Origin of the sequence: Pseudomonas sp. B111 (genome assembly GCF_026428275.1) — a bacterium.
GTDB lineage: Bacteria > Pseudomonadota > Gammaproteobacteria > Pseudomonadales > Pseudomonadaceae > Pseudomonas > Pseudomonas aeruginosa.
Map to the genome: position 1 here is coordinate 2,869,104 of NZ_CP097857.1, position 450,823 is coordinate 3,319,926.

Annotated in this window: 418 protein-coding genes, 5 tRNA genes, 1 other RNA gene and 2 pseudogenes (2 of these 426 only partly in view); 199 read left to right on the forward strand and 227 right to left on the reverse strand. The window is 66.2% G+C overall.

Annotated features, from left to right (window positions below):
• On the reverse strand, positions 1–782 hold the 5' portion of the coding sequence (locus tag M6E97_RS13240; protein WP_023112486.1) for a TonB-dependent receptor domain-containing protein. Its footprint begins 1,180 nt before the window's first position; only the first 782 of its 1,962 coding nucleotides appear in the window; its start codon is at positions 780–782; its stop codon lies off the left edge, out of view.
• A gap of 167 nt (positions 783–949) precedes the next feature.
• Between M6E97_RS13240 and M6E97_RS13245 the strand changes: the two genes are divergently transcribed.
• The 19 genes from M6E97_RS13245 to M6E97_RS13335 all read left to right on the forward strand — a co-directional run bounded on the left by M6E97_RS13245 (position 950) and on the right by M6E97_RS13335 (position 21,225).
• Positions 950–1,759 (forward strand): class I SAM-dependent methyltransferase, encoded by an 810-nt coding sequence (locus tag M6E97_RS13245; protein ID WP_015503071.1) that lies wholly within the window; start codon positions 950–952, stop codon positions 1,757–1,759.
• A 157-nt stretch (positions 1,760–1,916) separates the two neighbouring features.
• Positions 1,917–3,944: a ribonucleoside triphosphate reductase gene (locus tag M6E97_RS13250; protein WP_023112487.1), complete on the forward strand. Its 2,028-nt coding sequence runs from the start codon at positions 1,917–1,919 to the stop codon at positions 3,942–3,944.
• Between the two features lie 43 nt (positions 3,945–3,987).
• Positions 3,988–4,134: an anaerobic ribonucleoside-triphosphate reductase gene (gene nrdD, locus M6E97_RS13255; protein WP_003111560.1), complete on the forward strand. Its 147-nt coding sequence runs from the start codon at positions 3,988–3,990 to the stop codon at positions 4,132–4,134.
• Complete coding sequence (locus M6E97_RS13260) at positions 4,131–4,829, forward strand: anaerobic ribonucleoside-triphosphate reductase activating protein (RefSeq protein WP_023112488.1); 699 nt, start codon at positions 4,131–4,133, stop codon at positions 4,827–4,829. The genes nrdD and M6E97_RS13260 overlap by 4 nt, the downstream gene beginning before the upstream one ends.
• 193 nt (positions 4,830–5,022) lie before the next feature.
• Positions 5,023–6,423 (forward strand): NAD(P)/FAD-dependent oxidoreductase, encoded by a 1,401-nt coding sequence (locus tag M6E97_RS13265; protein ID WP_003160106.1) that lies wholly within the window; start codon positions 5,023–5,025, stop codon positions 6,421–6,423.
• A 12-nt stretch (positions 6,424–6,435) separates the two neighbouring features.
• Complete coding sequence (locus M6E97_RS13270) at positions 6,436–6,783, forward strand: cupin domain-containing protein (protein WP_021264670.1); 348 nt, start codon at positions 6,436–6,438, stop codon at positions 6,781–6,783.
• A 44-nt stretch (positions 6,784–6,827) separates the two neighbouring features.
• A complete protein-coding gene (locus M6E97_RS13275; protein WP_003088197.1) occupies positions 6,828–8,060 on the forward strand; it encodes an aromatic amino acid transport family protein in 1,233 nt (410 codons plus the stop codon).
• Between the two features lie 63 nt (positions 8,061–8,123).
• Complete coding sequence (locus M6E97_RS13280; protein ID WP_009315578.1) at positions 8,124–9,671, forward strand: PucR family transcriptional regulator; 1,548 nt, start codon at positions 8,124–8,126, stop codon at positions 9,669–9,671.
• Between the two features lie 245 nt (positions 9,672–9,916).
• Positions 9,917–10,108: a hypothetical protein gene (locus tag M6E97_RS13285; RefSeq protein ID WP_023097729.1), complete on the forward strand. Its 192-nt coding sequence runs from the start codon at positions 9,917–9,919 to the stop codon at positions 10,106–10,108.
• A 130-nt stretch (positions 10,109–10,238) separates the two neighbouring features.
• A complete protein-coding gene (locus tag M6E97_RS13290; protein ID WP_003112111.1) occupies positions 10,239–11,465 on the forward strand; it encodes a DUF2599 domain-containing protein in 1,227 nt (408 codons plus the stop codon).
• Positions 11,466–11,571: 106 nt separating this feature from the next.
• Positions 11,572–12,252: a hypothetical protein gene (locus M6E97_RS13295; RefSeq protein ID WP_023097730.1), complete on the forward strand. Its 681-nt coding sequence runs from the start codon at positions 11,572–11,574 to the stop codon at positions 12,250–12,252.
• A gap of 91 nt (positions 12,253–12,343) precedes the next feature.
• Positions 12,344–12,850: a sigma-70 family RNA polymerase sigma factor gene (locus tag M6E97_RS13300; protein ID WP_003088185.1), complete on the forward strand. Its 507-nt coding sequence runs from the start codon at positions 12,344–12,346 to the stop codon at positions 12,848–12,850.
• A complete protein-coding gene (locus M6E97_RS13305) occupies positions 12,847–13,797 on the forward strand; it encodes a FecR domain-containing protein (RefSeq protein WP_023097731.1) in 951 nt (316 codons plus the stop codon). Before M6E97_RS13300 ends, M6E97_RS13305 begins: the two co-directional genes overlap by 4 nt.
• A 207-nt stretch (positions 13,798–14,004) precedes the next feature.
• A complete protein-coding gene (locus M6E97_RS13310) occupies positions 14,005–16,419 on the forward strand; it encodes a TonB-dependent receptor (RefSeq protein WP_034005623.1) in 2,415 nt (804 codons plus the stop codon).
• Between the two features lie 40 nt (positions 16,420–16,459).
• Positions 16,460–17,611 (forward strand): PepSY-associated TM helix domain-containing protein, encoded by a 1,152-nt coding sequence (locus tag M6E97_RS13315; protein WP_003088170.1) that lies wholly within the window; start codon positions 16,460–16,462, stop codon positions 17,609–17,611.
• Complete coding sequence (locus M6E97_RS13320; protein WP_003088166.1) at positions 17,608–17,796, forward strand: hypothetical protein; 189 nt, start codon at positions 17,608–17,610, stop codon at positions 17,794–17,796. Before M6E97_RS13315 ends, M6E97_RS13320 begins: the two co-directional genes overlap by 4 nt.
• 1 nt (position 17,797) lies before the next feature.
• A complete protein-coding gene (locus M6E97_RS13325; RefSeq protein ID WP_011666695.1) occupies positions 17,798–19,009 on the forward strand; it encodes an MFS transporter in 1,212 nt (403 codons plus the stop codon).
• Entirely contained in the window at positions 19,006–20,646 is a 1,641-nt protein-coding gene (locus tag M6E97_RS13330) for an alpha/beta hydrolase family protein (protein ID WP_034005624.1), read from the forward strand. Before M6E97_RS13325 ends, M6E97_RS13330 begins: the two co-directional genes overlap by 4 nt.
• Positions 20,647–20,688: 42 nt before the next feature.
• Complete coding sequence (locus M6E97_RS13335; RefSeq protein WP_034005626.1) at positions 20,689–21,225, forward strand: HIT family protein; 537 nt, start codon at positions 20,689–20,691, stop codon at positions 21,223–21,225.
• Between the two features lie 232 nt (positions 21,226–21,457).
• On the opposite strand, the gene phzG is transcribed toward M6E97_RS13335, so the two are convergent.
• The 8 genes from phzG to qscR form a co-directional block, all read right to left on the reverse strand.
• Positions 21,458–22,102 (reverse strand): phenazine biosynthesis FMN-dependent oxidase PhzG, encoded by a 645-nt coding sequence (phzG, locus tag M6E97_RS13340; protein ID WP_003112073.1) that lies wholly within the window; start codon positions 22,100–22,102, stop codon positions 21,458–21,460.
• Between the two features lie 25 nt (positions 22,103–22,127).
• Positions 22,128–22,964 carry a phenazine biosynthesis protein PhzF gene (phzF, locus tag M6E97_RS13345; protein ID WP_003093628.1) on the reverse strand — a complete coding sequence of 279 codons (837 nt, stop codon included), beginning with the start codon at positions 22,962–22,964 and terminating at the stop codon, positions 22,128–22,130.
• Positions 22,965–22,977: 13 nt separating this feature from the next.
• Positions 22,978–24,861: a phenazine biosynthesis protein PhzE gene (phzE, locus tag M6E97_RS13350; protein WP_023097734.1), complete on the reverse strand. Its 1,884-nt coding sequence runs from the start codon at positions 24,859–24,861 to the stop codon at positions 22,978–22,980.
• Positions 24,858–25,481: a phenazine biosynthesis protein PhzD gene (gene phzD / locus M6E97_RS13355; RefSeq protein ID WP_003093625.1), complete on the reverse strand. Its 624-nt coding sequence runs from the start codon at positions 25,479–25,481 to the stop codon at positions 24,858–24,860. Before phzD ends, phzE begins: the two co-directional genes overlap by 4 nt.
• Positions 25,478–26,695 carry a phenazine biosynthesis protein PhzC gene (gene phzC / locus M6E97_RS13360; protein WP_003093621.1) on the reverse strand — a complete coding sequence of 406 codons (1,218 nt, stop codon included), beginning with the start codon at positions 26,693–26,695 and terminating at the stop codon, positions 25,478–25,480. Before phzC ends, phzD begins: the two co-directional genes overlap by 4 nt.
• A gap of 23 nt (positions 26,696–26,718) precedes the next feature.
• Positions 26,719–27,207, reverse strand: coding sequence for a phenazine biosynthesis protein PhzB (gene phzB / locus M6E97_RS13365; RefSeq protein WP_003115119.1), 489 nt, complete (start codon positions 27,205–27,207; stop codon positions 26,719–26,721).
• Positions 27,208–27,242: 35 nt separating this feature from the next.
• Positions 27,243–27,731, reverse strand: coding sequence for a phenazine biosynthesis protein PhzA (gene phzA, locus M6E97_RS13370; RefSeq protein WP_009877875.1), 489 nt, complete (start codon positions 27,729–27,731; stop codon positions 27,243–27,245).
• Positions 27,732–28,212: 481 nt separating this feature from the next.
• Complete coding sequence (gene qscR, locus M6E97_RS13375) at positions 28,213–28,926, reverse strand: quorum-sensing transcriptional repressor QscR (RefSeq protein WP_003118960.1); 714 nt, start codon at positions 28,924–28,926, stop codon at positions 28,213–28,215.
• Between the two features lie 761 nt (positions 28,927–29,687).
• Between qscR and M6E97_RS13380 the strand changes: the two genes are divergently transcribed.
• The 8 genes from M6E97_RS13380 (at position 29,688) to M6E97_RS13415 (ending at position 37,850) form a co-directional block, all read left to right on the forward strand.
• Positions 29,688–30,455 carry a sterol desaturase family protein gene (locus M6E97_RS13380; protein WP_003102692.1) on the forward strand — a complete coding sequence of 256 codons (768 nt, stop codon included), beginning with the start codon at positions 29,688–29,690 and terminating at the stop codon, positions 30,453–30,455.
• A 5-nt stretch (positions 30,456–30,460) separates the two neighbouring features.
• Positions 30,461–31,630, forward strand: coding sequence for a hypothetical protein (locus tag M6E97_RS13385; RefSeq protein ID WP_003088150.1), 1,170 nt, complete (start codon positions 30,461–30,463; stop codon positions 31,628–31,630).
• Positions 31,631–31,648: 18 nt separating this feature from the next.
• Complete coding sequence (locus tag M6E97_RS13390) at positions 31,649–32,923, forward strand: fatty acid desaturase (protein ID WP_003102695.1); 1,275 nt, start codon at positions 31,649–31,651, stop codon at positions 32,921–32,923.
• Positions 32,924–32,939: 16 nt separating this feature from the next.
• Entirely contained in the window at positions 32,940–33,563 is a 624-nt protein-coding gene (locus M6E97_RS13395) for a 2OG-Fe(II) oxygenase (RefSeq protein ID WP_009314568.1), read from the forward strand.
• A gap of 25 nt (positions 33,564–33,588) precedes the next feature.
• On the forward strand, positions 33,589–36,018 hold the full coding sequence (locus M6E97_RS13400; RefSeq protein WP_034005907.1) for a penicillin acylase family protein: 2,430 nt from the start codon (positions 33,589–33,591) through the stop codon (positions 36,016–36,018).
• The gene (locus tag M6E97_RS13405) at positions 36,015–36,752 is read left to right on the forward strand and encodes a hypothetical protein (RefSeq protein WP_003088145.1); all 738 of its coding nucleotides are present in this window, start codon (positions 36,015–36,017) and stop codon (positions 36,750–36,752) included. Before M6E97_RS13400 ends, M6E97_RS13405 begins: the two co-directional genes overlap by 4 nt.
• Positions 36,749–37,138, forward strand: coding sequence for a hypothetical protein (locus M6E97_RS13410; protein WP_003088144.1), 390 nt, complete (start codon positions 36,749–36,751; stop codon positions 37,136–37,138). Before M6E97_RS13405 ends, M6E97_RS13410 begins: the two co-directional genes overlap by 4 nt.
• 88 nt (positions 37,139–37,226) lie before the next feature.
• Complete coding sequence (locus M6E97_RS13415) at positions 37,227–37,850, forward strand: glutathione S-transferase family protein (protein WP_033938083.1); 624 nt, start codon at positions 37,227–37,229, stop codon at positions 37,848–37,850.
• Between the two features lie 13 nt (positions 37,851–37,863).
• On the opposite strand, the gene M6E97_RS31130 is transcribed toward M6E97_RS13415, so the two are convergent.
• Entirely contained in the window at positions 37,864–38,250 is a 387-nt protein-coding gene (locus M6E97_RS31130; protein WP_003115740.1) for a hypothetical protein, read from the reverse strand.
• A 165-nt stretch (positions 38,251–38,415) separates the two neighbouring features.
• On the opposite strand from M6E97_RS31130, the gene M6E97_RS31135 reads away from it, so the two are divergent.
• The 3 genes from M6E97_RS31135 (at position 38,416) to M6E97_RS13430 (ending at position 41,138) form a co-directional block, all read left to right on the forward strand.
• Positions 38,416–38,703 carry a hypothetical protein gene (locus M6E97_RS31135; protein ID WP_003088136.1) on the forward strand — a complete coding sequence of 96 codons (288 nt, stop codon included), beginning with the start codon at positions 38,416–38,418 and terminating at the stop codon, positions 38,701–38,703.
• Between the two features lie 373 nt (positions 38,704–39,076).
• The gene (locus M6E97_RS13425; protein ID WP_003132715.1) at positions 39,077–40,486 is read left to right on the forward strand and encodes an alpha/beta fold hydrolase; all 1,410 of its coding nucleotides are present in this window, start codon (positions 39,077–39,079) and stop codon (positions 40,484–40,486) included.
• Positions 40,470–41,138 carry a hypothetical protein gene (locus tag M6E97_RS13430; protein WP_003114946.1) on the forward strand — a complete coding sequence of 223 codons (669 nt, stop codon included), beginning with the start codon at positions 40,470–40,472 and terminating at the stop codon, positions 41,136–41,138. The genes M6E97_RS13425 and M6E97_RS13430 overlap by 17 nt, the downstream gene beginning before the upstream one ends.
• A 3-nt stretch (positions 41,139–41,141) precedes the next feature.
• Here M6E97_RS13430 and M6E97_RS13435 read toward each other — a convergent pair whose 3' ends face one another.
• Positions 41,142–43,505, reverse strand: a complete 2,364-nt coding sequence (locus M6E97_RS13435) for a DNA polymerase II (RefSeq protein WP_003122806.1) — start codon at positions 43,503–43,505, stop codon at positions 41,142–41,144.
• Between the two features lie 68 nt (positions 43,506–43,573).
• The gene (locus tag M6E97_RS13440) at positions 43,574–44,107 is read right to left on the reverse strand and encodes a GNAT family N-acetyltransferase (protein ID WP_003110485.1); all 534 of its coding nucleotides are present in this window, start codon (positions 44,105–44,107) and stop codon (positions 43,574–43,576) included.
• An 85-nt stretch (positions 44,108–44,192) separates the two neighbouring features.
• Between M6E97_RS13440 and M6E97_RS13445 the strand changes: the two genes are divergently transcribed.
• Positions 44,193–44,744: a helix-turn-helix domain-containing protein gene (locus M6E97_RS13445; RefSeq protein ID WP_003132721.1), complete on the forward strand. Its 552-nt coding sequence runs from the start codon at positions 44,193–44,195 to the stop codon at positions 44,742–44,744.
• Here the strand turns inward: M6E97_RS13445 and ndhC are convergent.
• The gene (gene ndhC, locus M6E97_RS13450; RefSeq protein WP_033990114.1) at positions 44,741–45,139 is read right to left on the reverse strand and encodes an NADH-quinone oxidoreductase subunit A; all 399 of its coding nucleotides are present in this window, start codon (positions 45,137–45,139) and stop codon (positions 44,741–44,743) included. The two genes, M6E97_RS13445 and ndhC, sit on opposite strands and share 4 nt — an antisense overlap.
• A 12-nt stretch (positions 45,140–45,151) precedes the next feature.
• Positions 45,152–45,475 (reverse strand): DMT family transporter, encoded by a 324-nt coding sequence (locus M6E97_RS13455; RefSeq protein WP_003102734.1) that lies wholly within the window; start codon positions 45,473–45,475, stop codon positions 45,152–45,154.
• A gap of 330 nt (positions 45,476–45,805) precedes the next feature.
• Here M6E97_RS13455 and M6E97_RS13460 point away from each other — a divergent pair, with 330 nt between their 5' ends.
• The 4 genes from M6E97_RS13460 (at position 45,806) to M6E97_RS13475 (ending at position 49,842) form a co-directional block, all read left to right on the forward strand.
• The gene (locus M6E97_RS13460) at positions 45,806–46,267 is read left to right on the forward strand and encodes a (2Fe-2S)-binding protein (protein ID WP_003102736.1); all 462 of its coding nucleotides are present in this window, start codon (positions 45,806–45,808) and stop codon (positions 46,265–46,267) included.
• A gap of 4 nt (positions 46,268–46,271) precedes the next feature.
• Positions 46,272–48,467, forward strand: a complete 2,196-nt coding sequence (locus tag M6E97_RS13465; RefSeq protein WP_023875495.1) for a xanthine dehydrogenase family protein molybdopterin-binding subunit — start codon at positions 46,272–46,274, stop codon at positions 48,465–48,467.
• A 153-nt stretch (positions 48,468–48,620) separates the two neighbouring features.
• Positions 48,621–49,175, forward strand: a complete 555-nt coding sequence (locus tag M6E97_RS13470) for a helix-turn-helix domain-containing protein (protein ID WP_003117666.1) — start codon at positions 48,621–48,623, stop codon at positions 49,173–49,175.
• Between the two features lie 88 nt (positions 49,176–49,263).
• Positions 49,264–49,842 (forward strand): HD domain-containing protein, encoded by a 579-nt coding sequence (locus M6E97_RS13475; RefSeq protein WP_003110488.1) that lies wholly within the window; start codon positions 49,264–49,266, stop codon positions 49,840–49,842.
• 109 nt (positions 49,843–49,951) lie between these two features.
• On the opposite strand, the gene M6E97_RS13480 is transcribed toward M6E97_RS13475, so the two are convergent.
• The 4 genes from M6E97_RS13480 to M6E97_RS13495 are packed head-to-tail and all read right to left on the reverse strand — an operon-like array spanning position 49,952 to position 60,719.
• A complete protein-coding gene (locus M6E97_RS13480; protein WP_003139884.1) occupies positions 49,952–51,139 on the reverse strand; it encodes an HlyD family efflux transporter periplasmic adaptor subunit in 1,188 nt (395 codons plus the stop codon).
• Positions 51,129–53,300 (reverse strand): type I secretion system permease/ATPase, encoded by a 2,172-nt coding sequence (locus M6E97_RS13485; RefSeq protein WP_003088105.1) that lies wholly within the window; start codon positions 53,298–53,300, stop codon positions 51,129–51,131. The genes M6E97_RS13480 and M6E97_RS13485 overlap by 11 nt, the downstream gene beginning before the upstream one ends.
• On the reverse strand, positions 53,290–54,567 hold the full coding sequence (locus M6E97_RS13490; RefSeq protein WP_003088104.1) for a TolC family protein: 1,278 nt from the start codon (positions 54,565–54,567) through the stop codon (positions 53,290–53,292). Before M6E97_RS13490 ends, M6E97_RS13485 begins: the two co-directional genes overlap by 11 nt.
• Positions 54,567–60,719, reverse strand: a complete 6,153-nt coding sequence (locus tag M6E97_RS13495; RefSeq protein WP_174217742.1) for an Ig-like domain-containing protein — start codon at positions 60,717–60,719, stop codon at positions 54,567–54,569. The genes M6E97_RS13490 and M6E97_RS13495 overlap by 1 nt, the downstream gene beginning before the upstream one ends.
• 500 nt (positions 60,720–61,219) lie before the next feature.
• Between M6E97_RS13495 and M6E97_RS13500 the strand changes: the two genes are divergently transcribed.
• Positions 61,220–62,242: a transporter gene (locus tag M6E97_RS13500; protein ID WP_003088098.1), complete on the forward strand. Its 1,023-nt coding sequence runs from the start codon at positions 61,220–61,222 to the stop codon at positions 62,240–62,242.
• Between the two features lie 60 nt (positions 62,243–62,302).
• Positions 62,303–63,094 (forward strand): EcsC family protein, encoded by a 792-nt coding sequence (locus tag M6E97_RS13505; protein ID WP_003106675.1) that lies wholly within the window; start codon positions 62,303–62,305, stop codon positions 63,092–63,094.
• Between the two features lie 126 nt (positions 63,095–63,220).
• Here the strand turns inward: M6E97_RS13505 and lasA are convergent, their stop codons facing one another.
• From lasA to fan1, 8 genes are all read right to left on the reverse strand, one after another.
• Positions 63,221–64,477, reverse strand: coding sequence for an elastinolytic metalloprotease LasA (gene lasA / locus M6E97_RS13510; RefSeq protein WP_034005401.1), 1,257 nt, complete (start codon positions 64,475–64,477; stop codon positions 63,221–63,223).
• A 283-nt stretch (positions 64,478–64,760) separates the two neighbouring features.
• Positions 64,761–65,186 carry a hypothetical protein gene (locus M6E97_RS13515; RefSeq protein WP_003088094.1) on the reverse strand — a complete coding sequence of 142 codons (426 nt, stop codon included), beginning with the start codon at positions 65,184–65,186 and terminating at the stop codon, positions 64,761–64,763.
• A gap of 282 nt (positions 65,187–65,468) precedes the next feature.
• Positions 65,469–65,708, reverse strand: a complete 240-nt coding sequence (gene acpP, locus M6E97_RS13520; RefSeq protein ID WP_003132735.1) for an acyl carrier protein — start codon at positions 65,706–65,708, stop codon at positions 65,469–65,471.
• 167 nt (positions 65,709–65,875) lie between these two features.
• On the reverse strand, positions 65,876–68,206 hold the full coding sequence (gspD, locus tag M6E97_RS13525; protein ID WP_034005402.1) for a type II secretion system secretin GspD: 2,331 nt from the start codon (positions 68,204–68,206) through the stop codon (positions 65,876–65,878).
• Positions 68,193–68,720 carry a type II secretion system protein N gene (locus tag M6E97_RS13530; RefSeq protein ID WP_023095790.1) on the reverse strand — a complete coding sequence of 176 codons (528 nt, stop codon included), beginning with the start codon at positions 68,718–68,720 and terminating at the stop codon, positions 68,193–68,195. Before M6E97_RS13530 ends, gspD begins: the two co-directional genes overlap by 14 nt.
• Before the next feature lie 141 nt (positions 68,721–68,861).
• The gene (locus tag M6E97_RS13535; protein WP_003088087.1) at positions 68,862–69,071 is read right to left on the reverse strand and encodes a hypothetical protein; all 210 of its coding nucleotides are present in this window, start codon (positions 69,069–69,071) and stop codon (positions 68,862–68,864) included.
• An 89-nt stretch (positions 69,072–69,160) separates the two neighbouring features.
• Positions 69,161–71,437, reverse strand: coding sequence for an ATP-dependent DNA helicase (locus tag M6E97_RS13540; protein WP_034005462.1), 2,277 nt, complete (start codon positions 71,435–71,437; stop codon positions 69,161–69,163).
• Complete coding sequence (gene fan1, locus M6E97_RS13545; protein WP_034005409.1) at positions 71,430–73,109, reverse strand: nuclease Fan1; 1,680 nt, start codon at positions 73,107–73,109, stop codon at positions 71,430–71,432. The genes M6E97_RS13540 and fan1 overlap by 8 nt, the downstream gene beginning before the upstream one ends.
• 133 nt (positions 73,110–73,242) lie before the next feature.
• Here fan1 and M6E97_RS13550 point away from each other — a divergent pair, with 133 nt between their 5' ends.
• From M6E97_RS13550 to modC, 4 genes are all read left to right on the forward strand, one after another.
• Positions 73,243–73,893: a TetR/AcrR family transcriptional regulator gene (locus M6E97_RS13550; protein WP_003108711.1), complete on the forward strand. Its 651-nt coding sequence runs from the start codon at positions 73,243–73,245 to the stop codon at positions 73,891–73,893.
• 116 nt (positions 73,894–74,009) lie between these two features.
• Positions 74,010–74,765, forward strand: a complete 756-nt coding sequence (gene modA / locus M6E97_RS13555) for a molybdate ABC transporter substrate-binding protein (protein ID WP_034005410.1) — start codon at positions 74,010–74,012, stop codon at positions 74,763–74,765.
• Between the two features lie 12 nt (positions 74,766–74,777).
• Complete coding sequence (gene modB, locus M6E97_RS13560; RefSeq protein ID WP_003088068.1) at positions 74,778–75,464, forward strand: molybdate ABC transporter permease subunit; 687 nt, start codon at positions 74,778–74,780, stop codon at positions 75,462–75,464.
• Between the two features lies 1 nt (position 75,465).
• Positions 75,466–76,551 carry a molybdenum ABC transporter ATP-binding protein gene (gene modC / locus M6E97_RS13565; RefSeq protein ID WP_003098212.1) on the forward strand — a complete coding sequence of 362 codons (1,086 nt, stop codon included), beginning with the start codon at positions 75,466–75,468 and terminating at the stop codon, positions 76,549–76,551.
• A gap of 21 nt (positions 76,552–76,572) precedes the next feature.
• On the opposite strand, the gene M6E97_RS13570 is transcribed toward modC, so the two are convergent.
• Positions 76,573–77,400, reverse strand: coding sequence for a class I SAM-dependent methyltransferase (locus M6E97_RS13570; protein ID WP_034005412.1), 828 nt, complete (start codon positions 77,398–77,400; stop codon positions 76,573–76,575).
• A gap of 85 nt (positions 77,401–77,485) precedes the next feature.
• On the opposite strand from M6E97_RS13570, the gene M6E97_RS13575 reads away from it, so the two are divergent.
• Both M6E97_RS13575 and M6E97_RS13580 read left to right on the forward strand, forming a co-directional pair.
• On the forward strand, positions 77,486–78,373 hold the full coding sequence (locus M6E97_RS13575) for a LysR family transcriptional regulator (RefSeq protein ID WP_003088060.1): 888 nt from the start codon (positions 77,486–77,488) through the stop codon (positions 78,371–78,373).
• 8 nt (positions 78,374–78,381) lie between these two features.
• Positions 78,382–79,203, forward strand: a complete 822-nt coding sequence (locus tag M6E97_RS13580) for an aminoglycoside phosphotransferase family protein (RefSeq protein ID WP_034005414.1) — start codon at positions 78,382–78,384, stop codon at positions 79,201–79,203.
• On the opposite strand, the gene M6E97_RS13585 is transcribed toward M6E97_RS13580, so the two are convergent.
• A complete protein-coding gene (locus M6E97_RS13585) occupies positions 79,204–80,658 on the reverse strand; it encodes a TrkH family potassium uptake protein (RefSeq protein ID WP_003088056.1) in 1,455 nt (484 codons plus the stop codon).
• Between the two features lie 177 nt (positions 80,659–80,835).
• On the opposite strand from M6E97_RS13585, the gene M6E97_RS13590 reads away from it, so the two are divergent.
• From M6E97_RS13590 to M6E97_RS13605, 4 genes are all read left to right on the forward strand, one after another.
• On the forward strand, positions 80,836–81,759 hold the full coding sequence (locus tag M6E97_RS13590; protein WP_003088054.1) for a DUF808 domain-containing protein: 924 nt from the start codon (positions 80,836–80,838) through the stop codon (positions 81,757–81,759).
• 346 nt (positions 81,760–82,105) lie between these two features.
• On the forward strand, positions 82,106–83,548 hold the full coding sequence (ccoN, locus tag M6E97_RS13595; protein ID WP_003139901.1) for a cytochrome-c oxidase, cbb3-type subunit I: 1,443 nt from the start codon (positions 82,106–82,108) through the stop codon (positions 83,546–83,548).
• 2 nt (positions 83,549–83,550) lie between these two features.
• The gene (locus M6E97_RS13600) at positions 83,551–83,772 is read left to right on the forward strand and encodes a hypothetical protein (RefSeq protein ID WP_003108719.1); all 222 of its coding nucleotides are present in this window, start codon (positions 83,551–83,553) and stop codon (positions 83,770–83,772) included.
• A 91-nt stretch (positions 83,773–83,863) separates the two neighbouring features.
• Complete coding sequence (locus M6E97_RS13605; protein WP_034005415.1) at positions 83,864–85,021, forward strand: HPP family protein; 1,158 nt, start codon at positions 83,864–83,866, stop codon at positions 85,019–85,021.
• On the opposite strand, the gene M6E97_RS13610 is transcribed toward M6E97_RS13605, so the two are convergent.
• Complete coding sequence (locus tag M6E97_RS13610; protein ID WP_003108721.1) at positions 85,009–85,872, reverse strand: LysR family transcriptional regulator; 864 nt, start codon at positions 85,870–85,872, stop codon at positions 85,009–85,011. The genes M6E97_RS13605 and M6E97_RS13610 overlap by 13 nt on opposite strands.
• Before the next feature lie 284 nt (positions 85,873–86,156).
• Between M6E97_RS13610 and M6E97_RS13615 the strand changes: the two genes are divergently transcribed.
• On the forward strand, positions 86,157–86,432 hold the full coding sequence (locus M6E97_RS13615) for a hypothetical protein (protein ID WP_003098204.1): 276 nt from the start codon (positions 86,157–86,159) through the stop codon (positions 86,430–86,432).
• 48 nt (positions 86,433–86,480) lie between these two features.
• Here the strand turns inward: M6E97_RS13615 and M6E97_RS13620 are convergent, their stop codons facing one another.
• Positions 86,481–87,686: a sensor domain-containing diguanylate cyclase gene (locus M6E97_RS13620; protein ID WP_003132751.1), complete on the reverse strand. Its 1,206-nt coding sequence runs from the start codon at positions 87,684–87,686 to the stop codon at positions 86,481–86,483.
• 248 nt (positions 87,687–87,934) lie between these two features.
• Here M6E97_RS13620 and M6E97_RS13625 point away from each other — a divergent pair, with 248 nt between their 5' ends.
• The 3 genes from M6E97_RS13625 to M6E97_RS13635 are packed head-to-tail and all read left to right on the forward strand — an operon-like array spanning position 87,935 to position 90,378.
• Positions 87,935–88,939: a GlxA family transcriptional regulator gene (locus M6E97_RS13625; RefSeq protein WP_003088040.1), complete on the forward strand. Its 1,005-nt coding sequence runs from the start codon at positions 87,935–87,937 to the stop codon at positions 88,937–88,939.
• Positions 88,940–88,961: 22 nt separating this feature from the next.
• Entirely contained in the window at positions 88,962–89,204 is a 243-nt protein-coding gene (locus tag M6E97_RS13630; RefSeq protein ID WP_003088038.1) for a DUF1272 domain-containing protein, read from the forward strand.
• 4 nt (positions 89,205–89,208) lie between these two features.
• Complete coding sequence (locus M6E97_RS13635) at positions 89,209–90,378, forward strand: MFS transporter (RefSeq protein ID WP_033938144.1); 1,170 nt, start codon at positions 89,209–89,211, stop codon at positions 90,376–90,378.
• Between the two features lie 58 nt (positions 90,379–90,436).
• Here M6E97_RS13635 and nfuA read toward each other — a convergent pair whose 3' ends face one another.
• The gene (nfuA, locus tag M6E97_RS13640; protein ID WP_003088034.1) at positions 90,437–91,021 is read right to left on the reverse strand and encodes a Fe-S biogenesis protein NfuA; all 585 of its coding nucleotides are present in this window, start codon (positions 91,019–91,021) and stop codon (positions 90,437–90,439) included.
• A 122-nt stretch (positions 91,022–91,143) separates the two neighbouring features.
• On the reverse strand, positions 91,144–93,432 hold the full coding sequence (locus tag M6E97_RS13645; protein WP_003088032.1) for a fatty acid cis/trans isomerase: 2,289 nt from the start codon (positions 93,430–93,432) through the stop codon (positions 91,144–91,146).
• A 361-nt stretch (positions 93,433–93,793) separates the two neighbouring features.
• Here M6E97_RS13645 and tsi1 point away from each other — a divergent pair, with 361 nt between their 5' ends.
• From tsi1 to M6E97_RS13665, 4 genes are all read left to right on the forward strand, one after another.
• Positions 93,794–94,312, forward strand: coding sequence for a type IV secretion system immunity protein Tsi1 (tsi1, locus tag M6E97_RS13650; RefSeq protein WP_003088030.1), 519 nt, complete (start codon positions 93,794–93,796; stop codon positions 94,310–94,312).
• Between the two features lie 41 nt (positions 94,313–94,353).
• Complete coding sequence (gene tse1 / locus M6E97_RS13655; protein WP_003088027.1) at positions 94,354–94,818, forward strand: type VI secretion system effector peptidoglycanhydrolase Tse1; 465 nt, start codon at positions 94,354–94,356, stop codon at positions 94,816–94,818.
• A 274-nt stretch (positions 94,819–95,092) separates the two neighbouring features.
• Entirely contained in the window at positions 95,093–98,797 is a 3,705-nt protein-coding gene (gene metH / locus M6E97_RS13660) for a methionine synthase (RefSeq protein WP_003088025.1), read from the forward strand.
• A gap of 14 nt (positions 98,798–98,811) precedes the next feature.
• The gene (locus M6E97_RS13665; RefSeq protein WP_003108731.1) at positions 98,812–99,174 is read left to right on the forward strand and encodes a YggL family protein; all 363 of its coding nucleotides are present in this window, start codon (positions 98,812–98,814) and stop codon (positions 99,172–99,174) included.
• A gap of 56 nt (positions 99,175–99,230) precedes the next feature.
• On the opposite strand, the gene M6E97_RS13670 is transcribed toward M6E97_RS13665, so the two are convergent.
• A complete protein-coding gene (locus M6E97_RS13670) occupies positions 99,231–99,728 on the reverse strand; it encodes a prolyl-tRNA synthetase associated domain-containing protein (RefSeq protein ID WP_003120234.1) in 498 nt (165 codons plus the stop codon).
• Positions 99,729–99,741: 13 nt separating this feature from the next.
• On the reverse strand, positions 99,742–100,104 hold the full coding sequence (locus M6E97_RS13675) for a DUF1883 domain-containing protein (RefSeq protein WP_003122824.1): 363 nt from the start codon (positions 100,102–100,104) through the stop codon (positions 99,742–99,744).
• A gap of 37 nt (positions 100,105–100,141) precedes the next feature.
• Here M6E97_RS13675 and M6E97_RS13680 point away from each other — a divergent pair, with 37 nt between their 5' ends.
• From M6E97_RS13680 to M6E97_RS13695, 4 genes are all read left to right on the forward strand, one after another.
• The gene (locus M6E97_RS13680) at positions 100,142–101,182 is read left to right on the forward strand and encodes an RNA methyltransferase (protein ID WP_015503100.1); all 1,041 of its coding nucleotides are present in this window, start codon (positions 100,142–100,144) and stop codon (positions 101,180–101,182) included.
• Between the two features lie 64 nt (positions 101,183–101,246).
• Entirely contained in the window at positions 101,247–101,474 is a 228-nt protein-coding gene (locus M6E97_RS13685) for a DUF2970 domain-containing protein (RefSeq protein WP_003088007.1), read from the forward strand.
• 410 nt (positions 101,475–101,884) lie between these two features.
• Positions 101,885–103,543, forward strand: coding sequence for a nitrite/sulfite reductase (locus M6E97_RS13690; protein WP_003098180.1), 1,659 nt, complete (start codon positions 101,885–101,887; stop codon positions 103,541–103,543).
• Positions 103,527–104,024 carry a DUF934 domain-containing protein gene (locus tag M6E97_RS13695; protein ID WP_003088003.1) on the forward strand — a complete coding sequence of 166 codons (498 nt, stop codon included), beginning with the start codon at positions 103,527–103,529 and terminating at the stop codon, positions 104,022–104,024. The genes M6E97_RS13690 and M6E97_RS13695 overlap by 17 nt, the downstream gene beginning before the upstream one ends.
• Before the next feature lie 64 nt (positions 104,025–104,088).
• On the opposite strand, the gene M6E97_RS13700 is transcribed toward M6E97_RS13695, so the two are convergent.
• Positions 104,089–104,670 (reverse strand): TetR/AcrR family transcriptional regulator, encoded by a 582-nt coding sequence (locus tag M6E97_RS13700; RefSeq protein ID WP_024947219.1) that lies wholly within the window; start codon positions 104,668–104,670, stop codon positions 104,089–104,091.
• Positions 104,671–104,792: 122 nt separating this feature from the next.
• Between M6E97_RS13700 and M6E97_RS13705 the strand changes: the two genes are divergently transcribed.
• Positions 104,793–105,230, forward strand: a complete 438-nt coding sequence (locus M6E97_RS13705; protein ID WP_024947218.1) for a hotdog fold domain-containing protein — start codon at positions 104,793–104,795, stop codon at positions 105,228–105,230.
• Between the two features lie 94 nt (positions 105,231–105,324).
• Positions 105,325–106,200, forward strand: coding sequence for an alpha/beta fold hydrolase (locus M6E97_RS13710; protein ID WP_003087999.1), 876 nt, complete (start codon positions 105,325–105,327; stop codon positions 106,198–106,200).
• On the opposite strand, the gene M6E97_RS13715 is transcribed toward M6E97_RS13710, so the two are convergent.
• Both M6E97_RS13715 and sohB read right to left on the reverse strand, forming a co-directional pair.
• The gene (locus M6E97_RS13715) at positions 106,187–107,179 is read right to left on the reverse strand and encodes a YhdH/YhfP family quinone oxidoreductase (protein ID WP_003087998.1); all 993 of its coding nucleotides are present in this window, start codon (positions 107,177–107,179) and stop codon (positions 106,187–106,189) included. The two genes, M6E97_RS13710 and M6E97_RS13715, sit on opposite strands and share 14 nt — an antisense overlap.
• Positions 107,180–107,237: 58 nt before the next feature.
• On the reverse strand, positions 107,238–108,263 hold the full coding sequence (gene sohB, locus M6E97_RS13720; RefSeq protein ID WP_003087997.1) for a protease SohB: 1,026 nt from the start codon (positions 108,261–108,263) through the stop codon (positions 107,238–107,240).
• Between the two features lie 233 nt (positions 108,264–108,496).
• Between sohB and M6E97_RS13725 the strand changes: the two genes are divergently transcribed.
• The 4 genes from M6E97_RS13725 to M6E97_RS13740 all read left to right on the forward strand — a co-directional run bounded on the left by M6E97_RS13725 (position 108,497) and on the right by M6E97_RS13740 (position 111,702).
• A complete protein-coding gene (locus M6E97_RS13725) occupies positions 108,497–109,207 on the forward strand; it encodes a histidine phosphatase family protein (protein ID WP_004349259.1) in 711 nt (236 codons plus the stop codon).
• Between the two features lie 60 nt (positions 109,208–109,267).
• Entirely contained in the window at positions 109,268–109,582 is a 315-nt protein-coding gene (locus tag M6E97_RS13730) for an SCP2 sterol-binding domain-containing protein (protein WP_003087993.1), read from the forward strand.
• A 257-nt stretch (positions 109,583–109,839) separates the two neighbouring features.
• Entirely contained in the window at positions 109,840–110,910 is a 1,071-nt protein-coding gene (locus M6E97_RS13735; RefSeq protein WP_003087989.1) for a phosphotransferase family protein, read from the forward strand.
• Positions 110,911–110,934: 24 nt separating this feature from the next.
• Positions 110,935–111,702, forward strand: coding sequence for an SDR family oxidoreductase (locus M6E97_RS13740; RefSeq protein ID WP_003087987.1), 768 nt, complete (start codon positions 110,935–110,937; stop codon positions 111,700–111,702).
• A 160-nt stretch (positions 111,703–111,862) separates the two neighbouring features.
• Here M6E97_RS13740 and M6E97_RS13745 read toward each other — a convergent pair whose 3' ends face one another.
• Positions 111,863–112,624: an SDR family NAD(P)-dependent oxidoreductase gene (locus M6E97_RS13745; protein WP_034005416.1), complete on the reverse strand. Its 762-nt coding sequence runs from the start codon at positions 112,622–112,624 to the stop codon at positions 111,863–111,865.
• Between the two features lie 131 nt (positions 112,625–112,755).
• Here M6E97_RS13745 and M6E97_RS13750 point away from each other — a divergent pair, with 131 nt between their 5' ends.
• Positions 112,756–113,661 carry a LysR family transcriptional regulator gene (locus tag M6E97_RS13750; RefSeq protein ID WP_003098166.1) on the forward strand — a complete coding sequence of 302 codons (906 nt, stop codon included), beginning with the start codon at positions 112,756–112,758 and terminating at the stop codon, positions 113,659–113,661.
• On the opposite strand, the gene M6E97_RS13755 is transcribed toward M6E97_RS13750, so the two are convergent.
• Positions 113,658–114,302 (reverse strand): hypothetical protein, encoded by a 645-nt coding sequence (locus tag M6E97_RS13755; protein WP_021264648.1) that lies wholly within the window; start codon positions 114,300–114,302, stop codon positions 113,658–113,660. The two genes, M6E97_RS13750 and M6E97_RS13755, sit on opposite strands and share 4 nt — an antisense overlap.
• A 100-nt stretch (positions 114,303–114,402) precedes the next feature.
• Here M6E97_RS13755 and M6E97_RS13760 point away from each other — a divergent pair, with 100 nt between their 5' ends.
• Positions 114,403–115,182, forward strand: a complete 780-nt coding sequence (locus tag M6E97_RS13760; protein WP_015503102.1) for a TSUP family transporter — start codon at positions 114,403–114,405, stop codon at positions 115,180–115,182.
• On the opposite strand, the gene nudC is transcribed toward M6E97_RS13760, so the two are convergent.
• From nudC to M6E97_RS13775, 3 genes are read right to left on the reverse strand one after another with little or no spacing between them, the layout of a single operon-like run.
• A complete protein-coding gene (nudC, locus tag M6E97_RS13765; protein ID WP_003139928.1) occupies positions 115,150–115,986 on the reverse strand; it encodes an NAD(+) diphosphatase in 837 nt (278 codons plus the stop codon). The two genes, M6E97_RS13760 and nudC, sit on opposite strands and share 33 nt — an antisense overlap.
• The gene (fimL, locus tag M6E97_RS13770) at positions 115,986–117,674 is read right to left on the reverse strand and encodes a type IV pilus/biofilm regulator FimL (RefSeq protein WP_003087974.1); all 1,689 of its coding nucleotides are present in this window, start codon (positions 117,672–117,674) and stop codon (positions 115,986–115,988) included. The genes nudC and fimL overlap by 1 nt, the downstream gene beginning before the upstream one ends.
• Before the next feature lie 39 nt (positions 117,675–117,713).
• On the reverse strand, positions 117,714–118,526 hold the full coding sequence (locus tag M6E97_RS13775) for a crotonase/enoyl-CoA hydratase family protein (protein ID WP_003087972.1): 813 nt from the start codon (positions 118,524–118,526) through the stop codon (positions 117,714–117,716).
• Between the two features lie 223 nt (positions 118,527–118,749).
• Here M6E97_RS13775 and nhaB point away from each other — a divergent pair, with 223 nt between their 5' ends.
• Positions 118,750–120,252 (forward strand): sodium/proton antiporter NhaB, encoded by a 1,503-nt coding sequence (gene nhaB, locus M6E97_RS13780; protein ID WP_003087967.1) that lies wholly within the window; start codon positions 118,750–118,752, stop codon positions 120,250–120,252.
• Here nhaB and M6E97_RS13785 read toward each other — a convergent pair.
• Entirely contained in the window at positions 120,236–121,591 is a 1,356-nt protein-coding gene (locus M6E97_RS13785) for an amino acid permease (RefSeq protein WP_003087965.1), read from the reverse strand. The two genes, nhaB and M6E97_RS13785, sit on opposite strands and share 17 nt — an antisense overlap.
• 23 nt (positions 121,592–121,614) lie before the next feature.
• Complete coding sequence (gene ldcA / locus M6E97_RS13790; RefSeq protein ID WP_033990382.1) at positions 121,615–123,870, reverse strand: lysine-specific pyridoxal 5'-phosphate-dependent carboxylase LdcA; 2,256 nt, start codon at positions 123,868–123,870, stop codon at positions 121,615–121,617.
• A 193-nt stretch (positions 123,871–124,063) separates the two neighbouring features.
• Between ldcA and M6E97_RS13795 the strand changes: the two genes are divergently transcribed.
• Entirely contained in the window at positions 124,064–124,453 is a 390-nt protein-coding gene (locus M6E97_RS13795) for a nuclear transport factor 2 family protein (RefSeq protein ID WP_003132809.1), read from the forward strand.
• Between the two features lie 27 nt (positions 124,454–124,480).
• On the opposite strand, the gene dnaQ is transcribed toward M6E97_RS13795, so the two are convergent.
• From dnaQ to M6E97_RS13810, 3 genes are all read right to left on the reverse strand, one after another.
• Entirely contained in the window at positions 124,481–125,221 is a 741-nt protein-coding gene (dnaQ, locus tag M6E97_RS13800; protein ID WP_003087958.1) for a DNA polymerase III subunit epsilon, read from the reverse strand.
• Between the two features lie 64 nt (positions 125,222–125,285).
• Positions 125,286–125,732, reverse strand: a complete 447-nt coding sequence (rnhA, locus tag M6E97_RS13805; protein WP_003087954.1) for a ribonuclease HI — start codon at positions 125,730–125,732, stop codon at positions 125,286–125,288.
• A gap of 2 nt (positions 125,733–125,734) precedes the next feature.
• Positions 125,735–126,496, reverse strand: coding sequence for a methyltransferase domain-containing protein (locus M6E97_RS13810; RefSeq protein WP_003087952.1), 762 nt, complete (start codon positions 126,494–126,496; stop codon positions 125,735–125,737).
• A 101-nt stretch (positions 126,497–126,597) separates the two neighbouring features.
• Here M6E97_RS13810 and gloB point away from each other — a divergent pair, with 101 nt between their 5' ends.
• The 8 genes from gloB (at position 126,598) to fabI (ending at position 137,464) form a co-directional block, all read left to right on the forward strand.
• The gene (gloB, locus tag M6E97_RS13815; RefSeq protein WP_003087949.1) at positions 126,598–127,374 is read left to right on the forward strand and encodes a hydroxyacylglutathione hydrolase; all 777 of its coding nucleotides are present in this window, start codon (positions 126,598–126,600) and stop codon (positions 127,372–127,374) included.
• A gap of 77 nt (positions 127,375–127,451) precedes the next feature.
• Positions 127,452–129,056 carry a lytic transglycosylase domain-containing protein gene (locus tag M6E97_RS13820; protein ID WP_034005417.1) on the forward strand — a complete coding sequence of 535 codons (1,605 nt, stop codon included), beginning with the start codon at positions 127,452–127,454 and terminating at the stop codon, positions 129,054–129,056.
• A gap of 190 nt (positions 129,057–129,246) precedes the next feature.
• Positions 129,247–131,076 (forward strand): extracellular solute-binding protein, encoded by a 1,830-nt coding sequence (locus tag M6E97_RS13825; RefSeq protein ID WP_034005418.1) that lies wholly within the window; start codon positions 129,247–129,249, stop codon positions 131,074–131,076.
• The gene (locus tag M6E97_RS13830) at positions 131,073–132,920 is read left to right on the forward strand and encodes an extracellular solute-binding protein (protein ID WP_003087944.1); all 1,848 of its coding nucleotides are present in this window, start codon (positions 131,073–131,075) and stop codon (positions 132,918–132,920) included. Before M6E97_RS13825 ends, M6E97_RS13830 begins: the two co-directional genes overlap by 4 nt.
• Before the next feature lie 6 nt (positions 132,921–132,926).
• Positions 132,927–134,009, forward strand: a complete 1,083-nt coding sequence (locus tag M6E97_RS13835; protein WP_034005420.1) for a microcin C ABC transporter permease YejB — start codon at positions 132,927–132,929, stop codon at positions 134,007–134,009.
• A 4-nt stretch (positions 134,010–134,013) separates the two neighbouring features.
• Positions 134,014–135,033, forward strand: coding sequence for an ABC transporter permease (locus tag M6E97_RS13840; RefSeq protein WP_003087942.1), 1,020 nt, complete (start codon positions 134,014–134,016; stop codon positions 135,031–135,033).
• A gap of 1 nt (position 135,034) precedes the next feature.
• Positions 135,035–136,645 (forward strand): ABC transporter ATP-binding protein, encoded by a 1,611-nt coding sequence (locus M6E97_RS13845; protein ID WP_003087940.1) that lies wholly within the window; start codon positions 135,035–135,037, stop codon positions 136,643–136,645.
• 21 nt (positions 136,646–136,666) lie between these two features.
• On the forward strand, positions 136,667–137,464 hold the full coding sequence (gene fabI / locus M6E97_RS13850) for an enoyl-ACP reductase FabI (RefSeq protein ID WP_003087936.1): 798 nt from the start codon (positions 136,667–136,669) through the stop codon (positions 137,462–137,464).
• Positions 137,465–137,561: 97 nt separating this feature from the next.
• On the opposite strand, the gene M6E97_RS13855 is transcribed toward fabI, so the two are convergent.
• The 7 genes from M6E97_RS13855 to tig form a co-directional block, all read right to left on the reverse strand.
• Positions 137,562–139,427 carry a SurA N-terminal domain-containing protein gene (locus tag M6E97_RS13855; RefSeq protein ID WP_003087933.1) on the reverse strand — a complete coding sequence of 622 codons (1,866 nt, stop codon included), beginning with the start codon at positions 139,425–139,427 and terminating at the stop codon, positions 137,562–137,564.
• Between the two features lie 103 nt (positions 139,428–139,530).
• A tRNA-Asp gene (locus M6E97_RS13860) sits at positions 139,531–139,607 on the reverse strand.
• A 51-nt stretch (positions 139,608–139,658) separates the two neighbouring features.
• Positions 139,659–139,931, reverse strand: coding sequence for a nucleoid-associated protein HU-beta (gene hupB, locus M6E97_RS13865; RefSeq protein ID WP_003087931.1), 273 nt, complete (start codon positions 139,929–139,931; stop codon positions 139,659–139,661).
• Between the two features lie 135 nt (positions 139,932–140,066).
• Positions 140,067–142,463: an endopeptidase La gene (gene lon / locus M6E97_RS13870; RefSeq protein ID WP_003124759.1), complete on the reverse strand. Its 2,397-nt coding sequence runs from the start codon at positions 142,461–142,463 to the stop codon at positions 140,067–140,069.
• Positions 142,464–142,594: 131 nt separating this feature from the next.
• Entirely contained in the window at positions 142,595–143,875 is a 1,281-nt protein-coding gene (gene clpX / locus M6E97_RS13875) for an ATP-dependent Clp protease ATP-binding subunit ClpX (protein WP_003087924.1), read from the reverse strand.
• A 104-nt stretch (positions 143,876–143,979) separates the two neighbouring features.
• A complete protein-coding gene (gene clpP / locus M6E97_RS13880; protein WP_003098129.1) occupies positions 143,980–144,621 on the reverse strand; it encodes an ATP-dependent Clp endopeptidase proteolytic subunit ClpP in 642 nt (213 codons plus the stop codon).
• A gap of 93 nt (positions 144,622–144,714) precedes the next feature.
• Positions 144,715–146,025: a trigger factor gene (gene tig, locus M6E97_RS13885; RefSeq protein WP_003087920.1), complete on the reverse strand. Its 1,311-nt coding sequence runs from the start codon at positions 146,023–146,025 to the stop codon at positions 144,715–144,717.
• 231 nt (positions 146,026–146,256) lie between these two features.
• Between tig and parR the strand changes: the two genes are divergently transcribed.
• The 3 genes from parR (at position 146,257) to M6E97_RS13900 (ending at position 150,188) form a co-directional block, all read left to right on the forward strand.
• Positions 146,257–146,964, forward strand: coding sequence for a response regulator transcription factor ParR (parR, locus tag M6E97_RS13890; RefSeq protein ID WP_003087915.1), 708 nt, complete (start codon positions 146,257–146,259; stop codon positions 146,962–146,964).
• The gene (gene parS, locus M6E97_RS13895; protein WP_034005421.1) at positions 146,965–148,251 is read left to right on the forward strand and encodes a sensor histidine kinase ParS; all 1,287 of its coding nucleotides are present in this window, start codon (positions 146,965–146,967) and stop codon (positions 148,249–148,251) included. It begins immediately after the preceding gene.
• 104 nt (positions 148,252–148,355) lie between these two features.
• Positions 148,356–150,188 carry a serine hydrolase domain-containing protein gene (locus M6E97_RS13900; RefSeq protein ID WP_034005422.1) on the forward strand — a complete coding sequence of 611 codons (1,833 nt, stop codon included), beginning with the start codon at positions 148,356–148,358 and terminating at the stop codon, positions 150,186–150,188.
• A 286-nt stretch (positions 150,189–150,474) separates the two neighbouring features.
• Here M6E97_RS13900 and M6E97_RS13905 read toward each other — a convergent pair whose 3' ends face one another.
• From M6E97_RS13905 to M6E97_RS13925, 5 genes are all read right to left on the reverse strand, one after another.
• The gene (locus M6E97_RS13905) at positions 150,475–150,696 is read right to left on the reverse strand and encodes a hypothetical protein (protein WP_003087901.1); all 222 of its coding nucleotides are present in this window, start codon (positions 150,694–150,696) and stop codon (positions 150,475–150,477) included.
• A gap of 188 nt (positions 150,697–150,884) precedes the next feature.
• Positions 150,885–150,960: transfer RNA gene (locus tag M6E97_RS13910), tRNA-His, on the reverse strand.
• Positions 150,961–151,026: 66 nt separating this feature from the next.
• Positions 151,027–151,111: transfer RNA gene (locus M6E97_RS13915), tRNA-Leu, on the reverse strand.
• Positions 151,112–151,165: 54 nt separating this feature from the next.
• Positions 151,166–151,241 (reverse strand) — tRNA-His (locus tag M6E97_RS13920).
• A 51-nt stretch (positions 151,242–151,292) separates the two neighbouring features.
• Positions 151,293–151,369 (reverse strand) — tRNA-Arg (locus M6E97_RS13925).
• Positions 151,370–151,647: 278 nt separating this feature from the next.
• Here M6E97_RS13925 and folD point away from each other — a divergent pair.
• Positions 151,648–152,502, forward strand: a complete 855-nt coding sequence (folD, locus tag M6E97_RS13930) for a bifunctional methylenetetrahydrofolate dehydrogenase/methenyltetrahydrofolate cyclohydrolase FolD (protein ID WP_009876250.1) — start codon at positions 151,648–151,650, stop codon at positions 152,500–152,502.
• Between the two features lie 57 nt (positions 152,503–152,559).
• Here the strand turns inward: folD and cysS are convergent, their stop codons facing one another.
• Complete coding sequence (gene cysS, locus M6E97_RS13935; RefSeq protein ID WP_003113587.1) at positions 152,560–153,942, reverse strand: cysteine--tRNA ligase; 1,383 nt, start codon at positions 153,940–153,942, stop codon at positions 152,560–152,562.
• Between the two features lie 9 nt (positions 153,943–153,951).
• Positions 153,952–155,622 carry a glutamine--tRNA ligase/YqeY domain fusion protein gene (locus M6E97_RS13940; RefSeq protein WP_003117695.1) on the reverse strand — a complete coding sequence of 557 codons (1,671 nt, stop codon included), beginning with the start codon at positions 155,620–155,622 and terminating at the stop codon, positions 153,952–153,954.
• A gap of 122 nt (positions 155,623–155,744) precedes the next feature.
• Here M6E97_RS13940 and M6E97_RS13945 point away from each other — a divergent pair, with 122 nt between their 5' ends.
• From M6E97_RS13945 to M6E97_RS13955, 3 genes are all read left to right on the forward strand, one after another.
• Positions 155,745–156,242, forward strand: a complete 498-nt coding sequence (locus M6E97_RS13945; protein WP_003087890.1) for a peptidylprolyl isomerase — start codon at positions 155,745–155,747, stop codon at positions 156,240–156,242.
• A gap of 4 nt (positions 156,243–156,246) precedes the next feature.
• A complete protein-coding gene (lpxH, locus tag M6E97_RS13950; protein ID WP_009314628.1) occupies positions 156,247–156,969 on the forward strand; it encodes a UDP-2,3-diacylglucosamine diphosphatase in 723 nt (240 codons plus the stop codon).
• A gap of 133 nt (positions 156,970–157,102) precedes the next feature.
• The gene (locus tag M6E97_RS13955; RefSeq protein WP_003087885.1) at positions 157,103–158,434 is read left to right on the forward strand and encodes an SPFH domain-containing protein; all 1,332 of its coding nucleotides are present in this window, start codon (positions 157,103–157,105) and stop codon (positions 158,432–158,434) included.
• A 49-nt stretch (positions 158,435–158,483) separates the two neighbouring features.
• On the opposite strand, the gene M6E97_RS13960 is transcribed toward M6E97_RS13955, so the two are convergent.
• Positions 158,484–159,107, reverse strand: coding sequence for a tRNA isopentenyl-2-thiomethyl-A-37 hydroxylase MiaE (locus tag M6E97_RS13960; RefSeq protein ID WP_004342965.1), 624 nt, complete (start codon positions 159,105–159,107; stop codon positions 158,484–158,486).
• Positions 159,108–159,277: 170 nt separating this feature from the next.
• Between M6E97_RS13960 and M6E97_RS13965 the strand changes: the two genes are divergently transcribed.
• A complete protein-coding gene (locus M6E97_RS13965) occupies positions 159,278–160,141 on the forward strand; it encodes a universal stress protein (RefSeq protein ID WP_034005160.1) in 864 nt (287 codons plus the stop codon).
• A 55-nt stretch (positions 160,142–160,196) separates the two neighbouring features.
• Here the strand turns inward: M6E97_RS13965 and M6E97_RS13970 are convergent, their stop codons facing one another.
• Entirely contained in the window at positions 160,197–160,664 is a 468-nt protein-coding gene (locus M6E97_RS13970; RefSeq protein WP_003098041.1) for a DUF1289 domain-containing protein, read from the reverse strand.
• A 381-nt stretch (positions 160,665–161,045) separates the two neighbouring features.
• Between M6E97_RS13970 and acnB the strand changes: the two genes are divergently transcribed.
• The 10 genes from acnB to cobA all read left to right on the forward strand — a co-directional run bounded on the left by acnB (position 161,046) and on the right by cobA (position 176,395).
• The gene (acnB, locus tag M6E97_RS13975) at positions 161,046–163,655 is read left to right on the forward strand and encodes a bifunctional aconitate hydratase 2/2-methylisocitrate dehydratase (RefSeq protein WP_034005162.1); all 2,610 of its coding nucleotides are present in this window, start codon (positions 161,046–161,048) and stop codon (positions 163,653–163,655) included.
• Between the two features lie 177 nt (positions 163,656–163,832).
• Entirely contained in the window at positions 163,833–165,041 is a 1,209-nt protein-coding gene (locus M6E97_RS13980; RefSeq protein WP_003098042.1) for a CmpA/NrtA family ABC transporter substrate-binding protein, read from the forward strand.
• Positions 165,042–165,057: 16 nt separating this feature from the next.
• On the forward strand, positions 165,058–165,636 hold the full coding sequence (locus M6E97_RS13985; protein WP_003087868.1) for an ANTAR domain-containing response regulator: 579 nt from the start codon (positions 165,058–165,060) through the stop codon (positions 165,634–165,636).
• Between the two features lie 229 nt (positions 165,637–165,865).
• Positions 165,866–166,561 carry a polysaccharide lyase family 7 protein gene (locus tag M6E97_RS13990; RefSeq protein ID WP_003087865.1) on the forward strand — a complete coding sequence of 232 codons (696 nt, stop codon included), beginning with the start codon at positions 165,866–165,868 and terminating at the stop codon, positions 166,559–166,561.
• A gap of 353 nt (positions 166,562–166,914) precedes the next feature.
• Positions 166,915–168,126 carry an MFS transporter gene (locus tag M6E97_RS13995; RefSeq protein ID WP_003450070.1) on the forward strand — a complete coding sequence of 404 codons (1,212 nt, stop codon included), beginning with the start codon at positions 166,915–166,917 and terminating at the stop codon, positions 168,124–168,126.
• A gap of 74 nt (positions 168,127–168,200) precedes the next feature.
• Positions 168,201–169,796 carry a bifunctional protein-serine/threonine kinase/phosphatase gene (locus M6E97_RS14000; protein ID WP_012614286.1) on the forward strand — a complete coding sequence of 532 codons (1,596 nt, stop codon included), beginning with the start codon at positions 168,201–168,203 and terminating at the stop codon, positions 169,794–169,796.
• Between the two features lie 267 nt (positions 169,797–170,063).
• Entirely contained in the window at positions 170,064–172,514 is a 2,451-nt protein-coding gene (nirB, locus tag M6E97_RS14005) for a nitrite reductase large subunit NirB (protein ID WP_003098052.1), read from the forward strand.
• Positions 172,515–172,566: 52 nt separating this feature from the next.
• Positions 172,567–172,893, forward strand: a complete 327-nt coding sequence (gene nirD, locus M6E97_RS14010; RefSeq protein WP_003098054.1) for a nitrite reductase small subunit NirD — start codon at positions 172,567–172,569, stop codon at positions 172,891–172,893.
• A 26-nt stretch (positions 172,894–172,919) separates the two neighbouring features.
• Entirely contained in the window at positions 172,920–175,646 is a 2,727-nt protein-coding gene (locus M6E97_RS14015; RefSeq protein ID WP_034005163.1) for a nitrate reductase, read from the forward strand.
• 11 nt (positions 175,647–175,657) lie between these two features.
• Positions 175,658–176,395 carry a uroporphyrinogen-III C-methyltransferase gene (cobA, locus tag M6E97_RS14020; RefSeq protein ID WP_003087845.1) on the forward strand — a complete coding sequence of 246 codons (738 nt, stop codon included), beginning with the start codon at positions 175,658–175,660 and terminating at the stop codon, positions 176,393–176,395.
• 68 nt (positions 176,396–176,463) lie between these two features.
• Here cobA and oprF read toward each other — a convergent pair whose 3' ends face one another.
• The 8 genes from oprF to ppsA form a co-directional block, all read right to left on the reverse strand.
• On the reverse strand, positions 176,464–177,516 hold the full coding sequence (gene oprF / locus M6E97_RS14025) for an outer membrane porin OprF (protein WP_003087843.1): 1,053 nt from the start codon (positions 177,514–177,516) through the stop codon (positions 176,464–176,466).
• Between the two features lie 108 nt (positions 177,517–177,624).
• Positions 177,625–178,215 carry an RNA polymerase sigma factor SigX gene (gene sigX / locus M6E97_RS14030; protein ID WP_003098059.1) on the reverse strand — a complete coding sequence of 197 codons (591 nt, stop codon included), beginning with the start codon at positions 178,213–178,215 and terminating at the stop codon, positions 177,625–177,627.
• A 71-nt stretch (positions 178,216–178,286) separates the two neighbouring features.
• On the reverse strand, positions 178,287–179,111 hold the full coding sequence (locus tag M6E97_RS14035; RefSeq protein WP_003087830.1) for a mechanosensitive ion channel family protein: 825 nt from the start codon (positions 179,109–179,111) through the stop codon (positions 178,287–178,289).
• 2 nt (positions 179,112–179,113) lie between these two features.
• Positions 179,114–179,368, reverse strand: coding sequence for a CrfX protein (locus M6E97_RS14040; RefSeq protein WP_079385780.1), 255 nt, complete (start codon positions 179,366–179,368; stop codon positions 179,114–179,116).
• A gap of 48 nt (positions 179,369–179,416) precedes the next feature.
• The gene (locus M6E97_RS14045; protein WP_003098062.1) at positions 179,417–180,415 is read right to left on the reverse strand and encodes a zinc transporter ZntB; all 999 of its coding nucleotides are present in this window, start codon (positions 180,413–180,415) and stop codon (positions 179,417–179,419) included.
• Positions 180,416–180,602: 187 nt separating this feature from the next.
• Entirely contained in the window at positions 180,603–181,091 is a 489-nt protein-coding gene (gene rraA, locus M6E97_RS14050; RefSeq protein WP_003087823.1) for a ribonuclease E activity regulator RraA, read from the reverse strand.
• 106 nt (positions 181,092–181,197) lie between these two features.
• Entirely contained in the window at positions 181,198–182,208 is a 1,011-nt protein-coding gene (locus M6E97_RS14055; protein WP_003087820.1) for an alpha/beta fold hydrolase, read from the reverse strand.
• Positions 182,209–182,277: 69 nt separating this feature from the next.
• Positions 182,278–184,653, reverse strand: coding sequence for a phosphoenolpyruvate synthase (ppsA, locus tag M6E97_RS14060; protein ID WP_034005166.1), 2,376 nt, complete (start codon positions 184,651–184,653; stop codon positions 182,278–182,280).
• 171 nt (positions 184,654–184,824) lie between these two features.
• Here ppsA and M6E97_RS14065 point away from each other — a divergent pair, with 171 nt between their 5' ends.
• The 4 genes from M6E97_RS14065 (at position 184,825) to M6E97_RS14080 (ending at position 188,992) form a co-directional block, all read left to right on the forward strand.
• On the forward strand, positions 184,825–185,643 hold the full coding sequence (locus tag M6E97_RS14065; RefSeq protein ID WP_003087813.1) for a pyruvate, water dikinase regulatory protein: 819 nt from the start codon (positions 184,825–184,827) through the stop codon (positions 185,641–185,643).
• A 290-nt stretch (positions 185,644–185,933) separates the two neighbouring features.
• Positions 185,934–186,473: an ATP-dependent zinc protease gene (locus M6E97_RS14070; RefSeq protein WP_003087811.1), complete on the forward strand. Its 540-nt coding sequence runs from the start codon at positions 185,934–185,936 to the stop codon at positions 186,471–186,473.
• A gap of 5 nt (positions 186,474–186,478) precedes the next feature.
• Positions 186,479–188,005: an inactive transglutaminase family protein gene (locus tag M6E97_RS14075; protein ID WP_003087809.1), complete on the forward strand. Its 1,527-nt coding sequence runs from the start codon at positions 186,479–186,481 to the stop codon at positions 188,003–188,005.
• Positions 188,006–188,008: 3 nt separating this feature from the next.
• Complete coding sequence (locus M6E97_RS14080; protein WP_003087807.1) at positions 188,009–188,992, forward strand: alpha-L-glutamate ligase-like protein; 984 nt, start codon at positions 188,009–188,011, stop codon at positions 188,990–188,992.
• A gap of 56 nt (positions 188,993–189,048) precedes the next feature.
• Here M6E97_RS14080 and M6E97_RS14085 read toward each other — a convergent pair whose 3' ends face one another.
• The 7 genes from M6E97_RS14085 to M6E97_RS14115 form a co-directional block, all read right to left on the reverse strand.
• Entirely contained in the window at positions 189,049–190,236 is a 1,188-nt protein-coding gene (locus tag M6E97_RS14085; protein ID WP_003087803.1) for a MalM family protein, read from the reverse strand.
• A gap of 13 nt (positions 190,237–190,249) precedes the next feature.
• A complete protein-coding gene (locus M6E97_RS14090) occupies positions 190,250–191,848 on the reverse strand; it encodes an outer membrane protein transport protein (RefSeq protein WP_003132834.1) in 1,599 nt (532 codons plus the stop codon).
• A gap of 19 nt (positions 191,849–191,867) precedes the next feature.
• The gene (locus M6E97_RS14095) at positions 191,868–192,893 is read right to left on the reverse strand and encodes a transporter (protein ID WP_003120313.1); all 1,026 of its coding nucleotides are present in this window, start codon (positions 192,891–192,893) and stop codon (positions 191,868–191,870) included.
• Positions 192,894–192,933: 40 nt separating this feature from the next.
• Entirely contained in the window at positions 192,934–193,695 is a 762-nt protein-coding gene (locus tag M6E97_RS14100; protein ID WP_003098072.1) for a C39 family peptidase, read from the reverse strand.
• Between the two features lie 78 nt (positions 193,696–193,773).
• Positions 193,774–194,211 (reverse strand): DUF6160 family protein, encoded by a 438-nt coding sequence (locus M6E97_RS14105; protein ID WP_003098074.1) that lies wholly within the window; start codon positions 194,209–194,211, stop codon positions 193,774–193,776.
• Positions 194,212–194,442: 231 nt separating this feature from the next.
• Positions 194,443–197,166 (reverse strand): helix-turn-helix transcriptional regulator, encoded by a 2,724-nt coding sequence (locus tag M6E97_RS14110; protein ID WP_003087788.1) that lies wholly within the window; start codon positions 197,164–197,166, stop codon positions 194,443–194,445.
• Positions 197,167–197,168: 2 nt separating this feature from the next.
• A complete protein-coding gene (locus tag M6E97_RS14115) occupies positions 197,169–199,874 on the reverse strand; it encodes a helix-turn-helix transcriptional regulator (RefSeq protein ID WP_063890502.1) in 2,706 nt (901 codons plus the stop codon).
• Positions 199,875–200,038: 164 nt separating this feature from the next.
• Here M6E97_RS14115 and pabB point away from each other — a divergent pair, with 164 nt between their 5' ends.
• A complete protein-coding gene (pabB, locus tag M6E97_RS14120) occupies positions 200,039–201,400 on the forward strand; it encodes an aminodeoxychorismate synthase component I (protein ID WP_023089034.1) in 1,362 nt (453 codons plus the stop codon).
• 42 nt (positions 201,401–201,442) lie between these two features.
• Here the strand turns inward: pabB and thrH are convergent, their stop codons facing one another.
• Positions 201,443–202,060 (reverse strand): bifunctional phosphoserine phosphatase/homoserine phosphotransferase ThrH, encoded by a 618-nt coding sequence (gene thrH, locus M6E97_RS14125; protein ID WP_003098078.1) that lies wholly within the window; start codon positions 202,058–202,060, stop codon positions 201,443–201,445.
• 134 nt (positions 202,061–202,194) lie between these two features.
• Here thrH and M6E97_RS14130 point away from each other — a divergent pair, with 134 nt between their 5' ends.
• Positions 202,195–202,998 carry a phosphoadenylyl-sulfate reductase gene (locus tag M6E97_RS14130; RefSeq protein WP_003120317.1) on the forward strand — a complete coding sequence of 268 codons (804 nt, stop codon included), beginning with the start codon at positions 202,195–202,197 and terminating at the stop codon, positions 202,996–202,998.
• A gap of 64 nt (positions 202,999–203,062) precedes the next feature.
• The gene (locus M6E97_RS14135) at positions 203,063–203,410 is read left to right on the forward strand and encodes a hypothetical protein (RefSeq protein WP_003140016.1); all 348 of its coding nucleotides are present in this window, start codon (positions 203,063–203,065) and stop codon (positions 203,408–203,410) included.
• Between the two features lie 56 nt (positions 203,411–203,466).
• Here M6E97_RS14135 and cysB read toward each other — a convergent pair whose 3' ends face one another.
• From cysB to M6E97_RS14155, 4 genes are all read right to left on the reverse strand, one after another.
• Complete coding sequence (gene cysB, locus M6E97_RS14140; protein ID WP_003087775.1) at positions 203,467–204,441, reverse strand: HTH-type transcriptional regulator CysB; 975 nt, start codon at positions 204,439–204,441, stop codon at positions 203,467–203,469.
• 131 nt (positions 204,442–204,572) lie between these two features.
• Positions 204,573–205,070 (reverse strand): universal stress protein, encoded by a 498-nt coding sequence (locus M6E97_RS14145; RefSeq protein ID WP_003087770.1) that lies wholly within the window; start codon positions 205,068–205,070, stop codon positions 204,573–204,575.
• A gap of 162 nt (positions 205,071–205,232) precedes the next feature.
• On the reverse strand, positions 205,233–206,180 hold the full coding sequence (locus M6E97_RS14150) for a putative 2-dehydropantoate 2-reductase (RefSeq protein ID WP_003113573.1): 948 nt from the start codon (positions 206,178–206,180) through the stop codon (positions 205,233–205,235).
• A complete protein-coding gene (locus tag M6E97_RS14155; RefSeq protein ID WP_003120319.1) occupies positions 206,180–206,557 on the reverse strand; it encodes a thioredoxin family protein in 378 nt (125 codons plus the stop codon). Before M6E97_RS14155 ends, M6E97_RS14150 begins: the two co-directional genes overlap by 1 nt.
• Before the next feature lie 317 nt (positions 206,558–206,874).
• Here M6E97_RS14155 and M6E97_RS14160 point away from each other — a divergent pair, with 317 nt between their 5' ends.
• Positions 206,875–207,951 carry a 3-deoxy-7-phosphoheptulonate synthase gene (locus tag M6E97_RS14160; RefSeq protein ID WP_003087765.1) on the forward strand — a complete coding sequence of 359 codons (1,077 nt, stop codon included), beginning with the start codon at positions 206,875–206,877 and terminating at the stop codon, positions 207,949–207,951.
• A 57-nt stretch (positions 207,952–208,008) separates the two neighbouring features.
• Here the strand turns inward: M6E97_RS14160 and M6E97_RS14165 are convergent, their stop codons facing one another.
• Positions 208,009–208,293, reverse strand: coding sequence for a GNAT family N-acetyltransferase (locus M6E97_RS14165; protein ID WP_003087762.1), 285 nt, complete (start codon positions 208,291–208,293; stop codon positions 208,009–208,011).
• A 384-nt stretch (positions 208,294–208,677) separates the two neighbouring features.
• Here M6E97_RS14165 and M6E97_RS14170 point away from each other — a divergent pair, with 384 nt between their 5' ends.
• Together M6E97_RS14170 and M6E97_RS14175 are read left to right on the forward strand one after the other, a co-directional pair.
• Entirely contained in the window at positions 208,678–209,367 is a 690-nt protein-coding gene (locus tag M6E97_RS14170) for a crotonase/enoyl-CoA hydratase family protein (RefSeq protein ID WP_003087759.1), read from the forward strand.
• A gap of 149 nt (positions 209,368–209,516) precedes the next feature.
• Positions 209,517–209,705 carry a hypothetical protein gene (locus M6E97_RS14175; protein ID WP_003087758.1) on the forward strand — a complete coding sequence of 63 codons (189 nt, stop codon included), beginning with the start codon at positions 209,517–209,519 and terminating at the stop codon, positions 209,703–209,705.
• Between the two features lie 71 nt (positions 209,706–209,776).
• On the opposite strand, the gene M6E97_RS14180 is transcribed toward M6E97_RS14175, so the two are convergent.
• Positions 209,777–210,283, reverse strand: coding sequence for a macro domain-containing protein (locus M6E97_RS14180; RefSeq protein ID WP_003087757.1), 507 nt, complete (start codon positions 210,281–210,283; stop codon positions 209,777–209,779).
• A 220-nt stretch (positions 210,284–210,503) separates the two neighbouring features.
• Between M6E97_RS14180 and M6E97_RS14185 the strand changes: the two genes are divergently transcribed.
• From M6E97_RS14185 to M6E97_RS14195, 3 genes are all read left to right on the forward strand, one after another.
• Positions 210,504–210,992, forward strand: coding sequence for a hypothetical protein (locus M6E97_RS14185; protein WP_003087756.1), 489 nt, complete (start codon positions 210,504–210,506; stop codon positions 210,990–210,992).
• Between the two features lie 154 nt (positions 210,993–211,146).
• Positions 211,147–211,365: a hypothetical protein gene (locus M6E97_RS14190; protein WP_003098091.1), complete on the forward strand. Its 219-nt coding sequence runs from the start codon at positions 211,147–211,149 to the stop codon at positions 211,363–211,365.
• 27 nt (positions 211,366–211,392) lie between these two features.
• Positions 211,393–211,632 carry a hypothetical protein gene (locus M6E97_RS14195; protein WP_003087754.1) on the forward strand — a complete coding sequence of 80 codons (240 nt, stop codon included), beginning with the start codon at positions 211,393–211,395 and terminating at the stop codon, positions 211,630–211,632.
• Between the two features lie 57 nt (positions 211,633–211,689).
• Here the strand turns inward: M6E97_RS14195 and M6E97_RS14200 are convergent, their stop codons facing one another.
• Positions 211,690–212,412, reverse strand: a complete 723-nt coding sequence (locus tag M6E97_RS14200; protein ID WP_003087753.1) for an amidotransferase — start codon at positions 212,410–212,412, stop codon at positions 211,690–211,692.
• A gap of 244 nt (positions 212,413–212,656) precedes the next feature.
• Here M6E97_RS14200 and M6E97_RS14205 point away from each other — a divergent pair, with 244 nt between their 5' ends.
• Positions 212,657–213,028 (forward strand): glutaredoxin family protein, encoded by a 372-nt coding sequence (locus M6E97_RS14205; RefSeq protein ID WP_023097768.1) that lies wholly within the window; start codon positions 212,657–212,659, stop codon positions 213,026–213,028.
• Between the two features lie 8 nt (positions 213,029–213,036).
• Here M6E97_RS14205 and M6E97_RS14210 read toward each other — a convergent pair whose 3' ends face one another.
• Both M6E97_RS14210 and M6E97_RS14215 read right to left on the reverse strand, forming a co-directional pair.
• A complete protein-coding gene (locus tag M6E97_RS14210) occupies positions 213,037–214,035 on the reverse strand; it encodes a hypothetical protein (protein ID WP_023097769.1) in 999 nt (332 codons plus the stop codon).
• A gap of 22 nt (positions 214,036–214,057) precedes the next feature.
• The gene (locus tag M6E97_RS14215) at positions 214,058–215,029 is read right to left on the reverse strand and encodes an aldo/keto reductase (protein ID WP_003113567.1); all 972 of its coding nucleotides are present in this window, start codon (positions 215,027–215,029) and stop codon (positions 214,058–214,060) included.
• A gap of 150 nt (positions 215,030–215,179) precedes the next feature.
• On the opposite strand from M6E97_RS14215, the gene M6E97_RS14220 reads away from it, so the two are divergent.
• Entirely contained in the window at positions 215,180–216,094 is a 915-nt protein-coding gene (locus M6E97_RS14220; protein ID WP_003087749.1) for a LysR family transcriptional regulator, read from the forward strand.
• A gap of 384 nt (positions 216,095–216,478) precedes the next feature.
• Here the strand turns inward: M6E97_RS14220 and M6E97_RS14225 are convergent, their stop codons facing one another.
• The 3 genes from M6E97_RS14225 to M6E97_RS14235 form a co-directional block, all read right to left on the reverse strand.
• Positions 216,479–218,623, reverse strand: a complete 2,145-nt coding sequence (locus tag M6E97_RS14225) for a 3-hydroxyacyl-CoA dehydrogenase NAD-binding domain-containing protein (RefSeq protein ID WP_033938176.1) — start codon at positions 218,621–218,623, stop codon at positions 216,479–216,481.
• A 13-nt stretch (positions 218,624–218,636) separates the two neighbouring features.
• Complete coding sequence (locus tag M6E97_RS14230) at positions 218,637–219,842, reverse strand: acetyl-CoA C-acetyltransferase (protein WP_003087747.1); 1,206 nt, start codon at positions 219,840–219,842, stop codon at positions 218,637–218,639.
• Positions 219,843–220,413: 571 nt separating this feature from the next.
• Positions 220,414–221,301 carry an AEC family transporter gene (locus M6E97_RS14235; RefSeq protein WP_003087746.1) on the reverse strand — a complete coding sequence of 296 codons (888 nt, stop codon included), beginning with the start codon at positions 221,299–221,301 and terminating at the stop codon, positions 220,414–220,416.
• A 112-nt stretch (positions 221,302–221,413) separates the two neighbouring features.
• Here M6E97_RS14235 and M6E97_RS14240 point away from each other — a divergent pair, with 112 nt between their 5' ends.
• On the forward strand, positions 221,414–222,235 hold the full coding sequence (locus tag M6E97_RS14240; RefSeq protein ID WP_003100707.1) for a cytochrome c: 822 nt from the start codon (positions 221,414–221,416) through the stop codon (positions 222,233–222,235).
• Positions 222,236–222,242: 7 nt separating this feature from the next.
• On the opposite strand, the gene M6E97_RS14245 is transcribed toward M6E97_RS14240, so the two are convergent.
• The 6 genes from M6E97_RS14245 to M6E97_RS14270 form a co-directional block, all read right to left on the reverse strand.
• Entirely contained in the window at positions 222,243–222,974 is a 732-nt protein-coding gene (locus tag M6E97_RS14245) for a peptidase (RefSeq protein WP_003100716.1), read from the reverse strand.
• A gap of 81 nt (positions 222,975–223,055) precedes the next feature.
• Positions 223,056–223,856: a transglutaminase family protein gene (locus M6E97_RS14250; protein ID WP_019484634.1), complete on the reverse strand. Its 801-nt coding sequence runs from the start codon at positions 223,854–223,856 to the stop codon at positions 223,056–223,058.
• On the reverse strand, positions 223,853–224,806 hold the full coding sequence (locus M6E97_RS14255; protein ID WP_003087742.1) for an alpha-E domain-containing protein: 954 nt from the start codon (positions 224,804–224,806) through the stop codon (positions 223,853–223,855). The genes M6E97_RS14250 and M6E97_RS14255 overlap by 4 nt, the downstream gene beginning before the upstream one ends.
• A 2-nt stretch (positions 224,807–224,808) precedes the next feature.
• Positions 224,809–226,221 carry a circularly permuted type 2 ATP-grasp protein gene (locus tag M6E97_RS14260; protein ID WP_003087741.1) on the reverse strand — a complete coding sequence of 471 codons (1,413 nt, stop codon included), beginning with the start codon at positions 226,219–226,221 and terminating at the stop codon, positions 224,809–224,811.
• A gap of 349 nt (positions 226,222–226,570) precedes the next feature.
• Positions 226,571–227,269 (reverse strand): type 1 glutamine amidotransferase, encoded by a 699-nt coding sequence (locus tag M6E97_RS14265; protein WP_174217698.1) that lies wholly within the window; start codon positions 227,267–227,269, stop codon positions 226,571–226,573.
• A gap of 97 nt (positions 227,270–227,366) precedes the next feature.
• Positions 227,367–227,708, reverse strand: coding sequence for a ribonuclease E inhibitor RraB (locus M6E97_RS14270; RefSeq protein ID WP_003087738.1), 342 nt, complete (start codon positions 227,706–227,708; stop codon positions 227,367–227,369).
• A 352-nt stretch (positions 227,709–228,060) separates the two neighbouring features.
• On the opposite strand from M6E97_RS14270, the gene M6E97_RS14275 reads away from it, so the two are divergent.
• Together M6E97_RS14275 and bglX are read left to right on the forward strand one after the other, a co-directional pair.
• Positions 228,061–230,118 (forward strand): putative bifunctional diguanylate cyclase/phosphodiesterase, encoded by a 2,058-nt coding sequence (locus tag M6E97_RS14275; RefSeq protein ID WP_003087737.1) that lies wholly within the window; start codon positions 228,061–228,063, stop codon positions 230,116–230,118.
• A 170-nt stretch (positions 230,119–230,288) separates the two neighbouring features.
• Entirely contained in the window at positions 230,289–232,583 is a 2,295-nt protein-coding gene (bglX, locus tag M6E97_RS14280) for a beta-glucosidase BglX (protein WP_003087736.1), read from the forward strand.
• A 102-nt stretch (positions 232,584–232,685) separates the two neighbouring features.
• Here the strand turns inward: bglX and pscL are convergent, their stop codons facing one another.
• The 28 genes from pscL to popN all read right to left on the reverse strand — a co-directional run bounded on the left by pscL (position 232,686) and on the right by popN (position 251,594).
• Positions 232,686–233,330: a SctL family type III secretion system stator protein PscL gene (pscL, locus tag M6E97_RS14285; protein ID WP_003087735.1), complete on the reverse strand. Its 645-nt coding sequence runs from the start codon at positions 233,328–233,330 to the stop codon at positions 232,686–232,688.
• The gene (gene pscK / locus M6E97_RS14290; protein ID WP_003087734.1) at positions 233,309–233,929 is read right to left on the reverse strand and encodes a SctK family type III secretion system sorting platform protein PscK; all 621 of its coding nucleotides are present in this window, start codon (positions 233,927–233,929) and stop codon (positions 233,309–233,311) included. The genes pscL and pscK overlap by 22 nt, the downstream gene beginning before the upstream one ends.
• A gap of 8 nt (positions 233,930–233,937) precedes the next feature.
• Positions 233,938–234,684, reverse strand: coding sequence for a SctJ family type III secretion inner membrane ring lipoprotein Psc (pscJ, locus tag M6E97_RS14295; protein WP_003120329.1), 747 nt, complete (start codon positions 234,682–234,684; stop codon positions 233,938–233,940).
• On the reverse strand, positions 234,681–235,019 hold the full coding sequence (pscI, locus tag M6E97_RS14300; RefSeq protein WP_003120330.1) for a SctI family type III secretion system inner rod subunit PscI: 339 nt from the start codon (positions 235,017–235,019) through the stop codon (positions 234,681–234,683). The genes pscJ and pscI overlap by 4 nt, the downstream gene beginning before the upstream one ends.
• Positions 235,019–235,450, reverse strand: coding sequence for a YopR family T3SS polymerization control protein PscH (gene pscH / locus M6E97_RS14305; RefSeq protein WP_003100725.1), 432 nt, complete (start codon positions 235,448–235,450; stop codon positions 235,019–235,021). The genes pscI and pscH overlap by 1 nt, the downstream gene beginning before the upstream one ends.
• Positions 235,447–235,794, reverse strand: coding sequence for a YscG family type III secretion system chaperone PscG (gene pscG, locus M6E97_RS14310; protein ID WP_003109513.1), 348 nt, complete (start codon positions 235,792–235,794; stop codon positions 235,447–235,449). Before pscG ends, pscH begins: the two co-directional genes overlap by 4 nt.
• Positions 235,795–235,796: 2 nt before the next feature.
• Entirely contained in the window at positions 235,797–236,054 is a 258-nt protein-coding gene (gene pscF, locus M6E97_RS14315) for a type III secretion system needle filament protein PscF (RefSeq protein WP_003087729.1), read from the reverse strand.
• Between the two features lie 2 nt (positions 236,055–236,056).
• A complete protein-coding gene (pscE, locus tag M6E97_RS14320) occupies positions 236,057–236,260 on the reverse strand; it encodes a YscE family type III secretion system co-chaperone PscE (protein WP_003100751.1) in 204 nt (67 codons plus the stop codon).
• Positions 236,223–237,521 (reverse strand): SctD family type III secretion system inner membrane ring subunit PscD, encoded by a 1,299-nt coding sequence (pscD, locus tag M6E97_RS14325; RefSeq protein ID WP_024947634.1) that lies wholly within the window; start codon positions 237,519–237,521, stop codon positions 236,223–236,225. The genes pscE and pscD overlap by 38 nt, the downstream gene beginning before the upstream one ends.
• A gap of 1 nt (position 237,522) precedes the next feature.
• On the reverse strand, positions 237,523–239,325 hold the full coding sequence (gene pscC, locus M6E97_RS14330) for a SctC family type III secretion system outer membrane ring subunit PscC (RefSeq protein WP_003109511.1): 1,803 nt from the start codon (positions 239,323–239,325) through the stop codon (positions 237,523–237,525).
• Positions 239,325–239,747, reverse strand: coding sequence for a YscB family type III secretion system chaperone PscB (pscB, locus tag M6E97_RS14335; protein WP_003109510.1), 423 nt, complete (start codon positions 239,745–239,747; stop codon positions 239,325–239,327). Before pscB ends, pscC begins: the two co-directional genes overlap by 1 nt.
• A gap of 33 nt (positions 239,748–239,780) precedes the next feature.
• Positions 239,781–240,611 (reverse strand): T3SS regulon anti-activator ExsD, encoded by an 831-nt coding sequence (gene exsD / locus M6E97_RS14340; protein WP_003109509.1) that lies wholly within the window; start codon positions 240,609–240,611, stop codon positions 239,781–239,783.
• A 97-nt stretch (positions 240,612–240,708) separates the two neighbouring features.
• Positions 240,709–241,545, reverse strand: a complete 837-nt coding sequence (gene exsA, locus M6E97_RS14345) for a T3SS regulon transcriptional activator ExsA (RefSeq protein ID WP_003120334.1) — start codon at positions 241,543–241,545, stop codon at positions 240,709–240,711.
• 297 nt (positions 241,546–241,842) lie between these two features.
• Positions 241,843–242,256 (reverse strand): YscW family type III secretion system pilotin ExsB, encoded by a 414-nt coding sequence (exsB, locus tag M6E97_RS14350; protein WP_003109507.1) that lies wholly within the window; start codon positions 242,254–242,256, stop codon positions 241,843–241,845.
• A gap of 8 nt (positions 242,257–242,264) precedes the next feature.
• The gene (gene exsE / locus M6E97_RS14355; RefSeq protein ID WP_003117722.1) at positions 242,265–242,510 is read right to left on the reverse strand and encodes a T3SS regulon translocated regulator ExsE; all 246 of its coding nucleotides are present in this window, start codon (positions 242,508–242,510) and stop codon (positions 242,265–242,267) included.
• A gap of 8 nt (positions 242,511–242,518) precedes the next feature.
• Positions 242,519–242,956, reverse strand: coding sequence for a type III secretion system regulatory chaperone ExsC (gene exsC / locus M6E97_RS14360; RefSeq protein ID WP_003100769.1), 438 nt, complete (start codon positions 242,954–242,956; stop codon positions 242,519–242,521).
• Between the two features lie 125 nt (positions 242,957–243,081).
• Entirely contained in the window at positions 243,082–243,969 is an 888-nt protein-coding gene (gene popD, locus M6E97_RS14365; protein WP_023095814.1) for a type III secretion system translocon subunit PopD, read from the reverse strand.
• A gap of 11 nt (positions 243,970–243,980) precedes the next feature.
• The gene (gene popB / locus M6E97_RS14370) at positions 243,981–245,153 is read right to left on the reverse strand and encodes a type III secretion system translocon subunit PopB (RefSeq protein WP_003087710.1); all 1,173 of its coding nucleotides are present in this window, start codon (positions 245,151–245,153) and stop codon (positions 243,981–243,983) included.
• Positions 245,134–245,640, reverse strand: a complete 507-nt coding sequence (gene pcrH, locus M6E97_RS14375; RefSeq protein ID WP_003100779.1) for a SycD/LcrH family type III secretion system chaperone PcrH — start codon at positions 245,638–245,640, stop codon at positions 245,134–245,136. Before pcrH ends, popB begins: the two co-directional genes overlap by 20 nt.
• An 8-nt stretch (positions 245,641–245,648) precedes the next feature.
• Positions 245,649–246,533, reverse strand: a complete 885-nt coding sequence (pcrV, locus tag M6E97_RS14380) for a type III secretion system needle tip protein PcrV (RefSeq protein WP_015503126.1) — start codon at positions 246,531–246,533, stop codon at positions 245,649–245,651.
• 9 nt (positions 246,534–246,542) lie between these two features.
• The gene (pcrG, locus tag M6E97_RS14385) at positions 246,543–246,839 is read right to left on the reverse strand and encodes an LcrG family type III secretion system chaperone PcrG (RefSeq protein WP_003100790.1); all 297 of its coding nucleotides are present in this window, start codon (positions 246,837–246,839) and stop codon (positions 246,543–246,545) included.
• A 27-nt stretch (positions 246,840–246,866) separates the two neighbouring features.
• Positions 246,867–247,301: an LcrR family type III secretion system chaperone PcrR gene (gene pcrR / locus M6E97_RS14390; RefSeq protein ID WP_003100791.1), complete on the reverse strand. Its 435-nt coding sequence runs from the start codon at positions 247,299–247,301 to the stop codon at positions 246,867–246,869.
• Positions 247,298–249,418 (reverse strand): SctV family type III secretion system export apparatus subunit PcrD, encoded by a 2,121-nt coding sequence (gene pcrD / locus M6E97_RS14395; RefSeq protein WP_003087696.1) that lies wholly within the window; start codon positions 249,416–249,418, stop codon positions 247,298–247,300. The genes pcrR and pcrD overlap by 4 nt, the downstream gene beginning before the upstream one ends.
• Positions 249,415–249,744 (reverse strand): type III secretion system chaperone PscY, encoded by a 330-nt coding sequence (pscY, locus tag M6E97_RS14400; RefSeq protein WP_003113547.1) that lies wholly within the window; start codon positions 249,742–249,744, stop codon positions 249,415–249,417. Before pscY ends, pcrD begins: the two co-directional genes overlap by 4 nt.
• A gap of 4 nt (positions 249,745–249,748) precedes the next feature.
• Positions 249,749–250,114 carry a type III secretion system protein PscX gene (gene pscX, locus M6E97_RS14405; RefSeq protein ID WP_003140044.1) on the reverse strand — a complete coding sequence of 122 codons (366 nt, stop codon included), beginning with the start codon at positions 250,112–250,114 and terminating at the stop codon, positions 249,749–249,751.
• Positions 250,111–250,482 carry a type III secretion chaperone SycN gene (gene sycN, locus M6E97_RS14410; protein ID WP_003087694.1) on the reverse strand — a complete coding sequence of 124 codons (372 nt, stop codon included), beginning with the start codon at positions 250,480–250,482 and terminating at the stop codon, positions 250,111–250,113. The genes pscX and sycN overlap by 4 nt, the downstream gene beginning before the upstream one ends.
• On the reverse strand, positions 250,469–250,747 hold the full coding sequence (pcr1, locus tag M6E97_RS14415) for an Acr1 family type III secretion system gatekeeper subunit Pcr1 (protein WP_003087693.1): 279 nt from the start codon (positions 250,745–250,747) through the stop codon (positions 250,469–250,471). Before pcr1 ends, sycN begins: the two co-directional genes overlap by 14 nt.
• Positions 250,728–251,594, reverse strand: coding sequence for a SctW family type III secretion system gatekeeper subunit PopN (popN, locus tag M6E97_RS14420; protein ID WP_033938185.1), 867 nt, complete (start codon positions 251,592–251,594; stop codon positions 250,728–250,730). Before popN ends, pcr1 begins: the two co-directional genes overlap by 20 nt.
• A 190-nt stretch (positions 251,595–251,784) precedes the next feature.
• Here popN and pscN point away from each other — a divergent pair, with 190 nt between their 5' ends.
• From pscN to pscU, 8 genes are read left to right on the forward strand one after another with little or no spacing between them, the layout of a single operon-like run.
• Entirely contained in the window at positions 251,785–253,107 is a 1,323-nt protein-coding gene (gene pscN / locus M6E97_RS14425; RefSeq protein ID WP_019371912.1) for a SctN family type III secretion system ATPase PscN, read from the forward strand.
• The gene (gene pscO, locus M6E97_RS14430) at positions 253,104–253,580 is read left to right on the forward strand and encodes a type III secretion system central stalk protein PscO (RefSeq protein ID WP_003109497.1); all 477 of its coding nucleotides are present in this window, start codon (positions 253,104–253,106) and stop codon (positions 253,578–253,580) included. Before pscN ends, pscO begins: the two co-directional genes overlap by 4 nt.
• Positions 253,568–254,680 (forward strand): type III secretion system needle length determinant PscP, encoded by a 1,113-nt coding sequence (gene pscP / locus M6E97_RS14435; protein WP_023443620.1) that lies wholly within the window; start codon positions 253,568–253,570, stop codon positions 254,678–254,680. The genes pscO and pscP overlap by 13 nt, the downstream gene beginning before the upstream one ends.
• Positions 254,677–255,606 carry a SctQ family type III secretion system cytoplasmic ring protein PscQ gene (gene pscQ / locus M6E97_RS14440; RefSeq protein ID WP_033938187.1) on the forward strand — a complete coding sequence of 310 codons (930 nt, stop codon included), beginning with the start codon at positions 254,677–254,679 and terminating at the stop codon, positions 255,604–255,606. The genes pscP and pscQ overlap by 4 nt, the downstream gene beginning before the upstream one ends.
• Positions 255,603–256,256, forward strand: coding sequence for a SctR family type III secretion system export apparatus subunit PscR (gene pscR / locus M6E97_RS14445; protein WP_003087674.1), 654 nt, complete (start codon positions 255,603–255,605; stop codon positions 256,254–256,256). Before pscQ ends, pscR begins: the two co-directional genes overlap by 4 nt.
• A gap of 2 nt (positions 256,257–256,258) precedes the next feature.
• Entirely contained in the window at positions 256,259–256,525 is a 267-nt protein-coding gene (gene pscS / locus M6E97_RS14450) for a SctS family type III secretion system export apparatus subunit PscS (protein ID WP_003087672.1), read from the forward strand.
• Positions 256,522–257,310: a SctT family type III secretion system export apparatus subunit PscT gene (pscT, locus tag M6E97_RS14455; RefSeq protein WP_033938190.1), complete on the forward strand. Its 789-nt coding sequence runs from the start codon at positions 256,522–256,524 to the stop codon at positions 257,308–257,310. Before pscS ends, pscT begins: the two co-directional genes overlap by 4 nt.
• On the forward strand, positions 257,307–258,356 hold the full coding sequence (gene pscU, locus M6E97_RS14460; protein ID WP_033938191.1) for a SctU family type III secretion system export apparatus subunit PscU: 1,050 nt from the start codon (positions 257,307–257,309) through the stop codon (positions 258,354–258,356). Before pscT ends, pscU begins: the two co-directional genes overlap by 4 nt.
• Positions 258,357–258,461: 105 nt before the next feature.
• Here pscU and M6E97_RS14465 read toward each other — a convergent pair whose 3' ends face one another.
• The 3 genes from M6E97_RS14465 to speE all read right to left on the reverse strand — a co-directional run bounded on the left by M6E97_RS14465 (position 258,462) and on the right by speE (position 262,457).
• Entirely contained in the window at positions 258,462–260,564 is a 2,103-nt protein-coding gene (locus M6E97_RS14465; protein WP_033938192.1) for an LTA synthase family protein, read from the reverse strand.
• Between the two features lie 2 nt (positions 260,565–260,566).
• Positions 260,567–261,436, reverse strand: coding sequence for a YncE family protein (locus M6E97_RS14470; RefSeq protein WP_034005168.1), 870 nt, complete (start codon positions 261,434–261,436; stop codon positions 260,567–260,569).
• 160 nt (positions 261,437–261,596) lie between these two features.
• Entirely contained in the window at positions 261,597–262,457 is an 861-nt protein-coding gene (gene speE / locus M6E97_RS14475; RefSeq protein WP_003103196.1) for a polyamine aminopropyltransferase, read from the reverse strand.
• A 148-nt stretch (positions 262,458–262,605) separates the two neighbouring features.
• Between speE and M6E97_RS14480 the strand changes: the two genes are divergently transcribed.
• Complete coding sequence (locus tag M6E97_RS14480; protein ID WP_003087659.1) at positions 262,606–263,499, forward strand: DNA-3-methyladenine glycosylase family protein; 894 nt, start codon at positions 262,606–262,608, stop codon at positions 263,497–263,499.
• A 15-nt stretch (positions 263,500–263,514) separates the two neighbouring features.
• Here the strand turns inward: M6E97_RS14480 and M6E97_RS14485 are convergent, their stop codons facing one another.
• From M6E97_RS14485 to aroC, 6 genes are all read right to left on the reverse strand, one after another.
• Positions 263,515–263,706: a PLDc N-terminal domain-containing protein gene (locus tag M6E97_RS14485; protein ID WP_003103184.1), complete on the reverse strand. Its 192-nt coding sequence runs from the start codon at positions 263,704–263,706 to the stop codon at positions 263,515–263,517.
• Positions 263,707–263,754: 48 nt separating this feature from the next.
• The gene (gene mtnC, locus M6E97_RS14490; RefSeq protein ID WP_003087657.1) at positions 263,755–264,432 is read right to left on the reverse strand and encodes an acireductone synthase; all 678 of its coding nucleotides are present in this window, start codon (positions 264,430–264,432) and stop codon (positions 263,755–263,757) included.
• Positions 264,433–264,503: 71 nt separating this feature from the next.
• On the reverse strand, positions 264,504–265,049 hold the full coding sequence (locus M6E97_RS14495) for a 1,2-dihydroxy-3-keto-5-methylthiopentene dioxygenase (RefSeq protein WP_033938194.1): 546 nt from the start codon (positions 265,047–265,049) through the stop codon (positions 264,504–264,506).
• Entirely contained in the window at positions 265,046–265,663 is a 618-nt protein-coding gene (locus M6E97_RS14500) for a methylthioribulose 1-phosphate dehydratase (RefSeq protein ID WP_003087655.1), read from the reverse strand. Before M6E97_RS14500 ends, M6E97_RS14495 begins: the two co-directional genes overlap by 4 nt.
• The gene (locus M6E97_RS14505) at positions 265,660–266,811 is read right to left on the reverse strand and encodes an MFS transporter (protein ID WP_003087654.1); all 1,152 of its coding nucleotides are present in this window, start codon (positions 266,809–266,811) and stop codon (positions 265,660–265,662) included. The genes M6E97_RS14500 and M6E97_RS14505 overlap by 4 nt, the downstream gene beginning before the upstream one ends.
• Positions 266,812–266,854: 43 nt before the next feature.
• The gene (aroC, locus tag M6E97_RS14510; protein ID WP_003087653.1) at positions 266,855–267,946 is read right to left on the reverse strand and encodes a chorismate synthase; all 1,092 of its coding nucleotides are present in this window, start codon (positions 267,944–267,946) and stop codon (positions 266,855–266,857) included.
• Positions 267,947–268,053: 107 nt separating this feature from the next.
• Between aroC and M6E97_RS14515 the strand changes: the two genes are divergently transcribed.
• Together M6E97_RS14515 and M6E97_RS14520 are read left to right on the forward strand one after the other, a co-directional pair.
• The gene (locus M6E97_RS14515) at positions 268,054–269,037 is read left to right on the forward strand and encodes an alpha/beta hydrolase (RefSeq protein WP_003132885.1); all 984 of its coding nucleotides are present in this window, start codon (positions 268,054–268,056) and stop codon (positions 269,035–269,037) included.
• 77 nt (positions 269,038–269,114) lie between these two features.
• Complete coding sequence (locus M6E97_RS14520) at positions 269,115–269,894, forward strand: hypothetical protein (RefSeq protein ID WP_003087649.1); 780 nt, start codon at positions 269,115–269,117, stop codon at positions 269,892–269,894.
• Positions 269,895–269,918: 24 nt separating this feature from the next.
• Here the strand turns inward: M6E97_RS14520 and prmB are convergent, their stop codons facing one another.
• Positions 269,919–270,833 carry a 50S ribosomal protein L3 N(5)-glutamine methyltransferase gene (prmB, locus tag M6E97_RS14525; protein WP_003087648.1) on the reverse strand — a complete coding sequence of 305 codons (915 nt, stop codon included), beginning with the start codon at positions 270,831–270,833 and terminating at the stop codon, positions 269,919–269,921.
• A gap of 170 nt (positions 270,834–271,003) precedes the next feature.
• Between prmB and M6E97_RS14530 the strand changes: the two genes are divergently transcribed.
• The 4 genes from M6E97_RS14530 (at position 271,004) to folE (ending at position 273,330) form a co-directional block, all read left to right on the forward strand.
• On the forward strand, positions 271,004–271,600 hold the full coding sequence (locus M6E97_RS14530) for a cysteine hydrolase family protein (RefSeq protein WP_003110433.1): 597 nt from the start codon (positions 271,004–271,006) through the stop codon (positions 271,598–271,600).
• A gap of 172 nt (positions 271,601–271,772) precedes the next feature.
• On the forward strand, positions 271,773–272,093 hold the full coding sequence (locus tag M6E97_RS14535; RefSeq protein ID WP_003087644.1) for a hypothetical protein: 321 nt from the start codon (positions 271,773–271,775) through the stop codon (positions 272,091–272,093).
• Positions 272,094–272,149: 56 nt separating this feature from the next.
• Entirely contained in the window at positions 272,150–272,707 is a 558-nt protein-coding gene (locus M6E97_RS14540; RefSeq protein ID WP_003087642.1) for a Smr/MutS family protein, read from the forward strand.
• Positions 272,708–272,784: 77 nt separating this feature from the next.
• Positions 272,785–273,330, forward strand: a complete 546-nt coding sequence (gene folE, locus M6E97_RS14545) for a GTP cyclohydrolase I FolE (RefSeq protein WP_003087639.1) — start codon at positions 272,785–272,787, stop codon at positions 273,328–273,330.
• A gap of 64 nt (positions 273,331–273,394) precedes the next feature.
• On the opposite strand, the gene M6E97_RS14550 is transcribed toward folE, so the two are convergent.
• Complete coding sequence (locus tag M6E97_RS14550; RefSeq protein WP_003087637.1) at positions 273,395–273,856, reverse strand: bacteriohemerythrin; 462 nt, start codon at positions 273,854–273,856, stop codon at positions 273,395–273,397.
• 245 nt (positions 273,857–274,101) lie between these two features.
• Here M6E97_RS14550 and M6E97_RS14555 point away from each other — a divergent pair, with 245 nt between their 5' ends.
• Positions 274,102–274,482: a VOC family protein gene (locus M6E97_RS14555; protein ID WP_033939766.1), complete on the forward strand. Its 381-nt coding sequence runs from the start codon at positions 274,102–274,104 to the stop codon at positions 274,480–274,482.
• A 27-nt stretch (positions 274,483–274,509) separates the two neighbouring features.
• On the opposite strand, the gene M6E97_RS14560 is transcribed toward M6E97_RS14555, so the two are convergent.
• From M6E97_RS14560 to tssA, 17 genes and pseudogenes are all read right to left on the reverse strand, one after another.
• Complete coding sequence (locus M6E97_RS14560; RefSeq protein ID WP_003140077.1) at positions 274,510–275,499, reverse strand: serine/threonine-protein kinase; 990 nt, start codon at positions 275,497–275,499, stop codon at positions 274,510–274,512.
• Complete coding sequence (locus M6E97_RS14565; RefSeq protein ID WP_003087627.1) at positions 275,496–276,224, reverse strand: PP2C family protein-serine/threonine phosphatase; 729 nt, start codon at positions 276,222–276,224, stop codon at positions 275,496–275,498. Before M6E97_RS14565 ends, M6E97_RS14560 begins: the two co-directional genes overlap by 4 nt.
• On the reverse strand, positions 276,224–279,751 hold the full coding sequence (gene tssM / locus M6E97_RS14570) for a type VI secretion system membrane subunit TssM (RefSeq protein WP_023091981.1): 3,528 nt from the start codon (positions 279,749–279,751) through the stop codon (positions 276,224–276,226). The genes M6E97_RS14565 and tssM overlap by 1 nt, the downstream gene beginning before the upstream one ends.
• Before the next feature lie 15 nt (positions 279,752–279,766).
• Entirely contained in the window at positions 279,767–280,636 is an 870-nt protein-coding gene (gene icmH, locus M6E97_RS14575; RefSeq protein WP_003120354.1) for a type IVB secretion system protein IcmH/DotU, read from the reverse strand.
• Positions 280,637–280,638: 2 nt separating this feature from the next.
• Positions 280,639–281,970, reverse strand: a complete 1,332-nt coding sequence (gene tssK, locus M6E97_RS14580) for a type VI secretion system baseplate subunit TssK (RefSeq protein ID WP_003087620.1) — start codon at positions 281,968–281,970, stop codon at positions 280,639–280,641.
• On the reverse strand, positions 281,967–282,473 hold the full coding sequence (tssJ, locus tag M6E97_RS14585; protein WP_033939779.1) for a type VI secretion system lipoprotein TssJ: 507 nt from the start codon (positions 282,471–282,473) through the stop codon (positions 281,967–281,969). The genes tssK and tssJ overlap by 4 nt, the downstream gene beginning before the upstream one ends.
• Positions 282,474–282,478: 5 nt before the next feature.
• Entirely contained in the window at positions 282,479–283,672 is a 1,194-nt protein-coding gene (gene tagH / locus M6E97_RS14590; RefSeq protein ID WP_033939770.1) for a type VI secretion system-associated FHA domain protein TagH, read from the reverse strand.
• 17 nt (positions 283,673–283,689) lie between these two features.
• Complete coding sequence (locus M6E97_RS14595) at positions 283,690–283,830, reverse strand: hypothetical protein (RefSeq protein WP_003087614.1); 141 nt, start codon at positions 283,828–283,830, stop codon at positions 283,690–283,692.
• Positions 283,831–283,918: 88 nt separating this feature from the next.
• Positions 283,919–285,430 (reverse strand): sigma-54 interaction domain-containing protein, encoded by a 1,512-nt coding sequence (locus M6E97_RS14600; protein WP_003140081.1) that lies wholly within the window; start codon positions 285,428–285,430, stop codon positions 283,919–283,921.
• A gap of 10 nt (positions 285,431–285,440) precedes the next feature.
• Positions 285,441–288,074, reverse strand: a complete 2,634-nt coding sequence (gene tssH / locus M6E97_RS14605; RefSeq protein ID WP_079385781.1) for a type VI secretion system ATPase TssH — start codon at positions 288,072–288,074, stop codon at positions 285,441–285,443.
• 6 nt (positions 288,075–288,080) lie between these two features.
• On the reverse strand, positions 288,081–289,088 hold the full coding sequence (gene tssG, locus M6E97_RS14610) for a type VI secretion system baseplate subunit TssG (protein ID WP_003140086.1): 1,008 nt from the start codon (positions 289,086–289,088) through the stop codon (positions 288,081–288,083).
• Positions 289,052–290,839, reverse strand: coding sequence for a type VI secretion system baseplate subunit TssF (gene tssF / locus M6E97_RS14615; RefSeq protein WP_003087605.1), 1,788 nt, complete (start codon positions 290,837–290,839; stop codon positions 289,052–289,054). Before tssF ends, tssG begins: the two co-directional genes overlap by 37 nt.
• A 159-nt stretch (positions 290,840–290,998) precedes the next feature.
• Positions 290,999–291,160: pseudogene (locus tag M6E97_RS14620) on the reverse strand (PAAR domain-containing protein); the annotation flags it as partial.
• A gap of 10 nt (positions 291,161–291,170) precedes the next feature.
• A complete protein-coding gene (tssE, locus tag M6E97_RS14625) occupies positions 291,171–291,578 on the reverse strand; it encodes a type VI secretion system baseplate subunit TssE (protein WP_003140089.1) in 408 nt (135 codons plus the stop codon).
• A gap of 12 nt (positions 291,579–291,590) precedes the next feature.
• Entirely contained in the window at positions 291,591–293,066 is a 1,476-nt protein-coding gene (gene tssC / locus M6E97_RS14630; protein ID WP_003087596.1) for a type VI secretion system contractile sheath large subunit, read from the reverse strand.
• 27 nt (positions 293,067–293,093) lie between these two features.
• The gene (tssB, locus tag M6E97_RS14635) at positions 293,094–293,600 is read right to left on the reverse strand and encodes a type VI secretion system contractile sheath small subunit (protein WP_033939775.1); all 507 of its coding nucleotides are present in this window, start codon (positions 293,598–293,600) and stop codon (positions 293,094–293,096) included.
• Between the two features lie 35 nt (positions 293,601–293,635).
• Positions 293,636–295,192: a type VI secretion system protein TssA gene (gene tssA / locus M6E97_RS14640; protein ID WP_003097814.1), complete on the reverse strand. Its 1,557-nt coding sequence runs from the start codon at positions 295,190–295,192 to the stop codon at positions 293,636–293,638.
• 697 nt (positions 295,193–295,889) lie between these two features.
• On the opposite strand from tssA, the gene M6E97_RS14645 reads away from it, so the two are divergent.
• From M6E97_RS14645 to M6E97_RS14675, 7 genes are all read left to right on the forward strand, one after another.
• Positions 295,890–296,408 carry an Hcp family type VI secretion system effector gene (locus tag M6E97_RS14645; protein WP_003083317.1) on the forward strand — a complete coding sequence of 173 codons (519 nt, stop codon included), beginning with the start codon at positions 295,890–295,892 and terminating at the stop codon, positions 296,406–296,408.
• A 199-nt stretch (positions 296,409–296,607) separates the two neighbouring features.
• On the forward strand, positions 296,608–298,650 hold the full coding sequence (locus tag M6E97_RS14650; protein WP_069376759.1) for a type VI secretion system tip protein VgrG: 2,043 nt from the start codon (positions 296,608–296,610) through the stop codon (positions 298,648–298,650).
• Positions 298,640–299,380 carry a DUF4123 domain-containing protein gene (locus tag M6E97_RS14655; protein ID WP_003087580.1) on the forward strand — a complete coding sequence of 247 codons (741 nt, stop codon included), beginning with the start codon at positions 298,640–298,642 and terminating at the stop codon, positions 299,378–299,380. Before M6E97_RS14650 ends, M6E97_RS14655 begins: the two co-directional genes overlap by 11 nt.
• The gene (locus M6E97_RS14660; RefSeq protein WP_267262671.1) at positions 299,377–304,107 is read left to right on the forward strand and encodes an RHS repeat-associated core domain-containing protein; all 4,731 of its coding nucleotides are present in this window, start codon (positions 299,377–299,379) and stop codon (positions 304,105–304,107) included. The genes M6E97_RS14655 and M6E97_RS14660 overlap by 4 nt, the downstream gene beginning before the upstream one ends.
• 26 nt (positions 304,108–304,133) lie before the next feature.
• Positions 304,134–305,114 (forward strand): IS5-like element ISPst7 family transposase, encoded by a 981-nt coding sequence (locus M6E97_RS14665; RefSeq protein WP_014595514.1) that lies wholly within the window; start codon positions 304,134–304,136, stop codon positions 305,112–305,114.
• A 126-nt stretch (positions 305,115–305,240) separates the two neighbouring features.
• Entirely contained in the window at positions 305,241–305,417 is a 177-nt protein-coding gene (locus tag M6E97_RS14670) for a hypothetical protein (protein WP_267262672.1), read from the forward strand.
• Positions 305,418–305,426: 9 nt separating this feature from the next.
• Positions 305,427–305,861, forward strand: a complete 435-nt coding sequence (locus tag M6E97_RS14675) for a hypothetical protein (RefSeq protein ID WP_016254153.1) — start codon at positions 305,427–305,429, stop codon at positions 305,859–305,861.
• 361 nt (positions 305,862–306,222) lie between these two features.
• Here M6E97_RS14675 and M6E97_RS14680 read toward each other — a convergent pair whose 3' ends face one another.
• Both M6E97_RS14680 and M6E97_RS14685 read right to left on the reverse strand, forming a co-directional pair.
• Entirely contained in the window at positions 306,223–306,825 is a 603-nt protein-coding gene (locus M6E97_RS14680) for a glutathione S-transferase family protein (RefSeq protein WP_003097816.1), read from the reverse strand.
• A 55-nt stretch (positions 306,826–306,880) separates the two neighbouring features.
• Positions 306,881–308,047, reverse strand: a complete 1,167-nt coding sequence (locus M6E97_RS14685; protein ID WP_003140110.1) for a PLP-dependent aminotransferase family protein — start codon at positions 308,045–308,047, stop codon at positions 306,881–306,883.
• A gap of 81 nt (positions 308,048–308,128) precedes the next feature.
• Between M6E97_RS14685 and M6E97_RS14690 the strand changes: the two genes are divergently transcribed.
• Positions 308,129–308,605 (forward strand): MarR family winged helix-turn-helix transcriptional regulator, encoded by a 477-nt coding sequence (locus M6E97_RS14690; RefSeq protein ID WP_003097819.1) that lies wholly within the window; start codon positions 308,129–308,131, stop codon positions 308,603–308,605.
• 49 nt (positions 308,606–308,654) lie between these two features.
• Here the strand turns inward: M6E97_RS14690 and M6E97_RS14695 are convergent, their stop codons facing one another.
• The gene (locus M6E97_RS14695) at positions 308,655–309,290 is read right to left on the reverse strand and encodes a hypothetical protein (RefSeq protein WP_003087573.1); all 636 of its coding nucleotides are present in this window, start codon (positions 309,288–309,290) and stop codon (positions 308,655–308,657) included.
• Positions 309,291–309,520: 230 nt separating this feature from the next.
• Between M6E97_RS14695 and M6E97_RS14700 the strand changes: the two genes are divergently transcribed.
• Positions 309,521–310,717 (forward strand): benzoate/H(+) symporter BenE family transporter, encoded by a 1,197-nt coding sequence (locus tag M6E97_RS14700; RefSeq protein WP_003087572.1) that lies wholly within the window; start codon positions 309,521–309,523, stop codon positions 310,715–310,717.
• 6 nt (positions 310,718–310,723) lie between these two features.
• Here the strand turns inward: M6E97_RS14700 and M6E97_RS14705 are convergent, their stop codons facing one another.
• Both M6E97_RS14705 and M6E97_RS14710 read right to left on the reverse strand, forming a co-directional pair.
• The gene (locus M6E97_RS14705) at positions 310,724–311,617 is read right to left on the reverse strand and encodes a bile acid:sodium symporter family protein (protein WP_003087569.1); all 894 of its coding nucleotides are present in this window, start codon (positions 311,615–311,617) and stop codon (positions 310,724–310,726) included.
• A gap of 158 nt (positions 311,618–311,775) precedes the next feature.
• Positions 311,776–312,537 carry an SDR family oxidoreductase gene (locus tag M6E97_RS14710; RefSeq protein ID WP_003087566.1) on the reverse strand — a complete coding sequence of 254 codons (762 nt, stop codon included), beginning with the start codon at positions 312,535–312,537 and terminating at the stop codon, positions 311,776–311,778.
• A 250-nt stretch (positions 312,538–312,787) separates the two neighbouring features.
• Here M6E97_RS14710 and M6E97_RS14715 point away from each other — a divergent pair, with 250 nt between their 5' ends.
• Both M6E97_RS14715 and M6E97_RS14720 read left to right on the forward strand, forming a co-directional pair.
• Entirely contained in the window at positions 312,788–313,792 is a 1,005-nt protein-coding gene (locus tag M6E97_RS14715; protein WP_003087564.1) for an NADP-dependent oxidoreductase, read from the forward strand.
• A 163-nt stretch (positions 313,793–313,955) separates the two neighbouring features.
• Complete coding sequence (locus M6E97_RS14720; RefSeq protein WP_033938514.1) at positions 313,956–315,677, forward strand: SulP family inorganic anion transporter; 1,722 nt, start codon at positions 313,956–313,958, stop codon at positions 315,675–315,677.
• Here M6E97_RS14720 and M6E97_RS14725 read toward each other — a convergent pair.
• Positions 315,658–317,616, reverse strand: coding sequence for a methyl-accepting chemotaxis protein (locus M6E97_RS14725; RefSeq protein ID WP_033938516.1), 1,959 nt, complete (start codon positions 317,614–317,616; stop codon positions 315,658–315,660). The two genes, M6E97_RS14720 and M6E97_RS14725, sit on opposite strands and share 20 nt — an antisense overlap.
• Positions 317,617–317,817: 201 nt before the next feature.
• Here M6E97_RS14725 and M6E97_RS14730 point away from each other — a divergent pair, with 201 nt between their 5' ends.
• Positions 317,818–318,225: a DUF5086 domain-containing protein gene (locus M6E97_RS14730; RefSeq protein ID WP_003087555.1), complete on the forward strand. Its 408-nt coding sequence runs from the start codon at positions 317,818–317,820 to the stop codon at positions 318,223–318,225.
• Between the two features lie 6 nt (positions 318,226–318,231).
• On the opposite strand, the gene M6E97_RS14735 is transcribed toward M6E97_RS14730, so the two are convergent.
• On the reverse strand, positions 318,232–318,840 hold the full coding sequence (locus M6E97_RS14735; protein ID WP_003087553.1) for a flavin reductase family protein: 609 nt from the start codon (positions 318,838–318,840) through the stop codon (positions 318,232–318,234).
• Between the two features lie 137 nt (positions 318,841–318,977).
• Here M6E97_RS14735 and M6E97_RS14740 point away from each other — a divergent pair, with 137 nt between their 5' ends.
• A complete protein-coding gene (locus M6E97_RS14740) occupies positions 318,978–319,325 on the forward strand; it encodes a GFA family protein (RefSeq protein WP_003087550.1) in 348 nt (115 codons plus the stop codon).
• Here M6E97_RS14740 and mnmH read toward each other — a convergent pair.
• The 3 genes from mnmH to M6E97_RS14755 form a co-directional block, all read right to left on the reverse strand.
• Positions 319,304–320,413 carry a tRNA 2-selenouridine(34) synthase MnmH gene (gene mnmH, locus M6E97_RS14745; RefSeq protein ID WP_003087548.1) on the reverse strand — a complete coding sequence of 370 codons (1,110 nt, stop codon included), beginning with the start codon at positions 320,411–320,413 and terminating at the stop codon, positions 319,304–319,306. The genes M6E97_RS14740 and mnmH overlap by 22 nt on opposite strands.
• Positions 320,413–321,447, reverse strand: coding sequence for a selenide, water dikinase SelD (gene selD, locus M6E97_RS14750; RefSeq protein ID WP_003087546.1), 1,035 nt, complete (start codon positions 321,445–321,447; stop codon positions 320,413–320,415). Before selD ends, mnmH begins: the two co-directional genes overlap by 1 nt.
• 83 nt (positions 321,448–321,530) lie before the next feature.
• On the reverse strand, positions 321,531–321,809 hold the full coding sequence (locus M6E97_RS14755) for a hypothetical protein (RefSeq protein WP_003097836.1): 279 nt from the start codon (positions 321,807–321,809) through the stop codon (positions 321,531–321,533).
• Positions 321,810–321,923: 114 nt separating this feature from the next.
• Here M6E97_RS14755 and M6E97_RS14760 point away from each other — a divergent pair, with 114 nt between their 5' ends.
• Positions 321,924–322,961: a patatin-like phospholipase family protein gene (locus M6E97_RS14760; protein WP_003087542.1), complete on the forward strand. Its 1,038-nt coding sequence runs from the start codon at positions 321,924–321,926 to the stop codon at positions 322,959–322,961.
• A gap of 3 nt (positions 322,962–322,964) precedes the next feature.
• Here the strand turns inward: M6E97_RS14760 and M6E97_RS14765 are convergent, their stop codons facing one another.
• The 10 genes from M6E97_RS14765 to M6E97_RS14810 all read right to left on the reverse strand — a co-directional run bounded on the left by M6E97_RS14765 (position 322,965) and on the right by M6E97_RS14810 (position 335,014).
• Positions 322,965–323,570, reverse strand: coding sequence for a DUF4893 domain-containing protein (locus tag M6E97_RS14765; RefSeq protein ID WP_003110632.1), 606 nt, complete (start codon positions 323,568–323,570; stop codon positions 322,965–322,967).
• A 110-nt stretch (positions 323,571–323,680) separates the two neighbouring features.
• Positions 323,681–324,589, reverse strand: a complete 909-nt coding sequence (gene glsB, locus M6E97_RS14770; protein ID WP_003087537.1) for a glutaminase B — start codon at positions 324,587–324,589, stop codon at positions 323,681–323,683.
• Positions 324,590–324,709: 120 nt separating this feature from the next.
• Positions 324,710–325,402, reverse strand: coding sequence for a response regulator (locus M6E97_RS14775; protein ID WP_003087534.1), 693 nt, complete (start codon positions 325,400–325,402; stop codon positions 324,710–324,712).
• A gap of 100 nt (positions 325,403–325,502) precedes the next feature.
• Positions 325,503–328,160: a sensor histidine kinase gene (locus M6E97_RS14780; RefSeq protein ID WP_003120423.1), complete on the reverse strand. Its 2,658-nt coding sequence runs from the start codon at positions 328,158–328,160 to the stop codon at positions 325,503–325,505.
• A 107-nt stretch (positions 328,161–328,267) separates the two neighbouring features.
• Positions 328,268–328,819 carry a potassium-transporting ATPase subunit KdpC gene (kdpC, locus tag M6E97_RS14785; protein ID WP_003087529.1) on the reverse strand — a complete coding sequence of 184 codons (552 nt, stop codon included), beginning with the start codon at positions 328,817–328,819 and terminating at the stop codon, positions 328,268–328,270.
• A gap of 53 nt (positions 328,820–328,872) precedes the next feature.
• On the reverse strand, positions 328,873–330,945 hold the full coding sequence (gene kdpB, locus M6E97_RS14790) for a potassium-transporting ATPase subunit KdpB (RefSeq protein ID WP_003087527.1): 2,073 nt from the start codon (positions 330,943–330,945) through the stop codon (positions 328,873–328,875).
• An 11-nt stretch (positions 330,946–330,956) separates the two neighbouring features.
• Complete coding sequence (gene kdpA / locus M6E97_RS14795) at positions 330,957–332,651, reverse strand: potassium-transporting ATPase subunit KdpA (protein WP_003087524.1); 1,695 nt, start codon at positions 332,649–332,651, stop codon at positions 330,957–330,959.
• Between the two features lie 10 nt (positions 332,652–332,661).
• The gene (locus M6E97_RS14800) at positions 332,662–332,751 is read right to left on the reverse strand and encodes a K(+)-transporting ATPase subunit F (protein ID WP_003097848.1); all 90 of its coding nucleotides are present in this window, start codon (positions 332,749–332,751) and stop codon (positions 332,662–332,664) included.
• A 187-nt stretch (positions 332,752–332,938) separates the two neighbouring features.
• Complete coding sequence (locus M6E97_RS14805; protein ID WP_003087520.1) at positions 332,939–334,093, reverse strand: acyl-CoA dehydrogenase family protein; 1,155 nt, start codon at positions 334,091–334,093, stop codon at positions 332,939–332,941.
• A 54-nt stretch (positions 334,094–334,147) separates the two neighbouring features.
• On the reverse strand, positions 334,148–335,014 hold the full coding sequence (locus M6E97_RS14810; protein ID WP_003097851.1) for an IclR family transcriptional regulator: 867 nt from the start codon (positions 335,012–335,014) through the stop codon (positions 334,148–334,150).
• A gap of 241 nt (positions 335,015–335,255) precedes the next feature.
• On the opposite strand from M6E97_RS14810, the gene M6E97_RS14815 reads away from it, so the two are divergent.
• The 4 genes from M6E97_RS14815 (at position 335,256) to M6E97_RS14830 (ending at position 339,649) form a co-directional block, all read left to right on the forward strand.
• Positions 335,256–336,041, forward strand: a complete 786-nt coding sequence (locus tag M6E97_RS14815) for an enoyl-CoA hydratase (RefSeq protein WP_003087516.1) — start codon at positions 335,256–335,258, stop codon at positions 336,039–336,041.
• 3 nt (positions 336,042–336,044) lie between these two features.
• Positions 336,045–337,574 carry a 3-hydroxyacyl-CoA dehydrogenase gene (locus M6E97_RS14820; protein WP_033938519.1) on the forward strand — a complete coding sequence of 510 codons (1,530 nt, stop codon included), beginning with the start codon at positions 336,045–336,047 and terminating at the stop codon, positions 337,572–337,574.
• A gap of 137 nt (positions 337,575–337,711) precedes the next feature.
• Positions 337,712–338,359, forward strand: a complete 648-nt coding sequence (locus M6E97_RS14825) for a FadR/GntR family transcriptional regulator (RefSeq protein ID WP_003087512.1) — start codon at positions 337,712–337,714, stop codon at positions 338,357–338,359.
• 15 nt (positions 338,360–338,374) lie between these two features.
• Positions 338,375–339,649: a CynX/NimT family MFS transporter gene (locus M6E97_RS14830; protein ID WP_003140135.1), complete on the forward strand. Its 1,275-nt coding sequence runs from the start codon at positions 338,375–338,377 to the stop codon at positions 339,647–339,649.
• A gap of 51 nt (positions 339,650–339,700) precedes the next feature.
• Here the strand turns inward: M6E97_RS14830 and M6E97_RS14835 are convergent, their stop codons facing one another.
• From M6E97_RS14835 to M6E97_RS14890, 12 genes are all read right to left on the reverse strand, one after another.
• The gene (locus M6E97_RS14835) at positions 339,701–340,768 is read right to left on the reverse strand and encodes an AI-2E family transporter (RefSeq protein ID WP_003087507.1); all 1,068 of its coding nucleotides are present in this window, start codon (positions 340,766–340,768) and stop codon (positions 339,701–339,703) included.
• A gap of 165 nt (positions 340,769–340,933) precedes the next feature.
• The gene (locus tag M6E97_RS14840; protein WP_003087504.1) at positions 340,934–341,740 is read right to left on the reverse strand and encodes a DUF4892 domain-containing protein; all 807 of its coding nucleotides are present in this window, start codon (positions 341,738–341,740) and stop codon (positions 340,934–340,936) included.
• Between the two features lie 8 nt (positions 341,741–341,748).
• The gene (locus M6E97_RS14845; RefSeq protein WP_003087500.1) at positions 341,749–342,411 is read right to left on the reverse strand and encodes a glutathione S-transferase family protein; all 663 of its coding nucleotides are present in this window, start codon (positions 342,409–342,411) and stop codon (positions 341,749–341,751) included.
• 79 nt (positions 342,412–342,490) lie between these two features.
• Positions 342,491–343,351, reverse strand: coding sequence for an alpha/beta fold hydrolase (locus M6E97_RS14850; RefSeq protein ID WP_003097867.1), 861 nt, complete (start codon positions 343,349–343,351; stop codon positions 342,491–342,493).
• On the reverse strand, positions 343,348–344,160 hold the full coding sequence (locus tag M6E97_RS14855) for an alpha/beta fold hydrolase (RefSeq protein ID WP_022580598.1): 813 nt from the start codon (positions 344,158–344,160) through the stop codon (positions 343,348–343,350). Before M6E97_RS14855 ends, M6E97_RS14850 begins: the two co-directional genes overlap by 4 nt.
• 101 nt (positions 344,161–344,261) lie before the next feature.
• Positions 344,262–344,903, reverse strand: coding sequence for a LysE family translocator (locus M6E97_RS14860; protein WP_003120430.1), 642 nt, complete (start codon positions 344,901–344,903; stop codon positions 344,262–344,264).
• A gap of 40 nt (positions 344,904–344,943) precedes the next feature.
• Complete coding sequence (locus M6E97_RS14865) at positions 344,944–345,768, reverse strand: AraC family transcriptional regulator (protein WP_003109956.1); 825 nt, start codon at positions 345,766–345,768, stop codon at positions 344,944–344,946.
• A gap of 57 nt (positions 345,769–345,825) precedes the next feature.
• Positions 345,826–346,263 carry a hotdog fold thioesterase gene (locus M6E97_RS14870; protein ID WP_003087490.1) on the reverse strand — a complete coding sequence of 146 codons (438 nt, stop codon included), beginning with the start codon at positions 346,261–346,263 and terminating at the stop codon, positions 345,826–345,828.
• A 52-nt stretch (positions 346,264–346,315) separates the two neighbouring features.
• Positions 346,316–347,983, reverse strand: coding sequence for an AMP-binding protein (locus M6E97_RS14875; protein ID WP_003087486.1), 1,668 nt, complete (start codon positions 347,981–347,983; stop codon positions 346,316–346,318).
• A 126-nt stretch (positions 347,984–348,109) separates the two neighbouring features.
• Positions 348,110–348,574, reverse strand: a complete 465-nt coding sequence (gene sixA, locus M6E97_RS14880) for a phosphohistidine phosphatase SixA (protein WP_003117751.1) — start codon at positions 348,572–348,574, stop codon at positions 348,110–348,112.
• Positions 348,571–348,912 (reverse strand): DUF4389 domain-containing protein, encoded by a 342-nt coding sequence (locus tag M6E97_RS14885; protein WP_003097882.1) that lies wholly within the window; start codon positions 348,910–348,912, stop codon positions 348,571–348,573. Before M6E97_RS14885 ends, sixA begins: the two co-directional genes overlap by 4 nt.
• A 13-nt stretch (positions 348,913–348,925) precedes the next feature.
• Positions 348,926–349,948, reverse strand: coding sequence for an NAD(P)H-dependent glycerol-3-phosphate dehydrogenase (locus M6E97_RS14890; protein ID WP_003109958.1), 1,023 nt, complete (start codon positions 349,946–349,948; stop codon positions 348,926–348,928).
• Positions 349,949–350,098: 150 nt separating this feature from the next.
• On the opposite strand from M6E97_RS14890, the gene M6E97_RS14895 reads away from it, so the two are divergent.
• The 7 genes from M6E97_RS14895 (at position 350,099) to M6E97_RS14925 (ending at position 359,346) form a co-directional block, all read left to right on the forward strand.
• Entirely contained in the window at positions 350,099–352,207 is a 2,109-nt protein-coding gene (locus M6E97_RS14895; RefSeq protein WP_033938520.1) for a TonB-dependent receptor plug domain-containing protein, read from the forward strand.
• Positions 352,208–352,378: 171 nt separating this feature from the next.
• Positions 352,379–353,137, forward strand: a complete 759-nt coding sequence (locus M6E97_RS14900; protein ID WP_003140145.1) for a hypothetical protein — start codon at positions 352,379–352,381, stop codon at positions 353,135–353,137.
• Positions 353,134–355,089: an ATP-binding protein gene (locus M6E97_RS14905; RefSeq protein WP_003109961.1), complete on the forward strand. Its 1,956-nt coding sequence runs from the start codon at positions 353,134–353,136 to the stop codon at positions 355,087–355,089. The genes M6E97_RS14900 and M6E97_RS14905 overlap by 4 nt, the downstream gene beginning before the upstream one ends.
• Positions 355,090–355,277: 188 nt before the next feature.
• Positions 355,278–355,793 (forward strand): 3-hydroxyacyl-[acyl-carrier-protein] dehydratase FabA, encoded by a 516-nt coding sequence (gene fabA, locus M6E97_RS14910; RefSeq protein WP_003087475.1) that lies wholly within the window; start codon positions 355,278–355,280, stop codon positions 355,791–355,793.
• Between the two features lie 11 nt (positions 355,794–355,804).
• Positions 355,805–357,022, forward strand: a complete 1,218-nt coding sequence (gene fabB, locus M6E97_RS14915) for a beta-ketoacyl-ACP synthase I (RefSeq protein WP_003087471.1) — start codon at positions 355,805–355,807, stop codon at positions 357,020–357,022.
• A gap of 153 nt (positions 357,023–357,175) precedes the next feature.
• Positions 357,176–358,801, forward strand: a complete 1,626-nt coding sequence (locus M6E97_RS14920; protein WP_034005551.1) for a methyl-accepting chemotaxis protein — start codon at positions 357,176–357,178, stop codon at positions 358,799–358,801.
• A gap of 104 nt (positions 358,802–358,905) precedes the next feature.
• On the forward strand, positions 358,906–359,346 hold the full coding sequence (locus M6E97_RS14925; RefSeq protein ID WP_003087468.1) for a winged helix-turn-helix transcriptional regulator: 441 nt from the start codon (positions 358,906–358,908) through the stop codon (positions 359,344–359,346).
• Between the two features lie 173 nt (positions 359,347–359,519).
• Here M6E97_RS14925 and M6E97_RS14930 read toward each other — a convergent pair whose 3' ends face one another.
• Together M6E97_RS14930 and M6E97_RS14935 are read right to left on the reverse strand one after the other, a co-directional pair.
• Positions 359,520–359,996: a DUF3859 domain-containing protein gene (locus M6E97_RS14930; protein ID WP_003087466.1), complete on the reverse strand. Its 477-nt coding sequence runs from the start codon at positions 359,994–359,996 to the stop codon at positions 359,520–359,522.
• A 68-nt stretch (positions 359,997–360,064) separates the two neighbouring features.
• Positions 360,065–361,099, reverse strand: coding sequence for an amidohydrolase family protein (locus M6E97_RS14935; protein WP_003140148.1), 1,035 nt, complete (start codon positions 361,097–361,099; stop codon positions 360,065–360,067).
• On the opposite strand from M6E97_RS14935, the gene M6E97_RS14940 reads away from it, so the two are divergent.
• The 5 genes from M6E97_RS14940 to M6E97_RS14960 all read left to right on the forward strand — a co-directional run bounded on the left by M6E97_RS14940 (position 361,098) and on the right by M6E97_RS14960 (position 366,756).
• Positions 361,098–362,003, forward strand: coding sequence for a substrate-binding periplasmic protein (locus M6E97_RS14940; protein ID WP_003109965.1), 906 nt, complete (start codon positions 361,098–361,100; stop codon positions 362,001–362,003). The genes M6E97_RS14935 and M6E97_RS14940 overlap by 2 nt on opposite strands.
• Positions 362,004–362,041: 38 nt before the next feature.
• Positions 362,042–362,464, forward strand: coding sequence for a MarR family winged helix-turn-helix transcriptional regulator (locus tag M6E97_RS14945; RefSeq protein ID WP_020751151.1), 423 nt, complete (start codon positions 362,042–362,044; stop codon positions 362,462–362,464).
• A 206-nt stretch (positions 362,465–362,670) separates the two neighbouring features.
• Complete coding sequence (locus M6E97_RS14950; RefSeq protein ID WP_003140151.1) at positions 362,671–363,162, forward strand: (2Fe-2S)-binding protein; 492 nt, start codon at positions 362,671–362,673, stop codon at positions 363,160–363,162.
• Positions 363,159–365,405, forward strand: a complete 2,247-nt coding sequence (locus M6E97_RS14955; protein WP_033938527.1) for a xanthine dehydrogenase family protein molybdopterin-binding subunit — start codon at positions 363,159–363,161, stop codon at positions 365,403–365,405. Before M6E97_RS14950 ends, M6E97_RS14955 begins: the two co-directional genes overlap by 4 nt.
• A gap of 49 nt (positions 365,406–365,454) precedes the next feature.
• On the forward strand, positions 365,455–366,756 hold the full coding sequence (locus M6E97_RS14960; RefSeq protein WP_003132914.1) for a cytochrome c: 1,302 nt from the start codon (positions 365,455–365,457) through the stop codon (positions 366,754–366,756).
• Between the two features lie 10 nt (positions 366,757–366,766).
• Here the strand turns inward: M6E97_RS14960 and M6E97_RS14965 are convergent, their stop codons facing one another.
• Entirely contained in the window at positions 366,767–367,549 is a 783-nt protein-coding gene (locus M6E97_RS14965; RefSeq protein ID WP_003087451.1) for an AraC family transcriptional regulator, read from the reverse strand.
• Between the two features lie 80 nt (positions 367,550–367,629).
• On the opposite strand from M6E97_RS14965, the gene panB reads away from it, so the two are divergent.
• Entirely contained in the window at positions 367,630–368,451 is an 822-nt protein-coding gene (gene panB, locus M6E97_RS14970; protein WP_003087450.1) for a 3-methyl-2-oxobutanoate hydroxymethyltransferase, read from the forward strand.
• Between the two features lie 10 nt (positions 368,452–368,461).
• On the opposite strand, the gene M6E97_RS14975 is transcribed toward panB, so the two are convergent.
• The 5 genes from M6E97_RS14975 to M6E97_RS14995 form a co-directional block, all read right to left on the reverse strand.
• A complete protein-coding gene (locus tag M6E97_RS14975; RefSeq protein ID WP_003087448.1) occupies positions 368,462–369,187 on the reverse strand; it encodes a dienelactone hydrolase family protein in 726 nt (241 codons plus the stop codon).
• A 67-nt stretch (positions 369,188–369,254) separates the two neighbouring features.
• On the reverse strand, positions 369,255–371,159 hold the full coding sequence (htpG, locus tag M6E97_RS14980; protein ID WP_003087446.1) for a molecular chaperone HtpG: 1,905 nt from the start codon (positions 371,157–371,159) through the stop codon (positions 369,255–369,257).
• A 117-nt stretch (positions 371,160–371,276) separates the two neighbouring features.
• The gene (locus M6E97_RS14985; RefSeq protein WP_031685956.1) at positions 371,277–372,506 is read right to left on the reverse strand and encodes a hypothetical protein; all 1,230 of its coding nucleotides are present in this window, start codon (positions 372,504–372,506) and stop codon (positions 371,277–371,279) included.
• Between the two features lie 36 nt (positions 372,507–372,542).
• Positions 372,543–372,989, reverse strand: a complete 447-nt coding sequence (locus M6E97_RS14990; protein ID WP_003087441.1) for a PaaI family thioesterase — start codon at positions 372,987–372,989, stop codon at positions 372,543–372,545.
• Positions 372,986–373,459: a PaaI family thioesterase gene (locus M6E97_RS14995; RefSeq protein WP_003087438.1), complete on the reverse strand. Its 474-nt coding sequence runs from the start codon at positions 373,457–373,459 to the stop codon at positions 372,986–372,988. Before M6E97_RS14995 ends, M6E97_RS14990 begins: the two co-directional genes overlap by 4 nt.
• Before the next feature lie 172 nt (positions 373,460–373,631).
• Between M6E97_RS14995 and M6E97_RS15000 the strand changes: the two genes are divergently transcribed.
• Positions 373,632–373,868 (forward strand): hypothetical protein, encoded by a 237-nt coding sequence (locus M6E97_RS15000; protein ID WP_003087435.1) that lies wholly within the window; start codon positions 373,632–373,634, stop codon positions 373,866–373,868.
• Between the two features lie 58 nt (positions 373,869–373,926).
• Here M6E97_RS15000 and M6E97_RS15005 read toward each other — a convergent pair whose 3' ends face one another.
• The 11 genes from M6E97_RS15005 to sdhC form a co-directional block, all read right to left on the reverse strand.
• Positions 373,927–374,691 (reverse strand): DUF599 domain-containing protein, encoded by a 765-nt coding sequence (locus tag M6E97_RS15005; RefSeq protein ID WP_003087433.1) that lies wholly within the window; start codon positions 374,689–374,691, stop codon positions 373,927–373,929.
• A gap of 145 nt (positions 374,692–374,836) precedes the next feature.
• The gene (gene brnQ, locus M6E97_RS15010) at positions 374,837–376,150 is read right to left on the reverse strand and encodes a branched-chain amino acid transport system II carrier protein (protein WP_003106485.1); all 1,314 of its coding nucleotides are present in this window, start codon (positions 376,148–376,150) and stop codon (positions 374,837–374,839) included.
• A 310-nt stretch (positions 376,151–376,460) separates the two neighbouring features.
• Positions 376,461–377,348: a succinate--CoA ligase subunit alpha gene (gene sucD, locus M6E97_RS15015; protein ID WP_003087428.1), complete on the reverse strand. Its 888-nt coding sequence runs from the start codon at positions 377,346–377,348 to the stop codon at positions 376,461–376,463.
• Complete coding sequence (gene sucC, locus M6E97_RS15020) at positions 377,348–378,514, reverse strand: ADP-forming succinate--CoA ligase subunit beta (RefSeq protein WP_003087425.1); 1,167 nt, start codon at positions 378,512–378,514, stop codon at positions 377,348–377,350. The genes sucD and sucC overlap by 1 nt, the downstream gene beginning before the upstream one ends.
• 328 nt (positions 378,515–378,842) lie before the next feature.
• Positions 378,843–380,279: a dihydrolipoyl dehydrogenase gene (lpdA, locus tag M6E97_RS15025; protein ID WP_015503157.1), complete on the reverse strand. Its 1,437-nt coding sequence runs from the start codon at positions 380,277–380,279 to the stop codon at positions 378,843–378,845.
• A gap of 68 nt (positions 380,280–380,347) precedes the next feature.
• Positions 380,348–381,577, reverse strand: coding sequence for a 2-oxoglutarate dehydrogenase complex dihydrolipoyllysine-residue succinyltransferase (odhB, locus tag M6E97_RS15030; protein ID WP_003114264.1), 1,230 nt, complete (start codon positions 381,575–381,577; stop codon positions 380,348–380,350).
• A gap of 42 nt (positions 381,578–381,619) precedes the next feature.
• Positions 381,620–384,451, reverse strand: coding sequence for a 2-oxoglutarate dehydrogenase E1 component (locus tag M6E97_RS15035; protein ID WP_003087413.1), 2,832 nt, complete (start codon positions 384,449–384,451; stop codon positions 381,620–381,622).
• 256 nt (positions 384,452–384,707) lie between these two features.
• Positions 384,708–385,415 carry a succinate dehydrogenase iron-sulfur subunit gene (locus M6E97_RS15040; protein WP_003087410.1) on the reverse strand — a complete coding sequence of 236 codons (708 nt, stop codon included), beginning with the start codon at positions 385,413–385,415 and terminating at the stop codon, positions 384,708–384,710.
• 11 nt (positions 385,416–385,426) lie between these two features.
• Positions 385,427–387,199, reverse strand: coding sequence for a succinate dehydrogenase flavoprotein subunit (gene sdhA, locus M6E97_RS15045; protein ID WP_003087407.1), 1,773 nt, complete (start codon positions 387,197–387,199; stop codon positions 385,427–385,429).
• Positions 387,200–387,202: 3 nt separating this feature from the next.
• The gene (gene sdhD / locus M6E97_RS15050; RefSeq protein ID WP_003104386.1) at positions 387,203–387,571 is read right to left on the reverse strand and encodes a succinate dehydrogenase, hydrophobic membrane anchor protein; all 369 of its coding nucleotides are present in this window, start codon (positions 387,569–387,571) and stop codon (positions 387,203–387,205) included.
• A complete protein-coding gene (sdhC, locus tag M6E97_RS15055) occupies positions 387,565–387,951 on the reverse strand; it encodes a succinate dehydrogenase, cytochrome b556 subunit (protein WP_003104388.1) in 387 nt (128 codons plus the stop codon). The genes sdhD and sdhC overlap by 7 nt, the downstream gene beginning before the upstream one ends.
• A 348-nt stretch (positions 387,952–388,299) precedes the next feature.
• On the opposite strand from sdhC, the gene gltA reads away from it, so the two are divergent.
• Positions 388,300–389,586, forward strand: a complete 1,287-nt coding sequence (gene gltA, locus M6E97_RS15060; protein ID WP_003087400.1) for a citrate synthase — start codon at positions 388,300–388,302, stop codon at positions 389,584–389,586.
• A 114-nt stretch (positions 389,587–389,700) separates the two neighbouring features.
• Here the strand turns inward: gltA and M6E97_RS15065 are convergent, their stop codons facing one another.
• From M6E97_RS15065 to M6E97_RS15075, 3 genes are all read right to left on the reverse strand, one after another.
• Complete coding sequence (locus M6E97_RS15065; protein WP_003104390.1) at positions 389,701–390,309, reverse strand: START domain-containing protein; 609 nt, start codon at positions 390,307–390,309, stop codon at positions 389,701–389,703.
• Between the two features lie 133 nt (positions 390,310–390,442).
• Positions 390,443–390,697 (reverse strand): YkgJ family cysteine cluster protein, encoded by a 255-nt coding sequence (locus M6E97_RS15070; RefSeq protein WP_003087397.1) that lies wholly within the window; start codon positions 390,695–390,697, stop codon positions 390,443–390,445.
• A 103-nt stretch (positions 390,698–390,800) separates the two neighbouring features.
• On the reverse strand, positions 390,801–391,556 hold the full coding sequence (locus tag M6E97_RS15075) for a hypothetical protein (protein WP_033938530.1): 756 nt from the start codon (positions 391,554–391,556) through the stop codon (positions 390,801–390,803).
• A 112-nt stretch (positions 391,557–391,668) separates the two neighbouring features.
• Here M6E97_RS15075 and M6E97_RS15080 point away from each other — a divergent pair, with 112 nt between their 5' ends.
• On the forward strand, positions 391,669–392,010 hold the full coding sequence (locus M6E97_RS15080) for a DMT family protein (RefSeq protein WP_003087393.1): 342 nt from the start codon (positions 391,669–391,671) through the stop codon (positions 392,008–392,010).
• Positions 392,011–392,016: 6 nt separating this feature from the next.
• On the opposite strand, the gene M6E97_RS15085 is transcribed toward M6E97_RS15080, so the two are convergent.
• Positions 392,017–392,883, reverse strand: coding sequence for an NAD(P)-dependent oxidoreductase (locus tag M6E97_RS15085; protein WP_003110964.1), 867 nt, complete (start codon positions 392,881–392,883; stop codon positions 392,017–392,019).
• Between the two features lie 103 nt (positions 392,884–392,986).
• On the opposite strand from M6E97_RS15085, the gene M6E97_RS15090 reads away from it, so the two are divergent.
• Positions 392,987–393,538, forward strand: a complete 552-nt coding sequence (locus M6E97_RS15090; protein ID WP_003087377.1) for an exonuclease domain-containing protein — start codon at positions 392,987–392,989, stop codon at positions 393,536–393,538.
• Positions 393,539–393,632: 94 nt separating this feature from the next.
• Complete coding sequence (locus M6E97_RS15095; RefSeq protein WP_003087375.1) at positions 393,633–393,914, forward strand: pyrimidine/purine nucleoside phosphorylase; 282 nt, start codon at positions 393,633–393,635, stop codon at positions 393,912–393,914.
• A gap of 112 nt (positions 393,915–394,026) precedes the next feature.
• Here the strand turns inward: M6E97_RS15095 and M6E97_RS15100 are convergent, their stop codons facing one another.
• Positions 394,027–394,623 (reverse strand): DUF1287 domain-containing protein, encoded by a 597-nt coding sequence (locus M6E97_RS15100; RefSeq protein WP_003087371.1) that lies wholly within the window; start codon positions 394,621–394,623, stop codon positions 394,027–394,029.
• Positions 394,624–394,633: 10 nt separating this feature from the next.
• A complete protein-coding gene (locus M6E97_RS15105) occupies positions 394,634–395,779 on the reverse strand; it encodes an ATP-NAD kinase family protein (RefSeq protein WP_049311286.1) in 1,146 nt (381 codons plus the stop codon).
• Positions 395,780–395,988: 209 nt separating this feature from the next.
• Between M6E97_RS15105 and M6E97_RS15110 the strand changes: the two genes are divergently transcribed.
• Positions 395,989–396,168, forward strand: coding sequence for a PA1571 family protein (locus M6E97_RS15110; RefSeq protein WP_003087367.1), 180 nt, complete (start codon positions 395,989–395,991; stop codon positions 396,166–396,168).
• A 68-nt stretch (positions 396,169–396,236) separates the two neighbouring features.
• On the opposite strand, the gene M6E97_RS15115 is transcribed toward M6E97_RS15110, so the two are convergent.
• Positions 396,237–397,118, reverse strand: a complete 882-nt coding sequence (locus M6E97_RS15115; RefSeq protein WP_003132941.1) for a LysR substrate-binding domain-containing protein — start codon at positions 397,116–397,118, stop codon at positions 396,237–396,239.
• 377 nt (positions 397,119–397,495) lie between these two features.
• On the opposite strand from M6E97_RS15115, the gene M6E97_RS15120 reads away from it, so the two are divergent.
• From M6E97_RS15120 to M6E97_RS15145, 6 genes are all read left to right on the forward strand, one after another.
• The gene (locus M6E97_RS15120; protein WP_003132942.1) at positions 397,496–398,857 is read left to right on the forward strand and encodes an MFS transporter; all 1,362 of its coding nucleotides are present in this window, start codon (positions 397,496–397,498) and stop codon (positions 398,855–398,857) included.
• 52 nt (positions 398,858–398,909) lie between these two features.
• The gene (locus tag M6E97_RS15125) at positions 398,910–399,263 is read left to right on the forward strand and encodes a RidA family protein (protein ID WP_003087359.1); all 354 of its coding nucleotides are present in this window, start codon (positions 398,910–398,912) and stop codon (positions 399,261–399,263) included.
• 10 nt (positions 399,264–399,273) lie between these two features.
• The gene (locus tag M6E97_RS15130) at positions 399,274–400,671 is read left to right on the forward strand and encodes an FAD-dependent oxidoreductase (RefSeq protein WP_003132943.1); all 1,398 of its coding nucleotides are present in this window, start codon (positions 399,274–399,276) and stop codon (positions 400,669–400,671) included.
• 151 nt (positions 400,672–400,822) lie between these two features.
• Positions 400,823–401,011 carry a hypothetical protein gene (locus M6E97_RS15135; protein WP_011666714.1) on the forward strand — a complete coding sequence of 63 codons (189 nt, stop codon included), beginning with the start codon at positions 400,823–400,825 and terminating at the stop codon, positions 401,009–401,011.
• Positions 401,012–401,138: 127 nt separating this feature from the next.
• Complete coding sequence (locus M6E97_RS15140; protein WP_034005553.1) at positions 401,139–402,503, forward strand: glutamine synthetase family protein; 1,365 nt, start codon at positions 401,139–401,141, stop codon at positions 402,501–402,503.
• 70 nt (positions 402,504–402,573) lie between these two features.
• Positions 402,574–403,884 carry an NAD(P)/FAD-dependent oxidoreductase gene (locus tag M6E97_RS15145; RefSeq protein WP_033938532.1) on the forward strand — a complete coding sequence of 437 codons (1,311 nt, stop codon included), beginning with the start codon at positions 402,574–402,576 and terminating at the stop codon, positions 403,882–403,884.
• Positions 403,885–403,915: 31 nt separating this feature from the next.
• Here the strand turns inward: M6E97_RS15145 and tusA are convergent, their stop codons facing one another.
• Positions 403,916–404,155, reverse strand: a complete 240-nt coding sequence (tusA, locus tag M6E97_RS15150; RefSeq protein WP_003105999.1) for a sulfurtransferase TusA — start codon at positions 404,153–404,155, stop codon at positions 403,916–403,918.
• A gap of 84 nt (positions 404,156–404,239) precedes the next feature.
• Positions 404,240–405,298: a 23S rRNA (cytidine(2498)-2'-O)-methyltransferase RlmM gene (gene rlmM, locus M6E97_RS15155; protein WP_003087345.1), complete on the reverse strand. Its 1,059-nt coding sequence runs from the start codon at positions 405,296–405,298 to the stop codon at positions 404,240–404,242.
• 326 nt (positions 405,299–405,624) lie between these two features.
• On the opposite strand from rlmM, the gene acnA reads away from it, so the two are divergent.
• Positions 405,625–408,357: an aconitate hydratase AcnA gene (acnA, locus tag M6E97_RS15160; protein WP_003132952.1), complete on the forward strand. Its 2,733-nt coding sequence runs from the start codon at positions 405,625–405,627 to the stop codon at positions 408,355–408,357.
• A 372-nt stretch (positions 408,358–408,729) separates the two neighbouring features.
• Positions 408,730–410,295: a methyl-accepting chemotaxis protein gene (locus M6E97_RS15165; RefSeq protein ID WP_016253600.1), complete on the forward strand. Its 1,566-nt coding sequence runs from the start codon at positions 408,730–408,732 to the stop codon at positions 410,293–410,295.
• A gap of 37 nt (positions 410,296–410,332) precedes the next feature.
• Here M6E97_RS15165 and cprA read toward each other — a convergent pair whose 3' ends face one another.
• Together cprA and M6E97_RS15175 are read right to left on the reverse strand one after the other, a co-directional pair.
• Positions 410,333–411,490: a cationic peptide resistance protein CprA gene (cprA, locus tag M6E97_RS15170; RefSeq protein ID WP_003087328.1), complete on the reverse strand. Its 1,158-nt coding sequence runs from the start codon at positions 411,488–411,490 to the stop codon at positions 410,333–410,335.
• Positions 411,491–411,578: 88 nt separating this feature from the next.
• Positions 411,579–412,211 (reverse strand): alpha/beta family hydrolase, encoded by a 633-nt coding sequence (locus M6E97_RS15175; RefSeq protein WP_003105994.1) that lies wholly within the window; start codon positions 412,209–412,211, stop codon positions 411,579–411,581.
• 187 nt (positions 412,212–412,398) lie between these two features.
• Here M6E97_RS15175 and ccoN (M6E97_RS15180) point away from each other — a divergent pair, with 187 nt between their 5' ends.
• From ccoN (M6E97_RS15180) to hemN, 14 genes are all read left to right on the forward strand, one after another.
• Entirely contained in the window at positions 412,399–413,826 is a 1,428-nt protein-coding gene (ccoN, locus tag M6E97_RS15180) for a cytochrome-c oxidase, cbb3-type subunit I (protein ID WP_003087322.1), read from the forward strand.
• Between the two features lie 10 nt (positions 413,827–413,836).
• A complete protein-coding gene (gene ccoO / locus M6E97_RS15185) occupies positions 413,837–414,445 on the forward strand; it encodes a cytochrome-c oxidase, cbb3-type subunit II (RefSeq protein ID WP_033938533.1) in 609 nt (202 codons plus the stop codon).
• Between the two features lie 5 nt (positions 414,446–414,450).
• Positions 414,451–414,636 (forward strand): CcoQ/FixQ family Cbb3-type cytochrome c oxidase assembly chaperone, encoded by a 186-nt coding sequence (locus M6E97_RS15190; RefSeq protein WP_003087314.1) that lies wholly within the window; start codon positions 414,451–414,453, stop codon positions 414,634–414,636.
• Positions 414,633–415,559, forward strand: a complete 927-nt coding sequence (ccoP, locus tag M6E97_RS15195; protein WP_003087308.1) for a cytochrome-c oxidase, cbb3-type subunit III — start codon at positions 414,633–414,635, stop codon at positions 415,557–415,559. Before M6E97_RS15190 ends, ccoP (M6E97_RS15195) begins: the two co-directional genes overlap by 4 nt.
• Positions 415,560–415,923: 364 nt before the next feature.
• On the forward strand, positions 415,924–417,351 hold the full coding sequence (ccoN, locus tag M6E97_RS15200) for a cytochrome-c oxidase, cbb3-type subunit I (protein WP_003087306.1): 1,428 nt from the start codon (positions 415,924–415,926) through the stop codon (positions 417,349–417,351).
• Between the two features lie 14 nt (positions 417,352–417,365).
• The gene (gene ccoO / locus M6E97_RS15205) at positions 417,366–417,977 is read left to right on the forward strand and encodes a cytochrome-c oxidase, cbb3-type subunit II (RefSeq protein WP_003087303.1); all 612 of its coding nucleotides are present in this window, start codon (positions 417,366–417,368) and stop codon (positions 417,975–417,977) included.
• 5 nt (positions 417,978–417,982) lie between these two features.
• On the forward strand, positions 417,983–418,168 hold the full coding sequence (locus M6E97_RS15210; protein ID WP_003087298.1) for a CcoQ/FixQ family Cbb3-type cytochrome c oxidase assembly chaperone: 186 nt from the start codon (positions 417,983–417,985) through the stop codon (positions 418,166–418,168).
• On the forward strand, positions 418,165–419,121 hold the full coding sequence (gene ccoP / locus M6E97_RS15215; protein WP_003087292.1) for a cytochrome-c oxidase, cbb3-type subunit III: 957 nt from the start codon (positions 418,165–418,167) through the stop codon (positions 419,119–419,121). Before M6E97_RS15210 ends, ccoP (M6E97_RS15215) begins: the two co-directional genes overlap by 4 nt.
• A 217-nt stretch (positions 419,122–419,338) precedes the next feature.
• The gene (gene ccoG / locus M6E97_RS15220) at positions 419,339–420,754 is read left to right on the forward strand and encodes a cytochrome c oxidase accessory protein CcoG (protein ID WP_003087288.1); all 1,416 of its coding nucleotides are present in this window, start codon (positions 419,339–419,341) and stop codon (positions 420,752–420,754) included.
• An 11-nt stretch (positions 420,755–420,765) separates the two neighbouring features.
• Positions 420,766–421,305 carry a FixH family protein gene (locus M6E97_RS15225; protein WP_003103941.1) on the forward strand — a complete coding sequence of 180 codons (540 nt, stop codon included), beginning with the start codon at positions 420,766–420,768 and terminating at the stop codon, positions 421,303–421,305.
• Positions 421,302–423,737 (forward strand): heavy metal translocating P-type ATPase, encoded by a 2,436-nt coding sequence (locus tag M6E97_RS15230; protein ID WP_033938535.1) that lies wholly within the window; start codon positions 421,302–421,304, stop codon positions 423,735–423,737. The genes M6E97_RS15225 and M6E97_RS15230 overlap by 4 nt, the downstream gene beginning before the upstream one ends.
• Positions 423,716–423,925, forward strand: a complete 210-nt coding sequence (gene ccoS / locus M6E97_RS15235) for a cbb3-type cytochrome oxidase assembly protein CcoS (RefSeq protein WP_003087273.1) — start codon at positions 423,716–423,718, stop codon at positions 423,923–423,925. The genes M6E97_RS15230 and ccoS overlap by 22 nt, the downstream gene beginning before the upstream one ends.
• Positions 423,918–424,601 (forward strand): sulfite exporter TauE/SafE family protein, encoded by a 684-nt coding sequence (locus tag M6E97_RS15240; protein WP_033938536.1) that lies wholly within the window; start codon positions 423,918–423,920, stop codon positions 424,599–424,601. Before ccoS ends, M6E97_RS15240 begins: the two co-directional genes overlap by 8 nt.
• 127 nt (positions 424,602–424,728) lie before the next feature.
• Positions 424,729–426,111, forward strand: a complete 1,383-nt coding sequence (gene hemN, locus M6E97_RS15245) for an oxygen-independent coproporphyrinogen III oxidase (RefSeq protein ID WP_003087267.1) — start codon at positions 424,729–424,731, stop codon at positions 426,109–426,111.
• A gap of 48 nt (positions 426,112–426,159) precedes the next feature.
• Here hemN and M6E97_RS15250 read toward each other — a convergent pair whose 3' ends face one another.
• Positions 426,160–426,627 carry a hypothetical protein gene (locus M6E97_RS15250; protein WP_003114670.1) on the reverse strand — a complete coding sequence of 156 codons (468 nt, stop codon included), beginning with the start codon at positions 426,625–426,627 and terminating at the stop codon, positions 426,160–426,162.
• Positions 426,628–426,872: 245 nt separating this feature from the next.
• On the opposite strand from M6E97_RS15250, the gene anr reads away from it, so the two are divergent.
• From anr to mdtI, 5 genes are all read left to right on the forward strand, one after another.
• On the forward strand, positions 426,873–427,607 hold the full coding sequence (gene anr, locus M6E97_RS15255; protein WP_003087262.1) for a transcriptional regulator Anr: 735 nt from the start codon (positions 426,873–426,875) through the stop codon (positions 427,605–427,607).
• An 85-nt stretch (positions 427,608–427,692) separates the two neighbouring features.
• Positions 427,693–428,241: an adenine phosphoribosyltransferase gene (locus M6E97_RS15260; protein WP_003087259.1), complete on the forward strand. Its 549-nt coding sequence runs from the start codon at positions 427,693–427,695 to the stop codon at positions 428,239–428,241.
• Between the two features lie 226 nt (positions 428,242–428,467).
• Positions 428,468–429,304, forward strand: coding sequence for a metal-dependent hydrolase (locus M6E97_RS15265; protein WP_003087258.1), 837 nt, complete (start codon positions 428,468–428,470; stop codon positions 429,302–429,304).
• Between the two features lie 408 nt (positions 429,305–429,712).
• Positions 429,713–430,081, forward strand: a complete 369-nt coding sequence (locus M6E97_RS15270; RefSeq protein WP_003087256.1) for a multidrug/spermidine efflux SMR transporter subunit MdtJ — start codon at positions 429,713–429,715, stop codon at positions 430,079–430,081.
• On the forward strand, positions 430,075–430,404 hold the full coding sequence (gene mdtI, locus M6E97_RS15275; RefSeq protein ID WP_003103934.1) for a multidrug/spermidine efflux SMR transporter subunit MdtI: 330 nt from the start codon (positions 430,075–430,077) through the stop codon (positions 430,402–430,404). The genes M6E97_RS15270 and mdtI overlap by 7 nt, the downstream gene beginning before the upstream one ends.
• A 525-nt stretch (positions 430,405–430,929) precedes the next feature.
• Here mdtI and M6E97_RS15280 read toward each other — a convergent pair.
• Positions 430,930–431,127: pseudogene (locus M6E97_RS15280) on the reverse strand (TetR family transcriptional regulator); the annotation flags it as partial.
• A 92-nt stretch (positions 431,128–431,219) separates the two neighbouring features.
• Here M6E97_RS15280 and M6E97_RS15285 point away from each other — a divergent pair.
• The 3 genes from M6E97_RS15285 to M6E97_RS15295 all read left to right on the forward strand — a co-directional run bounded on the left by M6E97_RS15285 (position 431,220) and on the right by M6E97_RS15295 (position 434,300).
• Positions 431,220–432,803: a flavin-containing monooxygenase gene (locus M6E97_RS15285; RefSeq protein WP_003121915.1), complete on the forward strand. Its 1,584-nt coding sequence runs from the start codon at positions 431,220–431,222 to the stop codon at positions 432,801–432,803.
• The gene (locus M6E97_RS15290; protein WP_009314747.1) at positions 432,800–433,687 is read left to right on the forward strand and encodes an SDR family NAD(P)-dependent oxidoreductase; all 888 of its coding nucleotides are present in this window, start codon (positions 432,800–432,802) and stop codon (positions 433,685–433,687) included. The genes M6E97_RS15285 and M6E97_RS15290 overlap by 4 nt, the downstream gene beginning before the upstream one ends.
• A 73-nt stretch (positions 433,688–433,760) precedes the next feature.
• A complete protein-coding gene (locus M6E97_RS15295) occupies positions 433,761–434,300 on the forward strand; it encodes a CbrC family protein (RefSeq protein ID WP_267262712.1) in 540 nt (179 codons plus the stop codon).
• 12 nt (positions 434,301–434,312) lie between these two features.
• Here the strand turns inward: M6E97_RS15295 and M6E97_RS15300 are convergent, their stop codons facing one another.
• From M6E97_RS15300 to dnaX, 4 genes are all read right to left on the reverse strand, one after another.
• The gene (locus M6E97_RS15300) at positions 434,313–435,461 is read right to left on the reverse strand and encodes an acyl-CoA dehydrogenase family protein (RefSeq protein ID WP_003111078.1); all 1,149 of its coding nucleotides are present in this window, start codon (positions 435,459–435,461) and stop codon (positions 434,313–434,315) included.
• Between the two features lie 122 nt (positions 435,462–435,583).
• Positions 435,584–436,180 (reverse strand): recombination mediator RecR, encoded by a 597-nt coding sequence (gene recR / locus M6E97_RS15305; RefSeq protein WP_003087237.1) that lies wholly within the window; start codon positions 436,178–436,180, stop codon positions 435,584–435,586.
• 78 nt (positions 436,181–436,258) lie between these two features.
• Positions 436,259–436,585 carry a YbaB/EbfC family nucleoid-associated protein gene (locus M6E97_RS15310; RefSeq protein WP_003087236.1) on the reverse strand — a complete coding sequence of 109 codons (327 nt, stop codon included), beginning with the start codon at positions 436,583–436,585 and terminating at the stop codon, positions 436,259–436,261.
• Positions 436,586–436,630: 45 nt separating this feature from the next.
• Positions 436,631–438,730 carry a DNA polymerase III subunit gamma/tau gene (dnaX, locus tag M6E97_RS15315; protein WP_115284841.1) on the reverse strand — a complete coding sequence of 700 codons (2,100 nt, stop codon included), beginning with the start codon at positions 438,728–438,730 and terminating at the stop codon, positions 436,631–436,633.
• Positions 438,731–438,766: 36 nt separating this feature from the next.
• Between dnaX and M6E97_RS15320 the strand changes: the two genes are divergently transcribed.
• Positions 438,767–439,633 carry a substrate-binding periplasmic protein gene (locus tag M6E97_RS15320; protein ID WP_023657576.1) on the forward strand — a complete coding sequence of 289 codons (867 nt, stop codon included), beginning with the start codon at positions 438,767–438,769 and terminating at the stop codon, positions 439,631–439,633.
• Between the two features lie 46 nt (positions 439,634–439,679).
• Here M6E97_RS15320 and ffs read toward each other — a convergent pair.
• The 6 genes from ffs to M6E97_RS15350 all read right to left on the reverse strand — a co-directional run bounded on the left by ffs (position 439,680) and on the right by M6E97_RS15350 (position 447,993).
• An RNA gene (gene ffs, locus M6E97_RS15325) (signal recognition particle sRNA small type) lies at positions 439,680–439,776 on the reverse strand.
• A gap of 110 nt (positions 439,777–439,886) precedes the next feature.
• Positions 439,887–440,264: a hypothetical protein gene (locus M6E97_RS15330; protein WP_003083354.1), complete on the reverse strand. Its 378-nt coding sequence runs from the start codon at positions 440,262–440,264 to the stop codon at positions 439,887–439,889.
• A 45-nt stretch (positions 440,265–440,309) separates the two neighbouring features.
• A complete protein-coding gene (gene ligA, locus M6E97_RS15335; RefSeq protein ID WP_003140219.1) occupies positions 440,310–442,694 on the reverse strand; it encodes an NAD-dependent DNA ligase LigA in 2,385 nt (794 codons plus the stop codon).
• Positions 442,695–442,784: 90 nt separating this feature from the next.
• Complete coding sequence (gene zipA / locus M6E97_RS15340) at positions 442,785–443,654, reverse strand: cell division protein ZipA (RefSeq protein WP_023092009.1); 870 nt, start codon at positions 443,652–443,654, stop codon at positions 442,785–442,787.
• Between the two features lie 165 nt (positions 443,655–443,819).
• A complete protein-coding gene (smc, locus tag M6E97_RS15345; RefSeq protein ID WP_003133020.1) occupies positions 443,820–447,308 on the reverse strand; it encodes a chromosome segregation protein SMC in 3,489 nt (1,162 codons plus the stop codon).
• A 25-nt stretch (positions 447,309–447,333) separates the two neighbouring features.
• Positions 447,334–447,993 carry a GntR family transcriptional regulator gene (locus tag M6E97_RS15350; protein WP_003087224.1) on the reverse strand — a complete coding sequence of 220 codons (660 nt, stop codon included), beginning with the start codon at positions 447,991–447,993 and terminating at the stop codon, positions 447,334–447,336.
• 180 nt (positions 447,994–448,173) lie between these two features.
• On the opposite strand from M6E97_RS15350, the gene alkB2 reads away from it, so the two are divergent.
• Both alkB2 and xdhA read left to right on the forward strand, forming a co-directional pair.
• On the forward strand, positions 448,174–449,307 hold the full coding sequence (gene alkB2 / locus M6E97_RS15355; protein ID WP_003083349.1) for an alkane 1-monooxygenase AlkB2: 1,134 nt from the start codon (positions 448,174–448,176) through the stop codon (positions 449,305–449,307).
• A 220-nt stretch (positions 449,308–449,527) separates the two neighbouring features.
• Positions 449,528–450,823 carry the 5' portion of a xanthine dehydrogenase small subunit gene (xdhA, locus tag M6E97_RS15360; protein ID WP_003087219.1) on the forward strand. Its footprint extends 159 nt past the window's final position, so only the first 1,296 of its 1,455 coding nucleotides appear in the window; it begins with the start codon at positions 449,528–449,530; the stop codon falls past the right edge of the window.

Here is a 450,823-nt window from a genome sequence, read left to right on the forward strand (position 1 = left end):
TCGCGCCCGCGCTGGTGGCCGAGGTCGATGCGCTGGGCGTCGTCCGGGGTCCAGCTGAGGTTCAGCCCGCCGCTGTCGGCGTTGCCGCCTTCCAGCTCGGAGAGCCGGCGCTCGTCGGCGTCCGGGGTTTCCTGCTGGCGGCGGCTCTCGCCGTTCAGGGCGAGGCCCAGCTTGCCGGGGACCAGCGGCCCGGCGAGATAGGCGCCGAGCTGGTGGCTCTGCCCGCCGAGGCCGTCCTCGCGCACGCCGCCATCGAGCAGGCCGCTGCCCGTCCAGGTATCGGTGGCGCGCCGGGTGATCACGTTCACCACTCCGCCGAGGGCTTCCGAACCGTAGAGCGAGGACATCGGTCCGCGTACCACCTCGATGCGCTCGATGCTCTCCACCGGCACCCAGCCGAGGTCGAAGTCGGAATGGGCGATGGCCCCGGACGAGGTGGAGATCCGCTGGCCGTCCACCAGCACCAGGGTGTGCTCGCTGGACATGCCGCGAACGCTGATGCCCCGCCGGGACATGCCGACGCCGTTGAACTGCAGGCTTTCCGAACCGCGCAGGGCTTCCTGCAGGTCGCGCACCGGGCGCCGCCGCAGGTCCTCGGCGGCGATCAGCGAAACGCTGGCCGGGGCGTCGCGCAGCTTGCGCTCGGTAGTGGTGGCGCTGACCACCGTCGGCTCCAGGTCGACCGGCGCGGCCAGCGCCAGGCAGGGAAGCATGTAGAGGAACGGCACGGCGCGGGCCAGCCGCAGCGGAGGAAGACGGTGCGGGGAGGAATGGGGGGTCATGGTCGGCAGGTATGAATTATGAATATTCATAAGTTATAACATAACATTTCTTCGAATGAAGAATGCCCGCCGTTTCTTCTTCATCGAGGAGAGGGAACGTCTCGCTCGCCGTATCCCTCGAAGCACAGGACCCCACTCTCAACCGGGCATGCCCCCCAGGAGGAAAGATGACCGCAACCGATCAGATCATGGCGCTCCTCGAACGCTGGGACCGCCAGCAGGAGGGCTACATCCGCCAGCGCGAGGAGCGCTACGAGGCGATGTTCCAGTTGCTCGAAGACCTCTTCGGCCACGACGGGCGCTTCACCGCCATCGACGCCGCCTGCGGCCCGGGCTCCCTCGGCCGGCGCCTGCTCGAACGCTTCCCGGCGGCGCGGGTGGTGGCGCTGGACGCCGACGTCATGCTGCTGGAGATCGCGCGTACGGCGCTGGCCGGTTTCGCCGAGCGGGTCCGCGTGGTGGAGTGCGACCTCACCGATCCAGGCTGGACCGAACGGGTCGCCGAAGCGCGCGAGTCCCTCGCCGGCGAACGGCCCGCGGCGCTGCTCTCTTCCACCGCGTTGCACTGGCTGTCGCCCGCCGAACTCGCCGGGTTCTACGCCCAGGCCGGCGAGCTGCTCGCCCCCGGCGGCGTGCTGCTGAACGCCGACCACATGCGCTACGACCGACGCTGGCCGGGACTCGCGGAATTGTCCCGGAAGCACCGCGAGCGGGTCCTCCAGGCTTCCGTGGCCAGCGGCGCGGACAGTTGGGAAGACTGGTGGCAACGCGCCGCGCAGATCCCCCGGCTGGCCCCGCTGAAGGCGCAGCGCGACGCCCATTTCGCGCGGCGCCCGCTCAGGCGCGCCAGCGAAGACGAAGACTGCTCGCTCGATTTCCATCTCGCCGCCCTGCGCCAGGCGGGCTTCGCCGAGGCCGCCACGGTCTGGCAGCAGTTGGACAACTACGTGGTCTTCGCCCGCCTCGCCCAGGCCTGATACGCCGTCACCCGGGCGCGGGGAATACCTCCAATGGAACCCGGGCAATCCGCCGGACGTTGACGCAGATCAAGGCCGGCTCGGCGTCGCTCGCCAGAATCCACAACATCTTGTTGTTTTGCAAAATCAAAACACATCATGTTGTGGAGAGATTGAAATGACCCAGCCCCGGAAGGCTACCTGGCCGGCCACCCTGCTCAAGCGCAACGGACGTGAAGTCCCCTTCGATCCCGGCAAGATCGAACGCGCCATCGCCGCCGCCGGCCAGGCCACCGGCGAGTTCGACCCGCAGCAGGCGCAGGCGCTCGCCGAACGCGTGGTGAAACGCCTGCCGGAACGCGCCTGCCTGGATATCGAACGGGTCCAGGACCTGGTCGAACGGGTGCTGATGGAGGCCGGCCACTACCCCACGGCGCGCGCCTACGTGGTCTACCGCGAACGCCACGGCCGGCTGCGCCGCGAGCGCAAGACCCTGGTAGACGTCGCCGCGTCGATGAACGAATACCTTTCCCGCGAGGATTGGCGGGTGCGCGCCAACGCCAATCAGGGCTATTCCCTCGGCGGGCTGATCCTCAACGTATCCGGCAAGGTCACCGCGAACTACTGGCTGGACGAGGTCTACGATGCCGACATCGCTGCCGCCCACCGCGACGCCGACCTGCATATCCACGACCTCGACATGCTCGCCGGCTATTGCGCCGGCTGGTCGCTGCGCACCTTGCTGAACGAAGGCCTGAACGGCGTGCCGGGGCGGGTCGAGGCCGGTCCGCCGAAGCACCTGGGCAGCGCCCTGGGGCAGATGGTCAACTTCCTCGGCACCCTGCAGAACGAGTGGGCCGGGGCCCAGGCCTTCAGCTCCTTCGATACCTACCTGGCGCCCTACGTGCGCAAGGACCGCCTCGACTACGCCAGCGTGCGCCAGGCCCTCCAGGAGTTCATCTACAACCTCAACGTGCCGTCGCGCTGGGGCACCCAGACGCCCTTCACCAACCTGACCTTCGACTGGGTCTGCCCGGACGACCTGCGCGACCAGGTGCCGCGCATCGGCGGCGAGGAGATGCCCTTCGCCTACGGCGAGCTGCAGGCCGAGATGGACCTGATCAACCGCGCCTACATCGAGGTGATGCAGGCCGGCGACGCCCATGGCCGGGTGTTCACCTTCCCGATCCCGACCTACAACATCACCCACGACTTCCCCTGGGACAGCGACAACGCCACGCGCCTGTTCGAGATGACCGCGCGCTACGGCCTGCCCTACTTCCAGAACTTCCTCAACTCGGACATGCAGCCCAACCAGGTGCGCTCGATGTGCTGCCGCCTGCAACTGGACGTGCGCGAACTGCTCAAGCGCGGCAACGGCCTGTTCGGCTCGGCGGAGCAGACCGGCTCGCTGGGCGTGGTGACGATCAACTGCGCGCGCCTGGGCTATCGCCACCGTGGCGACGCCGCCGGCCTCTACCGCCAGCTCGACCACCTGCTCGAACTCGCCTTCGCCAGCCTGGAGCTGAAGCGCAAGGTGATCCAGCAGCACATGGATGCCGGCCTCTATCCCTACACCCGACGCTACCTGGGTACCCTGCGCAACCATTTCTCCACCATCGGCGTGAACGGCCTGCACGAGATGGTGCGCAACTTCAGCGACGACCGCGAGGGACTGCACAGCGAAGCCGGGCGCGAGATGGCCCTGGCCCTGCTCGATCACGTGCGCGCGCGGCTGGTGGCTTTCCAGGAGAACAGCGGGCACCTCTACAACCTGGAAGCCACGCCCGCCGAGGGCACCACCTATCGCTTCGCCCGCGAGGACCGCAAGCGCTATCCGCGCATCCTCCAGGCCGGCACGCCGGAGGCGCCCTACTACACCAACTCCTCGCAACTGCCGGTGGGCTTCACCGACGACCCGTTCGAGGCGCTGGAGCTGCAGGACGCCCTGCAATGCAAGTACACCGGCGGCACCGTGCTGCATCTCTACATGGCCGAGCGGATTTCCTCCGCCGAAGCCTGCAAGACCCTGGTGCGCACCGCCCTCGGTCGCTTCCGCCTGCCGTACCTGACCGTCACCCCCACCTTCTCGATCTGCCCGCGGCACGGCTACCTGGCCGGCGAGCACGAGTTCTGCCCGAAGTGCGACGAGGAGCTGCTGCAACGCTCCACGCCCAAGAGCTGTTGCGGCGGCTGCGGCGGTTGAGTCGCCTGTCGTTCCTTTCATCCACCAGCAAGGAGTACCACCGATGAACCCCAACCAGTTGCCCGAAAGCCAACGCCAGCGCTGCGAAGTCTGGACCCGCGTGATGGGCTACCACCGTCCCGTGGCAGCGTTCAATGCCGGCAAGCAGTCCGAGCATCGCGAACGCCGCCATTTCCGCGAGACGCGATGAGCGCCACGCTCAGGGTCGGGGGCCTGGTGCCCCTGACCACCCTCGACTACCCCGGCCTGCTCGCCTGCGTGCTGTTCTGCCAGGGCTGCGCCTGGCGCTGCCGCTACTGCCACAACCCGGAACTGATCGCGCCGCGCGGCGCGGAGGAAATCCCCTGGCCACGCCTGCTCGACTTCCTCCGCCGACGCCAGGGCCTGTTGCAGGCGGTGGTCTTCAGCGGCGGCGAGGCGACCCTGCAGGCGGCCCTCGGCAACGCCATGCGCACGGTCCGCGAACTGGGCTTCCGCGTCGGCCTGCACAGCGCCGGCATCAACCCCCGCGCCTTCGCCCGGGTGCTGGCGCAGAGCGACTGGGTGGGCTTCGACGTCAAGGCGCCGGCCGAGGACGTCGCCGCCATTACCGGCGTGGACGGCAGCGGCGCGGCCAACTGGCGCAGCCTGGAATACCTGCTGGACAGCGGCGTGGCCTACGAATGCCGGACCACGGTGCACTGGCGCTTGTTCGATAGCGAACGCCTCTGGCGCCTGGCGACGCGCCTGCGCGAGATGGGCGTGGAGCGCTTCGCCGTACAACTGGCGCGCCCGGCCCGCCAGCTCGATCCGCAGCTTCTCGCGAAGCCCGCGCCGCAGGGCGCTGCGCAGCTATGGCGAGAACTGGAAGAGCTGTTTCCCGCCTTCGAACTGCGCGACGCCTGAGCCTCCGGTTCAGCGGCGTCGCTCGGGCCTGCCAGCTCGCTCGGACAGGGCGGGCAGTCCCGACCAGACCTGCCCTTCACAAGACTCATACGATCGTACGAGAGCACCTTCTCGATTCCTAGTTGCGTCCAATTGTCGCGGACGGCGCCGCTCGCCACCCTTGCTCCAGATTCAGCGACCCCGGACCCGCGCCATGAAACTCACGCTCACCCCTCCCCTGACCCCCAGCCACTGGATGCGCTCGACCGACCTGGCCGACGCCGCCAGCGCCCCCCTCGTCGGCACCCACTCGGCGGACGTGGCGATAGTCGGCGGCGGTTTCGTCGGGCTCTGGACCGCCATCACCCTCAAGCAACTGGAGCCGGACGCACGGGTCCTGCTGCTGGAGCAGGACGTCTGCGGCGGCGGCGCTTCCGGCAGGAACGGTGGTTTCGTGATGTCCTGGTGGCCGAAGATCGGCACCTTGCTGGGCTTCTGCAGCGAGGCGCAGGCGCGCTTCCTTGGCGAAAGCGCGGAGCGGGCGATCCAGGAACTCGGGGAGTTCTGTGCGCGGCATGACATCGATGCGCACTTCCAGCAGAAGGGCTGGCTGTGGACCGCCACCACGGCGCACCACCTCGACGCCTGGAACGATACCCTCGCCGCCTGCGAACGGCTCGGCGTCAGTCCCTTCGAACGCCTCGACGCCAGCGAAGTGGCACGCCGGACCGGTTCGCCGGTGCATCTCGCCGGGGTCTTCGAGCGCAGCAATGCCACCGTGCAACCAGCCTTGCTGGTGCAAGGCATGCGCCGCGTGGCGCTGGCCCTCGGCGTGGAAATCCACGAGCGCTGTGGCGTCAGCCAGATCGTTCCCGGCCAGCCGGCACAGCTGCTGAGCGCCGGGGCCCGGGTCCAGGCCAAGGCGGTGGTTCTCGCGACCAACGCCTGGTCGGCCGCCCTGCCCAGGCTCTCCAGGCTGATCGTGCCGGTGAACAGTTCCATCGCGGTTACCGAGGCGATACCGCAACGGCTGGAGCGAATCGGCTGGACCGGCGGGGAAGCCATCACCGATTCCCAACTGATGGTGGACTACTACCGCACCACCCGCGACGGGCGCATCGCCTTCGGCAAGGGCACCGGCGCCATCAGCTACGGCTCGCGCATCGGCCGGGTATTCGACGTCGACCGGGAGAGCCTGGCCCTGACCGAGGCCGACTTCCGCCGCACCTATCCCTCGCTAGGCGACATCCCGCTGGTCGACGGCTGGTCCGGCCCCATCGACCGTACCTACGACAGCCTGCCGGTCTTCGGCCACCTGCACGAGAACATCCACTACGGCATCGGCTGGAGCGGCAACGGCGTGGGACCGAGCCGCCTGGGCGGGCGGATCCTCGCCAGCCTCGCCCTCGGCCGCGACGACCCGTGGAGCCGTTGTCCGCTGGTAGAACGCCGCTGCCGGAGCTTCCCCCCCGAGCCGCTGCGCTACCTGGGTGGCTCCCTGGTGCGCAACGCCGTCCTGCGCAAGGAACGCGCGGAACTCGCCGGTACCGCGCCCTCGGCCACCGACCGCTTTCTCGCGCGCTTCGCCCCCGCCGGCCTTGAAGACAAATCCTGAGGAGCCCATGGCATGAACCCTTCGCTCATCCGTCTCGACGACGAAAGTCCTTTCACCTCGCCCACGCCCGTCGGCCAGCCCCTGGGCGAACCGGTAGCCCTGACCCGTACCGCGGCCCACCGCCCGCTCGCCGACGGCAACGGCGTGACCGGCATCTGGGAATGCACCCCGGGGCGCTTCCGCCGACAGGTCGAGCAGGCCGAGTACAGCTACATCGTCAGCGGTGAAGGTCGCTTCACCCCGGACGAGGGCCAGGCCGTGGAGTTTCGCGCCGGCGACGCACTCTATTTCGCCGCTGCCACCCAGGGCACCTGGGACATCCGCCGGACCGTGCGCAAGACCTACCTGATCTTCGACTGACCCCGAAGAACCGAACTCCACCGCCCTGACAGAGGAAACAAGAAATGGGTATGCGAGAAGCGAACGACAACGCATCGGGCCTCAAGGCCCATCCCCTGGGCTCGCTCGAGACGATCGCGATCATCATCGGCACCAACATCGGCGCCGGCGTGCTGAGCATGGCCTACGCCGCCCGCAAGGTCGGCTACGTGCCGTTGCTGGTATGCCTGGCCCTGACCTGCCTCTTCTGCATCGTCACCATGCTCTACGTGACCGAAGCCTGCCTGAGAACCCGCGGCAACAACCAGCTCAGCGGCCTCTCCCGGCGTTACCTGGGCCCGCTCGGCGGCTGGCTGATCTTCATCGCGGTGGCGGCCAACAGCTACGGGGCCCTGGTCGCCTACATGACCGGCAGCGGCAACATCATGCTCGAGTTCTTCGGCCAGTACGGCCTCACGCGCGAGGTCGGCAGCCTGATCTTCTTCGTCCCCTCGGCGCTGGTGCTCTACCTGGGCCTGAAGGCGCTCGGCGTGGGCGAGAAGCTGATCAGCGCCGGCATGGTGGCCATCGTCTGCATCCTCATCGGCGCTACCCTGATGCACGACGACGCCCGTCTCGCCCACCTTTGGCAGAGCCAGTGGCAATACGTGGTTCCAGTGTTCAACCTGGCGGTCTTCGTGTTCGGCGCGCAGTTCCTGGTTCCGGAGCTGGTGCGCGGCAACCTGGCAACCCCCGGGCGCGTGCCGCGCCTGATCGTGGTCGGCATGCTGCTGACCTTCCTGCTGGTGGCGGCCATTCCTGCCTCGGTCATCGCCCTGGTCGGCCCCGACAACCTCAGCGAGGTGGCGACCTTGAGCTGGGGACGCTCCCTCGGCCAATGGGCCTACTACGTGGCGAACACCTTCGCCTTGCTGGCGATGCTGACCTCCTACTGGGGACTCGGCGGGTGCCTGTTCACCAATATCTTCGACCACTTCCGCCTGGGCAGCGAAACCAACCGGCGCAAACGCCTGGCGGTGCTCGCCGCGGTCTCGGTCCCGCCGTTCCTGCTGGCCTATGCGGGGCTCGGCGGCTTCGTGAACGCGCTGTACTTCGCCGGTACCTTCGGCGGCGTACTGATGGGCATCATCCCCATCCTCCTGCTCAACGCGGCGCGGCGCCACGGCGACCAACTGCCGGCATTCAGCTGCGGCTGGTATGCCCATCCGCTGATACAGGGGCTGATCGTCCTGGTGTTCGCCTCCAGCGGGGTCTATGCGATCGCCTCGGCACTGGGGATGCTGCCCGCCAGTTGGTGACAGGGCGCGCTGCCTGCGCCCGGGGCGATTACACTGAAAGCCCATGCCTGGAGTTTCCTGGACATGCCGCAGAGCATCCGCCACCTGATCGCCCTCCCCGAACTCCGTTCACGCCTGCTGAGCGGAGCCGGCGGCCTCGACCGCCCGGTTCGCTGGGCGCATGTCTGCGAACTCGACGACCCCACCGAATGGCTCGGCGAGGGTGACCTGCTGATGACCACCGGGCTGGGCATACCGAGCGAGGCCGAGCGGCAACGGCGTTACGTCCGAAGACTGGCCGAGGCCGGCCTGGCAGGCATGATGATCGGCGAGAACATGGAAGCCCCGAGCGACCTCGATGCCCTGCGCGAGACGGCCGAGGCCCTGGGCTTCCCGTTGATTCTCACCCACTACGGCGTCCCTTTCGCCGCCGTGACCCGGGCCATCGTCGATGCGGGGCAGAAAGACGAATACGAGCGCCGCAACGCCCTGGCCCGGATATACGAAAGCGCCCGATTGAGCATGCAGGGACTGGGCCTGCCGGCGCTGCTGCAACGCCTCGGCAAGGACGTGCGGAGCAGCCTCTACCTCATCGTTCCCGACACCCTGGCGGCCTGGCAGCCAGGCCTGCCAGGGCTGCCCGCGGAGTTGGCCGACGCGCTGCGCAACCGCCGTCGCGAGCAGGCGGAGCCGCAGCCAATGGTCCTTCGCCATCCGCTCGCGGAAGGCGAAGCGCTCAGCATCGGCATTCCTTCCGACCGGAACTGCCTGCTGATAGCCCTGGGCGAGCGGCTGCCGGACTACAGTCTCCTGCACCACCTGACGGCAGTGCTCGGCATAGAGATCGAACGGCTGCGCGTCGAAAGCGAACGCCACCTGCGCCTGGGTTCGGAATTGCTCGACGACCTGCTGCAACGACGGCTATACCGGGAACAAGCCGAGGAGCGGCTGGAGGAACTGCTGCCCGGGCTCGATCTCGACGATGCAGTCGTTTCCGTGGCAAGTTCCGAGGGGCTCGCGACCGACCCTATCGGTCTTTTCCGGGGCCACGACTCACGCCTGCTGGTTCGCGCGCAAGGCCAGGAAATCATCCTGCTGCACCAGGCCGGCCTCGCCTCGACGCTGCAGGAAGCCCTGGACAGCTCGCTGGGCGTGAGCGCCCCGCTCCGTCGTGCCGAACGTTGCGCCGAGGCCTTGCGCGAAGCGCGCCTGGCCCTGGCCCACAGCCATTCCCGGCGGCCATTGTGTCGCTACGCGGAACTGGACGACGAGGCGCCTTGGCTACCCAGAAGCCTCGCCGAGGCCGAGCGGGCGTTCCGCCTGGTCCTCGGCGCCCTCCACGACTATGACGCGGCCAATGGCTCCGCACTGCTATACACGCTGCAGGTCTTTCTCGAGGAAAACAGGTCCTGGTTGAACGCCGCGCAGCGGCTACACATACACAAGCAGAGCCTGGTCTACCGGATACGCCGCATCGAGGAAATCAGCGGTCGCTCGCTGGACAGCACCGCCGATGTGGCGACCCTCTGGTTCGCCTTGCAGGCAACCCGGCTGTCGCCGGAAGCGAGGGGCAGGACGGCGAAGAGCAGCCTCCTGGAGCAGTCCGCGCACCATGGCGGCGACATGGACTGACGGCGGAGCCCGATACCTGGCGCTTGCAGGGCGACGCCGCCGCCAACAGGCGCGGCCAGGAACGGTTGCCCGGCAGGGGCGTGGCCTGTGGATGCCGGACCACGGTGCATCGCAGCGAGCGCCGTTGCGAATGCATTAATCCCCCTTGCTAGCTAGCCACCCCGCCGCTGGAGCGGCGCGGCCCGCGCTTCTAGGCTCGAACGGTAAGACGGAAGCCCATCGGCGCGGCGCAAAGGAGGCCTGCGATGCGTAAGGGAATCGACGCTGTATCCGCCCCGCTACCCACCCTGTTCGTATCTCCGCCGGCGGTCTTCACCGCCTCCCTCGAGCGACTTCCCCCACGCGCTCGGCAGGCCCCCGCCGCCCAGCGCCCGCCGGGGTCGCCCGGCATTCCCGGCAGCGCCCGGTTGCAGACTGGCGCCACCACGTCCCACTGACGTCCCAACGCCGACGGCCATGCCGTCGCAAGCGCTTCATCCCCCGCGATCCGCCCGTCGCGCTCGTCCCCATCGGGACCAACCGGGCCGCCCCCGGCCCGCTCCTTCGAACCTGCGTGGAGTCCATCCCATGAACGGAAGCAGATCCACCTTTCTCTACCTTCTCGCCGCCGCCGGCCTGGCGCTGACACCCGCGGCCCAGGCCGACCGGGGCAACGACGTGGTCGCCCGGCTCAACCAGTTGTACAACGACACCCGCCAGGATTGCGGCGGACCGTCGAAGCCGGCATTCCTCTGTTCCGGCGTGCTGTTCCGCGCCACCTGGCCTTCGACCGACTACATGTTCTACAGCATCAGTCCGAAGAGCCAGAAAAGCGGCGGCGTCTCCGCCTCCTACCTGCGCAAGGACGCCAAGTACCGCAAGCTCGCCTATGGCCTGAAGAGTGGCTTCATCTTCGACACCATCTTCGGTAATCCGAAGGACCACCAGGACTATGCGGTGCTCTGTTCCTTCCCCATCGACGCCGCCACCGACGACCGCGCCCAGCAGGGTTGCACCGATTCGCGGCGCACGCCGAACAGCGTCGAGAAGTCCTGCCAGGACATCAACGTCAGCACCGCCGAGCAGTGGGCGGCGAACTACCGGCAGAACCGCGGCGACCATTCGCGGCAGTGCTCCTTCGACGTCCGCGACGAGCGCAATACCGCCGCCGGCCCGGCCTTCTACCAGAGCATCCGGGCGATGGCGCAGATCGCCGACGAATCCTTCACCACCCAGAACGAACTGCGCCTGGCCAAGTGGGAGGAAAACCCGCCGAAGTCGCCGTCGATCCTCGCCGCGTTCTACACCGAGGACGCCGGCCTGGAGGGCGCTCGGCTCAACCAGATCCAGTGGTACCAGTCGGTCCAGGCATTCCTCCCGATCATCAACATGCGACTGCCGCAGACCCGCCAGCAGGACGCGCAGTTCGCCTACGACGGGCGTAAGCAGGCGATCTACCCGACCAGCGAGAAGAATGCCTGCGAGCGCTATGTGGAAAGCGCCACCTGGGTGGAGCGCGACGATCCGGGCTTCAGGAAGAAGATCATGACCCTGGAAGTGGTACCGACCGATTGCGGGCGCAAGATCCAGGACAACCAGACCAACAATTTCTTCAACGAGCTGGTGGTCGACCACTACCTGGACAGCGAATGGAAGGACAACCCGGACAACCGCGACAGCAATATCGGCAGCATGCGCCGACAACTGGTCTGCCACTTCAACGTCGCCCGCAACAAGCCCGAGTGGAACCTGGAACCCTCGCGGCCGTACACTTCCAACGAGGACTCCATCGCCAAGGGCTGCAATAACACCTGAGGCCGCTCCGCGGGGGCGCTACGGCGTCCCCTGCGAACAGCGATATGGCCTTTTGATATCACACGCTCTACCATGCCGTCTTTCCAAGCCGCCAGGGAACGAACGCATGGCTTTCGATGCCGCCCGCTATGTCCACCGCTACTACGCCAACCTGGCGCCCGCCCCGGGCAACGAATACCCGCGCCTGAGGGCCTGGGAGTACCTCTGGGAGTATGTCTGGGACCCCAGTCGCAGCTGGGACGACCTGACCGCCCCCGAACAGCTCGACACCACCGCCCTGCACCTGGGTTTCTACCTGGCCAACTGGGGCATGTTCCGTGGCTCCTCGGGACTGCTGCAGAACAGCAACCTGGACCTGATGAAAGCGCTGGCCCGGCAGCTCTTCAGCGGTGCCGGAGCGGAACTCTTCGAGCTGTCCCTGGTGGATTTCGCCGGCAACGGCGCGCGCCTGGCGCACAACCGCAAGCTGCTGGAAACGGTACTCGGGTCGATGGACGCCCTCAGCAGTCGGGTGAGCTGGACCGACACCCTGAAGAGCAAGATCCTCCTCGGCGTCTGGGGCGAGTTTCCCGCCCTCGACCGCCACTACGTGGCCGCCTGTCGCGCGCTGTATCCACGCCGGGGCCTGACGAGCGTCAATGGCGGGACCCTCACCGCGCTGCACCGCCTGATCGGCGAAGAAAGGCTGTCGTTCCCGCGCCTGGAGACCGCCCGCAAGGGGCTCCTCTATCCCACCGGACGCCTGGCCGACATGGCTTTCTTCCAGTACGGCCTGGAAAACGCCTGAGGCGCTGCGCCGCCGATCCGGGGGACTTGTAGGCATGCCCTCGCTGTAAGTAGTATGAGACTCATTCTCAATTACAACAGCGATCCCCTCCATGCCGCCGGCCGACGCCTCCCTGCACGACGCTGTGAGCCATCTCTACCAGGACCACCATGGCTGGCTGCAAGGCTGGTTGCGGCGACGCCTGGGCTGCGCGGAAAACGCCGCCGACCTGGCCCAGGACACCTTCGCCCGCCTGCTCGCCTCGCGCCGGGTACTGGATGCGCGCGAACCGCGCGCCTACCTGACCACCGTCGCCAAGGGGCTGATGATCAACTGGTTCCAGCGCCAGTCGCTGGAGCGCGCCTACCTCGATGCCCTGGCCAACCTCCCGGAAGACCTCGCGCCGCCGCCGGAACAGCGGTTGATGGTGCTGGAAACCCTGCATGAAGTAGACGCCCTGCTCGGCAGCCTGCCGGACAGGGTCCGCCAGGCGTTTCTCCTGGCGCAGATCGAAGGCCTGAAGTACGAAGCCATCGCCGAGCGCCTGGGCGTGTCCCTGGGCTCGGTCAAGCGCTACATGCAGCAGGCCTTCCGCCAGTGCCTGGAGCTGATGGAATGAGTTCCGCGGGCGAAGGCCGGATTCCCTCGCCGATCCTCGACGAGGCCGCCGAGTGGCTGGTGCGCCTGCAGGACAGCGGCTGCACCGACGACACGCGCCAGGCCTGCGCCCAGTGGCGGCAGCGCAGCCCGCAGCACGCCCATGCCTGGGAGCGCGCCGAGCGCCTGCTGCAATGCCTCGGCCGACTGCCGCCGGCGCTGGCCCTGCCGACCCTCGGCCGCGAGCGCGGGCTGGACCGGCGGCGCGCGATCAAGCACCTCGCCCTGGTCCTCGGCGGCGCCTCGCTGGGGCTCGCCACCTGGCAGGCCGAGCCGTTGCGCGACTGGCTGGCCGACCAGCGCACCGGCGTCGGCGAACAGCGCCGCCTGACCCTGCCCGACGGCAGCCTGCTGACCCTGAACACCGACAGCGCCGTGGACCTGGCCTTCGACGCCAGCCAGCGGCTGGTACGCCTGCTGCGCGGCGAGATCTTCGTCGATAGCCGCGCCGACCCGCGTCCGTTCCGCGTCGCCACCGCCGAAGCGCGACTGCATGCCGGCGCCGCCCGCTTCAACGTACGCCAGGAGATGGCCGCGACCCGGGTCGCGGTACTCGCCGGGCGGGTCGAACTGAGCCCGCTCCACGGACGCGGACGCTGGCTGGAAAGCGGCGAGTCGGTGCGCCTGGGCACCGACGGCGAAGCGCGCCGGCTGGCCTTCGACGGCCTGCCGGACGCCTGGACCCGCGGCATGCTGATGGCCGACCGGATGCCGCTGGCCGAGGTGCTCGCCGAACTCGCCCGCTATCGTCGCGGCGTACTGCGCTGCGACCCGCAACTGGCCAGGCTGGCGGTGTCGGGCGCCTATCCGCTGCTGGACCTGCGGCGCACGCTGGGCATGCTGCAGGCCACCTATCCGCTGAAGGTGCGCGGGGTGACCGACTACTGGATCAGCCTGGTGCCGGCGTGACGGCGCGGCCGCCATCCCCGTGGCAAGCGCCCCTCGCGTCCACCCCGGCAGGCCGTCCGCCGCTGCGCCGGAACAGGCGTTGCCATCGACATACCGTGCTCCGCAGAAAAATAACCGCTTCGACCTGAGACCTTTTTCCTTCTCGGCTGGCAAGTAGAGGAATCCGCCCCGACCCAAGGTCCGCAGAGACCACGAGGAACCCTGTACATGCCCGTACGCACGCTTCGCCCCCGTTCGCTGTCCCTGGCCATCCACGCCGCCGCCATGACCCTCGCCCTCGCCGGAGCGGCCCCCGCCCTGCTTGCCGCCGAGGCGCCCGCCGCCAGCTCGGCGCGCAGCTATGACATCACCCCCGGCCCGCTCGGTCGCACCCTGTCGGCCTTCGCCAGCGACAACGGGGTGTCCCTGGCGTTCGACCCGGCGCTCACCGAGGGTCGCCGCAGCGCCGCCCTGCGCGGCCGCTACGCGCCGCTCGAGGCGCTGCACCGCCTGCTGCTGGGCAGCGGCCTGGAGTTGCAGCAGCGCAGCGATGGCAGCTACACCCTGGTGCCGGCAGCCACCGATGGCGCGCTGGAACTGCAATCCTCGCTGATCACCGCCCAGGCCGCCGGTGCCGAGACCCTGCCCGCCGAGTACGCCGGCGGCCAGGTGGCCCGTGGCGCGCGCCTGGGCATGCTGGGCAACGCCGACGTGATGGATGCGCCATTCAGCATCACCAGCTACACCGCCAGGACCATTGAGCAGCAGCAGGCGCGCAGCGTCGCCGACCTGCTACAGGCCAACGATCCGTCGGTGCGGGTGGTCGGCGGGCGCGGCGACCTGGTGGACAGCTACACGATTCGCGGCTTCAGCGTGCAGAACGCCGACGTCGCCTTCAACGGCCTCTATGGCCTGCTGCCGTTCTGGCGGGTACCGATCGAATTCGCCGAGCGCGTGGAAGTGCTCAAGGGACCGAACGCCCTGCTCGGCGGGATTTCCCCCGGCGGCAGCGTCGGCGGCACCATCAACCTGGTGCCCAAGCGCGCCGACGACCAGCCGCTGACCCGCGTCAGCGTCGACTGGACCCAGCGCGGCCAGCTCGGCACTCACCTCGACATCGGCCGACGCTTTGGCGAGAACAACGCCTTCGGCGTGCGCTTCAACGGCGTCTACCGCAACGGCGATACCGCCGTCGACCATCAGAGCCGCGAGTTTCCCATGCTCTCCCTGGGCCTGGACTTCCGTGGCGAGCGCCTGCGCCTGTCCAGCGACCTGCTGTACCAGAAGGAAAGCCTGGAAGGCGTGGTGCGCCCGCTGCTGACCGGCCCGGGAACCACTCACATCCCCCACGCCCCGGACTCGAAGACACGCTTCGGCCTGCGCGATTCCTACCTGGACCAGGAGGATTACTCCATGGTCAACCGCGGCGAGTACGACCTCGCCGACAACCTGACGGCGTTCGCCAGCATCGGCGGTCGCCAGAGCAACTACGAAACCATCGCCGCCAACAGCATCCTCGTCGGCAACCAGGGCGATATCGTCAACAGCCTGGCACGCCAGCGCGGCGACCGCCGCACCTATTCCGCCGAGGTCGGCCTGCGCGGCAACTTCGACACCGGCCCGCTCCGCCACGACTGGACGCTCAGCGCCAACCGCCTGCACGAACGGCTGGGCATGGTCTATGCCTTCACCGGGATGCAGCCGGGCAACCTCTACCAGACCTCGCCGCATACGCCGCTGCCGGACTTCTCCAGCCTCGACGGGAGCATTCCGAAGACCAATGAAACCGACCTCGGCGGCGTGGCGCTGGCCGACAGGCTGTCGTTCCTCGAGGATCGCTTGCAGGTCACCCTGGGCGTGCGCCGCCAGCAGATCGAGTCGCGCAACTACGACCAGACCAGCGGCGCGCGCACCAGCCACGACAAGCGGCACGTGTGGACGCCGATGGCCAGCGTGCTGGTCAAGCCGCTGCAGGACCTGTCGCTGTACGCCAACTACATCCAGGGCCTCAGCCAGGGCGAGGCGGCGCCGATGACCGCGGCCAACGCCGGCCAGGTGCTGGCGCCATACAAGGCCGAGCAATACGAGATCGGCGCCAAGTACGACCTGGGCGGCTTCACCACCACCCTGGCGCTGTTCGAGATCAGGAAACCGAACGCCTATACCGACGCCAGCAACGTCTTCCGCGCCGACGGCGAGCAACGCAACCGCGGCGTGGAGCTGAGCCTCTATGGCGAACCCCTGGACGGCGTGCGGGTGATGGCCGGCGCCACCTACATCAAGCCCGAGCAGAACAAGACCGGCGACCCTGCCAGCGAAGGCAAGGACGCGCCCGGCGTGGCCCGTCGCCAGGCCAACCTGGGGGTCAGCTGGGACACCCCGTTCGTCGACGGACTGACCCTCGACAGCCGCTGGATCTACACCGGCTCGGCCTACGTGGACAGCGCCAACGCCCTCGCCGTGCCGCACTGGAACCGCGTCGACCTCGGCGCCGCCTACGCCTTCCAGGTCGCCGGCAAGCCGCTGGTGGCGCGCGCCAACCTGGAGAACGCGCTGGGCAAGGACTACTGGACCGCAGCCAACGGCTACCTGTCGATCAGCTCGCCGCGCACCCTTTCCCTTTCCCTCACGGCGGACTTCTGAGTCCGCCCCACCATAACCAGAAACCGCCGATGACCAGCCTATGACCGCGAAAACCCTGCGCACCTGGTACCTGGTGCACAAATGGACCAGCCTGATCTCCACGATCTTCCTGCTGATGCTTTGCCTCACCGGGTTGCCGCTGATCTTCCACGAGGAGATCGAGCACTACTTCGAGCCGCATCCGCAGCTCGAGCCGCTCACTGCCGAGTCGCCGCGCATCGACTACGACGACGTGATCGCCCGCGCCCTGGCCGCCCGGCCGGGCGAAGTGGTGCGCTTCCTGGTATTCGAAAAGGACGACCCGCTGGGCCTGGTGATCAGCGCGCCGAGCCTGGTACCGCCGCCGGAGAACGGCCACATGCAGCCGTTCGACGCGCGTACCGGGGAATTCTTCGACGCGCTGCCGCCGCCGGGCGGCTTCATGTACCTGATGCTGAAGCTGCACACCGACCTGTTCCTCGGCCTGCCCGGCTACCTGTTCCTCGGCCTGATGGGCCTGCTGCTGGTGGCCTCGCTGGTGTCCGGGGTGGTGGTATACACGCCGTTCATGCGCAAGCTGGACTTCGCCACGGTACGCGCCGAACGCAGCCGTCGCCTGAAGTGGCTGGACCTGCACAACCTGCTGGGCATCGTCACCCTGTCCTGGGTACTGGTGGTCGGCGTGACCGGGGTGATCAACACCCTGGCCCTGCCGATCCTGATGCTCTGGCAAGGCGGGCAGTTGGCGGAAATGACCGCGCCCTACAAGGACGCGCCGCCGCTACAGCGCCTCGGCTCGCTCGACGCGGCCCTGGCCACGGCACGCCGGGCGGCGCCGGACATGGAGGTCAGCTTCGTCGGCTTCCCCGGCACCCAGTTCAGCAGCCAGCATCACTATGCGGTGTTCATGCGCGGCAACACGCCGCTCACCGAGCGCCTGCTGAAGCCGGCACTGATCGACGCGCAGAGCGGCGAACTCACCGACATGCGCGAGATGCCGCTGTACGTGAAGACGCTCCTGCTGTCGCAGCCGCTGCACTTCGGCGACTACGGCGGCATGCCGCTGAAGATCGTCTGGGCGCTGCTCGACCTCGTCAGCATCGTCATCCTCGCCAGCGGTCTCTACCTCTGGCTCGGCCGACGCAAGACGCCATTGGAGAAGCGCCTGGCGGAACTGCCGGACGGCAGCCTGGCGACGGAGGGCAAGGCATGAGGCGCGGTCTCTGGATGATCTTCCGCTGGCCCCTGCTGCTGGCCCTGCTCGGCCTCTTCGGGCTGCTCTCGGCGCTGCTCGGCGACGGCCTCTACGACCTGCTCTCCTGGCTCGCCCTGGGCACTCCGCTGGTGCTGGTCGGCTGGGTCTGGCTGCGCCTGCCGCGAACCCGAAGGAATCCCTGAGATGACCACCCCGCCGCCCTCCGCCAACACCCTGGACCTGCGTCCGCTGATGTTCGAGACCTTCGTCTGCACCCTCGCGGTGATGTCCTTCGTCGCCCTGGTCGGCCCGCTCGCCCGCAAGCTCGGCCTGGCGCCCTGGCAGGCCGGCGCCGCGGTGACCGTCGGCGGCATCGCCTGGATGCTCGCGGCGCGGCCCTGGGGCATCGCCAGCGACCGGCATGGGCGACGGCGGATACTGCTCGGCGGGCTGGCCGGCTTCGCCCTCTCCTACGCCTCGCTCTGCCTGTTCATCGTGCTCGCCTTGCACTGGACGTTGCCGACCCTGCTCGCCTTCGCCGGTATCGTTCTCCTGCGCGGCCTCGCCGGCGGTTTCTACGCCGCGGTGCCAGCCTGCACGGCGGCACTGGTGGCCGATCACGTCGAGGCGCAACGACGCGCCGCGGCGCTGGCCGGACTCGGCGCGGCCAGCGCGATAGGCATGGTGATCGGGCCGGGGCTGGCCGGACTGCTGGCGACTCACGGGTTGGTCCTGCCGTTGCTGGTCACCGGCGCGCTGCCCCTGGTCGCCCTGCTGGCGCTCTGGCGCTGGCTGCCGCGCGAGGAGCGTCGCCAGCCGAACCGCGGCGCCGCCCTGGCGATCGGCGACCGCCGCCTGCGGCGGCCGCTGGCGGTGGGCTTCGTGGCGATGTTCAGCGTCACCGTGGCGCAGATCACCGTGGGCTTCTTCGCCCTCGACCGGCTGCGCCTGGATTCCGCCGACGCCGCGCGGGTGGCCGGCATCGCCCTGACCGCCGTGGGCGTCGCGCTGATCCTGGCCCAGCTCCTGGTGCGCCGCCTGGACTGGCCACCGCCGCGACTGATCCGGGTCGGCGGGCTGGTCGCCGCCATCGGTTTCGCCGCCGTGTGCTTCGCCGACTCGCCGCCGCTGCTCTGGCTGGCCTTCTTCGTCGCCGCGGCGGGCATGGGTTGGGTGTTCCCGGCAGTCTCGGCGCTCAACGCCAATGCCGTGCGCGCCGAGGAACAGGGTGCCGCCGCCGGCACCCTGGTGGCCGTACATGGCTTCGGCCTGATCAGCGGGCCGCTGCTCGGCGCGCTGCTCCACCAATTGGACAGCCGCGCCCCCTACGCGCTGGTCGGTCTGCTGCTGGCGCTGGCGGCGTTCTGGCCGAGCCAACCGACGCGCCCCGTGGAAACGAGGAGCGAAGCACCATGACCGCTGTCGACCTGCTGCTGGTCGCGACCCTGCTGGCGGCCCTGCTCGCCTGGTGGATACCCGCCCTGCCCGGCCGCCGTGGCCTGCTGGCGCTCGCCTCGACGCTGGCGCTCGGCGCCGGCCTGTACGCTGCATGGGACGACCGCTGGCAAGCCGGCGTCGGCGCCTTCGCCGGTTTCTCCCTGCTGCTCGGCGCCTGCCTGCGCCGGAAGCCCGTGCGCGGCCTGCCGTTCCGGACCGGTTCGCTATACGGCCTGCTGGTGCTGCTGGCAATCGCCGCGCTGTACCTGTTCCCGGTCGCGCCGCTGCCGGCGCCGAGCGGCCCCTATGCGGTCGGCGTGCGCGATTTCGAACTGGACGACCCCAGCCGACCCGGCCTGCTCGGCGCCCCGGCCGGACAACCGCGGCGCCTGCTGGTACGCGCCTGGTACCCGGCACGCCCGATCGCCGGCGCCGCGCCGCGTCACTATTTCGACCCAGGCGAGGCACGCAGCACCGCGCGAGGCTTCGGTGAAATACTCGGCTTTCCGCCGTTGCTCACCTACCTCAAGCACCTGCGCACCAATTCCTATCCGGACGCCCCGCTGCGCGACGATTCCGCTCGCCTGCCGGTGGTGTTCTACAGCCATGGCTACAGCGCCTTCGCCGGCGGCAACTGGACCCTGATGGAAGAACTGGCCAGCCACGGCTACGCGGTCTACGCCATCCAGCACAGCGGCGACGCGTCGCCGACCCGCCTGCCCGACGGCACGCTGCTGCCCATGGACCCCGGGCTGGTCGAACACCTGCGCCGGGCCGCCCACGACGGCTTGCCGCAGGCCATGCGCCAGGGCTATGTCAGCGACGATCTCGACCAGCGCCTCGACGGCCAGTTGCACACCGCCCTCGACCTGCCCGCCCCGGCCAACCGCGCCGTCAACCTCAGCGCGCCGGTATGGCTGGCCGACCGCCTGTTCGTCCATGACCGCCTGCAGGCCGGCGAGGTCCCGGACAGGGTCGCCGACCTGGTGGCCGCCAGCGACTTCGCGCACACCGGCGAGATGGGCATGTCCTTCGGCGGCTCGACCACCGGCGCGGTCTGCATGGTCGACCGACGCTGCGCGGCGGCCGTCAACCTCGACGGCGGCGACTTCGACTTCGCGCCCTTCGATAGCGATTTCCCGGCGCCGCTGCTGATGCTGCACGCCGACCTTGGCAACTTCTACCGGCTGTTCGGCATCGAAGCGCCGGCCCGCCCGAGAAGCTTCAACGACTTTTCCTACGAACGCTTCGAGCACGCCGGCCAGCGCCAGGACATTCATCGCCTGGTACTGCGCGATTCGGCCCATGCCGGGCTTACCGACAATCCGCTGTTCATCCGCCGGCCGCTGCGCGACGGGCTGCTCGGCTCGGCACCGACGGAAGTCCTCATCCAGGCTCCCAATGCCCTGGTGCTGGGTTTCTTCGATCACTACCTGCGCGGCCGCGCCAACGACTTTCCGCAAGCGCAGATGGCGCGCTTCCCCGCCTGGCTGACGCGCTACGACAACTCGGCGGTGCGCGACTGGTGGCTGGCCAAGCCGGAAGCCCAGCGCCTGGCGCTGCGACAACGCATCGACGAAATGAAACGGCGCAAGACCGGGCTGGATCTTCCCTGACGACGGGTTACAGTGGGCGCCCCATCTGCGGAGCGCCGCCCCATGCATATCCCGCCCGAGCTGATCATCCACCAGACCCGCCACTGGACGCTGAACCAGCGGATCGACTCGGCCCTGCCCGGCTACTGCATGCTCGGCTCGCGGCAACCGGCGACGGCCTTCCACCAATTGCCGGAACAAGCCCTCGCCGAATTCGGGCCGCTGCTGGCCAGGGTCGAGCGCGAAATGGACGCGCTGCTGCGGCCGCGACGCATCTATGTCGGCCGCTACGGCCACATGCCCGGCCTGCCGGTGCATTTCCACCTGATTCCACTGTACGACTGGGTCGAGGAACTGTTCTGGGAGGACGCGCGCTACCGGACGCTCCAGCAGTTCGGCGTGCCGACCGCCGAACCCCTTACCGATGGCGCCGAGCTGACCCTGTTCGTCTGGCGCGAATTCTGCGAACGCGCCGATCCACCGGCCGTGCGCGGCATGGATCGGCAACAGGCGATCGCCGGATTGCGCCGGGCATTCGGCTACGGCGTCCAACCCCGAACATCGCCTGGGCCGGACTCCGAGCCCGCGCAGGGCGCATGACCGCATGCGGTTATCCACCGTGAAACGGATGGGTTCCAAGGCCGTGAGGGATGAATACCCGCCATGAAACGGGTGGGCTTCGAGGCCGCGTAGGGCGAATAACCGCTTGCGGTTATCCGCCATGAAACGTCGGCGCAGCGGCGGATAACGCCGGTGGCGTTATTCGCCCTACGGCCCGACTACGGGGCCGCGGGACGCATATCCGCCGTGAAACGTCGGCGCAGCGGTGTCGTCACGGTTGCAGGTAGCGGTGCTTCCAGCCTCCTTCGTCGCGGTCGTAGCGCAGGCGCTCGTGCAGCCGCTCGGTGCCGTTGCCCCAGAACTCCACCGACTCCAGGCACAGTTCGAACAGGCAGTAGCCCGGCGGGCGCGGCAGCGGGCCGTCGGTTTCCGCCAGGCGCCGGGCTTCGGCGCGCAGGGCGTGGATGTCGGCGAGGGTTTCGCTCTGCCGCGAGGCGATCGACATCGGGTGGGTCTGGTACGGGCGGCTCAGCCACTGGGCGTCGGCACGCTCGTCGGGCAGGCGTTCGGCGCGGCCGTTGAGGATGATCTGCTGGCTGCTCTCGCGCCAGTACAGCACCCCCGAGGCCCAGGGGTTCTGCGCCAGTTCGCGGCCCTTCTGGCTATCGGCGTGGGTGGCGAACACCACCCCGCGCTCGCCGAGTTCGGCGATCACCACGATCCGCGTCGACGGCCGGCCCTGCCCGTCGACCGTGGCCAGGGCCAGTGCCCGCGGCTCGCGCACGCCATAGCGGCGGGCGCGTTCCAGCCAGTTGCGCAGCACCTCCATGGGGTTCGCCGGCGGCGCCTCGAACTCCGGGAAAGGGGCTTCGATGGTCCCGGTGAGGGACTCGGAAATGTTCGCGTTGACGCCCATCATGGCGTTCCTCCGTTCTGCCCGTTCACAGGTAGGCCCGGCCTTCGGCGAAGGCCGCGCCGTTGCCCGACACTTCCACCGCCGAGACCCGCTCGCCGGCGCCCTCGGCGCGGGCGTACATGCGCGACGGCCGGCCGATCTCGACGCCCTGGAGGATCTCGATCTGCTGCCCGTAGGGGATCTGCCGGTGGCGCGCCAGGTGGATCGCCAGCGGCCCGGCGGCGGAACCGGTGGCGGCGTCCTCGACCACGCCGTAGGCCGGCGAGAACATGCGGCTGCGCCAGTGCCGCCCGGCGCCGGCGAAGCAGTTCACCGCCAAGTCCGGGAAGTCGCACAGCGCGCGGTGGTCGGGGTGCAGCGCGGACAGCGCGGCGACGCTCTCCAGACCGACGAAGACGTGGCGCGGGCCGTTGCGGTAGACCTCGATGGGAAAGGTCGAGCCCTTCAGGCCGAGGGCGGCGAGCAGCTCGGCCGGTCGGCTGAAGTGCTCCCAGGTGGGGATCGGCTGCTGCATGCTGCAGGCCACCACCTTGCCGTCCTGGCGCTCCAGGGCGAAGGGCACGGTGCCCATCCTGGTCTCCAGGAACAGCCTGTCCTTGTCGGTCTCGGCGCCCAGGGCGATGGCGGTGCCCAGCAGCGGGTGGCCGGCGAACGGCAGTTCGTTGACCGGGGTGAAGATGCGGATGCGCGCGTCGCCGTCCTGTTGCGGGCGGAGCACGAAGGTACTCTCCGACAGGTTCATCTCCCGCGCCATGCGCTGCATGCGCTCGCCGCTGAGGTCGTCGCAGTCGAAGAACACCGCCACCGGGTTGCCTTGCAGCGGTTCGCTGGCGAAGGCGTCTATCACGACATATCTGTGCATGGGCTCTCCTGGCTCAGGGCCGCCGCTCGACCAGCGCGTGGCGCAGCAGGTCGGCGATGATGCGCGGACCCTCGCGGGTCAGCACCGATTCGGGGTGGAATTGCATGGAGGCGAAGCGCGGCCCGCGCAGGGCATGGACCTCGCCGGTCTCGCGGTCGCGGCTGATCTCGATCGGGCCGACCTCGGGGATCTCGATGCGGTCCTGCAGGGCGCGCGCGGCGAAGGTGTTGTAGAAGCCGACGCGCTCGGCGGCGCCGAACAGGTCGATCTGTTTCTGCACGCCCTGGTTGGGCTCCTGCCGGCGTTGCAGGTCCAGGCCCAGGCACAGGCTCAGCACCTGGTGGCTCAGGCACACGGCGAGGAACGGCCGGCGCTCGCTGAGCAGCGAACGGATGGCCAGGTGCAGGTGGCCGATCTTCGGCTGGCCGATCTCGGTGGGGTTGCCCGGGCCGGGGCCCATGATCACCAGGTCGTAGCCGTCGAACGAGTACGGCTCCTGGAAGCCGCGCACGGTCACCGTCAGGCCCAGCGACTTGAGCTGCTTGGCGATCATCGAGGTGAAGGTGTCCTCGGCATCGACGATCAGCACCTCGCGTCCGGACAGGTCGGCCTGCAACTGCTGGCGCTCGCTGGCGCCGCGCAGCCAGAAGTCGGCGATCGGCGCGTTGCGGCTGGCCAGCGCCGCCACCACGTGCGGGTGCGAGCCCAGGCGCTGCGGCGCCTGGCTCTTCAGCGCGGCGATCAGCCCGGAAGCCTTGGCCCGGCTTTCCGCTGCCTCGCCCAGGGGATCGGAGTGACGCACGATGGTCGAGCCGACGCCGATGCGCAGGCGGCCGTCGCTCTCGATCTCGGCGGTGCGGATCAGGATCGCCGAGTCCAGCGTGCGCCCGCCCTGGCCGTCGCCGCCGATCAGCGCCGCCACCCCGCTGTAGTAGCCGCGACCCTGCGGCTCGTAGCGGCGGATCACCCGGCAGGCGCTTTCCAGCGGGCTGCCGGTGACGGTCGGGGCGAACAGCGTCTCGCGCAGCACCTCGCGCACGTCGCGGTTGGTCTGGCCCTCGATGAAGTACTCGGTGTGCGCCAGGTGCGCCATCTCCTTGAGGTAGGGACCGAGCACCCGGCCGCCGTCCTCGCAGATCCGCGCCATCATCTTCAGCTCCTCGTCCACCACCATGTACAGCTCGTCGGCTTCCTTGCGGTTGTCGAGGAATTCCATGACCTCGGCCAGGTTCGGCCCGGCCGGCGGGTAGCGGTAGGTGCCGCTGATCGGGTTCATCACCGCCAGGCCGTCGCGCACGCTGATGTGTCGCTCGGGCGAGGCGCCGACCAGGGTGCGTTCGCCGGTGTGGACGATGAAGGTCCAGTAGGCGCCCTTCTCGCGCAGCAGCAACTGGCGGAAGAAACTCAGCGCGCTGGCCATGGCGTAGCCGTCGATGCGCGCCTGGAAGCGCCGCTTGATCACGAAGTTGGCGCCTTCGCCGCGACCGATCTCGTCGGCGATGACCCGCCCGACCACTTCGGCGTAGGCCTCGTCGTCGAGGTCGAAACCTTCCTCGCTCAGTTCCAGCGCCTGGTTCGGCAGCAGCGCCAGGGCCTGCTCCAGCGGCAGCAGTTCCTGCTCCAGGACCTTCAGCGCCAGCAGCGGCGTGCCGTCGTCGAGCGCCTCGAAGCCGCGCTCGGCGATCTGCCGGTAGGGAATCAGCGCCAGCAGGTCATGGCGCGGCAGGCCCGGGCCGGGCTCGTCCAGCGGCAGGTCGGCCAGGCCGTGCAGTTCGAGCGTCTCGCCGCGAATCACGTCGAGCAGGCCCGGGCCATTGCTTTCCGGGCGGTAGAGCAAGGCGAACGGCGCCGGCCGTTCGAGCAGGCGCTGCAACAGCGATGTGGGCAGGGCGTTCATTCCAGCACCTCGTCGGTGGTGACCACCATCGCGCAGCGGCTGGCGGCGTATTCCAGGGCCATGCGGTGGTGCGCCTCGCTGAAGTCGGCGATGGCGTCGGCCACCAGGAACGGCTGGATGTCGTTGGAGTAGGCGTCGACCGTGGAGATCAGCACCCCGACGTGGGCGTATACGCCGCACAGCACCAACTGGTCGCGGCCGGCGGCGCGCATCCGCTGGAGCAGGTCGGAGTGGAAGAAGGCGCTGTAGCGCCACTTGGTCAGCAGCCAGTCGTCCGGCCCCGGCGCCAGCTCCTCGACCACCTCGCGGTCGGCCGGACTGGCGCGCATGCCCGGCCCCCAGAAGTCCTTGAGCAGGCCGCGCTGCTCCTCGGTCATGCTGCCCGGCTGGGCGGTGTAGGCGATCTGCACGCCCTGCTCGACGCACCAGCGGCGCAGCCGCGCGGCGTTGGCCACCAGCCCGGCGCGCAGGCTCTCGGGCAGCGGGCGCAGGAAGTAGCGCTGCATGTCGTGCACCAGCAGCACCGCGCGCCGCGGCTCCAGGCTCCAGCGCGCCAGGTTGGCCGGCAGCTGCTGGGCGGTCGGCAAGGGATAGGCGGTGATTTCGGGAATGCCGCTCATGCCACGGTCTCCAGGGGGAAGGTTGCGCTCGGGATCGCTTCTGCGCCGGACCAGGCCATCACCGCGCTGAGCGCCTGCCAGGGGTTCAGCCGCGGATCGCAGAGGCTGGTGTAGTGCCGGCTGACCTGGTGCAGGCCGCTGGAATCGGCGACGCACTCGGTGACGTCGTCCGGGGTGGTCTCCAGGTGCAGCCCGGCGGCCACGCCGCCGGAGCCGGACACCGCCAGGCGGAACGCCGCCACCTCCTCGGCGATGCTGCGCACCAGGCGGGTCTTGTTGCCGCAGGGCGCGACGATGGTGTTGCCGTGCATCGGGTCGCTCAGCCAGATCACCGGGTGGCCGGCCGCGCGCACCGCTTCCACCAGCGGCGGCAGGCGCTCGCCGACCTTCTGCGCGCCCATCCGCGCGATCAGCGTCAGGCGCCCCGGCTCGCGGCGCGGGTCGAGGCGCTCGCAGAGCGCCAGCAACTGGTCGCGGCCGATCTCCGGACCGACCTTGCAGGCCACCGGGTTGAGCACCTCGGCCAGCAGCGCGACGTGGGCGCCGTCGACCTGGCGGGTGCGCTCGCCGATCCACGGCCAGTGGGTCGAACCGAGATAGACCCGGCGCTGTTCGTCCTCGCGCAGCATCGACAGCTCGTAGTCGAGCAGCAGCATCTCGTGGCTGGTCCAGACCGGCGAGGCATTCGCCTCCTGCCCGGACGCGGCGTCCCAGCCCAGGTGGCGCATGATGTTGCGCGCCGCCGCGTAGCCCTTGAGGATCCGCTGCGGGTCGGCCCGGCGCTGCTCGGCATGGGCCTCGCGGCCGTTGACCATGTCGCCGCGATAGACCGGCAGGGTCTGCTCGCCGACCTGCTCGTGCGGCTTGGAACGCGGCTTGGCGTACTGCCCGGCGATGCGCCCGACGCGGATCACCGGCCGCCGGCCGGCCAGGCGCAGGGCGCCGGCCAGCAGTTCCAGCACGGCGGCCTTGCGCGCCACGTTCTCGGCATGGTGGTCGTCCATGTCCTCGGCGCAGTCGCCGCACTGCACCACCAGCGCCTCGCCGCGGGCGACCCGCGCCAGGGTCGCGCGCAGGGCCAGGATGTCGCCGGCGCGGATCAGCGCCGGACTGCCGCGCAGGTACGCCTGCACGTCGCGCAGGCGCGACGGATCGCCCCATTCGGGTTGCTGCAGCGCTTCGCAGCGCCGTACGCGTTGCAATAGATCGTCCATAGTTCACCCCTTCCAGGATGGCCTCAGGTGGGAATGCCTTCGCGTTTGATCTGCGGGACCGGAATGCTCAGGGCGCGCAATTGCTGGAAGACGTTCATGAATTCGCGGTTGCGCTTGATCTTGCCGTCGTCCAGCTCGAAGGAATGCAGGAAGTGGTTCTCGTAGTAACCCTCGGGATACCCGGGGAAGAGGATCTTGCCGTGGCCGTCGCACTCGACCCAGAAGTGGTTGGGATCGTCGGTCTCGAAGACCTTGATGTTGTACCACTCCCAATCCGGGAAGCATTTCAGCGACCACACCGCGTGCTCGGCCAGCTTGTCCTTGCCACGAATGACGATGGGCGAGCCGGTATCGGTGGTCCATAAACCGCCACAGCCGTCCTCGACGAAAAGTTCATGGCGGCGCAGGCGATCCTGGCCTTTGGTGTTCATATACTTGACCACCGTCTCGCGATTCTTCCTGCGCAACTCCACGGCGTCTTCGAAACCTTGGGGAATAGCATTATCGAGCATCGTCATATCTCCTCTTGAATTGGAATAATCATTAATCAGGTGGGAATGCCGTCACGTTTTATTTGCGGAACGGCTATTCCCAATGCACGCAATTTCTGCATCGGGTTCATGAACTCGCGATTGCGTTTTATCCGGCCGTTCTCGAGTTCGAAGGAATGGATGTAGTGGTTCTCGCAATAGCCCTGCGGATACCCCGGGACCAGCGCCTTGCCGCGCCCGTCGCACTCGACCCAGAGGTGGTTCGGATCCTCGGTCTCGAAGATCCGCACGTTGTGCCACTCCCAGTCGGGGAAGCAGCGCTCGAGCCACTCGGCGAGCCGCCTGAGGCTCTCATGGCCCCGGAAAACCAGGGGTTCGCCGCTTTCCGTGGTCCAGTTGCCGGCGCAGCCGTCCTCGACGAACAGGCTGTGCCGCTGCAACCGTTCGGCCCCCTTCATGCGCATGTAGTGCTCGACCGTGGCACGGTTGCGCCGCCGCAATTCCAGGTTGTCGGTAAACCCTTTCAACCGTTGGTACTCTCGCATGGTGCGAATCTCCGCCAGTTCGAATCGACTGGCATCCATACCGGAAAGAAGACATCGGGATGACAGGCCGGAGAAATTGCCGTGAAACTTTTTCCGGGCAAAAGTTACCCGCTTCGGAGCGTCTCCAAAGTTTCAACTAATGCCGAATTGCCATGACCGAATGTTTCGCCTGAAACCCAGTTGTAACCAGATTTGACAGGGGACAAACTTATAAACGCTTTTTTGCAATAGCCATAACCCCTTAAAAATTACAGGTGTGGGGCATCGATTCCGTTCTATTCTTTGGCCGGTTTGCCAAGCGTCCGGAAAGTTGCACTAGCGTGCCGGACAACAGGAGGACGGGCGCAATGGCGAAGGGGGCAGCGGGGAAACGCTGCCGGTGGGAAGGCTGCGCTCAGGCGACCGGCGCAAACGCTATCCGGCCATTCGGTGAATGGCCGGACGCTTGCGCGGCGGCCTCGCTAGGCGACGAGGCGTCGATTCAGTTGAGCAGGCCGATGGCGTAGGCCTTCATGGTGGCCTCCGCCTTGTTGCTGGAGTTGAGCTTGCGCATCGCATTGACGATATGGAATTTCACCGTGCGCTGGTCGATCGACAGGATCAGGCCGATCTCGCCGTAGGTCTTGCCCACCGCGGTCCACTTGAGCATCTCGGTTTCCCTGGCGGTCAGGCGCACATTGCTTTCCGGGACGATGCGCGGCGCCAGCAGGTCGCCGAAGGTAGCCTGCAGCATGCTGGTGATCCAGAGCAGGAAGGATTCCTTCTCCAGGATTTCCGTAGCGGCGATGCTCTCGCTGGAACGCACCAGGGACAGCATGCTGATCAGCCCGTACTTGCCGCGGACCGGGATCGACCAGCCGTGACGGATGCCGTGATGCAGCGCTTCCTCCCAGAAGAAACGGTTCTCCTGGAAGTCTTCGCCATTCCAGATCAGCGGGGTGTATTCCAGGAGACCATGGCGCACGATCGGGTCGATGGATGTGTAGTCTTCGGAGATATATCTGCTTTTCCATTCCCCTGGGTAATTGGACAAGAAATGATATTTAGGCGCGGTCAGCGGGAAAGGCGCCCGCGCACCGAATGAAAAGAATTCGAATCCATAATTACCGCATATCTCGAGAACCAGGGAGAAGAACTCTTCCTCGGTTGTTATTCTTGACAAAATCTCGAGATATCCCTCTCTCTCATCATGCATGCCAGCTTCACCAGTCAACAATCGATCCCGGCAGGATTCGGTTCTTCAGCGTTTTTATTCTTTTTTGTTTCCGTCTTATCCACTCATGACAATTCCCTTTATCAAGCCGGACCTGGAAGTACATATCGCCGCCGGCCCTGTGCGGGTGTTCCGGACGAGGTCGAGCCCATTCGCCGCCCGCCGGGCGACGACGAAACGAGGCTGAAGAGAACTTCTCGATGAGCACGGACACGAGGCGCCGCGCAGGAACTGCGCTGTGCTGGAGGGGACGGCGCCCCGGATCTTTGCGGAAACCGTAGAACGGCTCTCCGATGGGCCTCACGGCGGTCTTTCTCATTGTTCTTCTCGCACGCTCCATCGTCGTCGGGAGGGCCTCCCGACAACAAACCTTGGCCCATGGCGGGCCTCGTCGACGAGGCTCCCCGGGGACCAGAAATGGCAACTACATACTTCCCCCCCTATCTCTCCGCAGATACCTGCCCGGAAGGGCAGGTTGTCCCTGCCGGGCTGTGACAATTTAATTCGACCAGGCATTTCATTGTCCGTGCCGATTTTCACGAAGCGCATTCTGAGGCAATTAAAAAGAGCGCTCCATTCGACCATGGACAAGCTATCCACGCCTGACCGAGATCGCCTTCCGAATATAGCGAAGCGATAACCGCAGCCTGCCGAGAAGTGCTTCAGACAATAAACAGGACGCTGGCCTTTCGTATCGATGAAAGTTCCGCATGGCGTCCGCCCCTAAGGAAGAGGAGATAAATATGATTTATTACTTGATCGGAGTGGCGCTATTCATCTTCATGCTGGAACAGTTGGTTCCCGGCTGGAAATTGCCCAAGGTGAGCACCTGGGTGGCCCGGGTGATCTTCCTCAACATCGTCCAGGTGTCGATCGCCCTGCTCGCCGGCATCACCTGGAACAAATGGATGATGGGGCACAGCCTGCTGCACACCTCGGATGCCCTGCCACCACTGCTGGCCGGCTTCGCCGCCTACTTCGTCAACACCTTCGTCACCTACTGGTGGCATCGCGCGCGCCACGCCAACGACACGCTCTGGCGGCTGTTCCACCAGTTGCACCACGCGCCGCAACGCATCGAGGTATTCACCTCCTTCTACAAGCATCCGACCGAGATGGTCTTCAACTCGCTGCTGGGCAGCTTCGTCGCCTACGTGGTGATGGGCATCAGCATCGAGGCTGGCGCCTACTACATCATGTTCGCCGCGCTCGGCGAGATGTTCTACCACTCGAACCTGCGCACCCCGCACGTCCTCGGCTACCTGTTCCAGCGCCCGGAGATGCACCGCATCCACCACCAGCGCGACCGCCACGAGTGCAACTACAGCGACTTCCCGATCTGGGACATGTTGTTCGGCACCTACGAGAACCCCCGCCGCATCGACGAGCCGCAGGGCTTCGCCGGCGACAAGGAGCAGCAGTTCGTCGACATGCTGCTGTTCCGCGACGTGCACAGCCTCCCCGGAAAAACCCAGCCCGCTCCCGTCCTGGTCAAGCCCGACGTCAGGTGAACGCCATGATTCCAGACATCGATTCCCGTCTCAGCCGGAACATATTGAAATCCATCTCGTATGGCCTCCCCCTCGCCGAAGTGGTCCCCGACCATACCTATGCGCAACTGGAAACGCGCCTCGGCGAACTGAAACGCAGGTATCTGGAGCTGCGCATCTCCCACGGCGCGCGCGAGCTGCCGTTCAGCAACTACCTGTTCTACCTGATCCTCCAGTCGCGCCACCAGGAATTCGACTTCAAGCTGCGCCAGGGCAACTCGGTGGTCACCAACATCCACCGCTTCAAGAGCAAGGGACGCATCCCGTCCCTGACCACCCTGCTCCTGGCCGATGCGGTCAACGCCAAGAGCGAGCTGGAACTCAAGCATCCGGACATCCCGCAGCTCGACCGCCACGCCCGCGACATCGAGCGCTGGCTGGCCGCCGGCAACGTCATGCCGCCCAGCGAGCGGGCCCTGCGCGGCCTGGTTGAGGCGCTGGAGCGCGCCGCTGGCGAAGGCCGTCCGTTGCACCTGGTGAGCGCGGTATGCCCGGACTACTCGCACTCCAGCGATGCCGAGGGCAAGCCGCGCTACACCTTCGAGCGAGTCGGCGACCAGCCCGGCCTGGCCGGCGCCAAGCTGGTCAGCGCCGGGCAGGCGGTGGCGGAGCTGGCCAGGGCGCGCCAGGTGGAGATCCGCCACGCGATCCTCGGCGGCGAGTTCGAATACCTGTCGTTCAACCGCAACCCCGCCACCGGCGAGACCCGCGAGGGTTTCCTCGGCAAGGTCGAGCGCCAGCTCGAGCGGATCGCCGGGGCCCTGCCCTGCCCGGCCGCGACCTGCTCGTTCTTCGAGATGTGCGGCGGCGAGGACGGCTGGCACCGGGCCCACGGCGAGATCGTCCAGCGCCTGGAACAGGGCGACTACGGCCAGACCGGGCTGGACTACCCGGCCCTGGAATCGATCTTCCTGTCGCGCCTGCCGCTCTACGAAAAATGGTTCGCCAGCCAGTCGCGCGAGCAGATCTGGGCCAGCTTCGTCTCCCAGGCCGCCGAGTACGCATTGATGGGAAAACTCTTCGGCGAGCGCTTCGACAACTTCGTCGTGCTGGCCGTCGATCACTACCGGATGGAGCCGTTCTACTCGTTCTTCGCGACCGTCCCGACGCTCTACATCCGAACCGACTACCTGTAACGAGGGAGCGCCTGCGCCATGCAAGATGAACTGTTCAAGACCCGATACTCCAAGTACGGATACGGCATCGACGTGCGCCGTACCTACAAGGACCTGCCCTGCCAGCCGTTCTGGACCTGGGTCACCGGCAAGTCGCTGAACGACCGCCCGCCGCGGCGACCGAAAGACACCCTGCTCAAGCCCTGGCAGCTCTACCTGCACATCAGTTGGGGCTACGCGGTGTTCTTCCTCGCGGTGATCTACGGCCAGCAACTGCTCGCCTCGCAGCAGCCGCTGTGGCTGAAGTGCCTGCTGGGCGCGCTGATCATGTGCCTGGTGGTCAACCGCCAGCGCGGCTTCCTCCATACCTTCCACTACACCACCCATGGCGCCAGCCTGGAGAACAAGGCGCTGGCCCGCTTCACCTGCAAGTGGATCCTGTCGATCCCGATCCTGCACACCCCGCGCGACGAGTACGTGAAGCTGCACGTGAACGAACACCACAGCGTGCGCACCTTCAATACCGAGCACGACGTCGACCTGGTCTTCATGAAGCAGCACGGCTTCTACAAGGGCATGTCCGAAAGCGCCTTCTGGACCCGCCTGGTGCTCGCGCCCTTCCATCCGGCGCGGATCCTCGAGCACCTGAAGTTCCGCTTCGACGTCAGCTTCGTCTCCGCCCCGCGCCACGAGCGCGTCAGCCGGGCGCTCTACTGGGCCGCGCTGCTCGGCCTGGTGTACGCCAGCGGCTACCTGGAGGCGTTCGCGCTGTTCTACCTGTTCCCGATCTTCATCCTCACCCAGTACTCGTCGTGGATCCAGCACGTCTCCGAGCACCTCTGGTTCGCCCGCAACGAGCACGGCCTGCCGCGCTTCCTGCACTACGGCTCGCTGAGCTGGGGACGCTTCCTCGGCCGCCCCTACCCGGCCGACAAGCAGGGCCTGGCCTTCGCCCTGGCGTTCGTTCGCTGGAGCCTGGGCGTGCTGCTGATCGACATCCCGCTGCGGGTGTTCTCCTTCATGCAGGACCTGCCCAGCCACGACTTCCACCATCGCAAGCCGGGAGTGAACTTCTGGCGCATCGCGCCGGAGCGCGCGGCCAACGAGGCGCGCCCCTCGAAGTTCGGCCCGATGACCGAGACCTGGGGCATGTGGGAGAACTTCCTGATCCTGCGCGACCACCTCTGCCGCGGCCAGTCGGACCCGTTCGGAATCGTCGACTGGTACCGCGAGAACCATGCCCGGCTCGCTCCGGAGACCGATGCCGCCAACCAGCCCCACACCAACCAACCCGCATCCCAGGCTACCGCCTGATCACACAGGAAACCCCATGAATACTCAGATTGCCCAGATCACCCAGAGTCTGGCAGCCAACGGCTGCGCCTATATCACCCCCAGCGACGCGCTCTACGACGAGCAGGACTGGGAACTGATGAACCAGGTCCTGGCCAACTCCACCCTGCCGTGGGAGAAGATCCTGATCGGCGACGCCGACGAGGAGAACGACCTCTACGTGGCCCGTTTCATGACCGACCGCGACCGTCCCACGGTGGTCAACCATGCGCTGTCGGAGCTGATCATCCCGCGCGTCTGCAACGACAACGTGATGAGCCTGTTCCGCAAGCTGATGGGCGACGACGCCTTCTACGTGCGGCGCATGCAGGTGAACCGGATGAAGGCCGGCTCGTTCATCGGCCGGCACCTGGATACCGACAGCAACCCGGACTACCAGTACTCCATCGTCCTGCAGCTCGGCACCTACTTCGCCGGCGGCCAGTTCGTGGTCTACGACCGCGATGGCAATCTGCGCAACGACATCAAGCCGGAGCCGCGCTCGGTGATCATCAGCGATTGCAGCTATCCCCACGAGGTCCAGCGGGTGACCGCCGGCGAGCGCGTCTCGCTGGTGTTCTTCGTCAGTCGCCATGCGGACCGGAACCGGCGGGTCTATTGACCCGTCGGCGTGGAGACTCGAAGCGATGTCGAAGAACGCACGTTACGCCTGGCGCCTGTCCCTCGGCGGCCTGCTGCTGGGGCTACTGGCCTGCGCGGTCTACCTGCTGGCCGTCCCGCTGGGCTTCAAGTACGGCGAGATCCAGGTCGGCCATGGCCTGGAACACGAGGGGCGGATCGCCTGGGACGCCGCCGGCGTCCCGCATATCCGCGCGCAGAACCTGGAGGACGGCTATTTCCTGCTCGGCTACAGCCACGCCAGGGATCGCCTGTGGCAGATGGAGTTCGCCCGCCGCTATGCCGGCGGGACGCTCTCCGAAGTGTTCGGCGCCAAGACCCTGCCGATGGACAGGTTCGCCCGCACCCTGGGCTTCCGACGCACCGCCGAGGGCATCTACGCCAACCTGGACGCGCCCACGCGCGTCCTGCTGCAACGCTACAGCGACGGGATCAACGCCTATCTGGGGCTGGCCCCGGCGGCGCTGCCGCTGGAATTCAGCCTGGTGCGCCACGAACGGCCGGGGCCTTGGGGGCCGGTGGACAGCCTGTCCCTGCACCTGCTCTATTCCTGGACCCTGAGCGCCAACCTGGGCATGCAGTTGCAGCGCCTGGCGCTGGCCGAGCACCTGGACCTGGCGCGGATCAACGAGGTGTTCGCCCCCTATCCGGGCGAGCGGCCGCCGGCCACCCGCGACTACGCCAGCCTGTACCGCTCCCTGCGCGGCACGCCGGACGCCGGCAAGCTGCTGGGGCAACTGCCCGGTTCCAACGTCGAGGGCATCGGTTCGAACAACTGGGTGGTCTCCGCCAGCCGCAGCGCCACCGGCAAGCCGCTGCTGGCCAACGATCCGCACCTGCGCCTGACCAACCCGGCGGCCTTCTACCTGGCCAGCCTGAAGATCCCCGGCCTGAGCCTCACCGGCGCCAACTTCGCCGGCGCCCCGCTGTTCGTCATCGGCCATAACCAGCGCATCGCCTGGGGCTACACCAATACCGGCTCGCACATCCAGGACGCCTACCTGGAGCGCGTCGATCCCCAGGACCCGCGGCGCTACCTGACCCCGGACGGCTACCGGCCCTTCGAGACGCGCCTGGAACGCATCGCCGTGCGCGACGGCGAGCCGGTCTCGCTGGAGGTCCGCAGCACCCGCCACGGCCCGGTGATCAGCGACATCTACGAACCGGCGCGGCTGCCGCAGGCGCAGCGCGACCGGCTGGTGATCGCCCTCGCCTGGACCGGCCTCGACCATCACGACAAGACCTTCCCGAGCCTGCTGGCGATCAACCGGGCCGAAGGCTGGGAGCAGTTCCTCGACGCCGCCGCCGACTTCGGCGTACCGCCGCAGAACATGGTCTATGCCGACGTCGAGGGCAACATCGGCTACGTCTCCGCCGGTCGCGTACCGCTCCGCGGCGCCGACGACGACCTCCATGGCCTGGCCCCCTCGCCCGGCTGGGAGAGCCGCTACGACTGGGTCGGCTACGTTCCGGAAAGCGCCAAGCCACGCAGCCTCAACCCCCGCGAAGGGTTCATCGCCACGGCGAACCAGCGCATCGTGCCGCCCGACAATGCCTTCGACTTCGGCCACGACTGGGTCCTGCCCTACCGCTATGACCGCATCCGCGAGTGGCTCGGCAGCCCCGGCCAGCGCACCCTGGAAGACAGCCTGGAGTTGCAGAACGACGAGTTCTCCAGCGTGATGGCGAGCCTGTTGCCGAAGATGCTGGAGCAGGTCAGCGACCCCGAACTGCGCGCCAGCGAGGCCTTCGCCCTGCTCCAGGGCTGGAACCACCAGGCCGCCGCCGACCTGGCCGCGCCACTGATCGCCGGCTACTGGGTACGCGCCTTCACCCGCGAGCTGCTGCAACCGAGGATCGGCACGCAGTTGCTGGCCAGCGGCTGGAACCAGCGCAACTACGACGGATTCCTCCGGCTGATCCTCGACGGCCAGGCCGACCTGCGCTTCTGGTGCGGCCAGGAACAAGGCTGCGACCTCAAGCTGAACCAGTCGCTGCGCAGCGCCCTCGACGAACTGCGAGCCGCCCACGGAAGCGCGCCGGACGGCTGGAAGTGGGGCGAGGCGCACGCCGCCCTCGCCGAGCACGTGCCCTTCCACAAGACCCCGTTGCGCACGCTGTTCGACCTGAAGAACAACAAGGGCGGCGACAACTTCAGCGTCAACGTCGGGCGCTTCGACTACAGCGACCCGGCCAACCCGTTCAACACCCGGATCGCCGCGACCCTGCGGATGGTCATCGACCTGGCGGACTTCGACAACTCGCGCTACGCGCTGTCCACCCGCAACTCCGGCCTGCCGTTCGACGGCGCCACCGACCTCAACGAACTCTGGGCCCGCGGCGCGTACATCCGTATCGCCGACGACGCCCCCGACGCGACGGACCGCCAGTTGGTCCTGCGCCCTTCAGCCCCTTCCTCCGGCGAGCCACGACCATGACCAGCGATCCGCAGAAAAACGCCTTCGACCTCGACTACTCCAGCCGCGAACGGCAATTCCCCGAGGGCTTCAAACGCAAGATAGTCGCCGACCTGCAAGAGGGAATGCCGCAGTTCGACGTGCTGCAATACTTCGGCAACCAGCCGGATATCTTCGAGACCTACGACCACCTGGTATTGGCGACCGACCCGGAGGGCGAACGGATCATTGGCATCCTGGGCGCGAAGGACTTCGTCCGCGGCTCGACGCGCTTCCTCTACCTGTGGACGGCGATGGTGGTCGACCGCTACCACCGCACCAGCCTGTTCAAGCGGATCAACCAGTTCTTCCTGCGCCAGGTCAGCGAGCGCAACGGCGGGCTGCCGCCGCTGATCGTGGCGAAGACCTACAACCCGGTGGTCTACAACATGTTCCGCGCCCTCAGCGCGCGGATCCCGGGAGCGACGCTGTACCCGGACCTGGAAGCGCCGCGCCAGAGCCCGGACATGGTCGACCTGGCCCTCGACGTGGTCGGCACGCTGTCCGCCAACCTGCGCCTGGATGCGGAAACCGGCCTGATACCCGGCGGGCAACGCAGCGTCGCCCCGGATTTCTTCCCCCGCATGGCGATGTCCAGCCACGCCAGGACCAACGACCACTTCGTCGCCCACGTCGGCAGCAGCGACCAGATCCTCTGCATGGTCCGCCTCGCGCCCGGTGCCGAACCCTACGTGCAGCAGAGGATCATCCGGTGAGCGGACTCGCGCAGCGCTCCGACGACCCGTGGCTGGCGGCGCTGCCGGCCGCGGTGCTCTACGGCGCCTGGGCGGCCTATGCCAACCAGGACGGCGGCCTGGCCGGGATGGGCGTCGCCGCCCTGCTCCAGGGCGCCGCGAGTCTCCTGGCGACGCGCTTCGGCCTGTACCTGTTGCAATGTCTCGGCCGCCGCCACGGTCTTGCGCAACGCCAGGCGCCCCTGCTGGTGGTGCTCCTGCTGACCGCGCCGATGGCCGCGCTGCACTGGCTCTCGGGCACGCCGCATCCATTGGCGAGCGTGGCGCCATCGTTCGTCATCGGCTGGCTCTACTTCGCCCTCTGGGCGCGCCGCCGCCCGGGTCGCCGGCAAGCCAGCGGCGCCTAGCCGGCGCCCCCGCTCGAGCCGTTCCCCGTCGGCGGGATCGGCCCGTATACTCGGAGCCTTCCTATCCGCCCAAGGACGCGCCATCGCCATGCTGGAGATTCTCGGAAAGGCCTCTTCGATCAACGTGCGCAAGGTGCTCTGGACCTGCGCCGAACTGGACCTGCCCTACCGCCGCGAAGACTGGGGCAGCGGCTTCCGCGACACCCACGCGGAGGAATTCCTCGCCCTCAACCCGAACGCCATGGTGCCGGTGCTGCGCGACGGCGAACTGGTGCTCTGGGAATCCAACAGCATCATCCGCTACCTGGCCAACCGCTATGCCGGCGAACGCCTCTATCCGCAGCAGGCGGCGCCGCGCGCGCGGGTCGACCAGTGGCTGGACTGGCAGGCCTCCGACCTCAACCGCTCGTGGAGCTATGCCTTCATGAGCCTGGTCCGGCAGTCGCCGGCGCACCGCGACGCGGCCCAGGTGGAGGCTTCGCTGCGCGGCTGGACGGGCTTCATGGAAATCCTCGAGGAACAACTGCTACGCACCGGCGCCTATGTCGCCGGCGAGACCTTCAGCCTGGCCGACATCGCCATCGGCCTGTCGGTCAACCGCTGGTACGAGACGCCGTTCGAGCATCCGTCGCTGCCAGCGGTGCGCGCCTATTACGAGCGCCTCGGCGCCCGTCCCGGCTTCCTCGCCCACGGCCGCAACGGCGTACCCTGAGCGAGGCGCGCGATCACTGGCCGAGCGCCTTGTTCAGGCGCTGCGCCAGGGCGGTGGTGTTGGCGCCGGCGGTATCCAGCAGCAGGTAGTCGTAGTCGGACTTGGCCACCGGGGCGATGCGATATTGCAGGACGCCCTCGACCACCTGCTGGCCGGCCGGCACGCTGAGGGTGCCGACGCAGGACAGCACGCCGCTGTCGGGATCCTTCTCGAGGATCGCCACGTCGCGCAGCGCGCTGTCCTTGAACTCCGGCGAGCGCTCGGTGATCGCGCCCTGGAGGAAGATCCGCATCAGTTGGTCCTTCACGTCCGGCGAGGCACAGGCCTCGGCCTCCTTCTTCGCGCAGGCGCTCAACAGCAGCGCGGCGCCCAATACAGCGAGCACGGGTAGCTTCATCATCCCCTCGGGGGTCGGTTGGTGATGCGCAGTTGGACTGCGCCGCCGGCGAATGATTCCCAGGCCCCGCGCGGCGCCTGCCGCAGCCAGCACTGGCCAGCCGGCGCGTCTGCCAGTAGTCTGTCCGCCGCGCTGGCGAAGCCGGCCCCACGCCAACTGGAGCAAGACATGTACCGAGACACCGTGACCCTCACCGTCAGCGCCGAGCAACGCGGCCGCGAAAGCGAGGCCGTGGACAACCCGAACGTCGCCATCGGCCTGGAAAGCGTCGAGCCGGGCGTGCTCAAGCTGCACTTCGAAGGCCAGCTGGACGCGCCGGAGAACGCTACCCACATCTGCTTCAGCCTGACCATCGGCCTCACCTACTACGGCCCGATCCTCGACGGCGCGGCCAGCGAGAACGGCGGCTGGATGACCTTCGAGAGCGACATGCTCGACCCGGCGCAACTGGCCTGATCGACTCTCCTTCGCAGCCATCCACCATGCGGAAGGCTGCGAAGTGGCACTTTGACACCCATCCCCCGGCGGTCTATAGACAGTTGCAGAACAGACACGGAAGTGGTGGTTCAGCATGTCAACGTCTTCGACAGTTCGCCCCACGACGAGCCTTTCCGGGATATCCCAGGCCCGCTTCCAGGGGACCCTGACACACGCCTCCCCAGCCTTTCGCGGGACGACTTCTCCGCCTGCGCTCTCCCATCCCCCATGACAGCACCCGGCCGGCGACACGGGCACCGACAGCGCCAGAGCGTACCGACCGGCCTGCGTAACGGGTAGCGACCGGTCGAGTTCTGGCGCGCCGGAAAAGAATCTCCACGCGGGAATCGTCATGAAAATACTCGCCCTTCTCGCAGCCTGCCTGCTGGCAGGCTGCGCCGCCAACGCCCCGCTGCGCGATGACAGCGAATCGACCTGCGCCGACATGCGGCCTTGCAGCGACAGCTACTACGAACGCCATCCGAACTACGAGATCGGCTTCGTCGAATACAGCGAGCGCGGCAACGACTTCGCGCCTGCCAGAACGCAACGCCTGATCGACCAGCTAAAGCGCTACTCCGCCCGGGGGGACATCGCCATGGTGGTGTTCATTCACGGTTGGAAGCACAACGCGGGACGGGACGACGGCAACGTCGCCAGCTTCAACAAGGCACTCGCCAATCTCGCCTCCTCCGGGGTGCTGGGCAAACGCAGGCTGGTCGGCCTCTATGTTGGCTGGCGGGGCAAGTCGATGCATGGCCTGTATAGCGAGAACCTGACCTACTGGGACAGGAAGGCCGTCGCCGAGGAAGTCGGCCGGGGTGGCGTCGCCGAGTTGCTCGCCCAGTTGGAACGGATCGATCGCAAGGACAGGAACTATCTGGTGATCGTCGGCCACAGCTTCGGCGGCGCAATCACCCTCGGCGCACTTCACGACCCGTTGCTCGAACGCCTGCTGGCTCTCCAGGACGGTCAGCGGATACGCGCCTTCGGCGACGCGGTAATCATGCTGAATCCGGCGATAGAGGCCAATCAGGGCCTGCTGCTCAAGGAGAACAGCCTCAAGGTCGGCGCCCTGGGAACCCAGCCGCCGCCGCTGCTGTACGTCATCAGTTCGCACGGCGACAGCGCCACCCACTTCGCCTTCCCGCTCGGCCAATGGGTCGGCGTCAACCTCACCTGGAGCCAGGTGGACCTGGACAGGACCTACAACGGAACCCGCTATCGCCTCCGGGAAGAAGACCTGGATACCACCGCCCTCGGCAACTACAGCCTGTATCGGACCGCCCTGCTGATCGACCGCGAGTGCCCGCTGCCGGATGGCAGCGACAACTGCGCGCCAAGACCGCCCGAACCACGGGTGATCGACGACACCGATATCGGCAAATGGCGCTTCAGGAGCTTCTGCAGCGCGGACGGCGGCAACGCCGATCCGGCGCTGCCGCGCATGCCCTGCTACAGCAACGAGCCGGTCAACTTCATCTACACCTCGCAGTCCTTCATCGCCGACCACAACGATATCTTCAACGACCAGGTAATCGCCTTCATGGCCACCGCCGTCAGCAAGGCCATCTACGAACGCACGGCTGGCGCCTCCTACTACCGGGAGTGCCACGACCCGGTGCGGAAGAACTTCTCGTTCGGCAAGTGCTTCGACTTCCACTACCTCAAAGCCACGGCCATGCACCGGCGGCTGCAACGGCAACTCTCGGAACCCGGCACCCGCAGCGAACAGGACGTCCTCTATGAAAACCCTCTCTAGCCTGCTCCTGATCGGCTTCGCCGTCGTTCTGCTCGCCCCGCGGATGGCGCCCGCCGCCAGCGCCGCCGAAGACAAGGCCACCTATTGCGGCTCCGGCTTCACCCAGTATCTGGTTCCGGACGACGTCGCGGGCTGCTCGCTCAGCGAGGCCTGCCGCCTGCACGATATCTGCTACGGCCGCTGCGACAAGGACGGCGACCTCTACGGCAGCGCCTACTGCGCGCAAAGCGAAAAGTCCGAAGCCCGCAACATGAGCAAGCAGCAGTGCGACGCCAGGCTGCAGGCCGACATCGCCGCACAGAACGGCAACAGCCGCCTGTGCCGCGCGGTGGGAGGCGTCTACCGGGTATTCGTGAAGCACCTGGGGCAAGGTCCGTTCAATGGCCGGGAGGCACTGGACATCTACCTGAAGGTCATGCAATCGGCGCCCAGCGCAGCCGACGCCGACGCCCGCCTCGAAGCCATCCATCAACTACAGAAGCAGGGCCTGACCAACACCAAGGAAATCCGTTACGACGCCGAGCGTATCGTCATCCCACTCAACAGGCCCGTGGAATCGCCGTTGACCAACGGCTCGGACACTCTCGTCCTGCCGCGCAACCTCGACCGGGAACGGCTGCGCCAGCTGGACCAGCGGCTCATCCGCCAATGAGCCTCAGAACAGCGCCATCTGCCGGTCGACCAAAGTGGCGAAATCATCGCCGACGAACGGCAGGATGGCGTCGGCCACCGGCTGCAACTGCTTGCCCACGTAGTGCTCGTAGTCGATGGCCGAACGCCGCGCCTCGAGCGGCTCGGGACCGGCGACGCTGATCACGTAGCTGATCCAGCCGCCGCTCTGGTACTGCCGCGGGCGCCCGCGCTCGAGGTTGTAGTCGTCGGCGATGCGCGCCGCGCGCACATGCGGCGGCACGTTGCGCTGGTAATCGTCGAGGCGCCGGCGCAGGCGCTTGCGGTAGACCAGCAGGTCGTCCAGCTCGCCGGCCAGGGTCCGTCGTACGTAATCGCGCACGTAGTCCTGGTAGGGCTGGCGATTGAAGATGCGCAGGTAGAGTTCCTGCTGGAAGCGCTGGGCCAGCGGCGACCAGTCGGTGCGCACGGTCTCCAGGCCCTTGAAGACCATCTCCTCGCCACCGTCGGCGCGGCGCACCAGGCCGGCGTAGCGTTTCTTGCTGCCCTCCTCGGCGCCGCGCACGGTGGGCATGAGAAAACGCCGGTAATGGGTCTCGAATTGCAGCTCGAGGGCGCTGTCGAGGCCGAATTCTTCTTTCAGGTGCTCGCGCCACCAGTCGTTGACCCGCGCCACCAGCGCCCGGCCGATGGCCGCGGCCTCCTCCTCGGCGCGGGGGCTGCCGAGCCAGACGAAGGTGGAGTCGGTATCGCCATAGATCACCGTATAGCCCTCGGCCTCGATCAGCTCGCGGGTACGGCGCATGATCCGATGCCCGCGCAGGGTGATGGACGAGGCCAAGCGCGGGTCGAAGAAGCGGCAACCGCTGGAACCCAGCACCCCGTAGAAGGCGTTCATGATGATCTTCAACGCCTGCGAGAGCGGCTGGTTGCGTTCGCGCTTGGCCGCCTCGCGGCCCTCCCAGACCCGTGCGACGATGGCCGGCAGGCAATGCCGGGTACGCGAGAAACGGGCGCCGCGAAAACCTTCCACCGAGTGCTCGTCGTCCGGCTGGCGCAGGCCTTCCACCAGGCCGACCGGGTCGATCAGGAAGGTACGGATGATCGACGGATACAGGCTCTTGTAGTCGAGCACCAGCACCGATTCGTAGAGGCCCGGCCGCGAGTCCATGACGAAGCCGCCGGGACTGGCTTCCGGGCGCTTCTCGCCGAGGTTCGGGGCGACGAAGCCGGCGCGGTGCATCAACGGCATGTACAGGTGGGTGAAGGCCGCCACCGAGCCGCCGCTGCGGTCCGCCGGCAGGCCGGTGACGGTGGCCCGTTCGAGGAGGAAGTCGAGCAGTTCGGTACGGGCGAAGATCCGCGTCACCAGTTCGCAGTCCTTCAGGTTGTAATGCGCGAGGGCCGGCTTGTCCTCGGCGAACATGCGATCGATCTCGTCCATCCGCTGGTACGGATTGTCGATCGCCTTGCCTTCGCCGAGCAGGGTCCGGGCGACGTTCTCCAGGCTGAACGAAGGGAAGCTCCAGGTCGCCGAGCGCAGCGCCTCGATGCCATCGATGATCAGGCGGCCGGCCGCCGCGGCGAAAAAGTGGTTGTTGCGGCTGCCGTGCTCGCGCCAGCCCATTTCGTCGCCGCCACGCCCCAGGCGCAGCGGCACCTTCAGGCGCTGGGCATGCTCATGCAGGACGCGCAGGTCGAACTGCACCAGGTTCCAGCCGATGATGGCGTCGGGATCGTGCTCGGCCAGCCACTGGTTGAGACGTTCCAGCAGCCCGGCACGGCTGTCGCAATAGTCGAGGCGGAAATCCACGGCCGCGGCATCGCCGTTGGCCGGGCCGAGCATGTATACCTGGCGCTGGCCGCAGCCTTCCAGGGCGATGGAGTAGAGATCGCCGCGGGCGTTGGTCTCGATGTCCAGCGACACCAGGCGCAGGCGCGGGCGATAGTCCGGAGCCGGCTTCAGGCGCCGGGCGAGCAGGCTGCCGTCGGCCTCGACACTCGCCTCCAGGCTGACCGGCGCGGTGATGAAGCGCTCCATCAGGTAGCGCTCCGGCGGCCGGATATCGGCCTCGAACACCTCGACGCCGGCCTGGCGCAAGCGTTTCTCCAGATTCATCAATTGGCGATGCTGCTGGCAGTACAGGCCGAGCACCGGCCGCTGCTGGAAGTCGCGCAGCGCCAGCGGCCGCAGCTCGGCGCCAGTCTCCCCGGCGAGCAGGGACTCGACGCGCCCGCGCTGCTCGGCGAGGACGAACGCCACCGACGGCTGCGGCGGCAGCCGCACCTGCCGCGGGCCCTGCTCGGTCGCCAGCCAGAACGCGACTTCCGTGCCGGCCGGCGTATCGCGCCAGTGCCGGGTCAGGACGAACCCTTGCAGTAACTCCACCATCGACCCCGAATCTCTCGCATCCGCCGATTCTACCCGGCCCGCCCTGGGAACGCCGGCATCTTCGGTCAGCCGGCAGCAGCCAGGCGCTTGTAGAAATAGGTGGTGGGACAGGGCGTGCCGTCCGGCATCAGGGCGTAGTCCGGAATTTCCCCGACCCGTGTCCAGCCGGTCTTCAGGTACAGCCGTTCGGCGGCGCTGCCGCTGACCGTGTCCAGCACCAGCAGGGACTTGCCGCAGGCCCGGGCGAGCCGGTCCAGCTCGCCCATCAGCGCCTCGCCGATGCCGCGCCGACGCGCACGCCGGTGCACCAGCATCTTCGCCACGTCGGCGCGGTGCGGCTGGTTCGGCGGTTGGTCGAGGAGCAGTTGCACGGTACCGACGATCCGCCCCTCCGCTTCCGCCACCAGCAGCAGGCGTTCGTCGCCCGCCACGCTCTCGCCGACGCCGTGCCAGAAGGCCAGCGCCCGCTCCCGCGGCAACGGCCACATGAAGCTGACCGAAGCCCCACCTTCCACGCAGTCCAGCAGTACCTCGGCCAGTTCGTCCAGGCGCGCCAGGATCTCCTCGCCAGCCAGGCGGCGAATCGTCGGTTCGGTCATCGCGGGCAAGCTCCAATGCAAGGTCGAATTTCCAATATATTGGACAGTGACTATCATGGACGAGAAAAATCCGCCAGGGCCACCCATGGATATCGACGAACTGATTGCCCGACGCCTAGCCGCCCTGCGCAAGGAGCGCGAGCTGACCCTCGCCCAGCTGGCCGAACGCTGCGCGGTGAGCAAGGCGATGATCTCGCGCATCGAGCGCAACCAAAGCAGCCCCACCGCCAGCGTCCTCGGCCGTCTCGCCAGCGGCCTGGGGGTCGCCCTCTCCGAGCTGCTCGGCGACACGCAGGCGCCGGCAGAACCGCTCTGCCGGCGCGCGCAGCAGGAAGTGTGGGAAGACCCGGCCAGCGGCTACCGCCGCCGCCAGGTCGGCGCTCGCGATCCGCGCAGCGGCTGCGAAATGGTGGAAGTGGAGATCCCGGCGAACGCCCGCCTCGACTATCCCCGCTGGGGCGGCCGGCCCTACCGGCAGCGCCTGTGGCTGGTCGAGGGTGCGCTGCGGGTGGATTACGGCGAGCAGTCGTTCCACCTGCAACGCGGCGACCGCCTGGACTTCGGCGTCGACCGCGCGGTGACCTTCGCCACCGCCGGGCAAGCCTGCCGCTACCTGCTGGTGATCCTCCACGACTAGTCGTGCGGCTTTTTCCGCCGGCGCTCCGGCGACCAGTCGAGGGCGCCGACCCGGTGCAGGTAGAACAGTCCGACCAGCAGCAGGGAGACGAACAGCGTCGCCTCGACGAAACCCGGCCAGCCATTCTCCCGCAGCGACACCGCCCAGAGGTAGAGGAACGGCATCTCGATGCCGAAGATCACGAACAGCATGGCGACCAACGCGTACTTGACCGAGAAGCGCAAGCGCGACGAGCCGGTGGAATCAACCCCCGACTCGAACGGCAGGTTCTTCGCCCGGCCATGCGACCGGCCGCCCAGCACCCGGCCCAACCCCAGCATGAGCAGGCAAAGGGCGAGCGCGCCGAAGAGGTAGGCGAGCAAGGCCCAGGTCGCGGGAGCGAAGGATGCGTACATGGTGGTCACCCCTCAGCCCTGGCGGGTCGCCAGCTTGAGAATGACGATGCCGGCCACGATCAGCCCCACCGCCAGCAGCCGCAACGGGCTCGGGCTTTCGCCGAAGAGCAGGATGCCCAGGGCGAAGGCGCCGACCGCACCGATGCCGACCCAGATGGTATAGGCCGTGCCGAGGGGCAGGGTTTTCATGGAAACGGCCAGCAGGCCGAAGCTGAGGATCATGAACAGCAGGGTGACCAGGCTCGGCCACAGGCGGGTGAAGCCGGCCGACTCCTTCATGGCCGTGGCCCAGACGATTTCGAAGACACCGGCGAGCAAGAGATAGATCCACGCCATTTTCAGCCTCTCTGCAGGGTCGTCCCCGCGCAATGAAAGAGGGAAAACGGGTCGTCCCGCTTCCGGCTGAAAGTGCGTGCCGCCCGGGCGGGCGTCAGTCACCGACGGCAGCGATCCTAGCGCGTTGCCGATGGCGGGTGAACGCCTGCGCCGACGGAGTTGTTTCGCCGCGTTTCCGCGCCGCGCCCGCCGGGACGCTCGGCAGGATTGATCTAGACTTTCGCAGGATCGTGCAAGGCGTCCGTTTCGTCCTTCGCGCACACTTCGCCCGATGCATCCCTGCCTGATAAGAGATAACGCCCTGCCCGGGCCTTTCCGTGGAGAATCAGCATGCCCACCTCGCTCGTCCTGAACGGCAAGAACGTCACCCTCGACGTCGATCCCAACATGCCCCTGCTCTGGGCCATCCGGGAAAGCGCCGGCCTGCACGGCACCAAGTTCGGCTGCGGCATGGCCCAGTGCGGCGCCTGCACCGTGCAGCTGGACGGCACCGCGGTACGTTCCTGCGTGCTGCCGGTCTCCGCGGTCGCCGGCAAGCGCGTCACCACCATCGAGGGTATCCAGAGCAAGCCCGGCAAGGCCGTGCAGGACGCCTGGGTCAAGCTCCAGGTACCGCAGTGCGGCTACTGCCAGTCCGGCCAGATCATGTCCGCCACCGCGCTGCTGGAGCAGAACGCCAGCCCCAGCGACGCCGACATCGATGCCGCGATGAACGGCAACATCTGCCGCTGCGCCGCCTATGTGCGGATCCGCGCCGCCATCCACGAAGCCGCCGACACCCTGAAGGCCTGACGCCATGAACAGCAAGATCGATCTGAGCAACGCCCTGCCCGGCTCGCGCCGCGGCTTCCTCAAAGGCGCCGCGGTGGTCGGCCTGACCATCGGCTTCCAGTGGAGCGGAGCCCGGCGCGCCCTCGCCGCGGCCCTGCCGGACGCCGGCTTCGCGCCCAACGCCTTCCTGCGGATCGCCCCGGACGACAGTGTCACGGTGATCGCCAAGCACGTGGAGATGGGCCAGGGCGCCTATACCGGTATCGCCACCATCGTCGCCGAGGAACTCGACGCGGACTGGAGCAAGGTCCGCGTGGAAAGCGCGCCCGCCGACGCCAAGCGCTACGCCAACCTGGCCTTCGGCACCATGCAGGGCACCGGCGGCAGTTCGGCGATGGCCAACTCCTGGATGCAATTGCGCGAGGCCGGGGCCAAGGCGCGCGCGATGCTGGTCGAGGCCGCCGCCCGCCAGTGGCAGGTACCAGCCGCCGAACTGCGTACCCGCGACGGCTTCGTCGAACATCCGGCCAGCCAGCGCAAGGCCAGCTACGGTTCGCTGGCCGCTGCGGCGGCGGAACTGCCGGTGCCGGAAAAAGTGCAATTGAAGGATCCCAAGGACTTCCGCCTGATCGGTCACCAGGCGCCGCGCGTCGACGTTCCCGGCAAGACCGACGGCAGTGCGCAATTCACCCTCGACGTCAGCCTGCCCGGCATGCTGGTCGCCCTGCTCCAGCGCCCGCCGCTGTTCGGCGCCACGGTGAAATCGTTCGACGCCACGGCGACCAGGGCGATTCCGGGGGTGGTCGAGGTGGTCCAGGTGCCGCACGGCGTGGCGGTGGTCGCCAAGGGCTTCTGGGCGGCGAAGCAAGGCCGCGACGCGCTCAAGGTCGAGTGGGACGAGAGCAAGGCCGAGAAGCGTGGTTCCGAGGCGCTGATGGCGGAGTACCGCAAGCTCGCCGAGCAACCCGGCAAGCCCGCGCGCAGGGACGGCGACGCCGCCAAGGCGGTGGCCGGGGCGACCCGCAGGATCGCCGCCAGCTACGAGTTCCCGTTCCTTGCCCATGCGCCGATGGAGCCGCTGGACGCGGTGGTCAGGCTGACCGCCGACAGCTGCGAGATCTGGGCCGGCGACCAGTTCCAGACCGTCGACCAGGGCAACGCGGCGCGCACCGCCGGGCTGAAGCCGGAGCAGGTGAAGATCAATACGCTCTACGCCGGCGGCAGCTTCGGCCGGCGCGCCAACGCCTGGTCGGACTATATCGTCGAGGCGGTATCGATCGCCAAGGCGCTGGGCGCCAACGGCGTGCCGGTGAAGTTGCAATGGACCCGCGAGGACGACATCCACGGCGGCTTCTACCGGCCGATGTACTACCACCGGCTCGAAGCCGGGCTCGACGCCGACGGCAAGCTGGTCGGCTGGCAACATCGCATCGTCGGCCAGTCGATCCTGGAAGGCACGCCGTTCGCCGCGGTGATGGTCAAGGACGGCGTCGACGCCACCTCGGTGGAAGGCGCCGCCAACCTGCCCTATGCGGTGCCCAATGTCTCGGTCGAGCTGAGCACCACCCAGGTCGGCGTGCCGGTCCTGTGGTGGCGGGTGGTCGGCAGCTCGCACACGGTCTACGCGGTGGAGGCGTTCATCGACGAGGCGGCGCAGGCCGCCGGCAAGGACCCCTATCTGTTCCGCCGCGACCTGCTGGCAGAGCAGCCGCGCCTGCGCGGCGTGCTCGAACTGGCCGCGGAAAAGGCCGGCTGGGACCCATCCAGGCCGCTGCCCGCCGGGCGCGGGCGCGGGATCGCGGTGACCGAGGCATTCAAGACCTTCGTCGCCCAGGTGGTCGAGGTCTCGGTGGACAAGGACGGCAAGCTGAAGGTCGAGCGGGTGGTCTGTGCGGTGGACTGTGGCATCCCGATCAACCCGGACGTGATCGCCGCGCAGATGGAGGGCGGCATCGGCTTCGGCCTCGGCGCGATCCTGCACAGCGCGATCACCCTGAAGGACGGCAAGGTCGAGCAGAACAACTTCGACGGCTACCAGGTGCTGCGGATCGCCGAGATGCCCAAGGTCGAAGTGCACATCGTGCCCTCCGGCGAAGCGCCCACCGGGGTCGGCGAACCCGGCGTGGCGCCCATCGGCCCTGCGCTGGCCAATGCGATCTTCGCCGCCACCGGGCAACGCCTGTACAACCTGCCCTTCCCCACCTCCTTCGCCAAGGCCTGAGCGAGACGCACGCCGGCAGCTCCACGGCTGCCGGCGCGGCGCGGGCGGCCCTCCGAGGATCGCCGCCGACCATACGGGTCCCCCCGGTGTCGCGCCGATTTGCCTCCGCCCGGCGTCGGGCGCAGACTTCAGCGTCCATTCGCGTAGCCAAGCATGACCGAGCCTCTCCCTTCTTCGTCCCTGGGCCCCGCCCTGCGTCGCTGGCGCCTGCTGCATCGGGTCAAGCAAACGCATGCCGCCGAATTGCTCGGCGTGGCGCAATCGACCATCTCGCGCTGGGAGTCCGGTACCCAGGCGCTGCTGGTGGAGGAACGGGCACGCCTGGAGCGTCTGCTCGGCGCCCGCCTGGAAGCCGCCGCCGACAAGGCACTGGCCCGCCTGGTCGAGGCCAACCCGCAACCCGTGCACCTGATCTGCGACCTCACCCATCGCCTGTTGGCCTGTTCGCCGGCACGCGCCGCGCAATTCGGCGTGCCTCTCGGCGAACTGCTCGACCGTTCGCTGTGGCCCTATTGCAGCGAGGAAATCCTCCGCCAGGAAGCCACCCTCGAGGAACTCGGCTGGCGCGAACTGCTGGCACCGCCGGCGCTGGAGTTCGCCAGCGGAGCGAACGCCTCGGCCATCGTGCCGATCCGACGCAGCCGTTGCCGCTGGACCCGCATGACCCTCTCGGATGGACGCGCGGTACGCCTGGTGGAAACCCTCTGAACGTCGCCGCGGATATTTTATCCATGGACCTTCAGCACCGCCGCGCCTAGGCTTGCAGGCTCGTTTCACCGGTAGCGGAGCCCGCGCCATGTCCCTCGAACTGCTGAGCAACCGCCTCGAATTCCTCCGCGAAGCCGAACGCCTGAAAGACGTCCTGCGCTCCGCGCACACCTCCTCCGGCCGCCCGGAAAGCACCGCCGAACATAGCTGGCGGCTTTGCCTGATGGCACTGGCCTTCGAGGACCAACTGGCCGGCCTGGACCTCGGCAAGGTTCTGCGCATGTGCGTGGTCCACGACCTCGGCGAAGCGATCCACGGCGACATCCCCGCCGTCGAGCAAGCGGCGCACCCGGACAAGGGCGAACAGGAACGCGCCGACCTGTTGCAGCTGACCCGTCATCTGGACACGCCACTGCGCGATCGCCTGCTCGCCCTGTGGGACGAATACGAGCGCGGCGAGACCGCCGAAGCCCTGGCAGTGAAAGCGCTGGACAAGCTGGAAACCCTGCTCCAGCACACCCAGGGCGATAATCCGGCGGACTTCGACTATGCCTTCAACCTCGACTACGGCCGTCGCTATACCGACCGCGCACCGCTGTTCAAGACCCTGCGCGAGCTACTCGACGCCAGGACCCGACAGCGCCTCGCAGCTCGGCGCGACGCCTAGCGTGCGCCCACCCGGGCAGCGTTACCAGCGCCACCGCCTACGTAGCTCGCCATGGCTACAGGGAAGCGGCTGGCACGTTTCCCACCGACCGGGGCCTGTCCTGCACGCCTCAGTAAAGGCGCGCCTTGATCAGCGGCCGCAGCAGGTAGTTGAGCACGCTGCGCTTGCCGCTGAGGATGTCCACCTCGGCGACCATCCCCGGAATGATCGGCAATACCTCCTCGCCGCGCTTCAACTGGCTGCCATCGGTCTTGATCAGCACCTGGTAGTAGGACTCCTTGCCATGCGGGGTGTCCTCCTCGATGGTGTCGGCGCTGATCTGCTCCAGGGTGCCCTTGAGGTCGCCGTAGATGGTGTAGTCGTAGGCGGTGATCTTCACCTTGGCCGGCATGCCGGGAACCAGGAAGGCCACGTCGCGCGGCTTGATCTTCGCCTCCACCAGCAGACGCTCCTCTACCGGGATCACTTCCATGATCGGCTCGCCGGGCTGGATCACCCCGCCGCGGGTGTTGATCAGCACGGTGTTCACCCGCCCGCGCACCGGCGACAGGATCTCGGTGCGGCGCAACTGGTCCTGGCGCTGCTGGACGATCGGTTCCAGGGCGCTGAGATCGGCCTTGCGCTGGGCGCGCTCGGTATAGGCATCCTGGAAATAGGTGCTTTTCAGCTCGGTCAGCTTGCCGCTGAGGGTGGCGATGTCCTGGCTCAGCTTGAGCGCCTCCATCTGGCTCACCGCACGCTTGGCCACCAGCGGGCGAACCAGGTCGAGCTGGCTCTGCGCCAGGTGGATCTGCCGCTGGATCGCCTGGGTGCCCTCCACCAGTTTGTCGCGGCGCGACTTGAACAGCTCGCGTTCGGAACGCGCCAGCGGCCCCTCGGGATCGACGTCCGGCGGGAACTCGATGCTCTTCTTGCCGAGCACCTCGGCGTCGAGCCGGGCAATGGCCGCGCGCAGCACGCTGGCCTGGTTCGCCGACTCCTGGAAGTTGGTGAGGAAGCGCGTCTCGTCGAGGCGCACCAGCGGCTGGCCGACTTCCACCAGGTCGCCCTCCTTCACCAGCAGGCGGTCGAGGATGCCGCCCTCCAGGCTCTGGATCTTCTGGATGCGACTGAACGGCACGACCCGGCCGTCGCCGCGGGTCACCTCGTCCAGTTGCGCCCAGGCCGCCCAGCCGATGAACAGCAGCACGCAACCGAGCAGGGTCCAGAGCAGCGGCCGGTAGACCGGGTGGGTAGCCGCCAGCAACGGGTCGGCCAGTTGCCGGCGCAGGGCGGCGGCGTCGCGTTCAGAGTCCATGGTTGCCTCCTTCGGCGGCCTGCGGTGCCTGTACCTGGTTGCCCTGCACCACCTGCTCCAGCGGGCCGTCCATGATCACCCTGCCCTGGCGCAGGACCACCGCACGCTCGACCAGGGCGAGCATGCTTTTCTTGTGGGTGGTGATGACCAGGGTGCGCTTGCCCAACCATTGCTGCAGGTAGTCGATGACCTGTTTCTCGCTGCCCTGGTCGAAGGCCGCGGTCGGCTCGTCGAGCAGCAGGATCGGAGGGTCCTGTAGCAGCACCCGGGCCAGCCCGACGGCCTGGCGCTGGCCGCCGGACAGGCTGGCATTGCCCTGGATCGGCATGTCCAGCCCCAGCGGGTGGCCGCGGACGAAGGCGCCCAGGCCGACCCCGTCGAGGGTCTCCAGCAGTTCCTCGTCGCCCAGCGCGGCGTTCTCCAGGTTGAGGTTGTCGCGCAGGCTGCCATGGAACAGCGCCACGTCCTGCGGCAGGTAGCCGATACCGCGCTGGCGGTCGGCCGGGTCGATCTGGGTCAGGCTGACGTCGTCCAGCAGCAGGCGTCCCGCCTGCGCGTCGAGCAGGCCGCTGAGCAGGCGCAGCAGGGTCGACTTGCCGGCGCCGTTGCCGCCGAGCAGCGCCACCCGCTCGCCGGCGCGGATGTTCAGGGCCTGCACGTCGACCACCGGCGGGCTGTCGCCGTGGGCCAGGCGCACGCCCTCCAGGCGGTAATGTCCCTGCAGGCGCTCCTTGTGCACGAAGCGCTTGCCCTGGGGGCGCTCCTGCTCGGCGCTCATCAGTTGGTCGAGGCCTTCCATCGCCACCTTGGTGTGCTGCCAGCGACCGAGGATGCCGGCCGCCTGCGACAGCGGTGCGATGGCCCGCGAGGCGAGGATCGAGCAGGCCACCAGGCCGCCGACGGTCATCGCGCCCTCGCTGATCCGATAGACGCCGAAGACCACCACGCCGACGTAGCAGAGCTGCTGGACGATGCTCGCCGAGTAGCTCAGGGTCGAGGCCAGGGTATGGGTCTTCATCGCCGTGCCGGCCAGTTCGCCGGTCAGGGTTTCCCATTGGTGCAGGCAGCGGCCTTCGGCGCGGGTCGCCTTGACCGTCTCCAGGTGCTCGAAGGCTTCCAGCAGCACGCCGTTCTTCATCGCCCCTTCGCGCAGGTTCTGCCGCGACAGGTGGCCGAGCAGGCGCTGGGTCAGCAGCCCCGGCAGGATCATCAGCACGCAGGCCACCAGCGGCACCCAGACCACATGGCCGCCGATCACGGCGATGATCAGCAGGAAGATCGCCACGAACGGCAGGTCGCTGATCAGCGCCGCGCTGGACGAGGTGAAGAACTCGCGCACCGACTCGAACTCCCGCACCTGGGTACTGAAGGCGCCCATCGACGCCGGCTTGGCGGCGACCCGGGTGCTCAGCACGCGGGAGAACAGCAGGGTCGAGAGTTGCAGGTCGAGGCGCTTGCCGAGCACGTTGAGCAGGTGGCCGCGCATGATCCGCAGGACCCCGTCGAGGACGATCGCCAGGGCCACGCCGCTGGCGAGGATCCACAGGGTGTCGAACGCCGCGTTGGGCACCACGCGGTCGTAGACCTGCATGGCGAACAGTGCCGAGGCGACCGCCAGGACGTTGGCCACCAGCGCCGCGGCGGTGACCTCGGCGTAGGAACGCCAGAGCCGCTTGAGCGGGCCGAAGAACCAGTGCTCGGGCAAGGCGCTGGCGTAGTCGCCGACCCGCCCGTCCGGCCGGTAGCGACACTTGGCGAAGATCGCCGTGCCACTGTACAGCGCTTCCAGCTCGGCCAGCGGCATCCTCTGGCTTCCGCCGTCGCTCTGCGGCACCAGCACCTCGGCGTGCTCGCCGTCGTTGCCCACCAGCACCAGGGCGCGGCCGTCGTCGAGCAGCAGCAGGGCCGGCAGCAGGTAGCGGTCGATCCGGCGCAACGGCTGGCGGGTGACCTGGGCGGTGATGTCGGCGCGGCGCAACGCGCGGGCCACCAGGTGCAACGGCAGGCGACCGTGCTCCAGCGGCATGCCGTCCACCAGTTCGGCGTCGCCGAGTGGCCGGCCGAGCTGCCGGCAGAGCAGCAGCAGGCCCTGGCGCAACGGGTCGACGATGGGGTCGTGGTTGAGGATCACGACGTTATCCGGGGTTTTCTCAGCTTCCATGATTCAGCCGGTTCTCCAATAGCGGACCCAACAGGCCGACTTGCGCGGCCGCCCGATACTCGATGCGCTTGCGTTCGATCCGCAGGTTGATCAGTTGCCGCTCTGCCTCGAACCGCTCGCGCTGCACGTTGAGCAGGTCGATCACGTCGCGCCGGCCAACCTCGAACTGTTCGCGATACAACTCGCCGACCTGCTCCGACTCGGTCACCTGCTGGGTCAGCGACTGTTCCCGCCAGCGCAGCGTGTCGCCGTTGTCGAAGAGGTTCTGCAGTTGCCGGCGGATGTCGCGCTGCATCGCGTCGGCGCTCCATTTCGCCGATTCCAGGCGCTGCTGCGCGGCGGTCGGCCGGCGGAAGTTGGAAAGCCCCTGGAAGGTGTCCATGCGGAAGCGCAGGGATACCACCGAGTCGCTTTCCGGATGCCCGCCGATCTCCCGGCGCAGCGCGCTGGCCTCCAGGTTCAGTTGCGGCAGCAGCGACGCCTTGGCCTCGCGGACCTCGGCCTCGGCGACATTGGCGTCCTCCAGGGCCTTGCGCTGCAAAGGCGATTCGCGGATCACCCGCGCCATATCGCTGGCCGCCAGGTAGCGTTGCAGCGACATCGGCTCGGGCTCCACCAGGTCGGCGGGCTCCTGGCCGACCAGGATCGCGTACTGGTTGCGCGCGTCCTGCAGGTTGCCCTTCTCCAGCGACAACTGCTCCTGGGCCCGCGACAGTTCCAGATTGGCGCGATCCAGCTCGCTGCGGTCGGCGTAGCCGTCGCCGCCGCGCGCCTGGGTCATCTCGCGGATGCCGTCGAGGCGCTGGATGTGTTCGCGCACCACCTCCACCCGGCGCTCCGAGGCGAGCACGTCGAGGTAGGTCTCGACGATATCCAGCGCCGCGTCGTCGCGCGCCACCAGCACCGCCTCGGACAGCTTGCGCTGGGTCGCGCTGGCGCTGTCGACCTTGCTCGTCACCCGCCCCCAGTCGTACAGCATCTGCGACGCGGTGAGATCGTAGACGATCTCGCCGAAGTCGAACTCCTGCGGCCCTCCGGACATCGTCACGGAGGGGTAGTACCCCCCTTTGGCCATCTCCACCTCGGTGCCTGCGCGGTCCGCTTCGGCCATCGCGGATCGTACTTCCGGGTGGATCGCCAGCCCTGCCCTGACCGCCTGGTCGAGGGGCATGGCCGACGCGAACATCGGCAGGCCCAGGGAAAGGAGCCAGATGGCTCCCTTCCCATGCCGCCGTCCCTTGCGCGCGTACTGCCTGCGCCCGCGCATCAGACCACGACCTGTACCGTGTTGTCCTCGATCAGCAGGGTGGTACTGCCGAAGGTGTAGACGTCGTAGGTAATGCCGTTGATCAGTTGCGTGGTACCGGTATTCACCGCGCCCACCACGTTCAGGGTGTCGTTGTTCTCGCCGGTGATCTGCAACGTGTTGTTGGCATCGGTGATGGCATCCACCTCCGCCGCGGTCAGGGTCAGCACGCTACCCGAGTCGCCCTTGCCGAGGTCGATGCGCTCGAGGTTGGTGAGCGTGCCGACGCCGACGGCGTTGTAGTCGAGGTCGATGCCGTTGGCCAGGACCAGGGTGTCGAACCCGGCGCCGCCATCGATGCTGACGAAATCGGTCGCGGTGATCTGGATGGTGTCGTTGCCGTTGCCGGCCACCACGTGATCGCCGGTGCCCACGTTGAAGATCAGGTCGCTGCCGTCGCCGCCGTTGATGTGCTCCGAACTGCCGTTGGCGCCGGACAGCACGTCGTCGCCGGAAGTACCGTTGACATCGATCTGGCCGATATTGAGCGACAGTCCGTTGGGGGTCAGGGTGATCCCGTAGGCGGCGCTGTCGTTGCCGTTGCTGTCGGTGGACACCAGGTTGAACGAGATCTGCGAGCCGAGGTTGAGGATGTCGGTGATGTTCAGCCCCAACTGGGTGAGGATGGTCGGGCTCAGCAGGTTCAGCGAGAAGTTGCCGGACGAGTCCGCCTGGATCGGCAGCAATTCGACGTTCAACGCCGGGGTGATGACCCGGATCACCACGCTGGAGTTGGGCTCGGTGGTGCCGCTGAAACCGAAACGCGGGTTCAGCGGGTTGAGGCTGACGTCGAGGCCGAAGTTACCGATGGTCACCGGTTGCTCGATGCTGGTGCCGATGCCGATGCTCGCCGTGTTGCTCGGGTTGCCGGCCGGGTCGCGACCGACCACCGACACCTGGGCATTGAGCAACTGGTCCCAACTGAAGTCGACGTCCAGATCGGTGAGCAGGTTCAGCGACGCCAGCCCGCTGTTGTCGGCGGTCACCGTGGCGGTGGCGGTCGCCCCGCCGATGTCGACGGTGACCGTCAGCTCGGTGCCCGGCTCCGCCGAAATGGTCAGGATGTTGCCGGCCAGGGACAGCACCGGGGTCGCCGGCGGAATGGTGTCGATGGTGAACGGCACCGGGGTCGACGCGGTGCCGCCGTTGATGTCGGCGGTGACGGTCGAGGCGCCCTCCGGGAACGGGCCCATGCCGCCGGGAGGCGTCAGGGTCAGGGTCAGGTTGCCGGCGGCGATGTCGCCGGCGGTGAGGGTATGGCTGACCTCGGCCTCGTAGCCGTTCTGCCCGGCGAACTTGACCGTGACCACCTGGCCGACCTGCATGGTCGGACGGACCGTCACATCGACCTGGATGCCGTCGCCGATCTCCGCGGCGTTGATCCAGGTATCGGCGGCTTCCGGCACGCTGATGGTCGGCGGCGCCAGGTCCGGCGCGTTGATGGTGGCCGGCCCGCTGACGTTGCCGGCGGCGTCCACGGCGACCCCGGCGATCAGCTCGCCGGTGATCAGCGGCGGCGCGAACGGCAGGCTGAAGTTGCCGGCGCCGTCGACGGTGACCGTGATCGGGTTGGCGGTGTCGCCGTTGACCACGATACGCACCTGGCTGTTCGGCTCGGCGGTGCCGGTCAGCAGCGCGCCGTCGGCGCTGATGCTCAGCAGCGGAGCGGATGGCGCCACCGAGTCCACCGTGGTGCTGGCCGGACCGCTGGCGTTGCCCGCGGCGTCCTCGGCGACGGCGTTGATCACCGTACCGTTGGCCAGCGGCGTGCCGGGGGTGAAGGTCCAGTTGCCGCTGCCGTCGGCGGTGGTCTCGCCGATCGGGTTGCCGTTGCCATCGGTGAGGATCACCTTGGCGCCGACCTCGGCGGTCCCGGTGATCACGCTGCCGTTGCTGGCATTGATCACCGGCGTGGCCGGAGCCACCGTGTCCACCGTGGTGCTGGCCGGGCCGCTGGTATTGCCGGCCGGGTCCTGGGCCACGGCGTTGACCACCGTGCCGTTGGCCAGCGGCGTGCCCGGCGTGAAGCTCCAGTTGCCGCTACCGTCGGCAAGGGTCTGGCCGATCGGGTTGCCATTGCCATCGGTGAGGATCACCCGGACGCCGGGTTCGGCGGTGCCGCTGAGTTCGACACCATTGCTCGGGTCGATCACCGGAGTGGCCGGAGCCACCGCGTCCACCGTGGTGCTGACCGGACCGCTGGTGTTGCCGGCGGCGTCCTGGGCCACCGCGTTGATCACCGTGCCGTTGGTCAGCGGTGTGCCCGGAGTGAAGCTCCAGTTGCCGCTGCCATCGGCGGTGGCCTGCCCTATCGGGTTGCCGCCGCCATCGGTGAGGATCACCGTGGCGCCGGCTTCGGCGGTACCGCTGATCACCGTACCGTTGCTCGGATCGAGCACCGGGGTGGCCGGGGCTACCGAGTCCACCGTGGTGCTGGCCGGGCCGCTGGTGTTGCCGGCGGCGTCCTGGGCCACCGCATTGACCACCGAGCCGTTGGCCAGCGGTGTGCCCGGGGTGAAGCTCCAGTTGCCGCTGCCATCGGCAGTGGCCTGGCCGATCGGGTTGCCGCCGCCGTCGGTGAGGATCACCGTGGCGCCGGCTTCCGCGGTACCGGCGATCACGCTGCCGTTGCTCGGGTTGACCACCGGGGTGGCCGGGGCCACCGCGTCCACCGTGGTGCTGGTCGGGCCGCTGGTATTGCCGGCCGGATCCTGGGCCACCGCATTGATCACCGTGCCGTTGGCCAGCGGCGTGCCCGGGGTGAAGCTCCAGTTGCCGCTGCCATCGGCGGTGGCCTGGCCGATCGGGTTGCCGCCGCCATCGGTGAGGATCACCGTCGCACCGGCTTCCGCGGTACCGCTTATCTCGGTGCCGTTGCTCGGATCGATCACCGGCGCCGCCGGGGCCACGCCATCCACCGTGATCACCGCCGGCGCACTGTCGACATTGCTTGGGCTGCGCGCCACCACGTTGACCACCGTGCCATCCGGCAGCGGGATGCCTGGAGTGAAGGACCAGTTGCCGCTGCCGTCGGCGGTGACCTGGCCAATCGGGTTGCCGTTGCCATCGGTGATGATGATGGTGTTGCCGGCGTCCGCGGTGCCGCTGATCACCGAGCCGTTGCTCGGATCCACCTGCGGGATCGACGGCAGTGAGGAATCCACCGTCGTGGTAGCGGGAGCGCTGGTATTGCCGGCGGCGTCGCTCGCGGTCACGTTGACCACGGTGCCGTTGGGCAGTTGCGAGCCGGGCGTGAAGCTCCAGTTGCCGCTGCCATCGGCGGTGGTCTGGCCGATCGGGTTGCCGTTGCCGTCGGTCAAGGTCACGGTGCTGCCCGGCTCGGCGGTACCGTTGAGCAGGTTGCCGTTGCTCGGATTGACCACAGGCGTGTTCGGCGCCACCGCGTCCACGGTAGTGCTGCCCTGCGGGCCGGTATTGCCCGCAGGGTCCTGGGCCACGGCGTTGACCACCGTGCCGTTGGCCAGCGGCGTGGCGGGCGTGAAGGTCCAGTTGCCGCTGCCGTCGGCGGTGGTTTCGCCGATCGGGTTGCCGTTGCCGTCGGTGAGGATCACCTTGGCCCCGGCCTCCGCGGTGCCGCTGATGGTCGTGCCGTTGCTCGGATCGATCACCGGCGCCGGCGGCGCCACCGCGTCCACCGTGGTGGCGGCCTGCGGGCCGGTATTGCCGGTCGGGTCGGTGGCCGTGGCGACGATCACCGTGCCGTTGGCCAGCGGCGTGCCCGGCGTGAAGCTCCAGTTGCCGCTGCCGTCGGCGGTGACCTGCCCTATCGGGTTGCCGCCGGCATCGGTGAGGGTCACGGTGGCACCGGCCTCGGCGGTGCCGCTGATGACGACGCCGTTGCTCGGGTTGATCACCGGCGCCGGCGGCGCGCTGGAATCGACGGTCACCGTCGCCGGCGGGCTGCTGTTACCGGCGGCGTCCTCGGCCACCACGTTGACCACAGTACCGTTGGCGATCGGCGTGGACGGGGTGTAGGTCCAGTTGCCGCTGCCGTCGGCGGTGACCTCGGCGATCGGATTGCCGTTGCCGTCGGTGAGAATCACCGTGCTGCCCGGTTCCGCAGTGCCGCTGAGGCTGCTGCCATTGCTCAGGTTGACGGTCGGCGTGGCCGGCGCGATGGCGTCCACGGTAGTGCTGCCCTGGCCGCCAGTATTGCCGGCCGGGTCGGTAGCGGTGGCGTTGACCACGGTTCCATCCGCCAGCGGCGTGGACGGGGTGAAGCTCCAGTTGCCGCTGCCGTCGGCGGTGACCTGCCCGATCGGATTGCCGCTGCCATCGGTCAGGGTCACCGTGGCGCCCGGTTCGGCGGTGCCGCTGATCTCCGCGCCGTTGCTCGGATTGACCACCGGCGCGGCCGGCGCCACCGAGTCCACGGTGGTGCTGGCCGGAGCGCTGGTATTGCCGGTCGGGTCGCTGGCCGTGGCGTTGACCACGGTGCCGTTGGGCAACGGCGTGCCCGGTGTGAAGCTCCAGTTGCCGCTGCCGTCGGCGGTGACCTGGCCAATCGGGTTGCCGTTGCCGTCGGTCAGGGTCACGGTGGCGCCCGGCTCGGCGGTGCCGCTGAGCGTGGTGCCGTTGCTCGGGTTGACCACTGGCGTGGCCGGTGCCACGGCGTCCACGGTGACGCTGGCCGGCGAACTGGCGTTGCCGGACGGGTCGGTAGCCGTGGCGTTGACCACCGTGCCGTTGGGCAACGGTGTGCTCGGGGTGAAGGTCCAGTTGCCGCTGCCGTCGGCGGTGACCTGCCCTATCGGGTTACCGTTGCCGTCGGTCAGGGTCACGCTACTGCCCGGCTCGGCGGAGCCGCTGAGGGTCGTACCGTTGCTCGGATCGACGGTGGGCGTGGCCGGCGCGACGGCATCCACGGTAACGCTGGCCGGCGGACTGCTGTTGCCGGCGGCATCTCTGGCCACCACGTTGACCACGGTACCGTCCGGCAGCGGGGTGGACGGCGTGAAAGACCAGTTGCCGTTGGCATCGGCGGTGGTCTGGCCGATCGGATTGCCATTGCCGTCGGTCAGGGTCACGCTGCTGCCCGGTTCGGCAGTCCCGCTGAGTTCGCTGCCGTTGCTCGGCTCGACCACCGGCGCGCTCGGCGCCACGCCGTCGACGGTGATGGAGGTCGCCGGGCTGCTGTTGCCGGCGGCGTCCCTGGCCACCACATTGACCACGGTGCCATCCGGCAGTTGGCTACCGGGGGTGAAGCTCCAGTTGCCGTTGGCATCGGCGCTGGTCTGGCCGATCGGATTGCCGTTGCCGTCGGTGATCACGATGGTCACGCCCGCTTCCGCCGTACCACTGAGGACGCTGCCGTTGCTGGCATTGACCTGGGGCGCGTCGGGGAAGTCAGGGGCTTCGGCGGTGACCGGGGTGCTGCTGTTGCCGGCCGGGTCGGTAACGATCACCGTCACCGTCTCGCCATTGGTCAGCGGCGGGTTCAGCGGAGCGGTGAAATTGCCGTTGGCATCGGCGATCACGGTGAGGTCCGGCTTGCCGTCGCCATTGGTATCGATGCCGACGCTCGCGCCGGCCTCGGCCTGGCCGCTGATGCTGCTGCCGTCAGGCGCTATCTTCAGGCCGCTGGCCGCCTTCGGCGGAGTGGTGTCCGGGGGCACCGAAGAACCGCCGCCGCCACCGCCGCCGCTGCTGTTGGAAATCGCCACCCCGGCGCCGATGGCCGCCGCACCGACCAGCAGCGCAGTCCCTGCGCTCATGCCACCGAGCACACCGGCGCCGGTCAGCGACTCGAAACCGGCCAGGCTTTCCTGCGGGATGTAGCCGGCCATCAGCGGCCCGTCGGCAGCGACCGGCGGCAGATCTACCGCCACCAGCTTGTCCTTGTCGGCCAGGAACAGTTGGCTGGAAGGCTGGCCTTCCGCATAGAAGTTGGCGATGCGGACGCTTTCCCCGGTCTTCAGCTGGACGATCAGGTCCGAACCGCTCTTCGAGTATCCCGCCACCGACTCCGGTGCGACATCGAGCGCGATATTACTGCTCTGGGAGAGTTTGAGTATCCCGTTTTCCGGAACCTCGACGGCAGCCGCAGAAGAAATACTCTGATCGATAGGGGTAACTTTCGCCTGGATCGACATTTCCGACATTCCTCTTGTCAAGCAGCGACCGAACGGCCGCACCATGTAATCCAGAAATAGCAGCTTTTAAATAAAAGGCGAGTCTGACTTTATATATAACGACTAAGAAAACCCCCATGAAAAATTCAATTTAGATAACCCCTGGAAAACATGCAGCCATTTAGCCATCACACGCCTATCTAATTGATAAACAATATATAATCAAAAAGTTATAATACTTTATAAACAACCCCCATCACCTGGCACGGCAAATCGACTAAATAACCCAGCGGGCAAATATCAGAACTCTACGATGCGTATTTCATAAAAAACCGGGAGAAATGAAATAGCACTTCCCGGCACCTCGTAGTTCGTCGGCGCGAGGCGACGGCAAGACGACCCCGACAGTTCCAACGGAAAGCATCGCCGGGCATCCCGCGAAGCGGCCTTCATCGTCCTGCAATCAAAGCGTCATCGTCACGATGCCAAGTTATCCAACCGATCCTCTCCCGCGAGCGACCATGCATCACGGTATCTCCCCGCCCCAGGACGCCGACCTGTTCGGCCTGATCTACGGTTTCCGTTTCCGCCCCGGCGAAGCGGGGCGGGAAATCGACTCGGCTACCGCCCTCGCCTGCCTGCGGCAGGCTCGCGAGGAGGCGCCGGACGAGTTCCTCTGGCTGCACCTGAACCTCGCCCATGCCGCCTGCGAGCGCTGGATGAAGAAGCATCTGGAACTGCCGGAGTATTTCTTCGAAAGCCTGCGCGAGGGGTCGCGCTCGACGCGCATCGAACACGTCGACTCGGCGCTGCTGGCAGTGGTCAACGACGTGGTCTTCAACTTCGGCCTGGTCTCTTCGGACGTGGCCACCCTGTGGGTCTGCGCCCGTGGCCGGCTGCTGGTCAGTGCACGAGCGCAACCGCTGCGCTCGGTGGACAAGCTGCGCTCTTCGGTGAAGCACGGCGAACCTTTCCGTTCGCCCCTGCAGTTGCTGATCCACCTGTTGCGCGACCAGGGCGACGTGCTGACCCAGATCGTCCGCGAAACCAGCGTCGCAGTGGACCGCATCGAGGACCAGCTACTGGCCCTGCGCCTCTCCGCCAACCGCGCCGACCTCGGCGCCATGCGGCGCGTGCTGGTACGCCTGCAACGCCTGCTGGCGCTGGAGCCCGGTTCGCTGCTGCGCCTGCTCAACCGACCGCCGGAATGGCTACAGGATGCCGACCTGCGTGAGCTGCGCGAAGCCACCGAGGAGTTCTCCCTGGTGATCAGCGACCTGACCGCCCTGGGCGAACGGATCAAGCTGCTGCAGGAAGAGATCGCGGCCAAGCTCAACGAACAGAACAACCGCATCCTCTTCACCCTGACCATGGTCACTGTGCTGGCCCTGCCGATCAACATCGTCGCCGGCTTCTTCGGCATGAACGTCGGCGGGATTCCCTTCGCCGACGATCCTGAAGGCTTCTGGATCATGCTCGTGCTGGTCGCCAGCTTCACCTTCCTCGCCGGCCGCTGGGCCTTCCGCAAGCGCGGCGACTATTGAGCGTGGACAACGCCGGCGGACAGTGGTTAGGTTGACCGACCACCGTCAGCCGGACCTTCCATGAGCCTTTCCCCCGCCGATCTCAAGCAACTCCAGGCCGCCAAGAACCTGCTGGAGAACCCTGGACTCACCGCGCAACTCACCAGCCTGCTGGGCACGCCGATCGAATACGGCCTGAAGAAGCTGCCGCGGAAGGTCAACGAGAAGCTCGGTTCGGTGATCGAGGGAGCGCTGCTGAAAGTCGCCCGCTCGGCCACCGCCACTCTCCAGGAAAACGCCAGCGGTCAACCGGCGAACCGCCTGCATACCCTCGGCGCCGCCGTTTCCGGTGGCGTCGGCGGCTTCTTCGGGCCGCTGGCGATGCTGGTCGAGGTGCCGGTCACCACCGGCATCATCTTCCGTTCCATCGCCGACATCGCGCGCAGCGAGGGCGAGTCGATCAGGGACATGGACACCCTGATGGCCTGTATCGAAGTCTTCGCCCTCGGCGGCAAATCCGCCTCGGACGACGCGTCGGAGTCCGGCTACTACGCGGTGCGTACGGCGCTGGCCCAGCAGGTCAAGGCGGCCGCCGACTTCCTCGGCAAGGACGCCGGCAGCAAGAAGGCCGCGCCCATGCTCCTGGCCCTGGTGCGCAAGGTCGCCGAGCGCCTGGGCGTGCAGTATTCGGAAAAGCTCGCGGCGCAGATCGTGCCCATCGTCGGCGCCCTCGGCGGCGCGGCGATCAACACGGTGTTCATGAACCATTTCCAGGCCATGGCGCGCGGTCACTTCGTCGTCCGCCGCCTGGAGCGCCACTACGGCAAGGATGTGGTTCGCGACGCCTACGCCCTGCTGCCACGGCGCGGCTGAGCATGCCGGCCCACGCGGTCAGCCTGGCGCCGGGCGCGGCGGCAGCGACGCGCCAGGTGTTCAGCGCCGTTTCGCTCGCGGCGGAGCCTCGCGCGGAGCCCGGCTGGAGCCGGGCCCCGCGCCGACTCAGAGCGCCAGGCCGGGGTTGTACAACGGGCGGAAAGCGCAATGGGTGGTGCCGGCGCTCTGGTTGTAGAAATAGTAGCGGCGACAGTCGTTGTCGTAGTTGCTGGTGCCGACGTTGATCCGGTACGGACCGAAGCTGGCTCCCTGCAGGGAAACGAAGGCGCCGTTGTAGAGCAGCGAGAAATGCAGGTGCGGTCCGGTGGAGCTGCCACCCTCGCAGAGCGCGGTGTTGATGTTGCTGGCATAGACGCCGAGCTTGGTGTCGGCGCTGACCTGCTGGCCGTTGCTCACCTGGATCTGGTCCATGTGGTAGTAGTTGGTCGCCCAGCCGCTGGGGTGGGTCACCCGTACCTGGCAGCGCGACAACACCCGTACCGTGCCGGCGTGGGCGGCGACCACGCTGTAGGTCGCACTGCCCCAGCGCGGCCAGTCGTAGGACGCATCGAAGGACGAGTACGGATAGCCCGAGCCGGTGTTCGAATGCGCTCCGTTGGGCTGCCAGGAATAGCCCTGGCGCCAGGGCAATTGCATCAGGTTGGATGGCGGCGCCAGCGCGGCCTTCGCCTGGAGTTGCCGGACCACGCGGTTGCGCGGCTGCAGGAGTTCCGCGGCCGGGGTGCCGAACAGGCGCTGGAAGGTCTGCGCGTAGGCGCCGAGCGGATTGCCGCCTTGCACGGCGGAGGCCTTCGCCCCCTCTCGCAACAGACCGAGCAGCGCGGCCGATGCCGCGTTCAGGCCGTCCTCGCCGACGGCCTTGCGCGCAGCCGCCTGGCGCAACTGGTATTCCTCGAAACCGTAGTAGCGCCGCGACAACTGCTGCAACACGTCGCGTACCTGGGCATCGAAGCCGCGTTTCGCCGACAGCCGCCCCAGCGGCGCCGCCAAGGCGCGCTCGTCCGGCGCACCCAACGGCCCGGACTGCATGACCATCAGGGTCAGCAACACTTTCGGGTTGATGCTGTAATAGCCGCTCCAGTGCTCCAGGTATTCGCTTTTGTCGCGCAGCGCCGGCGCGTTCAAGGCCAGATAGGCCTCGAGGTCGAACGCCTCGGCGTCGCGACCGTAGAGGAACAGTTCGTCATTCAGCGGCAGGGCCACGCTGGGCAATTGCAACTGGCCGAGTAGCTCCGCCGAATAGCGGAAGGCCGGCAGGCCATCGTCATGGGCGTTGGCCGTGCCGCCCACGGCGAGCGCCAGCAGGGCGAAGAGGAACGGCGAGCGCGGGCTCGCCAGGGCGCGGGATCTTTTGTGCTGCATGGGTAGCTCCTGGTCATCGAAGGGAAACCTTGAAAGCCAGCAGCCCGGCGACATCGCCTCCGACGGGATAGCCTGGTCCGCTCCGCCGGTATTTCGCCCAGGCCGGGTTGCACGCCGCAGGACCGTGCAACGCCGTCACCCGGGAAGACAACTATCAGCTTTTGCAGTAAATCCGGTGCCCCGCTCCATCCGGCGGTAAAGCGTGCGGCAGCGCACCACAACCGAGCCGAATCGATCACAGAACGCCAGGCGCCGGAAATACTTCGATACAGTCTGCGCGCGCTCAGCGTTCCTCGGTGGAGGAGCCGTCGAGCGGATCGCGACGTGCCAGCTCGGCTTCGTCGAGGCCGTGGCCAGCGCCGATCTCGTTGCCATGCACGACCCTCAGGCGCTTGTCCGCGGGCGATTCGCCACCGCGCTCGGCCGGCGAGCGGGCACCGCTTTCATCGATCAGGGTCTCCGGCGCCAGATCGTCCATGCCGACGTTATCCTGGTAACCGTCGTCCTCGTCCGGCTGCCCGCCGGCGTGGCCCGCCTCGCGTACCCGCCGCGGGGAAAACTCGGCTTCCACCTCGGCCTCGGGCCGCTCGTCGCCGATCCGTGCCTTGCGCGCCTGGCGGCGCTCGTCGAAATCGAGTTCGCGTATCGAACCCATGCGGTCCTGAATGTCGTCGATTTCCTGGGGTGTGGTTTTCCGTCGTGTAGCCATGGCGACCTCCGTTACGAATGGCGAGCGCGCACCGCGAATGGCGCAACGCCCCTGTCCGGTCGACCGGCGAGGCGCCAGAAGATTCAGGAAATCCAACCGACGGCGGCTGCCTCGCTACCGCGGTGGCGGGCAAAAAAAAGCCGGATCGGCCCGGGGCGGGCTGGACGATCCGGCGTAATCGAAGCGCGGGACGTCGCGCACCTTGCCGCCGGCACGGGCGGGAGGTGGCGCACAGCGTTTCGCAGGGAATGACCACGGCATCGGCCGGTGGTCCAGGGGGAGTCAGGTCGGCACGGCTTCCTCGAGATAGTCGATGGCCTGGCGCACGGTCTCGATCCGTTCCGCATCGTCATCGGCGATCTCGACGCCGAACTCCGCTTCCAGGGCCATGACCAGTTCGACCACCTCGAGCGACTCGGCACCGAAGTCGTTACGGAAATCGCTGTCCAGCCGGATGTCGCATTCCTCCACGCCGAGCCGGGCGGCTACCAGCTTCCTCACTCTGGTCTCGATGTCGTCCATGCATTGCGGTCCCACTGCCCGGCCCTGGAAAAAAGTGCGGCTACTAAAGCCTTCGTCCCCGCCAGCGACAACTGCCAGATCTGGCAGTGGCGCTGCGCCGGAGCGCGGCCGCCGCAGCGCGCCGGTCAATCCGGTGGACGAAGCGCGACGCAAGGATTCGAAGTCCGTCACAGGGCGCTTCCCGGCGTATGCGCAATCACCCGCGCCTTCCCTCGCGGCAGGCTTTCGGGCAGTTCCGCCAGGGCCCGGCGTGCCTGCTCCGGGTCGAGGTAGTCGCCCCGCTCCACCGCGAACAGCTCCTGGCCATCGCGCAGTTCGCGGCGCAAACGCAACGACAGGCCCGGATGCCGCTCGATCAGCGCGCGCATGAAGGCTTCGCTGCTGCCCTCGACCAATCGCACGGCGTAGCGCTGGGGTGACGGCGGCTGCGCCGCGTGCGTGCCTTGGCGAACCTCCAGCACCTCGCCGCCGCGACCGTCGCCCAGGGACGCCGGGTCCGCCAGGCGCGGCTTCTCCATCAGCACCGGGGCTGGAGCCGGATAGCTGCGCGGCGAGCCAATAGGTGCCGGTGCGACCTGGGCGGAGGGGCGCAGGTCGATGGCGCCGGCATCCTCGAACAGCGGGCGTACCGGTTCGCCGGCAGCACCGCGCAGCAACTGGATGGAACGGTAACGGCCATGGCTGATGCGCTCCAGGCCGGCGGCATCGCGGACGATGCTCGGTCGCAGGAAGACCATCAGGTTGCGCTTCACCCGGGTCTCGCGGGACGAGCGGAACAGCCGGCCGACGCCGGGGATGTCGCCCAGCAGCGGTACCCGCGAATCGCTGCGCAGCAGGTCGTCCTGGATCAGTCCGCCGAGGACGATGACCTGGCCGTCGTCGGCCAGTACGGTGCTCTTGATCGAGCGCTTGTTGGTCACCAGGTCCACCGCCTTCGCCGCCAGGGTGGCGGTTGGCGCGATGGAGGATATTTCCTGCTCGATCTCCAGGCGCAGCATGCGGTCCTCGCCGATGTGCGGCGTGACCTTGAGGGTCACCCCGATATCCTTGCGCTCGACAGTGGTGAACGGATTGCTCGAACCGCTGGCGCTGGTGGTGTAGCTGCCGGTCTGGAACGGCACGTTCTGGCCGACCAGGATTTCCGCCTTCTGGTTGTCCAGGGTCAGCAGGCTCGGCGTCGACAGCAGGTTGCTGCGGCTATTGCGGCTCAGCGCGGTGACCAGTGCGCCGAAATCGCGACTGCCGAGGCCGACTATCGCACCGTCGGGCAGCTCTGCCGGCGGCTTGCCGGCCTGCAACGCGCCTAGCAGGGTGCCGATGGACAACCCGCTGTCGGCGAAGCCAGCGCCGCCGGCGACATGCCCGCTACGCAGCGCCCATTGCACCCCGAGGGCGTCGCCGATCTCGCCGGACAGCTCGACGATCGCCGCCTCCACCAACAGTTGCGCACGCGGCACGTCGAGCTGGCGGACGATGTCCTCGAGCAGACCGACATCCTCCGGGTCGGCGAGGATCACCAGGGCATTCAGCGATTCATCGGCGCGCACCAGCAGGCCGCGCTTGCCGCTTCCCCGGCCATCCTGGCCCCGCTCGCCGTGCAGCGATTCGCCGATCTCCCCGAGGGTGGCGGCGAGGGTCTTGGCGTCGCCATGGCGCAGGCGGATCACCCGGCTGTTCGCCGACCGCGACGAGGGGACGTCGAGCGACTGCGCCAGCCGCAGCAAGCGCGCTCGCGCCTGCGGCGGCCCGAGCAGGACCAGGCGGTTGCTGCGGCTGTCGGCGAGGACCTGGACGGTGGCGGCGCTCTTCCCGGCGGCCGGGGTGACGCTGCGATCGAGCACCTCGGCGATTTCCGCGACCCAGGCATGGCGCATGTCGTAGATGCTGTAGTCATGTTCGCCGGCCCGGTCGAGGCTGCGCACGATCGCCTCGATGCGCTCGATGTTGGCGCGGCGGTCGCTGACGATCAGCGCGTTGGCCGACGGCACGGCGGCCAGATGGCCATGGGCCGGGACCAGCGGCCGGATCATCGGGATCAGTTCCGCCACCGAGGTCTGCTGCGCCTGGACCACCCGCGTCTCCAGGCTGCCCGGCCCATCGCGGACGGTCTTCTGCGCGGCGTCCTGGCGTGCCTCCATGTTCGGCACGATACGCGCCTGGTCGCCCTGCGGCAGCACCGCGTAGCCATGGGTGGCGAGCACCGAAAGGAACAGTTGGTAGACCTCCGCCAGGCTGAGCCGCGCCTGGGATACCACCGTGACCCGTCCCTTCACCCGCGGATCGACGACGAAGGTCTGGCCGCTGATGCTCGATACCTGCTCGATGAAGTCGCCGATCTCGGCATCCTTCATGTTGATCGTCCACTGCTCTTCCTCTTGCGCGGCGGCAGTCGCGGCAGGTGCCGGATGGACCGGCGGCGCCAGGCCGAGGACGGCCAGCGACAGGACCAGGAACAGCGGAGACAGGCGCTGGGCGGAACGGGTACTACAACGTGGCATGGGTGGTTTCTGCCCCTTCGGCTTTGGGGAAATACAGACGTTCTTCATAACCCTGGTCGCGCAGCACCACATGGTCGCGATGAACCGCCAGCAGCACGGTGCCGGGGCGCACTTCGGCGCCCGGTAGGAAGCGCTGCGAGCGCCCGGCCACCGCGATCAGCGCCGCCGAGCGGTCCTCGCGACGCGCCAGGAAGCAGGCCAGCAGGCGTAATTGCAGACGCTCGCCCGCCGTCGCGCCGCGCGGCGACGGAGCGCCACCGAACAAGCCGGCTAACGCCGCGCGCGGGGCCGCTGAAGGGTTGGCTGGCGACGCCGGGGCCGCTGCGGCGGGCAATTCCGCCAGCTCGCGGCGCAGCGAGCGCGTCTGGCTGGCCAGGCTGGCGCTGAGCAACGCCAGCAGCAGCACGCAAAGCACAGCGGGCGCATGCCCGGCCAGGCTGCGCAGGGAAACGAAAGACGATGGAAGGTGACGCGACATGCAGCAGGCGGATTCCGGCAAACGGGCGCGCTGCATCGACGCGGCTCGCCCAGGGGCGGCGAGCATAAGGGATGGGGCTGCGGCCTACGGCCGCGAAAGGGCAAAACTGTTAAGGCTGCCCGCTTTGATCCTTCGTGGCGGGAACTGGCCCACAAAACGCCAGGCGCGGGAAAGGCCTCAGCGCTTGCCCATCGAACGACGGGTACCGCGCGGCGCCATGCCGGGACGCTGGCCCTTGTCGTGGATCTTCCGCTGCGGATAGAGCTGGGCCTGGTTCTTCTTCGCCAGGGCGGCCTTCAGCAACGCGCTGGCGTCGCTCGGCGCGGCCTGGGCCGGAGCGTCGTCGGAGGAAAGGGCCTGGGGAAGAGCGTCGGGAGCGGAAGCCATGGCGTATCCGGATCGGGGGAAATCGTGGGGACGCGATTATACATGGCTGCCCGGCTGTCCGGCAGCACCTGCCGGCGTATCGCCACCGGTCAACGCAGTTGCCACCAGCCCGGTAGCAACCGGCGCACCCTGGCCTGGGCGAAACGGTCGTCGATCAGGTGCACCACGCCGCGATCGCTGCGGCTGCGGATCACCCTCCCGGCGGCCTGGACCACCTTCTGCAGTCCCGGATACAGGTAGGTGTAGTCGTAGCCGTCACCGAACAGGCGCTGCATACGCAGGCGGATCTGCTCGTTCACCGGATTCACCTGGGGCAACCCGAGGGTGGCGATGAAGGCGCCGATCAGGCGCTCTCCAGGCAGGTCGATGCCTTCGCCGAAGGCACCGCCGAGCACGGCGAAGCCGATGCCCTCGCCGCCCGCGACGAAGCGTTCGAGGAAGGCCCGGCGCTCCGTCTCGTCCATCCGTCGCGTCTGGCTCCAGCACGGCACCCACGGGTATGCCTGGCGGAAGACGTCCAGCGTCTGCTGCAAGTAATCGAAGCTGCTGAAGAAGGCCAGGTAGTTGCCCGGCCGCTGGCGAAACTGCTCGCCGAGAATCGCCGCGATGGGCACCAGGGAGGCCTGACGCTGCGCATAGCGCGTGGAAACCCGACGCTGTATGTGCACCTCCAGTTGCTCGGCGCTGAATGGCGAGTCCACTTCCAGCCAGGGCGTGCCCGCCGGCAGGCCAAGCAGGTCGGCGTAATAGTCGCGCGGCCCGAGGGTAGCGGAGAACAGCACGGTGGAGCGGCTGGCGGCGAAGCGCTCGGCGAGAAACGCCGCCGGCACCACGTTGCGCAGGCACAGCCGGGCCAGGCTGCGGCCGTTGCGGCCTGGGCGCTTCTCGATGTCGAACAGCGAATGCTCGCCGAACAGCTCGGCGAGACGGCCGAACTGCAGGATCGCGAAGTAGAACTCCTGCAACGCCGGCTCCAGCGCCTGCGGTTGCTCGGCGAGCAGGTCGTTGATCGCCGCCACCGCGTTCTGCAAGGCCAGGAGCAGCTTCTGCGGTGGCTCGTCGTAGGCCTGGTAGTCGTCCGCCTGGGTCTTGCCCAGTTCGTTCCAGGCACGCTGGATACGCTCCAGCGGTTTCCTCAGGGCCTCCGGGGCGGTCTTGCGCACACCGAGGAAATCGCCCTGGTCGAGTTCGGCGGAATACATCCGCCGGCCGCGCTCCACCAGGTTGTGCGCCTCGTCCACCAGTACCGCCACCCGCCACTGGTTGACCTGGGCCAGGCCATGGAGCATGGCGCCGAGGTCGAAGTAGTAGTTGTAGTCGCCCACCGCCAGGTCGCACCAGCGCGCCAGTTCCTGGCCCAGGTAGTAGGGACAGACCCGGTGCGCCAGCGCCACCTCGCGCAACCGCGCCTGGTCCAGCCAGCGCGCCTCCACGGCGGCGGCGCGGGCCGCCGGCAGGCGTTCGTAGAAGCCCTGGGCCAGGGGACAGGATTCGCCGTGGCAGGCCTTGTCCGGGTGCTCGCAGGCCTTGTCCCGCGCCACCAGTTCCAGCACCCGCACCGGCAGTCCGCCGGTTTCCCCTTCCAGGCTGCGCAGGGCATGCAGCGCGAGGGCCCGGCCCGGAGTTTTTGCGGCCAGGAAGAACAGCCGGTCCAGGCGCTGCCCGGGCATCGCCTTGAGTTGCGGGAACAGCGTGCCGATGGTCTTGCCGATCCCGGTCGGCGCCTGGGCCATCAGGCAACAACCGGCGGAGGCGGCCTTGTACACCGCCTCCGCCAGTTGCCGCTGGCCGTGGCGGAATTCGGCGTGGGGAAAGCGTAACGCGGCCAGTTCGCGGTCGCGCCGCTGGCGGTGCGCCAGTTCCTGCTCGGCCCAGGCGAGAAACGCCTGGCACTGGCTCTCGAAGAACAGCCGCAGCTCGTCGGCCCGCACCCGCTCGACGAAGCGGGTCTCCTTCTGGCTGCCGACCTCCAGGTAGACCAGCGCCAGTTCGACTTCCTCCAGCTTCCGTTCGGCGCAGAGCAGCCAGCCGTAGACCCTGGCCTGGGCCCAGTGCAGGTGCCGGTGGTTGGCCGGTTGCAGGGCGAGGTCGCCGCGGTGGGTCTTGATTTCCTCCAGGCAGTTCGCCTGCGGGTCGTAGCCATCCGCCCGGCCGCGCACCTGCAAGTGACGGTAGCGTCCGTCCAGCGCCACCTCGCGCTGGTAGTGAGCGGGGCGCCGGGAGGTCACCAGGGTATGTCCGGCGATGCCTTCCAGGGCGCTGGGCGACGGGGTGAAGCGCAGGTCGAGGTCGCCGCGCTTGGCGCTGAACTCGCAAAGCGCGCGCACCGCCACCTGGTACAGCGCCTCGCCGCCCTGCTCAGTCATCGACATGCCAGCGCACGTAGCAGACCGCCACCGGCATCTCCCGCTCGCGGCAGAATTGCAGCCAGCGCAACTGGTTGTCCTGCAGGCGGTCGCCCGGTCCCTTGACCTCGACCATCCGGTAGCGACGCTGCGCCGGCCAGAACTGGATCAGGTCCGGCAGGCCGGCGCGGTTGCCCGGGATATCCTCCAGCAGGCGTTCGAACCAGGCGCGCAGGTGGGCCGCCGGCAGGCAATCGAGCGCCTGTTCGAGCAGTTCCTCGCCAAGCAGCTCCCAGTAGACGAAGGGCGACTGCAGGCCGAACTTGTCGCGGTAGCGACAGCGGATCGCGTCGCGGTAGCTGCCGTCCTCCAGCCGCCCCAGGCAGGCCTCGAACAGGGCGGCGCGGCGCTGGCGGAAGTCGGCGCTGTGCAGGTCCGCCGGCGCGCTGTGGAAGGGATGGAAGAACGCCCCGGGAATGGCGGCGAAGATCGCCTCCCAGCAGAGCAGCCCGAACAGCGAATTGATCAGGCCGTTCTCGACGTAGTGCACCGCGCAACCGGGCTCTTCCAGGTGCTCGCGGACCGCCCCCTCGACGCTACAGGGTTCGCTGGGGAACGCCAGGCACAGGTCCAGGCGGTCGATTTCCGGAGCCGCCGCCCGCGCCTGTCGCGGCAGGCCGAGCTTGCCTTGCAGGCGCGGCAGCAATCGGGCCAGGCCCTGGCGTTCGGCGTCGCTTTCCGGCGCACAGCTGGCCTCCCGCGCCAATGCATGGGCTTCGGCGAAGCGCTCGCCACGTTCCAGGCTGCGAATCGCCCGCAGGCGCGCGCCGGGGTGGCTGGATTGGCGATAGAGCCGCTGGGCCAGGTCGAAATCCCGCTGCTTTTCGCAGTACTGGGCGAACTGGAACAGCAGCTTGACCCGCCGCCCTTCCAGCCAGGGATTGGCGTAGGGTTCGCCCGGCAGGCCGGCGAGCAGTTCCTCCAGCGGCTCGCCGAGGTCGAAGCGCTGGCGGCAGTCGAACAGGTGGAGATAGGCGTCGACGTCGGCACGCAGGCGAAAGCCGCGGGAATCGGCGGAAAACTCGACGCTTTCGTAACGATAGATACCCAGGTCGGCAAGGACGAACTCCGACCAGTCCTGCCACAGGTTGCCGAAATACATCAACCGCAAGCGGTCGCAGAGCGCCATGCAGCGCAACTCGTAGACCGGTTCGGCGAAGTCGGCCTGCCACTCGGCGAGCCGCCGCGCCTCGGGGAACAACGGCTGGAGCCGTTCCAGCAGCGCATCCTTGCGCAGGTTCGCGCGCCTGAGATGGTCCCTGAACAGCTGCGACAACTCATCCTTCTTCAGCAAGCCGAACAGTTGCGCCAGTTCCAGGGCCGGCTGCGCGTCCACCCAGCCCAGTGCCAACAGCGGTTGCACGGCGGCGCGCGTGTCGCCGATCTCGGCATAGGCCAGCTTGCCTTCGCGGAACAGCGTGCCCTTGCGCATCACCATGCGCACCAGCAGGGCTTGGCTGGCCTCGGGCAATTCGGCGAACGCGGCGATGAAGGCACGTTCCTGATCGTCGAGCAGATCGGCATAGCGTTCGCCGATCCAGGCGAGTACCGCGCGGAAGTTGTGCAGGTAGTAGAAGGGTTCGGGAAGCGCTGGGGAATTCACGGGAAGCGGAGCCTGGTACTGTTCATGCATACAGATACCAGCGCCCCCACGGCTTGGCAATGCGCATCCGATCAAGCGTCGCCGGCCTGGCGACGACTATCCAGGCACAAGGCATTCGTTATATAAAAATATTAACAACGAAACCTGCCCCGTATCGGTCCCGATGAAGAAGATCCGCCAACGCAACCTGCAACTGATCCTCGACGCCGCCTGCGAAGTCTTCGCCGACTGCGGCTTCAGCGCCGCCCGGCTCAGCGACGTCGCCGAGCGCGCCGGCGTGGCGAAGGCCAACGTGCTCTATTACTACCGCTCCAAGGCGCAACTCTACGAGGCGGTGCTGGACAGCATCGTAGAGCCCCTGCTGGAAGCCTCCCGGCCATTCGCCGGCGACCAGCCGCCCGCCGAAGCGCTACGCGCCTACGTCGACAACAAGATGCGCATCGGCGCCGAGCGGCCGCACGCGGCCAGAGTCTTCTCCTGCGAGATCATGCGCGGCGCGCCGCGCATGCCGGCGACGCTGCTGGAACGCCTCGACGCCCAGGCGGAACGCAACGCCGAGCGCATCCGCCAGTGGATCGACGAAGGCCTGCTGGCGCCGCTGGATCCGTACCACCTGCTGCTCAACCTGTGGGCGATGACCGAGTCCTATGCCCTTGGCGGCTGGCAACTGGCGCGCCTCACCGGCCAGGCCGGGCTGGACGCGAGCGACTACCGGCAGGCGGCGGAAAACATCGTCCGCCTGGTCTGCGCCGGCTGCCTGGCACTCCCCGGCGAGGCCGCGCCGCGTCGGCGTTTCCGCGCGCTGGCCGGCTGAGCGACTTGCGCCAGATCAATTTCCGCGTAGCGCTATATTCCAAAAGCCATAGCGAACCCCTAAGCTTGCGCCAGCCCCGTCCGCCAACTTCGTTCGCCCCCCCACAGGAGCACTCCATGACCACCCGCCTGCCCCAGCTGTTGCTCGCCCTCCTCGCCAGCGCCGTATCCCTGGCCGCCAGCGCCGACGAGGTGCAGGTCGCCGTCGCGGCCAACTTCACCGCGCCGATCCAGGCCATCGCCAAGGAATTCGAGAAAGACACCGGGCACAGGCTGGTCGCCGCCTACGGCGCCACCGGCCAGTTCTATACGCAGATCAAGAACGGCGCGCCGTTCCAGGTGTTCCTCTCCGCCGACGACAGCACTCCGGCGAAACTGGAGCAGGAAGGCGAGATCGTGCCCGGCTCGCGCTTCACCTATGCCATCGGCACCCTGGCACTCTGGTCGCCCAAGGCCGGCTACGTCGACGCCGAGGGCGAGGTGCTGAAGAGCGGCAGCTTCAGGCACCTGTCCATCGCCAACCCGAAGACCGCGCCCTACGGCCTCGCCGCCACCCAGGCGATGGACAAGCTCGGCCTCGCCGCCACGCTCGGGCCGAAGCTGGTGGAAGGCCAGAACATCAGCCAGGCCTACCAGTTCGTTTCCAGCGGCAACGCCGAACTGGGCTTCGTCGCCCTGTCGCAGATCTACAAGGATGGTAAAGTCGCAACCGGCTCGGCCTGGATCGTTCCCGCCGAGCTGCACGACCCGATCCGCCAGGACGCGGTCATCCTCAACAAAGGCAAGGACAACGCCGCCGCCAAGGCCCTGGTCGACTACCTGAAGGGCGCCAAGGCCGCCGCGCTGATCAAGTCCTACGGCTACGAACTCTAAGGCGGGACCTGCATGGCGTTGCCACTCGACAGTACGGACCTGGCGGCCATCTGGCTGACCATCGAGCTGGCTTCGCTCACCACCCTCCTCCTGCTGCTGATCGGCACGCCCATCGCCTGGTGGCTGGCGCGCACCCGCTCCTGGCTGAAGGGGCCGATCGGCGCGGTGGTGGCCCTGCCGCTGGTGCTGCCGCCGACGGTGATCGGCTTCTACCTGCTGGTCAGCATGGGTCCCAACGGTTTCATCGGCCAGCTCACCCAGAGCCTCGGTCTCGGCACCCTGCCCTTCACCTTCGCCGGCCTGGTGGTCGGCTCGGTGTTCTACTCGCTGCCCTTCGTCGTGCAACCGTTGCAGAACGCCTTCGAGGCGATCGGCGAGAAACCGCTGGAGGCTGCCGCGACCCTGCGCGCGAGCCCCGTCGACCGTTTCTTCAGCGTGGTCCTGCCGCTGGCCCGGCCGGGTTTCGTCACCGCCGCGATCCTCGGCTTCGCCCATACCGTCGGAGAGTTCGGCGTGGTGCTGATGATCGGCGGCAACATCCCGGAGAAAACCCGCGTGGTCTCGGTGCAGATATTCGATCACGTCGAAGCCATGGAATACGCCCAGGCCCACTGGCTGGCCGGCGGCATGGTGGCGTTCTCCTTCGTCGTCCTCCTCGCCCTCTATTCGGGCCGGCGCCGCCGGCCGGGCTGGGCCTGAGATGGACGGCCTGCGCCTGCGCTTCCGCCGCGCCTACCCCGGCTTCGAACTGGACATCGACCTGGCTCTTCCCGGTCGTGGCGTGACCGCTCTGTTCGGCCATTCAGGCTCCGGCAAGAGCACTTGCCTGCGCTGTATCGCCGGCCTGGAAAAGGCCGCCGAGGGCGAGGTGACGATCAACGGCGAGACCTGGCAGGACAGCCGCCGCAACCTCTTCGTCGCGCCCCACCGACGTGCCCTCGGCTACGTGTTCCAGGATGCCAACCTGTTCCGCCACCTGACGGTGCGGCGCAACCTGGCCTTCGGTCTCAAGCGCATCGCCGCCGCCGAACGCCGCGTCGAGCTGGAACAGGCCTGCGCCCTGCTGGGCATCGAGCACTTGCTGGAACGCATGCCGGAACGCCTCTCCGGCGGCGAGCAGCAACGCGTCGGCATCGCCCGGGCCCTCCTCACCAGCCCGCGCCTGCTGCTGATGGACGAGCCGCTGGCATCCCTCGACCTGAAGCGCAAGGGCGAGATCCTGCCCTATCTCGAGCGCCTGCATGAGGAACTGGACATCCCGGTGCTCTATGTCAGCCACTCGCCAGACGAAGTGGCGCGCCTGGCCGATCACCTGGTGCTGCTGGAGAACGGCAAGGTCCGCGCCAGCGGGCCGATCGGCGAAACCCTGGCGCGAGTCGACCTGCCGCTGGCGCTGGACGACGACGCCGGGGTGGTGATCGAGGGCACGGTCAGCGACCACGACCCGGCCTACGGCCTGCTGACCCTGGTCCTGCCCGGCAGCGCGCTGCAAATGCGCGTCGCCCACGCCCCGCTGGCCCCCGGCAAGCGCCTGCGCTTCAAGGTACAGGCGCGCGACGTCAGCCTGAACCTGCGCGACGACGCCCAGAGCAGCATCCTCAACCGCCTGCCGGTACGGGTTCTGGAATTGGTCGATACCGACACCGCGGCCCACGTACTGGTGCGCCTGGATGCCGGCGGCAATCCGCTGCTGGCGCGGATCACCCGTTACTCGCGGGACCAGTTGCAACTACGGCCCGGCCAGCTGTTGTGGGCGCAGATCAAGTCGGTGGCGGTGCTCGCCTGACCCCGGCCTCGCCTGCGGCGCCTAGACCCTGGGCCAACGGTAGCGGATCAGCCGGCCCATCCGCCGCAGGAAGGCGAAGCCGTTGTAGATCGGCAGCATCAGCCGCGACGACTGCGGCAGCTTGGCAACGTCCTGCGGGTCGTAGTCGGTGACCTCCTCGATGAAGCGCAGGGCCGGATGCCACCGCTCGAGGTCGCGCGGGTCGTCGATGCTCCAGTGCACCTGCGCCCCGGTCTCGCGCAGCGGCGGATACAGGCGCAGCAGCATGATGCCGAGGCGGCCGTAGCCGTCGAACAGCAGCTCGCCGCTACCCAGGTGGTCGACCAGGCGTTCCACCAGGCGTCGCACCTGGGACTCCCGCAGATAAGGCATCAGTCCCTCGGCCAGGACCAGGGCGGGCCGCTCGCGCGGCACCCCTTGCAGCCAGCCGTCGTCGTCCACCGAGTGGCGCAGCGCCCGATAGGCGCCGGCGCGCGGCGGGTAGAGCCGCTCGCGCAGGTCCATGACCTCCGGGTAGTCAAGGTCGAACCAGGGCAGCTCGGCCGGCGGATCGACCCGGTAGATACGGCTGTCCAGGCCGCAACCGAGGTTGAGCACCTGCCCCTCGGGATGGCGGCCGAGGAAGTCGCGGCAGGCCTGGTCGAAGTAATGCGAGCGCATGGCCAGGGCCCGTTCGTTGCCCTTGCCGAGGGCGACCCTGGAGAAGTCGAAGTCGATCTGCCGCACCGCCTCCTCGGCGAAACGGTCATGGAGGATGGAATCGTCCAGGCGGCTATCCAGCGCCTTGGCGTAGAGGGTGATCAGGAGCGTCTGCTTTTCTCCGGTGAGGGTGATGCGGTGGCCGGGCATGAAAACCTCCTGCGGGCACGCGTGCCTCTTCAGTCCTTGCCGAAAACATCGCTATGCTTCGGCAATGATTGCCCTGGAGTCACGAATGAAAGCCAACTCCGATGAACTGCAAAGCTTCGTCAGTGTAGTCGACAGCGGTTCCATCAGCGCCGCCGCGGAACAGATGGGACTGACCGCCTCGGCCGTCAGCCGGACCCTCTCGCGCCTCGAGCACAAGCTCGGCACCACCCTGCTCAACCGCACCACCCGGCGCATGGAGCTGACCGAGGAAGGCCGCTACTTCCTCGACCAGGCACGGCAGATCCTGCAGCAGATGGAGGCGCTCGAGGAACGCCTGGCCCTGCGCCGGCAGAGCCCCGCCGGGCGCCTGCGGATCAACGCCGCCTCGCCCTTCATGCTGCACGCGGTGGTGCCGCACATCGGCGAGTTCCGCCGGCTGTACCCGAACATCCAGCTCGAACTCAACACCAACGACCTGATCATCGACCTGTTGGAGCAACGCACCGACGTGGCGATCCGCATCGGCGCACTCAGCGACTCCACCCTGCACGCGCGGCCGCTGGGCGCCAGCCGCCTGCACATCCTCGCCAGCCCGGAGTACCTGGCCCGCCACGGCATGCCGACGAGCATCGAGGGGCTGCGAGGGCACACCCTGCTCGGCTTCACCCAGCCCGAGCACCTCAACCGCTGGCCGGTGGTGCACGCCGACGGCGATCGCCTGGAGATCCAGCCGGATATCTCTGCCTCCAGCGGCGAGACCCTCCGCCAACTGGCCCTGAGCCACCAGGGGATCGCCTGCCTGGCCAGCTTCATGACCGACCGCGATATCCAGGACGGGCGCCTGGTGCCGCTGTTCGCCGAACAGATGAGCGAATACCGGCAACCGATCCACGCCGTCTACTACCGCAACTCGCAACTGGCGCTGCGCATCCAGTGCTTCCTCGACTTCATCCAGCAGCGCCTGGGCGCCTGAGACCGACCGTGAACGAATCCCTCGATTTCTCGCCCTACCTCGAGCGCTGGGCGTTGCAACCCGACGGCGAGCCCTTCGCCACCCACAGCAGCCGCCTGCTGCCGGTGCGCCATCGCGGCGCAGCGGCGATGCTGAAGATATCCAGTGCCGAGGAAGAGCGTTTCGGCCACGTACTGCTCAACTGGTGGGACGGCCAGGGCGCGGCCAGGGTGCTGGCCTACGACCACCAGGCGCTGCTGATGGAGCGTGCCACCGGCGGGCGCTCGCTGCTGGAGATGGTCAAGCGCGGCGACGACGACGAGGCTACGCGTATCCTCTGCCAGGCCATCGAACGCATCCATGCCCCGCGCCCGGATCCGTTGCCGGAACTGACCCCGCTGGAGCGCTGGTTCGACTCGCTGTATGCCGCCGAGCGCCGCTACGGCGGGCTCTACGTCGACTGCGCGAACGCCGCCCGCTACCTGCTGGAGACCGCTCGCGAACAGCGCCCGCTGCATGGCGACATCCACCACGGCAATGTGCTCGACTTCGGCGAGCGCGGCTGGCAAGTCATCGACCCCAAGCGGCTCTACGGCGAGCGCGGCTACGACTACGCCAACCTGTTCACCAATCCCGACGCGAAGACCGCCCAGGCGCCCGGCCGTTTCGAGCGCCAGCTGGAGATCGTCGTCGCCGCCAGCGGCCTGCAACGCCGCCGCCTGCTGCTGTGGATCCTGGCCTGGACCGGACTCTCGGCGGCCTGGTTCGACGAGGACGGCAGCCGCGAGGAGACCGACGCCGAGCTGGCCATCGCCCGCCTGGCCCTCGCCAGCCTGTCTCGCGAAGGCTGATCAGAAGCGCCAGAACGCGCGGGTGCACAGCACCAGTACGGTGAGAATCTCCAGCCGACCAAGCAGCATGCCGAGGGTCAGCAGCCACTTGGCCATGTCCGGCAGGCTGGAAAAGTTTCCCGCCGGTCCGATAATCGGCCCGAGCCCGGGCCCGACGTTGCACACGGCGGTCGCGGCACCGGTGAACGCGGAGACCCAGTCGAGGCCGAGCATGGTCAACCCCAGTGCGATCACGCCGATGGTGATGGTGAAGAAGAAGGAAAAGGTGATCAGCGAGCGGACGATTTCCTCGTCCAGCGGATGGCCGTTGTAGCTTTGCCGGATGGTCGCCCGCGGATGCACGAGGTTCTGCAGGTTGGCCCTGAGCAACACGAAGGCCACCTGGAAGCGGAAGATCTTCAACCCACCGGCGGTGGAGCCCGAGCAACCGCCGACGAAGGTGAGGTAGAAGAACAGCATGACCGCGAAGGTTCCCCAGGTGGTGTAGTCGGTCAGGGCGAAACCGGTGGTGGTCACCACCGACGTCACGTTGACCGCCACCAGGCGCAGCGCATCCCACCAGCCGTAATCGGAATTCAGCCAGAGCCAGAAGGCGAAAACCAGCCAGGTCACCGCCAGGAAGCCGATGAAGCCATGCACCTGGTGGTCCTTGAGCAAGGCCAGGCGATGGCCGCGCAGGGTCGCGACATAGAGGGTGAACGGCAGGCTGCCGAGGATCATGAACAACACGGCGACCCAGTGCACCGCCGGTTGCGGCCAGTGCGCGAGGGAAGCGTCGGAGGTGGAGAAGCCGCCCGTGGAGATGGCGGCCATCGAATGGTTGAACGCCTCGAAGGGGGTCATGCCCGCCCACCAGAAGCACAGCACGCCCAGCAACGTAAGCGCGACGTAGACGCCGAGGATGTACTTGGCCGCCATGTGCGAGCGTGGCATCACCTTCTCGCCCCAGTCGGAGGATTCGGTCTGGAACAGGCGCATGCCGCCGACACGCAGCAGCGGCAGGATCGCCACCGCCATGCCGATGAAACCGATGCCGCCGAGCCAGTGCAACAACGAGCGCCAGATGAGGATGCCCGGCGACATCTGGTCCAGCCCGCTGAACACGGTGGAGCCGGTGGTGGTGATGCCCGACATGGTCTCGAAGAACGCATCGGTGTAGCTGATGTGCCGAGCCATCACCATCGGCAGCGCGGCGAAGGCGCAGACCACCACCCAACTGGCGGTGGTCAGGAAATACATGTGCCGGGCACGAAAATGCACGTGAGCCGGCCGTCCCGGCAAGACCAGCGCGAGGCCGGCAGCCGCGGTGAGCAGGCTCGACCAGAGGAAGGCGTCGAAATCGTCGTAGCGCTGGAAGAGCGCCAGCGTCAGCATCGGGATCAGCATGCTGGCCGCCAGGGTGACCAGGAAAAGCCCGAGGATGAATCCCACCAGGCGGAGCAGGGAAAAGCTCATTCCGTAACGACCTGTTTCAGCAGAGGCGGACAGCCGCGTATTCTAGCCGCCCACGGGGCGGCTTCGGAACCATCTCAGGGGATCGCCTATCCCAGGAATCGAAGGTTCTCTGTTCGCTGACACCGTTCCATTGTCAAATAGGCGTCTCGCGCCCCCTACCAGTAAGGAAACCCAAACATGGCCGGAGCCAGCCTCCTCACCCTCCTCGACGATATCGCCGCGGTGCTCGACGACGTCTCGCTGATGACCAAGGTCGCCGCGAAGAAGACCGCCGGCGTTCTCGGCGACGACCTGGCGCTGAACGCCCAGCAGGTCACCGGGGTCAACGCCGACCGCGAACTGCCGGTGGTCTGGGCGGTGGCCAAGGGCTCGCTGCGGAACAAGGCGATCCTCGTCCCCGCCGCCCTGCTGATCAGCGCCTTCGCGCCCTGGGCGGTGATCCCGCTGCTGATGCTCGGCGGCGCCTACCTGTGCTTCGAGGGCTTCGAGAAGATCGCCCACAAGTACCTGCCCCATGACGACGAGCACGCCGACGAGGCAGCGCTGGCGGCCAATGTCGACGTGGCTGCCCTGGAAAAGCAGAAGATCGGCGGCGCGATCCGTACCGACTTCATCCTCTCCGCGGAAATCATCGCCATCACCCTCGGTACCGTCGCCGAATCCAGCTTCACCACCCAGGTGCTGGTGCTGGTCGGCATCGCCCTGGTGATGACCATCGGCGTATACGGCCTGGTCGCCGGCATCGTCAAGCTGGACGACGCCGGCCTCTATCTGTCCAAGCGCGACAGCGGCTTCGCCCAAGGGCTCGGCGGCGCCATCCTGCGCACCGCGCCGTACCTGATGAAAGGCCTGTCGGTGGTCGGCATGGCGGCGATGTTCATGGTCGGCGGCGGCATCCTCACCCACGGTATCCCGGTGGTCCACCACGCCATCGAACAGGCCGCGCAGAGCGTCGCCGGCATCGCCACGCTGGGCCCGTTGCTGGCGGCGATCACCCCAACCCTGCTGAACTTCCTGTTCGGCATCGTCGCCGGCGCCGTGGTGCTGGCGGGGGTGCTGCTGGTCAAGCGCCTGCTGCCGAAGAAGAAAAAGACTGGCTGAGCCTGCCATCGCCGGCAGCACCATCGCGGAGGGCGGATAGCCGCCCTGGCGCACATCCCACGAAGCGGTTGTGCGCCCTGCCCCAGAAGTCCCCCTCCGTTTCAATTCAATAATTTTGCACTGTAATAGCAACATTATTCGTTGGAGACGAATAAAGCTCCCCTCCTAGAATGTCCACCAGTGCCATGAGCCGTCTGTTCCGAGCCTTCCAGACGAAGATCCGACCTCCGCACTCCATCGACCCGGCAACGGGATACCCAGAAAAATACCGATAACCCAACGAGGACCCGAGGGTCGCGCCTGCTCGCCAGCCGGCCGGCCCCCGGGGCCCGGCGTGCCAGCAACCATGAACGATACGGATAGCAGAAAAGATCCGGACGGCTACAACTACGACGTCGTCCGCCAGTTCACCCTGATGACCCTGGTCTGGGGCATCCTCGGCATGGGCCTGGGGGTGTTCATCGCCGCCCAGTTGGTCTGGCCGGCGCTCAACCTCGACCTGCCCTGGACCAGCTTCGGCCGCATCCGCCCGATCCACACCAGCCTGGTGATCTTCGCCTTCGGCGGCAGCGCGTTGTTCGCCACCTCCTTCTACGTGGTGCAGCGCACCAGCGGCGTGCGGCTGATTTCCGACGTCCTGGCGCGCTTCGTGTTCTGGGGCTGGCAGGCGGCGATCGTGGGGATGATCGTCAGCTACCCGCTGGGCTACACCACCTCCAAGGAATACGCCGAGATGGAATGGCCACTGGCGCTGTGGATGGCCATCGTCTGGGTGGTCTATGCCTACCTGTTCTTCGGCACCATCGCCCGCCGCAAGGTGAAGCACATCTATGTCGGCAACTGGTTCTACGGCGCCTTCATCATCGTCACCGCGATGGTCCATATCGTGAACCACGCATTGCTGCCGGTGAGCCTGGGCAAGTCCTACTCGGCCTATTCCGGCGCCACCGACGCGATGATCCAGTGGTGGTACGGGCACAGTGTGGTCGGCTTCATCCTCTCGGTCGGCTTCCTCGGCATGATGTACTACTTCGTGCCCAAGCAGGCCGGGCGACCGATCTACTCCTATCGCCTGTCCATCGTGCATTTCTGGGCGATCATCTCGATCTACATCTGGGCCGGTCCGCACCACCTGCACTACACCGCGCTGCCGGACTGGGCGCAGTCGCTGGGCATGGTGATGTCGCTGATCCTCCTGGCACCGAGCTGGGGCGGTATGATCAACGGCATGATGACCCTCTCCGGGGCCTGGCATAAGTTGCGCGACGACCCGATCCTGCGCTTCCTGGTGGTGTCCCTGGCGTTCTACGGCATGTCCACCTTCGAAGGCCCGATGATGGCGATCAAGACGGTCAACTCGCTGTCCCACTACACCGACTGGACCATCGGCCATGTCCACGCCGGCGCCCTCGGCTGGGTGGCGATGATCTCCATCGGCACGCTCTACCACATGATCCCGAAACTCTGGGGCCGCGAGCGGATGCACAGCGTCGGCCTGATCAACGCGCACTTCTGGCTGGCCACCATCGGCACCGTGCTGTACATCGCCTCGATGTGGGTCAATGGCATCACCCAGGGCCTGATGTGGCGGGCGATCAACGAGGACGGCACGCTCACCTACTCGTTCGTCGAGGCGCTGGTGGCCAGCCATCCGGGCTACGTGGTGCGCCTGCTCGGCGGCGCCACCTTCGCCAGCGGCATGCTGCTGATGGCCTACAACACCTGGCGGACCCTGCGCAGCGCGCAGGAGCAGCGGCAGCCGGTCCTGGCGGCCGGCCAGGGGGCCTGAACATGCTGTTGTCCCTGCTGTGCCTCTCCACCCTGGTGCTCGGCCTCGCGCTCAGCCTCGCCGGCAGTACCCGCGAGGAACGCGAGCAGGCCGCCCTGCTGCCGTTCGCCGACGATCCCGAGGCCGCCCGCCGGGTCGCCCGGGATACCGGCAAGATCTGCCGGCAGGTGGTCCGCCCCCTCGAGGAATCCCGCGAGGCCGCCGGCCCGCCGTTCCTCGCCTGAACCGACTCCATCATCCAGGGATGGATGCCTCCAGCACGAAAGTGCCTTGCGGGGCCGGCAACGGCCCCTTTCTTTCGCTTCGAAGAGTTCCATGAACGACTCCCCCAGCACCGCCGTACGCACCTGGCTGAAAGGCTTCCGCCCCCTGACCCTGAACGCTCGACCGCGCGACTGCCTGCGCGCCGGACTCGGTGCCTGCATCGGCGCGCTCGGCGCGGTATTCGCCTGCCAGGCGTTGTTCGGCAGCGAACTGGCGCTGCGCCTGGCAGCGCCGCTGGGCGCATCCGCCGTACTACTGTTCGCCCTCGCCTCCAGCCCCCTGGCGCAACCCTGGTCGATGCTCGGCGGCAACCTGGTCGCCGCCCTGGCCGGCGGCCTCAGCGCCTACTGGTTCGGGCACGAACTGGCCCCGGCCCTGGTCGGCATGGCCCTCGGCATGCTGCTGATGTTCGCCCTGCGCTGCCTGCATCCGCCGAGCTGCGCGCTGGCCCTGAGCGTGGCCCTCAACCCGTCCCTGAGCGAACTCGGCATCGACGTGGTCTGGCCGATCCTGCTCTCCACCCTGGTGCTGATCGGCTGCGCGCTGCTCTACAACAACCTGATGCGCTCTCCCTACCCGCGGCCCTACCAGCCGCCGCGGGCCAATCTCCATGGCACCCGCGACCTGGCGCCGAGCGCGCGGACGGACTTCTCCGCCCGGGACCTGGACCAGGCGCTGCAGGACTTCGGCGAATACGTCGACATCACCCGCGACGACCTCGAGCGACTGATCCACCACACCGAGCGCTACGCCTTGCGCCGGCGCATGGGCGAGCTGACCGCGGCACGGATCATGTCCCGCGACGTGCAGACCGCCAGCACCGAGACCTTCATCGACGACGCCTGGAAGCAGTTGCAGGAACACCGCCTGAAGGCCCTGCCGGTGCTCGACGAGCATCGGCGGCTGGCCGGCATCGTCACCCAGAGCGACCTGCTCAAGCACTTCCGCCCCGACGGCAGCCCGTTCAAGCGCCTGCGCTTCCTGCGCGGGACCAAGCTGAAGACGATCATGACCACCCCGGTGGTCTGCGTACAGGCCGACACCCACGCCGTCGAACTGGTCTCGCTGCTATCCGACGAAGGCCTGCACTGCCTGCCGGTGCTCAACGAAGCCGGCTACCTGGTCGGCATCGTCAGCCAGACCGACCTGATCGCCGCGCTCTACCGCAACTGGCTGCAGCACCTGGGCCAGGCCGATCAGATCACGTAGTCCCAGCGCTGCGACCAGTCGCTGTCCTCGCGGACCACTTCGCGCAGCAACTGGAACGCATGGCGCAGGGTCGGCGACAGGCGCTCGCGGGAGTACACCAGGTAGGTCGGGTAGGCGAACTCCGGCGCCTGCTCGACCCGTTGCAGGGTGCCGCCATCCAGGTAGCTGCTCACCACCCGGGTACGGAAATAGCCGCTACCGCCGTTCTGCATGATGTACTGCAGGGCCAGCGGACCGAGGTTGCAGGCCAGCGCGGCCTTGGCCCGGTCCGGCAGCGCGGCATCGTGCTGGCTGCGGAAATCCGGGCCCCAGTCGACATACAGATAAGGCTCCGCGGATACCACGGAACGCACCATCACCAGCTTTTCCTCCAGCAACTGCTCGACCTGCAGCCCTGGCCAGTATTCCGGCTGGTAGACCAGCGCGGCGTCCAGCGCGCCCTGCTCCAGTTGCTTGAGCAGGTCGGCGCCCTGGCCGATCTCGACCCGCACGGCGTGGCCGGGAATCGCCTCGCGCAGGCGCCGCATCCAGTTCAGCAGCAACGGATTGCACAGGCTGACCTCGCCACCGAGGTTGAGCAGGTTGCGGAAGCCGTCCGGCAGCGGCAGGTCGCGTCGCGCCGCATCCCAGGTCTGCACCAGTTGGCTGGCGTAGCCGAGGAAGTGCTCGCCGTCGGCGGTCAGGCGCGCGCCCGCGCGGTTGCGCACGAACAGCCGGCAGCCGAGTTGCCCTTCGAGGTTCTGGATGCGCGCGGTGACGGCCGTCTGGGTCAGGTGCAGGCGTTCCGCGGCAGCGACGAAACTACCGCTGCGGGCGATCTCCAGGAAGGTACGGGCGAGGTCGATATCCATGCGAAGCGGTCCGCTGCCACAGGTGGGCCGCCATTCTAGGCTGTGCAGGCGCGGGCGGCGAGCGCAAGGCGGCCTGGCCGCGCTCCTGGAAATCTGCGACAAAACACCGCGCCTAGCCGCTTCGGCACGCCTAAACCCTTCGAAAAAGCGACAACCTGTTGCACAAACGCGCCACGCCGTGACTTTTTCGCTTTCGAAAGCATCAGTTAGCGTGACCGAACACGGTGGAGCCGGGAAGCGCCACCCATGTTCCACACAGACATGAACGAGAGAGACCGACTCCCATGAACGCTACGCTCCGTTTCAACGAGGCTTTGCTGATCACCGGGCGCGCCTTCCAGCCATACCAGTGCGTTGCCTGGTCCGAGCTAGGCAGTGACGGCGGCCTGAGCCTGTCCGTAGTCGATCGCACCGGCACCCGCCTGCTGGGCCGTGCACGCATTCCGAGCTCCGCCTACTCCGATCCGGAGCAGCTTGCCGGCCTGCTGCAACAGGCACGCGAAGAACTCAGCCACAACGGCTACAACCTGCAGGACTGGAGTATGCCCAGCCAAGGCTGAGCCGCTCCATACGACGAAAGGCGCCCACGGGCGCCTTTTTCGTTTCCTCTATTCGAGGCGGTCGTGCTGACGGAACGCCACGCGCACCGCGTTGCGCCCTGCATCCTTGGCCTCGTAGAGCGCGCGATCGGCCTCGCGATAGAGCGCGTCCAGGCCCATGCCGGAGGTCGAATAGGCCACCCCCAGGCTGATGGTCAGGCAGGGGCCGGCGCTGGAGCCCAGGTGCTCGATGCCCAGCGCCTCCACCGCCTGCCGCAGGCGCTCGGCGATGGCCAGGGTGTTGCCCTCCTCGCTGTCGTAGAGCAACACGGCGAACTCCTCCCCGCCCAGGCGCGCGGCGATATCCAGCGGCCGCCGCGCGCCCTGCCGGAGCACGACGCCAAGCTGGCGCAGGGCGGCATCGCCGGCCGGATGCCCGTAGTGGTCGTTGTAGGCCTTGAAGTCGTCGACATCCACCAGGATCAGCGCCACCCCCTTTTCCTCGCGGGCGCCCTGCTCCAGGGCCCGCTGGGCGAGCAGCTCGTAGTAGCGTCGGTTGACCAGGCCGGTGAGGCTGTCCTGTTCGGCCATCATGCCCAGCAGCCGCCGGCCGAGGAACTGCTCGCGCTGGGCGTAGTCCTGCAGGTACAGGGCGAACGAACAGATCAGCACCACCAGGCCGTTGTAGAGCGTATTCAGCAGGTTGGTGCGCAGGTTCTCTTCGCCGCCGAAGAGCAGGAATACCGCCAGGTTCAAGGCCAGGCACAGCAACGCCAGGCGCACGCAGGCCCAGAACGCCAGGCCGAGCGGGAAGAACACCGCGAGGATGCCCAGGGTCGCGCCCAACTGGGTGAAGCGCGGCACCCCATGCCACTCGAACAGCACGTCGCAGGCCAGCACCGCCAGGTTGATCAGCAGCAGGCAGTAGGGCGCGATGGCATCGCCGACCTTGCGCAGGCTGGGCAGGAAGGCCGCCGGCCAGACCACCAGCAGCAGGCCGATCATTCCCAGGCGCACGCCCAGCAGTTGCTCGAACAGGTTGGGATGCAGGCGGATGTCCACCATCAACCAGTCGGCCACGATGAACAGCGTCCAGATCAGGAACGCCACCCCGATGGCAGCACGCCGCTGCATCAGCGAGTTCCAGCTGAGAAACTCGCGAAACTCGTTTTCCAGCTCCTTTTCGAACCGCAACCAACGAAAACCGTTGCGCAACTGGCGCGCATACGGATTATCCGGCAGACCAGCCTGTACCAGGCCGTCGCGTGCAAGCATGCTGACTCCCCTACCTCGGACCGAACGCTGGAACAGGCCTGGACGACAATACCCTGGCGCCTCTACAGCGATGAGTCAAAAAGCCATCACCCGTTACCAGACAATAGGGCATGCGGCGTGCCGAGGCGATACCAGCCATCGGCGCAGCGGGACGCCCCGGCGAGCGAATGGCAAGATCCGTGGGCCAACTGGCATTGCGGCCAGGTCCGAAGGACGCCAGACTGCCGCCATCGCCATGAGGTCATGCCATGCCCGAACCACGCCTGATTGCCTGCCTGATCTATCCCGACGTGATGAGCCTGGACGTGACCGGACCGCTGCAGGTATTCGCCTCGGCCAACGTCGAACGCCAGCGCCAGGGTCTGCCGCCTTTCTACCGGATACAGGTGCTCGGCGAGCGTAGCGAAGCGGTGCCCAGTTCCGCGGGCATCCGCATCTGCGCCGACCTCGCCTGGCGCGACTGTCCGCCGGAAAGCCTGGACACCCTGTTGGTGCCCGGCGGCCTCGGTGTCGAGGCGCAGACCCGCAACGCCGACCTGCTCGCCTGGCTGAAAGCCGCCGAACCGCGCATACGGCGGCTCGGCTCGGTGTGTTCGGGAGCGCTGATCCTGGCCGCCGCCGGGGTTCTCGACGGGCACCCAGCGACCACCCACTGGGCCGACGTGGCGACGCTGCGCCAGGGGTTTCCCGGCGTCCATGTGCAAGGCGACCGCCTGCACACCTACGACCCGCAGTGCCGCGACGGCGACGCCCACATCTTCACCTCGGCCGGCGTCACGGCGGGAATCGACCTGGCCCTGGCGCTGGTCGAGGCCGACCTCGGCCGCAGCCTGGCGCTCAGCGTCGCGCGACGCCTGGTGATGTTCCTCAAGCGTCCTGGCGGCCAGGCCCAGTTCAGCGCCTGGCTGACCCCGGAACCGAGCCGCACCCCGCGCCTGGCCGCGCTGCTGGAGTGGATTCCCGCCAACCTCGCCGGCGACCTGTCCCTGGAAGCCCTCGCCGACCGGGCCTGCATGAGCCCGCGTACGCTGTCCCGGGTATTTCTCCAGGAACTGGGCGTGGCGCCCGGTCGCTACGTCGAGCGGGTTCGCCTGGAGGCCGCGCGCGCCCTGCTGCAGGACGCCCAGGCATCGATCGCCACGGTGTCCCGGCTGTGCGGCTTCGGCCATCCGGAAAACCTCCGGCGGACGTTCCACAAGCATCTTTCGGTCAGCCCCCAGGAATACGCCGAACGCTTCGGCATGCTGGCCTGACGCTCCCACCGAGGACCTTCCCATGCTGGAACTGCGCCCCAACTGCGAGTGCTGCGACCGCGACCTGCCCGGCGACAGCGGCGACGCGCTGATCTGCACCTTCGAGTGCACCTTCTGCCGCGACTGCGCGACGACCCGCCTGGGCGGCCAATGCCCGAACTGCGGCGGCGAACTGCTGGCCCGGCCAAGGCGTCCGCGGGATGCGCTGGTCCGTCAGCCCGCCTCCAGCCGGCGCGTCGTCAGGCCCGGCGGTTGTCCGGAGTGACGCCATGCTGCTACGCAACCCGACCCTGCTCCTGCTGTTCTGCGGCCAGGCCCTGTACTGGTCCTGTTCGCTGATCGGCATAACCCTGACCTCGCTGGTCGGCGTCCAGCTGGCGCCGTTGAACAGCCTGGCCACCCTGCCCCTGGCCCTGCTGGTGCTGGGCAACCTGCTGGCGGTGCAGCCGTTGTCGCACTTCATGCAGCGCCACGGCCGACGTCCCGGGCTGATGCTCGGCGCCGGCGGCGGCGTGCTCGGCGGCCTGGTCTGCGCCGCCGGTGTCTGGACTGGCGATTTCCTCTGGTTCTGTCTCGGCGCGCTGGGCATCGGGGTCTACCAGGCCTCGGCCATGTACTACCGGTTCGCCGCGCTGGAGGCGGTGGATGCCGGGCGGAAAGGCCGCGCCAGCGCCTACGTGCTCGCCGGCGGAGTACTCGCCGCGCTGCTGGCGCCGAGCCTGGCGCTGTGGTCGCGCAACGCGCTGGCCCAGCCCTTCGTCGGCGCCTATCTGCTGATCGCCGTGCTGGCCCTCGCCGGCCTGCTGCTGATGGCCCTGCTCCGCGAAGGCCAGGCGCCACGCCCGGCACGGCTCGCCTGGCGCGACATAAGCGGCCTGTTGCGGCGGCCGGTGGTCCGCGCGGCCATCGCCTGCACCGCGGCCGGACACGGGTTGATGATCCTGATCATGAACGCCACGCCGCTGGCCATGAGCTTCTGCGGCCTGCCGCTGGAACAGTCGAGTCGGGTCATCCAGTGGCACGTGCTGGGAATGTTCCTTCCGGCGTTCTTCGCCGGAGCGCTGGTCGACCGCATCGGCAACCGTCGCGTCGCCCTGCTCGGCGCGTTCCTGCTCGCCGCAAGTGCCGGCATCGCCCTGGGCGGGCAGTCGGTCATGCATTTTCTGCTCAGTTCGCTGGCCCTGGGCAGCGGCTGGAACCTGATGCTCATCGCCGGCACCACCCTGCTCGGCGAGGGCCACGCCGAAAGCGAGCGCGGCGCCGCGCAAGGATTGATGGAGCAAGGCAACAGCCTGGTGGCGGCGCTGATGTCGTTCGGCTCCGGCGCCCTGATCACCAGCCTTGGCTGGAACGCGGTGAACCTGCTGGTCTGGCCGGCGCTGCTGGTGGCGCTGGCACTGCTCTGGCCGGTACGGCGAACGCGGACGCTGTCGCGCTGAAACGCCGGCAACGAAAAAGGCGACCTTGCGGTCGCCTCTTCTGCTTTACGGAAACGCCTCAGTAGTAGGCGTTCTCCTTGTTGCTGTGGTCGGTCACGTCGCGCACGCCCTTCAGTTCGGGAATACGCTCGATCAGGGTCTTCTCGACGCCATCCTTGAGGGTCATGTCGACCATCCCGCAGCCCTGGCAACCACCGCCGAAACGCAACACGGCGATGTTGTCCTCGACCACGTCGACCAGGCTCACCTGTCCGCCGTGGCTGGCCAGGCCGGGATTGATCTCGGTCTGCAGGTAGTAGTTGATGCGTTCGGTGATCGGGCTGTCCTCGTTGACCATCGGCACCTTGGCGTTCGGCGCCTTGATGGTCAGCTGGCCGCCCATGCGGTCGGTGGCGTAGTCCACCACCGCGTCTTCGAGGAAGGGCTCGCTGACCGCATCGATCCAGGCAGTGAAGTCCTTCAGGGCGATGGCGGTGTCCTCGACCTTTTCCTCGCCCGGCTTGCAGTAGGCGATGCAGGTTTCCGCGTACTGGGTACCCGGCTGGGTGATGAAGATACGAATGCCGATACCCGGGGTGCTCTGCTTCTCCAGCAACTCGGCCAGATACGCTTGGGCAGCTTCGGTAATGGTGATGGCGCTCATGGCAACTCCTCGCAAATATGCCGACAGTTTACGCCAATCGGTACTTGCGGATAAAGCCCTAGTAAATTAGTAGGAATAATTCGCGATAACCGACCCACCCCTTGCGGAGCGGGTCGCGACACTCAGAGGTTCTCGTAGCGATTCATGTCCAGCGCGCCCGCCTCGACCGGTTCGGTTTCGCGGATGTACGCCTCCAGATCGTGGAAGTAGCTCCAGAACTGCGGATTGCTGCGGCGCACGCCCCAGCGTTCGACCACCTTGTCGAAGTCCTCGCTACTCTTCGCCGCCTCCAGGGCGCCGACGAAGGCCTCGGCATCCGTCGCCGGCAGATCGAACATGAAGTTCGGATAGCTGGACAGCACGCCGGGGTAGATCGTCAGGGTGTCCAGGCCCGGCTGGTAGCGCAGCGACTCGCCGAGCATGAAGGCGACATTGCTGTGCGCGCGGTTGCGCAGCACGGTATAGATCTCGCGCTTGCCGCTGGACGTACGTATCCGCAGCATGGTCGCCTCGGGGAAGCGCTCTATGACCTTGAGGCCGGCCGCCGGCCGGCTGACCAGGCGACTGAAGGCCTGCTCGGCGTCCTGCAGTTCGCGGTCGATGCCCGGTCGATAGCAGTTGCCGTCCAGGCAGCGGTTGATCGGGTCGGGGCGCGCATTGAGGTCGCCGTAGCGACGCAGCAGTTCTTCGGCGAAGGCCTTCTTCGGCTGCTTCTCCGGCAATCCCAGCGCGCTCGGCGTGTCATCGTCGAAGGCCTGGTAGTCCATCCACATCTTCAGCTTGCCGCTGTTCTGGTACCAGTCGTCAAGCAACGGCTGGCGCGCGTCGACCGGCATCAGGCGGAGGAAGTTCTGCTCGGCGCCGTTGCGGATCAGGTCGAAGTACAGACGCGTCTGCGCCTGGTGCGAGACGTTGCCGAAGACATCGAAGTTCACCACCAACCCGTAGTAGGTTCGCTCGAACAGCGGGTAGTCCATCAGCCACAGGGTCTGCGGTACCTCGCCAAGCAGGCCCTTGCGCACCGAGGCGCTGTCGAACTGGCGGAAGATGCTCAGCAGGGCGTTGTCGTTGCCGTGCCAGATCGTGTTCCAGGTCGGCGGTGGCGCGTCGGCGTAGACGTCCTGGCGCAGGTCTTCGTACTCGTTGCGCTTGTCCCGGTAGGCGCTCCACAGGCCGAGCAGGTTCTTCAGCTCGTCGATCTGCCCCGGCAAGGCCAGCAGCGGCTCGCTCTGCGCGCGGAAGTTGGCGTCGGTGACGAACAGGTCCTGCTCGGGGTCCTGGAATACCACCCAGAAGTTGTCGCGGATCACGTCGGTGGCGATCTGTCCACGGCACACCGGCCCGCGGATGAAGGTACGGGTGAAGTACTCGGCGTTGTCCAGCATGAACTGGTAGCGCGCCCGTGGCGGGATCGCGGCGAAGGTGACGAACGGGTTGGCGCGGCTCTGCACGCCGTAGCCGGGAACCTTGTCGGTGTTCCACTGGGTGCCGAAGAACAGCTCCTGGACGCGTTCCAGCTTCTTCGCCGTCAGCGGATAGGTGATGTGCGTCTTGTGGACGATCACGCCCTGGATCGGCCAGAGGCGGTAATAGAAGCTGTTGCCCGGATCGTCGTTGGGACGCCGGGTCGGGATCGGGTCGATCGGCTGGCCGCTGGGCGTGCGTGAACGCACCAGCTGGAAGAAGTGGCCGGGCGCGCCCTGTTCCGGGAAATACAGGTGCGCCAGGAACAGGTGCTCGTAGAGCCAGCGCGAGACCAGGCTCTGCTTGGCCCCAGACTGGTTGAGGAAACGCTCCCAGCTGGCCACCTGGCGCGCCTCGGCGGCGGTCGGCCGCAACGGCTGCTGGTCGACCGGGGCGCCCGCGGCCAGCCACTTCTGCAAAGTGGCGTATTCGTCGTCGCTCAGCCCGGCCACCGCGAAAGGCATGCCGGAACCTGGGTTCTTGCGGATGAACGCATCGATGCTGGCCGGCGTCGGGCACTGGTTGGCGCGGTTGATCGAAATGTCCAGGCCTTCGGGGATCTTCGCATTCGGCTGCAACGGCTGGCTGTGGCCAAGCTCGAGCATCCGCGCCATCAGTGCGGCCTGGCCGTCCTGCGGTTCGAGCACCGACCAGAAGTCCTTGCGCCGCCAGGCGTCGGCACCGTGCGCATCGAGGTACAGGCGGGTGGTTTCCTGCGCCTTGGTCCGCGTGCCGTCGTAGACCGGCAGTTGGTTGGCGCCGCGCTGCGCGCCCTCGGCGCTGCTCAGGTTGAGCTGGCAGGGCGAATCGTAGCAGGCGTGGCAGGCGACGCACTTGGCGGTAAAGATCGGCTGGACGTCACGGCTATAGGAAATTTCAGCAGCGGAAACAGACTGGATAAAAGACGACAAAACGAAGGCCAACCCAACCAACGGTCTTGGCAACATGAACCACTCCTCACTCGGCGACGGGCGATTCTAGCAAACCCGCCTCTCTGCGCCGCACTTTCACAACGGCGGGCGAACTCGCCCCGGGCCTGAGCCGCCATTTCGCCAGCATTCCACCGGCTTCGGCCGCCACGTATGCTAGCCGGGCTCCCAGGCCCGCCCTGGCGATCAAGGACGATGACTTCGAGGAAACAGGGATATGTTTCGACTCGCCGCGCCCCATCCGCGCCCGTTCGCGTGCGCCCCACGTCCCCTCTTCGCCGCTTTCCGCCTGCTGTCGCCAGGCGGCGCTTCCGTTCGCGCCCGGCGCGGCCTGGTCCATCCTTTCGCCGCCCTGGCGGCCCAACGGAGAACCCGCCCCATGAAACTGCTCGCCGGCAGCTTCGCCGCTCTCTTCCTGAGCCTTTCGGCCCAGGCGGCGGACTGTACTTTCACCCAGCTGGAAATCGTGCCCCAGTTCGGCTCGCCGAACATGTTCGGCGGCGAGGACGAGCACGTCCGCGTGATGTTCAGCAACGAGGATCCCAACGACGACAACCCCGATGCCTTTCCCGAACCGCCGGTCTACCTGGCCGACCGCGACAGCGGCAACGATTGCCGCATAGAGGACGGCGGCATCTGGTCGCGCGGCGGCGTGTTCCTGAGCCAGGACGGTCGGCGCGTGCTGATGCATGAATTCAGCGGCTCCAGCGCCGAGCTGGTGTCCTACGACAGCGCCACCTGCAAGGTGGTGCACCGCGAGGACATCTCCGGCCAGCGCTGGGCGGTGGACAAGGACGGGCTGCGCCTGGGAGAGAAATGCTCGGGCGAATCCGTCGACAGCTGCGCGAAGATCGTGAAGCGTTCGCTCACGCCGTTCTGCCAGACCGCAAAGAAATGATCCGGGCCGGAGCGCCCCTTATCGACACGCATAGGTGATACATGGACAGTCTCGATCAATGCATCGTCAACGCCTGCAAGAACAGCTGGGACAAGAGCTACCTGGCCGGCACCCCGAACAAGGACAACTGTTCCGGCTTCGTCCAGTCGGTGGCCGCCGAGCTGGGCGTACCGATGCCCCGCGGCAACGCCAACGCCATGGTCGACGGCCTGGAGCAGAGCTGGACCAAGCTCGCCTCCGGCGCCGAGGCCGCGCAGAAGGCGGCCCAGGGCTTCCTGGTGATCGCCGGCCTGAAGGGCCGCACCTACGGGCACGTCGCGGTGGTCATCAGCGGTCCGCTGTATCGGCAGAAGTACCCGATGTGCTGGTGCGGCAGCATCGCCGGCGCGGTCGGCCAGAGCCAGGGCCTGAAGTCGGTCGGCCAGGTATGGAATCGCACCGACCGCGACCGCCTCAACTACTACGTCTACTCCCTGGCCAGTTGCAGCCTGCCCAGGGCCAGTTGATTCAGGCCGTGCTGCGAATGAGCCAGACTCATTCGCAGCACGATTCCCCACGAGCATCCCGACCCCACTCGCCCGCCCCTTCGCCGCCCGCCTGCGCACTCCGACCTCCGCATTCCGCCCGTATGCTGCGACAAAACGGCGCCAGGGGCTTTTCCGGCCCGCGGATGAACATCTTTCAACTTGAATGAAATTCATGGTCCAGCCACCCCCGGTCGGAAAGCCCCTGCCTTTGTTATGCTTTTCACCTTTCCGCCCACTGACGCCAGGTCCATCCATGTCCAGCCCGCTCACCGATCGCAGCGCCCGCCTGCAAGCCCTCCAGCACGCCCTCAGGGAACGTATCCTGATCCTCGATGGCGGCATGGGCACCATGATCCAGAGCTACAAGCTGGAAGAAGCCGACTACCGCGGCGAGCGCTTCGCCGACTGGCCGAGCGACGTGAAAGGCAACAACGACCTCTTGCTGCTCAGCCGCCCGGACGTGATCCAGGCCATCGAGAAGGCCTACCTCGACGCCGGCGCCGACATCCTCGAGACCAATACCTTCAACGCCACCCAGGTGTCCCAGGCCGACTACGGCATGCAGTCGCTGGCCTACGAACTCAACGTCGAAGGGGCGCGCCTGGCCCGCCAGGTGGCGGACGCGAAGACCGCCGAGACCCCGGACAAGCCGCGCTTCGTCGCCGGCGTGCTCGGCCCGACCAGCCGCACCTGCTCGATTTCCCCGGACGTGAACAACCCCGGCTACCGCAACGTCACCTTCGACGAACTGGTGGAGAACTACGTCGAGGCGACCCGCGGCCTGATCGAAGGCGGCGCCGACCTGATCCTGATCGAGACCATCTTCGACACCCTCAACGCCAAGGCGGCGATCTTCGCCGTCCAGGGCGTGTTCGAGGAACTCGGCGTGGAGCTGCCGATCATGATCTCCGGGACCATCACCGACGCCTCCGGCCGCACCCTGTCGGGCCAGACCACCGAGGCCTTCTGGAACTCGGTGCGGCATGCCCGGCCGATCTCGGTAGGCCTGAACTGCGCCCTCGGCGCCAAGGAATTGCGGCCGTACATCGAGGAACTGTCGACCAAGGCCGACACCCATGTCTCGGCCCACCCCAACGCCGGCCTGCCGAACGCCTTCGGCGAATACGACGAATCGCCGGCGGAAATGGCCGTGGTGGTCGAGGAATTCGCCGCCGCCGGCTTCCTCAATATCGTCGGCGGCTGCTGCGGTACCACCCCGGCGCACATCGAGGCGATCGCCAAGGCGGTGGCCAAGTACCCGCCGCGGGCCATCCCGGAGATTCCCCGGGCCTGCCGCCTGTCCGGCCTGGAGCCGTTCACCATCGACCGCAGCTCGCTGTTCGTCAACGTCGGCGAGCGCACCAACATCACCGGCTCGGCCAAGTTCGCCCGGCTGATCCGCGAGGAAAACTACGCGGAAGCCCTCGAGGTCGCCCAGCAGCAGGTGGAAGCCGGCGCCCAGGTGATCGACATCAACATGGACGAAGGCATGCTGGACTCGAAGGCGGCCATGGTCACCTTCCTCAACCTGATCGCCTCCGAGCCCGACATCTCGCGCGTGCCGATCATGATCGACTCCTCCAAGTGGGAGGTGATCGAGGCCGGCCTCAAGTGCATCCAGGGCAAGGGCATCGTCAACTCGATCTCGATGAAGGAAGGCGTCGAGGCCTTCAAGCACCATGCCCGCCTGTGCAAGCGCTACGGCGCCGCGGTGGTGGTGATGGCCTTCGACGAGGACGGCCAGGCCGACACCCAGGCGCGCAAGGAAGAAATCTGCAAGCGCTCCTACGACATCCTGGTCGACGAAGTCGGCTTCCCGCCGGAAGACATCATCTTCGACGCGAACATCTTCGCCATCGCCACCGGCATCGAGGAACACAACAACTACGCGGTCGATTTCATCAACGCCTGCGCCTACATCCGCGACCACCTGCCCTACGCCCTCAGCTCGGGCGGGGTGTCCAACGTGTCCTTCTCGTTCCGCGGCAACAACCCGGTGCGCGAGGCGATCCACTCGGTGTTCCTCTACTACGCGATCCGCAACGGCCTGACCATGGGCATCGTCAACGCCGGCCAGCTGGAAATCTACGACGAGATCCCGAAGGCGCTGCGCGACCGGGTCGAGGACGTGGTGCTCAACCGCACGCCCGAGGCCACCGAGGCCCTGCTGGCGATCGCCGACGACTACAAGGGCGGCGGCGCGGTCAAGGAGGCCGAGGACGAGGAATGGCGCAGCTACAGCGTCGAGAAGCGCCTCGAGCATGCGCTGGTCAAGGGCATCACCACCTGGATCGTCGAGGACACCGAGGAATGCCGCCAGCAGTGCGCGCGCCCCATCGAGGTCATCGAAGGTCCGCTGATGTCCGGGATGAACGTGGTCGGCGACCTGTTCGGCGCCGGCAAGATGTTCCTCCCGCAGGTGGTCAAGTCCGCGCGAGTGATGAAGCAGGCGGTGGCCCACCTGATTCCCTTCATCGAGGCGGAGAAAGGCGACAAGCCGGAAGCCAAGGGCAAGATCCTGATGGCCACGGTGAAGGGCGACGTGCACGACATCGGCAAGAACATCGTCGGCGTGGTGCTCGGCTGCAACGGCTATGACGTGGTCGACCTCGGCGTGATGGTGCCGGCGGAGAAGATCCTGCAGACCGCCATCGCCGAGAAATGCGACATCATCGGCCTGTCTGGCCTGATCACGCCGTCGCTGGACGAGATGGTCCACGTCGCCAAGGAAATGCAGCGGCAGAATTTCCAGTTGCCGCTGATGATCGGCGGCGCCACCACCTCGAAGGCGCATACCGCGGTGAAGATCGATCCGCAGTACAGCAACGACGCGGTGGTCTACGTCACCGACGCCTCGCGCGCGGTAGGCGTGGCCACCAGCCTGCTGTCCAAGGAGCTGAAGGCCGACTACGTGGCCCGCACCCGCGCCGACTACGCGGTGGTCCGCGAACGCACGGCCAACCGCAGCGCCCGCACCGAGCGGCTGAGCTACGAACAGGCGATCGCCAACAAGCCAGCGTTCGACTGGGCCGGCTACCAGGCGCCGACGCCTTCCTTCACCGGCGTCAGGGTGCTCGACGAGATCGACCTCGCGGTGCTCGCCGAGTACATCGACTGGACGCCGTTCTTCATTTCCTGGGACCTGGCCGGCAAGTACCCGCGCATCCTCACCGACGAGGTGGTCGGCGAGGCCGCCACCTCGTTGTTCAACGACGCCCAGGCGATGCTGAAGAAGCTGATCGACGAGAAGCTGATCAAGGCCCGCGCGGTGTTCGGCTTCTGGCCGGCCAACCAGGTCGAGCACGACGACCTGGAGGTCTACGGCGCCGACGGCGAGACCCTCGCCACCCTGCACCACCTGCGGCAGCAGACGATCAAGCCGGACGGCAAGCCGAACCTGTCGCTGGCCGATTTCGTCGCGCCGAAGGAAAGCGGCGTGCGCGACTACATCGGCGGCTTCATCACCACCGCCGGGATTGGCGCCGAGGAAGTGGCCAAGGCGTACGAAGCCAAGGGCGACGACTACAACAGCATCATGGTCAAGGCGCTCGCCGACCGCCTCGCCGAAGCCTGCGCCGAGTGGCTGCACGAGCGGGTGCGCAAGGAGTACTGGGGCTACGCCCGCGACGAGCACCTCGACAACGAGGCCTTGATCAAGGAGCAATACGTCGGCATCCGCCCGGCACCGGGCTACCCGGCCTGCCCCGACCATACCGAGAAAGGCACCCTGTTCGAACTGCTCGATCCGCAGGGCCTGTCCGGCGTCAGCCTGACCGAGCACTACGCGATGTTCCCCGCCGCGGCGGTCAGCGGTTGGTATTTCGCCCACCCGCAGGCGCAGTACTTCGCGGTCGGCAAGATCGACAAGGACCAGGTGGAACGCTACAGCCAGCGCAAGGGCCAGGAAGCCAGCGTCAGCGAGCGCTGGCTGGCGCCGAACCTTGGCTACGATGACTGACCAGGAAGGCGACGATGAAATTCCTCACTCCCGAGCAGATGGAAAAGCCGCGCAAGCGCCGCCTGCGCAAGAAACTGCGCCTGGGCGAGTTCCAGGAGTTCGGCTTCAGCTTCGAACTGACCTACGACCGCAGCGCCCTCTCCCACGACGATGCGCTGGACCATCTGATCGACTTCGTCGAGGCCCAGGGCTGGGTGTTCGGCGGCGGAGGCTCGCCGGAACAGGCGGAGATCAGCGGCTACCTGTGCCTGGCGCGGGTCGGCAGCCTGGACGAAGCGGACCGGGAAAGCGCCCGCCTGTGGCTGGAAGCCCAACCCTGGTGCAAGACCTTCGAGGTCGGCCCGTTGAGCGACTGCTGGCACAACTTCTTCGAGTGAAACCGGCGCCGGCATGACCTGGCCTGGCCTGGCGCCAGCAGGCGCGAAGCTGCGACCTACACCCGGATCAGGCGCGGTTCATGCCCCGTGTGGGCGAGAAAGGCCAGCAGGTCTGCGTAGCGGATGCACTCGGTGGCGGTATTCACCAACGGGTGGAAACCGAGCAACTGGTCCTGGCGAATGGCATCGTCGAGCAACACCTCGACCCTGTGCCGCGGATCGTTGACCAGCGCGAAAGGCGTCACGCAGCCCAGCTCGACGCCGAGGTATTCGCGCAGGCGCTCGACCGAGGCGAACGACAGGCGGCTTTCGCCGATCTGTTCGGCGATGCCCGGCAGGTCGGCCTCCTTGCGCTCGTCGAGCAGCACCAGGTAGTGGCGAGTACCCTTGCGGTTGCGCAGGAACAGGTTCTTGATGCCCTGGTCGGGCAATTCGATGCCCTGCGCGTAATATTCCTCGATGGAGGCGATGGCCGGATGCTCGACCCGCTGGCTGTCGATGGCCAGCTCGCGGAGCAACGCCAGAAGCGCCTGCTCGTCCATTTTCGCACTCATGGGACGCGCGCCCTCAGGTGAACTGCGAACCGGAACGGCGCACGAACTTGATCGACCACTTGAAGTTCGGCTTGCGCGTCACGCTGATCGGGCGCCGGGTCACGGTATCGATGGTGATGTTCCAGAACCCGGTGCTGGGCACCTTGATCTTCGCCGGGAAGCGGTCGAAGGCGCCGCCATGGTAGCTATGCCGCCCGCCATTCTTGAAACTGCGGAAATTGGCGTCGTTCATCAGGCGGATATTGCATTGCTGCGAGCACTCGATGACCACGATGTCGTCTTCGTTGAGGTGTTCGCGCTGGTGGACGAATTTCATGGAACGGTTCCGTTGCTGCGGTGGAGCGGAGCGCAACGATAGCACGTCGGCGCCGGCCATACCGCCTCATGACGGGCAATGGTAGGATGCGCGCCCCATGCGTAGCCAAGACCTCCACCAGCGCCTCGCCGATCTCGGCGCCAAGCCCCTGCATTGCGGGAGGATCGTCCGCGCCTGGCTGCAAGGCCGCGCCCTCGATGCCTGCACCGCCCGCCAGCCGGCCGAGGACTTCCTGCCGCTGAGCGTACGCCATGGCCTGCCGCAGGTCGCCGCGGAACTGGAAGGCATCGCCCGCCTGCACAGCGAGCATCCGGCGAGCGACGGCTCGTCGCGCCTGCTGGTGGAACTCGCCGACCGGCAGATGGTGGAAAGCGTGCTGCTGCCGCGCGGCGGGCTGTGCGTCTCGACCCAGGTCGGCTGCGCGGTCGGCTGCGTGTTCTGCATGACCGGCCGCAGCGGCCTGCTGCGCCAGGTCGGCAGCCTGGAAATGGTCGCCCAGGTGGTCCTGGCGCGGCGTCGGCGAGCGGTGAAGAAAGTGGTGTTCATGGGCATGGGCGAGCCGGCGCACAACCTCGACAACGTCCTCGAAGCCATCGACCTGCTCGGCACCGATGGCGGCATCGGCCACAAGAACCTGGTGTTCTCCACCGTCGGCGATCCCCGCGTGTTCGAGCGCCTGCCCCGGCAACGGGTGAAGCCCGCCCTCGCCCTGTCCCTGCACAGCACCCGCGCCGAACTGCGCCGGCAACTGTTGCCCAAGGCGCCGCCGCTGAGCCCGGAAGAACTGGTGGAAGCCGGCGAGGCCTACGCCCGCCGGGTCGACTATCCGATCCAGTACCAATGGACCCTGCTCGAAGGGATCAACGACAGCCTGGAGGAAATGGACGGCATCCTGCGCCTGCTCAAAGGCCGCTTCGCGGTGATGAACCTGATCCCCTATAACAGCATGGACGGCGACGCCTACCGGCGCCCGAGCGGGGAGCGGATCGTCGAGCTGGTGCGCTACCTGCACAGCCGCGGCGTGCTGACCAAGGTGCGCAACTCGGCCGGCCAGGACATCGACGGCGGCTGCGGGCAACTGCGCGCCAGGGCCACGCAGGGCACGGCGGAACGGCGCATCCCCGCCCGCCAGGCCTGAAGCCACCCTCCTCCCGCCAAGGGTCTAGACTCTCAGGGCAGGTATGGAAAAGGGAGGACCACCGATGGGTATCGAGACGGAAGAACCGAACCAGAAGCCGCCGACCTTCTGGCAGATGCTGCACAGCGTGATGGCTGCCGCCTTCGGCGTACAGAGCGGGCGAAACCGCGCCCGCGACTTCAGCCACGGCAAGCCCGTGCACTTCATCATGCTGGGCCTGCTCTTCACCCTGGTGTTCGTGCTGTTGCTGGCCGGGATCGTGAAACTGGTGCTGAGCCTCAGCGGCCTGTGACCTCTGCGCCGCCGAGGCGGGCTTTCACTGGTGGCTGACCCAGAACACCGCGGTAGCCACCACCAGCAGGATCAGGACGAAGGCCGCGCGGGCGTCGACCACGCTGTCGCGGTTTTCCTGGGTTTTGCTCGGCTCGCTCATGACTCCCCCTGTTTCTTGTGGGTATCGGGACGAAGACATCGAAAGGCACCCTCCAGTTAAGACCAGCGCCGCCCATCGCTCAAGAAAGGCGCCGTTGCGAAGCGGTTATGCTTGCCTGGCGACTTAGTCTTTTCGGTTCTTACCATATACTCAAACATCACTTTTACGCATAAATATGAACTGGTATCGTGCGCCCACTCCGCGTGGAGCGCGTAGCCGTGCGCGCTGGTTAACGCAGTAAGCCGCATAGCCTGACAGCAGGAATATTCATGTACGTATACGACGAGTACGACCAACGGATCGTCGAGGACCGCGTCAAGCAGTTCCGCGACCAGACCCGCCGTTACCTGGCGGGTGAATTGACCGGTGAGGAGTTCCGCCCGCTGCGCCTGCAGAACGGTCTCTATATCCAGCGCTATGCCCCGATGCTGCGCATCGCCGTTCCCTATGGCCTGCTCTCCTCGCGCCAACTGCGCAAGCTGGCGCAGATCGCCCGCGACTACGACAAGGGCTACGCCCACATCAGCACCCGGCAGAACGTGCAGTTCAACTGGCCGGAGCTGGAAGACGTGCCGGAAATCCTCGCCGAGCTGGCCACCGTGCAGATGCACGCGATTCAGACCAGCGGCAACTGCATCCGCAACACCACCACCGACCAGTTCGCCGGCGTCGCCCGCGACGAGCTGGTGGACCCGCGCCCCTGGTGCGAGATCATCCGCCAATGGTCGACCTTCCACCCCGAGTTCGCCCACCTGCCGCGCAAGTTCAAGATCGCGGTGAACGGCGCGGTGAGCGACCGTGCCGCCATCGAAGTGCACGACATCGGCCTGGAGGCGGTGAAGAACGAGGCCGGCGAGCTCGGCTTCCGCGTCTCGGTCGGCGGCGGCCTGGGCCGAACCCCCATCGTCGGCAGCTTCATCAATGAATTCCTGCCCTGGCAGCACCTGCTCGGCTACCTGGATGCCATCCTGCGCGTCTACAACCGCTATGGCCGGCGCGACAACAAGTACAAGGCGCGGATCAAGATCCTGGTCAAGGCGCTGACCCCGGAAGTCTTCGCCGAGCGCGTCGAGGCCGAATGGGCCAACCTCAAGGACGGACCGAGCACCCTCACCGAGGCGGAAGTCCAGCGCGTCGCCGCGCATTTCGTCGATCCGGCCTACAAGGCCCTCGACGACCTCGATGAATCCCTCGCCCGGCTCGACGCGGAGCACCCCGGCTTCGCCCGCTGGCGCGCACGCAACACCTTCGCCCACAAGAAGCCCGGCTACGTCGCCGTGACGCTCTCGCTGAAGCCCACCGGCACCGCGCCGGGAGACGTCACCGACAAACAGCTGGAGGCCATCGCCGATCTCGCCGACCGCTACAGCTTCGGCGAGGTGCGCAACAGCCATAACCAGAACATCATTCTCGCCGACGTCGAGCAGGGCGAACTCTTCGCCCTCTGGGGCGAACTGCGCGAACTGGGCTTCGCCACCCCCAACGTCGGCCTGCTGACCGACATCATCTGCTGCCCGGGCGGTGACTTCTGCTCCCTGGCCAACGCCAAGTCGATCCCGATCGCCGAGGCCATCCAGCGCCGCTTCGACAACCTCGACTACCTGTTCGACATCGGCGACATCGACCTGAACATCTCCGGTTGCATGAACGCCTGCGGCCATCACCATGTCGGCCACATCGGCATCCTCGGGGTCGACAAGAAAGGCGCGGAGTTCTACCAGGTCTCCCTCGGCGGCAGCTCGGCGCGCGACGCCAGCCTCGGGCAGATCCTCGGCCCGTCCTTCGCCCAGGAGCAGATGGCCGACGTGATCGACAAGATCATCCAGGTCTACGTGGAACGCCGGACCGAGGAAGAACCCTTCATCGACACCTTCCGCCGTATCGGTATCGACCCGTTCAAGGAGCGCGTATATGCAGCGAATCATTAAGGACCGCCAGGTGGTCGACGACCGCTGGCACTTGCTGCCCAAGGACGCGACCCTGGAAAGCGTACCCAACAGCGACGACGTGATCATCCCGCTGGCCCTGTGGCTCGAGCACGGCCCGGCCCTGCGCGGCCGCGACGGCGGCCTGGGGGTCTGGCTGGACGCGGACGAGGAGCCGGAAAGCATCGCCGGCGACCTCGACAGGTTCCAGGTGATCGCGGTGAACTTCCCCGCCTTTACCGATGGCCGCGGCTTCAGCAGCGCGCGCCTGCTGCGCGAGCGCTACGGCTACAAGGGCGAGATCCGCGCGATCGGCGACGTGCTGCGCGACCAGTTGTTCTTCATGCGCCGCTGCGGCTTCGACGCCTATGCCATCCGTGCCGACCGCAGCCCGGAAGACGCCCTGGCCAGCCTGGACGACTTCAGCGAGGTCTACCAGACCTCGGTGGAGCAGCCGCTGCCGCTGTTCCGCCGCCGCGGCTGAACCCGGCCCTGACGAAAAAGCCCCGCAGCCGCGGGGCTTTTTCGTTCCCGAGGTCACGGACGCCTCAGGCCGCCCGCACGCTGTCCCAGGCCACCTGCGCCAGCAGTTCGCGACAGTCGGCCAACGCCACCCGGGTTCGCCCGGCCAGCCACTGGCGGGCAAGGTCGTGGGCCGGGCCGATCACCACCGAAGCAAAGCAGTCGTCCGGCATCTCGCGGAACAGGCCCTCGGCCCGATATCCCGCCAGCGCCGCATGGATCCGCGCGAAGTGGGCCTGGTTGTCGGCCCGCAGGCGCTCGCCCAACTCCCCCGCCTCTACCCGCCCGCGGCTGTGCAGGATGAAGCGTGCCCAGTCAGGATTCGCCACGACCCAGTCGATATAGCTGGTGACCAGCAACCTGACCGTTTCCTCGGCGCTGCACGCCCTGGCGAAGCCGGCTTCAAGCAACGCCGCGTACTGGCCGATCCCGGCCAGGTACAGTTCGCCATGGATGCGTTCCTTGTTGCCGAAATGGTGGTAGAGGCTACCGATGCTCGCTCCGGAACGGTCGCGGATCATCTCGATGGTGGTGGCGTCTACGCCATGCTCGCTGAAGCAGGCCAGGGCGGCCTGGAGAATCTCGTCTTTGCGGGAAGAACGGCCCATGTCGGTCCTTGTCGATAATCGTCGAAACGCTGACTAGAATATTTTTCTAGAATAAATTTCTAACCTTCGTATACTGCCCCGGTGCGCACACATCTTCAATCCTGAAACGCCCGGAGTTTTCCATGAGTCAGATGATGCAGATGTACCAGCAGGTCGGCCCGGCCCAGTTCAGCGCCATGATCGGCCAGTTCGCACCCTATTTCGCCAGCATCGCCCCGCAGTTCGTCGAACTGCGTCCCGGCTATGCCGAAGTCACCTTCCCCAAGCGCCGCGAGGTGCTGAACCATATCGGCACGGTGCATGCCATCGCCCTGTGCAATGCCGCCGAACTGGCCGCCGGGACCATGACCGACGCCTCGATTCCCGCCGGCCATCGCTGGATTCCGCGCGGCATGACCGTCGAGTACCTGGTCAAGGCCACTGGCGACGTGCGCGCGGTGGCCGACGGCAGCCAGATCGACTGGCAAGCCACCGGCAACCTGGTGGTGCCGGTGGTCGCCTATGTCGACGACAAGCCGGTATTCCGCGCCGAGATCACCATGTACGTCAGCCAGGCCTGACCGCCAAGGCGCCCCGGCCGTGCTTTCGGCCGGCTGGAGGCGCCCTGGCGGCCAGCTCTATTCTCGAAGCCATGAGCAGACCACGGAGACCGGCATGAACCCTCCGCAACCACGCCTCATCGATAACGGCAACGGCCATCCGCTGGCCAGCCATTGGTACCGGCCTGCCGGGGAGCCGCGCGGCTATCTCCTGATCGTCCCGGCGATGGGCGTGGAACAGCGGTTCTACGCGCCCTTCGCCGCCTGGCTGGCAGAGCGCGGCTACCTGGCCATCACCTTCGACTACCTGGGCATGGGGCAATCGCGCAACGGCTCGCTGCGCGGTCTCGAGGTCGATGTGCTGGGCTGGGCCCGTCATGACTGCAGCGCCATGCTCGCCGCCGCGCTCGCCGAGAGCGGGAGCAAGCCCCTGTACTGGATCGGCCATAGCCTGGGCGGCCAGATCCTGCCCTTCGTCGAAGGGCGCGAGCGTATCGAGAGGGTCTTCAGCATCGCCAGCGGCAGTGGCTACTGGAAGGAAAACAGCCCGCGGTTGCGCAACAAGGTCTGGTTGTTCTGGTACCTCGTCGCGCCCCTGCTGACGCCGCTGCTCGGCTATTTTCCCGGGCGCCGCCTGGGCATGGTCGGCGACCTGCCGCGCGGGGTGATCGAACAATGGCGACGCTGGTGCCTGCATCCGCAGTACGCCCTCGCGGATGGCGAGGCTATCCGCCGCGCCTTCTCCGCCGTACGCACGCCCATCGTGTCGCTGTCGTTCACCGACGATGAAATGATGTCCCGACGCAGCATCGAGTCGCTGCTGGGCTTCTACCGCGAAGCGCCGAAAACCGCCTGGCGCATCGCTCCCGAGGAAATCGGCGCCCGCCACATCGGCCATTTCGGCTTCTTCCGGCCGCAGTTCGCCGAATCGCTCTGGGCGGGCTACCTGTTGCCGGAGCTGGGCTCCGGCAACGCCCTCAGCCGAGGTTGACCAGCACCCGGCCGACCAGCTTGCCGGCGAGGATCTGGTTGATCGCCCCCGGCAGCTCTTCGAGGGCGATCTCGCGCGCCACCTCTTCGAGGTTGTCGAGCTTCCATTGCAGCGACAGCTTGTCCCACATGGATGCCTTGACCACCAGCGGCAGCTCCACCGAGTCCACCCCGAGCAGGTTGACCCCGCGCAGGATGAACGGCAGCACCGAGGCCTTGAAGCCGGCGCCGGCGGTCAGGCCGCAGCAGGCGACGCTGCCGCCGTACTGCAACGACTTGACCACGTTGAAGAGGATGTCGCCGCCGACGGTGTCCACCGCGCCGGCCCACTGTTCCTTGAGCAACGGCTTGTCGACGCCATCGGCCACGGTGGCGCGATCGAGGATCTGCTTGGCCCCCAGGCGGTTGAGGAACTCGGCCTGCTCCAGCTTGCCGGTGGCGGCCGCCACGGTGTAGCCGAGCTTGGCCAGCAGTTCCACGGCGATACTGCCGACCCCGCCGCTGGCGCCGGTGACCAGCACCGAGCCATGGTCGGGGCGCAGGCCGCTGCGCTCCAGCTTTTCTACGCAGAGCGCCGCGGTCAGGCCGGCGGTGCCGAGGATCATCGCCTCGCGCAGGCTCAGGCCTTGCGGGCGCTTGATCACCCAGGCCGCGGGCACGCGGATGTACTGGCCGAAACCGCCGGCGGTGTTCATGCCCAGGTCGTAGCCGGTGACGATCACCTCGTCGCCGGCCGCGAACTCGGCCACCGAGGACTCGGCGACCACACCGGCGGCATCGATGCCGGGGGTATGCGGGTACTTGCGGGTCACCCCGCGGTTGCCGCTGGCGGACAGCGCATCCTTGTAGTTCAGCGAGGAATACTGCACGCGGATCAGTACGTCGCCCGCCGGCAGGTCGCCGGTATCGCGCTCGACCACCTGCGTTTCGTAAACGCCGTGGGGCGCTTCCGTCACCCACAACGCCTTGAATACAGCCATTTCGACCTCCTCTCGTGAAAACCCTGAAGACAGCGTGTTCGTCCCTGTCGGCGCCGGCCTATTGCCAGAACTTCTGCTGGTTGAGCCGCCCCCACCAGGTCACCAGCACGCGGTCGATAACCACGCTGGCGGCCAGGCCGACGCGTTCCTGCAGGCTCTTGCGCTCGACGAATTGCACCTGGTAGACATCGCGCTCCCTGGCCTGCTCGGCCAGGTACTCGTCGCTGGTCTTGAGTTCGTCCACCAGCAGCTTGCCCAGTGCGGCCTGGCCCAGCCAGACCTCGCCGGTGGCGATCTCGTCCATGTTCAGTTGCGGCCGGTAGTGGGCCACGAAGTTCTTGAACAGTTCGTGGGTCACCTCCAGGTCCTCCTGGAACTTTTCCCGGCCCTTCTCGGTGTTCTCGCCGAATACCGTCAGCGTACGCTTGTATTCGCCGGCGGTAAGCACCTCGAAGTCAATATCGTGCTTCTTCAACAGCCGGTGGACGTTGGGCAACTGCGCCACCACGCCGATCGAGCCGAGGATGGCGAAGGGCGCGGAAAGGATCCGATCGCCGATGCAGGCCATCATGTAGCCGCCGCTGGCCGCCACCTTGTCGACGCACACGGTCAGCGGCACGCCGGCCTGGCGGATGCGCGCCAGTTGCGAGGCCGCCAGGCCGTAGCCATGGACCATGCCACCGCCGCTTTCCAGGCGCAGCACCACCTCGTCGTCCTTGCCCGCCATGCTCAGCACCGCAGTCACTTCGTGGCGCAGTTGCTCGGTAGCCGAGGCCTTGATGTCGCCGTCGAAATCGAGCACGTAGACCCGCGACTTCTGTTCAGGATGTTTCTTCGCCTGCTTCGCCGCCTTGCTCTCCTCCTTGCGCAAGGCCTTGAGGCTGGCCTTGTCGAGGACGCTGTGGCGGACCCGCTCGCGCAGGTCCTTGTAGAAATCGTTGAGTTTCTGCACGTCGAGGTGCCCGCCTGCGCCGCGCCGGCCGCGGCCGCGCAGGGCGACGATCACCACCAGCACCACGATGATCGCCGCCAGCACGGTCACGGTCCTGGCCAGAAAGCCCGCATATTCGGCAATGAACTCCACACAACCCCCTCTCTACTGTTGACGCACCCGTCTACGGGCGACACGATTGCGCAAGCATACCCAGGCCACCGACGGGCGGCCAGCGATGCCGCTGCCTGGAGAGCCTTTGCAGGGCGCGCCCGGAGCAGCCGATAAAGGCAGCGAATGACATTCAAACAAGCGTATGTTTTTTCGTTGACAGCCCTGGGTGATCCTCATACCCTCGCGGAACTTTCACCCGCCGAGGTCCGCCCGTGGGCAGCATCTACCTGATTCGACATGGCCAGGCGTCGTTCGGTGCCGACGACTACGACGTGCTGTCGCCGACCGGCATCCGCCAGGCGGAAATCCTCGGCGACCACCTGCTGAACCTCGGCGTCCGTTTCGACCGCGTCCTCAGCGGCGGCTTGCGCCGCCAGCAGCACACCGCCCGCGCCGCCCTCGAACGCCTGGAGTCCTCCGGGCTGGCCACGCCGGAGCTGGAAGTCGATCCGGCGTTCAACGAATTCGAAGCCGACGCGGTGATCCGCGCGCACCTGCCGGACCTGCTCGAGGAGCAGCCGGAAGCCTTGCACATCCTTCGCCATGCGGCCGAGCATCGGGCCGAGTTCCAGCGCCTGTTCTCCACCATCATCGCGCGCTGGGTTTCCGGCAACCATGAGAAAGATGGGCTGGAAAGCTGGCAGGAATTCCTCGATAAGGTCCATGACGGTCTTCGTCGTCTGCTGGCGCAGGCCAGCGGCAAGGACAGGGTCGCCGTGTTTACCTCCGGCGGTACCATTACCGCCCTGCTCCAACTGATCGTCGGCGTTCCGCCGCTCAAGGCCTTCGAGCTGAACTGGCAGATCGTCAATACCTCGCTGACTCGCCTGAGATTCCGCGGCGAGGAAGTGTCCCTGGCTTCCTTCAACAGTCACGTGCACCTGGAACTGTTGAAGGCGCCGGAACTCATCACCTATCGATGAGCCGGCCTACCGCGACCGTTCCGGTCGCCGAAAAAACCCTAGAAGAAAGGAATAGAACCCATGACCACCGTTGCTGACATCGTCTCCACCATGAAAAGCAAGTTCAACGCCAGCGCGGCCGCCGGCCTGGATCTGGTGTTCCAGTTCAACATCGAAGACGGCGACAACCACTACCTGGTCGTCAAGGACGGTACCTGCGAAGTGGTACAGGGCGACGCCGAGAACCCCAACGTCACCCTGATCATGGACAGCGAAACCCTGAAGGGCATCACCAGCGGCGAGACCGACGGCATGCAGGCCTTCATGGCCGGCAAGCTGCGCGCCGAAGGCGACATGATGCTGGCGATGAAGCTGGGCGAACTGTTCCCGGTCTGACCGTTTCCGGCGCCATGCCAGAAGGAAAACCGGAGTCCCTCGCGGCTCCGGTTTTTTTTCGTCCGGCATTCCTCCAGGCCGACGATCAGGGACCGTGATGGAGCGGCAACACGCTTGCCCATAACGCCCGGCGGCGGCTTGTGAGGGCCGGGACAGGGCATTAGATTAGCCAATTATCGCCGGCCACCATCATTGCGCAGCCTGATGCGCGCACCGGCTCCCGCGGCTCCGCCGTGGCACCACGAGAAGGGAACCCCATGTCGCTGACCGACCAATCCACTCGCATCCGCGCCGGCGAAGAACTTGACGCCGCCGTCATCGACCCGTACCTGAAAGCCCATATCCCCGGCCTCGAAGGCACCCCGAAGATCAGCCAGTTCCCCGGTGGCGCGTCCAACCTGACCTACCTGATCGAGTATCCGCGCCAGGAGTTCGTCCTGCGTCGCCCGCCATTCGGCCACAAGGCCAAGTCGGCCCACGACATGGGCCGCGAATACCGCATCCTGAACCAGTTGAACGCAGGCTTCCCCTACTGCCCGAAAGCCTACCTCTACTGCACCGACGAGTCGGTGATCGGCGCCGAGTTCTACGTCATGGAACGGGTCAAGGGCATCATCCTGCGCGCCGAACTGCCGCCTGAGCTGAATCTCGACGAACAACAGACCCGCAGCCTGTGCAAGAGCTTCATCGACAAGTTCGTCGAACTGCACAACGTCGACTACGCCGCCTGCGGACTGGCCGACCTGGGCCGCCCGGACGGCTACGTGCAGCGCCAGATCGCCGGCTGGACCGACCGCTACGAGAAGGCCCTGACCCCCGACGCGCCGCTCTGGGAACCGGTCAAGGCCTGGCTCAAGGACAAGCAGCCGGCCGATCACCACAAGCCGGGCATCGTGCACAACGACTACCGCTTCGACAACGTGATCCTCGACCCGGACAACCCGATGCAGATCATCGGCGTGCTGGACTGGGAACTGGCCACCCTCGGCGATCCGCTGATGGACCTCGGCAACACCCTCGCCTACTGGGTGGAAGCCGGCGACCCGGCTCCGGTGCAGCTGACCCGCCGCCAGCCCAGCCACCTGCCGGGCATGCTGACCCGCCGGGAGTTCGCCGACTACTACGCCGAGCGGGCCGGGATCCCGCCGATCGACAACCTGGACTTCTACTACACCTATGGCCTGTTCCGTCTTGCCGGCATCGTCCAGCAGATCTACTACCGCTACTACCACGGGCAGACCCAGGACAAGCGTTTCGCCCAGTTCGTGCAGATGAACAAGCTGCTGGAGCAGATGAGCCTGCAGGCCATCGAGCGCTCCCGCCTGTAACCGACCACTACAAGGGGATAGCCCATGTCCAAGACCCACCTGTTCGACCTCGACGGCAAGATCGCCTTCGTTTCCGGCGCCAGCCGCGGCATCGGCGAGGCGATAGCCAAGCTGCTGGCCCAGCAAGGTGCCCACGTGATCGTCTCGAGCCGCAAGATCGACGGCTGCCAGGCGGTCGCCGACGCGATCACCGCAGAGGGCGGCAAGGCCACCGCGATCGCCTGCCACATCGGCGAGATGGAGCAGATCCAGAACGTCTTCGCACAGATCCGCGAGCAGTTCGGCCGCCTCGACATCCTGGTCAACAACGCCGCCACGAACCCGCAGTTCTGCAACGTACTGGAAACCGACCTCGGCGCCTTCCAGAAGACCGTCGACGTCAACATCCGCGGCTACTACTTCATGTCCATCGAGGGCGGCAAGCTGATGAAGGAACACGGCGGCGGCAGCATCATCAACGTGGCCTCGATCAACGGCGTATCGCCCGGCGAGTTCCAGGGCATCTACTCGGTGACCAAGGCCGCCGTGATCAGCATGACCAAGGTCTTCGCCAAGGAATGCGCGCAGTTCGGCATCCGCTGCAACGCCCTCCTGCCAGGGTTGACCGACACCAAGTTCGCTTCGGCGCTGGTGAAGAACGACGCGATCCGCAACCTCGCCCTGCAGCGCATCCCGCTCAAGCGCGTGGCCGAGCCGAGCGAAATGGCAGGCGCCGTGCTCTACCTGGCTAGCGAAGCGTCCAGCTACACCACCGGCGTGGCGCTGAACGTCGACGGCGGCTTCCTTTCCTGACGGAACGGCGAACGCGCGAAGAGGGAGCCAGGGCTCCCTCTTTTCATTTCAGGATTGCCAATGCCTCGCACCAGCGCGGGACAGGCGCCCCACGGCTATTCACCTGCGTTCTCGGGTAGCCGGACGAGTACCCCCATAGGTGTTACCCGCCGCCTCCACTTCAGTTGCCGACCCGCCAGCCACCGTTCACCGACACCACCGTTCCGGTGACGAACCCCGCCTCGGGCGAGGCCAGCCAGGCCACCGCCGCGGCGATGTCCTCGACCCGGCCGGTCCTGCCCAGCGGGGTCTCGCCGACGATGGCGGCGACCCGTTGCGGATCGAGGCCGCCGGGAAAGAACCGGGTGTCGGCGATGTAACCCGGCGCCACGCTGTTCACTGTGATCCCGCGCGAACCGAGTTCCCGCGCCAGGGCCACGCCGAAGCCATGCAGGCCGGCCTTGGCTGCCGCATAGCCCAGCGCACCGGGACTGCCGCTACCGGTCTGCGCAGCGATCGATCCGATATGGATGATCCGCCCGCCCTCTTCCGCGAAATGCGGCAACACCGCCAGCGACATGAGGAACGCGCTTTTCAGGTTGCCGTCCAGCAGCGCATCCCATTCCCGCTCGGCCTCTGCCAGCGGAGTGGTGGCGGCGATCTTTCGGGTGAACCCGGCATTGTTCACCAGCACATCGAGCCCTTGGAAGGTGTCGCCGACCCAGGCGGCCACCGCCTCGACAGCCATGCGCTGGGAAAGATCGGCGGCCATCCAGGGCACGCCGCCCAACTCGGCGGCGGCGCGTTGCAGGCGCTGGGAGTCACGGGCCACCAGGGCGATCCGATAACCCTGTTGCCGAAGGCGCCGGGCGATGGCCAGGCCGATGCCCGACGAGCCGCCGGTGACCAGGGCGGTACGGGGGATTGGAGAATGAGTGTGCATGACGGGCTTCCTCTGTGAGGGATGGAACGCCTCGTCTGGCCAGAGCGAGCGTACGGATGGATTCTCGACGGATTCGCCGCGATATATCCAATACTGTCTTTCTTAACTCACCATATCCGGGAGATATCGCAATGGCCGACTTGCGCCAGTTCCGCCAGTTCGTCGCGGTTGCCGAGGAGCTGAGCTTCCGCCGCGCCGCTGAGCGCCTGCACATGGCCCAGCCACCGCTGACCACCGCGATCCGGCGGCTGGAAGAAGAAGTCGGCGCCAGCCTGCTGGAGCGTGACAACCGTATCCACCGCCTGACGCCGGCGGGCCGCGCGTTCCTCGACGAAGCCCGGCGCACCCTGGCCCAGGCCGAACGCACCCTGGCGGCCGCGCGCAGCGCCGCCAGCGGACGCAGAACGTTGCGCCTGGCGTTCGTCGACAGCACCATCAATATTCTGCTACCGCGCATACTCCAGGCATTCCGCCAACAGCATGGCGCGCTGGACTTCCAGCTCCAGGAAGACACCACCGCGGGGCAACTGGAGGCGCTGCGCGAAGACCGCATCGATGCCGGCCTGATCGTCCTGCCGGTCGACCGCCAACCCGGCCTGTACACGCATCTACTGGTGGACGGCGACATGCGCGTGGCATTGCCCGAAGGCCATCGGCTGGCACGCCATGCGCGCCTGCGCCTGGAACAACTGGCCGGAGAACCCTGGCTGCTGTTCCCAAGGCACTATGGGCCGGGCATGCACGACCTGATCGTCGCCGCCTGCGCGGCAGCCGGCTTCGTCCCGGAGGTGGTGCAGGAGGCGCGGCAGATGCAGACCATCGCCGGGCTGGTGGCCGGCGGCATCGGCGTCGCGCTAGTGCCTTCGCTGCTACAACCGTTGCGCCCGCCGGGGGTCACCTTTCGTCCCCTGCAAGGGCGGCGGGCGCGAATTCCCTATCGGCTGGCGTTGGCCTACCGCACGCCGTCGGAACTCATCGAACGCTTTCGCGAAACCGCCCAGGCGATCGCCGCCGCCCCGGCTTTTCGCATGGCCTAGCGCCAGTCCCTGAGCGCCTCCTCGGCCGCCAGGTTCATCGGCTCGGCAAGCAGCCCGGCGACGCCGTAGTTCACCGCGAACACCGCCTTGTCCGCCATCGGCAGGAAAGTCACCCGCCCCGCCAGCGGCTCGAACAGGAACAGGTCGTGCTCGCCGGCCCGCAGCCAGCGCCAGAGATCGACCCCCAGCGGACTCTGCGACAAGCCCAGGCGGCGGCCCCGGGACTGCTGCTCGAGGGCCAGGAAGCGGCCGCTGAGCGCGTCGAGGCGATAGCCCGGCGCCAGACCGATCAACGCGGCCAGTCCCTTCCAGCGGAAAATCCGCGCGTCCAGTTGCCAGAGTTCGCCGTCCAGCACCACGCTGCGCTCGTTGGCGCCCTCCTGGATCAGCACCCGGTAGCGCTGCGGCCCTTCGGCCTGGAAGCTCAGGGTGGCCATCGGCTGCTCGGGCTTGAGCAGCGAATAGCTGCGCAGGTCCCAGGCGAGCACCAGCAACAGCCCCGCCACGGCGACGAAGGCCAAGCCGCAGGTGCCGCGCAGCCAGCCGAGGAACCAGGTGCGTTCGAAGAGGATGCGCACCGCGACCAGGGCGGCCAGCAAGGCCAGTAACGCGAATGCCCAGGCCAGACCGTCGTACTGCATGCAAGCGATTCCTTCTGCGTGAAATTGCGGGCATTATGCGCACCCCTCCTCCCGACGGCCAGCGAGGCCGTTTCCCGATTGGAAGCAGGTCCGGTTTTTCATGCCCTTCGAACTCGCGATAGACCCCAGCACCCTGATCATCCTGGCCGTGGTGGCCTTTCTCGCCGGCTTCATCGACGCCATCGCCGGCGGCGGCGGCCTGTTGACCATCCCTGCGCTGCTCACCGCCGGGGTCCCGCCGCACCTGGCGCTGGGTACCAACAAGCTGAGCTCGACCTTCGGTGCGGCGACCGCCAGCTACACCTTCTACCGGCGCAAGCTGTTCCATCCCGGGAAGTGGCGCAACGGCCTGCTCGCCACCGCGATCGGCGCCGCCATAGGCGCCTGGGCGGCTCACCTGCTGCCCGCCGAGTGGCTGAACCGGATGCTCCCGGTGGTGGTATTCACCTGCGGCCTCTACATGCTCTTCGGCGGCACGCCGAAAGCGCCGCTGGACGCCGATGCGCCGGTCGGACGCAAGCGCCAGTGGCCGCAGGGCCTCGCCCTGGGCTTCTACGACGGCGTGGCGGGACCGGGCACCGGAGCGTTCTGGACCGTCAGCTCGCTGCTCATGTACCCGCTGGACCTGGTCCGCGCCAGCGGTGTGGCGCGGAGCATGAACTTCGTCAGCAACATAGTGGCGCTGGCGGTGTTCGTCGCCTCCGGCCAGGTGATCTGGTTGCTCGGCCTGTGCATGGGTGCGTCGCTGATGGTCGGCGCCTATTTCGGCGCGCGCACCGCTATCGGCGGCGGGGCGAAGTTCATTCGCCCGGTGTTCATCCTGGTGGTCCTGGCGCTGACCGCGCGGCTAGCCTGGCAGCACTGGTTCAGCGGCGCCTGAGCGGCGCGCCAGGTACAGGTCGATCAAGTGCCGGGCGATCGAGCGCTGCGCCGGTAGCGGCGGCAAGGCATCGAGGGAGAACCACTGGGCGTCCTCGATCTCGTCCTCCTGCGGGACGATCTCGCCGGACACGTACTCGGCGTGGAAACCGAGCATCAGCGAATGCGGGAACGGCCAGTTCTGGCTGCCGATGTATTCGAGATTGGCGACCTCCACCCCGACCTCTTCGCGCACCTCGCGGACCACGCACTGCTCCACCGACTCGCCGGCCTCGACGAAGCCGGCCAGGGTACTGTAGACCCCCGGCACGAAGCGCGGCGAACGCGCCAGCAACACCTCGTCGCCCCGGGTCACCAGGACGATCATGCTCGGCGACAGGCGCGGGTACTGGTGCAGCCCGCACTGCGGACACTGCATCACCCGCTCGTGGTCCTGCGCCTGCATGCGTGTGCCGCAGTTGCCGCAGAACCGGTTGTGACGTGCCCAGATGCCGATCTGGCTGGCATAGCCGAGCATGCAGAACTGATCGAAATCGCCGTGCAGCATGAACTGCCGCAACGGCGCCCAGGCCATGCCCGGTAGCTCGATCGGCTCGTCCAGTTCCAGCACGTAGACCGGCTCGCCCTGCCAATGGCCGACCCCATGTTCGGCGAGCAGCGGGAGTTCCTGGCGCTTCAGCCATTCGCGGGGGAACAGCAGGCCGTTGTCGTCCTGGAGGAAGCGCTGCTGACAGTGCGCGAGCACCCAGCCGCCGACCTGGGCGGTAGTCGGCCGACCTGCCTGCCAGCGGGACTCGCCGGCCATCAGGCGGCCACCGGCAGCCCGAGCGCCTTGACGCTGGCGCTGGCCAGGTCGAGGACATCCGGCTGGCCCTGCGGACGCAGCACGGCACCGCCCTCGAGATAGTATTCGAGACTGGTCAGGGCGTCGGCGAGGGTTTCCAGCATCTGTTCCGAAGGCATCTGCGCGGTCTCGATCATGCGCTGCTGGATGTAGTCGGCGCAGCCGCCGACCAGCAGCGCGGCGCGCTCCTGACCGAGGAACCAGAGGCCGCCCCGGACCGCCTGCAGGCTGGCCGGGACGTTGGCCAGGTTGAGCTTGTCGCCATTGGATTCCAGGTACGCGGTGATCGCACGCTTGGCCAGGGCCAGGCCGGCCTTGGCCTCCTCGATCACCACGATGCGCGCCTCGGCCAACTGGTGCACGGCGAACGCATCGGCTTCTTGCCCGGGCTCCGCCGGAGTCGGCCGGGTGATGCGGCGCTCGCCGCGCTCGAGGTTGCCGACCATGCTTTCCACGTAGAGCACCGCATCGGCCAGGCGCAGCAACGCCGGCGGCGAATCGGCGACGCCGCTGGCAGCCCAGGCGGCCACGGTGGGTAGCTGGGTCTGCAGGGCGGTGCCGGCCGAGTTCAGGCCGACCATGCCGAGGGTCTTGCTCAGCTTGCCCAGTTGCGCATGCAGGTTGGTCAGGCTGTCCGGCTGGGCCACGCCGCGCTCGATCAGGTCGAGCATGTCCTTGACCCCGGCGAGTTCCTCGCGGATCGCCGTGGACAGCGAACGCATCACCGACTGGCCGGGGCCGGACAGGCGCTGCGATTCCTCTTCCAGCAGGTGGTCGGTGAACGGCAGCGGCGCCAGCCCATGCAGTTCGCGGACCTCGCGCGAACGCGGGCCCTGGCCGTCGGACAGCGCCACCAGGTAAAGCAGTTCCTTGAGCAGATGGCGCGGCGCCTCGTAGGCCGGGCCGATCAGCAATTGCTTGAGCTCGCGGTCGATGCGCGAGAACAGTTGCTTGCGCGACTTGCGCGGCAACAGTTGGCCATCGACGATCGACTCGATCGCCGCGGCGCCGATCCAGCACAGCCGCGAACGGGCCACCCCGCCGTGCAGGCTGTCGAGGCGCGCCAGCGCGCGGCCCATCAGCTTGAGGCTGGGATAGAGGTTCTGTTCGCGGATCAGGCCGAGCAGGCCGATCTGGTACATGTGGCGCATCCGCCGGCTTTCCTCGCCCAGTTCGGCTTCGGAAGGCAGGTGGTCGATGGCGGTGCTCGGCGGCCGCGGGATATCCAGGCGGGCGCTGAAGAAGAAGCTTTCCGGCAGCGCCGGCTGCCCTGCGGCACAGCGCACTTCGTTGATCGCCGGCAAGAGCAGCTCGGGGATCTCCTGGCGATTGGCCTCGACGTTCTCCAGGTAGCGGCGCAGCACGTACAGGGCGTTGCCCAGGGCTGCCAACTGGCCGTCGCGCTCCTCGCTGACGCCGGTGGGAATGTCGGTCGCCAGCTGCAGGGCTTCCTGGGCCAGCAGCTCGGCGCCGGCCAGCTCGATCAGGTTGAGGGTGCCGCGGATCTGTTGCAGGCATTCGACGGCGTGCTGCAGCAGGCTGCCGTTCTGCCGCTCGGCAATGAACTGCTCAAGACCCTGTTCGGCCTGTTCCATGGTGGCGAACAACTCGTCGCGCACCAGACTGAGGGACGTGGCTCCTGTGACCATCGGCCTAGTGCGCCTCCCGCGCAAGAATATACAACGGCATCAATCAGCGAATTCCGGCTTCTGCTTGGCCATATGCGCGGCCATCGCCACCCGCAGGTCGGCGGACTGGAGCATGGCGGCGTTCCAGGTAGCGACGTACTCGAGGCCGTCGTCGACCCGGTGGTCGCGCATATAGCGGATCATTTCCTTGGTACCACGGATGGCGATCGGCGACTTCGCAGCGATCTGCCGCGCCAGTTCGAAGACCCCATCCATCAATGCGGCCTGGTCCGCGTAGGTACGATTGACCAGGCCGATGCTCCGTGCCTCTTCGCCGTCGACCATGCGCCCGGTGTAGGCCAGCTCACGCATCATGCCATCGCCGATGATCCGCGGCAGGCGCTGCAGGGTGCCGACGTCGGCGGCCATGCCGATGTCGATCTCCTTGATCGAGAACTGCGCGTCGGCGGTCGAGTAGCGCATGTCGCAGGCCGAGACCAGGTCGATGGCGCCGCCCAGGCAGTAGCCCTGGATCGCCGCGAGCACCGGCTTGCGGCAGTTGTCGACCGCGTTGAACGAGGCCTGCAGCTCGAGGATCTTGCGACGCAGGGCGTCGGCGTTGCGGCCGACGTCCTTGCCCAGTTGGCTGCCGACCTGGGCCAGCAGCATCAGGTCGATCCCCGAGGAAAAATGCTTGCCCGCCCCGGACAGCACGACCACCCGCACTTCGTCGGTATCGTCGACCCAGCGGAAGATCTCGATGATCTCGCGCCAGAAGTCCTGGTTCATGGCATTGATCTTGTCCGGACGGTTGATCTGGACGTGGGCGATCTTGTCTGCCAGCTCCACACGGAATGCGTTGTACTCGGTCACGGCGATAGTCCTCGGCAGAGCAACTGCGCTGTCAGAACGCAGAGATTTTTGTTGTGCGGAAAATCCCGCAACTATAACAAGGGCGAGCCAAATGTCGATGCTGCACTATGTGATGCACGGCACGCCCATTGATACCGCAATCTCTTCGATGATTGCGCTAAACGCTTGATCCAACGAAAGTCCTGCTGGCATTTTCAGTCTTTTCCTTGCCGTGGAGTCCATCGTGAGCAGTCCCCTGAGCCAGGCTTTCGCACAGAACTTCCTCGGGCATTCACCGCGCTGGTACAAGCTGACGGTGCTCGCCTTCCTCTTGCTCAATCCCCTGCTGCTATGGCTGGCCGGGCCGGTGACAAGCGCCTGGGTGCTGGTCGGCGAGTTCATCTTCACCCTGGCCATGGCGCTGAAATGCTATCCGCTGCAGCCGGGCGGCCTGCTGGTGCTGGAGGCGCTGTTGCTCGGCCTGGCTACCCCCGAGGCGCTTTATGCGGAGTTGCAGCACAACTTCCCGGTGCTCCTGCTGCTGATGTTCATGGTCGCCGGCATCTACTTCATGAAGGACCTGCTGCTCCTGCTGTTTTCCCGCCTGCTGCTCGGCGTGCGCTCGAAGGCCCTGCTATCGCTCCTGTTCTGCCTGCTGGCCGCCCTCCTCTCGGCCTTCCTCGACGCCCTCACCGTGACCGCCGTGGTGATCAGCGTGGCGGTGGCATTCTTCGCCGTGTACCACCGGGTCGCTTCGGGGCAGCGCGCCAGCGAGGACTACGATCCCGCCACCGACCGCCAGGTCCCGGAGCTGCACCGGGCCCATCTCGAAGAATTCCGCGCCTTCCTCCGCAGCCTGCTCATGCACGCGGCGGTCGGCACCGCACTGGGCGGCGTCTGCACCCTGGTGGGAGAACCGCAGAACCTGCTGATCGGCCACGAGGCCGGCTGGCATTTCGTCGAGTTCTTCCGCCAGGTCGCGCCGGTATCCATGCCGGTACTGGCGGCCGGCCTGCTGACCTGCGTGCTGCTGGAGAAGAGCCGCCGCTTCGGCTATGGCGCCCAGTTGCCGGCGGCGGTGCGCCAGGTGCTCGCCGAGTACGCCGCCAGCGAAAGCCGCAAACGCGGAGCGCAGCAGAAGGCCGCGCTGCTGGTGCAGGCCCTGGCGGCGCTGGTACTGATCGTCGGGCTGGCCCTGCATGTCGCCGAGGTCGGCCTGATCGGCCTGTTGGTGATCGTGCTGATCACTGCCTTCACCGGCGTCACCGACGAACACCAGATCGGCCGCGCCTTCCAGGAAGCCCTGCCGTTCACTGCGCTGCTGGTGGTGTTCTTCGCGGTGGTCGCGGTGATCCACCAGCAGCACCTGTTCACCCCGATCATCCAGGCGGTGCTGGCGCTGCCGGCGGAACGCCAGCCGGGCATGCTGTTCATCGCCAACGGCCTGCTCTCGGCGATCAGCGACAACGTATTCGTCGCCACCATCTACATCACCGAGGTGAAACAGGCGCTGGATGCCGGCCACATGAGCCGCGAGCATTTCGACACCCTGGCGGTGGCGATCAATACCGGCACCAACCTGCCCAGCGTAGCGACGCCCAACGGCCAGGCGGCGTTCCTCTTCCTGCTGACCTCCTCCATCGCCCCGCTGGTGCGCCTGTCCTACGGCCGCATGGTCTGGATGGCGCTACCCTACACCCTGGTGATGGGCGGCCTGGGCTGGTGGGCGGTCAGTCATTGGCTTTGAGCGTCGGCACTCCGTTGACCTGGTTGCGCCATTGCCGCCAGGTGTACATCGGGATACCGGCCATCAGCACCAGGAAGCCCCAGAAGATCGCCTGCTGGCCGGTGCCATACAGCGCCCATAGCGAGTAGGCGAAGCCCAGCGAGCCGATCACCAGCAATTGCCGGCGTGAACGCGGCGAGAACTCGTCCGGTCGCACCGCCAGCAGTTGCAACAGCGCGGCGGTGCAGAACGCGTAGGGGACCACCCCGGTCATGGTGCCGAGCAGGATGATCACGTTGAACACATCGACCAGGTCGCCATGCCCGTCGACCATCACCAGCGCCGTCACCAGCAGCCCCGAGGCCAGCAGGCCGTGGGCCGGCGCGCCGTTCTTGTTGAGCTGGCCGAGCGACTCCGGGAACAGCCCGTCGCGCGCCGGAGCCACCGGGATCTGGCCCTGCAACAGGACCCAGCCATTGAGCGCGCCCAGGCAGGCGATCACCGCCCCGGCAGCCACCAGGTAGTAGCCCCAGTCGCCCATCAGGATCCGCGCCGCGTCGGCGAACGGCGAGGTGGAGCGGGCCAGCACCTCCGGCGGCATCAGGCCCTGCACCGCAGTGATCGAGAGGATGTAGAGGGCCGCCGCGGCCAGCGTGCCGAACAGGGTCGCGCGGGGAATGGTGCGGCGCGGATCCTCGACGTCGTCGGCCGGCACGGTGGCCGACTCCAGGCCGATGAACGACCACAGGGTCAGCGCCGCGGTGGTGGCGATCGCCTGGGCATAGCCCATGTTCGGCAGTTCGCTGCGCGCCGGGATCGCCAGGTGCTCGGGATTGAAGTGGAACCAGCCGAGGATACCGACCAGCAACAACGGCAGCAGCTTGAGGATGGTCAGCAGGTTCTGCACCACGCTGAAGGTGCCGATGCCTCGCAGGTTGATCAGGGTGCACAGCCAGATCGCGGCGATGGCCACGCAGACCATCAACAGCGGATCCGCCAGCGCCGGGATGAACACCCGCAGGTAGCCGACCAGGGTCACGGCAATCGCCGCGTTGCCGATCCAGGCGGCTTTCCAGTAGGTCCAGGCGCACAGGTAGCCGGCGAAGCTGCCGAAACCGTCGCGGGTATAGGCGTAGGGGCCGCCGGCGCCGGGGTTGACCCGCGCCAGGCGGGCGAAGGTCAGCGCCAGCAGCACCGCGCCGGTGCTCGACACCAGCCAGCCGAACAGGCTGAGCCCGCCGAACGCCGCCAGGCTGGAGGGAAGCAGGAAGACTCCCGAACCGACCATGTTGCCGATCACCAGCGCGCTGCAGGTCCAGAACCCCATGCCGCGCTTGCCGGCCTTCTCTCCCCCCGCCATCGACACCCCTTAGCCTGTCGGCCTCATTCTTTTATGCATTCAACGGTATAGCAGCGCCCGGACGGTCCGTCCTGATGCTGCAGGCCGTGCACATCGGAGTCGAAACCAGGGAAGGCGCGCTCGAAGGTCCGCGCGAACTCGAGATAGTCGAGGATCGAGCGGGTCGCCTCGGTGAAGCGCTCACCCGGCATGATCAGCGGGATACCCGGCGGATAGGGTACCAGCATGACGGCAGCGATGCGCCCTTCCAACCCAGCGATCGGTACCGCCTCGACCTCGCCGCGCACCAGCTTGTCGTAGGCCTCGGACGGCCGCATCGCGACCTCCGGCAGCACCGTGTACATGCGCTTCATGGCCTTCGCCGTGGCGTTGTCGCGGTAGCTGGCGTGCATGGCGTCGCTGAGGTCGCGCAGGCCCACGCCGTTGTAGCGCTTGCCGCCGGCCTGGGCCACGGAGGGCAAGACGTCGAGCAGCGGCAGGTTGGCGTCGTAACAGCGCTTGAATTCGAGCAGTTCGGTGACCAGGGTGCTCCACTTGCCCTTGGTGATGCCCATCGAGAACAGCACCAGGAAGGAGTAGAGACCGGTTTTCTCCACCACCAGCCCGCGCTCCCAGAGGAAGCGGCTGACGATGGCAGCCGGAATCCCCTGCTCGCTGAGCTTGCCGCCGGCGCTCAAGCCCGGGGTGGTCAGGGTGACCTTGATCGGATCGAGCAGCACGTAGTCTTCGGCGATATCGCCGAAGCCGTGCCAGTCGGCGCTCGGCTCCAGCACCCAGTCATGGGTGCCGACCTGATCGGTGCCCTCCACCTGCTCCGGCTGCCAGACGCCGAACCACCAGTCGTTCCGGTCCAGGTTCTGCCGTACGTTGGCCAGGGCCCGGCGGAAGCTGAGGGCCTCGTCGAAGGTCTCCTGGATCAGCGAACGCCCGGCGGGCCCTTCCATCATCGCCGAAGCCACGTCCAGCGAAGCGATGATGCCGTACTGCGGCGAGGTCGAGATGTGCATCATGAAGGCTTCGTTGAAGCGCGCCACGTCCAGCTTCCGGGTCCCGCCATCCTGCACGTGGATCATCGAGGCCTGGCTGAAGGCGGCGAGCATCTTGTGCGTGGAGTGGGTGGCGAACACCAGGGGGCCCTCCTCGCTGCGCGAGGTGCCCATGCCATAGCGTCCGTCGTAGAACTCGTGGAACGCGGCATAGGCGTACCAGGCCTCGTCGAAGTGCAGCACCTCGACGCTGTCGCCGAGGGTCTGCTTGATCAGCTCGGCGTTGTAGCACAGGCCGTCGTAGGTGGAGTTGGTCACCACCGCCAGCTTCACCTTCGGCTCGCGACCGCGCGCCAGCGGACTGGCGGCGATCTTCGCGGCAATCGACTCCTTGCTGAATTCGCTCAGCGGGATCGGCCCGATGATTCCCAGTTCGTTGCGTTCCGGAGTGAGGTAGAGCGGTATCGCCCCGGTCATGATGATCGAGTGGAGGATCGACTTGTGGCAGTTGCGGTCCACCAGCACCAGGTCTTCGCGACCGACCATGGAATGCCAGACGATCTTGTTCGCGGTGGAAGTGCCATTGATTACGAAGAAGGTATGGTCGGCGCCGAAATTGCGCGCGGCACGGTCCTCGGCCTCGGCCAGGGGGCCGGTATGGTCGAGCAGCGAGCCCAGCTCGGGGACCGAGACCGACAGGTCGGAACGCAGCGTGTTCTCCCCGAAGAACTGGTGGAAGGCCTGTCCCACCGGGCTCTTGCGATAGGCGACACCGCCGCCGTGGCCCGGCGTATGCCAGGAATAGTTGGACTGCGCGGTATGCTCGACCAGCGCGCGGAAGAATGGCGGCAGCAGCCCGGCCAGGTAGTTGCGCGCCGCCCGGGCGACCTGGCGGGCGAGGAACGGCACGGTGTCTTCGAACAGGTAGAGGATGCCGCGCAACTGGTGCAGGTCGGCCATGGACTCGGCCGGCGCGTTCTCGATGGTCACCTGCTCGCCGAGGGCGAAGATCGGCAATTGCGGCGCCCGCACGCGGGCCACGCGGATCAGTTCGACCACATCCTGCAGCAGGCGCTGGTTTTCCCCGGCACCTTCGGCGGCGACCAGGATGCAGGCCAGGCCGTGGTGGGTGGAAGCGACGATGCGCCCCTCGGCGGAGCTGGCGGTGGAGAGAATGCTGAAGCCGTCCTGCTCCAGTTCGTGGGCGATGCCCCGCACGCGTTCGCCGGCAACGGTGTCGGCCTTGATGTCGCGATGGACGATGAGGACGGGAAATTTGAGGTCTTTATACATTGTTGATCCCGAGCAGCAGGCGGGCGAACCCCGCCGGTCGGCTCAGGGTAGAGACTTGCCGGCACGCGCGTAACCCCCGGCGGCTTGCCCTTGTAAGAAAAGGTCGCGGCAACACAAGTCGGCGCGCCGCGCTTGCCTCCGCTCCCGCCAGCGAGGAGCATGGACCTCTCTGCCCTGCTACGGAGCGACAACGATGCGCAGCGCTTATCGGATCGTCAGCGATCACTATGCGGCCTCTAGCCGTGGGGACCTCGCCGGAATGCTGGCGGACATGGACGAACGCACCGAATGGACGGAAATGGCCGGTTTCCCGCTGGCCGGCACCTATGTCGGCGCGGCCGCCATCGGCGCCGGTGTGTTCCAGGCCTTGCAGCGGGACTGGGAGGGCTTCAGGGTCGAGATCGAGCGCCTGATCGACGGCGGCGACAGCGTGGTCGCCGTCGGTCGATATGCAGCGACCCACCGTCGCAGCGGCAAGTCGTTCGAAGCGCGCGTGGCACACGTATGGACGGTGGAGGACGGCAGGATCCGCCGTTTCGAGCAGTTCTGCGACACCTTGCTGGTGGAGCGGGCGACGCGCTGAACGCGGCGCCCGTGGTGCATGGGCAGGCTATTCGCCGACCGGCGCTTCCAGTTGCGCCCAGAGCGACGGACCACCTGCCGACTTCTCGATCACCGCCAGCCGCGCCGCATGCGCAGCCAGCTCTTCGGCGTTGGCGCGCAGCACCGGGGTGGCGACCCGCGCCGGATCGAGCCGACGGATCGGGCTGACCATCGGCCGGCCGCTGCCGTCGCCTTCCGCGCCGCTGCCGGCCAGCGACAGGCTGGTCTGGCCGCCGGTCATCGCCAGGTAGACGTCGGCGAGGATCTCGGCGTCGAGCAACGCGCCGTGCAGGTCGCGGCCGGAGTTGTCCACGCCGTAGCGCTTGCACAACGCATCGAGGTTGTTGCGCTGGCCCGGATGGCGCTCGCGGGCCATCAGCAGGGTATCCAGCACCGAGCAGTACTCGGTCACGTCCGAGCGGTCCTGCTGGCCCAGCAGGGCGAACTCGTTGTTGATGAAGCCGATATCGAACGCCGCGTTGTGGATGATCAGCTGGGCGCCGCGGATGAATTCGAAGAAATCGTTGGCGACCTCGCGGAAGCGCGGCTTGTCCTTCAGGTATTCGTTGGTGATGCCGTGGACGGCGATCGCCCCTTCGTCGACCTCGCGATCGGGTTGCAGGTAGACGTGGAAGTGGCGACCGGTCAGGCGGCGCCCCTCCAGCTCGACACAGCCGATCTCGATGATCCGGTGACCATCGGTCACCGGCATGCCGGTGGTTTCGGTATCCAGTACGACGCTACGCATCTATAGAGCCTTTCTCTGTTTCGCTGCAGCCGTGGCTGCTGAACGCTGGTTTCGGTGTGGCCGCTCAGCGCGGCAATTCGGCGACGCCACGGTTGGCCAACTGGTCGGCCCGCTCGTTGCCGGGGTCGCCGGTATGCCCGCGGACCCACTGCCACTCCACCTGGTGCCGGGCGACCTGTTCATCCAGGGCCTGCCAGAGGTCGGCATTCTTGACAGGCTGCTTGCTGGCGGTCTTCCAGCCGCGCTTCTTCCAGTTCGGCAACCATTCGGTGATGCCGCGCATCACGTATTCCGAGTCGGTGATCAGACGGATCGGACAGGAACGCTTGAGTGCCGCCAGCGCCTGGATCGCCGCCATCAGCTCCATGCGGTTGTTGGTGGTGTCCGGCTCGCCGCCCCAAAGCTCTCGCTCGGCGCCCTTGTAGAGGAGCAACGCCCCCCAGCCGCCGCGCCCAGGGTTGCCCTTGCAGGCGCCGTCGGTATAGATCACTACCTGTTCTTTATCTGTCATGCCTAAATTTCGGAATCTCGCCGGCTGACTTTCGCCACCGGCATGGGCACCAGCTGACCGCGCGGTTCGCGCTTGCTCTGGCGCAACGGGCGCAACCCCACGACCAGCTTGCGTGCCACCAATAGATAGAAGCCGGCGCCCGAAGACTGCCAGGCGTCGCCCCAGCGCTCCAGGCGAGCCAGGCGCGATTGCCAGGCTGCCGACGCAAGCGGCGGACGATAGCACCCGAAGCGCCGTTTCTCCAGCGCGAAGCCCAGCAGGTTGAGCCAGTCGCAGGCCCGCGACGGAGGAATGCAACGGGCCTGGCGCAAGGCATCCCCGGCGAAATAATGACGGATGCCCCACAGGCTCCATGGGTTGATTCCGATCAGCAGCAGGTGGCCGCCCGGACGAACGGTACGCGCGGCTTCGCGCAGGAGACGGTGAGGCGACAGGCAGAAATCCAGGCCGTGTTGCAGCAGGACCACGTCCGCGGCATGTTCGCTGAGCGGCCAGGCGCCCTCTTCGCAGGCGATGTCCACGCCCGGCAGCGGCGGCCCCAGGCGCACGCCGCGCTGAATCTGCCCGGTGCTCGGCGGCAGTTCGGCATGCGGCCCGTAGTGCACCAGGTAGCCACCGAAGTAACGGGTCAGCTCGTCGCACAACAGGCGTCGCTCCTCGGCCAGCATCAGGCTGCCCAGCGGGCCCTGGAACCAGTCGCGCGCCCGGTTGATCGATGCCAGCCACTCGGCATCGGTCTGGGCGAAGGCTTGCGGTTCGTTCATGCGTACCTCCAGCGTCTTCCCCTTCGCGGCGACGGACGCCGGCACGACGGGAAAATAAGCAATACTATGCGCCAATGACTTCTGCTTAGCGACATCGACCCATGATACAGATCGACGCCCTGCCCGCCTTCAACGACAACTACATCTGGCTGTTGCAAGATGCGACAAGCCGTCGCTGCGCGGTGGTCGACCCCGGCGATGCCAAGCCGGTGGAAGCCTGGCTGGCCGCCCATCCCGACTGGCGGTTGAGCGATATCCTGGTGACCCACCACCATCACGACCACGTCGGCGGCGTCGCGGCCCTGAAGGAACTGACCGGCGCGCGGGTTCTCGGCCCGGCCAACGAGAAGATCCCGGCCCGCGACCTGGCGCTGGAAGACGGCGAACGGGTCGAGGTGCTCGGCCTGGTCTTCGAGATCTTCCACGTGCCCGGCCATACCCTCGGCCATATCGCCTACTACCACCCGGCGGAGACGCCGCTGCTGTTCTGCGGCGACACCCTGTTCGCCGCCGGCTGCGGCCGTCTCTTCGAAGGCACCCCGGCGCAGATGCATCATTCCCTGGCGCGACTGGCCGCGCTGCCGGCCAACACCCGGGTCTACTGCACCCACGAGTACACGCTGAGCAACCTGCGCTTCGCGCTGGCGGTGGAGCCCGACAACGCGGCGCTGCGGGAACGCTTCGAGGAAGCGACCCGGTTGCGCGAACGGGATCGCATCACCCTGCCGTCGGAAATCTCGCTGGAATTGTCGACCAATCCATTTCTTCGCGTTTCGGAAAATTCTGTTAAGAAAAAAGCCGACCAGCGGAGCGGCCAGCAAAACCGCACCCCGGAGGAGGTTTTCGCCGTCCTGAGGGCCTGGAAGGACCAGTTCTGAAGGTTGGCGAAATCTTGACCACTCTTGAGGTCATTTCTAGAATCGCCTGAATTTTTGCCCGGAACAGCACTCAGCCGATGCCGCCACAGACACGTAAAACCCCCGATCTAGACGCCCTGGCTCGCGCCGTCCGGGTGTCCATCCTGCTCATCGCCGGTGCGCTCGCCGGCTGCCAGGGCAGCGGCCAGATCAAGGGGGAGGCCCAGGCCAAAGCAGCACGTCCCGGCGCCCGAGCCGTCGACGTCCAGTTCAATCCCTCCTGGCTGCATACCCAGCCCGGCCAGAACGCCGCCTACAACGACATCTGGGACCGCATGCGCGACGGTTTCCAGCTCCAGGATGCGATCAGCACCAACCCGCGCATCGAACGCCAGCGCCTCTGGTTCCTCAGCAACCAGTCGTTCCTCGAACAATCGAGCGCGCGCGGCAGCCTCTACATGCACTACGTGGTCGAGCGCCTGGAAGAACGCAACATGCCGCTCGAACTGGCGCTGCTGCCGGTCATCGAAAGCGCCTACAACCCCTTCGCCCTGTCGCGCAGCAACGCCGCCGGCCTCTGGCAGTTCATTCCCGCCACCGGCCAGCATTTCAACCTGCGCCAGACCAATTTCTACGACGGTCGCCGCGACATCACCGCCTCGACCAACGCCGCCCTGACCTATCTCGAGCGCCTGCACGACATGTTCAACGGCGACTGGATGCTCGCCCTGGCGGCCTACAACGCCGGCGAAGGCACTGTCAGCCGTGCCATCGAACGCAACGAGAAACTGGGCCTGCCGACCGACTACTGGAACCTGCCGCTGCCGCAGGAAACCCAGGACTACGTACCCAAGCTGCTCGCCCTCTCGCAGATCGTCATGGCGCCGGATTCCTACGGCATCAGCCTGAACCCGATCAACAACGAGCCCTACTTCCAGGCCGTCCGGGTCAAGCGCGGGATCGACCTGTCCAGCGTCGCCGCGCTGGCGAACCTGGACGAGGACGAGCTGTACCAGCTGAACCCGGCCTACAAGCGCCGCGTGACCATGGACGGCCCCCAGCAACTGTTGGTGCCGATGGAGAAAGCGGCGTTCCTGACCGCCTCGCTGGACACCCTCAAGCCGAAGGAAGTCACCGCCTGGCAGCAATACCGGGTGCGTAGCGGCGACAGCCTGCACAGCATCGCCAACCGCTATCGGATCACCGTAGCGGAGCTCAAGAGCGCCAACCGCCTGTCCAGCAACCACCTGCGCAAGGGCCAGCAACTGAGCATCCCCGGGCAGATCGCCGGCGGCGCCGTCAAGCCGGTCTACCAGCAACTCGCCCGACAGGCTTCCACCCCGGCCAGAACCCGCTCCTATAAGGTCAAGAACGGCGACAGCCTGTGGCAGATCGCCCGCAACAACGGCGTCGACGTCAACGACCTGAAGCGCTGGAACGGCCTGGACAAGCACGCCCTGAAGGTCGGCCAGACCCTCAAGCTGCAAGGCGGCACCCAGGCCCTGTCGGCCCGCAAGGGAAATGCCGCCGGCAAGCGCGACAGCGCCACCTACTACAAGGTCAAGCAAGGCGACTCGATGTACCTGATCGCCAAGCGCTTCAATGTCGAGATGAAGCACCTGCAGCGCTGGAACCCGCGCAGCAAGCAGGCGCTCAAGCCCGGCCAGACCCTGACCCTGTACCTGGACACCGCGAGCCGCTGACAGCCCATTGCAGGCCGTCCCGAAACGCCACGCCCGCTCCTGCCGGCGTGGCGTTTTCGCAAGCGCGGCCAGAACCCCAGACCCTAGGCCGGCCAGGCCCGCGCTCCCTCTTTTTTCCTGTGCGGGCAAGGTGTTACTGTTGCCTGACGATTCGTTGTCAAAAATAGCCAAGGACCCGGACACACGCCTGATGCGTCGCCTCTCCTTCCTGATCCTCGGCCTGGCCGTGAGCCTGCCCAGCTTCGCCGCGATTACCCAGAGCCATGGTTATGCCCAATTCGGCACGCTCAAGTATCCGGCCAATTTCCAGCACTTCGACTGGACCAATCCCGACGCCCCCAAAGGCGGCACCTTGCGCCTGATGGCCTCGGGCAGCTTCGACACGCTCAACCCCTACACCCTGAAAGGCACCAGCCCGATCGGCACCGGCGATTTCCTCCAGTACGGCGTCAATGAGCTGAACGAACCATTGATGGTGGGCACCGGCCTGTACGACCCGTCCGGCGACGAACCAGCCTCCAGCTATGGCCTGATCGCGAAGAGCGTGGAATACGCGGAAAACCGCAGCTGGGTGGTATTCAACCTGCGGCCGGAAGCACGCTTCCACGACGGCAGGCCGATCACCGCCAGCGACGTGGCCTTTTCCTATCGCACCCTGGTCAAGCAGGGGCACCCGATGTACCGCACCTACCTGCAGGAGGTGAAGCGGGTCGATATCCTCACCTCCCACCGGGTGCGTTTCGTCCTGCGGCGCTCCGGCAACCCGCTGCTGATCCTGCGCCTGGGCGAGCTTCCGGTGCTGCCGCAGCATTACTGGAAGGATCGCGACTTCCGCGCCACCACCTTCACCGCGCCGCTGGGCAGCGGTCCCTATCGCATCGTCGAGATCGATCCCGGGCGCCGCCTGGTGTTCGAACGCGTGAAGGGCTGGTGGGGCGAAAAACTGCCGGTGAACCGCGGCAAATACAATTTCGACCGGGTCGTGGTGGATTTCTACCGGGACAACGGCGTCGCCTTCGAAGCCTTCAAGGCCGGCGAGTTCGACTTCTACATCGAGCACCAGGCGAAGAACTGGCTGAACAACTATCGCTTCCCCGCGGTTCTGCGCGGCGATGTGATCCGCACGGAAATCCCGCACCAGATCCCCAGCCAGACCCAGGCGTTGTTCATGAACACCCGTCGCGCCGTGTTCAAGGAGCGCGCGCTACGCCAGGCGCTGGGCGAGATGTTCGACTTCGAATGGACCAATCGCGCCCTCTTCAGCAATTCCTACCTGCGCTCGCGCAGCTACTACCCGAACAGCGAATTCGCCGCCAGCGGCGTCCCGGAGGGCCAGGAATGGCTGTACCTGTCGCCGTACCGCAAGCAATTGCCGGCGCAGTTGTTCAAACAGCCATTCAGCCTGCCGACCACCGAGGGGCGCGGCATTCCCCGTGAAACCCTCAGGCATGCACTCGGTCTACTGGCCGATGCCGGCTGGAAGCTGTCCGGCGACCGACTGCTGAATAAAAAGGGCGAACCGCTGCGCTTCGAAATCCTGCTGGTCAATCCGAGCCTGGAGCGTATTCTCCAGCCCTATCGCGAAAACCTCGCCAGCATCGGCATCGACGCGCGCCTGCGCACCGTCGACCGCGCCCAATACAAGCAGCGCCTGGACCAGTTCGACTACGACATGATCCTCATGACCCTGCCGCAGACCCTCAGTCCCGGCCTGGAACAGTGGCAGTACTTCCACTCCAGCCAGGTGAAGGTCAAGGGCAGCAAGAATTACGCGGGCATCGCCAACCCGGTGGTCGACGCCATGCTCAACCGCCTGCTCGGCGCCCACAGCCGCGACGAACAGGTCGCCGCCGCGCGCGCCCTGGACCGGACCTTGCTCTGGCAGTACTACAGCATTCCCAACTGGTACCTCAATTCGCACCGTCTGGCGTACCGCAACCGCTTCGCCTTCGTCGCCACCCCGCCCTACACCCTGGGCCTGCGCGCGTGGTGGCAGAAAAACCTGGAGACGTCCCGATGATCCGTCCCCGCTTCACCCCTCTGCTGGCAGCCCTGCTGCTCGGCTGCTGCGGCCCGCTCCTCGCCGCCCCGAAACATGCACTGACGCTCTACGATGAGCCTCCGAAGTATCCCGCCGATTTCAAGCATTTCGACTACGTGAATCCGGATGCGCCGAAAGGCGGCATCCTCCGCCAAGCCGACTTCGGCGGCTTCGACAGCCTCAACCCGTTCATCGGCAAGGGCGTCTCGGCCCCTTCGCTGGGCCTGATCTACGACACCCTGGCCTTCCAGTCGCAGGACGAGCCGTTCACCGAATACGGCCTGCTCGCGGAGAAGATCGAGAAGGCACCGGACAACAGCTACGTGCGCTTCTACCTGCGCCCCCAGGCCCGTTTCAGCGATGGCACGCCGGTCACCGCCGAAGACGTGGTGTTCACCTTCGAGACGCTGGTGAGCAAGGGCGACCCGATGTACCGCAACTACTATGCGGACGTCGACAAGGTGGTCGCCGAGGACAAGCTTCGCGTGCGCTTCGACTTCAAGCACGCCGGCAACCGCGAACTGCCGCTGATCCTCGGCCAGATCGCGATCCTGCCGAAACACTGGTGGGCCGACCGCGACTTTTCCAAGACCGGCATGGAAATCCCGGTAGGCAGCGGTCCCTACCGCATCGCCAAGGTCGATCCGGGACGCTCCATCAGCTACGAGCGAGTCAAGGACTGGTGGGCCAAGGACCTTCCGGTCTCCCGCGGACTCTATAACTTCGACACCATCACCATCGACTCCTATCGCGACATGTCGGTCGCCCTGGAAGCCTTCAAGGCCGGCCAGTACGACGTCAACCTCGAATATTCGGCGAAGGACTGGGCCACCGGCTACGAGTCGCCGGCATTGCGCGACGGGCGCTTCATCAAGGCCAGCATCCACAACCACAACCCGGTGGGGATGCAGGGCTTCGCCTTCAATATCCGCCGCCCGGTGTTCCAGGACCGCCGGGTACGCCAGGCGATCAGCCTGCTGTTCGACTTCGAATGGTCGAACAAGCAGCTGTTCTTCAGCTCCTACAAGCGCACCAACAGCTATTTCGAGAACTCGGAGATGGCCGCCCACCAGTTGCCCAGCGAAGCCGAGCTGAAGATCCTCGAACCGCTGCGCGGCAAGATTCCCGACGAGGCCTTCGACCAGGTCTTCCAGAATCCGGTCAATGACGGCAGCGGGGTGATCCGCGAGCAGCGGCGCAAGGCCTACCAGTTGCTCACCGAGGCCGGCTACAGGATCGAGAACAACCGCATGGTAGGTCCCGACGGCCAACCACTGAGCTTCGAATTCATGCTGTTCCAGGCCAACATGGAACGGGTCATCCTGCCGTTCAAGCGCAACCTGGCCGAACTTGGCATCGACATGCAGATCCGTCGCGTCGACGTCTCGCAGTTCGTCAACCGCCTGCGCTCGCGGGATTTCGACATGACCTCGGCGACCTGGCCGCAATCCAACTCGCCAGGCAACGAACAGCGAGAGTTCTGGCATTCCAGCAGCGCCGACAAGGCCGGCAGCCGCAACTTCATCGGCCTCAAGGACCCGGCCATCGACAGCCTGGTGGAAAGCCTGATCCAGTCCGACTCGCGGCAAAGCCTGATCGACCATACCCGCGCCCTCGACCGCGTACTGTCGTGGGGCTACTACGTGGTTCCCAACTACTACGTCGATACCTGGCGGGTCGCCTACTGGAACCGTTTCGGCCGGCCGAAGGTGACGCCACTCTACGACTGGGGCCTGATGACCTGGTGGCAGACCAGCGACAAGGCGCTGCCGAGCAAGGCGCAAGCCGAAGCCGCGCAAGACGCCGAGCCGGAACGGGAGTAACGCCGCATGCTCTCCTATATCCTGCGGCGCCTGCTGCTGATCGTCCCTACCCTGTTCGGCATCCTGCTGATCAACTTCATCATCATCCAGGCCGCTCCCGGCGGTCCGGTGGAGCAGATGATCGCCAAGCTGGAAGGCTTCGACGCCGCTTCCGGCGGCGCCACCGGACGCATCTCCGGCGGCGGCGGCGAAGTCGCCGTGGCCGGCTCGCAATACCGCGGCGCGCAAGGCCTGGACCCGGAGCTGGTGAAAGAGATCGAGCGCATGTACGGCTTCGACAAGTCGACCCCCGAGCGCTTCATGATCATGCTGAAGAACTACCTGCACCTGGACTTCGGGCAGAGTTTCTTTCGCGACGCCAAGGTCACCGACCTGATCATCGAGAAATTGCCGGTGTCGATCTCGCTCGGACTCTGGAGCACGCTGATCATGTACCTGGTGTCGATCCCGCTGGGGATCGCCAAGGCGGTCCGCCATGGCAGCGTCTTCGACATCTGGACCAGCTCGGCGATCATCGTCGGCTACGCCATTCCCGCCTTCCTCTTCGCCATCCTGCTGGTGGTGCTGTTCGCCGGCGGCAGCTACTGGGACTGGTTCCCCCTGCGCGGCCTGACCTCGAACAACTTCGACCAGCTCAGCCTCGGCGGCAAGGTACTCGACTATTTCTGGCACCTGGCCTTGCCGGTAACCGCCCTGGTGATCGGCAACTTCGCCACCATCACGCTGCTGACCAAGAACAGCTTCCTCGACGAGATCGGCAAGCAATACGTGGTCACCGCCCGCGCCAAGGGCCTGACCGAACGCCGCGTGCTCTACGGGCACGTATTCCGCAACGCCATGCTGCTGGTGATTGCCGGCCTGCCGGCTGCGCTGCTGGGGATCTTCTTCACCGGTTCGCTGTTGATCGAGGTGATCTTCTCCCTCGACGGCCTCGGCCTGCTCAGCTTCGAAGCGGCGATGAACCGCGACTACCCGGTGGTCTTCGGCACGCTGTTCATCTTCACCCTGTTCGGGCTGGTCATGAAGCTGATCAGCGATATCGTCTACACCCTGGTCGATCCGCGCATCGACTTCGAGAACCGGGAGTAATCCGATGCGCCTGTCTCCCATCAACCAGCGCCGCTGGGCCCGCTTCAAGAGCAACAAGCGTGGCTGGTGGTCGCTCTGGCTGTTCCTCATCCTGTTCGTCGGCAGCCTCGGCGCCGAACTGATCGCCAACGACAAACCGCTGGTCGTGCATTACGACGGCGGCTGGTATTTCCCGGTCTTCAAACGCTACCCGGAAACCACCTTCGGCGGCGAATTCCCCCTGGAAGCCAACTACAAGAGCCCCTACATCAGCCAACTGATCGCCGAGAAGGACGGCTGGGTGCTTTGGCCGCCGATCCCCTACAGCTACGACACCATCAACTACGAGCTGAAGGTTCCCGCCCCCGCCCCGCCGTCGGCGGAAAACTGGCTGGGCACCGACGACCAGGCCCGCGACGTGCTCGCCCGGGTGATCTACGGCTTCCGCGTGTCGATCCTCTTCGCCCTGACCCTGACCGTGCTCAGTTCTCTGATCGGCGTCACCGTCGGCGCCCTGCAAGGCTACTACGGCGGCTGGGTCGACCTGCTCGGCCAGCGTTTCCTGGAAGTCTGGTCGGGGCTGCCGGTGCTCTACCTGCTGATCATCCTGGCCAGCTTCGTCCAGCCGAACTTCTGGTGGCTGCTGGGCATCATGCTGCTGTTTTCCTGGATGAGCCTGGTGGACGTGGTCCGCGCCGAGTTCCTCCGCGGGCGCAACCTGGAATACGTCCGCGCCGCCCGGGCCCTCGGCATGCGCAACAGCGCCATCATGTTCCGTCACATCCTGCCGAACGCGATGATCTCGACCCTGACCTTCATGCCGTTCATCCTCACCGGCGCCATCGGCACCCTCACCTCCCTGGACTTCCTCGGCTTCGGCCTGCCGCCCGGCGCGCCGTCGCTAGGCGAGTTGGTCGCCCAGGGCAAGTCCAACCTCCAGGCACCCTGGCTGGGCATTTCCGCCTTCGTGGTGCTGGCGGTCATGCTGAGCCTGCTGGTGTTCATCGGCGAAGCCGCCCGCGACGCTTTCGACCCGAGGAAATGAGATGAGCGAGAACATTCTGGAAATCCGCGACCTCGCCGTCGAATTCCTCTCCGGCGAGCAACGCCAGCGGGTGGTCGAAGGCGTCAGCTTCGACATCCGCCAGGGCGAGACCCTGGCCCTGGTCGGCGAAAGCGGCTCGGGCAAGTCGGTGACCGCCCACTCGATCCTGCGCCTGCTGCCCTACTCCGTCGCCAGCCACCCAGCAGGCAGCATCCACTACCAGGGCGAGGATCTGCTCAAGCTCCCGGAACGGCGCCTGCGCGGGATCCGCGGCAACCGCATCGCCATGGTCTTCCAGGAACCCATGACCTCGCTCAATCCGCTGCATACCATCGAGAAGCAGCTCGCCGAGGTCCTCGCCCTGCACAAGGGCCTGGGTGGCGCCAAGGCCAGCGCGAGAATTCTCGAACTGCTCGAGCTGGTCGGCATCCCCGAGCCAGCCAAGCGCCTGAAAGCCTATCCACACGAACTCTCCGGCGGCCAGCGGCAGCGGGTGATGATCGCCATGGCCCTGGCCTGCGAGCCGCAACTGCTGATCGCCGACGAACCGACCACCGCGCTCGACGTCACCGTCCAGTTGAAGATCCTCGATCTGCTCAAGGACCTGCAGGCACGCCTGGGCATGTCCCTGCTGCTGATCACCCACGACCTCAACCTGGTCCGGCGCATCGCCCACCGCGTCTGCGTCATGCAACAAGGGCGGATCGTCGAGCAGGCTTCCTGCCAGGAACTCTTCGCAGCCCCGCGACACCCCTATACCCGCGAGCTGCTCAACGCCGAGCCCAGCGGTGCGCCGGCAAGCAACCCGCCCGGTGAAACCCTGTTGGCGGTGGACGACCTGCGGGTCTGGTTCCCGATCCGCAAAGGCGTGTTCCGCCGCACCGTGGACCACGTCAAGGCGGTCGACGGGGTCAATTTCGAACTACCCCGCGGGCAGACGCTGGGCATCGTTGGCGAAAGCGGCTCGGGCAAGTCGACCCTTGGCCTGGCAATCCTGCGGCTGCTGGAAAGCCAGGGCGGCATCCGCTTCGAAGGCACCCGGCTGGACGGTCTCGCGCAACATGACGTGCGCCCGCTGCGCCGCGAGATGCAGGTGGTGTTCCAGGACCCGTATGGCAGCCTCAGCCCACGCATGTGTGTCGGCGAGATCGTCGGCGAAGGCCTGCGCATCCATAGGATCGGCAGCGAGGCCGAACAGGAGCAGGCGATCATCGACGCGCTGGTGGAGGTCGGGCTCGATCCGCAGACCCGCTACCGTTACCCCCACGAATTCTCCGGCGGCCAGCGCCAGCGCATCGCCATCGCCCGGGCACTGGTGCTGAAACCGGCACTGATCCTGCTCGACGAACCGACCTCGGCGCTCGACCGCACCGTGCAGCGCCAGGTCGTGGAATTGCTGCGGCAACTGCAGGGCAAGTACAACCTCACCTACCTGTTCATCAGCCACGACCTGGCGGTAGTCAAGGCGCTCAGCCACCAGTTGATGGTGGTTCGACATGGCAAGGTAGTGGAACAGGGCAGCGCCGAAGCGGTTTTCGCCTCGCCGCAACATCCCTATACGCAGCAATTGCTGGAGGCCGCCTTCATGGCCCCGGCAAGCGCGGAAAACTGAGTAGCAGACAAGGAACGGACCATGGGATTTCTCACAGGAAAACGCGCCCTGATCGTCGGAGTCGCCAGCAAGCTCTCCATCGCTTCCGGCATCGCCGCCGCCATGCACCGGGAAGGCGCCGAACTGGCCTTCACCTACCAGAACGACAAGCTCAGGGGCCGGGTGGAGGAGTTCGCCAGTGGCTGGGGCTCGCGGCCGGAGCTGTGCTTCCCCTGTGACGTGGCCGACGACAGCCAGATCGAAGCGGTGTTCGCCGCCCTGGGCAAGCACTGGGACGGCCTGGACATCATCGTCCACTCCGTCGGATTCGCTCCAGGCGATCAGCTCGACGGCGACTTCACCGCGGTGACCACCCGCGAGGGCTTCCGCATCGCCCACGACATCAGCGCCTACAGCTTCATCGCCCTGGCCAAGGCCGGACGGGAAATGATGAAGGGCCGCAACGGCAGCCTGCTGACCCTCTCCTACCTGGGCGCCGAACGGACCATGCCGAACTACAACGTAATGGGCATGGCCAAGGCCAGCCTGGAGGCCGGGGTCCGCTACCTGGCCGGCAGCCTGGGCGCGGAAGGCACCCGGGTCAATGCGGTTTCCGCCGGGCCGATCCGAACGCTCGCCGCCTCCGGAATCAAGAGCTTCCGCAAGATGCTGGCCGCCAACGAGCGGCAGACGCCGCTGCGGCGCAACGTCACCATCGAGGAAGTCGGCAATGCCGGCGCCTTCCTCTGTTCGGACCTGGCCAGCGGTATCAGTGGCGAGATCCTCTACGTCGATGGCGGCTTCAACACTACCGCCATGGGCCCGCTGGACGACGACTGATCACCCCGCCCATGAAAAATGGCCGCTTCGAGCGGCCTTTTTCATGGGCGGAATAAAGAAAAGGCCGCGTAAGCGGCCTTTTCTCTGCATCTCGGTCTCAGTATTTCTCGACTTCCGCCTTGTCCTGCAACTGACGGCGGAAGGCGGCGAAGTCTGCCTGTCCGCTGCGCGAAGCCAGGAAGCGGCGGTACATGGCCTTCTCGTCGTCGGAGATAGCCTCCTCCGGCTCGCTGACGCCATTCAGGCGGATCACCACGTAATCGCCATTGGCCAGGGTCACGCCAGAGAGCGAAGGCTTGTCCTTGGCCTCCGGACGCTGCATGCGGAACACCGCCTGGAGCAGTTTCGGATCGACGCCTTCCTGGCCGCGGGAGGCCGCCTCGACCACTTTCCACGACTCACCCGCTGCGGAAGAGGTACGGCCTTCACGCAGCTCTGCAATCAGGGCCTCGCCACGCTTCTGCGCCTCCTCGGCGGCCTTTTCGGCGGCCAGGCGCTCGCGGATGTTCGCCGCGACCTGCTCCAGCGGTTGCTCCTTCGGCTTGTTGTGTTCCTTGACCCGCAGCACCACCACGGTGTCCGGATCCAGCTCGATGGCGCCACTGTTGGCCGCTTCTTCCAGCACCTCGGGGCTGAACGCGGTCTGCACGATCTGGCGGTTGGCAGCGATGCCGTCGCCCCCCGAACGTCCGAACGGCTGGCTGGTCTGGACCTTCAGGCCCATTTCCTGCGCCGGCTGGCTCAGGTCGGCGGCTTCGTAGGCGGAGCTTTCCAGATCCTTAGTAGCCTCGACGAAACGCTGCTCGACCATCTGCTTCTTCAGTTCGTCCTCGAGCTTCGGCTTGAGGCTTTCCAGGCTCGGCACTTCCGGTGCCTGCACGCCCAGCAGCTTGATCAGGTGGTAGCCGTACGGAGTCTTCACCGGGGCGGATACCTCACCTTGCTTCAGCGCATACAGCGCCTCCTCGAACGCGGGGTCGTACACGCCGCGACCGGCGTAGCCCAGGTCGCCGCCGGTGGCGGCCGAGCCGATATCCTGGGAGAACTCCTTGGCCAGCGCGGCGAAATCCTCGCCCTTGGCCAGGCGAGCTTTGATCTCGTCGATCTTCGCCTTGGCCTGCTCGTCGCCGACCTTGTCGTTCACCTCGATCAGGATGTGGGCGGCATCGCGCTGCTCGGAGAGGTTGGCGATTTCCTTCTGGTACAACGCCTCGAGGTCTTCCTGCTTCACCTTGACCTGGTCGAAGAAGGAGGACTTCTTCAGTTCCACGTATTCGACGACCACCTGCTCGGGAGTCATGAACTCGCTCTTGTGGCCTTCGTAGAAGGCCTTCACCTCGTCCTCGCTCACGCTGCTCTTGGACGCGTCGGCCTTGATCGCCAGGGTGGCGAAGTCGCGGGTCTGCTTCTCGAGGCGAGCGAAGGACTGCAATTCGTTGTCGGTGACGAAACCGGTGCCCGCCAGGCCGGCGCGAAGCTGGCCGATGAGCATTTCCTGGCCGAGCATCTGGCGGAACTGCATGCGGCTGTAGTTCATCTGGCGGATGACCTGGTCGAAGCGATCCGCGTTGAACTTGCCGTCGACCTGGAACTCGGGAGTTTGCAGGATCAACTGGTCCAGCGCCTGGTCGGAGAAGGCAAACTTGTCGTCCTTGGCGGCCTGGAGCAGCAGGGTACGCTCGATCAGCCCCTTCAGGGCCGCTTCCTTGAGCAGCTTGTCATCCAGCATGGACGGATCGAAATCCTTGCCCAGGCGTTGCAGCAGCTGGCGACGCTGCATGTCCACGGCCTGTTGGACTTCATTGAGACTGATATCGTCGCCGTTGACCTTGGCGGCCACGTTGGAGTGGTCGGTGGCCCGGATGATCGCGTCGAAGCCGGTCAGCGACAGGAGAACGATGATCACGCCAATGATGGTCTTGGCGATCCAGCCCTGGGAATTATCCCTGATGTTCTGCAGCATGCAGCCCCCAAAAACTGCCACGACCAGCCGTCTTGGGCGGCGCGGCGTGGGTAAGAGATGCGGATATAAGAAAGGCGCATCCGAGGATGCGCCTTCTCGTAACTGGCGGAGCGGACGGGACTCGAACCCGCGACCCCCGGCGTGACAGGCCGGTATTCTAACCGACTGAACTACCGCTCCGCAGCCAGGCCAGCCTTGGCCGACCTGGGTAGAACGAGTCCCAAAAGACGCTTAGTTGACAGCATCCTTCAGGGCTTTACCGGCTTTGAAGCCCGGGATCTTGGCAGCGGCGATCTTGATCGGCTTGCCAGTTTGCGGGTTGCGACCGGTGCGAGCAGCGCGCTCTTTGACAGCGAAGGTGCCGAAACCAACCAGCACGACGGAGTCACCAGCCTTCAGGGCGCCAGTGACGGACTCGATCACTGCGTCCAGTGCGCGACCGGCAACAGCTTTCGGGATATCAGCAGATGCGGCAATTGCATCGATCAGTTCCGACTTGTTCACTCTAAGTCCCCTTATTTCTGTTGAGTATGTTTCTATGTGTTAGGTGTAAGGAAATTCTGCGCTGGTAGGCCAACTGACTCAGCAAGTGCCGCTTTATAACAAGGGCCCAAAAACAGTGTCAAGAATACCTACCGACTAATGCGTGCTAATTCGCTCCTTGGAATCAGGCTCGCGTTTTTCATCCTTTGCAACCATCTCCGGAGCCGCATCGGGCAAGGGCTCCGGGGCGTATTGCAGCGCAATTTGCAGGACTTCGTCAATCCATTTAACCGGTTTAATAACCAGATCACTCTTAATATTGTCCGGAATTTCCTTCAGGTCGCGAACATTTTCCTCGGGAATGATCACCGTCTTGATCCCGCCGCGGTGCGCCGCCAAAAGTTTTTCTTTCAGCCCACCGATCGCCAGCACCTGCCCACGCAGGGTGATCTCCCCGGTCATTGCCACGTCGGCGCGCACCGGGATCTGCGTGATCGCCGAAACCAGCGCCGTGCACATGCCGATGCCTGCGCTCGGGCCATCCTTCGGCGTAGCGCCTTCCGGAACGTGGATATGGATGTCACGCTTCTCGTGGAAGTCCGCCGCGATTCCTAGGCTCTGGGCGCGGCTGCGCACCACGGTCAACGCCGCGGTGATCGATTCCGCCATCACGTCACCCAGCGATCCGGTCTTGGTCAACTGGCCCTTGCCCGGTACCACGGCCGCCTCGATGGTAAGCAGCTCGCCGCCGACCTGGGTCCAGGCCAGCCCGGTCACCTGGCCGATCTGGTCCTGCTGTTCGGCGAGGCCATAACGGAACTTGCGCACGCCGAGGTAGTTCTCCAGCGTCTCGCTGGACACCACCGCCTGGATACGCTTGAGCTTGGCATGCTCCTTCACCGCCTTGCGGCAGACCTTGGCGATCTGCCGCTCGAGGCTGCGCACCCCGGCTTCGCGGGTGTAGTAGCGAATGATGTCGCGCAGGGCGCCTTCCTCGAAGGTCAGCTCGCCCTTCTTCAGGCCGTTGGCCTGGACCTGCTTCGGAATCAGGTACTTGGAGGCGATGTTGACCTTCTCGTCCTCGGTGTAGCCCGGCAGGCGGATGACTTCCATCCGATCCAGCAGGGGCGCCGGGATGTTCATCGAGTTCGCGGTGCAGAGGAACATCACGTCGGACAGGTCGTAGTCGACTTCCAGGTAGTGATCGTTGAAGTTGTGGTTCTGCTCCGGGTCGAGCACCTCGAGCAGCGCCGAGGCGGGATCCCCGCGCATGTCGCTGCCCATCTTGTCGATTTCGTCGAGGAGGAACAGCGGGTTGCGCACGCCGACCTTGGTCATCTTCTGGATCAGGCGGCCCGGCATGGAGCCGATATAGGTACGACGGTGACCGCGGATCTCGGCCTCGTCACGCACGCCGCCGAGCGCCATGCGCACGAACTTGCGATTGGTGGCGCGAGCGATGGATTCGGCCAGGGAGGTCTTGCCCACGCCGGGCGGCCCCACCAGGCAAAGGACCGGGCCCTTGAGCTTCTTCACCCGCTTTTGCACGGCGAGATACTCGAGAATGCGCTCCTTGACCTCTTCCAGGCCGTAATGGTCGGCATCGAGGATGTCTTCCGCCTTGGCGAGATCATGGCGCACCTTGCTCTCGGCCTTCCACGGCACGTTCAGCAGCCAGTCTATGTAGGAACGCACCACGGTGGCTTCCGCCGACATCGGCGACATCTGCTTGAGCTTGTTCAGCTCGGCAGTGGCCTTGGTGTGCGCCTCCTTGGTCAGGCCGGCGGCGTCGATGCGCTTCTTCAGCTCCTCGACTTCGTTGTGCCCTTCGTCGATATCGCCGAGTTCCTTCTGAATGGCCTTCATCTGCTCATTCAGGTAGTACTCGCGCTGGCTGCGCTCCATCTGCTTCTTGACCCGGCCGCGGATACGCTTTTCCACCTGCAGCAGGTCGATCTCGGCATCCAGCAGCGCCAGGACATGCTCGACCCGCGACGACAGGTCGGTGATCTCCAGGATGTCCTGCTTCTGCTCGATCTTCAGCGCCATGTGCGCGGCCATGGTATCGACCAGCCTGCTCGGCTCGTCGATGCTGTTCAGCGAAGAAAGCACCTCGGCGGGGACTTTCTTGCCCAACTGGACGTATTGCTCGAACTGGCTCAGCAGGCTGCGAGTGAAGACCTCGGCCTCGCGCTCGCCGACATTGGCGTCATCGATGGCCTGGACCGCGGCACGAATGTGCCCTTCCTCCTCGATGAAGCGCTCGACCTGGCCGCGCTGCTCGCCTTCGACCAGCACCTTGACGGTGCCATCCGGCAGCTTGAGCAACTGCAGCACGGTAGCGACCGTACCCATGCGGTACAGGCCATCTTCGCCCGGATCGTCGTCCGCGGGGTTTTTCTGCGCCAGCAGGAGGATTTGCTTGTCGCCGGTCATCGCTGCCTCCAGGGCCTCGATGGACTTTTCCCGACCGACGAACAACGGGATGACCATGTGCGGGTACACCACCACGTCACGTAGCGGCAGCAAGGGCAATTCGACGAGTGTTTTCATAATGTCGGCTCTACAGCGGCACTTGGCCACGAAACAGATAGGAAGACCTTTCAGCCTAAGATGGGGTTAGGCCCGGGAAAAAACAAGCGTGCCAGTCGGAAAAGAAAAGGGGCCCGAAGGCCCCTGCTCTTTCATGCCTCAGGCGCAGCCTTGGCTGGCTTTTCGCTGTTCTCGTAGATCATCAGGGGTTGCGACGAGCCATCGATGACACTCTCATCGATGACCACCTTGCTGACATCCTGCTGGGAGGGAATCTCGTACATGGTATCGAGAAGGATACCTTCGAGAATTGAACGCAAGCCACGTGCACCGGTCTTGCGTTCGAGCGCCTTGCGGGCAACCGCCTTGAGTGCGTCCGGACGGAATTCGAGGTCGACGCCTTCCATCTCGAACAGCTTGGCGTACTGCTTGGTGAGAGCGTTCTTCGGCTCGGTCAGGATCTGCATGAGCGCAGCCTCGTCGAGCTCATCAAGAGTCGCGATCACCGGCAAACGCCCTACAAACTCGGGAATAAGACCGAACTTGACGAGATCTTCCGGCTCGACTTCCTTGAACGCCTCGCCGACCTTCTTGCCCATCTCCTGACTGCGCACTTCGGCATTGAAACCGATGCCGCCGCGCGCGGAACGGTTCTGGATGACCCGCTCCAGACCGGCGAAAGCGCCGCCGCAGATGAACAGGATGTTGCGCGTATCGACCTGCAGGAACTCCTGCTGCGGATGCTTGCGACCGCCCTGCGGCGGTACCGAGGCAACGGTGCCCTCGATGAGCTTCAGCAGGGCCTGCTGCACACCCTCGCCGGAGACGTCGCGAGTGATGGAGGGGTTGTCCGATTTCCGGGAAATCTTGTCGATCTCGTCGATGTAGACGATGCCCATCTGGGCCTTCTCCACATCGTAATCGCACTTCTGCAAGAGTTTCTGGATGATGTTCTCGACATCCTCGCCCACGTAGCCCGCTTCCGTCAGCGTGGTCGCATCGGCGATGGTGAACGGCACGTTCAGCAGACGTGCGAGGGTCTCGGCCAGCAGGGTCTTGCCCGAGCCGGTTGGGCCGATCATCAGAATGTTGCTCTTGCCGAGCTCGATATCGTCCTTCTTGTCACGCTGGTTGAGGCGCTTGTAGTGGTTGTATACCGCTACCGCCAGAACCTTCTTGGCCCGCTCCTGCCCGATCACGTACTGATCGAGGATGGTGCGGATCTCTTTCGGCGCCGGAAGTTTGTGCCCACTACTTTCCGCCTGCGCTTCCTGCACCTCCTCGCGGATGATGTCATTGCACAGGTCGACACACTCGTCGCAGATAAAGACCGAGGGGCCGGCAATCAACTTGCGCACTTCGTGCTGGCTCTTGCCGCAGAAGGAGCAATACAGCAGCTTGCCGTTGTCCTCGCCGTTGCGGGTATCAGTCATTCGATCGATCCAATGGGTAGCTTCAAACACAAGATGAAGGCAATTGTGGGCATTTTCAAGCCCACGAGGCGGCCGAATGTCTCGACCGCCAGTATTGCGGAGCCTTAGACGGCCAGGTCGCGCTGGGTCATGACCTTGTCGATCAGGCCATACTTGACGGCTTCGTCACCGCTCATGAAGCGGTCACGGTCGGTATCGCGGGCAATGACGTCCAGGGGCTGGCCGGTGTGGTGCGCCAGGATCTGGTTCAGACGCTCCTTGATGAAGAGGATTTCCTTGGCATGGATCTCGATATCCGAGGCCTGGCCCTGGAAACCGCCCAGCGGCTGGTGGATCATCATCCGCGAATGCGGCAGGCAGTAGCGCTTGCCGGCGGCACCGCCCGCAAGCAGCAGGGCACCCATGCTGCACGCCTGACCGATACAGGTGGTCGAGACGTTGGGCTTGATGAACTGCATGGTGTCGTAGATGGACATCCCGGCAGTCACCGAGCCACCCGGCGAGTTGATGTAGAGATGAATGTCCTTCTCGGGATTTTCAGCCTCCAGGAACAGCAACTGGGCAACCACCAGGTTGGCCATGTAGTCCTCGACCTGGCCGACCAGGAAGATGATCCGCTCCTTCAGCAGGCGCGAATAGATGTCGTAGGCGCGCTCGCCGCGGGCGGACTGCTCCACCACCATGGGCACCAGGCCACCGGCGGCCTGGATATCGGGAACGTGCGGAATAAAAGAGTTGCGAGACATGTCTTGCGATCACTCCCTAACAGATAGTGAAGCCTCAAAGACGCACAAGCCAGCACTAAGGCTGGCTTGTGGGATTCGAACGAGAGGAACGAATCAGGCCGCTTGCGGAGCTTCGGCCGGCTTGACCGCTTCTTCGTAGGATACCTGCTTATCAGTCACAGTGGCCTTTTGCAGGACAGTATCTACGACTTGTTCTTCCAGTACAACAGAACGGACTTCGTTCAGCTGGGGCTCGTTCTTGAAGTACCAGGCGACGACCTGCTCGGGCTCCTGGTAGGCCGAGGCCATTTCCTCGATCATTTCGCGAACGCGACCTTCGTCGGCCTTCAGCTCGTGCTGCTTGACCACTTCGGCGACGATCAGGCCCAGCACCACACGGCGCTTGGCCTGCTCTTCGAACAGCTCGGCCGGCAGTTGGTCAGGCTTGATGTTGCCACCGAACTGCTGGACGGCCTGCACGCGCAGACGGTTCACTTCGTTGCCGATCAGGGCCTTGGGCACTTCGATCGGGTTGGCCTGCAGCAGACCTTCCATGACCTGGTTCTTGACCTTGGACTTGATCGCCTGGCGCAGCTCGCGCTCCATGTTCTTCTGCACTTCGGCGCGGAAGCCATCGAGACCGGTTTCCTTCACGCCGAACAGAGCGAAGAACTCTTCGTTCAGTTCCGGCAGCTTGGGCTCGGCTACGCTATTGACGGTAACGGTGAACTCGGCAGCCTTGTTGGCCAGGTCCAGGTTCTGGTAGTCCTCGGGGAAGGTCAGGTTGAGCACGCGCTCTTCACCGGCCTTCGCCCCCACCAGCCCTTCTTCGAAGCCGGCGATCATGCGACCAGAGCCCAGCACCAGCAGGGTGCCCTTGGCGGAACCGCCGGCGAAGGCTTCGCCGTCGATCTTGCCGACGAAGTCGATGTTCAATTGGTCATCGTTCTGGGCGGCACGCTCGACCACTTCGAAACGGGTGTTCTGCTTGCGCAGGACATCGAGCATGTTGTCGACATCAGCATCGGAAACTTCGGCCTGCAGGCGCTCGACCTTGATGTCTTCCAGGCCGGAAACGGTAAATTCCGGGAAGACTTCGAAGGTTGCGATGTATTCCAGGTCCTTGCCTTTCTCGAAGGACTTGGGCTCTACCGACGGCGAACCGGCCGGATTCAGCTTCTGCTCGACCACGGCTTCGTAGAAGGTTTCCTGGATCAGATCGCCCATGGCTTCCTGGCGCGCGGAAGCTTCGTAGCGCTGACGAATGACACTCATCGGCACCTTGCCGGGGCGGAAACCTGGAATCTTGGCACGACGGGCGGTCTGCTGCAGACGCTTGTTGACTTCGGTCTCGATACGCTCGGCAGGCACACCAACGGTCATGCGGCGCTCAAGAGCGGAAGTGCTTTCAACAGAAACTTGCATGGATATTCCTCGTTGCACAGACGTAAGCCGGTCCTTCCGGCTCCCAGAATCAAGGGCATGCATTCTAGTAGAGGGAAAAGCAGAAGTCACCCCGCCAGGGCGCAGGCGGATCCCCGGGGTGTTTCCGGCCGCTTCCGCCGATCGCAGCCCGGTCTCGAACGAGTCGCTGGAGCTTCGCCGGAAGCGGGTGCATATAATGCCAGCCGATTCCGCTCCGACCGATGAAACCCTATGGACTGCCCTACCCTCAGCAAGGTATTGCTCGTCGAAGACGACCAGAAGCTCGCCCGCCTGATTGCCAGCTTCCTTTCCCAGCATGGTTTCGAAGTGCGCCAGGTGCATCGCGGTGATGCCGCGTTCGCCGCTTTCCTCGACTTCAAGCCGCAAGTGGTGGTTCTCGACCTCATGCTCCCCGGACAGAATGGTCTGCAGGTGTGCCGGGAGATCCGCCGGGTCGCGAACCTGCCGATCCTCATACTCACCGCCCAGGAGGACGATCTTGATCACATCCTCGGCCTGGAGTCCGGCGCCGACGACTACGTGATCAAGCCGATCGAGCCACCGGTGCTGCTCGCCCGCCTGCGCGCCCTGATGCGCCGGCACGCGCCCCTTCCCGCCTCCCCGGAAAGCCTGACATTCGGCAAGCTGAACATCGACCGACGGCGGCGCGAAGCGGAACTCGAAGGCCGCGGCATAGAACTGACCACGATGGAGTTCGAGCTGCTCTGGCTGCTGGCCAACCAGGCAGGGGAAATACTTTCCCGCGACGAGATCCTCAACCAGATCCGCGGCATCGGCTTCGACGGCCTGAACCGCAGCGTCGACGTCTGCATCAGCAAGCTGCGCAATAAACTGAAGGACAATCCGCGCGAGCCGGTCCGGATCAAGACCGTCTGGGGCAAGGGCTACCTGTTCAACCCGCTGGGCTGGGAACTCTGAATGCTGCGCCTGTTCCTGCGCCTCTACCTGCTGCTGGCCCTGGGGTTCGCTGCCGCGATCTTCGTGGTCGACCATGTCATCGACGCGTTCTACGACAGCATCGTCGAGAACTATCACCGCGACGCCGTTCGCGGCCAGGCCTATTCGCTGGTGGAAAAGCTGGCCCCGCTGGACCAGGCCGGACGCCAGCGACAGCTCGAAGACTGGCGTCCCCACTACGGGCTCGAGCTGAGCCTGACGGATGCCAGGCAGGCGAAGCTGACGCAGGAAGAGCAGGCCCTCCTCGACAAGAACCTGCTGGTGGTACGCGAGGACTTTACGGAATTCATCAGCCGCATCGACGCGGGTCCGCAGCTGCTCGACATCAAGCTGCCGCCGGAACCCTCGCTGACCCCACTGTTCACCGTGCTGGCCTACATCCTGCTCGGCGTGCTGGTCGGCATCGCCCTGCTGGTATGGGTCCGCCCGCACTGGCGCGACCTCGAGACCCTGCGCCTGGCCGCGCAACGCTTCGGCGATGGCGACCTGTCATCGCGCACGCGCATTTTCCGACGCTCCGATATCCGCACCCTGGCCCAGCACTTCAACCAGATGGCCGACCGCATCGAAAGCCTGATCAGCAACCAGCGCGAACTGACCAACGCGGTATCCCACGAATTGCGCACGCCGATCTCCCGCCTGTCCTTCGAACTCGAGCAATTGAACAAGCAGGTCGACGCCGAAGTACACCACGACCTGATAGAGGACATGCGCGCCGACCTCGGCGAACTGGAGGAAATGGTCTCCGAACTGCTGACCTACGCCCGCCTGGAGCACGGCAACGTCGGGAGCCACCGGGAAATCGTCGACGCCGCGAGCTGGCTGGATAGCGTCGTCGCCGACGTCGCCCTGGAAGCCGAAGCCGCCGGAGTCACCTGCGAGATCAGCGCCTGCCAGGTCGAACAGATCCGCATCGAGCCTCGCTTCATGGCGCGCGCCGTGATCAACCTGCTGCGCAACGCCATCCGCCACGCACACTCGCGCGTCGAAATCGCCCTCCTCGATCAAGGCGACAGCTGTCAGATACGGGTCAACGACGACGGCCCCGGGATACCGGCGGACGCCCGGCAGAAGATCTTCGAACCCTTTTCGCGCCTGGACGACAGCCGCGACCGCAGCACCGGCGGCTTCGGCCTGGGCCTGGCGATCGTCCGCCGGGTCGCGCAATGGCATGGCGGCTATGCGGAAGCGCTGGAAACGCCGCAGGGAGGCGCCTCCTTCCGCCTGACCTGGGAGCGACCCCGTTGACAGCGGAGGCTTAACAATCTTTCACAGATTGCTGACAAAGCCGTAAGGATTGCCAGCCAGGCCCGCCCTAGCATGGGACACCTCGCCTTTCCGCCAGGTATTCCATGTTTCGCGCCATGCACCTTCCCCTTCTCGGCTGCCTGCTCGGCACCAGCGGCTGCCACGGCCTGCCACCCGCCCCGCCAGCGCCGAGCGCCGCCGTGGGCAACTACGGCGAGGTCATCGACTATCTGCAACGCCACATCCGCCGGGAAATGGAAAGGCAGGACGTGCCCGGCCTGGCCCTGGCATTGGTCGACGACCAGCAACTGGTCTGGGCCCGCGGTTTCGGCTATGCCGACCGACAGCACAGGATCAACGCCAGCGAGCACACCGCATTCCACGCCGGCGACCTGTCCAAGCTACTGATCGCCAGCGCGACCCTGCAACTGGCCGAACGCGGCCAACTCTCTCTCGACGCTCCGCTCCAGGACACCTTGCGCGAGTTCTACGTACGCTCACGCTTCCATGCCGACCAGAGCGAGGCGGATCGCGCGATCACTTTCCGCCGGCTGCTCAGCCATCAGTCCGGCCTTCCTGGCGAACACCTGCCGCCCCTGTTCGGCGAACGCCCGAACTCACTCGGCCAACTGCCGGCGAAAGTATCCGGTGTCTGGCTGAGCAATCCGCCGGGAACCCAGGTCGCCCATTCCAACCTTGGCTACGAACTGGTCGGCGCGGCCATCGAGCGCAACACCGGAAAGCACTTCGAGCAGCACATGCGCGAGCACCTGCTGGAGCCTTTGCAGATGACCCGCTCCAGCTTCGCCAGGAACGCCCTGCCCCAGGCGCAACGCGCCCACGGCTACAGCGGCGGCGGTCGCCCCGGCTCCGCCAGCGACCTCCCGGTCAACGATCTGTGGAGCAGCCCGGTCGACCTCAGCCGCTTCGTCCGCATGCTGTTCGCCAACGGGCGCCACAAGGAGCGCCAGCTTCTCAGGAAACACTCCGTCGAGGAGATGTTCCGCCAGCAGAACGCCGGCAATGCCCTGGACTTCGACTGCCAGGTGGGCCTGGCCTGGTTCCTCAGCCCGTGCGGCTCCGCGCCGCTGGAAGGGGGCATCCGTCACTATGAGTACGCCAGCGCCACCCCAGGATTCAGCGCCCACCTGGTTCTGCTGCCGGAACAGCGCCTCGCCGCCATTGTCATGAGCAACGCCGATGACAGCGGTTCGCTCACCGCCTCCCTGGCCCGGCAAGCGGCGTCGCTCATGCTGCAGGTCAGGCAGGGCGCTCGTCGCCCCGCCGTACAGCCCACCCCCGCGCGCGCGCCCGCACTGAAGGTGCCGAGCCGGGAGGACCGGCGACAGCTATACGGTCGCTACGCAACCCGCCAAGGCCAGGTTCGCCTGTACGAGCGCCGGGGTCGCCTGTACGCAGATTTCGGCGAACAACGCGTGGAACTGTTGCGCGACACCTCGGGCTGGCTGCAGATGAGAAAAAGACTGCTGGGATTCTGGCCCGTCGGCGTGGACAGCGCCGGACAGTTGCAACTGGACGTGGTCAGCTACGGCCAACGCCGAATCCTGGTGTCCCGCCGCCACGGCCAGGCCGCCTACCTCGGCGAGCGCATCGAGCCGACACCCCTGCCCCAGGCCTGGACCGAAGCCGTCGGCACCTACCGCGTCGCCAGCACGGGCCGGCACAGCTACCTGAACGGCCTGAGCATCAGGATCGAAGACGGCTTCCTGCTGGTGCGCGGGCAAGCCGGAGGAACCCGCTCCGGCGAGTTCATCCTGCAACCCATCGACAGCGCACACGCCGTCCTGGCCGGCAGCGGCCAGGGCCTGGGAGACACCTTCAGTCGCGACTTCGACGGTCTGAACGCGCTCGGCTACCGCTTCGCCCAGCAAGACACCAAGGCACGTCCCTGGCCGCAACGGAAGGAGTCCCCATGAGAAACCCCTCCCTGTGCCTCGCCGGCACGCTCGCCAGCCTCTGCTCCGCCGCTGTCGCCGAAGAGTGGCATGACAGCATCGGCCTGGGCGCCCAGGTGAAACACCGTTTCTGAAACGCACCGAGAGAGAATACGAACATGTTCACCGCCTTCGCCTTCCGCGGCCGCCAACCTTATACCGTTCGCCGGAACACAGCCCAGGGCGCGACCTTGCGCCCGAAACTGGCGAACCGGCCGGATGCGCCGGCTTCCGCCGGGAAGTCCTGAACTGCGGAGCGTCTACGGCCTCATTGGCAACGGATCACGCCGCTGGCGATTTCGTCGTCGATGGAGCGCAGCGCATCGGCATCCTGGTGCATCTGCTCGATCACCTCGAGCAGGCGCTGCGCCAGCTTCGGATCGTTCGCCCGCTCGACGGCGCGCATGACCTCGACCGCAGCCGATTCATGATTGTTCGCCATCTGCTTGAGAGCCTTGCGCAAGCGCTGCTCGGTCCATTTCATCGACATGTCGCTTCACCCAGACTGCATATACGGACCCGCCAGGAACGACGGGCTCGCTTAAGAGCGCCGGAGCTGGAACAAGTTCAACCTGCCGTCGCCCCATGAGGGCGGGCTGGGTGCCGGAAAGACAAGCGGAGAAGAGATCGTGAAGCGCAAACGAAAACGCCAGGCACAAGGCCTGGCGCTTCGAAATATGGGGTGGACGATGGGAATCGAACCCACGACACCAGGAGCCACAATCCTGTGCTCTACCAACTGAGCTACGCCCACCATATCGTGAATCGTGCCGGACGTTCCGGCTTCAACCGCAGCGGCCGGACAAGCCGAGCCTGAAGGTGGTGCGGACGGAGAGACTCGAACTCTCACGCCTTGCGGCGCTGGAACCTAAATCCAGTGTGTCTACCAATTCCACCACGTCCGCGGGACACTGCTTGGAAATGAAAACGCCAGGCCTCGGGCCTGGCGCTTCGGAATATGGGGTGGACGATGGGAATCGAACCCACGACACCAGGAGCCACAATCCTGTGCTCTACCAACTGAGCTACGCCCACCATATTACGACTTGCGGTAAAACATCGCCTGCTTCTTGCCGATTCGCCGAATGGCGCACCCGGCAGGACTCGAACCTGCGACCATCCGCTTAGAAGGCGGATGCTCTATCCAGCTGAGCTACGGGCGCTTTATTCATCTGCATTCAATGCTGAGCGCAAACTTTAAGCTCTGGCAATCACAAAGTCAGCAACCGACTTGCATTACCTCTTACCCTGCGTCCGGCTGTGCTCGGCAAGCGGGGCGCATGTTATACAGGGGGCGAAAGGCCGTCAACGGGTTTTTTAAAAAAATTCAGCTATATAAAGGAGTTACGGCAAATCCGCGGGTCGCCTCCTTTGCCCCGGGCGGCGTCCATGCGAAAATGCGCGTCCTTTTTCCACCCGATTCGATGGTTACCCTTCCGACATGACCGCACAACTGATCGACGGCAAAGCGATCGCCGCCAACCTTCGCCAGCAGATAGCCCAACGCGTGACCGAGCGCCGCCAGCAAGGCCTGCGCGTTCCCGGCCTGGCGGTGATCCTGGTCGGCACCGATCCGGCCTCTCAGGTCTATGTGGCGCACAAGCGCAAGGACTGCGAGGAAGTCGGCTTTCTCTCCCAGGCCTACGATCTTCCCGCCGAAACCAGCCAGGACAACCTGCTGGCCCTGATCGACCGCCTGAACGACGATCCCGCCATCGACGGCATCCTGGTCCAGCTACCCCTGCCCGCCCACCTGGACGCCTCCCTGCTGCTGGAGCGTATCCACCCGGACAAGGACGTGGACGGTTTCCATCCCTACAACATCGGCCGCCTGGCCCAGCGCATGCCCCTGCTGCGCCCCTGCACCCCGAAAGGCATCATGACCCTGCTCGCCAGCACCGGCGCCGACCTGTACGGCATGGACGCGGTCGTGGTCGGCGCCTCGAACATCGTCGGCCGGCCCATGGCTCTGGAGTTGCTGCTGGGTGGCTGCACCGTCACCGTGACCCACCGCTTCACCCGCGACCTGGCCGACCATGTGTCGCGCGCCGACCTGGTGGTGGTCGCTGCCGGCAAGCCGGGACTGGTCAAGGGCGAGTGGATCAAGGAAGGCGCCATCGTCATCGACGTCGGCATCAACCGCCAGGCCGACGGCCGTCTGGTCGGCGACGTGGAATACGAGGTGGCGGCGCAACGCGCCAGCTGGATCACCCCGGTGCCGGGCGGCGTCGGGCCGATGACCCGCGCCTGCCTGCTGGAAAATACCCTGCACGCCGCCGAACACCTGCACGACTGAGGTCGCCGGTAATGAAAAGCCCCGCGAACGCGGGGCTTTTCATTTATCGCTGCGGGTTCAGTCGGCCAGGCGCCAGGTAGTGCCGCCCTTGCCATCCTCCAGCACCACGCCCATGGCGGTGAGCTGGTCGCGAATCCGGTCGGACTCCGCCCAGTTCTTCGCCGCCCGCGCCTCCAGGCGCGCCTGGATCAACGCCTCGACCTCGGCCGCATCGACCTTGCCCTCGGCGCCCGCCTGCAGGAAGGCTTCCGGCTCCAGCTGCAGCACCCCCAGCAGGCCAGCCAACTGCTTCAGGCGCGCGGCCAGCGCGGCCGCCGCCGACAGGTCGCTTTCGCGCAGACGATTGACCTCCCGCGCCAGCTCGAACAGCACCGAGCAGGCACCCGCGGTATTGAAGTCGTCGTCCATCGCCGCGGCGAAGCGCTCGACATACTCCGCCGCTTCCGCCGGCGCCGCCTCGGGCAGCCCCTTGAGCGCGTTGTAGAAACGGTCCAGGGCCGCCTTGGCCTCGCGCAGGTTCTCCTCCGAGTAGTTGATCGGACTGCGGTAATGGCTGGCGATCAGCAGGTAACGCACCACTTCGGGGTGATATTTCTCCAGCACTTCGCGGATGGTGAAGAAATTGCCCAGCGACTTGGACATCTTCTCGCCGTTGATGGTAATCATCCCGCAGTGCAGCCAGGACTTGGCGTAGGGCTTGCCGGTCGCGGCCTCGCTCTGGGCGATCTCGTTCTCGTGGTGAGGGAACTCCAGGTCGTTGCCACCGCCATGGATGTCGAAGGAATCGCCCAGGCAGCAGGTGGACATCACCGAGCATTCGATGTGCCAGCCCGGGCGCCCCTCGCCCCAGGGCGACGACCAGCTCGGCTCGCCCGGCTTGGCGCCCTTCCAGAGCACGAAATCGAGCGGATCCTCCTTCGCTTCGCCCGGCTCGATCCGCGCACCGATGCGCAGGTCCTCGACCCGCCGCCGCGACAACTTGCCGTAGCCAGCGAACTTGCCGACCCGGTAGTACACGTCACCGTTGCCCGGCGCGTAGGCATAGCCCTTGTCGATCAGGGTCTGGATCATCGCGTGCATGCCGGCGATGTGATCGGTGGCGCGCGGCTCCTGGTCCGGCTTGAGGATGTTCAGCCGGGCCTCGTCCTCGTGCATCGCCGCGATCATGCGCTCGGTCAGCACATCGAACGGCTCGCCGTTCTCGTTGGCGCGATTGATGATCTTGTCATCGATATCGGTGATGTTGCGCACGTACGTCAGGTCGTAGCCACGGTGGCGCAACCAGCGGGTGATCACGTCGAACGCCACCATGCTGCGGCCGTGGCCCAGATGGCAGTAGTCGTACACGGTCATGCCGCACACATACATGCGCACCTGGTTGCCGACCAGCGGCGTGAAGACTTCTTTGGTCTTGCTCAGCGTGTTGTAGATCTGCAGCACGGTCTTTCCTCAGCCCTGTCCCCAGGAGTCACGCAGGGTGACGGTACGGTTGAACACCGGCTTGCCCGGCCTGGAGTCCTTCAGGTCGGCGACGAAATAGCCTTCGCGCTCGAACTGGAAGCGATCCTCCGGGTTCGCCTGGCCCAGCGACGGCTCGGCGCGACAGCCGGTCAGTACCTGCAGGGAGTCGGCGTTGATGTTGTCGAGGAAGCTGCCGCCCTCTTCCGCCTTCTCCGGATTGGCCGAGCGGAACAGCCGATCGTACAGGCGCACTTCGCACTCGACGCTGCCCTCGGCCGGCACCCAGTGGATCACACCCTTGACCTTACGGCCTTCCGGGTTCTTGCCCAGGGTGTCCGGATCGTAGCTGCAGCGCAGTTCGACGATATTGCCGTCAGCATCCTTGATCGCTTCGTCGGCACGGATCACGTAGCTGCCGCGCAGACGCACCTCGCCACCGGGGATCAGGCGCTTGTAGCCGGCCGGCGGGACTTCCTCGAAGTCACCGGCATCGATGAACAGCTCGCGACCGAACGGCAGTACGCGCACTCCCATGTCTTCCTTCGGATGACGCGGCAACTCGAGGTTCTCCACCTGCCCTTCGGGGTAGTTGGTGATCACCACCTTGAGCGGTTTCAGCACGCACATGGCACGCGGCGCGGTGGCGTCCAGGTGGTCGCGGATGCTGAACTCGAGCATGCCGATGTCGACCACGCCGCTGGCGCGGTTCACCCCGATCATCTCGCAGAAGTTGCGGATCGACTCCGGGGTATAGCCGCGGCGGCGATAGCCGGACAGGGTCGACATCCGCGGATCGTCCCAGCCGCTGACATGGCCTTCGTCGACCAGTTGCTTGAGCTTGCGCTTGCTGGTCACGGTGTAGTTCAGGTTGAGCCGGGAGAATTCGTACTGGCGCGGTTGCGCAGGTACCGGCAGGTTGGCCAGGAACCACTCGTAGAGCGGACGATGGTCTTCGAATTCCAAGGTGCAGATCGAATGGGTGATGCCCTCGATGGCGTCCGACTGACCGTGGGTGAAGTCGTAGCTCGGGTAGATGCACCACTTGTCGCCGGTCTGGTGGTGATGCGCATGGCGGATGCGGTACAGGATCGGGTCGCGCAGGTTCATGTTCGGCGAACCCATGTCGATCTTCGCCCGCAGCGAACGGGCGCCGTCGGGGAACTCACCGGCCTTCATGCGGGCGAACAGGTCGAGGTTCTCCTCCACCGAACGGTCACGGTAAGGGCTGTTGCGGCCCGGCTCGGTGAGGGTGCCGCGGTATTCGCGCATTTCCTCAGGACCGAGGTCGCAGACGAACGCCTTGCCGGCCTTGATCAGCTCGACGGCCCAGGCATGCAGCTGGTCGAAATAGTTGGAGGCATAGCAGACCTCGCCGGACCACTGGAAGCCCAGCCACTTGATGTCGGCCTCGATGGCATCGATGTACTCCTGGTCTTCCTTGGCCGGGTTGGTGTCATCGAAGCGCAGATGGCAATCGCCAGCGAATTCCTGGGCCAGGCCGAAGTTCAGGCAGATCGACTTGGCGTGGCCGATGTGCAGGTAACCGTTGGGCTCCGGGGGGAAACGGGTGACGATCTTCGCGTGCTTGCCGGCATCCAGGTCGGCTTGAACGATCTGGCGCAGGAAGTTCGGGGCGGCGGTGGTCTCTGGCTTGCTCATGGGATCCTTGGTCATGCTCTCGCCCGACCAGGGTAGGCCGGGCAAATCAAAGCGCTTATCATAGCCGAAGCTGTCAACCCCCTGACAGGCCTTCGATTTTCACGACAAAGCGGATTACCCACATGATCAAGCTGCATACCAACCATGGCGTCATCACCCTGAAGCTCGATGAAGAGAAAGCCCCGGAAACCGCGGCGAACTTCAAGGAGTACGTGAAAAGCGGCCACTACGACAACACCGTTTTCCACCGCGTGATCAACAACTTCATGATCCAGGGCGGCGGTTTCGAGCCGGGCATGAAGCAGAAGCCCACTCGCGCACCGATCAAGAACGAAGCCAACAACGGCCTGACCAACAAGGTCGGCAGCATCGCCATGGCTCGTACCATGGACCCGCATTCGGCCAGCGCGCAGTTCTTCATCAACGTCGCCGACAACGATTTCCTCAACCACACCGCCCCCACCACCCAGGGCTGGGGCTATGCCGTCTTCGGCGAAGTGGTCGAGGGCATGGACGTGGTCAACAAGATCAAGGGCGTGGCCACCACCATGCGCAGCGGCCACCAGGACGTGCCGGCCGAGGACGTGATCATCGAGAAGGCCGAAATCGTCGAAGAATGAAGCGATGAGCGTCCTGTTCATCTCGGACCTGCATCTCGAAGCGGAACGCCCGGACATCACCCGGGCGTTTCTGTCTTTCCTCGATGAGCGCGCCCGCCGGGCCGAGGCCCTGTACATCCTCGGCGACTTCTTCGAAGCCTGGATCGGCGACGACGGCATGGACGCCTTCCAGCGTTCCATCGCCCAGTCCCTGCGCCAGGTGGCCGACGGCGGTACGCGCATCTACCTGATGCACGGCAATCGCGACTTCCTCATCGGCAAGGCGTTCTGCCGCGAGGCCGGATGCACGCTGCTGCCCGACCCGAGCGTGATCGACCTGTACGGCGAGCCGGTATTGCTGATGCACGGGGACAGCCTGTGCACCCGCGACGAGGCCTACATGCGCCTGCGCCGCTGGCTGCGCAACCCGCTCACGCTCTGGGTACTGCGCCACCTGCCGCTGGCCACCCGGCACAAGCTGGCACGCAAGCTGCGCAAGGAAAGCCGCGCGCAGACCCGCATGAAAGCCGTCGACATCATCGATGTCACACCCGAAGAGGTGCCCCGGGTCATGCGCAGGCATGGCGTGCGTACCCTGATCCACGGCCACACTCATCGGCCGGCCGAACACCCGCTGGACATCGACGGCCAGCCCGCCCGGCGCATCGTGCTCGGCGACTGGGACCGCCAGGGCTGGGCCCTGGAGGTCGACGCCAACGGCCATCGCCAGGCGCCCTTCCCGCTCTGACCCACCCCAGGCCCGCCATGCGGGCCTTTCAGCGAAACATTATGCGATTCGCATTTTTTCCGCCGTCCATCTTGACGTTGCGGGCCACCTTTCAGCAGGATCGCGCTCCCCCACCCCGCATCAAGGAATGATCGTGATCATCTCGAAGGGAAACCTGATCAAGTTCGTCGCCGCCCCCCTCGGCGTGCTCGCCCTCGGCTTCGGCCTGTTCAACGGCGTGTTCTTCTATAACGAAGCCGGCTTCATGACCCACGTAAGGACCATCTTCGGCGACGAGAAGATCGTCGATGACGTCGGCTACGCGACCAAGTGGTTCGGTCGCGCCACCACCTGGAAGAAGGCCATCAGCGTGCAGTCCGTGCTGGTCATGGACGATAACGACACCAATCCGGACAACGACGGCCTCGGCGCCACCATCGAGGCTTTCCCGATCGTGTTCCTCGGCAACGTCGACGCCAAGGTCGAATCTTCCGCGCGCTTTCGCCTGCCCGGCGGCGAGCCGTTCCTGAAGATGGCCCAGGAATACCGCAACCCGGACAATTTCATCCGCACCGCACTGGTGCCGGCGATCAAGGAAACCCTCCAGGCCACCGCTTCGCTGATGAGCGCCGACGACTACTACGCCGGAGCCCGCAGCGAATTCGCCGCCGAGTTCGAGAACCAGCTCAACGACGGCCTGTACCTGATCAAGCGCAAGGAAGTCCGCGGGCCGCGCGGCGCCATTCCGCACCAGACCGCGATCCTCCAGGCCGGCACCGAGCAGGGAGCGTTCGGCGACAACAACGCCAGCCAGTTCGTCACCGAGAAGGTCACCGATGCCAAGGGCATCCCGGTACGCAAGCAACAGCAGTTCCGCAAGTTCGGCGTCGAGGTGGTGGAAGCGCGGATCACCAACGTCGATCCCAACCCGCAGTACAAGCAGCGCATGGTCAAGGTCCAGCAGGCGCTCGCCGAGCTGGCGGTGGCGCGGCAGAACCGCCTGAAGGAAGAAGAGGAAAAGCTGCTGGTCACCGCCCGCGGCGAGAAGGAAGTCGAGGCCAAGCGCCAGGAAACCCTGCGCGACCAGATCGAACGCACCACCCAGGCGGAAACCGACAAGCAATTGGCGGTGATCAACGCCGAGCGCGAGAAGCAGCGCGCCGAGATCGAGAAGCAGACCGCCGAACTGCTGCGCGACAAGGCCACGGTGACCGCCCAGGCCACCAAGATCACCGCCGACGCCGAGGCCTACGCCCGCGAAGCGGTGATCAAGGCAGACGGCGCGTTGCAGCCGAAGCTCGACGCGCTGATCGCGATCAACAAGGTCTGGGCCGAAGCCGCCGCCCAGGCCCCCGTCCCCAGCGTAATGATGGGCGCCGGCGCCAACGGCGCGGCGAGCCGCCAGGACGAGATCGGCCAGCTGATGGGCGTTTTGGCGACCAAGGCCGCCCGCGACCTGGCTCTCGACCTCAAGGTCAAGGACTGATCCAGGCAGCAAAAAAAAGCGCCCCGCGGGGCGCTTTCTTGTTTCCGGCTCAGGCCACCAGGTCCACCGGGAGGCCGCTGTGGAAGCGGAACTCGTTGTCCGGACTGCTGATCAGCTCGGCCTCCTTGGCCCGCACCACCTCGATCGTCCGCTCCACGTCGGCCTCGTCGCCGTACTGGTAGGCCAGCTTCAGGTAGTCCTGGAAATGCCGCGACTCGGACTTCAGCAAACCGCCGTAGAATTTCGCCAGCTCCGCGTCCAGGTGCGGCACCAGGGCGGCGAAGCGCTCGCAGGAACGCGCCTCGATGAAGGCGCCGACCACCAGCGTATCGGTCAGCCGCTGCGGCTCCTGCTTGCGCACCAGGTCGCGCAGCGCCGAGGCGTAGCGGGAGGCGCTGACATTGACCACCGGGATACCGCGTTTCTTCAGGATCGCCAGCACCTGCTCGAAGTGGCGCAGCTCCTCGCGCGCCAGGCGGCTCATCTTGTTCACCAGGTCCAGGCGGCCGGAGTACTTGCCGATCAGTTGCATCGCCGTCGCCGCAGCCTTCATCTCGCAGGCCTTGTGGTCCAGCAGCATGACGTCCTGGCGCTCCAGGGCCGCCTCGACCCAGGCGGCGGGAGTGGAACAGGCGAGGAATTGGTCGATCTCGGGCAACATGGTGCAGGTCACTCATTCTGGAAAGGGTCTGCCACGACGCTGGTCGGGGCAGGAAAGGCGGAGCATTATACGGAAGCTGCGGTGGTCGGGCAGGCCGACCCGTTTGATATGCATCAAGAGCAGCGGCTGGATTGCGTCTAGAGTTGTTTCAGCGATAACCACAAGCACTCAGGGAGACGATCATGCAAGCCATTCGCAGCATCCTCGTGGTGATTGAACCGGACCAGTTGGAAGGTCTCGCCCTGAAACGGGCACAACTGATCGCCGGCGTGACCCAGTCGCACCTGCACCTGCTGGTCTGCGAGAAGCGCCGCGACCACAGCGCCGCCCTCAACGACCTGGCCCAGGAACTGCGCGAGGAAGGCTACAGCGTCTCGACCAACCAGGCCTGGAAGGACTCCCTGTACCAGACCATCATCGCCGAGCAACAGGCCGAAGGCTGCGGGCTGATCATCAAGCAGCACTTTCCCGACAACCCGCTGAAAAAGGCCATCCTCACCCCGGACGACTGGAAACTGCTGCGCTTCGCGCCCTGCCCGGTACTGATGACCAAGACCGCCCGGCCCTGGACGGGCGGAAAAATCCTCGCCGCGGTCGACGTCGGCAACAACGACGGCGAGCACCGCTCCCTGCACGCCGGGATCATCAGCCATGCCTACGACATCGCCGGCCTGGCCAAGGCCACGCTGCACGTGATCAGCGCCCACCCCTCGCCGATGCTCTCCTCCGCCGACCCGACCTTCCAGCTCAGCGAAACCATCGAGGCCCGCTATCGCGAGGCCTGCCGCACCTTCCAGGCCGAGTACGGTTTCAGCGACGAACAATTGCACATCGAGGAAGGTCCGGCCGACGTGCTGATCCCGCGCACCGCGCAGAAGCTCGACGCGGTGGTCACCGTGATCGGCACCGTGGCGCGCACCGGGTTGTCCGGCGCGCTGATCGGCAATACCGCGGAAGTGGTGCTGGATACCCTGGAAAGCGACGTGCTGGTGTTGAAGCCGGACGACATCATCGCCCACCTGGAGGAGCTGGCCAGCAAGGAGTGACCGCTGGTCGGACGAAAAAGCCGCCCAAGGGCGGCTTTTTCGCTGGAAACACCGCCTATCTGTCGATCGCCTGCAGGAACGAGGGCGCGATGTAGCGCTGGTAATGCGCTTCCGACAGCAGGAAGAATTCCCGGTCGATGGCATCGCGCAGGTCCGGCAGGCTCCAGTCGCGGAATTCCGGCAGCAGTGCCACGCCGTAGGCTTCGATCTGGTTGATCAGCCGGGAACCGCGGGCGATCAACTGGTAGGCCCAGCAATAGGGAGACTGCTCGGGAACGAAGCGGATCTGCCGCTGCTCCAGTTGCAGGCGCAGGCGCGCGGCGTCGAAGACTTCCAGCTTGGCGGCCATCACCTGGGCCAGCAACTGCTCAAGGCGACTCCAGACAGCCCGCTTTTCCTCGGCGTCGTAGAGGTTCCAGTTGACCACCTCATGGTGGAAACGCTTGCAGCCACGGCATACCAGGTCGCCGTATACCGTGGAGCAAAGCCCTACGCAGGGGGTTTTGATTCTTTGCGAAGACATGGCCGGGACAACGAAAACAAAGCGGCATCTTAGCCCTTTGTCTAATCAAGTTCACCCTGTGGTTCCTGGGGTTTCCGACTTAACTTTGCGTCGAGTTTCCAGTAACATTGGTCCGCCTTTTTAGGCGCCAATGTCCGTTAGAAGCTGTTTTCAAAGCGTCACGAGCACAGTTTCCGGCAGGTACGCTGGCGACGGCGCCTCCCTCAAGCGTCTCGCCAGCCCCACCCCAGCCCGCCGGCGTAAAACTTTGAAAACAGCTTCTGTCTGGAACCTGCCGATGCCCTCGTAGGTTGGTGGATTACCGTCCACCTGGGCCTGACGAGCGGATCTGCGTCGGTTCCTGGATACGTGTCCCCCGGGACCACTGATGAGGGAAATACTGTGCTTGAAGCCTACCGCAAACACGTAGAAGAGCGTGCCGCCCAGGGTGTCGTGCCCCAACCGCTGAACGCCGAACAGACCGCAGGCCTGGTCGAGCTGCTGAAGAACCCGCCGGCCGGCGAAGAAGAATTCCTCCTTGACCTGATCACCAACCGCGTACCGCCGGGCGTCGACGAAGCCGCCTACGTCAAGGCCGGATTCCTTTCCGCCATCGTCAAGGGCGAAGCCACCTCCCCCCTTATCGACAAGCAACGTGCCGCCGAGCTGCTGGGCACCATGCAGGGCGGCTACAACATCGCCACCCTGGTCGAACTGCTGGACGACGCCGAACTGGCCAACACCGCCGCCGAACAGCTGAAGCACACCCTGCTGATGTTCGACGCCTTCCACGACGTCGCCGAGCGCGCCAAGAAGGGCAATGCCGCGGCCAAGTCCGTGCTGCAATCCTGGGCCGATGGCGAGTGGTTCAAGGCCAAGCCGGAAGTCCCGGAAAAGCTGACTCTCACCGTATTCAAGGTCCCCGGCGAAACCAACACCGACGACCTCTCCCCGGCCCCCGACGCCTGGTCGCGCCCGGACATCCCGCTGCACGCCCTGGCCATGCTGAAGATGGCCCGCGACGGCATCGAGCCGGTCCAGCCGGGTTCGGTCGGTCCGCTGAAGCAGATCGAAGCGGTCAAGGCCAAGGGCTTCCCGGTCGCCTACGTCGGCGACGTGGTCGGCACCGGTTCCTCGCGCAAATCCGCCACCAACTCGGTGCTGTGGTTCTTCGGCGACGACATTCCGTTCGTGCCGAACAAGCGTGCCGGCGGCTTCTGCTTCGGCACCAAGATCGCGCCGATCTTCTACAACACCATGGAAGATGCCGGCGCCCTGCCGATCGAGTTCGACTGCACCAACCTGGCCATGGGCGACGTCATCGACGTATACCCCTATGAAGGCAAGGTCGTTCGCCACGACAGCGGCGAAGTGGTCACCACCTTCGAGCTGAAGACCCCGGTCCTGCTCGACGAAGTCCGCGCCGGCGGCCGTATCCCGCTGATCGTCGGCCGGGGCCTGACCGAGAAGGCCCGCGCCGAGCTGGGCCTGGCCGCCTCCGACCTGTTCCGCAAGCCGGAAGCACCGGCCGATAGCGGCAAGGGCTTCACCCTGGCGCAGAAAATGGTCGGCCGCGCCTGCGGTCTGCCGGAAGGCCAGGGCGTGCGCCCGGGCACCTACTGCGAACCGAAGATGACCACCGTCGGTTCCCAGGACACCACCGGCCCGATGACCCGCGACGAACTGAAGGACCTCGCCTGCCTCGGCTTCTCCGCCGACCTGGTGATGCAGTCCTTCTGCCACACCGCGGCCTATCCGAAGCCGATCGACGTCAAGACCCACCACACCCTGCCCGACTTCATCATGACCCGTGGCGGCGTGTCGCTGCGCCCGGGCGACGGCATCATCCACAGCTGGCTGAACCGCATGCTGCTGCCCGATACCGTTGGTACCGGCGGCGACTCGCACACCCGCTTCCCGATCGGCATCTCGTTCCCGGCCGGCTCCGGCCTGGTGGCCTTCGCCGCCGCCACCGGCGTGATGCCGCTGGACATGCCGGAGTCGGTGCTGGTGCGCTTCAAGGGCAAGCTGCAACCGGGCATCACCCTGCGTGACCTGGTCCATGCGATCCCTTACTACGCGATCCAGCAGGGCCTGCTGACCGTCGAGAAGAAAGGCAAGAAGAACATCTTCTCCGGCCGCATCCTCGAGATCGAAGGCCTCAACGACCTGACCGTGGAGCAGGCCTTCGAGCTGTCCGACGCCTCGGCCGAGCGTTCCGCCGCCGGCTGCACCATCAAGCTGCCGGAACAGGCGATCGCCGAGTACCTGAAGTCCAACATCACCCTGCTGCGCTGGATGATCGGCGAAGGCTACGGCGACCCGCGCACCCTGGAGCGTCGCGCCCAGGCGATGGAAGCCTGGCTGGCCAAGCCGGAGCTGCTGGAAGCCGACAAGGACGCCGAGTACGCCGCGGTGATCGAGATCGACCTGGCCGACGTCAAGGAGCCGGTGCTCTGCGCGCCGAACGATCCGGACGACGCGCGTCTGCTGTCGAGCGTACAGGGCCGCAAGATCGATGAAGTGTTCATCGGCTCCTGCATGACCAACATCGGTCACTTCCGCGCAGCCGGCAAGCTGCTGGACAAGGTCAAGGGCGGCATCCCGACCCGTCTGTGGCTGGCTCCGCCGACCAAGATGGACGCCCACCAGCTGACCGAGGAAGGCTACTACGGCATCTACGGCAAGGCTGGCGCGCGCATGGAAATGCCGGGCTGCTCGCTGTGCATGGGCAACCAGGCTCGCGTCCAGACCGGTTCCACCGTGGTCTCCACTTCGACCCGTAACTTCCCGAACCGTCTGGGCGATGCCACCGATGTGTTCCTGGCATCGGCCGAGCTGGCGGCGGTCTCCTCGATCCTCGGCAAACTGCCGACCGTGGAGGAGTACATGGCCTACGCGAAGGACATCGACAGCATGGCTGCCGACGTCTACCGCTACCTCAGCTTCGACCAGATCGCCGAGTTCCGCGAAGCGGCTGCGAACGCCAAGATCCCGGTCGTCCAGGCCTGATCCAGCGACGCGTCGAACAAGCCCCGCCCCGTGCGGGGCTTTTTCTTGCCCGGCGAAAACCCCCGCGCCGCCTGGCATAGCGCTTGCTGTGGCAGCTATGGAAAAGCGCGCCGACGACGGCGCCGGCGCACTGGAAAACGGGACGGCCCGCGCCGCCCTCCCGCACTCGAGGTGGTGATGACAGACAGAGCGATACGCAGCCAGGCCTGGGCCGGCGGTTCCGACGCACCGGAAAAGAGCGCCCTGGACATCGGTTTCATGGCGCTGACCGATTCTGCCTCGCTGATCGTGGCCGCCACCCAGGGCTTCGCCCAGCCCTACGGCCTCACGCTCAATCTCAGGCGCCAACCGTCCTGGGCCACCTTGCGCGACAAGCTGCTCAGCGGCGAGCTGGATGCCGCGCAGTGCCTGTACGGGCTGGTCTACGGCGTCCAGCTCGGCCTCGGCGGCAGCGCGGCAAGCGAGATGGCGGTGCTCATGGGACTGTGCCAGAACGGCCAGGCGATCAATCTTTCCGAACCGCTGAAGCAGGCTGGCGTGACCAGTGCGGAGGCACTGCTCCGGCATCGGCGCCAGAATGGTGCACGCCTGACCCTGGCGCAGACCTTTCCCACCGGTACCCACGCGCTCTGGCTGAACTACTGGCTGGCGAGCATCGGTCTGCATCCGCTGCACGACGTGCACAGTGTGGTGGTTCCACCGGCGCAGATGGTCGGCCATCTCCAGGCCGGGCGCATCGACGGGTTCTGCGCCGGCGGCCCCTGGGGCGCCCTGGCCGTGGACCAGGGCCAGGGCTTCACCATCGCCACCAGCCAGGCGATCTGGCCGGACCACCCGGAAAAGGTCCTCGGCACTACCCGCGCCTTCGTCGACGCCTACCCGAACACCGCCCGCGCGCTGGTCATGGCGGTCCTCGACGCCAGCCGCTTCATCGAACAGAACGCCGAGAACCGCCTGGGCACCGCGCAACTGATCAGCGGCCGCGACTATGTCGACGCTCCGCTCGGCGCGATCCAGCCGCGCTTCTTCGGCCGCTACCAGGACGGCCTCGGCAACGCCTGGCAGGACCCGCATCCGCTGCGCTTCTACGCCGACGGCGAAGTCAACCGGCCCTGGCTCTCGGATGGCATGTGGTTCATGACCCAGTTCCGCCGCTGGGGCCTGCTGCGCGAAGACCCGGACTACCTGGGCATCGCCCGCAGGGTCCAGCAGACCGCGCTGTACCGCGATGCCGCGACGGCCCTTGGCCTGTGCCTGGACGGCGCCGACATGCGCCGCTCGACACTGATCGACGGGCGCACCTGGGACGGCAGCGACCCCGCCGGCTACGCCCGCAGCTTCCCGATCCACGCCCTGGCCGAAACCGGCCAGGGCATCGACCTCTGACCCTGGTGCGCCCGCCATGCTGCGTATCCTGCTGATCGACGACACGCCGAAGAAAGTCGGACGCCTCAGGGCCGCCCTGCTCGAGAGCGGTTTCGAAGTGGTGGACGAGTCGGGGCTGACCATCGACCTGCCGGCGCGCGTCGAAGCGCTGCGTCCCGACGTGATCCTGATCGACACGGAGTCTCCCGGCCGCGACGTGATGGAGCAGGTCTGCCTGGTCAGCCGCGACCAGCCGCGCCCGATCGTGATGTTCACCGACGAGCACGATCCGGGAGTGATGCGCCGCGCCATCCAGTCCGGGGTCAGCGCCTACATCGTCGAAGGCATCCAGGCCAGCCGCCTGCAACCGATCCTCGACGTGGCCATGGCGCGCTTCGAGAGCGACCAGGCGCTGCGCGCTCAACTGCAGGCGCGCGAGGCGCAGCTGGCCGAGCGCAAGCGCATCGAGTTGGCCAAGGGCCTGCTGATGAAGATGAAGCATTGCGGCGAGGAGGAGGCCTACACGCTGATGCGGCGCCAGGCCATGAGCCGCCAGCAGAAGCTGATCCAAGTCGCCGAGCAGATCATCGCCATGCACGACATGCTCGGCGGCTGAATCCGGCTGGGCAGCTGGCGATCATATCGCCAGCCACCCTGCTGGCCCCCGGCGCAGAGCGGCGCGGCTATGCTCGTGCGCCCGGAACGGCCCTATCCGTTCTGGGAGCTACCCCCTCGCCACCCTCGACTAGCATGACCAGGGAGGCCCGCAGTGGACGCCCAGGGCTAGGAGCCGCAGGCGTCCGCCCGAACCGCACCGCCGACTCAGCGGTCAGGAGATGCTCAGCATGATCGATCTCAGCACCTGGAACCTTACCATTCCCACCGAACCCACCCCGCAGGTGATCACCACCCAGCAACTCAACAACGGCTACCAGAGCCGGTACTTCCAGCAAGGCAACGATGGCGGCCTGGTCTTCTGGGTGCCCATCGACGGCTCGCACACCGAGGACAGCACCTATCCCCGCACCGAACTGCGCGAAACCCAGGCCGACGGCAGCCTCGACAACTGGTACTACTGGCAGGCCGACAACGAATTGCGGGTGACCATGAGCGTCGAGAAGGTCCCCTCGAAGAACAAGGTGATCATCGGCCAGATCCACAGCAAGTCGCCACAGACCGACGACGGCGAACCTCTGGTGAAGCTGCAGTACTACTACAAGCCCGAGGAAGGCCTCGGCCGGGTCGAGGCGCTGGTACGCAACCACCCGGACGATTCCTATAGCCGCAACGTGTCGATCCTCGAGCAGGTACGCCTGGGCGAGCGTTTCAACTACAGCCTGCGCGTCACCTCCAGCGGCGAGTTGGCGGTGCGCGCACGCAGCCAGGACGGTGAAGAGGACGCTTACTACCAGACCCTCGGCAGCGCCTGGAACGACCAGTTGCTCTATTTCAAGGCCGGCGCCTACGTGAACGACAACGCCGGCGACAGCGGCGAAGGCAGCCGCGTGACCATCTACCACCTGAACACCGCCCATCGCTGAACCGCCGACGGCGCACGGACGCGCCGCCCCAGCCCTGTGCAAGCCCCCGACGCCTGCCACCGCGGCGTGCACGCCCGACGCCATGGTTGTCCCTGCAACCGCTCTACGCCGCGCTTTCGACAACTTGGCAAAGAGCTTGCTACGTCCTGCCTGACGGTAGCCAACGGCGGTTACCCATCCCCGACAAAGACGTCGCGCGGCCTCTCCTTCCCGGCAGAGGCCCGTGGCGTCTTCGTCGTTTCGCCCCAGCGTCGGGGCGGGTGGGTGGTCCGCTGTCGGACGCTCACCTTGTAGCGATGCAACTTCCGCCGGGCGGCCGTTCCGCCCCGATTCCGCTGGATACGAGGTGTTCGATGAACAACAGCTTCTGGAAGGCCGGCCATGCGCCGACCCTGTTCGCGGCGTTTCTCTATTTCGACCTGAGCTTCATGGTCTGGTACGTGCTCGGCCCGCTGGGGGTGCAGATTGCCGGCGACCTGCAACTGAGCACCCAGCAGCGCGCGATGATGGTCGCCACGCCGATCCTCGCCGGCGCCGTACTGCGCTTCCTGCTCGGCCTGCTGGCCGATCGCTGGTCGCCGAAGAGCGCCGGCATCCTCGCCCAGGTCATCGTCATCGCCGCCCTCGCGGCCGCCTGGCTGCTGGGCGTGAACAGCTATGCGCAGGCACTGCTGCTGGGGTTGTTCCTCGGCTTCGCCGGGGCATCCTTCGCCGTGGCCCTGCCGCTCGCATCGCAATGGTACCCGCCGCAACACCAGGGCAAGGCCATGGGCATCGCCGGCGCGGGCAACTCCGGCACCGTGCTCGCCGCCCTCTTCGCCCCCGGCCTGGCCGCCGCGTTCGGCTGGAACAACGTGTTCGGCTTCGCCCTGCTGCCGCTCGTCCTGACCCTCCTGGTGTTCGCCATGGTCGCGCGCAACGCCCCGCAGCGGCCGGCGCCCAAGGCCATGGGCGATTACCTGAAAGCCCTCGGCGACCGCGACAGCTGGTGGTTCATGTTCTTCTACAGCGTCACCTTCGGCGGCTTCCTCGGCCTGGCCAGCACCCTGCCCGGCTATTTCCACGACCAGTACGGCCTGAACCCGGTGACCGCCGGCTACTACACCGCCGCCTGCGTCTTCGCCGGCAGCCTGATGCGCCCGCTCGGTGGCGCCCTCGCCGATCGCATCGGCGGCATCCGCAGCCTGCTGATGGTGTACACCCTGGCCGCCATCTGCATCGCCGCGGTCGGTTTCCACTTGTCCAGCGCGATGGCCGCCCTCGGCCTGTTCGTGGTCGCCATGCTCAGTCTCGGTGCCGGCAATGGCGCGGTGTTCCAGTTGGTACCGCAGCGCTTCCACAAGGAAATCGGCGTGATGACCGGGCTGATCGGCATGGCCGGCGGCATCGGCGGCTTCTGCCTGACTGCCGGCCTCGGCGCGATCAAGCAAAGCACCGGCGACTACCAGCTCGGCCTGTGGCTGTTCGCCAGTCTCGGCGTGCTGGCCTGGTTCGGCCTCCACGGGGTGAAGCGGCGCTGGCGCACCACCTGGGGCTCGGCCGCGGTTACCGCCGCGCGGGTCTGAGCGTGGGGCTGCGACTGAGCATCGGCGAGGCCAGCGCCTGCGGGCCTCGCACGGAAAACCAGGACGCGCTGCGGGTGGTCACCCCGGCGCCGGCCCTGGCCGCCAGCAAGGGACACCTGCTGGCCATCGCCGACGGTGTCAGCCAGTGCGCCGATGGCGGCCTGGCGGCGCGCAGCAGCCTGCAAGCGCTGGCCCTGGATTACTATGCGACTCCGGAAACCTGGGCCATCGTGCAGTCCCTGGACCGCCTGCTGCTGGCGCAGAACCGCTGGCTACAGGCCAACGGCGGCGGCCAGCCGCTGCTCACCACCCTCACCGCCCTGGTGCTGCGCGGCACCCGCTACACCCTGGCCCACGTCGGCGATTGCCGGGCCTACCTGTGGCGCGACGGCGAGTTGCTCCGGCAGACCAGCGACCACGTCTGGGAACAGCCGCACATGCAACACGTGCTGACCCGCGCCCTGGGACTGGACCAGCATCTGGTGGTCGACTATCTGGAAGGCGATCTGGAGCCCGGCAGCCAGTGGCTACTGGTCAGCGACGGCGTCTGGGCGACGCTGGGCGACAGCGGCATCCGCAGCATCCTGCGCAACGCCGAAGAGCCGCAGCGCAGCGCCGAGGCTCTGGTTCGCGCCGCCCACCTGGCAGGCAGCCAGGACAACGCCAGCGCCCTGCTGGTGCGCGTGGAAGCCGTGCCCGCAGGCAGCCTCGGCGACGCCCTCGCGCAACTGGGCCACTGGCCACTGCCGCCACCGCTGAAGCCCGACCAGCTCTTCGAAGGCTGGCGGGTCCGGCAGTTGCTCGGCGAATCCCGCCAGTCCCTGCTCTACCGGGTCGAGGATGGCCAGGGCCAACCCTGGCTGCTGAAGACCCTTCCCGCCGCACGTGCCGACGATCCGCTGGCAACCCAGGCCCTGCTGCTCGAGGAATGGTTCCTTCGCCGCGTCCAGGGCCGGCATTTCCCCGAGCTGCACGGATTGGCGCAACGCCAGCATCTGTATTACCTGATGCGCGAGCACCCCGGAGAGACTCTCGCCGAGCGCTTGCGCAACCATGGCCCGCTGTCGCTGCCGGAGTGGCTGGGGCTGGCCAACCAGCTGCTGCGCGGGCTTGGCCAGTTGCATCGACGCAACCTGCTGCACCGCGACCTCAAGCCGGAAAATCTCCACCTCGGCCGCGACGGCGAGCTGCGCCTGCTGGATTTCGGCCTGGCCTGGTGTCCGGGATTGTCGCGCGAAGACCCCCATCTGCTACCGGGTACGCCCAGCTACCTGGCGCCGGAGTGCTTCTCCGGCACCTCGCCCTCGGTGCGCCAGGATCTCTACGCCACCGGCGTCTGCCTCTACCAGGCGCTGACCGGGCGCTATCCCTATGGCGAGATCGAAGCCTTCCAGCACCCGCGCTTCGGTCGCCCCGTCCCGCCCAGCCGCTATCGCCCCGACCTGCCGGCCTGGATCGACGACCTGCTGCTGCGCGCCGTCGCCTGCGACCCCGCACAGCGCTTCGAGACCGCCGAGGAATGGCTGCTCTCGCTGCAACAGGGAGAAGCGTTGCCGGTCGCGGCGCCCCGCCCATTGCTGGAGCGCGAACCGCTGCAGACCTGGCGCGCCATCGCCCTGCTGTCCCTGGCCGCCAACCTGGCGCTACTCCTGGTCTGGCTGAAGGGCTGAGAGGCACCAGCCCGGTGCGATACGCCCCGGCACGGAGCAGAAAGACCGCGGTGAGGCCCCGCGTTATCCCTGCAAGGCCATGGAGATAGGCAATAGCGCAAGTTGGCACGGCGCCTGCTTGGGTTCTCCCGACAATCGACAACAAAGCGCCTGCCTCAACGACGAGGCGGCGTTTCCCGACCGAACGGGACCTGGACAAAGGCGTCCTGCTGGCAACAGCGGGACGCCTTTTTTGTTTGCGCCAACCTTATGCAGGAGCTACTCCGCATGAAGAAGATCAAGCTGGTGATGGTCGGCAACGGCATGGCCGGGGTCCGTACCCTGGAAGAACTGCTCAAGCTCAACTCGGACTTCTACGACATCACGGTGTTCGGCGCCGAGCCCCATCCCAACTACAACCGCATCCTGCTGTCCCCGGTACTGGCCGGCGAGCAGACCTTCGAGGAAATCGTCCTCAACGACCTCAACTGGTATGCGGAAAACGGCATCAAGCTCCTCCTCGACCGCAAGGTGGTGCAGATCGACCGGGTCCGCCGCAGGGTGGTCGCCGCGGACGGCAGCGAGGCCGAGTACGACCGCCTGCTGCTGGCCACCGGCTCGGTCCCCTTCATCCTGCCGATACCCGGCAATCGCCTGCAGGGCGTGATCGGCTACCGCGACATCGCCGACACCCAGGCCATGATCGACTGCGCCCGGACCCACAGCCACGCGGTGGTGATCGGCGGCGGCTTGCTCGGCCTGGAGGCGGCCAACGGCCTCAAGCAACGCGGCATGGACGTGACCGTCGTGCACCTCTCCGACTGGCTGCTGGAACGCCAACTGGACCGCACCGCCGGCAAACTCCTGCAAGGCGCGCTGGAAGCCCGCGGCATCCGCTTCCGCCTGAACACCCAGACCCAGGAACTGATGGACAACGGCAGCGGCCGGGTCTGTGCCGTGCAGTTCAACGACGGCGACGTGATTCCCGCCGACCTGGTGGTAATGGCCGCCGGCATCCGCCCCAATACCGAGCTGGCCGAAAGCGCGGGCATCCCCTGCAACCGCGGCATCCTGGTCAACGACACCCTGCAGACCTACGACCCACGCATCTATGCGGTCGGCGAATGCGCCAACCACCGTGGCATCGCCTACGGCCTGGTTGCGCCGCTGTTCGAGCAGGCCAAGGTCTGCGCCAACCACCTGGCTCATCTCGGTTACGCCCGCTACCAGGGCTCGGTGACCTCGACCAAGCTCAAGGTGACCGGTATCGACCTGTTCTCCGCCGGCGACTTCATCGGCGGCGAAGGCAGCGAGACCATCACCCTTTCCGACCCCATCGGCGGCGTCTACAAGAAGCTGGTGATCAAGGACGATGTACTGGTCGGCGCCTGTCTCTACGGCGACACCGCCGACGGCGGCTGGTACTTCCGGCAGATCCGCGAGAACCACAACGTCGCGCAGATCCGCGACCACCTGATGTTCGGCGAGAACGCCCTCGGCGATGTCGGCCACCAGGGCCAGAACAGCGCCGCGAGCATGCCCGACACGGCCGAAGTATGCGGCTGCAACGGCGTCTGCAAGGGCACCATCGTCAAGGCCATACAAGAACACGGCCTGTTCAGCGTCGACGAAGTCAAGAAACACACCAAGGCCGCCAGCTCCTGTGGCTCCTGCGCGGGATTGGTGGAACAGATCCTGATCAGCACCGTCGGCGGCGCCGCCGACGTCAAGCCGAAGAGCGAGAAGGCCATCTGCGGCTGCAGCGACCTCAACCACGGGCAGATCCGCAAGGCCATTCGCGAACACCGGCTGACCAGTCTCGACGCCGCCATGCGCTTCATGGACTGGAAGACCCCGAACGGCTGTGCCACCTGCCGCCCGGCCCTGAACTACTACCTGATCTCAACCTGGCCGGGAGAAGCCAAGGACGATCCGCAGTCGCGCCTGATCAACGAACGCGCCCACGCCAACATCCAGAAGGACGGCACCTACTCGGTGGTACCGCGGATGTGGGGCGGCGTGACCAACGCCGCCGAGTTGCGGCGCATCGCCGACGTCGCCGACAAGTACCAGGTGCCGATGGTCAAGGTCACCGGCGGCCAGCGCATCGACCTACTGGGGGTGAAGAAGGACGATCTGCCGGCCATCTGGAAAGACCTCGACATGCCCTCCGGACATGCCTACGGCAAATCCATCCGCACCGTGAAGACCTGCGTCGGCAGCGAGTTCTGCCGCTTCGGCACGCAAAACTCGACGCAGCTGGGCATCGATCTGGAACACGACCTGTTCAACATGTGGTCGCCGCACAAGGTCAAGCTGGCGGTCTCCGGCTGCCCGCGCAATTGCGCCGAGGCCGGGATCAAGGACGTCGGCATCATCGGCGTGGACTCCGGTTGGGAGATGTACATCGGCGGCAACGGCGGGATCAAGACCGAGGTCGCGGAGTTCTTCGTCAAGCTCAAGACCGCCGAAGAAGTGCGCGAATACAACGGCGCCTTCCTCCAGCTCTACCGCGAGGAAGCCTTCTACCTGGAGCGCACGGTGCATTACCTGCAGCGGGTCGGCATGGAGCACATCCGCAAGGCGGTGGTCGAGGACGCGGAAAACCGCAAGGCGCTCAACGACCGCCTGCAATTCGCCCTCTCCTTCGAGCAGGACCCATGGAAGCAGCGCATCGAACAGCCGCAATTGAAGAAGGAGTTCGAACGGATTCCGCTCAAGCAACTGGAAAACGTCTGAATCCCTTGTCCGGGCCGTCCCACGGCGGCCCTCCCCCTACCGGAGTGAACCGATGAACTGGCTGGATATCTGCGCCCTCGATGAAATCAACCCGCTGGGCTCGCGCGTGGTCGCCGGCCCGAAAGGCGACATCGCCATCTTCCGCGCCGCCGACGACCAGGTCTTCGCCCTCGATGACCGCTGCCCGCACAAGGGCGGCCCGCTGTCCCAGGGCCTGATCTACGGCAAGCGAGTGGCCTGTCCGTTGCACAACTGGCAGATCGAACTGGAGAGCGGCGAAGCCGTGGCCCCGGACCAGGGCTGCGCCCATCGCCACCCGGTGCGGGTGGAGAACGGACGGGTGCTGCTCGGCCTGGACAGCGTGGCGCTGTGCGCCTGATCTCTCGCCGATAACAGGAGCCGAGCATGTCGACAGATTCCCCGCTGCGCACCACCGCTTCGACCTGCTGCTACTGCGGCGTGGGTTGTGGCGTCCTGATCGAACACGACGGCGAACGCATCCTCGGCGTGCAAGGCGACCCGCGGCACCCGGCCAACTTCGGCAGACTCTGCAGCAAAGGCGCCAGCCTGCACCTGACCGGCGACCTCCAGGCCCGCGCGCTGTACCCCCAACTGCGCCTCGGCAAGCAAATGGCGCGGGCTCGCAGCGACTGGGAGAGTGCCCTGGAACATGCCGCCGGGCGTTTCGCCGAGACCATTCGCGAACACGGGCCGGACAGCGTGGCCTTCTATATCTCCGGCCAGTTGCTGACCGAGGACTACTACGCCTTCAACAAGCTGGCGCGGGCCCTGGTCGGCACCAACAACATCGACAGCAATTCGCGCCTGTGCATGTCCTCGGCGGTGGTCGGCTACAAGCGCAGCCTGGGCGCCGACGCACCGCCCTGCAGCTACGAAGACCTCGACTGCGCCGATTGCGTGCTGATCGCCGGCAGCAACATGGCCTTCGCCCACCCGGTCCTGTTCCGTCGCCTGGAAGCCGCCAAGGCCGCTCGGCCGGAGATGCGCATCGTGGTGATCGACCCGCGGCGCACCGACACCTGCGAGCTGGCCGACCTGCACCTGGCGCTGCTGCCCGGCACCGACGTCGCACTGTTCCACGGCATCCTGCATATCCTGCTCTGGGAGGACTGGATCGACCGTTCGTTCATCGCCGAGCATACCGAAGGTTTCGCCGACCTGAAGGAACTGGTGCGCGACTACACCCCGGCCGCCGTCGCCGACATCTGCGGCATCGACCGCGCCGACCTGCAGCGCTGCGCCGAATGGATCGGCCGTTCGCCGCGCTTCCTTTCGCTCTGGTGCATGGGGCTCAACCAGTCCAGCGCCGGCAGCGCCAAGAACAGCGCACTGATCAACCTGCACCTGGCCACCGGCAAGATCGGCCGCGCCGGATGCGGGCCGTTTTCCCTCACTGGCCAGCCGAACGCCATGGGCGGTCGCGAGACCGGCAGCCTGGCCAACCTGCTACCCGGCCACCGCGAAGCCGCCGATCCCGGCCATCGCGCCGAGGTGGCGCACTACTGGGGCGTGGAACAGTTGCCCACGTCCCCCGGCCTCAGCGCCATCGAGCTGTTCGATGCGGTCCACGACGGCCGGATCAAGGCGCTCTGGATCGCCTGTACCAACCCCGCGCAATCGCTGCCGGACCAGCGCAAGATCCACGAGGCCCTTGCCCGCTGTCCCTTCGTGGTGGTCCAGGAAGCCTTCGCCGGCACGGAAACCTGCCAATACGCCGACCTTTTGCTTCCAGCCGCATCCTGGGGAGAAAAGGAAGGCTCCGTGACCAATTCGGAACGGCGGGTCAGTCATGTCCGTCGGGCCGTTCCGCCCCCCGGGGAAGCACGCCAGGACTGGAACATCGTCTGCGACTTCGCGCGCCGCCTGGAAGGGCACCTGCGGCCCGCTAAACCCGGCCTGTTCGCCTTTGCCGACAGCCGCAGCCTGTTCGACGAATACAAGCTGCTTACCGCCGGCCGCGACCTCGATCTTTCCGGCCTCAGCTACGCACTGCTCGACCGCCTGGGGCCGCAGCAATGGCCATTTCCCACTGGCGCGGAGCAAGGCACCGCACGGCTCTATGCAGACGGCCGCTTCCCTACCGCCTCGGGACGCGCGCAACTGGTCGCCGAACCCTACCGCGCCGCCCAGGAAAAACGTGACGCGCGCTACCCGCTGACCCTCAATACCGGACGCTTGCGCGACCAGTGGCACGGCATGAGCCGGACCGGCACCTGCGCACGCCTGTTCGGCCATGAAGAGGAGGCCCTGGTGCACCTGCATCCCGAGGAACTGCGCCGCCGCCAACTGCAGGACGGGCAGCTCGTGCGCCTGAAGAGCCGGCGTGGCGCCCTGATCCTGCCAGTGAGTGCAGACGACTCGGTGCGCCCCGGCCAGGCCTTCCTGCCGATGCACTGGGGCGATCGCTTCCTCAAGGGCCTGGGCTGCAATGTCCTGACCCTGCCGGCGTTCGACCCCCTGTCGAAACAACCCGAACTCAAGCACGCCGGGGTTCAGGTCGAATCCGTCGAACTGCCCTGGCGCCTGTTCGCGCTGGTGGAAACCGATATCCAGGCGCGTTTCGAGGCCCTCCGTGCGCTGTGCGAAGTCTTCGACCACGCCAGCTTCAGTCTCGCCGGACGCGAGCGCCCCGCCCTGCTGGTCAGCGCCGCACACCATGAGGCACCTGGCGCAGACCTGCTGGAGCGGATAGATCGCCAACTCGAATTGCTCGACGGGCCGATCCTCGCCTACGACGACCCACGGCGCGCCATCGGCAAGCGCGTGCGCCTCGAAGACGGGCGCATCGTCGCCGTCCGGCTCGCCGGCGAAACCCTCGCCCGCGACTGGTTGAAAGAACTCTGGCTTACCGGCCGGGCCGATAGCGAGCTACGCCGCTGGCTGCTCGCGCCACTCGGCGCGGCACCGGGACGCCCCAGCCAGGGTGCGGGCGGCAAGACCCTGTGCAGTTGCCAGAACGTCAGCCAGCAAACGGTGCTCGGCGGCATCGCCCGCGGATTGGACCTGGACGGATTGAAGCGCGAGTTCGGCTGCGGCACCGGCTGCGGCTCCTGCGTACCGGAAATCAAGAGACTGCTGGCGGCCCCCCGGCCCATGGCGGCGAATGCCTGAGGAGAACGACGATGAGCGGTAAGGTCTGGCTGGTGGGTGCGGGTCCCGGCGATCCGGAACTGTTGACCCTGAAGGCAGTTCGCGCCCTGCAGGACGCGGATGTGGTGATGGTCGACGATCTGGTCAACCCGAGCATACTGGAGCACTGTCCGTCCGCCCGGCTGGTCCGAGTCGGCAAACGCGGCGGCTGCCGCTCCACACCGCAGGACTTCATCCAGCGCCTGATGCTGCGGCATGCCCGCCAGGGACGCAGCGTGGTGCGCCTGAAAGGCGGCGATCCATGCATCTTCGGCCGCGCCGGCGAAGAAGCCGAATGGCTGGCCCGGCACGGGATAGACAGCGAGATAGTGAACGGCATCACCGCCGGGCTGGCTGGCGCCACTGCCTGCGGCATACCGCTTACCTACCGCGGCATCAGCCGCGGCGTGACCCTGGTGACCGCGCATACCCAGGACGACAGCCCGCTGGCCTGGGAAGCCCTGGCACGCAGCGGTACCACGCTGGTGGTCTACATGGGCGTCGCCCGACTCGCGGAGATCCAGGCCGGGCTGCTGGCTGGAGGCATGGCCGAGGATACGCCGCTGGCGATGATCGAGAACGCCACCTTGGGCAACCAGCGCGAATGCCGCAGCAACCTCGGCGAGCTACTGCGGGACGCCGGACGTTTCGCCTTGAAAAGCCCGGCGATCCTGGTGATCGGCGAAGTAACCCGCGACATCGTGTCGCAACCGATTTCCCTGAGCGCCTGACGAGCGGTCTTTTTCCAGGCAAAGAAAAACCCGGCCTGAGCCGGGTTTTTCCTTAGAGGCTCAGCCGATTACTTGGCTTCAGCTTCTACTTCGGCTTCAACGCGACGGTTGATAGCGCGGCCTTCAGCGGTGGCGTTGTCGGCAACCGGGCGGGACTCGCCGTAACCAACAGCGTTCACGCGACCACCTTCTACACCGTACTCGTTGACCAGTACGTCACGAACGGCGTTGGCACGACGCTCGGACAGCTTCTGGTTGTAAGCGTCGGTGCCGACGGAGTCGGTGTGACCTTCAACGGTGGTGGAAGTGGACGGGTACTGCTTCATGAAGTCAGCCAGGTTCTTGATGTCAGCGTAGCTGTTCTCTTTGACCTTGGACTTGTCGAAGTCGAACTTCACGTCCAGCTGTACGCGTACGACTTCGGCGACAGCCGGGCAGCCGTTGGCGTCAACGGTGACGTTGGCCGGGGTATCCGGGCACTTGTCGACGTTGTCGCAAACGCCGTCGTTGTCGGAGTCGGAGCAAACGTCGGCAACCGGTTCCGGAGCCGGAGCGGCTTTCGAACCACCGAAGTTGAAGCCGACGCCCAGGCCAGCCATCCACTCGCCCTGGTGACCGTTGTCACGCTTCTCCAGACCGTACTGGCCGTCGAGGCTGGCCTTGGCGAAGAAGTTCTCGGTGAAGTAGTACTTCAGACCAGCGCCGATGTTGGCCATGGTCATCTGCTGACGGCCTTGGCTGTCGCTGTTGATGTTGGTGATGTTCTGGTGAGCCAGACCAGCCGACACGTACGGACGCAGACCTACGCCCGGGGTACCGAAGTGGTAGATGGCGTCCAGCGAGGTCAGGTTGCCGTGGACCTTCTTGTTGCCGGTTTCGTAGGTGCCACGAACGTCATGGTACTCACCGTAGGACAGCGCCAGCTCGACGTCGTCGGTCAGGAAGTAACCGATCGAGCCGCCGTACAGGTCCGCGTTCTTCATGTTGCGAACGCTGTCGGTGAAGTAGCGCTTGCCGAAGGCTTCGATCTCTACCGAGTTCTGGCCCTGGGCAAAGGCGTTCATTGCCGAAGCGGCAACCAGCGAGCCGATGACAACGCCTAAGGTGTTCTTCAGTTTCATCCGTTAAATCCCCATCTTGATGGTCAGTTAGTTGTCCAACAATCAGCCGCACAACTTGGGTGGCAAGTTTATCAGAACTTCCCGCATAGAGAGACAATATTTACCCAACTATGTTTCGGTCGCATCTGAAAACTTTTCGCGCAGGCGGTCCAGTGCCCGCTTGTAGCGCATTTTCGTCGCACTCAGACCCATGTGCATGATATCCGCTATCTCCTGAAACTCCAGTTCCGCGACGAAGCGAAGAACCAGAATCTCCCGATCTATCGGATTGACATGGACGAGCCAACGATCCAATCCGCCCCGTTCCTCAACCTTCGGCGACTTCTCCTCGGAAGCCTCCTCCAGCGGGTCGAGGCTGAGCGCATCCATCAATCGGCGCTTGCGGCGCTCCTTGCGGTACTGCGTGATGCACTCGTTGTACGTGATGCTATATAGCCATGTTTTGAACTTCGACTTGCCCTCAAAGTTCTTCAACCCGTACAAAACTTTCAGCATCACCTCCTGGCACACGTCGTCCGCGTCGCGGTCGTTGCCCAGGTAGCGGGCACAGACGTTGAACAGCGTGCGCTGGTAACGCCGCATCAGTTCTTCATAGGCGCGCGTCACGTGGAACAGCTCCGAGTGCGCACGCTCGACCAGCTCTTCATCGGAAAGCTGGCGTGGGTCATACCGCTGTGACAGGGGGTGAGGCTTATTCAAGTGAGATCAGGCCAGTCATATCGTAAGCCGGGCCGCCCTGCAGAGCAGCCACGTCCATTATCTCTCCCGGATCAGCGGCTGGTAACTCGCTGATCGAGCAGTAGACGGTTGGCCAGCGACACAAGCTCTCCCTCTTCCGTCAGCAGGATGGTCTTGACCGTACCTATCTCTTCAATAGTGCCTTCAACGTCACCCACTTTCACCTGTTGTCCGACCTGATACAGCTCGCGGACGTAGATTCCTGCAATGATCTGCCCGGCGACCTCGCGGCTGCCCAGGCCCAGGGCCAGCGCAGCGGCCAGGCCGACGGTGATCAGGACGATGGCGATGATGTAGTTGAGCAGGTCGGTCTTGACCTCGAGCTGCCCCACCGCCACCGAGATGCTGATGATGATGACCAGCCACTGGGCGATCCGCCCCAGGCCGTTCGCGTATTCGAGGCCGACGCCGTCCGCCGCGCCGCGCACGACGCTGTTCACCAGTTGCGCCAGGAGCACGCCGACGATCAGCACCAGGGCCGCGCCGAACACCTTGGGCAGGTACAGGGCGAGGACGTCCAGCGTGGCGGATACCCGCTGCAGGCCGAGCGACTCGGCGGCGGATACGAGGAAGACGAGCAGTACGAACCAGTAGACGATCTTGCCGACCAGCGTCGAGACCGGAACCTGAATGCCGACCCGGGCCAGCAGCTTGGTCAGGCCGGTGCCACCCATCAGCCGGTCCAGGCCCAGCTTGGCCAGCAGCTTGGAAAGCAGCGCATCGAGCAGCTTGGCGATGACGAAGCCGAGCAGAACGACCACCAGGGCGCCGAGCAGGTTGGGAATGAAGCCTGCCAGCTTGCCCCACAGGGTGTTCATCGCGGTCAGCAAGCTCTGGGTCCAGATATCGAATTGCATGTTCACTCAGCCTTGTCAGCAGAAGATGCGTTTTTCGCGGAAATACGGGAAACCGACGCCAGATGCGGCGAACCGTTATTGATGCCGATCATCAGCGCCTGCAGCCAGTGCCCCATGAGGCTGAACAGGTCACCGGCGCCGACCTGGCGATTGGCGGTCTTCAGCACCCGTCCCAGACGCGCGTCGTCGTCCGGCTGGGGAGCCGAAGCCTTGAGCAGGTCCCGCAGGGACTCTTCGAACGGATCGTGCATGCGCACCTCATATCTGTACGAGGGAGTGACGCCCTCTCCTCACCCCAGGTCACGTCAGAGCCAGCGCAGCCGACGAAATACCCACCACTGGAAGGTGGCGACCCCGCCGATCAGCAGGCAGGCCAGCCAGAAGCCATGCGGTGCATCCGCCCCTGGAATGCCGCCGACATTGATTCCCAGCAGGCCGGTGACGAAGCTCATCGGCAGGAAAAAGCCGGTGATTATACCAAGGAGATACATGGTGCGGTTCATCCGTTCGGTAATTCGCCGCGACTCGGCTTCCTGCAGGACGCTGATGCGCTCCCGTATCAACTCGAGTTCTTCGAGATTCCGCGTCAGCCGGTTGTTCAGCTCGTTCCAGTAATCGGCGTCGTCCTCGACGAACCAGGACAGCTTGTAGCGCGCCAGTTGCGAGTAGATGTCCCGCTGCGGCGCCAGGTAGCGCCGCAACCCCGCCGACCGGCGGCGCAGGGTACGCAACTGGTGCTGGTCGGGACTGGCGCGCTCGTCCGCCTCGACCAGCTCCTCGACAGCATCGAGCTGGTCGGCTATCCCGCTGATCAGCGTGTCGACGCGATCGGTCAGGTAGTGCGCGAGGTAGTACACGACCTCGGATGCCGTCTTCGGCCCTTTCCCCGCCTCCAGGTCCTCGAGCAGATCGGCCACCGCCTTCAGCGGCCGCAGGCGCAGCGAGATCACCCGGCGCGCGTCGGCGAATACCCGCAGCGAAACCATGTCTTCCGGCTCCGCGCCCGGATTCAGGTTCACTCCACGGAGGAACACCAGCAGGCTTTCGGCCCCGAGATCGAGCAAACGGGGGCGGGTCGCCTCCTCCAGCAGCAGATCGCAGGCGAACTCGCTGAGCCCCGCGGAATCCCGCAGCCAGGCCTGCGCTTCCGGTACGCCGCGGTCCCAGTGCAGCCAAAGGCTCTCCTCCGGCAGCAGGTCGAGCACCGCTATCTGGTTGCGTCCGACACGGCGTCCGCCGCCGCGCCCGTTGAGGACGTAACCATAGATCAAGCCGCGCTCGTCACCCGACTCGTACGCTTGCATTGCGCTTCCCTTGGTAAAACGACCATTTCGACAGTAAAAACACAAGTCCGGCACCAGTCAATTCATGGACTTGCGGCACAACCTTAAAGCCAGTCCTGAGACCCATATGCGCGCCTCGGGTTCATTCCAGCAAAAAGCCCCGGGACGCTGCCTGCGTCACCGGGGCCGGAACGGCTGTTAAAAAGCCCTATTCGGGCATTTTCAAGGCCTGCGGAGAAACGATGATGCCGTTGTTGTCGGCATACACGAACTCGCCGGGGCGGAAGGTGACGCCGCCGAAGGTCACGGCGACGTTCAGATCGCCGATGCCGCGCTTGTCGGTCTTCAGCGGATGACTGGCCAGGGCCTGGACGCCGAGGTCGGTCTGGGCGATCACGTCGACGTCACGGATGCAGCCATATACGACGATCCCTTCCCAGCCGTTCTTCGCCGCTTTCTCGGCCAGCATGTCGCCCAGCAGGGCGCGGCGCAGCGAACCACCGCCATCGACGACCAGGACCTTGCCCTTGCCGTCCTTGTCGACCTGCTCCTTGACCAGCGAATTGTCTTCGAAGCACTTGATGGTGACGATCTCGCCGCCGAAGGAGTCGCGGCCGCCGAAGTTGCTGAACATGGGTTCGACGACCTGGACCAGCTCAGGATAGGCATCGCACAGATCGGGAGTGACGTAATGCATGGGAAGCTCCTGTGGGTGAAGGGATCGGCTCGGGCAGCTCCGGAGGATCATCGGCCGCCCGCCCCGGCGGCGCCGGCGTGACCGGAGCCGCCATTTGCGTCACATGTTAGCCGCTGATTCCGGCTTCCGATACGTCTAGCGCCTCACTCCACGCGGATTCGTCGCCCGCCGGCGATCGCTGGCGCAGCCAGCGCTCCACCAAGGGCCAGACCTCTAGCTGGGCCGCCTTGCCGATCAGCATCTCGATATGCCCGTAGTCCTCGGCGTAGCCAGCCTCGCGTCCGAGCAACAGGTATTCGCGCTCGGACGAGGCGAACTGCTCGAACAACTTGCGACAGGCCCAGGACGGGTCCTGCCGGTCCCCAGCCCCGGCGACCGCCAATAGCGGCACGTCGACTGCGGCGAGCCCCTTCCACCAGTCGTTGCCCGGCTCGCCGAAGCGGCCGAACAGTCCATGCCAACGCAGGACCTCCAGCGCCACGCCGACCGGCTCGTCTTCCGGGCCCTGCCGCCAACGGCTTCCGGATAGCGCGTCGACGCGGCGCAGCAGCAGGCGCGCGAGGATGCCTGCCATGGGCAACCTGAACAGCCAGTGCGCGGTGCTGACCTGGCTACCGAACAACGCCACGGAAGCGATCCGTGCCTGGTCCAGGTAGCCCCCGCCCAGCCCCGCCGCCAGCACCACCCCACCGAGGGAGTGGCCAATCCAGTGCGCCGGCTGCCCGCACTGCTCGTGGATGAAGGAGGCCAGCGCCGGCAGGTCGTAGCGCGCGTAGTCGGCGACCCGGTTGTCCCGGTAACCATCGTTGCGAATCGACAGGCCATGGCCGCGCATTTCCGGCAGCCAGACATCGAACCCCGCCCGCGCCAGGTAAGGACCTAATCCGAGCGCACGCGGCGAGTACCAGAAGCGGCGGTTGGAAAAACTCCCGTGCAGGAGGATCACAGGCGGTCCGCGCCGCTCGCCGGCGGCCTGCTGTCCGAGCCGGGTTACGACTAGCTCGACGCTGGCATCGGGGCTGTTGCCGGGCTTCAGGCGGTAGATGTCTTCGGTAAGGTCGGCGCGCAATTCGGCGCTGACCAGGGCGACAGGAAAGAGGCGACTACTGCTTTGCATGCTTGTCTTGTACAGGAGGCACGAAAAAGGGCGGTGTTACCCGCCCTTTCCGGATACAGCGAGGACCGATCAGGCCTGGTCTTGCCCCTCGGCGAGGAAGAACCAGGTATCCAGCACCGAGTCGGGGTTCAACGAGACGCTCTCGATGCCCTGCTCCATCAGCCAGCGGGCCAGGTCCGGGTGGTCCGACGGACCCTGGCCGCAGATGCCGATGTACTTGCCGGCCTTGTTGCAGGCAGCGATGGCGTTGGCCAGCAGCTTCTTCACCGCCGGATTGCGCTCGTCGAACAGGTGGGCAACGATGCCGGAATCGCGATCCAGGCCCAGGGTCAGTTGGGTCAGGTCGTTGGAACCGATGGAGAAGCCATCGAAGAACTCGAGGAACTCGTCGGCCAGCAGGGCGTTCGACGGCAGTTCGCACATCATGATGACCTTCAGTCCGTTCTCGCTGCGCTTCAGGCCGTTCCCGGCCAGCAGCTCGACCACCTGGCTCGCCTCGCCCAGGGTGCGCACGAAGGGCACCATGATCTCGACGTTGGTCAGGCCCATTTCGTTGCGGACCTTCTTCAGCGCACGACACTCCAGCTCGAAGCAGTCGCGGAACGACTCGCTGATGTAGCGCGAGGCGCCACGGAAGCCGAGCATCGGGTTCTCTTCTTCCGGCTCGTAGAGCTTGCCGCCGATCAGGTTGGCGTACTCATTGGACTTGAAGTCGGACAGGCGCACGATGACCTTCTTCGGCCAGAACGCCGCGGCCAGGGTGCTGATGCCCTCCACCAGCTTCTCGACGTAGAAGCCGACCGGATCGGGATAGCCGGCGATGCGCTTCTCCACGCTTTCCTTGATGTCCGCCGGCAGGCCGGCGAAGTTCAGCAATGCCTTGGGGTGCACGCCGATCATGCGGTTGATGATGAATTCGAGGCGGGCCAGGCCCACGCCTTCGTTCGGCAACTGGGCGAAATCGAAAGCGCGATCGGGATTGCCGACGTTCATCATGATCTTGAACGGAAGGTCGGGCATGGCGTCGACCGAGTTCTTGCGCACATCGAAACCGAGTTCGCCTTCGAAGATGAAGCCGGTATCGCCTTCGGCACAGGAAACGGTCACCCCCTGGCCATCCTGCAGGATCTGGGTGGCATTGCCGCAACCGACCACCGCCGGGATGCCCAGTTCGCGAGCGATGATCGCCGCGTGGCAGGTACGCCCGCCGCGGTTGGTGACGATGGCGCTGGCGCGCTTCATCACCGGCTCCCAGTCCGGGTCGGTCATGTCGGAGACCAGGACGTCACCCGGTTGGACCTTGTCCATTTCCGACACGTCGTTGATCACCTTGACCGGACCGGCACCGATGCGCTGACCGATGGCACGTCCTTCCACCAGGACGGTCCCCTTCTCTTTCAGCAGGTAGCGCTCCATGACCGTGGCGCTGGCGCGGCTCTTCACGGTTTCCGGGCGTGCCTGGACGATGTACAGCTTGCCGTCGTCACCGTCCTTGGCCCATTCGATGTCCATCGGGCGGCCATAGTGCTTCTCGATGATCATGGCCTGCTTGGCCAGCTCGGTGACCTCGGCGTCGCTCAGGGCGAAGCGGGCGCGATCGGCGCGATCGACGTCCACTACCTTGACCGAGCGACCGGCCTTGGCTTCGTCGCCGTAGATCATCTTGATCGCCTTGCTACCCAGGTTGCGGCGCAGGATGGCCGGACGCCCGGCTTCCAGGGTCGGCTTGTGGACGTAGAACTCGTCGGGGTTCACCGCGCCCTGAACCACGGTCTCGCCCAGGCCGTAGGCACCGGTGATGAAGACCACGTCGCGGAAGCCGGATTCGGTGTCCAGGGTGAACATCACCCCGGCGGTGCCGGTTTCCGAGCGGACCATGCGCTGCACGCCGGCGGACAAGGCGACCAGCTTGTGATCGAAGCCCTGGTGCACGCGGTAGGCGATGGCGCGGTCGTTGAACAGGGAGGCAAAGACCTCTTTTGCTGCGCGGATCACATTGTCCACGCCGCGGATATTGAGGAAGGTTTCCTGCTGGCCGGCGAACGAGGCGTCCGGAAGGTCTTCGGCGGTAGCGGAGGAACGCACTGCCACGGCGAGGTTGTCGTTGCCGTTGGCCAGGGCGGCGAAGGCCTGGCGGATCTCGCTGTCGAGACGGGCCGGGAACTCGGCTTCCATCACCCACTGGCGGATCTGCGCGCCGGTCTTGGCCAGGGCGTTGACGTCGTCGACGTCCAGGGCGTCCAGGGCCGCGTGGATACGGTCGTTGAGGCCACTCTGCTCGAGGAAGTCACGGTAGGCCTGGGCGGTGGTGGCAAATCCGCCGGGTACGGAAACGCCGGCACCGGCCAGGTTGCTGATCATCTCGCCGAGGGATGCGTTCTTGCCCCCCACATGCTCTACATCATGGACGCCGAGCTTATCGAGGGAAACTACGTACTCTACCAAGGTGATCTCTCCACTATTGAATTGGAAAAGCTCAAGCGGGGCCAGGAGCAGCTCCGCTGGATTCTGGCCTGGCCCTTAGAAATAAGTGACAATGCTGCGACAGAAAGGCCTCTGACAACGCGCGGCCTATCATAGCCAAGAATCGTTCCTACCTTAAGGCTTTCGGTGCAAATGAAACGAACCGCATTCTTCATCTCGGACGGCACCGGTATCACCGCCGAAACCCTGGGCCAAAGCCTTCTGGCACAGTTCGAGAACATCAGCTTCGTCAAACTGACGAGACCGTACATCGATACCGAAGAAAAAGCGCGCGCCATGGTACAGCAAATCAATAATGCTGCCGAGTCGGACGGGGCCCGCCCGATCATCTTCGATACCATCGTGAACCGCGACATCCGGGCGGTCCTGGCGCAATCCAACGGCTTCATGATCGATATCTTCGCCACCTTTCTTTCGCCTCTGGAACAGGAGCTTTCGGCCGACTCGTCCTATTCGGTCGGCAAGTCCCACTCCATCGGCCACAACTCCAACTACATGGATCGCATCGAGGCGGTGAACTTCGCCCTCGACAACGACGACGGCGCCCGCACCCACTACTACGACAAGGCCGACCTGATCCTGGTCGGCGTCTCGCGCTGCGGCAAGACGCCCACCTGCCTGTACATGGCCCTGCAGTATGGCATCCGCGCCGCCAACTACCCGTTGACGGAAGAGGACATGGAGCGCCTGCAACTGCCGAACGCCCTCAAGCAGTACAAGCACAAGCTGTTCGGCCTGACCATCGACCCCGACCGCCTCACCGCGATCCGCAACGAACGCAAGCCCAACAGTCGCTACGCCAGCTTCGCCCAGTGCGAATTCGAGGTACGCGAGGTCGAAAGCCTGTTCCGCCGCGAAAACATCGCCTACATCAACTCCACGCATTTCTCGGTGGAGGAGATTTCCGCAAAGATCCTCGTCGAAAAAGGCGTGGAACGGCGCTTCAAATAACCGCTCCGGGGCCAGCGGCTCGGCACCGCCAAGGTCCCTTGCCCGCTTCCGGTAACGCTTCGAGCCCCTGGATGGAATTTCGTTTCATCCCAGGGGCAAAACCCCGACCAAGTGGTATAAGCGGCTGTCGCTGCCGAAAAACCGCGTGATAGAATGCGGCCCGCATGCGCCTGGCGGGGCGCCCGGCATGCCCGGCCTGCCGAGCGCAGGTCGATGACGCAGGGTTTTCCGTCACGGACTGGACAGCGATCGCAAGATCGACCCGCCGAACGCGACACCAACCAGGACTTATGAAACTCAAGCCCTTAGCTCCCCTGCTCTGCCTATTCATCGCCGTACCAGGCCTGAGCGTAGCCGCCGAAAAGACGGTCTACGGCCTGAACGAATACGCGCGCATCAACGACCCGGACATCCAGCTGGCCGCCAAGCTCGACACCGGCGCCAAGACCGCCTCCCTCAGCGCCCGCGACATCAAGCGTTTCAAGCGCGACGGCGAAACCTGGGTGCGCTTCTACCTGGCCACCGACAACGCCGACGACACCCCGATCGAGAAGCCCCTGGCGCGGATCAGCAAGATCAAGCGCCGCCACGGCGACTTCAACCCCGACGAGGGCAAGGCCTATACCGCCCGTCCGGTGATCGAGCTGCAGGTCTGCATGGGCAAGGCGATTCGCACCATCGAAGTGAACCTGACCGACCGAAGTGCATTCCAATACCCGCTTTTGATCGGCTCGGAGGCCTTGAAGAAATTCGACGCACTGGTCGATCCGAGCTTGAAATACTCGGCCGGGAAACCCGGCTGCAAACCTGATGCAAAACCTGCTGAGTAAACGACATGCGCTCTCTCAACCTGCATCTGAAAGTCCTGATCGCCATCCTGCTGACCCTGGGTGTGGCGATCACCGCCTATCAGATTTTCGTCCAGGGAATTCCCGTTACCGAAGCCGAAACCGATGACCTCTGGAACATCGATGCCAAGGTCGACTTCGTCGCCACGCCGAAAACCCCGGTCAAGGTGCAGATGTTCGTTCCGCCGTTGAGCCAGGACTACGTCAGCCTCAACGAAAGCTTCGTCTCCAACAATTACGGCGTCAGCATCAATCGCGCCGACGGCAATCGCAAGGTGACCTGGTCCGCCCGCCGCGCCAACGGCAAGCAGACCCTGTACTACCGCCTGGTGCTGACCAAGCGCTACACCGGCGAGAAGACCAAGGAGAAAGGCCCGATCTTCCGCGACAGCCTGCCCCTGGAAGGCCCGGAGAAGATCGCCGCAGAAGCCCTGCTGGCCCCCATTCGCCAGCACTCGGCCGACGTCGAGACCTTCGTCAGCGAAGCCATCAAGCGCGCCAACAACGGCAACGACGACAACGTCAAGCTGCTGATGGCCGGCGACACCAGCCTGGAAAAGAAAGCGCATATCGTCGAAACCCTGCTGTCCATCGCCCACGTGCCGATGGAGCGGGTCCATACCATCCGCCTGGTCGCCGACCTGCAACAGAGCCCGGAACTGTGGCTGCGCAGCTTCAACGGCGAGAACTGGCTGTATTTCAACGTGGTCACCGGCGAACAGGGCCTGCCCTCCGATCGCCTGATCTGGTGGCTTGGCGATGAGCCGCTGATGACCATCGACGGCGGCAAGAAGGCCCAGGTCAGCTTCAGCCTGAACAGCAGCGAGATGAACGCCATCCGCCTGGCCAAGCTGTCCGACGAGAACACCGAGGCGGCCTTCCTCGAGTACTCCCTGTACGGCCTGCCGCTGTCCACCCAGCAGACCTTCCAGATCATGATCATGATCCCGATCGGCGTGCTGGTGATCCTGATCCTGCGCAACCTGATCGGCCTGCAGACCCTTGGCACCTTCACCCCGGTTCTGATCGCCCTGGCCTTCCGCGAGACCGGCCTGCAATGGGGTATCGCCCTGTTCACCGTGATCACCGCCCTGGGCCTGTCGCTGCGCTCCTATCTCGAGCACCTGAAGCTGCAGATGCTGCCGCGCCTCTCGGTGGTGCTGACCTTCGTGGTGGTGATGATCGCGGTGATCAGCCTGTTCAGCCACAAGCTCGGCTTCGAGAGCGGCCTGTCGATCGCCCTGTTCCCGATGGTGATCCTGACCATGACCATCGAACGCCTGTCGATCACCTGGGAAGAGCGCGGCGGCGGCCATGCGATGAAGGTGGCCATCGGCACCCTGTTCGCGGCATCGCTGGCGCACATCCTCATGCGCATCCCGGAACTGGTGTACTTCATCTTCACCTTCCCGGCCGTGCTGCTGATCCTGGTCGCCTTCATGCTCGCCATGGGCCGCTACCGCGGCTACCGCCTGACCGAGCTGTTTCGCTTCAAGGCCCTGCTCAAGGACTGAACCATGTCGATCTGGAAGACCTGGAAAGACCTGACCGCGAAAGGCGTGATGGGCATCAACCGACGCAATGCCGATTACGTCCTGAAGTACAACAAGCGGCACCTGTATCCGGTGGTGGACGACAAGATCATCACCAAGGAACGCGCGCTCGAGGCCGGCATCCACGTGCCGGAGATGTACGGCATCATCGAGACCGAGAAAGGCATCGACAAGCTCAACGAGATCATCGGCGAGCACAACGATTTCGTCATCAAGCCGGCGCAGGGCGCCGGCGGCGACGGCATCATGGTGATCGCCGACCGCTTCGAGGGCCGCTACAAGACCGTGTCGGGGAAGATCGTCAGCCACGAGGAGATCGAGCACCACATCTCGAGCATCCTCTCCGGCCTCTACTCCCTCGGCGGCCATCGCGACCGCGTACTGATCGAGTACCGGGTGACCCCCGACCAGATCTTCAAGAGCATCAGCTACGAAGGTGTGCCGGACATCCGCATCATCGTACTGATGGGCTACCCGGTGATGGCCATGCTGCGCCTGCCGACCCGGCAGTCGGGCGGCAAGGCCAACCTGCACCAGGGCGCCATCGGCGTGGGCGTCGACCTGGCCACCGGCGTCACCCTGCGCGGCACCTGGCTGAACAACAAGATCGCCAAGCACCCGGACACCACCAACGCGGTGGACGGTGTGCAACTGCCGAACTGGGACGGTTTCATGAAGCTGGCGGCCGGTTGCTACGAGTTGTCGGGCCTCGGCTACATCGGCGTGGACATGGTTCTCGACCAGGAGAAAGGCCCGCTGATCCTCGAACTCAACGCCCGCCCGGGCCTGAACATCCAGATCGCCAACGACAGCGGCCTGGTGCACCGCTGCCACGCCGTCGAGGCGCGACTGGAAGAACTCAAGGCGAAAGGCATCGAAGAGTCCGCGGAAGAGCGCGTACGCTTCTCCCAGCAGCTGTTCGGCCACGTCCAGCAGCACCAGGGCTGACGTGCTTCCGGTATGAAAAAGCCCGGCTCCGGCCGGGCTTTTTCATGTCTCGGATTTCAACGCACCACGGCCAGCTCGAAGCCGCCCTGCCGGGCGTGCTCATGCACCTGCATGCCCGCCTCGTTCACCGCCAGGTCCTGCAGCGGACGCTTGAACGGCTTGTTGTCGAGGGTTTGCAGCGAGCGGTCCTCGTCGGTGGTCAGCAGCAGCACGTAGCGCTCGCCGCGATTGGCTCGCACCGGCACCGTACCCTCGATGAAAGCGTAGCGATACCAGGTTTCCGGGTTCAGCTTGTACACCGCGTCGCTGACCAGCCGGGTCGGCCGCTTGTGCTCGTCGAGGAACAGCAGCGACGGGTAGACCACCTGGCGGTTGGCGAAACTGCGGATGCGCAGGCCGTAGACACCCTGGGAGCGCGGCAGCCGGATCGCCGCGTAGAAGCTCCTGCCCATGGGAAAGTCGAAGCTCGGCGAGAAGCGGTTCAACTCCTCGTAGCGCGGTTCGTCGGCATCCAGTTCGGTGAAGTCGCTCTCGGCGATCTGCTCGCAGCAGCGCCGTTGCAGGTCCTGGTAGAGATCGTCGATGGTCATCTCGGTGCCCTTGAGCAAAGCCTTCAGCGCATCGCTCTGCTGGCCGGCGCCATCCAGGCCGGGCAACGCCGTCGGACGTTGCTTGAACTCGATCTGCCGGCCCTCGGTGAAGGCGATCTGCGACGAAGGCGCGGCCTCCCGCTTGAAGCGCGCCGCGCGCTCCTCGGGCGGGATCTGCGAGTTGTGCATGCGGCCCTTCTCGTCCACCCAGGTGTAGTAGGGACTGCCGTTCTCGCTGCGAACGAAACCCTTGCCCTCGAAGGCCTCGGCATCGATGTATTCGGCGGAGTGCTCGCCGTTGGGCAGGACGTAGTCGGCGCGCTGGCCGGCGACCTGGGCGCCGGCATAGAAGCTGTTCTGCACGTTGCCGTTGGCATCGATCCAGGTGTAGTAGCGACGCTTGCTCTCCCCTCCGCTGCTGTTCCCCGGCCACTGCGTGGCGTTGTCCGCCTTGTTCAGCACCCGCGCCTGGTCGCTCTGGCCGATGCGCTGCCGCGCCTGGCGCTGCTGGCGGTCGAACTGGCCGTCGACGAAGGTGTTGTGCACCCCGCCATTGTCGTCCACCCAGGTCAGGTAGCGCCCGCCGGAGGCCCAGCCCGGCGAAGATGCCGGCAGCGCCAGGGAGAAGACGCAAAGTACGATGGATGCGCGCATCATGCTCCAGCCCTCAGAAGGTCGTACGGTAGGTCATGGCGAAAATATAGGCCTTCACCGTGGTGTCCACGTCCAGTCCCGCGTAGGGGTTGTACACCAGGTTGTCGAGCCCGGTGCAGTTCAGGTTGCAGCTGGTATCGGCCTTGACGCTCTGCTTGGTGACGAAGTAGTTGAAACCGACATCGATCACCGTGTCCTTGTCCCACTGGTAGCCCAGCCCCAGGCCGTAGAGATTGGCATCGCCGATCGGCACCAGGATGTCCGCCTGGCCCTTGGGGATCGCCGAAGGCCGGTATTCGTAGCCGGCGCGTAGCTGCAAACGGTCGTTGACGTCGTACTGCACGCCCATGGCCCAGCTCCAGGTATCGCGGTAGCCGCGGTCGAGGGTGATGCTGTGGCTGGTGGCGTCCTTCGAGTCGAGGTACTTGGCGATGCGCAGCAGGTCAAGCTCGCGGTCGAACTCGATCTTGAACTCGTTCCAGTCGCTGTAGCCGTTCCATTTCAGGTCGAAGTTGAATTGCCACTTCTTGAACGGGCGCAGCTTCACGCCGGTGGAGAAGGCATCCGGGTAGACCATGTTCATCGTGGCGTTGCCATGCTCTTCATCGACGTTCCCGTAGGGGAACATCTGGCCGAGGATCGCACCACCGAGCGACTTGTGCACCCCGGTCCAGAAACCCTGCCAGCCTTGGCCGTAGTCGACCCGGTACTTGCCCTTGAGCCTCATCCGCGACTCGCTCTGGTAGGTCGCGCCCCAGGCGAACCAGTCGGTGGGCTCCCAGAGCACGCCGAGGTTGAAGCTGGGCGACAGCGACTGCTGCATGTCCAGGTCGATATTGGCCAGGTTCTGGAACGGACCGATGTTGCCGCCGCAGACGTTGAAGAACACCTCGAGGATCTCCTGCATTCCCGGCAGGCAACCGATCTCCTTGGTCTGCTGCAACAGCCCGAGCAACTGGTTCGGCGCCCGGAAATCCTCGTTCAACGCTACTGCCTGGTGGGAAAAACCCACCGACAGGCCGACCGACAGCTCGTCGTTGACCTGGTAGGCCAGGGTCGGCGAGAAGTAGGTGAGCCGCTGCAACGACACCTCGCGTCCCTGGTAGCGCGCCGGATCGCTATCGGAATCGCGGCTGTAGCCCAGCGCTTGCGGGGTGTAGACGTTGGTGGCGAAGGTGAACTTGGAACCCGGCGGGTTGATCGAGATCCCGGCCAGCGGCGCCACCAGCAACGGCACGTCGGTCATGCCGCCGAGGCCGGGCAGGTACATGGTCGGGGTCAGGGTCCGGCTGTGGCTGTTGGCGACCGGGTCGTCGCGCAGGCCGAAGGTGCCTTCGCCGTAGTTCGGCGGCGCCTTGAAGCCGGCGCGGATGTCCATCACCCCGGTGAGCAGCTTCACGGTCGCCTGGCGGCCCTTCATCTTGGTCAGTGCCGCCGGGTTGTAGTGCACCGAATCGATGCCGGTCTCGTCGGCGGTCACGGCGTTGCCGAGGGCCATGGCTTTCGGGTTGCCGATGGTCAGGTCGTTGGCCATCTGCGCGCCGGCCGGCGGAATCCAGGCCAGGCACACCCCTGCCAGCGCCAGCCAGAGCGGCGCAATGCGCATCTTCATAACAGGCCTCGCTCGCGGGTTACTGGGCCTTCAGCCCTTTGATATCGAGGGGTACGGATAACCCCAGCAGTACATCCGGCGAGTCTTCCGTGAGGCCGAAACCGGCGTTGACGTTGACGATGTAGTCCGGTGACGTCCGCAAGCCGAGCGAGAAGTTCATGATGCTACTGGTCTGTTCGGACGACTCGAACGTACCGGCAGTGGTGTGGTAGCGGTTCTTCAGCGTGTAGGCCATCTGGTACGAGGTCGCCAGCGAGACGTCGTAGGACAGCGCGTAGGCCATGCCCATGTTGAAGTTGATCGTGTTGCCGGGCGAGACCTTCTCCAGCTGGGAGTTGTCGGCCAGGGTCTGGTGCACGTCGTCCACCGGCAGGTTCCAGGTGTAGCCGAGCGAGCCGTAGAGGACCACCGGGTCGATCACATAGGACATGTTCGCGCCGAAGCCCAGGCTGTAGTAGCCGTTGCCGGTGGAGATGTCCTTGTCCAGGTTGGTCTTGTAGGGACTGTCGCCGGTCGGCAGGCCGATGGTGGTATACAGCGTGGTGACCGGCCGTCCGCGCACCGCCGCCCAGGGCTGCCAGCGCAAGGTCGCGGAAACGTCGCCGAGGCTGTAGGCGTGGGTATCCATCTCGGTGTCGTACTTGGCTACCAGCGGCAGGCGGAAACTGAAGGTGAGGTTGTCCCAGATCCCGTAGTCGAAGGTGAAGGAGTTGGTGAAGGTGTGCTGGGACTGGCTCTGCCGGCCGGCGAGGCCGTAGATCTGCGTGCCGCCGCTGGTCTTGGTCAGCGGCACCAGGGTCAGCCGCTGGTCGCGCACCAGCGCGTAGTCGAAACCGTAGGTCAGGGTCCGCTCGCCCTTCTTCAGCAAGGTGTAGCTCTTCTCGGCGGCCTGGAAGACCTCCTCCAGCGCCTTGGCGCTGTCGGCATCGTCATTCTTCTTGGCCAGCGCGTCACGGGCCTGGTCGACCGAGGCTTCCTCGGCAACGGACAAACCGCTGATAGACAGCATCAGCGCCGCCGCGCATGTGTACCCCCTGATTCTCATGGCGCTATCCCCAGAGATTGTTCTTGTTTTTGGGTATCTGCTACTTGGTGCGCAGGTGTATGACGTCGCCACCAGTGCCCAGCTCACGGACCTGGTTTTCAGTGATCTTGTTGATCTGCGGAAACTCGCGGAACGCCAGCAGGCTGACGGTGCGGTCGTCCACCAGGCGCATGTCGCGATCGTTCAGCGCCAGCGCGTTGCGGGGCTCCTGCCCACTCGGGAAGATCACGAACAGGACGTTCTGGTCCCAGATTTCCTCGAAGCGCGTCCGGGTGAAGCTGATGTTGCCCAAGGCCGGATCGGCGACGAAGACGTGATCGTTGTAGACATCGCGCACCACCACGAAATGCTTGAAGCCGGCATAGTGGATGGGGACCAGCGCCGGATGCTCGAGAGCGTCCAGGTCGCTGAACTCGGCGCGAAAACCACCGCTCTTGTAGCCCAGCGCAGCGGCGTAGCGCTTCATGTCGAGCAGCGAGAAACCGCGGCGCTGCACGATCTTATCGGCCTCGCCATAGCGCAGCAGCCCTTCCATGACCTGGCGTTCCTCGAGGTTGCGCCCGAGGTAGTAGTCCAGCAGCGTGGTAAGCGCCGCCGAGCCGCAGCTGTAGTCATAGGCCTGGCGGATGACGTTGCGGAACTGCAACTGGCTCATCGGCTCCAGTTGCACCGATTCGCGGTAGGGTCCATTGGGGGTCAGAGGCTGGCTGAGGTTGACCGTGCCCTGCGGTTGCGGCTTGGTATCGACCGTCTGGGTGAACCCGAACAGTCCGATCAGACTTCCCAGCAAAATCTCGAACATCGCCCCGTCGTACCTCTTTCGGAGAAAGACCCCGCCGATGCCTCGGCGAGGTCTTCGCGTCTCGACTCGGTTCCTGGATCAGTGACCCCAGACCTTGATGGTGGAACCGGCCATGTTCAGCCCGGAGACGGTCAGCGAGCCGATGCTGGCGGCGCTGGTGTCGCCCACCTTGATGGCGCCAACGGTCACGTCGCCGGTGATGGCCGGCAGGCCGATGGCCAGTTGCTGGGTCGACTTGCCGCCGATATCGGTGGTGACGACGTCGATGGTCAGCGGCTTGGTATCGTCGATGGTCAGCGCCGGCAGGCTGATGTTCTCCAGCCGCAGGGAGCCGCCGTTGGTGTCGGTATCGGTGTAGGTCACGGCCCCGACGGAGCCCTGGAAAGTACCGGAAATGCTGATGCCTGCCTGGCCGGTCACGTCGGACAGCGCGCCATCGTCCATGGCTTTCAGGTCGGCATGCGCCAGCAAGGGAGCAGCCAGAACAGCAGTTGCAAGGAACAGGTGCTTTTTCATTGTTATTTCTCCAGTGTTCAGGTGTGGTTTGCCCCAGGGCACTGCCGTTTGCATCCTGTCCCCGGCAGATCGACCGGCATCTCGCCGGTCTCCAGGTCCGGTACTGCTTCCCTAGGTGTCCCGGACATGGATTCGGTAGAGCCTCATGCTCTCTCGTCCTGGATTCCAAGCTACTGGGCCACCCCTTCCGCCGCCAGCCCATCCAAGGGATGGAGCGATGGCGGCTGCCGCTCACGCCTCGCTCAGCAGTCCCAGGCTTTTACCCTTTAGTACGGCTTGCGTTCTGCTCTTCACACCCAGCTTGGCGAACAGGTTGTGCAGGTGCCACTTGATGGTGGCTTCCGACAGGTGCACCGCCTGCGCGATATCGCGGTTCGACAAGCCCGCCGCCACCAGCCGCAGGATTTCCCGTTCGCGATGGCTAACATCCTGATTTTCATCGAAACTTTCCGGGTCCACGGAGAGCTTCCGGCACTGCTCGCGGAGCAGGTCGGCCAGCCCCTGCCAGGCCGCGGCACGCTTGGGCTCCGCTTCCCTCCAGCTTTCCCACATCGGCAACAGCCACAACGCGTCGTCCTGGAACAGCCGGCGATAGCCGAGATTCCAGGCTTCCTCGAGCGTGGCGAGGAACAGGCCGATGGCTTTTTCGCTGTTACCTTTCTGCCAATACGCCACAGAAAGTAACAAGGACAAACGCAGCCGCCGATCCCTCTGGTAAGCGGAAGAGTAGCCGGCCAGACAGCTTTCCAGCTTGCTCTGCGCGCGTTCCGCGTGACGCTCGGACAATGCCAGCCGAGCCTCCGCCAGGACCAGGGCGGTCTGTGCGTCGGCATGCCGCTCGCCGGAGAGCCCGGCAAGATGCCGCTCCAGTTGCAGGCAGACCCGTTCGGCTTCGTTCGGACGGCGCAGCCACAGCAGGAACTGCACCTTGCAGCTCATGGCGTGAGCATAGACACGCTCGTAGCCGGGCGAGAGCAGACCGCTCAGCCATTCGTCGAGTTGCGCCAGCCCCTGCTCGGCGGCGCCGGAGAAGAAGCGCGCCTTGGCCATGACCAACTGGCCGCGACTGAGCAGTTCCACCGGCGTCGCGACATCCCGCCAGACCGTCGCCAGCGGTAGTTCGGCGAGCACGCCGGCATGCCGGTCCTGCTCGTAGAGCAGGTCGGCATAGGCCAGCGACAAGGGCCCGCCGACCCGGCTGCGCCGGCCGAATACCTGCTCGACCCGGTTGCGCGCCGACTCGGCGATCGCCCTGCCCCGCTCCAGGTCGCCACTCTCCTTGCAGATCAGGGATTCGATCAGGCTGGTCACCACCTGCAGGTACTCGCTGTCGGCGACTTTCAGGTCCTCCCGCGCGGAACCGATGGCGCCGGCGGCCTCGGCGTAGTCGCCGAGCAGCGCATGCGCCGAAGCCTGCACGCAGAGCAGGCTGGCGCGGAACACCGGCTGGTTGCTCGGAACCATGGACAGCCAGTGGCGGGCGACCTTCAGGCAGGCTTCGAGCTTGTCCTGGTAGAGCAACACCAGGGCCTTGAGCACCTGGGCGGCGGCGAGCAACTCGCCGAGCCCGAAGTGCATGACCTTGCCGCGCCCCTGCAAGAGGCGGTGGCTGACCTCCTCGATCAACGCCTCGGCCTCGGCGAAGCGTTGCTCGAACGCCAGTTGCCAGGCGTAGAAGATCTGGAACACCGGATGCTCGCGGATCACCTCGGCGGGAATGCCGTTGAGCATGCCGAGGATGCCGTACACCCGGTTACCGGCGATCAGGCGCGCGCCCTGGCGCTCCAGCAACTCGGCGGCGAACAGGTAGTCGCGGGCGCGAAGGGCGTACTTGATCGCCCGGTCGGCCAGGTCGCGCCCCTCGCACCAGCGCGCCGCCGCATGCAGCAACGGGGTCGGATCGGCATGCCGGGACAGCCGCCCCTGGAGGAACTCGGCGAACAGATGGTGGTAGCGGAACCATTCGCGCTGGTCGTCCAGGGCGATGACGAACAACTGCTCGTTCTGCAGGCGCATGAGCATGTCCAGGCCGTCGCGACGCCCGGTCAGCGCATTGCACAGTTCCGCATTGAACTCGTCGAGCACCGAGGTCTGGTCGAGGAACAGCTGCAGGTCGGCGGGCAGGCTGGCCAGCACGTCTTCCGCCAGGTAGTCGGCGATGTTCCGTTCGGTTCCGGAGAGCCCGCGGAGGAAACCTTCCCGGTCGGTATTGCGACTGAGGGCCAGGGCCGCCAGGTGCAACGCCGTGATCCAGCCTTCGGTGCGCTTGAACAGCAGCTTCAGCTCGCGCTCGCCCAGCTCCAGCCCCTTGAGGTCGAGGAGAAACGCATCGCTCTCCTCGCGCGATAGCCGCAGGTCTTCCGCGCTCAGGCAGAAGGTCCAGGGCTTGAGGGTCGGCTCGTCGACCAGGAAGCGCGGGCGGAAGCGGGTCGAGGCCACCACCCGCACGTGATCGGGCAGGTTCTCGATCAGGTAGCGAACCCCATGCGGCAAGGCGGCGTGGCGGATGCGGTGGAAATCGTCGAGGAACAGGTACAAGGGGCCTTCCAGGCGACGCAGGTCGGCGAGGAAGGCATCCAGGATACCCTCCAGCGGCACCGCGACGTCGGTGCCGAGCAGATTGGCGGTATTGCCGCCGAATGCCGGGACCACTCGCTGGATGCTCGCCAGCAGGTACTGGATCAGACGCTGCGGTTCGCTGTCGGTCTCGTCGCAGGACAGCCATGCCACCGCCGCGCCCTGCTCCAGCAGGCGCAGGCGCAACTGGCAGAGGATGGTGCTCTTGCCGAAGCCGGCCGGCGCGCTGAGGACCATCGCGCGTCGCCCGCGGGCCTCGTACAGGCGGTCGATCAGCGCCTGGCGGGGCAGCAGCGGCAGCCCTCCGGCGCCTGGCGGGAACAGCTTGGTCTGCAACAGCGGGATGGTGCTGGCGGGAACACCGTCGCGATGGCCCATGGTCAGAGCAGGCTCAGCTCGCGGGCTCGCCGGATCGCCTGGGTGCGATTGCGCACCTTGAGCTTTTCGTAGATGTTGTGCAGATGCCATTTGACGGTCCCCAGGGCCAGCGACAGGCGCTGGCCGATTTCTTCGTTGGATAGGCCCTGTGCGGCCAGGCAGACCACTTCGCGCTCGCGCTCCGTCAGGCCTTCCTCGAGCGCATCCTGGGGCTTGCGCACGCCCTGCCCGGGCCAGATGCCGAGCAGGCCGCGAATGAAGGTCTGTAGCGCCGGCTGGCGCTCGGTGGATTCGAGTTGCTGGAGCAACTGGCGAATGCCGTCGCCTTCCTCGATGAAGAGGCTGCGCACCCCTTCCCGTTCGGCATTGATCAGGCATTCGCCGAGCAGGCTGTTGGCCCGTTCCTGGTAGCCCAGGCGCTGATAGCTGAGCGCCGCCAGGATATCCAGGCGCAGGCGCTGCAGGCCGTGCCAACCGGGCTGCAAGGTGCCGCGCAACTGAGTGATCTCGTGCAGCGCCTCGCTGAAATGTCCTCGCCCCTGCAACAGGCGCACGCGGCTCACGCCCAGCGACCAGTTGACCGGGTTGAAGGCCATGTTGCGGTAGTGTGCCGCCATCTTGTTCCAGTCCACGCTCTTCAACCGCTGCTCGGCGCGCTTCAGGCGGTCGGGGCCGCTGTCCTGGAGGATCAGGTTGATCTCTTCGGCCATGGCCTGGGCGAAGAAGCGCCACGACTGATTGCGCGAGGCCAGGGCCTGCATCGCCGCCAGGCTGGCCAGCGCCTCCTTCGGCCGTCCCAGCAGGCGCTGGGTGCGCGCCAGGCAGATCTGTCCCTGGGCATAGAAATCGATCGGATTGATCACATCCACATGCCCGAGCGCCCAGCCCAGGCGCTCTTCCAGCCCGTCCAGCTCGATCCTGTAGTAGGCGGTCAGGGCCTCGGTGATGGTCGGCAGCGCCAGCGCGCTCCTGGACTTCTCGAACAGCGGCCGGGCGCGCTGGCGGAGCCGCTCGATGAGCAGTTGCGCCTGTTTCACCTGGCCCTGCTCGAGTGCGAGGATCACCTCGACGTTGGCCAGTTGCATGTCCAGGTAGCGCCCTTCGAGGAAATGATTGCGCTGCTGCGCCAGCCCCAGCAGGCGCCGCGCCTGGTCGCCCTGGCCACGGACCACCTGGGCCAGCGCGGCGGTGATCAACACCGCCACTTCGAGGAAGGCAGCGTTCTGCCCGAGTTGGACCTCGACCCGGCGAGCCAGGGCGATGCACAGTTCCAGATCGTCCTTCTGCAACGCCACCACCGCCTTCACCGCCAGCGCGGAGAGGTACTGGTCGCCCATCGGCCCATCGCCGCGGCTCTCCCCCCAGCGCGCCAGCAGTTCGTCGATGATCCGGTTGGCCTCGCCCAGGCTGAGGTCGCTGGCCCGCGACCAGACATCGGTAAGGACCAGGATCGGATAGCGCTCGGCGATTTCGTCCGGCACATGCTTGCGCCAACGGTAGATCAGGCTGAGCTGGCCGCGGTTGATCAGCTCCAGTCCGCATCCGTCGACCAGCGCGGCGATCATCTCCGGGTCTTCCGCCGCACAGGCATGCTCGATGGCGAACGTCGGCATGTGGTGGTTGGTGAACCACAGGCTGGCGTTGAAATGCAGTTGCTTGAAACGGTCCGGATCGGAGTCACGCAGGCGGTTGCGGAGGAAGTCGGCGAACAGCAGGTGGAAGCGATACCACTGGCGTTCGCGATCCAGCGGCAGGAGGAACAATTGCATGGACTCCAGGCGCTCCAGCAGCGCCTGGCCGTCCTGGCGCCCGGTCAGGGCGTTGGCCAGGTCGCCGCTCAATTGGCTGGCAACGCCAAGGGCCAGCAGCGCTTCCTGCAGCTCGCCAGGCAAGCGTTCGAAGACCGCCGCCAGCAGATAGGCGCTGACCGCCTGCTTGTCGCCGTCGAGCAGGGCCATTTCCTGCACCTGCGGTTGCTGGCGCAGCCACAGGCTGACGAGATGCACGCCCACCACCCAGCCTTCGGTCTGGCCATAGAGCGCCTTCAGGCAGGGCTCGTCCAGATAGAGACCGCTGCGCTCGAGGTATTCGCGGGTTTCCTCGAAGCCGAGGCGCAGCTCCTCGAGGCCGATTTCCAGCAACAGTCCCTTGGCCCGCCAGGTAGCCAGGCTCAGCGCCGGCTGCGAACGCGTGCCCAGGGCCAGGACCAGCCCGGGCGGTGCGTACTGCACCAGGCGGTTGAGGCCGGTGAAGATGTCCGGGTTGCTAACCAGGTGCAGGTCGTCCAGCACCAGCAGCAACGGCCGCGCATAGCGATCGAGATCGCCGAGCAGGCTTTCGATCACCGCCACCACCGGGACCCGCATGGTGTTCTGCAGGTAGGCCTGGGCGTCGTCGCCAAGCTGCGGCACGGCTTCGCCCAGCGCCTCGATGAGCTGCCGGCAGAAACGGGCGGGGTCGTCGTCTTCTTCGGCCAGCGACAGCCAGGCCACCGCCTGGTCTGCTACAGTGCGCTCCCTGGCCAGGGCGGCGAGCGCGCAGGTCTTGCCGAAGCCGGCAGGTGCGGAAAACATCAGAACGCGTGAATGGGGATTGCGATCCAGCAGGTTGCGGATCGCGGGGCGAAGAGAATATTCGGCTGGCACCTGAGGCGGCACTATTCTGGAGCGCGAAAGGCTGCCGGCTGCTGGATCCTGTACTGCATCCACGGCCTGTATCCCTGTGTCATTATCATTGTGGTACGGAGCCAAATCTCCGTGGGATATTTCCATAATTAGCAGATCACCCTTCTTACGTAAACTGAAGAAATGGCTCTAGGATCGACGATTCCGGCGAACTAGAATTCCTGACTGTCCCACTACCCCCACTTTCCATGCCCAGTTGTCATGTTCACCCCCTGCCCTACCATAGCGACCCAAGCTGTCTCTTTGCCATCATCCATGAGGCGCCCGGTGCGGTGATGCTCGACTCGGGTCGCCCCATCGCTACCCGTGGACGCTATGACCTTATGAGCGCCTGGCCATTGGCAGAACTGGCGCCGCTGCCCGACGAATCGGCCAACCGCTTCTTCGCCCGCCTACGCGAAGCGGCCGGAAGCCTGGGCCCCGCGCAGCTGCCAGCGCCGTACGAACTGCCCTTCGCCGGCGGTCTGCTGGGCTATTTATCCTACGACCTGGGTCGGCGCATCGAGCGCATCGGCGAACACGCCCGCGATGACCTGGGCCTGCCGCTGGCCTCCGTCGGCCTGTATGCCTGGGCGCTGATCAGCGACCACCAGGCCGGCACCAGCCAACTGGTATTCCACCCGCGATTGGACGAGCGCGAACGCCAGCGCCTGATCGCCCTGTTCAGCGAGGAAGCGCAAGGCACGGCCGGCAACTTCAAGCTTCTGGGAAAATTCCGACGGAGCATCAGCGCATCCGACTATCGGCAGGCGATCCGCCGCATCCAGGACTACATCCAGGCAGGCGACTGCTACCAGGTGAACTATAGCCAGCGCTTCCAGGCCGCTTGCAGCGGCTCGCCGTGGCCGGCCTATCGCGCCCTGCGCGAGGCCTGCCCGACGCCGTTCTCCGGCTACCTGCGACTGGCCGACGGCGCGATCCTCAGCCTGTCGCCGGAGCGCTTCCTCAAGCTCGGCAAGGGCAAGGTGGAAACCCGGCCGATCAAGGGCACCCGCCCGCGCGGCAAGACCCCCGAGGAGGACATGGCGCTGGCGGCGTCGCTGCTGGCCAGCCCCAAGGACCGCGCGGAAAACCTGATGATCGTCGACCTGCTGCGCAACGACATCGGACGCAGTTGCCAACCTGGCAGCGTACGGGTACCGGAGCTGTTCGCCCTGGAAAGCTATCCCAACGTGCATCACCTGGTGAGCAGCGTCACCGGCGAACTGGCGCCGGGCAAGGACGCCCTCGACCTGCTGGAAGGCAGCTTCCCCGGCGGCTCGATCACCGGCGCGCCGAAGATTCGCGCCATGCAGATCATCGACGAGCTGGAACCGAGCCGACGCGGCATCTACTGCGGCAGCCTGTTCTACCTCGACGTGCGCGGCGAGATGGACAGCTCGATCGCCATCCGCACCCTGCTGGTCAGGAACGGCCAGGTCAGTTGCTGGGGCGGCGGCGGCATCGTCGCCGACTCGCACTGGGAGGACGAGTACCAGGAAACCCTGGACAAGGTCCGGGTGCTGCTGGAAACCCTGGAAGGAATGGCCGGGACAGCGTCCCCGGAATAGAAAAGAGCCCGCGTTCCGCGGGCTCTTTCATCGGCGGCGCGGCTACAGGCTCAGCGAACGGCTGGAAGCCTTGAGGAACTCGCGCTTGAGGTCTTCGTAGGTATGCACCGCGGGGAACTGGGGAAACTCGCGGATCACGTTTTCCGGGGCATGGAACAGGATGCCGGCGTGGGCCTCGGAAAGCATGGTGGTGTCGTTGTAGGAATCGCCGGCGGCGATCACCCGATAGTAGAGGCTCTTGAAGGCGATCACCGACTGCCGCTTGGGATCCTTCTGGCGCAATTGATAGCCGACCACGCGGTCGCTGTCGTCGATCTCCAGCTTGTGGCACAACAGGGTCGGGAAGCCCAGCTGGCGCATCAGCGGCTGGGAGAACTCGTAGAAGGTGTCGGAGAGGATCACCACCTGGAAGCGCTCGCGCAGCCAGTCGACGAATTCCACCGCCCCCTCCAGCGGCTTCAGGGTAGCGATCACCTCCTGGATGTCGCCCAGCTTCAGACCATGTTCGTCGAGGATGCGCAGGCGCTGCTTCATCAGCACGTCGTAGTCCGGAATGTCCCGGGTGGTCGCCTTCAAGGCGTCGATACCGGTTTTTTCCGCGAACGCGATCCAGATTTCCGGAACCAGCACGCCTTCCAGGTCAAGACAGGCAATTTCCACAGGACTCTCCTCGAAATTCTCTGAACGATGGGGTGACGACGGACGCGGCACTCTAGCCCCTCGCCGAGGGCAAGGCAACGCCGGCTTATTCCTGGAATCAAGGTCGACAGGGGTAAATGGTTATTTAGGGCCATATGCCGCCCTTTGCTACCATTCCCGCCACAGAGCGCAACAGCGCCGCCCAGCACCAGGACCCCAGCCCGATGAGCCAGCCTTTCGACCTTCCCGCCCTCGCTTCCAGCCTTGCCGACAAATCCCCCCAGGACATCCTGAAAGCCGCCTTCGAGCACTTCGGCGACGAGCTGTGGATCTCCTTCAGCGGCGCCGAGGACGTCGTCCTGGTAGACATGGCCTGGAAGCTCAACCGCAACGTGAAGGTGTTCAGCCTCGACACCGGTCGCCTGCACCCGGAAACCTATCGTTTCATCGACCAGGTCCGCGAACACTACGGCATCGCCATCGACGTGCTTTCCCCCGACCCGCGCCTGCTCGAACCCCTGGTGAAGGAAAAGGGCCTGTTCAGCTTCTACCGGGACGGCCACGGCGAGTGCTGCGGCATCCGCAAGATCGAACCGCTCAAGCGCAAGCTCGCCGGCGTGCGCGCCTGGGCCACCGGCCAACGCCGCGACCAGAGCCCCGGCACGCGCAGCCAGGTGGCGGTGCTGGAAATCGACGGTGCCTTTTCCACGCCGGAAAAGCCGCTGTACAAGTTCAACCCGCTGTCGTCCATGACCAGCGAGGAAGTCTGGGGCTATATCCGCATGCTCGAACTGCCCTACAACAGCCTGCACGAACGCGGCTATATCAGCATCGGCTGCGAACCCTGCACCCGTCCGGTGCTGCCCAACCAGCACGAGCGCGAGGGCCGCTGGTGGTGGGAGGAAGCCACCCACAAGGAGTGCGGGCTGCACGCCGGCAACCTGATCAGCAAGGCCTGAAACCGTCGATAGAGCGTATGCAATCGGGGTAAAGTGCGGGTCGAACCCCGAGCGGAGACCCAGCATGCGCATCACCATGGTCAAGAAAGTCCTCGCCACCGGCGAGGACTGCCGCAAGTGCAAGGAAGTCCGGCAACGCCTGGAACAAGGCGGCTACCTGCCGCGCATCCATCGCACCCTGGTGGCCGACGAACGCGACCCGAACAGCGCAGGCTGGATGGTCGCCGCCCAATATGGCGTAGAGACCGCGCCGTTCTTCGTGGTTCGCCACGACGACGGGCGCGAACAGGTCTACACCGTGTTCATGAGCTTCCTCCATGAAGTCCTCGAACCGCGAGCCGAGCAGGCCGCGGACGCTGATCGTGAAGCGCTGGCCAGGCTGGCCGGACGCGACAATCTCGACATGCTCTGAGGGCCAGCCATGAAAAAGCCCGGCACCAGGCCGGGCTTTTTCATGGGCCGAGGCGATCAATAGACCGGCAGTTCGATGCCGTCGAACAACTCGTCCAGCTCGGCCTTGTTGTGGCATTGCACGGCCTTGGCCAGCAGCTCGCGGGTCAGGTGCGGAGCGAATTTCTCGATGAAGTCGCACATGAAGCCGCGCAGGAAGGTGCCGCGGCGGAAGCCGATCTTGGTCACGCTGGACTCGAACAGGTGGCTGGCGTCGAGGATCACCAGGTCGTTGTCGAGCTTCGGATCGACCGCCATGTGCGCCACGATGCCGACCCCCAGGCCCAACCGCACGTAGGTCTTGATCACGTCGGCATCGGCCGCGGTGAATACCACCTTGGGCACCAGGCCGCGCTGGCTGAAGGCTTCGTCGAGCTTGGAACGGCCAGTGAAGCCGAACACGTAGGTGACGATCGGCTGCTCGGCCAGGGCTTCCAGGGTCAGTTTCGGCAGCTTGGTCAGCGGATGCCCGTGGGGCACGATGACGCAGCGATTCCAGCGGTAGCAGGGCATCATGATCAGGTCGCCGAACAACTCCAGCGCCTCGGTGGCGATGGCGAAGTCGACGGTGCCGTCGGCCGCCATTTCGGCGATCTGCATCGGCGTGCCCTGGTGCATGTGCAGGGAGACGTCCGGGTACTGCTTGATGAAGCCGCTGATCACGTTGGGCAGCGCATAGCGCGCCTGGGTGTGGGTAGTGGCGATGGACAGCGTGCCCTTCTTCTCGTTGGAGAATTCCTGGGCGATCTGCTTGATGCTCTCGACCTTGCGCAGGATCTCGCCGGCGGTATGGATGATCCGCTCCCCCGCCGGCGTCACCCGGGTCAGGTGCTTGCCGCTGCGAGCGAACACCTCGACGCCCAGTTCGTCCTCCAGCAGGCGGATCTGCTTGCTGATGCCCGGCTGCGAAGTATAGAGGCTCTGCGCCGTGGCGGAGACGTTGAGGTCGTGGTGCGCAACCTCCCAGATATAGCGCAATTGCTGAAGCTTCATGGAGATTCCTCGAAAAGGTTGTCGCGACCGGCGATCAAGAACCGAAGGTATATAACCATATTAATGGTTTGAGGAATAAAATTAGACGTTTTTTTTGATTTTGCACGCTTTTTCACCAGCCGACCGCTGGCCTACAGGTCGCGACTACGGTGCTGCAACATCGGCACCAGGTACACCGGTACCTCCGCCAGTTGCACCAGACGCGCGGCAGTCCGGCCCAGCGGCGTATCGAGCTGGGTGCCGTGGCTATGGCTGCCGGCGACGATCAGGTCCACGGCCAGCTTTTCCGCCTCATCGAGGATCATCTGCGGCGGGTCGCCCTGCACCACCCGCACGCTCTTGACCAGCGCCGCATCCTGGGGCAACTCGCCGAGTTCATCGCGAAACCCTTCCAGGACCCGCTTCTCGATGCTTTCCATGACGTTGTCCAGCCCTTGCGCCCGCAGGTCCTGGAGACGCTCGGTGTCAAGGTAGGTCTGCAGGACCGACTCGGCGAACAGCCCGAGTGGCTCCACCACATGGACGACATAGAGCTCGGCGTTGTAGGCGCGGGTCAGCGACAGGGCGTGTTGCAGGACATAGGGAGCATAGAGCCCCAGATCGGTGGCATAGAGAATCGAACGAATCATGCGGCCTCCTCGACAGCCTGCGCGGCGGGCCTCATTAGCAGATTAGCAGCAAGCATCCATTCTCCTAGCGTTCCCTGCTGTTTCGGGCTTTTTCCGGCCCGTTGGGGTAAATCCCTTTTCTCCCTGCGAGCGCGGCGCCGGCTGGTCGCCGCGCTCGGCCCTTCAGCGCGGTTGCGCTTCGAGGAAGCGCAACGCCTGGTGCAGCGCCTCGACCCTGGGCATCCGGTAGCCCGCAGCAGCAGCGCGGGCCAGGGGCGCGGCATAGATCGCCGCCAGCTCCAGTGGCCGCCCATGGGCGAAGTCGTGGTACATGCTCGGCCGATAGTCGGGCATCCGCTCGGTCGCCGCCAGCAGTTGGTCCGCATAGCCCTCAGGCAGGATGAAGCCGCAGGCGCCGGCAGCCCCGATGACTTCCTCCATGATCGCCTCGATCAGCGACCGACTGTCCGCGTTGGCCATCAGCGGCGCGGTGCTGCTCTTCAGCAATACCGACAGCCCGTTGTAGGGGATGTTCCAGACCAGCTTCTGCCAGCGCGCCTGCTCCAGGTCGGGCATCGCCGTGGACTCCAGCCCGGACTCGCGGAACAGCGCGGCACCCTCCTCGACGATCTCGCGCCGGCGTCGCTCGTCGGCCGGTCCGGAATGATAGCCGAGATTCACTCCGCCGTAGGCCTGGTGCTCGATCACGCCCGGTTCGCCGCGATGCACACAGATGAAGCAGAGGCCGCCCAGCAGATGCAGGCTTTCCGGCAGCAACGGCCGCAGCCGCTCCTCCACGCCCAGACCGTTCTGCAGCAGCAGAACCTTGGCACCCGGCGCCGCCGCTGCGCGGATCAGGGGTGCCAGTTCGTCATTGCCGGTGGTCTTGGCGCCCACCAGCAACCAGTCGCAGGGCGGCATGTCCTGCGCCGAATGGTAGGCCTGGACCGGCGCCAGGCGCCGGAAGCCATGCACCGCACTATTCAGGCTGAGTCCGGCGCGATTGACCGCCTCGAACTCGCTGCGCAGGAGAAAATGCACGTCGTGACCGGCATGCGCCAGCATCAATCCATAGAAGCCGCCGATGGCTCCCGTACCGATGACGCCGATCCGTTGCTGCTTTGAATCCATCAGGGCAACTCCTCAGGTAAAGCGGTCGACCCCGCCAGCACCGCACCCCGCAAGGCTTCCTGGTGCAGCGGAACGTTCAGTGCGCCATGGAAGCGGCCGTCGCGGACCATGAACAGGGCCGGCAGGTGAAAGACGCCGTAGCGTTCCACCAGGCCGCCATTGCGGCCGGCGTCCACCCAGCACAGGCGCTCGATGGGCAGGTCCATCGCGGGGAGATGGCGCCGGGCCCAGCGGCACGACGCGCAGCCTTCGCTGGTGAATACCAACAGCGAAACCCCTTCCAGGGCAAGCAACTGCCGGTCGGCGTCCAGATCGGTGAGTTCCAGGGACGGCACGCTGCTGACCTCGATAGAAAGGAAGAAATGGGGCCCGACCATCATCCGTATGCTTCGGCTCCTGCGATAGCGCTGGCGCCCTCCTCGGCCAGCGGATACGCGCAAGGCGCGCCCCTCCGCAGCACCTGCACAATATCGTCCGCGGCGGCCTCGCCTGCAACTCCGCTGGCAGCCTTGGCCCGGAGCAACGAAGAAAACGTGCGCAGAGCGGGGAAAACACCGGCGAACCGCGTCCCGCCCATTGTCTAGGCCCGGCCCGACACGTTAAGGTTCGTCTCCCCGTTTGCGAACTTCATGCCTGCGCCCTTTCGCAGGGGGCCTCCCGGCGGCCGGCGCCCGTGACCTGATTGAGTACCACGATGGCTGATTTACAGATCGACGACCTTAACGTTGCCTCCAACGAGACCCTGATCACGCCGGAGCAGCTCAAGCGTGAAATTCCCCTGACCGACAAGGCGCTGCAGACCGTGGCCCATGGTCGCCAGGTGGTGCGCGACATCCTGGATGGCAAGGACCACCGTCTGTTCGTGGTGATCGGCCCCTGCTCCATCCACGACATCAAGGCCGCCCACGAATACGCCGACCGCCTCAAGGCGCTCGCGGCCGAAGTGGCGGATACGCTGTTCCTGGTGATGCGCGTGTACTTCGAGAAGCCGCGTACCACGGTGGGCTGGAAAGGCCTGATCAACGATCCGTACCTGGACGACTCGTTCAAGATCCAGGATGGCCTGCACATCGGCCGCCAACTGCTCCGCGACCTCGCCGAGAAAGGCTTGCCCACCGCCACCGAAGCGCTCGACCCGATTTCCCCGCAGTACCTGCAGGACCTGATCAGTTGGTCAGCGATCGGCGCCCGTACCACCGAATCGCAGACCCACCGCGAGATGGCCTCCGGCCTGTCTTCCGCGGTCGGCTTCAAGAACGGCACCGATGGCAGCCTGACCGTGGCGATCAATGCCCTGCAGTCGGTCTCCAGCCCACATCGTTTCCTCGGCATCAACCAGCAGGGCGGCGTATCCATCGTCACCACCAAGGGCAACCGCTACGGTCACGTGGTGTTGCGCGGCGGCAACGGCAAGCCGAACTACGATTCGGTCAGCGTCGCGCTCTGCGAGCAGGACCTGAACAAGGCGAAAATCCCGCTGAACATCATGGTCGACTGCAGCCACGCCAACTCCAACAAGGACCCGGCCCTGCAACCGCTGGTGATGGACAACGTCAGCAACCAGATCGTCGAAGGCAACAACTCGATCGTCGGCCTGATGGTGGAAAGCCACCTGGGCTGGGGCAGCCAGCCGATTCCGAAGGATCTCGACCAACTTCAGTACGGCGTCTCCATCACCGACGCCTGCATCGACTGGGCGACCACCGAGAAGAGCATCCGCAGCATGCACGCCAAGCTCAAGGACGTGCTGCCGAAACGCCAGCGCGGCTGAGCGAGGCGGAAACGAAAACGCCGGGCTGATGCCCGGCGTTTTTCATTGCACGCCTGCTCAGGCGGCCGGATCGGCCTGACGCTGGCGACGCTCGATGTAACGCTCCACGTAGGAGCAGGACGGGATCACGCTGTAGCCCATGCGGTCGGCGTACTGCAGGGCGTGCTCGGTCAACGCAGCGGCGATACCGCGACCACGCAGCGAATCCGGTACGAAGGTCCGGTAGATATCCAGCGTCTGCTTGCCCAGGTCCATATAGGCCAGATAGGCACGATGGCCATCCACCGTCGTCTCGAATTGATGGCCGCCCACGTCATGATGGATGGACAGGGACTCGCTCACTTTGGATCTCCTCAACGGGTTCGTAACCCGACCCGCGCCTGATTGATAGGTTCCTCGCGAGGACGCCCCCGCGTACCGGCCTCCAGCGGACCGCCGGAGACCTTCGTCCGTTCTCGTCCCGGTGGCGGATCGCGCCTGGCGGACATCCTCGAAACGGCTGGCCTGCACCGCATGCAAGGCCGGACTAACGATAGGGCCCATATTGCTGTCTTCCCCGGTCAGACTCAACCGTTTCTTCTGGCAGGAACGCGCAGGCGTCGCTGGAGCCCTGGCCGGGAGGCCGCGCAAGCGCAATCGCGCATGACCCGCGGGTCAGCCAAAGCGCTTTACGCCGACGGCGGCCATCAGTAAGGTCTGCGCCACTCCACCAAAAGGAATCCTGCCATGAGCGAGTTGATCAGCTACCAGTTCGAAGACGGCATCGCCACCCTGACCCTCAACAACGGCAAGGTGAACGCCATCTCCCCGGCGGTGATCGACGCCTTCAACCAGGCTCTCGACCAGGCCTTGCAGGACAAGGCCGTGGTCATCGTCACCGGCCAGCCGGGCATCCTCTCCGGTGGCTACGACCTGAAGGTCATGACCTCCGGCCCGGAGAATGCCGTCAACCTGGTCGCCGCCGGCTCGACCCTGGCTCGCCGCCTGCTCTCCCATCCCTACCCGGTGATCGTCGCCTGCCCCGGGCACGCGGTAGCCAAGGGCGCCTTCCTGCTGCTCTCGGCCGACTACCGGATCGGCGTCGACGGGCCGTTCCAGATCGGCCTGAACGAAGTCGCCATCGGCATGACCATGCACCATGTCGGCATCGAGCTGGCCCGCGATCGCCTGCGCAAGTCGGCGTTCACCCGCTCGGTCATCAATGCCGAGATGTTCAGTCCGGCCGCTGCGGTGGATGCCGGCTTCCTCGACACCCTGGTCAGCGCCGACCAGTTGCAGGAAAGCGCGCGTGCAGCGGCCCAGCAGTTGAAGAAACTCAACATGACCGCGCACCGCAATACCAAGCTCAAGGTGCGCAAGGCACTGCTGGAAACCCTCGACCAGGCGATCGAGCTGGACAAGAAGCACCTGGGCTAAGGCCCGCTCCAGCGAAAGCCCGGTTGATACCGGGCTTTTTTGCGCCCAATAATTACTTATTACGCAAAGGTAACTCTCCAGAACTGCTATTTTTAAAAAATTATTACGAATTATCCTGATGACATTCCCAAGGAAAACCGGAGGTCATCATGAAACGCAATGTCTTCGCCGCCATTCTCCTCGGCATGGCTACCACCCTCGCAGTGCAAGCCAGCTTCGCCGACGAATCCAGCCTGATGGAAAACCGCATGGTCCAACTGAACCAGCACGCCATCGAGCAGGCCCAGCAGCAACAGGCCACGGCGCCAACCGCGAGCGACACCGATGCGCAGGGTTGAACGCCGCCTGCCAGGAACGTTTTTCTTTTCCCCGCAACCCTGAAAAGCCCGGCTCACGCCGGGCTTTTCGTTCAGGCCAGCTTTTCCTCGGCCGCCACGCCCTTGCGATAGACCTCGTAGAGAATCACCGGGATCTCCAGGTCGCCCAGGTGGCGAACCACCAGCGGCTTGACCTCGGACCAGTCCAGCCCGCCCACTCCCGTCGCCACGCAGGGCAGAGCCAGGCTGCTCACCCCTTCGCTGCGCACATAGCGGGCCAGCTCGCGCAGGGCATGGCCGACATCCTCCAGGCTCGCCTTGCCCGGCTTGGCGCTACGACCGCTGTGCAGCATGCCCTGGGTGATCAGGTTGACGATGCACTGGGTCTTGCCCTGCTCGTCGACCCCGGCCCAGACCCAGATGCCGCCCGGCTCGGGCGCCCTGGCATGGGCGGCATGCCGGTAGTCGCGAACCATCGACGGCCAGCGTTCGCGCAAGGCGAGGGCCAGGCCGCTGTCGAAATGGTCCTGGGGCGCGATGCCGTGGGCGATCACCTGGGCCCCGGAAAGCAGAATGTCACCTTCAACTTCACGAATCATGAGCGTTTCCTTCTTGGCTTCGGGACAGGCGCTTCGTGCGCCGCCCTGCATCTTTCACCGTACGCCTTGCCCGCCGGCGCCAGTTGATGCGTATCAAGAACGGCCGGTCCCATCCGCTACGGGCCGACTAGACTGCATGCGAGGGAACCTTGGAGGCGCCTCGCCTCTCCATTGGATTCCAGCCTCGTGCCGTCTCATCCATGACAAGGAAACAACCGCCATGCCGAAATGGATTGCACTTTGCCTGATCCCGCTGTTGGCAAGCTGCGCCACCTGCCGCCAGGACAGCGACAGGGAAAAACTGCTGTACGAGAACGACATGCTGCAGGCGAAACTGATCATCGTCGCCAACGACCGCGATCGCCTGCCGCTGGCCCAGGCCCTGCTGGAGCGCGCAGCGCGCGACGACCGCAGCGGCGAGGCGGACTTCTACCAGGCCGTGCTGATCGCTCGCCGCGACGGCCAGGCCAGCGATTGCGAGCGCATCACCCGCCTCCTCGAACGTTCCGCCGAGCGACGCTACCCGCTGGCCAACGCGATGCTCTACAAGATCTACGCCGAGCCCTTCCTGTTGCCGCGCGCCGACATTCCCAAGGCCGAGACCTATCGCCAGGCCTACGCCGAGCTGCCGGTCGCGCGCAGCGGCTACCCCTCCTTCGAGCGAGCCCGGCAGGTGGTCGATCGCCTGCTCGCGCCGACTTCGTCCTGATCCATCGGGCCCGAACCCGGGCCCCGCAACCCGTACCGGTCGTTCGGCCAAAGCATCATTTCTATCGATAGTTAATAGCGCGACAATTCGTTATCCAATCGAATTCTTCTCCGCGATCCTATGCCCATCCGAGGTATCGATCACGGAAGCCGCCATGAAACGTCGCAGCCCACGCCATTACGCCCGCAACACCGCCCTGGCCACCCTGGGTCTGTACGCCATCCTCATGCTGGTCGTGCTGAGCCTCGTTGCCGGCGCCGAAAGCGCCAGGAACGCCACACCGGACAACGACACCGCCACGACCTTCTCCAACCAGATCGGCCAGGCCCTGCCAGGCCTGCTCTCGGGGTTGAACAGTCGACGCGCCGGTTGAACGCCGGCTTCTTTCCCGGGAAACAGCATGAGAAGGCAAACACGGAAATTCTGGATCGTCGCCGCCCTGGCGATATTGACCAATGGCTACTCGCTACTCGGCCTCGCCCAAGGCTCGGCAGGCGCACTGGCGCGCACCATCGAATGCAACCAGGCGATGGTCCGCGCGCTGGCGGCCAACCTGGCGCTGAAGCTGCAGAGCGGCACCCCGCCGGCACGCCCGCAGCGCTGGATCCCGGAGCGCTTCATCCTCGACTGCCCGGCCTGAAACGAAAACGCCGCCAACCCCGGGAGGCTGGCGGCGCTCGCACGGCGCGGGGCCGGCTCAGGCGCCGGTCGGCTGGCGCGCGACGAAACGCATCATCCATTCGGCGACGACGGTGCCCTGGTGGTCCCTCGCCAGGCTGTCGACCCCCTTGCGATAGAGTTCCTCACCCAGGTGCTGCTGGCGCAGTTCGAGCAGTTCACGGGAATAGTCGTGGACGAACTCGGGATGCCCCTGGAAGCACAGCACCTGGTCGCCGATGGCGTAGGCGGCATAGGGACAGAAGTCGCTGGAAGCGATCACCCGCGCGTTTTCCGGCAGCCGGGTGACCTGGTCCTGGTGGCTGATCAACAGGGTCAGGTCCGGCAGCGCCGGGCTCATCCAGTCGGCCCGTTCGTTCAACTGGTACTGGTGGATGCCCATGCCCCAGCCCTGGCTGGCGCGCTCGGCCTTGCCACCGAGCAGCAGGGCCAGCAACTGGTGGCCGAAACACACGCCGAGGAGCTTGTCGCCGCGCTCGTAGCGGTCCAGGAGGAAGGTCTTCAGGGTCTGGATCCACGGGTCGGGACCGAAGGAGTCGGCCTTGCTGCCGGTCACCAGGTAGGCGTCGAAGCGCTCGTCGTCCGCCGGATAGCGCCCCTCCACCACGTTGTAGATGACGAATTCGGCGGCGATCGGTTGCTTGGCGAACAGTTGCTGGAACATCCGGCCGTAGCCTTCGTAGCGCTCGATCAGCTCGGGACGAAGGATATCGGTTTCCAGGATACAGATGCGGAGCGACATAAAGACTCTCTGAAGAAGTGGGGTTATTGTCGTTTTCGTTTGATTTAATTAACACAGGAGCGCGGGCAAGGGAACCGTCGCCCTGGCCTCGAAAGGAATATCCGGACGATTCGCCAAAAAACAAGCAGCCGCCAGAAAGATTCCCGAGACGCCCAGCCGTAAAGAAATCTGCACAGGAGACGGAAGGACTCCCCATGCCCGGAACCGCCACGTAAACTGGCGGTTTTCCCGCGAGGCACACGCCATGTTGCTCAAGGCAGTACGTAACGGACTGGGTCAGGCGATTATCCTCGCCGACTTCGTCAGCCGCCCCCGCAAGCTGCAGCGCAGCGCCGAGGCTCAGGCCGAGGTCGAGCGGGCGCTGCGGAACCTGTCGCTCTACCAGTTCCGCGCCTGTCCGTTCTGCGTGAAGACACGCCGCGCCATGCACCGGCTGAACCTGCCGATGCAACTCAAGGACGCCATGAACGATCCGCAGGCCCGCCAGGCTTTGCTGGAAGGCGGCGGCAAGGTCAAGGTGCCGTGCCTGCGCATCGAGGAAAACAGCCAGGTGCGCTGGATGTACGAATCCAGCGAGATCATCGCCTATCTGGAAGGTCGTTTCGCCAACGCCTGAGCGGCCGATCAACGGCCCCCGGCCGCGTCCAGGGGCAGCCGGTGGATCAGGAAACGCGCCGGCACCTCGCCCTCGCGCCCCGGCAACAGGCGGTGGCGAATGCGTGACTCGCTGACATAGGCGCAGCCCTGTCCGGTGACGGTCAGGTTGACCGGCGACTCCAGGCCCTCGCGTATCACTTCGATGCCGCGCCGCCCGGCGGCGAGCGGCTCGGCGATCCGCAGCACCTTGCCGGCGCCGCTGCGGATGGCGTTCTCCAGCACGATCAGCGAGCCGTCCGGAGCCAGCGCCATGCCATCCGGATTCTCCAGCGTTCGGGGCAGCTCCATCTCGCGCAGCCGCGGACGCGTGGCGACCCCTTCGACGACATGGATCGCCCCGCTACCGAAGTTGCCGACCAGCAGGGTGTCGTCGTCCACCCGGACGATGCCCGCCGCGCCCAGCCCGCCGGGGCCGGCCAGGCGGCTGTCGCGCAGCAACACCTGGAACGCCGGTTCCCCGGGCCGCAGCCGCATCAGGCTGCCATCCCGGGTTTCGCTCAGGTAGACCGTTCCGTCGGGCGCCACCGCGAGATCGTTACCCATCCCGTCGCCGGGCAGGGTCAGATATCGGCGCACGGCACCGCTCGCGAGATCCAGGGCGAACACCCCATGCGGCCGGCGCCGGCCAGCGGGTAGGAAGTCCGGCGAATTGCCCCAGAGCAGGCCACGCGGCTCGTCCAGCCGCAGCGCGGTGGCAGCGAAGATCGCCGGGCTGCCGGCGAAGAAGGTTTCCCACTCGCCCCCGGGAGGCTTGCGCAGGATGCGCCCGCTGGTGACCAGGCCGACGTACAGCGTTCCATCGGCGGCATGGGCGATGCCGTTGGGATACCGGGCCCCCGCTGGCAGGACGATGCTCGTCGCGGCGCAGGACGGCTCGCGCTCGCCCGGCGCACGGGCGAAAACCGGCAAGACGGTCGCCGATACCATGGATACCAGCAGTAACACGGAAGCCTGTCGTCTCATCATGCTTTCTCCGTCGATGTGCGCCCTACCAGCGCGGGGTCCGGGCGCGCGCCGTGAGCGGCGCCTCCAGCGTGGCGCACTCCTCTTCGGCGAGGTCCAGCGTCAGCGCCGCGAGGGCATCCTCGAGGTGATGCGGCCTGGACAGGCCGACGATCGGCGCCGCGACACCGTTCCGGCCAAGCAGCCAGGCCAGGGCGAGTTGCGCCGGTGGAAGCCCGCGGGCAGCGGCGAGTTTCTCCAACGCGCCGAGGGTCGACTCGACCTCCTCCCTGCCGCCGTACCAGCGCGGGGCCTGTTCGTCCGTCCGGGTCCGCAGCGTGCCGGCGCTTCGCGCTCCGGCCAGCAGCCCACGCGCCAGCGGCGACCAGGGCGTCAACGCGATCCCCTCTTCCCGGCACAGCGGCACGAGGTCCTCCTCGTCCTCGCGAACGATCAGGTTGTACTGGCTCTGCATCGAGATGAATTGCGCCAGGCCGTGGTGGCGCTGGAAGGCGAGCATCTTCATGAAGCGCCAGGCCGGCATCGACGAGGCGCCGAGGTAACGGACCTTGCCGACACGCACCAGGCTGTCGAGGGTTTCGCAGGTTTCCTCGATCGGGGTGTCCGGATCGAAGCGATGGATCACGAAGAGATCCAGGTAGTCCGTACCCAACCGCCGCAGCGAGGCATCCACGCTGGCAAGCAGGTGCTTGCGCGACAAGCCGCAGGCGTTGGGCCTGTCGCTCATGGGAAAGAACGCCTTGGTGGCGATTACCAGGTCCTCGCGCTGCGCGAAGTCCCTGAGCGCGCGCCCGAGGATCCGCTCGCTCTCGCCGGTGGAATAGATATCGGCACTGTCGAAGAAGTCGATCCCGGCTTCCAGCGCCTCGCGAATGAACGGACGCGCCCGTTCCTCGTCCAGCACCCACGGACGCCACGCCGGATCGCCATAGGTCATGCACCCCAGGCAGAGTCGGGAGACTTTCAGGCCGCTATTGCCAAGACGGACATGCTGCATCGTACGACCTCGTCGGAAGGCTCTGAAAAGAGCGGTTTCCCCGGCCCAGCCTGTTCATGAGCCAGGTTTCCCGACGATGCTATATTGCTGCCGAATAGCTAACTATCCTGGAAAAATCTCTTTCATTGATCGAATTATCTTAATAATCCAATGAAAAAGCCCGATCTCGCCGGTCTCGCCGCCTTCGTCGCCATCGCTCGCGAACGCAGTTTCCGCCGCGCCGCCGCCACCCTGGGCGTAACCCCGCCGACGCTCAGCCACACCCTGCGCGAACTGGAAACCCAGCTCGGCATCCGCCTGCTCAACCGCACCACTCGCAACGTCTCGCCGACCGAGGCCGGCGAGCACCTGCTGGCACACCTGGACCCGGCGTTCGAAGACATCGCCGCCGCGCTGGACAGCCTTAACCGCTTTCGCGAAACGCCTCACGGCCTGGTACGAATCAACGCACCGCGAAACGCCATCGGTCTCGTCCTCGCACCACGTTTCGGCGAACTGGCCCGCGACTATCCCGGCATCACCCTGGAAGTGGTGGCGGACGAAGGTTTCGCCAATATCGTCGAAGCCGGTTTCGACGCCGGCATCCGCCTCGGCGAAGACCTCCAGCACGGCATGCGCGCCGTGCGGGTCGGCCCGGACCTGCGCTTGGCCATCGTCGCGACCCCGGCTTACTTCCGACGGCAAGGCAGGCCGGGTAGCCCGGAGGAATTGCTCGGCCACCGTTGCATCGGCTGGCGCAAGGTGTCTTCCGGAGAGCTTTACAAATGGCAATTCAGCAAGGGCACGAAAGCGCTTTCGGTGGCCGTGAGCGGACCGCTGGTCCTCGACGACCCGCGCCTGATGCTACAGGCGGCGCTGGCCGATGTCGGGATTGCCTTCGCCATCGAGGAGGAAGTCGCCGAGCACCTCGCCGCCGGCCGCCTGGAACGGGTCCTGGCGGATTGGTGCGCCCCCTTTCCCGGTTTCCATCTCTATTATCCAAACCGCCGCAACCACCCGGCGGCGTTGAGCGCCGTGATCGACCTGCTGCGCTACCCCGGCGAGGAACACCCAGGTCCCGCGTAGGCACATCGGCGGAAGCGCCCGTGGCAGCCTGGAGGCAAGCATGGAGGCTGGCCCGTACCGACGCACGGCGTAGGGCGCATAACCGCATCGCGGTTATCCGCCGAATCTCGGTATATCGGCGGATAGCGCCTGTGGCGCTATTCGCCCTACCAATGGCGGCTGGAGGCAAGGGCCTGTACCGACGCGCGGCGTAGGGCGCATAACCGCATCGCGGTTATCCGCCAAACCTCGGCATATCGGCGGATAGCGCCCATGGCGCTATTCGCCCTACCCGTGGCGGCCTGGCTGGCAAGAACCAGGGGATACCGGGGTGGCGTCATCCGCCGCGGTACGCGACCACGAGAAAGCCGGCCCGAAGGCCGGCTCTCCATGCGACGCCAGGACTCAGAACAGCTCGCCCTTCGCCGCCTTCTCCAGCAACAGCGCCGGTGGCTCGAAGCGCTCGCCGTACTGTTCGACCAGGTATTGGGCGCGGGCGATGAAGTCCTTCAGGCCGTACTGGTTGATGAACTGCAAGGCGCCCCCGCTCCAGGCGGCGAAACCGATACCGAAGATCGAGCCGATGTTCGCGTCGGCGGTGGAGTGCAATACCCCCTCCTCCACGCAACGCACGGTCTCGATGGCCTGGATGAACAGCAGGCGGTCGCGTACGTCCTCGGCGGATATTTGCGCATCGGGCTTCTCGAAGCGGCTCTTGAGTTCCGCCCAGAGATGTTTCCTGCCGTTCGCCGGGTAGTCGTAGAAGCCGGCGCCGGCCGCCTTGCCCGGGCGCTTGTACTCATTGACCATCAGGTCGATCACGGCGAACGCGGGGTGCGTCGGCAGAGCCTTGCCCTCGGCCTCGAGGTCGCGGGCGGTCTGGTTGCGGATGTGGGTCATCAGGCTCAGCGAGACTTCGTCGGAAATCGCCAGCGGCCCCACCGGCATACCGGCCTGGCGCGCCTGGTTGTCGATCATCGCGGCGCTCACGCCTTCGCCGAGCATGGCGATGCCTTCGTTGGTGAAGGTGCCGAATACCCGCGAGGTGAAGAAGCCGCGGCTGTCGTTGACCACGATCGGCGTTTTCTTGATCTGCAGCACGTAGTCGAAACCGCGTGCCAGGGTTTCGTCGCTGGTCTTTTCGCCACGGATGATCTCCACCAGCGGCATCTTGTCCACCGGGCTGAAGAAGTGCAGGCCGATGAACTTCTCCGGCCGCGCCACCGCCTGGGCCAGACCGGTGATCGGCAGGGTCGAGGTATTGGACGCCACCACCGCATCGGCCAGGGCATGTTTCTCGGCCTCGGCGGTGACCTTGCCTTTCAGCGCGCGGTCCTCGAAGACCGCCTCGATGATCAGGTCGCAGCCTTCGAAGTCGGCTTCGCTGACGCTCGGCACGATCCGCGCGAGGAAGGCGTCGCGCTTCTCGGCGGACAGGTGCCCGCGCGCAACTTTCTTGTCCAGCAGCCTGGCCGAATAAGCCTTGCCCTTCTCCGCCGCTTCCAGCGAGACGTCCTTGAGCACCACCTCGATGCCGGCCGCCGCCGATACGTAGGCGATGCCCGCGCCCATCATCCCGGCGCCGAGCACGCCGACCTTTTTCGTCGCCCGCACCGGATACCCCTGCGGCCGCGACTTGCCGGCGTTGATCTCGTTGAGCTGGAACCAGAAGGTGCCGATCATGTTCTTCGCCACCTGGCCGGTGGTCAGCTCGGTGAAATAGCGCGCCTCGATCAGTTGCGCGGTGTCGAAATCGACCTGGGCGCCCTCCACCGCCGCGCACATGATCTTCTCGGGCGCCGGGAAGCAACCCTTGGTCTTGTCGCGCAGCACCGACGGTGCGATGGCCAGCATCTGCGCCACGTTGGGACTGGCAGGCGTACCGCCGGGAATCTTGTAGCCGGCGCTGTCCCAGGGCTGCTTCGCCGCCGGGTTGGCGAGGATCCAGGCGCGGGCCTTCTCCAGCATTTCCTCGGGGCTGTCGGCCAGTTCGTGGATCAGCCCGGCCTGGAGCGCTTCCGCCGGACGCACCTTCTTGCCTTCGGCGAGGTACGGCAGGGCTTTCTCCAGGCCAAGCAGGCGCACCATACGTACCACCCCGCCGCCGCCCGGCAACAGGCCGAGAGTCACCTCCGGCAGGCCGAGCTGCACGCCGGGATTGTCCAGGGCGATGCGGTGGTGGCAGGCCAGGCAGATCTCCCAGCCGCCGCCCAGCGCAGCGCCGTTGATCGCGGCGACCACCGGCTTGCCGAGGGTCTCCAGGCGCCGCAGTTGGCCCTTGAGTTCGAGGATGCCCTGGTAGAAGGCCGGGGCGTCGGCCTTGGTGACCTTGATCAGCTCGTTGAGATCGCCGCCGGCGAAGAAGGTCTTCTTCGCCGAGGTCAGCACCACGCCGGCGATCCCCTCTTTCTCCGCCTCCAGCCGCGCGATGGTCTTCGCCATCGACTCGCGGTAGACACCGTTCATGGTGTTGGCGCTCTGCCCGGGCATGTCCATGGTCAGGACGACGACGTTGTCCTGGCCTTTTTCGTAACGGATAGCGTCAGTCATTCCGGTTCTCCCTTCACACGCGCTCGATGATGGTGGCGATGCCCATGCCGCCACCTACGCAGAGGGTGGCCAGGCCGTAGCGCAGGTTGCGCCGCTCCAGTTCGTCGAGCAGCGTGCCGAGGATGATGCAGCCGGTGGCGCCGAGCGGGTGGCCCATGGCGATGGCGCCGCCGTTGACGTTGACCTTGCTTTCCGCCACGCCCATGTCCTTCATGAACTTCATCACCACCGAAGCGAACGCCTCGTTGACTTCGAACAGGTCGATGTCTTCCACCTTCAGGCCGGCCTTGGCCAGGGCCTTGCGGGTCGCCGGCGCGGGGCCGGTAAGCATGATGGTGGGGTCGGTGGAGGTCACCGCGGTAGCGACGATCCGCGCCCGCGCCTTCAGGCCCAGTTCGCGGCCCTTGGCCTCGGAGCCGATGAGCATGGCGCTGGCGCCGTCGACGATCCCCGAGCTGTTGCCCGGCGTATGCACGTGCTCGATGCGCTCGACCTGGCTGTACTTGCGCAGCGCGGTGGCGTCGAAGCCCATCTGCCCCATCATCTCGAAACTCGGCTTGAGCGCGGCGAGCCCTTCCAGGGTAGAGTCGGCGCGAATGAACTCATCGTGGTCGAGCAGGACGATGCCGTTCTGGTCGGCGACCGGCACCAGCGACTTGCCGAACAGCCCTTCGGCGCGGGCCTTGGCGGCCTTCTGCTGGGAGCGCAGGGCGAAGGCATCGACATCGGCGCGACTGAAGCCTTCCAGGGTGGCGATCAGGTCGGCGCCGATCCCTTGCGGGACGAAGCTGGTGTGCAGGTTGGTTTCCGGATCCAGTGCCCAGGCGCCGCCGTCGGAGCCCATCGGCACGCGTGACATGGACTCGACGCCGCCGACCAGGACCAGGTCCTCGAAACCGGAGCGTACCTTCATCGCCCCCAGGTTCACCGCCTCCAGGCCGGAGGCGCAGAAACGGTTGATCTGCACGCCGGCAACCTGTTCGTCCCAATCGGCCACCAGCGCCGCGGTCTTGGCGATATCGGCGCCCTGGTCGCCCACCGGCGTCACGCAGCCGAGCACAATATCGTCGACCTGGGCGGTATCCAGGTCGTTGCGCCGCTGGACCGCGCGCAACAACCCGGCCATCAGGTTCACCGGCTTGACGCTGTGCAGCGCGCCATCCTTCTTGCCCTTGCCGCGGGGAGTACGCACGGCGTCGTAAATGAATGCGTCGGTCATGGCGGTCTCTCTTATCCTGTTCTCGTCCGGCCGAGCGGGCCTCCGCCTACCTTAAACAGGCTCGCCGGCGGGACAATGACCGAACCGCTCAGGCTGATTGACCGCCCAGCTCAGCCTGCAACGCCGGGAAGATAGCACCATGCCATCTTTCGACCGGAAACCCGGACACCGGACGAACGGTCGAGACGCACGCCAGAGCCGTCACCACGCTGTCATATAGAGGGAATATGTCTAGACCGGAGCAGCTTGTATCCAAGTGGTCTAAGCCCGCGCAGGCCGGGGCTTAGACTGATTCATGCAAGCGTTCGAAAGGGAGGTCGACGCCGGGGATGCCGGGCCGACCGAAGAGTACTCCACTGCGTGGCAAGCCGTTCCGCCGGGCCGTAGCGCGGAGCAGGCAGCCACCCGACAACAAGAAAGGCAGACAGGCCATGTTGAACGAGCAGCCAAAAAGATGGCGGCAAGCGAGCCTCATCGTCTTCGCCACCACAGTCATCCTGATCCTTCCCAACCTTAACAGTCTGATCCGCTAGGGCACCCTGCTGCCTGCACGCTGCGCACCGCCTCGCGGTCAGCGCAGCGCAGGCAGCCACCAGGTCAGCAGCAGCGGAATGAAGGCGAACGACAGCAAGGTCGAACACAGCACCAGGCTGGCGACCTGATCCGGCGAACGATTGCCGCGCAAGGCGTAGAGATAGTTGAACACCGCCACCGGCATCGACGATTGCACCACCAGCACCCCCTGCGCCAGCGGCGGCAATTGCAACGCCAGCGCCACCGACCAGCCCACCAGCGCCCCCAGCAGAAGACGCAGGCCGCCATAGAAGAAGCCATTGCCCAGTTGCCGCGGACGGATGCTGGCCAGGGACACGCCGAGGGTGATCAGCATCAGCGGAATGGTCAGCCCGGCCATCAGGTCGACGGTATTCGCCATCCAGCGCGGCAGTTGCAGGTCGAGCCCCATCAACAACAAGGCCAGCAGCACGCTGAGCAGGATCGGATTGCCCAGCAGCGAGCGCCAGGAGCGCTCGCCGCTCATCCAGAACACGCCGAGGCTGAAGTTGCCGATCGACATGATCAGGTAGAACGCCACCGCCAGGGTCATCCCCGCCTCGCCGAACGCATACAGGCACACCGGCAGGCCCATGTTGCCGACATTCGGGAAGCTGTAGGCCGGCACCAGCACCTGCCACTCCTGGCGCCCGAGGCGCGCCGCCGCCCAGCCCAGCGCAGCCATGCAGACGCAGATCAGCGCGCTGGCCAGGGCCATCCGGCCGAAGCTGTGCAGGTCCACCCGGGTATGCGCCAGGGTGGCGAGGATCAGGCATGGCGAACCGATGTTGAACACGATGCGCGAAACGAACTCGGTCGGATAGGCGTGTCCGAGACGGACCCAGACATAACCGACACCGGCGCCGAACAGCACGGGCGCCATCACGGCGAACAACTCGGCGAGCACGGGAACCCCTTGGTTAGCCAGCTATGCAATGGCCCGCATGCTACCGCGAGGCCCCCGTTCCGTGCCAATCTCTCGCTCCATGTCATAACCGGCGGATGCACGAGGAACCCGCATGCCTGTCACTCTCCCGCGCCTGGCGTTGCTAGGTGCCCTGCTCTTCCCTGTGGCTGCCGCCTGGGCCGCCGAGCTCCGCCTGGAACTGCCGGGGGGCACGCAGACCTGGAGCAGCGAAGAACTGCTCAGGCATCCGCAGGCCCGCGACCTGGACATCCCGGCCGACGTCGCCTACCGCCGGAACATGCGCTACCGCGCCGTGCCACTGGCGGCCTTGTTGAAAGGCGTGCATCCCGAAGACCATTTGCAGGCCGTGGCCAGCGATGGCTTCGCCGCCGAGTTGCCGGCCGCCCCGCTGCTCGCCGAACAGGGCTCGCAAGCCTGGCTGGCGATAGAGGATCCGCAGCGCCCCTGGCCGCCGTTGGGCGCCGGCAAGCCGTCCGCCGGGCCGTTCTATCTGGTCTGGAGCAAACCCGAGGAAAAACGCATCGGTCCGGAGCAATGGCCCTTCCAGGTCGTCCGCATCCGCTACCAGTCCCCTCTGGCCGAACGCTTCCCGGCTCTGCTGCCGGCCGCCGACGCCAGCGCGGAAGTGCGCGCCGGCTTCGCCGTGTTCCAGAAGAACTGCCTGGCCTGCCACCGTCTCAACGGTGCCGGCGACGCCCAGTTCGGCCCGGACCTGAACCTGCCGTACAACCCCACCGAGTACTTCCAGCCGCAATTCCTCGCCCGCTACATCCGCGACCCGCAGGCGCTGCGGCAATGGCCACAGGCGAAAATGCCGGCGTTCCCGGAACGGGTGATCGACGACCAGGAGTTGCGCCAGCTGATCGGCTACCTGCGCCACATGGCCGGCCGCAAAGCGGGCGCGGCCGGCTGAAGCGGCGTCAGATGTTGTACGCCGAGGGCGGCGACGGCAGGCGCTCCAGCAAGTCGTGCAGGCCGGCGCTCCACTGGCGGCGGATGGCGCTGAAATAGGCGTCGTCCTCGGTGACCCGGTAGCCCTCCGGCAGGATCAGGCTGTCGCGGTGGTAGACCAGCAGGTCCAGCGGCATGCCCACCGAGAGGTTGCTGCGGATGGTCGAGTCGAACGACACCAGCGCGCAGCGCAGGGCCTGCTCCAGCGGCGTGTCGAAAGTCAGGTTGCGGTCGAGGATCGGCTTGCCGTACTTGCTTTCGCCCAGTTGCAGGAAAGGCGTGTCCGGCGTAGCCTGGATGAAGTTGCCCTGGGGGTAGATGCTGTACAGCGCCGGCGGTCCGCCGGCGATCTGCCCGCCGACCAGGAAGGAACAGCTCAGGTCGGTATTGCCGGCCAGATTGCCGCCGTCGCGGGCCATCACCTCGCGGGTGGTCTCGGCGATCAGCGCCGTGGCGTCGTAGACCGAGGGCACGTTGAGCAGGCTGGCGCCGTCCCGGCGGATGCGCTGCTGCAGCAGGTTGATCACCGATTGCGAGGTCGCCAGGTTGCCGGCCGTCTGCACCACCAGCAGGCGCTCGCCGGGCGTGCCGAAGGTGAACAGCTTGCGGAAGGTGGCGATATGGTCGATCCCGGCGTTGGTCCGCGAATCGGAGGCGAACACCAAGCCGTCGGCCAGGTGCATCGCGACACAGTAGGTCATCTCGAATCTTCCTTATTCCGTCCGTCCCCGCCCCTCAAGCGTAAAGGCAATCGCCGATAACGCCAGGCGCGCAATGGATCGTCACTGTTGCTGCACCTGCAGCAGCGGCGCGCTGACCAGCACCCGCGCATGCATCTGCTCGCAACCGCCGCCACGGCGCAAGCCGCGCACCGGGCAGGCATCCAGGTAGTCGAGGCCGACGGCCAGCTTGAGATGGCGCTCCGGACGGCCGAGCCGGTTGGTCACGTCGAAGCTGTACCAGCCGTCGCCGAGCCAGGCCTCGGCCCAGGCATGGCTGGCCAGGTGCGTGTCGTCCTCGGTGTAGAGGTAGCCGGAGACATAGCGCCCCGGCACACCCTGGCTGCGGATGCAGGCGAGGAAGGCATGGGCATGGTCCTGGCAGACCCCGGCGCGTGCGCCGAAGGCCTCGATGGCGGTGCTGTCGACGCGGGTCGACCCCGGCTGGTAGAGGATATGCTCGTGCAGCGCATGCATCAGGTCGAGCAGGCCGCCGCGGTCCTTGCGGCCGCCCATGGCGCGTTCGGCGAAGGCGCGCATCTCGGCATCGGCGCCGGTCAGGCGGGTGCTGCGCAGGAACGGCAACGGCGATTGGCGATCGTGCTCCACCTCGCGCTCCTCGTCGATCTCGACCAGGCCGTGGGCGGCGATCAGGACCGACTCATGCGGTTCGTCCAGGGTCAGGACGTGCAGGATGTTGCCGTACGGATCGCGCAGCGGCCGCGCCGGGCGCGGCAGGTCCAGGCGCCAATCGACCACGTGCTGGCGCTCGCTGTCCTGCGGGGTCAGGCGTAGGTACTGGATGCTGGCGCGCACCCGGTCTTCGTAGCGATAGGTGGTGTCGTGGGTGATCGAGAGTCTCATGCGGCCTCCAGGTAGGAGCTGTGAATGGCGTTGGCCAACTGGCGAACCAGCAGGATGTAGTCGGTGATCCAGGTATGCAGGCCCTGCTCCAGCACCTCGTCGATGCCGGTGTAGCGCACCCGCGCCTCCAGCTCGGCGGCCAGGCGCTGCGCCGGCCGGCCGTTGACACCGGGCAGGCCGGAAAGGATCTCGCTCAGTTCCTCGATGCAGGACAGCAGCGAACGCGGCACGTCCTCGCGCAACAGCAGCAATTCGGCGATGTTGCGCGCGTTGGGCGAGGCGCGGTACAGCTCGGTGTAGCCCTCGAAGGCGGATAGCGCCCGCAGCAGCGCGCTCCACTGGTAGTAGCCGCGCGCGGTGCCCTCGTCCGCCCCGGCGAGCGCCGCTTCGCCCTGGGTCTGGTAGCGCGCATCGAGCAGGCGCAAGGTATTGTCGGCGCGTTCGATGAAGGTTCCGAGACGGATGAAGCGGAACGCATCGTTGCGCATGCTGGTGGCGAAGGTCGCGCCGCGGAACAGGTGCGAGCGGTCCTTCACCCATTCGCAGAAACGACTGATGCCATAGCGCAGGATGCCCTCGGCGGCGATGCCGCGCATTTCCAGCCAGGTGGCGTTGATGTTCTCCCACATGTCCAGGGTGATCCGCCCGCGTACCGCATGGGCACTGGCGCGCGCTGCGGCCAGGCAGCTGTAGATGCTCGCCGGGTTGTCCGGGTCGAGGGCGAAGAAACTCAGCAGGCGCTCGGCGGCCAGTTCGCCGTGGCGCTCCAGGTAGGCGTCGAGGGTGCCGGTGATCAGCAGCGGCATGGCCAGTTCGTCCAGGCCGCCGCCGTTGCGGTCCTGCGGCAACAGCGACAGCGAGTAGCTGACGTCGAGCATGCGGGCGAGGTTCTCCGCGCGTTCCAGGTAGCGCGACATCCAGTACAGGTCGGAAGCGGTCCGGCTGAGCATGCTTATTCCTCCACCACCCAGGTGTCCTTGGTGCCGCCGCCCTGGGACGAATTGACCACCAGCGAGCCTTCGCGCAACGCCACCCGGGTCAGCCCGCCAGGCACCAGGCGAACCCGATCCGGCGCCGACAGGACGAACGGCCGCAGGTCGATATGGCGCGGCGCGACGCCGCTCTCGACGAAGGTCGGACAGGTCGACAGGGACAGCGTCGGTTGCGCGATATAGGCCTCCGGGCGAGCCTTCAGGCGCTCGCGGAACAGCTCGATTTCCTCCCGGCTGGCCGCCGGTCCGACCAGCATGCCGTAGCCGCCGGAACCCTGGGTCTCCTTCACCACCAGCTCCGGCAGGTGCGCCAGGACGTGCGCCAGTTCCTTCGGCTTGCGACATTGCCAGGTCGGCACGTTGTGCAGCAGCGGGTCTTCGCCGAGGTAGAAGCGGATCATGTCCGGCACGTAGGGGTAGATCGACTTGTCGTCGGCCACCCCGGTACCGATCGCGTTGGCCAGCACCAGGTTGCCGGCCCGGTAGGCGGCCAGCAGGCCGGGCACGCCGAGCAGCGAATCCGGGTTGAACGCCAGCGGGTCGAGGAAGGCGTCGTCGATCCTTCGGTAGATCACGTCCACCGGTTGCGGTCCGGCCGTCGTGCGCATGTAGACCCGCTCGTCGCGAACGAACAGATCGGCGCCTTCGACCAGTTCCACGCCCATCTCGCGGGCGAGGAAGGCGTGTTCGAAGTAGGCGCTGTTGAAACGTCCCGGCGTCAATACCACCACGCTCGGCGATTCGACGTCACTGGCCCGCTTTAGGGTGTCGAGCAGCAGGTCCGGGTAGTGGTCGATCGGCGCCACGCGCTGGCGGACGAACAGCTCGGGGAACAGGCGCATCATCATCTTGCGGTTTTCCAGCATGTAGGAAACACCGCTGGGCGTGCGCAGGTTGTCCTCCAGCACGTAGTAGTTGCCGCTGCCGTCGCGGACCAGGTCGACCCCGGCAATGTGCGCGTAGACGTTGCCCGGCAGGTCCAGTCCCTGCATCGCCAGTTGGTACTGGTCGTTGGCCAGGACCTGCTCGGCAGGAATCACCCCGGCCTTGAGGATGCGCTGTTCGTGGTAGAGATCGGCGAGGAACAGGTTCAGCGCCTGGACGCGCTGGATGCAGCCGGCCTCGATGTGCGCCCACTCCGCCGCGGGAATGCTGCGCGGGATGGTGTCGAAGGGGATCAGGCGCTCGGTGCCCTGCTCGTCGCCGTACAGGGTGAAGGTGATGCCGGCGCGATGGAACAGCAGGTCGGCTTCGCGCCGGCGTTGCAGCAATTGCTCTTCAGGGGTGTCGGCCAGCCAGCGAGCGAATTCCCGATAATGCGAGCGGCATTCGCCGCCAGCATCGTGCATCTCGTCGTAAAACATGCGTGCCATGCCGGACTCCTTGTCGTCACGAACGATGGGGAACTCGCAAAGCCCGTGCCAGCGCGCGGATCACGGCTCGTCGGCGATTCGCAGGGTCGGCGCGGCGGGTTCGCCCCAGTCTGGTGCATCCTGCCCACAGGGAGAGGAAGGGCGCCCCGTTCGACGGCATGCGCGCCCCGCGGCCACGGACCGGCATCGACCTGCCGATCGCGAAGCGACCTGTGGGACCGATAAGTCTAGAACAGACCCGGAAGGGAGACGGCTTCTCCCCTCCCTTCCATGCAGACAGCCGTCTCGCTCGAACGAGCGATAAAGCGGACCGGCGGTAGTGCCAGGGAGGCGCCCGCGGCCGGGAAGGTCAATCGATCAGCGACAGCCAATGACGGTAGAAACTCTCGGCCACCCGATTCAGCCCGGCAACCTTGGCAGGCAACCCGGCCAGCATGTCCTCGGCGGATTGCTGGCTGGGCTGGGAGGGATCGAGCAGGTGCGGCCAGCCGGCGATCCAGCGCCGCACCAGTTCCTCGGTCATTTCCGGATGGCCTTGCAGGCCGAGTACGTGATCGCCCCAGGAAAACCCCTGGTTCTCGCACCACGGGCTGGACAGCAGGCGCTCGGCGCCCTGCGGCAGGTCGAAGGCATCGCCGTGCCACTGGAAGATCGAGAAGCGCTCCGGCAGCCCGGCCAGCCATGGACTGTCGCGGCTTTCCCGCTGCATGGGCTGCCAGCCCATTTCGGTGTAGGGCTGGTGCCGCACCGTCGCGCCCAGGGCGCGGGCCAGCAACTGGCCGCCGAGGCAATGGCCGATCAGCGGGATGCGCCGCTCGATGAAGCGACGCAGCAGCGCCAGTTCGTCGCGCAACCAGGGCAGGTCGTCGTTGACGCTCATCGGCCCACCCATGATCGCCACCGCTCGCGGGCGTTCGGCGTCGAGACCGGCGAGTTCGCCGAGGTCGGCGCGGATCACGCGGAAGTCCAGGCCGCGCGCCGCCAGCACGGCACCCAGATCGCCTGGCGGACAGAACTCGGCATGGGTCAGGATCAGAATATCGCTCATGGCTTACCTCCTTCCCCAGTCTGAAGGAAAGCCTTCGAGGAAGGAAAGCCCGACGCAGGAGCCCCGGCCCGGGATCGCGGCCGGGGTCCCGCCGCCGTCACGGACGCAGCGAAGTGACCTCCTGGGTCACGCCCCACCCGTCCAGCACGCCGCCCAGCGGCACCACGACTTCCTCCAGGTCGTGTTCGAAGGCACCGATGGCGGCATGGGTGGCGTACATCACCTTGCTGACCTGCAGGTTCCAGGAGCCATCGTCGCGAGCGACGACCTGGGCCCTGAGCGACTCGCCGCGAAACTGGCCCGCTGCCTGGCGGGCCTCCCGCTCACTGGGAAAGATGGCGAAGAAGTCGATGGGATGGATGCGCGCGAAGTCGAAGCCGCCTTCTTTCATGCGACGCAGGACATTCACGCTGACATCATCCGAGAAGGGCTTTTCCATGAGACGCACCTCCTGTCGAGACATTCAGAAAATTCACCGATTCCCCATTCAGCTGAAGCCATCGTCGGCGATCATGAGAGTTTTGTGATCAGGCCAGAGGAGGATCGGACGACCATGGCTTCTTTCAGGGTAGCGTCAACCTGCCAGCGCTGCCGAGCTTTCCGCCGCCTGCCCCGGCGGGCGGCGACCGGCGGCAGACAAAGCGCTGTACAAAAGGCCCGGCCGTTGAGCAAGATTCCGCCTGCGCCGGCGACCGTTGGTCCTGCCCGATGGCATTGGCGAAAGCGACTCGTGCAATAATATCAGGTTGATATCAACCACTTCTCTCCCGCTATCCCGTTCGGACGCTTTCATGCTTATCAGCAGCTACAACCAGGTTCTTGTCGCCTTTTCCCTGATTGTGGCCATCCTGGCGTCCTACACCGCTCTCGACATGGCCGGCCGGGTGACCCTGGCGAAAGGCCGCGAGGCGCTCTCCTGGCTGATCGGCGGCGCTTTCGCCATGGGCTTCGGCATCTGGTCGATGCATTTCGTCGGCATGCTCGCCTTCAGCCTGCCGATCCCGCTCGGCTACGACCTGGGCCTGACCCTGCTGTCGCTGCTGCTGGCCGTCGGCAGTTCGGCCTTCGCCCTCTGGCTGGTGTGCCAGGCGGAACTCCCCTGGCAACGCCTGGCGCTGGGCGCCCTGCTGATGGGCAGCGGCATCGCCGCCATGCACTACACCGGGATGGCCGCCCTGCTGATGATGCCGGGGATCGTCTACGACCCGCTGTGGCTCGGCCTCTCCATCCTGATCGCGGTGATCGCCTCCGGCGCCGCGCTGTGGATCGCCTTCCGCCTGCGCCATGGCAGCCGGCGCATCGTCCTGGTCCGGGCCGGCGCCGCCCTGGTGATGGGCTGCGCCATCGTCGGCATGCACTACACCGGGATGGCCGCCGCGCAGTTCCCCCTGGGCAGCTTCTGCGGCGCCGCCGGCCGAGGCATCGACAACGGCTGGCTGGCGGTGCTGGTCATCGTGATCACCCTGGCGGTGATCGCCATCGCCCTGATCGTCTCGGTGCTGGACTCGCGCCTGGAGGCACGTACCTCGGTGCTCGCCACCTCCCTCGCACGAGCCAACCGCGAGCTGATCCAGTTGGCCCTGCACGACAACCTGACCAAGCTGCCCAACCGCATGCTCCTCGACGACCGCCTGGAGCAGGCGATCCAGCAGGCGATCCGCGACGATCGCCGGTTCGCCGTGCTGTTCATGGACCTGGACGGCTTCAAGGCGGTCAACGATGCCTACGGCCATCACCTCGGCGACCTGTTGCTGATCGAAGTCGCCGAGCGTATCCGCGCCAACGTCCGCGCCCAGGACACCATCGCCCGCCTCGGCGGCGACGAGTTCGTCCTGCTGATCGAGGCCCGCGAGCCCGCCGACGCCGCGACCCTGGCCGAGAAGCTGGTGAAGCGGATCAGCCAGCCGTACCAGATATCCCGCCACGAGGTGCGGATCTCGGCGAGCATCGGCATCGCGCTCTACCCCGGCGACGGGCAGACCCGCCACGAACTGATGATCAATGCCGACGCGGCGATGTATCACGCCAAGGACCAGGGACGGAACGGCTACTGCTTCTTCGAGAGTTCGATGAACGCCAACGCCCAGGAACAGTTGCAACTGCTCCATGACCTGCGCCAGGCCCTGGAGCGCCGGCAGTTGGTCTTGCACTACCAACCCAAGGTACTGGCGCCGAACGGACCGATGGTCGGCGTGGAAGCGCTGCTGCGCTGGGAGCATCCGCAACACGGACTGATCCCCCCCGACCAGTTCCTGCCGCTGGCGGAAAAAACCGGCCTGATCGTGCAGATCGGCGAGTGGGTGCTCGACGAAGCCTGCCGGCAGATGCGCCTCTGGCTGGACGGCGGGCATGCGGAGTGGAACATCGCGGTGAACCTTTCGGCCTTGCAGTTCGCCCATGCCGGCCTGGTCGACTCGGTGCGCAACGCACTCCTGCGCCACAGCCTGGAGCCCAGCCACCTGATCCTCGAGGTGACCGAATCGACCGCCATGCGCGATGCCGATGCCAGCCTGGTGATCCTCGAGCAGTTGTCGGCGATGGGCGTCGGCATCTCCATCGACGACTTCGGCACCGGCTACTCCAGCCTGCTCTATCTCAAGCGCCTGCCGGCGAGCGAACTGAAGATCGACCGTGGCTTCATCAACGAGCTGGCCCACGACAGCGACGACGCCGCGATCGTCTCGGCGATCGTCGCCCTCGGCCGCACGCTGAACCTGAAGATCGTCGCCGAGGGCGTGGAAACCGAGGCCCAGCAGGAGTTCCTGACCCGCCTCGGCTGCAATTCGCTGCAAGGCTTCCTGCTCGGCAGGCCGATGCCGGCCGAGCAGTTGCTCGCCAGCGTCGCCTGAGCGCCGCCAGCGGCGTGCCACGGGACCTGTCAGAACCGGCAGATTCGCCCATCGCCGTCTCGTTGACTTCCGCCCGCGCTGCGAACACCTTATGTCGCGCCCGCCGGGCGGCATGCCGCGACATGTCACGCCGCCACGACGAGCGTCTATCCAATAACGAGAAAACATGCATGAACAGGCTGTGTGTACTGGGGCTTCTCATCGGGCTGAGCGGGAGCCCGGCACTGGCGGCTGGCCAGGGCGAATCCGGCAATCCACCGGCTACCGACAAGGAGCGTTTCATCGCCAGCCTGATGGCTCGCATGAGCAACGCGGAAAAGATCGGCCAGCTACGCCTGGTCAGCGTCGGCGCCGACCATCCCAAGGAAGCGCTGATGGCGGACATCCGCGCCGGCAAGGTCGGCGCCATCTTCAATACCGTGACCCGCCCGGACATTCGCGCCATGCAGGATCAGGTCCGCCATAGCCGCCTGAAGATCCCGCTGTTCCATGCATACGATGTGGCCCACGGCCACCGCACCATCTTCCCCATCAGCCTCGGCCTCGCCGCCAGCTGGGACCCCGAGGTGGTCGCCCGCAGCGCGCGGATCTCCGCCCTCGAAGCCAGCGCCGACGGGCTCGACATGAGCTTCTCGCCGATGGTCGACATCACCCGCGACGCGCGCTGGGGGCGGGTCTCGGAAGGCTTCGGCGAAGATACCTACCTGACCTCGCTGCTGTCCGGCGTGATGGTCCGTGCCTACCAGGGCTCCAACCTGGCCGCCCCGGACAGCATCATGGCGGCGGTCAAGCACTTCGCCCTGTACGGCGCGGCCGAAGGCGGCCGCGACTACAACACCGTGGACATGAGCCTGCCGCGCATGTTCCAGGACTACCTGCCGCCCTACAAGGCCGCGGTGGACGCCGGCGCCGGCGCGGTGATGGTCTCGCTGAACACCATCAACGGCGTGCCCGCCACCGCCAACCGCTGGCTGCTGACCGACCTGCTGCGCCAGCAGTGGGGCTTCAAGGGGCTGACCATCAGCGACCATGGCGCGGTGAAGGAACTGATCAAGCACGGCCTCGCCGGCAACGAGCGGGACGCCACGCGCCTGGCGATCCAGGCCGGTGTCGACATGAACATGAACGACGATCTCTACTCGACCTGGCTGCCGAAGCTGCTGGCGGCCGGCGAGATCGACCAGGCCGACATCGATCGCGCCTGCCGCGACGTGCTGGCGGCGAAGTACGACCTCGGCCTGTTCGCCGATCCCTACCGGCGCCTGGGCAAGCCGGACGACCCGCCGTTCGACACCAACGCCGAGAGCCGCCTGCACCGCCAGGCCGCCCGCGAGGTGGCTCGCGAAGGACTGGTCCTGCTGAAGAACCGCGACGGCCTGCTGCCGCTGAAGAAGCAGGGGCGGATCGCGGTGATCGGCCCGCTGGCCAAGAGCCAGCGCGACGTCATCGGCAGTTGGTCGGCAGCCGGCGTGCCACGCCAGGCGGTAACCGTCTACCAGGGCCTGGCCAATGCCGTCGGCGAGCGTGCCACCCTGCTCTACGCCAAGGGTGCCAACGTCAGTGGCGACCAGGCGATCCTCGACTACCTGAACAGCTACAACCCGGAAGTCGAGGTCGATCCGCGCTCCGCCGAGGCGATGCTCGAGGAGGCCTTGCGCACCGCGCGCGACGCCGACCTGGTGGTCGCCGTGGTCGGCGAATCGCAGGGCATGGCCCACGAGGCCTCCAGTCGCACCGACCTGCGCATCCCGGCCAGCCAGCGGCGGCTGCTGAAGGCACTGAAGGCCACCGGCAAGCCGCTGGTGCTGGTGCTGATGAACGGCCGACCGCTGTCGCTGGGCTGGGAGCAGGAAAACGCCGACGCGATCCTGGAAACCTGGTTCAGTGGCACCGAAGGCGGCAATGCCATCGCCGACGTGCTGTTCGGCGAGCACAACCCCAGCGGCAAGCTGACCATGTCCTTCCCGCGCTCGGTGGGCCAGGTACCGGTCTACTACAACCACCTGAACACCGGCCGGCCGATGGACCACGACAACCCCGGCAAATACACCTCGCGCTATTTCGACGAAGCCAACGGCCCGCTCTACCCGTTCGGCTACGGCCTCAGCTACACCGAGTTCAGTCTCTCGCCCCTGCGCCTGTCCAGCGAACGGCTGGCCCGCGGCGACACCCTGGAAGCGCGGGTCACGCTCAGCAACAGCGGCAAGCGCGCCGGCGCCACGGTGGTCCAGCTTTACCTGCAGGACCCGGTCGCCAGCCTCAGCCGTCCAGTGAAGGAACTGCGCGGGTTCCGCAAGGTGATGCTGGAGCCCGGCGAATCGCGGGAGATCGTCTTCCGCCTCGGCGAGGCGGACCTGAAGTTCTACGACAGCCAGCTCAGGCACACGGCCGAGCCAGGCGAGTTCAAGGTCTTCGTCGGCCTGGACTCGGCGCAAACCGAAAGCCGCAGCTTCACCCTGCTCTGAAGGCGCCGACCGCACCGCCAGCGTCGCCGCCGCGGGCGAACGGCAGCGCCTCAGCCCTCGGCCCGGAGCCAATACCCGGGCCGGGGGCGGCGCCTGGTTCCCTCAACCGGCGTCCCCTTCCTCCTCGCCGCTCCGCGCCACGCCCTCCGTCAATGCGGCCTGCAACGCCGCCAACTGGCTGTCGAGCGATGCGTCGATGATCCCGATCTCGGTTTCCAGGATGCAACCGCCCTGGTCCAGCCGGGCATCGCCGACCACTTCCAGGTAGCCCACCTCGGGGAAATCCTTGAGCACCCGGGCGACCTGCTCGCGCACCGCGACCAGCTGTTCCGGCTGGACGTGCAGGATCACCTGCTTCTGGTTGCTCACCAATGCCAGTGCCTCGCGCGTGGCCGCCAGGGTCAGCTCGACAGCGTCGTAGTGGCGCAACACCTTGCGCACCGCCTGCAGCACCACCTCGCCAAGCTGGCGATCGACCTGCCGGTAGTAGCGATTGCAGCGCAGTAGCGTTTCCTGGATCAGCCCGGCCTGGCGCAGACGCGCCTCCTCCAATCCGGCCTCCCAGCCCAGGCGCTTCTGCTCCTGGTAAACCTCGTGGGCCTCGCGCTCGATTTCGGCGGCACGCTCGCGTGCCGCTTCCACCAGGCGGTTGGCGCTGAGGTAGTCCTGGTAGTCGCGGGCGCGCAACAGGGCCTGCCCGGGGGCCAGCCGTACGCGACTGGCGTCTAGTTCAACAAATGGAAGCATTCATCGCTCGCTTGTCGGGCGACCTTCAGGCACAGGGTCCGCGCCAGGGATCGCCGTTGTTCGTCGAAGGTCCAGTCCGCCGGGGCCGGCATGGCCTCCAGGCGCAGGCGCAGGCGCCGCGAGAAACCGCAGTCGGCATCGCTACAGGCGGCCAGCCAGAAAGCCAGGCCGCAGCGCCGGAAATAGCCGTCTTCCGGGTTTTCCGGCAAGGCCCGCTGCCAGCCGGGCGGCCAGCGACCGATGAGCAGGTCGAGCTGCTCCAGGCAGAAGCGCTGGCCCTGTTCGCCGATCTGCGCGCGGATGCGCCGTACCCGCGCACCGTCCAGCACCTGCCGCAAGGCCTGGCCGTGCAGCAGCGCGCCGAGCCAGCCCAGGGTCCGTTCCAGCGCCGCCTGCGGGTAAAGGGCCAGCCCGCCCAGTTGCGCGGGCATGCGGAACGCGCAGTCCAGTTCCAGCTGCTCCAGCAGCCAGGCGTTGAGAACGCTCTGTCGCCGCCAGTCCGGCAGCGCCGGCAGCAACCGCAGCAATACCGCGGGCAAGTGCGACTCGTGGATGTAGCGGGCCGGGCAGAAGCGCAACTGGTAGGCCGTCAATGGCATCGCGCCGCTCAGCCCCGTTGCCGGTGCCAGAAGAACTGCGCCAGGTTGCTCGCCAGCAGCAACGCCAGCAGCAGGCCGAACAGACCGAGCAGGCGTCCGCGCGAGTGCTCCGCCACCTGGATCGAGAAGACACTCTCGAAGCGTGGCGCCAGCGGGACCTGGCGGACCCCGGCCGACGGCACCAGCACCACGCTGATGCGGTCGTAGCTGAGGCCTTCGATGCCGTTGTTCACCAGTTGCTTGATCTGCGGCACGTAGGCATCCAGTTGCACGTCGGCGGCGTGCTTGATGAACACCGAGGCCGATGCCGGCGAGGACTTCCTGCCCAGTCCGTCGCGCTCCTCGGGCAGCACCACATGGACCCGCGCCACCAGCACGCCATCGATCTCGGAAAGGGTATGGGAAATCTCCTGGGCCTTGGCGTAGTTGAGCCGCGCGCGCTCTTCGATGGGCGAGGAAATCAGCCCGTCCTTGGGAAACACATCCTTCAGCGTGGAGAAGTTCTCCCGCGGATAGCCCTTGCGCTTGAGCACCTCCACCGCCTCGGCGATATCCGATTCCTCCACCAGCAGGCGCACGGTGCCATCCTTGTCCGCCTGCTTGTCCGCGGAAACGCCCTCCGAACGCAACAGCGCCAGCATCTCGTTACCTTCCTTCTGGCTGATCCCGGTATAGAGTTCGACCTTGCACCCGCCCAACGCCAGGACCAGCGCCAGGAGCGCCATGCGCGACAGACCTTTCACCGTTCGCCTCATTGGGTCTTCATCAGGGTTTCGACGTTCTGGCTCATGCGCCCGACGGTCTTGGCGATCAGCTCTTCCTGCATGGTGATGCGCATCAGCGACCACTGCATCTGCATCAGGCTGTTGGGATCGTCGCCGGGCGTCGACAGCTCCACCTGCAACTCCTGCTTGGCCTGGCTGAAACGCTCCCTGATCTGCCCCAGTTCGCTGAGCAGGTCGCCGCCCAGGCTGCCGGCACCGCCCATCGCCCGTTCGAACTCGGCGACGTGGGCCGCGCCGGCCGGGCCGCCGGAGAGTTCTTCGAGACTGGTGATCTGCGCCTGGGCGCCCATCCGAGAGATATCCATCATGACTCCAGGTCGAGTTTGTGGCTGTTGCGCACGAGGTTGTCGAGCATGCCGTTGAGCGGGATCAGCACCTGCAATTCGCGACGCGCCAGTTGCGCCAGGTATTCGCCGCCCGGCGCATGCTCGACTGCACCGAGCAACTGGAGGAGAAAGGTTTGCTGCTGGCGCCCCAGCGGCAGTTCCGCACGGAGCATCGCCTTCAGCTCCAGGCGGTCCGCCTCCAACCCTTGCAGCGGCTGGGCAAAGCGCTGCAGCAGGCGCTCGCCGAGAGCGCCGTTCTCCAACCCGGCCAGGCGGCGTCCGGCCGCCGGCGGCTCGCCGCCGAGGGCCTGCTCGAAAGCCAGCACCTGATCGACAGCCGGCAGGTTCGCCGCCTTTGGACTGGCCGACGGATAGACGGCGAATCCCGGTGGCGTGTCGATGCGGCTCATGTCCGCACCTGGGCGCGCATGCCGGCGGCGAAGTCGGCCAGGGCAGGATCGCTGCTGCCGCCCAGCCCGGCCAGCCTGCGGTCCAGCGCGGCGCCCAGCCCCAGGTGCCACTCGCACAAGGCGAACCAGGGCTCCAGCGCCGGCCAGGGATTGCCATGGGCGAAGACCAGGGCCTCCTGATAGCGCCCCTGGTTGGCCAGGCTGGAAATCCGGATCAGCCGTGCCGCTTCGTCCTGTCCGAGGCGCTCCAGCCACTCGGCGATGCACAGCGCCTCTTCGTGGCAGTGCTGCCCGCTGCCGGCCAGCGCCAGTTCCGCCAATTCGCGTATCAGTGAAGTGTCCATGTTCAGATCTTCTGCAGGATGCCTTGCATCAGGTCGCGCAGCGCCCGGGTCACCGTCGAGTTGATGTTGTAGATGACCGACCACTTGTTGATCTTGTGTTGCAGCTCGGCCAGCAGCGCCGGGTTGTCGGCATTGTCGGTCCCCTGCAAGGCCTTGATCGCGTCGTTGACGTCCTTGTTCGCTGCGTTGGCCTGCTCCTTCAGGGCATTGGCCACGGTATCGAGGGTATTCCCCGGGTTGGGGTTGAATATCTGCGCCATGCTTAGTCCTCTGTGAGCTGCGAAAGAATGCCGAGACCGCCTTCGAGGGCCCGGGCCTGCTGTTGCAGGAATTGAAAGCGCTCCGGGCCGGCGCCTCTGGCCAGTTCCCGGCGACACTCCGCCAGCGCCGCCTGCAGACGCTGCCGGAGCGCTGCGGCATGCGTGCCGTCAGCGACCGACAGTCGCGTTTCCAAGGCTGTCATCATGGAGCACCTCCCCTTTGAGATTGATGATGAAACGCTGCTTGCCGCGGGCCACCAGGATCGACTCCGGCTCGATGGCGAGGATTCGCACACCGCGGGATGTCGAGGCGCCCACCGGGTATTTCTGGCCGTCGCCGAGCACTACATAGGGCACCCGCCCCAGCGACACCGAGCGCACCGTGAACTCCAGTTCGTCGCCGCTGGCGCGCTTGCCGCGACTGAGCAGCTCCAGGCTCGGGCGGTTACCGAACTCCTGCTGGAACTCGCGCTGCAGGCGGTAGAAGGCGCTGAGCTGGACCTCGTCGAGCGTACCGCTCAGCTCGATGCGCTCGCCGCGCTCGCGGAAACTCAGTTGCCGGTCGAGGCCGGCGTCCGCCAGCAGGCGCTCGAGGCGGCGCAGGTGCGAGCCGGCCACCCGGACCTGGTTTTCCACCCCGAGCAGGCCCGGCACCTCGGACTCCAGCAATGCGTCGATCCGCGCCCAGCGTTCGTCCTGTTCCGCCAGTTCGCCGTTGAGCCGGACCCAGCCAGGCTTGTCCGCGTTGCTGCTGAGGATCTGCCGATAGCCGAATTTCTGCAGGATGAAATCCACGCCCTGGCGAATGTCTTCCATGCTCCGTGCTTCCAGTCGGTAGTCCACGCCGCTGCCATCGAGGTAGCGCTGCAGCGCCAGGCGCCGAGCGTTGTCCTCCAGGTAGCCGCCGAGCAGGAGACTGTCGCCCTGGCGCTGCACATCCACCTCGCTCATGCCCTGCTCGCGCAGGTAGGCGCGCACCCTCGCCAGGGGCTCCTCGCCGGCCATGCCGTGCTGGCGGGCCGACCAGGGTTCGACGAGCATGCCCAGCAGGCACAGGGCCAGCGCCAGGCTGATGCCGAGCAGCCAGGCCCCGCCGGCACGGGCGGACGGCTTGCGGCGCACTGGCGCGGTCTGCGCCTCGACTTCGGGGAAACGCTCGGGAAAACGCCGCTGCGGGTCGCAGAATGCCCAGCGCAGCGGGCCGCAGGTCTGCCCGGCAAGCGCCTGCAGGATCGCTCCGGCGACTTGCGCCTGGCCGTCCTGGCGAGGCTCGCAGCCCTCCGCCCACTCCAGCAGGCGCACGCCCTGGGCATCGACCTCGAGCACCAGGTGGACTGCCGCGATGCCCTCGTCGAGCAACACCAGGTCGGCCTGCAACGGATCGCTGCCAAGCGCCACCCGGCCCTCTCCGAGCGGGACTTCGGCGCCCTGGTTCAGCCCGCTGTAGAAGCGGATCTTCCAGGCCATGCTAATTCCCGCGCTCCGCGCCGACGCACCAGGCGCCGTCCTTGGGACAGGCGCCGTCGGTCACCCGCCAGCCCTCCTGCGCACCCATCCGGCAGGGCGTGAGGAACGAACCCTGCCCGGCCTGGCGCAAGCGCTCCTGTTCGGCCCTGGCCGGCGCCAGCGCCTGGCAGCGGGCGCTACCGAGCAGCTTGCGCAACGACAGGCTCTGGTTCGACAACTCGTCGATTTCAAGCAGGCCGCCGCGCAGGTCGCGACGGTTGTTCAGCGCCAGGTAATGGCCGACGCCATCGTCGATCAGCCGAGGCTCGATGAGGAACAGCCGCACCGAGCGGCGCACGGTGTCCGCGGTAGTGCGGAACAGCGCGCCGAGATAGGGAATGTCGCCGAGCCAGGGTACCTTGCGCTGGCTCTGGCTCAGTTCGTCGCGGTAGATGCCGCCGATCAGCAGGCTCTGGCCATGGCCCACGCGGGCGATGGTATCGATCACCGTGCGGTTGATCGTGGGGATCTTGTCCAGGCCGGCGCTGTTGGGTTTCTGGCTGCCGTCCTCGATGTGCAGGCTGAGGCTGATCTCCGGCGTATCGCCGAGAGTCACCACTCGCGGCGTCATTTTCAGCATGGTGCCGTAGGTGATCGCCTTCAGCTCGGCCACCCGCTCGCCCGTGACCCGCACATAGTAGGTTTCGCTCTGGTCGAGCACCGCCTGGGTATTCTCCTGGGTCAGCAGGGTCGGCCGGGATCCGATCTGCGCCTGCCCCTGGCTCTGCAACAGGGTGACCTTGGCCAGCAGGAAATCCAGCCCGCGACTGTCCACCAGGCTGCCGACCGCCCCGTTACCGGCGCCGCCGCCCTCCTCGCTATCCTGGCCGGTGGTGCGGATCTGGATCGACTTGTTGTTGCCCAGGCGAATCCCGGCGCTCCAGTCGACGCCCAGCTGGGCGAGGTTCTCGGCATTGATGTCGATGATCGACAAGCCGACCTCGATCCGCGCCGAGGGCCGGTCGAGGGCTTCGATCAGGCGGCGATACATGGGCAACCGGTCCTTGTGGTCGCGCACCACCACCGCGTTCAGCGACGGTTCCGCCTGGACCACCGCATGGCTCGATTGCGGTCCCGGGCGCAGCTTGCCCGGCTCGTCCCCCACCGCAACCACGTTGGCATCGCTGAGCACCCGCGAGAGGATGCTGGCGATGCCCGGCGCCTCGATCTCGTCGTCGCGGTACTCGATCTTGCGGTCCTCGGCGACCGCATAGCGCAGCGGGAAGATCTCCACGCTGAGGTCGCCGGTCTTTTCGCTGCGCAGGGTGTATTGCTGCTCCAGCACCTGGGCGGTCTGCTCGACCAGTTCGAGATAGCGCCCCGGACCGGACACGTGCACCAGCCGCCCGGAAGGGTCGGCACGCCAGCCGAAGCGCGGTTCCCAGATGCCGGCGGCGGTCAGCGCGCGCTTCAGCTCGGCCTCGCCGACCTGCTCCAGCCTCACCAGCCGCGATTGCATCTCGGTGGTCTTGAATACGTACAGCACGGTGCCGTCGTAGTACCAGCCGAGGTTGTAGAGGGAGGCCATCAACTGCAGGAAGGCCTGCGGGCTTTCCAGGTCGAAGCGACCACTGACCTGGTCGTTGACCTTGTCGCTGACGATCACCGAGGCATCGTAGTTGGCGCCGAAGTTGGCCAGCACGTCGCGCAGGCTTTCGCCCTGCGCCACATAGTCGTAAGGCAGGCTGGGCCAGTCCAGCGGCTGCGCGCGCAAGACCGCGCCAGGCAGCAGCGCCAGCAGTCCGCCGATCAGCAGGCGGCGCATCAGGGACGCCACACCGGAACCTGCGGCGGCAACCCGCGGGGCAGCGGCTCCAGCTCCGGCGCCAGCGCCTCGAGCAGCCCCACCTGGGCGGCCAGGGCCCGTTCGAGTCGCTCGGGATCGAGGCCATCGAGGCCCAGCCGCGCCTGCAACAGCAGGCGCCCGTCCGCATCCAGGACGATGGCCTGGGGATAGCGCCGGCTCCAACTGGCGACCCGCGACAACAGCGCCCGCAGCAACCCCTGCTGGTCGCGCTGCGGGTCCAGGGGGGCGTGCTCCAGCGGGCTTTCCAGCAGCAGGTCGTCGCCCTGGCGCAGCAACAGGACGCTCTGTCCGTCGATGCGCAGGTGGTACGAACCCGTCCGATCGGCAACAAAGGGCCCTTGGCCCAGGCGAGTGGCCAATCCGCTCAACAGATGATCCATGATTCCTCGGTAGGGCCGGCTTTCGCCGGCCGCTCAGCTCTGCCAGTAGAAGTGATCCTGTGCCTGGCACAGGTTGCGTTCGTGCAGCCAGGCCTGGACGGCGTCCGCCGCGCCGACGTCGTCGTCCAGCCGGCAGAGAGGTTGCCAGAGGCATTCGAGGACCTCGGGGATCGGCTCGAAGCCGGCCAGCCCGCCGCTGGCGAGCAGCGTCGCCATGCCCCGCTGCCAGTTCGGCCAGGCGCTCTTCGCCAGTGCCGAAGCCGTCTCCAGCTTGCCGGCCAGTTCGGCCACCTGTTCCTGGGTGCGCGCCTGGCACTTGGCGACCCTGGCCAGTTCCTCGCGGGCCTGCTCCGGCTCCAGCTCGGCCACGCGGGACCAGAATTCGGACTTGATTCGCAGTTGCCGGGACTGGGTTTCCAGCTCCACAAGCGACAGGCGCCAGCCGGGGATCGCCTGGTCGAGCAGGCTTTCCCACCAGCCATAGACCGGCAGCAGGACCCAATCGATCATCGACTGCGGCACGGCGAGGTTGACCCGGTCGCCCAGTTCGGCGCACCAGCCGTCGTCGTCCTGCGCCGCGCAGAGGAGAATCTGCCGCACCTCTTCGCGCCCCAGTGCCAGGCCGCGCGCCAGGCGCTGCTGCAACCATTCGCAGCGGAACAGTTGCTCCAGCCGCAGGCGCGGCAGCATCCGCTGCAGCAACGCCAGTTGCCGCGCACTGATGATTCCGGACTCACGATACAAACTGCTCGATGCGTAACCCGGCACCCGACCCCGCGAGCGGGCGTCCGAGCCCACCACGGATACCCGCCTGCCGGCGAACACCGCTTCTCGGGAGTACTGCTTATCGTCTTCCTGCTCCATTCTCTGCCTTGGCTTCCTCACTACATTGCGCGCTCGTCAGAGCCTGCAATTTGGGCCGATTCTACTCATGCAGCCGCTACCGGGCTTTCAAAAAACGTCAGTTATTTTTAGCCCGGCATTCGTCCTTCCCCTGCCGCGAGCGGCTCGGTGTGCAGCCGAAACGGCGGCGATAGCTCTGGGTGAAATAGGACTGGCTGGAAAAGCCCGCCTCCATGGCGATGTCGACGATGCTCATGTCGCTGTTGAGCAGCAACTGATGGGCATAGAGGATTCTCCGCTCGCTGATCCAGGCGCGCGGCGAAACCCCGTAGACACTGCCGAACAGCTCCTTGAAGGTGGTCAGCCCCATGCCGAACTCGCGGGAGAAGTCGGACAGCTTCCACTCGTTGAGGTAGTGCTTCTCCATGAATAGCTGCAGACGCTCGACATGCCGGTTGCTCAGTTGCCGCAGGACCGACATCAGCAGCGGCCCCTGCGGACTGAACGCGAAGAGCATCAGCAACTCCTCGATCTTCAGGCAGGCGAGCATCGGCGGATGCTCATGCACAAGCAATTCCTTCAACCCCTTGACGCAACCGGCCAGCAGAGGCGTGGCAGCGAACGCGATGATGCCCGGCACGGGCTCGTCGCAACGCTCGACTTCACTCAACAGCGCGCCGAAGCGCTGGACGAAGCCTTGTAGAAACTGGGCAGATAATGGAATCCAGAGTATTCGGCTGTCCTTTCCCTTGGTACTTACGACATAGCTTCCGCGGCGGACGAAAAGCAACTCGCCAGGCGCCAGGCAAAAAGTGGAATCGATGTCCTGGACGGTCAGTTCGCCCTCGAGCAGAACATATACGCCCTCTTCCTTGTTTACCCTGTATTCGAAAGTTGGAATGTTCCAATGACAAGACGTTATCTGCTTTCGGCCAAGAGATTTGGCTCCTTGCATATTATAAGAACCCCAACACTTCCCGTCGTACCTTGAATGCCCCGCCTAGCGGAGAGGCATGAATACGCTCCGTTTTATTGATTTTCAAAGCCATGAGCACGGAGTCGATTTTATAATAATCAGGATTATCCGACGTGCGCTGATTCGCAGAGCGAGTCGGCTTCCGCCAATTAATCCAGCCTTCTTTAGAAGCGGAACAAAAGTACCAGTTTTATTATTCGAGGCCTTCCCTGACAACGAACGAGACTTGCACTTCTTTAATCTCCATACGCACTTTCCGAAACAGCAGGCAATGTATCAATCGTTGCCAGATCTTTCTTCCGGGCGAGCGGCCGTACAATTCGGAAAACAGTCGCGCCGAACCAGCCGGACCCGCTCATCGACGCCCGCCGCCACCCGCTGCCAGGCGCTCGCCTGGACCGCCGCGACGCCCACCCAGGAAAGCTCGGTGCGTAGGTACAATGCCTCGCCCTCCAACCTGTCGACCTCCAGATCGAACGCATAGCGCAACGGCAACCCGGACACCCGGTAGCGCCGCTCGGCAATCGTTTGCATCCCTCCCTGAACGACGGCATACAGGCGCAGCCTGAGTTGCGCCTGGCGCGCCTGCAGGGAAACGCCGCCCACCGAACCGCCCACCGTCACCTTCGGCGACATCGGCGCGGGCTGGCTGACGCAACCGCCGAGCAGCAACGCCAGCGGCAACAGCATCCAGCACCTCACCTGCGCCGGACCGTGCGCGCCTCCAGCGGCGTGCCGTCGCCGTCGGCGAGGCGCTGCAAGGCCTGCTCGCTGCGCGGATCGCCAGCCACGTTGCGCGCCAGCCAGCGCGCCAGCCCGGCCACGCTGGAACGGTCGTCGCCGCGAACGGCCGCGCGGGTCACCGAACGCCCCTCGAAATGCCCCACCGTCTCGGCTCCTGCGTCTTGGGACGGCTGCACCGGCGAAATCGATTCGATTTTCATGGAGCCACTCAAACCCTCATGCCGACCGCAGCGACCGCCTCGCGATCGCTGTCGCACGGCAGCAGGCGCTGCCAGAACTCGGCGTGGTCGAGCAGGTTGGCCAGGGTCGCCTCGAAGCATTCGAGGGTCAGTTGCGCTGCGAGAATCTGCGCATACAACTGGACCTTGCCGGTCAGCTCGTCGAAGCCGAAATGCAGATCGAAACGGTGCCAATGGCGGTTGAAGCTGGCGAGCTGGCGAAAGATCCCCTCGCCCAGCACATCGATGCCCGCCACATCGGCCTCCAGCAACAGACGCTCGCGCTCGGCGAGCAGCAACAGGGTGACGCCCACCTGTTCGTCGAACAGCAGGCTCGCCATGCCCTCTTCGTCGAGGGACAGGGAAGGCAAACCGATACGGCCTGCGAACTCGGCAAGCAGTCGGTTGACCTTGCTCGTTAAATCCATGGGGGCGCCTCCTAAAGCTCAGCGCATGCTAGCACCGGGCTATGCATCGCTTTTGTCACTGAGAGACTTTTCTTTTAAGAAAAAAGCCACATCGCTGTGGCCTTTTCCTCCCGCGCGGAGACGGCTCAGACCACTCCGGCCGCCGCACGCCAGGCCTGGTTATGGCTCTGGGTGTACTGCTGGATGAGCTGCAGGACGTCCTTCATGAAGCCGGCATCGAAGCTCATCTGGTCCTCGACCTTCTGCTTCTGGCTCTGCCCGATGGTGGCGTTGACCTCCTCTTCCCGGGCGCTCGCCTGCGACTCGCCCTGGCGCACCTGGACCGAGGCGTTGGCCATCTGGACGAAGGACTGGATCACCGTGTTGGCCACCTGCAGGGCGCCGTTGCGGCTCTCGAAGGCACGGCCCGCCGCGCGCAACGCCACACTGTCCTGCGCCTGGTCCGCCGCCCAGACCTTGCCGACGATCTTGCGATCCTCATCGGAGGTCTTGCCCAGCGCCTGCATCTTCGCGTCGATCAGTTCGTTGCGCCCATCGATGTTCTTCTGCAGGGTCTTCTCCTGGCTGATGGCCTTGCCGTTCTTCAACGCGCCGAGACTGCCGACCACTGCCGAGGCCAACGCGCCGACGCCGGCGATCACCGCCATGGCGATCATCAGCGTGGCGCCGCTGCGCATCTCGTCCACCTGCGCCTTCTGCGCATGGATGATCGCCTGGTTCTCGTTGTCGCGCTGGAGCACGCCCAGCTCGCGCGCCTTCTGCGCGATGCGGAAGAGAATCAGCAGAAGCTCGACGCTGCTGTCCAACTCGCTGCCGGCCGCTTCCATGCGCACCGGGTCGAGCGCCTGGCGCGGAGCGTTCAGCTCGACCCGGTCGGCCCGCGTGGCCGGCGCCTGCGCCAGTTCCGCAGCCGCTTGCGGCGTGCCGACGGAACGCCCGGCAGCGCCGGGAGCGATCGGCTCGGAGGGGATCGCGGCCTGGGTAGCCGCCAGGGAATATTGCGTATCGATCATGTGACGCCTCCTCAGATCGCTGCCGGTCGGCTGGACAGGTTGTGCAGGGTTTCACCCTTGGCCTGGAGCATGGCGAAGATCCGCTCCATGATTTCCTGGAATGCTTCCAGCATGCGGCTCAGCTCTTCCTTCAGGCGCTCGATCACGCCCTGCAGGGTGGTCAGGTCGGCACGCGATTCCTGCACGTCGGCCTGGCGGTTCGCGGCCTTCGCCTGGAATCCCGAATGAGTGGCCTGGGCCGCGCCGTTGGCGACGTCCAGGGTCAGGTCGGAAACCTGCACGCCGAGTTTCAGCGAGTGCGACAGCGATTGGCCGGCCAAACTGCCGAACTTGCCGCCCAGGTCGGCGACCTTGCTCGCCAGGCTGGCGGTCATCTCGGCCGCCTTGCCGCCGATCTTCGCGCCCAGCTTGGCCAGCCCGCCGACCGCTGAGCCGCCGAAGCTGACCACCGCCGCCAGCAGCGCGACGGCGATCTCGATACCCATCAGTGCCGGGCCGAGCTTTTCCATCACTTCCTTGCTGATCAATCCGTCCGCGGCTGCCTGCTGTACCGACTGGGAGACCACTCCCATGACACCGCCCGCGATCATCAGTGCACCCGCGGCCGCGCCGACGCCGGTTGCCACCATGATTGCGCCGACGATGATCGAAGCTATTGCACTGATCCAACCAAAGATTTTGGCTGCCAGACCGGACTTCTGGGCTTCTTTCGCGGCTTCTTCCGATTCCCTGATCTTCTGCTGGTTGTCTTCCATCTTCTGCAGGTTCTGCTTTCGCGCCTGCTCGATTTCGGTCAGCTTGAGTTTCTTCTGCTGGTTCTCGACTTCGCCGGTGATTTTCGCCAGCTCGATCTCGAACGCCTGCGGCGACATCAGGCCGGCGGACAACAGCGTCGAAGCGCCGGCCAGCACAACCTGCCGCGCCAGTCCGGCATCCTCGCCCACTGCTTGCACCAGGCTGGCGATCTCCGCACGATTGGCGACCTCCAGGCGCTGCTGGCTGGCTGCGGACGGCGGCGTCAGCGCCACCCCCGTGCCGCTCGCGGAAGCCGCGGCCGGCGCCGCCAGGCGCTCCACCCGCAGACTCTCGACATCCCTCGCGACCGGCCTGCCGAGCGCCGGGATATCCCCGGCGTCGGCCACCCCGTAGGGCAGTCCGGCGCGTTCAAGCGTTATCGGATTCATATGCTCGATCCTTTCTCGCGGTTACGGCTTCCAACATGGCGCCGGCACGCGCGGCCAGGGCCTCGTGCGCCGGCTGTGCCGCGGCCAGGGCCCGGGCCGAGTAGAAGCCACTCTCGGCTCCGTCGAGATCACCCAGTTGCAGGTGGCACTCGGCGGCATGGAAGGGAAAGCGCGGCTCGTTGATGTCCATCAGCGCGCCGTAGCTGTAGCTCTGCAGGGCCTGTTCATAGAGACCGAGGGACTGGCGGCAGGCGCCCAGGCCGAGAAAGTAGCGGGCGTCGTAGTGGTCGAGCATGCACAGTGCCTGGAAGATCTTCTGCGCGTCGTCCCACTTGCCCGCCTGGTACTGGTTGAAGCCCAGCGCATAGAGCTGCTCCAGGGTGTCCTCGCTGAGTCCGCGAAGCATCGCCAGGGTGCCGCCGTCGCGCAGGAAGGCCTCCAGCGCCTGTTGCTGGTCGGTGTCGGAAGGGGTCGCTTGCTGGTTCATGGATACCTCTAGATCGCGCTGAGAATGTCGCGCAGGACGCTGTCGTATTTCTGGATGAAGCGGTTGAGCGCCTCGACCGCCGAGTTGTAGCGGGAGCTGGTGTCGTTGAGCAGGGTGGTCTTCTCGTTGACCTTGTCGTTCAGCGGACGCGAGCGGTCGCTCACCGTGGTGGCGAAATTGCCGACCGGGTTGTTGTCCTTCTCGAAGGGGTACTCATCCCTGAGGCCCTTGAGTTCCCCGCTCTGCTTCGGCGAGCCGCTGAGAAAATCCTTGATCGACAGCTTGCCGCTGAAGGTATCCAGATTGCTCAGCAGCGCATACTCGGGGCTGTCCTTCCACCTGGGATCGCCGACGGCATAGCCATAGAGCGTGGGGTCGACCAGATCGATACCGCCAGCGTCGATCCTGATGCCCTGCTTGGCCGACAGCGCGGCGTTGATCTGCGACTGGATCACGCTGTAGACCTTCAACTCCGCGGTCAGCGCCTTGAGCTCGTCGAGCAGCGCCTTGCGCTTGCCGTCCTGGGTCTGCAGGACATCCTTGTAGACACCGATGACATCCTCGTCGAGACGGCCGTGCAGGCTGAAATAGGCCGACACCAGGAACTCGCGCAAATCCCACTGCGCACCGGGCTGCCGACGTGCCTGCAGGACTTCGCGGAGTACCTCGAGGCCCTGCCCCGGAGGCGCGGACGGATTGGCCGCGAGCAACCAGGCGAGCGCCTTGAGCACTTGCGCCTCGCTCAGCGGCTGGCCGGCGTGGGCCAGCACGATCCGCTCGCTGCGCAACAAGGCCATCAGTTCCTCCTGCTCGGCACTGGCAGGCGCCGCCGGCGCGGCCAGGAGTTCGTCCAGGAACAGCTCGCGACCGGCATTAAAGTTTCTGACTTCCATCGTGATTCCTCAGATCAACAAGCCACGCATCGGCGTCGGACGCCGCGGCCGGGTACCCTGCTCGCCCTGCGTCGGCTGGGAACTGCGCATGCGCCGCAGTTCGGCCAGCAGCTCCTCTTCGGCGGCTCGCGCCAGCTCTCGCTCCGGCGCCTGGAACAGCAGCTCGCCGGCGTCCGCGGCAAGCCCCAGGCCTTGCCACATTTCCGCCAGCAGGCGGCCGCGTTCCTCGCTGTCGCGAATCGCCAGTTCGGCGGCCTGGACGGTCGCCCGCAGGGTGTCTTCGGTGTATTCGTTCATGTCGCCCATGGTAGGGATCGACGTCGCCGGAGCCTGTCAGGCACGGTCGGGTTTTTGTCGTTTTCGCAGGCTTCGCTGCGTCACCACCCGCCCGGCCTCCAGCTCGAACCAGCCGTCGGCGGGCTCGGCGGCGCCGGTCCAGCGGCGATAGAAGCGCGCCATGCGCTCGCCAGGCAGCGGGCTGCCGGCCAGCGCCAGGACCTTGCCGTAGAGACGCTGGCGCGGCCCCAGCGTATCGAGCGTGGCCTCCGCCAGCAGGTACAGCGCGGCGAATGGATTGGCCAATCCGCTGCGCGCCTGCCGCCGACGCAACATCACGATCCAGACCCGCTCGCCGTCGCAGCGCCAGGCCAGTTCGCAGCCATGGGCCAGGACCTGCCAACCGAGCGCGATCGAGGTGTCGCGCAGGCAATGCGGACGCACCGCCAGGCCGCGGGCGAGAAACCAGGGAATCAGCGGATCGGCGCTCACAACACGATCCTGCCAAGCGGCTGGATGTTGATCTGCTGGGTCAGCTCCTGGTAGGACAGCACCGGCAGCCCGGCATAGTCGCTCTCCACCAGCTTGCGCACGTAGCGGCGGATATCCATGGAAACGATCAGCACCGGCCGGTTCTGCATCTGCGCGAGATCGCCGACGGTCTGCCGCACGCGCTCGAGGAAGGCCTGGGTTATCGCCGGGTCGAGGGCCAGGTAGCTGCCGGCGCTGGTCTGGCGGATGCCACCGCGGATCTGCTCCTCCACCGCCTGGTCCAGCAGGTAGGCGGGAAGGATATTGTTGCCGCTGGAGTACTTGTAGCAGATGTAGCGCTTGAGGCTGCTGCGGATGTACTCGGTGAGCTGCACCACGTCCTTCTCCTTCTGCCCCCACTCCACCATCGCCTCGAGGATCGCCCGCATGTTGCGGATCGAGATGTCCTCGCCGACCAGGCGCTGGAGAATCTCGGTCATCCGCTGCAGGGGAACGATCCGCTGTGCCTCCTTCACCAGCTCGCCGTAACCCTGCTCCATCTGCTCCAGCAGGTAGCGCGTCTCCTGGATGCCGATGAAATCCTCGGCGTACTCCCGCAGCACATGGGACAGGTGCCAGGTGAGCACCTGCTCCAGGCCCAGGCAGGCACAGCCGGAACGCTCCAGGCGATCCTGATGCGCCTGCTCCACCCAGCTCGCTTCCTCTCCCGGCACCTGCAGCTCCGCCGGCTCGTGGGGGACCGCGAGCAATTCCAGCTGCGCGGCGCGTTCGCGCACCAGCAACCAGCCCGGCCGCAGGCATCCGCGCGCGACCGGGACCTCCTGTAGCTGCACCAGGTATTCGCCATCGCCCATCGCTTCGTTGAAGCGCAAGTGGATACCCGGGAACGGCACGCCGAAATCCAGGTACAGCGCGCGTCGTACCCGCACCAGTTCCTCGTTCAGCGACATCGCCTCCAGACGTTCCTGGAGGCTGGCATCGACGTCGATCAGCAACGGCACGGTGAGGGCGAATTCTTCCTGCTCGGCGAGACGCCCGGCCTTCGGCTTGCCGCCGCCAGCCTTGCCGCGCGCCTTGGCCGATGGCGCTCCGGCGCCCTGCGCGAGCAGCGCCGGCAGGTCGCGGGAACCGGCGCTGGCCTGGAGCCGCTGGCGCCAGAGCATGAAGTAGCCGCCGCCGCCGACCAGCAGCGCGAGAGCCAGGAAGGTCAGGGTCGGGAAACCGGGAATCAGGCCGAACAGCACCAGCAACAGGCCGCCGATCAGCAGCGCCTTGGGCTGCGCCACCACCTGTTCGCCGATGTCGCTGCCGAGGTCCGCCGATTCGTCGGAAGACACCCGCGTGACGATGATCCCGGCGGTGATGGCGATCAGCAACGCCGGCACCTGCGAGACCATGCCATCGCCGACGGTCAGCACCGCGTACAGTTGCAGCGCGTCGGCGGTGCTCAGGCCCTTCTGCGTGACGCCGATGGCGATGCCGCCGAGGATGTTGACGACGATAATGATCAGCCCGGCGATGGCGTCGCCCTTGACGAATTTCATCGCGCCGTCCATAGAGCCGAACATCTGGCTTTCCTTTTCGATCACCGCGCGCCGCGCCCGCGCCTCGTTGACATCGATCACGCCGGCACGCATGTCGCCGTCGATGCTCATCTGCTTGCCCGGCATGGCATCCAGGGAAAAGCGCGCGCTGACCTCGGCGACCCGCTCGGCACCCTTGGTGATCACCAGGAACTGCACGATGGTGATGATCAGGAAGATGATGATGCCCACCACCAGGTTGCCGCCGACCACGAAGCTGCCGAAGGTGTTGACGATCTGCCCCGCGTCGGCCTGCAGCAGGATCATCCGCGTGGTGCTCACCGACAGCGCCAGGCGGAACAGCGTGGTGATCAGCAGCACTGCCGGGAACACCGAGAACTGCAACGGCGAGCCGATGTACACCGACATCATCAGCAGGACCACGGAGATGGTGATGTTGACGGCGATGAGGATGTCCAGCAGCAGCGGTGGCAACGGCAGCACCATCATGAACACCACCGCCAGCAGCAACACCACCAGCAGGATGTCCTTGCGCTCGCCGACCCGGCCGAGAAGCCCGCTCAGGTCGTTCATTCCCGCGCCTCCAGCTCCAGCGCCCGGGCGTGCGCGGCACGCGCCGCGTCGAGACGCCCGGCGAGCTGTTCGGCACGGCTCAGGCAACGCCACAGACCGGGCTCCTCCTCGCCATCCTCCTGCAACTGCCGGCACAGGCGCACGGCGGGCTCGCCGAGGCCTTGCTGGAGCAACGCCAGGAGCAAGGCGCGGCGCCCGTCGCGGCGCTCCGGCGCAACGCTCAGCAAGGCCTCCAGCAACACCTGGGCGCGTCGCGGCTGGCCGCATTGCAGGTGCAGCCAGCCCAGCATCAGCAACAGGCGCTGTTGCGTCGGTTTCAACGTCATCGATTCATACCTTGTGCAACAGGTTCAGGGCCATTTGCAGCAGTCGCTCGTCTTCGTCGCGCTCGCCGAGCAGGCAGGCCGCAGCCTGCAGGGCTGGCTGGCCGGGCAGCGTGAGGGCCAGGCGGAGATCGCGCAGCGCCTGGCGGAAGTCGCCGGGGCGCAGCAGGCCGTGGAACTCCAGCTGGGGCCGGGCGTAGTCGAACAGGCGCTGTTGCGCCTGCTGCGCGGGATACAGGCTGGCGACGTGGGTCTCGACCGGCCGGCCGTCGGGCGCCAGTAGATGGCGCTCCGGCAGGGGCGGCGCGAACGGCTCGGCATGCGCCAGGTCGAGTCGTTCGATGCCGATGTGCCAGGCACCGACCCGGCTCATGCGGCGAGCACTTCGCTGCGCGCCGAGCGCAGCGCCTGCAAGGCCTGGTGCAGCGTCGGGATGCCGACCTGCCGGGCTTCCAGGGTGATGCACAGCAGCAGGCGCGATTCGCCGCTCCAGGCGCAACGCAGCGGCAGGCTCCCGGCCGCGCGCGCATGGCACAGGCGCAACGCCCGCAGCGTTCCGCGATAGGCCTGGTGCCAGGCCAGGTCACAGGCCAGCCAGAGCGACAACTGTTCGCCATGGCGTTCCAGCTGCAAGGTGCCGCTGTCCTCGAAATCCAGTTGCACCACGCGCGCCAGCGGCGCCGGTACGCTCACCCGCAGGTCCTGGCAGAACTGCGCGACGGCCAGCTCAACCCAGTCCATGCTGCTGCTCCTCTTCGCGCTCGATCGCCAGGTCGAGTGCCATCTGGCAGGCATTCAAAAGATTCTGGCGCTGCTCGTCGTCGCCGAACACTTCGACCGGCAACAGGCGGTAGAGACGCTTCAGTTCGCGGAAGAAATGGATCTGCCGGGCGACGTCGGCCAGCGGCAACGGCTCGAGCAACGCCTGCACCTCGGCGACGCCGACCCAGCGCTTCTCGAGCAAGGCGATGACTGCGCCGGTCAATTCAGAAGGCCCGTATGCCATGGCCCCGCTCCCCTGCCACCAGCACCTGCCAGAGCGCCCCCACCTGCTCCGCCAGGCCGCCGAGCACGCGCAGCTTGTGCATGTCGCTCATGACCCGCTCCAGCTTCACCGGATCGAGCCGGCTCGACTGACTGTCCAGGTCGGCGCTCAGGGCTTTCTGCAGGAAGGCCACGACCCGCTCCAGCGGCGTCGCGGCGAAGCGCGCCTGGATGTCCTGCCAGGCCGCCGACAGGCCCCGGTAGTCGAGTACCGCGTCACGGTAGGTATCGCGCAGCGCCTGGATATCGCCGACACCGGCGGCGGAAGCCTCGGCGGCCAGCGGCTCGATGCGCAGGCCGAGTTCGATCTCCAGGCCCTGCTCGTCGGCCATCCGCAGCAACGCCTGGTCGACCAGCGCCAGCATCGCCCGCGCCTCCGGCCGCCCGGCCAGGACGTCGCGCGCCCGCGACAGCGCCAGGAAGCGCTGGCTGATCTCGCTGGAGAAGCCCTCCAGGTAAGCACTGAGCTGCGCCAGGCTGCTCAGTTGGCCGCTGCCCAGGTGGGCGATCAGCGCCTCGAGCTTCTGCTGGCTTTCCAGGTCCGGAATGCGCTTCCAGTACTCCTGCAGCATGGCCTGGACTTCGCTCAGGCGCGCATGGGCGTCGCTCAGGCGGCGCTTGGCCAGGGATTTCTCGGCGCGCTCGGAAAAGGCGAAGGTCAGCTCTTCCGCGGCATCGGCCAGCGACTGCGAAACGGAAACGTAGTGGACGCGCTCGCCCTGAAAGCTGCCGCCAGCCTGCTGCGCGGGGGCGTTGGCCGCTTCCCGCGGCGCGAGGGGCGCGGCGGAGGAACTCTGGAGGATGTCCATCGTGGCTGTGGTTCCTGGTCTGCAAAGGCGGCGCAGTATAGGAACCGGCCCGGTGCCGCCGATGCCAATATCGGCCGGTTTTTTTTAGCCGCGGCGGCAACCGATTTCTAAAAACTCCCGGCTGGCACTGAAATTCGTCGCGCGAGGCTTTCTCTATAGTGCGCGCCGACTCCAGCCGAACCGATCCGCCATGCCCGCGCCTCTCTCTCCTCTCATCGTCCGGATGCGCCACGCCATCGAAGGCTGCCGGCCGATCCAGATCCGCGGGCGGGTCACCCAGGTCACCGGAACCCTGCTCAAGGCCGTGGTGCCCGGCGTGCGCATCGGCGAACTCTGCCAGTTGCGCAATCCCGACCAGAGCCTGGCGCTGCTCGCCGAGGTCATCGGCTTCCAGCAGCACCAGGCGCTGCTCACCCCGCTCGGCGAGATGCTCGGGGTTTCCTCCAACACCGAAGTCAGCCCTACCGGCGGCATGCATCGCGTGGCGGTTGGCGAGCACCTGCTCGGGCAGGTGCTCGACGGCCTCGGCCGCCCCTTCGACGGCAGCCCGCCGGCCGAGCCGGCGGCCTGGTATCCGGTCTACCGGGATGCCCCGCCGCCGATGAGCCGGCGCCTGATAGAGCGGCCGCTATCGCTGGGTGTGCGCGCCATCGACGGCCTGCTGACCTGCGGCGAAGGCCAGCGCATGGGCATTTTCGCTGCCGCCGGCGGCGGCAAGAGCACCCTGCTGGCCAGCCTGGTGCGCAATGCCGAGGTGGATGTGACGGTACTCGCCCTGGTCGGCGAGCGCGGTCGCGAAGTCCGCGAGTTCATCGAAAGCGACCTCGGCGAACAGGGGCTGCGCCGCTCGGTGCTGGTGGTCGCCACTTCCGACCGACCGGCGATGGAGCGCGCCAAGGCCGGTTTCGTCGCCACCAGCATCGCCGAGTATTTCCGCGACCAGGGTCGCCGCGTCCTGCTGCTGATGGACTCGCTGACCCGCTTCGCCAGGGCCCAGCGCGAAATCGGCCTGGCGGCCGGTGAACCGCCCACCCGCCGCGGCTATCCGCCATCGGTGTTCGCCGCGCTGCCACGCCTGATGGAGCGTGCCGGGCAATCCGAGCGGGGCTCGATCACCGCGCTCTACACCGTGCTGGTGGAAGGCGACGACATGAGCGAGCCGGTGGCCGACGAGACCCGCTCGATTCTCGACGGGCACATCGTGCTGTCGCGCAAGCTGGCCGCCGCCAACCACTATCCGGCCATCGACGTGCTGCACTCGGTGAGCCGGGTCATGAACCAGATCGTCGACGACGATCAGCGCCATGCGGCCGGACGCTTGCGCGAATGGCTGGCGAAGTACGAGGAAGTCGAGTTGCTGCTGAAGATCGGCGAATACCAGAAAGGCCAGGACAGCGAAGCCGACCAGGCCATCGAGAAGATCGGGGCGATCCGCCAGTGGCTGCGCCAGGGTACCCACGAAACCAGCGATTACGCACAGGCCTGTGCGCAGTTGCGGAGCCTCTGCGCATGAGCCTGGCGCTGCTGTTGCGCGTCCGACGCCTGCGCCTGGACCGGGCCGAGCGCGCCCAGGGCCGCCAATTGCTACGGGTTCGCGCCGCGGCGCAGGAACACACCGAGCGCCAGGCGGCGCAACGGGACTACCGCGACTGGCGACTGGCCGAAGAGCAACGGCTGTTTCTCGCCTGCCAGGCGGCCATGCTCGACCGCCGACGCCTGGAAGCCTGGCAGCAGCAGGTAGGGCTGCTGCGGGAAAAGGAAGCCGGCCTGGAACAGGACTGCGCCGAGACCGCGCAGCGCCTCGAAGGGGAGCGCGAGCGCCTGCGGCAGTGCCGGCGAGAACTGCTGGAACGCCAGCGGCAACTGGAGAAGTTCGCCGAACTGGAGCGCCACGTCGACGCCGAGCGCCAGGGGCTGCGCGAACGCAGCGAGGAAGGCGAACTGGAAGAATTCACCCGCCACGAGACCTGGCCATGCTCAAGCTGAACGCCGTGGATACGGCTCCGCTCGTGTCGTCCGACACCCCTGCCCCCCTTCCGCCGCTGCGCGCGCAGCAGATCGCCTTCGAACAGGCCCTGCCCGCGCACCGACCGCCGGCGCCCAGGCCACCGTTCGACAAGGGCGACGAAACGACAGAGGCCGAAGAGCCTGCCGCGACAGCCGACGCGCCGACCTCGACGCCTCTCGCCGACCAGCCCGCGGCGCCTGCCGCCGACCGGCCGCCGACCACTCGGCAAGCCCCCGTGCCAGTTGCCGCGGACGCAACGCCAACGCCAACGCCAACGCCAACGCCAACGCCAACGCCAACGCCAACGCCAACGCCAACAGTGTCGCCGTCCGGATCGGTAGCACGGCAAGCGCCGGCGGTCTCCGCGCGCGTCGCGGCGTCCACGCAAGCCCGGGAGCCGGCCAGCGTTTCGGCGCCTCCGGTCGACGAACCGCCGCTGGTGCCGGTGTCCTCCCACCCGCAAATCGCAGGTCGGACGCATGAGCGGCCGCAGCCCGGCCCCGGCTTCCCGGCGAAAGCCGCAGCCGAGGTCGCGCCCACGGCGCAGGCCAGTGCCCAGGCTTCGCCGCCCGCGCCGACAGGGGGCGGCGAAGGCCGCGGAGAGGAGCGTCGGCAACCCGGAGAAACCGATCCATCCGCACTGCCCCCCGACGACCAAGCGCCTGTGCCACTGCCTGCCATGCAAACCCCCGGCGACCGCCTGCTGGCACGCCTGCTGGCATCGAGCGGGAGCCGGCCACTGCCGCTGGCCGATCTCGCGCGCCTGCTCGATGCCGTGCAGGGGCGCATCCAGGTCGCCAGCGCAGCCGAAAGCCATGCGGCGCGCCTGCAGGTGCGACTGCCCCAGCTCGGCGCCGTGGAGGTGCAGGTCCTGCATGGCCATGGCCAGTTGCAGGTCGAGATCAGTGCCAGCCCCGGCAGCCTGGCGTTGCTCCAGCAAGCCCGTGGCGAGTTGCTCGAACGCCTGCAACGGCTGCATCCGGAACAACCGGTGCAACTCACCTTCAATCAGCAGCAGGACAGCGGCCAGCGCTCGCGGCAACGTCGCTACCTGCATGAAGAGTGGCAAGCCGAATGAACGGTGCGGACCTCGACCTGCCGCTCGCCAGCCGCGCCGAACTGGATCTCCAGCGACGTCTCGCACGTTGCCGTCGCCACTATGTCGGCAACGCTTTGCAAGCGCGCCTGGACATCGGCCAGGCCGCCCCCGACGTCGATCTCGAACTGAGCCTGGCGTGGGACGGCCTGCCCCTGCGCTTTCTCTGCCAGGCCCCGGCGCTGGCCCGCTGGCTCGCGCCGAACCTGCAGGAGGCAGCCTTCGCCAGCCTGCCGGCGGCCCTGCAACTGGCCTTGCTGGAGCGCGAAGGCAACGTCTTTCCCGGCCTGGTCTGGTACGGCCTGAGCCCGGCGCAACCACGCGCTGCGATGGGCCTGCGCCTGAGCCTGGAACGCGACGACCAGCGCCTGGCGCTCTGGCTCGACGGCGATCCGGCGACGCTGCTGGCACGCCTGCCGCCGCGCCCCTCGGCGCAACGCCTGGCCATACCGCTGCGCCTGTCGCTGCAATGGCCCGGCCTGCCGCTGGACGCCGGCGAGCTGCGCACCCTGGAGCCCGGCGACCTGTTGCTGCTGCCTGCCGGCCATCGCCCCGACGCAGCGCTGCTGGGGGTTCTCGAAGGACGCCCCTGGGCGCGCTGCCAACTCCACTCCACGCAACTGGAACTGCTCGACATGCACGACACCCCCTCCCTCGCCGACAGCGAGGACCTGCACGAACTCGACCAACTGCCGATCCCGGTCAGCTTCGAGGTCGGCCGCCGCACCCTGGACCTGCATACCCTCTCGACCCTGCAGCCAGGCTCGCTGCTCGATCTCGACTGTGCCCTGGACGGCGAAGTGCGCATCCTCGCCAACCAGCGCTGCCTCGGTATCGGCGAACTGGTCAGGCTCCAGGACCGGCTCGGGGTGCGCGTAACCCGTCTGTTCGGACACGACGAAGCATGATCCAGTTGCCCGACGAGCTCGGCCTGATCCTCGGCCTGGCCCTGCTCGCGCTGGTCCCGTTCATCGCGGTGATGGCGACCTCCTTCATCAAGATGACCGTGGTCTTCTCGCTGCTGCGCAACGCCCTGGGCGTCCAGCAGATTCCGCCGAACATGGCGATGTACGGGCTGGCGATCATCCTCAGCCTGTACGTGATGGCACCGGTCGGCTTCGCCACCCGCGACTACCTGCGCAACCACGACGTCAGCCTGAGCGACTCGGCATCGGTGGAACGCTTTCTCGACGAGGGCATGGCGCCCTACCGGAACTTCCTCAAGCGGCAGATCCAGGAGCGCGAACACACCTTCTTCATGGAAAGCACCCGCCAGGTCTGGCCCAGCGAATACGCCGAGCGGCTCGACCCGGACAGCCTGCTGATCCTGCTGCCGGCCTTCACCGTCAGCGAACTGACCCGTGCGTTCGAGATCGGCTTCCTGATCTACCTGCCCTTCATCGCCATCGACCTGATCATCTCCAACATCCTCCTGGCGATGGGCATGATGATGGTGTCGCCGATGACCATTTCCCTGCCGTTCAAGCTGCTCCTGTTCGTCCTCCTCGACGGCTGGGCGCGGCTGACCCACGGCCTGGTCATCAGCTACGGAGGCTGACCATGAGCAGCGCCGACATCCTCCACTTCACCAACCAGACCCTGTGGCTGGTGCTGGTCCTGTCGCTGCCGCCGGTACTGGTCGCGGCCCTGATCGGCACCCTGGTATCGCTGGTCCAGGCACTCACCCAGATCCAGGAGCAGACCCTCGGCTTCGTCGCCAAGCTGGTGGCCGTGGTGGTGGTACTGTTCGCCACCAGCGGCTGGCTGGGCGGCGAGCTGTACCGTTTCGCCGAAATGACCCTGCTGAAGGTGCCGCTGGTGCGATGAGCGTCCAGGACCTGCAGCAACTGCTGCTGACCTACAGCCTGCTGCTGCCGCGGATCATCAGTTGCTTCGTGGTCCTGCCGGTGCTGGCCAAGCAGACCCTGGGCGGCGGCCTGGTGCGCAACGGCGTGGCCTGCTCGCTGGCGCTGTTCGCCTACCCGATCGTCGCCGGCAGCCTGCCGCCGGCCCTCGGCGCGCTGGACATCGCCCTGCTGATCGGCAAGGAAGTGCTGCTCGGCCTGCTCATCGGCTTCGTCGCCACCATTCCCTTCTGGGCCATGGAAGCGACCGGCTTCATCATCGACAACCAGCGTGGCGCGGCACTCGCCTCGACCCTCAACCCCAGCCTGGGCAGCCAGACCAGCCCAACCGGGCTGTTGCTGACGCAGACGCTGATCACCCTGTTCTTCTCCGGCGGCGCCTTCCTCGCGCTGGTCGGCTCGCTGTTCAGGAGCTATGCCAGTTGGCCGGTGAGCAGTTTCTTCCCGCAGTTCGGCAGCCAATGGGTGGAGTTCTTCTACGCGCAGTTCTCGCAGATGCTGATGCTCTGCGCGCTGTTCGCCGCGCCGCTGCTGATTGCCATGTTCCTCGCCGAGTTCGGCCTGGCGCTGGTCAGCCGCTTCGCCCCGTCGCTGAACGTGTTCATCCTCGCCATGCCGATCAAGAGCCTGGTCGCCAGCCTGCTGCTGGTGCTCTACCTGGGCATCCTCATGGAGCACGCCTACGATGCCCTGCTGCTCGCCGTCGACCCGCTGCGCCTGCTGCGTCCCGTGCTGGAGACGCCATGAGCGCCGAGAAGACCGAGCAGCCCACGGCGAAGAAGCTGCGCGACGCCCGCCGGCAGGGCCAGGTGGTGAAGAGCAAGGAAATTGTCTCCAGCGCGTTGATCCTGTCGCTGGTGGCGCTGCTGATGGGCTTTTCCGACTACTACCTGGAGCATCTCGGCAAGCTGCTCCTGCTGCCCGCCGAGTACATCGACCTGCCGTTTCGCCAGGCGCTGGAGACCATCCTGGAGAACCTTCTCCAGGAACTCCTCTACCTGCTGGCGCCGGTCCTGCTGGTCGCGGCGCTGGTGGTGGTGCTCAGCCATGTCGGCCAGTACGGCTTCCTGCTCAGCCTCGACAGCGTCAAGCCGGACCTGAAGAAGATCAACCCGGTGGAGGGCGCGAAGAAGATCTTCTCGATCCGGAGCCTGGTGGAGTTCCTCAAGTCGACCCTGAAGGTCGCCCTGCTCTCCCTGCTGGTCTGGCTGACCTTGCAGGGCAACCTGGCCAGCCTCCTGCGGATTCCCGCCTGCGGGCTGGACTGCGTGGCACCGGTGAGCGGGCTGATGCTCAGGCAACTGATGCTGGTCTGCGCGGTCGGCTTCCTGGCGATTGCCGTCGCCGACTACGCCTTCGAACGCCACCAGCACTACAAGCAGTTGCGCATGAGCAAGGACGAAGTGAAGCGCGAGTACAAGGAGATGGAGGGCAGCCCGGAGATCAAGAGCAAGCGCCGGCAATTCCATCAGGAACTGCAATCGAGCAACCTGCGCGCGGATGTCCGGCGTTCCTCGGTGATCGTCGCCAACCCGACCCACGTCGCCATCGGCATACGCTATCGACGCGGCGAAACACCCCTGCCGCTGGTCACCCTGAAGCACACCGACGCCCTGGCCCTGCGGGTCCGGCGCATCGCCGAGGAAGAAGGAATCCCGGTGCTGCAACGAGTTCCGCTGGCACGGGCGCTGCTGCGCGACGGCAATGTCGACCAGTACATACCGGCGGACCTGATCCAGGCCACCGCCGAAGTCCTGCGCTGGCTGGTAAGCCAGCAGACGGATACACCCTGAACGCTATCGGGCAGGGCGGCCGCCTCGGCACCGGCAACGCAAGACGCTGCGACCTGGCGCCGAAAAAAAGGGGCCCGAAGGCCCCTTTCTCATGCTTGCTACGGGTCAGTCCTTGTCCGGGATCCCGTGTACCACGCCCGCGGTATTCTCCAGCAGGCTCTTGGTCGCGGTCTGGATGAACGACTCCAGCTTCTTCTGTAGCTCGGCCTGGTCCGGTACGTCCTTGGTGATCACCGCCTTGGCATCGCCGCCCAGCTGGTAATCGTAGACGCGCACGTCACCGTCCTTCGGCCGCACCAGGATGCGGTTGCCGGAGACGATGGCGACGTTCTGCTCGCTGCCCGACGGCTTGATCACGCCGAAGCCCTTGTCGCCTTCCGGCAGGTTCAGCAGGTCGCGGCCCCAGCACTGGTGGACGGTCTCGCCGCCGAGCAGGCCCATGATGGTCGGCACGATGTCGACCTGGGTACCGACGGTCGGCAGGTGGGTACCGAACTTCTCCTGGATGCCGGGGGCGATCAGCAGCAGCGGCACGTTGAAGCGGTGCAGGTCCATCTCGGTGAGCTGCTCGGGGCTGCCGAAGCCATGGTCGCCGACCACCACGAAAAGGGTGTCCTTGTAGTACGGCGACTTCTTCGCCTTCTCGAAGAACTGGCCCAGCGCCCAGTCGGAATAGCGCATGGCGGTCAGGTGCTCGTCGAGCGAACCGTAGCCGGTCACGCGCTCCACCGGCAGGTCCTTCGGCAACGCGTAGGGCACGTGGTTGGAGAGGCTCTGCAACAGCGCATAGAACGGCTTGCCGGTGCTCGCCAGCTTGTCCAGCTCCTCGTTGCCACGGGCGAACATGTCCTGGTCGGAGACGCCCCAGGTCGGATCGGAGAACACCGGGTCGACATAGTCGTTGCGGCCGATGAAGGTGGTCATGCCCTGGTTGCTGAAGAAGCCGGACTGGTTGTCCCAGGCGAAATCGCCGTTGTAGACGTAGACGTCCTCGTACTGGCGGGCGCTGAGCAACTGCGGCAGGCCGGAGAACTTGTGGCCGCCCTCCGGGGTTTGCATCAGGTATTCGAAGCCCGGCAGGTTGGGGAAGCAGGCCATGGTGGCGAACATGCCCTGGTGGGTATGGGTGCCGTTGGAGAAGAACTGGGTGAACAGCAGGCCTTCCTTCGACAGCTTGTCGAAATACGGCGTGATGTTGCCCGGCGCGCCCAAGGCGCCGACATAGTGGCCGGCGAAGCTTTCCAGCAGGACCACCACCACGTTGCGGATCGGCAGGGTATTCGCCGCCGGCGGGGTGAACTCGCGGCGCACCGCGGCCTCGTCGGCGTCCACCAGCTTGTCGTTGGGGGTCAGCAACATCTGCCGGGTGGTCTCCAGGGCGACCTTGTCGTCCAGGGTGGCCTTCCAGATGTTCGCGCGGTCTTCGGAGAAGCGCTCCTTGGCCGCCTTGACCAGGGTCAGGGTGCCGTTCAGGCCCAGTTGGTTGGCGAACATGGATTCGGTGGTGAAGGCATCGCCCCAGCGCAGCGGCGGGCCCTGGCGCAGGGTGCCGCGGGCGGCGAGGACGCAGACCAGCACGCAGAGGAACAGCACCACGCCGCGCACGTACCAGGGCGCGGCAGCGCCCGGGCGGGCGATCACGCTGTCTTCGCGCGGCTTGCGCTGGCTCGGGCGGGTCGCCAGGTCGATGGCCTTGAACACCCGGTACAGCACCCAGGTGGCGAAGGCCCAGGCCAGCAGGTAGCGGACCACCGGGAAGCCGTACCAGAGCATGCTCATGACGGTCTTCGGGTCTTCCGACATGTACTGGAAGACCAGGCTGTTCAGGCGCTGGTGGAACTCGCGGTAGAAGTCCAGCTCGAGTACGCCGAGGAACAGGGTGATGCTGGCGAACAGCGTCAACCATGTACGGAACAGGCCGCGAGCGGCCATCGCGCGTACCGCGAACAGCGACAGCACCAGCGGCGCCACGGCATAGACGACGACCCGCAGGTCGAAACGCACGCCGTTGCCGAACGCCTCGAGGAAGGTGCTCACCGGGGTCGCGCCGATCAGTTCGCGGTTGTAGATCAGCAAGGCCAGGCGCAGCAGGCTGAACATGACCAGCAGCACCAGCGCGCTGAGCGCGGTGAACGCCAGGTGACTGCGGATGGTGGGCTGGAACAGCCGTGGGGGCGATTGGGTGGTTCGGACTTCCGTTTGGTCCATGTTTACAATTCGCTCTTCTGTCGTTCGATTTCGAGAATGCGGTCCCGCCCCTGCTCGGCCAGCAGGTAGCGGCCGGGCCCGATGGGCAGTAGGGACTGCGCGGAACGCAGGCGCCGTACGATCACCCGCAGCGGCCCGTCGGGCGGCAGCAGCAAGGCTCGCGCGTTATGCGTCGAGTCCTCGGTGATCCACAGGCCTTCGCTGTCGCACAGCAAAAAGCTCGGTGCATTCAGTCCGTTCAGCACCACCTCGTCCTCGGCCCCCTCATGCAGACGCATGACGTGGCCACGTTTCTTTTCCGTGTAGAAGACGCTTCCGTCCGGGCAGGCGGCCACCCCTTCGGAGCGCTGCAATCCCTCGCGCAGTACCGTCAGTCCGCCGGTCTCCGGGTCGTAGCGGAGAATCCGCCCGTCCAGGTCGCGATCCTCGGCGGCGTACAGGTAGCGGCCGTCGCTGGCGACGCCCTCCACCTGGATGCCGTCGAACAGCGGCCGGGCCTGCTGGGCATGCCACCAGAACACCGGCGAGGCGCCCTGCTCCTGGCTGATCGCGATGCCGTCGCGGAAGTTGGCCATGCCGTCGGGCTTGGACAGCCCGTCGAGCACCGTATCGCGGCTGCCATCGGCGGCGATGCGGAACACCAGGCCCTTGCCGTCCTGCAACTCCTGGCTCACGTAAAGCAGGCCGTCCGGGTCGCGGGCCAGGGCGCTGACGTGGGGAATGTCCTCGAGCACTACCCGGTAGGTCCAGCCGGACACGGTGGCCGCCGGGGCGAAACGTTGCCAGCCGAGGAAGGCCAGGGCGATGAAGAGGACGCTACCGAGCAGGCAGGAGACTACTACGCCGCTCTGGCGCAATCGTTTGGTCAGCATTCGATGCACTCAAGGACAAAACTGCCATTTATAGCCATGGCAACGGAAAAAAGCGCGCAGATTTTCCCGGATCGATTGTGAAAAAAATGTTAGCTGGCAGTAACAGGGGATGTCGGAGCGACGCATGAAAAAGGGCCTTGCGGCCCTTCTTGGTGAAGCGTCAGTCGTTGTCCTGCTTGCCGATGGCCTGCAGCACGTACTGCGGCAGAGCAAACGCGCCCAGGTGGATATCGGCGTTGTAGTAGCGGGTGGCGATGCCGCTATCGCGGAAGCGCTGGCGCAGCGTTTCCAGCGGAAGGCGACGCAGGCCTTCGCGGGTCGAACCCCAGGCGAAGGTCATGGCGCCGCCGATATAGGTCGGCACCGCCGCCTGGTAGAAATGCCAGTCGGCGAACAGCCCGTCGGTACGTGCGGCGGTGGTGCGCACTTCCTCCAGTTGCATGAACGGCGTGCCGTTCTGGGTGACCAGGATGCCACCCTCGTTCAGGCAGCGCCGGCAGGCCTGGTAGAAGTTCTCGGAGAACAGCACCTCGCCAGGGCCGATCGGGTCGGTGGAGTCGGAGATGATCACGTCGAAGCGTTCTTCCGTGGTAGCCACGAAGCGCATGCCGTCGTCGATCACCAGGTTCAGCCGCGGGTCGTCGAAGGCGCCCTGGGAGTGGTTGGGCAGGAACTCCTTGCACATGTCGACCACGGTGCCGTCGATCTCGACCATGGTGATCCGCTCGACGCTCTTGTGCTTGGCCACCTCGCGCAGCATGCCACCGTCGCCGCCGCCGATGATCAGCACGCGCCGGGCCGCGCCGTGGGCGAGGATCGGCACGTGGGTGAGCATCTCGTGGTAGATGAACTCGTCGGCCTCGGTGGTCTGGATCACTCCATCGAGCGCCATCACCCGGCCCATCCGGGCGTTTTCGAAAATCACCAGGTGCTGGTGCTCGGTGCGCACCTCATGCAGCATGTTGTCGATGCTGAAGCGCTGGCCGTAGCCCTGGTACAGAGTTTCCTGATAATCGCTCATGGGCCGGGATCTCCCTGGTAAGGCTGCAATCTGGCAGCGGGACTTGCCCGCGCCGCGAAGAAAGGCGCGCATTCTACGCTGGCGGCAATGACAGGTCGAACCCCGCCGGCGGATGGCGCCGGCTGCGCCGGACAGGTATCGTCTGCCCATGAGCCAGCCTACCTCTCCCCTCGTCCTGCACCTGCCCTACCAGTCACCCTGGGAATGGCGCCAGTTCCACCAGCATTTCGCCCTGCGCCTGCTCGCCGGTGTCGAAAGCCTGGGCGACGACCACTATGCCCGCAGCTTCCGGGCCAACGGCCGCCCGGCCTGGTTCGAGGTGCGACCGCTGGCGGAACGCCAGGTCCTGGCGCTGAGCCTCAGCCCGTCCGCCCATGCCCTGGCCGCCGAACTCGAGGCACGGGTCCGCCGGATGTTCGACCTGGACAGCGACCCGGCCGCCATCGCCCGGCATTTCGCCGGGGATCCCCTGCTCGGCCCGCTGGTGGCCGCCAATCCGGGGCTGCGCCTGCCGGTGGCCTTCGACCCCTTCGAACAGGCGGTGCGCGCCATCGTCGGCCAGCAGGTCACGGTGAAGGCCGCGGTGACCATCACCGGGCGCCTGATCCAGCGCCTCGGCGAGCCGCTGGAAAATCTCGGCTACGACGGCATCAGCCACCTGTTCCCGACACCCGCCGCGCTGGCGCAAGCCAACCTCGACGGCATCGGCATGCCCGGCAAGCGGGTACAGACGCTGCAACGCTTCGCCGCGGCGATCGCCTCGGGAGAGCTGAGCCTGGACCTGGCGGACGGCCCCGAGGCGCTGGTGGAGCGCCTCTGCGCGTTGCCCGGCATCGGCCCCTGGACCGCCGAATACATAGCCCTGCGTGCCATGGGCGAAGCCGACGCCTTCCCCGCCGCCGACCTCGGCCTGCTGAAATCCACGGTCTGGGGGCCGCAAGGCATCGATGCGCGCAGCCTCAAGGCCCGCGCCGAGGCCTGGCGGCCTTGGCGCGCCTACGCCGCCATCCACCTGTGGCACCACTACGCCGCAGGCGGCTAGCGCCGCGGCGGGAGGCTACAGCCTGACGTTGCCGCGCGGGCCGGCGATGGCCCAGATGATCAGGCCGAGCACCGGCAGGACGATGATCACCAGGACCCAGATGATCTTCATCCCGGTTTCCGCAGCGCTTTTCAGGATGTTGACGATGGCCCATATATCCAGGGCCAGGATGACCAGGCTGATCAGCCCGCTGAGGGTGGAACCCATGGCGCGATGCTCCCGAGCAAGAGTGTTCCCTCAGGATAGCCGGCGCGCTCACTCCACGACGATGTCGGCGAAGCTGGCCACTGTCGGATGGCCGTCCAGGCTGCCGCCTTCGCGGGCCAGGCCGAGCGTGCGCATGCCCGCGTCGCGCGCGGCATCCAGCTCCTGCACCACGTCGGAAAGGAAAAGGATTTCCGCGGCCGGCAGGCCGATGGCCCCGGCGATCCGCGCATAGGAGGCGCTTTCCCGCTTCGGCCCGCTGGTAGTGTCGAAGTAGCCGGAAAACAGCGGGCCCAGGTCGCCGGCCTCGGAACAGCCGAAGATCAGCTTCTGCGCCTGGATCGAGCCGGAGGAATAGACGTACAGGTCCAGCCCACGGGCCTTCCACTCGCGCAGCGCCTGCACCGCGTCCGGGTAGACGTGGCCCTTCAATTGACCGTCGCGGTAGCCCTGGGCCCAGACCATGCCTTGCAGGGCCTTCAGCGGCGTCGCCTTGCGGTCCTCGGCGATCCATTGCAGGAGGATCGCGATCGCCCGCTCGACATCGGCGTCCGCCTCACCGCTCTCGGCACGCACCGCCGCCAGTTGCGCGGCTACCTCGGGCTCCCCGGCGTGTTCGCGGACGAAGTCCGGCAGGTGCCGGGCGGCATAGGGAAACAGCACGTCGAAAACGAAGCTGACCGCGCTGGTGGTGCCTTCGATGTCGGTGAGGATGGCTTTGATGGTCATGCGGACTCCGGATGAAACCGCCCCCGGCAGGACCGGGGGCGCGGATGGTAACGGATGGGACGGTGCCTCGCTCAGTCTTCCAGCAGGGGGAAGCGGCTGGCGATGTCGTCGCCGGTGAACTGGGCGACCCAGCCCTCCGGGTTGTTGAACAGGCGCACGGCGACGAAATGCGGGTGCTCGCCCATGTCGAACCAGTGGCGGGTGCCGGCCGGCACCGAGATCAGGTCGTTGCGCTCGCAGAGCACGGCGTAGACATGCTCCTCGATATGCAGGACGAACAGGCCGCGCCCGGCGACGAAGAAGCGCACCTCGTCTTCGCCATGGCGGTGCTCGTCGAGGAACTTGGCGCGCAATTCGGCCTTCTGCGGGTGGTCGCTGTTCAGGCTGACCACGTCCACGGTGATGTAGCCGCGCTCGCGCTTGAGCCGCTCGATCTCGTTGGCGTAGGCGGCGATCACCTCGTCCTGGCTGGCGCCGGCGGCGATCGGCGCGGCGGCTTCCCAGCGTTCGAAGCGGACGCCGACCTCGGCCAGGGTCGAAGCGATGTCCTCGGCATGGGTCAGCAGCTTCAGCGGCTGCTCCGGCTGGTTCTCGTGATAGACGGTAAGGCTGCTCATCGGCTCAGACTCAGTACTTTCAGTTCACACTCGAACAGAAACTCGAAAGCTTCCACCTGACGCAGGGCATCGCTCATGCGCGCGCCCCAAGTGTACAGCCCGTGGCCGCGGATCAAATACCCCGGGCAGTGCGGATGCGCCTCCAGCCAGGGCTGCACGCGGCTGGCCAGGCGGGCGATGTCCTGGTCGTTGTCGAAGATCGGCACCTCGACCTGGCCTTCGTGGGTGGTGACCCCGGCGAAGGCCTTCTGCAGTTCGTAGTCCTGCAGCACCAGGCGGTCGCCGCGAACCAGGCGGGAAAGCACGGTGGCATTCACCGAGTGGGTATGCAGCACCGCGCCGATCGCCGGGTTCCAGGCATACAGCTGGGTGTGCAGGAGGGTCTCCGCCGAGGGTTTCTTGCCCGGTTCCAGGCTGTTGCCGGCCAGGTCGGTGACCAGCACGTCGTCGAAGCCCAACTGGCCCTTGTGCTTGCCCGAGACGGTGAGCAGCGCGCGCTGTTCGTCCAGGCGCGCGGAGTAGTTGCTGCTGGTTGCCGGCGACCAGCCGCGGCCGTAGAGGAACCGGCCGGCGTCGATGATCTGCTGGGTCAGCTGTTCACGGTTGTCGTTCATGCCCGCACCTCTTGCAAACGGGTACTGATGATAGCGGCTGCCAGCAAGGCTGCCAGGCTGGCGATGGCGAAGGTCCAGGCAGGGCCCAGGCTGTTCCAGCTATAGCCGGAATACAGCGCGCCCAGGGCTCCGCCGGTACCGGCCAGCGCAGCATACAGGGCCTGGCCCTGACCCTGCTGGCGCGGGCCGAAGCTACGCTGCACGAAATGGATGGCAGCCGCATGAAAACTGCCGAAGGTGGCGGCATGCAGCGTCTGGGCAAAGACCAGCAGCGCCAGGCTGTCGGCCAGGTTGCCGAGAAGCAGCCAGCGCAGCGACGCCAGCAGGAAGCTCGCGGCCAGCACCTGGCGCAGGCTGAAACGTTGCAGCAGGCGTGGCATGGCGAGGAACAACATGACCTCGGCGACCACCCCCAGCGCCCAGAGCAGACCGATCAGCGCTCGGCTGTAGCCCAGCGATTCCAGGTGCAGGGTCAGGAAGGTGTAGTACGGCCCATGGGACAGCTGCATCAGGCACACGCACAGGTAGAACGCCAGCACGCCCGGCTGGCGCAACTGGGCGAGGAAGCCGCCCTCGCCTTCGCGCGGTTCGCGATGGGCCGGCTGGGCATTGGGCACCCACCAGCTGCACAGCACGATGCCGAGCATGATACCCAGCAGCGTCGCCGGGTAGACATCCAGGCTCAGGCGCTCGAACAGCGCGCCGAGACCGACCACGGTGCAGATGAAACCGATCGAGCCCCACAGGCGAATCCGGCTGTAGCTGGCGCTGCGCTCGCGCAGATGGGCCAGGGTGATGACCTCGAACTGCGGTAGCACGGCATGCCAGAAGAACGCGTGCAACGCCATCACCAAGGCCAGCCAGGCGTAGCTGTGGCTGACGAAGATCAGCGAGAAGCCCAGCGCCGTGCATACCGCGCCGAAGCGCACGATGGCCAGGCGCTGGCCGCTGCGGTCGCCCAGCCAGCCCCACAGGTTGGGCGCGACGCAACGCATCAGCATGGGAATCGCCACCAGCTCGCCGATGCGCGGGCTGGGGAAGCCCAGGTGATGGAAATACAGGGCGAGGAACGGCGCCGTGGCGCCGAGCAGGCTGAAATAGAAGAAATAGAAGCTGGACAGGCGCCAGTAGGGAACCGCGCTGGTCACGATCCGCCGTTCACCCGTCCCGCACCGCGGCCTGCCACAGCCCTCACAGCTGCGGCAGGACCGGCGTGTCGACGCGCACGTCGGCGTTCTGCCCACGCTGGCGCAGCAACTGGTCGAGCAGGACGATGGCCATCATCGCCTCGGCGATCGGCGTGGCGCGGATGCCGACGCACGGGTCGTGACGGCCCTTGGTGATCATGTCCACCGGCTCGCCGGCGGTATCGATCGAGCGCCCGGGAGTGGTGATGCTGGAGGTCGGCTTCAGCGCCAGGTGGGCGACGATCGGCTGGCCGGAGGAGATCCCGCCGAGGATGCCGCCGGCATTGTTCGACAGGAAGCCTTGCGGGGTCAGTTCGTCGCGGTGCTCGGTACCGCGCTGGGCGATGCTGGCGAAGCCGGCGCCGATCTCCACGCCCTTCACCGCGTTGATGCTCATCAGCGCATGCGCCAGTTCGGCGTCCAGGCGGTCGAAGATCGGCTCGCCCAGGCCCGGCGGCACGCCTTCGGCAACCACGGTGATCTTCGCCCCGACCGAATCCTGGTCGCGGCGCAATTGGTCCATGTAGGCCTCCAGCTCCGGCACCTTGTCCGGGTCGGGGCTGAAGAAGGCATTCTGCTCGACGCTGTCCCAGCTCCTGAACGGAATCTCGATCGGCCCGAGCTGGCTCATGTAGCCGCGCACCTGGATGCCCAGGCCCGCCAGGTATTTCTTGGCAATAGCCCCGGCGGCCACGCGCATGGCGGTCTCGCGCGCCGAAGAACGGCCGCCGCCGCGGTAGTCGCGCACGCCGTACTTGTGGTGGTAGGTGTAGTCGGCGTGGGCCGGGCGGAACAGGTCCTTGATCGCCGAGTAGTCCTTGGACTTCTGGTCGGTGTTGCGGATCAGCAGGCCAATCGGCGTGCCGGTGGTCTTGCCCTCGAACACCCCGGAAAGAATCTCCACCTCGTCGGCTTCCTGGCGCTGGGTGGTGTGCCGGCTGGTGCCGGGCTTGCGCCGGTCGAGGTCGCGTTGCAGGTCCCGGGCGGACAGTTCCAGCCCCGGGGGGCACCCATCGACGATGGCGACCAGCGCCGGGCCGTGGCTTTCGCCTGCGGTGGTGACGGTGAAGAGCTTGCCGTAGGTGTTGCCGGACATGCGAGGCTCCGCGTGAGGACGAGAGGGAAAGACATGGGAGTATACCCGTCAAGGACGGGCCTGCGAACCTTCCCCGGAGGACGCGATCAAAGCGCTATCATCGGCCCATGAAGACCTCCATGCCGCGCGCCCTCCTCGCCCTGTTCTGCCTGCTCGCCAGCCTGGCCCACGCCGCTCCCAACAGCATCCTGCACCGCCCCTACGACCTGGACACCGGGCACGGCGTGCTGCGCGGCTCCTTGCTGCTGCCGCGCAGCGCCGTGCCGCCGCCGGTGGTCCTGCTGGTCGCCGGCTCCGGTCCCACCGACCGCGACGGCAACAACCCCTTCGGCGGCAACAACCGCTACCTGCTGCGTCTCGCCGAGGCCCTGGCCGAACGCGGAATCGCCAGCGTGCGCTACGACAAGCGGGGAGTCGCCCGCAGCCTGGCGGCGGCGCCGCGCGAGGAAGACCTCAGCGTCGGCGCCTATGTCGACGACGTGGTCGCCTGGAGCGAGCGGCTGGCCCGCGACCCGCGCTTCTCCCGGCTGATCCTGGTCGGCCATAGCGAAGGCGCGCTGATCGCCAGCCTGGCGGCGCCTCGCACGCCGGCCGAGGAATTGATCGCCATCGCCGGCAGCGGCCAACCCATCGACCGGGTGTTGCGCGAGCAACTGCGCGGTCGCCTGCCGCCGGCGCAACTGCGCCAGGCCGACTCGGTGCTGGCTTCGCTGAAGGCCGGCGAGACCCGCAGCGATATCCCGCCGGCGCTCTCCAGCCTGCTCCGACCCAGCGTGCAGCCGTACCTGATCTCGCTGTTCCGCGAAGACCCGGCCCGCGCGTTCGGCCGCCTGCGCATCCCGACCCTGATCGTCCAGGGCCGCAATGACATCCAGGTCGGCGTCGCCGACGCCAAGGCGCTCCAGCGGGCCAAGCCCGACTCGCAACTGGTGCTCATCGACGGCATGAACCACATCCTGCGGATCGCCCCGAGCACCGGTCTGCAGCAGCTTTCCGCCTACAACGACCCGAACCTGCCGCTGGCCCGGCAACTGGTCGAGGCGGTCAGCCGCTTCATCCTGCGCGGCGCAGACGCGGAAAAAGGCCGCTGAGCCGCTACAGAAATCGCTTCCCGCGCCGACAAGTTCTGAAAGCCGGCCCGTGAAGGCGGCCGGCCAGAGGATGTCCGATGATCGATAGCGATACCCAACCGGCCGCAGAAGAAGCCGAGAAGAAACCGCCGCACCCCTGGGCCGAACTGGCGCCGGAGCATTTCCGCCTGCTCCGCCTGGCGCCGCTGCCCACCGACCGCGCGACCGGCGCCCGCCCCCTGCGCTTCGTCCAGCTCGGCAGGGTCGAACGGCATAGCGCGGACCAGAGCCTGCTGCGCCTGAGCATCCAGGTGCCAGGCCTGATGCTGCGCAAGGAGCAGAACCTGCTGGAGGTCTGGGCCGATCATCGCAACAAGGAAGTGCGTTTCGGCTCGGACGCCGGGCTCAGCCTTGAACCCTTGAACCGCGGGCTGGGCCGTTTCCTGCTGGCCCAGGCGATCGCCTGGGCGCAACGACGCTGGGCCCACTACAAGGTGGAAGGCGGCGCACTGGCGCTGAAGGATGGCCTGACCGAAGACGCACGCCTGCGCCGCGACCATTTCATCCGCGCCCAGGGCTTCGACGTCAGCTATGAGGACCAGCGGTTGCTCAAGGCCCGCTACAGCGCCGGCCGGGTCAGCGAGCTGCACAGCGATTGGCACAAGGACAAGGTGCAGATCGTGCCGCTGCTGGACGCCGCGGCGATGCTGGAACAGGCCGAGCAGACCCTGCAGGCCCAGGATGCGGAGATCCGCCAACTGGAACAGCGCATCAACCACTACCGCCGCGACGACACCAGCTTGCGCTTCACCATCGCCTGCCTGACCGCCTTCGCGGTGTTCCAGGCCGGCCTGCTGATCTGGATCGCCACTCACTGAACCGGCGGCACCAGCCGCCTCCGATCACTTTTCCAAGCGCGAACGGAACAGTTCCCGGTGCTCGCGGCACTGCGCGGCGGACAGCATGAACACCCCGTGGCCGCCGTGCTCGAACTCCAGCCAGGTGAAGTCCACTTCCGGATACAGCGCCTGCACATGGACCTCGCTGTTGCCCACCTCGACGATCAGCAGGCCTTTCTCGCTGAGGTGGTCGGCCGCCTCGGCGAGCATCCGTCGCACCAGGTCCAGGCCGTCGTCGCCGCAGGCCAGGCCGAGTTCAGGCTCATGATGGAACTCCGCCGGCATGTCGGCGAAATCCTCGGCATCCACGTAGGGCGGATTGGACACGATCAGGTCGAAGCGCTGGCCGGGAAGCCCGGCGAAACCGTCGCCCTGGACGGTGTAGACCCGCTCGCCGAGGTCGTGGCGCTCGATATTGACGTTGGCCACCTCCAGCGCATCGAAGGACAGGTCGGCGAGCACCACCTCCGCCTGCTCGAACGCATAGGCGCAGGCGATGCCGATGCAGCCGGAACCGGTGCAGAGGTCGAGGATTCGCGCCGGCTCGGCCGGCAGCCAGGGCGCGAAGCGCTGTTCGATAAGTTCGGCGATAGGCGAGCGCGGCACCAGCACGCGTTCGTCGACGCTGAAGGGAATCCCGCAGAACCAGGCTTCGCCCAGCAGGTAGGCCGCCGGAATCCGTTCCTCGATGCGCCGCCGGAGGATCTCCGCCAACTCGGCGCGTTCATCGTCTTCCAGGCGGCAATCCAGGTAGCTGTCAGAAATTTCCCAGGGAAGGTGCAGGGAGCCCAGAACCAGGTGGCGCGCCTCGTCCCAGGCATTGTCGGTGCCGTGACCGAAGAACAGGCCGGCGGCGTGGAAACGGCTGACAGCCCAGCGGATGTAGTCGCGCAGGGTGAGCAGACGGGACTCGGACATGACGGAATTGCTCCTCGCAACGCACAAAAGGGCGACATTCTAGCCGATCGCGCCGGAGCTGGCCTCCAGCGCGGGAAGTCCATACCACTTTAGTGCGCATGCGGCAAAGGTTCACAGGCTCGCCGATAGGGGCCAGAATGAAAGGCATGTGCCTTCTCAGGAGTAGTGACATGCCTCATCCGCTCACCCTTTTGCAGATCAGCGGACGCGGCTACCCGCCAGCCCCCCTTCGGCAGAGCACCTTGCTGATCATCGATGCCCAGGAAGAGTACCGCAGCGGCGCCCTGAGCCTGCCAGGCCTGGACGCTGCCGCCGCGGAAATCGGCGTGCTGGTGCAGGCAGCCCGCGCCAACGGTACGCCCATCGTGCATGTGCGCCACCTGGGTATCCAGGGTGGCCTGTTCGATCCGCAGGGTCCGCGCGGCCAGTTCCTCCCGGAACTGCAACCGGAAGCCGGGGAAAAGGTCGTGGAGAAACGCCTGCCCAATGCCTTCTCCGGCACCGAGCTGCACGACCTGCTGCAGAACCACGGCCGTCTCGACCTGATCGTCTGCGGTTTCATGACCCATTCCAGCGTCAGCACCACCGTGCGCGCGGCCAAGGACTACGGCTACCGCTGCACCCTCGCCGACAGCGCCTGCGCCACCCGCGACATACCCACCCTGAACGGCGGGGTCCTGAGCGCCGCGGACCTGCAACGCGCCGAGATCGCCGCCCTCGGCGACAACTTCGCGGCGATCGTCGCCCAGGCCCGGGACCTGCTCTGACCGCCCATCCAGCCGCCCTCCCGCCCCGCCCTGCGGAGGACTAGTCTGCCTGCAGGGCCATGGCTTGCGGCGAGAAGACGAGCGGCGCACGGTTTGCCCACGGCTCCCGGGAATCCGGGAACCCGGCCGGAAGGTTCCGGTCCTAGCCCCGATGACACACGAGGAAGTCGGGATGAAGCTGTCCGATAGTTTCGATGCGCGCCGGCTGCGCCCGCGCCGGCCGAGAGTCTGGCGCTGGCGCCTGGCGGCGGCGTTCGCGGCCCTGGTGGCGAGCCTGGGCGTGCTGCTGTCGCTGGCCGGCACCTCGGCCTTGATCGGCCGCCAGCCGGCTGTCGGCATGCTGCATATCGAACCCGCCGCCGGCGGCGTATTGCTGGCCCTTGGCCTGCTGTCGCTCTGCCTCGGCGTGTTCTTCTGGCGTTTCAGCCGCCGTCGCAGCCGCCGCAACAGCGACCTGAGCCTGTCGCCGAACCTGATGAAAAAGCGCGACTGAGCGGGCTGCCGGCGTGCGGCCGATCCGGTAAACTGCGCCGCTTCGCGGAGGCTCCCATGCAAGACGACGACTTTTCCCTGTTCAAGAGCGAGATGCGCGGCGTCAAGCGCATCTCGGTCGATCGAGCCGATACCGGCAAACCTCGCAACGACCGCCAGCAACTCAAGCAGCGCCAGCTCAATGCCAGCGTGCGCAACGACGAAATCCGCGTCGACGGCCTGTCCGACCAGTTCGTCATCGACGTCGGCCCCGAGGACGAGCTGTCCTGGGCCCGCGACGGCGTCCAGGAAAGCCAGTTGCGCAAGCTCAAGCAGGGCCTGGTGCCCTTCGACGGTAGCCTCGACCTGCACGGCATGAGCGTGGAGAAGGCCCGGCAGACGCTATGGGACTTCCTTGCAGAGGCCACCCGCCTGGAAATCCGCTGCGTGCGCGTGACCCATGGCAAGGCCGCGCGCAAGGACGGACGCAGCCCGCTGGTGAAAAGCCACGTCAATACCTGGTTGCGCCAGCACCCGCAGGTGCTCGGTTTCACCTCCTGCCTGCCACGCCACGGCGGCACCGGTTCGGTCTACGTGATGCTGCGCAGGACCATGCTCGAAGGCCGCGACGAGTAGCCGGCAAGCGCCGAGTCTTGCCAGCGGCCCGGCGACGTCCTACCCTCCGCGCTGGTAATCGTCTGACTGGAACGCTCATGTCCCTGGAACAACACTACTCCTCGATCCTCACTCAGCTCGGCGAGGACGTTAACCGCGAAGGTCTGCTGGACACGCCCAAGCGTGCCGCCAAGGCCATGAAGTACCTGTGCCGCGGCTACCAACAGAGCCTGGAAGAAGTCGTCAACGGTGCCCTGTTCAGCTCCGACAACAGCGAAATGGTATTGGTCAAGGACATCGAGCTGTACTCGCTCTGCGAGCACCACCTGCTGCCCTTCATCGGCAAGGCCCACGTGGCCTATATTCCGAACGGCAAGGTGCTCGGCCTGTCGAAGGTCGCGCGGATCGTCGACATGTACGCCCGCCGCCTGCAGATCCAGGAGAACATGAGCCGGCAGATCGCCGAGGCGGTCCAGCAGGTCACCGGCGCCCTCGGCGTCGCGGTGGTGATCCAGGCCCAGCACATGTGCATGATGATGCGCGGCGTGGAAAAGCAGAACTCGTCCATGGTCACTTCGGTGATGCTCGGCGAATTCCGCGACAACGCCGCCACCCGCAGCGAATTCCTCAGCCTGATCCGCTGAGGCCAGGTCCGCTGGCGAAAGAACCGGCCCCTCTGGGCCGGTTTTGCGTTTCCCTCCCCGGCGATCAGCCGAAGAAGCGCTTCATCGAGCGCGACAACCAACCGCCCTCGCTCTTGTCCTTGACCAGTTCGGACATGCTGTGGCGTACCGCATCCACGTAACCGGCGTCGTCGTTGCGGATGTGGTTGAACAGCCAGCGCGAGAGCAAGCCCTTGAGTTCGTCGCCGACATCCTCGCCGGCCTGGAAGCGCACCCGGTACTCGGAGACCCGGCGGATGAACAGCTCGTGGATCTTCTTGTGCGCCCGGGAAAACTGGTAGCCGGCATCCTCCATCAGGGTTTCCTCGAAGGCGAAGTGCGACAGCGTGTAGTCCACCAGCTCCTCGATCACCTCGGCGATCGCCGCGTGTTCCTTGCCTTGCTGGGCGTCGTGCAGGTGATTGATCATCTCGACGATGCGTTTGTGTTGATTGTCGATGACCTGAATACCGGTATTCAGGTCATCCTGCCAGACCAGATGCGCCATGATGACTTCCCCCAAGCGAACAGCGAACGGCCTTTCCGAACGGCCTGGGGCCAGGGTATTTTTGTGACGCAGTACGGGTATTGACGCCGGTCAAGCGGGACAAGATGTTAATGAATTTCGCATGAATTCATTCGCCCCCCTCGCGGCGGCATGCCCGCTCGATCCGCTCGGTTTCGCGCGGCTGAACATCCGCCATCGTCGCCGGAAAGCGGCGTCACCAGTGGTCCCGACAGGACAGGAAGGAAATGAACCTGATCGCGCACGTGGAAATATCGGTGTCCGACCTGGAGAGGGCGATGCGTTTCTACGCCTCGGTGTTCGGAGTGGCGTTCGGCGAGGTAGCCACCCTGCACGGAAGCAGAATTGCGCATTTCCCCTTCGAGGAAGGTCGTGACGGTGCCAGCGGCGCACTCGCCGAGGGCGACGTCTACGTGCCTACGCTACATGGGGCGATCATCTACCTGAAGGTCGCTGACCTGGATGCCGTCCTTGCCCGGGCCCTCGGCGAAGGCAGCGAAATCCTCTTCCCGAAGACGCCGCTTGGCGACGGCGTGTTCATCGCCGAGATCAGGGACAGCGAAGGCAACCGTATCGCCCTGCAGGGCGCTTGCGGAGAGCGGCCGTAGAGGCCATGCAAACCGAGCGCCGCCGGCTCAACGGGCAAGAACGCCGGCCAGCCAGGAACGCCGCGCGCCCAGCGCTTCCTGCAATTCGCGGACGCCGATGCAGCGCCGTTCGGGATCGAGGCTCAGGGCGGTACGCAGCGCCGGCCAGCAGCGCCGAGGCAGGTGTCCGGGCGCGCGCAGCTGGCGCTCCAGCCCCTGCTCCCGGGCCTGGTTCGAGGGCAGGCGGCGGAACGGATGGCGACCGTCGGCCAGTTCGTAGAGGACGCAGGCCAGCGCATACAGGTCGGCTGCCGGCGACAACGGCGCACCCTCGAGCAGTTCGGGAGCGGCGTAGCCCGGGGTCCAGGCGTCGATGCGGCCCCGGCTGAGCTGCGGCAGGCCGTCCAGGATGCCTGCCTGCGCCTGGCCGAGGCCGAAGTCGAAGAGCCGCACGCCCTCCTCGCCGAGCATCACGTTGCTCGGCTTCAGGTCGCCATGCAGCACCCCTTGTTCGTGGACATAGGCCAGGGCGTCCAGCAACGGCCGGGCGATCGCGCTCAACTCGGACCAGGGCAGGCCTTCGGGACGCTCGCAGAGCAGGCGATCGAGCGGCAGGCCAGGCATGAGTTCCATGACGATGTAGGCGCGCTGGCAGACGGTGTCGACGTCGAAGGTGAACAGACGCACGACGTTCGGATGGCGCAAGCGCCGGGTCAGGGCGAACTCGCTATAGAGCAAGGCGCTGGCGTCGGGTGACTCGGCGACCGATTCGTTGAGCAGCTTCAACGCTACCAGCGGCGCCGGGTCGCCGAACTGCTCATGGAGCAGGTCCCGGGCACGGTATACCGTGCCCATGCCGCCGGCGCCGAGCATCCGCTCCAGACGGTAGCGCCCGGAAAGAACGTCCGGCAGCGGACCGGGCAACACGGCCGGCAGGTCCGGCGCCGAGGCGGTCGGGGCGGCGAAGGCGAAATAGGTCAGGTTCGCGCCGCCCTCCTCCTCCGGCAGCAGCTCCAGCGACGACAGCGGTTCGTTCATTGACGGATCACCACGGCCGTCAGGTTGTCCCGCGCGGCGCCGCTCAGGGCGCCGTCGAACAGCCGCTCCACCGCCACCTGCGGCGATGCCAGGCTCAACGCGCGGCCCAGCGCATCGGCGCTCAGCTCTTCGTAGAGCCCGTCGCTGCAGAGCAGGAAGACATCACCGGGATGCACCTCCAGTTCCAACACGTCCAGCACCAGTTGTTCGCTGGCGCCGACGGCACGGGTCAGCGCGCGCGCCGAGGGATAGGCGCGCGCCTGCTCGATATCCATCCGCCGTTCGTCGACCAGTCGCTGCAACAGCGAGTGGTCGCGGGACAGCTGGTACAGCCGCTGGCCGCGCCACAGGTAGCAGCGGCTGTCGCCGACCCACACGCAGGCCGCCCGCGAACCCTCCACGACCAGCGCCACCACCGTACTGCCGATGATCCTGTCGCCGCGTTCGGCGCTGAGGGTGAGTTCCTCGCCCAGGCGCCGGTTGAGCCAGTGCAGGCACTGGCGCATCGCGTTCAGGCGCTCGTCGAATCCCGCCCGGGCCGGCAGTTCCGCCAGGCTGGTGACGATCATCCGGCTGGCCAGGTCGCCGGCCTGGTGCCCGCCCATGCCATCGGCGACCGCCCAGAGCCCGCGATCCGGGCAGTCCAGGAAGGCATCCTCGTTGCGCGCGCGGACCTTGCCGCGATCCGTGCGCGCCGCGCTGCGCCAGGGCTCGGTGCGTTGCATCAGAGCTGCACCGGCATGCGGAAGCTGCGCAGGACCGCGAGATCGAACGGATTCGGCGTGCGCTGGGCGAGCAGCAGGTAGTTGGCGCGCAGGCCGCCCAGGTCGGCCTTGAGCACCATCACGTCACGCCCGCTGAGGTACTCGGTCTGCATCAGGTCGAACAGCCTGAACAGCGACCAGGGCCCGGTATTGCGTTCGATTCCCACCGGTCGCCCGGCCATCTTCTCCAGCACCAGGCTGGTGCGGCCGCCGTCGGCGTCGCTGGGCCACTTGAACGACATCGGCACGATCGGGCCGTGGCGGTATTCCATGGATTGACCGTCGAAACGGAACTCGGCGCGGCTGACGCCAGGATCGAGGGTATAGGGCTCCAGACGGAAGCGCACCTGCGGCTCGGCCGGGTTCTCGGCGAAGAAGCTCTGGCGGATCACCTGGGCCGTGCCCATCTGGTCGAGATAGACCTTGGACATCGGCAGGCTGTAGCCGTCCACGCTGCGCAGGCGATAGCTGCCCGGGTCGCCGCTGACGAAGGGCCGCATGTAGGTTTCGAAGAAGCGTTCGGCGACGCCCTGCGCCTTGAAGAACTCGCGGAAATCGCTGACCGCGACATCGCTGGCGCTGTGCGCGTTGAACGGGTAGCGCTTGTTGATCGCCTTGCTGTAGAAACCGTACAGCTCGCTCTGGTAGCGCTGGTTGAGGTACAGGTAGGCATCGCCGAGGACCAGCCGCCAGGCGTCTTCGGCCAGCACGCTGAACCATCCGCCAAGCGGTCGCGGCAGTCGCGCGGAGGCGTTGCGCAGGTTGCTCAGGGCATCGCGCTGGCCGCCCATGCGACTCTTCGCCATGTCGAAAGCCGCCTGCTCCGGCTGGCTGGCGCGCGCCAGTCCGGCGAGTTGCAACTGCAACTCGTTGAGCGCCTGCAACAGCGGAGTGAGGTCGGCCGCCGGGCCGTTGTTATCGTCGAGCAGGCGATGCAGGGGCTCGAAGCGGCGTTGCAGGGACTTCTTCGCGGTATCCGGCAGGTTCTTCGCCAACGCGTCCCTGGCCTTGCCGGCCGCCGCGGCGGCCGCCTTGCCCAGCTTGCCGCCCTTTTCCGCGGCCTTGTCGCTGGCCTCTGCCAGCGCCTCGGCGCTCTCCGCCAGGACCGGGAAACGGGTGTTCTCACGGACCTCCAGCAACAACTGGAGGATCGGCGAGTTGGCGGCGAGCAGCCCGGAAACCTGGTCGGCGCCCTCGCCGGCATCGTTGAACGGCAGCAGGCCCAGGCGTCCGACCGCCTCGCTCCAGAAGTTCGCGTAGTCGCGGAAATACAACTGCTCGAGTTCGACCATCAGGCGCCGCAGGTCCATGTCGCTGATCCCGCTGCCCTCGCCCAGGACCCAGTTGTCGCGAAGGATGTCGTTGACCAGGCTGGCGCCCTGGACCACGAAGTACTGCTGGTAGCCCTGCTGGGTGTAGAACCCCGGGATCACGTAGTCGGTGCCGACGAACAGACCGGCCTGCGGCCCCAGGTGCTGGCCGAAGCGATACTCGGGCAGGCTTCGCGCCTGTTCGCGCAGCACCCGGTAGACCACGTTGGCCAGGGACTCGCTGCGCAGCACCTGGCGCGCCTGGGCCACCAGGGTGTCGTTCAGCGGATAGCTGAACGGTTGCTCGAGCAGACGGGCGAAATGCGTGTTCAGGCCATTCTGCACGGTGCCGTTGCCGGCATAGCGCTGCGACCAGTCGTTAGCCACCCAGTCCTTGAGCCATCCGTTCTCGCGGCGCTCGCGCAGATTCAGCATCAGGTAGGCCCGCAGGCTGTTGAGCAGGCGTTCGCGATTCTGCATGTTGCCGCGGATCTGCGCTTCGAGCATCCGCGCCACGCGCGGCAGCAGTTGCGTCTCCAGCTCGCGGCGATAGGCAGCGGCCAGCGGTGGGTTGACCTCGTTGCCCTGGTACAGCCCGGCGCGCTCGTGCAGCGAGACTTCGCCTTTGGGCGGAAACACGGTGGTCGCCGCATAGCTGCTATCCAGCGTCTTCAGCGCCGCCATGGCGTCATCGCGCTCGCCAAGCGCCTGGCGCTGCTGGGTCCATTGCTGCGCCAGCTCGCGGACCCGCTCCAGGCGCTCGTGGTTGGCCGAGAAACCGCCAGCCCAGAGCAGGCCGAATAGCAGAAGGAGCGCCAGCGAGCCGACGTACAGGGCGCGCTGGCCCCAGTGGATGCGCGTGCGTTCGCGGCGATCGAGACCTGCCAGGTTGGCCTCGGGGAAGATCACCTGGCTCAGCAGGTGATGGATGAAGCGCGAGCGCCCGTTGCGCAGGGTCGGCAGCAGGCCGCTGGCGATCCCCAGGTTGGCGCCGATGCCGGCGGTGTCCTCATCCAGCTGCTGGGCCAGGTGCGGCGCACTGGTCAGGTAGAAGCCGCGCAGGCGGCTGGCGCGCTGGTAGCGGTTGCCGGTGAAGGCGAGTTCGACGAACAGGCACAACCGCTCGCCGATCTGGCCAAGCTGGTGCGGGAAGTCGAGGATGCGACCGCGACGCAGGGTATCGCGCTCCTGGTGGATGCGCATGATCACCTGGCTGTTCAGGCGTCGCAGAAGGTCCTCGAACGCCTGGCGCAGGACCGTCACATCGGTGCCGTTCTGCTCCTTGCCGAAGCTGGTGCCCAGAACCTGGTCGCTCTCCTCGCGGCTCAACTGGTCGAAGAACTCGTCGAAGCCGAGCAACTGGTCGGCCTTGCTCAGCACCAGGTAGACCGGCAGATCGAGGTGCAGGGTCTGCTGGATTTCCTGCAGGCGCGCGCGCACCTGGCGAGCCAGCGTATCCAGCGCCATCTCGTCGTCGCTGAGCAACGTTTCCACCGGAATCGACACCATCACGCCATTCAGCGGCCGTGCGCGGCGGCGCTTGCGCAACAGGCCGAGCAGGGTCGCCCAGGCGCCCCCGTCGACCTCGCCGTCGGCTTGGGTCAGGTAGCGCCCGGCGGTGTCGATCAGGACGCCGTGGTCGGCGAAGTACCAGTCGCAGTAGCGCGTGCCGGCGGTATCGCGGGTCAGCTTGCGGTCGATCCGGTTGATCGGGAACTCCAGTCCGGAAAAGTCCAGCAGGCTGGTCTTGCCGCTTCCCTGCGGGCCGATCAGCAGGTACCAGGGCAGCTCGTTGCGCCAGCGCTCGCTACGACCGCGGTACAGGCTGGAGGTCTTCAGGGTGCGCAAGGCGTCCTTGAAGCGGCTGCGCAATTCCTTCTGTTCGTCTTCGATCAGACCGTCGCGGCGCAAGCGCTCCTGGCCCTCGTCGCTGTCCTCGACGGCCTTGCGCCGCACTCCGGCGCGCCAGCTGACGAAGACCATCGCCAGCCCCCAGACCAGGAACATCAGGCTGATGCTCAGCAACCGCGAGGTCGGGCTTTCCCAGAACTTGTAGTCGGCGACCGCCAGCAGCGGCCCGACGAACCACACCAGCAATGCCGCCAGGAGTACCAGCAGCAGCGTCCAGACCCACGTCTTGCGCAGGAAGGCGCCGACTTTCTTGAAGAAGTTTTTCATTTCGCGTCCCTGTGTTTACGAACCGGGCTGTCCTGCCGCCGCATCGAGCGACTGGTAAGGCTGCAGCACCGTGTCGCGTTGCTCGCCGAGAACCCAGGCGAATCCCGAATACATCACCACCAGGCAGACCAGGGTGAACAGCGCCACCATCCACCAGGGCACGATCCGCACCAGGCCGCGACGCTGGTCGCTGAGCCCCTGCCAGTGCGGCGACAGTTCGCGCGGCACGTCGCCGCGCAACTGGCGGATCTGCCGGTAGAGCGCATCGGAAATACCGTCCAGGTCGAGCACGCCGCGAGCCATCACCCGGTACTTGCCCTCGAAGCCGAGGGCCAGGCAGAGGTACATCAGCTCCAGCATCGGCAGATGCTTGACCGGGTTCTTCGACAGCCGGTCGAGCAACTGGAAGAACTTCTCGCCGCCGAAGGTCTCGTTATGGAAGCTGCTCAGCAGGCTGATCTTCGACCATTCGCTTTCGTTGCCCCACGGGGTGGTCACCACCGCCTCGTCGACCACCGTGCACAGCACGTAGCGCGCCGCCATGACCTGGCTGTTTTCCACGCCATCCTGCACGGCGCGGAATTCGAAGAGCTTCATGGCGGAGGTCAACCGCTCCTTGAGCGCCGCAAGGTTCTCCAGCACGCTGCTGTGCTTGAGCCGGACCACTTCCGAAAGCAGTTCGGAAGCCGCCGCCACCAGCGGGTTCAGGCTGACGTTGAAGGCCTCGCCCGGACGCAGGCGCGCCGCGTAGATCATCCGCTCCTCGAGCTGCTCGAAGCGCGGCGGTTCGGCGAAATCGGTCAGCGGCCCCTGGGCCGGTACCTGTCCCTGGTGATCGAGGAGGACGGTCTTCTCGTCCTCGTGGTATTCCCTTTCCTTGATCATGTTCAGTTCCTGATGGCCCAGAATTTCAGTTCAAGCTCGGAGAACTCGCCGGATACGTGGAACGCGAAACCGCCGGAGCGCTCCAGCTGGGTCATATCCTCGGCGTTGGGTTCGAGAATGAAATAGGTCTTGTTGGAGTGGAACGGGATCTGCCGCGGCGCCACCGGCAGCGGCTTGACCCGGATCCCCGGCAGGTGCAGGTTGACCAACTGGCGAATGTGCTCGACCGCACCCACCTTGAGATGCGCGGGCAGGCGCTGGCGCAGTTCCTCCGACTCGCAATTGGCACTGGCGGCGAGCACGAACGAGGCGCTGCCGAGCAGCTTGTGGTCGTGCAGGGGCGAGACCAGGATGCCGTACTGGCGGGCCTGGAGAGGCAGTTCGATGGCATGCTGCTCGAGCACCATCGACAGGACCTGGCGAATCGCCTCCATCAGCCTGCGGAAGCTGGCGCCCTGGTCGCTGTGCTGGTAACGGCTGTCCAGGCGCGGACGCTTGCTCTCGCTGCCGAAGGTGGCGAGGTCGCCGAGCATGGTCAGCAGCACCCGGTACAACTGCTCCGGATGCACCTGCTCCAATCCCAGGTAGTGGCGCAGCAGCAACTCGGTGCGATTGATCAGTTGCAGCATCATGAAATCGCCGACCTCCGCGCCGCCGACCTTGCCATTGGACCGGATACGCTCGGCGATGGTGTCGCCGCGATGGCCGAGCATGCTGATCACCTCCTTCAGGCAGGACAGCAGGTAGGCGGATGCGTGGGCGTGGAGGTAGCTCGGCACGAAGTCGGGGTCGAGGCTGATCACCCCGTCCGGCGTGGTATCCAGCACCACCGCCACCTTCAGTTTGACGTAGGCCTGGTCGCTCTGCTGCTCGCCGAGCAGCAGGCGAAAATCCGGCCGCGCGCAGCTGACCTGCACCATGGAATCCTCGCCGGCGTTGGAGTCCGCCACCTCCAGATCGTAGGCGGTATAGCGCGCCAGGACCTCGGCCTGCTCCGGCCGGCGCGCCTCGATGTGGTTACCGGTGACCAGCGGCAGGGCCAGGTAGATCGGCACGTTCGAGGTATTGGGCGGCACGTCGAGGGCGAGCGGCTCGGTGTTGCCGCCGAGTTCGAACAGGCTGCCGTCGGGCAGTACGCCGGAGGCCTGGCTGATCACCAGCTTGCCCATGTTGAGGAACTGGCGGTCCAGCTCCAGGGCGAGGAAGCCCCAGTTGTAGCTGCCCAGCAACTGGGTCCGGGCCTTCATCTGGTTGTCGTAGTAGCGGTCGTTGTGTTGCAGATGCTGCGGGCGCAGCAGCATGCCTTCCTGCCAGACGATCTTGTGCACGTTCATCGCGCGTCACCCGCCTTGCCGAGCAGTTCGCCGGCATTCAGGATGCCCTTCCGGCCCAGCTTCAGCTCTACCCGGGTCAGCTCTTTCGCCGTGACCGGCACCACGTAGCGCCAGCTTGCCTCGCCGAGATCGCGGTAGGCGGCGAGCACGCCCACGTAGCGGCTCCCCTCCTCCACGCTGAGCTTGAGTTCGACCCGCTCGCCGGGCCGCAGCTCCAGCTCCTCGCTGGTCACCAGGTCGGAGTCCAGGGTCTCCTTGGGACGTTCGTAGAGGCTGAAGAAGTCGGCGTTCTCGAACGCCACCGGGTGCTTCAGCTCGAACAGCCGCACTACCACCGGCGACGGCCGGCCATTGAGGTCGGGATTGACCCGCTCGCCGGCGCTCAGGGCGAGGTCGAGCTTGGTCAGTCTGGAATACGGCGACAGCGTGGAACAGCCGGCCAGCAGCGCCAGGACGGCGAGCATGGCCAGCGCCCTGGCTGGCGGGATCGGGCGACGAGACATGGCGATCATCCTTGGTGCTCGGTGTAGAGGGTGGAAATCAGGCGAACCTGCTCTTCGTAGGCCTGGGCGAAATCACGCGCCAACAGGCGCTCGCTCCAATCGTCGTCCTGGCATAGCGACTGGTGGTAGCGACCGTAGGCACGCCAACGGCTGCCCGCGGTGGCCAGCAACGGTCGGCGGCCGTCGCGCTCGAAACGCAGGGTCAGCTGCTGCGGCGAGAAATGCTCGAGGGTCGCGCGCACCGCCGCCCGGCTGGCGCCGAGCAGCGCCACCTGGTGCGCCTGGAGGTCGCGGAAACTGCGTGCGACGGCCTGTTCGCCACTCAACTGGCCAGGCTTGCCATCCCGTAGCAGATGACCCAGCGCCTCGCCGGCATCGCCGCTGAAGCGCAAGGGATTCTTGCCGGTATCGCGCAACGTGCTCAGCGACAGGCGCAGTTCATTTTTCAGTTCGCTGCGGGTCCGCAGGCTCTGCTGCAAGCCGCCGATGCACTGCCGCAGCAAACCGGCGGCGTTGATCGCCAGCGCTTCGCGCGCAGCGCCGTCGAGGCCTTCGAGGTCCATTCCCAGGGCCTGGCCGAAACGCTGCCAGAAGGCTTCGTCGCGACCCGGACGCGGACTGTCCACGGGTTCCTGCGGAGCCGCCGGGGCGGGCACCAGCTCCGGTACGACCAGGCTTTCCATGTCGATCCGCGCGTAGTCCGCACGCGCCCCGGCCTCCTGGCTGGGCTGGGCGATTGCGCTCAGGTCGTCGAGTTCGTAGGCATCTGCACCGTCCTGGTCGAGCGCCTGCAACGGATCGAGGGCCAGGAAGGCATCGTCCGGAATGATGCTGCCCGCCGGCTGCGGCCGCCCGACGTCCATGGCGAACTCGTCGGGCTCGCGCAGCAGCCGCGCGCGGATCTCGAAGTCGCCGAGCAGGAAGACACTGTCCTGCTCGATGCGCTGCGGCTCGCCATGCGGCAGGCGGCTGCCGTTGCCGGCGCGGATGCCGTTGCTGCTGGTGTCGGTCAGGTAGAATGCGCCGTTGCGATAGCTGACCCGCGCATGCTGCTTGGACAGGTGCCGCTTGCGATCGGGAATCGCCCAGTCGCACTCACCGCCGCGGCCGATGAGGCCGCCGTTCCTGCCGAAGGTCTTGCTGCACAGCTCCGTCGGTACGAATTGCTTGGCGCTGAGCATTTCCAATACCAGTTCCATGAGATCGCTCCTTGCGGTCACTTGCCGCGATTGACCGCCTGCGGATCGCCAAGCGGGCGATAGTCGCCGTCGTTGAATTTGTAGTTGCCGCTGCAACCGGCGAGGCCGCAGAGGACGGCCAGGGCCAGAAGCACGGCGGGCCAGTGACGAACAGGCATCAGGGAGTCTCCATGGAAGGGCCGCGGACGCCGCGCTCCAGGCGCGCGCCCGGCAGGGCTGGTTGGAAGGAAATCTCGATCATGGGCTTCAGGTCCGGGGATCGCCGAAATGAATGTTCAGGCGTCCCATGCGATAGATCAGGGTTCGGCGCGGCAGACCCAGTTCGCGCGCAGCGAGGGTCTGGTTGCCAGCGTTCCTGCGCAGGCAGGCGAGCAGCAGGTCGCGTTCGATCTGCTCCAGGTGCTCGCGCAGCTTGAGCGGCGCCTCCGCTTCCGGGGGCGCGCGCAGGGAAAAGTGTTCGGCCAGCAGCACATCGCCTTCGCAGAGCAGTACCGCGCATTCCACCAGTCCCTTCAGCTCCCGAACGTTGCCGGGAAAGCCATAGCCGTCGAGCAGTTCCAGCGCTTCCGCGGACCAGCCCAGCGGCGCGCGGCGCAGGAACACGCAGGCGCGTTCGGCGAAATGCCGGGCCAGTTCGAGGGCGTCGCCCTCGCGCTGGCGCAACGGCGGCAACTCGATGGGAAACTGCGCCAGCCGGTAGTAGAGGTCTTCGCGGAACTTGCCATCGCGGACCAGCAGGGCGAGGTCACGGTGGGTAGCGGCGATGATGCGTACATCGACCTTGTGCGTGTCGTTGCCGCCGAGCGGGCGAATCTCGCCTTCCTGCAACACGCGCAACAGCTTGGCCTGGAGCGACAGGGGCATGTCGCCGATTTCGTCGAGCAGCAGGGTTCCGCCATCCGCGGCATCGAACAACCCGGGACGATCGCGCTCGGCACCGGTAAAGGCGCCCTTGCGGTAGCCGAACAGCTCGCTTTCCAGCAGGTTTTCCGGAAACGCCGCGCAGTTCTGCACCACGAACGCCTGTGCTCGCCGCGGGCCGTACTCGTGGATCGCCCGTGCGACCACCTCCTTGCCGGTACCGGTCTCGCCCTGCAGCAACACGGTATAGGGGTTGTGCAGGACCTTGCTGATCAGGCGGCAGGTCTCACGCATCGCCGCGCTCCTGCCGATCAGCCCGTAGCCGCTGACCACCGGCGCGCTGGACGGTCCCTGCGGCTCGCCGGAGGGTTGCGAGAGGCGTTGCAGCAGATGCAACTGGGCCAGCACGAACGAGCCCAACTGGCCCAGTGGATGGGCGAATCCCTGCAGGTCCAGTGGGCGCCGGGTGGCGCAGACCACCATGCCCTCGACCGTTTTCTCCGGGCTCACCAGCGGAACGCAGAGCAGGGACAGCCAGGGCTGCTCCCCTGCCGGCAGGAAGCCGGTCTCGTGCAGCCGCGACGGCAGGTCGACGAGACTGACCACGCGGTTCTGGCACAGGGCGAACTGCAGCAACTGCTCGCCGGTGTAGTCCGCCGGCAGGCTCGACGGCTCCAGCGCCTGCAACAGGCCGTCCCGGCATTCGGCGTTGAGGGTGAGCGCGGTATGGGTCTGGTCGAGCAGATACAACTGGCTCAGCTCGCAGCCGCTGAGTTCGCCGACTGCGCGTGCGAAACCGCCCAGCAGGGCCGCGATGTCGGTTTCCCGCGACAGCGCGCCGAACTGAGCGAGCAGGGCTTCGGCGAAGGCCAGGGGTTGCGGTACGCGGCTGAACATCGCACCCACCTCAGGCGAACTCGCAGAGCACGCGGCCGTGCTCGCCCAGCGTCGCATGGACCCGCTCGAGACGCTCGTCGAGCGCCATCGCTTCCAGCAAACGGTCGGCCACCAGCGGCAGCAGGTGCGTGTCCAGCAGGTGGTCGATCAACCGTGCGCCGCTGTCGCTCTGGGTGCAACGCTCGGCCAGGTGGTCCACCAGCGCCTGGCTGTAGTCGAAAGCCAGTTGACGGCGGGCCAGACGCTCGCCGAGGCGTTCCAGCTTGATCTCGATCAGCTCGCGCAGTACCGGGCCGCCCACCGGGTAGTAAGGCACCACGCGCATGCGCGCCAGCAGCGCCGGCTTGAAATGCCGGCTGAGCGCCGGCCGGATGGTTTCCTCCAGGAGTTCGGCGGAAGGCCGCGCGCCGTCCTGGCAAAGCGCGGCGATGTGCTCGCTGGCGAGGTTGGAGGTCATCAGGATCAAGGTATTGCGGAAATCGATCTCGCGCCCTTCGCCATCGTTGGCCACGCCCTTGTCGAAGATCTGGTAGAACAGGTTGAGCACGTCCGGATCGGCCTTCTCCACCTCGTCCAGCAATATCACCGAATAGGGCTTCTGGCGTACCGCCTCGGTGAGCATGCCACCCTCGCCATAGCCGACATAGCCGGGCGGCGCGCCGATCAGGCGCGAGACGGTGTGCTTCTCCTGGAACTCGGACATGTTGATGGTGGTGATGAAACGCTCGCCGCCATACAGCAGGTCGGCCAGCGCCAGCGCGGTCTCGGTCTTGCCCACCCCGCTCGGGCCCACCAGCAGGAACACGCCGACCGGCGCATCGGGCTTGTTCAGCCCGGCCGCGGTGGCGCGCATCGCGCGGTCCAGGGCGCTGACCGCCTGTTCCTGGCCACGGATCCGCGCCCGCAGGTCGTCAGCGAACCCCATCACCTTGGCGTTGTGTTCCCGCGCCAGTTGTTCCACCGGTACGCCGGTCCAGGCGCCGATCACCTCGGCAACCAGGCGCGGGCAGACCTCGAAGCTGACCAGCCGCCCCTGGGCCTGGGCATCGGCGAGCGCCTGGCGGGTTTCGTGAAGGGCCTTTTCCAGGGCTTCGACACCGCCATGCTCGTCGGCCGGGAAAGCCTCCGCATCCGCCTCGCTGCCCTGCTCTTCCCGGTTCGCCTCGCGGGCCCTGGCCAATTGCTGGCGCAGGGCGAGCAGGCGCTCGGCGAGTTCGCGCTGGCGGCTCCACTGGTCCTCCTGTACGTGCCGCTCGCTTTCCGCCTGGGCCAGACGCTCCTCCAGCGCCTGCAGGGCATTGTGGTCGATCGGCAGGCCTGCCTCGGCATCGCGGCGCAGGGCCTGGCGCTGGCGCTCACCTTCGGCCAGCTCGCCGCGCAGGCGCTCGAGACTCTCCGGCGCCGCCGCCAGGCTGATGCGCACCCGCGCACAGGCGGTGTCGAGGACGTCGACGGCCTTGTCCGGCAACTGGCGACCCGCCAGGTAGCGGGCGGACAGTTCGGCGGCGGCCACCACCGCGTCGTCGCGCAGGTAGATACCGTGGCTTTCCTCGTAAACCCGGGCCAGGCCACGCAGAATCGTCACCGCCTCGGCAACGCTCGGCTCATGCAACTGCACGGGCTGGAAGCGCCGGGCCAGCGCCGGGTCCTTCTCGAAATACTTCTTGTATTCGGCCCAGGTCGTCGCCGCGATGGTGCGCAACTCGCCACGTGCCAGGGCCGGCTTGAGCAGGTTGGCGGCATCCGAGCCGCCGGCCTGACCGCCCGCGCCGATCAGCGTATGGGCCTCGTCGATGAACAGGATGGTCGGCCTGAGCGCTGCCTTCACTTCGTCGATGACGCCTTTCAGGCGCCGCTCGAACTCGCCCTTCACGCTGGCACCGGCCTGCAACAGGCCCATGTCGAGGGACAACAGCTCGACGTCCCTCAGCGCCGGCGGCACTTCCCCTGCGGCGATCCGCGAGGCCAGGCCTTCGACGATGGCGGTCTTGCCGACGCCAGCCTCGCCGACCACGATGGGGTTGTTTTTCCGCCGACGGGCCAGGATGTCGACCATCTGGCGAATAGCCCCGTCGCGACAGAGCACCGGATCGAGCTTGCCGTCGCGCGCCTGCTGGGTAAGGTTGTGGGTGAAACGCTGCAACAGGGACTCGCCGCCGCCCGGCTTGCCGCTGGGCGCGCCCTCCAGCGGCTGCGAGAGCGCGAAATCCTTCAACCGCTCGATGTCGAGCCGCGCCAGCAGCGGCTGGTAGCGGCTGCCGGCATAGCGCAACGGGTTGCGTAGCAGGGCCAGGATCAATGCCGCCTGGTCGATCTGGCTACGGCCCAGTTCGAGGTTGGCCAGCAACAGCGCATCCTGCAGCCACTGCACCAGCTCGGGCGCGAACACCGGATTGCGCGAGGCGCTGTGCTCGCCCCGCGCTTGCAACGCGGCGTTGAGTTCGCCGGCGTCCACCGCGGCATCCTGCAGGGCGCGCGCCAGCAGTCCCTGGGGACGCTCCAGCAGGCCCAGCAACAGGTCCTCCACCAGTACCTTGCTGCCGCCACGGGCTACGCAGCGCTCGGCCGAGCCTTCGAGGTCGCGCCGGGTGTCGGCATCCAGCGCCTGAATCAGTTGTTGCAGGTCTACGTTGATCATGCTCATCCATCCTTAATGAATCTTGCTGCCCAGCGTCACCACGCCATCGGCGCGCTCCCGGCCCAGCCAACTGGTCCAGCCAAGGCGGCAGGCGTTCTGAGCGCCGATGCGGAACTCGCGGATTTCCTCCTGGCGCAAGACCAGCCGGATGTCGTAGTCGAGCGGGTCGCGCAGGGTGAAGCGGACCAGCGCGCAAAGCGGCTGGTAGCCGGGACCGATCGGCAGGAACTCGTGGAAGCGCTGCCAGTCGAGCTGGCGGATATGAATGCGGAACTTGCCGCTGCGGTCGCGGACCCGTTCGCCCAGCACCGCGTCTTCGCCAAGCTGGCTGTTGAACAGGCCGAGTCGGTTGCGCTGCTCTTCGAGGATCGCGACGCGCCGTTCTATACACTGCTCGGCGACCAGTTCGGCATGCTTGAAGTAGTAGCGCAGCACCGACTCGATCAAGGCCGCCGAGTGCGCCCGCAGGCTGAGCAGGCCCAGGTAGGGCAGCAGACGTTTCCAGTTCAGTTCCCTGGCCTTGCGGATCTCTTCCCCGCCCAATCCGACGAGGGCGAACAACTGAGCGGAGAACGCATCGCTCGCGCCGCTCTGGAAGCTCACCCGGTAGCGGTACTTGCGCCAGATCGGCAATAGCAGCCGATGCAGGCGGTGATGGAAGAGATCGAGGAAGTTCCGCGTAGGATTGCCCTCCTCGCTGTCGCCCAGGGCCTGCTCGCTGTAGAACGCCGGCAACGGCGAACTGGCACCGAACAAGCCGATCAGGTTGAAACGCAGCCGCGCCCGCAGCATGCCGCGCTCTTCGAAGAACTCCACCCGATCGACATCGCTGCCCGGGAAGCCGAGGCTAGGATTGGCCTGGAATTCCAACTGATCGTAGAGCGCTTCGTCTCCCAGGCCGGGATGTTCCTCGCGCAGGCGATCCATGACCAGCAGGACCGCCTGGAACAGCGAGTACTCGCGAATGCCCCGGGCCAGCGCGCTTACAGCAGGGGCTGCAAACCCATGCGCGGTTTCCATTGGTACACGTCTCCCTGTGTGCTCCTCACCCGCAACTCGTGGTAGGAGTTGATGCTGGCGTAAAGCGCGAAAAATTCGTTCAGAACCGAAGCGAACACGAACAGGTCGCCCTCGCCGATGTAGCCTTCCGGATCGATCGTCAGCTCGGTACGCAAGCCGCGCAGCGGCAGGCCCCGATGCAGGCGGTCGACATGCTCGTGGCGGACCGCCTTGAGCCCGCCCAGCAGGCGCTTGCTGACCTTCGCCGCATGCTGGTCGTAGTAGCGCGGCAGGTCGTAGGTTTCGAGGATCACCTTGAGCGCGTCGACGTTGGCCAGCGACAGGTAGTTGAGCGACATGTTGCTGATCAGCTTCCAGAGGAAATCGCGGTTCAGCGGCGGCGCGTAGCTCGGCGTCGCCGGGGTGATATTGCGGAAACCGAGGAATTCCGGCGTGCCTTCGCAGGCGACGCAGATATCGCCCAGGCGCAGCCGTTGGGGCAGGTTCTGGTTGGTGCAGGTCAGTTCCACCGACAGCGTCTCGATCTGCTCGGGATGGCGGATGCCGAAGCTCAGGTAGGTGTCCAGGCCATCGTGCAGCAACGAGGTCCGTTGCCGGACGCTGTAGTGGGGCCGTGCTTCGGGAACGTCGAAGCTGGGATCGTGCTCGAAGGACTCGAACGGTACGTAAGCCTGGTAGCCGAGCCCGCCCGGCCGCCAGCCAGTGACGCCTTCTACCGAGAACACCCCGCAGTCCTCCAGGCTGTATTCGGCCGGCATCAGCAGGTACTCGTCCTGCTTGCCGTCGAGGCGGATCGGCAGCGCATCGTGGCGGAACAGGTTGGCCACCGGCGTACAGTACAGCTTGACGTTCTCCAGCGTCGGGTGCAGGCGCTGGATGCCGCTCTTGCGGATATCGAAGCGCAACTCGAGGCCGCGGACCTGCTTGAGGGTTTCCTCGGGCAGCGCGCCGAGCAGGTCAAGGCCATCCACGTCGACGAACAGGAACTTGTCCTGGAACGCGAAGTACTCCTGCAGGTAGCGATAGCCACGGAAGGTATTCAGCGGATAGGGAATCAACGCCTCGTCTTCGGCGAAACCCACCGGCTGCACCCGCTCGCCCGTCAGGCGGAACGACATCGGCTTGCCGGCCACGCCATCCAGCGGCCGCCCATGGGCGTCCAGCGGAATCAGTTGGATGCTCTCCAGGTTGCGCAGCAGGCACAGATAGAGCATCTGGCTGATGTAGCGCTCGCCGGCCAGGTGCAGGCGCAGCCGACTCAGGCCCAGCTCGCCGAGATGCCCGTCGCAGTTCATCGCCAGGCGCAGGCCGAGCAGCGCACCCTCGCCGGTCACCGAATAGTTGAGCGCCTCCAGCACCAGCGGCAGGACTTCGGTGGCGTAGCAGGTACGGAAGCGACAGGCGACCTCGCCCACCGGCCGGCTCTCGACCGGCGTATCGCGCTCCACGCGCAGCGCCCCGCCCGGGCGGGTCAGGGGGTCGAACTGGAGAATGCTGAAAGCCGGCAGCGGGCGCATATAGTTCGGCCACAGCAGGTGCATCATAGAGTGGCTGAGTTCCGGCAACTCGTCGTCCAGCTTCTGCCGCAACCGCCCGGTCAGGAAGGCAAAGCCCTCGAGCAGGCGCTCAACATCCGGATCGCGTCCGACCTGCCCGAGAAACGGGGCCAGGGCCGGGCTACGCTCGGCGAAACGGCGCCCCAGCTGGCGCAGTGCGGTGAGTTCGCTCTGGTAGTAATGATTGAAGGACACGGCTTACCTGCTGGATATCGTTTCACTGATGGCAGTCGTCTGACCGCTGCCGCCAAAACCGCAATGACATTTCTGGCCTGAAGATCGGAAACCCACGGTGTCCGTTGTCTTTCCGTAATCGACCCGATTCGCGCCCATCTCAGAAGACCTCATGGACGAACCAGGCATCGAAGCGCGCCAGGCCGAGGCGTCACCCTGGCGGGCCGCCGCGAGGCCGTCGAAGAACACGTCGGCGGAACCGACGACGATGGGATTGCTGCCATGCCCGGGGAGCGGACAAGCGGTAGGATCGGAAACGCGGGCTGCGGGTTTGCCGGACATCGAAACCTCCTTAGCTGACCTTCACCTGGCCGCTGCCATCCAGGCATGCGGAAAAACTCACCTGGCGCTTGAAACCTTCCACCTCCAGCAACCCTTCGATGCTGAAGGCCAGGCGGAGCTGGTCGTTGTCGCGCGGCAGGGAAACGACACGCACGTTGCTCAAGCGCGGTTCGTAAGCCTCGATGAAACCTTCGATGGCCGAGCGGGCCTGGCTCAGGGAGTCGTGCAGGCTCAGGCGCATGTCGTTGAGATCGGGCAACCCGTAGTCGGACAGCGTCTGCACGCTGCCCGCCCGGGTGCTGAGCATCTTGCCCAGATGGGCAGCCACCGACGCCATGGCGGAAACCTCGCGGCTCCAGCCGACGCGCTTATCCGCGTCGCCGTTCAGGCGCTCGAACAGGCTGCCGTATCCGGTCATGGAAAGCTCCGCTTACTCTTTGTCCAGCTTGCCGACCAGCGACAGGGTGAAGTCCGCCCCCATGTACTTGAAGTGCGGGCGCACGTTCAGGCTGACGCGGTACCAGCCCGGCTCGCCCTCGACGTCACTGACGATGATCTGTGCAGCGCGCAGCGGGCGACGGCCGCGCACTTCGGCGCTGGGGTTTTCCTGGTCGGCGACGTACTGGCGGATCCACTTGTTCAGCTCCAGCTCGAGGTCGGTACGCTCCTTCCACGACCCCAGCTGTTCGCGTTGCAGGACCTTCAGGTAATGGGCCAGGCGGTTGACGATCATCATGTACGGCAACTGGGTGCCGAGCTTGTAGTTCAGCTCCGCGGCCTTGCCTTCGGCGCTGATGCCGAAGAACTTCGGCTTCTGCACCGAGCTGGCGGAGAAGAACGCGGCGTTGTCGCTGCCCTTGCGCATGGTCAGGGAAATGAAGCCTTCCTCGGCCAGTTCGTACTCGCGGCGATCGGACACCAGCACCTCGGTGGGGATCTTGGTCTCGATCTCGCCCATGCTCTCGAAGTGGTGCAAAGGCAGGTCCTCCACCGCACCGCCGCTCTGCGGGCCGATGATGTTCGGGCACCAGCGATACTTGGCGAAGCTGTCGGTCAGCTTGGTGCCGAAGGCATAGGCGGTGTTGCCCCACAGGTAATGCTCGTGGCTGTTGGCCACGGTCTCCTTGTAGGCGAACGACTTGACCGGATTCTCTTCCGGATCGTAGGGCGTGCGCAGCAGGAAGCGCGGTACGGTCAGCGCCACGTAGCGGGAATCCTCGGACTGGCGGAAGCTCTGCCACTTGGCGAACTGCGGGCCTTCGAAATGATCCTTCAGGTCCTTCAGGTCCGGCAGGCCGGTGAAGCTTTCCAGGCCGAAGAACTTCGGACCGGCGGCCGCCACGAACGGCGCATGGGCCATGCAGGCCACGCTGGAGACGTATTGCATCAGCTTGACGTCGGGCGAACTGGGCGACATGTAGTAGTTGGCGATGATGGCGCCGACCGGCTGGCCACCGAACTGGCCGTATTCGGCGGTGTAGATGTGCTTGTACAGGCCGGACTGCATCACCTCGGGCGAGTCCTCGAAATCGTCCAGCAGGTCCTGCTTGGAAACGCTGAGAATCTCGATCTTGATGTTCTCGCGGAAGTTGGTGCGGTCGACCAGCAGTTGCAGGCCGCGCCAGGCCGACTCCAGCGCCTGGAAATCGGGATGATGGAGAATCTCGTCCATCTGCGTGCTGAGCTTGGCATCGATCTCGGCGATCATCCGGTCGACCATCGCCTTCTTCACCGGCTCGCCGTCGTTCTGCGGCTTGAGCAATTCCTCGATGAAGGCGGAGACGCCGCGCTTGGCGATGTCGTAGGCCTCGTCGTCCGGGCTCAGGCGGGTCTCGGCGATGATGCTGTCGAGAATGTTGTATTCGCCGTTCTGGTTCCGGCCTTGCTGTGCGGCACTGGTGCTCATGTATCTGCTTCCTTGGCTAGGGGTGGCTCAGGCGTCCTGGGAGGGGGCGGCGCTCAGCCCCAGCTCGCCCAGCACACGGCTACGGGACTCGTCGTCGGCGAGTACGCTTTCGATGGCCTTGCGGAACGCCGGGGCGTTGCCCAGCGGGCCCTTGAGGGCCACCAGCGCATCGCGCAACTCCATCAGCTTCTTCAGCTCGGGCACCTGCTCGACGATGCTGGCCGGGTTGAAGTCCTTCATCGAGTTGATCTGCAGCCCCACCGCCAGCTCGTCGCTGCCGCCCTCCTCCTGGAGACGATTGGGTACGCTCAGCGTCAGCCCCAGCTCCTGCTTGGCCAGGACCTCGTCGAAGGTCATCTTGTCGATGCCGATCGGCTTGCGGTCCTCCACCTTGCGCTCATCCGCGCGCTGGATGTAATCGCCGATCGCCAGTAGCTTCAACGGCAGTTCGATTTCTTCCTGGGCACCGCCAGTGGCGGGCTTGAAGGTGACGTTGATGCGTTCCTTTGGGGCTACCGAGCCTTCTTTGGCCATGGCTTTTTCTCCTTGAGAATTGAGGGCGCGAAGCCCTATTCGAGCACCACCTCGAGATCGAGGTGGCACAGCCTGCGATAAATGTCTTCCTTGCGTTCTCGCACGGCGTGGTTCTGCGGCAACAGCTCGCAGCAGCTATGCAGCAGGTGCAGTACATCCAGCGCCAGATCGGGCTCCCAGGCGTGCAATCCCGATTCGTGCAACTGATGGTCGAGGCTCTCCAGCTGGGTCTTGGCCAGCTCGTACTTCTTCGCCAGGAAGCACAGTCGCGCGAGGCTCAGTTGCCAGAAGAACCGGGCTCGCCCGCCGTGGGCGCGCTTCATGCCCTGCTTCAACACCTGTACCGCCGCCTTCAGGCCGTCCTTGCGCAACACCGGCTGGACCTCGTCCAGGGCGACGTCCCATTCGGCCTGCAGGGCCACGGTCTCGACCTTGCGCGGCGCACTGTCGTTCTGGAGATGGGGCATGACATGGGCGCTGATCCAGCCACGGGTGGCCGCATCGGCGAATGCGCTGCCGTCGTGGAAACGCAGCTCCACCAGCCCCGGCAGACGCTGCAGGAGCAAGGCGAAATGCATTTCGACTTCCCGCATCGCCTGCTCGGCGTTGAGCCCTTGCAGGCACTCCCAGACCAGGCGCTGGCCGTCGAACCAGAACGGCGCCCGTGCCAGGCTCGCCTCCAGCTCCACCAGGAGATCGGCGTACAGGCCCTGGGCGAAACGCTCCTGGTAGCTTTTCAGCTTGTCCGCCGGCACTCCCCTTAGCGCAGTGACCTGTTCGGCATTGCGCTCGGGCATGGACTCGATGGGCAGCCAGAGCATCGTCCGGTTGAGGCGCAGCGCGCGCAGATCGGTGGCTTTCTGCTTCAGCCACCAGGCGCACAGGGGGCGTGCGGCCTCCTGCTGGGCGCGCATGGCCTTGTGGGCGTCGCGCTCGTTGTCGATGGGCGCACCCGGCGCCAGCAACTGGCTGGCCGCCTGCTTGACCTGGGCCACCACGGCGCCGACCACGCCAGGTTCGGGCTGGTTGTCGGCGGCGCGCTGGAGCATGCCCGAAAGGCGTCGGCTGATCGGCAGCAACAAGGGCGCGTCGTCGCCCAGTTGCGCGGTCAGCGCGGTATCGAGTTTTTCCAGGTGCTCGGCGAGACGCCGGAACAGGGGGAGTTGCTCCTTGATCGGTACGTTTTCGTTCAGCGCCTGCTCCAGCCGGGGCACCAGCCAGGCAATGGCCGCGGCGCGAGTGCGCGCCTTGAGCGGATGGATCTCGACCCAGTGCCGGCTGCACAGACGTTCCAGCAATCCCAGTCCGGCCAGCAAACCGGGAAAGGATTCCCGTTGGTAGAGGGCCCAGGTCAACCAGGCTGCAACACGCAGGTCCTTGGATTGGGCACGAAGCAGCGCTTCGCTGTTTTCCAGGATTTTCAACCAGTCGGTCTGGCCGTTCTCATGGAGCGAGAGCGCCTTGCCCAGCTCATTTTCCAGCGCCTCGTATTCGCTGGAAAAACGCACATCCTCACCCGCAAAGACATCCTTTGAAATCGGCTGTTCCGCGAGTTCCAGATAATGCGAGGAGAGCTTGCTCGAATAGGTCATCCTAACCCTTCAATGCACACCATGTGCGCCAATGAATATCTTAACAATTCAACTAGTTGGCATAAAAACCGAACGAAAATCCCAATAGTCTGAAGAGCTCTTTGCCTTTTCCATGAAAACAACATAAAAACTGGCAAGCAACAGGACATTCCCTCTTTGGGAATTTTCCTATTCATTGATACGAATCAATGAAAGATTTTCAGCCAAACGTCAGGCGTCTGCGTCCATGCCCTTTACGGCTTGGCTATAGCCATCATAACGACATTGATGGCCATTTGGAAAACCCTACCAAAACAGGTAGTTAACAATTTATAAAAAATAAGGCAGACAACAGTGGATTCCTCTGGAGAGCCTCGAAACATAGGCCTTCCAAGCGGACCAACAGCTGATTTAGAGCGTAATAGCGATTGTGCAAGAAGTTGCACAATGAAAACCAAGAAACATCCCCAATAACAGCCCACAGCCCTTGAAAATACTGGCCTGGACACTACTGCGCAAAAAGTTGCACAGCACTGCGCAACTTCTTGCTCAATTCACTTGTTATTTTTCATTCAAAACGAGACATGGATAACAATTATCCGTCGGATGCGTTTGATTTATAAGGATAGTTAAAACACTGGCATGAGAATTGTTAGGTGAAGTTGCCCGAGGGGTGGTCCAACCCGCGGGATTTCCTACTCACGCAAGGAGAGCATCCATGGCAACCCCCGCCTATATGTCCATCACCGGCACCAAGCAGGGCCTGATCACCGCCGGCGCCTTCACCGAGGATTCGGTCGGCAACACCTACCAGGAAGGCCACGAGGACCAGGTGATGGTCCAGGGCTTCAACCACGAAGTGATCATCCCGCGCGATCCGCAGTCCGGCCAGCCGACCGGCCAGCGCGTGCACAAGCCGGTGGTCATCACCAAGGTCTTCGACAAGGCCTCGCCGCTGCTGCTGGCCGCCCTGACCTCCGGCGAGCGCCTGACCAAGGTGGAGATCCAGTGGTACCGCACCTCCGCCGCCGGCACCCAGGAGCACTACTACACCACCGTCCTGGAAGACGCGATCATCGTCGACATCAAGGACTACATGCATAACTGCCAGGACCCGGGCAACGCCCACTTCACCCACCTGGAAGACGTGCACTTCACCTACCGCAAGATCACCTGGACCCACGAAGTCTCCGGCACCTCCGGCTCCGACGACTGGCGCTCCCCGGTCGCCGGCTGAGCCGCGACCGCCGCACGCGGCCAGCCTCGCTGGCCGTCGTGCCCTCGATGACCCACAGCGCCGTGGCCAGGAAAGCCCGCGCCGGGTCGATGCCGCTTTGTTTGTTGTAGGCAGCTTCCGATCGAGCCTGCGCGCCCTTGTCTCGCCCGCGCCAGGCAGGACAATCGATTCGGTCGCCTGCGCCAGTGAGGGACAACGGATGTTCGCAGCAGCCAACCAGACCCATTTCAGCCTCGCCATCGACGGCCTCGCCCTCGACCTGCAGGTGCTCTCCTTCAGCGGCCGCGAAGCCATCAGCCAGCCGTTCGCCTTCGACCTGCAGCTGGTCGGCGAACGCCCCGTGCCGGACCTCGAAAGCCTGCTGCACAAACCCGCCTTCCTTACCCTCGGGCCCGCCGGCAACGGTATCCACGGCCTGGTGCGCAGCGCCGGACAGGGCGACTCGGGCAAGCGCCTGACCCGCTACCGCATCACCCTCGTCCCGCAACTGGCCTACCTCGCCCAGCGCACCAACCAGCGCATCTTCCAGCACCTCACGGTGCCGCAGATCGTCGGCCGGGTGCTGGAGGAACACGGCATCCTCGCCGACGCCTACCGCTTCCAGCTCGGCACCCGCTACCCCGAGCGCGAATACTGCGTGCAGTACGACGAGAGCGACCTGCAGTTCGTCCAGCGCCTGTGCTGCGAGGAGGGCATCCACTTTCATTTCCAGCACAGCGCCACGGCGCACCTGCTGGTGTTCGGCGACGACCAGACGGTGTTCCCGCGGCTCGCGCCGGTGGCCTACCAGCAGGACTCCGGCCTGGTCGCCGACCGGCCGGCGGTCAAGCGCTTCGGCGTACGCCTGGAAACCCGCACCAGCCGCGTCACCCGCTGCGACTACGACTTCGAGAAACCGCGCCTGACGCTGGAAAGCGCCGCCCGCGGCGAAGCCCGGCCGGACCTCGAGGACTACGACTATCCCGGTCGCTTCGTCGACCGCGAGCGCGGCAAGCACCTGGCCAGGCGTGCCCTCGAACGGCAGCGCAGCGACTACCGCCTGGCCGAGGGCCGCAGCGACCAACCGTTGCTGCTCAGCGGCCACTTCCTGTCGCTGGCCGCCCATCCCCAGGCGGGCTGGAACGACCTCTGGCTGCTCACCGAGGTGATTCACGAGGGGCGGCAGCCGCAGGTGCTGGAAGAAAGCATCGTCTCCGACACCTCGGCGAGCCCGGACGACTTCCGGCAGGGTTACCGCAACCGCTTCCAGGCCACGCCCTGGGAGGCGTTCTTCCGTCCCCCGCCGACGCCGCCGAAGCCGCGCATCCTCGGCACGCAGAGCGCGGTGGTGACCGGTCCGAAGGGCGAGGAAATCCACTGCGACCGCTACGGTCGGGTGAAGGTGCAATTCCACTGGGATCGCGAGGGCCAGGCCGACGACAGCAGCAGTTGCTGGTTACGCGTTGCCTCCGGCTGGGCGGGAAGGAACTACGGCGCCATCGCCATCCCGCGGGTCGGCATGGAGGTGCTGGTGACCTTCCTCGAAGGCGACCCCGACCAGCCGCTGGTCACCGGCTGCCTGTTCCACAGGGAACATCCGGTGCCCTACGAACTGCCGGCGCACAAGACCCGCAGCGTCTTCAAGAGTCTCAGCAGCCCTGGCGGCGGTGGCTACAACGAGCTGCGCATCGAGGACCGCAAGGGCCAGGAGCATATCTTCGTCCATGCCCAGCGCGACTGGGACGAAAACATCGAGCACGACCAGAAGATCCGCGTCGGTCACCAACGCCACGACACCGTGGAGGCGAACAGCTACAGCGAGTTCAAGGCCGAGGAACACCGCACCACCCACGCCGAGCGCAAGGTGGAGGTCCGCGCCAGCGACCACCTCACCGTAGCCAACGACCAGCACCTGAAGATCGCCAGCGGCCAGTTCGTCGAGGCCGGCCAGGAGATCCACCTGAGCAGCGGCCTGAAGGTGGTGCTGGAGGCCGGCGCCGAACTGACCCTGAAGGGCGGTGGCAGCTTCCTCAAGCTCGACGCCAGCGGCGTGACCCTCTCCGGGGCCAACGTCCGGGTCAACTCCGGCGGCAGCCCGGGCAGCGGCAGCGGCGCGGCGCCGCTGTTGCCGGGGCCGCTGCGGCAGGCCGACAGCGACAAGGCCGGCGCCCTCCTCACCCCGGCCCAGATCAATACCCTGAAGCGCAACGCGCCCTTCTGCGAAGAGTGCGAGAAGTGCAAGGACGGTGCCTGTGACCTCTGACGCCCTCTCCCCGCGAACCTGGCTGGCCCGACATCCGCTGCAGGCAGGCGAATGCCTGTACGCGGTCTTCGGCAGCGCCAGCGATGCCGCGCCCCTGCAAGCCTACTACCGGGAAGACAGCCCACCCCCACCGCTCCCTCTCTGGAACGGTACGCCATATGCCGACTGGCAACCGGTGATGCCCTACCTCGCGAAGCTGTCCCCCAGCAGCGTATTCCTCGATTGGGCTGCCAGCGAAAAGTCTCGCGACTGGGGTTGGCTGGCAGTTTCCACCTGGTCGACAGACGCAATCCTAGAGCACCTACGCAGCCTCACCCAGGTACGCATGCCGGATGGCAGCGAAGTGTTCTTCCGTTTCTGGGACGGCCGTCACCTGCTACCGATACTCGCCCACCTCGGCGAGAAAGCGCACGAAGTACTGCCGATGTTCGGCCGTTACCTGATCAATGGCAAAGCACTCGAAACCGGCCAGGGCCATCTCCATGCCGCCCGTCCCTACCCCTGGTGGGAGGTTCCGCGGGCACTGGTCGACACGCTGCATGCCGACGACCCGACTACCGCTATCGACAACCTGCTGCAGTGGCTGCGCGAGAACCACGCAGATCTGTACTTCGCCTATCCCGAGCGAAGCCTGCAATTGCGCGCCAGACGCCTCATCGCGAAAGCCGTCGCCATGGATGAGATCGGCGGCCTGTTGTTGAACCAGTTGGAAAAGGACCTGACCCCATGATCTCGTCGTTCTACGCCATGTTCATGCTGCGCGGAGTGAACGCGAAGCAGCCGGATGCCAGCCAGTTGATCGGCGAATTCAGCTCCGGGGTGCTCAACCGCTATGAGGAATATGCGAACAGTTGGCTCTGGGGCTGGGCACTCGACGTCCAGCAGACCATCGCCCTTTCCGATGGGAACGGCAACGAGTTGACCAGGCTGAAAGCCGACAAGGACGCCAACATCCTCGAAGACGTCGCCTCATGTCCGGTCAACGGTCAACTGAAACTGCTGCATACTTTCGAATCGACCAGTTTCGTGCCCATCGGCAACACGCCTTACGAAATCACTCGGATAGGCAGCAGGACACCGCAGTTCAAGGGCGTACTGGATGCAGATGGGATGGCGAGCATAAGCGGCTGCGCTCCCAATACGCTGTACCAGGTCAAGTTCTACCCAGAGGTAAGCATCCAGGAGATCGACGCGCTCTACCGCTCCTACGACGACGTAATCGCCAAGCTGAACGAATGGCTTCTGGAGCAATGGAACGGCCCGCTTTCCGCCGAATGGAAAAGGCTCGCGCCGGTTGGCGACCGTAGGCGGATGGAGCAGATAACCGACGCCTATCTGGACGGCATGGGCAAAGCGCTGGTCAATCTCTGGGATGATGTGGTCGAGCTGTTCGGCATCCTCGCGAACCTCGACGAGCACGCGGCGAAACTCCTTGAGTTCATCAACGAAGCGGATTTCGAAAAGCTCAAGGCTCAGGCCAAGGAACTCCTCGGTACCGCCTTGCTGATCGCCAGCGACGAACCGCTTCTGTTCATCTATGCCAGCGCCATCGTGTGCTGGACCCAGTTGCTGCCGCCCACGACTGCCGCGGAAATGGTCGCGGAACTCTCCACCGGCCTGCTCCTCGATATTCTGCTCGGCATCATCCTGACCGGCGGAGCCGGTCTCGCCGTTCGCCTGGCCGTCAAGGGCTCGAAAGCGATCAAGGCCTCCGAAGGTGCGATGCTGCTGCGCAAAGCCATGCAGGTGCTGATCGATACCAGCTGTCGGCATTCCCTCCAGTTGCACGCGGAAAAGCTGAAACCTCTGGCCGTCCGCGGTGAAGTGATGGCCAACAGCTCCAACAAGATCACCGCACAGATCCAGAGCACCGCCCAAGGCATCGCCCGCACCGAGCCCGACACCCTGCCGCTGAGCCGAGGAAAGCGCGCGAACACCTCGCTCTCCAGCAGTCAGGCGACGCCCGATGCCTCCGCACCCGGCAGGACGCCCGCCGGCAAACCCGCCGACCAGGCCGCCCAGACCTGCGTCAAGGACTGTCCCGTTTCGATGGTCACCGGCGAGGAGCTGCTGACCCTGACCGACTGCGAGCTGGACGGTCCGCTGCGTTTCGCCTGGACGCGCCTGTACCGCACCAGCGCGGCGGAAATCGACAATGGTCTGGGCTTCGGCTGGAGCCATGCCCTCTCCCATCGCCTCGATCGCGACGGCGACGAGCTGGTATGGACCGATCACGAGAACCGCCGGACCCGCTTCCCGATCCCTGACGCCCAGCGCCCGGCGATCACCAACCGACTGTCGCGCGCCGCCATCTACCTCGGCGGCGACCCATCCGAACTGATCCTTGCCCAGGCCGGCGAAAAGCCGCGCTTCTACCACTTCCGCAAAGACCCGGACGGCGCTTACCTGATCGCCATCAGCGACGCCTACGGCAACCGCCTGGAACTGAGTCGCGACCGCCTCGGCCGGCCGCGCCGCCTCAGCCACAAGGCCGGGCGCGCGCTACTGCTGTGCTACCAGGGCAGGCACATCGAGCGCGTCGAGTACCAGGTGTACCAGCCCGCCGATAACCTGGAGGCCTGCTGGCACACCACCCAGGTACTCGCCCGCTACCGCTGCAACGAACGTGGCCAGTTGATCGAAGCCGGAAACGCACTCTACGAGGCCGAACGCTATCGCTACGACGCGCGCAATGTCATCCTCGAGCGCCAGTTGGCCGGCGGCGCCTCGTTCTTCTGGGAATGGGAAGGCGAAGGCAAGCAGGCCCGCGCGGTCCATCACTGGGCCAGCTTCCCGCAGATGGACTCGCGCTACGTCTGGAACGAAGACGGCAGCGTTACCGCGATCAACGCCGACGGCAGCGAGGAAGTCTATGTCCACGACGACAACGCGCGCCTGGTACGCCAGGTCGATCCCGACGGAGGCGAAACCCTCAGGCACTACGACGAGAAGGGCCAACTGGTCGCCGAACGCGATCCGTTGGGAACGATCACCGAGTACCGCTACGACCAGGCCGGACGCTTGGAGGCACTGCTCCCGGCCGAAGGCGAGCCAACCTGCTATAGCTACTTCGACGGCTTCGTGCGCAGCGTGCGCCGCGGCGAGGCGCAGTGGAAGTACGAGCGCAACGCTCAGGGCGACATCACCCGCCAGACCGATCCCGAAGGCAACGTCACCCACTACGCCTACGACCACCGCGGCTGCCTGGTGGAAATCACCCATGCCGACGGCAGCCTGCACCAGTTGACCTGGAATCCGCTCGGCCAGTTGATAGAAGAACAGCTTCCGGACGGTAGCGTGCGCCGCTATCGCTACGACACACTGGGTAGACAGATCACCCGCCAGGACGAAAGCGGCGCCATCACCCGGTTCCAGTGGGATGCAGCAGGCCGCCTGAGCCAGATCACCCTGCCCGGTGGCGCCAGCCGCATGTACCGCTACAACGCTTACGGCAAGGTCACCAGCGAGTGCGACGAACAGGGCCGGATGACCCGCTACGAATATCTTGACGACCTGCACCTGGTCAGCCGGCGGATCAACCCGGACGGCAGTCAGCTGCGCTACCGCTACGAAAACGCCCGGCTACTGCTCAGCGAGATCGAGAACGAACGCGGCGAACGCTATCGCCTCGATTACCACGGCAACGGCCTGATCAGCCAGGAAACCGGCTTCGACGGCCGCCGCACCGCCTATCGCTACGACCTCAAAGGCCAGCTTCTGGAGAAAACCGAGTACGGCGACGACGGCAGCGAACTGCGCACCACCTACCAGCGCGACAGTACCGGGCGCCTGCTGGCGAAGACACTGCCCGACGGCAATCGGGTCGACTACCGCTACGATACGCTCGGACGCCTGGTCGCCGTCGACGACGGCACCTGGCCGCTGGCCTACGAATACGACCTACGGGACCGCCTGGTCCGCGAGCACCAGGGCTGGGCCACCCTTCACTACGCCTACGACGCCCTCGGCCAGTTGATCCACTGCCGACTGCCCGACGGCAACCGCGTCGACTACCGCTACCAGACCGGCGGCACCCTCTCGGCAATCGATCTCAACGGCCAGTCCCTGACCCGGCACCAGTTCGGTAGCGGTCGCGAACGCCAGCGCCAGCAGGGCGAACTGCTCAGCCAATACCACTACGATGAGCAGGGCCGCCTGCTGGCCCACCAGGTCAGTCAGCGGCAGCGCCATCTCTACCAGCGCCAGTACCGCTATGACGCTAGCGGCAACCTGGCCGCCATCGAGGACAGCCGCAAGGGCATTCGCAGCTTCCACTACGACCCGCTGGACCGCCTGCTCGGCGTACGCGGTGAAACCCCGGAAAGCTTCGTGCACGACCCGGCCGGCAACCTGCTCGCCCAGGGCGGGCAATTCGACGCGCGACAGATGGAGGTTCGCGGAAATCGCCTGCTGACGCAGGGCGACCGGCATTTCGACTACGACGCCCACGGCAATCTCGTTCGCGAACGCCGCGGCATCGGGCAGAAGCTGGTCACCGAATACAGCTACGACTGCCAACACCGCCTGATCGGCGTCAGCCTGCCGGACGGGCGCCAGGTCGCCTACCGCTACGACGCCTTCGGCCGACGCATCGCCAAGCAGGTCGACGGGCGCAATACCGAGTTCCTCTGGCTCGGCGAACGCCTGCTCGCCGAGAGCGGCGACCGGCACTACCGCACCTATCTCTACGAACCCGACAGCTTCCGCCCGCTGGCCCTGCTCGACGGCGAAGGCCCGGAACAGGTCGAACCCTGCTACTACCAACTCGACCACCTCGGTACCCCGCAGGAACTGACCCGCGCCGATGGCCGCCTCTGCTGGTCGGCGCGCTACCGGGCTTACGGCAATGTGCTCAAGCTGGACATCGCCGAAGTGGATAACCCACTGCGCTTCCAGGGCCAGTATTTCGACGCCGAGACCGGGCTGCACTACAACCGCCATCGCTACTACAATCCAAGCACGGGACGCTACCTGACCCCCGATCCGATCAGGCTGGCAGGTGGGTTGAACAGCTACCGGTACGTGCCGAATCCGACGGGGTGGGTGGACCCGTTGGGGCTGGCCTCAAATAAAACTCGCTGTCCCGAAGCATTAGACAATAATCCCCGCAAAGGGATTAACTCCACATCCGGCAGCAAAAAGCCGGCAGGACCAATCGTAGAGCTGGATGCGCAGGGAAACGAGATTTACTACCGAACACTAAGCGAGCAGCACCTTGAGATACTGAGGAACAACTTTGAAGTACCTCCGACGAGTGAGACCTTCATCTCCCCGCTACAATCCTACTCCCAAGAGTATGATGGGAAATTAGTAAGACTTACAGCCAGTCCAGGCACCATGAATGAGCTGTCTAAAATTGGAGTAACTGCAAATTCCGGAACCGGCCTATTGCTTCCAGATCTCCCTCCCGCCCGAAAGGGACAGTCTGAAAAAGACTTTCTGATTTTGGCAAAATAGCCGAACGCCACCCACCGAGTTTTCTGATGAAGCAGATGACCTTCGCCGATGCCGAGTACGCCGGCAAGCGCAAGCAGACCCGCAAAGAGCTGTTCCTGATCGAGATGGATCGGGTGGTGCCGTGGAAGGGGTTGATTGCCCTGATCGAGCCGCATTACCCCAAGGGTGAAGGTGGCCGTCCGGCGTACCCGTTGATGGCAATGCTGCGGGTTCATCTAATGCAAAACTGGTTCGGTTATAGCGATCCAGCGATGGAGGAGGCACTGTACGAGACCACCATCCTGCGGCAGTTCGCGGGGCTGAGCCTGGAGCGTATCCCCGACGAAACCACCATCCTCAACTTCCGTCGCCTGCTGGAGAAACACGAACTGGCTGCTGGCATCCTGGCCGTGATCAATGGCTACCTGGGTGACCGTGGCCTGTCGCTGCGCCAAGGCACCATCGTCGATGCCACGCTGATCAATGCGCCGAGTTCGACCAAGAACAAAGACGGCAAGCGCGACCCAGAGATGCACCAGACCAAGAAGGGCAACCAGTATTACTTTGGCATGAAGGCCCACATCGGCGTCGATGACGAATCGGGCCTGGTGCATAGCGTGGTAGGTACGGCGGCTAACGTGGCGGACGTCACCCAGGTCGACAAGTTGCTGCATGGCGAGGAAAACGTGGTCTGCGCCGATGCGGGTTATACCGGCGTCGAGAAGCGTGCCGAGCATGATGGCCGCGAAGTGATTTGGCAGGTGGCAGCACGGCGCAGCACTTACAAAAAGCTGGGCAAGAGCAGCGCGCTGTACAAAGCCAGACGCAAGATCGAGAAAGCCAAGGCTCAGGTACGGGCCAAGGTTGAGCACCCGTTTAGGGTGATCAAGCGGCAGTTCGGTTATGTGAAGACGCGCTTCCGTGGCTTGGCCAAGAATACTGCGCAACTGGTGACGCTGTTCGCGTTGTCGAACCTGTGGATGGCACGCCGACATTTGCTGACCAATGCAGGAGAGGTGCGCCTGTAATGCAGGAAATGGCCGCCGCGAGGTGTTCTCGGCGGCTAGAAACACCGAAATGAGCTGGTTATCTGATCGTTTTTGATCGGTTTGCCGCTTTCAAAATCGGCGGAGGCTGAAGTCAGCCGGAAATGCATGGCTACTTCAGACCATCCAAAGGGCTGGAAACAGAACAATGCACTATTCAAACTCGAAGCACTAAAAAAGCCAACGATAAATGAAGGAGGCGGCGTTATCAACACTGGCCTTGGGGATGGAAAAGCCCTAGAGATATTCAACAAGAACCTAATAGACTTCGAAGTAATAGACTAGAGAAACCTCATGAAAACCATTTACAACTTCAAACAGCGTATCAAAGAAGACCCCGAGTACATTCGAAAAGCCCATGAACTCACTTTGAATACAACGAAGCCTAAAGCTGGCCTTAAAGGGACTTATGGACTACTGGGCTCAAAGGAATGGTGGGACAATCTTGAAAACGGATCAATTCCACAAAAAGAAATTTCCGGAACCATAAAGAAAGTATATTTAACGGGGCAAGACAACACCGAAGATTTCAACACGATAGATATAGAAACAGAAAACAAAACCCTCTGCACGGAGGGCACTTACACAAACAAGAATACCGACAGAAAGCATTACGAAGCAGGAAAAAAAATCACCATAAAATATGCTTTCGACCCACTAAAAAAGCCCAAGCCAAATGGAGACATCGACTATTCAAAAATAGTTGTTGAGATATTAATATCCGAATAACTGAAAATCAGCCTTAGGGAAGGTTATATAAAAAACCAAAAGACAGAAGCAAATGAAACCCCCTATCCATGGGAATCATACATCGGAAAGTTGACATGTTCTTTTCTCGAATAAACAGAAAAGCTGGAGGATGCCAGCGAACCAGGATCGCTCCGACGAAACGCTAGCAAAGCACCATGAGCAAGTATGAATCCAGCTGAGATAACGCACACTTACTCATGACCTGGCCCAACACTGCCGGGAATTTTCCCTGGCTCAGGAAGTTCACGCATCTTGCCCAATGAGTGGAAATTTCGCTCTACCCGAAATTCCCGCTCATGACAGAAATCACTGCCTCGCCAACCGCTGATCGAATCTCCCCTCAATCCAGCATCCCCACATACCCCGGCACCTCCCCCACTCGCTTGATCCACGCGCGGATCGCCGGGTAGGCCGTCAGGTCGAAGCCGCCTTCATGGGCGACATGGGTGTAGGCGTAGAGGGTGATATCGGCGATGGAGAACTGTTCGCCGACCAGGAATGGCGTGCGCGACAGCTGTTTCTCCATGACGTCGAGGGCCTTGTAGCCGCCGATCTTCTTCTCTTCGAACTCGGCGCGGCGGGCTTCCGGGAGGCCGAGGTAGAGCTTGATGAAGCGCGCCACGGCCACATAGGGCTCATGGCTGTATTGCTCGAAGAATTGCCATTGCAGCACCTGGGTGCGCAGGCGCGGTTCGCTGGGCAACAGGGCGCTGCCGTCGGCGAGGAAGTTGAGGATGGCGTTGGACTCCCACAGGCAACTGCCGTCCTCCAGCTCCAGCACCGGTATCTTGCCGTTGGGGTTCTTCGCCAGGAACTCCGGGGTCTGGGTCTCGCCCTTGAGAATGTCCACCGGAACCCACTGGTAGTCGATGCCGAGCAGCGACATGGCCAGCTTGATCTTGTAGCAGTTGCCCGAACGGTAATCACCGTAGACCTTGTACATCGTGTCGCTCCTCGGATCGGATGGCCGGCGCCCTCGGAGGAGCGCCGATGAGGGTTCAGGCCGCTTCGGCGGCCTGGGCGTCGCGGACGACCTTGGCCAGGCGCCGCAGGCCTTCGTGCAGGCGCTCCGGGGCGACGTGGCTGAAGTTCAGCCGCAGACGCCCGAGGTTCTGCTCCGGCTCGGCGAAGAAAGGTTCGCCGGGCATGAATGCGACATCGGCGGCCAGCGCCGGCTGGAGCAGGGTGCGGGTATCCAGCGGCTGCCTGAGGGTCAGCCAGAAGAACAGCCCGCCCTCCGGGATATTCCATTCGGCCAGCTCGCCGAAGTGCTCCAGCAGGGCCTCCTGCATGGCGTCGCGGCGGACCCGGTAGAACTCGCGCAGTTCGGCCAGGTGCTGGCGATAGGCCTCGCTGCCGAACCATTGCAGCGCCTGCCACTGCCCTACCCGGTTGGTATGCAGGTCGGCCGACTGTTTCAGCCGCAGCAGGTGCGGGAACAGGTCCGGGGTGGCGATCAGGAAACCGACGCGCAGGCCCGGCAGCAGGGTTTTCGACACCGTGCCGGTATAGATCCAGCTGGACTTGCGCAGGCGGCTGACCAGCGGGGTTGCGCGGCCCTCGTCGAACACCAGTTCGCGATAGGGTTCGTCTTCGATCAGGGTCACGCCGAATTCGTCGAGCAGCGCCGCCACCGCGTCGCGGCGTCCCTCGCTGTAGCGCACGCCGGACGGATTCTGGAAAGTCGGGATCAGGTAGGCGAAGGCCGGCTTGTGTCGCTCCAGGCGCTGCCGCAGGGCAACCAGGTCGGGGCCCTCGGCACCCAGCGGCACGGTCACGCAATCGGCGCCGAACAATTGGAAGGCCTGTAGCGCGGCGAGGTAGGTCGGCGCCTCGAGCAGCACCTCGGTGCCCGGATCGATGAACAGCTTGCTGGCCAGGTCGAGGGTCTGCTGCGAACCGCTGACGATCAGCACCTGGCTCGCCTCGCAGGGGACGCCGAGGGCACGCGCTTCGGCGGCGATGGCTTCGCGCAGGGCAGGCTCGCCTTCGCTCATGCCGTACTGGCCCATGGAGGCCGGCATCTGCTCCCACTGCACCTTCGGCAGCATCGGCTCGGCCGGCAGCCCGCCGGCGAACGACATCACCTCCGGACGCTGCGCCGCGGCAAGGATTTCGCGGATCAAGGAGCTTTTCAGGCGGGAGATGCGTTCAGAGAAGGCCATGGGATCACCGGTAGCGTAGGCGGGGAAAAATGAGTCAAACTGCTTGACCGAAACTACGATGCCGCACCCGGAAGCGTCAATATGCCTGACCTGAAAAACCACGCCGTCCAGCAGCAGGCCATGATGGAAGCCTTCTTCTTCGCGTACCAGGCCTTCACCACCAAGCCTGACGAGATGCTCGCCCGCCGCGGCCTGGGTCGCGTGCACCACCGCGTGCTGTTCTTCATCGCCCGCTATCCGGGCCTCAGCGTGAAGGAACTGCTGGCCCTGCTCGGCGTGACCAAGCAGGCGCTGAACATCCCGCTGCGCCAGTTGCTGGAGATGAACCTGATCGGCAGCGCCACCGCCGACGACGACAAGCGCAAACGCCTCCTCGGCCTCACCGCCGAGGGCGTGCGGTTGGAAAAGGCGCTGCGTCGCGAGCAGTCGCGGCTGCTCCAACGCTGCTTCGAGGAAGCCGGCGGCGAAGCGGTCTCCGGCTGGCTGGCGGTCAATCGCACCCTGGCTCGGGCGCATGCAGGCAGCCGCGGCGAAGCGGCGACGGAGGCCGCCGACTGACGCCCATGGGCCTGGCGCCTGGACGCTCGGCAAGCCGACCGGCTGCCCGCTAGCCCCGCTCCAGCTCCCGCGCCGCGCGCCAGCAGGCCAGCGCCATGGCCAGGGTGGCGGCCAGCAGCGGCAGTACCGCCAGCACCAGCAACAGCACCGAAGCCAGCATCGCGCCGCCGGCGATGTCCAGCCAGGCCATGATCCGCAGCGACGGATAGAGGTTTTCCTGCTTGAGCAGACGCAGGCCCAGCCAGAGGGTGGTAGCGCCGATCAGCGCAAGCAGCGCGAAGTACACCAGCGCCTGCCAGTTCCAGCCCTGCAGCGCATCGTCGGTAACCGCCAGCAGGCTCCAGCCCTCGCCCAGCAGGGTCAGGAGAATCGACAACCATACCGGCCAGGCCAGCGAGGGGCCGCGAAAGCGCGACTCGACCAGGTGCTTGAGCCGCAGCAGCAGGTAGGCGCCGAGCAGGCTGAGGAGCAGGCCCAGCCAGTCGGCGTAGACCCCGAACGCGGCGCCATCGCCGAATGCCTCCAGCAGGCTGAGCACCATCAGCACCACGCCGCCGGCTATCGAGGCCAGGCAGAGCCAGGCGAGGATGCGCAGTTGCGCGGGCGTCCAGCGCCGGCGGAAAGCATCCGGTATGCCCTGCTCGACCAATTCGACACGCGGCGTGGCGTAGGGGTTTGCATCCATGGCGAAGCTCCTCGGCAAATGCCGGGAAGTTACCAGCTCCGCCAGCTTCCGGCAGCTGCGACTGTATGGCCAACTATGTCTGCGGCTGTACCGGGACAGCCCCTGGCCGGCTGTTTAGGCTGCGCAAAACAGAAAAAGATGATCGGCACTCCGCGCCTCGCGCAACCTGCCCCGTGGCTCCGCCTACCGCCGTGCCCGGTCGTCCCGCACACTCCATGGAAGTACCCGGCATGACCGAAACCACCCAGCCCCAGCCTCGTCTGCGTCCGTTCGCCGACTCCTCTCCCGCCGCCGTAGTGGCCGGCTTCGTCGCCATGCTCACCGGCTACACCAGCTCGCTGGTACTGATGTTCCAGGCCGGGCAGAACGCCGGTCTCAGCAGCGCGCAGATTTCCTCGTGGATCTGGGCCCTGTCGATCGGCATGGGCCTGGCGACCATCGGCCTGACCCTGCGCTACCGGGTGCCGATCGTGATCGCCTGGTCCACCCCCGGCGCGGCGCTGCTGATCAGCAGCCTGCCCGGAGTGCCGTACAGCGAGGCGATCGGCGCCTTCATCGTCTGCGCCCTCCTGATCACCCTGTGCGGCGTCACCGGCAGCTTCGAACGCCTGATGCGCCAGGTTCCCTCCTCGCTGGCCTCGGCGCTGCTGGCCGGGGTGCTGTTCCGCATCGGCATCGAGATCTGCAACGCCGCCGAGCAACAGACCCTGCTGGTGCTGGCGATGTTCTTCAGCTATCTGCTGTGCAAACGCTTCTCGCCGCGCTATGCGGTGTTCGCTGCGCTACTGGTGGGGGTGCTGCTGGCCGGGATACTGGGCCAACTGGACTTCAGCAGGTTCCGCCTGGAACTGGCGGTACCGGAGTGGACCACGCCGAGCTTCTCCCTGGCCGCCACCATCAGCATCGGCATCCCGTTGTTCATCGTCGCCATGGCGTCGCAGAACATGCCCGGCATCGCCGTGCTGCGCGCCGACGGCTACCAGGTGCCGGCCTCGCCGCTGATCTCGAGCACCGGCATCGCCTCGATCCTGCTGGCGCCGTTCGGCTCCCACGGGATCAACCTGGCGGCGATCAGCGCGGCGATCTGCACCGGTCCCTCAGCCCACGAGGACCCGCACAAGCGCTATACCGCGGCGCTCTGGTGCGGCTTCTTCAACTGCGTCGCGGGAACCTTCGGCGCCACCCTGGCAGCGTTGTTCGCGGCGTTCCCCAAGGCACTGGTGCTGTCCATCGCCGCCATCGCCCTGCTCGGCTCGATCATGAACGGCCTGGCCAACTCGATGGCCGACGAGCGCCAGCGCGAGGCCGCGCTGGTGACCTTCATGGTCACCGCCTCCGGCTTCACCCTGCTGTCCATCGGCTCGGCGTTCTGGGGCCTGGTGGCCGGTCTGCTGACTCAGTTCGTGCTCAACTGGCGGCGCGGCTGACCGACCTCAGTCCGGCGCCGTCACGGGCGCCGGCGCGGCCTGGTGGCCACGGCTGACCCACCAGCCGAAGGCCGCCGCGGTGAAGAACATCAACACCCCGTAGATCGCCGGCGGAATCGCCATGGTGCTGTTGTTCAGCAGGCTCGGACTCAGCGCCAGGGCGATCGCCAGGGTGCCGTTGTGGATGCCGATCTCCATGCCGATGGCCACCGCCTGGGCCTTCGGCAGGCGCAGCAGGCGCGGTACCCAGTAGCCCACCGCCAGGCTCAGCAGGTTGAAGGCCAGCGCGGCCAGCCCGACCACCGGCGCGTAGGTGACGAAGGTCTGCCAGTCCTTGGCCAGCGCCAGCAGGATGATCACCAGCAACAGCAGCGCGGAAAGGATCTTCACCGGCTTCTGCAGCCGATCCGCCACGGCCGGCAGGCGGTTGCGCACCAGCATGCCGATGGCCACCGGGCCGAGGACGATGACGAAGACCTGCATGACCTTGCCGAACTGCAGGGGAATCGCCTGCCCGTCGCCCATGAAGTATTGCAGCGACAGATTGACGATCAGCGGCATGGTGAGGATGGCGATCACCGAATTCACCGCGGTCAGGGTGATGTTCAGTGCCACGTCGCCATGCGCCAGGTGGCTGTAGAGGTTGGCGGTGGTGCCGCCGGGCGAGGCCGCCAGCAACATCATGCCGACCGCCAGGGCCGCCTCGAGGGCGAAGCCCTGGACGATCAGGAAACAGGCCATGGGCAGCAGGACGATCTGGCACACCAGGCCGACCAGCACCGGCTTCGGGTAGCGCACCACGCGGAGGAAGTCGGCCGGGGTCAGGGACAGTCCGAGACCGAGCATGATGATGCCCAGGGCGATGGGGAGGAACAGGGTCAGGATGGGATCGGCGGTCATTATTGTTATTGCTCCGATGCGATGGAGACGGGCTCAGGCCCCGGATTCTCGACCCAGGTTAGTCCCCCGGCAGTGGCCTGGCGCGCCAAACCGCGTGCCGACCTGTAACAGAATGCGAATGCCCCGCGCCGGGGCATCCCGGTTGTATCGCCGCCCGCTCAGATCGCCGTCGCCCCGCCGTCCACCGGCAAGGCGATACCGGTGGTGAAGCCTGCGTTGTCGCTGCACAGATAAAGCACCGCGGCGGCGATTTCCTCGACCCGCCCGACCCGACCCAGCGGATGCATCGCGGCGGCGAACTCGGCCTTGCGCGGATCGGCCTCGTAGGCGCGGCGGAACATGTCAGTGTCGATCACCGCCGGACACACGGCGTTGACGCGGATGCCCTTCTTCGCGTACTCGATCGCCGCCGATTTGGTCAGGCCGATCACCGCGTGCTTGGAAGCAGCGTAGATGCTCATCTTCGGCGCCGCGCCGAGCCCGGCGACCGAGGCGGTGTTGACGATCGCGCCGCCGCCCTGGGCCAGCATCAGCGGGATCTGGTGCTTCATGCACAACCAGACGCCCTTCACGTTGACAGCCATGATGGCGTCGAACTCGGCTTCGTTGCCGTCGGCCAGCTTGCCCTGCTCGATCTCGATGCCGGCGTTGTTGAAGGCATAGTCGAGACGGCCGTAGGCCGCCGCGCAACCCTCTACCAGCGCCTTGACCTCGGCGTCGCGGGTGACGTCGCAGCGAATGAAGAGGGCTTCGCCACCTGCCTGGCGGATCGCTTCGACCGTGCCCTCGCCGCCGGCGCTGTCCAGGTCGGCGACCACCACCTTGACCCCGGCGGCGGCGAAGGCCAGCGCGGTAGCGCGGCCGATGCCCGCCGCACCGCCAGTGACCAGTGCGACCTGGCCGGAAAGAAGTTTGCTCATCTGCTGCTCCTCGGAAAATCGCCTTCCGCCAACCGCGACGGAACCGGGCCGCGCCAGTCTAGCCAGGGCCGGCGCAAGGCATAGCACTATCAGGGGACTGGAGGATGGGCCATCCAGCCCGCTGATAAGACTGATGGCGGCGAATCATCGGCATAGATGACCGGTCATTTCCGCACTCGCCTTCGCTTGCCGCCGGCGCCGGCGCCGGCTATCCCTAGGGACCTGTTTCCCGACATTCGAGTGCCCTGCCATGACCTCCCAGATCAATCGGCAATACCAGTTGGCCCAGCGTCCCAGCGGGCTGCCCGGCCGCGACACCTTCAGTTTCGTCGAGACCCCGCTCGGCGAGCCGGCCGAGGGCCAGATCCTGGTGAAGAACGAGTACCTGTCGCTGGACCCGGCGATGCGCGGCTGGATGAACGACGCCCGCTCCTACATCCCGCCGGTGGGGATCGGCGAGGTGATGCGCGCGCTCGGCGTCGGCAAGGTGCTGGTTTCGAAGCACCCCGGCTTCCAGACCGGCGACTACGTCAACGGCGCCCTCGGCGTGCAGGACTATTTCGTCGGCGAGCCCAAGGGTTTCTACAAGGTCGACCCGTCCCGCGCGCCGCTGCCGCGCTATCTCTCGGCGCTGGGCATGACCGGCATGACCGCCTACTTCGCGTTGCTCGACGTCGGCCAGCCGAAGAGCGGCGAGACCGTGGTGATCTCCGGCGCCGCCGGTGCGGTGGGCAGCGTTGCCGGGCAGATCGCCAGGCTCAAGGGCTGCCGGGTGGTGGGCATCGCCGGCGGCGCCGAGAAATGTCGCTTCCTGGTCGAGGAGCTGGGCTTCGACGGCGCCATCGACTACAAGAACGAAGACCTCGCCGCCGGACTCAAGCGCGAATGCCCGAAGGGCATCGATGTGTTCTTCGACAACGTCGGCGGCGAAATCCTCGACACGGTGCTCACCCGTATCGCCTTCAAGGCACGCATCGTCCTCTGCGGGGCGATCAGCCAGTACAACAACAAGGAAGCGGTGCGCGGCCCGGCCAACTACCTGTCGCTGCTGGTCAATCGGGCGCGCATGGAAGGCATGGTGGTGATGGACTATGCCCAGCGCTTCCCAGAAGGCCTGAAGGAGATGGCCACCTGGCTGGCGGAAGGCAAGCTGCAATCGCGCGAGGACATCGTCGAAGGCCTGGAGACCTTCCCCGAGACCCTGCTCAAGCTGTTCAGCGGGGAAAACTTCGGCAAGTTGGTGTTGAAGGTCTGAGGTCCGCCGCCGGCGCGAAGAAGCGGCGGATAGTGCCTGGCGCTATCCGCCCTGCGCCTCGCCTCGAAGAGCGTGTGCACTGAAGAAATAATGATTCCCGGCAATCCTGCCGCCTGTCCTTCGGGCTAAGCTGCGGCATCCGCGCCTGCAAGGAATCAGCCGCATGCCACTCGCCCGCTGGGTACCCGGACTCGATAGCCTGCTCCACTACCGCCGCGCCTGGTTCCGTCCGGATGTCCAGGCCGGGCTGTCGGTGGCGGCGATCCAGATCCCCACTGCCATCGCCTACGCCCAGATCGCCGGCTTCCCGCCCCAGGTAGGCCTCTATGCATGCATCCTGCCGATGCTGATCTACGCCCTGATCGGCAGCTCGCGACAGTTGATGGTCGGCCCCGACGCGGCGACCGCGGCGATGGTCGCCGCCGCCATCACCCCGCTGGCGGCGGGCGACCCGCAGCGCCTGGTGGACCTGTCGATGATCGTCGCGATCATGGTCGGGCTGTTCTCCATCGTCGCCGGCCTGGCCCGCGCCGGGTTCATCGCCAGCTTCCTCTCGCGACCGATCCTGGTCGGCTACCTCAACGGCATCGGCCTGAGCCTGCTGGTCGGGCAACTGGGCAAGCTGTTCGGCTACGAGGCGGCGACCAGCGGCTTCGTCGCCGGCATCCTCGCGCTGCTGGAAAACCTGCTGCACATCCATTGGCCGACGCTGATCCTCGGCAGCCTCTCGCTCTTGCTGATGGTGCTGCTGCCGCGGCGCTTCCCGCAGTTGCCCGGGGCGCTCTGCGGCGTCCTCCTGGCCAGTCTCGCCGCGGCGCTGCTGGGCCTGGATCGCTACGGCGTGGAACTGCTTGGCGAGGTACCGGCCGGGCTGCCGCAACTGAGCTGGCCGCAGACCAGCCTGGAGGAACTGAAAAGCCTGCTGCGCGACGCCACCGGCATTACCGTGGTCAGCTTCTGCAGCGCCATGCTCACCGCGCGCAGCTTCGCCGCCCGCCACGGCTACAGCATCAACGCCAACCACGAATTCGTCGCCCTCGGCCTGGCCAACATCGGCGCCGGGGTCTCCCAGGGCTTCGCCATCAGCGGCGCCGACTCACGCACCGCGGTGAACGACATGGTCGGCGGCAAGACCCAACTGGTCGGCCTGGTCGCCGCACTGGTGATCGCCGCCACCCTGTTGCTGCTGAACAAGCCCCTGGGCTGGGTGCCGATGCCGGCGCTCGGCGCGGTCCTGTTGCTGGCCGGCTGGGGCCTGATCGACGTGCAGGCGCTGAAGGGCTTCTGGAAGCTCAGCCGCTTCGAGTTCAGCCTCTGCCTGCTGACCACCGTCGGCGTGCTCAGCGTCGGCGTGCTGCCGGGAATCTTCGTCGCCGTCAGCATCGCCGTACTGCGCCTGCTCTACTACACCTATCGCCCGAGCGACGCGGTGCTCGGCTGGATGCACGGCATCGACGGCCAGGTCGAGCTGGCCAAGTACCCGCAGGCCACCACTCTTCCCGGCCTGGTGATCTACCGCTTCGACGCCCCCCTGCTGTTCTTCAACGCCGACTACTTCAAGCAGCGGGTGCTTGCCGTGGTGGACGGCAGCGAGCGGCCGAATGCGGTGCTGCTCAACGCCGAAGCCATGACCAACCTCGACATCAGCGGCCTGGCCACCCTCCACGAGGTGCAACAGATCCTCAAGGCCCAGGGCGTGCACCTGTCGCTGGCGCGGGTGACCGGGCAGACGCTGGACCTGCTGCAACGCTCGAGCATGCTCGGCGAGATCAAGCCGCCGCTGGTGTTCAGCTCGGTGCGCTCGGGGGTCAGTGCTTATCGCTACTGGCTGCGCCAGCAGGAAAGACTCGCCGCCCAGGCCGCGGCTACAAGCGGAAATGCCTGACCATGCCCTGTAGTTCGCGCCCCAGCTCCGCCAGTTGTTCGCTGGACGAAGCCGTCGACTGCATGGCCTGGGCCGACTGATCGGCCACCTCGCGGATCGCCGTGACGCTGCGGTTGATCTCCTCGGCGACCGCGCTCTGCTGCTCGGAGGCCGCGGCGATCTGCTGGTTCATCTGCTGGATCAGCGCCACCGCCGTAGCGATGTTGCCCAGCGCCGCCTCGGTCTGCAGCGCGTCGTCGACGCTCTGGTCCACCAACTGGTGGCTGCGCTGCATACGCTGCACCGCCTGCTGCGTGCCATTCTGCAAGGCACCGATCAGGGTCTCGATCTCGGCCGTGGACTGTTGGGTGCGCCGCGCCAGCGCCCGCACCTCGTCGGCGACCACGGCGAAGCCTCGACCCTGGTCGCCGGCCCGCGCCGCCTCGATGGCGGCGTTCAGCGCCAGCAGGTTGGTCTGCTCGGCCACGCTCTTGATCACGTCCAGCACGCTGCCGATGCGCTGGCTGTCGGCGCTCAGCGCCTCGACGCTGGCGGTGGCCGCGCGCACCGCCTCGGCCAGTCGCTCGATCCGCTCCAGGGTCTGGCGTACCACCTCCTGGCCGACGCTGACCTTGCCGTCGGCGCTTTCCGCCGCCCCCGCGGCTTCCTCGGCGTTGTGCGCCACTTCATGGACGGTGGCGGCCATCTGGTTCATCGCCGTGGCCACCTGTTCGGTTTCCGCCCGCTGGCTGTCGATTCCCAGGCGGGTGCGCGTGGTAACGCCGGACAGCGCCTCGGAAGCGCCGGCAATCCGCCCGACGCCGTCCTGCAACTGGCTGACGATACCGCGCAGGCTGCCGGTCATGGCGCGCATCGCGGCCATCAGTTGGCCAACCTCGTCGCGCCGCTCGCTGTCGCCCCGTACCGCCAGGTCGCCTTCGGCGATCCGCTGCGCCACACCCATCGCCTGGCGCAGCGGACGGACGATCAGCAGGCTGATGCCGAAGGCCGCGCCCAGGCCCACCAGCAGCGCCAGCACGGCGGCGCCGACGATCAGCAGGGAGTTTGTCCGCAGGCTGTGGAGCATGGCCTGCTGCTGTGCCTCCCAGCTACGGTCGACACGCGCCATCACCTGCCCGGCGCGCTCGCCCATGGCGGCGTACATCTGCCGCTCCTGGCGCTGGCTGGCGCGGTACTCGGCGAGCTTGTCGGCGAAACCGCGGATATTGGTCAGCACGTCCTTGACCACCGACACGTAGGCATCGTCGGTGATCGCCTGCTCCAGCAGGGCTGCCAGCTCCAGCGCCTCGCGCAGCGATTTCGGCGGCCCCTCCTGCGCATCCGCGGCGCGCGCTTCGAGACGCGAGCGGGCCTCGTCCAGCCCCTGCAGGACCAGGCGATTGACCTGGGCGACCTGGGCCGCCTGCTGCAACAGCGGTTCGCCGTCGCGTCCCTGGCTCTCCTTCAGCGCATAGGCGCCATCCTCGGCCAGGCTGGACTGGAGGATATCGAGGCTGTTGGCGGCGCCGTTCAGCGACCAGCTGGCGCTTTCCCAAGCCAACTGGCGTCCCTGGATGGACTGCTCGAAGCGGCCGAACGCTTCGAGGTATGCCGCCAGCACCTGCTCCACCTCGGCCATGCCAAGCGCCTGGTCGGCGTCGCCGTCGGCCTTGAGCCGGCCCACCCGTTCAAGGGTCGCGGCCAGGCGCTGGCGCAAGCGCTCGGCGTCGCTCTTTTCCCCGTGCAGGGCAAAGTCCTTCTCGGCCTGGCGAACCTCCAGCACGTCGCGATTGATCGCGCTCATCTCCTGCAGGCGCGCGAAGCGCTGCCCCAGCGCATGCAGCGAGAGCACCGCGAGCGCGGCCACCAGCGCGGTCAATAGCAGGACCAGGGTAAAACCGATGGCCAGTTTCTTCGCCGTGCCGAGATCGGCCAGACGCCTGCGCAGCAACCCCAGCATGACTCCCCTCCCCCGTGACGCGCCGTCTGCGTGCGCATTTCCCGCTGTGTCGCGCGTTTTTCGCCGAACCTGAGCGGCCGGGCAAGGTAGTGGCACGATAATGGCCAGGAGAGATATGCGCAGGTCGTTTCCAGGATATCCGAGCTGACGTCGGGCGGGCGCGGAGCCATACTGGGCGCCCCATGGAAAAAGGAGCTTGCCATGCGTCCCGTATTGCCGCTGTTGCTGTCGCTGAGTCTGTGCGCCCCCGCCCTGGCCGACTGGAGCGGCCCGATCGAGCAGCCGCTCTGGTCGTTGCCGGCGGCGCCGGGCCTGTCGCGCTGGCTGATCGTGCACAACCTGTCGAGCGCGGCGGCCGACGGCCTGTACCACGTCGAGGTCCTGGAGCGCCGCCAGGGCCAGCAGCCCTGGCAGTTCCAGCGCCTGGCCGCGCACCTGGCGCTGACCGAACAGGCGCTGCGCGCGAGTATCGTGGCGCCGCTGAAACGCGGCGGGGTGTATCCGGAAAGCTACCAGTTCGCCTATCGCCAGTGGCAGGAACGCCAGGCCGCGGGCCAGGCGCCGGTGTGCCGGCGCACGGTCGACGAGTGCCTGCGGGCGCCGGACTGAGCCCGACTACCTGGGCCGGATCATGCTGAACGTGTCGCGGGTATAGCTGTAGTGGCTGCCGCCCAGGCGACCGACCAGGTCGAGCCTGTCGCTATCCACATGGCGCTCGTCGGCCAGCACGGCATCGTCGACATGGGCCAGCAGCACGCGGGCGAAGATCAGGTGGCAATTGGGGTTCTCCGCCGGATACGGCTTGATCTCCGCCACCTCGCACTCGAAGGCCACCGCCGCCGCGGCGATTCGCGGCGGCGCCACGCGTACGCTGGACACGGTAGGGATGCCGACCGTCTCGATCTCGCTCACGCCATGGGGCAGCCAGGCGGAGGTGGCGTTCATGGTTTCGGCCTGGGCGGCGCCGACCAGGTGGATCACCAACTGCCCGGTGGCCTGGACGTTGCGCAGGGTGTCCTTGAGGCTGCCGTCGTCGCGCAGGCTGACGTTGACCATCAGGGTCGGCGGCTCGTCGCTGATCACCTGGAAGAAGCTGAACGGGGCCAGGTTGCTGGCGCCCTCGGCGGACAGGGTCGAGACCCAGGCAATCGGTCGCGGGGTGACGGTGGAAGCCAACCAGCGATAGGCCTCGGCGGGAGCGATGGTGGTGAAGTCCAGTTGCATGGCGGTCTCGCGGAAATCGACGGAGGGGACGCCGATTATGCCGCAGCCCCGCAGCTCTCGCGACCGTCTGCGCCGCGGCCCTGCGCCACCTGGAGGCAGCGGCTAGACTTGCCCTACCCTCACCCAGGAGCCCTGCCATGAACTATCGAGGAAGCTGCCACTGCGGAACCATCGCCTACGAAGTCGAAGGCGACCTCGACCAGGTGATCCAGTGCAACTGTTCACTGTGCAGCCGGCGCGGCTGGCTGCTGTGGTTCGTCCCGCGCGACCGTCTGGCGCTGAAGACGCCGGCCAGCGCGATGCACACCTACACCTTCAACACCCATCGCCTGCAGCATCACTTCTGCCCCACCTGCGGCTGCGCGCCGTTCAGCGAAGGCATAGGCCCGGACGGCCAGGCGATGGCCGCGGTCAACGCGCGCTGCCTGGAGGACATCGACGCCAGCGCGCTCCCGGTACAGCACTACGATGGCCGCAACGCCTGACGCTGGCGCAGGTAGCCGATCACCTCGGCCTGGTTGCCGCGGAACTCGACGCGGTCTTCCTTGCTCTGCCGCTGGAAGGCGTACATCGGGTCGTAGTACTCCTTGAGCAGCCCCTCGATCCAGCCGCGATGGGTATCCACCGAGCCGTCGCGGCCCTGCTCTTCCAGCGCCTGCACGAGGATCGCCGCCAGCCGCTGGTAGCGCTCGCCGCCGAGGCGCTTGACGATGCCGGCGAGGCTCTTCTGCAGGTAGGCGGAGAAGGCGGCGAAGCCCTCCTCCACGCCCACCACGCGCTCGAACTCGCTGCGCAGGTCGATCACGTAGTCCCTGAGGATACGCTCGACACGCTGCTCGAAGGCATCCTCCAGCCAGACCAGCGGGTAGCCCTGCATGCCCTGGTACAGCTCCAGCGGCAAGGAGCAGCTGCCGACGATCCGCCCCTCGTCCTCGAGGACGAACTGGCCGACGCCACGATGACGCTTCTTCAGGATGTCGATGGCCAGGCGGTTCTCGAAGTCGATCTGCGCCGGCTGCGGCGTGGCTCGCCGGCCAAAGCTGGAGCCGCGGTGGTTGGCGTGGCCTTCGAGATCGAGGCTGTTGTCCAGCGCCGCGATCACCTCGGTCTTGCCGCAACCGGTGAGGCCGCCGACCAGCACGAAATCGCACTCGTCGACCGCCGCGCGGGTGGTTTCGAAAAGGAAGTTGCGCAACGCCTTGTAGCCGCCGATCACCCGTGGGTAGTCGATGCCGGCGTCCTGCTTCAGCCACTGCTGGACGATCTGCGAGCGCAGGCCGCCGCGGAAGCAATACAGGTAGCCGTTCGGGTTGGCTTCGGCGAAGGCTTTCCAGGCCGCCAGCCGTTCGGCCTTGAGCGCCCCGCAGACCAGTTCGTGACCAAGGGCGATGGCGGCCTGCTGGCCGTGCTGCTTATAGCTGGTGCCGACCTTCTGCCGCTCGATGTCGTTCATCAGCGGCCGGTTGACCGTGTTGGGAAAGGCGCCCTTGTGGTACTCCACCGGGGCGCGCACATCCATCAGGGGGATATCGTCGAGAAACAGCTCGCGGTAGTGCTGGGTGTTGTCGCGCATTACAGCACCTGTACCGCAAGACTCTGTCGCTCGACCAGTTCGCCGATCGGCGCCAGTTGCAGGCCGAGTTCCGCCGCCACGGCGAGGAACTCCGCCTCGCCTTCCGGAGCCACCGCCACCAGCAGGCCGCCGCTGGTCTGCGGATCGCAAAGCAACAGCTTCTGCACCTCCGGCAGTGGCGCGATGCGCTCGCCATAGCTGTCGAAGTTGCGCAGGGTGCCGCCGGGCACGCAGCCCTGCTCCAGGTAATATTCGGCACTGGCCAGGCGCGGCACCGCGGCGTACTCAACGCGCGCGGTGAGCTTGCTGCCGTCGGCCATTTCCACCAGGTGGCCGAGCAGGCCGAAACCGGTGACGTCGGTCATCGCCTTGACCCCGGCCAATCGACCGAAGCGCGCGCCGGGCCTGTTCAGGGTGCACATCCAGTCGCGCGCCACGCCGACGTCCTCGGCGCGCAGCCTGGCCTTCTTCTCGGCAGTGGTGAGGATGCCGATGCCCAGCGGCTTGGTCAGGTACAGCCTGCAGCCGGCCTCGGCGGTGTCGTTGCGTTTCATGAAACGCTTCTCCACCACGCCGGTCACGGCCAGGCCGAAGATCGGCTCGGGGGCGTCGATGGAGTGTCCGCCGGCCAGCGGGATGCCGGCTTCCTCGCAGACCTTGCGGCCGCCGGCGATCACCTCGCGGGCGACTTCCGCGGCCAGCACGTTGACCGGCCAGCCGAGGATGGCAATGGCCATCAGCGGGTCGCCGCCCATGGCGTAGATGTCGCTGATGGCGTTGGTCGCGGCGATACGGCCGAAATCGAAGGGGTCGTCGACGATCGGCATGAAGAAATCGGTGGTGGAGACCACCCCGCGCTCCTCGTCGAGAGCGTAGACAGCCGCGTCGTCGCGCGAGGCGTTGCCGACCCAGAGCTTCGGATCGAGGTTCTGCGCGCCGCTGCCGGCGAGGATCACCTCCAGTACCTTGGGCGAAATCTTGCAGCCGCAGCCGGCGCCGTGGCTGTACTGGGTCAGGCGGATCGCCTCGCTCATCGGTGTACTCCCGTGGATGTCGGAAAAGTGCCCATTCTAGCAAAGCCGGCGCCGCCGCCAGAGGGCCGATCGCCGCGCCCGGCTCAGCGCCCGGCGCGCGACTCGCGGATATAGAAGCGCGCCTTCTCGGCCTTGCTGGTGCAGCCCTCGTAGGCTTCGAACTGCTGCTGGGTCTTGGCCCCGGTGAGCAGGGTCAGGGCCTTCGAGTAGCTGACGGTGCCGGCGAAGCCTTCGGCCTTGGCCAGGTCGAGTTCCTTCCAGGCCGCGTCCAACTGGTCGGCGCAGTTCTCCCGGTAGGCGGTCTTGCCGGCGCAGCCGGCCAGGGTCAGGGCAAGGACGGGCAGAACGATCCAGGTTTTCATCGAACGATCTCCGGACAGGGAAAGGGCCGCGCATCGCCACGACGCACTTGGCGGCGGCCGGGCGACACGCGTATCGTTTTCGCTTCGTCACGCAGTATTGGCAAGGGGTTGCAGATGAGCAAACAGGTCGCCCTGGTATTGGGCTCCGGCGGTGCGCGCGGCTACGCGCACATCGGCGTGATCGAGGAACTCGAGGCGCGCGGCTATGAGATCACCTGCATCGCCGGTTGTTCCATGGGCTCGGTGATCGGCGGCATCTACGCCGCCGGCAAGCTGCGCGAGTACCGCGAGTGGGTGGAAAGCCTGGATTACCTCGACGTGCTGCGCCTGCTCGACGTCAGCTTCCGCCTCGGCGCAATCCGCGGCGAGCGGGTGTTCGGCAAGATCCACGAGATCCTCGGCGAGGTGAACATCGAGGACCTGTCGATCCCCTACACGGCGGTTGCCACCGACCTCACCAACCAGCAGGAAATCTGGTTCCAGGAAGGCTGCCTGCACCAGGCCATGCGCGCCTCGGCGGCGATCCCCAGCCTGTTCACCCCGGTCATGCAGGGCAGCCGCATGCTGGTCGACGGCGGCCTGCTCAACCCGTTGCCGATCGTGCCGGTGGTGTCGGCCCACAGCGACCTGATCATCGCGGTCAACCTCAACGCCACCAACCAGAAGCAGTACCACCTGCCGGTGATCGAGCGTCCGGCAGCGCTCAAGGGGCGCTTCGACAGCATGATCGAGAGCCTCGGCCACAAACTCTCGTTCTTCCGCCGCCACGGCGACGACAATACCCCGCCGGAGCTGAGCGCCGACGCCCTGCTCCATCCGGTTCCGGCGGAATCCGAGGAGCCCGCCGAGCCGCAACTGCAACAGCCGGCCGCGGCGCCGCAAGGCAAGGACTCGCCGAAGTCGGCCAGCGGCACCACGGTGGTGGAAAGCAGCGGTCCGGCATCACTGCTGGAACTGGTCAACCAGAGCTTCGAGGTGATGCAGACCTCGCTGGCGCAGTACAAGATCGCCGGCTACCCGCCGGACATCCTGATCAACGTGCCGAAGCGGGTCTGCCGCTTCTTCGAGTTCTACAAGGCGCCGGAGTTGATCGCCCTCGGCCGGCAGATCGCCAGCGACACCCTGGACCGCTACGAGGAAGACAACGCCTGAGCCTCAGCGGCTGAACTCGAGGACCTCGTAGCCGCCGCGCCGTTCCGGGAACAGCAGGAGGAAGCCGCCGGCGTGCGGGCGCAGCAGCGCGACCACGTCGGACTCAGCCGGCGCGCCGTGGGCCAGGCCACTGAAGGCCACCTGGGGCTCGTCGTTGACCGTGGCGCCGCCGAGGAACACGTAGCGCTGCGTGCCTTCGCGGAACAGGTAGCCGCTGACCCGCTGCGAACCGCTGGTCTTCTCCAGGAACAGGCCGCGGTCGGTACGCCGGATGCGGCACTGGAAGTTCGGATAGCGATAGATGCCGTACTGGTCGGCCTGGGTCGAGCGGCACTTCCAGTCGCCCAGCAGGCCTTTCTCGTCGACGGCGACGACGGGCTGCGCCAGGCTGAGTTCCAGTTGCTCCAGTTCCGGCAGGAATTCCTCGAAGGCACTGTCGTAGTAGCGCTTGTTGATGGCCTCGGCGTCCTGCTCGACGGCCAGCACGCTGCGCTGCTGCTGGTCGCTGGTATAGCCACGCCAGTCCGGCTCGGCGGCGCCGGCGTGCGCGCAGGCGGCGAGAACGGTGAGGCAGGCGAAGACACGGGAAACGGGAATCGGGCGGGACATGGCGACCATCCTGGCGAGTGGACCGGCGCATCCGGCGCCGGCAAGCGGTAGCCGCAGAACATAGCGCAGCGGCGCCGGGAATTCGAGCGCCACCACGACGGGCGGCGGTTTCAGAAGATCGACCAGCCGATCCGCTCGCTGAGTTTCTCCAGCGCGGCGATACCCGCCAGCGAATTGCCCGCGGCGTTCAGCTCCGGCGACCAGACGCAGACCGTGAAGCGCCCCGGCACCACCGCGATGATGCCGCCGCCGACGCCGCTCTTGCCCGGCAGGCCGACCCGGTAGGCAAAGTTGCCGGCCTCGTCGTAGAGCCCGCTGGTGGCCATGATCGCGTTGACCTGCTTGGTCTGCCGCTCGTTGAGCACCTGCTCGCCGCTGTGCTTGCAGAAGCCCTTGTCGGCGAGGAAGCAGAACGCCCGCGCCAGGTCGACGCAGCTCATGCGCAACGCGCAATGATGGAAATAGCTGAGCAGCACCGCCTCGACGTCGTTGTGGAAGTTGCCGAACGATTTCATCAGGTAGGCCGCCGCCGCGTTGCGCGAGCGGTGCTGGTACTCCGAGCGCGCCACCACCGAGTCCGACACCACTTCCGGGTTGCCGCACAGGCGCCGGACGAAATCGCGCATCGATTGCGCCGGCGCGGCGAAACGCGACTGGTTGATGTCGCAGATCACCAGGGCGCCGGCATTGATGAACGGATTGCGCGGCTTGCCGCGCTCGAACTCCAGCTGCACCAGGGAGTTGAAAGGCTGGCCGGAGGGCTCGTGGCCGAGGCGTTGCCAGATGTCCTCGCCGGAATGCTGGATCGCCTGGACCAGGCTGAACACCTTGGAAATGCTCTGGATGGAAAACGGCCGCAGGGCGTCGCCGGCATGGAACAGCTCGCCGTCGCGGCTGTACACGGCGATCCCCAGTTGGTTCGGCTCGACGCCGGCGAGCGCGGGAATGTAGTCGGCGACCTTGCCGCGCCCGATCAGCGGGCGGACTTCATCGAGAATCTCGTTCAACAGTTGCTGCATGATGACCTTCGTCGTGACACCGGGGCGCCGACCCGGCGCATCCGGGCCAGCGCGAATGCGCGGCATCATAGGCGATGAACGCGCGGGAGGCATGCCCCTCGCGCAGAATTGCGCTGCGCGTCAGCTGTCGCGCAGGCGATAGCCGACGCCCGCCTCGGTCACCAGGAAGCGCGGGCTGGCCGGATCGTCGCCGAGTTTCTGCCGCAGGTGGCCGACCACGACCCGCAGGTAATGGGTGTCTTCGACGTGGGTCGGGCCCCAGATATCCTTGAGCAGTTGCTGCTGGGTCACTACCCGTCCGAGATGGCGTGCCAGCGCGGCGAGCACCGCGTACTCCTTGCGCGTCAGCGCCACTTCCGCACCCTCCAGGGTGACCCGGCGATAGGCGAAGTCCACCTGCAACGGGCCGACCGCCACCGCCGCCTCCGGGCTTTCGCCCTGCGCCGCCTGGCGCAGCAGGACGCGCACGCGGGCGAGGAACTCCTGGATGCCGAACGGCTTGGTCACGTAGTCGTTGGCGCCACCGTCCAGGGCCAGCACCTTCTCGCCCTCGCTGGCGCGCACCGACAGCACCAGCACCGGCACCTGCGACCATTCGCGCAGGTCGCGGAGGATGTCCTGGCCGTCGCGGTCCGGCAGGCCGAGGTCGAGCACCACCAGGTCCGGCCGGTTCAGCGCGGCCTGGGCCAGCCCCTCTTCGCCGGTGCCGGCCTCGAGTACCCGGTAGCCCTGGGCATTGAGGCTGATACGGAGGAACTTGCGGATCTGCGGTTCGTCGTCGATCAGCAGGATGCTGTTCTGCAATTGGGTCATGGCACTCGGCACGGCAGGTGAACACGGCGACGAGCCAGCGGCGGCGTCGCGGAAACGGCAGGAATAGCGCGAGCGCGGGCGCCAGGCAAGTGCGCCGGGCTCATTCGTCGCCCTCCAGTTGCCCGAGGTCCGGCTGCGGATGCAGCGGCAGGTGCAGGACCAGCGTGGTGCCGCGACCGTCGAGGCCTTCGCCGACGCTGATGCGCCCGCCGTGGGCGCCGATCATGCCCTGGCAGATCGCCAGGCCCAGGCCGGTGCCCTGGCCACCGCGGTCGCCACGGGCAGCGGTGTAGAACATGTCGAAGATCTTCTCCCGCTCGGCCTCGGGAATCCCCGGCCCCTCGTCGCTCACCGCGAAACGCAGCTCGGCGGCATCCTGGCTGACCTCGATGCGCAACCGGCCGTGGCTCGGCGAGAAGCGCGCGGCATTTTCCAGCACGTTGATCAGCGCCTGTTCGATCAGCGCCGCATGCACGTAGAGCAACGGCAGGTCGTTGGCCACGATCGCCTGCACCCGGTACGGCGCCAGCACCGCGCGCAGGCGGTTCAGCGCGCTGCCGACGATGTCGCCCGGCGCCACCCAGTCGCGCGCCAGCTTCAGGCCACCGTGGCCGAGACGGGTCATGTCGAGCAGGTTCTGGATATAGCGGTCCAGTCGCTCGGCCTCGTCGCGGGTGCTTTCCAGCAGTTCGCGACGATCCGCCGGCGGGATCGCCTCGCCCAGCGCCAGCAGGCTGTCGATGGAACCGCGCATGGCCGTCAGCGGCGTGCGCAGGTCGTGGGACACCGAGGCGAGCAAGGCGCTGCGCAGTTGCTCGGTTTCGCCGTGCAGGCGCGCGGCCTCCAGGTCCTCGGCCAGGCGAGCCCGCGCCAGGGCCTGGGCCAGGGGCTGGCCGAGGGCGGCGAGCAGGCGCCGGCGCTGCGGGCTCAGCGGCTGGCCGTCCAGCGGCGCGACGCCGAGCAGTGCCAGCGGCCCCTCTTCCGCCGACAGCGGCCACCACCACCAGCGTCCTCCGGGCAGCGTGCCAGTACCGAGGCCGGCCGGCTGGTCGTGGGCCCAGGCCCAGTCGGCGGCGACCCGTTCCTGGTCGGCGAGTTGCCGCTGCACGCCGGCCTCGGTCTTCCACTCGCCATTGACCTGACCGAGCAGGCAGACCTCGACGTCCTTCCAGTCGTCGAACTGCTGGGCGGCGGCGGCCAGCACCGCCTGGCGGTCGGTGGCGGCGGTGAGCTTGCGCGACAGCTCCAGTAGCAGGCTGGTTTCCTCCTGGGTATCGCGCAGCGCCTCCAGCTGGCGCCGCTGGCGTGCCGCCAGGTTGCCGGTGAGGCCGGCCATGAACAGGAAGAACGCCAGGCTCAGCAGGTCTTCGTGGCGATGGATGGCGAAGGAAAAATGCGGTGGGATGAACAGGAAGTCATAGGCCAGGAACGACGCCACCGCGCACAGCAGTGCCGGCATCAGGCTGCTGCGCACTGCCACCAGCAGCACCGCCATCAGGAACACCAGGGAGATGTTCGGCAGCTCCAGCAGGTGCGCCACGATCCAGGCCAGGCCGCTGGCCAGGGCGGTCGCCAGCAGCGCCAGCAGATAGTCGTTCCACACCACCGGATAGCGTGGCCGCGGTTCCGCCGGGCGCAGGTCGGCCTCGCTGTCCAGGGCACTGATCTCCAGGCCCTGGCCGTCGCGCAGCAGGCGCCCGGCGAGACCGCCGCCGAAGGCCCGGCGGTACCAGCGGCGCCGCGACTGGCCAACCAGGACCAGGCTGGCGCGGCGCTCGCGGGCATGTTGCAGGAGGGTCCGCGCCACCTCGCCGGCGCGCAGCACGACGATCTCGCCGCCGAGCCGCTCGGCCAGTTGCTGCGCACCCTGCAGGCGCATCCGCGCGTGCTCGCCGCGCAAGCCGCCGGTATCGACGTGTACCACGCTCCAGGGCAGGTGCCGACGTTCGGCGACCCGGCAGGCGTGGCGCACCAGGCGTTCGGCCTGTTCGTCACCGTCGATGCCCACCAGCAGCCGCCCGCGCAACGCCGGCGCCTCCTCGCCGCGCTGGCGGTAGCGGTGGTTGAGGTCGGCGTCGACCCGCGCGGCGGCGGTCTGCATCGCCAGTTCACGCAGCGCGGTGAGGTTGGTCTGCGAGAAGAACGCATCGATCGCCGCCCGCGCCTGTTCCGGCACGTAGACCTTGCCCTCGCGCAGGCGCTCCAGCAGCTCGCGCGGCGGCAGGTCGATGAGGACGATCTCGTAGGCCTCCTGCAACACCCAGTCCGGCACCGTCTCGCGGACCTGCACGCCGGTGATGTCGCGGACCTGGTCGTTGAGGCTCTCCAGGTGCTGGACGTTGACCGTTGTGTAGACGTCGATTCCCGCCGCCAGCAACTCCTGGATGTCCTGCCAGCGCTTGGCGTGGCGGCTGCCGGGAACGTTGCTGTGGGCCAGTTCGTCGACCAGGGCCAGCGCCGGCGGGTCGGCGAGGAGACCGTCGAGGTCCATTTCTTGCAGTTTCATCCCTCGATACTCGAGGCTGCGCAGCGGCTGCTGCGGCACGCCTGCGAGGAGGGACTCGGTTTCCGCCCGCGAGTGGGTCTCGACCACCCCGGCGCGCAGTTTCACGCCCTGGCGCAACTGGGCCTGGGCGGCCTGCAGCATGGCGAAGGTCTTGCCCACCCCCGGCGCCGCGCCGAGAAAGACTTTCAGGCGGCCGCGCCCGTCAGCGGGCAGGTCGGCCAGCAGCGCGTCGGCGCGTGCGGTGTCGGTCATGGATCGGTCGTACTCCGTTGCTCTGCGCCGCGCGGGGCGGACGATCGCCGGCGATCATCCGCCGATGCGGCGATATTGCAAGCCCTTGCGTGGGTCTCTGGGGAAACCTAGCGCTTCAACCCCGCCAGCGCCATGTTCAGCGCCAGCACGTTGACCACCGCCGGCCCCACCAGCGGCCGCTCGGTGTGGCTTTCCACCAGGTCTTCCACCAGCCGCAGCGGCAGCCCGCGTGCCGTGGCCACCCGCAGCGCCTGGTAACGCGCGGCCTGCGGCGGCAGCTGCGGATCGAGTCCGCTACCGGAGGTAGTGACCAGCGCCAGCGGCACCGGCCCCTGGTCGGCGATACGCTCCTGCGCGGCGTCCCTGGCGATGCGCTCGGCCAGTGCCGGGTTGCTCGGCGCCAGGTTGCTCGCGGCACTGGAAACGGTGGCGTAGTCGCCCGCCGAAGGCCGCGAATGGAACCACTCCTCGCCGTCGAACTTCTGCGCGATCAGCCGCGAGCCGAGCACCTTGCCCTCGGCGTCGCGCAGCAGGCTGCCATTGGCCTGCTCGGGGAACGCCAGTTGGGCGATACCGGTGACCAGCAGCGGATAGGCCACGCCGGTGACCAGGCTCAGCACCAGCAGTGACGCCAGTGCCGGACGGAGTTGCTTGAACATGTGCAGATCCTCTCTTCAGTCCCAGGCCCTCGCCCGACGGCGAGGGCCGTTGTTCATGCCAGGCCGACGGCGGTCAGCAGCAGGTCGATCGCCTTGATCCCGAGGAACGGCGCCACCAGGCCGCCAACGCCATAGATCAGCAGGTTGCGCTGCAGCAGTTGCGAAGCGTCCGCCGCCTGCACCCGCACGCCGCGCAAGGCCAGTGGGATCAACGCGACGATGATCAGCGCGTTGAACACGATGGCCGACAGGATCGCGCTCTGCGGGCTTTGCAGGCGCATCACGTTGAGCACGTCGAGCTGCGGGTAGATGCCGACGAACAGCGCCGGCAGGATGGCGAAGTACTTGGCCACGTCGTTGGCGATGGAGAAGGTGGTCAGCGCGCCGCGGGTGACCAGCAACTCCTTGCCCACCTGGACCACGTCGAGCAGCTTGGTCGGGTCGCTGTCCAGGTCGACCAGGTTGGCCGCCTCGCGGGCGGCCTGGGTGCCGTCGTTCATGGCCATGCCGACGTCGGCCTGAGCCAGCGCCGGGGCGTCGTTGGCACCGTCGCCGCACATCGCCACCAGGCGACCTTCGCCCTGCTCCTGGCGAATCCGCGCCAGTTTCTTCTCCGGGGTAGCCTCGGCGATCACGTCGTCGACCCCAGCCTCGGCGGCGATGGCAGCGGCGGTCAGCGGGTTGTCGCCGGTCACCATCACGGTGCGGATGCCCAGCCGGCGCAGTTCGGCGAAGCGCTCGCGAATGCCCGGCTTGACCACGTCCTTCAGGTGAATGGCGCCGAGCAGCCGGCCGTTGGCTACCACCAGCAGCGGGGTGCCGCCGCTCTGGGCGATCTTGTCCACCTCTCGCGAAAGCACCTCGGGCATCTTCTCCCGCGGCAGGTCGATGAAGCGCAGCGCCGCATCCACCGCCCCCTTGCGGTACACCTGACCGTTCCAGTCGACCCCGGACAAGCGGGTTTCCGCGCTGAAGGCGATCGGCGTCAGCTCCTCGCGGCGCGGCTCCTCGATCGGATGCAGGATGCGCAGGTATTCGACGATCGACTTGCCTTCCGGCGTGTCATCGGCCAGCGAGGCCAGCAACGCGCCCTCGGCCAGTTCCTTGCCGCTCACCCCCGGCGCGGCGTACAGCGCGCTGCAGCGGCGGTTGCCGAAGGTGATGGTGCCGGTCTTGTCGAGCAGCAGCACGTGGACGTCGCCGGCCGCCTCCACCGCGCGACCGGACTTGGCGATCACGTTCAGGCGCACCAGGCGGTCCATGCCGGCGATGCCGATGGCCGAGAGCAGGCCGCCGATGGTGGTCGGGATCAGCGTCACCAGCAGCGCCACCAGGAACACCAGCGGCAGGTTGCCGCCGGCGAACAGGGCGAACGGCTTGAGGGTCACCACCACCAGCAGGAAGATCAGGGTCAGGCCGATCAGCAGGATGTCCAGCGCTACTTCGTTGGGGGTCTTCTGCCGCTTGGCGCCTTCCACCAGGGCGATCATCCGGTCCAGGGTCGACTCGCCCGGGTTGGCGCCGATCCGCACCAGCAGCCAGTCGGACACCACCTGGGTGTTGCCGGTCACCGCCGAGCGATCGCCGCCGGACTCGCGGATCACCGGCGCCGATTCGCCGGTGATGGCGGCCTCGTTGACCGCCGCCACGCCTTCGATGACTTCGCCGTCGCCGGGAATCATCTCGCCGGCCTGGACCCGTACCACGTCGCCCTTGCGCAGGCTGCTGGCAGCGACGCTCTCGAAACTGCCGTCGGCGCGCCGCTTATTGGCGGAGAGGCCCTGGCTGCCGGCCTTGAGACTGTCCGCGCGGGCCTTGCCACGCCCCTCGGCTAGCGCTTCGGCGAAGTTGGCGAAGAGCACGGTGAACCACAGCCAGAGGGCGATCTGCAGCGCCACCGAGGTCGGCACCGCCTGGTCGGGGACGAAGCACAGCAAGGTGGTGAGCACGGCGGTCAGTTCGACCACCAGCATCACCGGCGAGCGCAGCAACTGGCGCGGGTCGAGCTTGACGAAGGCTTGCAGCAGCGCCGGCCGCCACAAGGCGGCGAGGCTGGTGGACGCGTTGTGGCGACGTTCGAGCGATTTGTGCAAGGCGTTCTTGGACGCCTGGGTCTGAGCGTTCATGTGCGATTCCTTCAGAAGCCGAGGCTCAGTTGTTCAGCGATCGGGCCGAGGGCCAGGGTCGGCAGGAAGGTCAGGCCGCCGACCAGCAGGATGGTCACGGTGAGCAGGCTGACGAACAGCGGACCATGGGTCGGGAAACTGTTCGGCCCCACCGGGCTGGCCTTCTTCGCCGCCAGGCTGCCGGCGATGGCGAGGATCGGCAGGATGTAGCCGAAGCGGCCGATGAGCATGGCCAGGCCGATCATCAGGTTGTGGAACGGCGTGTTGGCACCGAAACCGGCAAACGCCGAGCCGTTGTTGGCGCTCCCCGAGGTGTAGGCGTAGAGCAGTTGGCTGAAACCGTGCGGGCCGGGGTTGGTCACCGCCGAGGCCGGTCCCGGCAGGCTGGCGGCAATGGCGCCGAGCACCAGCACGCCGACAGGCATCACCAGCAGGGTGAAGACCAGCAGGCGGACCTCCTTCGCCTCGAGCTTCTTGCCCAGGTACTCCGGCGTCCGCCCTACCATCAGGCCGGCGAGGAACACCGCGATCAGGACGAACAGCAGCATGCCGTAGAGGCCGGCGCCGACGCCGCCGAAGATCACCTCGCCGAGCATCATGTTCAGCAGCGGCAGCATGCCGCCCAGGGGGCTCAGGCTGTCGTGCATGGCGTTCACCGAGCCGTTCGAGGCGGCGGTGGTGGTGATCGCCCAGAGCATGCTGGCGGCGGTGCCGAAGCGACTCTCCTTGCCCTCCATCGGTGCGCCCTGCTCGACCGGCAACTGCGCCAGCGCCGGGTTCGGCTGGTATTCGGCCCACAGCGACAAGCCCAGGCCGAGGCAGAACAGCAGCAGCATGCAGCCGAGGATCGCGCGGCTCTGGCGCAGGTCCTTCACGTAATGGCCGAAGGTGAATACCAGCGCCGCCGGGATCAGGATGATCGAGGCCACTTCGAACAGGTTGCTCCAGGCACTCGGGTTCTCGAACGGATGAGTCGAGTTGACGCCGAAGAAGCCGCCGCCGTTGGTGCCCAGTTGCTTGATGGCGATCTGGCTGGCCGCCGGGCCGAGCGGGATGGTCTGCTCGGCGCCTTGCAAGGTGGTGGCATGGACGTAGTCGAAGAAGGTCTGCGGCACGCCCTGCCAGACCAGCAGCAACGCCAGCAGCAGGCACAGCGGCAGCAGCACGTAGAGGGTGCCGCGGGTCAGGTCGACCCAGAAGTTGCCCAGCTGTCGTGTGGAGCGGCGGCTGATGCCGCGCGCCAGGGCCACCAGCACGCAGAGGCCGACCGCCGCGCTGACGAAGTTCTGCACCGTAAGGCCGACCATCTGGCTGAAGTAGCTCAGCGAGGCCTCGCCGCTGTAGGCCTGCCAGTTGGTGTTGGTGACGAAACTGACCGCGGTGTTGAACGCCAGGGTCCATTCCAGGCCCGGCAGGTGCTGCGGGTTCAGCGGCAGGCTGCCCTGCAGCATGAGGATCGAGAACAGCAGGACCAGGCCGGCCAGGTTGAATGCCAGCAGCGCCAGGGTGTAGGTCTTCCAGTCCTGCTCGCTCGCCGGATCGACGCCGAACAGGCGATAGCAGACGCGCTCCAGTGGCGCCAGCGGCGCGCTGAGGAGATTGCGTTGGCCTTCCATCACCTTGAAGCAGTAGCGCCCGAGGAACGGTGCAGGCACCAGGACCAGGGCGAAAAAGGCCAGGATCAAGAGAATCTCGTGGCTGTTCATGTGCCCTCCCCTAGGCACGGTCGGCGCGTAGCAGCGCCACCAGCAAATAGACGAACAGTCCCGTGGCCAGGGCCAGGGACAACCAATCCAGAACGGTCATGTGTGCGATCTCTCCTTCGAACGGCCTCTGCCGCTTGAGGGAAAGTCTCCGCAAAGGGGGCGTAAAGAAGCGATTCCGGGCCGCGCCGGACGGCATAAAGAAAGCGTAAAGAGTGGCGCGGACGGCGCCTGGGAGAGCAACCGGCCGGGGACTGCGCCACGGCCGGTGACAAGGCGAAGGATCGACGCTAGCCCTGGGCGGCGCGGATCATGTTGCGGGCGATCAGCAGTTGCTGGATCTGCGTGGTGCCCTCGTAGATGCGGAACAGTCGCACGTCGCGATAGAAGCGCTCGATCCCATAGTCGCCGATATAGCCGGCGCCGCCGAAGATCTGCACCGCGCGGTCGGCGACGCGGCCGCACATTTCCGAGGCGAACAGCTTGGCGCAGGACGCCTCGGTACCGACATCGCGGCCTTCGTCGCGCTGCCGCGCGGCGTCGATGACCATGCAGCGCGCCGCGTAGGCTTCGGCCTTGCTGTCGGCGAGCATTGCCTGGATCAACTGGAACTCGGCGATCGGCTGGCCGAACTGCTTGCGTTCCAGGGCATAGCGCAACGCATCCTCGAGCATCCGCTCGGCGACCCCCACGCAGACCGCGGCGATGTGCAGGCGGCCCTTGTCGAGCACCTTCATCGCGGTCTTGAAGCCGACGCCCTCGACCCCGCCGATCAACTGGCTGGCAGGCACCCGGCAGTCGTCGAAGATCACGTCACAGGTATGCGCGCCCTTCTGTCCCATCTTGCGATCCGGCTTGCCCAGGGACAGCCCGGGCGTACCGCGCTCGACGACGAAAGCGGAGATTCCGCCGGCGCCACGGATCGCCGGGTCGGTGCGTGCCATCACGGTGTAGATGCCGGCCTGCGGGGCGTTGGTGATGAAGCGCTTGGTACCGTTGAGCACGTAGTGCCCGCCGTCACGCATCGCCGTGGTCTTCAGCGAGGCGGCGTCGGAACCGGAGTCCGGTTCGGTGAGGCAGAACGAACTGAGCAGTTCGCCCGACGCCAGGCGCGGCAGGTAGCGCCGCTTCTGTTCTTCGGTGCCGTCGATGACGATGCCCTGGGAGCCGATGCCATTGTTGGTGCCCAGCAGCGAACGGAACGCCGGCGAGGTCCGCCCCAGTTCGAAGGCGATGCTCACCTCTTCCTCCATGGTCACCCCGAGGCCGCCGTAGGCCTCCGGGATCGACAGGCCGAACAGGCCCATCTCACGCATGCGGGCGATGATCGCCTCGGGGATGCGGTCGGTTTCCGCCACCTCCTGCTCATGAGGCACCAGGCTTTCGCGGACGAACTGGCGGATGCTGTCCAGCAGCAGGTTCAGGGTTTCCGGATCACGAATCATGCTCACTCCAATAGGCCCTTAGGCCGGTTGCCATGATTCCGTCACCGGCCTCGGTCAGCGGGTGGCGGCCTCGATGTTGTGGACCATGTGCAGCAGGCGCGGGCCGATGTCGTCCTCCAGTTTCTCGCGCTTGAGGTGGAAACTCGGCCCGCCGCAGTTGAACGCCAGCAGCCCATGGCTCTCGTGGTGCAAGGCCACGCCCACCGCGTTGACGTCGCGTTGCCACTCGCCGAGCGACAGGCAGAAGCCGTAGTCGGCATAGTCGCGGAAGGCCCGCTCCAGCCCCTTGCGCACTTCCGGCCAGTCTTCCGGGTGGCGCTTGCGGATGTGCCCGAGGATGAACTCCCGCTCGTCCTCCGGCATCGCCGCCAGGCAGGCCCGACCGATAGCGCTGCGGTGCAGCGAGAGGTGGCTGCCGACCTGGCGACGCATGGTCAGGTTGGCCTCGCCATGCACCACGTCGAGGTAGACCATGCTCAGCCGGTCGCGGGCCGCCATGGCCACCGCGGCCTTGGCGTAGCCGGCCATCTCTTCCATCAACGGGCGGGCGAGCGCGCGAATCGACAGGTTCGAGAGCATCGCGTAGCCGAACGACATCACGCCCACTTCCAACTGGTACTTGCCGCTATGCGGCAGGTGACGCAGATAGCCCAGCCGGGTCAGGGTGTGGGTCAGACGCGACACCGTCGGCTTCGGCAGGCCGGTCTTCTTCGCCAGTTCCTGGTTGCCCAGCAGGCTTTCCCGTGGCGTGAAACAGCGCAGCAATTCCAACCCGCGGGCCAGCGCGGTGACGAACTGGCGGTCCTTGAGTTCCTCGTCTTTCTCCTGCATCGGGTCGATCAGCACAGCTTCGAAGGCGGACACTTCCGCTTCCGTACTGGCACCTTCCGCCGGACTCCGGCGCTCGTCGTTGCCGCGCATAGTAGGGACCTCTTTTTTAAAAAATCAATAAAACAAAATCATATTTCGCATAGCGAAATTAATAGAAGAACCCATGCACTTTCAACAACGAAAATAAAATCCTTTTAAAACAGTAAATTGTATAAGTAGATCGTCCGAAATCCGACGCGAGTATTTACAACGCCACGGCTGGCGCTGATTATTTTCGATAAATCATGAAACTATATTTCGCATAGCGAAATATCAATTCATCGGAGCTTCCATGTCCGCCGATCCTTCGCCCGTGGTTCTGCTCGAATTTCCCGCAGCCGATATCGCCCTGCTTCGCCTCAATCGTCCGCAAGCCAGGAACGCGCTGAACGACGAAGTGCGCCAGCGCCTCGCCAGCCACTTCCAGACGCTCGGCGCGGATCCGGCGATCCGCGTCATCGTGCTCACCGGCGACTCGCGCTGCTTTGCAGCTGGCGCCGATCTCCGCGATCTCTCGACGAGCACGGCGATCGGCCTGTACGGCCGCCACAGCGAGCGCTACTGGGAAGCCATCGCGCGCTGCCCGAAGCCGGTGATCGCCGCGGTCAACGGCTTCGCCCTGGGCGGCGGCTGCGAACTGGCGATGCATTGCGACCTGATCGTCGCCGGCGAGTCGGCACAGTTCGCCCAGCCGGAGATCAAGGTCGGGGTGATGCCGGGTGCCGGCGGCACCCAGCGCCTGGTACGGGCGGTGGGCAAGTTCCAGGCGCTGCGCATGCTGTTCACCGGCTGCCTGGTGAAGGCTCCGCAAGCGCTGGCCATGGGCCTGGTCAGCGAAGTGGTGGCGGACGAGTCGACGCTGGCGCGCGCCCTGGAACTGGCCACGGAGATCGCCCGCCTGCCCCCTCTGGCGCTGGCGCAGATCAAGGAGGTGGTCCTGGCCGGTGCCGACCTGCCGCTGGACAGTGCCCTGGCCCTGGAACGCAAGGCGTTCCAGTTGCTGTTCGACTCGCAGGACCAGAAGGAAGGCATGCACGCCTTCCTGGAGAAACGCCCGCCGAACTACCAGGGGAAATAGACGATGCCCGATATTCGTTGTATCGCCGTGGTCGGTACCGGTGCGATGGGCACCGGGATCGCCCAGATCGCCGCCCAGGCCGGCCTGACCGTGTGGCTGTTCGACAGCCGCGCCGAGGCCGCCGCGGAGGCACGCCAGCGCCTGCGGCAAACCTTCGAGAGTCTATGCGGCAAAGGCAAGCTGAGCGCCGCCGACGCCGAGGCCGCGCAAAACCGGCTGCGGGTGGCGGAACGCCTGGAACAACTGGGCGACTGCGAACTGGTGGTGGAGGCCATCGTCGAGCGCCTGGAGGCCAAGCAGGAATTGCTGCGCCGGCTGGAAGCCATAGTCGCGCCGGAGACCATCCTCGCCAGCAATACCTCGTCGTTGTCGATCACCGCCATCGCCGCCGCCTGCGAGCGGCCGCAGCGGGTCGCCGGCTTTCACTTCTTCAACCCGGTGCCGCTGATGCGCGTGGTCGAGGTGGTCGACGGCCTGGCCAGCGCTCCGGAAGTCGGCGACGCCCTGCTCGCCCTCGCCGCGCGCCTGGGCCACCGCGGTGTACGGACCAAGGACAGCCCCGGCTTCATCGTCAACCATGCCGGCCGCGCCTATGGCACCGAGGCCCTGCGCATCCTCGGCGAAGGCGTCGCCGAATGCGCCGAGATCGACCGTGTGCTGCGCGAGTGCGCCGGCTTCCGCATGGGGCCGTTCGAACTGCTCGATCTTACCGGCCTCGACGTGTCGCACCCGGTAATGGAATCGATCTACCAGCAGTACTACCAGGAACCGCGCTACCGCCCGCACCCGCTGACCCGCCAGTTGCTCGCCGCCGGCCGTCTCGGGCGCAAGAGCGGCCAGGGCTTCTATCGCTACGTCGACGGCCAGCCGCAGGACAAGCCCGGTCCCCAACCGGTGCCGCAGGCCGCCATCCGGCCCCCGGTGTGGCTGGGCTGCGAAAACGAGGACGACCGCCGCACGCTCGTCGAACTGCTGCATCGCCTCGGCGTCGAGCCGGAAACCGGCGAACGCCCTTCCGCCGCAGCGCTCTGCCTGCTGGCCGCCTGGGGAGAGGACCTGAGCAGCGCCGTGCAGCGCTTCGCCTGTCCCGCCGAGCGCAGCGTCGGCATCGACCTGCTCTGCGACCTCGAGCGCCGGCGCTGCCTGATGCTCTCGCCGCTGACTACCCCGGCCATGCGCGACGCCGCCCACGCGCTACTGGCTGGCGACGGCGTCGGGGTCACGGTGCTGCGCGACAGTCCCGGCTTCGTCGTCCAGCGGGTACTGGCGATGATCGTCAACCTCGCCTGCGACATCGCCCAGCAGGGCATTGCCAGCGTCGAGGATATCGACCAGGCGGTGCACCTCGGCCTCGGCTATCCCCACGGCCCGCTGGAATGGGGCGACCGCCTCGGCCCGCGGCGCCTGCTGAGCATTCTCCAGCGCCTGCAGGCGCTTACCGGTGACCCGCGCTACCGGCCCAGTCCCTGGCTGCGCCGACGAGCGCAACTGGGCATGTCCCTGCGCGCCGGCGAAACCGCCGCCGTAGGCTGACGCATCGGCGACCTGGCGACGCAGCGCCATGCGTCTCGCCGCCAGGCCAACGCTTTTTCCCCGAGCGACGCTTTCCGGGCTTGCAGCTGCCGAGGTATCCTGCGCGCAAATTCATCCGATGATTGGATGTTTCTTCCGTGACCATTCCCCTCAAGCGCTCCCTGGTGGACATCGCCCTGGAGCAGATCCGCCAGCGCATCGACGCCGGCCATTGGCCGCTCGGCCAGCGCCTGCCGCCGGAGCCGGAACTCGCCGAGCTGCTCGGCATGAGCCGCAACACCGTGCGCGAAGCGGTGCGCGTGCTGACCTTCTCCGGCGTGCTGGAAGTCCGCCAGGGCGACGGCACCTACGTGCGCGCCTGCGCCGATCCGCTGGAAACCATGCTGGTGCTGGCGCGCAGCGCGGTGCAGCACTCCCTGGAGGCACGCGGGATGATCGAGATCGAGGCGGCGCGCCTGGCTGCCGTTCGCCGCGACGACAGCGACCTGAGCGCATTGCGCGAGTATCTCGACGCATCGCGCCAGCGCTACGGCAGCGACGACCTGCAGGACTACATCGAGCACGACGTCCGCTTCCACCAACGGATGGTCGATGCCGCCCACAATCCGGTGCTCAGCGAACTCTACCGCTACTTCTCGCAGGTCATCCGGACCTCGCTGGAACGCACCATGGCCGACCCACAAAGGGCCCAGCCCTGCTTCGAGCTGCACCAGCAACTGCTCGACGCCATAGAACGCGGAGACCCGGACGCTGCCGCCGCGGCCAACCGCGCACTGCTGATCTGAACCCGGGACAGACCCATGACTCACGCCTTGAATGCCCGGCCGGGAGCGCACCCCGGCCATCCTCCGGAAGAACTGCTGATCGATGCCGAAGTCGACGACGAACCAGCCCCGCCGGCGCCGCCGCTACGCCCCTGGCTGCTCCTGCTGGGCCTGGTGCTGGTGGCGCTGAACCTGCGCCCGGCGCTGTCCAGCCTCGCCCCCCTGCTCAACCAGGTACGCGACGATACCGGCCTCTCGGCCGCCGCCGCCGGCCTGCTGACCACCGCGCCGGTACTCTGCCTGGGGTTGTTCGCGCCGCTCGCGCCGCGCCTGGCCCGGCGTATCGGCGCCGAACGCAGCGTGCTGCTGATCCTCTTCTGCCTGGCCGGCGGCATCGTCCTGCGCAGCCTGTTCCCGGTGTTCGGCCTGTTCGCCGGCAGCGTCCTGGCCGGCGCCAGCATCGGCATCATCGGCGTGCTCCTGCCGGGCATCGTCAAACGCGACTTCCCGCGCCAGGCCGGGGTGATGACCGGGGTCTACACCATGGCCCTGTGCCTGGGGGCCGCGCTCGCCGCCGGCGCCACCGCGCCGCTGGAGAAGCTCTTCGGCAACTGGGAACTGGCGCTGGCGTTCTGGTCGCTGCCGGCGATCCTCGCCGCCGCCTTCTGGCTGCCGCAGACCCGCCAGGGCCAGCACGCCCATCGCCAGGCCTTCCGTGTCGTCGGCCTGTGGCGCGACCCGCTGGCCTGGCAGGTCACGCTGTACATGGGCCTGCAATCGTCCCTGGCCTACATCGTCTTCGGTTGGCTGCCGTCGATCCTGATCGACCGCGGCATGACTGCGGTGGAAGCCGGCCTGGTGCTGTCCGGCTCGGTGATGCTGCAACTGATCACCGCCCTGCTCGCGCCCTGGCTCGCCGCTCGCGCCAGGGACCAGCGCCTGGCGGTGGTGCTGGTGATGGCTACCACCCTCGCCGGCCTGCTCGGCTTCCTCTATGCGCCGCTGCCGACCATCTGGGGCTGGGCGGTCCTGCTCGGCCTCGGTCAGGGCGGCACCTTCAGCATCGCCCTGGCGCTGATCGTCCTGCGCTCGCGCGACGCCCACGTCGCCTCGCATCTGTCGGGCATGGCCCAGGGCGTCGGCTACACCCTGGCGGCCATGGGACCGTTCATGGTCGGCGTGGTCCACGACCTGACCGGCGGCTGGAACGCGGTCGGCTATATCTTCATCGGCGTCGCCATCGCCGCCACCCTGTTCGGCCTCGGCGCCGGGCGCAGCCAGTACGTGGGGGCCCGCAGCGAACACCTGTAGCCCCGCAGACGCAAAAAGCCCCGCATCGCGGGGCTTTTTCTCCTTCGTCACTCAGGCATCCGGGCCGCGCCCTTCGCCGGGCGGCGTCCGCGGCGTGCTGGCGATCCAGTCGCTGAGCAGGTTGTAGGCCACTGCCAGCAGGATCGGGCCGAGGAACAGGCCCATGAAGCCGAACGCCAGCAGGCCGCCGAACACCCCGAGCAGCACCACCACCAGCGGCAGGTTGCCGCCACGGCTGATCAGGTAGGGTTTGAGGATGTTGTCCACCCCGCTGATGATGAAGAAGCCCCACAGGCCGAGGAACACCCCGTGGCCATAGTCGCCCTTGAAGAACAGCCAGGCGGTGGCCGGGCCCCAGACCAGCGGCGGGACCATCAGCAGGCTGCAGGCGAAGGTCAGCAGGCCGAGCAGCATGGCTCCCGGTACGCCGGCGATCGTGAAGCCGATCCAGGCCAGCAGGGCTTGCGCCGCGGCGGTGCCGATCACCCCGTTGACCACCCGCTGTACGGTGCCGGCGACAAGGTCGCGATAGTGCTCCGCGCGGTTGCCGATCAGGCGTTCCAGGGCACGGTGGACGATGGACTCCAGGCGCGGCCCGTCGCGGTAGAAGAAGAAGATCAGGATCAGACTGAGGACCAGTTCCAGGATCCCTCCACCGATCTTCGCGCTGCGCGCCAGCAGCCAGTTGCCGACCTCGCCGACATAGGGCTTGAGCACGTAGAAGAACGCCACGCCCTGTTGGTCGATGGAGTTCCACCAGCCGATCAGGCGGTCGCCGATCAGCGGGACGCCGGCCATCCACGAAGGCGGCGGCGGCAGGCCCTCGACCTGGAGATTCTTCAATAGCTCCATCAGCGAACGAACGTTGTCCGCCAGGCCGAAGCCGAGCCAGATCAGCGGCAACGCCACCAGGACGATCCAGCCCAGGGTCAGCAGGCCCGCCGCCAGCGACTCGCGGCCACCGAGCAGGCGCGTGAGCATACGCATCAGCGGCCAACTGGCGAAAGCCAGCACCGCGGCCCAGAACAGCGCCGACCAGAATGGCGCCAGCACCCAGAGACTGGCACCGAGCAGGCCGAACAACAGCACGCGAAGCAACAGCCGATCGTTATCGAACATCAAGGCAGGCCTTCCTCAAAGGGGGATACACCGATAGACAGCGCTCGGCGTGCGCCGTTTCCAGCCGGAGCGTGGGGCGCGGGGGAAAGGCAGTCTACTCTGGCGGGCGGCCTTGCCGAAGGCATTTTCGCCATCGCCCGGGCCCGCAGGCCCGGGCGAACGCGTTCAACGCAGCCAGTTGAGGTGCAGGCCCTCGACCTCCGACTGGCCCAGCTCCATGCGGCTGTTCAGCACGCCCTGCCCGCGCAGGGCGTCGCGCCACTCCTGGGCGTGCTTGCCGGACAGCTCGACCCGCACCCCGGTATCCAGGCGCAGGGTCCGCACCAGCAACTCCAGCCAGGAGCCGGCCGGCTCCGCCGGCACATGGCTGAGGGTCAGTTCGCCGTTGGCCTTGAGCAGGCGCAGCAGGGTCGCCGGGCTCGGCAGCAGTTCCCCCAGCGGCGCATCGGCCTTGAGTTCCTCGGCCTGCAGGTAGGCGCGGCGATTGCCGCGGGTGATCGAGTAGACCGCCACCAGGCTGTTCTCCTGTGGCGCCGCCAGGCGCACCAGCAGGTAGGCCTGCTGCTCGTCCGGGCCGTACAGCTTGGCATTGCCGAACACGGCGTTGGCCAGCAGGCTGCTGGAGCCGCAGTCGCGCCGCTCGCACCAGAACAACGGCGTGGCGTCGGCCTTGAGCAGCGCGGTGCGCGCCGCGGCGAACGCCTCCTGGCTGCTGTGCTCGGGCGGCAAGCGGTAGGTCAGCGCGGTCAGCTCGCCTTCGGCGCGCACCTCGCCCTCCATGCGCAGGCGACCGCTGATGCGGCTGATCGCCCCTAGCGGGTAGATCCGCTCCTCGCTCGGCGCCTGGCGGAAGTCGACGATCTCGGCGCGCGGGAAGCGCGGCAGGACGTCCAGGTCATGGCTGCCGGGAAGGTCGGCGGCCAGCGCCGAAAAGCTGAAAACGCCCAGGGATAGCAACAGGAACCCTCGCATACCGGCCCTCAACGGGTCAGCATCGACTGGGCGGTACGGATGGCGTCGTCGCCCTCCTTCTCCCGCCGCGGCACCAGCAGTCCGCGCTGCACCGCGGGACGCGCCTCGATGGCGGCGATCCAGCGTTGCAGGTTGTCCAGCCCGTCGACGGCGACACCGGACCAGTCGTGGATGCGCACCCAGGGATAGGTGGCGATATCGGCAATGCTGTAGTCGCCGGCGAGGTACTCGGCCTCGCCCAGGCGACCGTCGAGAACTTCGTAGAGGCGCCGGGTCTCATGCTGGTAGCGGTCGATGGCGCCCTGCAACTTCTCCGGGAAATAACGGAAGAACACGTTGGCCTGCCCCTGCATCGGGCCGACCCCACCCATCTGGAACATCAGCCACTGGATCACCCGCGAGCGACCCTTGACGTCGGCGGGCATCAGTTGCCCGGTCTTCTCGGCGAGGTAGATGAGGATCGCGCCCGACTCGAAGACGGCGAAGTCGTCGTTGTCGCGGTCGACGATGGCCGGGATGCGGCCGTTGGGATTGATCCTGAGGAATTCCGGAGCCTTCTGCTCCTTCTTGTCGAACGACAGCGCGTGCACCCTGTAGGGCAGGCCCATTTCCTCGAGGGCGATGGAAACCTTGTGGCCGTTCGGCGTGGCGGCGGTGTAGAGATCGATCATGCGGTGACTCTCCGTAACGATCCGTCCAGCCTTACGGCTGGACCCGGAATAGTCAAGGAAACAACGGCAAGCCGGTGTTTCAGCGCGCGAAGAAGGCCGCGAAGACCCTGGCCACCGCCTGCGCCCCGGCCTCATCGTCCAGATGCAGGTGATGCCCGCCCGGCAGGTGGTGCCGCTCGAACGGCAGGGTCTCCAGCAGCGCCCGCATGCGCGGCTCCACCGCCAGCATGCCCTGTTCGGCCAGTACCAGGCTGACCGGGCATTCCACGCTGCGCACGAAGTTCAGCGCGTGGGCCTGGGTCAGGCGCAGCGGCGACGGTAGGGTCAGGCGCGCGTCGGTGCGCCAGGTATAGCCGCCGGGCACCGGTTCCAGGCCGCGCTGGGCGAGCAGTTCGGCGGCCTCCCGGGAGATCTCGCCGACCCCGCGCATCCGCGCTTCCACGGCTTTTTCCAGCTCGGCATAGACCGGCTTGCGCTTGTGGCGTAGCGCCAGTTGCGCCTTCAGCGCTTCGCCGAGCTTCTGCGGCGCCTTGTCGGCTTCGCCAGTGTAGGGAATCAGGCCATCGATCAACGCCAGCCGCTCGATGCGCTCGGGCAAGGCCCCGGCGAGCAGCACCGAGACGATGGCGCCCATCGAGTGTCCCAACAGGGAAAACCGCTCCCAGCCCAGTTGCTCGGCCACCATCAGCACGTCCAGCGCGTAGTCCCAGAGCAGGTAGCTGGCACCCTCGGCACGATGCGCAGAATGCCCGTGGCCGGCGAAGTCGAGGGCGACGATACGCAGCCCGGCGAGCTTCGGTGCCAGGCGCGAGAAGCTCATGGCGTTGTCCAGCCAGCCGTGCAGGGCGATCACCGGCTTGCCGTCCGGCGGACCGAACAGATGCGCGGCCAGCTCGATGTGCGGCAGGCTGATGCGTACTTCCTCGACCTGCAGGCTCATGCCGAACGCTCCTCGGTCGTCCGCGACCAGCGTTCGAACACGCCTTTCAGCAGTTCGGCGGTTTCCCGCGGGCGCTCCAGCGGGAACATGTGGCCGCCGGGCAGCGACATGAACTCGCCACGCGGCATCGCCCGGATCAGCCGGGTGTGGTGCGGCAACACCACCTTGCTGTGCCGCCCGCGCACCATCGCCAGCGGCACCTGCAACTGCCGCGCACGCCCCGGACTGCTGTGCGGCACGCTGCGGTAGATGCTGATCTCGGTGGCCGGATCGAAGCGCAGGCGCAGGCCGGAACCGCCGCCGCTGTCGGCCAGCCCGTGGCGTACGTAGGCCTCCAGGCAGTCGGGGTCGAAACGGCGGAACAGCGCCTTGCCGGAGAAGTAGGCCCGCGCCTCTTCCAGGTCGGGGAACGCCTCGCGACGCCCCAGGGTGCGCCCGGCCGGAGTGATCCGGTCGATGAAGCCGAAGCGCTTGGCGGCACGGATCACCAGGCGGTCGGCGAGGGTCAGCACCGGCGAATCGAGCATCACCACGCCGCGGTAGAGTTCCGGCCGGCGCAGCGCCGCGTGGTAGTGCAGCACGCCGCCGAGGGAATGGCCGACGCCCCAGACCGGCTGTTCCAGGCTGGCGAGATGGTGCAGCAGTTCGTCCACCAGGTTGTCCCAGTTGTCGTTCACCGGGAAACGCGGGTCGTGCCCGTGCATTTCCAGGTGATCCACCCGGTACTCCGGCGCCAACGCCTCGAACAGCTTGGCGTAGGTAGCCGACGGGAAGCCGTTGGCGTGGGCGAAGAAAACCGATTGCGACATGCGCGACGTCTCGACAGGGCTGATGCCAGGGATTCTCCGGCAGCCTCGCCGAGGCGGCAATGGCTTTGCCGGCTGCCTTGCACGGCGAAGCGGCCAAAACCTCAGGCAGAGCGGACGAGATGCTCGAGGATCGCCGCCGCCACCAGCAGGAACACCACCCCGCAGGCCGCGTCCAGCCAGGGCACCGCGCGCAACAGGCGGGCCTGCAGGGCCGGGCGGGTAAGGGTCAGGCTGAGCAGGCCGAACCAGCAGGCGCCCATGCCGAACAGCAGCGCCGCCACCGCCAGCTTGCCGCCGAGCGACATCTGCGCAGGAATCAGGCTGCCGAGCAAGGCGATGAAGAACACCAGCGCCTTGGGATTGAACAGATTGGTCGCCACCCCACGCAGCCAGGGCCCCAGGGGCGACGGCGGCAGCGCCCCGTCGAGCCGGCCCGGCTGGCCGTCGCCGCGCCGCAGCCAGGCGCGCAGCGCGCCGACGCCGAGCCAGGCCAGGTACAGCGCGCCGAGCGCCTGCAGGATGGCGAACAGCACAGGCGTACGGCTGAGCAGCAGCGACACGCCGGTCAGCACCAGGGTGGTATGCAGGAGAATCCCGCAGGCCAGCCCCAGCGCGCTGGCCAGGCCGGCCCGCCGCCCCTGGTGCAGGGACGTGCGCACCACCAGGGCGACATCGGGACCGGGGCTGACCAGGGCGACGGCGAACACCGCCGCCAGGGTCAGCAAGACAGACAATTCCTGCATGGCTACTCCACGAAAAAGGGATCGGAAAGGAAAACGCAATTCAGCGCTGGCGCAGGCGCGCCGGCGGTAACCCGTAGGTGCGACGGAACAGACGGCTGAAGTGCGCCTGGTCGTAGAAACCGAACTGCTGGGCCACCTGGCTCAACGGCTGCTCGCCGCGCAGTACCAGCGGCAAGGCGCGCTCCAGACGCAGTTGGGTCAGCCACTGGTGGGGCGGCAGGCCACAGTGACGGCGGAAGCGCCGCAGCGCCTGCCAGGGGCTCAGGCCGCAGAAGGCGGCCAGTTCCTCCAGGCTCGGCGGGTATTCCAGGCGCGACTCCAGCCAGTCGCGCAGCCGCGTCCAGTCGCGCCGGCCGAAGCCTTGCCGGTCACCCTCCTCCAGGCGCAGGCTGCTGCCCAGGCTGAGCAGGCAGGCCAGCGCCTGCCAGAGATGCTCTTCCAGGGCCAGACGGTTCTCCAGCGCCGCCGCGCCGCCGAGCATGCCCAGGTGCAACTGACGCAGGCGCTGCTGCAGACGCTCGTCGCGGACCAGGCTGCTGGTCAGGCGCGGCGCCCCCCGGCGGCCGTCGCTGAAGTCGCGGCTGGCGCGCTCCAGCCAGTCGGCATCGAGCGCCAGGACGCGGATACGGTAGCCCTCCTCGCCGGCGCTGCTGCCGTCGTGGATGCTTTCCGGCGCCATCAGCAACGCGTCGCCGGCCCCGGCCAGGCGCCGTTCGCCGCCGGCGGCATAGCGATGCCGGCCCTGCAGCAGCAAGCCGATGTGGTACTCCAGGTGGAAGTGCCGGGGAAAGGAAAAGCGGTTGTGCTCGGCGTCGATCAGGCGTACGCCGGGAATCCCGCTGCTGAGATGGGTGATCTGCTCCATCCCGCTACTCTACCGCCAGCGGGACGGAACGATCTTGGACAAAATTGCGGACCGCGCTCAGCCCGCCCTGCCCGCCAGCGGCACCACCGCCATGGTCAGGCGGGCGATGCAGCTCGGCTTGCCGTCGTCGCCACTGAGGCGGATGTCCCAGACATGGGTGGTACGCCCCAGGTGGATCGCCCTAGCCACCGCAGTGACCCGGCCGCTGCGCAGGCCGCGCAGGTGGTTGGCGTTCACTTCCAGGCCGACGCAGTAGTACTGGCTGGTGTCGACGCACAGGTAGCTGGCCATCGAGCCCAGGCTTTCCGCGAGGACCACCGAGGCGCCGCCATGCAGCAGGCCGAACGGTTGGTGGGTACGCGAGTCGACCGGCATGCTGGCGGTCAGCGACTCGTCGTCGAAGGCTTCGAAGCGGATGCCAAGCAGGTCGCCGATGCTGTTCTTCTGCGAGGCGTTCAGTTGCTCCAGGTCGGGCGTTTGTCGCCAGAGGCTCATGGGAATTCCTTGCGCAAGGGGGAAGCCCGGAAGGGCTTCCCGTCGGTGGGAGTCATTCGTGCCAGAGCACGGCCTCGCGGCGTTCCACCCATTCGTGGAAGCGCGAGCCATAGGCACCTTCCACCATATTGCGCTTGATCTTCAAGGTCGGCGTGAGGAAACCGTTGTCCACCGCCCAGGTTTCCTGCACCAGGACCAGGCCGACCAGGCGCTCGTGCTTGTCGAGCGCACCGTTGACCTGTTCCAGGTGCGCCCGCAGGCTGCTTTCCAGCGCCCCGCGGGTACCATTGAGGGCCTCCCGGCGACCGACCTCGGAGAGCACGCAGAGCCCCAGCGGCGCGCTGAGGCCCTCGCCGACCACGCAGACCTGCTCGATGCGATCGTGCACCGCCAGGCGGTTCTCGATCGGCGCCGGCGCCACGTACTTGCCCTTGCTGGTCTTGAAGATTTCCTTCATCCGCCCGGTCAGGCGCAGGTTGCCGTCGGCGTCTTGCTCGCCCTTGTCGCCGGTGCGCAGGAAACCGTCGGCGGTGAGCACCTCGGCAGTCTTCTCCGGCTCCTTGTAGTAGCCGACCATGGTCGCGCCGCTACGCACCTGCACCTCGCCCTCGTCGCTGATGCGTACCTCGACGCCGGGGCTGTTCTGGCCGATCCAGCCGGTCTTCTGCCTTCCGGGCCGGCAGACGTGGGAGTAGCCGCTGTTTTCGGTCATCCCGTAGACCTCGAGCACGTCCAGGCCCAGGCGGCGATACCAGAGCAGCAGCGCCTCGGGTACCGGCGCCGCGCCGCAGAGCGCGTAGCGCACCGCGTCCAGGCCTAGCCCGGCGAGCACCTTGCGACCGACGATGCGGCCGAGGATCGGCAGCTTCAGCAGGCGGTCGAGCTTCTGCGCCGGCATCTTCGAATACACCCCCATCTGGAACTTGGTCCAGATGCGCGGCACGCCGAACAGCAGGGTCGGCCGCGCACGCTTCATGTCCTCGACGAAGGTGTCCAGGCTTTCGGCGAAGAACACCGTGGTTCCCCCGTAGAGCGACCCCATCTCGACGAACATCCGCTCCGCCACGTGGCACAGCGGCAGGTAGGAGAGCATCCGGTCGTCTTCGCGAGTGCCGAACAGTTCCACGCCGCGGCTGGCGGCGAAGGCGAAACTGCTGAAGTTGTGCATCACCCCCTTGGGCACGCCGGTGGTTCCAGAGGTGTAGATCAGGGTGGCGAGTTGCTCGGCGGCGGTCGGCGTGTCGCCTTCGAGCGGCGCGCAGGCCTGCAGGTCGCTCCACTGGCGGTCGAAACGCCCTTCCGGGTGCAACGGCATGGCCACGGTCGGTATGCCCTCGGGGACTCCGGGCGCCATCGCCGGCCAATCGTCGAGCTTGCCGACGAAGACCACCGCCGACTCGGAATGCTCCAGCACCTGGCGCGCCGACTCGGCGGTGAGATTGGGATAGAGGGGGACGGAAACGTGCCCGGCCATCCAGATCGCCAGGTCAGTGACGATCCAGTGCGCACAGTTCTTCGAGATGATCGCGATACGGCTGCCGGCGGGGAGATCCAGGCTGCGCAACCAGGCGGCTGCACGCCGCGCCTGGTCGCCCACCTCGCCCCAGCTCAGCTCCTCGACCCGGCCGCCACCGATGGGCTGCACCAGGTAACGCCGTTGCGGATGACGCTTTTCGCGCTCGAAGAAGACTTCGAGCGGCAGACGATTTGCAGTGACCACGTACCGCCTCCGTTGTTGTTGTTCTGGGAGATCGACCAAGCACTTGCTTGGTCGAATATTCCATCACAGCCAACCGCAGGCAAGCCGGGAAATGTTTCGGTTTGTAGTCGTTGCGCCAGGCGCTTCCTAGCCGTGCCGCGGGTGATGCAGCGAGACCAGGGTCATCAGCCCGGCGGCGGCGAAGTCGCCTTCCAGCTCGGCCAGCGAGGCAGTGCTCATCGGCAACGGATCACGCCGGTTGCCATGCACCAGCAGACCGCCCAGCGCTCCGACCAGGGGCTGGTGGCTGACCAGCAGGAGATTGCGCTCGCTGCGCTCGTCGAGGAAACCGAGCACCTCGCGCGGATCGTCGTCGGGGGTCAACCAGGGGGCGGTGCCGACCGGCTCGACCAGGCCCAGTGCCTCGCGCACCAGCTCGGCGGTCTGCTGGGCGCGCACGTAGGGGCTGGCGAGAATCCCGTCCAGCGGCAACCCGGCCAGCCGCGCGGCGCTCTGCAGCACTTCCTTGCGTCCATGGGCGGTCAGGCGCCGCTCGGAGTCCCGGCTGGCGTGCGGTTCGGCCTCGCCGTGGCGCAACAGCCAGAGCTTCACAACTTCGGCTCTTCGTCGCGCGCCGGGTGCGCGGCGGGCGGCACGCTGTGGGCGGCCTCGCCCTCGGCGGCGCGGGCGCTCGGCCAGTCGGCGAACGGCCAGGGTTTCTCGTCGCTGTGGAAGGTACCAAAACGGCCGATCTGCGCCAGGTACTGGCTGAGGCTATCGCCGAAAGCCATCAGGCTGCCGTTCGGCGCGCCGTAGATCAGTCGGTAGACCAACTGGATCACCACCACCGCCCCGAGGAGCAGTTCGGCGACCTGCCAGACCAGGACGAACAGCAGCATCCAGAGGATGCGGATGGCGATCGATTCGCGTGCTTGCGGGTCTGCGGACATGGCGGTCTCCTCGTCAGAAGCCGGTGGTGGGAATGAAATCGACGTCGGTCTTCGGCTCGCCGCGCATCAGCAGCTGGATGACCTGCGCCAGGGTGCGGCCTTCGAAGAGGATCGCATGGAGACCGGCGACCAGCGGCATGTACACCTGCATCTCGTCGGACTTTTCCTTGAGTACCTTGAGAGTGTTCACACCCTCCGCGGTCTCGCCCATGCGCGATACCGCCTCCTCCAGGCTGAGCCCCTCGCCGAGGGCGTGGCCGACCTGGTAGTTGCGGCTCTTCGGCGAGGAACAGGTGACGATCAGGTCGCCGACGCCGGCGAGGCCGAGAAAGGTCATCGGGTTGGCACCGAGCTTGACGGCGAACCGGGTCATTTCCGCCAGCGCGCGGGTGATCAGCATGCTGCGGGTGTTCTCGCCCATGTCCATCGCCGCGGCCAGGCCGGCCATGATCGCGTAGACGTTCTTCAGCGCACCGCCGAGTTCCACGCCGAAGCGGTCGCGGCTGGCGTAGACGCGGAAGGTGCGGCCGTGCAGGGCCGCCTGGACGCGGGCGCACAGCTCGTCGTCCTCGCTGGCGACCACCGTGGCGGTCAGCTCGTGCTCTGCGATCTCGCGCGCCAGGTTCGGGCCGGAAATCACCCCGATGCGGGCTTGCGGGGCGATTTCCTCGAGGATCTCACTCATCAGCTTGAAGGTGTGCGCCTCGATGCCCTTGGTCAGGCTCACCAGCAGCTTGTCCGTCAATGCCGCCTGGTGTGGTTGCAGCACCTTGCGCAGGGCGCTGGAGGGCAAGGCGACGAAGATCAGTTGGCAATCGGCCAGGGTGCGCTCCAGGTCGGTGACCGGGTCGACCCCGGGATGCACCTTGACCCCTTTCAGGTAGCGCGGGTTCTCGCGTCGTGTGCGGATCGCCTCGGCCTGTTCCGGGTCGCGCATCCACTGGCGGACCGCCTGGCCGTTCTCGGCCAGCAGGTTGGCGATGGCGGTGCCGAAACTGCCGCCGCCGAGCACGGCAATCGGTTGCTGCTCTGTCATGATTCATCCATTTCTGGCCGCCACGCGGCAATCACGCCATTATACGGTCGGCCAGCCGGCCGACCAGTCTTGACGCCGGCGCTGGCAAAAGCCCGCGCCTCGTTTACCATGCCCGGGCCAGACAATACCTATCGAGAACAAGGTCGTTCCGTGCCCATCGCTTCGCGTGCTCCCGTCTCCCTGACCCTGCTGGCCCTGCTGTTCGGCAGCAAGCTCGCGGCCGCCGACCTGTTCAACGATCCCAGCGGCGTTCCCGAAGTATTGACCGCGACACGCCTGAAACAATCCCCGGCGGAAGTTCCCGGCAGCATCAGCGTGCTCGACCGCGAGCTGATCGTCGCCAGCGGCGCCCGCGACATTCCCGAACTGATGCGCCTAGTCCCGGGCATGATGGTCGGCTACCTGTCCGGCAACCAGCCCACGGTCAACTACCACGGCACCAGCATGTCGGGGGCGCGGCGCCTGCAAGTACTGATCGACGGTCGCTCGGTGTACCGCCCGGGCCTCGCCAGCGTCGACTGGAGCGACCTGCCGCTGGCCCTCGAGGATGTCGAGCGGATCGAAGTGTTCCGCGGTCCGAATACCGTCAGCTACGGCGCCAACGCATTGATGGGGGTGATCAACATCATCACCCGGGCCCCCGGCGAGTCGCCCGGCACGCGCCTGAAATACACCGCAGGCCAGCGCGGCATCCGCGACTGGTACGCCAGCCAGAGCATCGCCCTGGAAGACAGCGACTTCCGCCTGTCGCTGTCCGGCCAGGAAGACGACGGCTTCGACCACGACCACGACGGTCACGCCCTGCGCGACGGCCGCCGGCTCAGCCGCTTCAACCTCAACGCCAGCCACAGCCTGGCGCCGAACCAGAGCCTGGAGTGGCAACTGGCGGCCAAGGAAGGCTCGAACCAGCACCCCTACGCCTACCGCTCGCCGTTTCCCCAGGTTCCCGACGACGTCGACAACTCCGATACACTCGCCCACGACTATGCCGGTTCGCTGCGCTGGAACGTCGACCTCGACCCACGCCACAGCTTCTATATACAAGGCTACGCGCAGCACTGGGAGCGCCGGCAGGAGTGGAACGCCTGCGAGGCGGGCATCGCCTTCAGCCCGCAACTGGCGCAACTCTGGGAACTGAACCCGGACTACCTGCGCAGGTTCGCCGACGATCCGACCCGGCTGCCGCCCGGCAGCGCCCAGGAGTTGCAACTGGCGACCCAGGTCCTCGACCAGCTACGCAACGGCGGACTGCGCCCGGTCTGCGGACGGGTCGACCGCAACATCCGGGAAAGCCGCTACGACCTGGAGATGCAGGACACCCTCAGCCTGGGCGACAACCTGCGCCTGCTGAACGGCCTGAGCTACCGCTACGACCAGGCAAACTCCGAGACCTTCTACGGCGGCAGGGTCAGCAGCCAGATCTGGCGGCTGTTCAGCCAGTTGGAGTGGCATGCCGGCGAACACTGGCTGCTGCAGGGCGGCGGGATGCTCGAAGACGTCGAGGGCTCCGGCAGCTCGTTCAGCCCGCGGCTGGCGGTGAACTACCTGTTCAACCCCCAGCACAGTCTGCGCGCGGTCTATTCGGAGGCGGTGCGGTCGCCGGGCATGTACGAAAACGACGTCGACTGGCGCTACCGGGTCCGCCACCTGAAACCGGCGCCCTACGGGCAGAGCGAAGCCTACTACTTCGCCAGCGCCCACGGCCCCGGCGACCTGGGCAAGGAACACACCCGTTCGCGCGAGATCGGCTACAACGGTTTTTTCCGCGAGACCGGGCTGGCCGTGGATGTACGCCTGTTCCACGAGGAAATCACCGGACTGATCAGCGATCCGCTCAGCGTCGTCGACTTCAGCCCGGACAATGGCGATCGCATCCGCTTCTCCGGCGCGGAAGGCCAGCTCGACTGGCGCCTGGGCCTGCGCGACCGCCTGCGCGCCACCTACGCCTATCTCGACTACGACGCCACCAGTCGCTACGACCGGCGCCTGACCGCCCGCCACGGCGGCTCGGCCGGCTGGATGCACGACTGGGGCCAAGGCTGGTCCAGCGCCCTCTTCTATTACGGCGACGATTCGCTCAATGGACATCGTTTCGAACGCGTCGACCTGCGCCTGGCCAAGCGCATTCCCCTGGGCAAGGCCGCCCTGGAATTGGCCGGCGTGCTCCAACAGCGTCTCGACGACCAACCGCTGACTTTTCCCGACAACCGCTACGACAGCCGCCACCTGCTCTACTTCAGCGCCGAGGTGACGTTCTAGATGCGTCGCTTGCGCCCCGCCCGTCGGGCTTTCCAGGCGCTGCTCGCGCTCGTCGTCTGCTGTCTCGCGCATGTCGGCGAGGCCGCGCAACTGGTCCTGGTCAGCGCCAACCAGGGGGCCGCGGTGAACGCCTTTCGCGACGCCCTGTCGCAGCGACGGCCGCAGGACCAGGTGGAACTGCGCACGCCCGCGGCCCTGGCGGAGGGGATGGTCTTCACCGACGACACCCGCCTGCTCCTGCTCGGCCCCGAGGCCCTGGCCTGGCGCCTGCGCCAGCACCGGGCGCCACCGACCCTGGCGCTGCTGCTCAACCGGGTCGATGGCCAGCGCCTGCTGCCAGGCGCCAACGGGCATGGCGGACACGGCGTCGGAGGGCTCTGCGTACTCTGGAGCGACCCGCCGGCGGCCCGCCAGCTCCGCCTGGCGCGCCTGATCCTGCCGGGCATCCAGCGCATCGGCGTGCTCTACGGCAAGGACAGCGAATTCCTCCTCGACGAGCTTCGTCGCGAGGCCCGCAGCCAGGGGCTCGAGCTGTTCGTCGCCAGCAGCAGCGGCAACGACGACCCGCGCCCGCTGCAGTTCCTGCTCGGCAATAGTGACCTGCTGCTCGGCATCGACGACAAACAGCTGTACAACTCGCAGAGCATCAAGAGCCTGCTGCTCGGCAGCTACGCCAAGAACCGCGCGCTGCTCGGACCCACCGCAGCCTTCGTCAAGGCCGGCAGCCTGGCGAGCAGCTACAGCGACCAGGAGGACTGGCTGGACACCCTCGACGAACTGCTCGGCCAGGCGCCCAGGCACTGGCCCCTCAGCCTCTATCCAGGGCATTTCAAGGTGCTCGGCAATCGGCAGGTAGCCCGCTCCCTGGGTATCGACCTGGCCAGCGACGCCGACCTCGGCCGGCGCCTCGCCGAAGGAGAAGAACCATGAGCCAGCGCCACGGCTGGGACATCCGTACCCGCATGCTGGCGATCAGCCTGGGCCCGGCGCTGTTGCTGACCCTGCTGCTCACCGCCTACTTCACCTACTCGCGCCTGCAGGACCTGCGCCAGGAACTGACCCATACCGGCCAGTTGATCGCCGACCAGTTGGCGCCGGCCGCCGAATACGGCGTGATCGCCGGCAACACGCCCGTGCTGCAGAAGCTGCTGCAGGCCACCCTCGACACCCCGCATGTGCGCTTCATCGAGGTACGCGACCGCAACGACAATATCCTGGTGTACGTCGAACAGTTGTCCGGCGCGTTGCAGAACGCCGCGCCGATCGACATCTTCCACTCCACCATCCAGCGCCAGCGCATCGCCCTGGCCAGCGACCCGCTGCTGGACGGCGCCAGCGAAGGCGACGGCCAGTCCGGCGAGGACTACCTCGGCCGGGTGGTGGTCGGCATGTCCAACGACGCCTTCAGCCAGCGGCAACAGGAAATCCTCCTGAAGGCCGCCCTGCTGGCCGCCTTCGCCCTGATCCTCACCTTCCTCGTCGCACGCCGCCTGGCGCAGCGCCTGTCGGCGCCGATCAGCACCATGGGCCAGGCGGTCGAGGCGATCCAGAGCGGCGACTACAAGACCAGCCTGCCGATCCTCGACGACGGCGAGATCGGCGACCTGGCCCGTCACATCAACAATCTCGCCAGCGGGCTGGACCGCGCGAGCCGGGAACAGGAACAGGCGATCGGCCAATTGATCAGCGCCCGCGAGGAAGCGGAGCAGGCGAACCGGGCGAAGTCCGACTTCCTGGCGATGATGAGCCACGAGCTTCGCACCCCGATGAACGGCGTGCTGGGCATGCTGCAACTGCTGGAAACCACCGAGCAGACCCGCGAACAGGCCGAGTACACGGCGCTGGCCACCGAGTCCACCGAACACCTGCTGAAGGTCATCAACGACATTCTCGATTTCTCAAGGATCGAACGCGGCGCGCTGGAACTGGAGTGCATTCCCTTCAACCTGCTGGAACTGGTGCAAGGCTCCGCCCTGGTGTTCCAGCACAGCGCCCAGCAACGCGGACTGGCGCTGGAATTGCAGATCCAGGCCGGCCTGGAGAATATCGAGGTCTGCGGCGATCCGACGCGTATCCGACAGATCCTGGTGAATCTGCTGGGTAATGCGCTGAAGTTCACCGAGGAAGGCGCCATCCATCTCAGCCTGGAGTGGCAGGCGCTCGATCACGACGTGCTGTGGCTGACCTGCGCGGTGCACGACAGCGGCATCGGCATCTCGCCGGAACGCCTGGAACATATGTTCGATGCCTTCCAGCAGGCGGATTCGTCGATTTCCCGGCGCTACGGCGGCACCGGGCTCGGCCTGGCGATCGCCAGGACCCTGGCGGAACGGATGGGCGGCACCCTGCAGGCAGAGAGCAAGGAAGGCTCGGGATCGACCTTCACCCTGGAGATTCCGCTGCCCTTCCAGCAGTCGCCGGCGCACCGGCAGCAGGCCGCTGGCGACGCCGCCCCGATTGCCGCCGGTCAGGAAATCCTCCTGGTCGAGGACAATCCGGTGAACCAGACAGTCATAGAAGCCATGTTGCGCAGCCTCGGCTATCGCGTCACCCTGGTCGCCGACGGTATCCAGGCGGTGCGCAGCGCCGAGCGCCAGCGCTACGACGCGATCCTGATGGACTGCCGCCTGCCGGTGCTCGACGGCTACTCGGCGACACGGGAAATCAGGGCCCAGGAGAACGGTCGGCGGGTACCGATCATCGCCCTGACCGCCAACGCCCTGCAGGGCGATCGGGAGAACTGCCTGCAGGCGGGAATGAACGATTACCTGGCCAAGCCATTCAAACGGGCGGAATTGCAACGCATACTGCAACGCTGGATCGGCTCGCAGCCGGAACTCCCCGTGACGTCGAACGAAACCGGACGAGGTGAGCCGGAATGATCTACGACAAGGGCGGCAAGCGGACGCGGGAATAAAGTGAACATCTGTTCGCCGGACACTGTGACTTTCACCGCAACGCAACAGTCTATGACTAGGCTGCCGCTGCGACGCCGATACAATAACCCGGCGCGACGGCCGCTGGACGAACCGCCACAACCCTGCAGTTCAGGGATTTTTGAGGAGCTCGCATGACCAAACAACACGCCTTCACCCGAGAAGACCTGCTGCGCTGCAGTCGCGGCGAGCTGTTCGGCCCGGGTAACGCGCAACTTCCCGCCCCCAACATGCTGATGATCGATCGCATCGTTCACATCAGCGATGTCGGCGGCAAGTATGGCAAGGGCGAGCTGGTCGCCGAGCTGGATATCAACCCGGACCTGTGGTTCTTCGCCTGTCACTTCGAAGGCGATCCGGTCATGCCCGGTTGCCTGGGCCTGGATGCCATGTGGCAGCTGGTCGGTTTCTACCTCGGCTGGCAGGGCAACCCCGGCCGCGGCCGCGCCCTGGGTTCGGGCGAAGTGAAGTTCTTCGGTCAGGTTCTGCCGACAGCGAAGAAGGTCACGTATAACATTCATATCAAGCGCACGATCAATCGTTCGCTGGTCCTGGCCATCGCCGACGGCACCGTCAGCGTCGATGGCCGCGAAATCTACAGTGCCGAAGGCCTCCGCGTCGGCCTGTTCACCTCCACTGACAGCTTCTAAGGGTTATCCGCATGCGTCGCGTCGTTATCACCGGTCTGGGCATCGTTTCCTGCCTCGGCAATGACAAAGACACCGTTTCCGCCAACCTCCGTGCGGGTCGGCCCGGCATTCGCTTCAATCCGTCCTACGCCGAGATGGGCCTGCGCAGCCACGTTTCCGGTTCGGTCGACCTGAACCTCGAAGAGCTGATCGATCGCAAGGTCTTCCGCTTCATGGGCGATGCCGCCGCCTACGCCTACCTGGCGATGGAGCAGGCGATCAAGGACTCCGGCCTGACTCCGGAACAGATTTCCAACCCCCGCACCGGCCTGATCGCCGGCTCCGGCGGCGCTTCCACCCTGAACCAGATGGAAGCCATCGACACCCTGCGCGAGAAAGGCGTCAAACGCATCGGCCCATACCGCGTGACCCGCACCATGGGCAGCACCGTATCGGCCTGCCTGGCCACGCCGTTCCAGATCAAGGGCGTCAACTACTCGATCTCCTCCGCCTGCGCCACCAGCGCGCATTGCATCGGCCAGGCCATGGAACAGATCCAGCTGGGCAAGCAGGACGTGGTCTTCGCCGGCGGCGGCGAAGAGGAACACTGGAGCCAGAGCTGCCTGTTCGACGCCATGGGCGCCCTCTCCACCCAGTACAACGAGACGCCGGAAAAGGCCTCCCGCGCCTACGACGCCAAGCGTGACGGCTTCGTCATCGCCGGCGGCGGCGGCATGGTGGTGGTCGAGGAGCTGGAGCATGCGCTCAAGCGCGGCGCCAAGATCTACGCCGAGATCGTCGGCTACGGCGCCACCTCCGACGGCTACGACATGGTCGCCCCGAGCGGCGAAGGCGCGATCCGCTGCATGCAGCAGGCGCTGGCCACCGTCGACGCGCCGATCGACTACCTGAACACCCACGGCACCTCCACCCCGGTCGGCGACGTCGCCGAGATCCGAGGCGTGCGCGAAGTGTTCGGCGACAAGGCGCCGGCCATCAGCTCGACGAAGAGCCTGTCCGGCCACTCGCTGGGCGCCGCCGGCGTACACGAGGCGATCTATTGCCTGCTGATGATGGAAGGCGGCTTCATCGCCGGCTCCGCCAACATCGACGAACTCGACCCGGAAGTGGCCGACCTGCCGATTCTCCGCGAGACCCGCGAGAACGCCAAGCTCGATACCGTCATGAGCAACAGCTTCGGCTTCGGCGGCACCAACGCCACCCTGGTCCTCAAGCGCTGGCAGGGTTGATTCCCTCCATCGCCGCATGAAGCGCCCTTCGGGGCGCTTTTTTGTACCCAGCGTTTCTTTACCCGAACTGCATGAACGGGCTAAACCTGGCGCCCCGCCTGCCGATAGAACTGATCAGCCCCGTCTCTCTCCTGCCCCCTGGAATCCGCCATCATGTCTTTGCGCAGTATGCCCATCGCGACCCGTGCCGCCCTGAGTTTCGCCCTGATCACCGCTCTGCTGGTCATCACCGGCATCTTTTCCCTGAACCGAATGGGTTCGCTCAACGAAGCCTCTTCGGACATCAGCGACAACTGGCTGCCTAGCGTCCGCGAAAGCGCCGAGTTGAACGTTCTGCTCGCCGAACTGCGGCAGGTGCAACTGGCCCATGTGCTGGCGGCGGAGGACAGCAGCAAACGCTTCCTGGAAAGCCGCATGACGGAAATCGGCAAGGAACTGACCGATCGCGAGGGCGCCTACCAACGGCTGATCAGTGGTGCCGACGAGCGCTCGATCTACGAGCGCTACCTGGCTACCCGGCAGACGCTCCTGCAAAGCCAGCAGACCCTGGTGCAGATGTCGCGCAGCAAGCCGCTGGAAGAGACCCGCCAGTACACCGAAAGCACCTTGCTCGACCAGTACCGCGCCACCCAGCAGCAACTGCAGGCGCTGATCGACTTCAACGTCAAGGGCGCCAGCCAGGCCAGCCACACGGCCGATGAGGTCTATCACAGCGCCTTCGCCGCAGTGATCGGCGTACTGCTGGTCGCCGGCCTCGCTACCGTGGTACTGGCTTGGCTGTTCACCCGCAGCATCACCCAACCGCTCGGCGAGGCGCTGCGAGTGGCCGAGGTGATCGCTTCGGGCGACCTCACCAGCCGCATCGACACCTCTGGCCGCGACGAACCGGCCAAGTTGCTGGTCGCCCTCCAGGGCATGCAGGCACAACTGCGCCAGACCATCCAGCAGATCGGCAGCTCGGCGACCCAACTGGCCTCCGCCGCGGAGGAACTCAGCGCCGTCACCGAGCAGGGCAACCGCTCGCTGACCCAGCAGAACGACGAAATCCAGATGGCCGCCACCGCGGTCAACGAGATGACCGCCGCCGTCGAGGAAGTGGCGCGCAACGCCAGCTCCACCTCGGACGCCTCGTCCGCCTCCGAGCAATCGGCGCAGAACGGACGCCAGCGGGTACTGGAGACGGTCCAGGCGATCCGCCTGATGAGCGAAGAAGTGGACAATACCTCGGCGCTGGTCGGCGGCCTGGCGGAAAAGGCCCAGGACATTTCCAAGGTCCTCGACGTGATCCGCGGTATCGCCGAACAGACCAATCTCCTGGCGCTCAACGCGGCCATCGAGGCGGCTCGCGCCGGCGAGCAGGGCCGCGGTTTCGCCGTGGTCGCCGACGAGGTTCGCGCCCTCGCCCATCGCACCCAGGAATCCACCCGCGAGATCGAGCAGATGATCGCCAACATCCAGGAAGGCACCGGCGCCGCGGTCGGCGCCATGGACAGCAGCAGCGTACGCGCCCGCAACATGCTGGAGATCGCCGAAGCCGCCGGCCTGGCGCTGAACGAGATCGCCGAGCGGGTCGGCCAGATCAACGAGCGTACCCTGGTGATCGCCAGCGCCTCCGAGCAGCAGGCCCAGGTGGCCCGCGAGGTCGACCGCAACCTGGTGAACATCCGCGACATCTCGCTGCAGACGTCCGCCGGCTCCAACCAGACCGCCGCCGCCAGCCAGGAACTGTCGCAACTGGCCATCGACCTGAACAACATGGTCACCCGCTTCGTCGTCTGACCATGCCGTGCGCCGTCTCACGGCGGCGCACTTGCTGCGGTTGCCCAGCGTGGAGCCCGGGTTTTACCATGAAACCCGATCCTCTCCCCCCCGGAGCCGCCCTGATGGTCAAGCGCACCAGCCACAAGCAAGCCAGTTGTCCAGTCGCCCGCCCGCTGGACGTGATCGGCGACGGCTGGTCGATGCTCATCGTGCGCGATGCCTTCGAAGGACTGACGCGCTTCGGCGAATTCCAGAAGAGCCTCGGCCTGGCCAAGAACATCCTGGCGGCGCGCCTGCGCAACCTGGTGGAGCACGGCGTGATGGTGGCGGTCCCGGCCGAAAGCGGCAGTCACCAGGAATACCGCCTGACTGACAAGGGACGCGCGCTCTTCCCCCTGCTGGTGGCGATTCGGCAGTGGGGCGAGGACTATTTCTTCGCCCCGGACGAATCCCATGTCCGCCTGGTCGAGCGCGACAGCGGCCAGCCGGTGCCGCGCCTGCAGGTACGCGCCGGCGACGGCAGTCCGCTCGCCGCGGAAGATACCCGGGTCAGCAGGGACTGATCGAAGGACGAACAGGCTACCATCGGCATCCGCGCGTACGCCGCCAAAACGGCGGATAACCGCGGGCGGCTATTCGCCCTGCCGCACGCAGGCAACCCTTGCCCGGTAGAGCGAATGGCGCCCCCGCGTTATCCACGCGACACAAGAAAACCAGCGCTTTGCATGGCTCGCGCTCAGCGCACGTCGAAGGATTTCTCCGCCAGCAGGCGATCGCCCTGGAACACCATCAACCGCCATTCGCCCTTCACCACTTCGTGCGGCTCGGTGAATTCGTAGGCCATGACATCGGTCGGCGCGCCCGGCACCAGCTTCTGCACCACTTCGAACTTGTCATGCCGCTGGCCATCCGGAGTGACCACGCCCGGGGTGAGGTAGAGCAGCGTCAAAGGCGTATCGCCTTCCTGCTTGCCGCTGAGTTGATAACGCATGCCGAACTTGGTGCCGAGCTTGGCCGGGACTTCGGTGGTCTGCTGGATGTTCTGCTCGCTACGGGTCAATACCCGTTCGCCGGGCTGGAAATCCTGGTAGCGGCTTTCGAACACGCCATATTCGATGGGGCCGTCGATACGCACCTCGGCCTGCGCCGCCACGGCGACGCCGGCGCCGAGCAGGAAGACGGAACGACTGATGCAAGAACGGATGAAGGACATGACTCACTCCTGGATGGGACTGGCGCGAGCCTATGACGCCGGCATGACAGACTGATGACGAATCCGGGTTATTCGCCTCGCGGATCGGCGGGCTGGCGCGGCAGCACCGCCAGGAAGTTGTCCCGCGCCACCTGGCGAGCGACCTGCTCGGGCAAGGCGTCGAGGAACGGATCGAAGCTCGCCATCAACTCGGGCAGGCTGTCGAACTGGCCGACCACATCGGAACCGAGCATGAAGCGTTGCGGAAACCGCTCGACCAGTGCCAGCCACTGCGGGTCGGGCTTGCCCTGCTCGTCCAGCAGGTACGGGCGCAACACCGACCAGGACAGGTCGATGTAGAGGTTCGGGTAGCGCTGCAGCAGACGCCCAAGGGTCGGCAGGAGGAAGTCCAGTTTCTTCTGGTGGCGATGGATCTCCATGCTGGTCCCGGCATGGGCCCAGATGAACCGCACATGCGGGTGATTGCGCAGGGGCTCCTCGATTTCCGCCAGGTACAGCGGGTTGCGTTCGCGCTTGGAAGTGACGTTGGCGTGCAGCAACACCGGCAGGTCGAATTCGGCGGCCAGGTGATAGACCCGCGCCAGCGCCTCATTGTTGGCCCTCGGCACGTCGCCGTAGGTCAGCGCGGTGAGGTCGTCGTGCCGGGTAAAGATCTCGCCGATGCCCTGCCAGAGTCCCGGGTCCAGCTCCAGCATGCGACGGATGTGCGCGTCGGCGTTCTTGTCGGTCGGGTTGAAACCGGTCAGGAACGGATGCACGCGCCGCCGCTGCTCGGCTGGCAGGGATTTCACCGCCGCCGCCACGATCACGTCGGTGGCGCTGTACCAATAGGCTCCGGCATCGTCGCCAGCGTAGTAGCGCGGCCGCTTCGGCTCGTCCTCGTGCCATTTCTTGGCGACCGCGACGCCGCTGAGCATCACATGGTCGACCCGGCCTTTGTCCATCGCCTCCAGCAGGCGCGGCATGCCTTCGCTTTCCTGGAAGAAATCCACGTAGTGCACGTGAGCGTCGCTGTAGCGATAATCCCTGGCATGGGTCAAGGATGTCACCAGGGACAGGGCGAACAATGTCGAAAACAGGGCACGCGTACGGGGGCCAGCCATGGCATTCCTCCTGATAGGCCTGAGTGAACATAGACCGCAGCCGCTCGGCCAGGGTTCGCCGCTCCGCTGGCTGGCCCTGCTGTTCGGCCTGCTGGCCTGGCATGCCGGGGCTGGCGAACGGGTGATCTATCCGCGCCATTCCGAAGGGCGCAACCCCGAACCCTACGTCGTCGAGCTGCTGCAACTGGCGCTGGCCAGGAGCGGCGGCGACTACCGCCTGGAGCCCAGCGCGCAGCCCATGCCGCAGTCCCGTGCGCAACTGCGCCTGGAGCAGGACGATCCGGGCCTGCAGGTGATGTGGGCGCAGTCCCGCGACGACCTGGAAGAGACCCTGCTGCCGATCCGCATTCCGATCTATCGCGGCCTGATCGGCTGGCGCATTCCTCTGGTCAGCGCCGCCAACAAGGACCTCCTGGCCTCGGTGCGGACCCTCGACGATCTCCGCCGCCTGCGCTTCGGCCAGCGCCAGGACTGGGCCGACACACCGATCCTGCGCGCCAACGGCCTGGAGGTGAAGACCAGCCAGAGCTACGAGAGCCTGTTCCGCATGCTCGATGCCGGCCGCTTCGAGGTCTTCCCCCGCGAGGTCGTAGTGATCGACGGAGAACTGGAGGACGCCTCCCGCGCCGGGCTGCACCTGGCGATCGACCAGCACCTGGCCCTGCACTACCCCGCGGCCTTCTATTTCTTCGTTTCGCGTCAACGCCCGGAACTGGCCGAGGCCATTCGCCAGGGCCTGGAGAAGGCGATTGCCGACGGTAGCTTCGAACGGCTGTTCGAGCGACATTTCAAGACGCGGCTGGGCAAGCTTGCCCTTCGGCAGCGGAGAATAATCGAGCTGAAAAACCCCTATCTTCCAGGAAAAACTCCTTTTCAGCGCGAGGCACTCTGGTACCGGCCGTGAGCTAGAATGAGGCCTTCACGCCACCACCGATGCCCAGCATGTCCCGTACCACCCCGTACCGCCTCGACGACCAGATCGGCTTCATCCTGCGCCAGGCCAACCAGCGCTATGCAGCGTTGTTCGCCAATGGCATCGGCAACGGCCTGACACCCACCCAGTGGGCCGCCCTGGTCCGCCTCGGCGAGACCGGACCCTGCCCGCAGAACCAGCTCGGCCGGCTCACCGCCATGGACGCCGCGACCATCAAGGGCGTCGTCGAGCGCCTGGACAAACGGGGACTGATCCAGCGCAGCGCCGATCCGGACGACGGCCGGCGCCTGCTGGTCAGCCTCAGTCCTGCCGGACGCGCCGAACTCGAGGCCGGCCTGGCGGCCGCCCGCGAGATCAACCGGCAGGCCTTGGCTCCCCTCTCCCCGCAAGAACAGGAAACCCTGCGCGGGTTGCTCGCTCGCCTGATCTGAGGCCATTGCGGTCTATCTTTTTTTCCGCGTTACGTCGTCCGGAGCTGCGCCTTTCGTCGTAGCGGCCTGCCATTGACAGTTCGCCGCAGGCATCCATAACATGTTTGTATACAAACAAATTCCCGCAGAGCCGCACGCTACCAGGCACGGCCGACGGGACATCCGCCTGATGAACAGCCATGCCGCCGGCATGGGGAGAAACCGCCATGAGCGATGCCCTTGCCCTGACCGTCAACGGTCAGTCCCTGCGCCTCGATGTCGCCCCCGATACCCCCCTGCTCTATGTCCTGCGCAACGACCTGCAACTGAACGGTCCCAAGTTCGGCTGCGGCCTCGGCGAGTGCGGCGCCTGCACCGTGCTGATGGATGGCGTCGCCACCCGCTCCTGCATCACCCCGGTGGAGGCTGCCGTGGGCCGCCAGGTGGTTACCCTCGAAGGACTCGGCGATGCCGCCCATCCCCATCCGCTGCAACAGGCCTTCATCGACGAACAGGCCGCCCAATGCGGCTACTGCATCAACGGCATGGTGATGACCGCCAAGGCGTTGCTGGATCGCAACCCGAACCCCAGCGACGGCGAGATCCGCCAGGAATTGGCCTACAACCTGTGTCGCTGCGGCACCCATGTGGAGATTCTCAAGGCCGTGCGGCGTGCCGCCGAGAGCCTGAAGGAGCGTCAGGAGGAGCACCCGGCATGAGCCTGGCCAATCCCTCGCGACGCGGCTTCCTCAAGGCCAGCGGCCTGCTGCTGGTCACCGTCAACCTGCCCGCCCCGCTGCTCGCCCTTGCCGAGCAGGGCGCCACCGACCTGCCGCTGGACCAGGTCGACTCGTTCATCGCCATCGCCGCGGACGGCAAGGTCACCGCCTTCTGCGGTCACGTCGACCTTGGTACCGGCATCCGCACGGCACTGGCGCAGATCGTCGCCGAAGAGTTGGACGTCGCGTTCGAGCAGGTCGAGATGATCCTCGGCGACACCCGTCGCACACCGGACCAGGGGCCGACCATCGCCAGCGCCAGCATCCAGGTCAGCGCCGTGCCGCTGCGCCAGGCCGCCGCCGAAGCCCGGCGCTTCCTCCTGCGCCAGGCCGGAAGCCATTTCCCGGTGCATCCGGACAGCCTGCGCAGCGAAAACGGCCAGGTCTTCGCCGCCGCCAATCCGCAGCGACGGATCGGCTACGGCGAGTTGCTGCGAGGCCAGCGCTTCAACCTGAACATCGACGGCAAGGCGCCGCTCAAGCCGCGCAGCGAGTACCGCCTGGTCGGCAAGCCGGTGCGTCGGGTGGACATCCCGGCGAAGCTGACCGGTCAACTGACCTATGTCCATGACATGCGCCTGCCCGGCATGCTGCATGGGCGAGTGGTACGCCCGCCCTATACCGGCGCGGATGTCAGCGCCCCGCTCGGCAGCGGCCTGCTGGCGGTGGACGAAAGCTCGGTCGCCGGGCTGCCGGGGCTGGTCAAGGTGGTCGTGATCGGCGACTTCGTCGGCGTGGTCTGCGAACGCGAGGAGCAGGCGATCCGCGCCGCGCGCCAGCTCAAGGTGCGCTGGAAGGACTGGCAGGGCCTGCCGCCGCTGGAACCCGACCGGCTCGAGGACACGCTTCGCCGGCATCCGAAGAAGCCACGCACGCTGCACGACTCGCCCGGTCTCGAGCAGCACCTCGCGGGCATCGCCCGGCCGCTGTCGGCCACCTATGTCTGGCCCTACCAGTTGCACGCCTCCATCGGCCCTTCCTGCGCCCTCGCCGAGGTCGATGCGCAGCGCGCTCGCGTCTGGTCCGGCACGCAGAACCCGCACGACCTGCGCAACGACCTGGCCAGGCTGCTGCAGCGCGAGACCGGGGACATCGAGGTGATCCGCATGGAAGCCGCCGGCTGCTACGGACGCAACGGCGCCGACGACGTCAGCGCCGACGCCGTGCTTCTGGCGCAGGCGGTGGGCCGGCCGGTGCGGGTACAACTGATGCGCGAACAGGAACATGGCTGGGAACCGAAAGGCACCGCGCAACTGATCGAGGTCCGCGGCGGTCTCGACGAGCAAGGCCGGGTGGCGGCCTACGACTTCGCCACCTGCTACCCCTCCAACGGTGCGCCGACCCTGGCCCTGCTCCTCACCAGGCGGATCCCGGCCACCCCGCAGGTGGCCGACATGGGCGACCGCACCGCGATCCCGCAATACCGCTACCCGCGGATGCGGGTGGTGGCCAACGACGCCGCCCCCATCGTCCGCGCGTCCTGGATGCGCGGCGTCTCGGCGCTGCCGAACGTGTTCGCCCATGAGTCCTACGCCGACGAACTGGCGCACCTGGCCGGCATCGACCCCATCGCCTTCCGCCGCCGCTACCTGGACGACCAGCGCGCCCTGGCGCTGATCGACGCCCTGGTCGCCCGCGCCGGCTGGCAGCCACGCACCTCCCCCAACCCAGAGGCGCGCCGGGACGGCGTGCTGAAGGGACGCGGCTTCGCCTATGCGCGCTACTTCCACAGCAAGTTTCCCGGTTTCGGCGCCGCCTGGGCCGCCTGGATCGTCGACGTCGAGGTGAACCCGGAGAACGGCGCGGTGCGCGTCGCCAAGGTCTGGGTCGCCCATGACTGCGGGCAGATGGTCAATCCCGATGGGGTCAGGCACCAGGTCCACGGCAACGTCATCCAGTCCACCAGCCGGGTACTCAAGGAGTTCGCCACCTTCGACCGCCGTGGCGTCACCAGCCTGGAATGGGGCGGCTACCCGATCCTCGGCTTCCCCGAACTGCCGGAGATCGACGTACTGCTGCTCGACCGCCCCGAGCAGCCACCGATGGGCGCTGGCGAGTCAGCCTCGGTGCCCAGCGCCGCGGCCATCGCCAATGCGATCTTCGACGCTACCGGAGCGCGCCTGCGACAGGTGCCGTTCACTCCGGAACGCGTACTCGCGGCGCTGCGCAGCGCGCAGGCCTGATCCTTTTCCCCGGGGCGCCGCGGCGCCCCGCGCAGTGGATGACTGACAGATGAAGAAGGCAACACGCATCGGCCTCTGGGCCTCCGGCAGCCTCGTCGCGCTCGCCGCCATCGCCCTCGGCTACGCCTGGCAACCGGCCATCGGGCCACTGGAAGGCACACCCGGTCCCTTCAGCGCCGAGCAGATCGCCCGCGGCGAACGCCTCGCCGCCCTCGGCGACTGCGCGGTCTGCCACACTCGCGAAGGCGGCCCGCGCAACGCCGGCGGACGGGCCTTGCCGACGCCGTTCGGGACGATCTACAGCAGCAACCTCACGCCGGATCGCGCGAGCGGCATCGGTGGCTGGTCCTACCCCGCCTTCGAGCGGGCCATGCGGCATGGCGTGGCCCGCGACGGCAGCTACCTGTATCCGGCGTTCCCTTACACCGCCTTCACCAGGACTCGCGACGAAGACCTGAAGGCCCTGTACGCCTACCTGATGAGCCAGCCGGCGGTGCACAGCGAAACGCCTGCCAACCAGCTGCCGTTCCCCTTCGACCAACGCCAGCTGATGGCCGGCTGGAACCTGCTGTTCCTGGAGCCCGGCGCCTACCGCGACGAGCCGACGCGCAACCAGCAATGGAACCGCGGCGCCTATCTCGCCGAAGGCCTCGGCCATTGCAGCGCCTGCCACTCGCCGCGCAATGCGCTCGGCGCGGAAAAGTCCGGCAGCGCGCACTTCGCCGGCGGCGAGGCGGAGGGCTGGACCGCGCCAGCCTTGAACGCCAGTTCGCCGGCGCCCATCGCCTGGAGCGAGGAGGCCCTCTACGCCTACCTCCGCCACGGCTATTCGGCCTACCACGGGGTCGCCAGCGGGCCGATGGCGCCAGTGGTCGGCGAAGGCCTGGCCAAGCAGTCGGACGAGGACCTGCGGGCCCTGGCCCATTACCTTGCGTCCTACGCCGCTGCCCCGGCCGGGGAAACCGATCAGCAACAGGCGCAACGCCTCGACCGGCAGGGCTACGGCCGCGTGCAACCGCCCAGCGGCAGCGGCGCGCGCCTGTTCGCCGGGGCCTGCCTGGCCTGCCACCATGACGGCGACGGACCGCGCTTCTTCGGCGTGCGTCCATCCCTGGCGCTGAACAGCAATGTGCATGCGGACAGCCCGGACAACCTGCTGCGGATCATCCTCGACGGCATCCACAGCCCGGCCACCGGCGACCTCGGCTATATGCCCGGCTTCCGCCATAGCCTCGACGACCGGCAAGTCGCCGCCCTGGCCAACTACCTGCGCGAGCGTTTCGCCGGCAAGCCCGCCTGGCCGGACCTCGCGGCCAAGGCGGCAAGCCTGCGCCAACAGGCGGCGCCCTGAAGCATGCGGCTCAGTTGGGCAAGCGCAGGGAGCGGGCGAAACAACCGGGGGTCTGGCCGAAATGACGCTGGAACAGGCTGATGAACGCCGAGGTGGAGTCGTAGCCAAGGTCGCTGGCCACCCGCGTCACGCTGGCGCCCTCCTCCAGCGCGGCGACCGCGTTGAGCAGACGCAGGCGCTGGCGCCACTCGCGAAACGACAACTGGGTCTGCTCACGGAACAGCCGCGCCAGGGTCCGTCGGGAAGCCCCCACCAGTCCCGCCCAATCCGAGATGCCGCGCGGATCGGCGGGATCCGCCTGTAGCGCGTCGGTGATCCGGCGCAAGCGCGGGTCGCCAGGCAACGGCAGGTTCAGCGGCGCCTCGCGAAGGCGCCCGACCTCATCGGCGACCACCTGCATGAGACGCTCGGCCTCGCCACCCGGCGGATATTCACGGGGAAATTCCGCCGCCCGCAGTAACAGTTCGCGCAGCAGGCCGGACACCTCCAGTACCCGGCAACCGCCGGGCAGCGAACGATCCAGGTAGAGACTGCGGAACAGCACAGGGTTGCAAGCCTCCGCGGCGTGCCGGACGCCCGGCGGAATCCACAGCGCCCGCTGCGCCGGCACCAGATAGCTGTGCCGCTCGGTGCTGGCGCGCAAGGTGCCGCTGGCGGCGTACATCAGTTGGCCCCAGGGGTGGTCGTGCATCTCCACCCGGTGCCCGGCGGGCATCTCGAAGGCGCGCAGGTACACCGCGCAGGGCAGGCTGCGGAATCGCGGCAGCTCGCGTTCTTGTCCCGTTTGCGGCATCGGTTGTCCCCATCCGTCGAGTGAGCGGTGCGTGGCCGATGGTAGCGTGTGGCTCCCCATAGACAAACCGGAGCCACGCCATGAGCAGTCATCGCCCGCAACATCGCCTGTCCGTTCCCGATATCCAGCGCCGCAAGGGTGCCGGCAGCCTGGTGGCGCTGACCGCCTACAGCACGCCCATGGCCCGCCTCCTCGATCCGCACGCCGACCTGCTGCTGGTCGGCGATTCGCTGGGCATGGTGCTCTATGGCATGCCCAGTACCCTGGGAGTGAGCCTGGAGATGATGGTCGCCCACACCCTGGCGGTGATGCGCGGCAGCCGGCGCGCCTGCGTGGTGGCCGACTTGCCGTTCGCCAGCTACCAGGAATCGCCCCGACAGGCGTTCCGCAACGCCGCACGCCTGCTGGCCGACAGCGGCGCCCAGGCGGTGAAGCTGGAAGGCGGTGAGGAAATGGAAGAAACCGTGGACTTCCTGGTACGCCGTGGCATACCGGTGCTCGCCCATATCGGCCTGATGCCGCAGCAGGTCAACGCCATGGGCGGCTTCAAGGCCCAGGGGCGTGACCCGGAAAGCGCCGAACGGGTACGCCGCGACGGCCTCGCCATGCAGCGCGGCGGCGCCTTCGCGGTGGTCATCGAAGGCGTAGGCGAGCCGCTGGCCCGTCGCCTTAGCGAAGAACTGGCGATCCCCTGCATCGGTATCGGCGCCTCGCCGGCCTGCGACGGCCAGGTACTGGTCAGCGAGGACCTGCTCGGGCTAAGCGGCGAACAGGTACCGCGCTTCGTCGAACGCTACGCGCGCCTCGACCGGGAAATCGACGAGGCGGCCCGGCGCTTCGCCGAGGACGTGCGCGAAAGGCGCTTCCCCGAGGCCAGGCATTGCTTCGCCATGCGCGAGTGAGCCGGCGGTCTCAGGCGAAGACTTCCGCCAGCAGGTCATCCATCGCCTGGAAGGCACGCCGGGAGGTCCTGGCGTCATAGTGCATCTTGCCCGGCACCTTGGCGTTCGGATCGGTGAAGGAATGCACCGCGCCGCCGTAGCTGGTGAGCTGCCAGTCGACGCCGGCATCGGTCATCTCCCTGGCGAAGGCCGGCAACTGCTCGCGCGGCACCAGCGGATCGGAGGCGCCGTCGAGGACCAGTACCGCGCCCTTGATATTCCTGGCATGCGCCGGGTCCGGCGTATCCAGGGTGCCATGGAAGGACACGAAGGCCTTCAGCTCGGCACCGTCGCGAGCCAGCTCCAGCGCGCAGCAACCGCCGAAGCAGAAACCGAAGGCGGCCTGGCGGGTCGTATCGACAGCCGCGAGCGCCTGTCCGCGCAAGGCCGCCAGCGCTGCCTGCATGCGCTTGCGCAGCAGGGCCCGGTCGTTCTTCAGCGGCATCATCGCCGCGCCCGCCTCGTCGCCGTTCTGCGGACGCACGTCCCTGCCGTAGAGGTCCGCCACCAGCACCACGTGCCCACGGCCGGCGACCTGCCGGGCGATGTCCAGCGCGGCGGCGCTCACGCCCATCCAGTTCGGCGCCATCAGCAGGCCCGGGCGCGGCCCCGCGTGGCTGGCGTCGTACACCAGTTGACCTTCGTACGGCTGCCCATCGATGTCGTAGGCGACCGGCTCTACACGAATCTCACTCATGGGTACTGCTCCTGCGAGAGTTGGAAAAGACAAAGCCCGCCGAAGCGGGCTTTGTCGGGGCTACTGCTTAAGCGGACAGCTCCACCAGCAGCTTGTTCAGTCGGCGTACGTAGGCGCCCGGATCCTTGAGGCTGTCCCCCGCGGCCAGGGCGGCCTGGTCGAAGAGAATATGCGACAGCTCGCCGAAGCGGTCCTCGTCCGGCTCCGCATCCAGCTTCTCGATCAGCGGATGCTGCGGGTTGATCTCGAAGATCGGCTTCGAGTCCGGCACTTTCTGCCCGCTGGCCTCGAGGATCTGGCGCATCTGCAGGCCAAGGTCCTGTTCGCCGATGGCGAGGATCGCCGGCGAGTCGGTCAGACGGTGGGAGACGCGGACTTCGCTGACCTGCTCGTCGAGCACCTTCTTCAGGCGCTCGATCAGGCCTTCCTTGCTCTTGGCGACTTCTTCCTGGGCCTTCTTGTCCTCTTCCGAGTCCAGGCTGCCCAGGTCCAGGTCGCCGCGGGCGACATCGACGAACTGCTTGCCGTCGAACTCCGGCAGGTAGCTCATCAGCCACTCGTCGATGCGATCGGTGAGCAGCAGCACCTCGATGCCCTTCTTGCGGAAGACTTCCAGGTGCGGGCTGTTCTTCACCTGCGAGTAGCTCTCGCCGGTGAGGTAGTAGATCTTGTCCTGGCCTTCCTTCATCCGACCGATGTAGTCGGCCAGCGCTACGCTCTGCTCGCCCGAATCGTCGCCGGTGGAGGCGAAGCGCAGCAGGCCGGCGATCTTCTCCTTGTTGCCGAAGTCTTCCGCCGGGCCTTCCTTGAGGACCTGGCCGAAGTTCTTCCAGAAGGTCTTGTACTGCTCCGGCTCGTTCTTCGCCAGCTTCTCCAGCATGTCCAGCACGCGCTTGGTCAACGCCGACTTCATCGAGTCGATCACCGGATCCTTCTGCAGGATTTCCCGGGAGACGTTCAGCGACAGGTCGTTGGAGTCGACCACACCCTTGATGAAGCGCAGGTACAGCGGCAGGAACTCGTCGGCCTGGTCCATGATGAACACGCGCTGTACGTACAGCTTCAGGCCTCGTGGCGCCTCGCGATGGTACAGGTCGAACGGCGCGCGGCCCGGCACGTAGAGCAGCGAGGTGTATTCCAGCTTGCCTTCGACCTTGTTGTGGCTCCAGCTCAGCGGGTTCTCGAAGTCATGGGCGACGTGCTTGTAGAACTCCTGGTATTCCTCGTCCTTCACCTCGGCGCGCGGACGGGTCCACAGCGCACTGGCGCGGTTGACCGTTTCCCATTCCGGCTCGGCCGGCTTGTCGGCCTCTTCGCCGTGGAATTCCTTGGGTAGCTCGATCGGCAAAGCGATGTGATCGGAGTATTTCTTGATCACGTTGCGCAGGCGCCAGCCATCGGCGAACTCCTCCTCGCCCTTTTTCAGATGGAGGACGATGCGGGTGCCGCGCTCGGGCTTGTCGATGGTGGCGACGTCGAACTCGCCCTCGCCCTTCGACGACCAGTGCACGCCTTCGCTGGCCGGCTGGCCGGCGCGACGGGAGTAGACATCGACCTTGTCGGCGACGATGAAGGCGCTGTAGAAACCGACGCCGAACTGGCCGATCAGGTGCGAATCCTTCTTCTGGTCGCCAGACAAGTTCTTCAGGAAGTCGGCGGTCCCGGACTTGGCGATGGTGCCCAGGTGAGTCACCACATCCTCGCGGCTCATGCCGATGCCGTTGTCTTCCAGGGTGACGGTGTTGGCTTCCTTGTCGAAGCTGACGCGGATCTTCAGCTCGGCGCCGCCCTCGAGCAGCTCGGGATTGGCCAGGGCTTCGAAACGCAGCTTGTCGGCGGCGTCCGAGGCGTTGGAAATCAGTTCGCGGAGGAAGATTTCCTTGTTCGAATAGAGAGAATGAATCATCAGGTGAAGCAGTTGCTTCACTTCAGTCTGAAAGCCCAGTGTCTCTTTTTGGGTTTCCACGCTCATCGCTCCAAGCTCCATCAATGACATAAGCCGCGTACCACGGCGGATGTCCCCTAGGTGGGGCCTTCTTCCGGCTTTTCAAGCGCTTATGCGAAAAAACCGCGCACCGTCGTGCGACGACTAGCGTTCGAGCAGTTCGAGACGGGCGATCTCCGCCGGGCGCAACAGGTAGCTCGCCTCCCCCGCACCGGGCATTTCCCGGCGGATCACCAGGCGCCCCTCGCTGTCGAGGCCGGTGAAACGGCCCTCGGCGATACGCCCGCGTACCGTAGTGGCCTTGACCAGGCGCTGGCTGTAGCGCTGCGGTTCGACCTGGACCAGCTCCAGGTCGAGGGTGGCGTTGCCCGGCGCCGGCAGCGCCTGCGGCTCGGGCGGCGCCGCCGCGGCCACGGTCGCAGGCTCCGCCGGCAAGGCGGGGAACGCGTCGCCGCGCACCGTCCACTCCCGCCGGGCGTTCTTCTCCAGCGTCAGCTCCAGCACCTGAGTCTGGCCGGCCACCAGGGCCTCGATACGCAGCGGCCGCGCATGGCTGGCCGCGCGCCAGGACGGCGCCCGCACGAGGCTGACGTCGCGGCTGGCGAAGCGTCGCTGCAGATAGTCGCGCAAGACCAGGGCCAGGGTATCGTCGGAGTCGTAGCCCAGGTCGACCTTGCCGTGCCGATAGCGCAGCCGGTCGGTATACAGCTCGACGTGGCCGCTGAGGGTGGTCCGGTAGTCGCTCGGCAGGCTCAGGTGGAACTCGCCCTCCAGGCGGTTCGGCGCCTTGGGCCGCAGGTCCAGGTGCAAGGTATAGCCACGCAGGAGACGACGCGCCTCGGGCAGGTCCTGATCCGGTTGCAGCCAGCTCAGCTCGACTTCTGGCAACGCGCCGCCGTCCTCGGGCAGCACATCCAGGCGCAGCGCCCCGAGCGGCTGTGCCGGAAGGCGGATCTGCAGCTCGCGCTGGGCGTAGAAATCGTGCCCCTGGCGCAGGCTCAGCACGCCGCCGATCAACTCGCCGCTCTGCGGCGCGAAAGGCTTGCCGTTGAACTCCCCGCTGAGCGCGATGGCCAGTTCCGCCGGCGGCCTGGCCTCCGGCTTCAGCCAGCGCAGGCTGAGGATCGCCTCCAGTCGCGCAGCGTCGTGACTGGCCAGCAGCGCCAGGCCGACCACCAGCGGGATGCAACCCAGCGCGGCCAGCCCGACGCCCTTGCGCGCCGTACGCCAGTGCACGCCGATATAGGCCAGTGCCACCGGCGGGAAAAGGCTGCCGTAACCCCACAGCAGACCGGTACCGAAGGCCAGGACGATGACCCAGATATAGCCGGCGACCATCAGCAGCAGGCCGCCCAGAATCAGCAAGGCATCCATCGCGATATCCTCAGCCCACTTTCCGCAGCGTACGGCTCACGGCTCGTCCACCTTGAAATGCGCCCGCGCGGTGGCGATGGGCTCGCCCTGGGTGGTCTGCCAGGCGTTGATCGCGACGTTCGCCACCCGCCGCCCCTGGCGCCATACCTGGCATTGCGCGTAGGTATCGCGGAAGTGCCCGGCGCGCAGGTAGTCGATGGAGAAATCGATGATCTTCGGCAGGTGCGGAATGCTCATGAAGGTCAGCAGGTGCAACATCGCCGCATGCTCCATGAAGCCGGCGATCACGCCGCCATGGATGGCCGGCAGGGTCGGGTTGCCGATGTTGTCCTTGTTCGCCGGCAGGCGGAAGACCATGTCGTCGCCCAGGCGCAGGCATTCGATGCCGAGCAGCTTGGCGTACGGGATCAGCTCCACCAGCGGGCTGTAGTCGTTGTTCCGGCGCGCGTCGCGGACCAGTTGCTCGAGGCTGGTCGGGCTCATGCCGCACCTCCCTGCGCGGCCGGCCTGGCCGCCCCGGAGCGAGCCGAACCGCCCATGCGCATGAAGGCGCCGACGACATGGGCGATGGGCTGGCCCGGATCGTCCTGGTAGGCGAAGCCGCGGGTGAAGATCACGTTCGGCGTGACCCGGTAGCACTCGGCGAAGCCATAGACATCCTTGTGCGGTTCGGCGGGATGCATATAGTCGATGCGCAGGTCGAGCGTCGGGCAGATCTCGAAGTCCGGCAGCACGCAGACCGTGGAAATACCGCAGGTGGTGTCCATCAGGGTGGTGATCGCGCCGCCGTGGACGACCCCGCTTTCCGGGTTGCCGATGATCGCCTGGCTGTAGGGCAGGCGCAGGGTCAGTCCTTTCTCGTCGGCGGCCTCGACCGTCAACCCCAGCACCTGGCAATGACGCAAGGCCGAGAGAAAGCGCCGGGCGCGCTCGAGGAGAGGATTTTCCGACATGACGGCGACCTTGCTGGGAGTTTTCTGGAGGGCGAATCATACCCTGCCGCCAAAGCCCCGGCAGCCGGGGTTTTGGACATAACGATCGAAATAGTCGAAGTGTGTGGAACTTCACGCCAGCGCAAATGTTCAAAGGGCTACAACGAGGAAAGCCGCACATGGAGGCTAAACGATGAAAAAGACCGTAACTCTTGCCCTGCTGCTCGCTGCCAGCCTTGGCCTGGCCGCTTGCGACAAGAAAGAGGAAGACAAGGCAGCGGCCCCGGCAGCTCCGGCTACCGAGACCCAGCCGAGCGCTCCGGCTACTCCCCCTGCCGAGCCCAGCGCCCCGGCGCCGTCGAGCGACACTCCGGCAACCCCGCAGACTCCGGCACCGACTCCGGAGCAACCGCAACAGAACCAGCAATAAGTTCTCGTTGACGTACCCTGAAAGAGCCCGCGCAAGCGGGCTTTTTCATGCCAGGGATTCAGCCTCTGGGCACCTCGCCCTCGCCTTCCCGCGGGCTTTCGGCGATTGCGGTCTCGGTGTAGACCATCACCTCCAGCACGTCCGAATGGAACTCGCGGCGATACAGGACCAGCACCACGCCGGCCGTCACCAGCATGAAGAACCAGGAGTTGATGAACCAGGCGAGCATGGCCAGGCCGAAATAATACGAGCGCAAGCCGAAGTTGAACTGGTTGGCCGCCAGCGAGATGACCCGGGCGGCACGCTCGGCAAAGGATTTGCGCTCCAGCTCGCCGACGTTGCGCTCGCCGATCATCGGTGCCGAGCCGACCAGGATCGCCGCGAAGTTGTACTGGCGCATGCACCAGCTGAAGGTGAAGAAGGCATAGACGAAGACCACTGCCAGGCACAGCAGCTTCAGTTCCGACAGTCCCCGGCTGGCCTCCTCCACGAACGGCAGGTCGGCCAGTACCGAGACGGCGCGATCGGTGGAGCCCAGCAGGGTGAGGATGCCGGCGAGGATGATCAGCGTGCTGGAAGCGAAGAACGACGCGTTGCGCTCCAGGTTGCCGATCACGCTGGCGTCGGCGATACGGTTGTCGCGCAGCAGCAGCCGGCGCATCCAGTCCTCCCGGTAGAGGTGCAGGACGCTGGCCAGGCAGGCGGTGTCGCGGCCCTTCCAGGTGGCGTAGCGGGTGTAGCCCACCCAGCAGAACAGGAACCAGAGCGCCGCCAGCAGGTGTTGCGACAGGTGCCCGTTGAAAATGCCGAGTTCGGCGGTCATGAAAACTCCCTCTTGAGCCGGCCGGGAATCGCCCCGCCGTTGTTTCGCGCCGTTGGGACGCCGCTCGCCGCGGCCAGGACACGACTTTCGTCGGCTCATGAAAAAGGCCGCCCGGAGGCGGCCTTCCTGGGGTTCGCCTGACGTCTCAGGCGACCGCTTCGCGCGGCTTGCCCAGCAGCCGATCGCAAACGACTGCCAGGACCAGCGCAATGGATACCGGCAGCAGCCAGCCAAGGCTCTGATCGGCGAGCGGGAGCTTGGCGAAGACGTCCGGCACCCACCCGTTCAGCTTGGCCGCCCCCAGCCCGTCGACGATGCCGAAGAGCAGCGCGACGATCATCACCGGCACGAACACCCGCGGGGCCGACACCCAGAGCCGGTCGAACAGGCTCAGGGCGATCAGCACGATGGCGAGCGGATAGAGTCCCACCAGAACCGGTACCGAAAGGCTGATCAACTGGGTCAGTCCCTGGTTGGCGACCAGCAGGCTGAACAGCGAGAACACGATCACCACCGTCTTGTACGAAACCGGCAGCAGGTCGCTGAAGAACTCGCCGCACGCCGTGATCAGCCCTACCGCCGTGGTCAGGCAGGCCAGGGTGATGACCACCGCCAGCAACAGGCTGCCGGAAACGCCAAAGGTCTGCTGCACATAGGCGGTGAGGATCTGTACGCCATTCTGGGCGTCGCCGGCGATGCCCTGGCTGGTGGCGCCAAGATAGAACAGCGCCAGGTAGACCAGGGACAGGCCGGTGGCGGCGATGACCCCGGCGATCATGGAATAGCGCGTGACCAGCCGGCTGTCGCTGATGCCGCGGTCGCGAATGGCGGTGGCGATGACGATACCGAAGACCAGGGCACCGAGGGTATCCATGGTCAGGTAGCCCTGCAGGAAACCCTGCACCAGGGGCGCGCTCTGGTACTCGCCGGAACTGCTGCCGATCGCTCCCGCCGGCGCGAAGATCGCCGCGCCGCCAAGGACCAGCAGGGCCGACAGCAGCACCGGCGTGATGACCTTTCCGACCCGGTCGACAAGGCGACCCGGGTTCAGCACCAGGAACAGAACCACGGAGAAGTAAGCGACGGTATAGACGAGCAATGGCGCGCCGCCGTCCCCGGTGAAGGGCGCGACGCCCATCTCGAAGGACACCACGGCTGTACGCGGGGTGGCGAACAGCGGGCCGATGGCAAGATAGACGGCGATGGCGAACGCCACTCCCGCGCGCCGCCCGATCGGCTGGGTCAGGCGGCCAATACCGCCTCCGACCCGGGCCAGGGCGACCACCGTCAGCAACGGCAGGCCGACACCGGTAAGGAGGAAGCCGAAAGCCGCGCTCCATACGTGTTCGCCCGCCGCCATGCCGGCACTGGGAGGAAAGATGATGTTACCCGCGCCGAGAAAAAGCGCGAACGTCATGAAGCCAAGGGCGAGCAGGTCGAACCCTTTCAAATGAGTCATAGGAGGATGTACCACTGGCAGAAGTCTCGGTTGTTCGGGGTTTCCCTTTGGGGGTGTTAGGAAACATCGTCCTTCCGGATGAGGAGGACCGGTCAAGCCGCCCGACCCCTTTTGAGGGCCATGTGGCGCTATAGCTGCAGGCGCGCTGGCCTGCGGGATGATGCGTGGCGCGCCCGGGGTTTTGTCGGACACGAACCGTTGGCAATGATAGCGCATCGCGGCAACATTCGTTTGACGGATGCGATAGAACGACGAAGGCCACCGCTGTGAGGCGGTGGCCTTCGTCCTGGAACTCAGAAAACCCGGGAAATCAGGCCTTCTTCACTTCCCAACCGGTCAGCTCGGCCAGGGCCTTGCCGATGTCGGCCAGGGAACGCACGGTCTTCACACCGGCGTCCTGCAGGGCGGCGAACTTCTCGTCCGCGGTGCCCTTGCCGCCGGAGATGATGGCGCCGGCGTGGCCCATGCGCTTGCCCGGAGGGGCAGTCACGCCAGCGATGTAGGACACCACCGGCTTGGTCACGTTGGCCTTGATGAAGGCCGCGGCTTCTTCTTCGGCGGAACCGCCGATCTCGCCGATCATGACGATGGCTTCGGTCTGCGGATCTTCCTGGAACAGCTTCAGGATGTCGATGAAGTTGGAGCCCGGGATCGGGTCGCCGCCGATGCCCACGCAGGTGGACTGGCCGAAGCCGGCGTCGGTGGTCTGCTTCACGGCTTCGTAGGTCAGGGTGCCGGAACGCGACACGATGCCTACCTTGCCCGGCAGGTGGATGTGACCCGGCATGATGCCGATCTTGCACTCGCCGGGAGTGATCACGCCCGGGCAGTTCGGGCCGATCAGGCGTACGCCCAGCTCGTCGCACTTGACCTTGGCGTCCAGCATGTCGAGGGTCGGGATGCCTTCGGTGATGCAGACGATCAGCTTGATGCCGCCGAATGCCGCTTCCAGGATCGAGTCCTTGCAGAACGGAGCCGGAACGTAGATGACCGAGGCTTCGGCGCCGGTGGCTTCCACGGCTTCCTTGACAGTGTTGAACACCGGCAGGCCGAGGTGGGTGGTGCCGCCCTTGCCGGGGGTCACGCCGCCGACCATCTTGGTGCCGTAGGCGATGGCCTGTTCGGAGTGGAAGGTGCCCTGGCTACCGGTGAAGCCTTGGCAGATGACTTTGGTGTCTTTGTTGATCAGGACGCTCATTACTTACCCTCCGCGGCCTTGACGACTTGCTGGGCAGCGTCGGTCAGGCTGGTTGCCGCGATGATGTTCAGGCCGCTTTCGGCCAGGACCTTGGCACCCAGTTCAGCGTTGTTGCCTTCCAGGCGGACGACAACCGGAACCTTCACGCCGACTTCTTTGACGGCGCCGATGATGCCTTCGGCGATCATGTCGCAACGCACGATGCCGCCGAAGATGTTCACCAGGACAGCCTTCACGTTGCTGTCGGACAGGATGATCTTGAACGCTTCGGTCACGCGCTCCTTGGTCGCACCGCCGCCAACGTCGAGGAAGTTGGCCGGCTTGCCGCCGTGCAGGTTGACGATGTCCATGGTACCCATGGCCAGGCCGGCGCCGTTGACCATGCAGCCGATGTTGCCTTCCAGCGCGACGTAGTTCAGCTCCCACTTCTGCGCATGGGCTTCACGGGCGTCGTCCTGGGACGGGTCGTGCATGGCGCGCAGCTTCGGCTGACGGTACAGGGCGTTGCTGTCGATGTTGATCTTGGCATCCAGGCAGTGCAGGTTGCCGTCTTTCTTGATCACCAGCGGGTTCACTTCCAGCAGGGCCAGGTCGTAGTCCTGGAACAGCTTCGCCAGGCCGACGAAGATATGGGTGAACTGCTTGATCTGGTCGCCCTTCAGGCCCAGCTGGAAGGCCAGCTCGCGGCCCTGGTACGGCTGCGCGCCGACCAGCGGGTCGATGGTGGCCTTGAGGATCTTCTCGGGAGTGTCGTGGGCGACCTTCTCGATGTCCACGCCACCTTCGGTGGAAGCCATGAACACGATGCGGCGGCTGGAACGATCGACGACGGCGCCGAGGTACAGCTCCTTGTCGATGTCGGTGCAGGACTCCACCAGGATCTTGCTGACCGGCTGGCCGTTGGCGTCGGTCTGGTAGGTCACCAGGTTCTTGCCCAGCCACTGCTGGGCGAACGCCTTGGCGTCCTCTTTGCTCTTCACCAGCTTCACACCGCCCGCTTTACCGCGGCCGCCGGCGTGCACCTGAGCTTTGACGACCCACTCGCTGCCGCCGATCTTGTCGCAGGCTTCTGCGGCCTCTTCGGGGGTGTCTACGGCAAAGCCCTTGGATACAGGCAGGCCGTATTCAGCGAACAGCTGCTTACCCTGATATTCGTGGAGATTCATGCTTGTCTACCGTTATTCGTCTAGGTATTGCGCATTTCGGCGGAGCGCTCGTGGCACCCCACCACCTGTGACCGTCGCTTCGCGAACCACCCGGCTCGCGAAAAAACAGTCCGGCGGCATACGCCTGCGGCCACCTCGCAACGGTCGCCGGCGCTCACCCGCCGTGGTTCTTCTGAAAGTCTGCCGCCTGCGTCATCCCGACGCAGGCGGCAAACCGTGGATTCTACAGAACCCGGACCCGACAAGGCCAGGAACCTGTCCTGGCCTGACGGACGACGCGTCCCGCGTCGCTGTGACGCCCCTGGCGTGAACCGGGGCGTCGGATCACTCAGCGCTTCTTGCGGTTGGCGATGTGGATGGCATGGCCATTCACCGCCAGGGCAGCTTCGTGCAGGGCCTCGGACAGCGTCGGGTGGGAGAAGACCATCATGCCCAGGTCTTCGGCGCTGGTGCCGAATTCCATGCCGATCGCGCCTTGCTGTACCAGCTCGGCGGCGCTCGGGCCGATCACGTGGACGCCCAGGACGCGGTCGGTCTTCGCATCGGCGATGACCTTGACCAGGCCGGTGGTGTCGTTGGCAGCCATCGCGCGACCGCTGGCGGCGAACGGGAAGGTGCCGACGTTGACTTCGACGCCCTCGGCCTTGAGGGTCTGCTCGGTCTTGCCGACCCAGGCGATTTCCGGGTGGGTGTAGATGACCGACGGGATCAGGTCGTAGTTCATCTGCGCCTTGTGGCCGGCGATGCGCTCGGCGACCATCACGCCCTCTTCCGAGGCCTTGTGCGCGAGCATCGCGCCGCGAACCACGTCACCGATGGCGAAGACGCCCGGAACGCTGGTCTTGCAGTAGTCGTCGACGTAGATGAAGCCACGCTCGTCCAGGGTCACGCCGCTGTCGGCGGCCAGCAGGTCGGTGGTCACCGGGCGACGGCCGACCGCGACGATCAGCTTGTCGAAGGTTTCCTTCTGCTCGCCGTTGGCATCGGTGAAGGTCACGGTGACCTGCTTCTTCTTCACTTCCGAAGCGGTCACGCGGGCGCCCAGGCGAATGTTCAGGCCTTGCTTGGTCAGGACCTTCAGGGCTTCCTTGGCGATCTGCTCGTCGGCAGCCGGGAGGAACTTGTCCAGGGCTTCCAGCACGGTCACCTCGGCACCCAGGCGGGCCCATACCGAACCCAGCTCCAGGCCGATGACGCCAGCGCCGATCACACCCAGCTTCTTCGGCACGGCCTGGAATTCCAGGGCGCCGGTGGAGTCGACGATGATGTCGTCGGTCAGCGGGGCCGGCGGGATCTCCACCGGGCGGGAGCCGGAAGCGATGATCACGTTCTCGGCTTCCAGGACCTGGGTCTTGCCGTCCAGACCGGTCACTTCCACCTGCTTGTTGGCCAGCAGCTTGCCGTGGCCTTCGAAGGAGGTCACGCCGTTGGCCTTGAACAGGGTAGCGATGCCGCCGGTCAGGTTCTTGACGATGTTGGCCTTGCGCGCAACCATCGCCGGAACGTCGATGGTGACGCCCTTGGCTTCGATACCATGGACTTTGAAGGCCTCTTTGGCCTCATGGTACTTGTAGGAGCTGTCCAGCAGCGCCTTGGACGGGATGCAGCCAACGTTCAGGCAGGTACCGCCGAGCGCCACCTTGCCTTCCTTGCCGATGTACTTCTCGATGCAGGCGGTCTTCAGGCCCAGCTGGGCAGCGCGGATGGCGGCAACGTAACCGCCGGGGCCGGCACCAATCACTACCACGTCGAATTTCTGGCTCATATCTCAATCCTTATTCGGGTGAAACCGGACGGCCCCACGAGGGGGCCGCCGTGAAGAGAAACGCTAAATCAGACGTCCAGCAGCAGGCGAGCCGGATCTTCAAGCAGGTCCTTGATCGCCACCAGGAAGCTCACCGCTTCCTTGCCGTCGATCAGACGGTGGTCGTAGGACAGCGCCAGATACATCATCGGCAGGATCACCACCTGGCCGTTCACGGCCATCGGGCGCTCCTGGATCTTGTGCATGCCGAGGATGGCGGTCTGCGGCGGGTTGACGATCGGGGTCGACAGCAGGGAACCGAACACGCCACCGTTGGAGATGGTGAAGGTGCCGCCGGTCATGTCTTCGATGGTCAGCTTGCCTTCCTTCGCCTTCTTGCCGAAGTTGGCGATGCCGCCCTCGATCTCGGCCAGGCTCATGAACTCGGCGTTACGCAGTACCGGAACCACCAGGCCGCGGTCGCTGGAAACGGCAACGCCGATGTCCTGGTAGCCGTGGTAGACGATGTCGTTGCCGTCGATGGAAGCGTTGACCCCCGGGAAGCGCTTCAGCGCCTCGGTGGCGGCCTTGACGAAGAAGGACATGAAGCCCAGGCGCACGCCGTTGTGCTTCTTCTCGAACAGGTCCTTGTACTTCGAACGCAGGTCCATGATCGGCTTCATGTTGACCTCGTTGAAGGTGGTCAGCATGGCCATGGCGGACTGCGCCTCGACCAGGCGCTCGGCGACCTTGGCCCGCAGGCGGGTCATCGGCACGCGCTTCTCGACACGGTCGCCGGCGGCGAAGATCGGCGCCTCGGCAGCCGGGGCGGCAGGCTTGGCCGGGGCGGCCGGGGCGTTCTTCTTCGCTTCGACCGCAGCGACCACGTCTTCCTTGGTCACGCGACCGCCCTTGCCGGTGCCGGCGATGCTGTTCGGATCGATACCGGCCTCCTCGGCCAGCTTGCGCGCGGCCGGGGACAGGATGGCGTCGTCGCCGCCAGCAGCGGCCGGAGCGGCGGCCTGGGCAGCCGGAGCGGCGGCGGGCGCAGCGGCAGCCGGAGCGGCCGGAGCGGCGGCGCCGCCTTCGTTCAGCTTGCCGAGCAGCTCGTTGCTCAGAACGGTGTCGCCTTCATTCTTGATGATCTCGGCCAGCACGCCGTCAGCCTCGGCGAGAACCTCGATGACCACCTTGTCGGTCTCGATGTCGACGATCAGTTCGTCGCGCTTGACCGCTTCGCCCGGCTTCTTGTGCCAGGTGGCGACGGTGCCGTCGGCGACCGATTCCGGGAAGGTTGGGGCTTTGATTTCGATAGCCATTGTGTGCGTTTCCTTAAATTCGGTTTCTTCAGCGCGTAGGCGTTAAACAGTAAAGGCGTCTTGCAGCAGTTTTTCCTGCTGCTCGGCGTGCATCGAGGCGTAGCCGCAAGCCGGAGCAGCGGAGCCTTCGCGGCCGGCGTACTCGAGATTGAGGCCCTTCTTGTGCGCGGCGATGACACGACGCATGTGATGCTGGCTGCAGAACCAGGCGCCCTGGTTCATCGGCTCTTCCTGGCACCAGACGATGTGCTTGAGGTTCTTGTAGGGAGCCAGAACTTCCGCCAGGTCGTCTTCCGGGAACGGATACAGCTGCTCGATACGGACGATCGCGGTATCTTCGCGGCCTTCCGCGCGACGCTTCTCCAGCAGGTCGTAGTACACCTTGCCGCTGCACAGCACGACGCGGTCGACCTTCTTCGGATCCAGGCTGTCGATTTCCGGGATCACGGTCTGGAAGGAACCGTTGGCCAGATCTTCCAGGGTCGAGATGGCGAGCTTGTGACGCAGCAGGGACTTCGGCGTCATCACCACCAGCGGCTTGCGCAGCGGGCGGATCACCTGACGGCGGAGCATGTGGTAGACCTGAGCCGGGGTGGTCGGCACGCAGACCTGGATGTTCTGCTCGGCGCAGAGCTGCAGGTAGCGCTCCAGGCGCGCGGAGGAGTGTTCCGGACCCTGCCCCTCATAGCCGTGCGGCAGCAGCATGGTCAGGCCGCAGAGTCGGCCCCATTTGCTTTCGCCACTGGTGATGAACTGGTCGATGACCACCTGGGCGCCGTTGGCGAAGTCGCCGAACTGGGCTTCCCAGATCACCAGCGAATTCGGCGTGGTGGTGGCGAAACCGTATTCGAACGCCAGCACGGCCTCTTCCGAAAGGAAGGAATCGTAGATATCCAGGCGCGGCTGGCCATCGAACAGATTGGCCAGCGGTACGTAGACCGAGTCGTCCTTCTGGTTGTGCAGCACCGCGTGACGGTGCGAGAAGGTGCCACGGCCGACGTCCTGGCCGGTCATCCGTACCGGATGGCCTTCGAACAGCAGGGTCGCGTAGGCCAGGGTCTCGGCGAAGCCCCAGTTGATCGGCAGGCCACCGGCCGCCATCTTCTGGCGATCTTCGTAGATCTTCGAAACCTGGCGCTGAACCACGAAGCCTTCCGGCACTTCCAGCATCTTGCTGGACAGTTCCTGCAGGGTCTTCAGGTCGAAGCGGGTGTCGTGACGCGCGGTCCAGGCATGGCCCAGGTACGGACGCCAGTCGACGAACAGTTCCTTGTTGGGCTCCTTGACCAGGCTCTTCACCACGTGCAGGCCGTTGTCCAGGGCATCGCGGTAGTCGTCGATCTTCGACTGAACCTGCTCGGCGCTGAGCACGCCGGCGTTCACCAGCGCATCGGCGTACAGCTCGCGGGTAGTACGCTGCTTGGCGATCTGCTGGTACATCAGCGGCTGGGTGCCGCTCGGCTCGTCCGCCTCGTTGTGGCCGCGGCGACGGTAGCAGACCAGGTCGATGACCACGTCACGCTTGAACTGCATGCGATAGTCGACGGCCAGCTGGGTGACGAACAGCACGGCTTCGGGATCGTCGCCGTTGACGTGGAAGATCGGCGCCTGAATCATCTTCGCCACGTCGGTGGCGTACTCGGTGGAACGCGCATCGTCCTGGCGGCTGGTGGTGAAGCCGACCTGGTTGTTGATCACCAGGTGGATGGTGCCACCGGTCTTGTAGGCGCGGGTCTGCGACATCTGGAAGGTTTCCATGACCACGCCCTGCCCCGCGAAGGCGGCATCGCCGTGGATGGAAATCGGTACCACCTTGTCGCCGGAGCTGTCCTTGCGGCGGTCCTGGCGGGCACGAACGGAACCCTCGACCACCGGGGAAACGATTTCCAGGTGGGACGGGTTGAACGCCAGCGCCAGGTGGACTTCGCCGCCGCTGGTCATCACGTTCGAGGAGAAGCCCTGGTGGTACTTCACGTCACCGGAGCCCAGCTCGACGATCTTCTTGCCTTCGAACTCGTCGAACAGGTCGCGCGGGTTCTTGCCCAGGGTGTTGACCAGGACGTTCAGGCGACCGCGGTGGGCCATGCCGATGACGATTTCCTTGGCGCCGTAGGAACCGCAGCGCTGGATGATCTCGTCGACCATCGGGATCAGGCTTTCGCCGCCTTCCAGGCCGAAACGCTTGGTGCCCGGGTACTTGGTGCCCAGGTACTTCTCCAGGCCTTCGGCCGCGGTCAGGCGCTCGAGCAGGTGCGCACGCGCCTCGGCGGAGAAGCCGGGACGGCCACGCACGCTTTCCAGGCGCTGGAGGAACCACTTGCGCTGCTCGGAATCGACGATGTGCATGAACTCGGCGCCGAAGGTACCGCAATAGGTGCTCTTCAGGCTGTCGACGATTTCACGCAGGGTCGCCTCTTCCTTGCCGATGTAAAGCTCACCGGTGCGGAAAGTGGTATCCAGGTCGGCACCCGTCAGACCGTAGTGGTCGATCGACAGGTCGGCAGGCGCGGGACGCTGCCACAGGCCGAGCGGGTCGAGGGTGGAAGCCTGGTGGCCGCGGAGACGGTAAGCGTGAATGAGACGAAGGACTTCGACCTGTTTCTTCTCGTGCTCGCTGCTCACGCTACCGGCGGAAACCGGCTGGGCACGGCGCTGGTTCTTGGCCAGCAGGACGAAATGATCGCGCACTGTGGAGTGCGAGACGTCGGGGGCGGGATTGCCATCGGCGGGAAGCTTCTGGAAATACGTGCGCCACTCTTCTGGCACAGCGTTAGGGTCGTGCAGGTAGAGCTCGTAGAGCTCTTCGACGTAGGCAGCGTTACCACCGGATAGATGGGCACTGTTCCACATCCGCTGCATTACGCTTTCGTGCATGCTAGGTCACCCTCGGTAAGGGGACAACCACCTGGCGAAACCTTGAAGGCTCCGAAGTCCTCAGGCAGCGACATCGGTATGGCCACTACAGATCCCGCAGATAGTCCGGGTACCAGCCCGGATGCCCCTGCTGGTCATATTTTTCAAATCTGGGCCATGGCTTTGTGAGCTTGGCCCGCTTAGTTGCTGCGACGCCGGAAGAACTCCGGCGCCACAGGTGTTGCTAGGTACAACTCATATAACAACTGCGAGAGGATCAGGTTCCGCTCTGCAGCAGCATATTACGCACGTGGCCGATCGCCTTGGTCGGGTTCAGACCCTTCGGGCAAACGTTCACGCAGTTCATGATTCCGCGGCAGCGGAACACACTGAACGGGTCGTCCAGCGAAGCCAGGCGCTCTTCGGTCTTGGTGTCACGGCTGTCGGCCAGGAAACGATAGGCTTGCAGCAGTGCGGCCGGACCGAGGAACTTGTCGGGGTTCCACCAGAAGGACGGGCAGGAGGTCGAGCAGCAGGCGCACAGGATGCACTCGTACAGACCGTCCAGCTTCTCGCGCTCTTCCGGGGTCTGCAGACGCTCGATGGCCGGGGCCGGCGTATCGTTCTGCAGGAACGGCTTCACCTTCTCGTATTGCTTGTAGAAGATGCTCATGTCCACGACCAGGTCACGAATGACCGGCAGGCCGGGCAGCGGACGGATCACCAGCTTGCCGCCCTTCAGGCCGGCGGCCGACAGCGGGGTGATGCAGGCCAGGCCGTTCTTGCCGTTGATGTTCATGCCATCGGAGCCGCAGACGCCTTCACGGCAGGAACGACGGTAGGAGAAGCCCTCGTCCTGTTCCTTGATCAGCGCCAGCACGTCGAGGACCATCACGTCCTTGCCGTTGGTGTCGACCTGGAAATCCTGCATGTACGGCGCAGCATCTTTGTCGGGGTTGTAACGATAAACACTCACTTGCAACATGGCGGGCACCCTTAGTAAGTCCGAACCTTGGGTTCGAATGCCGGAACGGTCTTCGGCGCGAAGTTGACGGAACGCTTGGATACGCGCTTCTCACCCGGGAAGTACAGGGTGTGGCACAGCCAGTTCTCGTCGTCGCGCTCCTCGAAGTCTTCACGGGCGTGGGCGCCACGGGACTCCTTGCGGTGCTCGGCCGCGATCGCGGTGGCCTCGGCCACCTCGAGGAGGTTTTGCAGTTCCAGCGCTTCGATGCGCGCGGTGTTGAATGCCTGGCTCTTGTCGTTGATCTTGACGTTGGCGATACGCTCGCGCAGGTCGGCCAGCTGGGCGATGCCCTTCTGCATGTACTCGCCGGTGCGGAACACACCGAAGTAGTTCTGCATGCAGCTTTGCAGCTCGCGCTTGAGCGGAGCGACTTCTTCGCCGCTGGTGCGCTCGTTCACGCCGTTCAGGCGCTTGAAGGAGGCTTCCAGGTCGCTCTCGGAAGCGCCGCGGGCGTCGATGCCTTCTTTCAGCGCTTTTTCCAGGTGCAGACCGGCGGCACGGCCGAATACCACCAGGTCGAGCAGCGAGTTGCCGCCCAGGCGGTTGGCGCCGTGTACCGATACGCAGGCCACTTCGCCTACGGCGAACAGGCCTTCGACGATCTGGTCGTTGCCGTTGGCATCCTGGGTGATGGCCTGGCCATGGATGTTGGTGGCAACGCCACCCATCATGTAGTGGCAGGTCGGGATCACCGGGATCGGCGCGACGACCGGGTCGACGTGGGCGAAGGTCTTGGACAGTTCGCAGATGCCAGGCAGGCGGCTGTGCAGGACTTCCTCGCCGAGGTGGTCGAGCTTCAGCAGCACGTGGTCCTTGTTCGGGCCCACGCCGTTGCCGGCCAGGACTTCCTTGACCATGGAACGGGCGACCACGTCGCGGCCGGCCAGGTCCTTCGCGTTCGGCGCATAACGCTCCATGAAGCGCTCGCCGTGGGCGTTGATCAGGTAACCGCCTTCGCCGCGGCAACCTTCGGTGACCAGTACACCGGCGCCGGCGATGCCGGTCGGGTGGAACTGCCACATCTCGATGTCCTGCACCGGCACGCCGGCACGCAGGGCCATGCCCACGCCGTCACCGGTGTTGATCAGCGCGTTGGTGGTGGAGGCGTAGATACGGCCGGCACCGCCAGTGGCCAGGACCACGGCCTTGGAACGGATGTAGACGGTCTCGCCGGTCTCGATGCAGATGGCGATGATGCCGACCACCGCGCCGTCCTGGTTCTTCACCAGGTCGACCGCGTACCACTCGTTGAGGAACGAGGTGCCATTCTTCAGGTTGGCCTGGTACAGGGTGTGCAGCAGCGCGTGGCCGGTACGGTCGGCGGCGGCGCAGGTACGGGCGGCCTGGCCACCCTTGCCGAAGTCCTTGGACTGGCCGCCGAACGGACGCTGGTAGATGCGGCCGGTTTCGGTACGGGAGAACGGCAGGCCCATGTGCTCGAGCTCGAACACGGCCTCGGGGCCGACGGAACACATGTATTCGATCGCGTCCTGGTCACCGATGTAGTCGGAGCCCTTGACGGTGTCGTACATGTGCCAACGCCAATCGTCGTTCGGGTCGGCCGAAGCGATGGCGCAGGTGATGCCACCCTGTGCGGATACGGTGTGGGAACGGGTCGGGAAGACCTTGGTCACCACGGCGGTCTTGTGGCCGCCCTGGGCCAGTTGCAGCGCGGCACGCATGCCGGCGCCACCGCCACCGACGATGATGGCGTCAAAGGAAAGTGTACGAATGCTAGCCATGGATCACATACCCCAAAGAATCTGCACACCCCAGACGAAGAATGCGAACATCGCCATGCCGCAAACCGCCTGGAAGAGGAAACGCACGACTGTCGCCGCCTTGCCGAGAGCCATCGAAGTCAGGTAGTCGGTGGAGATGGTCCACATACCGACCCACGCATGGACGCTCAGGGCAACCAGGGTCAACAGGCTGAAGATGCGCATCCAACCCTGCGAGAACAGGCCGTGCCAGTCCGCGTAGGAAATGTTGGGGTGAGCAATGAGGTAGCCCAGCAGGAAAATGACATAAGCCGCGAGAACGACCGCGGAAACGCGCTGAGCCATCCAGTCGTAGAGGCCGGAGCGCGAGAAGTTTGTGACGTTAGTTACCATACCCATACCCCCGCCAGAACGATCAGCACCACCGCGATGGCGATGACGATTTTGGAGCCACGCTTACCGCCTTCCAGCGTCTCGCCGACGCCAGCGTCCATGACCAGGTGGCGAACACCGGCCACCAGGTGGTACAGCAGCGCAGACAGCAGGCCCCAGATCACCAGCTTGGCCAGGGGACTGGTCAGGCACGCCTTCACCTGCTCGAAGCCTTCTTCCGAACTCAGCGACTTGTCGAGCGCGAACAGCAGCACGGCAATACCGAGGAACAGGATGACGCCAGAGATACGGTGGAGAATGGACGTGTAAGCGGTGACAGGGAGTTTGATGGTCCTTAGGTCTAGGTTTACAGGTCGTTTGCTATTCACGGCTTTTTTCACACTGAGAGCCCTAACGAACAGGGCTAGTTGTCGGGAAGTGCACTTGTCAGGTACCCATCACCAGGGAGTGGCGACCGTCTATGAAAGCGGGCCAGGAATACCCCTTGCGGTCGGACGCCGAGTATAGACAGTTAGGCTACTAATGACAACGAAAACACCCATCGCCAAATGGTTGATTGCGGGCCTTTTATAAAAGGCGTAAATAGCCCCCTTTTTCTGCGAAAACCCCGCAACGAAAGGCTCTACGGCATGGATTCGCGCAAATTGACTTTCGAATTTATCCCTCTATAGTGGTGCGGGCCCTGCGTGGGGGGTACTGATGATTTCAAGCATAAATAGGAGGCCATCATGGCTGACAAAAAAGCGCAGTTGATCATCGAGGGCTCAGCCCCCGTCGAACTGCCCGTCCTATCCGGTACCATGGGTCCCGATGTAGTGGATGTACGGGGCCTCACCGCCACGGGCCACTTCACTTTCGATCCTGGCTTCATGTCGACCGCCTCCTGCGAGTCGAAGATCACCTATATCGACGGCGACAAAGGCGTCCTCCTCCATCGCGGCTACCCCATCGAGCAACTGGCAGAGAAATCCGACTACCTGGAAACCTGCTACCTGCTGCTGAACGGCGAGCTGCCCACCGCCGCGCAGAAGGAACAGTTCGTCGGCACCATCAAGAACCACACCATGGTTCACGAGCAGTTGAAGACCTTCTTCAACGGCTTCCGCCGCGACGCCCATCCGATGGCCGTGATGTGCGGCGTGATCGGCGCCCTCTCGGCCTTCTACCACGACTCCCTGGACATCAATAACCCGAAGCATCGCGAAGTCTCCGCGCATCGCCTGATCGCCAAGATGCCGACCATCGCCGCCATGGTGTACAAGTACTCCAAGGGCGAGCCGATGATGTATCCGCGTAACGACCTGAACTACGCGGAAAACTTCCTGCACATGATGTTCAACACCCCCTGCGAGACCAAGCCGATCAGCCCCGTGCTGGCCAAGGCCATGGACCGCATCTTCATTCTCCACGCCGACCACGAGCAGAACGCCTCCACCTCCACGGTGCGTCTGGCCGGCTCCTCCGGCGCCAATCCGTTCGCCTGCATCGCCTCCGGCATCGCCGCCCTGTGGGGACCGGCCCATGGCGGCGCGAACGAAGCGGTGCTGCGCATGCTCGACGAGATCGGCGACGTGTCCAACATCGACAAGTTCGTCGAGAAGGCCAAGGACAAGAACGATCCGTTCAAGCTGATGGGCTTCGGCCATCGTGTCTACAAGAACTTCGACCCGCGCGCCAAGGTCATGAAGCAGACCTGCGACGAGGTCCTCCAGGAGCTGGGCATCAACGACCCGCAACTGGAACTGGCGATGAAGCTGGAAGAAATCGCCCGCCACGACCCCTACTTCGTGGAACGCAACCTGTACCCGAACGTCGACTTCTACTCGGGGATCATCCTCAAGGCGATCGGCATTCCGACCAGCATGTTCACCGTGATCTTCGCCCTGGCGCGTACCGTCGGCTGGATCTCGCACTGGCAGGAAATGCTCTCCGGTCCCTATAAGATCGGCCGCCCGCGCCAGCTCTATACCGGCCACACCCAGCGCGACTTCACCGCCCTCAAGGATCGCGGCTGAAACCCGTCACGCCTGGCGAGAAAGGCTGCTTCGGCAGCCTTTTTTGTGCCCGCCCCTTTCCTCCGGACACAAAAAAACCGCCCCGGAGGCGGTCTTTTTGCAACGAAGGCGCGCTCAGCGCTTCTCGGCGGCGCTACGCAGGCCCTTGAGGGTGTTCAGCGGCGCGTCGACCACGAAGCTGTTGGCCAACCAGGAAGGAATGCTGCCACCCGGCTCGGTTTCCACCTGGTAGGTCACTTCCGTCACGCCCTGCCCCTTCGGCTGCAACTTCCACTCGCCGACCAGCTTGGGCACGCGGATCTGGCCCTTTTCCTCGGGGATATAGGTCGGATCGGCCTTAAGGTGACGGATCACGGTGCCATCCGCAGTCTTCTCGGTGGTGACATGGATGACCACGTCGCGACCGGTGACCGGCCAGGGCATGTCGATCTTCGAGTAGGTCCAGGCGTCGGCGCCTTCCTGCTTCAGGAGTTTCATCTCGGCGCAGGCATGGATCCACTTGCAGGAACCCTTGACGTCCTCCTGCAGCGCCTCGATGGTCGCCACGTCGGCCTTGATGTCGGTAACGCCGCGATAAGCCTTGTACTTGGAGCCCTGGACACTGCTGAGGTAGACCTTCACGCCGTCCTCGTCCTTGGCCAGCTTCCAGTCTTCGGCCAGCGCATTGCCGGCCACCCCGAACACTGCGGCAGCCAGCACGGTCATACGCAAAATGCCACGCATCGTTCCTGTTCCTCTCTTTATGGTTATTTTCGGTTCGCCGGCCGGGCGGTCGACGCCCTGCAAGCCGCGATCCTGAGCCTTCGGCGCAGGATGCGCAGCAGTATGGCGTGAGACAGCCAGACTTCCAACCCGTTCACGCGGCAGTGATGACTTCCCACTCCGCGATCAGGGCCAGCGCCTGCTCACGGCTGTCGCCGCAGATTTCCGGATCGGCGCCGAACTGGCCGCACACAGCCGGTCGCTCCGGTCGGCCGAACAGCCCGCAGAGATGGTTTTCGTCCAGGTGCAGGCAGCGTACGCCCGCGGGCTTGCCGGCCGGCATGCCCGGCAGCGGAGAGGAAATCGACGGTGCTATGCAGCAGGCGCCGCAGCCGGCTCTACATTGCATGGGAAGGATCTCGCCCGAAAGTTGGCAGAGGAGCGGCCAGGACAGCCGTCCGGAACGGGCGCAAAGAATACGGACCGGCCAGGCCGCCGCCAAGCCCGGCGGATCAGCGGCGCGTTTCCGCCTCGAGACGCGCGCTGCGAAGCTGCCACTGCTCGCGGTTGCCGGCAGCGAACAGCCAGGCCCTGGCCGACTCGGTCGCAGCCCGCCATTGCACCCGGCCCGGCTCGCGCAGGTCGAGGGATTGCGCCGCCATCGAGTGGCCGAGGAAGGCGTTGCCAGCGGAACTCCAGTAGCCGGCGACCCCGGCCGGCAAGACCCAGGAGCGACCTTCCGCCTCGTCATCGACGATACCGGACAAGCGCTCCCCCGCTCCACGCCGCCAGGACAGGGCGACCCGGTTCAGCTCGCTGTCCGCCAGCGCGACGCGCACCTCCACGCCGCCCTGGCGCGGCTCGAACGACAGCTCGTAGGCGCTGAGCCGGCCATCGGCGCAGCGCAGGTGGCCCTTCAGGGACAAGCGTCGACCGACCAGTTCGAAGCTCTCCAGGCTCTGCTCCTGGCAGCGCAACTGCAGGCGACCGGCGCTTTCCCGCCCGGCCCCGAGAAAACCGCCCTCGCTCTCCCACAACGGCGGCCGGGCGCTACCCGCCACTGACAGGGCGAGGCTTTTGTCGCCCCAGCTCAAGCGGTATTCGCCCAGGTCGAAATCGCGCGGGATGGCAAACGCCGGCGGCACCCGCAGCTCGCTCCACAGAGCCGGCTCCCGCGACGCCTGGCTCGCCCACCAGGCGGCCGCCAGCACGACGGCCAGCCCGCTCAAGGCGAGCCCCCAGACCAGCGAGCGCTTGTGCAACCGCATACCTTTCATCCTTTTCCGAGCACCAACCCCTACCGACCGATGCCTGCCCACTTGGTTTTATCGCCGCAGCCAATTAGGCTGCGCCGTCCCAGCCCTCCGGAGCCCATCCATCATGCCTGTCTGGCTGCAAACCGCCTTGTTGCTAGCCTGCTCCAACCTGTTCATGACCTTCGCCTGGTATGGCCACCTGAAGACCCTCAACAGCAAGCCCTGGATCATCGCAGCCCTGATCAGCTGGGGTATCGCGCTGTTCGAATACCTGCTGCAGGTGCCGGCCAACCGCATCGGCTACACCGAACTCTCGGTCGGCCAACTGAAGATCATGCAGGAAGTCATCACCCTGGCGGTCTTCGTCCCGTTCAGCGTCTACTTCATGCAGCAGCCGCTGAAACTGGACTACCTCTGGGCCGGCCTGTGCCTGCTCGGCGCGGTGTACTTCATCTTCCGCGCCTGAGCCGCGTCACGAACGTAGCCGGGCGATCAGGCTGGAGGTATCCCAACGACCGCCGCCCATCGCCTGCACTTCGGCGTAGAACTGGTCGACCAGCGCCGTGACCGGCAACTGCGCGCCGTTGCGTCGCGCCTCGGCGAGCAGGATCGACAGGTCCTTGCGCATCCAGTCCACGGCGAAGCCGAAGTCGAACTCTCCGGCCAGCATGCTCTGGTGGCGGTTTTCCAGTTGCCAGGACTGAGCCGCGCCCTTGCCGATCACCTGCATCGCCGCCTCGCCGTCGAGACCGGCGCACTGGGCGAAGTGCAGCGCCTCGGCCAAGCCCTGGAGCAGCCCCGCGACGCAGATCTGGTTGACCATCTTGGTCAATTGCCCGCTACCCACGTCGCCCATTCGCCGGACCATCCGCGCATAGCTGCGCAGCAGCGGTTCGGCGCGTCGATAGAAGGCCTCCTCGCCACCGACCATCACCGTCAGGGCGCCGTTGACCGCGCCCGCCTGGCCGCCGGAGACCGGCGCGTCGAGAAAGCCCAGCTCACGCTCGGCAGCCAGCAGCGACAGCTCGCGGGCGACTTCCGCCGAAGCGGTGGTGTGGTCGACGAACAGGCTGCCCGGCGCCATTCCGGCGAAGGCGCCCTGCTCGCCCAGCGCCACGGCACGCAGGTCGTCGTCGTTACCGACGCAGCAGAACACCAGTTCGGCGCCGGCACAGGCCTCGCGCGGCGTATCGGCGTATCGTCCGGCGTACTCCTCGACCCAGCGCAGCGCCTTGGCCGACGAGCGATTGTAGACGCAGACGTGATAGCCCTCGCGCTGCAGGTGCCCGGCCATCGGGTAGCCCATCGTGCCCAGGCCGAGAAATGCGACCGCAGTCATTCCGTCATCTCCTCGAAATCCGATCCCGCAGCCTAGCACAGCGGTTTGCCGAGGTCCGGAAGCCCCGCCATACTCAGCGCGGACCCTGGTATGGATAGCTCCGATGCCTCACTGGCTGGTAATCGATCTGGAGGCCACTACCGCGGAAGGCGGCTGGCCCCTGGAGGAAATGGAAATCATCGAGATCGGCGCCACCCTGGTCGCCGCCGCGGACGCCCGCGAACTGGACCACTTCCAGCGTTTCGTACGACCGGTCAGGCGGCCGCTGCTGACCCACTTCTGCCGCGACCTCACGCATATCAGCCAGGCCAACGTCGATGGCGCCGCCCATCTCGACACGGTCTGGGAAGCCTTCGAGCGCTGGCTCGCCCAGCATCGTCCGCGACTGGCCGGCTGGGCCAGCTGGGGCGACTACGACCGCCGCCAGTTGGAGCAGGAGTGGCGCCAGCACGGGCTGACCAGCCAGCTCAGCGAAGTGCCGCACGTCAATCTCAAGCAACGCTTCGGCGAAGTCCGCCAGTTGCCCCGCCCGGTCGGCCTGAACGCGGCCCTGCAACTGGCCGGGATGAGTTTCCAGGGCCAGCAGCACCGCGCCCTGGAGGATGCCCGCAATACCGCACGGCTGCTGCCGCTGGTATTGCCGGTGGAGCATTGAACGAGGCCCGCGCCGCCTAGTGACGCCTTTCCGAGGCTTGGGCATACTGGCGGGCCTTTTCAAACCCGCCTGTTCACCCCTTCAGGAGAAGCCCATGTTCAAGGTCAACGAATACTTCGACGGCACCGTCAAATCCATCGCCTTCGACATGACCGCCGGCCCGGCCACCATCGGCGTGATGGCGGCAGGCGAATACGAATTCGGCACCAGCCAGCTGGAGATCATGCATGTGGTCGCCGGCGCGCTGACGGTCAAGCTGCCGGGCAGCGACGAGTGGCAGGAATACGCCAGCGGCAGCCAGTTCACCGTCCCGGCGAACAGCAAGTTCCAGCTCAAGGTCGCCCAGGACACCGCCTACCTCTGCGAATACCGCTGAGCCCGGGCAGACAGGAAAACCGGCCGCAGGCCGGTTTTTTCTTGGCCGCCGTCCAGCGGCAGCGGAGGGATCGGTACGCTCATCCGCCGCTGGAGCGGCTTGCCTAGCCCATTCAGCCCTGCGGGAAGCGGTAGTGGCCGATGACCTGGTAGCGGAACAGCAGGTCCTCTTCCCGCACGCCGGCACCGATGTTGTGCAACACCAGCGGCCTGCCCTCCAGCCTGCGATCGGAAAGCACGCCGATATGCAGCAGGCCGTTGTCCAGGCGCCAGGCGACGATGTCTCCGGCCCGGTAGGCGGAGGCGTCGCGGCTCGGCGTCAGTGCCAGGCCCTGGCGGCTGAACCAGGTCATCAGGTTCGGTACGCGGCGGTGATCGATGTTGCGGTCGGTGCCTTTCATCCCCCATTGCTGCGGGTAGGCCGCGAAGTGGCGACGCATGTCCTCGTGCACCGCCTTCTGCAGGTCCAGCCCCTGTCCACGCAGCGCACGGACCACCACGTCGGTGCAGACCCCGGTCTGCAGCGGCACGTCGCCGCCCGGATAGTCCAGTTGCCGGTAGGCCGGGTCGTAGCCCAGGGTCACGCCCACCTGGGCACGCGCCGCATCCACCAGTCGCTGCGGTTCGACCGCAGCGGCCGCCGCCAGTGGCAGTCCGAGCATGGCGAGCAGCAACAGGCGGCGCAGCGCGCCGGATACGTCCTTGTCCATCCTTTTCCTCCTAGGCGCCCGCGGGCGCGTCCTGGTCCTTCGCGTATCCCAGCGGATACAGCAGTTCTTCCTTGTAGCCGGCCCAGACCCGGATGGCGTCCGGGAAGCTGTCGTCAAGCGCCGGGTCGCCGCTGTCGACCAGCAACGGGCGGCCCCCGAGGGTCCCCAGCTTGCGCTTGGTGGCGACCACCCGCATGCGCTCCAGGCCGATGGCGCGCAACACCCGGGGACTGATCTGCTGGTTGCCGCGACCGATCACGTGGCCCTGGCCGCCGATGGCGGTGACCAGCAGGAACGCCGGATGACCGTCCACCAGTTCGAACAGCCGCGCCTCGTCGACGTCGCGGGCGAGCACCGCGCCATTCTCCAGCACGTCGACGCCCAGCAGGGTGGTTTCCAGGCCGAGGTTGCGCGCCAGGCCATGCAGGGTCGAGCCCGGTCCGAGCACATAACGCACGCCGTCTTCCCAGCTTTCCGCCAGCCAACCGGCGAGGTCCACCAGCACCAGCTCCTCGGACTCCATCCCTGCCTGCTTCACGTGCTGCATGAAGTGGCCCTCCTCCGGCACCGTCATCTCGCCGTACCAACGCGCGGCGACGCGGCCGGCGCGCAGCGCCTCTTCGTCGAGGTCGCGCACCTCGCCGCTGGCCAGGCGCACCAGGCCGCCCTCGACCAGGCGCCTGGCCAATTCGCCGGCCGCGCGCGGACTGATGGCATAGACCCCGGAGTGGATCTTCACCCCGGCCGGAATGCCGAGCACCGGCTGTTGCTCGCGCACCACCCCGGCAACATCCCGTGCTGTGCCATCACCACCGGCGAACAGGATCAGGGCGACACCGGCCTCCTGCAAACGCTCGACCGCCAACCGGGTATCCGCCGCGCTGCTGACCGCTCCCTGCCACTCGCCGAGCAGGCGATGGCGGAAGCCCATGCGCTCGAGCAACTCGCCGCCCATGGCCCCGGGAAAGGTCAGGAACTCGATCTTCTCGACCAGCGGCAACAGGCACTCCAGGGCTATCCGGGTGCGCTCCAGCGCACGTGGTTCGGCGCCTCTGGCCAGGGCCTCGGCAGCCACCCCGTCGCTGCCCTTCAAGGCGACCGGGCCACCCAGCCCGGCCAGGGGATTGACCACCAATCCCAGGCGAAACATGTCCATACTCATCCTCGGGCGAACTCCAGGGCGCCCACACCGGTCGGACCACTATAACCAGAAAAACCCAGCGGTAGCCGGCAAGCTGGCACGCCGGCTGCAAGATTGCTATGGTCCATGGCTTTCGCGTTGGAGCGGCACGACATCCGCCGTTTGTCACGGCGGTTTCATCTGCGCTCCCTAGACTGCCGATAAACCTGATGAGGAGACGGGCAATGAATTCGCAACACACCGATACCGCCAAGCGCCGCGTGATCCCCTTCAATACGCAGCAGCACAGCGGTGGCGCCATCATCGACGCCCAGGGCCGGGAAATCCCGATCACCGAGGTGATGATCCAGCGCGCCTGCCGCGAGCTGGACAGGTCCCTGGAGCAGGAACAGAAGCAGGCCTGAGCGCCCGCCAGCACGACTTCGAAGCCCGGCATCCGCCGGGCTTTTTTTCGCTTGCGCGAAGCCGCGCCCTAGCTCGGCGCCGACAGGTCCTCGCCGACCAGGTCGAGGAAGGTCTCGACGATCCGCCGCGAGCGCTGTTCGCGCAGGCACACCAGGGTCTCGGTCAGGCGTCGCTGGCAATCGACGATGGGCAGCGCATGGACCCGCGTGTCGGCGCCGAACTCCGCGGCCGACACCACCCCCACGCCGATCCCCGCCACCACCGCCTCGCGCGAGGCCTCGCGGCCCTCGACCTGGATCGCCGGGCGGATCCGCAGGCCGGCGCGGCTCATCTCCTCCTCCAGGGTCTGGCGGGTCACCGAGCCCTGCTCGCGCAGCACCAGCGGCATGTCGTCGAGATCGGCGAGGCGGATCGACTCGCGCCCGGCCCACGGATGGCTGAGCGAAACGAAGGCGACGATCGGATCGTTGCGCAGGGTCAGCGAAAGCAACCGCTCGTCGCTGACGTCCCGGCCCAACAGGGCCAGGTCGGCCTGGTAGCTGAACAGTCGCTGCAGAGACTCGTCGGTATTGCCGGTCTCCACCCGCACCGCGATGCCCGGATAGCGCTCGCAGAAACGCGCGATCTGCGGCAATACGTGCACCGGCGCATCCACCGCCAGGGTCAGGGTGCCGGTCTGCAGGGCGCTGGAGGCGGACAACAGCTCCTCCGCCTCGGCCTCGATCGCGAACAGCCGCTGGGTCACCGCGAGCAGGCGCTCGCCCAGTTCGCTCAGGCGCACCGAGCGCTTGTTACGGTGGAACAGCAGCACGCCGTAACGCTCCTCCAGCTTGCGCACCTGGTCGGAAACCGCCGGCTGGGTGAGAAACAGGCGCTCGGCGGCGCGCGTGAAGCTGCCGTACACGGCGACTGCATGGAAAGCCTTCAACTGCGCATGGGATACCGACATGGACCTTCACCACTCCAGGCAGGACAAGGGGTTCCGCGCCATGGGCGGCGCACACGGGGATGACCGTTCGGTCAACTTCCTCGACCCACGCCGCGCCAGGCCTACGGACAAACAAGTAAAACTTATATTTAAAATTTGATAAATCGATTTCATTTATTTATCCGGAATTGTTTCCATCGCTTCACCACAGCGCGCCAGCGCCTCGGCAGCCAGCCCCTGCCTGGGCATCCGCAACCCTTACCCAGGAGGTGAAGCCGACTCCAGATCCCTCTGACCAGGCACCGCGACATGGCGGTGCGGAAGTGCTCATCAGAACAACAACAAGGCGTGTTCCCCTCACACCTGCCGGCACCGATAACAAGATCGAGGTCAGAACCATGAATCAACGTCCCGGGACGGCGCTGCCGTCCTCTCCCGTGTCCAGCTTCCAGCGCTGGCGCCTGCAGATATTCGCGATCACCTGGCTGGCCTACGCCGCCTTCTATTTCACCCGCAAGGCCTTTTCCGTCGCCAAGCTCGGCATCGCCGAAGATCCGGGCTTCCAGTTGGACAAGATGGCGATGGCCGATCTCGACGCCATCTACCTCGCCGCCTATGCCGTCGGCCAGTTCACCTGGGGCGTGCTGGCCGACCGCTTCGGCCCGCGCATCGTGGTGTTCGGCGGCCTGCTGATCTCCGCACTGGCCGCGGTGGTCATGGGCACCTTCGCCACCCTGCCGATCTTCGCCACTTGCATGGTGGTCCAGGGACTGGCGCAGTCCACCGGCTGGTCGGGGCTGTGCAAGAACATCGGCAGTTTCTTCGCCACCCACGAACGCGGTCGGGTGCTCGGCCTGTGGAGCACCTGCTACGCCTTCGGCGGACTGGTCGCCTCGCCGTTCGCCGGCTGGTGGGCGTACAGCGTGTTCGGTACCTGGCACGCGGCGTTCTACTCCAGCGCCGCGGTGGTCGGCGGCGTGGCCCTGCTGTTCCTGTTGTTGCAGCGCAACCGCCCGGAGGACGTCGGCCATCCACCCGTCGAACCGCAGGTCGCGAGCGAGGCCGTGCGCTATGCCGGCTTCAGGCCGGAAGGCGGCAACGGCGGCAGCCTGCAGGTACTCGCCAAGGTGGTGCGCAACCGCACGGTGCTCTGCCTCGGCCTGGCCTACTTCCTGCTCAAGCCGGCGCGCTACGCGATCCTCCTGTGGGGACCGGTGATCGTCTACGAACGCATGCCGGCGCTCGGCAAGGTCGGCGCGGCGATCGTTCCCACCGCCTTCGAGGTAGCCGGCCTGCTCGGCCCGATCCTGATCGGCTTCGCCTCGGACAAGCTGTTCGGCGCACGGCGCATGCCGGCCTGCGTGATCAGCCTGCTGGCGCTGACCGTCTGCCTGGCGCTGTTCGTCCCGGCGATGACCACCGGCAGCATTCCGATAGTGGTCGGCCTGCTGTTCATGATGGGACTGACCCTGTACGGCCCGGACTCGATGATCTGCGGCTCCGCCGCCATCGACTTCGGCACCGGCGAGGCCGCCGGCACCGCCTCCGGCTTCGTCAATGGCTGCGGTTCGGTGGGCGCGATCCTCGGTGGCCTGCTGCCCGGCTATTTCGACACCTACACGGTGTTCATCGGCTTCACCGTCGCCGCCCTGATCGCCACCGCGGTGCTCCTCCCGCACTGGAACAGCCGACCCGACGGTGTTGTGAAAGGCCACAGGAACATCCCCAGCCTGGGGGACTTCCGCCCGATCCGCTCCTGACTCCGGCGCGCCCGCCGCGCCACCAGCGTCTTTTCAAGCCAGGGAAACCCTCATGCATATCGAACGCTTCGAAGTCGTCAAACGCCGGGCCGAAATGGCCCTGCACGGCAACACCCTCTACATCGGCGGCCAGGTCGCCGACGATCCCAGCGGTGACATCCAGGACCAGACCCGCCAGGTCCTGGAGAACATCGACCGGCTGCTCCAGAGCGTCGGCAGCGACCGCGGCCAGGTGCTCTCGGTACGCATCCTGCTCGCCCACCGCGAGGACTACGCCGGTCTCAACCAGGTCTGGGACCAGTGGTTTCCCGAAGGCCGGGCGCCGACCCGCGCCTGCAGCCTGGCCGAGCTGATCGACCCGCGCTGGCGGGTGGAAATGATCGTCGTCGCCGCCCGTCCGCAGTGAGAGCACAGCCATGACCTTCCGACCCTTCTGGCTGGACCAGGCCCTACGCTCCGAACATGCGGCCCCCTGCCCGCCGCTGGCCGGCGATACCCGCGCCGACCTGTGCATCGTCGGCGGCGGCTACACCGGCCTGTGGACCGCCATCATGCTCAAGGAGCACAATCCCGGGCTCGACGTGGTGCTGGTCGAGGCCGACCTCTGCGGCGCCGGCGCCAGCGGCCGCAACGGCGGCTGCGCGCTGTCCTGGTCGGCCAAATTCTTCACCCTGGAACGGCTGTTCGGGCTCACCGAGGCGATCCGCCTGGTCAAGGCCTCCGAGGACAGCATCCGGGCCATCGGCGCCTTCTGCCAGCGCTACGACGTCGAGGCCGACTACCGGCTGGACGGCACCCTCTATACCGCCACCAACCCGGCCCAGGTCGGCAGCACCGACAGCGTGATCGCCGCCCTGGAACGCCATGGCATCAACTCCTTCGTCAAGCGCCCGCTGGCCGACGTGCAACGCCTGGCCGGCTCGCGCCGGCACCTGGAAGGCTGGTTCTCGCCGGCTGCCGCGACGGTGCAGCCAGGCAAGCTGGTTCGCGGCCTGCGCCGGGTCGCCCTGCAACTGGGGGTACGCCTGTACGAAGGCACGCCGATGCGAGGACTGGAGCACGGCCGCCCGGCGGAAGTGGTCACCCCCCACGGGCGGGTCGTCGCCGACCGCGTGGTGCTGGCGCTGAACGCCTGGATGGCGAGGGCCTTCCCGCAATTCGAACGCAGCGTGGCGATCGTCTCCAGCGACATGCTCATCACCGAGCCACGACCGGACCTGCTGCAGGAGATCGGCCTGACCAGCGGGGTCAGCGTGCTCGACTCGCGGATCTTCGTGCATTACTACCACAACACTCCGGACGGCCGGCTGATGCTCGGCAAGGGCGGCAATACCTTCGCCTACGGCGGACGCATGCTGCCGGTGTTCGATCGCCCCTCGCCGTATCTCGGGCAACTGCGCGGCAGTTTGCGGGAGTTCTTCCCCGAGTTCGCCGAGGTCGCCATCGAGGCCAGCTGGAACGGTCCATCGGATCGCTCGGTGACCGGCCTGCCGTTCTTCGGCCGGCTCGACGGCCGCGACAATGTGTTCTACGGCTTCGGCTACTCCGGCAGCGGCGTCGGCCCATGCCACATGGGCGGGCAGATCCTTTCTTCGCTGGCGCTCGGCCTGGACAATCCCTGGACCCGTTCGCCGCTGACCCAGGGACCGCTCGGTCGCTTCCCGCCGGAGCCGATCCGTTATGTCGGTTCGCTGATGGTGCGCAACGCGATCCGCCGCAAGGAGCGCGCCGAAGACGTCGGCCGGCGCCCGCGTCATCTCGACGTACGCCTGGCCAGGTTCGCCGCCGCCGCGGGCAAGGCCGACAAGGGTTGAGCCGCTTTCCGGGCGCCTCTTCAGCCCACTCGGGGGTGCCCTTCTTTTTCCTTCGGTTTCGATTTCGCTCAAGCAAAGGTCGTAAAAAGCGCATTTAATTCACCCGTCAGCCTGTGCGAGGCTGTTCCAACCCCTGGCCCAGTTTTCCTTCATGCACCTACCGACGACGCGCACCCTGCCCTACCAGCCTTCCGCCAACCCGGCCGGAACGCCCGCGCGTCTACCCCGCAAGCACAGCCGCTGGCTGGAACTGGAGCCGCTCGCCCTCCCTCTCGAACTGGCCTTCTGGGCGCTCTGGCATTGCCGCCACGCGCGTCCGCCGGACGCTCGTCACGCCTGATTTCCCTCCGGCCCCGCGTAACGGCGGGCCCGGCCTGCCGCTTGCATGCCGTTCCGCGACGCTGCCGTCGCCGGAGCGCCGCTGCGAGCATCGCGACGCTACCGGACAAGACCGACAAGAGAGCCCCATGAACTTCGCCTGCGAACAAGAAGCCCAGGATTTCCTGGCCGCCAATCCCGATATCGAACTCTTCGAACTGTTCATTCTCGACGCCAACGGCGTGCCGCGCGGCAAGCTGCTGCACCGCGACGAACTGCTGGCCGTCTACCGCAGCGGCCGGCCGCTGCCGAGCACCATCCTGGGGCTGACGATGAACGGCGAGGACGTCGAGGACTCCGGCCTGGTCTGGGACGTCGGCGACATCGACTGCCGCGCCTACCCCCTGTCCGGCAGCCTGGTGCGCCTGCCCTGGCGGCAGATCCCGACGGCGGCGGTGCAGGTCAGCATGCACCCGAGCGAGGGCCTGCCCGCCAGCATCGCCGATCCGCGGCACCTCCTGGTGCGCACCATCGACGCGCTGAAGAGCGACGGCTATCACCCGGTGATGGCCGCCGAGCTGGAGTTCTATCTGCTCGACCGTCAGCGCGACGCCAACGGCCGCCCGCAACCGGCCCGCGACGCCGATGGCGGCCGCCCACGGGCGACCCAGGTCTACGGCCTGCGCGAACTGGAGCAGATCGAGCCGTTCCTCGCCGACCTCTATGCCGCCTGCAAGGCGCAGGGCCTGCCGGCACGCACGGCGATCTCGGAATATGCCCCGGGCCAGGTGGAAATCACCCTCGACCACGGCGACGCCCTCGCCGCCATGGACCAGGCGATCCGCTACAAGCGCCTGGTCAAGGGCGTCGCGCACAAGCACGGAATGCTCGCCTGCTTCATGGCCAAGCCGTTCGACGACCTGGCCGGCACCGGCATGCACCTGCACGTCAGCCTGGCCGACGAACAAGGCCACAACCTGTTCGCCAGCGACGACCCCGCCGGCACGCCGTTGCTGCGCCAGGCGGTCGGCGGCATGCTCGCCAGCCTGCTCGACTCGCTCCTGCTGTTCTGTCCCAACGCCAACTCCTACCGGCGCTTCCAGGCCAACAGCTACGCGCCGCTGGCGCAGACCTGGGGCGTCGACAACCGCACCGTGAGCCTGCGCGTGCCGGGCGGCCCGGCCTCCAGTCGGCATATCGAGCACCGCATCTGCGGCGCCGACGCCAACCCCTACCTGGCCGCCGCGGCGCTTCTCGCCGGGGTCCACCGCGGCATCCGCGAAGGCATCGATCCGGGCGCGCCGGTGGAGGGCAATGGCTACGCCCAGGCCGGCAAGCGCCTGCCCACCGACTGGCTGACCGCCCTCGACGCCCTGCAAGGCTCCGAGTGGGCGCGGGAAGCCTTCGGCGAGCCGTTCCTCGGCGTCTACCTGGCGGTGAAGCGCGCGGAATACCGGCAATTCATGGGCGAGGTCGGCGAGCAGGACTGGCGCTGGTACCTGACCCAGGCCTGAGCCACCCCGGACCCGCCCGCATACGGCGGCGCGCCGGCAGGACGCGCCGCACTGGAACAAGGAATACCCGATGAACGCAGCAATCCATCCCCGTCCGGCCGCGGAACGCGCGCCGTCCTACTACGCCGCCACGCTCAACGAGGAAACCGACTATCCGACCCTGCTGGGCGCGGTGACGGTCGACATCGCCATCATCGGCGGCGGCTTCACCGGCGTCGCCACGGCGGTCGAACTGGCCGAGCGTGGCTACAAGGTGGCCCTGGTCGAGACCCATCGCATCGGCTGGGGCGCCAGCGGGCGCAACGGCGGCCAGGTCACCGGCAGCCTGTCCGGCGACGCGGCGATGCACAAGCAGATGCGCCAGTGGCTGGGCGCCGAGGTCGAGGACTTCATCTGGCACCTGCGCTGGCGCGGCCACGAGATCATCCGCCAGCGGGTGGAGAAGTACGGCATCGCCTGCGACCTCCGCCATGGCCACCTGCACGCGGCGATGAAGGCCAGCCACATGGGCGAGCTGCAGGCCTCCTACGAGGAGGCGGTGCGCCGCGGCATGGGCGACCAGGTGCTCCTGCTGGACAAGGCCGGCGTCCAGGCCCACCTGGAGACCGAGCTGTACTGCGGCGCGCTGAAGAACACCCGCAACATGCACCTGCACCCGCTCAACCTGTGCATCGGCGAGGCCAGGGCGGCGGCCGGCCTCGGCGCGCTGATCTTCGAACATTCCGAGGTCCTGGATATCGTCCACGGCCCGCGGCCGGCGGTGATCACCCGCGAGGGAAGGATCGAGGCGCAGCAGATCCTGCTTGCCGGCGATGTCTACCACAAGCTCGAACGCAGGCAGCTCAAGGGGATGATCTTCCCGGCCATGGGCGGAATCGTCACCACCCGGCCGCTGGGCGAGCTGGCACGGGAGATCAACCCGCAGGGGCTGGCGGTCTACGATTGCCGCTTCGTCCTCGATTACTACCGCCCCACCGCCGACGGCCGCCTGCTGTTCGGCGGCGGCGCCAACTACTCGGGCCGCGACTCGCGGGACATCGCCGCCGAGCTGCGGCCATGCATCGAGCGCACCTTCCCGCGCCTGAAGGGCGTGGAGATCGAGTTCCAGTGGAGTTGCGCCATGGGCATCGTGATGAACCGCATCCCCCAGCTCGGCAAGCTCTCCGACAACGTCTGGTACTGCCAGGGCTACTCGGGGCATGGCGTGGCCACCAGCCACATCATGGGCGAGATCATGGCCAAGGCGATGAGCGGGAGCCTGGAGCAGTTCGACACCTTCGCCCGTTGCAAGCACCTCAAGGTGCCGCTGGGCGACCTCTTCGGCAATCCGATGCTGGCCGCCGGGATGTGTTACTACCAGCTCATGGAGAAGCTGCGCTGAAGCGCGTGGGATGGCGGGGTCCGCGGAAGGCCTAGTCGGCCTTCTTGCGGATCCAGTAGAGATAGGTGCCCGCCTCTTCCTGCTGCTCGACCAGCTCGTGACCGAGGAACACGCAGAACTTGGGGATGTCGCGGCGGGTCGAGGGATCGGTGGCGATCACCTTGAGCAGGCCGCCGGGCGCCAGGTCGCGGACCTTGTTGTGCAGCATCATCACCGGCTCGGGACAGTTCAGGCCGGTGGCGTCGAGAATGGCGTCGACAGAATGGGTCATCGGGAAACTCCGCAACAGAATCCGCGCATTGTCGCGCATGCGGCGCGGCCGGTCACCTGTCCCCGGCCGGAATGCCGCCGCCCCTCAGCGTTCAAGGCGGCGTAGATGGCAGGTCACTTCCTCGCGGTCGTGATACAGCTGCTTGCAGCCGATCGCTACCTTCAGGCCGCGCGCGTCGAAGCTCTCGCGCAGGCGCTGGAGGATCTTGCGCACCTCGGCGTAGCGCTGCTTCATCGGCAGCTTGAGGTTGACCACCGCCTCGCGGCAAAGCCCTTCGCCGATCCAGGTCTCGATCAACGCACCGGTGCGTGCCGGCTTCTCGACGATGTCGCAGACCATCCAGTCGACCCGCTGGCGCGGGCGGTACTGGTAGCCGTCGACCTTCTGGTGGTCGACCAGCCCGGAATACATCAGGTTCTCCGCCATCGGCCCGTTGTCCACGGCGGTCACCCGCATCTCCCGGTTCACCAGTTGCCAGGTCCAGCCGCCCGGCGCCGCGCCGAGGTCCACGGCGAGCATGTCCGGCGCCAGACGCTTGTCCCATTCGCTGCGCGGGATGAACTGGTGCCAGGCTTCCTCCAGCTTCAGCGTCGAACGACTCGGCGCCTCGCGGGGAAACTTCAGGCGCGGAATGCCCATCGGCCAGAGCGCGCTGTTGCGCGGCTCGGCGAGGCCGACGAAGACCTCCCGGCCGGAGCGGAAGGTCAGCAGCAGGCGCGGCAGCGCCGGGTCCTCCTGCAACCGCCCGGCCTTCACCAGCGCCGCGCGCAGCGGTTTCTCGAACTTGCGGCAGAAGGTCGAGACCTCCTTGCCGGCATTGGTGTCCAGCACCTCCAGCCAGAGGCTACCGCAGACCGGATAACTCGCCAGTTCCGCCAGCAGCACCTCGATGCGCTGGCTTTCCGGCAATTCGATGAAGCCGGGCCCGCGCGCCCACTGGCGCGGGAAGATCAAGTCGGCGAAACGCAGGCGGCGCATCAGGCGCTCGGCGCCGTCGGCGTCCTGGCAGACGAACTCGACGTGGGCGCTGGCCGGCTTGCTCTTGGCGTAGCCGGGAATCTCGAGAGTGGCTGCATGCTCGGCGATTTCGGCGCAGACTTCACCTTCGAAGCCTGGCCGGCAGTGCATCAACAGGGTATTCATGGGGTTGTCTCCTTGGCCGCGCACTATAGTGCCGGGCATGCCTCAAGGGAACTGCAGCGACCGTTCGTCGGTCCAGTGTATATGGCAGGAGCCCTCGAGCCGGTCTAGCTTGAAGGTTTCGAACAACGCTATCCCAAAGTCTGACTCTCGCCAGCGGCCGGTACCGATGGGATCGGGCCACCGCGCATTACCGAGGTAACGGCACCCTGGCGTCCGCGGACGCCGCGGGTCCCGGGCGAAGCCAGGCACTATCGGCTCGACGACGGGCCTGGCGTCAGGACGAGGCCAGGCCCGCCGCCCCCGGGCCCGCCGTGAGGAAATCAGAAATGCCTGCTTTGGACAGCCTGAAAACCCTTCGCAGTCTCGCTGTGGACGGCAAGACCTACCACTACTACAGCCTCCCGGAAGCCGCCCGGACCCTGGGCGATCTCGGCAAGTTGCCGATGTCGCTGAAGGTCCTGCTGGAAAACCTCCTGCGCTGGGAGGACGGCAGCACCGTCACCGGCGACGACCTCAAGGCCCTCGCCGGCTGGCTCAGGGAGCGCCGTTCCGACCGCGAGATCCAGTACCGCCCGGCGCGGGTCCTGATGCAGGACTTCACCGGGGTGCCCGCGGTGGTCGACCTGGCCGCCATGCGCGCGGCCATGGCCAAGGCCGGCGGCGACCCGCAGAAGATCAACCCGCTGTCGCCGGTGGACCTGGTCATCGACCACTCGGTGATGGTCGACAAGTTCGCCAGCGAATCGGCCTTCGAACAGAACGTCGAGATCGAGATGCAGCGCAACGGCGAACGCTACGCCTTCCTGCGCTGGGGCCAGAACGCCTTCGACAACTTCAGCGTGGTACCGCCGGGCACCGGCATCTGCCACCAGGTCAACCTGGAGTACCTGGGCCGCACGGTCTGGACCAAGGACGAGGATGGCAGGACCTACGCCTTCCCCGACACCCTGGTCGGCACCGACTCCCACACCACCATGATCAACGGCCTCGGCGTGCTCGGCTGGGGCGTCGGCGGCATCGAGGCGGAAGCCGCCATGCTCGGCCAGCCGGTATCGATGCTGATCCCCGAGGTCATCGGCTTCAAGCTCACCGGCAAGCTGCGCGAGGGCATCACCGCCACCGACCTGGTGCTGACCGTCACGCAGATGCTGCGCAAGAAGGGCGTGGTGGGGAAATTCGTCGAGTTCTACGGCGACGGCCTGGCCGACCTGCCCCTGGCGGACCGCGCCACCATCGCCAACATGGCCCCGGAATACGGCGCCACCTGCGGCTTCTTCCCGGTGGACGAGATCACCCTCGGCTACCTGCGCCTTTCCGGGCGTCCGGAAAGCACGGTCAAGCTGGTCGAGGCCTATAGCAAGGAACAGGGCCTGTGGCGCGAGAAGGGCCACGAGCCGGTGTTCACCGACACCCTGCACCTGGACATGGGCGAAGTCGAGGCCAGTCTGGCCGGACCGAAGCGCCCGCAGGACCGCGTGGCCCTGCAGAACGTCGCCAGCGCCTTCAACGAGTTCCTCGGCCTGCAACTGCATCCCTCCAGCACCGAAGAAGGCCGCCTGCTCAGCGAGGGCGGCGGCGGCACCGCGGTCGGCGCCAACGCCGCCTTCGGCGAGATCGACTACCAGCACGACGGCCAGACCCACCGCCTGAAGAACGGCGCGGTGGTGATCGCCGCCATCACCTCCTGCACCAACACCTCCAACCCCAGCGTGATGATGGCCGCCGGCCTGCTGGCGAAGAAGGCGGTGGAGAAAGGCCTGCAACGCAAGCCCTGGGTGAAGAGTTCGCTGGCGCCGGGCTCCAAGGTGGTCACCGACTACTTCAAGGCCGCCGGCCTGACCCGCTACCTCGACGAACTCGGCTTCGACCTGGTCGGCTACGGCTGCACCACCTGCATCGGCAACTCCGGCCCGCTGCTGGAGCCGATCGAGAAAGCCATCCAGCAGGCCGACCTGACCGTCGCCTCGGTACTCTCCGGCAACCGCAACTTCGAAGGCCGCGTGCACCCGTTGGTGAAGACCAACTGGCTGGCCTCGCCGCCGCTGGTGGTGGCCTACGCCCTGGCCGGCAGCGTGCGGATCAACCTCAGCGAGGAACCGCTGGGCACCGGCAAGGACGGCCAGCCGGTCTACCTGAAGGACATCTGGCCGAGCCAGAAGGAAATCGCCGAGGCGATCCAGAAGGTCGACACCGAGATGTTCCACAAGGAGTACGCCGAGGTCTTCGCCGGCGACGAGAAATGGCAGGCGATCCAGGTGCCGCAGTCGGACACCTACGAGTGGCAGGCCGACTCCACCTACATCCAGCATCCACCGTTCTTCGAACACATCGCCGAGGCGCCGCCGGCCATCGCCGACGTCGAGCAGGCACGGGTGCTGGCGGTGCTGGGCGACTCGGTGACCACCGACCACATCTCCCCTGCCGGCAACATCAAGGCCGACAGCCCGGCCGGCCGCTACCTGCGCGAGCACGGCGTGGAACCGAAGGACTTCAACTCCTACGGCTCCCGTCGCGGCAACCATGAGGTGATGATGCGCGGCACCTTCGCCAACATCCGCATCAAGAACGAGATGCTCGGCGGCGAGGAAGGCGGCAATACCCTGTACGTGCCCAGCGGCGAGAAACTGGCGATCTACGACGCGGCCATGCGCTACCAGCAGGACGGCACCCCGCTGGTGATCGTCGCCGGCAAGGAATACGGCACCGGCTCGTCGCGCGACTGGGCGGCCAAGGGTACCAACCTGCTGGGCGTGAAGGCGGTGATCGCGGAGAGCTTCGAGCGCATCCACCGCTCCAACCTGGTCGGCATGGGCGTGCTGCCGTTGCAGTTCGAGAACGGCCAGGACCGCAAGAGCCTGAAGCTGACCGGCAAGGAGGTGCTGAACATCCGCGGCCTCGGCGGCGAACTCAAACCGCACATGCCGCTCAGCGTGGAAGTGACCCGCGAGGACGGCAGCCAGGACAGCTTCAAGGTCCTCTGCCGCATCGACACCCTCAACGAGGTCGAGTACTTCAAGGCCGGCGGCATCCTCCACTACGTGCTGCGCAGCATGCTCTGAGGCAGCGGCGGTACGCGCGGAGGGGTGGCTTCGGCCACCCCTTTTTCATTCCGGCGCCCGGGGCGGCGGGCGCTTCGCAGGGCGAACAACGCCCCTGCGTCATCCGCCGATACCCCGCAGGACCGGCGAATGGCCGCCTCGCGCTTATCCGCCAGGCCCCTCCCCAGCCCATGCGCGCCGCCGGGAATGACACGAAACCGTAACGTATTGACCTCCATCAGCGAATCCGCCATCTATCCGACCACGTGGTCGGTTCTCATGCTTTGGGTCAATAGCTATCTGTTTTTCCTCGTGAAAGCATTCACAAATCCCTCATGTGAAAGGCGTTTTCGCCGATGCAGAGGTAAATGCTTCACTTGTTTTGGAAGGCCCATGCGCAACAATCAACCGATCACCCAGCACGAGCGCGTCTATCCGGCGGAGCAACGCCTGATCACCACCACCAATCTCAAAGGCATCATTACCTACTGCAATGAAGCCTTCATCGACATCAGCGGCTTCAGTCGCGAGGAGTTGATGTCCGCGCCGCACAATCTGATCCGTCACCCCGACGTCCCGCCGGCGGTGTTCGCCCACATGTGGACCACCCTCAAAGCCGGCCGCCCGTGGATGGGGATCGTCAAGAACCGCTGCAAGAACGGCGACCACTACTGGGTCAGCGCCTATGTCACGCCGATCTACGACCAGGGCGCGGTGATCGGCTACGAGTCGGTGCGGGTCAAGCCGACCGCCGAACAGATCCAGCGCGCCGAGGCCCTCTACCGTCGCCTCGGCGCCGGCAAGCCGGCGATCCCCCGGCGCGACCGCTGGCTGCCGGTACTGCTCGACTGGCTGCCGTTCATCCTGATCAGCCAGATCGGCTTCCTCATCGGTATCTGGCTGAACTCCTGGTGGGGCTTCATCCTCGCCGGCCTGCTCGCCGTTCCGCTCGGCCTGGCCGGACTGCGCTGGCAGAAGCGCGGGCTGAAGCGCCTGATGCGGCTCGCCGAACAGACCACCTCCGACCCGCTGATCGCGCAGATGTACACCGACAGCCGCGGCGAGCAGGCGCGCCTGGAAATGGCCATCCTCAGCCAGGACGCGCGCCTGAAGACCTGCCTGACGCGCCTGCAGGACACCGCCGAATACCTCACCGAACAGGCGCGCCAGGCCGACACCCTGGCCCACCACAGCTCCGCCGGTCTGGAACAGCAGCGCGCAGAGACCGAACAGGTGGCCACCGCGGTCAACGAGATGGCCGCCACCACCCAGGAAGTGGCGAACAATGTCCAGTTGACCGCCGACGCCACACAGAAGGCCAACGAACTGACCTCGCGCGGCCGCGACATCGCCGCGGAGACGCGCAACGCCATCCAGCGCCTGTCGGAGTCGGTGGGCGAGACCGGGGCCGCGGTGAGTCGCCTGGCCCAGGACAGCAACGAGATCGGCGGCGTGGTCGATGTGATCAAGGGCATCGCCGACCAGACCAACCTGCTCGCCCTCAACGCCGCCATCGAGGCGGCGCGGGCCGGCGACCAGGGACGCGGCTTCGCCGTGGTGGCCGACGAAGTGCGCTCGCTGGCGCAACGCACCGCGGCCTCCACCGAGCAGATCCACCATCTGATCGCCAAGTTGCAGAACACCGCCAACGATGCGGTACATACCATGGAGAGCGGCCTGCAGCAGGCCGAAGCCGGGGTCCAGCGGGTGCTGGAAGCCGACAGCGCGCTGGTCGGCATCAGCGAGGCGGTCAGCAACATCACCGAGATGACCACCCAGATCGCCGCCGCCGCGGAAGAACAGAGCGCGGTGGCCGAGGAAATCAACCGCAACATCAGCACCATCGCCGCCCTCGCCGAGCAGACCTCCGACGAGGCGCTGCGCACGGCGAAACTGAGCGAGGAACTGACCACCACCGCGCAGAGCCAGTATTCCCTGGTCGAGCGCTTCAACCGCTGAGATCAGGCCGCGGGGAGGAAGCTCCCCGCGCCTGCCGTCACTTGAAGTCCCATTGCATCTGCGCCGGGATGCTCACCGCGCTGGACGACTGCACGCAGACGTCGAGGTAGTCGGTGAAGCGCGGTGGCGCGGAGATCCCCTCCTCAAGCAGACGGCTGTTGTCGAACAGGTAGTTGAGGTCGGCAAAGCCGCTGTACAAGCGCAACGCGCGCAGGACCAGACGCGGATTGGCCGGGCCGATGCGCGACTCGAAGCTCTTCGCCAGTTCCTTGAGGTCGTCCACCTCCACCTTGCGGTAGCGCTCGCCTACCGGCGCCGCCCCGTTGGCGCGGGCGAAGGCCTCGTCGATCTCACCGAAGGTGCAGGCCGCGCGATGGCCGGCGGAGATATGGTAGAGGCTGTGCCCCAGGCACGGCTTCAGCGCCAGGCCGATCAGCGCCTCGGCGCAGTAGTCGACCGGGATCACGTCGATCTGCTCGTCCAGGCCGCAGGTGAAGCTTTCCAGGGCGAAGCCCATGCGGAAGACCCAGAAGATGCTACCGGAGGCCTGGCAGCCAAGGGTACGGTGGCCCACCACGATGGATGGCCGCGCCACCACCAGGGGCAGGCCCGGCAGTTCCTCGCGCATACGCCGCTCGATTTCCGCCTTGGACGCGGTGTAGTCCACCAGTTGCTGCTCCGCCGCCGGGAATTCCCAGGACTCGCTGATCGGCGACTCTCGCTGCGGTCCGCAGCACATCGCGGTACCGACGTGGAGGAAACGCTTCAGTCGCTTCGAACGGCTCAGCACGTCGGCGAAGGCGAAAGTGCCGTCGACGTTGACCGGCCAGATGGTCGGGTTCTTCGAGAACGACGCTACGGCGGCGCAATTGATCACCCGCTCCACCTGCATCAGGCGCGGCGTCTCGCGGGCCAGCCAGGAGGTGTCGAGGAAATCGCCGCAGAGGATCTGCTCCGCCCGCAGTGCCAGGCAGTCGGCTTCGTCGACGCCATGCATCAGCAGGTTGCCGCGCAGGCGTTCGAGCCCCTGCTGGCGGGATTCGGCGCGGACCAGGAAGGACAGGTTGGCGCCGTGCCCGGCGGCGATCAGCTGGGCGGCGACCGAACCGCCGAGAAAGCCGGTGGCCCCCGTCAGCAGGATGCGTTCGCGGGTATCGATAGCGGTGATCTGCTCACCGTCGGCATGCATGTTCATGTCTTCCCCCCTCAGAGAAGTCAGTCGCCCACGCCTCGATGCGAGGGTGGTTGCGCCGCAGCTTATGAGGGGATGCCTTAAGGAACCGTTAATGGCCCTGGAGCCCGCGAAGGAAGCCGGCCACCTCCCGCGCCGTTGCCGCCAGGTGCTGCTCGTGGGTCAGGCCGGAGGCCTTCAGCGGCTTGAGGTCGTGGTCCGCCGCGGCCAGCCAGTGCAGGCGGATCGTCGGCGCCAGCGCATAGCCCGCCACCGCCTCGCGGTTGCCCAGGGCATCGCGCTCGCCCTGGACGATCAGGGTCGGCGTGCGCAGCCCGGCGAGGTGCGCGACCCGCGGCTTCTCCGGCTTGCCGGCGGCGTAGAACGGGTAGCCGAGGCAGACCAGGGCATCCGCGCCCAGCTCGTCGGCCAGCAGGCTGGCCATGCGCCCGCCCATCGACTTGCCGCCCAGGGCCAAGGGCCCGTCCAGGGTCTCGCGGACCTGCGCATGGACCCGCCGCCAGCAGTCGAGCAACTGCGCCTGCGGATTCGGCGGACGCTTGCGGCCGTCCTCGCGGCGCTGGGCCATGTAGGGAAACTCGAAGCGCGCGACGGCGATGCCCTGGGCGGCGAGCAGTTCGGCGATGCGCTCCATGAACGGGCTGTCCATCGGCGCCCCGGCGCCATGGGCGAGAATCAGGGTGGCCGACAGCGAGCCGGCCGGGCGGTTCCATTTCAGCGACAACTTGCCACACCTCGTATGCAGTGGGGGTCGGGAAGCCAATTGATCCCGATCAATATTTCATAACGCCCCATTATCCATGCTTCCTCTCGCTAATTACGCCAATTAGACCAGCCCCAATGGGGGGACGCCCGGCATCCCAACTGCCGGAAAAAGCCATAGCGTATAACCGTGGATGGAAGCCCATAGCATGAGCACCACTAACCCAGAGTCCGCCTATAACTACAAGGTGGTCCGCCAATTCGCCATCATGACCGTGGTCTGGGGCATCGTCGGCATGACCGTCGGTGTCCTGATCGCCGCCCAGCTGGTATGGCCCGACCTGAACTTCGGCTTGCCGTGGACGAGCTTCGGCCGCCTGCGCCCGCTGCACACCAACGCGGTGATCTTCGCCTTCGGCGGTTGCGCACTGTTCGCCACCAGCTACTACGCGGTGCAGCGCACCTGCCAGGTGCGACTGTTCTCCGACACCCTCGCCTCCTTCACCTTCTGGGGCTGGCAACTGGTGATCCTGCTGGCCGCCATCAGCCTGCCGCTGGGCTACACCTCGTCCAAGGAGTACGCCGAGCTGGAGTGGCCGATCGACATCCTGATCACGGTGGTCTGGGTCGCCTACGCGGTGGTGTTCTTCGGCACCCTGGTCAAGCGCAAGGTCAAGCACATCTATGTGGGCAACTGGTTCTTCGGCGGGTTCATCCTCACCGTCGCCATGCTCCACGTGGTGAACAACCTCGAGCTGCCGGTGACCTTCACCAAGTCCTACTCGCTGTACGCCGGCGCCACCGACGCCATGGTCCAGTGGTGGTACGGGCACAACGCCGTGGGCTTCTTCCTCACCGCCGGCTTCCTCGGCATGATGTACTACTTCGTGCCCAAGCAGGCCGAGCGTCCGGTCTATTCCTACCGCCTGTCCATCGTCCACTTCTGGGCGCTGATCGCGGTGTACATCTGGGCCGGCCCGCACCACCTGCACTACACCGCGCTGCCGGACTGGGCGCAGTCGCTGGGCATGGTGATGTCGCTGATCCTCCTGGCGCCGAGCTGGGGCGGCATGATCAACGGCATGATGACCCTCTCGGGCGCCTGGCATAAGCTGCGCAGCGACCCGATCCTGCGCTTCCTGGTGGTGTCCCTGGCGTTCTACGGCATGTCCACCTTCGAAGGCCCGATGATGGCGATCAAGACCGTCAACGCCCTCTCCCACTACACCGACTGGACCATCGGCCACGTACACGCCGGCGCCCTCGGCTGGGTCGCGATGGTTTCCATCGGCTCGCTCTACCACCTGATCCCGAAGGTCTTCGGCCGCGAGAAGATGTACAGCCTGGGCCTGATCAACGCGCACTTCTGGCTGGCCACCATCGGCACCGTGCTGTACATCGCCTCGATGTGGGTCAACGGCATCACCCAGGGCCTGATGTGGCGCGCGGTCAACGAGGACGGCACCCTGACCTACTCCTTCGTCGAAGCGCTGGCCGCCGGCCACCCCGGCTTCATCGTGCGCATGCTCGGCGGTTTCATCTTCCTGCTCGGCATGTTCCTGATGGCCTACAACACCTGGCGCACCGTCAGTGCCGCCAAGCCGGCCGAATACGAAGCCGCCGCACAGATCGCCTGAGGAGCCGAGCATGAAACACGAAATACTCGAGAAGAACGTCGGCCTGCTGGCGCTATGCATGGCCGTGGCCGTGAGCATCGGCGGCCTGACCCAGATCGTGCCGCTGTTCTTCCAGGACGTGACCAACACCCCGGTCGAAGGCATGAAGCCCTATACCGCGCTGCAACTGGAAGGCCGCGACATCTATATCCGCGAAGGCTGCGTCGGCTGCCACTCGCAGATGATCCGTCCGTTCCGCGCCGAAACCGAACGCTACGGCCACTACTCGGTGGCCGGCGAGAGCGTCTGGGACCACCCCTTCCTGTGGGGTTCCAAGCGTACCGGTCCGGACCTGGCCCGCGTCGGTAGCCGCTACTCCGACGACTGGCACCGCGCACACCTGTTCAACCCGCGCAACGTGGTACCCGAGTCGAAGATGCCGGCCTACCCGTGGCTGGTGGAGAACAAGCTCGACGACAAGGACATCGAGAAGAAGCTCGAAGTGATGCGCACCCTCGGCGTGCCCTATACCGACGAAGACATCAAGGGCGCCAAGGACTCGCTGAAAGGCAAGACCGAAATGGACGCCGTGGTCGCCTACCTGCAGGTGCTCGGCACCTCGATCAAGAACAAACGGTGACGGCAATGGATATCGGGACGCTGCGAGGACTCGGCACGCTGCTGATCATGGTCGCCTTCATCGGTCTGGTGATCTGGGCCTACAGCGGCAAACGCAAGAAGAGCTTTGACGAAGCGACGATGCTGCCCTTCGCAGACGATCCCGAAGCCAAAAAGCACGTCGAGCAAGCTTCTAGGAGTAACAAAGAATGACCACCTTCTGGAGTCTGTACATCACAGCTCTTACCGTCGGTACCTTGATCGCCCTGCTCTGGCTGGTCTTCGCCACCCGCAAGGGCGAGGCCAAGGGTACTACCGAAAAGACCATGGGCCACTCCTACGACGGCATCGAGGAGTATGACAACCCGCTGCCGAAGTGGTGGTTTATGCTGTACATCGGCACCATCGTCTTCTCCGTCGGCTACCTGGTCCTGTACCCGGGCCTGGGTAACTGGAAAGGCGTGCTGCCGGGCTACGAGGGCGGCTGGACCCAGGACAAGCAGTGGGAACGCGAGATGAACATCGCCCAGGAGAAGTATGGGCCGATCTTCGCCAAGTACGCCGCCATGCCTATCGAGGAAGTGGCCAAGGACGAGCACGCCATGAAGATGGGCAGCCGCATGTTCGCCACCTACTGCTCGATCTGCCACGGTTCCGACGCCAAGGGCGCCCTCGGCTTCCCCAACCTGGCCGACAACGAGTGGCGCTGGGGCGGTGACCCGCAGAGCATCGAGACCACCATCCTCGGCGGTCGCCACGCGATCATGGCGGCCTGGGGCGACATCCTCGGCGAAGACGGGGTGAAGAACGTCGCCGCCTACGTCCGCACCGAACTCGCCGGGCTGAAGCTGCCGGAAGGCACCAAGGCCGACGTCGAGGCCGGCAAGCAGATCTTCTCGGTCAACTGCGTCGCCTGCCACGGCCCGGAAGGCAAGGGTACCGCCCTGGTCGGCGCGCCGAACCTGACCAACCCCGGCGCGTTCATCTACGGCTCCAGCTACGCCCAGCTCCAACAAACCATCCGCCATGGCCGCCAGGGCCAGATGCCGGCCCAGGAGCCCTACCTGGGCAAGGAAAAGGTGCACATCCTGGCCGCCTACATCTACAACCTGTCGCACAACCAGGGCAGCAACTGACCCCTCCCCCCACCCGCGCCCTCCCGGGCGCGGGTCCTTCCCCCGGTCTCAGACCTTAGTCCCAGGCGGCGCGACGAAGTGTCGCACCAGCGGACGCCTTTCCTACCCTTCCTTTTCAATCGCGTCTAAGCTGCTCTGCATTCGTCCCTCTCCGGCAGAGCGACGGGACACCTAACTTCACCGGCCGAACCCACTCGTCCGGATAGCGCCAGAAAGCCATACGGCCGCCTTGGAAAGCGCTCTGAAGCAGGCATCAAACTGGCGTCGCCCCTGGCCTGGCGCGTTGCAATGCCCACCCGCTTTCTCCATACTTGCCGCCGATTTTTTGTCCCTAAAAAAGTCCATTAACCGTGGAACCCCTAGCATGAGCACAGCAATCAGTCAGACTGCTTATAACTATAAGGTGGTCCGCCAGTTCGCCGTTATGACGGTGGTCTGGGGGGTCATTGGAATGGGTCTCGGTGTCCTGATCGCCGCCCAACTGGTATGGCCCGAATTGAACTTCGACCTGCCGTGGACGAGCTTCGGCCGCCTTCGCCCCCTGCACACCAACGCGGTGATCTTCGCCTTCGGTGGGTGCGCCCTCTTCGCCACCTCGTACTACGTGGTGCAACGTACCTCGCAAGCCCGACTGATTTCAGACACGCTGGCGGCCTTCACCTTCTGGGGTTGGCAGGCCGTGATCGTGGGCGCCGTGCTGACCCTGCCGCAGGGTTTCACCACCTCCAAGGAATACGCCGAACTGGAATGGCCGCTGGCCATCCTCCTGGCGATCGTCTGGATCACCTACGCGATCGTGTTCTTCGGCACCATCGTCAAGCGCAAGGTCAAGCACATCTATGTGGGCAACTGGTTCTACGGTGCCTTCATCCTGGTGACGGCGATGCTGCATATCGTCAACCACATGTCGCTGCCGGTGAGCTGGTTCAAGTCCTACTCCGCCTACTCCGGCGCCACCGATGCGATGGTCCAGTGGTGGTACGGCCACAACGCCGTGGGCTTCTTCCTGACCACCGGCTTCCTCGGCATGATGTACTACTTCGTGCCCAAGCAGGCCGAGCGTCCGGTCTATTCCTATCGCCTGTCCATCGTCCACTTCTGGGCGCTGATCTCCCTGTACATCTGGGCCGGCCCGCACCACCTGCACTACACCGCGCTGCCGGACTGGGCGCAGTCGCTCGGCATGGTGATGTCGCTGATCCTCCTGGCACCGAGCTGGGGCGGCATGATCAACGGCATGATGACCCTCTCCGGCGCCTGGCATAAGCTGCGCACCGACCCGATCCTGCGCTTCCTGGTGGTATCCCTGGCCTTCTACGGCATGTCCACCTTCGAAGGCCCGATGATGGCGATCAAGACCGTCAACGCCCTCTCCCACTACACCGACTGGACCATCGGCCACGTGCACGCCGGCGCCCTCGGCTGGGTGGCGATGATCTCCATCGGCTCGCTCTACCACCTGATCCCGAAAGTCTTCGGTCGCCCGCAGATGCACAGCATCGGCCTGATCAACGCGCACTTCTGGCTGGCCACCATCGGCACCGTGCTGTACATCGCCTCGATGTGGGTCAACGGCATCACCCAGGGCCTGATGTGGCGCGCGGTCAACGAGGACGGCACCCTGACCTACTCCTTCGTTGAAGCACTGGTCGCAAGCCACCCGGGCTTCATCGTGCGCATGATCGGCGGTGGTTTCTTCCTCACCGGCATGCTGCTGATGGCCTACAACACCTGGCGCACCGTGCGTGCTGCCAAGCCGGCCGAATACGAAGCCGCCGCGCAGATCGCCTGAGGAGCCCGACGTAAATGAAGAACCACGAAATACTCGAGAAGAACGTCGGCCTGCTGGCCATCTTCATGGTGATCGCCGTCAGCATCGGCGGCCTGACCCAGATCGTTCCGCTGTTCTTCCAGGACGTGACCAATACCCCGGTCGAAGGCATGAAGCCGCGTACCGCCCTGGAACTGGAAGGTCGCGACATCTACATCCGCGAAGGCTGCGTCGGCTGCCACTCGCAGATGGTCCGTCCGTTCCGTGCCGAGACCGAACGCTACGGCCATTACTCGGTCGCCGGTGAAAGCGTCTGGGACCACCCCTTCCTGTGGGGTTCCAAGCGTACCGGCCCGGACCTGGCCCGCGTCGGCGGCCGTTACTCCGACGACTGGCACCGCGCGCACCTGTACAACCCGCGCAACGTGGTGCCCGAGTCGAAGATGCCTGCCTACCCGTGGCTGGTAGAGAACAAGCTTGATGGCAAGGACACCGCCACCAAGATGGAAGTCCTGCGCAAGCTGGGCGTGCCTTACACCGACGAGGACATCGCCGGTGCACGTGAAGCCGTGAAGGGCAAGACCGAGATGGACGCCCTGGTGGCGTTCCTTCAAGGCCTGGGAACCTCTATCAAGAGCAAACGGTGAGTGTGATGGATATCGGGACTCTGCGTGGACTGGGCACCGTGGTGATCATGGTCGCCTTCATCGGCCTGGTGATCTGGGCCTACAGCGGCAAGCGCAAGAAGAGCTTCGACGAAGCGACGATGCTGCCCTTCGCAGACGATCCCGAAGCCAAAAAGCACGTCGAGCAAGCTTCTAGGAGTAACAAAGAATGACGACCTTCTGGAGTCTGTACATTACAGCTCTCACCCTCGGCACCCTGCTGGCGCTGACCTGGCTGATCTTCGCCACCCGCAAGGGCCAGCGCAGCAGCACCACCGACGAGACCGTGGGCCACTCCTACGACGGCATCGAGGAGTACGACAACCCGCTGCCGAAGTGGTGGTTCATGCTGTTCGTCGGCACCCTGGTGTTCGCCGTGGGCTACCTGGCCCTGTACCCGGGCCTGGGCACCTGGAAAGGCCTGATGCCGGGCTACCAGTCCGCCGACGAATTCGCCGACAAGGAAAAAGGCTGGACCGGCGTCCACCAGTGGGAAAAGGAAATGGCCAAGGCCGACGAGAAATACGGCCCGATCTTCGCCAAGTTCGCCGCGATGCCCATCGAGGAAGTCGCCAAGGATCCGCAGGCGGTGAAAATGGGCGGTCGCCTGTTCGCCTCCAACTGCTCGATCTGCCACGGCTCCGACGCCAAGGGCGCCTACGGCTTCCCCAACCTGACCGACGCCGACTGGCGCTGGGGCGGCGAGCCGGAAACCATCAAGACCACCATCATGGCTGGCCGCCACGCCGCCATGCCGGCCTGGGGTGAAGTGATCGGCGAGGAAGGCGTGAAGAACGTCGCCGCTTTCGTCCTCACCCAGATGGATGGCCGCAAGCTGCCGGAAGGCGCCAAGGCAGACATCGAGGCCGGCAAGCAGGTCTTCGCCACCACCTGCGTCGCCTGCCACGGTCCGGAAGGCAAGGGCACCCCAGCGATGGGCGCTCCCGATCTGACCCACCCCGGCGCGTTCATCTACGGCTCCAGCTTCGCGCAACTGCAGCAGACCATCCGCTACGGTCGCCAGGGCGTGATGCCGGCGCAACAGGAACACCTGGGCAACGACAAGGTGCACCTGCTGGCCGCCTACGTATACAGCCTGTCGCACGGCGAGAAGAGCGCCGAATAAGCGCTCCCCCCCCCACGACCCAGACGGCGCCGGCAACCCCGGCGCCGTTTTATTTTGTGCAAAAGAAAAGCGCGAATGGGACAATACGCGACCAAAAGTCGCACAGTTACCGCAAAAAGCCTGATAGATCAGGCGTATAATCAGTAGGCGTGCAACTATTTTCTGACCCTGTCGGCATGTACCGGCCGGGCGCCCCCCACTGCCGTGGTACGCACTGATGAGCAAACAGATTCCCGTTCAAGACGTCACCCCGCCTGCCAAGGGCGACACCAATAACAACGATCTCTACGCCAAGCGCGAGAAGATCTACACCCGGGCCTTCACCGGTATCTTCCGCCGACTGCGCATGGTGGGCGGTGCGGCGCTCTTCCTCCTCTACTTCGGTACCGTCTGGCTCAACTGGAGCGGCCGCCAGGCCGTCTGGTGGGACCTGCCCGAGCGCAAGTTCTACATCTTCGGCGCCACCTTCTGGCCGCAGGACTTCATGCTGCTGTCCTGGCTGCTGATCGTCTGCGCCTTCGGCCTGTTCTTCATCACCGTGTTCGCCGGTCGCGTCTGGTGCGGCTATACCTGCCCGCAGAGCGTGTGGACCTGGATCTACATGTGGTGCGAGAAGGTCACCGAAGGCGACCGCAACCAGCGCATCAAGCTGGACAAGGCTCCGATGAGCGGCAACAAGCTGCTGCGCAAGACCGCCAAGCACAGCCTGTGGCTGCTGATCGGCCTGGTCACCGGCCTGACCTTCGTCGGCTACTTCTCGCCGATCCGCGAGCTGATTCCCGAGCTGCTCACCGGCCAGGCCGACGGCTGGGCCTACTTCTGGGTCGGCTTCTTCACCCTGGCCACCTACGGCAACGCCGGCTGGCTGCGCGAGCAGGTGTGCATCTACATGTGCCCCTACGCGCGCTTCCAGAGCGTGATGTTCGACAAGGATACCCTGATCGTCTCCTACGATCCGCGTCGTGGCGAGAAGCGCGGCCCGCGCAAGAAGTCCCTCGACTACAAGGCCCAGGGCCTGGGCGACTGCATCGACTGCACGATGTGCGTGCAGGTCTGCCCGACCGGCATCGACATCCGCGACGGCCTGCAGATCGAGTGCATCGGCTGCGCCGCGTGCATCGACGCCTGCGACAGCATCATGGAGAAGATGAACTACCCGAAAGGGCTGATCAGCTACACCACCGAGCACAACCTCAACGGCCAGAAGACCCACCTGGCCCGGCCGCGCCTGATCGGCTACGCCATCGCCCTGGTGCTGATGATTTCCGCCCTGATCACCGCGGTGGTCCTGCGCCCGCTGGTCGGCTTCGACGTTAGCAAGGACCGCGTGCTCTACCGCGAGAACGAACTCGGCCGCATCGAGAACGTGTACAGCCTGAAGATCATGAACAAGGATCAGCAGGACCACACCTACATCCTCGGCGCCAAGGGCCTCGAAGGCCTGACCCTGGAAGGCCGGCGCGAGCTGAAGGTGGCGGCGGGCGACATCCTCAACCTGCCGATGGAACTGTCCATCGAGCCGGAGAAGCTGCCTTCGACCACCAACGAGATCGTCTTCACCATCGAGTCGGCCGACGACCCGAGCATCCATAAAGAAGCGAAGAGTCGCTTCATTGGCCCACGCACCCGTTGAGTAACTTGAGCATGCAGTCCGAGACCCACCCTCAACCCTGGTACAAACACTTCTGGGCCTGGTTCATCGTGGCCCTCCTGGCGACCTCGGTGGTGCTCGGGCTGAGCCTGGTCACCATCGCGGTGCGCAACCAGGACACCCTGGTCACCGACAACTACTACGAGGCCGGCAAGGGCATCAACCGCTCCCTGGAACGCGAGAACCTGGCCGTACGCCTGCAGGTGCACGCCAAGGTCAAGGTCGACGACCTGACCGGCGAAGTCGAAGTGCGACTGACCGGCAACAGCCGTCCGGAGCAACTCACCCTCAACCTGATCTCGCCGACCCAGCCGGAGAAGGACCGCCGCGTGGAGCTGCTGCGCAGCAACTCCGACCGCGAGCGCTACGTCGGGCAACTGACCGACGCCGTCGAGGGCCGTCGCTTCGTCGAACTGCTCGGCCAGGAAGGCAGCGGCCAGTGGCGCCTGTTCGAGGAAGAGGTGGTATCGCCGACCGTGGTCATGGAGCTGGGTGACGAACCGCTCCAGGGAGCAGAAGCGAAGCGCCCATGAGCGCCCCCCTGCCCTGCTACCACTGCGGCTTGCCGGTCCCCGCCGGCAGCCGCTTCGAGGCCCGCGTGCTCGGCGAGACGCGGGCCATGTGCTGTCCGGGCTGCCAGGCGGTGGCCGAGGCCATCGTCGCCGGCGGCCTGGAAAGCTACTACCGGCACCGCAGCGAAAACGCCGCCAATCCCGAGGCATTGCCCAAGGCGCTCAGCGAGGAGTTGCAGCTCTACGACCGCCCGGACGTGCAGGGCGGCTTCGTCCGCCATGAGGGCGAGCTGGCGGAAACCAGCCTGATGATCGAAGGCATCAGTTGCGCCGCCTGCGGCTGGCTGATCGAGAAGCACCTGCGCCAGTTGCCTGGCGTGGCCGAGGCGCGGCTCAACCTGTCCAACCATCGCCTGCACGTGCGCTGGCAGGACAGCCAGTTGCCGCTCAGCCAGTTGCTCGGCGAACTGCGCCAGATCGGCTATGCCGGCCACCCCTACCAACCCGACCGCGCCACCGAGCGCCTGGCCGTGGAGAACCGCCGCGCCCTGCGCCAGCTCGGTGTCGCCGGGCTGCTGTGGATCCAGGTGATGATGGCGGTGATGGCGACCTGGCCGGAATTCAACCTCGACCTTTCCGCCGGCATGGACCGCATCCTGCGCTGGGTCAGCCTGATCCTCACCACGCCGATCGTCTTCTACTGCTGCGGCCAGTTCTTCCGTGGCGCCCTGCGCGACCTGCGCACCCGCCACCTGACCATGGACGTCTCGGTGTCGCTGGCGATCGGCGGCGCCTACGTCGCCGGCATCTGGTCGACGATCACCGGCCAGGGCGAACTGTATTTCGACGCGGTCGGCATGTTCGCCCTGTTCCTCCTCGCCGGCCGCTACCTCGAACGCCGCGCGCGGGAGCGCACCGCCGCCTCCACCGCGCAACTGGTCAACCTGCTGCCGGCGTCCTGCCTGCGCCTGGACGCCGCCAACCAGGGCGAGCGCATCCTGCTCAGCGAACTGCGCGTCGGCGACCGCGTGCTGGTACCGCCAGGCGCCGTGCTGCCAGCCGACGGAGTGATCCTCGACGGCCAGTCCAGCGTCGACGAGTCGCTGCTCACCGGCGAGTACCTGCCCCATCCACGCCAGGCCGGCGACGCCGTCACCGGCGGAACCCTGAACGTCGAGGGGCCGCTGACCGTCGAGGTCGGCGCCCTTGGCGACGACAGCCGCCTGTCGGCCATCGTCCGCCTGCTGGAACGCGCCCAGGCGGACAAGCCGCGCCTGGCGGAACTGGCCGACAAGGTCGCGCAGTGGTTCCTGCTCATCGTCCTGCTGGTCGCCGCAGCGGTCGGCGTGCTGTGGTGGCAGGTCGACCACCAGCGCGCCTTCTGGGTGGTGCTGTCGCTGCTGGTCGCCACCTGCCCCTGCGCCCTGTCGCTGGCCACGCCCACCGCGCTCACCGCGGCCACCGGCAGCCTGCACAAGCTCGGCCTGCTGATCACGCGCGGGCACGTGCTGGAAGGGCTGAACCATATCGACACGGTAATCTTCGACAAGACCGGCACCCTCACCGAAGGCCGCCTGACGCTCAAGCAGGTGCTACCCCTGCGCGATCTCGACGCGGATCGCTGCCTGGCCCTCGCCGCCGCCCTCGAGAACCGTTCCGAACACCCCATCGCCCGCGCCTTCGGCCGTGCGCCGGAGGCCGCCGACAGCGTCGCAAGCCATCCGGGACTGGGCCTCGAAGGCCTGGTGGAAGGCCGCCGCCTGCGCATCGGCCAGGCCGCCTTCGTCAGCAACCTGGGCGGCAGCGCCACGCCCGCGATGCCCGGCGACTCCGGACAGTGGCTGCTGCTCGGCGACGAGCAGGGACCGCTGGCCTGGTTCGGTCTCGACGACCGCCTGCGCAGCGACGCCCCCGCCCTGCTCGCCGCCTGCAAGGCGCGCGGCTGGCGCACCCTCCTGCTATCCGGCGACGCCTCGCCGATGGTCGCCAGCGTCGCTGCCGAACTGGGCATCGACGAAGCCCGCGGCGGCCTGACCCCGGACGACAAGCTGGCCATGCTCGAACGCCTGCACGGCGAGGGCCGCCGGGTGCTGATGCTCGGCGACGGAGTCAACGACGTACCGGTGCTCGCCGGTGCCGACATCAGCGTCGCCATGGGCAGCGCCACCGACCTGGCCAAGACCAGCGCCGACGCGGTGCTCCTGTCCAACCGCCTGGACAGCCTGGTGCAGGCCTTCCGGCTGGCGCGCCGCACCCGCCATATCATCATCGAGAACCTGGCCTGGGCCAGCCTGTACAATGGCCTGGTCCTGCCCTTCGCCGCGCTCGGCTGGATCACCCCGGGCTGGGCGGCGATCGGCATGTCGGTCAGTTCGCTGCTGGTGGTGGTCAACGCCCTGCGGCTGACCCGAATCCCTTCGCCGAGGTCCGTATGGCCGCGCTCTACATCCTGATCCCCGTCGCGATCGTCATCGTCGCCATCGCCATCTACGTGTTCTTCTGGGCGGTGGACAGCGGCCAGTACGACGATCTCGACGGCCCCGCCCACAGCATTCTCTTCGACGACGAAGACCCGAAGCACCAGGCCGGCGTCGACGAAGCGGAGAAGCCGTCGAAACCCGAGGACCGACCGCGTGGCTGAACTGGCGCCGTTGCTGGTTTCCGCGCTGATCCTCGGCCTGCTCGGGGGAGGCCACTGCCTGGGCATGTGCGGCGGCCTGATGGGCGCCCTGACCCTGGCCATTCCCGCCGAACAGCGCGGCCGTCGTCTGCGCCTGCTGCTGGCCTACAACCTCGGCCGCATCCTCAGCTACGCCTGCGCCGGCCTGCTGCTCGGCCTGGCCGGCTGGGCGGTGGCGAGCACCCCGTTGGCCGGCGCGCTGCGGGTGGTCGCCGGGCTGCTGCTGATCGCCATGGGACTCTACCTGGCCGGCTGGTGGAGCGGCCTGACCCGCGTCGAGGCGCTCGGTCGCGGCCTCTGGCGCCACCTGGAACCCTTCGCCCGGCGCCTGCTGCCGGTCTCCAGCCTGCCACGGGCCCTGCTGCTCGGTGCGATCTGGGGCTGGCTGCCCTGCGGGCTGGTCTACAGCACCCTGCTCTGGGCCACCAGCCAGGGATCGGCACTGGACAGCGCGCTGCTGATGCTGGCGTTCGGCCTCGGCACCTGGCCGGTACTGCTGGCCACCGGCATGGCCGCCGAACGGGTGACCGTCCTGCTACGCCGTCGCGGCGTACGCATCGTGGGCGGCCTGATGGTCATCCTCTTCGGCCTCTGGACCCTCCCAGGACCGCACCAGGCCTGGCTGATGGGGCATTGACGGACGCCCGTCCCAACATCGGGTGACACATCCTGTATACATTCACCCGCTTGATACAAATCAACAGGCCTTCCCGGCGCAATCCCTAGACTTCCCGACTAAAGCTCGCCAACTGGGGATCTCTGGCATGCTCGACACCATTCGCTGGGACGCTGACCTGATTCGGCGCTACGACCTTTCCGGCCCGCGTTACACCTCCTATCCGACCGCCGTGCAGTTCCACGAAGGCATCGGCCCGTTCGACCAGTTGCACGCCCTGCGCGACAGCCGGAAGGCCGGACACCCCCTGTCGCTCTACGTGCACATCCCGTTCTGCGCCAACATCTGCTACTACTGCGCCTGCAACAAGGTGATCACCAAGGATCGCGGGCGCAGCGCGCCGTACCTTGCGCGCCTGGTCCGCGAGATCGAGATCGTCAGCCGCCACCTCTCCCGCGAGCAGGTGGTCGAGCAACTGCACTTCGGTGGCGGAACCCCGACCTTCCTCAGTCCCGGCCAGTTGCGCGAACTCATGTCGCAATTGCGCACCCACCTCAACCTGCTGGACGACGATTCGGGCGACTACGGCATCGAGATCGACCCACGCGAGGCCGACTGGTCGACCATGGGCCTGCTCCGCGAACTCGGTTTCAACCGCGTCAGCCTCGGCGTACAGGACTTCGACATGGAGGTGCAGAAGGCGGTCAACCGCATGCAGACCCCGGAGGAGACCCGTACCATCGTCGAGGCCGCGCGCACCCTGCAGTACCGCTCGATCAACCTCGACCTGATCTACGGACTGCCGAAACAGACGCCGGACAGCTTCGCCCGCACGGTCGACGAAGTGATCGCGCTACAGCCGGATCGCCTCTCGGTGTTCAACTACGCCCACCTGCCCGAGCGTTTCATGCCGCAGCGGCGGATCAACGCCGACGACCTGCCGAGCCCGGGCCAGAAGCTGGAAATGCTCCAGCGCACCACCGAGCAACTCGCCGCGGCGGGCTACCGCTATATCGGCATGGATCACTTCGCCCTGCCCGACGACGAGCTGGCCAGCGCCCAGGAAGACGGCACCCTGCAACGCAATTTCCAGGGCTACACCACGCACGGGCACTGTGACCTGGTAGGTCTCGGGGTCTCGGCGATCAGCCAGATCGGCGACCTCTACAGCCAGAACAGCAGCGACATCAACGACTACCAGACCAGCCTCGACAACGGCCAGTTGGCGATCCGTCGCGGCCTGCACTGCAACAGCGACGACCGGGTGCGGCGCGCGGTGATCCAGCAACTGATCTGCCACTTCGAACTGGCCTTCGAGGATATCGAGACGGAGTTCGGCATCGACTTCCGCAGCTACTTCGCCGAGCTGTGGCCCGACCTCGAACGCTTCGCCGCCGACGGCCTGATCCGCCTGGACGCCAAGGGCATCGACATCACCTCCTCCGGGCGTCTGCTGGTGCGTTCGATCTGCATGCTGTTCGACCGCTACCTGCCCAGCCTCAACCGGCAGCGCTTCTCCCGGGTGATCTGAAAGCGCACCGCCCTGCCCGCACGACAGGGCGGTGAATCCCCGCCCCTTCTACCGGCTGCCCATGACCTTCATGATCAGCGCCGGGTCGCTGATACCCATCTCCTTGATGGCCGATGCCATCGCTGCCGTTGCCGTCTGCAGGGCGGAGTTGAGTTGTTGCAACTCCTTCTGCAACTCAGGCACGCGAGCCTCCTTCGCCCCCGGATCGGACGACCTCATGGCCTCCTGCAGCTCCCTGAGCTTCTCTTCGATCTTCTTCTTCAACTCGCGGATCATCTTCACCATCGGCCGCAACTCCTGCGGGATATCCTCGTCCTCCTCCTCCACCGGCACCCCCATGGTGGCGGCCAGCTCGCGCCCTGCCTGGGAAAGCTGTACATGCTGATCGGCGGCGTCGGTACCGGCGGCCGGGTCTTCCGCCTGCTCGGCGGTGCCGGTCCGCGCGGCCTTGGCGTCCGCGGCGGCGCGCGATGAGGGCGGCACCTGGGTGGTGATCCAGCCACTGAGGGTCAACATTCCAGTCACTCCGGGAAAAATGGAATTCTTCCATTGGATCGGCCCACGCGTCGCGAACTTGAGCCCCCTTTTCGTCGCCCCTTGACAGGGTGCGACAGGTAGTCGCAGTTGTTTGACGCAAGTCACTGATTGGAAACGCCATCGGCCTGTCAGAAATGGTCGTTGCCAGACCTATGGCTGGCACCCGCATCGCGGCTGCGTTACCCTTACTCCTGTTGTGCCTTTAACCTAGCAAGGACCCCTCAATGGCCGAAACCATCAAGGTGCGCGCACTGCCCCAAGCACACTGCAAGGATTGCAGTCTGGCCCCGCTGTGCCTCCCCCTGTCGCTGACCGTGGAAGACATGGATTCGCTGGACGAGATCGTCAAGCGCGGTCGTCCCCTGAAGAAAGGCGAATTCCTGTTCCGCCAGGGCGATCCTTTCGGCTCGGTCTTTGCCGTGCGCTCCGGCGCCCTGAAAACCTTCAGCATCACCGATGCCGGCGAAGAGCAGATCACCGGCTTCCACCTGCCCAGCGAGCTGGTCGGCCTGTCCGGGATGGATACCGAGACCTATCCGGTATCCGCCCAGGCCCTGGAAACCACCTCGGTCTGCGAGATTCCCTTCGAGCGCCTGGACGAACTGTCCGAGCAGCTGCCGCAACTGCGCCGCCAACTGATGCGTCTGATGAGTCGGGAAATCCGCGATGACCAGCAGATGATGCTGCTGCTGTCGAAGAAGACTGCCGACGAGCGCATCGCCACCTTCCTGGTCAACCTGTCGGCGCGCTTCCGTGCCCGTGGCTTCTCCGCCCAGCAGTTCCGCCTGGCCATGTCGCGCAACGAGATCGGCAACTATCTCGGCCTGGCCGTGGAAACCGTGTCGCGGGTCTTCACCCGCTTCCAGCAGAACGGCCTGATCAGCGCGGAAGGCAAGGAAGTGCACATCCTCGACTCCATCGAGCTGTGCGCCCTCGCCGGCGGCCAGCTGGAAGGCTGAAGCGCCTGCGAACCGCCGACGGGCCCGCCTCAGCGCGGGCCCGTTGTATGATGGGCCCCGAAAAACGCCCAGCCCAGGATCTTCCATGATTTTCGACGAGTTCACCCTCAAGTCGCAGATCCGCGCCGTGCCGGACTTTCCCAAGCCCGGCGTGGTGTTCCGCGACATCACCCCGCTGTTCCAGTCGCCGCGCGCGCTACGCATGACCGTGGACAGCTTCGTCCAGCGCTACATCGAGGCCGATTTCAGCCACATCGGCGCCATGGATGCCCGTGGCTTCCTCATCGGCTCGGCGGTGGCCTATGCGCTGAACAAGCCGCTGGTCCTGTTCCGCAAGCAGGGCAAGCTGCCCGCCGACGTACTCGCCGAGGGCTACCAGACCGAGTACGGCGAGGCCTTCCTCGAAGTACATGCCGACAGCCTCTGCGAAGGCGACAGCGTACTGATCTTCGACGACCTCATCGCCACTGGCGGGACCCTGCTGGCGGCCGCGAGCCTGGTACGACGCCTCGGGGCCAGGGTCTTCGAGGCCGCGGCGATCATCGACCTGCCGGAACTCGGCGGCTCCACTCGCCTGCAGGACGCCGGCATCTCCACCTTCAGTCTCACCGCGTTCGCTCTCGACGAGCGTTGATACGCCGGGGCGCGCCCTGGCGCCCCGCGCCCCATCTTCCGTCTGGTCGAGCCGACCTGGCCATTAATGACTTCGAAATGGCCAGGAATGACCTCCCGCTGTTGGACAATCCTGCAATAATTACATCAGCTAATGACACATTCAGAGGTGTTATAGCGAGCTCGCCATAGGGAACCCGAGGAAACCTGTGCGTTTCCCCTCCCCAGAACAACAAAAGGAGTTAGCCATGACTGCCACTGGCACCGCCTCCCCGGTTCGCGCCAATTTCCCCGTGCGGCGGATGGATTTCAGCTTCAGCGAAACCCCGAAGTACTGGTGGGACGGCCAACCCTTCATGACCCAGTTCATGAACAACCTGTCCTCGCTCTTCCCCTACGGCGAAAAATTCTTCGTCGATAGCGTCCGCGCGGTGCGCGACCGCCTGGAGGATCCGCAACTGAAGAAGGACGTCAGCGCCTTCATCGGCCAGGAGGCGATGCACTCCAAGGAGCATGCCGCCTACAACGAATATGCCGAGGAGCACGGGGTCGACCTGGAGTGCCTCGAACTGCGGATCAAGGTCCTGCTGGAAAACGTCAGCAAGGTCACCACCAGGAAACACCAGCTGGCGATCACCTGCGCCCTCGAGCATTTCACCGCGACCATGGCCGCGCAGCTGCTCAAGCGCGAAGACCTGACCATCCAGATGCAGTCGCCGAAGATGTACAAGCTGTGGATGTGGCATGCCATCGAGGAGAACGAACACAAGAATGTCGCCTACGATGTGTACCAGAAAGTCTACGGCGGCTACTTCACCCGGGTTCTGGTGATGATGCTGACCACCCTGATGTTCTTCGGCGTCATCGGCTGGTTCCAGCTCGACCTGCTACGCAAGGACGGCCAATTGTTCAACTGGCGCTCCTGGAAGCATGGCCTGGGCACCCTGTTCGGCCTGCGCAAGGGCTTCTTCACCCGCCTGCTGCTGCCCTACCTGGACTACTACCGGCCGGGCTTCCACCCCAGCGACCACGACACCGCGAAACTGGAGAAATACTGGAAGGACAAACTGGCCTTCGCCGATTGAAGCCCGCCTCCGCCAGTGCCGCTCCGCCCCCGACGCCAGGCCCCGCCTGGCGTTTCTTATTCGAGAGAAGAACAGGATATTGCACACGGAAAAGCCTCCGTTTCGACTACCGTTCCTGAATCCGCCATTTTACGGAGGAAATAATTAGTCAATTCCTATCGATTGGCTTTTTACGATGCCCTGAGGTAATATCATGTTCATTATGTTGAACACTAAGGCATTACCTCTCCCCACTTCCCGTCTGGTCTCCCGCGAGCGTCACTGGACCGGCGACCTCTAGCTCCCTCCCTCGACACCTGCTGTCGGTGGCGACCGCCCCTGCGCTTCGGGGTCTTTCCCGCCCCTCGCCACCGCTCTTCGTCATCTTTGGCCGCGGCCTCCATTCCGCGGTGCCCATGGGAGGGCAACATGCGTTCCTGGATCTATCTGTTACTGGCTATCGGCGCCGAAGTGATCGGCACCACCTCGATGAAACTGGCCGCCACCCACGCCCCTGTCGCAGGCATGCTGCTGATGTACGGGATGATCGGCCTGTCCTATTTCTTCCTCGCCCTGGCGGTCAAGCGTGTCCCCGTCGGAGTCGCCTACGCCCTTTGGGAAGGCATTGGCATCGTCCTGATCACGGCGGTCAGCGTCGCCTGGCTGGGCGAAAGCATCGGCCTGTACAAGGCCGTCGGCCTCGGCGTGATGATCGCCGGCATCCTGCTGATCAAGTCCGGCACCCGCAACGCCAGCGGCACGCCGGCGCAGCCCCGTGGGGAGGCCGTCACATGCTGACCCTGAACTGGATTCCCTTCGCCTGGCTCGGCCTGGCGATCGCCCTCGAGGTCGTCGCCAACCTGCTGTTGAAATACTCCGACGGTTTCCGCAGGCGCGGCCTCGGGATCGCCTCGATCCTCTGCGTGATGGCCGCCTTCACCGCGCTGGCGCAGGCGGTGAAGGACATCGAGCTGTCACTCGCCTATGCGATCTGGGGCGGCTTCGGCATCCTCGCCACCGTCGCCATGGGCTGGGCGCTGTTCGGCCAGCGCCTGGCCTGGCGCGGCTGGCTCGGCCTGTTGCTGCTGCTGGCCGGCATGAGCCTGCTCAAGCTGGCCTGACGCCTCGGCGTCCAACGAAACGCCCATCATCTGCAGGACCGCGGCGCCGGTGAACAACAGCAGTATCTGTTCCTCACCCAGGGCGCAGATTTCCCGACGCCGCTCCGGCTGGCCGATATAGTCCAGCGACAACTGAAACAGCTGGCGGCCGATCAGGCTGGAGAGGCGGCGGATGGTCGCCTCGCTCACCGCCGGCAACAACCTGAATTCGATGATGTCCTCCGACATGTCCTCGGCGAACTCATCCATGATCTGACGCAGGGCACCACGCAGCACCGGCGAAGCCCCATGCAGTTCGCGCACGCCGACGATGAACGCGGCGGGATTGCTCTCCACGAAGTCGAAGAACAGCCGCACCGTCTCCCGGCAGACCCGCCGCCCCCTTTCCAGGTCCAGCCCGAACGGCGTCGTCTGCGCTCGGGCGCTGGGCGCCGCACGAGTCGCGGCCTCGCGGCGAAGCTGGCGCAGCGGCTGGCGCAGCTGGGTAGAGATGTCGCGGATCATGGTCAGGCCAAGATCGTCGATATCGCGGAAATGCCGATAGAAGGTGTTCGGATTCAGGCCCGCCTCGCGCGCCAGCTCGCGCAAGCCGATGGCCCCCAGGCTGCGGCTGCTGCTGCCCAGGCGCAAGGCCGCCTCCAGCAAGGCGCGTTTGCCGGGAGCGTCGGCAACCCTGTCCTTCGTTTCGTTCATATCGCTCATGTTCCACCTGGTTGTTTCCATGCGCCACAAGTTCGGCCGTTGCGTCGCGCCGACCCTACCTAAGGTTGGCTTGACCCTGAAGTATACAGATGTCTACATTCGCAGGTAGACGAGTGTATACGCCAGCAAACAATCATAACAGGAGCTTGGCCATGAGTACCCAACCCACCCCTGCCGCCGCCCGGCACTGCAAGGTCGCCATCATCGGCACCGGTTTCTCCGGGCTGGGGATGGCGATCCGTCTCCGCCAGGAAGGCGAGGACGACTTCCTGATCTTCGAAAAGGACGCCGGCGTCGGCGGCACCTGGAGAGTCAACAACTACCCTGGCTGCGCCTGCGACGTGCAATCCCACGTCTATTCCTTCTCCTTCGAAGCGAACCCGGAGTGGACGCGGATGTTCGCCCGCCAGCCGGAAATCCGCGCCTATCTGGAGAAGTGCTGGGAAAAATACCGCTTGCAGGAAAAGACCCTGCTGAACACCGAGATCGGCAAGCTGGCCTGGGACGAGCGGCAAAGCCTCTGGCACCTGCATGACGCCCAGGGCAACCATTACACCGCGAACGCCGTGGTTTCCGGCATGGGCGGCCTGTCCACCCCGGCCTATCCACGCCTCGATGGCCTGGAGAACTTCCAGGGCAAGGTCTTCCATTCCCAGCAGTGGGACCATGACTACGACCTCAAGGGCAAGCGCGTGGCGGTGATCGGCACCGGCGCCTCGGCGATCCAGTTCGTCCCGGAGATCCAGCCGCTGGTGGCCGCGCTCGATCTCTACCAGCGCACTCCGCCATGGATCCTGCCCAAACCCGACCGGGCAATCAGCGAAACCGAGCGCCGCCGCTTCCGGCGCTTCCCGCTGGTGCAGAAGCTCTGGCGCGGCGGCCTCTACAGCCTGCTCGAAGGGCGGGTGCTGGGCTTCACCTTCGCCCCGCAGGTGATGAAGCTGGTGCAGCGCCTGGCGATCCGCCACATCCACAAGCAGATCAAGGATCCGGAACTGCGCCGCAAGGTCACGCCGGACTACACCATCGGCTGCAAGCGCATCCTCATGTCGCACAACTACTACCCGGCCCTGGCGGCCGCCAACTCCACGGTGATCACCGAAGGCATCCGCGCCGTCACCGCCAACGGAATCGTCGACGGCAACGGCCGGGAGCGCGAGGTCGACGCGATCATCTTCGGTACCGGCTTCACCGCCAACGATCCGATCCCCCGCGGAGTGGTCTTCGGTCGCGACGGCCGCGACCTGCTGGACAGCTGGACCAAGGGCCCGGAAGCCTACAAGGGCACTACCACCGCCGGCTTCCCCAACCTGTTCTTCCTGATGGGACCGAACACCGGCCTCGGCCACAACTCGATGGTCTACATGATCGAGTCGCAGATCGCCTACGTCCTCGATGCGCTGAAGCTGATGAAGCGCCGCGAACTGCTCAGTCTCGAGGTCAAGGCCCCGGTGCAGGAACGCTACAACGAATACCTCCAGCGCAAGCTGGACCGCAGCGTCTGGAGCGTGGGCGGTTGCAAGAGCTGGTACCTGCATCCGGTCAGCGGCCGCAACTGCACCCTGTGGCCGGGATTCACCTGGCGCTTCCGTGCCCTGACCCGGCAGTTCGACGCCTCCGCCTACCACCTCACCACGACACCGCTCGCCGCCCTGAGCAACGAAGCCCGCCAACAGGCCGAAGGGGTACCCGCATGAAGTCGTTCGAAAACAAAGTCGCCGCCATCACCGGCGCAGGCTCGGGCATCGGTCGCGCCCTGGCCGTGGAGCTGGGCAGGCAGGGTTGTCACCTGGCCCTGGCCGACGTCAATGCCGCAGCTCTCGAGGAGACCCGCCAATTGCTCGCCAGCAGCGGGGTACGCGTCTCCACCGCGGTCGTCGACGTGGCCGACCGCGAGCAGGTGCAGGCCTGGGCCGACAAGGCGGCCAGCGAACATGGCCGGGTGAACCTGATCTTCAACAACGCGGGCGTCGCCCACGCCGGTACCGTGGAAGGCAGCGACTACTCGGAATACGAGTGGATCATGAACATCAACTTCTGGGGCGTGGTGAACGGCACCAAGGCGTTCCTTCCGCACCTGAAGGCCTCCGGCAACGGCCACGTGGTCAATGTCTCCAGCGTCTTCGGGCTGTTCGCCCAGCCCGGCATGAGCGCCTACAACGCCACCAAGTACGCGGTGCGTGGCTTCACCGAGTCGTTGCGCCAGGAACTGGACATGGAGGACTCCGGCGTCTCCGCCAGTTGCGTGCATCCCGGCGGGATCAGGACCAACATCGCCAAGACCGCGCGAATGAACGAGAGCATGGCCAAGGTCACCGGCCAGGCTGCCGACAAGGCTCGCCAGCAATTCAACGACCAGTTGCTGCGGACCACCCCGGAGAAGGCCGCCCAGGTCATCCTGCGCGGCGTGCAGCGCGACAGCCGGCGCATCCTGATCGGCGCCGACGCCCACGCGATCGACGTGATGCTGCGCCTGGCGCCAGTGCTCTACCAGCGCGTGGTCACCGCCAGCATGCGCCTGGCAGCGCGCTTCGCGCCGCGCCCGAAGAGCCCCCAGGGCGCCCGCGAAGCCAGCGAGTGAACAGGCCCACCGGGTAGCCGCTAGGCTGCCCGGCACGTCATACTCGACGGCCAGTCTCCAGGGTACGGCCGTCATGAACCCTCCCCTTCCTCACTTCCGCTACCATCCCGAACCGCTCGCCAGCGGCAGCATCGAGGCTTCCGCCACCACCTGCCAGTGCTGTGGCAAGGCTCGTGGCTACGTCTACACCGGTTCGCCCTATTCCCGCCACGAGTTGCCGCCCGGCAGCCTTTGCCCCTGGTGCATAGCCGACGGCAGCGCGGCCGCGCGCTACGAAGCGAGCTTTTCCGACGACTATCCGCTGCTCGACGCCGGCGTCGCCGAGGATATAGTCACCGAAGTCTGCGAGCGCACGCCCGGCTACACCTCCTGGCAGCAGGAGCGCTGGCTGGTTTGCTGCGAGGATGCCTGCGCCTTTCGCGGCGACGCGGGGCGTGAGGAAATCGGGCAACTGGGAGCCGAGGGCCTGGCGCAGCGCTTCGCCGATTTCGCCTGGCCGGCTATCACCTGGCAACGCCTCGTCGACGCCTATACGCCCGGCGGCAATCCGGCCATCTACCGCTTCGACTGCCTGCACTGTGGCCAGGCGCATTACGACCTGGACTTCACCTGATAGAACGCGGCCCTACAACCCCATCTGCTTGCCGATGATCTCGTTCATGATTTCCCGCGAACCGCCGCCGATGGAGAGAATCCGGTTGTCGCGATACAGCCGCTCCACTAGGCTTTCGCGCATGTAGCCCATGCCGCCGAGCACCTGCACGGCATCATAGGTCAGGCGATCGGCGACATCGGTGGCGAAGTTCTTGGCCATCGAGATCTCCTTGATCACGCTCTTGCCGGCAGCCATCTTCGCTGCCTGGCGATAGGTGAACTCGCGGGAAACCTCCAGTTGCGTGGCCATTTCCGCGAGACGATGGCGCAGCACCTGGAACTTGCCGATCGGCTTGCCGAACGCTTCTCGCTCGCGCGCCCAGCGCAGCGACTCCTCCAGAGCCAGTTGCGCGGTCATGTTGGCCATCACCGCCAGGGCCAGGCGCTCGCTCTGGAAATTGGCCATGATGCAGGCGAAGCCAGCGTTCTCCACGCCGATCAGGTTTTCCGCAGGCACCCGGCAGTCGTCGAAAAACAGTTCGGCGGTATCCGACGCCCACCAGCCCATCTTCTTCAGCTTGCGTCCGACACTGAACCCGGCAGTGCCCTTCTCCACCAGCAGCAGGCTGATGCCGGCGAAACCCTCGCCGCCGGTACGCACCGCGACCGTGTAGTAGTCCGCGCGCACGCCGCTGGTGATGAAGGTCTTGCTGCCGCTGACGCGATAGTGATCGCCATCGCGCACCGCACGGGTCTTCAGGTTGGCCACGTCGGAGCCGCCAGAGGGCTCGGTGACCGCCAGGGCCATGATCTTCTCGCCGCGCAGCACCGCCGGCACCACCCGCTCGCGCACCTCGGGACGGGCCCACTTGACCACCGGGGGCAAGCCGATATCCAGCGATCCCAACCCGGCGACCAGGCCACCGGAACCGCAGCGCATGAGTTCTTCGCTGGCCGCCACCTTGGCGAACAGATCGCCTTCGCAACTGCCGCCGTAGGCTTCCGGGTAGCCGATGCCGAGGATCCCGGCCGCGCCGGCCTTGAGATAGAGTTCACGGGGAAATTCCTCGGCCTCCTCCCATTCATCGATGTGCGGCAACACCTCGCGCTCGACGAAACGGCGCACCGAATCCCGGATCAGTTGATGGGACTCGTCGAAGTACTGCTGGAAGTCAGTCATGGCCGGGCTCCTGATGGGAGCCTCAGAACTTACCTAGCGCTTGCTTGGTTTTCAATACGGGAAACTGGCCATCGGCGAGGGCGTATAGGCCGCCCTTCCTACGGACACGGGAGGCACAGAGCTCAGGAGATCGGCCGCCGTCCGGCCAGGGCGTGGGCCAAGGTGCCGCCATCGACCAGCTCCAGCTCGCCACCCAGCGGCACGCCATGGGCGATACGCGACAAGGTCAGGCCGCGGCCGGCCAGTAGCTGGGCGATATAGTGGGCGGTGGCCTCGCCTTCGACGGTGGGGTTGGTGGCGAGGATCACCTCGCTGAAGGCTCCGTCCCTGATCCGCGCTTCCAGTTCGGGAATCCCGATCGCCTCCGGCCCCAGGCCGTCGAGCGGCGACAGGTGTCCCTTGAGCACGAAATAGCGGCCGCGGTAGCCGGTCTGCTCCACCGCGAATACGTCCAGCGGGCCTTCCACCACGCAGAGCAGCGAGTCGTCGCGTCGCGGGTCGGCGCACTGCGGGCACAGCTCCTCCTCGCTGAGGGTCCGGCACTGCCGGCAATGACCGACCCCTTCCATCGCGGCGGTCAACGCCTGGGCCAGCTTCAGGCCGCCGCTGCGATCGCGCTCCAGCAGCATCAGCGCCATGCGCTGGGCCGACTTCTGCCCGACACCGGGAAGAATGCGCAGGGACTCGATCAGTTGGCGGATCAGCGGGCTGAAACTCATGCAGGACTCGTCAGATAGAGGGAGGGGAATGGCTGCCGGGCGCCGTCCTAAGAAGGCGGACCCGGCACGAACGCAGAATCAGAAGGGCATCTTGAAGCCGGGCGGCAGTTGCATGCCCGAGGTGAAGCCGGACATCTTTTCCTGGTTGTTCTGCTCGATCTTGCGCACCGCATCGTTGACCGCGGCGGCGATCAGGTCTTCGAGGATTTCCTTGTCTTCCTGCATCAGGCTGTCGTCCAGGCTGACGCGCTTGACGTCGTGGCGCCCGGTCATCACCACGCTGACCAGACCGGCGCCGGATTGCCCGGTCACTTCCGCGTTGGCCAGCTCTTCCTGCATCTTCTGCATCTTTTCCTGCATCTGCTGCGCCTGCTTCATCAGGCCGGCCATGCCACCTTTCATCATGTTCTTCACCTCGAATGTCGTCTTGTTGCGTGCGCCAAGCGCCGGTCAGGCCTTGGCTTCCAAAGGTTCGATGGTACCGTCACGGACCACCGCGGCGAACTGCTCGCGCAACTGCCGGACCAACGGGTCGGCATCGATCGATGCCTCGGCCGCCCGCTGGCGCTCGGCACGCCGGCGTGCCGCTGCCTGGGCCGGGGTCTCCTGCTCAGGCTTCTGCAGGGTCACCTCCAGTTTGAGGGTGCGCCCCAGGTGCTGGTTCAGCGCATCGTTCAGCCGCCGCTGCTGGGTGGCGTTGAACAGCGCGCTCTGGCCCGGATCGAGATGCAGATGCCAGTGGTCGCCGTCGGCAGCTACCAGCGTACAGTTGGCAGCGATGCTCGCGGTCAGGCCGCCGAGGCCGAGCCGCGGGAACAGCTCCAGCCACTCCGCGGCCAGGCCGGTGGCCGGCTTCGCCGCCGGCAGCGGCTCCTCCACCACGACCACGTCAGGCTCGGGCGCGGCATCCAGGTAGGCCAGGGTATCCATGTCGACTTCGTAGTAGTCGTCCGCGGGCGGTGGCTCGTCGTCCTGCTCGTCCTGCTCGTCAGGTGCTACCGGCAACGCAGCCGGCAGGGCTTCCAGAACGGTTTCCACCACCGCCTCGACCGCCACTGCCGGAGGGGCCGAGGGAGCCTCCACGGCTAGCGGCTCGGGCTCGGGCTCGGGCTCGGGCTCGGGCTCGGGCTCGGGCTCGGGCTCGGGCTCGGGCTCGGGCTCGGGCTCGGGCTCGGCAGCGAGGCTCGGCGCCGGCTCTTCCCAGGGCAAGTCGACGACCTCTGCCGCGGCGGCGGGCTCTTCGACAACCGCTTCCGCGACGCGTGCCTCGACCGCCGCCGGCGGCGCGGATGGCGCTGCCGGCGGGGCAGCCGGGGCTTCGACGGGCGCAGCCACGACAGGCGCGGGAGCAACGGCAGCGACCGGCGCAGGCGAGGCCGCGCCGGCCACGGGGGAGTTGGCGGGATCAGTCGTGGCCTTGCTGATCCCCAGGTCCTTTAGCGGCGTCCTCGGCGCGCCGTCGGCGTCCGCCGGGCGGAACGCGAGCATCCGCAGCAACACCATCTCGAAGCCGCTACGCGGATCGGGCGCCAGCGGCAGGTCGCGGCGGCCGATCAGGCCCATCTGGTAATAGAACTGTACGTCTTCCGCCGGCAACGCCTGGGCCAGGGCCAGCACCCGCTCGCGGTCGCCCTGGCCATTGTCGATCGCTTCCGGCAGGGCCTGGGCGATCGCGACGCGGTGCAGCACGTTGAGTATTTCGGCAAGCACGCCGCCCCAGTCCGGCCCCTGCTCGGCCAGGTGGCGCACCGCTTCGAGCAGGGCGCGCGCATCGCCCTCCAGCAAGGCCTGGAGCACGCCATAGACCTGGCCGTGATCGAGGGTACCGAGCATCGCCCGCACGTCTGCGGCCAGCACCTTGCCCTCGCCGAAGGCGATGGCCTGGTCGGTCAGGCTCATGGCGTCACGCATCGAGCCGTCGGCGGCGCGCCCGAGCAACCACAGGGCGTCATCCTCGAAGGGCACGTTCTCGGCTCCGAGCACGTGGGTCAGGTGCTCGACCACCCGCTCCGGCGGCATGTTCTTCAGGGAGAACTGCAGACAGCGCGAGAGGATGGTCACCGGCAACTTCTGCGGGTCGGTGGTGGCCAGCAGGAACTTGACGTGCGGCGGCGGCTCCTCGAGGGTCTTGAGCAGCGCATTGAAACTGTGCGACGAGAGCATGTGCACTTCGTCGATCAGGTAGACCTTGTAGCGTCCGCGGGTCGGCGAGTACTGCACGTTGTCGAGCAGCTCGCGGGTATCCTCGACCTTGGTCCGGCTCGCGGCGTCCACTTCGATCAGGTCGACGAAGCGGCCTTCGTCGATTTCGCGACAGACCGAGCATTCGCCGCACGGCGTGGAGCTGACCCCGGTCTCGCAGTTCAGGCACTTGGCCAGGATCCGCGCGATGGTGGTCTTGCCGACCCCGCGGGTACCGGTGAACAGGTAGGCATGGTGCAGCCGCTGGTTGTCCAGGGCGTTGATCAGAGCCTTGAGCACATGGGTCTGGCCGACCATTTCACGGAAGGAACGGGGACGCCATTTACGCGCAAGAACTTGATAACTCATCGAAAACCGTCGCAGAAGGGAAACACAAGTCGGCCAATGCTAGCGCAATTTACCCCTTCTGCGCTCGCCGACTTGGCAAACTGCGTGCTAAGAATTCCCCTGGCCCTTCAGCAGCCCTCGTCGGTGGCAATGACTCTACCTTCCCTGACATCGTTCATGCCTCATTTCGGCGCACCGGCGCTGCTCCTGCTGCAGTTGCTCGCGGCCCTGCCAGCGACGGCCGCGGAGACCGACGCGACGCCATTGCGCTTCTCGGTGATGGAAAGCTGGAGCATGCCGTTGGTCCGCCTGCAACGGGGCCAGCCGATCGACGGCATCGTCTACGACATCACCCGCTCCCTTGCCCGGCAGGTCGGCCGCAAGGCGCTCTACCACCCCTACCCGCGCGGGCGCATCGAGCAGGCGATGAACGCTGGCGAAATCGATGTCCGCTGCTACATCAGCCCCGCCTGGCTCAGCCACGACTTCCCCGGCTATCGCTGGAGCGTCGCGCTGCTGGTGCAACGCGACATCCTGGTCGCCCGCGAAGGCTTCGCGCCGATTCCCGAGGCGCTGCCGGCCCAGCGTATCGGTACCGTCCTCGGCTACAGCTATCCGCGCTTGCAAGCGCTGTTCGACATCGGCCGACTGCGCCGCGACGATGCGCGCACCCAGGACCTGGTGCTGGAAAAGCTGCGCGCCGGCCGCTACCGCTACGCGGTCAGCCATCAACTGTCGCTGCACTGGAGCAACCGCCAGGCGCCGGGGCAGCCGCCACTCCAGGAAGCCGCGCAGCTCGAGGAAACGGCAGTGAGCTGCCTGGTGCGGGATTCCGCGGAGGTTCCGGTGGAAGCGATACTGAAGACGTTCGAGGAAATGAAGCGCAGCGGAGAGATCGAGGAGATACTGCAGCGCTACCGATAAGAGCGTCGACGGCCTGCGAAAAATGGCGGGCCTGAAATGGAGGCGGCCCCGCCAGCCACACCCCGGCACACGATGTTCCCGCTGTGGCTGCTTCCTTCCGGACCTGACCAGGTTGACGGGTAATCGTTGCGGGGGGACCGACAGGGCCACCATTGCAGCCTACCCTCGGGTAGGCCGCGCCATTCTACCGGCTTGCGCGTAAGTTACAACCACTTCAAGCACTTACGTTTGCAATCCATTTCGCGAAAGCGGTTCATTGCTGCTGGATCAGACCCTCCGGCGGCGGCTGGGTCGATACGCTCAGCTCAGTATCGACATACAGGTCCAGGGTGCCCCAGCCCGGCTTGGTGCTGAACGACGCATACTTCTCCTCACCGCGATGGAAGGAGAAGGCGATCCGGTAATCGCTGCCGCCGAACAGCTTCACCGGAAACTCGCGGACCTGGCCGGGCCGGATCTCCCCGGAGAAGGTTTCCACGCCCTGCTCCTTGTAGCTGTAGGCGATCGGCGCCGAAGCCTGGCCACTGTAATGCAGCAGGATGCGCGGCCGCTCGCTCCAACCCACGTAGGCGCCGAACAGCACCACCAATGCGAGCACGCCCAGCAACCGCTGCTTTCTTGCCTTGTCCATCGTTAACTCCAGTCTTCGGAAATCTTTCGCAGCAGCGCCGCCGCTTCAGCGGGCGACGCCGTGCTCGTCGAACAGTTTCAGCAGGCCGTCTTCGTCGAGCACCTTCACGCCCAGCTCGTTGGCCTTGGCCAGCTTCGAGCCGGCGCCGGGCCCGGCGACCACGCAGTGGGTCTTGGCCGACACCGAGCCGGCCACCTTGGCGCCGAGCCCTTCCAGCTTGTCCTTGGCCACGTCCCGGCTCATCGCCTCCAAGGTGCCGGTCAGCACCCAGGTCTGCCCGGCCAGAGGCAGGCCTTCGACCGCCTTGCGCTCGCTCTGCCAATGCATGCCGAACTCACGCAACTGCGCCTCGATGGCCAGGGCACGCTGCACGTTGGCCGGCTCGTCGAAGAAATCGCGCAGGCTTTTCGCCGCTCGCTCGGGCAGACGCTCCACCTGGCGTAGATCGAGCCAGTCGGCGCGGATGATGCCGTCGAGCGAACCGAAGCGGCTGGCCAGCTTTTCCGCGCCGGTGGCGGCGATGAAGGGAATGTTCAGCTTGTCGATGAAACCGGCCAGCGAGGCACAGGCGGCGAACTCCGCGGCGACCTCGCCCTCTTCCTGCAACTGCACGCCATGTTCGGCATCGCGCAACTGGGCGATCACCTGGCGGTTGTGCTCGTCGGCGAAGAAGTTGTGGATCTCGTAGGCTACCTCGGCGCCGACGTCCGGCAGGTAGGTCAACACTTCCGGGAGCGCCTTGCCGATCCGCTCGAGCGAACCCAGCGAACGCGCCAGCAGCTTGGCGGTTTCCTCGCCGACGTCGGGAATCCCCAGAGCGAAGATGAAGCGCGCCAGCGAAGGCTTGCGGCTATCGGCGATGGCCGCAAGCAGGTTGTTGGTGGACAGCTCGGCGAACCCTTCCAGCTCGAACACCTGTTCATAGGTCAGGGTATAGAGATCCGCCGGCGAGGCGACCAGCCCGCGATCCACCAGTTGCTCGACGATCTTGTCGCCAAGACCGTCGATGTCCATTGCCCGGCGCGATACGAAATGGATGATCGCCTGCTTCAACTGCGCCTGACAGGAGAGGCGGCCGACGCAGCGATAGATGGCGCCCTCGCTGATCGACTCCTTGCCCTTGCTGCGCTTGACCAACTGGGTCCGCTCCACGGCCGAGCCGCAGACCGGGCAATGCTCGGGCACCTCGATAGCCTGCGCATCCGCCGGGCGGCGCTCGAGCACCACCTGCATGACCTGCGGAATCACATCGCCAGCACGGCGGATCACCACCGTATCGCCGATGCGCAGGCCCAGGCGGGCGACTTCATCCATGTTGTGCAGGGTCGCATTGGACACCGTGACGCCGGCCACCTGCACCGGCTTGAGGCGTGCCACCGGGGTCACGGCGCCGGTGCGGCCGACCTGGAACTCGACACCCAGCAGCTCGGTCAGCTCCTCGCGCGCGGGGAACTTGTGGGCGATCGCCCAACGCGGCTCGCGCGCGCGGAAGCCCAGTTCGCGCTGGAAGGCGATGCGGTTGACCTTGAACACCACGCCGTCGATCTCGTAGGCCAGCGCATCGCGTCGGCGACCGATGTCGTCGTAGTAGTCGCGGCAGGCCTGGGCGCCCTTGACCAGGCGCAGCTCGCGACTGATGGGGATACCCCAGCCGCGGAACGCCTCGAGGATGCCCACCTGGGTGTCCGGCAGCGTCCCGCTGACCTGGCCGAAGCCGTAGGCACAGAACTCCAGCGGGCGACTGGCGGTGATCTTCGAATCCAGCTGGCGCAGGCTGCCGGCCGCCGCGTTGCGCGGGTTGGCGAAGGTCTTGCCGCCGGTTTCCACGGCCTTGGCGTTGAGCGCCTCGAAACCGGCCTTGGACATGAACACCTCGCCGCGCACTTCGAGGATCTCCGGCCAGCCTTCGCCGTGCAGCTTCAGCGGTACGTTGCGAATGGTGCGTACGTTGCTGGTGATGTCCTCGCCGGTGCTGCCATCGCCGCGGGTGGCGCCGCGCACCAACTGGCCGCGTTCGTAGAGCAGGCTGACGGCCAGGCCGTCCAGCTTCGGCTCGCAACTGTACTCGACCTCCGCGCCACCGCCGAGCAGGTCGCCGCCAGGCAACAGGTCGGCCAGTCCTTCGCGTACGCGGCGGTCGAAGTCCAGCAGGTCCTGCTCCTCGAAAGCGTTGCCGAGGCTGAGCATGGGGATCTCATGGCGCACTTCGCCGAACGCCGAGGCCGGCGTGCCGCTGACCCGCTGGGTCGGCGAGTCGGGCGTCAGCAGTTGCGGGTACTCGGTCTCCAGCGCCTGCAACTCGCGGAACAGGCGATCGTATTCGGCGTCGGGAATGCTCGGTTCGTCGAGCACGTAGTAACGGTAGTTGTGGGTGTCCAGTTCGGTTCGCAGTTGCGCGATGCGTTCGGCGGCAGCCTGGGTGTCGGTCATGGTGGGAGTCCGTGAAACGAAAAGAGCAGCCTCGGCTGCTCTATAGAGTAGTTCGCCCCCTCCCGTACGAAGAAAGGGGCTGTGGCCGGATCAGCGCTTCTGCATCAGGCTGCGACGCTCATGGTCGATGATGCGCTGGCGGTAGTGCTCGATGGTCTGGGCGGTCAACACGCTGCGCTGCTCGTCCTTCAGCTCGCCGTTCAGCTCGTGGGCCAGCTTGCGCGCGGCGGCAACCATCACGTCGAAGGCCTGCTTCGGATGGCGCGGCCCCGGCAGACCGAGGAAGAAGCTCACGGCGCGGGTGCTGAAGTTGTCGATGTCGTCCAGGTCGAAAGTGCCCGGTTTCACCGCATTGGCCATGGAGAACAGGATCTCGCCATTGCCGGCCATGCTTTCGTGGCGATGGAAGATGTCCATGTCGCCGAAGCGCAGGCCGCTCTCGAGGATGTTCTGCAACAATGCCGGCCCCTTGAAGCCGCTTTCGTCGCGGGCGATGACGTTGATGATCAGCACCTCGTCGACCGGGGCAGGTTCGGCAGCAACCGCAGGGGCTTTCTCCCGCTCTTTCTCCTTGCGGCCCTTCGACTTGCCCTTGCGCGGCTCCACCGTCTCGGCGGCATCGCTCGGGTCCGCCTCCAGGGCCAGCCCCTCGTCGAGGTCCAGATCGCCCTGGCGCGGCTCTTCCTGGCGCTTGCCGCCCTTGCGCTCCTTGGTTTCGCGGGCACTGACGCTGGGCAGGTCCTGTTCGTCGAAGGACGGCTCGCGATGCTCGACCACCCGCGCCGGCCCCAGCAGTTCAGCCGAGTCGCCGTCGTCGTCCGGCAGATTGGCGAAACTGCGGTCGAGCTTGAACTTCAACTTGCCCTTGCCGCCCCGCATCCGCCGCCAACCGTCGAAGAGAATGCCGGCGATCACGATAAGCCCGATAACGATAAGCCATTCGCGCAGACCGATATCCATGTAATTCCGTAGCCCCTAGTGAAAATGGTGAATAAAAAAATGAAAAAAGGACGTCCCGTCCCTTGAAACGTGGAGCCAACCTTGTTCTGACAGAACTTTCCCACGCGATACAAAAAGTGGCCATTAAACTAACATGCCCATGCACAAGTTTACACTGCCTGACACTCAGGCTTCAGCCAATGCGACCGCCTCTTCCACGTCAACTGCAACAAGCCGTGAACAGCCCGGCTCATGCATGGTCACGCCCATCAACTGATCGGCCATTTCCATGGCGATCTTGTTGTGGGTGATATAGATGAACTGCACCTTTTCCGACATCTCCTTCACCAATCGCGCATAACGTCCGACGTTGGCATCGTCCAATGGCGCATCGACTTCGTCGAGCATGCAGAACGGCGCCGGGTTCAACTGGAAGATGGCGAATACCAGCGCCAGCGCGGTCAGCGCCTTTTCCCCGCCGGACAACAAGTGGATGGTGCTGTTCTTCTTGCCCGGCGGGCGCGCCATGATCGCCACACCGGTATCGAGTAAATCTTCGCCGGTAAGTTCCAGATATGCCGTACCGCCGCCGAATACCTTCGGGAACAATGCCTGAAGGCCAGCATTGATCTGGTCGAAGGTTTCCTTGAAGCGATTGCGGGTTTCCCGGTCGATCTTGCGGATGACGTTTTCCAGCGTCTCCAGCGCTTCGGCCAGGTCGTCGTTCTGCGAGTCCAGGTAGCGCTTGCGCTCGGACTGCTGCTGGTACTCCTCGATCGCCGCCAGGTTGATCGGCCCCAGACGCTGGATGCGCGCCGCGAGACTCTCGAGACGCTCCTCCCATTCGCGTTCACTGGCATCCAGGGGCAGGTTGGCCAGTACCGTATGCAGGTCGTAGCCGTCTTCGGCGAGCTGCTCCTGCAAGGCTTTGCGCCGCACCACCAGCCCCTGCCACTCCAGGCGCTGCTGCTCCAGCTGGCCACGCAGCAGTTGCGATTGCTGCTCGGCCTGGCCGCGGCGCTTCTCCACCTCGCGCAGTTCGCGATCGGCGTCTTCCAGGGCCAGCCGCGCCTGCTTGAGTTCGTCCTCGACGGCCATCCGTCGCTCCAGCAACTCCTCGAGCTTCATGCGCAGCTCTTCCAGCGGCGCCGCACCCTCCTCCAGATTGAGGTTGAGCTGTTCGCAACGCTCGTTGAGGCGCGCCGACTGCTGGTCGAGGCGCTCCAGAGCCTGCTGGGTGGAATTGTGCTGCGCCCTCAGCGAGCCGACCCGCACCGCCAGTTGGTGCGCATGGTCCTTGTGGGTACGGGCATCCTGGCGAATCCGGTCGAGCCGTTCGCGCAGGGCGTCACGCTCCGCCAGCAGGGTTTCCCGGCGCTCGGTGTCCAGCGCCATGCTATCCAGCGCTTCCTGCAGGGTCAGGCGCGCCTCGCTCAGTTGCTCCTGTTCCAGCGCGCGCTGCTCGGCCAGTTCCGCCACTTCTTCGTCGAGACGGCGGCGACGCAGTACCAGTTGCTCGACCTTGGCCTGCTGCGCGGACAACTGCGCCTTCAGCTCGCCGTGCCGGCGCCCCTCCTCCTGGACCTGGCGCCGCACCTGCTCGCGCGCGCCTTCCAGCTCGCGCTGCTCGTCGCGGGCCGCAGCCAGACGCTCCTCGCCCTCGGCGACGCGGGTTTCCAGGACCTCGCGCCGTTCCTGCAACGCCTCCAGTTCCTGGGCGCGGGCGAGCATGCCGCCTTGGGCCTCGTCGCTGCGCCGGACCCGCAGGAAGTGCCGGCCGACCCAGTAGCCATCGCGACTGATCAGGCTCTCGCCGTCGTCCAGGGCGCCGCGCTGGGCGAGCGCCTGTTCCAGGGTCTCCACCGGTTTCACCCGGGCCAACCAGGGACTCAGGTCGGCGTCGGCGCGGACCTTGTCCAGCAGCGAACCGGCCGCCGTCGCGGCTCCGCGAGCGGGGCTGAGCAGGCGCAGCTCGCCCTTGCCGAAGCCGGCCAGGGCGAGCCCGTCGAAGCCGTCCAGCAAGACCGCCTGCAGATCCGCGCCGAGCACGGTCTCCACCGCCAGCTCCCAACCCGGCTCGACACGCAAGCCTTCGGCGAGGCGCGGACGTTGTTCCAGGCCCTGCTCGCGCAACCACTCCAAGGCGCCCTGTCCGGGATCGAGAGCGGCCTGCTGCAGGGCCTCCAGCGAAGCGATGCGCCCGTTCAGGCGCTGCAACTCGCCCTGCGCCTGGTGCTGTTCGGCGGCCAGCTGCTGCAATTCCTGGCGCAATTGTTCGAGTCGCTCGGCTTGGCCCTGCTCCTGCAATTGCAGTTCTTCCAGGGCCAGTTCGGCGATCGCCACCTGTTCGTTGAGTTCGAGGATCGCCGCGTCCTCGGGGTCGGCCGCCAACTGGCCACGCTCCTCCTGCAGGCGCCGCTCGCGATCCTGCAGGCGCTCCAGGCTCTGCTCCAGGTGCTGGATGCGCGACTGCTGCACCTCGGCCTGGCGGCGGGGTTCGGCGCTCTGCTGGTTGAAGGCATCCCACTGCTGCTGCCAGGCCTGCATGCCCTGCTCGGCCTGTTCCAGGGCGATGCCCGCTTCTTCCGCGGCGGCCGCGCTGAGTTCCTGTTCCGGTGCGAGCATGGCCATTTCCTCGGCCAGGGTCGCGAGCAAGGTACGGTCGTGCCCGAGGTGCGATTCGGTTTCCTGGCGGGTCCGTTCGGCTTCGCGCAAGTCGTCCTGCAACTGGCGCTGGCGCTGCTGGCCATGCTGGATGCTCTGCTCGACCCGGGCGATGTCGCCGCCGACCGAATAGAAGCGCGCCTGCACCTGGTTGAAGCGTTCGGACAACTCGTGATGGCCGTCGCGCAGCCGTTCGATGCCGGCATCGGCACCACGCTGCTCGGCCACCAGGGCCTCGAAGGCGATCTCCTGGTCGCCGATGACCCGCTCGCGCTGACCGACCTGCTCGTTCAGGTCGCGCCAGCGCACGGCACCCAGCTGGGCCTTGAGCTGGCGCTCCTCGGCCTTGTGTTCCTGGTATTTTTCCGCCGACTGGGCCTGCCGGTGCAGGCGTTCCAGTTGCCGCCCCAGCTCTTCGCGCAGGTCGGTGAGGCGTGCCAGGTTTTCCTGGGTCCGACGGATGCGGCTTTCGGTTTCGCGGCGGCGCTCCTTGTACTTGGAAATACCCGCGGCTTCCTCGATGAAGTTGCGCAGGTCTTCCGGACGCGCCTCGATCAGCTTGGAGATCATGCCCTGTTCGATGATCGAGTAGCTGCGCGGCCCCAGGCCGGTGCCGAGGAAGATGTCGGTGATGTCGCGCCGCCGGCACTTGGTGCCGTTGAGGAAATAGGTGTTCTGCCCGTCCCGCGAGACCCGCCGGCGAATGGATATCTCGGCGTACTGGGCGTATTCGCCCACCAGGGTGGTCTCGGCGTTGTCGAAGATCAGCTCGATGCTCGCCTGGCTCACCGGCTTGCGGGTATTCGAGCCGTTGAAGATGACGTCGGTCATCGACTCGCCGCGCAGGTTCTTCGCCGAGCTTTCGCCCATCACCCAGCGCACCGCGTCGATGATGTTCGACTTGCCGCAGCCGTTCGGCCCTACCACTGCCGCCATGTTGCTGGGGAAGTTCACCGTGGTCGGATCGACGAAGGACTTGAACCCCGCCAGCTTGATGCTCTTCAGGCGCATGCGTGCGCTCCCGCCAGGGTCGCCATCAGCGTTCGGCGAGCGCGGCCAGCACCAGCTGGCAGTTGTGGCGGCCGTATTCCAGCAGGACCTCGCGGATCCTCGCCTCGTCACGGGCGATCACCGCTTGCAGGAGCTGAGCAAAACTGCCGAGGAACTGGTTCATTTCCGCCTTGCGCCGTTCCAGCGCCAGGTGGTAGGCGCGACTCACCGCAGGCAGCAGGTTTTCGACGGTCTCCTGCAGGTAGGGATTGTTCGCGAAAGGAAAGGCCGCGCGCATGATGTCGAAGCTGGCCTCGACGAAGCCGTCGATATCGCTTTGCGCCAGGTTGTTCAGCAGGCGCTGCTGGATGGCCAGGAACGGTGCCAGCTCGGCTTCGCTGCGCCAGCGCCGGGCGACGCTTTCCGCCAGCAGGATGTAGAGCTGCACGATCAGCGCGTAGAGGCTTTCCACATGTTGCGGGGACAGTTCGGACACCTGGGCGCCGCGGCGCGGCAGGATATTCACCAGGTGGCGGCGTTCGAGAATCAGCAGCGCCTCGCGGACCGAGCCGCGACTGACGTTGAGGGTCTGGGTGACCTTCTGCTCCTGGATACGTTCCCGTTCCTTGAGTTCTCCCCGGATGATGCGTTCCGCGAGGTGGTGGGCGATCTGCTCTGCCAGGCTGTCCGGGGCCTTGAACGTCATGGTGATCCTTTTATCCAGGGGCGCGTTTTCCGGGGGTATATGGATGGGAAGTGTAACACAGGGCGTTACCCCGCCGGCTTCCCGGCGAAGCGGCGGACAGAACGAAGGTTGGGATGGGGCAGGCCGGCCAAGGGAGGACAATTGTCAGACAATCTAACAAGATAAATACGAGGACTTCCCATGTTTGCCTCGCTTTCCTCTGCCTGGATGCTGCGTCTGAAAAAGTACGGCTACTGGATCTGGCTGATCGCGGTGCTCGGCATTCCGCTCAGCTACTGGTGGTCGCTCGGTAGCGACTATCCCAACGCCTGGCCCTGGCTGGTGATCAGCGTGGTGTTCGGGCTGATCCCGATCCTCGATGCCATCGTCGGCCGCGATCCAGCCAACCCCGAGGAAGCCAGCGAAGTGCCGGAGATGGAAGCACAGGGCTACTACCGCGTACTGTCCCTGGCCACCGTCCCGCTGTTGCTGGGCATGCTCGTCTGGTCCGGCTGGATCCTCGCCCACGAGACCCGCTGGGACTGGGTCGGCCAACTGGGCTGGATCCTGTCGGTGGGCACCGTGATGGGCGCCATCGGCATCACCGTCTCCCACGAACTGATCCACAAGGACCCGCAACTGGAACAGAACGCCGGCGGCCTGCTGCTGGCGGCGGTGTGCTATGCCGGCTTCAAGGTCGAACACGTGCGCGGCCACCATGTACACGTCTCGACCCCGGAAGATGCCTCGTCCTCGCGCTACGGCCAGAGCCTCTACTCGTTCCTCCCGCACGCCTACAAGCACAACTTCCTCAACGCCTGGCGCCTGGAGGCCGAGCGCCTGAAGCGCAAGGGCCTGCCGGCCCTGCACTGGCGCAACGAGCTGATCTGGTGGTACGCCATCAGCGCCCTCTTCCTGCTCGGCTTCAGCCTGGCCTTCGGCTGGCTGGGAGCGATCTTCTTCCTCGGCCAGTCGGTGATGGCCTTCACCCTGCTGGAGATCGTCAACTACGTCGAGCACTACGGCCTGCATCGGCGGCGTCTGGACAACGGCCGCTACGAACGCACCACGCCGGAACACTCGTGGAACAGCAATTTCCTCCTGACCAACCTGTTCCTTTTCCACCTGCAGCGCCATTCCGACCACCATGCCTACGCCAAGCGCCGCTACCAGGTGCTGCGCCACTACGACAGCAGCCCGCAACTGCCCAACGGCTACGCCGGGATGATCGTCCTCGCCCTGTTCCCGCCGCTCTGGCGCGCGGTGATGGACCCGAAGGTGCGCGCCTACTATGCCGGCGAGGAATACCAGCTTACCGACACCCAGCGCATCTGAGCGTCCCGCCCCTGGGAAACGGCACCTTCGGGTGCCGTTTTCGTTTATGGGGAAACTGACTGACCTACAGGTCAAAAAATTATTTGACTCAAAAGTCAGTTTTTTCTAGATTCGCCTCCATAGCTCCTACCGTGGAGCCCTGTGCGGAAACCGCCCCACTCCGGCCGGTTCTCCTGCAAGGCCTAGAATTCAATAACAAGAACCCGCCTGGAGGCACGCCTTGATCAGGTTCCTGCTCAACCGGGAGATCCGCGTCGAAGAACGCCTGGACCCCAACCTCACCGTCCTCGACTACCTGCGCCGGCACCTCGGCAAGACCGGCACCAAGGAAGGCTGCGCCTCCGGCGATTGCGGCGCCTGCACCGTGGTGGTCGGCGAACTGGTCACCGGCGAGGATGGTGCCGAACGCATCCGCTATCGCAGCCTGAACTCCTGCCTGACCTTCGTTTCCGCCCTCCACGGCAAGCAATTGATCACCGTCGAGGACCTCAAGCACCAGGACCGTCTGCACGACGTGCAGCAGGCGATGGTCGACTGCCATGGCTCGCAGTGCGGGTTCTGCACGCCGGGCTTCGTCATGTCGCTGTTCGCCCTGCAGAAGAACAGCGCCGGCGCCGATCCGGCCAAGGCCCACGAGGCGCTCGCCGGCAACCTCTGCCGCTGCACCGGCTACCGGCCGATCCTCGACGCCGCCGAGCAGGCCTGCTGCCACAAGCGCGCAGACCAGTTCGACGCCCGGGAAGCCGCCACCATCGAGCAATTGCGCGCCATCGCTCCGCGCGAAACCGCCGAGCTGAACAGCGGTGACCGGCGCTGCCTGCTGCCGCTCACCGTCGCCGACCTGGCCGACCTCTACGGCGCCAATCCGCAGGCACGCCTGCTGGCCGGCGGCACCGACCTGGCGCTGGAGGTCACCCAGTTCCATCGCGAACTGCCGGTGATGATCTATGTCGGCCACATCCGCGAAATGAAACGCATCGAAGTGGGCGTCAACTGCCTGGAAATCGGCGCCGCCACCCCGCTGACCGACTGCTACCAGGCGCTGGCCGCGGACTACCCGGACTTCGGCGAATTGCTGCAGCGTTTCGCGTCCCTGCAGATCCGCAACCAGGGCACCCTCGGCGGCAATATCGGCAACGCCTCGCCGATCGGCGACGCCCCGCCGCTGCTGATCGCCCTCGGCGCGAAGATCGTCCTGCGCCGCGGCGAACGGCGCCGCGAGCTGCCGCTGGAGGAGTACTTCCTCGACTACAAGGTCACCGCCCGCGAAGAAGGCGAGTTCATCGAGAAGATCCTCGTCCCGCGTGCCCGGCCCAGCCAGGCGTTCAAGGCCTACAAGGTCTCCAAGCGCATCGACGACGATATTTCCGCGGTCTGCGCCGCCATCAGCCTCGACCTGGAAGATGGCCGGATCGCCCGCGCCAGGGTCGCCTTCGGCGGCATGGCGGCGATTCCCAAGCGCGCCGCCGCCTGCGAAGCGGCGCTGCAAGGCGCGCGCCTGGAAGCCGCCAGCTTC

What these genes read in the sequence shown, in the direction of transcription:
- panB (WP_003087450.1), top strand. Translation starts at nt 367,630, where the DNA reads ATGAGCAGTCATCGCCCGCAACATCGCCTGTCCGTTCCCGATATCCAG.
- M6E97_RS13755 (WP_021264648.1), bottom strand. Translation starts at nt 114,302, where the DNA reads ATGCAGTACGACGGTCTGGCCTGGGCATTCGCGTTACTGGCCTTGCTG.
- ccoP (WP_003087308.1), top strand. Translation starts at nt 414,633, where the DNA reads ATGACCACCTTCTGGAGTCTGTACATCACAGCTCTTACCGTCGGTACC.
- kdpC (WP_003087529.1), bottom strand. Translation starts at nt 328,819, where the DNA reads ATGTTCAAGCAACTCCGTCCGGCACTGGCGTCACTGCTGGTGCTGAGC.
- tsi1 (WP_003088030.1), top strand. Translation starts at nt 93,794, where the DNA reads ATGAAACTGCTCGCCGGCAGCTTCGCCGCTCTCTTCCTGAGCCTTTCG.
- tssC (WP_003087596.1), bottom strand. Translation starts at nt 293,066, where the DNA reads ATGAGCACCAGTGCCGCACAGCAAGGCCGGAACCAGAACGGCGAATAC.
- pscU (WP_033938191.1), top strand. Translation starts at nt 257,307, where the DNA reads ATGAGCGCCGAGAAGACCGAGCAGCCCACGGCGAAGAAGCTGCGCGAC.
- M6E97_RS14685 (WP_003140110.1), bottom strand. Translation starts at nt 308,047, where the DNA reads ATGGCCTTCTCTGAACGCATCTCCCGCCTGAAAAGCTCCTTGATCCGC.
- rlmM (WP_003087345.1), bottom strand. Translation starts at nt 405,298, where the DNA reads ATGAATACCCTGTTGATGCACTGCCGGCCAGGCTTCGAAGGTGAAGTC.
- M6E97_RS15145 (WP_033938532.1), top strand. Translation starts at nt 402,574, where the DNA reads ATGAACGCAGCAATCCATCCCCGTCCGGCCGCGGAACGCGCGCCGTCC.
- M6E97_RS14925 (WP_003087468.1), top strand. Translation starts at nt 358,906, where the DNA reads ATGGTCAAGCGCACCAGCCACAAGCAAGCCAGTTGTCCAGTCGCCCGC.
- M6E97_RS15330 (WP_003083354.1), bottom strand. Translation starts at nt 440,264, where the DNA reads ATGGACAAGGCAAGAAAGCAGCGGTTGCTGGGCGTGCTCGCATTGGTG.
- M6E97_RS14755 (WP_003097836.1), bottom strand. Translation starts at nt 321,809, where the DNA reads ATGAAAACCTGGATCGTTCTGCCCGTCCTTGCCCTGACCCTGGCCGGC.
- M6E97_RS14255 (WP_003087742.1), bottom strand. Translation starts at nt 224,806, where the DNA reads ATGCTCAGCCGGACCGCTTCCGACCTGTACTGGATGTCGCGCTACCTG.
- M6E97_RS13700 (WP_024947219.1), bottom strand. Translation starts at nt 104,670, where the DNA reads ATGGGCCGTTCTTCCCGCAAAGACGAGATTCTCCAGGCCGCCCTGGCC.
- phzA (WP_009877875.1), bottom strand. Translation starts at nt 27,731, where the DNA reads ATGCGAGAGTACCAACGGTTGAAAGGGTTTACCGACAACCTGGAATTG.
- M6E97_RS14130 (WP_003120317.1), top strand. Translation starts at nt 202,195, where the DNA reads ATGCCGCCCTTTGCTACCATTCCCGCCACAGAGCGCAACAGCGCCGCC.
- M6E97_RS14205 (WP_023097768.1), top strand. Translation starts at nt 212,657, where the DNA reads ATGTTGCTCAAGGCAGTACGTAACGGACTGGGTCAGGCGATTATCCTC.
- M6E97_RS14240 (WP_003100707.1), top strand. Translation starts at nt 221,414, where the DNA reads ATGCCTGTCACTCTCCCGCGCCTGGCGTTGCTAGGTGCCCTGCTCTTC.
- M6E97_RS14710 (WP_003087566.1), bottom strand. Translation starts at nt 312,537, where the DNA reads ATGAGCAAACTTCTTTCCGGCCAGGTCGCACTGGTCACTGGCGGTGCG.
- pscK (WP_003087734.1), bottom strand. Translation starts at nt 233,929, where the DNA reads ATGCCATTGACGGCCTACCAGTTGCGCTTCTGCCCGGCCCGCTACATC.
- modA (WP_034005410.1), top strand. Translation starts at nt 74,010, where the DNA reads ATGACCACCCGCCTGCCCCAGCTGTTGCTCGCCCTCCTCGCCAGCGCC.
- M6E97_RS13480 (WP_003139884.1), bottom strand. Translation starts at nt 51,139, where the DNA reads ATGGACTCTGAACGCGACGCCGCCGCCCTGCGCCGGCAACTGGCCGAC.
- M6E97_RS14230 (WP_003087747.1), bottom strand. Translation starts at nt 219,842, where the DNA reads ATGACCGACGCATTCATTTACGACGCCGTGCGTACTCCCCGCGGCAAG.
- phzF (WP_003093628.1), bottom strand. Translation starts at nt 22,964, where the DNA reads ATGCACAGATATGTCGTGATAGACGCCTTCGCCAGCGAACCGCTGCAA.
- M6E97_RS14190 (WP_003098091.1), top strand. Translation starts at nt 211,147, where the DNA reads ATGAAACGTCGCAGCCCACGCCATTACGCCCGCAACACCGCCCTGGCC.
- M6E97_RS13985 (WP_003087868.1), top strand. Translation starts at nt 165,058, where the DNA reads ATGCTGCGTATCCTGCTGATCGACGACACGCCGAAGAAAGTCGGACGC.
- M6E97_RS14885 (WP_003097882.1), bottom strand. Translation starts at nt 348,912, where the DNA reads ATGTCCGCAGACCCGCAAGCACGCGAATCGATCGCCATCCGCATCCTC.
- M6E97_RS15065 (WP_003104390.1), bottom strand. Translation starts at nt 390,309, where the DNA reads ATGCGTGGCATTTTGCGTATGACCGTGCTGGCTGCCGCAGTGTTCGGG.
- M6E97_RS13400 (WP_034005907.1), top strand. Translation starts at nt 33,589, where the DNA reads ATGTCGAAGAACGCACGTTACGCCTGGCGCCTGTCCCTCGGCGGCCTG.
- M6E97_RS15270 (WP_003087256.1), top strand. Translation starts at nt 429,713, where the DNA reads ATGCGTTCCTGGATCTATCTGTTACTGGCTATCGGCGCCGAAGTGATC.
- M6E97_RS14660 (WP_267262671.1), top strand. Translation starts at nt 299,377, where the DNA reads ATGATCTCGTCGTTCTACGCCATGTTCATGCTGCGCGGAGTGAACGCG.
- pscD (WP_024947634.1), bottom strand. Translation starts at nt 237,521, where the DNA reads ATGGCCTGGAAGATCCGCTTCTACAGCGGGCTGAACCAGGGCGCCGAA.
- M6E97_RS15265 (WP_003087258.1), top strand. Translation starts at nt 428,468, where the DNA reads ATGACTGCCACTGGCACCGCCTCCCCGGTTCGCGCCAATTTCCCCGTG.
- M6E97_RS13440 (WP_003110485.1), bottom strand. Translation starts at nt 44,107, where the DNA reads ATGACCGAACCGACGATTCGCCGCCTGGCTGGCGAGGAGATCCTGGCG.
- M6E97_RS14700 (WP_003087572.1), top strand. Translation starts at nt 309,521, where the DNA reads ATGACCGAAACCACCCAGCCCCAGCCTCGTCTGCGTCCGTTCGCCGAC.
- pscO (WP_003109497.1), top strand. Translation starts at nt 253,104, where the DNA reads ATGAGCCTGGCGCTGCTGTTGCGCGTCCGACGCCTGCGCCTGGACCGG.
- M6E97_RS15190 (WP_003087314.1), top strand. Translation starts at nt 414,451, where the DNA reads ATGGATATCGGGACGCTGCGAGGACTCGGCACGCTGCTGATCATGGTC.
- M6E97_RS14830 (WP_003140135.1), top strand. Translation starts at nt 338,375, where the DNA reads ATGACTCACGCCTTGAATGCCCGGCCGGGAGCGCACCCCGGCCATCCT.
- M6E97_RS14870 (WP_003087490.1), bottom strand. Translation starts at nt 346,263, where the DNA reads ATGAGCCTCTGGCGACAAACGCCCGACCTGGAGCAACTGAACGCCTCG.
- tssH (WP_079385781.1), bottom strand. Translation starts at nt 288,074, where the DNA reads ATGAGCATGATCAACGTAGACCTGCAACAACTGATTCAGGCGCTGGAT.
- M6E97_RS14780 (WP_003120423.1), bottom strand. Translation starts at nt 328,160, where the DNA reads ATGACCGACACCGCACGCGCCGACGCGCTGCTGGCCGACCTGCCCGCT.
- ligA (WP_003140219.1), bottom strand. Translation starts at nt 442,694, where the DNA reads ATGACCGACACCCAGGCTGCCGCCGAACGCATCGCGCAACTGCGAACC.
- acnA (WP_003132952.1), top strand. Translation starts at nt 405,625, where the DNA reads ATGCCTGCTTTGGACAGCCTGAAAACCCTTCGCAGTCTCGCTGTGGAC.
- M6E97_RS14530 (WP_003110433.1), top strand. Translation starts at nt 271,004, where the DNA reads ATGCCTCATCCGCTCACCCTTTTGCAGATCAGCGGACGCGGCTACCCG.
- M6E97_RS13550 (WP_003108711.1), top strand. Translation starts at nt 73,243, where the DNA reads ATGAAGAAGATCCGCCAACGCAACCTGCAACTGATCCTCGACGCCGCC.
- ccoO (WP_003087303.1), top strand. Translation starts at nt 417,366, where the DNA reads ATGAAGAACCACGAAATACTCGAGAAGAACGTCGGCCTGCTGGCCATC.
- M6E97_RS13260 (WP_023112488.1), top strand. Translation starts at nt 4,131, where the DNA reads ATGAGCGCCACGCTCAGGGTCGGGGGCCTGGTGCCCCTGACCACCCTC.
- pscR (WP_003087674.1), top strand. Translation starts at nt 255,603, where the DNA reads ATGATCCAGTTGCCCGACGAGCTCGGCCTGATCCTCGGCCTGGCCCTG.
- M6E97_RS13855 (WP_003087933.1), bottom strand. Translation starts at nt 139,427, where the DNA reads ATGCTGCAGAACATCAGGGATAATTCCCAGGGCTGGATCGCCAAGACC.
- M6E97_RS13840 (WP_003087942.1), top strand. Translation starts at nt 134,014, where the DNA reads ATGCGCCTGTCTCCCATCAACCAGCGCCGCTGGGCCCGCTTCAAGAGC.
- M6E97_RS14195 (WP_003087754.1), top strand. Translation starts at nt 211,393, where the DNA reads ATGAGAAGGCAAACACGGAAATTCTGGATCGTCGCCGCCCTGGCGATA.
- pcrD (WP_003087696.1), bottom strand. Translation starts at nt 249,418, where the DNA reads ATGAACGACCTGAGCGGGCTTCTCGGCCGGGTCGGCGAGCGCAAGGAC.
- M6E97_RS13575 (WP_003088060.1), top strand. Translation starts at nt 77,486, where the DNA reads ATGAAAGCCAACTCCGATGAACTGCAAAGCTTCGTCAGTGTAGTCGAC.
- rnhA (WP_003087954.1), bottom strand. Translation starts at nt 125,732, where the DNA reads ATGACAGATAAAGAACAGGTAGTGATCTATACCGACGGCGCCTGCAAG.
- M6E97_RS14800 (WP_003097848.1), bottom strand. Translation starts at nt 332,751, where the DNA reads ATGACCGTTCTGGATTGGTTGTCCCTGGCCCTGGCCACGGGACTGTTC.
- M6E97_RS15120 (WP_003132942.1), top strand. Translation starts at nt 397,496, where the DNA reads ATGAATCAACGTCCCGGGACGGCGCTGCCGTCCTCTCCCGTGTCCAGC.
- M6E97_RS14725 (WP_033938516.1), bottom strand. Translation starts at nt 317,616, where the DNA reads ATGCTGGGGTTGCTGCGCAGGCGTCTGGCCGATCTCGGCACGGCGAAG.
- ndhC (WP_033990114.1), bottom strand. Translation starts at nt 45,139, where the DNA reads ATGTACGCATCCTTCGCTCCCGCGACCTGGGCCTTGCTCGCCTACCTC.
- M6E97_RS14180 (WP_003087757.1), bottom strand. Translation starts at nt 210,283, where the DNA reads ATGATTCGTGAAGTTGAAGGTGACATTCTGCTTTCCGGGGCCCAGGTG.
- M6E97_RS14840 (WP_003087504.1), bottom strand. Translation starts at nt 341,740, where the DNA reads ATGCGAGGGTTCCTGTTGCTATCCCTGGGCGTTTTCAGCTTTTCGGCG.
- ldcA (WP_033990382.1), bottom strand. Translation starts at nt 123,870, where the DNA reads ATGTATAAAGACCTCAAATTTCCCGTCCTCATCGTCCATCGCGACATC.
- tssB (WP_033939775.1), bottom strand. Translation starts at nt 293,600, where the DNA reads ATGGCCAAAGAAGGCTCGGTAGCCCCAAAGGAACGCATCAACGTCACC.
- M6E97_RS13990 (WP_003087865.1), top strand. Translation starts at nt 165,866, where the DNA reads ATGATCGATCTCAGCACCTGGAACCTTACCATTCCCACCGAACCCACC.
- M6E97_RS13275 (WP_003088197.1), top strand. Translation starts at nt 6,828, where the DNA reads ATGGGTATGCGAGAAGCGAACGACAACGCATCGGGCCTCAAGGCCCAT.
- M6E97_RS13685 (WP_003088007.1), top strand. Translation starts at nt 101,247, where the DNA reads ATGGGTATCGAGACGGAAGAACCGAACCAGAAGCCGCCGACCTTCTGG.
- M6E97_RS13475 (WP_003110488.1), top strand. Translation starts at nt 49,264, where the DNA reads ATGTCCCTCGAACTGCTGAGCAACCGCCTCGAATTCCTCCGCGAAGCC.
- M6E97_RS14560 (WP_003140077.1), bottom strand. Translation starts at nt 275,499, where the DNA reads ATGAACGAACCGCTGTCGTCGCTGGAGCTGCTGCCGGAGGAGGAGGGC.
- cysB (WP_003087775.1), bottom strand. Translation starts at nt 204,441, where the DNA reads ATGAAGCTTCAGCAATTGCGCTATATCTGGGAGGTTGCGCACCACGAC.
- oprF (WP_003087843.1), bottom strand. Translation starts at nt 177,516, where the DNA reads ATGAAACTGAAGAACACCTTAGGCGTTGTCATCGGCTCGCTGGTTGCC.
- M6E97_RS15135 (WP_011666714.1), top strand. Translation starts at nt 400,823, where the DNA reads ATGCACCTACCGACGACGCGCACCCTGCCCTACCAGCCTTCCGCCAAC.
- M6E97_RS14995 (WP_003087438.1), bottom strand. Translation starts at nt 373,459, where the DNA reads ATGTCGGAAAATCCTCTCCTCGAGCGCGCCCGGCGCTTTCTCTCGGCC.
- dnaX (WP_115284841.1), bottom strand. Translation starts at nt 438,730, where the DNA reads ATGAGTTATCAAGTTCTTGCGCGTAAATGGCGTCCCCGTTCCTTCCGT.
- M6E97_RS15210 (WP_003087298.1), top strand. Translation starts at nt 417,983, where the DNA reads ATGGATATCGGGACTCTGCGTGGACTGGGCACCGTGGTGATCATGGTC.
- M6E97_RS15250 (WP_003114670.1), bottom strand. Translation starts at nt 426,627, where the DNA reads ATGTTGACCCTCAGTGGCTGGATCACCACCCAGGTGCCGCCCTCATCG.
- M6E97_RS13305 (WP_023097731.1), top strand. Translation starts at nt 12,847, where the DNA reads ATGAGTTCCGCGGGCGAAGGCCGGATTCCCTCGCCGATCCTCGACGAG.
- parR (WP_003087915.1), top strand. Translation starts at nt 146,257, where the DNA reads ATGGACTGCCCTACCCTCAGCAAGGTATTGCTCGTCGAAGACGACCAG.
- lon (WP_003124759.1), bottom strand. Translation starts at nt 142,463, where the DNA reads ATGAAAACACTCGTCGAATTGCCCTTGCTGCCGCTACGTGACGTGGTG.
- M6E97_RS13265 (WP_003160106.1), top strand. Translation starts at nt 5,023, where the DNA reads ATGAAACTCACGCTCACCCCTCCCCTGACCCCCAGCCACTGGATGCGC.
- phzE (WP_023097734.1), bottom strand. Translation starts at nt 24,861, where the DNA reads ATGAACGCCCTGCCCACATCGCTGTTGCAGCGCCTGCTCGAACGGCCG.
- phzC (WP_003093621.1), bottom strand. Translation starts at nt 26,695, where the DNA reads ATGGACGATCTATTGCAACGCGTACGGCGCTGCGAAGCGCTGCAGCAA.
- M6E97_RS13285 (WP_023097729.1), top strand. Translation starts at nt 9,917, where the DNA reads ATGCGTAAGGGAATCGACGCTGTATCCGCCCCGCTACCCACCCTGTTC.
- lasA (WP_034005401.1), bottom strand. Translation starts at nt 64,477, where the DNA reads ATGCAGCACAAAAGATCCCGCGCCCTGGCGAGCCCGCGCTCGCCGTTC.
- cobA (WP_003087845.1), top strand. Translation starts at nt 175,658, where the DNA reads ATGAGCGGTAAGGTCTGGCTGGTGGGTGCGGGTCCCGGCGATCCGGAA.
- M6E97_RS14945 (WP_020751151.1), top strand. Translation starts at nt 362,042, where the DNA reads ATGTCCCGTACCACCCCGTACCGCCTCGACGACCAGATCGGCTTCATC.
- M6E97_RS15090 (WP_003087377.1), top strand. Translation starts at nt 392,987, where the DNA reads ATGCCTCACTGGCTGGTAATCGATCTGGAGGCCACTACCGCGGAAGGC.
- M6E97_RS15350 (WP_003087224.1), bottom strand. Translation starts at nt 447,993, where the DNA reads ATGACGTTCAAGGCCCCGGACAGCCTGGCAGAGCAGATCGCCCACCAC.
- M6E97_RS14245 (WP_003100716.1), bottom strand. Translation starts at nt 222,974, where the DNA reads ATGACCTACTGTGTCGCGATGCACCTGGCCGACGGCTTGGTGTTCGCC.
- M6E97_RS14940 (WP_003109965.1), top strand. Translation starts at nt 361,098, where the DNA reads ATGGCATTCCTCCTGATAGGCCTGAGTGAACATAGACCGCAGCCGCTC.
- M6E97_RS13675 (WP_003122824.1), bottom strand. Translation starts at nt 100,104, where the DNA reads ATGGCCGGCGCCGACGTGCTATCGTTGCGCTCCGCTCCACCGCAGCAA.
- htpG (WP_003087446.1), bottom strand. Translation starts at nt 371,159, where the DNA reads ATGAGCGTGGAAACCCAAAAAGAGACACTGGGCTTTCAGACTGAAGTG.
- odhB (WP_003114264.1), bottom strand. Translation starts at nt 381,577, where the DNA reads ATGGCTATCGAAATCAAAGCCCCAACCTTCCCGGAATCGGTCGCCGAC.
- M6E97_RS14015 (WP_034005163.1), top strand. Translation starts at nt 172,920, where the DNA reads ATGTCGACAGATTCCCCGCTGCGCACCACCGCTTCGACCTGCTGCTAC.
- pcrH (WP_003100779.1), bottom strand. Translation starts at nt 245,640, where the DNA reads ATGAACCAGCAAGCGACCCCTTCCGACACCGACCAGCAACAGGCGCTG.
- M6E97_RS15225 (WP_003103941.1), top strand. Translation starts at nt 420,766, where the DNA reads ATGCAGTCCGAGACCCACCCTCAACCCTGGTACAAACACTTCTGGGCC.
- M6E97_RS14805 (WP_003087520.1), bottom strand. Translation starts at nt 334,093, where the DNA reads ATGATTCGTGATCCGGAAACCCTGAACCTGCTGCTGGACAGCATCCGC.
- pscH (WP_003100725.1), bottom strand. Translation starts at nt 235,450, where the DNA reads ATGAGCCGCATCGACACGCCACCGGGATTCGCCGTCTATCCGTCGGCC.
- M6E97_RS14075 (WP_003087809.1), top strand. Translation starts at nt 186,479, where the DNA reads ATGCGCTCTCTCAACCTGCATCTGAAAGTCCTGATCGCCATCCTGCTG.
- sdhD (WP_003104386.1), bottom strand. Translation starts at nt 387,571, where the DNA reads ATGGTAACTAACGTCACAAACTTCTCGCGCTCCGGCCTCTACGACTGG.
- M6E97_RS13455 (WP_003102734.1), bottom strand. Translation starts at nt 45,475, where the DNA reads ATGGCGTGGATCTATCTCTTGCTCGCCGGTGTCTTCGAAATCGTCTGG.
- tssE (WP_003140089.1), bottom strand. Translation starts at nt 291,578, where the DNA reads ATGACCGGATACGGCAGCCTGTTCGAGCGCCTGAACGGCGACGCGGAT.
- M6E97_RS14065 (WP_003087813.1), top strand. Translation starts at nt 184,825, where the DNA reads ATGAAACGAACCGCATTCTTCATCTCGGACGGCACCGGTATCACCGCC.
- M6E97_RS13415 (WP_033938083.1), top strand. Translation starts at nt 37,227, where the DNA reads ATGCTGGAGATTCTCGGAAAGGCCTCTTCGATCAACGTGCGCAAGGTG.
- ccoO (WP_033938533.1), top strand. Translation starts at nt 413,837, where the DNA reads ATGAAACACGAAATACTCGAGAAGAACGTCGGCCTGCTGGCGCTATGC.
- popN (WP_033938185.1), bottom strand. Translation starts at nt 251,594, where the DNA reads ATGGACATCCTCCAGAGTTCCTCCGCCGCGCCCCTCGCGCCGCGGGAA.
- M6E97_RS13390 (WP_003102695.1), top strand. Translation starts at nt 31,649, where the DNA reads ATGCAAGATGAACTGTTCAAGACCCGATACTCCAAGTACGGATACGGC.
- tig (WP_003087920.1), bottom strand. Translation starts at nt 146,025, where the DNA reads ATGCAAGTTTCTGTTGAAAGCACTTCCGCTCTTGAGCGCCGCATGACC.
- M6E97_RS14860 (WP_003120430.1), bottom strand. Translation starts at nt 344,903, where the DNA reads ATGCAGGAATTGTCTGTCTTGCTGACCCTGGCGGCGGTGTTCGCCGTC.
- zipA (WP_023092009.1), bottom strand. Translation starts at nt 443,654, where the DNA reads ATGGATATCGGTCTGCGCGAATGGCTTATCGTTATCGGGCTTATCGTG.
- popD (WP_023095814.1), bottom strand. Translation starts at nt 243,969, where the DNA reads ATGATCGATACGCAATATTCCCTGGCGGCTACCCAGGCCGCGATCCCC.
- M6E97_RS15290 (WP_009314747.1), top strand. Translation starts at nt 432,800, where the DNA reads ATGAAGTCGTTCGAAAACAAAGTCGCCGCCATCACCGGCGCAGGCTCG.
- M6E97_RS13290 (WP_003112111.1), top strand. Translation starts at nt 10,239, where the DNA reads ATGAACGGAAGCAGATCCACCTTTCTCTACCTTCTCGCCGCCGCCGGC.
- gloB (WP_003087949.1), top strand. Translation starts at nt 126,598, where the DNA reads ATGATACAGATCGACGCCCTGCCCGCCTTCAACGACAACTACATCTGG.
- M6E97_RS15125 (WP_003087359.1), top strand. Translation starts at nt 398,910, where the DNA reads ATGCATATCGAACGCTTCGAAGTCGTCAAACGCCGGGCCGAAATGGCC.
- clpP (WP_003098129.1), bottom strand. Translation starts at nt 144,621, where the DNA reads ATGTCTCGCAACTCTTTTATTCCGCACGTTCCCGATATCCAGGCCGCC.
- phzD (WP_003093625.1), bottom strand. Translation starts at nt 25,481, where the DNA reads ATGAGCGGCATTCCCGAAATCACCGCCTATCCCTTGCCGACCGCCCAG.
- M6E97_RS13505 (WP_003106675.1), top strand. Translation starts at nt 62,303, where the DNA reads ATGAGCCTTTCCCCCGCCGATCTCAAGCAACTCCAGGCCGCCAAGAAC.
- phzB (WP_003115119.1), bottom strand. Translation starts at nt 27,207, where the DNA reads ATGCTCGATAATGCTATTCCCCAAGGTTTCGAAGACGCCGTGGAGTTG.
- M6E97_RS14540 (WP_003087642.1), top strand. Translation starts at nt 272,150, where the DNA reads ATGCAAGACGACGACTTTTCCCTGTTCAAGAGCGAGATGCGCGGCGTC.
- M6E97_RS13395 (WP_009314568.1), top strand. Translation starts at nt 32,940, where the DNA reads ATGAATACTCAGATTGCCCAGATCACCCAGAGTCTGGCAGCCAACGGC.
- M6E97_RS13690 (WP_003098180.1), top strand. Translation starts at nt 101,885, where the DNA reads ATGTACGTATACGACGAGTACGACCAACGGATCGTCGAGGACCGCGTC.
- M6E97_RS14810 (WP_003097851.1), bottom strand. Translation starts at nt 335,014, where the DNA reads ATGCGCGGCAACGACGAGCGCCGGAGTCCGGCGGAAGGTGCCAGTACG.
- M6E97_RS13405 (WP_003088145.1), top strand. Translation starts at nt 36,015, where the DNA reads ATGACCAGCGATCCGCAGAAAAACGCCTTCGACCTCGACTACTCCAGC.
- selD (WP_003087546.1), bottom strand. Translation starts at nt 321,447, where the DNA reads ATGAGCGAGGCGATCCGCCTGACCCAGTACAGCCACGGCGCCGGCTGC.
- ccoG (WP_003087288.1), top strand. Translation starts at nt 419,339, where the DNA reads ATGAGCAAACAGATTCCCGTTCAAGACGTCACCCCGCCTGCCAAGGGC.
- ccoS (WP_003087273.1), top strand. Translation starts at nt 423,716, where the DNA reads ATGGCCGCGCTCTACATCCTGATCCCCGTCGCGATCGTCATCGTCGCC.
- M6E97_RS13495 (WP_174217742.1), bottom strand. Translation starts at nt 60,719, where the DNA reads ATGTCGATCCAGGCGAAAGTTACCCCTATCGATCAGAGTATTTCTTCT.
- M6E97_RS14760 (WP_003087542.1), top strand. Translation starts at nt 321,924, where the DNA reads ATGAGCAAACAGGTCGCCCTGGTATTGGGCTCCGGCGGTGCGCGCGGC.
- M6E97_RS13845 (WP_003087940.1), top strand. Translation starts at nt 135,035, where the DNA reads ATGAGCGAGAACATTCTGGAAATCCGCGACCTCGCCGTCGAATTCCTC.
- anr (WP_003087262.1), top strand. Translation starts at nt 426,873, where the DNA reads ATGGCCGAAACCATCAAGGTGCGCGCACTGCCCCAAGCACACTGCAAG.
- folD (WP_009876250.1), top strand. Translation starts at nt 151,648, where the DNA reads ATGACCGCACAACTGATCGACGGCAAAGCGATCGCCGCCAACCTTCGC.
- M6E97_RS14850 (WP_003097867.1), bottom strand. Translation starts at nt 343,351, where the DNA reads ATGAGCCTGCAGGTCGAGGAAGTACGCATCAGCCTGCCGCACATCGAG.
- M6E97_RS13310 (WP_034005623.1), top strand. Translation starts at nt 14,005, where the DNA reads ATGCCCGTACGCACGCTTCGCCCCCGTTCGCTGTCCCTGGCCATCCAC.
- pabB (WP_023089034.1), top strand. Translation starts at nt 200,039, where the DNA reads ATGCCCAGTTGTCATGTTCACCCCCTGCCCTACCATAGCGACCCAAGC.
- M6E97_RS14175 (WP_003087758.1), top strand. Translation starts at nt 209,517, where the DNA reads ATGAAACGCAATGTCTTCGCCGCCATTCTCCTCGGCATGGCTACCACC.
- M6E97_RS13300 (WP_003088185.1), top strand. Translation starts at nt 12,344, where the DNA reads ATGCCGCCGGCCGACGCCTCCCTGCACGACGCTGTGAGCCATCTCTAC.
- pscI (WP_003120330.1), bottom strand. Translation starts at nt 235,019, where the DNA reads ATGGATATCTCTCGGATGGGCGCCCAGGCGCAGATCACCAGTCTCGAA.
- M6E97_RS14595 (WP_003087614.1), bottom strand. Translation starts at nt 283,830, where the DNA reads ATGCCTGTTCGTCACTGGCCCGCCGTGCTTCTGGCCCTGGCCGTCCTC.
- M6E97_RS13630 (WP_003088038.1), top strand. Translation starts at nt 88,962, where the DNA reads ATGCTGGAACTGCGCCCCAACTGCGAGTGCTGCGACCGCGACCTGCCC.
- M6E97_RS14260 (WP_003087741.1), bottom strand. Translation starts at nt 226,221, where the DNA reads ATGGCACGCATGTTTTACGACGAGATGCACGATGCTGGCGGCGAATGC.
- M6E97_RS13940 (WP_003117695.1), bottom strand. Translation starts at nt 155,622, where the DNA reads ATGAGCAAGCCAGAGACCACCGCCGCCCCGAACTTCCTGCGCCAGATC.
- M6E97_RS14865 (WP_003109956.1), bottom strand. Translation starts at nt 345,768, where the DNA reads ATGGAGCAGATCACCCATCTCAGCAGCGGGATTCCCGGCGTACGCCTG.
- M6E97_RS13585 (WP_003088056.1), bottom strand. Translation starts at nt 80,658, where the DNA reads ATGAGCTTTTCCCTGCTCCGCCTGGTGGGATTCATCCTCGGGCTTTTC.
- M6E97_RS14485 (WP_003103184.1), bottom strand. Translation starts at nt 263,706, where the DNA reads ATGGGTTCCACCCTCAGCGGGCTGATCAGCCTGGTCATCCTGGCCCTG.
- M6E97_RS15040 (WP_003087410.1), bottom strand. Translation starts at nt 385,415, where the DNA reads ATGTTGCAAGTGAGTGTTTATCGTTACAACCCCGACAAAGATGCTGCG.
- fimL (WP_003087974.1), bottom strand. Translation starts at nt 117,674, where the DNA reads ATGGTCACAGGAGCCACGTCCCTCAGTCTGGTGCGCGACGAGTTGTTC.
- M6E97_RS13445 (WP_003132721.1), top strand. Translation starts at nt 44,193, where the DNA reads ATGGATATCGACGAACTGATTGCCCGACGCCTAGCCGCCCTGCGCAAG.
- M6E97_RS15100 (WP_003087371.1), bottom strand. Translation starts at nt 394,623, where the DNA reads ATGGACAAGGACGTATCCGGCGCGCTGCGCCGCCTGTTGCTGCTCGCC.
- ccoN (WP_003139901.1), top strand. Translation starts at nt 82,106, where the DNA reads ATGAACGATACGGATAGCAGAAAAGATCCGGACGGCTACAACTACGAC.
- fabB (WP_003087471.1), top strand. Translation starts at nt 355,805, where the DNA reads ATGCGTCGCGTCGTTATCACCGGTCTGGGCATCGTTTCCTGCCTCGGC.
- M6E97_RS13785 (WP_003087965.1), bottom strand. Translation starts at nt 121,591, where the DNA reads ATGGCGGGGGGAGAGAAGGCCGGCAAGCGCGGCATGGGGTTCTGGACC.
- M6E97_RS13385 (WP_003088150.1), top strand. Translation starts at nt 30,461, where the DNA reads ATGATTCCAGACATCGATTCCCGTCTCAGCCGGAACATATTGAAATCC.
- M6E97_RS15085 (WP_003110964.1), bottom strand. Translation starts at nt 392,883, where the DNA reads ATGACTGCGGTCGCATTTCTCGGCCTGGGCACGATGGGCTACCCGATG.
- M6E97_RS15320 (WP_023657576.1), top strand. Translation starts at nt 438,767, where the DNA reads ATGCTAGCGCAATTTACCCCTTCTGCGCTCGCCGACTTGGCAAACTGC.
- fabA (WP_003087475.1), top strand. Translation starts at nt 355,278, where the DNA reads ATGACCAAACAACACGCCTTCACCCGAGAAGACCTGCTGCGCTGCAGT.
- M6E97_RS13695 (WP_003088003.1), top strand. Translation starts at nt 103,527, where the DNA reads ATGCAGCGAATCATTAAGGACCGCCAGGTGGTCGACGACCGCTGGCAC.
- M6E97_RS14855 (WP_022580598.1), bottom strand. Translation starts at nt 344,160, where the DNA reads ATGTCGCAATCGGTTTTCTTCGCCCACGCCAACGGCTTCCCGTCGGCT.
- M6E97_RS13335 (WP_034005626.1), top strand. Translation starts at nt 20,689, where the DNA reads ATGCATATCCCGCCCGAGCTGATCATCCACCAGACCCGCCACTGGACG.
- acpP (WP_003132735.1), bottom strand. Translation starts at nt 65,708, where the DNA reads ATGGACGACATCGAGACCAGAGTGAGGAAGCTGGTAGCCGCCCGGCTC.
- pscL (WP_003087735.1), bottom strand. Translation starts at nt 233,330, where the DNA reads ATGCTTCCATTTGTTGAACTAGACGCCAGTCGCGTACGGCTGGCCCCC.
- M6E97_RS14225 (WP_033938176.1), bottom strand. Translation starts at nt 218,623, where the DNA reads ATGACTGACGCTATCCGTTACGAAAAAGGCCAGGACAACGTCGTCGTC.
- icmH (WP_003120354.1), bottom strand. Translation starts at nt 280,636, where the DNA reads ATGATCAAGGAAAGGGAATACCACGAGGACGAGAAGACCGTCCTCCTC.
- M6E97_RS14520 (WP_003087649.1), top strand. Translation starts at nt 269,115, where the DNA reads ATGATCGATAGCGATACCCAACCGGCCGCAGAAGAAGCCGAGAAGAAA.
- folE (WP_003087639.1), top strand. Translation starts at nt 272,785, where the DNA reads ATGTCCCTGGAACAACACTACTCCTCGATCCTCACTCAGCTCGGCGAG.
- tssG (WP_003140086.1), bottom strand. Translation starts at nt 289,088, where the DNA reads ATGGAAACCGCGCATGGGTTTGCAGCCCCTGCTGTAAGCGCGCTGGCC.
- M6E97_RS15115 (WP_003132941.1), bottom strand. Translation starts at nt 397,118, where the DNA reads ATGTCGGTATCCCATGCGCAGTTGAAGGCTTTCCATGCAGTCGCCGTG.
- M6E97_RS13970 (WP_003098041.1), bottom strand. Translation starts at nt 160,664, where the DNA reads ATGTCTTCGCAAAGAATCAAAACCCCCTGCGTAGGGCTTTGCTCCACG.
- M6E97_RS15310 (WP_003087236.1), bottom strand. Translation starts at nt 436,585, where the DNA reads ATGATGAAAGGTGGCATGGCCGGCCTGATGAAGCAGGCGCAGCAGATG.
- M6E97_RS13245 (WP_015503071.1), top strand. Translation starts at nt 950, where the DNA reads ATGACCGCAACCGATCAGATCATGGCGCTCCTCGAACGCTGGGACCGC.
- M6E97_RS13490 (WP_003088104.1), bottom strand. Translation starts at nt 54,567, where the DNA reads ATGCGCGGGCGCAGGCAGTACGCGCGCAAGGGACGGCGGCATGGGAAG.
- M6E97_RS13740 (WP_003087987.1), top strand. Translation starts at nt 110,935, where the DNA reads ATGTCCAAGACCCACCTGTTCGACCTCGACGGCAAGATCGCCTTCGTT.
- M6E97_RS14670 (WP_267262672.1), top strand. Translation starts at nt 305,241, where the DNA reads ATGGCTACTTCAGACCATCCAAAGGGCTGGAAACAGAACAATGCACTA.
- M6E97_RS13325 (WP_011666695.1), top strand. Translation starts at nt 17,798, where the DNA reads ATGACCACCCCGCCGCCCTCCGCCAACACCCTGGACCTGCGTCCGCTG.
- M6E97_RS13715 (WP_003087998.1), bottom strand. Translation starts at nt 107,179, where the DNA reads ATGGCTGTATTCAAGGCGTTGTGGGTGACGGAAGCGCCCCACGGCGTT.
- M6E97_RS13905 (WP_003087901.1), bottom strand. Translation starts at nt 150,696, where the DNA reads ATGTCGATGAAATGGACCGAGCAGCGCTTGCGCAAGGCTCTCAAGCAG.
- M6E97_RS13320 (WP_003088166.1), top strand. Translation starts at nt 17,608, where the DNA reads ATGAGGCGCGGTCTCTGGATGATCTTCCGCTGGCCCCTGCTGCTGGCC.
- pscP (WP_023443620.1), top strand. Translation starts at nt 253,568, where the DNA reads ATGCTCAAGCTGAACGCCGTGGATACGGCTCCGCTCGTGTCGTCCGAC.
- M6E97_RS14650 (WP_069376759.1), top strand. Translation starts at nt 296,608, where the DNA reads ATGTTCGCAGCAGCCAACCAGACCCATTTCAGCCTCGCCATCGACGGC.
- pscF (WP_003087729.1), bottom strand. Translation starts at nt 236,054, where the DNA reads ATGGCGCAGATATTCAACCCCAACCCGGGGAATACCCTCGATACCGTG.
- speE (WP_003103196.1), bottom strand. Translation starts at nt 262,457, where the DNA reads ATGAGCGATTATCAGGAAACTCTGTACCAGGGCTACGGCCAGCGCTTC.
- M6E97_RS13665 (WP_003108731.1), top strand. Translation starts at nt 98,812, where the DNA reads ATGAAATTCCTCACTCCCGAGCAGATGGAAAAGCCGCGCAAGCGCCGC.
- M6E97_RS14500 (WP_003087655.1), bottom strand. Translation starts at nt 265,663, where the DNA reads ATGAACGACAACCGTGAACAGCTGACCCAGCAGATCATCGACGCCGGC.
- M6E97_RS15295 (WP_267262712.1), top strand. Translation starts at nt 433,761, where the DNA reads ATGAACCCTCCCCTTCCTCACTTCCGCTACCATCCCGAACCGCTCGCC.
- pscS (WP_003087672.1), top strand. Translation starts at nt 256,259, where the DNA reads ATGAGCAGCGCCGACATCCTCCACTTCACCAACCAGACCCTGTGGCTG.
- M6E97_RS13795 (WP_003132809.1), top strand. Translation starts at nt 124,064, where the DNA reads ATGCGCAGCGCTTATCGGATCGTCAGCGATCACTATGCGGCCTCTAGC.
- kdpB (WP_003087527.1), bottom strand. Translation starts at nt 330,945, where the DNA reads ATGAACGCTCAGACCCAGGCGTCCAAGAACGCCTTGCACAAATCGCTC.
- M6E97_RS15230 (WP_033938535.1), top strand. Translation starts at nt 421,302, where the DNA reads ATGAGCGCCCCCCTGCCCTGCTACCACTGCGGCTTGCCGGTCCCCGCC.
- M6E97_RS14990 (WP_003087441.1), bottom strand. Translation starts at nt 372,989, where the DNA reads ATGAGCCCGACCAGCCTCGAGCAACTGGTCCGCGACGCGCGCCGGAAC.
- ccoN (WP_003087322.1), top strand. Translation starts at nt 412,399, where the DNA reads ATGAGCACCACTAACCCAGAGTCCGCCTATAACTACAAGGTGGTCCGC.
- M6E97_RS13485 (WP_003088105.1), bottom strand. Translation starts at nt 53,300, where the DNA reads ATGGAAGCTGAGAAAACCCCGGATAACGTCGTGATCCTCAACCACGAC.
- M6E97_RS14950 (WP_003140151.1), top strand. Translation starts at nt 362,671, where the DNA reads ATGAGCGATGCCCTTGCCCTGACCGTCAACGGTCAGTCCCTGCGCCTC.
- pcr1 (WP_003087693.1), bottom strand. Translation starts at nt 250,747, where the DNA reads ATGGCATACGGGCCTTCTGAATTGACCGGCGCAGTCATCGCCTTGCTC.
- pcrV (WP_015503126.1), bottom strand. Translation starts at nt 246,533, where the DNA reads ATGGAAGTCAGAAACTTTAATGCCGGTCGCGAGCTGTTCCTGGACGAA.
- M6E97_RS13530 (WP_023095790.1), bottom strand. Translation starts at nt 68,720, where the DNA reads ATGCAGCGCGCCCGTTTGCCGGAATCCGCCTGCTGCATGTCGCGTCAC.
- M6E97_RS14920 (WP_034005551.1), top strand. Translation starts at nt 357,176, where the DNA reads ATGTCTTTGCGCAGTATGCCCATCGCGACCCGTGCCGCCCTGAGTTTC.
- fabI (WP_003087936.1), top strand. Translation starts at nt 136,667, where the DNA reads ATGGGATTTCTCACAGGAAAACGCGCCCTGATCGTCGGAGTCGCCAGC.
- M6E97_RS14965 (WP_003087451.1), bottom strand. Translation starts at nt 367,549, where the DNA reads ATGCCGCAAACGGGACAAGAACGCGAGCTGCCGCGATTCCGCAGCCTG.
- M6E97_RS14210 (WP_023097769.1), bottom strand. Translation starts at nt 214,035, where the DNA reads ATGATGAGACGACAGGCTTCCGTGTTACTGCTGGTATCCATGGTATCG.
- M6E97_RS14100 (WP_003098072.1), bottom strand. Translation starts at nt 193,695, where the DNA reads ATGTTCGAGATTTTGCTGGGAAGTCTGATCGGACTGTTCGGGTTCACC.
- gspD (WP_034005402.1), bottom strand. Translation starts at nt 68,206, where the DNA reads ATGCCACGTTGTAGTACCCGTTCCGCCCAGCGCCTGTCTCCGCTGTTC.
- M6E97_RS14160 (WP_003087765.1), top strand. Translation starts at nt 206,875, where the DNA reads ATGGCTGATTTACAGATCGACGACCTTAACGTTGCCTCCAACGAGACC.
- M6E97_RS13980 (WP_003098042.1), top strand. Translation starts at nt 163,833, where the DNA reads ATGACAGACAGAGCGATACGCAGCCAGGCCTGGGCCGGCGGTTCCGAC.
- nrdD (WP_003111560.1), top strand. Translation starts at nt 3,988, where the DNA reads ATGAACCCCAACCAGTTGCCCGAAAGCCAACGCCAGCGCTGCGAAGTC.
- M6E97_RS14715 (WP_003087564.1), top strand. Translation starts at nt 312,788, where the DNA reads ATGACCTCCCAGATCAATCGGCAATACCAGTTGGCCCAGCGTCCCAGC.
- M6E97_RS13810 (WP_003087952.1), bottom strand. Translation starts at nt 126,496, where the DNA reads ATGAACGAACCGCAAGCCTTCGCCCAGACCGATGCCGAGTGGCTGGCA.
- ccoP (WP_003087292.1), top strand. Translation starts at nt 418,165, where the DNA reads ATGACGACCTTCTGGAGTCTGTACATTACAGCTCTCACCCTCGGCACC.
- M6E97_RS13615 (WP_003098204.1), top strand. Translation starts at nt 86,157, where the DNA reads ATGAACGCTACGCTCCGTTTCAACGAGGCTTTGCTGATCACCGGGCGC.
- pscT (WP_033938190.1), top strand. Translation starts at nt 256,522, where the DNA reads ATGAGCGTCCAGGACCTGCAGCAACTGCTGCTGACCTACAGCCTGCTG.
- M6E97_RS14470 (WP_034005168.1), bottom strand. Translation starts at nt 261,436, where the DNA reads ATGCTGACCAAACGATTGCGCCAGAGCGGCGTAGTAGTCTCCTGCCTG.
- M6E97_RS15095 (WP_003087375.1), top strand. Translation starts at nt 393,633, where the DNA reads ATGTTCAAGGTCAACGAATACTTCGACGGCACCGTCAAATCCATCGCC.
- M6E97_RS14935 (WP_003140148.1), bottom strand. Translation starts at nt 361,099, where the DNA reads ATGGCTGGCCCCCGTACGCGTGCCCTGTTTTCGACATTGTTCGCCCTG.
- exsB (WP_003109507.1), bottom strand. Translation starts at nt 242,256, where the DNA reads ATGCTGTTGCCGCTGGCGTTGCTGCTCGGCGGTTGCGTCAGCCAGCCC.
- M6E97_RS14555 (WP_033939766.1), top strand. Translation starts at nt 274,102, where the DNA reads ATGAACCTGATCGCGCACGTGGAAATATCGGTGTCCGACCTGGAGAGG.
- recR (WP_003087237.1), bottom strand. Translation starts at nt 436,180, where the DNA reads ATGAGTTTCAGCCCGCTGATCCGCCAACTGATCGAGTCCCTGCGCATT.
- M6E97_RS15070 (WP_003087397.1), bottom strand. Translation starts at nt 390,697, where the DNA reads ATGCAATGTAGAGCCGGCTGCGGCGCCTGCTGCATAGCACCGTCGATT.
- M6E97_RS13470 (WP_003117666.1), top strand. Translation starts at nt 48,621, where the DNA reads ATGACCGAGCCTCTCCCTTCTTCGTCCCTGGGCCCCGCCCTGCGTCGC.
- M6E97_RS14600 (WP_003140081.1), bottom strand. Translation starts at nt 285,430, where the DNA reads ATGTTCAGCCGCGTACCGCAACCCCTGGCCTTCGCCGAAGCCCTGCTC.
- fan1 (WP_034005409.1), bottom strand. Translation starts at nt 73,109, where the DNA reads ATGCATGAACAGTACCAGGCTCCGCTTCCCGTGAATTCCCCAGCGCTT.
- M6E97_RS14890 (WP_003109958.1), bottom strand. Translation starts at nt 349,948, where the DNA reads ATGACAGAGCAGCAACCGATTGCCGTGCTCGGCGGCGGCAGTTTCGGC.
- nfuA (WP_003088034.1), bottom strand. Translation starts at nt 91,021, where the DNA reads ATGAGCGCCATCACCATTACCGAAGCTGCCCAAGCGTATCTGGCCGAG.
- M6E97_RS13280 (WP_009315578.1), top strand. Translation starts at nt 8,124, where the DNA reads ATGCCGCAGAGCATCCGCCACCTGATCGCCCTCCCCGAACTCCGTTCA.
- pcrG (WP_003100790.1), bottom strand. Translation starts at nt 246,839, where the DNA reads ATGGGCGACATGAACGAATACACCGAAGACACCCTGCGGGCGACCGTC.
- sdhA (WP_003087407.1), bottom strand. Translation starts at nt 387,199, where the DNA reads ATGGCTAGCATTCGTACACTTTCCTTTGACGCCATCATCGTCGGTGGC.
- lpdA (WP_015503157.1), bottom strand. Translation starts at nt 380,279, where the DNA reads ATGAGCCAGAAATTCGACGTGGTAGTGATTGGTGCCGGCCCCGGCGGT.
- M6E97_RS13610 (WP_003108721.1), bottom strand. Translation starts at nt 85,872, where the DNA reads ATGGATATCGACCTCGCCCGTACCTTCCTGGAGATCGCCCGCAGCGGT.
- M6E97_RS14110 (WP_003087788.1), bottom strand. Translation starts at nt 197,166, where the DNA reads ATGGGCCATCGCGACGGTGTTCCCGCCAGCACCATCCCGCTGTTGCAG.
- gltA (WP_003087400.1), top strand. Translation starts at nt 388,300, where the DNA reads ATGGCTGACAAAAAAGCGCAGTTGATCATCGAGGGCTCAGCCCCCGTC.
- mtnC (WP_003087657.1), bottom strand. Translation starts at nt 264,432, where the DNA reads ATGACCATCAAAGCCATCCTCACCGACATCGAAGGCACCACCAGCGCG.
- M6E97_RS14905 (WP_003109961.1), top strand. Translation starts at nt 353,134, where the DNA reads ATGAGCCAGCGCCACGGCTGGGACATCCGTACCCGCATGCTGGCGATC.
- metH (WP_003088025.1), top strand. Translation starts at nt 95,093, where the DNA reads ATGTCCAGCCCGCTCACCGATCGCAGCGCCCGCCTGCAAGCCCTCCAG.
- tssK (WP_003087620.1), bottom strand. Translation starts at nt 281,970, where the DNA reads ATGAACGTGCACAAGATCGTCTGGCAGGAAGGCATGCTGCTGCGCCCG.
- M6E97_RS14105 (WP_003098074.1), bottom strand. Translation starts at nt 194,211, where the DNA reads ATGAAAAAGCACCTGTTCCTTGCAACTGCTGTTCTGGCTGCTCCCTTG.
- M6E97_RS14495 (WP_033938194.1), bottom strand. Translation starts at nt 265,049, where the DNA reads ATGAGCAGCCTTACCGTCTATCACGAGAACCAGCCGGAGCAGCCGCTG.
- M6E97_RS14765 (WP_003110632.1), bottom strand. Translation starts at nt 323,570, where the DNA reads ATGTCCCGCCCGATTCCCGTTTCCCGTGTCTTCGCCTGCCTCACCGTT.
- exsA (WP_003120334.1), bottom strand. Translation starts at nt 241,545, where the DNA reads ATGCAAGGAGCCAAATCTCTTGGCCGAAAGCAGATAACGTCTTGTCAT.
- M6E97_RS14080 (WP_003087807.1), top strand. Translation starts at nt 188,009, where the DNA reads ATGTCGATCTGGAAGACCTGGAAAGACCTGACCGCGAAAGGCGTGATG.
- M6E97_RS14720 (WP_033938514.1), top strand. Translation starts at nt 313,956, where the DNA reads ATGCCACTCGCCCGCTGGGTACCCGGACTCGATAGCCTGCTCCACTAC.
- tssJ (WP_033939779.1), bottom strand. Translation starts at nt 282,473, where the DNA reads ATGTCTCGTCGCCCGATCCCGCCAGCCAGGGCGCTGGCCATGCTCGCC.
- pscQ (WP_033938187.1), top strand. Translation starts at nt 254,677, where the DNA reads ATGAACGGTGCGGACCTCGACCTGCCGCTCGCCAGCCGCGCCGAACTG.
- bglX (WP_003087736.1), top strand. Translation starts at nt 230,289, where the DNA reads ATGAACAGGCTGTGTGTACTGGGGCTTCTCATCGGGCTGAGCGGGAGC.
- nudC (WP_003139928.1), bottom strand. Translation starts at nt 115,986, where the DNA reads ATGGCCGGCGAGTCCCGCTGGCAGGCAGGTCGGCCGACTACCGCCCAG.
- M6E97_RS14270 (WP_003087738.1), bottom strand. Translation starts at nt 227,708, where the DNA reads ATGGAAAAGCCCTTCTCGGATGATGTCAGCGTGAATGTCCTGCGTCGC.
- M6E97_RS13590 (WP_003088054.1), top strand. Translation starts at nt 80,836, where the DNA reads ATGGCCGGAGCCAGCCTCCTCACCCTCCTCGACGATATCGCCGCGGTG.
- M6E97_RS13735 (WP_003087989.1), top strand. Translation starts at nt 109,840, where the DNA reads ATGTCGCTGACCGACCAATCCACTCGCATCCGCGCCGGCGAAGAACTT.
- M6E97_RS14730 (WP_003087555.1), top strand. Translation starts at nt 317,818, where the DNA reads ATGCGTCCCGTATTGCCGCTGTTGCTGTCGCTGAGTCTGTGCGCCCCC.
- M6E97_RS13330 (WP_034005624.1), top strand. Translation starts at nt 19,006, where the DNA reads ATGACCGCTGTCGACCTGCTGCTGGTCGCGACCCTGCTGGCGGCCCTG.
- M6E97_RS14820 (WP_033938519.1), top strand. Translation starts at nt 336,045, where the DNA reads ATGCCCGATATTCGTTGTATCGCCGTGGTCGGTACCGGTGCGATGGGC.
- M6E97_RS14665 (WP_014595514.1), top strand. Translation starts at nt 304,134, where the DNA reads ATGAAGCAGATGACCTTCGCCGATGCCGAGTACGCCGGCAAGCGCAAG.
- M6E97_RS13430 (WP_003114946.1), top strand. Translation starts at nt 40,470, where the DNA reads ATGAAAACCCTCTCTAGCCTGCTCCTGATCGGCTTCGCCGTCGTTCTG.
- M6E97_RS14220 (WP_003087749.1), top strand. Translation starts at nt 215,180, where the DNA reads ATGAAAAAGCCCGATCTCGCCGGTCTCGCCGCCTTCGTCGCCATCGCT.
- mnmH (WP_003087548.1), bottom strand. Translation starts at nt 320,413, where the DNA reads ATGCGCGACAACACCCAGCACTACCGCGAGCTGTTTCTCGACGATATC.
- M6E97_RS13945 (WP_003087890.1), top strand. Translation starts at nt 155,745, where the DNA reads ATGATCAAGCTGCATACCAACCATGGCGTCATCACCCTGAAGCTCGAT.
- M6E97_RS13745 (WP_034005416.1), bottom strand. Translation starts at nt 112,624, where the DNA reads ATGCACACTCATTCTCCAATCCCCCGTACCGCCCTGGTCACCGGCGGC.
- M6E97_RS14155 (WP_003120319.1), bottom strand. Translation starts at nt 206,557, where the DNA reads ATGGTCGGGCCCCATTTCTTCCTTTCTATCGAGGTCAGCAGCGTGCCG.
- M6E97_RS13625 (WP_003088040.1), top strand. Translation starts at nt 87,935, where the DNA reads ATGCCCGAACCACGCCTGATTGCCTGCCTGATCTATCCCGACGTGATG.
- M6E97_RS14480 (WP_003087659.1), top strand. Translation starts at nt 262,606, where the DNA reads ATGAGCCAGCCTACCTCTCCCCTCGTCCTGCACCTGCCCTACCAGTCA.
- M6E97_RS13995 (WP_003450070.1), top strand. Translation starts at nt 166,915, where the DNA reads ATGAACAACAGCTTCTGGAAGGCCGGCCATGCGCCGACCCTGTTCGCG.
- M6E97_RS14150 (WP_003113573.1), bottom strand. Translation starts at nt 206,180, where the DNA reads ATGGATTCAAAGCAGCAACGGATCGGCGTCATCGGTACGGGAGCCATC.
- M6E97_RS14975 (WP_003087448.1), bottom strand. Translation starts at nt 369,187, where the DNA reads ATGAGTGAGATTCGTGTAGAGCCGGTCGCCTACGACATCGATGGGCAG.
- M6E97_RS14985 (WP_031685956.1), bottom strand. Translation starts at nt 372,506, where the DNA reads ATGGATGCCTTGCTGATTCTGGGCGGCCTGCTGCTGATGGTCGCCGGC.
- M6E97_RS13250 (WP_023112487.1), top strand. Translation starts at nt 1,917, where the DNA reads ATGACCCAGCCCCGGAAGGCTACCTGGCCGGCCACCCTGCTCAAGCGC.
- M6E97_RS15140 (WP_034005553.1), top strand. Translation starts at nt 401,139, where the DNA reads ATGAACTTCGCCTGCGAACAAGAAGCCCAGGATTTCCTGGCCGCCAAT.
- pscB (WP_003109510.1), bottom strand. Translation starts at nt 239,747, where the DNA reads ATGGATCATCTGTTGAGCGGATTGGCCACTCGCCTGGGCCAAGGGCCC.
- M6E97_RS15105 (WP_049311286.1), bottom strand. Translation starts at nt 395,779, where the DNA reads ATGGACATGTTTCGCCTGGGATTGGTGGTCAATCCCCTGGCCGGGCTG.
- mdtI (WP_003103934.1), top strand. Translation starts at nt 430,075, where the DNA reads ATGCTGACCCTGAACTGGATTCCCTTCGCCTGGCTCGGCCTGGCGATC.
- M6E97_RS13465 (WP_023875495.1), top strand. Translation starts at nt 46,272, where the DNA reads ATGAACAGCAAGATCGATCTGAGCAACGCCCTGCCCGGCTCGCGCCGC.
- pscJ (WP_003120329.1), bottom strand. Translation starts at nt 234,684, where the DNA reads ATGAGGCGAACGGTGAAAGGTCTGTCGCGCATGGCGCTCCTGGCGCTG.
- M6E97_RS13270 (WP_021264670.1), top strand. Translation starts at nt 6,436, where the DNA reads ATGAACCCTTCGCTCATCCGTCTCGACGACGAAAGTCCTTTCACCTCG.
- alkB2 (WP_003083349.1), top strand. Translation starts at nt 448,174, where the DNA reads ATGTTTGCCTCGCTTTCCTCTGCCTGGATGCTGCGTCTGAAAAAGTAC.
- nirD (WP_003098054.1), top strand. Translation starts at nt 172,567, where the DNA reads ATGAACTGGCTGGATATCTGCGCCCTCGATGAAATCAACCCGCTGGGC.
- tssA (WP_003097814.1), bottom strand. Translation starts at nt 295,192, where the DNA reads ATGACCTATTCGAGCAAGCTCTCCTCGCATTATCTGGAACTCGCGGAA.
- M6E97_RS14550 (WP_003087637.1), bottom strand. Translation starts at nt 273,856, where the DNA reads ATGGCGCATCTGGTCTGGCAGGATGACCTGAATACCGGTATTCAGGTC.
- parS (WP_034005421.1), top strand. Translation starts at nt 146,965, where the DNA reads ATGCTGCGCCTGTTCCTGCGCCTCTACCTGCTGCTGGCCCTGGGGTTC.
- M6E97_RS13620 (WP_003132751.1), bottom strand. Translation starts at nt 87,686, where the DNA reads ATGCTTGCACGCGACGGCCTGGTACAGGCTGGTCTGCCGGATAATCCG.
- M6E97_RS14085 (WP_003087803.1), bottom strand. Translation starts at nt 190,236, where the DNA reads ATGCGCGCATCCATCGTACTTTGCGTCTTCTCCCTGGCGCTGCCGGCA.
- M6E97_RS13830 (WP_003087944.1), top strand. Translation starts at nt 131,073, where the DNA reads ATGATCCGTCCCCGCTTCACCCCTCTGCTGGCAGCCCTGCTGCTCGGC.
- M6E97_RS14675 (WP_016254153.1), top strand. Translation starts at nt 305,427, where the DNA reads ATGAAAACCATTTACAACTTCAAACAGCGTATCAAAGAAGACCCCGAG.
- M6E97_RS14960 (WP_003132914.1), top strand. Translation starts at nt 365,455, where the DNA reads ATGAAGAAGGCAACACGCATCGGCCTCTGGGCCTCCGGCAGCCTCGTC.
- M6E97_RS13825 (WP_034005418.1), top strand. Translation starts at nt 129,247, where the DNA reads ATGCGTCGCCTCTCCTTCCTGATCCTCGGCCTGGCCGTGAGCCTGCCC.
- M6E97_RS14045 (WP_003098062.1), bottom strand. Translation starts at nt 180,415, where the DNA reads ATGCAAGCGTACGAGTCGGGTGACGAGCGCGGCTTGATCTATGGTTAC.
- brnQ (WP_003106485.1), bottom strand. Translation starts at nt 376,150, where the DNA reads ATGACTCATTTGAAAGGGTTCGACCTGCTCGCCCTTGGCTTCATGACG.
- M6E97_RS14740 (WP_003087550.1), top strand. Translation starts at nt 318,978, where the DNA reads ATGAACTATCGAGGAAGCTGCCACTGCGGAACCATCGCCTACGAAGTC.
- M6E97_RS31130 (WP_003115740.1), bottom strand. Translation starts at nt 38,250, where the DNA reads ATGATGAAGCTACCCGTGCTCGCTGTATTGGGCGCCGCGCTGCTGTTG.
- M6E97_RS15130 (WP_003132943.1), top strand. Translation starts at nt 399,274, where the DNA reads ATGACCTTCCGACCCTTCTGGCTGGACCAGGCCCTACGCTCCGAACAT.
- exsD (WP_003109509.1), bottom strand. Translation starts at nt 240,611, where the DNA reads ATGGAGCAGGAAGACGATAAGCAGTACTCCCGAGAAGCGGTGTTCGCC.
- sucD (WP_003087428.1), bottom strand. Translation starts at nt 377,348, where the DNA reads ATGAGCGTCCTGATCAACAAAGACACCAAAGTCATCTGCCAAGGCTTC.
- modB (WP_003088068.1), top strand. Translation starts at nt 74,778, where the DNA reads ATGGCGTTGCCACTCGACAGTACGGACCTGGCGGCCATCTGGCTGACC.
- M6E97_RS14535 (WP_003087644.1), top strand. Translation starts at nt 271,773, where the DNA reads ATGAAGCTGTCCGATAGTTTCGATGCGCGCCGGCTGCGCCCGCGCCGG.
- sucC (WP_003087425.1), bottom strand. Translation starts at nt 378,514, where the DNA reads ATGAATCTCCACGAATATCAGGGTAAGCAGCTGTTCGCTGAATACGGC.
- M6E97_RS13535 (WP_003088087.1), bottom strand. Translation starts at nt 69,071, where the DNA reads ATGGCTTCCGCTCCCGACGCTCTTCCCCAGGCCCTTTCCTCCGACGAC.
- M6E97_RS14185 (WP_003087756.1), top strand. Translation starts at nt 210,504, where the DNA reads ATGCCGAAATGGATTGCACTTTGCCTGATCCCGCTGTTGGCAAGCTGC.
- M6E97_RS13710 (WP_003087999.1), top strand. Translation starts at nt 105,325, where the DNA reads ATGAACCCTCCGCAACCACGCCTCATCGATAACGGCAACGGCCATCCG.
- cprA (WP_003087328.1), bottom strand. Translation starts at nt 411,490, where the DNA reads ATGAACATGCATGCCGACGGTGAGCAGATCACCGCTATCGATACCCGC.
- M6E97_RS13730 (WP_003087993.1), top strand. Translation starts at nt 109,268, where the DNA reads ATGACCACCGTTGCTGACATCGTCTCCACCATGAAAAGCAAGTTCAAC.
- M6E97_RS13645 (WP_003088032.1), bottom strand. Translation starts at nt 93,432, where the DNA reads ATGTTGCCAAGACCGTTGGTTGGGTTGGCCTTCGTTTTGTCGTCTTTT.
- M6E97_RS15000 (WP_003087435.1), top strand. Translation starts at nt 373,632, where the DNA reads ATGAAAAAGACCGTAACTCTTGCCCTGCTGCTCGCTGCCAGCCTTGGC.
- M6E97_RS14515 (WP_003132885.1), top strand. Translation starts at nt 268,054, where the DNA reads ATGAAGACCTCCATGCCGCGCGCCCTCCTCGCCCTGTTCTGCCTGCTC.
- pscN (WP_019371912.1), top strand. Translation starts at nt 251,785, where the DNA reads ATGCCCGCGCCTCTCTCTCCTCTCATCGTCCGGATGCGCCACGCCATC.
- M6E97_RS14035 (WP_003087830.1), bottom strand. Translation starts at nt 179,111, where the DNA reads ATGCAATTCGATATCTGGACCCAGAGCTTGCTGACCGCGATGAACACC.
- M6E97_RS13600 (WP_003108719.1), top strand. Translation starts at nt 83,551, where the DNA reads ATGCTGTTGTCCCTGCTGTGCCTCTCCACCCTGGTGCTCGGCCTCGCG.
- pscY (WP_003113547.1), bottom strand. Translation starts at nt 249,744, where the DNA reads ATGACGTTGAAACCGACGCAACAGCGCCTGTTGCTGATGCTGGGCTGG.
- M6E97_RS14735 (WP_003087553.1), bottom strand. Translation starts at nt 318,840, where the DNA reads ATGCAACTGGACTTCACCACCATCGCTCCCGCCGAGGCCTATCGCTGG.
- M6E97_RS13965 (WP_034005160.1), top strand. Translation starts at nt 159,278, where the DNA reads ATGCAAGCCATTCGCAGCATCCTCGTGGTGATTGAACCGGACCAGTTG.
- kdpA (WP_003087524.1), bottom strand. Translation starts at nt 332,651, where the DNA reads ATGAACAGCCACGAGATTCTCTTGATCCTGGCCTTTTTCGCCCTGGTC.
- M6E97_RS14200 (WP_003087753.1), bottom strand. Translation starts at nt 212,412, where the DNA reads ATGTCGCTCCGCATCTGTATCCTGGAAACCGATATCCTTCGTCCCGAG.
- M6E97_RS15260 (WP_003087259.1), top strand. Translation starts at nt 427,693, where the DNA reads ATGATTTTCGACGAGTTCACCCTCAAGTCGCAGATCCGCGCCGTGCCG.
- M6E97_RS13820 (WP_034005417.1), top strand. Translation starts at nt 127,452, where the DNA reads ATGCCGCCACAGACACGTAAAACCCCCGATCTAGACGCCCTGGCTCGC.
- pscX (WP_003140044.1), bottom strand. Translation starts at nt 250,114, where the DNA reads ATGAGCCGGGTCGGTGCCTGGCACATCGGCATCGAACGACTCGACCTG.
- M6E97_RS14565 (WP_003087627.1), bottom strand. Translation starts at nt 276,224, where the DNA reads ATGCAACGCACCGAGCCCTGGCGCAGCGCGGCGCGCACGGATCGCGGC.
- M6E97_RS13750 (WP_003098166.1), top strand. Translation starts at nt 112,756, where the DNA reads ATGGCCGACTTGCGCCAGTTCCGCCAGTTCGTCGCGGTTGCCGAGGAG.
- pscE (WP_003100751.1), bottom strand. Translation starts at nt 236,260, where the DNA reads ATGATGACAGCCTTGGAAACGCGACTGTCGGTCGCTGACGGCACGCAT.
- exsE (WP_003117722.1), bottom strand. Translation starts at nt 242,510, where the DNA reads ATGAAAATCGAATCGATTTCGCCGGTGCAGCCGTCCCAAGACGCAGGA.
- M6E97_RS13315 (WP_003088170.1), top strand. Translation starts at nt 16,460, where the DNA reads ATGACCGCGAAAACCCTGCGCACCTGGTACCTGGTGCACAAATGGACC.
- popB (WP_003087710.1), bottom strand. Translation starts at nt 245,153, where the DNA reads ATGAATCCGATAACGCTTGAACGCGCCGGACTGCCCTACGGGGTGGCC.
- M6E97_RS13605 (WP_034005415.1), top strand. Translation starts at nt 83,864, where the DNA reads ATGAACGACTCCCCCAGCACCGCCGTACGCACCTGGCTGAAAGGCTTC.
- M6E97_RS15110 (WP_003087367.1), top strand. Translation starts at nt 395,989, where the DNA reads ATGAATTCGCAACACACCGATACCGCCAAGCGCCGCGTGATCCCCTTC.
- M6E97_RS14930 (WP_003087466.1), bottom strand. Translation starts at nt 359,996, where the DNA reads ATGTCCTTCATCCGTTCTTGCATCAGTCGTTCCGTCTTCCTGCTCGGC.
- M6E97_RS14695 (WP_003087573.1), bottom strand. Translation starts at nt 309,290, where the DNA reads ATGGATGCAAACCCCTACGCCACGCCGCGTGTCGAATTGGTCGAGCAG.
- nirB (WP_003098052.1), top strand. Translation starts at nt 170,064, where the DNA reads ATGAAGAAGATCAAGCTGGTGATGGTCGGCAACGGCATGGCCGGGGTC.
- tusA (WP_003105999.1), bottom strand. Translation starts at nt 404,155, where the DNA reads ATGACCCATTCTGTCGACGCCATTCTCGACGCCACCGGCCTGAACTGT.
- dnaQ (WP_003087958.1), bottom strand. Translation starts at nt 125,221, where the DNA reads ATGCGTAGCGTCGTACTGGATACCGAAACCACCGGCATGCCGGTGACC.
- M6E97_RS14465 (WP_033938192.1), bottom strand. Translation starts at nt 260,564, where the DNA reads ATGGACCAAACGGAAGTCCGAACCACCCAATCGCCCCCACGGCTGTTC.
- smc (WP_003133020.1), bottom strand. Translation starts at nt 447,308, where the DNA reads ATGCGCCTGAAGAGCATCAAGCTGGCGGGGTTCAAGTCCTTCGTCGAT.
- M6E97_RS14835 (WP_003087507.1), bottom strand. Translation starts at nt 340,768, where the DNA reads ATGTTCGATAACGATCGGCTGTTGCTTCGCGTGCTGTTGTTCGGCCTG.
- M6E97_RS13835 (WP_034005420.1), top strand. Translation starts at nt 132,927, where the DNA reads ATGCTCTCCTATATCCTGCGGCGCCTGCTGCTGATCGTCCCTACCCTG.
- M6E97_RS14645 (WP_003083317.1), top strand. Translation starts at nt 295,890, where the DNA reads ATGGCAACCCCCGCCTATATGTCCATCACCGGCACCAAGCAGGGCCTG.
- M6E97_RS14690 (WP_003097819.1), top strand. Translation starts at nt 308,129, where the DNA reads ATGCCTGACCTGAAAAACCACGCCGTCCAGCAGCAGGCCATGATGGAA.
- ccoN (WP_003087306.1), top strand. Translation starts at nt 415,924, where the DNA reads ATGAGCACAGCAATCAGTCAGACTGCTTATAACTATAAGGTGGTCCGC.
- M6E97_RS13670 (WP_003120234.1), bottom strand. Translation starts at nt 99,728, where the DNA reads ATGAGTGCGAAAATGGACGAGCAGGCGCTTCTGGCGTTGCTCCGCGAG.
- M6E97_RS14135 (WP_003140016.1), top strand. Translation starts at nt 203,063, where the DNA reads ATGCGCATCACCATGGTCAAGAAAGTCCTCGCCACCGGCGAGGACTGC.
- M6E97_RS15165 (WP_016253600.1), top strand. Translation starts at nt 408,730, where the DNA reads ATGCGCAACAATCAACCGATCACCCAGCACGAGCGCGTCTATCCGGCG.
- glsB (WP_003087537.1), bottom strand. Translation starts at nt 324,589, where the DNA reads ATGCAGCAACTGTTGAACGAGATTCTCGATGAAGTCCGCCCGCTGATC.
- M6E97_RS14705 (WP_003087569.1), bottom strand. Translation starts at nt 311,617, where the DNA reads ATGACCGCCGATCCCATCCTGACCCTGTTCCTCCCCATCGCCCTGGGC.
- M6E97_RS15080 (WP_003087393.1), top strand. Translation starts at nt 391,669, where the DNA reads ATGCCTGTCTGGCTGCAAACCGCCTTGTTGCTAGCCTGCTCCAACCTG.
- phzG (WP_003112073.1), bottom strand. Translation starts at nt 22,102, where the DNA reads ATGGGCGTCAACGCGAACATTTCCGAGTCCCTCACCGGGACCATCGAA.
- M6E97_RS14090 (WP_003132834.1), bottom strand. Translation starts at nt 191,848, where the DNA reads ATGAAGATGCGCATTGCGCCGCTCTGGCTGGCGCTGGCAGGGGTGTGC.
- M6E97_RS31135 (WP_003088136.1), top strand. Translation starts at nt 38,416, where the DNA reads ATGTACCGAGACACCGTGACCCTCACCGTCAGCGCCGAGCAACGCGGC.
- M6E97_RS14845 (WP_003087500.1), bottom strand. Translation starts at nt 342,411, where the DNA reads ATGATCGATCTCTACACCGCCGCCACGCCGAACGGCCACAAGGTTTCC.
- clpX (WP_003087924.1), bottom strand. Translation starts at nt 143,875, where the DNA reads ATGACTGATACCCGCAACGGCGAGGACAACGGCAAGCTGCTGTATTGC.
- pscG (WP_003109513.1), bottom strand. Translation starts at nt 235,794, where the DNA reads ATGGACACTTCACTGATACGCGAATTGGCGGAACTGGCGCTGGCCGGC.
- M6E97_RS13500 (WP_003088098.1), top strand. Translation starts at nt 61,220, where the DNA reads ATGCATCACGGTATCTCCCCGCCCCAGGACGCCGACCTGTTCGGCCTG.
- M6E97_RS13760 (WP_015503102.1), top strand. Translation starts at nt 114,403, where the DNA reads ATGCCCTTCGAACTCGCGATAGACCCCAGCACCCTGATCATCCTGGCC.
- M6E97_RS13635 (WP_033938144.1), top strand. Translation starts at nt 89,209, where the DNA reads ATGCTGCTACGCAACCCGACCCTGCTCCTGCTGTTCTGCGGCCAGGCC.
- sycN (WP_003087694.1), bottom strand. Translation starts at nt 250,482, where the DNA reads ATGGACTGGGTTGAGCTGGCCGTCGCGCAGTTCTGCCAGGACCTGCGG.
- M6E97_RS13680 (WP_015503100.1), top strand. Translation starts at nt 100,142, where the DNA reads ATGCGTAGCCAAGACCTCCACCAGCGCCTCGCCGATCTCGGCGCCAAG.
- M6E97_RS13295 (WP_023097730.1), top strand. Translation starts at nt 11,572, where the DNA reads ATGGCTTTCGATGCCGCCCGCTATGTCCACCGCTACTACGCCAACCTG.
- tagH (WP_033939770.1), bottom strand. Translation starts at nt 283,672, where the DNA reads ATGGAACTGGTATTGGAAATGCTCAGCGCCAAGCAATTCGTACCGACG.
- M6E97_RS15300 (WP_003111078.1), bottom strand. Translation starts at nt 435,461, where the DNA reads ATGACTGACTTCCAGCAGTACTTCGACGAGTCCCATCAACTGATCCGG.
- exsC (WP_003100769.1), bottom strand. Translation starts at nt 242,956, where the DNA reads ATGGATTTAACGAGCAAGGTCAACCGACTGCTTGCCGAGTTCGCAGGC.
- M6E97_RS14250 (WP_019484634.1), bottom strand. Translation starts at nt 223,856, where the DNA reads ATGAGACTCTCGATCACCCACGACACCACCTATCGCTACGAAGACCGG.
- M6E97_RS13705 (WP_024947218.1), top strand. Translation starts at nt 104,793, where the DNA reads ATGAGTCAGATGATGCAGATGTACCAGCAGGTCGGCCCGGCCCAGTTC.
- modC (WP_003098212.1), top strand. Translation starts at nt 75,466, where the DNA reads ATGGACGGCCTGCGCCTGCGCTTCCGCCGCGCCTACCCCGGCTTCGAA.
- M6E97_RS15005 (WP_003087433.1), bottom strand. Translation starts at nt 374,691, where the DNA reads ATGACCGCCGAACTCGGCATTTTCAACGGGCACCTGTCGCAACACCTG.
- M6E97_RS14095 (WP_003120313.1), bottom strand. Translation starts at nt 192,893, where the DNA reads ATGAGAATCAGGGGGTACACATGCGCGGCGGCGCTGATGCTGTCTATC.
- M6E97_RS13380 (WP_003102692.1), top strand. Translation starts at nt 29,688, where the DNA reads ATGATTTATTACTTGATCGGAGTGGCGCTATTCATCTTCATGCTGGAA.
- prmB (WP_003087648.1), bottom strand. Translation starts at nt 270,833, where the DNA reads ATGTCCGAGTCCCGTCTGCTCACCCTGCGCGACTACATCCGCTGGGCT.
- M6E97_RS14055 (WP_003087820.1), bottom strand. Translation starts at nt 182,208, where the DNA reads ATGCAAAGCAGTAGTCGCCTCTTTCCTGTCGCCCTGGTCAGCGCCGAA.
- M6E97_RS13900 (WP_034005422.1), top strand. Translation starts at nt 148,356, where the DNA reads ATGTTTCGCGCCATGCACCTTCCCCTTCTCGGCTGCCTGCTCGGCACC.
- M6E97_RS13515 (WP_003088094.1), bottom strand. Translation starts at nt 65,186, where the DNA reads ATGGCTACACGACGGAAAACCACACCCCAGGAAATCGACGACATTCAG.
- M6E97_RS14955 (WP_033938527.1), top strand. Translation starts at nt 363,159, where the DNA reads ATGAGCCTGGCCAATCCCTCGCGACGCGGCTTCCTCAAGGCCAGCGGC.
- M6E97_RS13425 (WP_003132715.1), top strand. Translation starts at nt 39,077, where the DNA reads ATGAAAATACTCGCCCTTCTCGCAGCCTGCCTGCTGGCAGGCTGCGCC.
- M6E97_RS13540 (WP_034005462.1), bottom strand. Translation starts at nt 71,437, where the DNA reads ATGACTGAGCAGGGCGGCGAGGCGCTGTACCAGGTGGCGGTGCGCGCG.
- M6E97_RS15075 (WP_033938530.1), bottom strand. Translation starts at nt 391,556, where the DNA reads ATGCGGTTGCACAAGCGCTCGCTGGTCTGGGGGCTCGCCTTGAGCGGG.
- M6E97_RS15035 (WP_003087413.1), bottom strand. Translation starts at nt 384,451, where the DNA reads ATGCACGAAAGCGTAATGCAGCGGATGTGGAACAGTGCCCATCTATCC.
- M6E97_RS13460 (WP_003102736.1), top strand. Translation starts at nt 45,806, where the DNA reads ATGCCCACCTCGCTCGTCCTGAACGGCAAGAACGTCACCCTCGACGTC.
- M6E97_RS14145 (WP_003087770.1), bottom strand. Translation starts at nt 205,070, where the DNA reads ATGATTCGTTCGATTCTCTATGCCACCGATCTGGGGCTCTATGCTCCC.
- rraA (WP_003087823.1), bottom strand. Translation starts at nt 181,091, where the DNA reads ATGCATTACGTCACTCCCGATCTGTGCGATGCCTATCCTGAGCTGGTC.
- M6E97_RS14275 (WP_003087737.1), top strand. Translation starts at nt 228,061, where the DNA reads ATGCTTATCAGCAGCTACAACCAGGTTCTTGTCGCCTTTTCCCTGATT.
- qscR (WP_003118960.1), bottom strand. Translation starts at nt 28,926, where the DNA reads ATGCATGATGAGAGAGAGGGATATCTCGAGATTTTGTCAAGAATAACA.
- aroC (WP_003087653.1), bottom strand. Translation starts at nt 267,946, where the DNA reads ATGTCCGGCAACACCTACGGCAAGCTCTTCACCGTCACCACCGCAGGC.
- M6E97_RS14265 (WP_174217698.1), bottom strand. Translation starts at nt 227,269, where the DNA reads ATGAGCGATATTCTGATCCTGACCCATGCCGAGTTCTGTCCGCCAGGC.
- hemN (WP_003087267.1), top strand. Translation starts at nt 424,729, where the DNA reads ATGCTCGACACCATTCGCTGGGACGCTGACCTGATTCGGCGCTACGAC.
- M6E97_RS14215 (WP_003113567.1), bottom strand. Translation starts at nt 215,029, where the DNA reads ATGCAGCATGTCCGTCTTGGCAATAGCGGCCTGAAAGTCTCCCGACTC.
- M6E97_RS14070 (WP_003087811.1), top strand. Translation starts at nt 185,934, where the DNA reads ATGAAACTCAAGCCCTTAGCTCCCCTGCTCTGCCTATTCATCGCCGTA.
- M6E97_RS14775 (WP_003087534.1), bottom strand. Translation starts at nt 325,402, where the DNA reads ATGACCCAATTGCAGAACAGCATCCTGCTGATCGACGACGAACCGCAG.
- M6E97_RS13570 (WP_034005412.1), bottom strand. Translation starts at nt 77,400, where the DNA reads ATGCCCGGCCACCGCATCACCCTCACCGGAGAAAAGCAGACGCTCCTG.
- M6E97_RS14170 (WP_003087759.1), top strand. Translation starts at nt 208,678, where the DNA reads ATGAGCGAGTTGATCAGCTACCAGTTCGAAGACGGCATCGCCACCCTG.
- M6E97_RS14680 (WP_003097816.1), bottom strand. Translation starts at nt 306,825, where the DNA reads ATGTACAAGGTCTACGGTGATTACCGTTCGGGCAACTGCTACAAGATC.
- tse1 (WP_003088027.1), top strand. Translation starts at nt 94,354, where the DNA reads ATGGACAGTCTCGATCAATGCATCGTCAACGCCTGCAAGAACAGCTGG.
- lpxH (WP_009314628.1), top strand. Translation starts at nt 156,247, where the DNA reads ATGAGCGTCCTGTTCATCTCGGACCTGCATCTCGAAGCGGAACGCCCG.
- pscC (WP_003109511.1), bottom strand. Translation starts at nt 239,325, where the DNA reads ATGCGCCGCCTGCTGATCGGCGGACTGCTGGCGCTGCTGCCTGGCGCG.
- M6E97_RS14815 (WP_003087516.1), top strand. Translation starts at nt 335,256, where the DNA reads ATGTCCGCCGATCCTTCGCCCGTGGTTCTGCTCGAATTTCCCGCAGCC.
- tssM (WP_023091981.1), bottom strand. Translation starts at nt 279,751, where the DNA reads ATGAAAAACTTCTTCAAGAAAGTCGGCGCCTTCCTGCGCAAGACGTGG.